General features: G+C 64.6%; 321 protein-coding genes, 4 pseudogenes and 1 riboswitch (2 of these 326 cut by a window edge). Of the genes and pseudogenes, 164 read left to right on the forward strand and 161 right to left on the reverse strand.

What is annotated here, in order from left to right:
- A protein-coding gene (rho, locus tag IPP90_00675; GenBank protein MBL0169226.1) for a transcription termination factor Rho crosses the window boundary here: on the forward strand, positions 1-32 show its final stretch. It extends 1222 nt beyond the left edge of the window; 32 of the gene's 1254 nt are visible here — the last part of the coding sequence; its start codon lies beyond the left edge, outside the window; the stop codon is at positions 30-32.
- Positions 1-229 (forward strand): annotated as a pseudogene (locus tag IPP90_00680) (RuvX/YqgF family protein) (it extends 38 nt beyond the left edge of the window). The gene rho (IPP90_00675) and the pseudogene IPP90_00680 overlap by 70 nt, the downstream one beginning before the upstream one ends.
- Positions 201-518 (forward strand): Holliday junction resolvase RuvX, encoded by a 318-nt coding sequence (ruvX, locus tag IPP90_00685; protein ID MBL0169227.1) that lies wholly within the window; start codon positions 201-203, stop codon positions 516-518. Before IPP90_00680 ends, ruvX begins: the two are co-directional and overlap by 29 nt.
- Positions 515-1567, forward strand: coding sequence for an endolytic transglycosylase MltG (mltG, locus tag IPP90_00690; GenBank protein MBL0169228.1), 1053 nt, complete (start codon positions 515-517; stop codon positions 1565-1567). Before ruvX ends, mltG begins: the two co-directional genes overlap by 4 nt.
- 5 nt (positions 1568-1572) lie before the next feature.
- Positions 1573-2739 carry a class I SAM-dependent rRNA methyltransferase gene (locus IPP90_00695; GenBank protein MBL0169229.1) on the forward strand — a complete coding sequence of 389 codons (1167 nt, stop codon included), beginning with the start codon at positions 1573-1575 and terminating at the stop codon, positions 2737-2739.
- A gap of 185 nt (positions 2740-2924) precedes the next feature.
- Here the strand turns inward: IPP90_00695 and IPP90_00700 are convergent, their stop codons facing one another.
- Positions 2925-3716, reverse strand: coding sequence for a class I SAM-dependent methyltransferase (locus IPP90_00700; protein ID MBL0169230.1), 792 nt, complete (start codon positions 3714-3716; stop codon positions 2925-2927).
- A 126-nt stretch (positions 3717-3842) separates the two neighbouring features.
- Here IPP90_00700 and IPP90_00705 point away from each other — a divergent pair, with 126 nt between their 5' ends.
- Positions 3843-4940: a glycosyltransferase family 4 protein gene (locus tag IPP90_00705; protein MBL0169231.1), complete on the forward strand. Its 1098-nt coding sequence runs from the start codon at positions 3843-3845 to the stop codon at positions 4938-4940.
- Here IPP90_00705 and mutM read toward each other — a convergent pair.
- The gene (mutM, locus tag IPP90_00710; GenBank protein MBL0169232.1) at positions 4931-5725 is read right to left on the reverse strand and encodes a bifunctional DNA-formamidopyrimidine glycosylase/DNA-(apurinic or apyrimidinic site) lyase; all 795 of its coding nucleotides are present in this window, start codon (positions 5723-5725) and stop codon (positions 4931-4933) included. The two genes, IPP90_00705 and mutM, sit on opposite strands and share 10 nt — an antisense overlap.
- 178 nt (positions 5726-5903) lie before the next feature.
- Between mutM and IPP90_00715 the strand changes: the two genes are divergently transcribed.
- Together IPP90_00715 and IPP90_00720 are read left to right on the forward strand one after the other, a co-directional pair.
- Positions 5904-6683 carry a hypothetical protein gene (locus tag IPP90_00715; protein MBL0169233.1) on the forward strand — a complete coding sequence of 260 codons (780 nt, stop codon included), beginning with the start codon at positions 5904-5906 and terminating at the stop codon, positions 6681-6683.
- Positions 6684-6820: 137 nt separating this feature from the next.
- A complete protein-coding gene (locus IPP90_00720) occupies positions 6821-7018 on the forward strand; it encodes a hypothetical protein (protein MBL0169234.1) in 198 nt (65 codons plus the stop codon).
- Positions 7019-7110: 92 nt separating this feature from the next.
- On the opposite strand, the gene IPP90_00725 is transcribed toward IPP90_00720, so the two are convergent.
- Positions 7111-7422 carry a hypothetical protein gene (locus IPP90_00725; protein ID MBL0169235.1) on the reverse strand — a complete coding sequence of 104 codons (312 nt, stop codon included), beginning with the start codon at positions 7420-7422 and terminating at the stop codon, positions 7111-7113.
- Positions 7423-7646: 224 nt separating this feature from the next.
- On the opposite strand from IPP90_00725, the gene IPP90_00730 reads away from it, so the two are divergent.
- The 3 genes from IPP90_00730 to IPP90_00740 all read left to right on the forward strand — a co-directional run bounded on the left by IPP90_00730 (position 7647) and on the right by IPP90_00740 (position 10573).
- Complete coding sequence (locus IPP90_00730) at positions 7647-7853, forward strand: hypothetical protein (GenBank protein ID MBL0169236.1); 207 nt, start codon at positions 7647-7649, stop codon at positions 7851-7853.
- 332 nt (positions 7854-8185) lie between these two features.
- Positions 8186-9208, forward strand: a complete 1023-nt coding sequence (gene tdh, locus IPP90_00735; GenBank protein ID MBL0169237.1) for an L-threonine 3-dehydrogenase — start codon at positions 8186-8188, stop codon at positions 9206-9208.
- A gap of 171 nt (positions 9209-9379) precedes the next feature.
- Entirely contained in the window at positions 9380-10573 is a 1194-nt protein-coding gene (locus IPP90_00740; protein MBL0169238.1) for a glycine C-acetyltransferase, read from the forward strand.
- Here IPP90_00740 and IPP90_00745 read toward each other — a convergent pair.
- From IPP90_00745 to IPP90_00755, 3 genes are all read right to left on the reverse strand, one after another.
- Entirely contained in the window at positions 10542-11150 is a 609-nt protein-coding gene (locus IPP90_00745; GenBank protein ID MBL0169239.1) for a DNA-3-methyladenine glycosylase, read from the reverse strand. The two genes, IPP90_00740 and IPP90_00745, sit on opposite strands and share 32 nt — an antisense overlap.
- Positions 11151-11303: 153 nt before the next feature.
- A complete protein-coding gene (locus tag IPP90_00750; protein ID MBL0169240.1) occupies positions 11304-13289 on the reverse strand; it encodes an NYN domain-containing protein in 1986 nt (661 codons plus the stop codon).
- 90 nt (positions 13290-13379) lie between these two features.
- Complete coding sequence (locus IPP90_00755; protein ID MBL0169241.1) at positions 13380-14963, reverse strand: acyl--CoA ligase; 1584 nt, start codon at positions 14961-14963, stop codon at positions 13380-13382.
- Between the two features lie 139 nt (positions 14964-15102).
- Here IPP90_00755 and IPP90_00760 point away from each other — a divergent pair, with 139 nt between their 5' ends.
- The 5 genes from IPP90_00760 (at position 15103) to IPP90_00780 (ending at position 20906) form a co-directional block, all read left to right on the forward strand.
- Positions 15103-16353, forward strand: coding sequence for a HAMP domain-containing histidine kinase (locus IPP90_00760; protein MBL0169242.1), 1251 nt, complete (start codon positions 15103-15105; stop codon positions 16351-16353).
- On the forward strand, positions 16350-16976 hold the full coding sequence (locus IPP90_00765; GenBank protein MBL0169243.1) for a hypothetical protein: 627 nt from the start codon (positions 16350-16352) through the stop codon (positions 16974-16976). Before IPP90_00760 ends, IPP90_00765 begins: the two co-directional genes overlap by 4 nt.
- Positions 16954-18330 carry a sigma-54-dependent Fis family transcriptional regulator gene (locus IPP90_00770; protein ID MBL0169244.1) on the forward strand — a complete coding sequence of 459 codons (1377 nt, stop codon included), beginning with the start codon at positions 16954-16956 and terminating at the stop codon, positions 18328-18330. Before IPP90_00765 ends, IPP90_00770 begins: the two co-directional genes overlap by 23 nt.
- 193 nt (positions 18331-18523) lie before the next feature.
- The gene (locus tag IPP90_00775; GenBank protein MBL0169245.1) at positions 18524-20266 is read left to right on the forward strand and encodes a hypothetical protein; all 1743 of its coding nucleotides are present in this window, start codon (positions 18524-18526) and stop codon (positions 20264-20266) included.
- A gap of 142 nt (positions 20267-20408) precedes the next feature.
- The gene (locus tag IPP90_00780) at positions 20409-20906 is read left to right on the forward strand and encodes a hypothetical protein (protein MBL0169246.1); all 498 of its coding nucleotides are present in this window, start codon (positions 20409-20411) and stop codon (positions 20904-20906) included.
- Between the two features lie 120 nt (positions 20907-21026).
- Here IPP90_00780 and IPP90_00785 read toward each other — a convergent pair whose 3' ends face one another.
- The 3 genes from IPP90_00785 to IPP90_00795 form a co-directional block, all read right to left on the reverse strand.
- A complete protein-coding gene (locus tag IPP90_00785; protein ID MBL0169247.1) occupies positions 21027-21620 on the reverse strand; it encodes an HNH endonuclease in 594 nt (197 codons plus the stop codon).
- A gap of 94 nt (positions 21621-21714) precedes the next feature.
- Complete coding sequence (locus IPP90_00790; protein MBL0169248.1) at positions 21715-23097, reverse strand: amidohydrolase family protein; 1383 nt, start codon at positions 23095-23097, stop codon at positions 21715-21717.
- A 17-nt stretch (positions 23098-23114) separates the two neighbouring features.
- On the reverse strand, positions 23115-25277 hold the full coding sequence (locus tag IPP90_00795) for a PBP1A family penicillin-binding protein (protein MBL0169249.1): 2163 nt from the start codon (positions 25275-25277) through the stop codon (positions 23115-23117).
- Positions 25278-25346: 69 nt separating this feature from the next.
- Here IPP90_00795 and IPP90_00800 point away from each other — a divergent pair, with 69 nt between their 5' ends.
- Positions 25347-26645, forward strand: a complete 1299-nt coding sequence (locus IPP90_00800) for a tyrosine--tRNA ligase (GenBank protein ID MBL0169250.1) — start codon at positions 25347-25349, stop codon at positions 26643-26645.
- 23 nt (positions 26646-26668) lie between these two features.
- On the opposite strand, the gene IPP90_00805 is transcribed toward IPP90_00800, so the two are convergent.
- From IPP90_00805 to IPP90_00815, 3 genes are read right to left on the reverse strand one after another with little or no spacing between them, the layout of a single operon-like run.
- Positions 26669-27814 (reverse strand): aminotransferase class V-fold PLP-dependent enzyme, encoded by a 1146-nt coding sequence (locus IPP90_00805; GenBank protein ID MBL0169251.1) that lies wholly within the window; start codon positions 27812-27814, stop codon positions 26669-26671.
- A gap of 23 nt (positions 27815-27837) precedes the next feature.
- Positions 27838-29709 carry an ABC transporter ATP-binding protein gene (locus tag IPP90_00810; protein ID MBL0169252.1) on the reverse strand — a complete coding sequence of 624 codons (1872 nt, stop codon included), beginning with the start codon at positions 29707-29709 and terminating at the stop codon, positions 27838-27840.
- A 7-nt stretch (positions 29710-29716) separates the two neighbouring features.
- Positions 29717-31279, reverse strand: coding sequence for a response regulator (locus tag IPP90_00815; GenBank protein MBL0169253.1), 1563 nt, complete (start codon positions 31277-31279; stop codon positions 29717-29719).
- A gap of 87 nt (positions 31280-31366) precedes the next feature.
- Between IPP90_00815 and IPP90_00820 the strand changes: the two genes are divergently transcribed.
- From IPP90_00820 to ruvA, 5 genes are all read left to right on the forward strand, one after another.
- Positions 31367-31759: a hypothetical protein gene (locus tag IPP90_00820; protein MBL0169254.1), complete on the forward strand. Its 393-nt coding sequence runs from the start codon at positions 31367-31369 to the stop codon at positions 31757-31759.
- 38 nt (positions 31760-31797) lie between these two features.
- Positions 31798-32646 carry an AAA family ATPase gene (locus tag IPP90_00825; GenBank protein MBL0169255.1) on the forward strand — a complete coding sequence of 283 codons (849 nt, stop codon included), beginning with the start codon at positions 31798-31800 and terminating at the stop codon, positions 32644-32646.
- 69 nt (positions 32647-32715) lie between these two features.
- Positions 32716-33459 carry a YebC/PmpR family DNA-binding transcriptional regulator gene (locus IPP90_00830; protein ID MBL0169256.1) on the forward strand — a complete coding sequence of 248 codons (744 nt, stop codon included), beginning with the start codon at positions 32716-32718 and terminating at the stop codon, positions 33457-33459.
- Positions 33460-33462: 3 nt separating this feature from the next.
- The gene (gene ruvC / locus IPP90_00835) at positions 33463-34044 is read left to right on the forward strand and encodes a crossover junction endodeoxyribonuclease RuvC (protein ID MBL0169257.1); all 582 of its coding nucleotides are present in this window, start codon (positions 33463-33465) and stop codon (positions 34042-34044) included.
- Positions 34041-34640: a Holliday junction branch migration protein RuvA gene (gene ruvA, locus IPP90_00840; GenBank protein ID MBL0169258.1), complete on the forward strand. Its 600-nt coding sequence runs from the start codon at positions 34041-34043 to the stop codon at positions 34638-34640. Before ruvC ends, ruvA begins: the two co-directional genes overlap by 4 nt.
- Before the next feature lie 66 nt (positions 34641-34706).
- Here the strand turns inward: ruvA and IPP90_00845 are convergent, their stop codons facing one another.
- The 4 genes from IPP90_00845 to IPP90_00860 form a co-directional block, all read right to left on the reverse strand.
- On the reverse strand, positions 34707-36347 hold the full coding sequence (locus IPP90_00845) for a M28 family peptidase (protein ID MBL0169259.1): 1641 nt from the start codon (positions 36345-36347) through the stop codon (positions 34707-34709).
- Between the two features lie 64 nt (positions 36348-36411).
- Positions 36412-37857 carry an ABC transporter permease gene (locus tag IPP90_00850; protein MBL0169260.1) on the reverse strand — a complete coding sequence of 482 codons (1446 nt, stop codon included), beginning with the start codon at positions 37855-37857 and terminating at the stop codon, positions 36412-36414.
- Between the two features lie 18 nt (positions 37858-37875).
- On the reverse strand, positions 37876-38592 hold the full coding sequence (locus tag IPP90_00855) for an ABC transporter ATP-binding protein (protein ID MBL0169261.1): 717 nt from the start codon (positions 38590-38592) through the stop codon (positions 37876-37878).
- Entirely contained in the window at positions 38589-39092 is a 504-nt protein-coding gene (locus IPP90_00860) for a DUF3299 domain-containing protein (GenBank protein ID MBL0169262.1), read from the reverse strand. The genes IPP90_00855 and IPP90_00860 overlap by 4 nt, the downstream gene beginning before the upstream one ends.
- Positions 39093-39257: 165 nt before the next feature.
- On the opposite strand from IPP90_00860, the gene ruvB reads away from it, so the two are divergent.
- The 16 genes from ruvB to IPP90_00940 all read left to right on the forward strand — a co-directional run bounded on the left by ruvB (position 39258) and on the right by IPP90_00940 (position 54677).
- Positions 39258-40286, forward strand: a complete 1029-nt coding sequence (gene ruvB, locus IPP90_00865; GenBank protein ID MBL0169263.1) for a Holliday junction branch migration DNA helicase RuvB — start codon at positions 39258-39260, stop codon at positions 40284-40286.
- Between the two features lie 14 nt (positions 40287-40300).
- The gene (locus tag IPP90_00870) at positions 40301-42553 is read left to right on the forward strand and encodes a GWxTD domain-containing protein (GenBank protein ID MBL0169264.1); all 2253 of its coding nucleotides are present in this window, start codon (positions 40301-40303) and stop codon (positions 42551-42553) included.
- 87 nt (positions 42554-42640) lie between these two features.
- Positions 42641-43678, forward strand: coding sequence for a tRNA preQ1(34) S-adenosylmethionine ribosyltransferase-isomerase QueA (gene queA / locus IPP90_00875; GenBank protein MBL0169265.1), 1038 nt, complete (start codon positions 42641-42643; stop codon positions 43676-43678).
- A gap of 57 nt (positions 43679-43735) precedes the next feature.
- A complete protein-coding gene (gene tgt, locus IPP90_00880; GenBank protein MBL0169266.1) occupies positions 43736-44905 on the forward strand; it encodes a tRNA guanosine(34) transglycosylase Tgt in 1170 nt (389 codons plus the stop codon).
- A 20-nt stretch (positions 44906-44925) separates the two neighbouring features.
- The gene (gene yajC, locus IPP90_00885) at positions 44926-45255 is read left to right on the forward strand and encodes a preprotein translocase subunit YajC (GenBank protein ID MBL0169267.1); all 330 of its coding nucleotides are present in this window, start codon (positions 44926-44928) and stop codon (positions 45253-45255) included.
- A gap of 7 nt (positions 45256-45262) precedes the next feature.
- Complete coding sequence (gene def / locus IPP90_00890) at positions 45263-45820, forward strand: peptide deformylase (protein ID MBL0169268.1); 558 nt, start codon at positions 45263-45265, stop codon at positions 45818-45820.
- Between the two features lie 20 nt (positions 45821-45840).
- Positions 45841-46812 (forward strand): methionyl-tRNA formyltransferase, encoded by a 972-nt coding sequence (locus IPP90_00895; protein ID MBL0169269.1) that lies wholly within the window; start codon positions 45841-45843, stop codon positions 46810-46812.
- 28 nt (positions 46813-46840) lie between these two features.
- Positions 46841-48223: a 16S rRNA (cytosine(967)-C(5))-methyltransferase RsmB gene (rsmB, locus tag IPP90_00900; GenBank protein MBL0169270.1), complete on the forward strand. Its 1383-nt coding sequence runs from the start codon at positions 46841-46843 to the stop codon at positions 48221-48223.
- A gap of 29 nt (positions 48224-48252) precedes the next feature.
- Positions 48253-48759, forward strand: coding sequence for a PASTA domain-containing protein (locus IPP90_00905; protein ID MBL0169271.1), 507 nt, complete (start codon positions 48253-48255; stop codon positions 48757-48759).
- The gene (rpe, locus tag IPP90_00910; protein ID MBL0169272.1) at positions 48756-49421 is read left to right on the forward strand and encodes a ribulose-phosphate 3-epimerase; all 666 of its coding nucleotides are present in this window, start codon (positions 48756-48758) and stop codon (positions 49419-49421) included. Before IPP90_00905 ends, rpe begins: the two co-directional genes overlap by 4 nt.
- A gap of 10 nt (positions 49422-49431) precedes the next feature.
- Positions 49432-49983, forward strand: coding sequence for a TlpA family protein disulfide reductase (locus IPP90_00915; protein MBL0169273.1), 552 nt, complete (start codon positions 49432-49434; stop codon positions 49981-49983).
- A complete protein-coding gene (gene tsaD, locus IPP90_00920; protein ID MBL0169274.1) occupies positions 49983-51077 on the forward strand; it encodes a tRNA (adenosine(37)-N6)-threonylcarbamoyltransferase complex transferase subunit TsaD in 1095 nt (364 codons plus the stop codon). Before IPP90_00915 ends, tsaD begins: the two co-directional genes overlap by 1 nt.
- A complete protein-coding gene (lgt, locus tag IPP90_00925) occupies positions 51074-51904 on the forward strand; it encodes a prolipoprotein diacylglyceryl transferase (protein MBL0169275.1) in 831 nt (276 codons plus the stop codon). The genes tsaD and lgt overlap by 4 nt, the downstream gene beginning before the upstream one ends.
- A gap of 94 nt (positions 51905-51998) precedes the next feature.
- Positions 51999-52283 (forward strand): ferrous iron transport protein A, encoded by a 285-nt coding sequence (locus tag IPP90_00930; GenBank protein ID MBL0169276.1) that lies wholly within the window; start codon positions 51999-52001, stop codon positions 52281-52283.
- Between the two features lie 103 nt (positions 52284-52386).
- Positions 52387-54543 carry a ferrous iron transport protein B gene (gene feoB / locus IPP90_00935; protein ID MBL0169277.1) on the forward strand — a complete coding sequence of 719 codons (2157 nt, stop codon included), beginning with the start codon at positions 52387-52389 and terminating at the stop codon, positions 54541-54543.
- A gap of 2 nt (positions 54544-54545) precedes the next feature.
- Positions 54546-54677 (forward strand): FeoB-associated Cys-rich membrane protein, encoded by a 132-nt coding sequence (locus IPP90_00940; GenBank protein ID MBL0169278.1) that lies wholly within the window; start codon positions 54546-54548, stop codon positions 54675-54677.
- A 19-nt stretch (positions 54678-54696) separates the two neighbouring features.
- On the opposite strand, the gene IPP90_00945 is transcribed toward IPP90_00940, so the two are convergent.
- From IPP90_00945 to IPP90_00955, 3 genes are read right to left on the reverse strand one after another with little or no spacing between them, the layout of a single operon-like run.
- On the reverse strand, positions 54697-55413 hold the full coding sequence (locus tag IPP90_00945) for a hypothetical protein (protein MBL0169279.1): 717 nt from the start codon (positions 55411-55413) through the stop codon (positions 54697-54699).
- A complete protein-coding gene (locus IPP90_00950) occupies positions 55410-56102 on the reverse strand; it encodes a haloacid dehalogenase-like hydrolase (GenBank protein MBL0169280.1) in 693 nt (230 codons plus the stop codon). Before IPP90_00950 ends, IPP90_00945 begins: the two co-directional genes overlap by 4 nt.
- On the reverse strand, positions 56099-57031 hold the full coding sequence (locus IPP90_00955) for an EamA family transporter (GenBank protein MBL0169281.1): 933 nt from the start codon (positions 57029-57031) through the stop codon (positions 56099-56101). Before IPP90_00955 ends, IPP90_00950 begins: the two co-directional genes overlap by 4 nt.
- A gap of 44 nt (positions 57032-57075) precedes the next feature.
- Between IPP90_00955 and IPP90_00960 the strand changes: the two genes are divergently transcribed.
- Complete coding sequence (locus IPP90_00960) at positions 57076-57507, forward strand: hypothetical protein (GenBank protein ID MBL0169282.1); 432 nt, start codon at positions 57076-57078, stop codon at positions 57505-57507.
- A gap of 15 nt (positions 57508-57522) precedes the next feature.
- Here the strand turns inward: IPP90_00960 and IPP90_00965 are convergent, their stop codons facing one another.
- From IPP90_00965 to IPP90_00990, 6 genes are all read right to left on the reverse strand, one after another.
- Positions 57523-58278, reverse strand: a complete 756-nt coding sequence (locus IPP90_00965; protein ID MBL0169283.1) for a C40 family peptidase — start codon at positions 58276-58278, stop codon at positions 57523-57525.
- Positions 58271-59290: a P1 family peptidase gene (locus tag IPP90_00970; GenBank protein ID MBL0169284.1), complete on the reverse strand. Its 1020-nt coding sequence runs from the start codon at positions 59288-59290 to the stop codon at positions 58271-58273. The genes IPP90_00965 and IPP90_00970 overlap by 8 nt, the downstream gene beginning before the upstream one ends.
- Positions 59291-59316: 26 nt before the next feature.
- Positions 59317-63126 carry a GAF domain-containing protein gene (locus tag IPP90_00975; protein MBL0169285.1) on the reverse strand — a complete coding sequence of 1270 codons (3810 nt, stop codon included), beginning with the start codon at positions 63124-63126 and terminating at the stop codon, positions 59317-59319.
- 111 nt (positions 63127-63237) lie between these two features.
- Positions 63238-67797 carry a translocation/assembly module TamB domain-containing protein gene (locus IPP90_00980; protein MBL0169286.1) on the reverse strand — a complete coding sequence of 1520 codons (4560 nt, stop codon included), beginning with the start codon at positions 67795-67797 and terminating at the stop codon, positions 63238-63240.
- Between the two features lie 2 nt (positions 67798-67799).
- The gene (locus tag IPP90_00985; protein ID MBL0169287.1) at positions 67800-70049 is read right to left on the reverse strand and encodes a BamA/TamA family outer membrane protein; all 2250 of its coding nucleotides are present in this window, start codon (positions 70047-70049) and stop codon (positions 67800-67802) included.
- A gap of 92 nt (positions 70050-70141) precedes the next feature.
- On the reverse strand, positions 70142-71176 hold the full coding sequence (locus IPP90_00990) for an NAD(P)/FAD-dependent oxidoreductase (GenBank protein ID MBL0169288.1): 1035 nt from the start codon (positions 71174-71176) through the stop codon (positions 70142-70144).
- Positions 71177-71223: 47 nt separating this feature from the next.
- Here IPP90_00990 and IPP90_00995 point away from each other — a divergent pair, with 47 nt between their 5' ends.
- From IPP90_00995 to IPP90_01030, 8 genes are all read left to right on the forward strand, one after another.
- Positions 71224-71769 carry a cob(I)yrinic acid a,c-diamide adenosyltransferase gene (locus tag IPP90_00995; protein ID MBL0169289.1) on the forward strand — a complete coding sequence of 182 codons (546 nt, stop codon included), beginning with the start codon at positions 71224-71226 and terminating at the stop codon, positions 71767-71769.
- The gene (aroB, locus tag IPP90_01000; protein MBL0169290.1) at positions 71769-72863 is read left to right on the forward strand and encodes a 3-dehydroquinate synthase; all 1095 of its coding nucleotides are present in this window, start codon (positions 71769-71771) and stop codon (positions 72861-72863) included. Before IPP90_00995 ends, aroB begins: the two co-directional genes overlap by 1 nt.
- A 201-nt stretch (positions 72864-73064) precedes the next feature.
- Positions 73065-73976, forward strand: coding sequence for an RNA polymerase sigma factor RpoD/SigA (locus IPP90_01005; protein ID MBL0169291.1), 912 nt, complete (start codon positions 73065-73067; stop codon positions 73974-73976).
- A gap of 148 nt (positions 73977-74124) precedes the next feature.
- On the forward strand, positions 74125-75537 hold the full coding sequence (locus IPP90_01010; GenBank protein MBL0169292.1) for an FAD-binding protein: 1413 nt from the start codon (positions 74125-74127) through the stop codon (positions 75535-75537).
- 11 nt (positions 75538-75548) lie between these two features.
- On the forward strand, positions 75549-76757 hold the full coding sequence (locus IPP90_01015) for an FAD-binding protein (GenBank protein MBL0169293.1): 1209 nt from the start codon (positions 75549-75551) through the stop codon (positions 76755-76757).
- A complete protein-coding gene (locus tag IPP90_01020; protein ID MBL0169294.1) occupies positions 76754-78076 on the forward strand; it encodes a 4Fe-4S dicluster domain-containing protein in 1323 nt (440 codons plus the stop codon). The genes IPP90_01015 and IPP90_01020 overlap by 4 nt, the downstream gene beginning before the upstream one ends.
- Positions 78057-78683, forward strand: a complete 627-nt coding sequence (locus tag IPP90_01025; GenBank protein MBL0169295.1) for a hypothetical protein — start codon at positions 78057-78059, stop codon at positions 78681-78683. The genes IPP90_01020 and IPP90_01025 overlap by 20 nt, the downstream gene beginning before the upstream one ends.
- Positions 78684-78787: 104 nt before the next feature.
- The gene (locus IPP90_01030; GenBank protein ID MBL0169296.1) at positions 78788-79732 is read left to right on the forward strand and encodes a folate-binding protein YgfZ; all 945 of its coding nucleotides are present in this window, start codon (positions 78788-78790) and stop codon (positions 79730-79732) included.
- Between the two features lie 88 nt (positions 79733-79820).
- Here IPP90_01030 and IPP90_01035 read toward each other — a convergent pair whose 3' ends face one another.
- Positions 79821-80009, reverse strand: coding sequence for a hypothetical protein (locus tag IPP90_01035; GenBank protein ID MBL0169297.1), 189 nt, complete (start codon positions 80007-80009; stop codon positions 79821-79823).
- 295 nt (positions 80010-80304) lie between these two features.
- Here IPP90_01035 and IPP90_01040 point away from each other — a divergent pair, with 295 nt between their 5' ends.
- The 3 genes from IPP90_01040 to IPP90_01050 all read left to right on the forward strand — a co-directional run bounded on the left by IPP90_01040 (position 80305) and on the right by IPP90_01050 (position 82931).
- Positions 80305-80844: a glycosyltransferase gene (locus IPP90_01040; GenBank protein MBL0169298.1), complete on the forward strand. Its 540-nt coding sequence runs from the start codon at positions 80305-80307 to the stop codon at positions 80842-80844.
- A 186-nt stretch (positions 80845-81030) separates the two neighbouring features.
- Positions 81031-81420 (forward strand): hypothetical protein, encoded by a 390-nt coding sequence (locus IPP90_01045; GenBank protein MBL0169299.1) that lies wholly within the window; start codon positions 81031-81033, stop codon positions 81418-81420.
- Positions 81421-81449: 29 nt separating this feature from the next.
- Positions 81450-82931: a magnesium chelatase gene (locus IPP90_01050; GenBank protein MBL0169300.1), complete on the forward strand. Its 1482-nt coding sequence runs from the start codon at positions 81450-81452 to the stop codon at positions 82929-82931.
- A 13-nt stretch (positions 82932-82944) separates the two neighbouring features.
- Here IPP90_01050 and IPP90_01055 read toward each other — a convergent pair whose 3' ends face one another.
- The gene (locus IPP90_01055; protein ID MBL0169301.1) at positions 82945-84195 is read right to left on the reverse strand and encodes an MFS transporter; all 1251 of its coding nucleotides are present in this window, start codon (positions 84193-84195) and stop codon (positions 82945-82947) included.
- A 51-nt stretch (positions 84196-84246) separates the two neighbouring features.
- Here IPP90_01055 and IPP90_01060 point away from each other — a divergent pair, with 51 nt between their 5' ends.
- Positions 84247-85521: a VWA domain-containing protein gene (locus tag IPP90_01060; protein ID MBL0169302.1), complete on the forward strand. Its 1275-nt coding sequence runs from the start codon at positions 84247-84249 to the stop codon at positions 85519-85521.
- On the opposite strand, the gene IPP90_01065 is transcribed toward IPP90_01060, so the two are convergent.
- A complete protein-coding gene (locus tag IPP90_01065) occupies positions 85518-86891 on the reverse strand; it encodes a nucleotide sugar dehydrogenase (GenBank protein ID MBL0169303.1) in 1374 nt (457 codons plus the stop codon). The genes IPP90_01060 and IPP90_01065 overlap by 4 nt on opposite strands.
- Before the next feature lie 275 nt (positions 86892-87166).
- Here IPP90_01065 and IPP90_01070 point away from each other — a divergent pair, with 275 nt between their 5' ends.
- The 3 genes from IPP90_01070 to IPP90_01080 are packed head-to-tail and all read left to right on the forward strand — an operon-like array spanning position 87167 to position 90416.
- Complete coding sequence (locus tag IPP90_01070) at positions 87167-88129, forward strand: SDR family oxidoreductase (protein MBL0169304.1); 963 nt, start codon at positions 87167-87169, stop codon at positions 88127-88129.
- Positions 88126-89445, forward strand: a complete 1320-nt coding sequence (locus IPP90_01075) for a glycosyltransferase family 4 protein (protein ID MBL0169305.1) — start codon at positions 88126-88128, stop codon at positions 89443-89445. The genes IPP90_01070 and IPP90_01075 overlap by 4 nt, the downstream gene beginning before the upstream one ends.
- Positions 89442-90416 carry an NAD-dependent epimerase/dehydratase family protein gene (locus tag IPP90_01080; GenBank protein MBL0169306.1) on the forward strand — a complete coding sequence of 325 codons (975 nt, stop codon included), beginning with the start codon at positions 89442-89444 and terminating at the stop codon, positions 90414-90416. The genes IPP90_01075 and IPP90_01080 overlap by 4 nt, the downstream gene beginning before the upstream one ends.
- A gap of 7 nt (positions 90417-90423) precedes the next feature.
- Here IPP90_01080 and IPP90_01085 read toward each other — a convergent pair whose 3' ends face one another.
- The 3 genes from IPP90_01085 to IPP90_01095 all read right to left on the reverse strand — a co-directional run bounded on the left by IPP90_01085 (position 90424) and on the right by IPP90_01095 (position 94101).
- A complete protein-coding gene (locus tag IPP90_01085; GenBank protein ID MBL0169307.1) occupies positions 90424-91359 on the reverse strand; it encodes a hypothetical protein in 936 nt (311 codons plus the stop codon).
- 446 nt (positions 91360-91805) lie between these two features.
- Positions 91806-93149, reverse strand: coding sequence for a hypothetical protein (locus IPP90_01090; GenBank protein MBL0169308.1), 1344 nt, complete (start codon positions 93147-93149; stop codon positions 91806-91808).
- 25 nt (positions 93150-93174) lie between these two features.
- Complete coding sequence (locus IPP90_01095; protein ID MBL0169309.1) at positions 93175-94101, reverse strand: decaprenyl-phosphate phosphoribosyltransferase; 927 nt, start codon at positions 94099-94101, stop codon at positions 93175-93177.
- A gap of 129 nt (positions 94102-94230) precedes the next feature.
- Between IPP90_01095 and IPP90_01100 the strand changes: the two genes are divergently transcribed.
- From IPP90_01100 to IPP90_01115, 4 genes are read left to right on the forward strand one after another with little or no spacing between them, the layout of a single operon-like run.
- Positions 94231-95907: a hypothetical protein gene (locus IPP90_01100; GenBank protein ID MBL0169310.1), complete on the forward strand. Its 1677-nt coding sequence runs from the start codon at positions 94231-94233 to the stop codon at positions 95905-95907.
- Entirely contained in the window at positions 95904-96803 is a 900-nt protein-coding gene (locus IPP90_01105; protein MBL0169311.1) for a glycosyltransferase family 2 protein, read from the forward strand. The genes IPP90_01100 and IPP90_01105 overlap by 4 nt, the downstream gene beginning before the upstream one ends.
- The gene (locus tag IPP90_01110; GenBank protein MBL0169312.1) at positions 96800-97771 is read left to right on the forward strand and encodes a flippase-like domain-containing protein; all 972 of its coding nucleotides are present in this window, start codon (positions 96800-96802) and stop codon (positions 97769-97771) included. Before IPP90_01105 ends, IPP90_01110 begins: the two co-directional genes overlap by 4 nt.
- Entirely contained in the window at positions 97764-99185 is a 1422-nt protein-coding gene (locus tag IPP90_01115) for an FAD-dependent oxidoreductase (protein ID MBL0169313.1), read from the forward strand. Before IPP90_01110 ends, IPP90_01115 begins: the two co-directional genes overlap by 8 nt.
- A 32-nt stretch (positions 99186-99217) precedes the next feature.
- Here the strand turns inward: IPP90_01115 and IPP90_01120 are convergent, their stop codons facing one another.
- The 17 genes from IPP90_01120 to IPP90_01200 form a co-directional block, all read right to left on the reverse strand.
- On the reverse strand, positions 99218-100219 hold the full coding sequence (locus IPP90_01120; GenBank protein MBL0169314.1) for a GDP-mannose 4,6-dehydratase: 1002 nt from the start codon (positions 100217-100219) through the stop codon (positions 99218-99220).
- The gene (rfbF, locus tag IPP90_01125) at positions 100216-101001 is read right to left on the reverse strand and encodes a glucose-1-phosphate cytidylyltransferase (protein ID MBL0169315.1); all 786 of its coding nucleotides are present in this window, start codon (positions 100999-101001) and stop codon (positions 100216-100218) included. The genes IPP90_01120 and rfbF overlap by 4 nt, the downstream gene beginning before the upstream one ends.
- A gap of 7 nt (positions 101002-101008) precedes the next feature.
- On the reverse strand, positions 101009-101746 hold the full coding sequence (locus IPP90_01130) for a glycosyltransferase family 2 protein (protein ID MBL0169316.1): 738 nt from the start codon (positions 101744-101746) through the stop codon (positions 101009-101011).
- Between the two features lie 282 nt (positions 101747-102028).
- Positions 102029-102985 carry an NAD(P)-dependent oxidoreductase gene (locus IPP90_01135; GenBank protein ID MBL0169317.1) on the reverse strand — a complete coding sequence of 319 codons (957 nt, stop codon included), beginning with the start codon at positions 102983-102985 and terminating at the stop codon, positions 102029-102031.
- On the reverse strand, positions 102982-105027 hold the full coding sequence (locus IPP90_01140) for a glycosyltransferase family 39 protein (protein MBL0169318.1): 2046 nt from the start codon (positions 105025-105027) through the stop codon (positions 102982-102984). The genes IPP90_01135 and IPP90_01140 overlap by 4 nt, the downstream gene beginning before the upstream one ends.
- Complete coding sequence (locus tag IPP90_01145; protein MBL0169319.1) at positions 105024-106298, reverse strand: methyltransferase domain-containing protein; 1275 nt, start codon at positions 106296-106298, stop codon at positions 105024-105026. The genes IPP90_01140 and IPP90_01145 overlap by 4 nt, the downstream gene beginning before the upstream one ends.
- 117 nt (positions 106299-106415) lie before the next feature.
- Entirely contained in the window at positions 106416-107327 is a 912-nt protein-coding gene (locus IPP90_01150; protein MBL0169320.1) for a glycosyltransferase, read from the reverse strand.
- Entirely contained in the window at positions 107320-108024 is a 705-nt protein-coding gene (locus IPP90_01155) for an HAD hydrolase-like protein (protein ID MBL0169321.1), read from the reverse strand. The genes IPP90_01150 and IPP90_01155 overlap by 8 nt, the downstream gene beginning before the upstream one ends.
- Positions 108025-108029: 5 nt before the next feature.
- Positions 108030-109439 carry an oligosaccharide flippase family protein gene (locus IPP90_01160; GenBank protein ID MBL0169322.1) on the reverse strand — a complete coding sequence of 470 codons (1410 nt, stop codon included), beginning with the start codon at positions 109437-109439 and terminating at the stop codon, positions 108030-108032.
- Entirely contained in the window at positions 109436-110398 is a 963-nt protein-coding gene (locus tag IPP90_01165; protein MBL0169323.1) for a hypothetical protein, read from the reverse strand. Before IPP90_01165 ends, IPP90_01160 begins: the two co-directional genes overlap by 4 nt.
- A gap of 1 nt (position 110399) precedes the next feature.
- The gene (locus IPP90_01170; GenBank protein ID MBL0169324.1) at positions 110400-111461 is read right to left on the reverse strand and encodes a Gfo/Idh/MocA family oxidoreductase; all 1062 of its coding nucleotides are present in this window, start codon (positions 111459-111461) and stop codon (positions 110400-110402) included.
- Between the two features lie 159 nt (positions 111462-111620).
- Positions 111621-111947 carry a hypothetical protein gene (locus tag IPP90_01175; protein MBL0169325.1) on the reverse strand — a complete coding sequence of 109 codons (327 nt, stop codon included), beginning with the start codon at positions 111945-111947 and terminating at the stop codon, positions 111621-111623.
- Between the two features lie 22 nt (positions 111948-111969).
- Entirely contained in the window at positions 111970-112218 is a 249-nt protein-coding gene (locus tag IPP90_01180; protein ID MBL0169326.1) for a hypothetical protein, read from the reverse strand.
- 120 nt (positions 112219-112338) lie between these two features.
- A complete protein-coding gene (locus tag IPP90_01185; protein ID MBL0169327.1) occupies positions 112339-113442 on the reverse strand; it encodes a glycosyltransferase family 2 protein in 1104 nt (367 codons plus the stop codon).
- Between the two features lie 3 nt (positions 113443-113445).
- Positions 113446-114195: a polysaccharide deacetylase family protein gene (locus tag IPP90_01190; GenBank protein ID MBL0169328.1), complete on the reverse strand. Its 750-nt coding sequence runs from the start codon at positions 114193-114195 to the stop codon at positions 113446-113448.
- Positions 114192-115379 (reverse strand): glycosyltransferase family 4 protein, encoded by a 1188-nt coding sequence (locus IPP90_01195; GenBank protein ID MBL0169329.1) that lies wholly within the window; start codon positions 115377-115379, stop codon positions 114192-114194. The genes IPP90_01190 and IPP90_01195 overlap by 4 nt, the downstream gene beginning before the upstream one ends.
- Entirely contained in the window at positions 115376-116908 is a 1533-nt protein-coding gene (locus IPP90_01200) for an NAD(P)/FAD-dependent oxidoreductase (protein ID MBL0169330.1), read from the reverse strand. The genes IPP90_01195 and IPP90_01200 overlap by 4 nt, the downstream gene beginning before the upstream one ends.
- A 303-nt stretch (positions 116909-117211) precedes the next feature.
- On the opposite strand from IPP90_01200, the gene IPP90_01205 reads away from it, so the two are divergent.
- Both IPP90_01205 and IPP90_01210 read left to right on the forward strand, forming a co-directional pair.
- The gene (locus tag IPP90_01205; GenBank protein ID MBL0169331.1) at positions 117212-118891 is read left to right on the forward strand and encodes a hypothetical protein; all 1680 of its coding nucleotides are present in this window, start codon (positions 117212-117214) and stop codon (positions 118889-118891) included.
- Between the two features lie 72 nt (positions 118892-118963).
- On the forward strand, positions 118964-119863 hold the full coding sequence (locus IPP90_01210) for a glycosyltransferase family 2 protein (GenBank protein MBL0169332.1): 900 nt from the start codon (positions 118964-118966) through the stop codon (positions 119861-119863).
- A gap of 86 nt (positions 119864-119949) precedes the next feature.
- On the opposite strand, the gene IPP90_01215 is transcribed toward IPP90_01210, so the two are convergent.
- The 8 genes from IPP90_01215 to metH form a co-directional block, all read right to left on the reverse strand.
- A complete protein-coding gene (locus tag IPP90_01215) occupies positions 119950-120768 on the reverse strand; it encodes a hypothetical protein (protein MBL0169333.1) in 819 nt (272 codons plus the stop codon).
- A complete protein-coding gene (locus IPP90_01220; GenBank protein MBL0169334.1) occupies positions 120761-121684 on the reverse strand; it encodes a polysaccharide deacetylase family protein in 924 nt (307 codons plus the stop codon). The genes IPP90_01215 and IPP90_01220 overlap by 8 nt, the downstream gene beginning before the upstream one ends.
- A gap of 307 nt (positions 121685-121991) precedes the next feature.
- On the reverse strand, positions 121992-123512 hold the full coding sequence (locus IPP90_01225; protein MBL0169335.1) for a lipopolysaccharide biosynthesis protein: 1521 nt from the start codon (positions 123510-123512) through the stop codon (positions 121992-121994).
- Positions 123513-123561: 49 nt separating this feature from the next.
- Positions 123562-124794, reverse strand: a complete 1233-nt coding sequence (locus IPP90_01230) for an O-antigen ligase family protein (protein ID MBL0169336.1) — start codon at positions 124792-124794, stop codon at positions 123562-123564.
- Between the two features lie 98 nt (positions 124795-124892).
- Positions 124893-125969, reverse strand: coding sequence for an NAD(P)-dependent oxidoreductase (locus IPP90_01235; GenBank protein ID MBL0169337.1), 1077 nt, complete (start codon positions 125967-125969; stop codon positions 124893-124895).
- Positions 125956-126639 (reverse strand): EpsI family protein, encoded by a 684-nt coding sequence (gene epsI / locus IPP90_01240; GenBank protein MBL0169338.1) that lies wholly within the window; start codon positions 126637-126639, stop codon positions 125956-125958. Before epsI ends, IPP90_01235 begins: the two co-directional genes overlap by 14 nt.
- On the reverse strand, positions 126636-127541 hold the full coding sequence (locus tag IPP90_01245; protein ID MBL0169339.1) for an exosortase/archaeosortase family protein: 906 nt from the start codon (positions 127539-127541) through the stop codon (positions 126636-126638). Before IPP90_01245 ends, epsI begins: the two co-directional genes overlap by 4 nt.
- Before the next feature lie 145 nt (positions 127542-127686).
- Positions 127687-131295, reverse strand: a complete 3609-nt coding sequence (gene metH / locus IPP90_01250; protein ID MBL0169340.1) for a methionine synthase — start codon at positions 131293-131295, stop codon at positions 127687-127689.
- 96 nt (positions 131296-131391) lie between these two features.
- On the opposite strand from metH, the gene IPP90_01255 reads away from it, so the two are divergent.
- The 4 genes from IPP90_01255 (at position 131392) to IPP90_01270 (ending at position 137888) form a co-directional block, all read left to right on the forward strand.
- Positions 131392-133323 carry a bifunctional homocysteine S-methyltransferase/methylenetetrahydrofolate reductase gene (locus tag IPP90_01255; GenBank protein ID MBL0169341.1) on the forward strand — a complete coding sequence of 644 codons (1932 nt, stop codon included), beginning with the start codon at positions 131392-131394 and terminating at the stop codon, positions 133321-133323.
- Positions 133324-133325: 2 nt separating this feature from the next.
- On the forward strand, positions 133326-135215 hold the full coding sequence (gene asnB, locus IPP90_01260; GenBank protein MBL0169342.1) for an asparagine synthase (glutamine-hydrolyzing): 1890 nt from the start codon (positions 133326-133328) through the stop codon (positions 135213-135215).
- A 376-nt stretch (positions 135216-135591) separates the two neighbouring features.
- Entirely contained in the window at positions 135592-136917 is a 1326-nt protein-coding gene (locus IPP90_01265) for a GNAT family N-acetyltransferase (protein ID MBL0169343.1), read from the forward strand.
- Positions 136905-137888 carry a GNAT family N-acetyltransferase gene (locus tag IPP90_01270; protein ID MBL0169344.1) on the forward strand — a complete coding sequence of 328 codons (984 nt, stop codon included), beginning with the start codon at positions 136905-136907 and terminating at the stop codon, positions 137886-137888. Before IPP90_01265 ends, IPP90_01270 begins: the two co-directional genes overlap by 13 nt.
- A gap of 29 nt (positions 137889-137917) precedes the next feature.
- Here IPP90_01270 and IPP90_01275 read toward each other — a convergent pair whose 3' ends face one another.
- The 7 genes from IPP90_01275 to IPP90_01305 form a co-directional block, all read right to left on the reverse strand.
- Positions 137918-139102 (reverse strand): glycosyltransferase, encoded by a 1185-nt coding sequence (locus IPP90_01275; GenBank protein ID MBL0169345.1) that lies wholly within the window; start codon positions 139100-139102, stop codon positions 137918-137920.
- Positions 139103-139149: 47 nt separating this feature from the next.
- Positions 139150-139746: an acyltransferase gene (locus IPP90_01280; GenBank protein ID MBL0169346.1), complete on the reverse strand. Its 597-nt coding sequence runs from the start codon at positions 139744-139746 to the stop codon at positions 139150-139152.
- On the reverse strand, positions 139746-140858 hold the full coding sequence (locus tag IPP90_01285) for a glycosyltransferase (protein MBL0169347.1): 1113 nt from the start codon (positions 140856-140858) through the stop codon (positions 139746-139748). Before IPP90_01285 ends, IPP90_01280 begins: the two co-directional genes overlap by 1 nt.
- Before the next feature lie 9 nt (positions 140859-140867).
- Positions 140868-141989 (reverse strand): glycosyltransferase family 4 protein, encoded by a 1122-nt coding sequence (locus tag IPP90_01290; GenBank protein ID MBL0169348.1) that lies wholly within the window; start codon positions 141987-141989, stop codon positions 140868-140870.
- A gap of 885 nt (positions 141990-142874) precedes the next feature.
- Complete coding sequence (locus IPP90_01295) at positions 142875-143669, reverse strand: hypothetical protein (GenBank protein ID MBL0169349.1); 795 nt, start codon at positions 143667-143669, stop codon at positions 142875-142877.
- A gap of 82 nt (positions 143670-143751) precedes the next feature.
- Positions 143752-144855, reverse strand: coding sequence for a polysaccharide biosynthesis tyrosine autokinase (locus IPP90_01300; protein ID MBL0169350.1), 1104 nt, complete (start codon positions 144853-144855; stop codon positions 143752-143754).
- Positions 144852-146186, reverse strand: a complete 1335-nt coding sequence (locus tag IPP90_01305; protein ID MBL0169351.1) for a hypothetical protein — start codon at positions 146184-146186, stop codon at positions 144852-144854. Before IPP90_01305 ends, IPP90_01300 begins: the two co-directional genes overlap by 4 nt.
- 409 nt (positions 146187-146595) lie before the next feature.
- On the opposite strand from IPP90_01305, the gene IPP90_01310 reads away from it, so the two are divergent.
- The 9 genes and pseudogenes from IPP90_01310 (at position 146596) to rfbB (ending at position 154926) form a co-directional block, all read left to right on the forward strand.
- Positions 146596-147729 carry a sigma-54-dependent Fis family transcriptional regulator gene (locus IPP90_01310; protein MBL0169352.1) on the forward strand — a complete coding sequence of 378 codons (1134 nt, stop codon included), beginning with the start codon at positions 146596-146598 and terminating at the stop codon, positions 147727-147729.
- A gap of 117 nt (positions 147730-147846) precedes the next feature.
- On the forward strand, positions 147847-148095 hold the full coding sequence (locus IPP90_01315; GenBank protein ID MBL0169353.1) for a hypothetical protein: 249 nt from the start codon (positions 147847-147849) through the stop codon (positions 148093-148095).
- A 63-nt stretch (positions 148096-148158) separates the two neighbouring features.
- Positions 148159-149535: a citrate synthase gene (locus IPP90_01320; GenBank protein ID MBL0169354.1), complete on the forward strand. Its 1377-nt coding sequence runs from the start codon at positions 148159-148161 to the stop codon at positions 149533-149535.
- Positions 149536-149544: 9 nt separating this feature from the next.
- Complete coding sequence (locus tag IPP90_01325) at positions 149545-150501, forward strand: glycosyltransferase family 2 protein (protein ID MBL0169355.1); 957 nt, start codon at positions 149545-149547, stop codon at positions 150499-150501.
- Between the two features lie 9 nt (positions 150502-150510).
- Positions 150511-151536 (forward strand): glycosyltransferase family 2 protein, encoded by a 1026-nt coding sequence (locus tag IPP90_01330; protein ID MBL0169356.1) that lies wholly within the window; start codon positions 150511-150513, stop codon positions 151534-151536.
- On the forward strand, positions 151533-152417 hold the full coding sequence (gene rfbA, locus IPP90_01335; GenBank protein ID MBL0169357.1) for a glucose-1-phosphate thymidylyltransferase RfbA: 885 nt from the start codon (positions 151533-151535) through the stop codon (positions 152415-152417). The genes IPP90_01330 and rfbA overlap by 4 nt, the downstream gene beginning before the upstream one ends.
- Positions 152414-152962, forward strand: coding sequence for a dTDP-4-dehydrorhamnose 3,5-epimerase (gene rfbC / locus IPP90_01340; GenBank protein MBL0169358.1), 549 nt, complete (start codon positions 152414-152416; stop codon positions 152960-152962). Before rfbA ends, rfbC begins: the two co-directional genes overlap by 4 nt.
- Entirely contained in the window at positions 152959-153831 is an 873-nt protein-coding gene (gene rfbD, locus IPP90_01345) for a dTDP-4-dehydrorhamnose reductase (protein MBL0169359.1), read from the forward strand. Before rfbC ends, rfbD begins: the two co-directional genes overlap by 4 nt.
- Positions 153824-154926, forward strand: a pseudogene (rfbB, locus tag IPP90_01350) (dTDP-glucose 4,6-dehydratase). Before rfbD ends, rfbB begins: the two are co-directional and overlap by 8 nt.
- Positions 154927-155044: 118 nt before the next feature.
- Here rfbB and IPP90_01355 read toward each other — a convergent pair.
- A complete protein-coding gene (locus IPP90_01355; GenBank protein MBL0169360.1) occupies positions 155045-155500 on the reverse strand; it encodes a hypothetical protein in 456 nt (151 codons plus the stop codon).
- Complete coding sequence (locus IPP90_01360) at positions 155500-157314, reverse strand: Ig-like domain-containing protein (protein ID MBL0169361.1); 1815 nt, start codon at positions 157312-157314, stop codon at positions 155500-155502. The genes IPP90_01355 and IPP90_01360 overlap by 1 nt, the downstream gene beginning before the upstream one ends.
- A gap of 19 nt (positions 157315-157333) precedes the next feature.
- A riboswitch (cyclic di-GMP riboswitch) is annotated at positions 157334-157430 on the reverse strand.
- 215 nt (positions 157431-157645) lie between these two features.
- On the opposite strand from IPP90_01360, the gene IPP90_01365 reads away from it, so the two are divergent.
- The 5 genes and pseudogenes from IPP90_01365 to IPP90_01385 all read left to right on the forward strand — a co-directional run bounded on the left by IPP90_01365 (position 157646) and on the right by IPP90_01385 (position 162000).
- Positions 157646-158899, forward strand: a complete 1254-nt coding sequence (locus IPP90_01365) for a glycosyltransferase (GenBank protein MBL0169362.1) — start codon at positions 157646-157648, stop codon at positions 158897-158899.
- A gap of 261 nt (positions 158900-159160) precedes the next feature.
- Positions 159161-159652, forward strand: a complete 492-nt coding sequence (locus IPP90_01370; protein MBL0169363.1) for a hypothetical protein — start codon at positions 159161-159163, stop codon at positions 159650-159652.
- Positions 159636-159791, forward strand: a complete 156-nt coding sequence (locus IPP90_01375; protein MBL0169364.1) for a PEP-CTERM sorting domain-containing protein — start codon at positions 159636-159638, stop codon at positions 159789-159791. Before IPP90_01370 ends, IPP90_01375 begins: the two co-directional genes overlap by 17 nt.
- Positions 159792-159964: 173 nt before the next feature.
- Positions 159965-160817 (forward strand): annotated as a pseudogene (locus IPP90_01380) (IS5 family transposase).
- Positions 160818-161031: 214 nt separating this feature from the next.
- The gene (locus IPP90_01385; protein MBL0169365.1) at positions 161032-162000 is read left to right on the forward strand and encodes a GNAT family N-acetyltransferase; all 969 of its coding nucleotides are present in this window, start codon (positions 161032-161034) and stop codon (positions 161998-162000) included.
- A 71-nt stretch (positions 162001-162071) separates the two neighbouring features.
- Here the strand turns inward: IPP90_01385 and IPP90_01390 are convergent, their stop codons facing one another.
- Both IPP90_01390 and IPP90_01395 read right to left on the reverse strand, forming a co-directional pair.
- Positions 162072-162926, reverse strand: coding sequence for a hypothetical protein (locus IPP90_01390; GenBank protein MBL0169366.1), 855 nt, complete (start codon positions 162924-162926; stop codon positions 162072-162074).
- Positions 162854-164725 carry an IPT/TIG domain-containing protein gene (locus tag IPP90_01395; protein ID MBL0169367.1) on the reverse strand — a complete coding sequence of 624 codons (1872 nt, stop codon included), beginning with the start codon at positions 164723-164725 and terminating at the stop codon, positions 162854-162856. The genes IPP90_01390 and IPP90_01395 overlap by 73 nt, the downstream gene beginning before the upstream one ends.
- A 129-nt stretch (positions 164726-164854) precedes the next feature.
- Here IPP90_01395 and IPP90_01400 point away from each other — a divergent pair, with 129 nt between their 5' ends.
- The 9 genes from IPP90_01400 (at position 164855) to IPP90_01440 (ending at position 173521) form a co-directional block, all read left to right on the forward strand.
- A complete protein-coding gene (locus IPP90_01400; protein ID MBL0169368.1) occupies positions 164855-166021 on the forward strand; it encodes an acyl-CoA dehydrogenase family protein in 1167 nt (388 codons plus the stop codon).
- Positions 166022-166076: 55 nt separating this feature from the next.
- The gene (locus IPP90_01405) at positions 166077-167180 is read left to right on the forward strand and encodes a VanZ family protein (protein ID MBL0169369.1); all 1104 of its coding nucleotides are present in this window, start codon (positions 166077-166079) and stop codon (positions 167178-167180) included.
- A gap of 30 nt (positions 167181-167210) precedes the next feature.
- Positions 167211-168302 carry an aldehyde dehydrogenase family protein gene (locus IPP90_01410; protein ID MBL0169370.1) on the forward strand — a complete coding sequence of 364 codons (1092 nt, stop codon included), beginning with the start codon at positions 167211-167213 and terminating at the stop codon, positions 168300-168302.
- Positions 168299-168826 (forward strand): aldehyde dehydrogenase family protein, encoded by a 528-nt coding sequence (locus tag IPP90_01415; GenBank protein MBL0169371.1) that lies wholly within the window; start codon positions 168299-168301, stop codon positions 168824-168826. The genes IPP90_01410 and IPP90_01415 overlap by 4 nt, the downstream gene beginning before the upstream one ends.
- 13 nt (positions 168827-168839) lie before the next feature.
- Entirely contained in the window at positions 168840-169430 is a 591-nt protein-coding gene (locus IPP90_01420) for a YggT family protein (protein MBL0169372.1), read from the forward strand.
- 267 nt (positions 169431-169697) lie between these two features.
- Positions 169698-170189, forward strand: coding sequence for a fasciclin domain-containing protein (locus IPP90_01425; GenBank protein MBL0169373.1), 492 nt, complete (start codon positions 169698-169700; stop codon positions 170187-170189).
- 182 nt (positions 170190-170371) lie between these two features.
- Complete coding sequence (locus tag IPP90_01430) at positions 170372-170827, forward strand: fasciclin domain-containing protein (protein ID MBL0169374.1); 456 nt, start codon at positions 170372-170374, stop codon at positions 170825-170827.
- An 88-nt stretch (positions 170828-170915) separates the two neighbouring features.
- A complete protein-coding gene (locus tag IPP90_01435) occupies positions 170916-172607 on the forward strand; it encodes an amidohydrolase family protein (GenBank protein MBL0169375.1) in 1692 nt (563 codons plus the stop codon).
- Positions 172604-173521 carry an ABC transporter substrate-binding protein gene (locus IPP90_01440; protein MBL0169376.1) on the forward strand — a complete coding sequence of 306 codons (918 nt, stop codon included), beginning with the start codon at positions 172604-172606 and terminating at the stop codon, positions 173519-173521. Before IPP90_01435 ends, IPP90_01440 begins: the two co-directional genes overlap by 4 nt.
- On the opposite strand, the gene IPP90_01445 is transcribed toward IPP90_01440, so the two are convergent.
- Entirely contained in the window at positions 173518-173874 is a 357-nt protein-coding gene (locus IPP90_01445; GenBank protein MBL0169377.1) for a sulfite exporter TauE/SafE family protein, read from the reverse strand. The two genes, IPP90_01440 and IPP90_01445, sit on opposite strands and share 4 nt — an antisense overlap.
- A gap of 55 nt (positions 173875-173929) precedes the next feature.
- Between IPP90_01445 and IPP90_01450 the strand changes: the two genes are divergently transcribed.
- Positions 173930-174997 (forward strand): M20/M25/M40 family metallo-hydrolase, encoded by a 1068-nt coding sequence (locus IPP90_01450; protein ID MBL0169378.1) that lies wholly within the window; start codon positions 173930-173932, stop codon positions 174995-174997.
- 19 nt (positions 174998-175016) lie between these two features.
- Here IPP90_01450 and IPP90_01455 read toward each other — a convergent pair whose 3' ends face one another.
- Complete coding sequence (locus tag IPP90_01455; protein ID MBL0169379.1) at positions 175017-176669, reverse strand: HEAT repeat domain-containing protein; 1653 nt, start codon at positions 176667-176669, stop codon at positions 175017-175019.
- A gap of 101 nt (positions 176670-176770) precedes the next feature.
- On the opposite strand from IPP90_01455, the gene IPP90_01460 reads away from it, so the two are divergent.
- The 19 genes from IPP90_01460 (at position 176771) to IPP90_01550 (ending at position 196319) form a co-directional block, all read left to right on the forward strand.
- Entirely contained in the window at positions 176771-177640 is an 870-nt protein-coding gene (locus IPP90_01460) for an alpha/beta hydrolase (GenBank protein MBL0169380.1), read from the forward strand.
- Between the two features lie 29 nt (positions 177641-177669).
- Positions 177670-178125 (forward strand): hypothetical protein, encoded by a 456-nt coding sequence (locus tag IPP90_01465; GenBank protein ID MBL0169381.1) that lies wholly within the window; start codon positions 177670-177672, stop codon positions 178123-178125.
- Between the two features lie 88 nt (positions 178126-178213).
- Positions 178214-179959 carry a hypothetical protein gene (locus IPP90_01470; protein MBL0169382.1) on the forward strand — a complete coding sequence of 582 codons (1746 nt, stop codon included), beginning with the start codon at positions 178214-178216 and terminating at the stop codon, positions 179957-179959.
- A 4-nt stretch (positions 179960-179963) separates the two neighbouring features.
- On the forward strand, positions 179964-180836 hold the full coding sequence (nth, locus tag IPP90_01475; GenBank protein ID MBL0169383.1) for an endonuclease III: 873 nt from the start codon (positions 179964-179966) through the stop codon (positions 180834-180836).
- Between the two features lie 37 nt (positions 180837-180873).
- Complete coding sequence (locus IPP90_01480) at positions 180874-181344, forward strand: peptidylprolyl isomerase (protein MBL0169384.1); 471 nt, start codon at positions 180874-180876, stop codon at positions 181342-181344.
- 19 nt (positions 181345-181363) lie between these two features.
- Positions 181364-181552: a hypothetical protein gene (locus tag IPP90_01485; GenBank protein MBL0169385.1), complete on the forward strand. Its 189-nt coding sequence runs from the start codon at positions 181364-181366 to the stop codon at positions 181550-181552.
- Positions 181553-181716: 164 nt separating this feature from the next.
- Positions 181717-182394, forward strand: a complete 678-nt coding sequence (locus IPP90_01490) for a TetR/AcrR family transcriptional regulator (protein ID MBL0169386.1) — start codon at positions 181717-181719, stop codon at positions 182392-182394.
- Positions 182391-183758, forward strand: a complete 1368-nt coding sequence (locus IPP90_01495) for a TolC family protein (protein ID MBL0169387.1) — start codon at positions 182391-182393, stop codon at positions 183756-183758. Before IPP90_01490 ends, IPP90_01495 begins: the two co-directional genes overlap by 4 nt.
- A 79-nt stretch (positions 183759-183837) precedes the next feature.
- Positions 183838-184890 (forward strand): HlyD family secretion protein, encoded by a 1053-nt coding sequence (locus IPP90_01500; protein ID MBL0169388.1) that lies wholly within the window; start codon positions 183838-183840, stop codon positions 184888-184890.
- An 8-nt stretch (positions 184891-184898) separates the two neighbouring features.
- The gene (locus IPP90_01505) at positions 184899-186509 is read left to right on the forward strand and encodes a DHA2 family efflux MFS transporter permease subunit (protein MBL0169389.1); all 1611 of its coding nucleotides are present in this window, start codon (positions 184899-184901) and stop codon (positions 186507-186509) included.
- Positions 186510-186607: 98 nt separating this feature from the next.
- Positions 186608-187237 (forward strand): HD domain-containing protein, encoded by a 630-nt coding sequence (locus IPP90_01510; protein ID MBL0169390.1) that lies wholly within the window; start codon positions 186608-186610, stop codon positions 187235-187237.
- 23 nt (positions 187238-187260) lie between these two features.
- Positions 187261-187977, forward strand: a complete 717-nt coding sequence (locus tag IPP90_01515) for a sigma-70 family RNA polymerase sigma factor (protein MBL0169391.1) — start codon at positions 187261-187263, stop codon at positions 187975-187977.
- The gene (locus IPP90_01520) at positions 187974-188375 is read left to right on the forward strand and encodes a hypothetical protein (protein MBL0169392.1); all 402 of its coding nucleotides are present in this window, start codon (positions 187974-187976) and stop codon (positions 188373-188375) included. Before IPP90_01515 ends, IPP90_01520 begins: the two co-directional genes overlap by 4 nt.
- A gap of 17 nt (positions 188376-188392) precedes the next feature.
- A complete protein-coding gene (locus tag IPP90_01525) occupies positions 188393-188791 on the forward strand; it encodes a hypothetical protein (protein MBL0169393.1) in 399 nt (132 codons plus the stop codon).
- Positions 188788-190128, forward strand: a complete 1341-nt coding sequence (locus IPP90_01530) for a TolC family protein (protein ID MBL0169394.1) — start codon at positions 188788-188790, stop codon at positions 190126-190128. Before IPP90_01525 ends, IPP90_01530 begins: the two co-directional genes overlap by 4 nt.
- 83 nt (positions 190129-190211) lie before the next feature.
- The gene (locus IPP90_01535) at positions 190212-191909 is read left to right on the forward strand and encodes an efflux RND transporter periplasmic adaptor subunit (GenBank protein ID MBL0169395.1); all 1698 of its coding nucleotides are present in this window, start codon (positions 190212-190214) and stop codon (positions 191907-191909) included.
- Positions 191909-193132: an ABC transporter permease gene (locus IPP90_01540; GenBank protein MBL0169396.1), complete on the forward strand. Its 1224-nt coding sequence runs from the start codon at positions 191909-191911 to the stop codon at positions 193130-193132. The genes IPP90_01535 and IPP90_01540 overlap by 1 nt, the downstream gene beginning before the upstream one ends.
- A 142-nt stretch (positions 193133-193274) precedes the next feature.
- Positions 193275-194639 carry a carboxypeptidase regulatory-like domain-containing protein gene (locus tag IPP90_01545; GenBank protein ID MBL0169397.1) on the forward strand — a complete coding sequence of 455 codons (1365 nt, stop codon included), beginning with the start codon at positions 193275-193277 and terminating at the stop codon, positions 194637-194639.
- Positions 194640-196319 (forward strand): TonB-dependent receptor, encoded by a 1680-nt coding sequence (locus IPP90_01550; GenBank protein ID MBL0169398.1) that lies wholly within the window; start codon positions 194640-194642, stop codon positions 196317-196319.
- 39 nt (positions 196320-196358) lie between these two features.
- Here IPP90_01550 and IPP90_01555 read toward each other — a convergent pair whose 3' ends face one another.
- From IPP90_01555 to IPP90_01580, 6 genes are all read right to left on the reverse strand, one after another.
- Positions 196359-199466, reverse strand: coding sequence for an efflux RND transporter permease subunit (locus IPP90_01555; GenBank protein ID MBL0169399.1), 3108 nt, complete (start codon positions 199464-199466; stop codon positions 196359-196361).
- On the reverse strand, positions 199463-200608 hold the full coding sequence (locus tag IPP90_01560) for an efflux RND transporter periplasmic adaptor subunit (GenBank protein ID MBL0169400.1): 1146 nt from the start codon (positions 200606-200608) through the stop codon (positions 199463-199465). Before IPP90_01560 ends, IPP90_01555 begins: the two co-directional genes overlap by 4 nt.
- 274 nt (positions 200609-200882) lie before the next feature.
- Positions 200883-202106, reverse strand: coding sequence for a PDZ domain-containing protein (locus tag IPP90_01565; GenBank protein ID MBL0169401.1), 1224 nt, complete (start codon positions 202104-202106; stop codon positions 200883-200885).
- Positions 202107-202168: 62 nt separating this feature from the next.
- Complete coding sequence (locus tag IPP90_01570) at positions 202169-203497, reverse strand: APC family permease (protein MBL0169402.1); 1329 nt, start codon at positions 203495-203497, stop codon at positions 202169-202171.
- Positions 203494-205938 (reverse strand): leucine--tRNA ligase, encoded by a 2445-nt coding sequence (locus IPP90_01575; GenBank protein MBL0169403.1) that lies wholly within the window; start codon positions 205936-205938, stop codon positions 203494-203496. Before IPP90_01575 ends, IPP90_01570 begins: the two co-directional genes overlap by 4 nt.
- 224 nt (positions 205939-206162) lie before the next feature.
- Entirely contained in the window at positions 206163-207341 is a 1179-nt protein-coding gene (locus IPP90_01580; protein MBL0169404.1) for a N(4)-(beta-N-acetylglucosaminyl)-L-asparaginase, read from the reverse strand.
- 116 nt (positions 207342-207457) lie between these two features.
- On the opposite strand from IPP90_01580, the gene IPP90_01585 reads away from it, so the two are divergent.
- Positions 207458-209332 (forward strand): aspartate ammonia-lyase, encoded by a 1875-nt coding sequence (locus IPP90_01585; GenBank protein MBL0169405.1) that lies wholly within the window; start codon positions 207458-207460, stop codon positions 209330-209332.
- 6 nt (positions 209333-209338) lie between these two features.
- The gene (locus IPP90_01590; GenBank protein MBL0169406.1) at positions 209339-212629 is read left to right on the forward strand and encodes an Ig domain-containing protein; all 3291 of its coding nucleotides are present in this window, start codon (positions 209339-209341) and stop codon (positions 212627-212629) included.
- Positions 212630-212695: 66 nt separating this feature from the next.
- On the opposite strand, the gene dacB is transcribed toward IPP90_01590, so the two are convergent.
- The 9 genes from dacB to coxB form a co-directional block, all read right to left on the reverse strand.
- The gene (gene dacB / locus IPP90_01595; protein MBL0169407.1) at positions 212696-214330 is read right to left on the reverse strand and encodes a D-alanyl-D-alanine carboxypeptidase/D-alanyl-D-alanine-endopeptidase; all 1635 of its coding nucleotides are present in this window, start codon (positions 214328-214330) and stop codon (positions 212696-212698) included.
- A 78-nt stretch (positions 214331-214408) separates the two neighbouring features.
- Positions 214409-215602 (reverse strand): DUF5009 domain-containing protein, encoded by a 1194-nt coding sequence (locus tag IPP90_01600; GenBank protein MBL0169408.1) that lies wholly within the window; start codon positions 215600-215602, stop codon positions 214409-214411.
- Positions 215599-216150, reverse strand: a complete 552-nt coding sequence (locus IPP90_01605) for a hypothetical protein (protein MBL0169409.1) — start codon at positions 216148-216150, stop codon at positions 215599-215601. Before IPP90_01605 ends, IPP90_01600 begins: the two co-directional genes overlap by 4 nt.
- A gap of 99 nt (positions 216151-216249) precedes the next feature.
- Positions 216250-216771: a hypothetical protein gene (locus IPP90_01610; GenBank protein MBL0169410.1), complete on the reverse strand. Its 522-nt coding sequence runs from the start codon at positions 216769-216771 to the stop codon at positions 216250-216252.
- Positions 216768-217682, reverse strand: coding sequence for a cytochrome c oxidase assembly protein (locus tag IPP90_01615; GenBank protein MBL0169411.1), 915 nt, complete (start codon positions 217680-217682; stop codon positions 216768-216770). Before IPP90_01615 ends, IPP90_01610 begins: the two co-directional genes overlap by 4 nt.
- Before the next feature lie 126 nt (positions 217683-217808).
- A complete protein-coding gene (locus IPP90_01620) occupies positions 217809-218150 on the reverse strand; it encodes a cytochrome C oxidase subunit IV family protein (GenBank protein MBL0169412.1) in 342 nt (113 codons plus the stop codon).
- Positions 218151-218159: 9 nt separating this feature from the next.
- Positions 218160-218849, reverse strand: coding sequence for a cytochrome c oxidase subunit 3 (locus IPP90_01625; protein ID MBL0169413.1), 690 nt, complete (start codon positions 218847-218849; stop codon positions 218160-218162).
- 1 nt (position 218850) lies between these two features.
- Positions 218851-220734, reverse strand: coding sequence for a cytochrome c oxidase subunit I (gene ctaD, locus IPP90_01630; protein MBL0169414.1), 1884 nt, complete (start codon positions 220732-220734; stop codon positions 218851-218853).
- A gap of 48 nt (positions 220735-220782) precedes the next feature.
- Positions 220783-222060, reverse strand: a complete 1278-nt coding sequence (coxB, locus tag IPP90_01635) for a cytochrome c oxidase subunit II (GenBank protein ID MBL0169415.1) — start codon at positions 222058-222060, stop codon at positions 220783-220785.
- A 312-nt stretch (positions 222061-222372) separates the two neighbouring features.
- Between coxB and IPP90_01640 the strand changes: the two genes are divergently transcribed.
- Complete coding sequence (locus IPP90_01640; protein ID MBL0169416.1) at positions 222373-223458, forward strand: ABC transporter substrate-binding protein; 1086 nt, start codon at positions 222373-222375, stop codon at positions 223456-223458.
- Entirely contained in the window at positions 223458-225158 is a 1701-nt protein-coding gene (locus IPP90_01645; GenBank protein MBL0169417.1) for a hypothetical protein, read from the forward strand. The genes IPP90_01640 and IPP90_01645 overlap by 1 nt, the downstream gene beginning before the upstream one ends.
- 89 nt (positions 225159-225247) lie before the next feature.
- Here IPP90_01645 and IPP90_01650 read toward each other — a convergent pair whose 3' ends face one another.
- From IPP90_01650 to IPP90_01690, 9 genes are all read right to left on the reverse strand, one after another.
- Positions 225248-226384 carry a saccharopine dehydrogenase NADP-binding domain-containing protein gene (locus IPP90_01650; GenBank protein ID MBL0169418.1) on the reverse strand — a complete coding sequence of 379 codons (1137 nt, stop codon included), beginning with the start codon at positions 226382-226384 and terminating at the stop codon, positions 225248-225250.
- Positions 226385-226426: 42 nt separating this feature from the next.
- Positions 226427-227479, reverse strand: coding sequence for a sensor domain-containing diguanylate cyclase (locus tag IPP90_01655; protein MBL0169419.1), 1053 nt, complete (start codon positions 227477-227479; stop codon positions 226427-226429).
- A complete protein-coding gene (locus IPP90_01660) occupies positions 227412-227903 on the reverse strand; it encodes a response regulator transcription factor (GenBank protein ID MBL0169420.1) in 492 nt (163 codons plus the stop codon). Before IPP90_01660 ends, IPP90_01655 begins: the two co-directional genes overlap by 68 nt.
- A 28-nt stretch (positions 227904-227931) precedes the next feature.
- On the reverse strand, positions 227932-230466 hold the full coding sequence (gene gyrA, locus IPP90_01665) for a DNA gyrase subunit A (protein ID MBL0169421.1): 2535 nt from the start codon (positions 230464-230466) through the stop codon (positions 227932-227934).
- A gap of 148 nt (positions 230467-230614) precedes the next feature.
- Complete coding sequence (locus IPP90_01670) at positions 230615-231490, reverse strand: hypothetical protein (GenBank protein ID MBL0169422.1); 876 nt, start codon at positions 231488-231490, stop codon at positions 230615-230617.
- Positions 231487-232395: a hypothetical protein gene (locus IPP90_01675; protein ID MBL0169423.1), complete on the reverse strand. Its 909-nt coding sequence runs from the start codon at positions 232393-232395 to the stop codon at positions 231487-231489. The genes IPP90_01670 and IPP90_01675 overlap by 4 nt, the downstream gene beginning before the upstream one ends.
- A 116-nt stretch (positions 232396-232511) precedes the next feature.
- A complete protein-coding gene (locus IPP90_01680; GenBank protein ID MBL0169424.1) occupies positions 232512-232736 on the reverse strand; it encodes a hypothetical protein in 225 nt (74 codons plus the stop codon).
- Positions 232737-232743: 7 nt separating this feature from the next.
- Complete coding sequence (locus IPP90_01685; protein MBL0169425.1) at positions 232744-233796, reverse strand: zinc-binding dehydrogenase; 1053 nt, start codon at positions 233794-233796, stop codon at positions 232744-232746.
- Entirely contained in the window at positions 233793-235007 is a 1215-nt protein-coding gene (locus IPP90_01690) for a hypothetical protein (GenBank protein MBL0169426.1), read from the reverse strand. Before IPP90_01690 ends, IPP90_01685 begins: the two co-directional genes overlap by 4 nt.
- A gap of 180 nt (positions 235008-235187) precedes the next feature.
- On the opposite strand from IPP90_01690, the gene odhB reads away from it, so the two are divergent.
- The gene (gene odhB, locus IPP90_01695; protein MBL0169427.1) at positions 235188-236384 is read left to right on the forward strand and encodes a 2-oxoglutarate dehydrogenase complex dihydrolipoyllysine-residue succinyltransferase; all 1197 of its coding nucleotides are present in this window, start codon (positions 235188-235190) and stop codon (positions 236382-236384) included.
- Positions 236385-236422: 38 nt separating this feature from the next.
- Here odhB and IPP90_01700 read toward each other — a convergent pair whose 3' ends face one another.
- Positions 236423-237271: a PH domain-containing protein gene (locus IPP90_01700; GenBank protein MBL0169428.1), complete on the reverse strand. Its 849-nt coding sequence runs from the start codon at positions 237269-237271 to the stop codon at positions 236423-236425.
- 310 nt (positions 237272-237581) lie between these two features.
- Between IPP90_01700 and IPP90_01705 the strand changes: the two genes are divergently transcribed.
- The 3 genes from IPP90_01705 to lpdA all read left to right on the forward strand — a co-directional run bounded on the left by IPP90_01705 (position 237582) and on the right by lpdA (position 240077).
- The gene (locus IPP90_01705) at positions 237582-237833 is read left to right on the forward strand and encodes a hypothetical protein (protein ID MBL0169429.1); all 252 of its coding nucleotides are present in this window, start codon (positions 237582-237584) and stop codon (positions 237831-237833) included.
- A 382-nt stretch (positions 237834-238215) separates the two neighbouring features.
- Positions 238216-238596, forward strand: coding sequence for a hypothetical protein (locus tag IPP90_01710; protein MBL0169430.1), 381 nt, complete (start codon positions 238216-238218; stop codon positions 238594-238596).
- Between the two features lie 89 nt (positions 238597-238685).
- Positions 238686-240077 carry a dihydrolipoyl dehydrogenase gene (gene lpdA, locus IPP90_01715; GenBank protein MBL0169431.1) on the forward strand — a complete coding sequence of 464 codons (1392 nt, stop codon included), beginning with the start codon at positions 238686-238688 and terminating at the stop codon, positions 240075-240077.
- A 32-nt stretch (positions 240078-240109) separates the two neighbouring features.
- On the opposite strand, the gene IPP90_01720 is transcribed toward lpdA, so the two are convergent.
- From IPP90_01720 to IPP90_01730, 3 genes are all read right to left on the reverse strand, one after another.
- Positions 240110-240562: a hypothetical protein gene (locus IPP90_01720; protein ID MBL0169432.1), complete on the reverse strand. Its 453-nt coding sequence runs from the start codon at positions 240560-240562 to the stop codon at positions 240110-240112.
- Entirely contained in the window at positions 240562-240984 is a 423-nt protein-coding gene (locus IPP90_01725; protein ID MBL0169433.1) for an RNA polymerase sigma factor, read from the reverse strand. The genes IPP90_01720 and IPP90_01725 overlap by 1 nt, the downstream gene beginning before the upstream one ends.
- A gap of 257 nt (positions 240985-241241) precedes the next feature.
- Entirely contained in the window at positions 241242-242369 is a 1128-nt protein-coding gene (locus IPP90_01730) for a CoA transferase (protein ID MBL0169434.1), read from the reverse strand.
- Positions 242370-242639: 270 nt separating this feature from the next.
- On the opposite strand from IPP90_01730, the gene IPP90_01735 reads away from it, so the two are divergent.
- The 7 genes from IPP90_01735 to IPP90_01765 all read left to right on the forward strand — a co-directional run bounded on the left by IPP90_01735 (position 242640) and on the right by IPP90_01765 (position 247397).
- The gene (locus tag IPP90_01735; GenBank protein ID MBL0169435.1) at positions 242640-243509 is read left to right on the forward strand and encodes a hypothetical protein; all 870 of its coding nucleotides are present in this window, start codon (positions 242640-242642) and stop codon (positions 243507-243509) included.
- 8 nt (positions 243510-243517) lie between these two features.
- Positions 243518-244438, forward strand: coding sequence for a hypothetical protein (locus IPP90_01740; GenBank protein MBL0169436.1), 921 nt, complete (start codon positions 243518-243520; stop codon positions 244436-244438).
- Positions 244439-244584: 146 nt separating this feature from the next.
- A complete protein-coding gene (locus tag IPP90_01745) occupies positions 244585-245745 on the forward strand; it encodes an ArgE/DapE family deacylase (GenBank protein MBL0169437.1) in 1161 nt (386 codons plus the stop codon).
- A complete protein-coding gene (locus IPP90_01750; protein ID MBL0169438.1) occupies positions 245742-245957 on the forward strand; it encodes a hypothetical protein in 216 nt (71 codons plus the stop codon). Before IPP90_01745 ends, IPP90_01750 begins: the two co-directional genes overlap by 4 nt.
- A complete protein-coding gene (locus IPP90_01755; GenBank protein MBL0169439.1) occupies positions 245954-246592 on the forward strand; it encodes a ribonuclease HI in 639 nt (212 codons plus the stop codon). Before IPP90_01750 ends, IPP90_01755 begins: the two co-directional genes overlap by 4 nt.
- Before the next feature lie 41 nt (positions 246593-246633).
- Positions 246634-246816 (forward strand): hypothetical protein, encoded by a 183-nt coding sequence (locus IPP90_01760; GenBank protein MBL0169440.1) that lies wholly within the window; start codon positions 246634-246636, stop codon positions 246814-246816.
- Positions 246813-247397, forward strand: a complete 585-nt coding sequence (locus IPP90_01765) for a zinc ribbon domain-containing protein (protein ID MBL0169441.1) — start codon at positions 246813-246815, stop codon at positions 247395-247397. Before IPP90_01760 ends, IPP90_01765 begins: the two co-directional genes overlap by 4 nt.
- A 10-nt stretch (positions 247398-247407) precedes the next feature.
- Here the strand turns inward: IPP90_01765 and IPP90_01770 are convergent, their stop codons facing one another.
- A complete protein-coding gene (locus tag IPP90_01770; protein MBL0169442.1) occupies positions 247408-248310 on the reverse strand; it encodes a dienelactone hydrolase family protein in 903 nt (300 codons plus the stop codon).
- A gap of 104 nt (positions 248311-248414) precedes the next feature.
- Here IPP90_01770 and IPP90_01775 point away from each other — a divergent pair, with 104 nt between their 5' ends.
- Both IPP90_01775 and IPP90_01780 read left to right on the forward strand, forming a co-directional pair.
- Positions 248415-249530, forward strand: a complete 1116-nt coding sequence (locus IPP90_01775; GenBank protein MBL0169443.1) for a hypothetical protein — start codon at positions 248415-248417, stop codon at positions 249528-249530.
- Between the two features lie 26 nt (positions 249531-249556).
- Complete coding sequence (locus IPP90_01780; GenBank protein MBL0169444.1) at positions 249557-250426, forward strand: hypothetical protein; 870 nt, start codon at positions 249557-249559, stop codon at positions 250424-250426.
- An 87-nt stretch (positions 250427-250513) separates the two neighbouring features.
- Here IPP90_01780 and IPP90_01785 read toward each other — a convergent pair whose 3' ends face one another.
- Positions 250514-251572 carry a phytoene/squalene synthase family protein gene (locus tag IPP90_01785; GenBank protein ID MBL0169445.1) on the reverse strand — a complete coding sequence of 353 codons (1059 nt, stop codon included), beginning with the start codon at positions 251570-251572 and terminating at the stop codon, positions 250514-250516.
- 92 nt (positions 251573-251664) lie between these two features.
- Here IPP90_01785 and IPP90_01790 point away from each other — a divergent pair, with 92 nt between their 5' ends.
- Positions 251665-253329 (forward strand): FAD-binding protein, encoded by a 1665-nt coding sequence (locus IPP90_01790; GenBank protein MBL0169446.1) that lies wholly within the window; start codon positions 251665-251667, stop codon positions 253327-253329.
- On the opposite strand, the gene IPP90_01795 is transcribed toward IPP90_01790, so the two are convergent.
- Positions 253319-253831: a MarR family transcriptional regulator gene (locus IPP90_01795; protein ID MBL0169447.1), complete on the reverse strand. Its 513-nt coding sequence runs from the start codon at positions 253829-253831 to the stop codon at positions 253319-253321. The genes IPP90_01790 and IPP90_01795 overlap by 11 nt on opposite strands.
- Before the next feature lie 95 nt (positions 253832-253926).
- On the opposite strand from IPP90_01795, the gene thyX reads away from it, so the two are divergent.
- Positions 253927-254691, forward strand: coding sequence for an FAD-dependent thymidylate synthase (gene thyX / locus IPP90_01800; protein MBL0169448.1), 765 nt, complete (start codon positions 253927-253929; stop codon positions 254689-254691).
- Between the two features lie 16 nt (positions 254692-254707).
- Here thyX and IPP90_01805 read toward each other — a convergent pair whose 3' ends face one another.
- The 8 genes and pseudogenes from IPP90_01805 to IPP90_01840 all read right to left on the reverse strand — a co-directional run bounded on the left by IPP90_01805 (position 254708) and on the right by IPP90_01840 (position 263518).
- Positions 254708-256639 (reverse strand): hypothetical protein, encoded by a 1932-nt coding sequence (locus IPP90_01805; GenBank protein MBL0169449.1) that lies wholly within the window; start codon positions 256637-256639, stop codon positions 254708-254710.
- Entirely contained in the window at positions 256636-257829 is a 1194-nt protein-coding gene (locus IPP90_01810; GenBank protein ID MBL0169450.1) for a prepilin-type N-terminal cleavage/methylation domain-containing protein, read from the reverse strand. The genes IPP90_01805 and IPP90_01810 overlap by 4 nt, the downstream gene beginning before the upstream one ends.
- The gene (locus IPP90_01815; GenBank protein MBL0169451.1) at positions 257826-258230 is read right to left on the reverse strand and encodes a prepilin-type N-terminal cleavage/methylation domain-containing protein; all 405 of its coding nucleotides are present in this window, start codon (positions 258228-258230) and stop codon (positions 257826-257828) included. Before IPP90_01815 ends, IPP90_01810 begins: the two co-directional genes overlap by 4 nt.
- Before the next feature lie 467 nt (positions 258231-258697).
- Positions 258698-258817, reverse strand: a pseudogene (locus IPP90_01820) (prepilin-type N-terminal cleavage/methylation domain-containing protein).
- 134 nt (positions 258818-258951) lie between these two features.
- Positions 258952-261048 carry an elongation factor G gene (locus IPP90_01825; GenBank protein MBL0169452.1) on the reverse strand — a complete coding sequence of 699 codons (2097 nt, stop codon included), beginning with the start codon at positions 261046-261048 and terminating at the stop codon, positions 258952-258954.
- A gap of 155 nt (positions 261049-261203) precedes the next feature.
- Positions 261204-262103: a sulfite exporter TauE/SafE family protein gene (locus tag IPP90_01830; protein ID MBL0169453.1), complete on the reverse strand. Its 900-nt coding sequence runs from the start codon at positions 262101-262103 to the stop codon at positions 261204-261206.
- Positions 262104-262282: 179 nt separating this feature from the next.
- Positions 262283-262840, reverse strand: a complete 558-nt coding sequence (locus IPP90_01835) for a hypothetical protein (GenBank protein MBL0169454.1) — start codon at positions 262838-262840, stop codon at positions 262283-262285.
- Between the two features lie 147 nt (positions 262841-262987).
- Positions 262988-263518, reverse strand: a complete 531-nt coding sequence (locus IPP90_01840; protein MBL0169455.1) for a hypothetical protein — start codon at positions 263516-263518, stop codon at positions 262988-262990.
- A 135-nt stretch (positions 263519-263653) separates the two neighbouring features.
- Between IPP90_01840 and IPP90_01845 the strand changes: the two genes are divergently transcribed.
- The 3 genes from IPP90_01845 (at position 263654) to IPP90_01855 (ending at position 268335) form a co-directional block, all read left to right on the forward strand.
- Positions 263654-265585 carry a DUF1800 domain-containing protein gene (locus tag IPP90_01845; protein MBL0169456.1) on the forward strand — a complete coding sequence of 644 codons (1932 nt, stop codon included), beginning with the start codon at positions 263654-263656 and terminating at the stop codon, positions 265583-265585.
- Between the two features lie 229 nt (positions 265586-265814).
- Positions 265815-267092: a DUF1501 domain-containing protein gene (locus IPP90_01850; GenBank protein MBL0169457.1), complete on the forward strand. Its 1278-nt coding sequence runs from the start codon at positions 265815-265817 to the stop codon at positions 267090-267092.
- A 91-nt stretch (positions 267093-267183) separates the two neighbouring features.
- Positions 267184-268335, forward strand: coding sequence for an ATP-binding protein (locus IPP90_01855; GenBank protein ID MBL0169458.1), 1152 nt, complete (start codon positions 267184-267186; stop codon positions 268333-268335).
- Here IPP90_01855 and IPP90_01860 read toward each other — a convergent pair.
- Positions 268332-270545, reverse strand: a complete 2214-nt coding sequence (locus tag IPP90_01860) for a PBP1A family penicillin-binding protein (protein ID MBL0169459.1) — start codon at positions 270543-270545, stop codon at positions 268332-268334. The two genes, IPP90_01855 and IPP90_01860, sit on opposite strands and share 4 nt — an antisense overlap.
- Before the next feature lie 129 nt (positions 270546-270674).
- On the opposite strand from IPP90_01860, the gene IPP90_01865 reads away from it, so the two are divergent.
- Positions 270675-271733 (forward strand): polysaccharide deacetylase family protein, encoded by a 1059-nt coding sequence (locus tag IPP90_01865; GenBank protein ID MBL0169460.1) that lies wholly within the window; start codon positions 270675-270677, stop codon positions 271731-271733.
- Positions 271734-272078: 345 nt separating this feature from the next.
- Here IPP90_01865 and IPP90_01870 read toward each other — a convergent pair whose 3' ends face one another.
- Both IPP90_01870 and IPP90_01875 read right to left on the reverse strand, forming a co-directional pair.
- Entirely contained in the window at positions 272079-272405 is a 327-nt protein-coding gene (locus tag IPP90_01870; GenBank protein ID MBL0169461.1) for a carboxymuconolactone decarboxylase family protein, read from the reverse strand.
- A gap of 110 nt (positions 272406-272515) precedes the next feature.
- Positions 272516-273109: a hypothetical protein gene (locus tag IPP90_01875; GenBank protein ID MBL0169462.1), complete on the reverse strand. Its 594-nt coding sequence runs from the start codon at positions 273107-273109 to the stop codon at positions 272516-272518.
- A gap of 598 nt (positions 273110-273707) precedes the next feature.
- On the opposite strand from IPP90_01875, the gene rho (IPP90_01880) reads away from it, so the two are divergent.
- Both rho (IPP90_01880) and IPP90_01885 read left to right on the forward strand, forming a co-directional pair.
- Positions 273708-275180 carry a transcription termination factor Rho gene (rho, locus tag IPP90_01880; GenBank protein ID MBL0169463.1) on the forward strand — a complete coding sequence of 491 codons (1473 nt, stop codon included), beginning with the start codon at positions 273708-273710 and terminating at the stop codon, positions 275178-275180.
- 36 nt (positions 275181-275216) lie between these two features.
- Positions 275217-276656, forward strand: a complete 1440-nt coding sequence (locus IPP90_01885) for an endonuclease/exonuclease/phosphatase family protein (GenBank protein ID MBL0169464.1) — start codon at positions 275217-275219, stop codon at positions 276654-276656.
- On the opposite strand, the gene IPP90_01890 is transcribed toward IPP90_01885, so the two are convergent.
- From IPP90_01890 to IPP90_01900, 3 genes are read right to left on the reverse strand one after another with little or no spacing between them, the layout of a single operon-like run.
- On the reverse strand, positions 276587-277984 hold the full coding sequence (locus IPP90_01890) for a dipeptidase (GenBank protein MBL0169465.1): 1398 nt from the start codon (positions 277982-277984) through the stop codon (positions 276587-276589). The two genes, IPP90_01885 and IPP90_01890, sit on opposite strands and share 70 nt — an antisense overlap.
- A gap of 34 nt (positions 277985-278018) precedes the next feature.
- Positions 278019-278396: a fluoride efflux transporter CrcB gene (gene crcB / locus IPP90_01895; GenBank protein ID MBL0169466.1), complete on the reverse strand. Its 378-nt coding sequence runs from the start codon at positions 278394-278396 to the stop codon at positions 278019-278021.
- A 17-nt stretch (positions 278397-278413) separates the two neighbouring features.
- Entirely contained in the window at positions 278414-280027 is a 1614-nt protein-coding gene (locus tag IPP90_01900) for a glycosyltransferase family 39 protein (protein ID MBL0169467.1), read from the reverse strand.
- Between the two features lie 307 nt (positions 280028-280334).
- Between IPP90_01900 and IPP90_01905 the strand changes: the two genes are divergently transcribed.
- Together IPP90_01905 and IPP90_01910 are read left to right on the forward strand one after the other, a co-directional pair.
- On the forward strand, positions 280335-282041 hold the full coding sequence (locus IPP90_01905; protein ID MBL0169468.1) for an Ig-like domain-containing protein: 1707 nt from the start codon (positions 280335-280337) through the stop codon (positions 282039-282041).
- 111 nt (positions 282042-282152) lie between these two features.
- Entirely contained in the window at positions 282153-283988 is a 1836-nt protein-coding gene (locus tag IPP90_01910) for an acyl-CoA dehydrogenase family protein (GenBank protein ID MBL0169469.1), read from the forward strand.
- Here IPP90_01910 and IPP90_01915 read toward each other — a convergent pair.
- From IPP90_01915 to IPP90_01940, 6 genes are all read right to left on the reverse strand, one after another.
- Positions 283982-284677 carry a response regulator transcription factor gene (locus tag IPP90_01915; protein MBL0169470.1) on the reverse strand — a complete coding sequence of 232 codons (696 nt, stop codon included), beginning with the start codon at positions 284675-284677 and terminating at the stop codon, positions 283982-283984. The two genes, IPP90_01910 and IPP90_01915, sit on opposite strands and share 7 nt — an antisense overlap.
- 66 nt (positions 284678-284743) lie before the next feature.
- On the reverse strand, positions 284744-286069 hold the full coding sequence (gene fahA / locus IPP90_01920; GenBank protein ID MBL0169471.1) for a fumarylacetoacetase: 1326 nt from the start codon (positions 286067-286069) through the stop codon (positions 284744-284746).
- Between the two features lie 34 nt (positions 286070-286103).
- Positions 286104-287042 (reverse strand): hypothetical protein, encoded by a 939-nt coding sequence (locus tag IPP90_01925; GenBank protein ID MBL0169472.1) that lies wholly within the window; start codon positions 287040-287042, stop codon positions 286104-286106.
- 8 nt (positions 287043-287050) lie between these two features.
- Positions 287051-288019 (reverse strand): carboxylating nicotinate-nucleotide diphosphorylase, encoded by a 969-nt coding sequence (nadC, locus tag IPP90_01930; protein MBL0169473.1) that lies wholly within the window; start codon positions 288017-288019, stop codon positions 287051-287053.
- On the reverse strand, positions 288016-289026 hold the full coding sequence (gene nadA, locus IPP90_01935) for a quinolinate synthase NadA (GenBank protein MBL0169474.1): 1011 nt from the start codon (positions 289024-289026) through the stop codon (positions 288016-288018). The genes nadC and nadA overlap by 4 nt, the downstream gene beginning before the upstream one ends.
- 82 nt (positions 289027-289108) lie before the next feature.
- The gene (locus tag IPP90_01940) at positions 289109-290632 is read right to left on the reverse strand and encodes an L-aspartate oxidase (GenBank protein MBL0169475.1); all 1524 of its coding nucleotides are present in this window, start codon (positions 290630-290632) and stop codon (positions 289109-289111) included.
- A 90-nt stretch (positions 290633-290722) separates the two neighbouring features.
- Between IPP90_01940 and IPP90_01945 the strand changes: the two genes are divergently transcribed.
- From IPP90_01945 to IPP90_01980, 8 genes are all read left to right on the forward strand, one after another.
- Positions 290723-292243: a tetratricopeptide repeat protein gene (locus IPP90_01945; protein MBL0169476.1), complete on the forward strand. Its 1521-nt coding sequence runs from the start codon at positions 290723-290725 to the stop codon at positions 292241-292243.
- Positions 292244-292276: 33 nt separating this feature from the next.
- Positions 292277-293545 (forward strand): hypothetical protein, encoded by a 1269-nt coding sequence (locus IPP90_01950; GenBank protein ID MBL0169477.1) that lies wholly within the window; start codon positions 292277-292279, stop codon positions 293543-293545.
- Between the two features lie 14 nt (positions 293546-293559).
- Entirely contained in the window at positions 293560-295071 is a 1512-nt protein-coding gene (locus IPP90_01955; protein MBL0169478.1) for a hypothetical protein, read from the forward strand.
- Positions 295072-295134: 63 nt separating this feature from the next.
- Positions 295135-296172, forward strand: a complete 1038-nt coding sequence (locus IPP90_01960; GenBank protein ID MBL0169479.1) for a BMP family ABC transporter substrate-binding protein — start codon at positions 295135-295137, stop codon at positions 296170-296172.
- Positions 296169-297692 (forward strand): ABC transporter ATP-binding protein, encoded by a 1524-nt coding sequence (locus tag IPP90_01965; GenBank protein ID MBL0169480.1) that lies wholly within the window; start codon positions 296169-296171, stop codon positions 297690-297692. The genes IPP90_01960 and IPP90_01965 overlap by 4 nt, the downstream gene beginning before the upstream one ends.
- 2 nt (positions 297693-297694) lie before the next feature.
- Positions 297695-298795 (forward strand): ABC transporter permease, encoded by a 1101-nt coding sequence (locus IPP90_01970; protein MBL0169481.1) that lies wholly within the window; start codon positions 297695-297697, stop codon positions 298793-298795.
- Positions 298792-299670, forward strand: coding sequence for an ABC transporter permease (locus IPP90_01975; protein ID MBL0169482.1), 879 nt, complete (start codon positions 298792-298794; stop codon positions 299668-299670). Before IPP90_01970 ends, IPP90_01975 begins: the two co-directional genes overlap by 4 nt.
- Positions 299667-300926, forward strand: a complete 1260-nt coding sequence (locus IPP90_01980) for an MFS transporter (protein MBL0169483.1) — start codon at positions 299667-299669, stop codon at positions 300924-300926. The genes IPP90_01975 and IPP90_01980 overlap by 4 nt, the downstream gene beginning before the upstream one ends.
- Positions 300927-301068: 142 nt before the next feature.
- Here the strand turns inward: IPP90_01980 and IPP90_01985 are convergent, their stop codons facing one another.
- From IPP90_01985 to IPP90_02020, 8 genes are all read right to left on the reverse strand, one after another.
- Positions 301069-302631 carry an SDR family oxidoreductase gene (locus IPP90_01985; GenBank protein MBL0169484.1) on the reverse strand — a complete coding sequence of 521 codons (1563 nt, stop codon included), beginning with the start codon at positions 302629-302631 and terminating at the stop codon, positions 301069-301071.
- A gap of 99 nt (positions 302632-302730) precedes the next feature.
- Positions 302731-303081: a copper chaperone PCu(A)C gene (locus tag IPP90_01990; GenBank protein MBL0169485.1), complete on the reverse strand. Its 351-nt coding sequence runs from the start codon at positions 303079-303081 to the stop codon at positions 302731-302733.
- 106 nt (positions 303082-303187) lie between these two features.
- Positions 303188-304024: a metal ABC transporter permease gene (locus tag IPP90_01995; protein ID MBL0169486.1), complete on the reverse strand. Its 837-nt coding sequence runs from the start codon at positions 304022-304024 to the stop codon at positions 303188-303190.
- Complete coding sequence (locus IPP90_02000; GenBank protein MBL0169487.1) at positions 304021-304965, reverse strand: zinc ABC transporter substrate-binding protein; 945 nt, start codon at positions 304963-304965, stop codon at positions 304021-304023. The genes IPP90_01995 and IPP90_02000 overlap by 4 nt, the downstream gene beginning before the upstream one ends.
- A gap of 14 nt (positions 304966-304979) precedes the next feature.
- A complete protein-coding gene (locus tag IPP90_02005) occupies positions 304980-306326 on the reverse strand; it encodes a hypothetical protein (GenBank protein MBL0169488.1) in 1347 nt (448 codons plus the stop codon).
- Positions 306327-306454: 128 nt separating this feature from the next.
- Positions 306455-306796, reverse strand: a complete 342-nt coding sequence (locus IPP90_02010) for a hypothetical protein (protein ID MBL0169489.1) — start codon at positions 306794-306796, stop codon at positions 306455-306457.
- A 44-nt stretch (positions 306797-306840) separates the two neighbouring features.
- Positions 306841-307746 (reverse strand): peptidoglycan DD-metalloendopeptidase family protein, encoded by a 906-nt coding sequence (locus IPP90_02015; protein ID MBL0169490.1) that lies wholly within the window; start codon positions 307744-307746, stop codon positions 306841-306843.
- Positions 307743-310748, reverse strand: a complete 3006-nt coding sequence (locus tag IPP90_02020) for an aminotransferase class III-fold pyridoxal phosphate-dependent enzyme (protein MBL0169491.1) — start codon at positions 310746-310748, stop codon at positions 307743-307745. The genes IPP90_02015 and IPP90_02020 overlap by 4 nt, the downstream gene beginning before the upstream one ends.
- A 40-nt stretch (positions 310749-310788) precedes the next feature.
- On the opposite strand from IPP90_02020, the gene IPP90_02025 reads away from it, so the two are divergent.
- Together IPP90_02025 and IPP90_02030 are read left to right on the forward strand one after the other, a co-directional pair.
- Positions 310789-312048, forward strand: a complete 1260-nt coding sequence (locus tag IPP90_02025) for a hypothetical protein (GenBank protein ID MBL0169492.1) — start codon at positions 310789-310791, stop codon at positions 312046-312048.
- Positions 312045-312398, forward strand: a complete 354-nt coding sequence (locus tag IPP90_02030) for a hypothetical protein (GenBank protein MBL0169493.1) — start codon at positions 312045-312047, stop codon at positions 312396-312398. Before IPP90_02025 ends, IPP90_02030 begins: the two co-directional genes overlap by 4 nt.
- A gap of 7 nt (positions 312399-312405) precedes the next feature.
- Here IPP90_02030 and IPP90_02035 read toward each other — a convergent pair whose 3' ends face one another.
- Positions 312406-315051, reverse strand: a complete 2646-nt coding sequence (locus IPP90_02035; protein MBL0169494.1) for a carbohydrate binding family 9 domain-containing protein — start codon at positions 315049-315051, stop codon at positions 312406-312408.
- A gap of 200 nt (positions 315052-315251) precedes the next feature.
- On the opposite strand from IPP90_02035, the gene IPP90_02040 reads away from it, so the two are divergent.
- Together IPP90_02040 and IPP90_02045 are read left to right on the forward strand one after the other, a co-directional pair.
- Positions 315252-315575 (forward strand): YegP family protein, encoded by a 324-nt coding sequence (locus IPP90_02040; GenBank protein ID MBL0169495.1) that lies wholly within the window; start codon positions 315252-315254, stop codon positions 315573-315575.
- A gap of 1 nt (position 315576) precedes the next feature.
- Positions 315577-315984 (forward strand): DUF302 domain-containing protein, encoded by a 408-nt coding sequence (locus IPP90_02045; protein MBL0169496.1) that lies wholly within the window; start codon positions 315577-315579, stop codon positions 315982-315984.
- Positions 315985-316001: 17 nt separating this feature from the next.
- Here the strand turns inward: IPP90_02045 and IPP90_02050 are convergent, their stop codons facing one another.
- From IPP90_02050 to IPP90_02085, 8 genes are read right to left on the reverse strand one after another with little or no spacing between them, the layout of a single operon-like run.
- Positions 316002-316181 carry an ApbE family protein gene (locus IPP90_02050; GenBank protein MBL0169497.1) on the reverse strand — a complete coding sequence of 60 codons (180 nt, stop codon included), beginning with the start codon at positions 316179-316181 and terminating at the stop codon, positions 316002-316004.
- Between the two features lie 58 nt (positions 316182-316239).
- Complete coding sequence (locus tag IPP90_02055; protein ID MBL0169498.1) at positions 316240-317325, reverse strand: FAD:protein FMN transferase; 1086 nt, start codon at positions 317323-317325, stop codon at positions 316240-316242.
- A gap of 10 nt (positions 317326-317335) precedes the next feature.
- On the reverse strand, positions 317336-318559 hold the full coding sequence (locus IPP90_02060; protein ID MBL0169499.1) for an NADH:ubiquinone reductase (Na(+)-transporting) subunit F: 1224 nt from the start codon (positions 318557-318559) through the stop codon (positions 317336-317338).
- A gap of 9 nt (positions 318560-318568) precedes the next feature.
- Positions 318569-319186: an NADH:ubiquinone reductase (Na(+)-transporting) subunit E gene (nqrE, locus tag IPP90_02065; protein MBL0169500.1), complete on the reverse strand. Its 618-nt coding sequence runs from the start codon at positions 319184-319186 to the stop codon at positions 318569-318571.
- A 13-nt stretch (positions 319187-319199) separates the two neighbouring features.
- Positions 319200-319904, reverse strand: a complete 705-nt coding sequence (locus IPP90_02070; protein ID MBL0169501.1) for an NADH:ubiquinone reductase (Na(+)-transporting) subunit D — start codon at positions 319902-319904, stop codon at positions 319200-319202.
- Positions 319904-320704, reverse strand: coding sequence for a Na(+)-translocating NADH-quinone reductase subunit C (locus IPP90_02075; protein MBL0169502.1), 801 nt, complete (start codon positions 320702-320704; stop codon positions 319904-319906). The genes IPP90_02070 and IPP90_02075 overlap by 1 nt, the downstream gene beginning before the upstream one ends.
- Positions 320685-321902 carry an NADH:ubiquinone reductase (Na(+)-transporting) subunit B gene (locus IPP90_02080; GenBank protein ID MBL0169503.1) on the reverse strand — a complete coding sequence of 406 codons (1218 nt, stop codon included), beginning with the start codon at positions 321900-321902 and terminating at the stop codon, positions 320685-320687. Before IPP90_02080 ends, IPP90_02075 begins: the two co-directional genes overlap by 20 nt.
- A gap of 3 nt (positions 321903-321905) precedes the next feature.
- Positions 321906-323264, reverse strand: coding sequence for a Na(+)-translocating NADH-quinone reductase subunit A (locus IPP90_02085; GenBank protein MBL0169504.1), 1359 nt, complete (start codon positions 323262-323264; stop codon positions 321906-321908).
- Between the two features lie 245 nt (positions 323265-323509).
- Here IPP90_02085 and IPP90_02090 point away from each other — a divergent pair, with 245 nt between their 5' ends.
- Together IPP90_02090 and IPP90_02095 are read left to right on the forward strand one after the other, a co-directional pair.
- Positions 323510-323938 (forward strand): c-type cytochrome, encoded by a 429-nt coding sequence (locus IPP90_02090; protein MBL0169505.1) that lies wholly within the window; start codon positions 323510-323512, stop codon positions 323936-323938.
- A gap of 44 nt (positions 323939-323982) precedes the next feature.
- Complete coding sequence (locus tag IPP90_02095; protein ID MBL0169506.1) at positions 323983-326262, forward strand: hypothetical protein; 2280 nt, start codon at positions 323983-323985, stop codon at positions 326260-326262.
- A gap of 71 nt (positions 326263-326333) precedes the next feature.
- Here IPP90_02095 and IPP90_02100 read toward each other — a convergent pair whose 3' ends face one another.
- Together IPP90_02100 and IPP90_02105 are read right to left on the reverse strand one after the other, a co-directional pair.
- Complete coding sequence (locus tag IPP90_02100; GenBank protein ID MBL0169507.1) at positions 326334-327023, reverse strand: hypothetical protein; 690 nt, start codon at positions 327021-327023, stop codon at positions 326334-326336.
- A 65-nt stretch (positions 327024-327088) separates the two neighbouring features.
- Positions 327089-327610: a MarR family transcriptional regulator gene (locus IPP90_02105; protein ID MBL0169508.1), complete on the reverse strand. Its 522-nt coding sequence runs from the start codon at positions 327608-327610 to the stop codon at positions 327089-327091.
- A 203-nt stretch (positions 327611-327813) separates the two neighbouring features.
- Between IPP90_02105 and IPP90_02110 the strand changes: the two genes are divergently transcribed.
- Positions 327814-329328, forward strand: a complete 1515-nt coding sequence (locus tag IPP90_02110; protein MBL0169509.1) for an AAA family ATPase — start codon at positions 327814-327816, stop codon at positions 329326-329328.
- Positions 329329-330635: 1307 nt separating this feature from the next.
- On the opposite strand, the gene IPP90_02115 is transcribed toward IPP90_02110, so the two are convergent.
- Positions 330636-332030, reverse strand: a complete 1395-nt coding sequence (locus IPP90_02115; GenBank protein ID MBL0169510.1) for a hypothetical protein — start codon at positions 332028-332030, stop codon at positions 330636-330638.
- A 93-nt stretch (positions 332031-332123) separates the two neighbouring features.
- On the opposite strand from IPP90_02115, the gene IPP90_02120 reads away from it, so the two are divergent.
- Positions 332124-332303, forward strand: a complete 180-nt coding sequence (locus IPP90_02120; protein MBL0169511.1) for a hypothetical protein — start codon at positions 332124-332126, stop codon at positions 332301-332303.
- A gap of 274 nt (positions 332304-332577) precedes the next feature.
- Here IPP90_02120 and IPP90_02125 read toward each other — a convergent pair whose 3' ends face one another.
- Positions 332578-332733 carry a hypothetical protein gene (locus IPP90_02125; GenBank protein ID MBL0169512.1) on the reverse strand — a complete coding sequence of 52 codons (156 nt, stop codon included), beginning with the start codon at positions 332731-332733 and terminating at the stop codon, positions 332578-332580.
- Positions 332734-332885: 152 nt separating this feature from the next.
- Between IPP90_02125 and IPP90_02130 the strand changes: the two genes are divergently transcribed.
- Positions 332886-333596 carry a DUF72 domain-containing protein gene (locus IPP90_02130; GenBank protein MBL0169513.1) on the forward strand — a complete coding sequence of 237 codons (711 nt, stop codon included), beginning with the start codon at positions 332886-332888 and terminating at the stop codon, positions 333594-333596.
- Here IPP90_02130 and IPP90_02135 read toward each other — a convergent pair.
- A complete protein-coding gene (locus IPP90_02135) occupies positions 333580-334260 on the reverse strand; it encodes a dienelactone hydrolase family protein (GenBank protein MBL0169514.1) in 681 nt (226 codons plus the stop codon). The genes IPP90_02130 and IPP90_02135 overlap by 17 nt on opposite strands.
- Positions 334257-337184 (reverse strand): UvrD-helicase domain-containing protein, encoded by a 2928-nt coding sequence (locus IPP90_02140; protein MBL0169515.1) that lies wholly within the window; start codon positions 337182-337184, stop codon positions 334257-334259. The genes IPP90_02135 and IPP90_02140 overlap by 4 nt, the downstream gene beginning before the upstream one ends.
- 279 nt (positions 337185-337463) lie before the next feature.
- Between IPP90_02140 and IPP90_02145 the strand changes: the two genes are divergently transcribed.
- Positions 337464-340607 (forward strand): AAA family ATPase, encoded by a 3144-nt coding sequence (locus IPP90_02145; protein MBL0169516.1) that lies wholly within the window; start codon positions 337464-337466, stop codon positions 340605-340607.
- Between the two features lie 158 nt (positions 340608-340765).
- Complete coding sequence (gene malQ / locus IPP90_02150) at positions 340766-342232, forward strand: 4-alpha-glucanotransferase (GenBank protein MBL0169517.1); 1467 nt, start codon at positions 340766-340768, stop codon at positions 342230-342232.
- A gap of 30 nt (positions 342233-342262) precedes the next feature.
- Here the strand turns inward: malQ and IPP90_02155 are convergent, their stop codons facing one another.
- Both IPP90_02155 and IPP90_02160 read right to left on the reverse strand, forming a co-directional pair.
- Positions 342263-344200 carry a sulfatase-like hydrolase/transferase gene (locus tag IPP90_02155; protein MBL0169518.1) on the reverse strand — a complete coding sequence of 646 codons (1938 nt, stop codon included), beginning with the start codon at positions 344198-344200 and terminating at the stop codon, positions 342263-342265.
- A gap of 12 nt (positions 344201-344212) precedes the next feature.
- On the reverse strand, positions 344213-345619 hold the full coding sequence (locus tag IPP90_02160; GenBank protein ID MBL0169519.1) for a hypothetical protein: 1407 nt from the start codon (positions 345617-345619) through the stop codon (positions 344213-344215).
- A gap of 38 nt (positions 345620-345657) precedes the next feature.
- On the opposite strand from IPP90_02160, the gene IPP90_02165 reads away from it, so the two are divergent.
- Genes IPP90_02165 through rlmN form a run of 3 tightly spaced genes read left to right on the forward strand, consistent with a single transcriptional unit; the run spans position 345658 to position 348115 of the window.
- Positions 345658-346011, forward strand: a complete 354-nt coding sequence (locus IPP90_02165) for a TIGR04076 family protein (GenBank protein ID MBL0169520.1) — start codon at positions 345658-345660, stop codon at positions 346009-346011.
- The gene (locus IPP90_02170) at positions 346008-347054 is read left to right on the forward strand and encodes an aldo/keto reductase (GenBank protein MBL0169521.1); all 1047 of its coding nucleotides are present in this window, start codon (positions 346008-346010) and stop codon (positions 347052-347054) included. Before IPP90_02165 ends, IPP90_02170 begins: the two co-directional genes overlap by 4 nt.
- Positions 347051-348115 (forward strand): 23S rRNA (adenine(2503)-C(2))-methyltransferase RlmN, encoded by a 1065-nt coding sequence (rlmN, locus tag IPP90_02175; protein MBL0169522.1) that lies wholly within the window; start codon positions 347051-347053, stop codon positions 348113-348115. Before IPP90_02170 ends, rlmN begins: the two co-directional genes overlap by 4 nt.
- An 18-nt stretch (positions 348116-348133) precedes the next feature.
- On the opposite strand, the gene IPP90_02180 is transcribed toward rlmN, so the two are convergent.
- Both IPP90_02180 and IPP90_02185 read right to left on the reverse strand, forming a co-directional pair.
- Positions 348134-348766 (reverse strand): YbhB/YbcL family Raf kinase inhibitor-like protein, encoded by a 633-nt coding sequence (locus IPP90_02180; GenBank protein ID MBL0169523.1) that lies wholly within the window; start codon positions 348764-348766, stop codon positions 348134-348136.
- Positions 348767-348789: 23 nt separating this feature from the next.
- Positions 348790-349653 (reverse strand): DUF1028 domain-containing protein, encoded by an 864-nt coding sequence (locus IPP90_02185; GenBank protein MBL0169524.1) that lies wholly within the window; start codon positions 349651-349653, stop codon positions 348790-348792.
- A 247-nt stretch (positions 349654-349900) separates the two neighbouring features.
- Between IPP90_02185 and IPP90_02190 the strand changes: the two genes are divergently transcribed.
- The 3 genes from IPP90_02190 (at position 349901) to IPP90_02200 (ending at position 355328) form a co-directional block, all read left to right on the forward strand.
- Positions 349901-352945, forward strand: a complete 3045-nt coding sequence (locus tag IPP90_02190) for a hypothetical protein (GenBank protein MBL0169525.1) — start codon at positions 349901-349903, stop codon at positions 352943-352945.
- 964 nt (positions 352946-353909) lie between these two features.
- Entirely contained in the window at positions 353910-354377 is a 468-nt protein-coding gene (locus tag IPP90_02195; GenBank protein ID MBL0169526.1) for a hypothetical protein, read from the forward strand.
- A 639-nt stretch (positions 354378-355016) separates the two neighbouring features.
- Positions 355017-355328, forward strand: a complete 312-nt coding sequence (locus tag IPP90_02200) for a hypothetical protein (GenBank protein MBL0169527.1) — start codon at positions 355017-355019, stop codon at positions 355326-355328.
- Between the two features lie 110 nt (positions 355329-355438).
- Here IPP90_02200 and IPP90_02205 read toward each other — a convergent pair whose 3' ends face one another.
- Entirely contained in the window at positions 355439-355648 is a 210-nt protein-coding gene (locus IPP90_02205; GenBank protein ID MBL0169528.1) for a hypothetical protein, read from the reverse strand.
- Positions 355649-355837: 189 nt separating this feature from the next.
- On the opposite strand from IPP90_02205, the gene IPP90_02210 reads away from it, so the two are divergent.
- Complete coding sequence (locus IPP90_02210; protein MBL0169529.1) at positions 355838-355978, forward strand: hypothetical protein; 141 nt, start codon at positions 355838-355840, stop codon at positions 355976-355978.
- Positions 355979-356328: 350 nt separating this feature from the next.
- Here IPP90_02210 and IPP90_02215 read toward each other — a convergent pair whose 3' ends face one another.
- Complete coding sequence (locus tag IPP90_02215) at positions 356329-356769, reverse strand: hypothetical protein (protein MBL0169530.1); 441 nt, start codon at positions 356767-356769, stop codon at positions 356329-356331.
- 77 nt (positions 356770-356846) lie between these two features.
- Positions 356847-357392 (reverse strand): hypothetical protein, encoded by a 546-nt coding sequence (locus tag IPP90_02220; GenBank protein MBL0169531.1) that lies wholly within the window; start codon positions 357390-357392, stop codon positions 356847-356849.
- 450 nt (positions 357393-357842) lie between these two features.
- Between IPP90_02220 and IPP90_02225 the strand changes: the two genes are divergently transcribed.
- Positions 357843-358733: a dienelactone hydrolase family protein gene (locus tag IPP90_02225; protein ID MBL0169532.1), complete on the forward strand. Its 891-nt coding sequence runs from the start codon at positions 357843-357845 to the stop codon at positions 358731-358733.
- Between the two features lie 49 nt (positions 358734-358782).
- Here the strand turns inward: IPP90_02225 and IPP90_02230 are convergent, their stop codons facing one another.
- The 9 genes from IPP90_02230 to IPP90_02270 form a co-directional block, all read right to left on the reverse strand.
- Positions 358783-359301, reverse strand: a complete 519-nt coding sequence (locus tag IPP90_02230; protein ID MBL0169533.1) for an SRPBCC domain-containing protein — start codon at positions 359299-359301, stop codon at positions 358783-358785.
- Positions 359279-359644 (reverse strand): helix-turn-helix transcriptional regulator, encoded by a 366-nt coding sequence (locus IPP90_02235; GenBank protein ID MBL0169534.1) that lies wholly within the window; start codon positions 359642-359644, stop codon positions 359279-359281. The genes IPP90_02230 and IPP90_02235 overlap by 23 nt, the downstream gene beginning before the upstream one ends.
- Positions 359645-359745: 101 nt before the next feature.
- Positions 359746-359937 carry a hypothetical protein gene (locus IPP90_02240; GenBank protein MBL0169535.1) on the reverse strand — a complete coding sequence of 64 codons (192 nt, stop codon included), beginning with the start codon at positions 359935-359937 and terminating at the stop codon, positions 359746-359748.
- Positions 359938-360381: 444 nt separating this feature from the next.
- Positions 360382-360681 (reverse strand): Ig-like domain-containing protein, encoded by a 300-nt coding sequence (locus tag IPP90_02245; protein MBL0169536.1) that lies wholly within the window; start codon positions 360679-360681, stop codon positions 360382-360384.
- 22 nt (positions 360682-360703) lie between these two features.
- Positions 360704-361159 carry a PD40 domain-containing protein gene (locus IPP90_02250; GenBank protein MBL0169537.1) on the reverse strand — a complete coding sequence of 152 codons (456 nt, stop codon included), beginning with the start codon at positions 361157-361159 and terminating at the stop codon, positions 360704-360706.
- A gap of 496 nt (positions 361160-361655) precedes the next feature.
- Positions 361656-363731, reverse strand: coding sequence for an AAA family ATPase (locus IPP90_02255; protein ID MBL0169538.1), 2076 nt, complete (start codon positions 363729-363731; stop codon positions 361656-361658).
- A gap of 6 nt (positions 363732-363737) precedes the next feature.
- Positions 363738-365297: a hypothetical protein gene (locus tag IPP90_02260; protein ID MBL0169539.1), complete on the reverse strand. Its 1560-nt coding sequence runs from the start codon at positions 365295-365297 to the stop codon at positions 363738-363740.
- 254 nt (positions 365298-365551) lie between these two features.
- On the reverse strand, positions 365552-366181 hold the full coding sequence (locus IPP90_02265) for a hypothetical protein (protein MBL0169540.1): 630 nt from the start codon (positions 366179-366181) through the stop codon (positions 365552-365554).
- Positions 366172-366927, reverse strand: coding sequence for a hypothetical protein (locus tag IPP90_02270; protein MBL0169541.1), 756 nt, complete (start codon positions 366925-366927; stop codon positions 366172-366174). The genes IPP90_02265 and IPP90_02270 overlap by 10 nt, the downstream gene beginning before the upstream one ends.
- Before the next feature lie 794 nt (positions 366928-367721).
- Here IPP90_02270 and IPP90_02275 point away from each other — a divergent pair.
- From IPP90_02275 to IPP90_02285, 3 genes are all read left to right on the forward strand, one after another.
- Positions 367722-367946 (forward strand): hypothetical protein, encoded by a 225-nt coding sequence (locus tag IPP90_02275; GenBank protein ID MBL0169542.1) that lies wholly within the window; start codon positions 367722-367724, stop codon positions 367944-367946.
- Between the two features lie 127 nt (positions 367947-368073).
- Complete coding sequence (locus IPP90_02280) at positions 368074-369375, forward strand: hypothetical protein (GenBank protein MBL0169543.1); 1302 nt, start codon at positions 368074-368076, stop codon at positions 369373-369375.
- A 61-nt stretch (positions 369376-369436) separates the two neighbouring features.
- Positions 369437-369913, forward strand: coding sequence for a homocysteine S-methyltransferase family protein (locus IPP90_02285; protein ID MBL0169544.1), 477 nt, complete (start codon positions 369437-369439; stop codon positions 369911-369913).
- Between the two features lie 68 nt (positions 369914-369981).
- On the opposite strand, the gene IPP90_02290 is transcribed toward IPP90_02285, so the two are convergent.
- Positions 369982-370554, reverse strand: coding sequence for a hypothetical protein (locus IPP90_02290; protein MBL0169545.1), 573 nt, complete (start codon positions 370552-370554; stop codon positions 369982-369984).
- A 53-nt stretch (positions 370555-370607) separates the two neighbouring features.
- The gene (locus tag IPP90_02295) at positions 370608-372374 is read right to left on the reverse strand and encodes a hypothetical protein (GenBank protein MBL0169546.1); all 1767 of its coding nucleotides are present in this window, start codon (positions 372372-372374) and stop codon (positions 370608-370610) included.
- Positions 372375-372400 lie beyond the last annotated feature (26 nt).

The raw sequence follows: 372400 nt of genomic DNA on the forward strand, positions 1-372400 counted from the left end.
AGGAGTTCTTCGAGCAGATGGCCGAGGCGTGACGCCCACATCGGGGCTGCCGGTGGGCAGACTGCTGGCGGTTGACTGGGGCGACAAACGCATCGGCCTGGCCGTCAGCGATGAGCTGGGATTTCTCGCCTCGCCGGCCGGCGTGATTGTGCGACGTTTGGGCAAACGGCCGCCGCTGGCCGAACTCATGAAACGCGCCGATGAACTGGGCGCGCAGGGGCTATGTGTTTGGGCTGCCCATCGACCCTTCGGGCGCCGAAACAGACCGGTCGCGCGAAGTGCGCGAGGTCACCGCCAAACTGGCCGCTCGCCAGCCGCTTCCTATTCGGTTGGTGGACGAACGCTTCACCACGTCATCGGCGCTGCGCAGCATCCGCGAGCAGGGCGGTTCCACACGCGGACGCAAGGACGATGTGGACGCGCTGGCCGCGGCCGTGTTGCTGGACGGTGTGCTGCGGGCGCTCAAGCAGGGCGTGGTGCTGGGTGAGGCTGTGCAGCCGGCGGAACCCGTCGCATGATGGCGCGATCGCGTCGTCGTTCACGTTCACGGATGTGGATGCTGCTGGCGTTCGTGGTCATTGTGACCACGCTCTTCTGGCTCACGCGGGAAATTGGCGGCAGCGCGCGCAGTGAATCGCTGGTGCGCGTGCGCGTGCCCAAGGGCAGCACGGTGCGGGCCGTTGCCGATTCACTCACCAATGCCGGTGTGATTGGTTCACCGCGCCTGTTTCGCTGGTTTGCGTCCAGTACCGGTCGCTCGCGGGCCATCAAGCCGGGCGCGTACCAATTCTCCAAACAGTCCAGCTATTCGTATGTGCTGGACGCGCTGGTGAACGGCCGCAGTCTCATGCACACCGTGGCCATTCCCGAAGGCTTCGACGTGCGCGATATCTCGCCGCTGGTGGCCAAGGCGCTGTCCGTTTCGGAAGACTCCGTGCGCGCGGTTGCGGCCGATACTGCCTGGCGCCGACGCCTCGACGTGCCGGCGCCCACCCTCGAGGGGTACTTCTTTCCGGCCACCTATACCTTTGCCGACGGCACCACCGCGCGCGACGCGATGGGCGAAATGCTCGAGCGCTTTGAAGCCGCCTGGAAACCCGAGTGGAATGCCCGGCTGCAGGCCATGGCCATTTCCCGACACGACGCCATAACCATGGCATCCATCGTGGAGAAGGAAGCGCGCAAGCCGGAAGAGCGCGCCATTATTTCCGCCGTGTACTGGAACCGCGTGAAAAAACGCATGCTGCTGCAGGCCGATCCCACCGTGCAATATGCGCTGCCCACGCATGTGGAACGCGTGTTGTTCAAGGATCTCGAAATCGAATCGAAGTACAACACGTACAAGTACGCCGGGTTGCCGCCGGGCTTTATTGCGTCACCCGGCGAAGCATCCATTGTGGCTGCGCTCAATCCGGCCAACGTGCCGTATCTGTATTTCGTGGCACATCCGGACGGGCATCACGAGTTTCGCACCACGTTTGCCGAACACACGCGGGCCATTGCCGACATCAAGCGGCAGCGCAAGCTGATGCAGGCCGCACAACCGAAACCGAAGTCGCCCTCATGAAAGTGCTGGATGGCGTGGCGACGATTTCGCCGCGTGGCACCAAGCGCATCAAGGGCGGCCATCCGTGGATTTTCCGCAGCGATGTGGTCGATCGGCCCAAAGCGCCGGCCGGTATCATTCGCTTGGAGTCGGCGCGCGAAGAGCCGTTGGGGTGGGCGCTGTGGAGCCCCGCGTCGGAAATTTCCCTCCGACTGATTGAGTCGCATCCGGCACGCACGCCCGACGCCGCGTGGTGGCATGCACGACTGGCGGCAACCATTGCGCGTCGCGCATCGTTGGCCGGGCACGCCAACGCGTATCGGTTGGTACATGGTGAAGGCGACGGGCTGCCATCGCTGGTGGTAGACCGGTACGCGGACATTCTGGTGGTGCAGCTGCTTTCGGCGGGACTCGACGCCTGGACCACCGAGATTGTCGATGCGCTGGTGCACATCACCGGCTGTACCGGCATTCTCGCGCGCAATGATCCCGGCGCACGCGGCCGGGAAGGACTGCCGCGCGAAGTGCGCCTGCTGTACGGCGAGGTGCCGCGCACGGTGGAAGTGCTGGAGCACGGCGTGCGCTACCTGGCCGCACCGTGGGACGGCCAGAAAACCGGCGCGTTCCTTGATCAGCGAGAAAATCGCGTGCTGATTGGCGCGCACACGCGTGGCGAGGCGCTGGACTGCTTCGCCTATCACGGATCGTTTGCGCTGCACATGGCGGCGCGCGCCACGCGCGTGACGGCCTTGGATGTGTCGGCACCAGCACTGGCCCGCGTGTCCGAGCACGCGGCACTCAATGGATTTGACAACATCGTGGCGCACGAAGGCGACGCGTTTGATGTGCTGCGCGACTTTCATCGTGAAGGTCGCCGGTTTGACACCATTGTGGTGGACCCGCCGGCGTTTGCGAAAACGAAAGCGTCGCTGCCGGGTGCCTTGCGTGGTTACAAGGACATCAACCTGCAAGCCATGCAACTGCTGGCGCCGGGCGGGATGCTGTTCTCAGCCAGTTGCAGCTTTCACCTGGGGAAAGCTGCGTTCCTGGAGATGCTTCAGGACGCCGCGGCTGACAGCGGACGACAAATTGTGTTGCGCGGACTCACGGCGCAGCCGCTGGATCATCCGGAGTTGCTGACGGTACCGGAAACGGGGTACCTGAAAGGGGCGTTACTGCAGGCGCAGGGGTAGTACTGCTACTGCGGGTGGGGTACATCAACTGCGGGTGGGGTACATCTACTGCGGGTGGGGTACATCTACTGCAGTGGCAGTGCCCCACCGGCAGTGGCAGTACCTCACCGCAGCAGTGGCAATACCACCCGCAGTTGTAGTACCCCACCCGCAGTTGTAGTACCCTCACCCGCAGTTGTAGTACCTCACCCGCCGTAGCTTTTCCGCAGCACCGCAAACGTGGTGCCTTGCACATGCCGGAGAGGCAGTGCCTTCGCGAGGTGATTGAGCGCGCGAAACACACCAGGCGCATGACGCGGACCGGCGTAGTCGTGCCAGAGCACCAATCCGCCGGGTTTCACCATGCGCAGCGCCTTGGCCGAGTCGGACAGCACGTACGATTCGGCGTGGGAGCCGTCCACGAACACCAGGTCGGCCCAGTCGACATATGGGGTTTCGTCAAACGTCTTGCTGTCGCCGTACAACTGCACGATGCGTGAGGCCTGCGGAGTTTCGCTGTACAGGAACTCGGTAAAGTTCGACTCGGTAAGCGCAAAACGCACATCGGCGGGGTCGTCGCCGTCGGCCACAGTGTAGTCGTCGCGCTGTGTGGGCGCGAGCGTGAGCGTGACAATGCGCGCGTCGGCGGGTGCATTGCGGCTCCACAGGTACGCCGTCTTGCCGGTACAGGTGCCGATTTCGAAACAGTGATGCGCCTGCTTGGCCAGCACCGCCAATATCCACGCTTCGCCGTCGCTGGTGCCGCCCGGTACGCTCACCGGTCCGCGTCCCACAAAGTGCACTTCCGTGGCCAGCGTCGGTCCGTGTTGTCCCGGGGCAAACACCGGGTCCAGTTCGTGCAACGCAATGGACGGAAGCGGCCACGGCCGGAAGGCGCCCACGTGCAGCGCATCGGCGCGTTGTGTCTTTCGCTTGAAGCGTTCGCGGACATATGCCGCGAACGCCAGCGCGGCGACGATCCAGGCGACTAGTGCCACGGTTGGAATTCCATCAGGTTCTCGCGCGCGGGCAGATTGGCTTGTGGTGTGTGACGCTGGTAAGGTATGCGCCAAACCGTACGATGGAACCAACAGCGAGGCTCGCGGCGGGCTATTTTCCTTGCCATGTCTTCTCTGCCACTCGCCCGGCATATCGGAATTGAGGCCACGCGCCTGCTGCGCGAGCGCCGGGGAATTGGCCGGTACGTGCGGAACATGTTGCGCTGGATTCCGGTGCACCGACCCGACGTGCGTTTCACCCTCTTTGTGAAGCGGGAAGCGGACATTGCCCCCCTGCACGCGCAGTTGGCGGATTTCGATGCCTCGCTGCCCGACCGCACCAGCATCGAGCCCGTGTCGGCGTTGCGCCGCACCTCGGCTGATGTGGTGTGGTACGCCTGGAACTGGCTCAATCCGCCCACGCGCGACACGGCCATGGTGGCCACCATCTGCGATGTCGCGCAGATGTTGCAGTTCGATCACCGCTGGTGGAAAGTGCTCAAACGGCGCAAGGCTCGGCGACGGCTGAGCAGCACGATCCGACAGGCCGACCTGATCATCACCATTTCGGAGTTCACCGCGCAGGAAATCCAGCAGCGCCTGCACGCCAACTCGGCCCGGATTCGCGTGACGCTGCTGGCCACCGACGACATGACCGCCTCGGCGATTGGCGAATCGGAAGCGCTGCCGCGTTTGGGCGTTGAAGGGCCGTTTTTTCTGACCGTGGGCGCGCACGATGCGCGCAAGAATCTCGTCACGCTGTATCGCGCCATGGAACTGCTGCAGGCGCGCGGCGAGCGCGTACCATTGGTGCAGTGTGGTCCCAGCGACGACCATGAACCGTATCCGTTCATCAAGTACGCCGGGTACGTGAGTGACGCGGAGCTGGCCACGTTGTACCGCAAGGCCACCGCCCTTGTGTTTCCGTCGCGCTACGAAGGCTTTGGACTGCCCGTGGCTGAGGCAATGGCGGCGGGTGGACGCGTAGTGTGCGCTGACGCGAGCTCATTGCCCGAGGTGGTAGGATCGGCCGGACTGTTGTTTCCCTGGAACGATGCAGAGGCACTCGCGGCGCAGCTCACCCGCTTGCTGCACGACGAAGCACTACGCGATCGACTCACGCATGACGGTCTGGCACAGTCGGCGAAGTTTCGTTGGACGGACACGGCGCAGCAAACGCTTGCAGTGTTCGATGAGGCGGTGTCCCTGCATCGTCAACGCTGACAGCCGCCGCAGTAGTAGGTGCTACGCCCTGACTGCGTGATGCGTCGAATCATGCGGGCACATCGCATACACGACTTGCCTTCGCGATCGTACACACGCCATTCACTACGCGCGTCGTCACGTTCCACCTCGTCGCGCGCGTGGTAGCGCTCGGGTGTGGCGGCATGCAGCACCTCGCGAATGGCATCGCGCAGCGCCTCAACCCGCGGGCGCGATAGCGATGCCGCAGCGCGGGTGGGATGAATGCGGGCCACCCACAGCGCTTCGGCTGCATAGATGTTGCCGATGCCGGCCACCACTTTCTGATCCAGCAGCACCGGTTTGATCGGCGCACTTCGCGTGGCGAGCGCCGCCGCGAAAACCTCCACGCTGAATGTCTCCTCAAGCGGTTCCGGGCCGAGCTCGGGCAGACGGAGCTTGCCGGGGGCATGCAGGCGCAGCACGGCCAGCGCGCGACCGTCGGTAAGCGAAATGCGTGTGCCGTCGCTACAGGCAATACGCACCCGCTCGTGCGCGGGGGCGGGGTCGCCCTCATGGCCAAACACCCAGTCACCGGTCATGCGGAAGTGCACCTCCAGGACCTGCCCGTCGTCCAGGGTCACCAACTGCATCTTGGCACGCCTGTTAACCTCCTCGATTCGGCGCCCCCTGAGGCTCCGGCAGGCGGTCGGTGTCAGCGAACGGGCCAGCGAAGGGTGCAGTGCCACTACGGAGGTGATCGTGCGTCCCTGAGCCGCCTGTCGAAGCCGGCGGGCCGCGTCCTCGACTTCGGGAAGTTCGGGCATATCTGGCAAATTCAGGGTGAGGCGAGGCTACAAAACTGATGTCGGAAGTGTGAGGTACGAACTGTCATCCAGTCTGCAACTTCAAAACAGACAGTGGATTACCGTCGGACTCGTCACATTTGACTCTTGCGTATTGGCGTCGAACACCTACTTTATCCACAATCTTCCACATCGGGGTATGTCCTTCACGTCCCAACGGTCCCTCAAGCACGAGTACGAGCTGTACGTCGAGCGCGAAATCGAGGACTACAAGGACTCGGTGACGCGAAGCGCGTTGCTGAAGATTGGCGATGAGGCGGTGTCGACCCTCATGAATCAGGCGCAGATCACCCTGACAGAGATCGTCGTCTGGCAGGAGGTCGATCGGATCATCTCGCGTCGGCTCCGCCTGCCGACCTATGCCACGTGGAAGCGGCGTCGGCTCAAGGTGCTGGAGCAGTATAGCAAGCCGGAACATTGGGGGATTCACCCCGATGCCGCGCTGGTGCGGGCCCTGATCGACTCGTCCGACCGCAATGTGTTGGTGGCCGGGGCGGAGCGCGAAGGTCCTGCCCTGTTTTTGGCGGCTCGTGGCTGCGCGGTGACCGCCGTGGAACCAGGGTCGGATGCGGTGGAGCGTGTGGTGAGGGCAGCCGAGGCCGCTGGGCTTGGTCAGCGTGTGCGCAGCTATTGCGCCGAGTTGGGCGCCTGGGCTCCTGACGTTGAACTGCACGCGGTGGTGTGTTCGCCCTCGGCGTTTGCCGGCCTCTCGTCGCAGGATCGGGCCCGCGTGATCGAGGTGCTGCAGAGCGCCACCGTCGACGGCGGGGTGCATCTGGTCGAAACCATCGCGGCCGGCACGGACGCCGATACTCTGGAAGCGCTGACCTCAAGCTACCGTGGCTGGTCAATCTCGATCGACCGCGGCGCGGGTCGGCCGGAGACGTTCCTGGCGCGTAAGCAGGCGGCCGTCGCCTAGGCGATGCGGCACTTCGTCGTGTCGATACGACACGACATCACGAATCGCCAGCGTGTCCTTACGACACCGCGCCCGGTTGGTTGATCCGTTAGCTCATATAAACCTTTGAATTGCAGCAGCTTACGGATTTTGTCCGCATGGCATCTATCATGCAATGTGTCACAGACATGCGAACCAAGAGCATTCAGCAACAGCAGCAGGAACCCATCGGTATTGTGATAGCCGACGGCGGTCGGGCCGACACACCCACCCGGTTTTCGGCGTTCGTGTGGGGCCCTGTTCCCGAAGACAGCGACCTGCGGGACGAAGTCCGGGAGCTGCTCGCCGCCTCGTAGGGATAGCGCGGGTTCTGAAAACGTGAAAGGCGCCGGCAGACATGCCGGCGCCTTCGCGTTTACGAAACTGCGTGACTGCTCTGACGAGCAGCTTACATCGCGGCCGGAGCGGGCGCGGCGGCCTTCTTGGCGCGCTTCGCAGGCTTGCGGGCCTTCTTGGTCGCTTTCTTCTTGGTCGCTTTCTTGGTCGCTTTCTTCTTGGTGGCCTTCTTGGTGGCCTTACGAGCGCCCTTCTTTGCGGCCTTACGCGCGCCCTTCTTCGCTACCTTGCGCGCTCCCTTCTTGGTGGCCTTCTTCGTGGCCTTACGCGCGCCCTTCTTCGTGGCCTTACGCGCGCCCTTCTTTGCAGCCTTGCGGCCACCCTTCTTCGCCGACTTCTTCGCGGCCTTCTTGGCAGGAGCCATGTTACAACTCTCCTCTAGGGAGGTTCAGTCGCTTCCTTTCCCCCGGTGGAAAAGGCGAGCTCACGCAGCGTGACCGTGCCTTCGCACGTCGTCGCTACGCGCTACACGGCCTCCAGGAGGCGCGTGCAGGGGTGGACTCGCCCGTAGGCAGGGCGAGCAACAGGTGGGAGGATCCACGGTGCAGTGGGGGCACGGTGGCCGATGCGAGGCACCCGCTCGACGCGATGAACGCGGAGCGATCGTGGGGCGCGCCGCCAACGGGGCGCAGCGCCTGGGTCGTCTGGGCGACGACAGAACTCACCGTCGCGAATGGCGACGATGACGACGCCGCGGCCGGGGAACCCGTGCCGTCGGCGAAACGAGGCATCGCCGAGGCGATACCGAACTTCCGGTGGAACTCGTGTCGTATTATCGCCACGCGATTCCAGTGAGGACTGCGTCCCCCGCTACCCCGGGATTCGTAAACGGCCTGAACCCGCGGAACGAGGATGTGGACATCATACGCAAGTCGTTGATATGACGCGAATATACGCGTGGATAATTCCATCGCGCAATAGCGCGTATAAAGAACGCGCGCGAATACATAAAGGCAACATTCCCGATCGGGCGCCATTTGAGGTGCCCGACGGCCTACCACCGGACCCATCGGCGTGCGAGTTTTGACCCGCGCGCTCGGCCGCGTGCGGTGTGTCGAACTCCTCCGACCACCCGGTTCTCCTCTGGGAATGTGACGGCCGATGCGAAGACCTCCATTGGAGCGCCCGTGAAAGCGTTGGTTAAAACGTCGGCTGGCAAAGGGCTCACGCTGACCGAAGTGCCCGTCCCCACCATCCGCGACGATGAGGTGCTGATCAAGGTTCGCAGCGCCGGCGTCTGCGGAACCGACGTCCATATCTACGAATGGGACGCCTGGGCGGCGGGGCGATGCAAACCGCCCTTTGTTGTGGGACACGAGTTTGCCGGCGATGTGGTGTCCGTGGGCAGCCTGGTGGATTCGGTCAAGGTTAGCGACCGCGTCACGGCCGAAGGGCACATTGTCGATGAACGCTCGATCTTCAGTCGCACGGGGAATGCCCATGTCGATCCGAGTACCCGGATCATCGGGGTCGATCGGGACGGCTGTTTCGCCGACTACATCGCCATGCCCGCCACCAACGTCTGGCATCTGGATGACGGGATCAGCTACGACATTGGCGGCATTCACGATCCCATGGGCAACGCCTTTCACACGGCGCTGACGGCGAATATCCCCGGGGCCGTCGTGCTCATCACCGGCTGCGGACCGATTGGCGCGTTTGCGGTAGGCATCTGCAAGGCGGCCGGTGCCGCCCGCATCATTGCCACCGACGTGAATCCGCGCCGACTGGAACTGGCGCGTTCGATGGGGGCCCATGAGGCAGTGCAGCCCGACGACGCGAAGCGCGCGGTCATGGCCGCCTCCGACGGGAATGGTGCTGACGTGGTGCTGGAAATGTCGGGTGTCCCGTCAGCCGTCCACCAGGCGTTTGCGTTGGCTCGTCCGGGTGGCCGGGTGAACATGCTGGGGATTCCGTCCAAGACCATCGACATCGACTTCGCCACGGAAATCATCTTCAAGGGGCTGACGATTTACGGGGTGGTGGGGCGACGCATGTACGACACCTGGCACCAGATGAGTCGGTTCATCCGCTCGGGCAACTTCGACCCGACGCCGGTGATCACGCACCGGTTGCCGCTGGAGGCGGTGGACGAGGCGATGCATTTGATCAAGAGTGGTGAGGCGGGGAAGATTATTTTTCAGATCTAGGCTTGGTGCTCGACACCTCACCGGCACTGGACCGCAAAGTTCGCGAAGTTCGCCAAGAACCGTCGCTGAGTTCCGTAGTGCAGAGCTTCGCGAACTTTGCGATCTTTGCGGTGGAGCTTTTCAGGTGGTCACGCATCCATCTGTAGGAATTCACCTCCAACCGCCGTCCCCGTGTCCCACCTCGCTGCTGAACTCCAGGCCGATCTCGATGCGCTGAAGAGCGCCGGCACCTACAAGCGCCTCAACTTCCTCGAGTCGCCACAAGGTCCGCGCGTGCATATGGAAGGGCGCGGCGAAGTGATCGTGCTGTCCTCCAACAACTATCTCGGGCTGTGCAACGAGCCCAGCGTGGTCGAGGCCGGCGTCGCGGCCCTTCATCGATATGGGGCGGGCACGGCGTCGGTGCGCTTCATCTGCGGCACGTTCACCATCCACCGTGAACTCGAGCAGGCCATCGCCGGGTTTGTGGGCACGGAGGCCTCGCTTTCATATGTATCGGCGTGGAACGCCAACGAAGCGCTGACGCCGACCATTGCGCGCGAAGGTGACTTCGTCGTATCCGATGCGCTCAATCACGCCTCCATCATTGATTCGGTGCGTCTGGCCAAGGCCATCACCAAGTGCACGACGGCCGTCTACAAGCACGCCGACATGGACGACCTGCGCGAAAAACTGCGCGGGGCCAAGGACGCGAAGCGGCGCATCATCTGGACTGACGGCATCTTCTCCATGGAAGGCGCCATTGCCAAGCTGCCGGACATCCTGCAGTTGGCACGTGACCATGACGCCATCGTGGTGATGGACGACTCGCATGCCACCGGCGTTTTGGGCAAGACGGGGCGCGGCACCGCCGAACACTTCGGGGTGATGGGCGAGGTGGACATCATTACCTCCACGTTGGGCAAGGCGCTGGGTGGTGCGGCCGGCGGGTTCATCGCCGGTCCGGCGGCGCTGTGCGACATGATGACGCAGCGGTCTCGCCCGCAATTGTTTTCCAATGCGCTGCCGCCAACGGTTGCCGCCAGTTCGTTGGCGGCCATTCGGCACACTGAGGCGCACCCGGAACTGGTGACCCGACTGCACGACAATGCGGCCTACTTTCGTGCCGCCATTCAGGACGCCGGGTTCAATCCGTTGCCGGGTTCAACACCCATCGTGCCGATTATCGTGGGGGAAACCGCATTGGCGATCACGATGAGCGAAATGCTGCTCGATCGCGGAGTGTTCGTCACCGGATTCGGATTTCCCGTTGTGCCGCAGGGTCAGGCGCGATTGCGGTGCCAGATTTCCGCCGCGCATACGCGGGATGACCTGGATACCGTGGTGGCCGCATTCAAGGACGTGCGAGCGCAGCTGGGGAAGTAGCGTCCCGGAAACGCAGGTTGAGGTCCACGGCCTTGCTGATGCCGACGCGCGGACCGACCACGACATCAGCGTCGGGCACCGGCGTGCCCGCATAAATGGTGAGGGCGCTGCCACCGGTGAGTGATGCGCCGTCGAACGCGCGGTCGATGCCCAGCGCCGCGCACAGTTTGCCTGGTCCGTTGCACAATTGGCCATCACCACGCGCCTTTGTTCGACGCGCGCGCATGAGATCAATGCCTTCCAGTGGTTGGAGCGCGCGAATCAACACCGCACTGCCATAGCCGTCTTCGCGCGTGACGGCGTTCACGCACCAATGCATGCCATAGATGAAGTACACGTAGGCGGTGCCGGGCGGACCGAACAGATGCCAGGTACGCGCGGTGCGACCGGCCACCGCATGACAGGCGGGGTCGTGCGGGCCCAAGTATGCCTCAGTTTCGACGATGCGCCCGCTGACGATGCCGTGCGCGTCCTTCATTCGGAGCACGCTGCCCAGGAGTTCCCGGGCCACCGTTGCCGGGTCGCGATCGTAGAAGGCGGCGAGGTGTGAGCGGTAAGGGGCCGGAGGGGTGAGCAACGGAAGCGTTGAGCGCGAGAGGGGTGAGCCGGTGAGGGCAGGACTGGATCCTGCCCTCGCCGGCTGGCCCCTCGAACGCTCAACGCTTCTTTTGCTCACCTCTCCGGCCCCTCATCGCTCCAGCTCTCACCGAGCGAAGTCTGCGACGGCGCGCTAGCGCTTGGCCGCTTTCTTGGCTGGCGCCTTTTTGGTGGCCGCCTTGGCCGGGGCCTTGGCAACGACCTTGGCCACCGGCTTGGCCGGCGTCTTGGCCACCGTCTTGGCTGGTGCCTTGGCCTTTGGCGCGGGCTTGGCAGCCTTCTTGGCCGGCGCCTTGCCAGCGGCCTTGGCCGGAGCCGCAACCGGGGGCTTTCCGGCCGCCTTGGCACCCTTTGGCGCCGCCTTGGCCTCCGCCATCGTGGACTCCGCGGCCGCCGGAACGACTGGTGCCACCTCGACCACCGGTGTCACCACGGGAGCGACCGCCGGCGTGCCATTGACGGCACTGGCCGACGATCCGACCACACCCACCATCAGGAGAGCCGGGGGGGGACCAACCGGCCCCTTACCGCGACCGCCAATGCCACGAGCCCCCATGCCGCGGGGTGCCTGAGGCAGCAGCGCATTCGCCGCCGCGGTGACGGCCTTCTGGGCGTCATCGACCGACTTGAGTTGCTCGACGATGGACGCTGCTTCGGCCGCCCGCGCGACCTCGAAATCGTTTCCGCGACGACGCAGATCAATCATGTTCGCGTCATGCGCGTCCTGCAGCACCCGCTCGAAATTGCGCGCACTGAGCGACTCGCTGTTGCGCCCCAGCAGCGCGAAGGCGCGTTCCCGGGCGGCGCTGGCGCTGGTGGACTCGTCACCGGACACCAGTGACTCGACCGCGCGGCGCACCAGGTCAAACGCCTCACTGCGGGTGAGCCGTTCGCCACTGGTGCCAATCGTGTCGGCCACTGACACGCCGAACGCGGCGCCGGAGGCTACTACCGACGTTTCCGGGCGACCCTGCGGCACGTCGGCGACGGCCGGCACACCGGCGTCCACCGGGCGCGGCCCACGATCATCGCGACCGCCGCGATCCCGCCCGCGACCACGACGACTGCGACCGCGACCGCCGCGATCCTCGTCGGCGGCTTCCATGCTGTCGGCCCCATCGGCCTGCGGCACATCGGCGGCGACGATGGGTTCGATGACGACGGCATCGGCGACGGTGGAGACCAACGGTTCCAGTTCAGCGACCGGTTCGCCGCTGCGCTCACCTTCGCCGCGTTCCCCACGATCACGATCACGGCCACGACCCCGGCGTCCCCGCCGTCCCCGGCGCTCATCGCGCTCGCGTTCGGCGCTTTCCCGGCGCGCGTCGACATCGGCTCCGGCCGCGTCGGCGGTAGCCACGACGATGGCGTCCCCGCTTGGGACATCGACTTCCAATTGACCGCTGTCGAGTTTGGTGACCTTGAGCAACCCCTTGTGCGCGGCGTCCTGCACGAACCGCGAGAACTTCGGCATGCCGAGGTTCTTTTCGTCGAACGACGCGTCGATCTCCTGCATCACCTGCTTGAGGCGATCGGAGCGCATCACGTCGCCGTTGCGCTTCATGCGCTGCACGGCTTCGGTGACCAGCTGCCACGGATCCCAGCGCGTGGTCTCGTCGTCGCCCGACTTCACGAGGCCGGCGAGCGCGTTGTACGAGTAGTACTCGTCGCAGTTCATGACCAGCAGATCGCTGGACGATTCACGAATGCCCACGCCGATCACGTACTTGCCGTACTCCTTGAGCTTGATGACCATGCTCGAGAAGTCGGAGTCGCCGGAGAGCAGCACGAAGGTGCCGATTTCCGGGCGGGTGAAGACGAGTTCAAGCGCATCGATGGCGAGCCGGATATCGGTCGCGTTCTTCTTCGCGGTGCCGTAGGCCGGCGCGAAGATGAGATCGATGGAGGCTTCGGTGAGCGGCACGATGTACTGCGGATAGCGGCGCCAGTCGGCATACGCGCGACGGACGGCCACCTTGCCCTTGATGATGTCCGACGAGAGGAGTGTCTTGAGCTCCTGCTGCAGATCGGAGCGGATCCCCATCGTGACATTGTCAAAATCGATGAGCATGGCCGCATTGGGCGCATGGGCCGGCGGGGCGGCATTGGAAGTTGTCACGGGCGAGACGGCCTGCGGACCGCGATGAAATGGAGCGATGATGCGGGACGGTGCGGGCGCGCCCGACCGTGGAAGATGTCGACTCATGTCCTAACCTGAATGCGTAACGGTGTGATCGAGCGCAATTGCGCGCGCAAGTTCTCGTCTTCGGACCTTTCCGCTGCCCGTCATGGGGAAGCCATCGAAGAACCGGACGAGATCGGGAACCTTGTATGCCGCCATCGTCTCCAGGGCGAATCGCTTGATTTCGCTTCCGGTGATGACGGCGCCCTCGACGGGCACGATGCACGCGCAGATCTGTTCACCCAGGACATCGTGGGGGACGCCAATCACGCAAACATCGTCAACAGCCGGGTGCGCGCGCAGACGATCTTCGAGCTCACGCGGATAGAGCTGGATGCCCCCGCGTGAGATCGTCTCCTGCCGCCGCCCGAGAATCTTCACGTACCCGTCTTCATCGATGATCCCCAGATCACCGGTGAGAAAGAACCCTTCCGCCGTGTGGACCTTGGCGGTCTCCGCGGGCATGCGCAGATAGCCGCGCATGAGGTTCGATCCGCGGACGGCGATCTCGCCGACCGCTTCGGGGCCGTGCAATACCCCCGTCATGATGTCCACCGCCATGACCTCGACGCCCGGAAGGGCGCGTCCCACACTGCCGAGGCGACGATCGTCGCTGTCCGCAAAGCGGGTGAGGGTCACGGTGGGTCCGGTTTCGGTGAGCCCGTAGGCGACCAGCACATCGCACCAGCGACGCACTCGACGTACGAGTTCCTCGGAGACCGAACTTCCGGCAATGATGCCGGTGCGCAGCGCGCGCAAACGTGACGGGTCGAACGCCTCCTCACGCATGAGCAGGTGGAACTGTGTGGGAACGCCGTGCAGCACGGACACCTGGGCGCTCGTCATGAGCGTCAGCACGGCCGCCGCGTCGAACGTCGGCTGCAGCACGAGGGTCGCGCCCGCCGCCATCGTCCCCACCATCATGCTCAAACCGAAGATCGCAAAGAACGGCACCGCAGCCAGCACGCGATCCTCGGGCGACAGCTCGAGCACCTCGACGGTCCGCACCGCATTCTCCACGACCGCGTGATGTGAGAGTCTCACACCCTTCGGCTTGCCCATCGTCCCCGACGTGTACACCACGGCGAGGTCCTGCGCATCGTCCGGATTGATGATCGGTGGCACCGGGCGACCAGAGCCGCTCGACACCAGATCCTCGAACTGAAAGATCCGGTCATCGTACCATAAGTCTTCGTCGCCGACCGTGACGACGTACTGCAAATCGGGCAGGTCCCCCAGAAGGTCTTCAAACCGCTGCAGGTAATCGACCCCACCCCATCGTTCGATGGTCACGACCGCGCTGGCTTCCGCATGGCGCAGCTGGTAACGCAAATCGTGACTGCTGAGCTGCGGGCTGACCGGCACCACCACGGCACCCAGCTTCGCGGCCGCCAGCAATGCCACAATCCACTCGACACTGTTGGGAAGATTGACGGCGATCCGGTCTCCCGCTCCCAACCCCAGCTCGGACAGCGCCGCCGCCAACGCGGATGCCTGTGCCTCGACCTGCCCGTAGCTGAACGTCCGATCACCAACCACCGCGAGCGCACGCGCGGGATGCTCCCGGGCACGCTGCTCGATAAGGGGGGCTAGGGACCACGACGTTGCCATTCCGCTCCGGGATCGACTCAACTGAACTTCCCTGCTTCTCTAAGAAAGTTCTGACAAACTTCGTAAATTATCCAGAATGAAGGAGATGCGAAAGGCGGGACCCCAATTGTCGGAGCAGGAATCGGACGGGAAACCGGCCATGTCCGCGTCGCGTAAGGACCCTGCCCGGATGCGACAGCAGGCGCCGTTCCGCATTCGTCTGTTTGCCACACTGTTGCTGTTTGCCGTCGTCCCCACCGTCGCGGTCAGTTTGCTGTGGACGGGGACAGCCAGCCGGGCGTTGTCGTTGATGTCAGCCGGGTCGGCGTGGGAACGTGTGGCACGCAGTGGAGAGCTCGCCCTGTCTGCGGCGCGATCGACGCCGCTGTCTGCCGAGCAGAGTCAGGCGCTGGATGCCCATGAAGCGGAGCTCAAGCAGTCGGTCGAACTGGCCAAGCGGTTCGACTTTGTCGCGAATCGCACCATTCGGGTCATTGCGGTCGGTGCACTGTTGGTGGTGGTCCTCGTGGCGGTGGGCGCCTCACGGGTGGCCGGTCATCTGAGCCGTCAACTCAGTCGGCCGTTGGATGAGTTGGTGGGGTGGACACGGCTGATTCGCGGTGGACGACCCATTCCCGAGCAGGCCGAGCGACGCGGCGCACCCGAATTCGAGGTCCTGAGAACCAGCATGCGAACGATGGCGCAGGAACTTGACGCGGGACGGCAACGGGCGCTCGAAGCCGAGCGCGCCGAGGCGTTTCGCGAATCGGCGCGACGATTCGCGCACGAGCTCAAGAATCCGTTGACGCCGATTCGGTTCGCGGTGGAGCGGCTGCGCCGCAGTGCGCCGGACACCTTGCGGGAGACGGTGGAGGTGCTGGCGGAGGAATCCGCTCGTCTTGATGCGATGGCACGCAGCTTCGCGCAGTTTGGCCGACTCCCCGACGGCCCCGCCGCCGAAATCGACGTGGCCGAATTGGTGTCGAAGTGCGTGCGGAACACGGTTCCGGAGCGACTGTCAGTGGATCTCGCTGTTGCCGACCGGCTGCCGATGGTCGTGGGTTTTCACGACGCGCTGTCGCGGGCCGTCACGAACGTGCTGATCAACGCGGTTGACGCCTGCCCGGCCGAGCAACAACTCTCGGTACGCGTGTCCGGGGAACACGACGAGGGGGGCGAGTATGTGGTGATCAGTGTGCGTGACACCGGACACGGCATGCCGCCGGATGTGCTGTCGCACATGTTCGATCCGTACGTCACCACGAAGCCCGGCGGCACCGGGCTTGGCCTTGCCATCGCGCGGCAGACCATGACGGCCCATGGTGGCGATATCAGTGCCAGCAGTGTGCCGGGCTTCGGTACAGAACTGCGCTTACGACTACCGGTTACCCGAGTGGAGAACGGCCAATGATGCGAAACGCCCTACCGACCGAACAGAGCGGCAATCGCGCGGAGATCCAGCAGGCGATTCGCGACGCGCAGGTGGCCGCACGTAATGCCGCCGCGGACGCCAGGACGGCGGCGCAGGATGCGAGAACGGCCGCGCAGGATTCCCGAACGTCCGCGCAGGATTCCCGAACATCCGCGCAGGATTCCAGGACCGCGCCGAGCGCCGATGCTCCCCGTCCAGCGCAGGCACCGGGCACCATCATCATTCCGTCGGATGGCGGTGGCGATCCGGTGTCCATCAGCGTCGATGGCAAGGGCATCCACGTGTCGCAGAATGGCTCGGAAACGGTCATCCCCCTTCACGACATCGTGCCTCGCGGCGCCGTGCAAATGACCTGGGCCGTGTTCGGTTCGCTGGCGTTCATGGTGGTGGGCTATCCGCTGGCGCGCGCGTTTGCGCGATGGCTGGACCGCCGCGGCAGCGCATCACGCCTGTCCAGCGAAGTGGAGCAGCGTCTCGCGGCCATGGATCGCAACATTGACACGGTGGCCGTGGAGCTTGAACGGGTGAGTGAAGGTCAGCGATTCACCGCCAAACTGCTGGAACAGCGTCCCCTGGAGCATGCCCAGCGTATTGATCGTTGATGACGAGCCGAATATCCGGCGGATGGTCGGCGCACTGCTGAGCGCCGAAGGGTATGACGTGCGCGATGCCGCCGACGGTGCCACGGGGCTGGCGCTGGCCGACGCCGTGGAGCCGGATGTCGCGCTGGTGGACCTGATGATGCCGGGCGACATGGATGGACTCGCCCTGTTGGGCAAGTTGCGAGAACGTCGCCCCGATTTGCCGGTGGTCATGATGAGCGGACGGGCCGCACTGACCGATGCCGTGCGCGCGACGAAACTCGGCGCCTTCACGTTCCTGGAGAAGCCGCTCACGCCTGAGGGCGTATTGCTGGCGCTCGGCTCGGCCATCGAATTGCGGCAGGCGCGGCGCGCCGCCCAGGCGCTGCGGGAAGACCTGGGTATTTCCGGCGAGATGATTGGCGACTCGCCGGTGTTGCGCGATGTGCGCGCGTTGATCGCGCGCGTGGGCCCCACCGATGCGCGCGTGCTGATCACGGGCGAATCCGGCACCGGCAAGGAGCTGGTTGCCGCAGCGCTGCATCTGGCCAGTGCTCGCCGCGAACGTCCGTTCGTGCGCGTCAACTGCGCCGCCATTCCGCGCGACCTCGTGGAAAGCGAGATGTTCGGCCATGAGCGCGGGGCGTTCACCGGCGCCACCGATCGCCGCATCGGGCGATTTGAACTGGCGCATACGGGGACGTTGTTCCTGGATGAAGTGGGCGACCTGCACGCCGACGCGCAGGCCAAGCTGCTGCGCGCGATTGAAGCGCGGGAAATCGAGCGGGTGGGGGGCGGTAAGCCGATCAAGATCGATGTGCGGATTCTGGCGGCCACCAACAAGGATCTCGCGCGCGCCGTTGGCGACGGTTCGTTCCGGGAGGACCTGTTCTTCCGATTGAACGTCATTCCGATTGCGTTGCCGCCATTGCGCGATCGTCCGGGCGACTTGCCAGCGTTGGTGCGACACTTTGCCGATCGCCACCGGACCCGCACCGGCCGTCCGCTCGTACGCTGGACCGACGAAGCGCTGTCCGCGCTGTCCGCCTACCGCTGGCCGGGGAACGTGCGGGAACTCGCGAACATCGTCGAACGCCTGGCCATCCTGCACGCGGGCAGCGAGATCGGCGTCCGTGAAGTACAGGGCGTGCTGCCGGTGACCGGGACCGGTGTCGACGCGGCGGTCGGCGGGGACGCGACGACGGGCGACGAGGCGACGCTGCTGCCGCTCAGCGATGCGCTGGACGCCTATGAACGCCGACTCATCGCTGCGGCCTTGGCACACAGCGACGGCAATGTGGCGGAAGCTGCTCGACGCCTGCAAACCGATCGCCCGAATCTGTATCGCCGCATGCGGCGTCTGGGGCTGGCGTGAGTGGGTACTCAGTACCAAGTACCAAGTACTCGGTACCAGGTACTAGGTACTAGTAGCGGAACACGTTGCGACACGGTTCGCGTATCTTCGGGAGGACAGGGTCGAGACGATGCCGCTTCACGACCGACTCTGCTTGCTCCGGTATGGTCCTTGCGCTTGGCGCCAACGGACCTCAACACGCAGGGAGATGCCGATGATCCGCCGAATATTCGTGACGCCGCTGACTGTCCTGATGATGGCCACCGCCGCGCGTCCGCTCGACGCCCAGACGCCAGGGACTCGGGAGGTTGGCAGCGTGCCGCGCGACGTGTCCCGCGAGGCCGTCCGCGTCTTCAACGCCACCGGGACCAAACGGGTGCGGGGGGATATTCTTCTCGGTAGCGCTGACACGGTGCGCGGGGATCTGGCGGTGCTCAATGGCCACGCGCGTGTGGGCGGCGTCATCACCGGCCAGCTGGTGGTTCTCAATGGCGACGTGACCCTGATCTCGGGTGGCCGCATCGATGGCGGGCTGACCGTGATCGGTGGGTCGTTCGAATCACCGGACCGCCCCGCGATCGGCGGTGAGATTCGCGTGTGGAGCGCGAGGCTGCGTTATCGCGAAGAGGCTGATTCGCTGGTGGCGGACGTGGACCGGGAGTTGTTCACGCGCTGGGCCCGATGGCAGCGTGACGATCCGAACGGCTCGAAGAGTCAGCTGTTCCTGACAACCGCCCACACCTACAATCGTGTGGAAGGCCTGCCTATCTACCTCGGCCCTCGTCTCAGCGTTCGGAATGGCGATACGCGGGTCGAAGCGGAACTGTTCGGCATCTTTCGCACGTCGGACCAGCTGGATTGGATTCGCGACAATCTGGGCCATCGGGTGCGGCTTGAGCTCAAGCAGGGACGCCGCTCAGGTTTCGTGGCTGGAGCCCGGCTGTTTGATGAGGTGGATGCCGTCGAACGGTGGCAGCTGAGCGAATCGGAAGTGGGCATGGCCAGTTTCTTCGCCACGCGCGACTATCGCGATTACTGGCAGCGACACGGCGCGTTGGGATACTTCGGGATCTTCGGTCCCGGCAAGAGCGAGATTCGCGCCTCGTACGGGCAAGAACGTTGGAGTTCCCGTCGCATGCGTGACGTCCCGTCGCTGTTCAATTCCGATGTGCCGTGGCGGGTGAATCCACGCTCCGACGACGGTGTGATGCACCTGGCCACGATTTCCGGCACGCTCGATACGCGCAATCGTGTCGATGACCCGCGCTCCGGTTGGTTCCTCCAGGGTGAGTACGAGCGCGGGACCGGCGCCTTGGGACGGATCGCTCCGGCCACGGCGGACACCCGTTTCCAGAGTACCGGCGACATCACCTACGCCCGCGCGCTGGTCGACCTGCGCCGGTATAACCGACTTGCCCCGGGCGCCCAGATCAACCTGCGCGTAGTCGCGGGCGGATGGCTGAGCGGCGATCCGCTGCCGATGCAGCGTCGCTTCTCGGTGAGCGGTATCGATGCCCTGCCCGGCTTCGATTTCCGACAATTGGTGGGCACCGCCGACGTGGGGACCTGCGCCACTGGTGATGCCAACGTGTATGCCGCGCTCGGTCGCCCCGCGCAGTGCGAGCGCATGATGCTGCTGCAAGCGGAATGGAAGGGCGACTTCCGGATCAACCTGTTCGGCAACGACGAAGGGTTCGGTGATCGCCGATGGATGACCGGACGTTTCCGCGCGGATGGCGCGTGGGTGGTGTTCGCCAATTCCGGGCGCGGCTGGCTGATGGAGGATACGCCCTCCGCCGTGCACGTGCCCAACGGCGAGATCCCGTCCATCGGCACGTGGCACACGGATATCGGAGGTGGATTTGACTTCGGCAGTTTTGGCGTGTACGTCGCCAAGGCCGTTTCCGAGGGCAGCCTCCCCGCCAACGTCTACGTTCGACTGGGGCATCGATTCTGAGCATGCAGTCCGCACGCGCGCTCTGGTTGATGGTGCTGGCGGCGCTCGCAATCGGCGCCGCGCCGCTGGCTGCGCAGGGCCGCCGGTCATCGACATTCGCCCGCGAACCGCGAACTCCACGCTGACGGTTACGGCGCGCGACGTGTTGACCGACTCCTCGTTCGACGAACTGCTGCGCAACGGTTTTCCGACACGCCTGCATTTCCGTGCCGAGGTCTGGACCGTGGGGCGTTGGTTCGACGACGTGGTTGGTCGCGTGGAGTGGGATGTGATCGTCAGCTACGATCTCGTGGACCGTGCGTACACGGTGGAGCGCTGGACGCGCGAGGGGGTGACCCCGTTGGGGAGCTATGCGCGCTTCGCCGATGCGCGCGCGGCCAGCGAGATCGCCCACGCCCCGACCTTGACGACTCCGGTCGGTCGCACGGGATACGTCGCGGTGCAGGTGGATGTGCAGACGCTGGCCGTCAGCGACCTCGCCGAGATGCAACGGTGGCTGCAGGGCGAGGCTCGACCGGCGGTGCAAGGCAAGCGTAATCCGGGCACGGCACTCACCAGAGGACTGCGCACACTCTTCACGCGGCTGCTTGGCGGCGAAGTCCGCCATCTCGAGGCGCGTTCGGCGGTGGTGCAGTTTTAGGGCGGCGGAGTCTGCGCGTGTCTTGCCCTCGCTGAGGTTGGGAGGGTTGCGGGGCTCACCGCTCCCAACCTCAATGGCAGATTCCAGTCGCGGCATCCCACCGCCCCATGGCCGACGTGCTTAGGCGCCGACGACGGACCGTGGCCGGCTCACGCGCTCAAGCTCTTCCAGTTGCCGCAGCGTGGCCTCACCGTAGAACACACGAATGTACCGCGCCTGAATCGGCGTCAGCCGACGCACGGCCCAACTGAGATGCACGAAGTGCGGCTCAACGGGGACGTGGAGCGGATGCATGCCGATTTCGTCGGGCAGACGATTGGCTTTGCGCGTATTGCAGCTGCTGCACGCCGTCACCACGTTGGTCCACTCGTTGAGCCCACCGCGCGACATCGGAATCAGGTGGTCACGGGTAAGCGATTCGCGCGGCTTGAGGTCGGCCGACGGGCGTCCACAGTACTGGCAGCAGTAGTCGTCGCGGGCGAAGAGAAACGTGTTGGTGACCTGTCGGCGAAACCGACGGGGGACGTGCACGAATCGCGTCAATCGAATGACCACCGGGCGCGGAAACGCATTGCGCTCCGAACGCACCGGTCTTTCGTGCTCCGCCTCGACGATTTCCGCCTTGCCGTCGATGACCAGCCGCAGCGCCCGTCTGAGGGGCACCATCGTCAGTGGCTCGTAGGACGCATTCAGCGCGAGACAACCGGCGATCATACCCTTGGCTCCATCAGTGGAAGTCGGGAATCACGGAGAGTCGGCGAGTGGGACACTGTAGCATACACGGCGGGTCGAGCGCGCCGCCACTGGGTCAGGACATCAAGTACCGAGTTCGCCACGCGCGAAGTCGCGCCCCCAGCGCCTCGATGCGCGCGTGACGTGAAGAATCCGCGTCGATCACTGTCCCGTGTCGCACGCGTTCCCGACCCGCCACGACCACCAGTGTCGCCGTCGACGCCCCCGCGAGCACATGCACCAGCGTTACGGCGGGATCGTGTACGGGTCGTGCATCGGCAGGCGCCAGCGAGAAGGCGGCAAGATCGGCCTCCTTTCCCACTTCGAGCGAACCGATGCGGTCGGCCAGGCCGAGCGCGCGCGCGCCGCCCAGCGTGGCGAGATGGAGTGCGTCCTGCGCACTGAGGGCATCGGGAATGCCACTCCGCATGGAGTGCAGCAATGCGGCCTGTCGCGCTTCCCCCAGCAGGTCCATGCGATCGTTGCTGGCGACGGAATCGGTGCCTAGTCCCACGGCGATTCCGGCCGCGCGAAACTGCGCCAATGGCGCAACGCCGTGGCCCAGCTTGAGGTTTGAAATCGGGCAATGCACGACGCGGGCACCCCGGTCCGCCAGACGGGCGATATCGTCGTCGTCGACACGAATCGCATGAATCAAGAGGGGCTCGCAGGCGAGTATGCCACACGCGTCAAGCAGCGCAATCGGTGAACGGGCCTGCGGCGCGACGGCAATGCCACGCGCGCGCAGCGCATCGGCAAAAGGGCCTTGCCCATCGCGGACAAACCGACTTTCGGCATCGCTCTCGGCGATGTGCACCGCAACCGGCCACGCCTCATGGCGCGCGTATTCCGCCACGGCACGAAAGAGCCCGGCCGATACCGTATACGGCGCATGAGGGGACAGCCCCGTCTGCACCAGTGTCGTGTCGCGCTGGCGCAGCGTCGCCGCCTTCTGCATGAGCCCCGATAGCGCCGATGCCTGATGCGTTGGATCCGGTCCGAAGACTTCCAGAAAGCCGATGCCGCGCATCCCCAGATCACGCATGGCGTCGAGCGGCGCGCCGGACTCGGTTGTATCGGCACACGTGGTGATCCCGTTGCGCAGCGCCTCCTCGAGTCCGGCGCACGACGAGTCATACAGCGACTCCGGTTCGAAGCATTCACGGCGGGCGCGGGTGAGCACGCCCAGCCAATCGCGGAATGCCAGCCCTTCGAGAAATCCACGCATCGCGGTCAATTCGAGATGCGTGTGGGCATTGACGAGGCCGGGAAGCAGCACGGCGTTGCCGAGCTCCGTGCGAGGGTCGTCGGTGAACGCGGCCGGGAGGTCGCGGATGGTCCCGACGTATGCAATGCGGGTGCCGTCGACCACGACCGCGCCGTCGGCAATCGTCGCGTCCGCAATCGGCATCACCCACTGCGCCGTGTAGACCCTCCGCTCGGCGGTGGATGCGCGCACGGCAGCCTCCACCGTCATCACTCGTTGCGCGGTGGCGGCGGTCGTACCGTGTCGCGCGCGTTGGCGCGGAGCGTACTGTCCACCCGAAGGATCAGCGCATTCGGCACGTTCTCGGTGCACGTGTGCGTGGGCTCGGTTCCCGCCACGAAGAATTCCGTCACCAGATTGGCCGTGCAGGCGCTGGTGGCAAGACGCCCGGTGAGCGCATCGATTTCGCGCACCACCACGCCGTCGGGACGAGGCCAATCCGGAGGCTGCGGCTTGCGCCGATAGACCTCGGTCATGAATGCGGACCAGGCCGGTGCGGCCAGCTCACCACCTTGTGCATTCGCTTTGATCTTTGTGGGACGATCGAAGCCCATCCAGACACCGGCCACGAGGTCGGCCGTGTACCCGATGAACCAGACATCCGAACCGTCGTTGGTGGTTCCGGTTTTCCCACCCGCCGGCACGTGGAATCCGGACCCCCAGATGCGCGCGGCGGTACCGCGCACGACCACGTCCTTCATCATGCTCACCATGAGCCACGCTTCTTCCGGCGACAGGACGGCGTCGCGGCTGAATTGCGGCTGCCAGACCACTTTGCCCTGCGCATTCTCCACCTTCACGATGGCGTGCGGTGTGGTGCGCAGCCCGAGGTTGGCGAATACCGAGTACGCCCCGATCATCTCGACCGGGTAGACATCGGCTGAGCCGATGAACATCGACGGATACGGCGGAATATTCGTGCTGATGCCGAAACGGTGCGCCATGTTGATGACCGCCTGCGGACCGACCGCCATGCCCGTACGGATGGCCGCCAGATTGCGCGACATGTAGAGGGCTTTCCGCAACGGAATGGGGCCCATGAACTTCATGTCGTAGTTCTGCGGGGTCCACGCCTCACCCGACAACTGATCGAGGGAGATGGGCGAATCGTCCACCACCTGCGCCGCACTCAGGCCTTCATGAATGGCCGTGGCATACACGATGGGCTTGAATGTCGAGCCGGGCTGACGAAGGGCCTGGACGGCACGATTGAACTTCGAATCGCCGAAATCGCGCCCTCCCACCATCGCGCGCACGGCTCCACTGCGCGGATCGACCGCCACGAATGCGCCCTGCAGATACGGCGAGTTGGCGGCACCCGTCTCGCCCCCCTCGGCCGATCGCGCCGTGTACGCCTCGTAGGTCAGGTGTTTGTAGGCACCGTGTCGACCGGCTTCAATGGCCTTGAGCTGGTTCTCCAGTGCGCGTTCGGCCGCTCCCTGGATGTCCAGATCCAATGACGTGTAGACCTTCAGGCCTTCATCGTAGAGTCGGTCACCAAAGTGCTCCAGCAGCTGGGTGCGCACCCACTCGAGGTAATAGGGTGCCACATCACCGGACTCGGTGCGCTGCGCCAATTGCAGGGGAAATGCCTTGGCCAATGACGCGTCGGCGGCGGTGATGACGCGCTCACGGCGCATGATTTCCAGCACCGTATTGCGACGCAGAATGGCACGATCGGCGAACCGCCGAGGATTGTAGCGCTCGGGGCCCTTGAGCAGGCCGGCCAGCATGGCCGCCTCGGCAACGGACACATCGCGAATGGACTTGCCGAAATACCGCTGCGCCGCCGTCTCGACGCCATAAGCGCCGTTGCCCAGGTAGACCTGATTCAGGTACAACTCGAGAATCTTGTCCTTGGAGTATCGTTGCTCGATGGCGCGGGCGACGCGGGCTTCCTTGAGCTTCCGCAGCAGTGTCTTCTCTCGCGAGATACGATCAGAGAAGACATTGCGAGCGAGCTGCATGGTGATGGTCGAGAACCCCTGCGCATACCGCCCGGCCCGCACGTTACGAAGCGCGGATCCGAGGATTCGATAGTAGTCGATGCCGTCGTGGCGATAGAATCGGTGGTCCTCAGTCATCACCACCGCGTCCCGCACATGCTTGGGGATCTGGTCGAGGCGAATCAGCGTGCGTCGCTCCAGTCCGAGCTCCGTGATGAAGCGCCCGTCGGCGGCGTACACCTTGGACGTCTGTCGCGGCACGTAGGCCTCGAGCGAGGCAATGGACGGACAGCGGCCGTCCCGGCAAATGACCATCCAGGCGCCCCCAAGCACTCCCGCACCGAGTGCACCGCCAAAGACGGCGAGCACACCAAGCCAGGCCAGCCGGGGATGGCGGCGCGCGAAATCGGAGGGAGAGAATCGCATGGAGGTTCCTGAACGCTATCGACGATCCCCCGGGCGCGCCAAGAGCGCGAATGCCGATATCTTTCGGAAATGACCGAGTCCGAGACCCCCGCCCCGATTTTCGAGCTTGCCTGGCGCGAGCTCCTGTTCCAGCACACCGAGGGACTCGCCAGCGCGCTGCAGCGCGGCACCGTCACCGGCTACTGTGGTTTCGATCCCACGGCGTCCAGCTTGCACGTGGGGAATCTCATTCCGGTGATGGGGCTGATGCATCTGCAGCGCGCGGGCCATCGTCCGATCGCGCTGGTCGGCGGCGGCACCGGCATGATCGGCGACCCAAGCGGTCGCAGCAGTGAACGCACCTTGCAGACGCTCGAGACCATTGCCGGGAATGCGGACAGCATTCGCGGCCAACTGGCGCGATTCCTCGATTTCGACGGACCGCGTGGCGCCAAGCTGGTGAACAATGCGGAGTGGCTGACCTCCCTGTCGCTGCTCGATTTCCTGCGAGATACGGGCAAGCACTTCTCGGTCAACTACATGCTGGCCAAGGACTCGGTGAAGTCGCGTCTGGAAGACGGGATCTCGTTCACCGAATTCTCCTACATGCTGTTGCAGGCGCACGATTTCCTGGAATTGCACCGGCGCGAGGGCGTGACGCTGCAGGTTGGTGGCAGCGACCAGTGGGGCAACATCACCGCCGGCCTGGAGTTGATCCGGAAGACCACCGGGGCCGAGGCGCACGCTTTGACGTTTCCGCTCATCACCAACGCGAACGGCTCCAAGTTCGGGAAGAGTGAGGCCGGCGCCGTGTGGCTTGATGCCGCGCGCACGTCACCCTACCAGTTCTTTCAGTTCTGGATGGGGGCCGACGATCGCGATGTGTCGCGTTTCCTGCGCTTCTTCACCCTGCTGGAACGCGCGGAGATCGAAGCGCTGGACCAGGCGGTGCGATCCGCTCCGGAAAAACGCGAGGCGCAGCGCACGCTGGCGACCGATGTGACCACGCGCGTGCATGGTGCTGATGCGGCGCGAGTCGCCCGCGAGGTGTCGGCGTTGCTGTTCGAAAAGGCCGATGCGAGCACCCTGTCCGCCGGCGCCCTCGACGCGTTGCGCGCGGAGATCCCGTTCGCCGTCTATGCGCCGTCGGCTGAAAGCGGAGCCGCGACCGATGGCGTCGACGTGTACGAGTGTCTCACGGCCCTGGGATTCGCCGCCTCCCGGGGTGCGGCCAAGCGCCTGCTGGAACAGGGTGGCGTGAGCGTCAACGGTGTCAAACTGTCGGCGACCGAACGCACCGTCTCACGTGATCGTTTGCTGGGTGGCCGCTGTCTGTTGCTGCGCAAGGGCGCGCGCGACTACGGGCTGGTGGACGTGCCTGCCGAGTAGCGCTTTGCGCGTCTGACGTTGGGTCAGTCGTCGAGCACGGCGAGCACCTGACGAATTTCCTCGATGGTGTTGTAGCAGTGGGGCGAGAGTCGCACGGCGCCCTCCCGCACGACATGCGCGACGTGCGCGGCCTGCAATCGCGCACTCATGGCGGCGGGATCGGCGGGCGCGAACGAGAGCACACCGGCGTGCCGTGCCGGGTCGGCCGGCGTCACCAGTCGTACATCGGCGCGCGACGCGACCCAATTGACGATTTCCGCCACCAGACGCTCGATGTGCGCGGACACGTTGGCAACGCCCGCAGACAGCAACATCGACGTTGACGCGTTCGCCACCGCGAAGTCGTGATAGGACAGTGTCACCACCTCGAAGCGACGCGCGTCGGGATAGAAGTCGAATTCGTAGTCGGTGAGGCGGGTGTAGTCGGACGACGCGCGCATGCACGCCCATCCCACATCCAGCGGCTCGAGTTGCTCGACGAGCTCGCGCCGGACGTAGACGAAGCCGGTGCCCCATGGCCCCAGCTGCCACTTCTGCGCGCCGCTGGCGAAGATGTCCACGGGCAGGGCGTGCACGTCGATTGGCCGCATCCCGCAGCCTTGTATGCCGTCGACGATGAAGAAGACGCCGTGTGCGCGACAGGCGTTGCCGATGCGCGCGAGGTCGGCCACGAAGCCATTCGCGAACTGCACCCATGACACAACCACCGCCACCACGTCGGGGCGGGCAATCGCCTTCACGAGCGCGTCCTCATCGGGTATGCCGTCGCGACGGGGGATCAGGTCGAGGGTAATGCCGCGGGTGCGCAGCGCCTGGAACGGATACACGCAGCTGGGGAATTCCCCGTCGAAGGTCAGTATCACCCCGGGACGCAGCGGCAGCGCACGCGCCGCAAGATTGAGTCCGTAGGTGGTGTTGGGCATGAGCGCGATCTCTTCGGCGTCAGCGCCGACCAACTGCCCGAATTGCCGACGGGCCGTGGAGGCGGCATCCAGCATCCACTGGAACGGGATGTGGTGCGGCTGCGCGCGGAGGCGGCTCCATCGATCGGCTTCCGCGACGGCACTCGCCGGCATCGGCCCGGTTGACGCCGCGTTCAGATAGATGGTCGGATCGTTGGCCATCCAGCCATATTCACGAGTGCGAAGCGCGTAGGGATCGAAGGGCATGAATGGCGGTTCAGGGGTACGTGCTACGAGTCGGCGACGGGTTCGTCGGCATTCGCACGACGCTCGAATTGCATGGCGTGCAGGCGCGCGTAGGCGCCGCCGGTGGCAAGCAGCGCGTCATGGGTGCCTTCCTCGACCAACCGGCCCTGATCGAACACCAGAATGCGATCAGCGTGCTGAATGGTGGCCAGACGGTGGGCAATGACAAACACCGTGCGACCGAGCAGCAGGCGATCGATGGCCTCCTGCACCAGCTTCTCGCTCTCGGCGTCGAGCGCGGAGGTGGCCTCGTCGAGGATGAGGATGGGCGGATCGGATAACAGTGCGCGCGCAATGGCCAGACGCTGCCGCTGTCCGCCGGACAAGCGCGTGCCGCGCTCTCCCAGATTCGTCTCCCATCCTTCGGGAAGTGCCTGGATGAACCCGAGCGCGTTGGCCGCCTGCGCGGCCGCATCCAGCTGCTCCTGACTGGCGTGGGTGCGCCCGAAGGCGACATTGGCTCGCACGGTGTCGTTGAACAACACGGTATCCTGGCTGACGATGCCGGTCAGGGCGCGCAATCCATCGAGTTGGATCTGTCGCAGATCCACCCCATCCATCGTAATGCGTCCGCGCGTGGGCTCAATGAACCGCGGGATCAGATCGACCAGTGTGGACTTGCCGGCGCCGCTGGCGCCGACCAGGGCCACGACTTCACCCTTGGCGGCAACGAACGAGACGTCGCGCAAGGCTTCCGCGCCACCGTCGTAGGCGAAACTCACGCCGTCAAATCGAATCGCCTCACGAAAGCTCGGCGACGCAATCGTTCCGCGATCGGTCGCGGTCTCCGTGGGAGCGTCGAGGATCTCGAAGATACGCTCTGCACTGGCCAGCGATTGTTGCGCCGCCGGTTGCACCTGCGAGAGCTGCTTGAGCGGCTGCAGCAACCGCATGACCCAGACCAGAAACACAATGAGTTCGGCGTCACCCAGTGACTTCTCCACCAACACCAGGTTCGCGCCGAACCACAGAATGGCGACCGCCGTGAAGGTGCCGAGGGTTTCCGTCACGGGCCCGGAGAGCATCGACAACCGGCCGACCCGGACATACCCCCGCGCAAACGACGCGTTGCTCGTCACGAACCGCTGCTGTTCGCCCGGCTCGGCGCCATACGATTTGATCAGGCGAACGCCGCTCACGACTTCCTGCACGAGACTGGTGAGTTCGCCCTGATCGTTGCCCAGCCGCCGATACCCTTTGCGCAGTTTGCGCAACACCGGCTGCAGTGCGCCGATGGTGAGTGGGGCCACTACCAGTGCCGCCAGCGTCAACTGCCACGACAGCACGAGCATGCCCACGATGGTGGCCAGCACTTGCGCCCCGGACCACATCGAGCGGGTGACGAGCTCGGTGACCACCGCTTTCGCGTTGTTCGTGTCGTTCAGGATGCGGGAGATGACCTGCCCGACCTTGTTGCGCGTAAACCATGGCAGCGGCAGTCGCAGCAAGTGCGCGTAGACCCGATCGCGCAAATCGCGCACGACGTACTCTTGCAGTTGGACGCCAATCTGCCCGCTGAGCCACACCAGCGTGTTTTTGACGGTGACGGCCACGAGGATCACCAGGATCACGTTCCGCAGTGATGCCATCTGATCGTCGGGCACCAACAGGGCGCCGATCGTGGCGCGCAGCACGTCGCTGATGACGCCCGAAGCCGGCAGGATGTCGGTCTTTCCGAAGAGCGCGTTCAGGAACGGGATGAGGAGCGTGAACGAAAACACGTCGGCGATGGCCGCCACTGCGTTGAGCGCAATCACGCCCACCAGCTTGGCGCGATGCGGGCGGACGAATGTCCACAACCGCCCCCACAACTGGCGATTGGCGACGCGATGGGCGCCCGTAACGTCCGCGCTCACGCGGCGCTCACGGCTTGGGCGTGAGCAGTGCCACCGGCAGGATGCATTCTTCCGGCGTCACGCCACCGTGCAGAAAGGACCCGCGATAGCGTCCCTGGTATTCGCGCAGCTTGGTAGGATAGACAAAGAACGTGTCGCCGGCGGCCAGCAGCGTATTGGTGCCCGGCCCCCGGTGTGGCAGTCGCAAATCGTCAGGATTGGTGAACAACAGCGCGTGTTCGGGGCGTTCCGCCCGAATGTCCTCGCCGAACTTGTAGCGCAGGTTCGCCGTGGCGTCCCGCTTGGCGAACACGGTGGTGGGCGTGTTGCAGTGCAGGGCGCCGTGGTCACTGGTGATGACCACCGAGATCTTGCGACGCGACGCCTCGCGCAGCAGGGACAACAGCGACGACCGTTCAAACCACTGCTTAGTGAGGGCGCGCAGCGCGATTTCGTCGCGCGCCACTTCGTACAGAATCATCGATTCGCTGCGCCCGTGGGTGAGCAGGTCGACGAAATTGAACACGAAGGAGTGCAGTCCTTCGCCGGCAATCGCCCCTGGCAGGTGCCGTTCCAGATCATCGCTGTCCGTGGCCGTGGTGATCTTGTGGTATCGCACGGGTGCGACAATCTGCAACTCCGCCAGATGCGCCTGCAGCAGATCCTTTTCGTGCGCGTTCAGCGTCTCGTCGTCGCGTTCTTTCCACCAGTCGGGAAACCGCGCCGCAATCTCTCCCGGGAACAGGCCGCTGAACAGCGCGTTCCGCGCATACGGCGTGGCCGTCGGGAGGATGGAGTAGTAGTGCGTCGTCTCCACCTCAAACAGCGGCGCCAGGAGCGGTTCGAGCACCCGCCATTGGTCTTCGCGCAGGCAGTCAATCACGATGAAGATGGCCTTCTTGTCGCGCGCCAGCACCGGCAGGACGAACTCGGTGACGACATCGACCGACAAGGGCGGGCGATCGCCTTCGAGTTCACGCAGCCAGCGCGGATACTCGGTGCGCATGAACGTCGCGAACTCCCGATGCATGTCGGGATACAGACCCTTCAGGGATTCGTGCAGACCCAACTCGCCGGCATCGGCCAGATTCACGTCCCACTGCATCAATTCAGTGAATCGCTCGATCCAGCCTCGCCAGTCGAGACCGTGATAGCGGGCCGCTTCAATGGCGCGAAACCGTTCGACAAAGGCCCGGGCCAGCGCCTGCGACCGGATGAGCGGCCCTTCGAGGATACGGGTGATGACTGACAGTACCTGTCGCGGCGTGACGGGCTTCACCAGATAGTCGCGGAGATTCGCGCCGATCGCCTCCTTGAGCGTCGCGTCTTCCTCGCTCTTGGTGACCATCACCACCGGCATGGTGGGCGCGAGTTCGCGAATCCCCTTGTAGGCATCGAGGCCGCGGGTGCCCGGCATCTGCTCGTCCAGCAGCACCAGGTCGTACGGCTTGCGACGCAGCAGTTCGAGGGCGTCGTCGGCATTGGTCGCCAACTCCACGGCGTACCCCTTGTCGCCGAGCAGCAGCCGGTGCGGCTCCAGCAGCTCGGCCTCGTCGTCGACCCACAGTATCGTTTTTGCCGGCTGCGCCATATGGCCGAAAGGTACCCGACGCGCAGGGGCGTGGTCCAGTTCAGACGTTCGCCCACGCGCCGCGGGTATTTGTCGTAGATTCGGCCCGTGCACACCGAACCGCTCCCCTACAGCCTCGAACGGCTGGCCTTTCCGTTTCCGGCGCTGGCCGCGCTCGCTGGTCGACTGCCGTTGGGCGGTGGACGCGAGGTGGCGCTCGCGTCGCTGCTCATTGCCCGTCTGGCGAACGGCTTGCGCAGCCCCGATCCGATGACGGCGCCTGATCGCGTCGCGCGAGCCGCGTCGGCCAAGGTCTGGCTCGCATCCTTGGCGTTGCCGGCCGCCACGCGTATGCCGTTCGCGCGATGTGTGGAAGCGACGGCAAATTCTCCGCTGCACGTGGCGGGTGCGCTGCGCGGATTGATTGCCGTCACGTCGCCACATCTGGATGGTGCGGCCGTGCATGAACTGGAGCGACTCACCAGACTGCTGGCCGGCTGATGGCCCACGCCGCGTGCTGACCTGATCATTCCGCTCTCGTGACGCATCACGATATCTCTCCGCTCGCGCGCGTCGTGGCGCGTGTCGACCGACTCCGGGAGGGCGACACGCATCCGGCCATTTTGGCCACGGGCTTCCCGTCTTTGGATCGCGCGCTCGGTGGCGGTGTGCGCCGCGGCGACCTGATCGTGATGGGCGGAGACGATGGTGTGGGCACGTCGGCGCTGGCGTTGGCGATGGCGCTACGGATGCACCCCTTGACACTGCTGCTCACCAGCGAGATGCACCCCGAGCGCGCGTTCGAGCGGGCCCTGGCCATGAGCGCCCGCGTCTCCCTCGACGCGCTGCGCCTGGGGGTTGTCGACGAGGACGAGCGCATCCGGCTCGCTTCGGCTGCCGTGGCCCTGCGTGACCGATCTCCGGTCATCGACACGCTCGGGGACGGGGGCATGGATACGGTGGAGCGGGCGGCCGATGCCGCGCCGGCGCCGTCGGTAGTGATCATTGATGGCCTGGAAGCGTTGCTGGCGCGCGATCATTCGCGGTTCCAACCACGTGATGAAGCACTGGCGTACGCCGTTCTTGCGCTCAAACGGCTGGCCCTGGCGCGGGACGCTGCCGTGATCTGTCTGGCGCACCTGCCGGCACTCGACCGCCAGCGGCACGACCGACGTCCCCGTCTCACCGATTTCGGCGTGCGCGGCGCGGTGGGAACTCATGCGGATGTGGTGCTGGGTCTCTATCGGGAGGAGTTGTACGACGCCGACATGGGCGTGGCGGGGGCCACCGAGTTGCGGCTGCTCAAGAATCGCGACGGCGCGTTGGCCTATGTGGATCTGTTCTTCTACGCCAAGTGGCTGCGATTCGAAGACGTTTTGGAGACGTAACCCGACTCCCGACTTCAGTCGAGCGCCATCCGTCGCCATATTTCTCGGCTGAACCCGAACGAGGAACGCATGGCTGGCCACAGTAAATGGAAGAACATCCGGAACGCCAAGGCGGCCACCGACAAGAAGCGCGGTGTGCTGTTCACGCGCCTGATTCGCGAAGTCACGATGGCCGCCAAGCTTGGTGGCGGCGATCCGGGGGGCAATCCGCGGTTGCGAACGGCGATCGACAATGCCAAGGCCGTGTCGATGCCAAAGGACAACATCGAGCGGGCGGTCAAGAAGGGCACTGGTGAACTGGAGGGGATCGACTACGTCGAGGTGCTCTACGAGGCGTACGGTCCCGGCGGTGTGGCCATCATGATCGCCGCCGTCACCGACAACCCCACGCGCACCGTCGCCGACGTCCGGCACAAACTGTCGCGGAACAACGGCAACATGGGCTCCAGCAACTCGGTGGCGTATCTGTTTGATCGCAAGGGCCAGATGACCGTGCAGGCCACTGGTATCAACGAGGACGCGCTGATCGAGGCCGCCCTCGAGGCCGGAGCTGATGATGTGGTGCGAGAGGAGGACGAGTTTGTCATCACCACGGGACCGGCCTCGTTGCACGCGCTCAAGGAAGGTCTCGAGGCGAAGAAGTACGTGGTTGCCGATGCCGAACTCGCCTGGGTGCCCAAAAGCACCGTCAAGGTGGAAGGCACCGCGGCGGAGCAGTTGATCAAGCTCCTCGAGTCATTGGAGGAGTTGGATGATGTGCAGAAGGTTGACGCCAACTTCGAGATGGACGACGACGCACTGGCGCAGGATTAGACGGTGACGCGCGCGCCGACACGAACGAGTGCCTCGGCCGCCGCGCGCCCCACCCGCGTGCTCGGTATCGATCCGGGGACCGCAGTGACCGGGTACGGCGTGGTCTCGTATGACGGTCGCACGCCCACCCTCGTCGAATGTGGTGTCATCCGCACCAACGCCAAGGAGCCGCTGCCGGCGCGCCTGCACAATATTCACGCCGGCGTCAGCGAGCTGATCGCGCGGCACCAGCCTGACACGGTGGCGGTGGAGGACGTCTTCTACGCGCGGAATGTGCGCACAACCATCGTTCTCGGGCATGCCCGCGGCGTGATTCTGCTGGCCGCGCAGGAAGCGGGACTCGTTATTCATGAATTTCCGCCAGCCGAAATCAAGAAATCGATTACCGGCACGGGCGCCGCCACGAAGGAACAGGTGCAGTTCATGGTGGCCAAGCTGCTGCGATTGAAGTCCGCGCCGCAGCCGGCCGACGCCGCCGACGGTGTCGCCGCCGCCCTGTGCGCCTGCTTGTCCCCCGTCTTCTCGATCTCGCTCCCGGACGTCTCCCGTCTCGCGTCTCCCGTCTCCCGCCTTCCCCGCACGTGATCTCCCAGATCGCAGGCACGCTCGTTCTTCGCGAACTCGATCGCGTCGAAATCATGACCGCCGGTGGTGTGGCATACGAGTGCCACATTCCGCTGTCGGTGTTCGAGTCACTGCCGGCCCTTGGCAAACCGGTGACGCTGTTCACGCATCTCGCGGTTCGGGAGGATGCCTGGCAGTTGTACGGATTCGATGCGGCCTACGAGCGCAGCGTGTTTCAGCGCCTGCTGGTGGCCAAGGGAGTGGGTCCGTCACTGGCACTCGGCATTCTGTCGTCGCTCACCGCGGAACGGGTGGTGCGCGCCCTTCGCGAGAAAGACATCACCACGCTGATGCGGGTGCCGCGCGTGGGGCGCAAGAAGGCGGAACAGATCATTCTCGATCTGGCGGACAAGATTGACGCCGTGGGCAGTGCGCCGGGCATGCCGGGCGTCGCCGCCACGAGTCCAATGGCGGATGATGCCGTTCGCGCGCTGGTGGCGCTTGGCTACGCACAGGTGGACGCAGACCGCGCCGTGCGCGCAGTCGTCGAGGGAGGCGCCGCCGGCGACGTATCGGTGGTCGTGCGCGCAGCGTTGGGGAAGCTGACAACCAGGTAGGGAGTACTGAGTACTGAGTACCGAGTACCTGGTACCTGGTACCTGGTACCTGGTACTTCCTACCTCCTACCTCCTATACTGCCCCGCATCGCGCGACACCTTGCCGCAGCTCGGAATCGTGGCGGGCTGTCCGTTCGGCCCGTTCGGCATCGGATTCATCAGTGTGCGCGAGCTCTTCTCGGCGTCCTCGCTGGCCAGGTACGCGAACATCGCCGTCAGGGTCGCGTTCTGCTTGAGATCGTCCTGAATGACCTTGTCGTACGATTCACGGTTGGTGTGCCAGGTGGTGTTGCTGTAGTCCCATCCCAGCGCGCCGAGACTGGCCGCGGGTGCCCCATAGCACAGGAACGACGCATGGTCGGACCCGCCGCCAACGCCAGCGGGACCCGAGAGGCGAATCCACTGCGTGAGTTCGCGCGGCATGGCGCTCATGTACTGCGCCAGGCGCGGGCCGTTCTCGGGGAGAATCGACGGCCCCGTGCCGACCACGTGTTCTGTGCCATTGTCCTGATTGAACGCAAACTGGAGACCCTTCACGACATTCTGATGGTCGGCGGCATAACCACCCGAGCCGTTGAGGCCCTGTTCTTCGCCGCTCCAGTGACCAACGAGTATTGTGCGCGACGGATTGGGCAGCACCGTCTTCAGGATCCGCAGCGCTTCGAGCATTGTGACGGTACCCGTCCCGTTGTCCGTCGCGCCGGAGTGCCCCTCCCAACTATCGAAGTGCGCGGACAGCAGCACATACTCGTCCGGTTTCTTCGATCCCTTGATTTCGGCGACCACGTTGAACACGGGCTGATCACCCAGGAATTCCGACTCGGCCATCACCCGCACCTTGGGCGCCTGATGGTTTTGCGCGAGGCGGAACAGCATGCCGTAGTCCTCACAACCCACGTCCATCACCGTCAGCGCCGCATTGCGCGGTGACCCAAAGATCTTGTCGATGCCCGGGTATTGCGACCAATTGGACTCGAACACCGCAACCGCACCGGCGGTCTTGAGATCGTTGTAGAACGTCGGAACGCGCTGCGTGAGCCCTTGATAGGTGGCCGTGAGATCCCGTTGCATGGAGTCCAGCGCATTCTGCGTGGAGGGCATCGAGAATTCGGCGATCTGATTCGGCATGCGGCACGAAATGCGCGGCGCGCTGGCCAACACAATCTTGCCCTTCACCGACGGCAGCCACGCCTGAAACTCCTCGGGCGTGCGATACGGCACCAACGTGACCACATCAGCATCCATCCACTTCCCGCCCGTATTGCCGCTCCATGACAGCATGGCGGCTTCAAGCGGTTTGACACGCGGTTCGGTGAGCTGGGCAAACGCTGCGCCACGCTTCCACGAGTTCCAGGTGCCGTACTGTTCCTTCCTGGCGCTCACGCCCCACTTCCTGTAAGTCGCCAGAAGCCAATCCTGACCACGATTCATATTCGGCGACCCAGTCAGTCTCGGACCGATGGAATCCATCAGCACTTGCGAGAGCGACGCGGCCTGCGATCGCTGCATCCCTTCCTCCCAGATCTTGAGGATCATCGGATCGGTCGGCGCACTGGTGCGCACGTAGGCCGGCGCCGAGTCTGGGGAGAACGGGATGGCCTGCGGATTCTTCTGGACGCGCGGCGGCGGCCCGCCTCGTTGAGCGAGCAGTGGTGCGGCGGTGGCCACCACAAGGAGCAGCGAGCGAACGAGGGGGAGACGGGTCATGGACAGTGCTTCCCGTGCGTTGAGGTTGCGGGAGACGGAAACGAAGAGGGCGGAGCGTAACAACTCAGGCCCGCGGACTCAGTCCGTCGACCAGTGACGTGCGGTACGCCTTGATTGCCGGCACGAACCCGATGATCACGCCGGACACCAGCACCACCGCGAGATATCCCCACTCGGTCGCGCCCAGCGGGCGAATGGCCAGATGCAAGCCAAACCGTTGTTCGATGGGTTGCTGACCAAGCACCAGCAACGTGTACACGAAGGCCACACCAATCACGCAGCCGAGCAACGACAGCAGCGTCGATTCGAGGACCAGCAGTGAAACGATGGTGCGTGGTCCGGCACCGATGGCGCGGAAGATTGCCATTTCGCGACGTCGTGCCTCAAGTGACGAATACAGCGCGACCAGCATGCCGGTCAAACCGATTGCCACCGCAAAGATGGCCACGACCTGCAGGCCGACCTCGGCGCTACCGATGTTCTTCCAGAGCTCGCCAAGCGCCACACCGGGAATAACCGCCGTGAGGGGCTCGGTGAGATCGGTGTTCATCTCACGCTGCAACATCAGCGCTTCGAACCGATTCCTGGTGCCGATGAAGAACGCGGTGAGCAACTGTGGCTGGTGCGCCGAGGCGGCAGGAGAGGCAGCCGGAGCGGGGGCCGGCAAGGGAGCCCGTGCCGGCATCGGCGGCGGCTCGGCGCCCGGCATCACCATCGGTGTTCCCGGTGGCGGCGACGCCCCCGGCATTGCCATCGGCGTTCCCGGTGGCGGCGACGCCCCCGGCATTGCCATCGGCGTTCCCGGTGGCGGCAGCGGGCGGCGCTTCGCCTTCACGGGCACTGGTTTCGCCGGAAGCACTGCGGAAGACGTGCCGTCATCGTGCATCGCCTCAATGCCCTCCAACGTGACGTACACCGTGCGATCGATCGGCGTAAACGTGCGCTCGAGGATTCCGACCACGCGAAAGGGGTGCGCCTCGTGACTACTGGTGCCGATATCCACCAATCCATGCACCACCACGATTGGTGAACCGATCGCGTATTTGAGCCGATCGGCGACCTCACTGCCAATCACCACGTCCGTGTCGCCCGACGCGGCACGGCCCTGGGCAAACGTGATGCTGGCGTTCTGCCGGAACCGATAGCGCTGGTAGAACTCCTCCGTCGTGCCGACGACGCGAAACCCGCGATGGCTGTCGCCCAGCGAATACGGCACGGCCCATTTCACCGCCGGATGGCGCTGCCAGCGTTCAAACGTCGCGTACTTGACCGAACCGGCGGGGCTGCCAATGCCGAAGACGGAGCTCAGCAGCACCTGCAACGAACCGCCCCGCGCGCCGACGATCAGGTCGACCCCGCGAATGGTGCCCGCAAAGCTATCGCGCACGCCGGCGCGGACATGTTCAATGCCCACCAGCAGCGTCACACTGAGCGCAATCGATGCGACGGTCAGCGACGTCGTGAGCAGCCGGCTGCGCAACGATTGCAGGGCAAGACGCGGGATCAGCATGCCATCACCAGGCGGCCGTCAATCATGGACGGGCCTCGTCGCGGCCCGATTGATCTCTGTCAATTCAACGGTGCGGGAGAACAGTGGCATCAACGTGTGATCGTGACTGACGAAGATCAACGTTGCTCCGGCCGCTCGGCACGACGCAAACAGCAATTGCAGAAACTGTTCCCGACGGTCGGTATCGAGTGCTGACGTGGGCTCGTCGGCGATGATCACTTCCGGATGCCCGATGAGTGCGCGGGCGGCGGCCACCCGCTGCTGTTGTCCGACGCTCAACTCGGCGATCGGCGAATCAAGCAACTCGCGGATATCGAGTTGGCCCGCGATGTCGTGCACGGCGGCGGCGAAGGTCACCGACCCGAGCTTGGCGCGGCGATGCGCATCGAGTCGGATGGGCAACAAGATGTTCTCCCGCACCGACAAGTACGGAATCAGGTTGAACATCTGGAACACGTACCCCAGGTGCCGTGCCCGGAAGGCGTCGCGCGCGCCACTGGAAAGCGTCGCGAAATCGGCACCCAGCACCTTGACGTGTCCGCTGGAGGCCTGAAGCACACCGGCGAGAATCCCGAGGAGGGTGGTCTTGCCGCTACCACTCGGCCCATGGAGGAACACCGTGTCGCCGCGATCGATCACCAATTGATCGATGGACAGCACATCCCTGCCCGTGCGGTACGCGAACCGAAGCGCCGAGAGTTCGACCGCCGGCACCGCTGCCGGCACCGACGTCATTTCGACGAGTAGGGCTCGACCTTCATCCCTTCCAACTGGTATCCCACGGTGCCGTACGGGCTTTCCACCGACGCGATCTTGAGCCGTCCGGACATCCAGACCGCATCGAACAGATTCAGCTTCACCGACTTGCGTCCGGCCATACCCACCATCACGATCTGGTTCGGAGGCGGCGGCGGTGTGTGCACGCAGGCGCCATAGTACGGGACCAGCAGGAATTCCGCGCCTTCATCCTGGAAATCGTCAAGCGGAACCACAAAACCGGGAATGCGCACCAGTTTCCCTTCCAGCTTCTTCAGCGTGTCCGTCGCCTTGCCGTTGGCATAGTCCAATCCGGCCAACACGCGCCAATCGATGTTGATGGCTTCCTCAACGGGACCCACTTCGGTCGGTGCGTGCATCGGCACGGCCGACGTTCGGGGAGGCGTTGCGGCGGTGGTCACCCCAACGACCGCGACAATCCCCAGCAGGGAGGCACACGACAACAGGCGACGGGACATGGCGGGCTCGGCAGACGAAACGTACGGGACGAATTCTGTGAAAGATACGCGGAATCCGGGCAAACGCTGGGCGATCGGTTCCGTTTGGTACCCGGCACCCCCGACAGCGTGCCGGACAGTTCGTATATTCCGCATCCCTTTTATGCCCTCGCCCGTTATCTGCTCATGAGCCGCGCCGAAATCACCACGCCGGAAGAGATGCCCGACGAGAGCGTCGTCGAGCTGTCCCTGCGTCCGCAGCGGCTGGCCGAGTTTATCGGGCAGAACAAGGTCAAGGAAAGCCTCGCCATTGCGATCGATGCCGCCAAGGCGCGACGCGAGCCCTTGGACCACATTCTGTTTTTCGGGCCGCCGGGCCTTGGCAAGACCACGCTGGCCGACCTCATTGCCCGCGAACTTGGCGTGAACGTGGCGATGACATCAGGGCCCGCGCTGGAGAAGGGCGGCGATCTGGTGGGACCGCTGACGAATCTGCGGCAAGGTGACGTGCTGTTCATCGATGAGATCCACCGACTGCGTCCGGCGATCGAGGAGTTTCTCTACCCGGCCATGGAGGACTATCGGATCGACATCCGCCTGTCTGAAGGTCCCAAGGCCCAGACCATCTCGATGAACATCGAGCGCTTCACGCTGGTGGGAGCGACCACGCGACTGGGCATGCTGACCGCGCCGCTGCGCGCGCGATTCGGCATCATGCACCAACTGGGCTTCTATCCTTCCGACGAACTGGAGATCATCGTGCGACGCACCGCCGACGTGCTGCGCGTCGAGATCGATGCGGCCGGTGCGCACGAGATTGCCAAGCGTTCGCGGGGCACCCCCCGTGTGGCGAATCGGTTGTTGCGGCGGGTGCGCGACTACGCGCAGGTCCGCGCCGATGGTCGTATCACGCTGCCCGTCGCCCAGGCTGCCCTCGCGCTGCTGGATGTCGATCACTTCGGGCTGGACGACATGGACAGCCGACTGTTGCGGACGATCATCGAGAAGTTCGAGGGCGGTCCGGTAGGTCTTGGCACCATTGCGGCGGCCATTGGCGAGGATGCCGGCACCATCGAGGAAGTGTACGAGCCGTATCTGGTGCAAAACGGATTTCTGCAACGGACGCCGCGCGGGCGCATTGCCACCGCGCACGCCTACCGTCATCTGGGTTTCGTCCCTCCGGCAGGGGCTGCGGAACAACCTGGGTTGTTTTGACGTCTCACGCCTCCATGCTGAACCCATGGCGTTTTCGCGCCGCGTTCACCCGTCTGGTGGTGGCCGGGTGGCTGGCCACGCGAATTGTTTGGCCGCAGCCCGCCTTCGCGCAGCGTGCAACCGCGCCCATCGCGACCCGCGCGGATTCCGTTGCTGCGAGCGGCGACACCGCCCGGGCGTACGCGATGCTCGACTCGGCGCTGCGCGCGAACAAGGCGGACGGCGCGGCCTGGCACCAGTTCGGCCTGCTGAACTGGAACATGGCCAGGTCCAGGCGTAACGCGAACTACGTCAGCGACCAACGCGCCGTGCGCCTGTTGCGCGGTGCCGATTCCGCATTGCGCCTGGCCACGCAGTTCTCACCGGATAGCGCGCGGTATTGGCTGTCCCTGGGGCGCTTCAATCTTGGATCGGGCATCGCCACGATGCGCTTCGCCGCCAGCGGACAAGTGTCCAACGCGCTGGATGCCGCGCGGAAGACCGGCGACACATTGTTGCTGGCCACAAGCGCCGACGAAGTGGGGATGGCCATCTGGCGTCGATACGAACCGGTGGCCAATCGCGCCCTGCTGTCCGACGGTCAGCAGAAGATCCAACTGACGATGTTCAACAGTTTCTCGCGTGACAAGGCGCGGGATTTCATCGACAGCTACATCCACAAGATCGATCCCCCGACCGGCCAGAAGGACTATCTGCAGGCGACCGAACACTTCCGGATGGCGGTGGACGCCGATCCGACCTCGCAGCGGTATAGTCGCCATCTGTACATGGCGTTTGGCGAACGCGGCCGATGGAGTGAAATGCTTGCGGTAGCCGGACAGCGCGCTCGAGCTTTTCCGCTGGATGATCAGGCGCAACTGGCGCGTGGGCTGGCGCTGCATCGACTGGGCGACGATCAGTCGGCGCAGGTGGCGTTCGACAGCGCCTTCGCGTTGATGGATGATGTCGACCAGGCGCGCCTGACGCGGCTCACGCGTATCCTCCGTCCCAAGGCCACGAAGGCAACCAAAGGGACGGTTGGCGATACCACCGCGTTCGGGAAACTCCCGGCGGCGCAGCAGCGCGGACTTGAGCAGATGTTCTGGTTCATGAGCGATCCGCTCACGCTCACCAACGAAAACGAGTACCGTCTCGAGTTTCTGTCACGTGTCGTGTGGTCAGACTTCCGATGGACGAATGAAGATGCTGGTCTGCGCGGCGCAGACACCGATCGCGGCGACATCTTCGTTCGATACGGCCCTCCCGAGTTGGAGATGACCGTCCCTGGCACTTCGAGTTTCCAGGCGTCCAACACGGACGGTGGCGTCACGCTCGTATGGGCCTACGCCAGCGGACTCGTCTTCTTCTTCGACCTGCCGCCCGGCTTCGGCACCGCCCGGTTTGCGTTCGTCGACCGGGACAACGTCGAGCAGATCATGAGTGCGATGCCGGTCTCCTGGGCCAACATCGCGTCGACCCGACAGATTGATACGATCCCGGTTCGCGTCACGCGCTTCCGGGCGACGGCCGATTCCGCAGACGCCGTCGTCGCGTCCCTCATTCCGATCGATTCGCTGGTGCGCGGCCTGGAGTTGACCAGCGCGCCGATCGATGTCGATTTCCGCATTTTCGACCAGTTCGTGCGGGTCAAGGGCGTGGAATCGGTGCAGCAGGCCGTTCGCCCGGATTCCGCGAATGCGCCGATGCCGCGAAACTGGCTGCGCCGATTGGGGCCCGGTATCAATGTCGTGCGGGTGGAAGCGCTGCAGGCCGACAGCAAGCGCGCAGCCCGCGCGATGGCGCGCATCAATCCCGACGCCACCAACGGCTTCGGCATGAGTGACATCCTGCTGGGTGACAAGCCAGTCCTGCGGGATGGGGTCGCTCCACGACGCTGGCGCGATGTCGTCATTGAACCCGGCATCGGGTCGTACGGCCGCGGGACGTCGGTCGGTCTGCTGTGGGAGATGTATGATCTCGTCGCGCGCGAAGGCGCCAGCAAGTACCGCGTGTCGCTCGCTGTCGAGCGCGCGGATCGCACGGCGGCAGGCCGTCTTGCCGCGCGTGTGGTGGACGGACTGGGGCGCACCATCGGTCGGCCGCAAGTGTCGCGCGACAAGCTCACGATCGCCTTCGATCGCTCAGCGGCGGCCGCCGGCACTTTGGTGGAATTCCTGTCGCTGGACGTGTCCGATTCGCCGCCGGGCACATACCGTTTGCGTGTGGAGATTACGGATCTGGGGAACGGCAGGAGAACATCACGTCTCACGGAATTCCGGATCAAGTAGTCCGACTGTTGCGCCGAGCGCCGCATCAGGTTGTCTTTCGCGACACCGATGGTCGTTCAACTTCATGCCCCGACGGAACCTGCCGACATGCCGCCTGGCAGCCGGACTTCCGACTACGATTACCCACTCCCTGACGAGCGCATCGCGCAGCGTCCGGTGGAGCCGCGCGATGCGAGTCGACTGCTGGTCGTTGATCGCGCGACGGGCATCATCAGCCACCGGGTCTTTCGCGATCTCGCGGAGATCATTCCGCCCGGCGACGCGATCGTGGTGAATACCACGCGCGTCTTTCGCGCGCGATTGCTGGGGCATCGCGAGAGCGGCGGCCCGGCGGAAGTGCTCCTGCTGCGCCCGATTGATGCCGTGCACTATGAAGCGATGATCCACCCCGGTGGCAAGCTCCGGCCGGGGCGCCTCGTCACCATCGCGCCGGGCTTTCAGGTTGAGATCATCGAGACCACCGCACGGCATACCCGCATTGTGAAGCTGCTGACCGACGACGATCCGCAGGCGGCGATCGAACGTCACGGCCACATCCCGCTGCCGCCCTACATCGGGCGCGACGACGATTCGGCAGACGCCTCGCGCTATCAGACCGTGTATGCCGCGCAATCGGGATCGGTCGCCGCACCAACGGCGGGGCTGCATTTCACACCCGACCTGCTCTCGCGACTCGACGCGCGCGGTGTGCCACGCATCGACGTGCTGCTGCATGTGGGGCCGGGCACCTTTCGCCCCGTGCAAGACGACGATCCGTCCCGGCATCTCATGCACGAGGAATGGTGCGAAGTGAGCAACGACGCAGCCGCCGCCATGAATGCCGTTCGCGCGCGTGGCGGCGCGTTGTGGGCCGTGGGCACCACCAGTGTGCGCACCCTCGAAACCGCCGCGACCGCCGACCGGCAGATTCACGGCACGCAGTGTGACACCAACATCTTCCTGCGACCGCCCCACACGTTTCGCGGTGTCGACCACCTGATCACCAACTTTCACTTGCCGAAGTCGACGCTGATCATGCTGGTGGCAGCCTTTGCCGGGTATGACTTGACGATGGAAGCGTACCGGACGGCCGTCGCCGGGCAATACCGGTTCTACTCGTACGGGGATGCGATGGCGGTTATTTGACGCTGGACGTCTGGACGTCTCCGTCTCCCGTCTCCCGTCTCCCGTCTTCATACCGCCATGCCCTTCCGTTTCACCGTCACGCACGCCTCCGGCTCCGCCCGCTCCGGCGTCTTCACGACGCCGCACGGCGACATCGAGACGCCGCAGTTCATGCCGGTGGGCACGCTGGCGTCCGTGAAATCGCTGGACCCCGATGACCTGACGCGACTGGGCGCGACGATGGTGCTGGCCAATGCCTATCACCTGCACCTGCGGCCCGGCGACGACGCGGTGCGCGCGTTGGGTGGGTTGCATCGCTTCATGCAGTGGCACGGGCCGCTGCTGACCGATTCGGGCGGATTTCAGGTCTTCTCACTGGAGGGGTTGCGCACAATCAGTGAGGACGGCGTCGAGTTCCGCAGTCACTTCGACGGCTCGCTGCACCAGTTCACACCGGAGTCGGTGATGCGGATCGAACGCAACCTCGGTGCGGATGTGATCATGCAATTCGATCACGTGGTGCCGGGGCAATCCGACGAGACGTCAGCCCGCGATGCGATGGAGCGCAGTGTGCGTTGGCTCGAGCGCTGCCGAATCGAGTTCGCCCGGCTCCAGCACGACGATCCGGACGCGCCCACGGCGCAACAGGCGCTGTTCCCCATCGTCCAGGGCGGAATACATGCCGGATTGCGCCGTGAGTCGGCTCGAGCCATCTGCGACATGGACCAGTGGGTCGGCATTGGCATCGGCGGCTTGTCGGTGGGTGAGGCCAAGCCCGACATGTATGCGATGCTCGACGTGGTTGATCGTGAACTGCCCACCGACCGCCCGCGATACCTGATGGGGGTGGGATTTCCGGAAGACCTGGTGGAGGGGGTCGCACGCGGGGTCGACCTGTTCGACTGCGTGGCACCGACGCGGATGGGTCGAACCGGGGCGTTCTTCACCCGGGATGGTCGCCGGAACATCAAGAATGCCACATTCCGGCTGGACGCGACTCCGCTGGACCCGGAATGCGACTGTGCGGCATGCACCCGGTTTTCTCGGGCCTACCTCCGCCATCTTTTCGTCACCGAAGAGCTGCTCGGACTGCGCCTCCTCTCCCTCCACAATGTACATTTCCTTGTTGCGCTGATGCGCGAAGCGCGAGGGGCGCTGGCCACCAGCGCGTTCGACGACTGGAGCCGAGCGTGGCTCGCGCGCTACCTGTCCCGATCGACCGTCACGTCCGCTTCCAATACTCCATGACCGTTCCCATTTCCGCATCGATGCTCGCGATCCAGGCCGCCGGTGGCTCGATCGCCCAGATGGTTTTCATGTATGGTGCGATCTTTGCCATCTTCTATTTCGTGCTCATTCGTCCGCAACAGCAGCAGCGGAAGAAGCACGAGGCGCTCATCAAGGAGCTCAAGAAGGGGGACGAGATCGTGACGGCCGGCGGCATTGTCGGCGAGGTCCTGCACATCGCGCAGCAGATGAAAGAGGGTACCGCCGTGTCGTCCATGGACGACCGCATCACGATCAAGTCGGCGGATTCCCGTCTCATCATCGAACGCGGTCGCATTGCCCGGGTCGCGTCCAGCGCGGCATCCGCCTGACCGAACCGTGTCGCTGCTCGACATTCACGTCCTCGGCTCGCCCATCCTGCGTCAGGAGACCGAGCGCGTTGAGACCATCACGTCGGATCTGCGACGACTGGTCGACAACATGTTTGACACGATGCAGGCCGCGAAGGGGGTAGGGCTCGCGGCGCCGCAGGTGGGTCGCCGCGAACGACTGGCGGTGGTGGACGCCGACGACGTGCGGCTGGTGGTGATCAATCCCGAGATCATCCTTCGCGAAAGCACCGTGAAGGGCGAGGAAGGCTGCCTCAGTCTTCCGGAGATCTACGCCGACGTGCAGCGGGCGGCGCGCGTGATCGTGCGGGCCCAGGACATCGACGGCAAGTGGTATGAGGTCGAGGCCAGCGATCTGTTGGGTCGGTGTCTGCAGCATGAGATCGATCATTTGCACGGCAAGCTGTTCACCGACCGACTGAGCCTGCTCAAGCGCCGTACGGCCATGCGTGAGTGGGACGACGAGAAGGGGAAGTATCCGAAGTTGCTGCGCGTGTTGCCGGTCGGGGATCTCCCGCCCGAACGCGACGCAGCGTCCGCGGACTGACGTCCGCTTTCGAGAAGACCGTGCGGATCCTGTTCTGGGGCACTCCCGATTTCGCCGTGCCGCCACTGCGCGCGTTGCTCGGTGAAGGCCATGATGTCGTAGGCGTGGTCACGCAACCGGACAAGCCACGAGGCCGCTCGCGGTCGCAGGTCGATCCGTCGCCAGTCAAGCGGGTTGCCCTGGAAGAGGGCATCCCCATACTGCAGCCGGAAAAGCCGCGCGGTGAAGCGTTCATGGCGGCCGTGCGCGAACTCGACCCCGACGTCTCGGTGGTGGTGGCATACGGGTGCATTCTGCCGTCGGCCGTGATCGACTTGCCTCCTCACGGCACGCTGAACATTCATGCGTCGCTGTTACCCAAATTGCGCGGCGCGGCACCGATCCAGGCGGCCTTGCTGGAAGGCCTTCGTGAAACCGGCGTCACCATCATGCAAATGGTCCCGGCGCTCGACGCCGGCCCGTCCCTGCATGTCTTGCGCACGCCCATCGACGATATTGAAACGTACGGCGAGTTGCACGACCGGCTTTCCGAACTGGGCGCCATGGCCATCGTGCAGGGACTCGCACTGCTCGACGCCGGTCTGGCGCGCCCGATTGCCCAGGACGACTCGCAGTCCACGTATGCGCCCAAGATCGATCGGGGCATGGCCCGTCTCGACTTTGCGGCCGATGCCACACGGGTGGCCCGGGTGACGCGAGCGTTCGATCCGCGCCCGGGCGCATTTGCCCCCCTCGGCGGAGTCGACGTCAAGTGCTTTGGGGCGCGCCTCGTCGGAGACGGCAGTGACGCGAGTCTCGATGAGCCAACACGGGCGTCCCCTCCGGGGACCATCCGCGCCGCCGACGAGGGGGGTCTCTGCGTGCGCTGTGGCGTGGGTGCCGTGCGGTTTCTCGAGGTGCAGCCCAGTGGCCGCGCACGACTCTCGCCGGCGGCGTGGGCGCGGGGACGCGGCGTCCAGGTGGGCGACCAGTTCGCGGCGATTGGCGGCTGATTCGGGGCGTTCCCGACTATCTTCAGGAATGTCCCCCGTCGACGGATTCGAGCGCGGAGCGCGCACCAGACGCAGCGGCCCCCCGTCGACCGCCAGCCGTGGCGGCGTCACTGAGGCGCGTGTTGCCGCCGCGCTGATGCTGGCTGATCTGCGACAGGGCGACCTGCTGGACACCGCGTTCGAGCGACGCACGCACTCGCTCGAGGCGCGCGACCGGCGCTGGCTGCACGAACTGATGTGGGGCATGCTGCGCCGACGCAGTTGGATCGATGCCGTGCTGTCGGTTCGGGTCAAGGGTGGTCTGGCCAAACTCGAGGCCGATGTGGTCGACCTGTTGCGGGTGGGCGTGTACCAACTGCTGTTCATGGGAAGCGTCCCCGCCTACGCCGCCATCGCGCAGACGGTGGAAGTGTGCAAGCGTCGGGATGGCATTGGTGCCAGCAAGCTGATGAACGCGGTATTGCGACGCGTCGATCGCGAACGAGAGACGATTGAACCGCCGGTGCCGCGGGAACCCGTCGAAGCGCTGGCACAGCAGTACTCCCATCCTGAGTGGGTGGTCGCCCGCTGGGTGGAACGATGGGGGTTGGTGCAAACCGAAGCGCTCCTCGCGGCCAACAACGAAGCCTCCACGATCACGGTGCGTCCGTACGGCATTGCGCGCGAACAGCTGAACGACATGCTTGTCGGCGCGGGTGTGGAGACGGCGCCGGTGCCGCTCGTCCCCGATTCGATTCGCTTGGGTCCCGGCGTCTCGATCACGGAACTCGACGCATTCCAGCAGGGTCTGCTCTACGTGCAGGACCCGGCCGCGACGTTGGTGACGATGTATGCGGACATTCCGCTGGGCGCTGTCGTCGCGGATCTCTGCGCGGCCCCGGGCGGCAAGGCGCTGGAACTGTCGCGCCGCGCCGCGGTCGTCATCACGGCCGATCGAAGCGCCTCACGTGTGGAGCGCATGTTGCTGGGGTTCGGACGACTCGACGCGCAGAAGCTGTTTCCGGTCATCGCCGATGCCAGTGCGCCGGCCATGTCGCCCGTCGATGTGGTGTTGGTTGACGTGCCCTGCACGGGCACGGGCACGTTTCGTCGACACCCCGACGCGCGATGGCGATTGCGCGTGTCGGACTTCGCCGTCCTTGGCGTGTCGCAACGCGCCATCTTGCGCGCCGCTGCCCGGATTGTGAAGCCGGGAGGCCTGCTCATCTACAGCACCTGCTCGTTGGAGTTGGAAGAGAACGATGAAGCGGTGGACGCGTTTCTCGCCGACCATCCAGCGTTTGTGCTGGAGCCGCCCGCTCCCGGAGCCGTCCCGGCCGTGGTATTGGACGGCGGGCGACTTCGCGTGCTGCCTCATCGCGATGGCAGCGACGGCGCGTTTGCCGCCCGTTTGCGTCGAGCCGCTTCATGACGCGCGCCGTCACAGGGAGGACTTGGCTGATGCGCGGTCTCGGCGCGATTCTCGCCGGGTTGATCATTGGCGCGATCGGCGGCGCGGCCGGCGTGACTCGACTGGAACCCGGACGCCCGGGACAAGCCGACTCGCTGCAGTTGATGCTGGATAGTCTGCGCCAGCAGAAAGCCAACGCGAACCCGCGCGAGCAGCGCCGAGCAGTGGACAGCGCCGATGCGGAACAGCGCGCCCAACGCATTGCCGACAGCACGGCGCTGGCGAACGATCCTGACGCCCCCGTCATTCCAGACGTGGTTTCTCTCGAAGAAGGGGCCGCACGGAACGCCATCGAGGCCGCCGGGTTGTCCGTAGGGACCGTCCAGTTCCGTGCCGCCCCGGCGGCAGCCGGCGTGGTAATCGCCATCTCACCGGCGGCGGGGCGCAAGGCTCGCGCGGGCACGGCCGTCAACCTGGTGCTCAGCGACGGCCGTTCGCCGCCGCCAGATTCCATCGATACCCTCGCAGTTCCGACTGCATTCACCCGCAAACCATGACCGTTCGCATCGCGCCTTCGCTGCTGGCCTCCGATTTCTGTCGACTTGGCGCCGACATTGCCATGTGCGATGCCGGTGGCGCTGATTGGATTCACGTGGATGTGATGGACGGCCGCTTCGTGCCCTCGCTGTCGTTCGGTGCGAAGGTCATCGAGGCGGCGCGTCGATCGAGTGCGAACATCATCGACGTGCACCTGATGGTCGTCGAGCCTGAGCGCTACTTCGATGAATTCGTGAAGGCGGGGGCCGATGTGCTGACCATCCACGCTGAGGCGGCTCCACACCTCGATCGCCAGCTCACCCGTATCAAGGAACTGGGATGCAAGGCGGGCGTCGCGCTCAATCCGGCCACGCCGCTGTCGGCCATCGAGGAGATCGTGCACATGCTCGACTTGCTGCTCATCATGAGTGTCAACCCGGGATACGGCGGGCAGAAGTTCATCGAGTACTCGATCGACAAGATCGAACGCGCACGGTTCCTGCTGGACCAGGCGGACAGCCCCGCCGCCCTCCAAGTGGACGGCGGCATTTCACGAGAGACCATTGCGCGCTGCTGGCGCGCGGGCGCCGACACATTTGTCGCAGGCAATGCCATCTTTGCCGCGGCCAACCCGCAAGCAGAGATCGGGATCTTGCGCGGATTGTGCGCGGACAACGCGTGAGGAAGACCCTATGACAGCGAAACAGCAGTGGATGGTCGTGCTCACGGTGATCGCGGTGCTCACCGGTGGCGCGTGGGCGGCTACGCACTTTCTGGGCGACGAACTGACCACGGTGACCGTGGGGTCTGACGCGCCCGGATTTGCCGCGAAGACGCTGGATGCCGCGCCGCGGATGAAATCACTCACGGACTATCGTGGCGACGTGCTGCTGCTCAACGTCTGGGCGACGTACTGCATTCCCTGTCGCACCGAGATGCCCAGCATCGAAGCGTTGTACAAGGATTTCGCGTCCAAGGGACTCAAGGTGGTCGCTGTGAGCATCGATCAGGCAGGATTCGAGGAACAGATCCGCGAGTTCACGCGCGAACATGCGCTGACCTTTGAGATCCTGTACGATGACACCGGCGCGATTCAATCGATCTTCCGCACGGCTGGCGTGCCCGAGACGTTTGTGATCGGTCGCGACGGGGTCATTCGCAAGCGGTGGATCGGGGCAGAAGACTGGAATTCGGCCACGAATCGCGCACTCATCACGCAACTGCTCGCCGAACCCAAGTCGTGATGCGAGCGTCCCGGCGCTGCGTGCTGGGTATCGAGACCTCCTGCGACGAGACCTCGGCATCGGTGGTGACCGGTGATTCGACACACCCTGAACTGCGCTCGCTGGTGATCCTGTCACAGGATGTCCACCGGTTGTTTGGCGGGGTGGTGCCGGAAATCGCCAGTCGACAACACCTCGTGGGCATCGTGCCGACCGTGCAGGCCGCACTGGACGAGGCCGGTGTTACGCTTGATGATGTCGAGGCCATCGCGGTGACCCACGCGCCGGGGCTGGTCGGCGCGCTGCTGGTGGGCACGAGCTACGCCAAGGCGCTGGGGTATGCGTCCGGCGTTCCGGTGGTGCCGGTACATCATCTCGAGGGCCATCTGTTTGCGACGCTCCTTGAGCATCAGGAGGCGTCGCCACCGTTCACGGCGTTGCTGGTCAGCGGCGGACACACCATGCTGCTCGATGTACCGGCGTGGGGCAGCTATCGGTTGCTGGGGCAGACGCGCGACGACGCCGCCGGTGAAGCCTTCGACAAAGTGGCGAAGCTGCTTGGACTGCCGTACCCGGGAGGGCGACCCCTCGAGGAACTGGCCCGCACCGTGGAGTCATCCACCGTCCGCTTTGTCCGGCCCATGGTTCGTGCCAAAGCGAAGCCGGGCGACGAAGACTACTTCGATCTCTCCTTCAGCGGCCTCAAGACGGCCGTACTGCTCGCGGTACGCGCCGCCGAGAAAGGGGGTACGTTGGAGACGTCACGCGCGTCGATTGCCAGGGCGTTTCAGGACGCGGTTGTCGACACGCTGGTCGAAAAGGTGGATCGTGCAGTGCGGTTGTATCGAAGAAAACGGGTGGTGCTTGGTGGCGGCGTCGCCTGCAACGTGGCGCTGCAAAGGGCCATGGGCGACCGACTGGAACGTCGGGGCGGTCGGGTGTTTGCCCCGTCACCACGATTGGCGACCGACAACGCAGCCATGATCGCTGCCGCTGGGATGTTCCGCTTTGAATTGGGTGAACGGGCCGATCCGACGCTCACCGCGCACGCTTCGCTGCCTCTTCCCGGGCTCGCGCCCGCCACACTCCCGACGAACAACGCTCAGCACGCATGAATCCGAACGGCATTCTCCATCATCCGACGGTGTTTCACCTCGGCCCCATCGAACTGACCGGCTTTGGCCTCGCGGTGCTTGCCGGATTCGCCATCGCGCAGATCATCTGCCAGCGAGAGCTCTGGCGACGCGGTCAGGACGCCGAGTCGGACGCGATCGCCGACGTGGTCATGGCCGCGCTGGTCGGAACGCTGATCGGCGCGAAGACGTACTACGTGGTCCTCTCCGGTGATCCCAGCGCCTTTTTCAGTCGCGGTGGGTTTGTGTTCTGGGGTGGGTTCATGGGCGCGGTCACACTGTGCTGGGCGACTATCACATACAAGAAGCTCAGTTTCCTGCGGATCGCCGACGTTGCCGGCATCGCCATCGCCGCGGGCTACTCGGTGGGGCGCTCCGGGTGCTGGGCGGTGGGTGACGATTATGGGCGTCCCTGGACGGGCTTCCTGGCCACGCGATTCCCCGAAGGAGCGCCACCATCGACCGTCTCCGTCATGAGTTCGCAGTTCGGCGTCCAGTTTCCGGCTGGTACCCCGCCCGACACGGTGATCGCGGTGCATCCGACGCAGTTGTACGAAGTCGTGCTTGGTTTCGTCATGTTCGCCGTGCTCTGGCGGTTTCGTAAGCACGCGCATCGGGAAGGGTGGCTGTTTGGCGTCTGGTGCCTGTTGGCCGGTATTGAGCGCTTCGTCATTGAGTTCTTTCGTGCCAAGGACGACCGGCTCACGGCCGGTCTCACGACGGCACAGATCATCGCCATCTCCGTCTTTACCGTGGGGATCGGCCTGTTGTTGGCTCGACGGAGACGCGGGACGCCGCTGGCCGCGTAGGGCGGTACCCGAGTGCCGTACTCCCTATTGCCCATTCGTACCGACTCTGTGTATACTCCATCACACGCTTTGAGAACCATTCTCATCTAACGCCGTGGCCGCTCATCTTCCTACCATCGACCAGCAGACTCAGCCAGCCGCGCAGCGTACCTGCGCGTTGGCGTCGTGCCGTCCAGGAAGTCGGGCAACCGTGGTGGACATTGGGTGCGCCACCGACGAAGCGTGCCGACTTCGCGCGCTGGGACTCTGTGAAGGAACCGATGTCAGCGTCATCGACGCTCGGCATGCGATGCTGCTGGATGTTCGCGGCACGCGCCTCGCTCTGGGCTCTGCGCTCACAGCCGGCATCACGGTCCAGCCGATCTCGGCGCGCGGCTGACGCTCGTTGAGTGGATCAGGCGGGGAGCCAACCCCTGCAAGATGTCCACACCGCCGCGCCCTGCCGCCCAACGGTCGTGAGTTCGATTCAGACACCCCATTTCGTGGCTGACGACGACGATTCCGTCGGCACGCCCCGGCCCGCGCGTGAAGCACTGCGCGTGGCCATCATCGGCAATCCGAACACCGGCAAGACGACGCTGTTCAATGCGCTCACCGGCCTGCGTCAACGGGTCGGGAATTTTGCCGGCGTCACGGTCGAACGCATCGAAGGGACGTTCAAGGGGCCGGACAGTCGCCGCTTCGTTGTCCTGGACCTCCCTGGCAGCTATTCGCTATCGGCCGGTTCACCCGACGAGCGCATCGCTCTTGAGGTGCTGCTGGGTCGCGACCATGACCGCTGGCGCCCCGACGTCGTGTTGGTGGTCGTCGATGCCGTGCATCTTGAGCGCAATTTGTTTCTCGCCAGTCAGGTCATCGAGTTGGGCGTTCCGGTCGTGATTGCGCTCAACCAGTTCGACGTGGCGGAATCGCTTGGCGTGCGCATCGATGTGCCCGAGTTGATTCACGAATTGGGTGTCCCGATCGTGCCGACGGTGGCAATTCGAGGCGAAGGGATTGAGCCGGTGAAACGCGCCCTGCTCACGGCCGCAACACTTCCAGCACCGTCGCGCCGCTTTGCGCTTCCGGACATGGCGCAGTCCGCACTTGAACCGCTGGTGGCGTGCCTGGTGGCGGACGGTCTGCCGGAGATCGCCGCGCATATGGAAGCCATGCGGTTGCTGGGCGTCGACAAACCCGAGGCGCATGTCGCCAGGGTTCCGGGGATTGCGGCCGCCATCGCCAGCGCAGTCTCCGACCTCGAGCGCGCCGGCTTCGTCCCCGGACGCTTCGAAGCGGAAACGCGCTACGCATGGATTGCACAGGTGCTCTCGCGCACCGTCACGCGTCGCGTCAACGCCCTCCGTACATCCAGCGATCGCATCGATGCGATCGTTCTGCATCGCGTGTGGGGTCCGTTGGTCTTTCTTGTCCTGATGGTGATCGTCTTTCAGGCGGTCTTCTCATGGGCGACCCCGCTGATGGACGGCATCCAGTCGCTAATCGCTTTCGGCGGTCACGCCATTGGCGGACGACTGCCGCCGGGTGATCTGCAGAGTCTTGTCGTCGACGGCGTGTTTGCCGGCGTCGGTTCCGTACTGGTCTTCCTGCCACAGATCGCGATCCTGTTCGCGTTTATCGGAGTGTTGGAGCATTCCGGTTACATGGCGCGCGCCGCCTATCTGATGGACCGTGTCATGCGTCGTGTTGGGCTGCACGGCAAGAGCTTCATCCCCATGCTCTCCGGCTATGCGTGCGCGGTGCCCGGCATCATGGCGACGCGCACCATCGAGGATCCGAAGGACCGGCTGGCAACGATCCTGGTCGTGCCGCTGATGAGTTGTTCCGCGCGGCTGCCGGTGTATACGCTCCTCATCGGCGCCTTCGTCCCGCCCACGGTGCTGTTGCCCGGATTCACGCTGCAGGGCGCGACGATGCTCGTCATGTACTTGCTGGGAACGATCGTCGCGCTCATGGTCGCGGCGGTCTTCAAGCGTACGCTCCTGAAGGGCCCGGCGCGACCGATGATCCTCGAGCTGCCCCCGTATCGCTGGCCCAGCGTGAAATCACTGGGCGTGTCGGTGGCACAACGCTGCCAGCTCTTTCTCCGTCGCGCGGGCACGGTGATTCTCTCCCTGTCGATCCTGCTCTGGGCGCTGGCGACGTATCCCAAGGCGCCACCGGACGCGGCGCTGTCGACGGTGGCACAGCAGGAACAGCAGCTCGGCCACTCGATGCTGGGGCGGATGGGCCACGCCATTGAACCCCTGGTGCGACCGCTGGGGTACGACTGGAAGATCGGCGTGTCCATCGTCTCCAGTTTTGCCGCGCGGGAGGTGTTCGTTTCCACCATGAGCACCATCTATGGTGTCGGCGACGTGGGTGACAGTGAGCGCGCGTTGCAGTCACGACTGGTGGAGGAGCGCCACCCCGTCACCGGTGCGCGGGTGTACACGCCACTCATCGCGGTTGGTTTGATGGTGTTCTACGTCTTCGCCCTGATGTGTATCAGCACCATCGCCGTTACGGTGCGCGAGGCCGGCGGCGGACGGATCGGTTGGGGGTGGGCGGGATTGCAATTCACGTACATGTTGGCGCTGGCCTATGGCGCGGCGTGGACGGTGTACGCGGGTGGACGCGCCCTTGGTTTCGGAGGTTAACCGTGCAGACGCTCATCGTACTTGCTGTGGTGGCGCTGGCCGCATTGGCGGTGGCGCGACGGATCTGGAAAGCGGTACAGGCGGCGCGGAAGCCGGCGGGTGGGTGCGGATCGGACTGCGGGTGTGATCACTGACGTGATCAGGTGTCCGCCGTCAGCTGCCCAATAGAACGGCCGCGTCTTTCCAACTCTCGTCGGCCGAGGCGAACACCTCGCGCACGGAATCCACCCATCGCCGCCAGTCCGACAGTCGCGTGTCGGGGGCACTGCCACTGAGAGCATCGGCGGCGAGACCCATCCGGGCCAACGCGAGGAAGAGTGGCTCGGCATACTCCTCAAGCACGGCTTCGATCGCGCGCTGCTGCGGGATGTCGGTGGGCGCGCGCACCGCGGCCAACTCCGCCAACACTCTCGACATCGACTCGGTCAGTCGCGACGCGTCCATCAGCGTCACCTGCCGCAATGGATCACTGATACCTTCAATCGCCCGTCGCGCCGACAAGAGCGGCGCAAACCACGCGTCGTGCGCGGCGCCGGGCGTCCCGCGTAACGATCCGAGTGCGCGCAGCCCGCGCGTCAGTTCCGGCATGGCGCAGGCCCGGTCCATCAACTGCCCCCCCAACGCTCGCAACGACTCATCACCGGTCAGATCAAGGACATCACCACTGGCCAGGTAGAGCGTCAGCTGAGAGGCGGTTTGTGAGAGACCGTCGATGCCTTCCAGGGCCAGCCGCCATGGCGCCGCGCGCGTCCACCCGATCACCAGCGCGTGATCCTCAAGCTCCAGTGTCGCCGGGGCGTCGATCTCCCGCCCCTGCACTATGCCGACAACGCGCGCCGCTGCGTGCGGCCACTCTCCGGGCGACGTCATCCGCCGAGAATGGCGGCCAGCACCGCGTCCGTGTCCTCGAGCGTCTCGAACACCGCGGCGGGATGGTGCGCGGCAAGGTCATCCACGCTGTAACGCCCGGTCGCCACGCCGATCGCGCGCACGCCCAATGCACGGCCGCAGTGAATATCCGCCGGCGTATCGCCAATGATCACCATCCGGTCACCCGACATGGCCGTTCCGAGGAATTGCTCGGCCCGCAACTGCGCGACGACCGGCAGTTGAGGACGCTCCTCGTGGTCGCTGCCAAACGCATTCACGCGAAATCGGGCAAAATCCACACCCACTGCCCGCAGTTTTCGGCGGGCACCGGGTTCGATGTTGCCGGTGAGCAATCCCATGGTGGCGCGCGCCTGTGATTCGACGGCATCAAGGAGCGGCTGGACGCCGGCACACAATCGCGACGTCGCGGCGTCGCGTTCCAACTCGAGATCCAACCGCTGGACGTAGGCCTGCAACACGTCGTCCATGCGGGCCGTGATCTGCTCATCCTCGAAGCCGGCGCCGCGCATCTGTTCACGGGCAATCTGCTTGTCGGTCTTCCCGTCGTACCGGTACGTGGGATCACCGTGCCGGCCGAAGATCTCGAACAACGCGCCTTCCATGGCACGACGTCCCGCCCCGTCGGTCCAGAGGAGGGTGCCATCGATATCGAAGAGTACAAGCTTCACGAGCGTACGGAGGAAGGAGAGAGCGGACGAGGGATCGGTCGTGATGCCGCAGTACGGGACAGCAACAGGCCGCCGGTGATGAGAGAGGCGCCAAGCAGTTGCCAGCCCGTGGGGCGCTCGCTCAGCATCAGCCACGCCACTGCGATCGCGATCAGCGGTTGCAGATTGCCGTACATGGCCGTTCGGGTTGGTCCCAACACGCGCACGCCTCTGTAGAACAGCAGATAGGCGATCACGAGCGCACCGATGCCGGCGTACGCCACTGCGCCCCACTCGCTTGGCACCACGCCCGCGACATCGAGTCGACGAAGGGCTGGCGTCGCCACCACCAGCAGGAACGCCGCACCGCTTGCCATCGTGATTGATGACAGGTGAAAGGGATGCGCCCGGGTGGTGTACGGCTGCAGCATGACGCTGAACATCGCCCACATCAGGCTGCCGCAGGCGATCATTCCCGCGCCGAGCATGGAGTTGGTGCCGGCATCCAGTCCGTGTGTGCTCGCCACCACACAGGCCACGCCCGTCAACTGCATGCCGATACCTGCCCAGGCCCGCACCGGCAAACGCTCTCGGCCCAGGAGATGCGAGATGATGGCGATGTACGCCGGGCCGGCCGCCATCACCAGCGCCGCGATGCCCGCGCGGGTGCGCGCCATGCCAAGGATGAAGAACAGTTGGTAGAGTCCATTGCCGACCAGCCCGAGGAGCGCCAGATGCACGACATCGCGACGCGACGGCCAGCGGTCGGCACGTGTGAACCACGAGAGCGCGCCCAGCACGACTGCGGCGAGTGCGACACGCAACCCGTTGAAGGCGAACGGTTCAAGCGTGCGGATGCCAGCTTTGACGACGCTGAAGTTGACGCCCCAGATCAGGGCCATCAGCAGCAGGCCGACATCGGTCGCACCGAATGACGGTCGGGAGGGCATGCCGAAAAGTAGGCACGGGGACGGACTCGGTGTACCTTGTGCGCATGCAAGTCTCTTTCGCGCTCTTCGCCGATGCGGCGAATCTCTCCCAAGAGGGGAAGCTCAACATCCTTGGCGTCTTCGATGCGGTGCATGTGGGCCAGTTCCCTGCCCTGCACCCGCGCGCCACGTTTGTGGTCCGACTCAAGGGCTCTCCGGCGGACGTCGGTTCGCACGATATGACGCTGCAATGGATCAATCCGCGCGGGAATGTGCTCTGGTCGTCGTCGGCCGAGCTGGCCATCCAGGCGCCACCGTCACAGTCTGGCGAGATGGACATGCCGGTGATCGTGCAGATCGACCTGCCGCTCGATGTGATTGGGGACTACGCCATGGTGGTGGAGCTTGACGGCACCCGCCATGGCGAGGCGTTGCTACATGTCCGTGGGGGAGCGCCGGTCAGTCTCCCGGTCCCCGGGTCGTCGCTGGTCTCGTAGCGGGTCGGGAGCGCGCTAGAGAACTCGCTGGACCGCGACGCATTGATGGCGCAAACGCGCGACATACACGTCGTCGGCCTGCAGGTGCTCGATGGCGATGCCTCCTCGCATGAGCGCACTGTGTACCATGCGATGCCGGTCGAGCGCGATTCCGACATGGGTGACGCGCCGGTCCTCGCGATCCGAGAAGAACAGGAGGTCCCCCGGCGTATGATCCGCCGACGCGTTGGCCGGCATCGACTGGCCGCGCAGCGCCTGTTGCCAGGCATCTCTGGGCAGCGGCAACCCATGCAGGGCAAACACCCGCTGTACGAAACCTGAACAATCACAGCCCCACGGGGTCACGCCACCCCAGAGGTAGCTCGCGCCGGCATACAACGTCTCCGCACTGCGGGCGATGGCCGTCGCCTCAAGGGGAAACCGGGTCGGACGAGCGGCGTGATCGATCACCGTTCCCTGCACCACGTCCTCATGAGGCGCCGCACGGGCACCCAACGGAAGCGCGCGCACCACGCCCGTGCTCGCGCGCACGTGCGCGCCCAATGAAATGCGCCAGTGTGCTTCGTCGCCCGCGCATGGCATCGTGTACCCGGTGTGCGTCCATCCTTCATACGCATCCGGGCCGCGCACGTGAAGCCAGTCGCCACGAACCTCCAGCAGGGTGACCACCTTGCCCGCCAACAGCTGCGACGTCAGCGGTGCGGCGATACGCGCGTCGCCAAGCAACGGTGCGACGGCACTGCGCACCGTACGCTGCGGCAGTTCAGACATCACGATCTCCATGCGGGTGATCGGCCAGTCCCGGAATGCCTTCGCGACCGATGGCCGTGACCACCCCTCGTTCGATGGCCATCTCGATCGCCGCGACGGCGAGCGCTTCGATTCGTGCCAGTGGCACGGTGTCCGCTGCGCTGCCGACATCCGTCGGCAACGGTGACACGGCAAACAGGATATCGCCGTCAAAGGCGGTCCCGCAGGGAGTAATGCGGCGATGAAACGCCGCTGTTGCCGCCTGCGCGACCTGCGCCAGATGACTCTTGGAGAGCGGTATGCTGACCGCCACCACGGCCAGCGTCGTATTCTGCCGACCATCCGATGCGACGAATGCGAAATCCGTTGGTGTGGCGGCGCCGCGCAGGACACGCTCGGCATCGACAAATCCTCCCGCCGATGCGCGTGCACCGGCGATGATCCGTCCGTCGCCGTCGCGCACGTCACCAAAGGCATTGACGACGGCGATGGCCGCCGCGAGCACACCGCCGCCTTCCGCCGAGCCGATTCCAATCCCGCCTTTCATCGCGAACTCGACCCCGGCGCACTTGCCCACCACGGCACCGGTCCCCGCACCAACACAGCCCTCATCGACCATCGTGGCGGCGGTTGCGCACGCCTTGTACGCCATGTCCGGCGTCGGTCGCGCGTCGAAGCGCCCCAGCGGGGCCAGATCGAAGATCACGGCCGTCGGCACGATTGGCACGACGCCGCGTCCAACCGGAAAGCCGCGCGCATGTTCTTCCATCCAGCGCATGACACCGGCCGCGGCATCGAGGCCATACGCCGAACCTCCGGTCAGCAGCACGGCATCCGTGCGATCGACCAGATGCTCGGGCATACACGTGGCCAGCTCGCGACTTCCGCTTGCCCGACCGATCAACGCCGCAGCGCACCGGAATGGCTGCGAAATGCCGCGCACGACCGTGCACCCCGTCGCGCCCGCCTGGTCGGTGGCGTGACCAATGCACAGGCCGAGCCGGTGCCAGATCGGTGGAGGAGCGGAAACCATGGGGAGAAGATAAGAGACAGACCGTCTCACGTCTCCCGCAGCAACCCCGCGAGCACGAGATCCAGCTCTGCCAACTGGAACGGTTTGGCGATAACGGGGCGTCCCGATGCCACCACAAATTCGGCGGCGGCTGGGCGACTGAGGTCTCCCGTCGTGAACAGCACACGCTGCGCCAGTGCCGGCGAACGCGCCTCCAGTGCGCGGTACACCTCGTCGCCCGACATATCCGGCAGTCGCAGGTCCAACAGGATCAGATCGAACGCACGCTGCTCCAGTCGCATCAGGGCCTCATCACCGCGCCCGACCGCTTCGACCTCGTAGCCCAGCTTGCGGAGGTAGCGACTGATGGCCGCACGCAGCGGCGCCTCGTCCTCCACCACCAGCAACGATCCATGGCGCGTGACCTGGACACTCGGACTGTCGGTGTCCGGTGCGTGCGCGGTAGCGCGATCGGACAGGCCCGCCGAGGCAGTCACCTCCTCACTCTCGGCGTCAACCGGCAACGCGATCGTGAAGGTGGTCCCGTCACCCAGCGACGATCGCACCGTCAACGTGCCGCGGTGTGCTTCGACCAGCTGGCGTGCGATGGACAAGCCGTATCCGTTGCGTCCACGCTCGAAACGCGTGGTGTACATCGGCCGGAACACCCGGGACAAGTCGGCGGGTGCGATCCCGTGACCAGTATCCGAGACCTCGATCAACACCCGATCCCGCTCGCGCCGGGTCGCGACGTGTATACGCCGTGGACTGCGCGAGTCTGCCACAGCATCGGCGGCATTGGCCAGCAGATTCAGGAGCACTTGCTGCAATCGCCGGGCGTCACCTCGCACTGGCGGCAGCGCGTCATCCAGCGACGTCGTCAGCTCAGCGTCATCACCGCGCCGTGCCAATCCGTGCAGTTCGATGGCGCGCCGCACACTGCGATTCACATCGATGGACTCTGTCGCGATGTGGTTTTCGCTGGTGGCATCCAGCAGTTGGGCGAGAATCCGCGAGACGCGCTGCGCTTCCGCCGCAATCTGGGTCATGGCCTCACGATCGCTGGCCACCAGCGTCGACGATTCCGCACCCAGGTTGGTGAGCGCCAGGAGGCTCGTCAGGGGATTGTTCAATTCGTTCGCCACCCCCTGCAACAGCTCCCCGGCGGTCGCCAATCGCTCGCGCTGCGCATTCGTCTCGCGCGACAGCTCTTCGTCGGTGATATCTCGCATGATTCCCAGCCCACCCACCACGATGCCCCGTTCGAGGATGGGCGACGTGATGATCGCACCCACGCGTGGCATGCCCTGGGCGCCGACATACCGCAACTGGAGCCGCTGACGCTCGCCGGCAAATGTCTTGGTGAGCAAGTGCTCGGCGATCCCGTGATCGCGCGGATCGACCACGACCGCGTAGGGCCGCCCGATGAGCGATTCGCGGGTCATGCCCGTGGCAATCAGGAGCCCGCGATTGACCGACGAGAAGCACCCCGACGGATCAACGGTGAAGATGGCGTCGCTGGCGGATTCGAAGAGCCGTTCATACCGCGCTTCGGACCGCACCAGCGCTTCGGCATCCGCGCGCTGATCGGTGACATCGCGCAGACACGCGACCGTGCCGGTGACCTGCCCGACCTCCAGCAGCGGCGCGCTGCTGACGGCGACCCGTCGACGCGTCCCGTCCGCACACACCACCTCGCATTCGTATCGCTGCTGCAGTCCTTCACGCGCCGACCGCTCGCGCACGATCACTTCATCCAGCCACTCCGGCGCCGTGAGTGCGGCCACATGCTGCCCAACGAGTTCACCGGTGCGGAACAACGCATTCGAGGCCGCGTTGGCGAACGCGATGCGCCCGTCCAACCCGGTGATCACGATGGCGTCGGTCACCGTCTCGAGCACCCGACGATGCCGTTCGGTCAGCCGATGAACCGAGGTGACGTCGTCGAAGGTGACCACACAGCCGCCGGCCGGATGCGGCGCCACCAGGAACTCGTACAGGCGCTCCCCGGATTCGTCCCGAACGATTTCGCGTTGCGCCACGCCCTCGGCCAGCGAGCGATGGACCAATGCGGCCAACAGCGTGACTTCCGCCGCGTGGGCGCCGAGGAGCGCGGGGCCGAACGATTTCCCCAGCAGGTCGGCGATGATGGTGCCGCACAATTCGGCGGCGCGTGCGTTGCAGCGCCGGACCGTCAGGGCATCATCCAGGACCACCATGCCGCTGGCGATGGCATCGAACGCCACCTTCCACTCGCGCGTGGCCCGCTCGACCTCCTCGAAGAGACGCGCATTGACGATGGCCACGGCCACATGATCGGCCAGTCGCTGCAGGACGCGTGCGTCATCGGCGGTGAACGGCTGCTCCCGGTTGATCACCGAAATGGCCCCGATCGTGCCACGCGCCGTCATCAACGGCGCGATGGCGGTGCGCTGGATCTGTGCCAACCGTTGCACCGTGCGCGACGAGTTCGGATCGTTGCGAAAGTCATTCGATACGATCAGCTCGTTCTCGGTGACGGCCTTGCCGAGCAGACTGGAGGCCACCGGCAGATGCACGCCGGCCAGCACGTCGGCGGCGCCCACGGCGGCCACGATATGCATGTAGTCGTCATGACGCAGCGCAACGCAGGCGCCTTCAACGCCCAACAACGACACCGAATGCCGGAGGATCAGCCGCAGCACTTCGCCCAGGCGCAGGGATTCTCCCACGGCTCGCGCCACGTCAGCCAGCGCTTCCGTCTGCCGGCGTTCGCGTTCGCTCTCCGCATAGCGACGGGCATTGGCCACCGCCGTGGCGGCCTGCGAACCCATGGTCGCGAGCATCTCTTCATCGTCAGCGCTGAAGATCTCGGTCGACGCCGCATGCACGGCCAGCACGCCGATCAGGTGGATTCCTGCCAGCAGTGGCACCGCCAGCATCGACGCGGCGGGACCGGAATCACCCATCACGTCATATGTCGACAGGTGCGGCGCCAATCCGGCTTTCTCACGCGCCCGGTCGGCATCGCGATCGCCAACCCGCACGGGGCGACCCGTGCGTGCGACTTCGGCGATGATGCCTTCACCGAGCCGCACGACCGCGCGTGGACGTTCGACGCCGCGGACCATGCGCAACGCGGTGGCCAGCACATCCTGATCGAGATCGGGGAGGCCGATCATGACGCCTTCCGCCCGGGTCGACCGCGTCGCCTGACGGGCCAGTTCGCGCAGGATTTCGTGTTCGTCCAGCGAGCGTGCCATGGCGGCTCCCGCTTCCTGCAGTCGCTGCAACCGCTCGGAGCGCCGCTGGGCGAGACCACGCAACGCGTCGTAGGCCAGCCGGGCGGCCAAATGTCGCACGAGACTGGCCAGATCGCGGCGCTTGGATTCAGTGGGGCGGCGGCCGTCGCGCGGCGCCGCCAGCTTCACGATTCCCAGCAACTCATGCTCCGCGCCATAGAGCGCCCCCAGCATGAGATCGGTCGGCAGCCACGTGCGCCCGTCACTCCGCGGTGATGGCTCCGCCGCAAAGAACTCGCGCGCAACCCACGCGTCGCTCCCGTCCAGCAAGTACAACTCGCCGACACGAAAGCGCTCCAATTGGGGCAGTCGACGCCGCCAGACGGCGCCGGGAAGCGGTTGCAGGGCATATCCGGAAACCCCCGTCGGATCGGCACTGCCCGCCGTTACGGACATGGTCACGTTCAGCGAGCCATCTCGCAGAGTTATGACCACGCGTTCGAAGCCCATCGCCGCGAACGCGTCAGCGGCGGCCTGTACGCGCGCGGCCGACGAGTCCGCCCGATCGAGGGCGTCCAGCACGTCGCTCAGAGCCGGCGACGCGGGGGTGGGATGGGTATCGAGGGAAGGAGACATGCGGTCACTGGAGACGAGCGGCGGGGGGCGCTGGATACAGAGAGCAGACAACCCGTTCGCCAGCGTCCTCCCCCCCGTCTCTGGTCTCCCGTCTCCCGTCTCCCGTCTCCCTCAAAACGTCCACGCGCGGAAGAAATCGATCCCGATCTGAGGCGGCGTCTGCTGAAAGGTCCGCGAGATGCCGAGCCGCCCGCAGGCTTGGGCACTCGAGGCCGGTTCAAGGCCCAAGGACACCGAAAAACCGCGATCGAACCGTCGCTCGAGCTTCACTCCGAGCCCCTGCGCGAATAGCGACAGCGCATCGCCGCCACCCGATGTCTGTGCGGAAAGCCCACACAATCCGGTGGTGAAGGCGAAGTACGTGTTGCGCGCCAATTGTCCGCCAACGCCGACGCGCGTGGACGCCAGAATGCCAAGACCATTCGCCCGCAAGTTGGCCGCTTCGCCGGGGGCGATGGCGGTGGGCTCCACTTGCACCACATCGAATCGTCCGCCGGCGAGGCGACTCGACAGGTAACTGCCCGCGTATCGCAGCAGCAGGGTCGCGCCCTGCTCGGCGTACGCGGTCGTGCCCAGCAAGGCATACGCGGGCTCCCCGGTCACCAGATAGCTCAGCATGTCGCTCTCCGGCAGCGGCGGATTGTCGGCACTGGACAGCGCCAGCGTGGGTCGATCGAGCGTGCCGCCGATACTCACGCGAATGCGCACATCCTGCCGATTGGAATTGGCACGCAGCTCGCGTACGGTGTGCAGCGCCGTAATGTCGAGGGCCGGTTCGAGGTCGGGGTCGCCGTAGAACCGCACCACCCCACGATCCACCTCGAAACTTGGTCGTGCAATGCCGAGGTTGAGTTGATACGTGCCGCGCTCGACCACCAGCGAATCCGCCAGTGCCAGGCGGGCGCGACTGCCGTCACGCCCAACCGCGCGTGTCACACGCAGCGCGCCACCGAGTTTGAGATTCGCTTCGGGCGAGCGCAGCCACACGTCGTCCCCGATGTTCACGCGCACGTTGTCCAGCACGAGGTTCTGCAACAACGCGCTGGGGGCGTTGGGCAACAGCGCATTGAAGCCGAGGAATGTCGTATCGACGACATCGAAGTTGTCGGTGAGGTCGAGTCCGCGACGCTGCGCGAGGGCGCGGATGTACACTTTCCCGCGATCGATGCGCACCGCGCCACGCACGCGCGCGGCATCACTATTTCCCGTGAGGCTGACGGGTGTGGTGGTGGTGAGGACCAGCGATGCCGTGCGCGGCTTGTCGATGGCCAGAAAATTGTTCGCCGTCAGGCGCAGATCGAATGCGGGCTTGCGGGGCTCGACGAGACTGATGGTGCCGCTGATCCCCAGCGAATCCGCCCGGGCGCCGCTGATCGCGCCGAAGCGGCGAATGAACACCGTGTCATTCGCGATGCCGATGTCGGCCGTCGCCTGCTCCAGTCGCACGCCGAGGTTGGCCAACGTCAGCGCCGCACTGTCCATCTGCAATTGCCCGCGCAATTGCGGCCGCTCCCAGGTCCCGGTCAATTGCAGGTCGGTGGAGAACCGTCCGCGGGCGCTGGTCACATCAGGGAACACCGATTCCAGCAACGCGAGGTCGGCCCGATTACTGAGAATGCGTCCCGTCAACGGTTCGTTGCGCTGACGCGTGCGACCGGCCACGAGTGCCAGATCGATCGGCAGCGACGCCGTGACGGCCAACGCCGGTTTCCCACCAACGCCGAGCGACGCCTCCACCGACAGTCGAAGCGAGTCGTAGCGGGTTTTCGCGTCAAGCGCACTGAAGCGCATGCGCCCGGCAACCGCCTCGCGCAGCGACAGTTCCCCATCGAACCGGGGCTGTTCCCGCGTGCCCGTCACGACGGCATACGCCGACGCCGTGCCGCCGGCCAGTCCACTGCCCGGTATCAGTCGACCCACGTCGGCCAACGAGACGCGATCCAGATCAACGCGGCCGCGCAGCACCCCGGAATCGCCAATGGTGCCACGCAGGGCGAAACGCCCCGTGTCGGTGTGCACCAGCACCAGCGAATCAAGGGTGCCCGTGTGATTGGGCGCGATGCGCACGATTGCCGGTGCGGCCAGTGAGAAACCGCGCGGTCTGGCAGGGCCGCTGTCGACGCGAACCGTCAGCGTATCAATGCGCAGGGTGGTCGTGTCCGACACGCGCGACACGCCGCCGGTCACGGCCAGCCGTGCCTCCGTCGGTGTGCGCAACTCGGCCGCGAATCGATCGGCCAGTCCGCGTTGGAGCGTGGATCGACCGGCGGCCGCGGAGATGTCGATACCGGCCGTGCGCGCGGAATCCATCGTGACATCCAACTGACCATTGCCGCCATGCATCACGTCGGTGACGGCCAGCGCGGCGTTGGCGCGTGCCGCGCGCGCGGTGCCAAACACCAGGCCGATCGCGTCGGCGCGCGCGTCGAGTGCCAGGCCCCTCGCGTCCGTCGTGTCGATCGTCCCTGCCAGCCGTCCGCGGATCTCGATGGTGCCGCGCAAGGTGTCACTCGGATTCACGACTCGCGTCAGCGAATCACCGGACTGCAACCACGGTCGCAATCCGCCAAGTGAGTCAATCGCCGCCACGAACTGCAGCGTGTCGGCGCGGTCAGCCACCAATCCCAATCCGCCACGCGCGGTGAGCCGCAACGCCGAACTCTCCAGCATCAGCGTATCGATGCGCACCTGTCCGGAGTCAAACGTCGCGTGTACGGCCCCGCCGAACACCCGCACATCGGCGACGCGCGAGAACTGATCGACCGTCGCCCGGAGCGGTCCCCGCAGTGAGGCCAAGGACGATCCGCTGAGTGCGACATCGCCGGCCAGGGAGAGATTCGACTGCGGAAACCGGGAGTCTCCGAACAGCGCCTCGAGATTGGCGCTGCGCACCCGGAATTGACCGGTCGCGGCGTATGACGGTTCGAAGCCGTCAACGCGCCCGGTAAAAGCCAGTTCACCACCTTCCCCCGCCAGCGTCACCTGCAGATCAAAATCTTCTGCCATCCCCTTGGCGCGAATACTGCCTACGGCACTTCCGCGCAGCGGCAGCCCGGGATAGGACCGCGACAGTGTGGTGTAGGACAGGGGCGCCGCTTCCATGCTGAGGTCGAACTTCACGCCTTCCGGGACCAGCGTGTAGCGACCGCTGCCGGTAAGATGCGACGGCAGCCCCGGTCCGTCGATGTGCTCCAGATCAGCATTCGAGAAGCGCGCATCGTACCACAGCGAATCCAGCCGCATCGTGCCCCGCACAATGCCGTTGACCTCCAGGAACAACGGATTGACGAAGCGCGGCGTCCGCAGATCCAGTTGGTCAATGCGCAAGTCGATGCCTTTGAGGATCGCTTCGGCCGGCGTGAAGATGTCCGCCACCCCCGACGCGAACCCGCGGGTCTGGGCGCCCGGCACGTGGGCGTCATCGTACGTGAAGTCCGCCGCGTCAATCTGGAATTTCGTCACCGGACCGCCGCGGGCGGCAATGCGTCCGCTGAGCGTGCCCTGCCAATCGTAGGGAAACGGTTCGCCGTTGAATTGCCGCAACAGGTCGGTGTGTGCCGGAGCAAGATCGAGCGCGACGTCGGTGACGCGCAGCACCTCGCCACCCACACCGAACGTCATCCGTCCCGTCAGGTGGGATCGCATGGCGCGCGCATCCATGTTGCGCAACCCGTACTCGATGATGCTGAGATTCCGCGGGTCGTTCTTGATGGTCAGCATGGTGCTGCCGCCGCCGGTGCGCGGCAACGACTCATCAATCCACGCGACATCCGCCATCGCCACCGTGTCGCCCTGAATGCGAATGTCGTAGCGCACCGGTTTCCCGCTGCCCCAGACGATCTTCGCGTCTCCACGGCCATGCGAATTGGCGAGCTGGAATTCCGTCTCGTCCATCCACAGGCTGTCGCCCAGTTGACGAACGGTGCCGTGCATGTTCCGGAACCAGAACGGGGGATACACCCAGACCACATCCAACTTGCGCAAGGCCACCTGCAATCCCGCCGAGTCGGGATCGGCGATGCGCGTGCGGCCCAGGGCGATGTTGCCGCGCACGAAACGCCAGATGCGCGCAAAGCCATCGCCGTCGCGACGTATCTCCCCATCCACGCGGGTGAGATTGTAGGTCAGTGCGCTGTCGCGCTTCGCCCCCTTGAGCGAATCGGACAGCGTCCAGGGTTGCCGCATGATCAGGGTGGCCTCATGCAGCGTCACCGTGTCGAGCACGATGTAGTCGCCGAATCCCCCGCGACGACGAGGCGTGGACGGGCCCTTGCGTCGCAACGCACGTTTCCAATTCCAGTCGTCGCCGCCGTAGTCCACCACGGTGAGATACGGTCGGGTGATCTCGAGCGACTTGATCACGACACGCCGATCGAGCAGGTCGCGCGGATCGTACGTCACACGGATGGGTCCTGTGCGCACGAACGGCAATCCGCCCGGCTCACGAATTTCCAGCGAGTCGATGGTGATGTCGGCGAACAAGGTGCCGCTGACGCGGCCGACATACAGCTGCCCGGGGAGTGCACGACGCAGGGTCGGCAGCACGGCGCGCATGATCATCGCGCGTCCGCGTTCTGTTTGCGTGAGCATCGCCACCGTCGAGACCGCCAACGCCGCGATCCCCAGCAGCACGGTCGCCGTAACCAGCACGATGGTGCGTCGACGCGGCACCATCAGAAGGCCTGACCGATCCAGATGCTGGGATTCAGCCGGCGCAGAAACCCCCGTCCGCGCTCGGGGCGAAAGCTCGATGGGCAGTTGCCCGTCTCCTGCGTCGGCGGTGCGTTCTCGGTGGTGCCGGGACGCACCCTCAGCGTGTTCCCCGGGCTCACGCAGTACAACGGCGCGATGCCCCCTTGCAGGGGCGCATTGTAGTAGGCCGCGCCCGACGGCAGACGGTACGGGTTGTATCCGAGATCCACGCGAATGGTGCCGAACGGTGAGACGATGCGCACACCCATGCCTGGCGTGACTTTCACCGAGGGACCGTCATCCGCCAGCGAACGCGTCGTGCCGCCCGAGCCGCGGTTCCACAACCGACCGCCATCCGCAAACACCGCCCATTGCAGCACGCGGGGGATCACCGGACTCGGCACCTGCAATTCCAGATTGGCAACCGCCAGCGTGTTACCGCCCGTCGGGACGACCCGCTCGTTCTTGCTGCCGCTATCGGCCCGGTAAAACACCTCGCCGTTCTCGGCCACCGCGCGATACCCGTCCACGATGTACACCGCGGGGCCCAGTTCATTCTGCCGGAACCCCCGCACGGTGGTGGGTCCCCCGGCATACAAGCGCTCTTGCGGCGGGATGAACGCATTGAGCGACGGCGACGTGCCGCCACCGAACACCAGGCCGCCGCGCAGATGCGCCGTCAGTGTCATTCCGGCGCCAATCGCGCGATACCAGGTGGCATCCCCGGTGGCCCGATTGAACTGCTGCGTGCGATCTGATCCGATCAGCGTGGACGCGTGTCGCACGCTGAAACGCAGCGAACTGCCCCCGGTCGGTCGCAATGGATCGTTGGCGCGCTCGCGCACCAGCGAGTACTCCACCGCAGCCAGCCGAGTATTGCGCTGCAGGAAGTTGCGCGCATCGGAGTCACAGGCGTTGAACACCGCGCAGAAGAACGCCGGCTCCGCCTCCGTGCGACCGAGTTCCACCTGGTACGAAAGGGTGCTGGAGATACTCGACTGCCGGGCATTGGTCAGCGACACGGCGCCACCGATCGGCGTGCGGCGCAGGAACGCCTTGTACTCCGACAGCGTGGAACTGAACATTGTGAGCGTCGGGACGCGCGACTGGTTGGCGCGAACCGGCTGGCGCACCGTCATCGCGGTGTAGTAGTTGAGCGTCCGGCTATACAAGTCGGAACGCGCCTGGCCCTGGCAGAGATCCGGTGCGCCATCGAGCGGCGCTCCGATGCCGATCTTGCTCACGCGGGCCGTGAGTTCCAGCCGCTGTGCGTAGGGCAGGAAATCGCGATCGGTGAGCGACCCTTGCATGCGAAAGCAATCCAGAGTGGCCCATCCGGTTCCGGCGCGCGCCGCCCAGCGATCACCTTCCACCAGTCGCACGACGACGTTGACGATGGAATCGCCCGCCGGCTGCGCGCTGTCCGGTTGCAGATCGACGCGCTGGAATGCGTCGGTCTGGTACAGATTGCGTTGCGCGTCAATCAAGTTGCGCGCGGAGTACCAGTCGCCGCTGCGCAGGGCCATCGTCCGTCGTATGGTGGCGTCGGCAATCCGGCGCGGACCGACGCCCGCAGTGTCCACGATGAGCGCGATGCGGCCAAGCCGGGCCCGCACCCCGGGCACCACCGTGACCTCAACGTCGGCGGTGTGCGCTGCCACGTTGGTGGTGTACGCCAACAGCGCTTCGGCCTGCGGCCATCCGCGATTGCGCAGACGGCGGACCAGGGTGTCCCGACCCGCTTCGAGGGCGCCGCGATCGAAGACCCCACCCACCCGCAGCGGGAAATCGCGCGACGCCGCCTGCACCTCCGGGTCCACATCGGCACCGCGCAGCGCGAACGCGGTCACACGCATCGGATCGCCTTCCACGATCGCGAAGGTGATATCGATCACACCCGGGCGCCGCGCGACCACCTGGGTGTCGACCTTCACGTCGGGAAATCCGCGGCGGCGATACAGTGTCGTCAATCGCTGCACGTCGCGCGCAAACTCGACGGGATCAAGGCACCGACGCTCGCCCACCAGGGGGAGCCCGGCGAAGGCCGAAGGAAGCGTCACCACAGCCGCAGCAAGCGTGGCTGCGGGGAACTCCCGATTGCCCAGAAAACGCACCGCACGCACCTCGCGGTCACCACGCTCACAGGACAGGTCCTGTGCGGCCACGGGAGTGGCGGCCGACGCGGCGACGATGGCGAGGATGCTGTAGACGAGAGCTGTGACTCCGCGCACGCGACGGGAAGAATTTTTCAGTGGTTGCAGAGGGAAAGGTCTCCTTGCACTCACCCTCCGTCAACGCTGGCGTGTGATTCGCGTTGCGCTCCTCAGTCGTCCTTCTGCCCGAACACCGCCAGGTTCGACGAATGCCCCGGGTTCACCTTCTTCTCCGGGTACACCCAATGCACCGCCTGATTGACGGCCACCGTGGCCTCGCCGAATCCGGTGGCGATCAGCTTCAGCTTTCCGGGATACGTGGTGATGTCACCGGCGGCATAGATCCCGGGACGTCCGGTCTCCATCTGGTAGTTCACCACGATCTCGTCCTTCTCGAAATTCAGGCCCCATTCCAGCAAGGCGCCCATGTTGCTCACGTAGCCCAGCATCGGGAGCACCACATCGGCCGGGATGTCGCGCGTGGTCTTGGCCTTGATGTCCTTGATCCGGATCCCGTCCATCCGATCCGAGCCGAGAATGGCGTCGAGCTCGTGAAACGTGTGGATCGACACGCGACCGTCCGTGGTCGCCGCCGCGGCCTCCACCTCCGCCACTGTGGCCGCATGCGCGCGAAAGCGATCGCTGCGATGGACCAGCGTCACCGACGCGGCGCGGGTTCGCAGTTGCGCACACCAGTCGAACGCCGAGTCACCGCCGCCGATGATCACCACATGCTGCCCCTGATAGCTGGCGGGATCCTGCACGAACTCCTGCACACCGCGACCGTACCAGGCCTCAGCGAAGGCCTGCGGCAATCGGCGGGGGCGAAACGCCCCGATACCGGCCGCCAGGACAATGGCGCGGGTCGGGAAGCGATCGGTTTCCGTCACCAGCACGAAGTGATCGTCGGCCTGCTCCAAACCCACCACGCTCTGTCCCAGATGCGCTGGAATCCCGGCGTCGCGATGGAATTGCATGGCCTGTTCGGTCAGCGACCGTACGAGGTCCTTGGCCAGCACCCTGGGGAAGCCGGCCACGTCGAAGATGTACTTCTCGGGATAGAGGGCCGTGAGTTGGCCGCCCAGTTCGGGCAACGCATCCACGATTTGCGCGGACGCGCCCCGCATGCCGGCGTAGAACAGGGCGAAGATCCCGGTCGGTCCGCCGCCGAGAATGGTCAGGTCCTTCAGCTCATGAGTGGCCATAGGCGGAACAATTTAACCGCGGCGTTGCGAGTGGTTAGTTTCTCCGGATGAAGATCTATACCCGAACCGGCGATGAGGGGGGCACGGCGCTCTTTGGCGGTGGCCGTGTCGACAAGGACCACCCGCGCGTGGAAGCCTACGGCGATGTTGACGAGCTCAATGCGGCCCTCGGCCTCGCACGCTCGATCGACATGATGCCGCGCATCGACGAAGTGCTGGTGCCGGTGCAACGCGATCTGTTTGCCATTGGCGCGTTGCTGGCGACGCCCGATCACGACAAGATGCGGGAGCAGCTCAGCAAGGCCCGCATCGATGATCAGCGCATCGAGGAACTGGAGCGAGCGATCGACGCGTGCGAGCAGGAACTGGAGCCGCTGCGCAGCTTCATCATTCCGGGTGGCACGCCCAAGGCCGCCGCCCTGCATGTCGCGCGCACCGTCTGCCGACGCGCTGAACGTCGTGTCGTGCACCTCGCGCACGACACGGAGCTGCCGACCCTGGTCGTCATCTACCTCAATCGACTGTCCGACCTGCTGTTCATGCTCGCGCGCGTGGCGAACAGCCGCGCCGGTGCCGGCGAGGTCACCTGGTAGTGGGTCACGCGCCGGCCCTGACGCTGCCGCTCGACTACCCCGTCTACTGCCACGCCGGCGCGCTGTTGGCGCTTGGAGACATCGTTGAGAAGGCGGCTCTGGCGCATCGCTATGCGGTGATCACCGACGATACCGTCGGCGATTTGTACAGTCATCGCGTGGTGGAACGGCTTCCGGTCGGAGCCTCGCGGGTTTTCACGATTCCCGCCGGGGAGCGCGAGAAGAACCGCCAGCGTTGGGGCGAGCTGACCGATGCGCTGGCGCAGTGGGGTGCCGGTCGTGACACCACCGTGATCGCGCTGGGCGGCGGCGTGATTGGTGACCTCGCCGGCTTCGTCGCGGCCACCTTCATGCGCGGCATTCCCGTGGTGCAGGTACCGACCACGTTGCTGGCGATGGTCGACGCCGCCGTGGGCGGCAAGACCGCCGTCGATACCCCACTGGGCAAGAATCTCGTGGGATCGTTTCACAATCCCAGCGCCGTGATCATGGATCCCGATGTGCTGGCGTCGCTGCCCCCGGAACAGCTGCGAGCCGGTTTCGCGGAAATGATCAAGCACGGCGTGGTCGCCGACGCGTCGTACTTCGATGCCGTGCGGCAGGCGATGCCAGACGTCGCCGCACAAGGTCCGCACGTCCCGGGATTCGACGACCTCATCGCGGGCAGCGTGCGCATCAAGGCGGCGGTTGTCGCCGAAGACACGCGAGAAGACGGCCTTCGGCAGATTCTGAACTTCGGTCACACCATCGCGCACGCGATAGAACGTGAACTCCATTTCCGCATCGCCCACGGCGAGGCGGTGGCCATCGGCATGGTCATGGAGGCGCGAATTGCCGAATCGATCGGACTGGCGTCGCCTGGCCTGCACACGGCGATCGTGGACGCCGTACAAACCGCTGGCCTCCCGTGGGCGCTTCCGGTCGGCCTCTCGGCCGACGCACTGCTGTCGGCGACGCTGGGAGACAAGAAGGCCCGCACGGGCACGGTGCGGTACGCGCTCCCGCGCGGAATCGGCGAGATGGAGTCGGCGGAGGGTCGATGGGCCGTTCCGATATCGAGCGAGGTCGTCCTTGAGGCTCTCCGATCCGGTTAAGCCACATTCGGTATTGCAGTATACAATCAGTATCGCGCCACTGATCGAATACTGAATGATTTCGCGGATTTTCGCATCACATTTATGCTCGCCGCAAAGTTTTCATTGACCGCGCAGTATCCGGCCATTATCGTGGCGGTCCCACCTATCTGGCTGGCCCGTCCGGGGCCATCCCACCGGTAACATTCGGCGAGGGCGTGTATGCCGTCAGCAGCCGCCGTACGAAGCTCGGAGTCCCGTACATCCAAGGGATTCTTTCGATCCTCCCCTTCTACCGCGTTCGACCAGTACCTCCACGACATTCAGAAACTGCCTCTCATTACCGACGCCGCTGAAGAGCGCCGTCTGGCACGATTGGCACAGAAAGGCGACGAGGCGGCCGCTGAACGCCTCGTCACGGCGAACCTTCGGTTTGTCATCTCGTACGTCAAGAAGTACCAAGGACACGGCCTCGACCTGTCGGAGCTCGTTGCCATCGGCAACGAAGGACTGCTCAAGGCGGTCCGGAAGTTCGATCCCGACCAGGGCGTGAAGTTCATCTCGTACGCCGTGTGGTGGGTTCGCCAGGCGGTCCTCAAGGCGCTGGCTGAACAGACCCGCAGTGTGCGCATTCCGCTCAATCAGAATTCGCAGCTCATCCGCATGGCACGGGCCGAGATGGTCCTCAATCAGGTGCTCAACCGCGAGCCCACTGACGAGGAGATATCCCGGGTTCTGCAGGAGCCGATCGAACAGGTCCGCAATGCGCGTCAGATCACCAGCACCGAAGTTTCACTGGACGCGCCGATCGATCGACAGGATCGCGAAGCCTCCACGCTGGGCGAACGCTTTGCCGGCCAGACCCATGCCGACATCGAGGACGGCACCGATTTCCGATTGATGCGCGAGTTCATCGATCGTGTATTCCGGAAATACCTCACGCCCCGCGAGCGCAAGATCCTGTACCTGTATTACGGTCTTGATGAGGGAGCGGAAGCGATGACCCTCGAGCGCATCGGCGCCCTTATGGGTGTCACCCGGGAGCGGATCCGCCAGATTCGTGAACGTGCGTTTGAAAAGCTGCGCGAGTCGCCGGATGGACGCGCGCTGGCCGGCTTCTGGGGAACCGACTGAACTGTTTTTCGGTCCTGCAGGACTGCTATGTTGATTTCGAGCGGGCATCTGCAACACGCGGATGCCCGCTCGAACATTTCCGGGCAGGATGCGCCGAACACGATAGTTTTCTATTACGCCCACACCCCACCGTACCCTCTCGCGCCCCGTGCTCGCTTCGCGCCTTTCGTCGATCGTCGGTAGCCGCTGGGTCAAGGAGCGGTCCGCCGAGCTGTTGGCGTTCGACACCGACGCGCTTCCCGGTTATCGCGCCCATCCGAAGCTTGCGGTGTTTCCCGGAACGCGCGAGGAGTTGATCGCCGTCGTCCGGCTGCTGGCCACAGAGCGGGTGACCTTCGTGCCGCGTGGTGCCGGCACCGGGCTTTCGGGTGGGGCGCTGGCCGACGGTACCGTGCTCCTCGGCCTCAACCGGCTCACGACGATCATCAATGTCGACGGCCCCAATCGCGTAGCGCACGTGGAACCCGGTGTCGTCAACGCGCGCTTGTCGCGCGCGGTCGCCCCATTGGGCCTGCACTACGCGCCCGATCCATCCAGCCAGACGGTGTGCACGATCGGCGGCAATGTGGCGGAGAATGCCGGCGGGCCGCATTGCCTGAAGTACGGTGTCACGCTCAACCACGTCGTCGCGCTCGAGGTGGTCCTCCCCAACGGCGAGGTGCGCCGGTTCGGCGATCCGTACGGTGAGGCAGACGGATACGATCTGCTGGGCCTCTTCGTCGGGTCGGAGGGCTGCTTTGGCGTGGCCACCGACATCTGGGTGCGATTGGTGCCGATACCGCAAACCGTGCGCACCCTGCTCGCCGACTTCGACAGCGTGCATGACGCGGCCAGCGCGGTCACGAGCATCGTCGCCACCGGAATCATCCCGGCGGCGCTCGAGATGATGGACAATGCGACCATTCGGGCCATCGAGGCGTCGATCTACGCCGCCGGATATCCCGTGGACGCGGCGGCGATTCTGCTGTGTGAAGTCGACGGGCTGGAGCAGGGTTTGCAGGAGGATGTGGACACGATCACCCAGTGCTGTCGCGCGCACGGTGCGCGCGACGTGCGCGTCGCGGCCACCGACGAACAGCGCATGAAGCTCTGGCAAGGGCGCAAGAAGGCGTTCGGGGCCATGGGACGCATTGCGCCGGCGCTGGTGGTGCAGGACGCCGTCGTCCCTCGCACCAAGCTCCCTGCAATCCTCGACATCATCGCCGGCATCGGTGCGCGACACCGGGTGAACGTCTGCAACGTCTTTCATGCAGGCGACGGCAATTTGCATCCGAACATTCCGTACGACCCCAACGAGCCCGGTGCGTCCGAACGGGTTCACGCGGCGATGACCGAGATCATGCAGGCCTGCATCGATGCCGGCGGCACCATCACCGGGGAGCACGGCGTGGGCCTGGACAAGTTGGACTACATGCCCAAGCTGTTCGATGACGATTCCCTGGCGATGATGTGCGCCGTGCGCGAAAGTTTTGATCCGGAGCGACGCGCGAATCCCGGGAAGGTGGTCCCGGTGAAAAGTTGCCGGGAATGGCATCGCGGCACGCCCGTGTCGACAGGGTGACCGGCCGCTCGATGTCCACCGCCCTGAGCGCGCTGCAATCCACCATCGCCGACGCCCATGCGTCGGCGACGACGCTGCGCATTCGCGGTGCCGGGACGTGGCTGTCGGCCGGACGGCCGGTTGACGCACCCCAATCCATCAACACGGGCGATCTCACCGGCATCATCGAATATGTCCCCGGTGATCTCGTCATCACGGCGCACGCCGGCACCACCCTGCGGGAGTTGGCGCAGGTCACGGCGGAGCACCAGCAATGGTTGGCGCTTGAGCCTTATGCGTCACCGGCCGGAATCGATCACGGGACCATTGGCGCGACCATCGCCACGGCGTCACACGGCCCGCTCGCCCTCGGATACGGTCGCACCCGCGATCTCATTCTGGGCCTTTCGTTCATCACCGGCGACGGCACCGCCGTGCGCGCCGGTGGCCAAGTGGTCAAGAACGTGGCTGGTTTTGATCTCGTGCGGATGGCGACGGGTGCATGGGGCACGCTCGGTGTCATTACCCAGGTGAGTCTGCGACTGCATGCGCGGCCCGTGGTCGATGAGACCTTCGCCATCGGCGTGCATGTTCCCATGGCGATCGACAACCAGAAAGCGGCACTGACGCCGCTGTTCGCCCGCCTCAATGAGGCCCCGCTGTTGGCGACCACCACGTCGCTGGCATCGCTGGTGGTGCTGGCGCACGACCTGCCGGACACCATTCGCGCGTCGCACGACCTGCCGGTGGCCCCGCTGGTGCTGCTGGCTCGCGCCACGGGCAATCGGACGCGCGTGGATGCCGTGCGCCGTGCCCTTGCCACGCTTGGTGCCGTTGCCATCGTGGACGGGTCGGTCTGGCGTACCATTCGCGCGATGGACATTGCTGATACCACCATGCGAGTGACCGACGCGCCACTCCAATCGGCCCGCACCTGGCATCACATCGACGCGTGGAGTTCCGCCAACGGCATCGGGCCACGGCACACACTGATCGAGCCGCTCCGTGGCGCGGTACGCCTGTCGTGCCAACTGCGCAGCACACCAGCAACGCCGTTTACGCTGCCGGAGCACGCCATTGCGGAGCGGTTGCCGCGGGATGCCTGGCCATCGGTGCCTTCCGCGGTGGACGACCGGATCTCCCGGCGATTGCGACAGGTGTTTGATGCGTCGGCGATTTTCAACCGTGGCATACTCGGTGAGACCCGTGATGCGCCGGCGTACGGCGTGAGTGCGCCATGAGCGTGCTTGCGGGCGCCACCCCGCCGTGCGCGATACCCGGCACACCATTGGCGCAGGCCGCCGCCGGTCTCGATGCCTGCGTCCATTGCGGCTTCTGTCTGCAGGCCTGTCCGACGTACGTGAATCTGGAAGACGAGAATGACAGCCCGCGCGGTCGACTGGTGCTCATGCGCCGTCTGCTCGAGGGCGATGTGCCGCTGGACGACGCGGATGTTGGGCGACATCTCGATCGGTGTCTGGGATGTCGTGCGTGCGAAACGGCGTGTCCGTCGGGCGTGCCATATGGCGATCTGCTGGAAGCGACACGCGCCACGATGGCACCGGTGCGCGGCATCCCGATGGTGGCGCGATTGGTGCTGGCGGTGTTCAAGCGCACGACGTTGTTGCATGTCGGATTGGCCGTCGCGCGCTTCGTGCGCCACACCGGGCTCCCGCGCCTGTTGGCCGGCATGCTGCCCGATCGTCTCGCCTTCCCCATGGCGATGCTGGCGTCAACAACGCCGGTGCGACTCCCCTCCCCCGTCGGAAGTCTCCCGTCTCCCGTCTCCCGTCTCCCGTCTCCCGTCTCCAGTCTCCCGTCTCCAAGCACCGTCACCACGCTCACCGGCTGCGTCATGCACGGCCTGTTTGGTCACGTGAATGCGGCAACCGGCCGAGTGCTCACGGCCAACGGGTACGCCGTGATCGACACGCCGCATCAGCACTGCTGCGGCGCCCTGCACGCGCACGCCGGTGATCTGTCCGGTGCGCGCGAACTCGCCCGTCGCAATATCATGGCGTTTGAAGCCGCCGGAACCAGCGTCATCGCCATCAACTCGGCGGGCTGTGGGGCGATGGTCAAGCAGTACGGTCATCTGTTGCACGACGACCCCGCGTGGGCGACGCGAGCACTCGCCGTGGCCGCGCGAGCCAGAGACGTGAGTGAACTGCTGGCCGACGTTGGGCCGCGCCATGGTGCGCCGATGGCGCTGCGCGTCACCCACGACCCGCCGTGTCATCAGATGCATGCGCAGCGGATCGTGCGCCAACCGCTGGCCGTGCTGGCGGCCATCCCCGGGCTCGAGTTGGTGCCCCTGGAAGACGCCGATCAGTGTTGCGGCAGCGCCGGCATCTACAATCTCATTGAGCCCGACACGTCGAACGCCGTGTTGTCACCGAAACTGGCCCGCATCGCGGACACCCGGGCGGCGTTCCTCGCCACGGGCAATCCGGGCTGCCTGATGCAGCTCGGTGCGGGACTGTTGCGCAGCGGCTCCGCCACGCGCGCGGTGCACCCGGTGGAACTGCTGGATGCGAGCTATGGCGGCCCAGCGACGTGATCCTGATGGGCTGGCGCTGATCGTCGCGTTTGACGGGCTGCTGTTCGACACGCGGGACGTGCGCGCCGACGCACTGATCGCGTCACTGTACACCGAGCACCTCCAGGTTGCGCCCGACGCCGTGCGCGATGCGCTGCCGGGCCGTTCACTGTGGGAAGCGTCAGAGTTCCTGGTGCAGTCGGGTGATTGCACCCTTGTCGACCTGGTTGCGCTGCGCGCGCAACGGGCCGTGTCCCAACGCCTGGCGCAGGGTGTTTCACTCGTACCGCAGGTGCGTGAATGGCTCGAAGGGCAACGGTCGGCGGGCACGCGACTGGTGCTCCGCGCAGACTCCATACGGCGCGATGTCGACCGCGTGATCCAACTGGCCGAGATGGAGTTCGCGTTCACGATGATACGCTGTTCCGACGACCTGCCGCGCACGATTGGTGTGTCGAGTCTCGAGAACTCGAACGCCGCCATCGCGCGTCGCCTGCACGGCCTCGGCGTGTCTCGCCGGCAGACCGCCGTGGTGTCGCGTCTGCTTGCAGCCGGTTCCGGTCACCTGTGCCGTGTCTCCGATGGCACTATCGCTGAGCGGTGGAGCGATGAGGGGCCGGAGGGGTGAGCAACGGAAGCGCTGAGCGTGAGAGGGGTGAGTCGGCGAGGGCAGGACTGGGTTCTCCCTTCGCCGGCTGACCCCTCACCGCGACACCATACTAACTTGTCGTGATGAACATCGCGCTGTCGAATTCTGAACTCGCCGCGTACGCTGCGCTGCGCACGCAGGCCGTCTGGTTTTCCTCTCCCGGTGTGTGGAGTGCGTTTCGCGGCGCCAAGGCGGTCGATGCGCTGAATGGTTTGGTCACCAACGATGTCGCGATGCTCGCGGTTGGATCCAGTCTCTACGCCGCCGCCCTGACGCCCAAGGGCAAGATGATCGCCGACTTGCTCATCGTCCGCGACGACGCCACGTCGTTCCTGATCCAGACCATGCCGGCCGTTGCACCGGCCTGGCTGGCGCTTGCCCGCAAGTACGTCAATCCGCGACTGTGCACCGTCTCCGACGAATCGGATCGGTACCGCTCGTGGATTGTGGTTGGTGCGCGCGCCTTTGAAGCGATGGAGGGGATGACGTTCGATCAGTCACTGCAGCGATTCCCCGCCCCTCCGATGGGCGGCATGAGCGGATTCCTGCTGCTCGCAGACGCCACGCAGGAATCGCTGGTGTGCGAATGTCTGGCGTCCACGCCGATGGCGATGGGGACGGCCACGGTCTGGGACGTGTTGCGAGTCGAGGCCGGACGTCCGGAGATGGGGGTCGATATGGACGAGGATACGATTCCGCAGGAAGCCAACCTTGATACGTTGGGGGCGATCTCGTTCTCCAAGGGCTGCTATACCGGTCAGGAGACCGTGGCGCGGGTGCACTTTCGCGGTCATGTGAACAAGCGCCTGCGCGGATTGATCGCCGATGGCCCCATGCGCCCGGGGGACGAGGTTGCGGATGCCGGCGGCAAGGCAATCGGCAGCGTGCGGAGTACCGCGCAGTCTCCGACGTTCGGCGCAATTGCGCTGGCGATGCTCCGGCGGGAGGTATTGGCCGGGGATCCGGTTACGGTGGCCGCCGAGGGCGGCGCGGTGGTGGCCCGAGTATCCGATCTGCCATTTGCGTAGAGAGGTGTGCGGACGGCAAAACGGGGCGCGTTCCGAAGAACGCGCCCCGTTTGCCGTTCAGGCCGAAGCCCGAGCGGAGAACCAAGGACTAGTGCTTGGTCGTGTCCTTCTTGGTGGTGTCCATCGGGGCGGCCATCGGGGCGGCCGAATCCATCGCGGGCGCCGGAGCAGCAGCGGCCGGGGCCATCGCGGCCGAATCAGCCTTGGGGGCCTCTTCCTTGGCAGCGCAGGCGGCGAACACGAGTCCAGCAACGGCGAACAGGGCGATGCGCTTCATGGTATTTCTCCGAGCAGTGGCGTAGGATGCGCCGTGCCTTAAGAAAAAGCGCACGGCCCCCCCGGCAGAAAGCCGACGGGGATATAGCGAAGGGAATCTATCGAACCGGGCCACGCTGTCAAGAGTTTTTTGGAGTCATTGATGTGGCAAGCGCTGGCCCCATAACAAGTTCGGCCCTGAAGCGGTGACGGACTTGGCGGAGCCGAGTGGCGAGACTCCACCCCCAGCCGATACCCTTCCGGTGATGCTGATCATCTTTCTGCTCGCGATTGGGACCGCCGCACTTGGACTGCTCGTGGTCGGCTGGATCGCTTATCCTCAAGCAATGGTCCATCGTGGCATCCGGCGACGGGTCGCGCGATCCGGCGGCGACGCGTCACCCTGCGCGAGAATCAGCGTCATTCTCGCGACGCGCGAAGACGATACGGCAATCGCGCGACGCATCGAAAATCTGCTCGCGTCGGACTACCCGCTCGAACTGCTCGACGTCATCATCTCGCTCGACGACTCCGTTTCTTCCCGGAGTGCGGACATCTGTGCGATGTTCGACGGTCGAGCGAGAGTGGTCTCCGGATCCGCACCCGGCAAGGCCGCGGCTCTCAATGCAGGCGTCGAGGCGAGCACGACGGACTTGCTGCTCTTCATTGACAGCGCACAATATTTCGAACGCGACACGATTGCCCGATTGGTCGGCGAAATGCACGAGCCGTCGTGGGGAGCGCTGACGGCGACACTCGCCGCGACTTCGGGCGATGCGTTCATGGATCGGTATTGGCAGCGCGAGCTGACGATCCGACAAGGCCAGGAAAGCCAGCACGGGGCATTATCTGTGTAACCGGATGCGCCTACCTCATGCGACGACGCTTCTGGCGGCCCATGCCTGTCGGTCTTATCTGCGATGACTTGTGGAGCACCTACGGCGTCGTGACACAAGGCGGACGAGTGGGCATTGTTGAGTCCGCACGCGTGACGGACCCGCGACGATTCACGCGGGATCAGGAATATGCGCCGGCTGAGGACCATGACCGGAATGCTGCAGTTCGTCCGCTCGTCGCCAGAGGTGCTCAGGCCATCGCGCAACCCCATGCTGCTGGACTTCATCCTGCACAAGCTCATGCGGCCGGCTACGCCGTTGTTGCTCATGCTGGCTGGCGCCTGCTACGTCTCCGCACTGTGGAGCTGGCGTCCCCTTGCCGTGGCGAAACTGGCCGTCGTGGTGGCGGCACTTGCTATCGTCGTTACGGGACTCGCCCTTGTCGCCCCAAGATGGATGGCCCCGCGGCTCGCAGCGCTGGGGTTTGCCGGGCGACTGATTTTCATGCCGCTGCGTGCCATCAGCCGGGCACTGCGCGCCGATTGGGACGTCTGGATGCCGGCCAAAGGCATGACCACGAAATTGCCGGGAACTTGATTCACCGCCTTGGTGCTCATCCGTTACCACTGGTTCGTTCGCCGCTCTCGAGAGGTTCTGTGTCCCGTCTCCCCGAAACGCTCGGCGCACTCCGCCGATCCGCTTACGCCTCGAATCGCCCAGCCAGCGTCAAGGACGAAATCCGACGCAACCTGATCACGCGCCTCAAACAGCGTGAGCCGCTGTTCCGTGGGGTCCTCGGCTACGAAGACACGGTGATGCCGCAGATCGTCAACGCCTTGCTGGCCCGCCACAACTTCATTCTGCTGGGCCTGCGCGGCCAGGCCAAGTCGCGCATTTTGCGCGCGTTGGTGACACTGCTGGACGAACAGATGCCGGTGGTTGCCGGCAGCGAGGTCAACGATGACCCCTTCCGTCCGATCTCCAAGTACGCGCGTCAGCTTATCGCCGAACATGGCGAAGACACGCCAATTGCCTGGGTCTCGCGCGACTCGCGCTACGTCGAGAAGCTTGCCACACCCGATGCGACCATCGCTGATATCATCGGCGACGTGGATCCCATCAAGGCGGCGCGCGGCGGTCACATTCTCGGTGACGAATTGACGATTCACTACGGCATGCTGCCGAGGGCCAATCGCGGCATCTTCGCCCTCAACGAATTGCCGGATCTGGCCGGCAAAGTGCAAGTGGGTCTGTTCAACATCATGCAGGAAGGGGATGTCCAGATCAAAGGCTATCCCGTTCGCCTCGCGCTCGACGTCCTGCTCTGCTTCACCGCCAACCCCGAAGACTACACCGCGCGCGGCAAGATCATCACGCCGCTGAAAGACCGGATCGGCAGCGAAATCATCACCCACTATCCCGACAGCGTCGAACTCGGCGTCGCCATCACGAAACAAGAGGCCTGGACGCAGCGTGACGGAGGCGTGGCCATTCGCCTGCCGGCGCTCATCGAGGAGATTGTCGAGCGGGTGGCGTTTGAGGCGCGCGAAGACAAGCGCATCGATCGGCGATCGGGTGTATCACAGCGGCTGCCGATCACCACGATCGAAAACGTGGTATCCAACGCCGAGCAACGGGCGCTGGTCGCGGGCGACCTGGAAGCGGTGCCGCGCATCGTCGATGTCTACAGTGCGCTGCCGGCGATCACCGGGAAGATCGAGCTCGAATACGAAGGCGAGTTGGTGGGCGGCGCCATCATTGCCCGCGAGCTCATTCGTCGCGCCTGCGACGTAACGCTGCGTGAGCGCGTGGGCGATCTCGATACCGACGAGATCGTGATGTGGTTTGATGCCGGCCGCGCGCTTCAGGTTGCTGACGATGTGCCGCTTCGTCTGGTCAAGCAGGGCTTCGATACCGTGCCCGGTCTGGTGAGCATGGTGACGGCGTTGGGGCTCGCGACGCAGGGCGATGACGCGATGATCGTGGTGGCGTGCGAACTGGTGCTCGAGGCGTTGGTGGCGCGGCGCAAGATTTCCCGCAGCGATACGGGTACCTATGGGCGCGCCGAGCGTGAAACCAGGCGAAAAGGCGGCCAGCTGGACTATTAGCCGACGCTCGGTTCTATAGTCGCGCCAACTCCGGGGACCGTGCAAACGTCCAGAGCGCGAAGCACAAGGTGACAGCAGCGGACGCGCCCACCGCCCACTCCACACCGATCGCCCGGGCCACCGCGCCCATGGCGAAGGCTCCAATGGCCTGCGACAGTCCCACGAACACCAGCGAATAGAACGCCATCAGTCGGCCGCGGAATTCCTCCGGCACGTGCAGCTGCAGAATCCCGTTGGTCAGCGCATTGAACATGATCATCACGATGCCAATCGCGAACAGCAGCCATTCCGCCACGCGCACGTCGGTCGTGAAGGCCAACAGGATCACCAGCACCGGAAAGACCAGTCCGGTCACGCGGGTGACGCGACCCCGGTGCCAGTGCGTGGCCGGTCCGGCGATGGCCAGTGCGCCGATCAGCCCGCCCACGCCGAGGGAGGCCAGCAACACGCCGTAGCCACTGGCGTCGAGTCCCAGACGATCACGCGCAATCACCGGCATGAGCGTGATGAACGGTGCACCAAAGATCGCGCCGACCGTTACCAGGGCCAGCAGATCGCGAACGACCCCCGGTTGGTCGAGATGGCGGAGTCCCGCCCTGGCATCACGCGTGGCCGCCGAAATCACGTCGCGGAGTCGCGTGCCCGCAAACGCCGATGGGACGCGCGGCAGGTCGATCAGGAGCAGTCCCCAGAGCACGGCCACGAAGCTCATCGCGTTGAGTCCGAAGCACCAGGCAATTCCAAAGCGGTGAATCACCAGTCCGCCCACCGCCGGGCCGATGATGCGCGCCAGGTTGAAGCCGCTGGAATTCAGCGCAATCGCCGGCTGCAAGTCCCCGCGCCCCACCAACTGGATGATCATGGACTGACGCGCCGGTACCTCAATGGCCGTCGCCAGCCCCTGCACGAACGCCAGCACGAGCAGGACACCAATGGTGGCATGGCCCGTCCAGGTGAGCAGCCAGAGAATCACGGCCTGCACCAGAAACACGGACTGGGTGATGCGGACCACCTTCAGTCGATCCGCGCGGTCAACCAGCGCCCCGGCATGCATGGAGAACAGCACGACGGGAATCGCCCCCACGCTGGCCACCAGGCCAACCACAAACGCGCTATTGGACAGCTGCAGGGAGAGCCACCCAAGGGCCATCGTCTGCATCCACGAACCGACAAGCGACAGCGTCTGTCCGACCCAGAAGAGGCGGAAATTCCGGTGAGTGGCAAGCACCCGGAAGGGATTGCGGGATCGCGCGGCGACTGTCATGCGTATAACAAGATAGATATCTGTCAGAACTCGAATGGAGAGCCCGGCGCCATGCGGTTTCACACGTACACGAAGTTCAATCCGCAGATGGCCGATGCGGTGGACATGCAGGCGCTCCTCGACCAACTGGCCGACTTCCTGCTCCAGTCGGGGTTTGCCGGCGGTGGTCAGGACGCGTGGGGTGACACCGGTGAGGACGCCGATCGTTCGCTGGAGGCGCTCAAGGCGGCGATTCTGCAGGCACTGATCGAGTCGGGTCAGATCACGCCCGAAATGCTCAAGGCGCTCCGGGGCGACGGCAATGAGGTGTCGGAGGAGAAGCTCGCCGAGCTGCTCGACAGTCTGGTGCAACGGCTGGTGGAAGACGGCATGCTGACAATTGATGCGCCCGCACGCATGCCAGTGGGGCATCAACCGGCCACCGGCAAGGGGTCGCTGGAGCAGGCCGCCGCACGCGATGTGCAATTCAACCTGACCGATCGCGGGATCGACTTCCTGGGCTACAAGACCCTCCGCCATCTGCTGGGCTCGTTGGGCAAGTCGAGCATCGGCAGCCACGACACGCCGCAATTGTCGACAGGCGTGGAGTCCGACGCCTGGAGCAAGCCGTATGAATTCGGCGACGTGCTCAATCTCGACGTGGCCGGGACTCTGGCCAACGCACTGGCGCGCACAGGCTCACTCGAGGTGCCCATTGACCTGGACTACGGTGACCTGATGGTTCGCCAATCGGAGTACCGGTCCAGCTGCGCCACCGTGCTGTTGCTGGACACCTCGCATTCCATGATCCTCTACGGGGAGGATCGCTTCACACCGGCAAAAAAGGTCGCGCTGGCGCTGACGCATCTGATCCGGACCCAATTTCCCGGCGACACCATACGGGTCGTGCTCTTCCACGACTCTGCCGAAGAGATCCCCATTGCCACGCTGGCGAAGGCGCAGGTGGGTCCCTATCACACGAACACCGCCGAGGGGCTCAAGCTGGCGCGACGCATCCTGATGGGTCAGAAGAAGGACATGCGCCAGATCATCATGATCACCGACGGCAAGCCGTCCGCCTTGACCATGCCGGACGGTCAGATCTACAAGAACTCGATGGGCCTCGACGGCTATGTGATCGCCGAGACCCTGCGCGAGGTGGCCGCATGCCGGAAGAGCGGCATCATGATTAATACGTTCATGCTGGCGCGCGACCGGGCGCTGATCGAGTTCGTGAAACGCGTGAGCGAGATCAGTCGCGGCAAGGCCTACTTCACCAACACGATGAGCCTGGGCCAGTTCGTGCTGATGGACTTTCTGCGCAAGAAGACCAAGCGCGTCAGTTAGCCCGGAATCTTGCGTCGCTCCATGCTGCCGCGCGGAACCGACGCCAGACCCAGTACTCTGGCCTGACCGGCGCGGAGCTTGGCCGTCACGTTTCGGGTATCGACGACCAGCGTGGCATGGTCCACCACCCGCTGGTAGTCCACCGCCTTGTGATCGGTGACGATGACCACCGCGTCGGCCCAGCGGAGCATTTCGTCGGACAGCTCGACGCTCTTGCGCATATGGCCATCCTCGCGGAACTCATGCACGAACGGATCGTGGAATTCCACGTGCGCGCCGCGCTCCTCGAGCAGTCGAATGACATCGAGGGCCGGACTCTCGCGCACATCGTCAATATCAGGCTTGTACGCCACGCCCAGCACCAGCACGCGGCTGCCCCGCGCCGCCTTGCGCAGATCGTTCAGCGCGTCGGCCACCTTCTGCACCACCCACTCGGGCATCTGCGAGTTGATCTCGCTGGCCAGGTCGATGAAGCGCGTCTTGTAGTTCAGCGTGCGCATCTTCCACGCCAGATAGTGCGGATCGAGTGGAATGCAGTGCCCGCCGATGCCGGGCCCCGGCGTGAACTTCATGAACCCGAATGGCTTGGTGGCCGCCGCGTTGATCACTTCCCAGACGTCCACGCCCAGTTTGTCACAGACAATCGCGATCTCGTTCACCAGCCCGATGTTCACCGCGCGAAACGTGTTCTCCAGCAGCTTCACCAACTCGGCCGCTTCCGGCGACGTCACCGGCACGATGGTGTCGATGCAACTCGCGTAGAGCGCACTGGCCACCTCGACACAGGCCGGCGTAATGCCGCCCACCACCTTGGGCGTGTTCTTGGTGTGGTAGACGGCGTTGCCCGGATCGACCCGCTCGGGGCTGAACGCCACGAACACATCCTGACCCACTACCAGCCCCATCGCCTCCAGCCGCGGCTGCAGCAGTTCGCGCGTGGTGCCGGGATACGTGGTGCTCTCCAGCACCACGCACATGCCCGGATGCGCCTGCCGGGCGACCGCGTCGGCAGCCGACAGCACAAACGTCATATCCGGATCGCGGGTCTTGGACAGCGGCGTGGGCACGGCAATGGAGATCGCGTCGCACTCCTTGAGTCGGGCCTCGACATTCGTGGCCACGAACAGTCCCGCGCTCACCGCCGACTGCACGTCACTGCCGGGCACGTCCTGGATGTGCGACTGCCCGGCCATGAGCAGGTCGACCACGCGCTGACTGACGTCGTAGCCGATCACGCGGAAGCCTGCCCGCGCGAACTCCATCGCCAACGGCAGTCCGACATAGCCCAGTCCGACCACGCCGATGACGGCGGAGCGATCATGGATTTTGGCCAGCAACTGCGCCCCGACGGTGTCTTTCGCGATTGTCATGATTTCACTGTACAGAAGAACGGGTGTTTGGCGGCGCACTCGAGACCGGATGGGCCCGGCCGCATTCGCGCGGACCTCGCACGCTACCTGCAATACGACGAACCGACGCGTCCGCAACGCGTTCCAGGGGCTCCCGGAGCGGATTCACGGACTCGCCGGGAACCGGCGTCCGATGGTTTCGCTTGCTGTTGCGTCGGAGCGACACTATCGTCGTCTTTCCGCCGAGCTTGGCAGGCGGCAAATCCACCGCGACCTCATAGTTCTGGAACGATCGAATGACCCAAAGTGCACAGCGAATTCTGGTGACGGGTGGGGCCGGGTTTCTCGGCTCGCATCTGTGCCAGCGACTCCTCGACGACGGGCACGAAGTCCTGTGCGTCGACAACTTCTTCACCAGTTCGAGGCGCAATCTCCAGGCGATGCTGGACAATCGTCGATTCGAACTGATGCGGCACGACGTGACGTTCCCGCTGTTCGTGGAAGTCGACCAGATCTACAATCTGGCGTGCCCCGCCTCGCCGGTGCACTACCAGCACGACCCGGTGCAGACCACCAAGACCAGCGTTCACGGCGCCATCAACATGCTGGGATTGGCCAAGCGCATTGGTGCCAAGATCCTGCAGGCGTCCACGTCGGAAGTGTACGGCGACCCCACCATCCATCCGCAGGTGGAGGAATACTGGGGGAACGTCAATCCGATCGGCATTCGGGCCTGCTATGACGAAGGCAAGCGGTGTGCCGAAACGCTGTTTTTCGACTACCACCGTCAGCACGCGCTCCCGATCAAGGTGGTACGCATTTTCAACACCTACGGACCGCGCATGCATCCGAATGACGGGCGCGTGGTCTCGAATTTCGTGGTGCAGGCGTTGCGTGGCGAACCGATCACCTTGTACGGCGATGGACTGCAGAGCCGTTCGTTCTGTTACGTCAGCGACCTGATCGAGGGGTTCGTACGCATGATGGCCACCGGTCCGGAAGTGGCGGGACCCATCAATCTGGGGAATCCGACCGAGTTCACCATGCGGGAGCTGGCGCAGTTGGTGGTTGAGATGACCGGATCGAAGTCGGCCATTGAATACCGTCCCCTGCCGTCCGACGATCCGCGCCAGCGGCAGCCGGATATCAGCAAGGCCAAGGCACTGCTGGGCTGGACGCCCGAGGTCGCCCTTCGCGAAGGACTGGCGAAAACGATTGAGTACTTCGACGCCGTACTCAGCGATCCCGCGCGGGCGTGACCCTCGCGGCCGCGTCCCGAGCAGACCGCGCGCATCGCTTGCGATTCGCGTTTCTGACCACCTTCTATCCACCGTACAATTTCGGCGGGGATGGCATCGGGATTCAGCGGCTGGCGCGCGGCCTCGCGCGCGCCGGACATCACGTGACGGTTATTCACGACGTCGATGCCTATGAGAGTCTGGCGACGACGACGCCCGCCGCCGCGCGGCCCGAGCCTGAAGGGGTTGAGGTCATCGGGCTCCGCAGCGGATGGGGGGTGCTCTCGCCGTTTCTGACGCACCAGACGGGACGTCCGATTGCCAACGGCGCACGGTTGCGGCGTCTTTTGGACGACGGGCAGTTCGACGTGATCAACTACCACAACATCAGCCTGATTGGTGGTCCGGCCCTGCTGGAGTACGGCGAGGCGATCAAGCTGTACATGGCCCACGAACACTGGCTCGTCTGCGCGCGCCATGTGCTGTGGCGGCACGGTCGGGAGACCTGTCCGAGTCGTCAGTGCTTCCGCTGTCAGTTACAGGCCAAGCGCCCGCCACAGTGGTGGCGCTGGACAGGGCTGCTGGAACGTCAGCTGCATCATGTGGATACCTTCATCGCCATGAGTGAGTTCAGTCGCGAGAAGCATCGGGAGTTCGGTTTCCCGCGAGAGATGGAAGTGCTGCCGTACTTTCTGCCCGATGCAGATGCCGCCGAAACGGCGCGACCGGAGAACGCGCTTGCGTCGGACGACCCGTCGCCGCATGCGCGTCCCTACTTTCTTTTTGTCGGTCGTCTTGAACAGATCAAGGGGGTGCAGGACATCCTGCCGGCATTTGCCGGCGACGGGGATCATGACCTCGTGATCGCGGGGGACGGTGATTATGGAGAGACCCTGCGGGCGATGGCGTCCGATCTGCCCCGTGTGCGTTTCGTGGGTCGGGTGGCCAGTGATCAGTTGGCCGCGTGGTACAAGCACGCGATCGCCCTCATCGTCCCGTCGTTGTGCTTTGAGACCTTTGGCATCATCCTGCTGGAAGCGTTTCGGCAATCCACGCCAGTCATCGCGCGACGACTCGGTCCGCTACCGGAGCTGATTGCGGCGGCCCGAGGCGGCGAGATTTTCGAGACGCGCGAGGAGTTGGTGGCGGCAATGCAGCGATTGCAGCACGACCCGGCGCATCGCGACCATCTGGCCGCCGAAGGGTACGCCGCCGTCGAACGCCTGTGGTCTGAACATGCCGTGATTCCGGGCTATCTTGACATTGTTCGACGCGCGGCGGAGCGAAAGCACGATGCGCGCGTCCTGGCGACACTTACCGAAGGAGCACAGGCATGAAGATCTTCATCACCGGCGGCGCGGGATTCATCGGCTCCCATCTCGCGACGAGGATCCTCGATCGCGGCGATCGCGTGCTGGTGCTCGACGACCTGTCGACCGGCAGCATGAGCAACATCGAGCACCTGGTGGGCCGCGACGGCTTCGAATACCGCATCGGATCGGCGCTGGACACCGCGCTGGTCACCGAGTGCGTCGATCGCTGCGACGTGACCGTCCACCTGGCGGCAGCGGTCGGTGTGCGATTGATCGTGGAACGCCCCGTGCACACGATCGAGACCAACATCGGCGCCACGGAAACCGTGCTGACGGCCGCATCGAAGAAAGGCAAGCTGGTCCTGCTCGCCTCCACCTCGGAAGTGTACGGCAAGAGCACCAAGATCCCGTTCTCTGAACTGGACGACCTGCAATTGGGACCCACCAGCCACTCGCGCTGGGCATATGCGTGCTCCAAGGCGATGGACGAATGGCTGGGCTTCGCCTACACGCGGGAACGCGGCGTTCCGGTGATTGTGGTACGGTTCTTCAACACGGTCGGCCCGCGTCAGACGGGGCGGTACGGCATGGTGCTGCCCAACTTCGCGTCGCAGGCCATCACCGGCGAGCCGATCACCGTATTCGGCAGCGGTACGCAGCAGCGATGCTTCGGCCACGTGTACGATGCGGTGGAAGCGCTGCTGCGTTTGCTCGACACGCCGGCGGCCATCGGCCAGGTCTTCAACATCGGCTCCGATGAGGAAGTTTCCATGCTCGGTCTGGCCGAGCAGGTTCGGGCGGCAGCGGGGAGCTCGTCCGAAATCACCTTGATCCCCTATTCCGAGGCGTATCCGGAAGGCTTTGAAGACATGATGCGCCGGGTGCCCGATGTCAGCAAACTGGAACGCACCATCAACTTCCGCCCGCGCATCCGGCTCTCCCAGATCATCGAGGATGTGGTGAACGATCAGCGCGCGCGATTGTCCGCGCGCTGAGCGCTGGCTATTTGCGATACAGCGTCACGACACCGGCGAAGGGCGCGGAAAACCGCACCTCGCCGGTTGCCGACGCGCTGAACACCCCCAGTTCCTGTCCGGTCTGGGCGTCGCTGGTAAGTGACGCCCCATAACTGCCTGAGGGCAGCCCGCGCACAGCCAATTCGCCGCCACGCGCGAGGTGCATGACGATGGCCATGCTGCCATTGGTGTTCTGAAACGCGACCGGCCGCACAGTGGAGGAATCGCTGCGCGCACCGACGCGAACCGCTCCCCGCCGCACATACCGGAAATACTGCCGGAGATACCGCGCCGTCCTGCTCAACACGGGCGCCCCGTTGTTCCAGGTGTAGTACTGCGCCCCGTCGTCCGATGTCGCAAACGCCAGCGCGAACTGTTCCCATCCCGAGGCGTTGGCGATGGTCAGATCCTTGTACAGGTCCTCAACGTCACTGTTGATGTGCTCGAGCATCGCCGTGCGATGGCGAATCAGGGCGCACGTCACCGAGTTGCCGTCGGAAACGCCACGGTATCGATGATAGGACAGTTCCTTCAACAGGGCGGGAACGCCCGGCACCTGAATCATGTCGTCAAAATACTCGATGGCATTGGCCATGCTCGTGTTGGACGGTCCGATGAACTCCGGATGGAATCCGGCCGCGGCCAGCCTGGACGCGGTGGCCACCATGGCCCGTCCGATGAGCGTGCCACGCCACATCGAGGAGTTGTCCGGCTCCAGAATCATCTCGACGGCATCCGGCGTCAGCTGATACTTGTCGCGGAGATGCTGAAACGCCGCGACCATGAGTTCCGCATATTCCGCCGGATCTTCATGCACATAGCCGTTGGATGAATTGACGAAGGCGACATAGCACAGGTTGACGTACAGACGTTCGCCACGCGAGCAGCCGATCGCGGAGGGGGATGAGCACCCGTTCCACATTTTCGTCCAGATCGGTGAAGTGGAAACCGGCCGGGTTGATGACGTTCGGATCGGCGTTGTCATTCACCGTGGCATAGCGCACCGAACGCCAGTCGACGGTTGACCGGTTGGCACAGTGCCGCACCGCGCTCCGGACGAGGAGGCGATTGATGCCAAGGTCATTGACCGCCGCCCGCGGCGACAAGTGTCGCGCTGAACCGGTGCGGTCGATTCGCGGCAGATGCGCAGCCGAACCGTGGGAACGGATGCGAAGGCATGCGGCTCAGGAACGACGAAGATGGATTGGGTGGCGGGCGCCAGCGATTCGCCTGCCACGCCACAGGAACCGCCACACCGCCACAACCACGACCGCCACTTGCGAGAGCACGCCGATGGGTTGACCGCCTGAGGCCAGCCAGGGCGCATAGGGCGGCCGCGCGGCCGGCAGGCCGGCCCGTCGGCAGCAATCAGGGGGGCCCGTCGGTCACCAACAGTTGCAGCGACAACACGACGTTCTCCCGCATCATGGAGACGGCCCAAGAAATCAGCAGCGTTGGCGCCACAATGATCCAGCGCCATGGCACCGCAGACGAAAGCAGGACCGGCGCCGCGAGCACGAACAACAGCGGCACGGCAGGCACCATATAGCGCACTCCGGTATTCCATTGGAGGCTGGCGAACTGATTCGCGCTATTGAACAACCAGAGCGAGACGATGGCCGACGCCGCAGCCACCATGGCGGAGCGCGAGACCAGCGGCTGGCCACGAAATGGCGCGCCGAGCGACAGCACCAACAGCGGACAGAAGGCGAGCAGTCCGTACCGCATGTCGAGCAGGTTGCGCCACAGCAGGGATACCGTTGGCATGGTCATCCCGTTCCATCCCCTCACGCTGAACTCCGTGGCCGGCATGTAGCGCTGCGCGGGAAACCAGGGAGAACCGAACGCTGCATTCTGATAGGCGAGCAGCAAGCCGATCATCGGCAGGGCGCCCAGCAGGCAGAGGCCCGCGCGTTGAACCGATCGGCGCGCCCCACCGGCCTGCCAGCCGTCAACAATCGACCAGAGGCCAAACGTGAGCGCCAGGGGCGCGGCGCTGTAGTCCAGCACCATCCCGAAACCCAGCAACATGCCGCTGATGAACCAATCGCGGTCGCGGGTGCGGGCGGTTGGTCCCGCGCCCACACGTGTCAGCAGCACCCAGCTGAACAGCACACAATGCGCCAGCAGCGCGTTCTGATTGAGGAAGCCGCTGCGAAAGAACAGCGGCGTGCCGAGCGCGTACAACAGCGAAAGCCAGAGCGCCGTGCGTTCGTCCTGCGCGTGTCCACGCAGGTATCCGAAAACCACGACCGCGGCGAGGGCACCGAGTGGCGCCATCAACCCGATCTGCGTCAGCAGCGCGGCAATGGCCAGCCGGACGTCCAGGCCGCGCTTGCGCATCTCGTTCATGAACAGCGTGCGATTGGGCCGCGGGTCGTTGTACGTGGTCGGCGGCTTGGGCGCTCCCAAGGACGGCTTGGCCGCAAACAGCACCGACACGCCCGGACGCGAGAGGAGCAGCGGCGCGGCGCCGAGCAGCGATGCGCCCGGATTGCTGTTGATGTAACTCCCTCGACCCGGGATCTCGAAGAGATCGGGATGCAGGCCCAGATACGGGTCCACCTTGACGGTGAACCGCTCGGCAAACGCCAACGCGAGATACGTCTCACGCACCACGTTCGAGGTGAGGTGCGCGGCGTACACGACCCACACCGACAAGAACAGGCACGTGGCGGTGCTGAACTGCAGACGGCTGCGCCAGCGGCTCATCACCGGCGTCCTGACCGATAGGACGTCATCGCGGCCGATAGATCAGCCAGGCGCTGTAGGCGATCCAGAGCGCCACCGTGATCAGCAGCGGTCGATCCTCGAGCACGGTTTCCGTGGGCGTGCCCTGATCACGTCGATGCACCAGATAGAGGTAACGAAAGACCCCGTACAGCACAAAGACCGAACCGTAGCTCAAGGCATCGCTGCCAACTCGCCGTGCGGTTTCCGAGGTGAGTGTGTACATGAGATACGCCACGATCGTGACCGCCAGCAGCACCGACGAGATCTGGTCGAGGAACGGCGCGCTGTAGTGCGCCAGTACCCCACGATGGCCCGCGGCGCGGTCGCCAAGCACGGTCAGTTCATGCCGGCGCTTGGCGAATCCCAGGTACAGTGCGAGCAGACCGCCACAGACCAGCAGCCATACCGACGACTTGACACCCACGGCTGCGGAACCCGTGAGCAGACGCAGCACGAAGAATGCCGCGATGCAGAACACATCCAGCAAGACGACGGTCTTGAGGACCACTGAGTAGAGCACGTTCAACGCGAGATACAACGCGACCCATCCCGCCACCCCCGGCCCAACCTGCCACGCCAACGCGACGCCGACAGTGGCCAGCACGGCGGCCATGGCGCGCGCTTGCCCGACGCCAATCCGCCCGGCCGCGACCGGTCGGAATCTCTTGGTGGGATGCGCCTGATCCTCGGCGCGATCATTCACATCGTTGAACGCGTAGACGGCACTGGCCGCAAGGCAGAACGCGGCAAAACCGAGCAGCGCAGACGCGACACTCCCGCGTTCCATCGCGCGGCCGGAAAACAGGAGCGGCGCGAGTACAAACGCGTTCTTGGTCCATTGCTTCGGGCGCATCAGCAGGACCCAGTCGCGCACACGGCGCCCCGGGTGCAGCGGCTTGTCCAAATGCACCGATTCCGTTGGAGGTGTCACGCGGTCGATCCCAGCCTTAGTTTGATCTCGATTGTGAGCCCGACGCGGACCCGTCCGCACGTCAGCCTGGGCAATGATACGCTCATTCAGCATGGGGTGCAGAATTTGACGCTACCGGGAAGCCGTGATGTGACTCCGCTGGCAGGCCGCCTGCTGTGGATGGCCGTCTTCGCCGCTGCCGTCGTGTTCCCTCCGGCAAACACCGCCGAGTGGATTCGCTCGACCACCGACGAATCGACGACCGCGCTCGTCACCGGTCTCTGGCTGTGCAAAGCACTGGTGGTCTTCAATCTGCTGGCCATTCCGCTCGTTCGCCGCTGGTTTCCCGCCGACACCACCAGTGGCTCGACCGTGCCTCTGTCACGTCGGGAGCAGGGGCTGATCGCCGTCATCCTGCTGGTGGCGATGGCCCTGCGATTACGGGGCTTGGGCACCGGTCTTTGGCTGGACGAAATCCAGACCCAGCTCGACTACGTGCGTTTACCTTGGGGCCGACTGCTGACCACATTCGACACCACGAATCAGCACCTGTTGTACTCGATCAGTGCCCGTGCGGTGCAGCTGATCGGGGGAGAGTCGGCCACGACGCTGCGTTTGCCGGCGGCACTGTTCGGGGTGGCCAGTATCTGGGCGGCCCTCGTGTTCGGCCTGCGCTGGATGCCTCGTCGGGAGGCCTGGTGGTCAGCCATCCTGCTGACGGTCTCGTATCATCACGTCTGGTTTTCCCAGAGCGCACGCGGATACACCGCGCTGATGCTTGGCACGTTGGTCAGCACCTCGCTGTTTCTCGATTTGCTTCGGGGTGAACGCAGCGGTCCGCGAGTCATCTGGGCGTACGCGTTCGCCTTGGCGCTCACCCTGTTGACGCATGTCACGGCACTGACCGTCGTTGCCGGCCATGGGCTCTGTTGGCTGTGGCAGGCCCGCACGTTGTCCGCCGGGCCACGCCGTTGGGCGCCCCTCGCCGCGCTCGTTCTGGCCGGCACACTGGCGGCCGTGCTGTATGCGCCGATCATCCCGCAGGTTGTCGCCACCGTCGACAAGTCGGGCAGCACCGGAGGGCCGGTCGTGTGGCAAAATCCGGCGTGGTTCCTGGCCGAGACGGTGCGGGCTCTGATGAATGGCATTCCGGCGGGTGCCCTGCTGGTGCCGGTGGCGGGCCTTGTTGGCATGCTGGGATTGTGGATGGCCTGGAGCCGGGAGCGCGTGGCCACGTTGCTGATGCTGCTGCCAATGGTGATTATGGCCGCGCTGGTTCTGGCGGCGGGCCACAATCTTTGGCCGCGGTTCTTCTTCTTTGGTGCGGGTTTTCTGGTGCAGTTTGCCGTGCGCGGCGGGTTTGGCCTGCTGGATCGCACCGTCGCTCGATGGCGCCCAGCGTTCGCGCAGTCTCTGGGGAACGGTGGCCTTGCTGTCGTCACGCTCGCCTCGATCGCCATCCTGCCCCGGGCCTGGCAGCCCAAGCAGGATTTTGAGCAAGCGGTGGCCTGGATTGATCAACACCACGAAGACGGCGACTCGGTGATCGCCACGTTCATCGCCGGCTATGTGGCCAATGGGTGGCTCCATCGGACATGGCCGGTGGTGGAGGATACGGCCAGCCTCCATCGGCTGGAGTCGCCCGTCGCCCGGACGCTTGTCGTCTACACCTTTCCCATCCGGCTCGAATCCGTCAGTCCGGACCTGTGGAAGGAGTTGCAAACGCGTTACCAGCCCGTCTACGTGGTACCCAGTACCGTCGGAGGGGGCGAAATCGTCATCCTCAGCAGAACCGCCGCTACTCCGAGCCCTTCGAGGACGCAGTGATTGAGCCGTTAGTCGAGACCATCGCCCCGCGCCCCACCGAACGGGCCGTATCTGTTGTCGTGCCGGCATTCAATGAAGCCGAACACGTCGCCAACGAGTTGCGTGTACTCGATGAGGCGATGAAACGCACGGGCTGGGTGTACGAGATCGTGGTGATTGACGACGGATCCACCGACGGCACGGCGGCGGCGGCAGAGTCTTCCGGTGTGGCTCGAGTCCTTCGGCGGGAACAGAATCGCGGATATGGGGCGGCGCTCAAGGCCGGAACGCGGGCCGCGAAGTATCCGTGGATTCTCATCACCGATGCCGACGGCACCTATCCGGTCGCATCCATCCCTGATTTGCTGGCGGCCAGTGAACACGCCGACATGGTGGTGGGCGCTCGCACCGGGAATACCGTGCGCATCCCGCTCATTCGTCGGCCCCCCAAGGCGTTCCTCCGATGGCTCGCCAGCTATCTCGCCGAACGCGAGCTGCCGGACATCAACTCGGGCATGCGGCTCATGCACCGCGGATTGATCGAGCGGTATCAGCACCTGCTTCCCGAGGGATTCTCATTCACCACCACGATTACGCTTGCCGCCGCGTGCAACAAACATCCCGTGGTGTATTTCCCAATCGACTACCATGCGCGTCTGGGCAACAGCAAGATCCGACCGCGGCATGCGTTTGACTTCACGCTGCTGATTCTCCGCATCATCGTGGTATTCAATCCGCTCAAGGTGTTCCTGCCCCTCGGACTTTTTCTCGGCCTCGTGGGTGGCGCGAAATTCGCGTACGATGTGACGCGCGATAATCTGTCGGAGAGTGCGGTCCTGGGCCTGCTTGGCGCGACCTTGATGTGGGCGGTGGGTCTGCTCGCCGACCAGAATGCCAGGCTGAGCGCTCGCCGATGAAGCTGGGCCTGCGCATCGTCGTCAGCGTCGGTTTGCTGGCGCTGATCTTTGCGTTCCTGCCCTGGTCGATGGTGATGACGGCGGTGGCGCGCCTGCACTGGTGGCAGTGGAGCGCGGTCGTGCTGATGTTCGTGGTTGGTCACGCCGTGGGGACCATCAAGTGGCGTGGATTTGTCATCGCCGGTCGTGCGGCGCTGAACATGCGCGACGCGGCGCAGTGCTACGCGGCGGGACTGTTCGCCAACCTCTGCCTGCCGAGCATTGCCGGCGGAGACGTGCTGCGGATGCTGATGGCCGGTCGCTGCACCAAGCGTCCGGAAGCGGCATTCCTGGGCGGCCTGATGGATCGCATCACGGACACGACGTCGTTGGCCATTCTGGCGGGCGTGGGTGCGGTCGCGGTCGGCAACACCGAGTCGGGTGCATTCGGTCGTGCGATCGGGATCACGTTGTCGGTTGGCATGGTGGCGGGCGTTATCGCCTTGCTGATCATGGGCCGGGTGACGTTGCGTCGCTGGCCGGCCAAGCTGCGGCGCCCCATCGGGCGCTCGCTGGTGGGATTCCGTCACTTGCGTCGCCAGCCGTCAGTGGCGATCACCGGACTCACGCTCTCGCTGTTGATTCAAGGCAGCTTCGTTATCCTCAACGCCGAGCTGGGTCGGGCCATTGGCGTGACGCCATCCTTGGCGGTCTGGTTCCTGGTGTGGCCGCTGGCCAAGGTGGTGAGTTTACTGCCGATCAGTCTTGGGGGACTTGCTGTCCGCGAAGCGAGTCTGGCGACACTACTCGCGCCGTTCGGCGTCCCGTTGGCGATGGGCGTAACCGTCTCGCTGTTGTGGCAGTCGGTGCTGATCGTCGGTGGTCTGATCGGCGGATTGGTGTGGCTGTTGCTGGCACGGTCCCGTCCCATCCCCACGCCACCACTTTTCGCCCGCACGTCAAAGGTTGCCACGCAAGCACATGCCTGAACCGCGTATTCTGATTCTGGGTGGTGGTCCGGCCGGTGTCGGTGCTGCCGTTCGTCTGCGTCAGGCCAACAAGGCGGCGGTGACGCTGTTGGAGCAAGGGGACACCGCCGGGGGCAATGGCGGCAGTTTCCGGTGGCGCGATCATCGGCTCGACTACGGCAGTCACCGATTGCATCCGGCGTCGGACGCCGAAATTCTCGACGACATCAAGTCGCTGCTGGGCGCGGCACTGCTCGATCGACCGCGTCATGGTCGCATCCGACTGCGGGGGCGGTGGATTCATTTTCCGCTCAAGCCGCACGATCTGTTGCTGCGGCTCGATCCGGCGTTCGGGATTGGCGTGCTGAAGGACATGGTGTGGCGGCAGCGCGCGGCAACGGCTGACAATTTTGCCGCCATCATCGCGGCCAGCCTTGGCCCGACGATTGCGCAGTCGTTCTATCTGCCGTACGCGAAAAAAATCTGGGGTGCCGATCCGGTCACTCTCTCGGGCATCCAGGCGCGTCGTCGGGTGGCGGCGGGCAGCTTTGCGAAGTTGCTTCGCAAGGTGCTCAATGCCGTGCCGGGGTTTCGGCCACCGATGTCGGGACGATTTTTCTATCCGGCCGATGGCTTCGGACAGATTTCCGAGGCGTTTGCCGCCAAGGCGTCCCAATTGGGGGCCGATGTCCGCTTCGGTTGGCGTGTCACGGGCCTCACCGCCCCGTCGGACACGGGCGTGCCATGGATTGTGCGGGCGCAGCACGATGGCGTGGAGACTGAACTTGCAGCCGACTATGTGTGGTCGACGTTGCCGATCTCGTTGATCGCCCGGTTCATGGGCTCGCAGACCTCGGCGGCGGCCGTGGAAGCCGCGACGCAGATCCGCTATCGCGCCATGATCCTGGTCTATCTCGAATTGCCGGTGGAGCAGTTCACCGAGTTCGACGCGCACTATCTGCCCGATGCCAATGTGCGGATCACGCGTCTGAGCGAACCGAAAAACTATGCGGTGCGGCGCGTGCCGGCGGGGCGCACCGTGCTCTGTGCGGAATTGCCGGCCAGTGTCGACGATCCCGAGTGGCGAATGGACGACGCCGCGCTTGGTGCGTTGGTCTGCAAGGACCTTGAGACGGTTGGCATTCCGGTGCCGGCCGCGCCGACGGCGGTCACGGTGCGGCGCTTGGCGCAGGCCTATCCGATTTACGATCAGGGCTACGAGCGCCCGTTCTCGGTGCTCGACCAGTGGGCGGACGCATTACCCCGGTTCCTGACCTACGGACGCGTCATCCATTTCCCAGTACAGGCGAACAGATCGGCGCGTGGAATGGCCTCGACGGTCCCGAGCATGTCGGCGAAGATCAGCCCGTGCGCAACGATCCCGCCACTTTGCCGGCTACCTCGTATGGTTCCGACTGGCTCCACCGCCCAGTAGCCATCGAAACATCCGTCGCCGATCGATCGGGCTCATCTCGGGGCACCCGGAGTTGACGTCCGGGCCGCGAACCACGCGCGATACCAGGCCACCGTTTCCGCGAGAGCGTCCTCGAACGAATACCGCGGATGCCAGTCCATCCGCGTGCGCGCCTTGGCGCAATCGAGAAACTGCTGGGGAATTTCGTGCGTCGCTTCATTGCGGATATCGGGCTCGACGGCCGGAACGCCCATGGCGGCCAACACGCGACGAACCACGTCAATGACTGTGAGCGGCGTTTCGGTCCCGAAGTTGAACGCCTCACCCGAAATGCCGTCCCCAGGGACACGCTCGGCGAGCTGCAGATACGCGTCCACTGCATCGCGCACGTAGAAGTAGTCGCGCACAAACGTGCCGTCGCTGCGAATGACCGGGCGCTCGCCCTGGAGCGTCGAGCGAATCGTGCCGGGGATCAGTCGATTGAAATTGAGGTCGCCGGCGCCGAACAGGTTCCCGCATCGCGTCACTGCAATCGGGACCTTGTACGTATGCCAGTAACTGAAGCTGATCAGATCGGTACAGGATTTCGAGACGTCGTACGGGAAGCGTCCCTGCAACGGCGCGTCTTCCGTGTACGGCAGGATATCGTGCGCGCCATACGCCTTGTCGCTGGACGCGACGATCACGCGCTCGATGCGCGGCGCGCACTGCTTCGCCGCCTCCAGGAGACACCAGGTACCGCGGATGTTGGACTCGAAGGTGGACATGGCGCTGCGCGAGGCCGTGCCGACGATGGTTTGCGCCCCGAGGTGGAACACGCTGTCAATCTCATATTCGTTGAGCACCCGGAGGAGCGTGCCATGATCCTCGAGTTCGCCACGGATCACCTGACAGCGCGGCAAGAGCGAGGAGGACACCGCACGACTGTCAGGGACCCAATCGCGCACGAGCACGGTCACGCGTGCGCCTCGCGCCAGCAACTCTTCCGTCAGGTGCGAACCCAGCAAGCCCGTCGCTCCAGTGACAAAGACGTTTCGTCCGCTCCAGAAGTTCATGGTTCCGATTTCCACGGGGCGGTGCCCGAAGCCCACAATTCCTCGAGCAGCAGCTTCTCACGCAGGGTGTCCATCGGTTGCCAGAAACCGTGATGCCGATATGCCATCAGCTCGCCTGCGCGCGCAATTCGTTCCAGTGGCTCACGTTCCAGGCTGATCGTGTCGCCGTCAATGTAGTCTAGGACGCCCGGCTCGAACACGAAGAATCCGCCATTGATCCAACCCTCATGGGCCTGCGGCTTCTCGGTGAAGGCCTTCACCGCATCGCCGACAATCGTGAGATCGCCGAAACGGGCCGGCGGCCGCACCGCCGTGACCGTGGCAAGCTTTCCGTGGGCACGATGATACGCCAGCAGGGCGCTGACATCGACGTTCCCCAGACCATCGCCATACGTCACCATGAACGTGGAGTCGCCCACAAACGATTTCACGCGACGGAGTCGACCGCCGGTCATCGTGTCAAGTCCCGTGTCGACGACGGATACGCGCCAGTCGGTACGCGGCGCATTGAGAAATGCGACGGCACCGCTTTGCAAATCAACCGTGAAATCGCCGTGCTGCGCGGCATAGTTGTGAAAGTACTCCTTGATCAGCGCCCCCTTGTAGCCACACGCGACCACAAACTCGCGGAAGCCATGACTGGCATAAACACCCATCAGGTGCCAAAGCAGCGGCATCCCGCCGATCTCCACCATGGGCTTGGGGCGCGAGCCGGTTTCTTCAGCGAGACGGGTGCCGCGTCCACCGGCAAGAATCACCACTTTGACTGTTGGTTCGGTCACGTCGTCCTCACGATGCACCCAACTTCGTGCTCGGGGACTGCTCGGCCATTCGATGTCGCCATGCCTTGAGTGTGCCGGAAAAACGAAAGCCCAGCAAATAGGTGAAGAATTCCCAGCAGGTGGCCATGCGCACGTGCGACAGCCCACTGCCCCGCATGCGCGCAAACACGTTCACTTCGATCACACGAACGCCCATGTAATGCGCCTTGATGAGCATTTCCGGATCCAGCAGCCAGTTCGTCGACTCAAGGTCCATCGCTTGGGCAATCTCGCGCCGAAGCATGCGCGGCTGGCCATTGACGTCCCACGAGCCCAGCTTCGGCCACAACATCCGCACGAACACGTTGTACCCCACCGAAATCACGCGTCGCAGGAAGCCGTCCATGCGGTAGCGTCGACGAACCTTGCCTACCACGCGACCGTCGGTGTCCGCGCACGCCTCATACAGCCGAAAGACGTCCTCCGCATCGACCTGTCCGTCAGCCGCCACAGTACCAATCCATGAACCGTTGGCATGACGCATCCCCTGAAGAATGCCGTTGCCATAGCCGATGTTGGTGTCGACACGCACCGGATTCACGATGCCGGGAAATCGCTCAGCCAACTCCGCCAGCTTGTTCCACGTCTCATCCTTCGACCCATTGTCGACGGGAATGATCTCGTAGCGAATCCCGCTGTTGGCGAAGGCGCGCACGAGACGCGGCACCGTCGTTGGGACGTTGCCGACCTCGTTGTAGCAGGGCATCACGAGCGAGAGGACGAGAGGTCCTCTGGCTACGTCGTCGATGGCGCGTTCCGGTGTCAGCGGCTCTCTCCCGCGCGGCACGCGGTTGGCGTCCCCGGCAGACTACGCACGCGCGATGTCGCGATCTGAACGAGTTGGGTCATTCGCGAGTGAGTAACAAGGCGAGGCAAGAAGACTGCTCCGCGAAGAACGGAGTGTATTCTTTGCTCAGAATCGACGACTGCGGCCCCAAAAAAATAACGACCGGCCGCCCGGGAAGCCCATAGGCTCCGATGGCGCCTATCAAGGGACGTCGACGCCGAAGAACAACGCCGTTCGCTGAACGCCATCAGCCACCGAGATCGAAGGCACCCACCCAAGGATCTGACGCAGCCTCGTCACCGACACCGCATCGTGAGGCATTTCGTCAGTGCGCCCGGGCAGGGCGCCAAAGGAGAGACGGCTTGACGGTATCCCGAGCACCACCGCCGTGGTTTCCGCGAAGTCCCGCACGCGGCACTGCCTCCCCGTTGCGAGGTTCACTACCCCTCCGGGTATTGAAGGCTGCCGTCCCAGCCGAAGCAGGCCTTCCGCGACGTCCTCGACGTACGTGAAGTCCCGCAGCTGCAATCCTTCGCTCAACCCGACGAGTTGTGTATGACGTCGTGCCTCCAGCAAGGTAGGCAGCAACCGCCCGTCATGCTCGCCCGGTCCGTAGACAGTGAAGAGACGAGCGGTCACGGAGGACAAGGGCCACTGGTCCACTAACGATCGGGTGCCGGCCAGCTTGGAGACGCCATACAACGTCGTCGGCGCCGGACGTGCGTCTTCCGGCAAGGACCCGCCGATGGGGCCATACTCCAGCGCCGACCCGGCATGCACCAATCGCTGCCCCGGCCAGAGCCCTGATGGAGTGCGATGCACCAGTTCTCCCAGTTGCTCCACCAGTTCCGCATTGATTCGCCACGATCGTGCCTCATTCCGCTCGGATCGGTCAATCCCATATCCCGCGAGGTTGAACGTGATGGTCGGCCGCCAGGCGTCAATCAGGTCCGCGACGGCCATCGCATCCAAGAGATCAACCGGCACCACCCGCGTCTCAAGCCCGTAGGCATTGCTCAGTGCGCGCATCGCCGCCACATCGCGAACGCCACACGTCACGTCGGCACCGCAGGATGCCAGGCTCCGAGCCACCCATCGCCCGATAAAGCCTGACGCCCCCAGAACGAGCACGCGAACGCCAGCGTATCCGGAACTCATGGTACCGACAGCGGCGCCCGGACACTCGCCAGCGCCTCACTCGTGGAGAGCGGTCCGGCGCGGACGGTGAACCGCTGACCCGACACCGTTGGACCATCGACGAGCCACACCGGTCGATCCGCAAACGCGGCAATCACCGCGCTGTCCGTCGCCGGCCCGGTGCGACGGGCGTACACGGGAACGGCCTCGTCGAGGTCGAGAGGGTTGTAGGTCGCAGCGGACGCAAAGTCCGGAAACTCCCGCCCCGCGATGAGCACCAATCCTCGACCGAAGCCATAGCGCGTACTCATTGTGGCAAGGTCCGGCCGCATGCCTCGGAAGAATCGGTATTTGTCCACCGCGCGCCACGGCACGAAAATCAGCCAGCTGCCCAGGACCAACAGTGCGATTGCGGTCAAACCCCGACTGTCGACCCGTCCCGGCAAGGTCTCGGAGACTCCCCACATGGCATCCGGTGCCAGAAGCGTCAATGCCCCCCGCGATGTGAGCGCGACGAATGGCACGATCATGAGGAACCAGTATCGGGCACCAAAGTCGGGACCGCCCGAATAATAGTTGAAGAAATAGGCCAGCCAGGTAATGCCGACGAGGCCCAGCATCAGGCGATCCGCGGTAGACAGCCGACCCCGCAGCACGAACGCATACACCAGCAACAGCGACCCGACGCTCCAGCCGAACAGCTCCACCTGCGTGGTGGACGTGTTGAGCGCGGCGTTGATGATTCCGTCGATCGGACCGTGGCCGGGATTGGGGTCAAGCGCCCACCCCATGCCGCGATCCTTGCCGAATCCGTAATCGTTGGCGCCCTTACCATACACTCGATCGATGTACGTCATCATGGGAAATGTGCTGACCTTGCCCGTGAAGAATCGATTGAACGCCAGCAACGGCGCGGTGGCGAGCAACGAACCCAGCACCAGTCCCGCCGTGCCGGACAGGCGCAGGCGTCGCCCGCCGAGCCCGATCGCCCACAGCCCGAGCGCGGCCGCCATGATCATTGCATCCAGCTGCCTGACACTTGCCGCGACACCCAGCGCGAGCCCCCCGCATAACGCCCATCGCGCCTGTCCAGTGCGTCGCGCCAACATGACGCCGAGCGTCGCGGCCAGGGCGCACCACATGGTGAGGGCGTGCGGCATGAAGCTCATGCCGAGGAACACGTTCCATGGTGACGTGGCGAATAAGAGCGTCGCCAGGCGTGTGACACGTCGCCCGTAGAGCGGCTGCAGCACCAGATACAGCAGCAGCACATTCACGCCGGTCAACACCGGATTCACCAGCCAGGGCGCTCCGATCAGCACGCCCGGCACCAGCGCCGCCGGCCAACCGGGAGGGACGGGCGTGAACCATCCGTTCGCCCCGCTTTCAAACAGATACAGACCAAATGCAGACGGCACCGGCGGATTGGGCACGGTCAGTCGTCCGCTGGCGAAGGTGCGTGCCTGAAACAGGTACGCCACCTCGTCGGGAATGTGCGGATGCCGGTTGTATGCGACGACATACAGCAGGAGGCAGGCAGCCGTTACGCCGACCGCCGTGGTGATCGCGAACCGATCAATCCGCGGTGCGATTTTGTCGCCAAAGGCGAGATCACCGCCCAACAAACGCCCGAATCGATCGTCCAGCCACCGCGCAGCATCCGGCGGCAATGCGCGCACCACCAACACGAGCGTCCCGAGGCTGAGCAGTTGGATCAGCGACGATGTCACGATTTCGCTGACGAAACGCGGAATGTCCCGCCCCACGACGGCGCTGGAGCCGGCCATCGCCATCACGAACACCGGAAGCCTCCAGCCGGGCAACAGGCCGACGACGCGAACGTACAGCCGGCCAATGTCCGCGCGCAGCGCGGACGGCACCAGGATCACCTGCACCGCCAGGACCGCGACGCTCAGTGGGTGGTTTGGAAATGCGCGCAGCGGGAGATAATGCTGATAGGCGAGCGCCGGACCCGCCGAAATCAGCGACAATGCTGCCGCGAAACCTGCCAGAAAAAGCAGCGCCCAGCCGATGGCCGTCCCGGCGCTGTTGCGAGTACTCACACGATGACCGGAAAGGGTATCGGCACAATGAACTGCCCACCCCGATCGCGATACGCCTGCTGCTGACGCATGATCTCATCCGCGAAATTCCAGGCCAGAATGAGCACATAGTCCGGCTGTCGCTCCAGCAGGGTCTCCACCGGCAGCACCGGCAGATGCATGCCGGGGGTCAGTGTGCCCACCTTGAGCGCGCTGCGATCCACCGTGTAGGGCACAAGATCGGTGCCAATGCCGCAGTAGTTGAGCAGCGTGTTGCCCTTGGCCGGTGCGCCATACCCGGCAACGTGCTTGCCCTCGTCCCGCAATCGCTCCAGCAGCGCGCGCAACGCGGTGCGTTGCGACTCGACATCATGGGCGAACCGCTGCCATCGCGCCAGACTCGTCAGGCCAATCGCCGCTTCGGATTCGATCATCCGCAGGACGCTCGCGCCCGGCGTGGCGTAGTGTTCCCGCCGGCCGGCATACATGCGCACCGATCCACCATGCACGGGCACCTCATCAACCCGCACCAGCGTCAATCCCACCGACGCGCACAGTCGTTGCAGTGCGGTGACAGAGAAGTAACAGAGGTGCTCGTGATAGACCGTGTCATACTCGAGATGTTCCAGCATGGTGCGCGCGTACGGCACTTCGGTGATCACCAGGCCGTCGCCGTCAATGAGCGCCTTCGCACCACGCAGGAAGTCCTGGGTATCGTCCACATGCGCCAGCACGTTGTTGCCAATCACCGCGCGCGCCGCCCCGCGTGCCGCACGCAGCCGGGTCCCGGTCTCGCCGTTGAAGAAGTCTCCGACCGTCTCGATGCCATCGCTGCGCGCGATCTCGGCGATGTTGGTGGCCGGCTCGACGCCGAGAGTCCGGACGCCAAGCGCCTGAAAGCAACGCAACAGGCTGCCGTCGTTGCTGGCGACTTCCACCACCAGATCGTCGGCGCCAAGCGTCAACAGGTCCGCCACCGTACGCGCATAGGCGACGTTGTGCGCGGCGATCGTTTCCGAGGTCCCGGTGACATACAGATAGTGCCGGAACAAGACCTCCGGATCGATGACATCCGCGAGTTGCACCAAGGCGCACTCCTCGCAGAAGTACACATCGAGCGGATATCGGGCTTCGTGCTCCGCGTCGCCCATCGTTCGCAAGTTGGCGTTCGCTAACGGCTGTGGGCCAAGTACCAGAAACCGCGTCAGCCGTTCTGCCCCGCAGGCCCGGCACTGCGTTCGAACGCGATGCACCGCTTGCGCTGCGGACCGCTGCCCAATGGACTCGCTCACTGTACCATCACTGTGGAAGGGTCACTGCGCGCCGTCCTGACGCACGAATATGACGTGCGCATTCGATCGCACGCAACACGACGCAACCGCCGGTTCCGCCACGCCGACAGACCATCCTCAGCGCACGCGGGACAGTGCATTCCCGGCGCCCAACCAGTACCCGACCACCTCGCCAAGTCCCCAGGCCACGACGAACGCGGAAATGAACGGCAGGGTGGCCATCACGCGCCCCATCGGAACGCCCTTGGCCACAAGGCTTCGGGTGATGCGCAACAGGAGCAGCGGCGGCAAGGCGAAAGCCGCAGCACCCGTGGCGAGCCGCCGAGCGAACGTCGCCCCCTGCACTCGGGCGCCGGCATACGACCGGGAGTACAGGAAACGCTGCCCCGCGTACTCCAACAGCCCGAAATGCTTCTTGTGACCGACCAACAGGTTCGCACGACAGACCAGTCGAACACCGTCCGCGCGCATGGCATCATGCAGCCGGTTCTCCCATGCCCCCTGCGCCGTGATCGGCAGATAGCGCTGCAACACCGCGCGGCGGTACACGACATTGTTGCCCGGAAGCCATGCGGCCTCGCCTTCCGGCAATGGCGGCAAGCAGGCGCTGTACTCGCAGAGAAACGTCGCCCAGTCCAGCAACCGCTCGGAGGCGGCATTCTCGATGGGGCCACCCACCACATCGTGCCCTTCCGCGAGGGCGGCCAGCAGACGCTCTCCCCACTCCGGCGGCACGATTACATGGTCTTCGATCACCGCAATGGCCTCGGCCCGCGCCAGCCGGAAGGCGGCATCCCGCATTTGCGGGATGGTCGTCGCTCGCGGCACCTCATGCAGCGTGACCCAGGGAAATCGCGACCGTACCGTGGCCGCAACGTCGCCGCCAAGCCGATCCACCACCAGCACTTCAAGGGCAATTCGCGCACGCACCTCGTTCAATGCATCGCAGCAGGGCACCAGGTCGTGCAGCCCGTTGACCGAGGGCACGACCACGGTGAGGACAGGGGTCGCTTCGATGGGTTCAGCCACGGGGATCCAGGGAGGTTTGGTGGGCCGACGGCTGGCGCCAACCATGGAGGGAAAGAAAGAGCAGGCGTTCGACGACTTGCGCCACGCGAATGGACAGGGGGAACGAGGAGGACGCAAGCGTCGGCAGCTTGATGCTGCGCACGCCGGCCATCCCCGCCCCCGCCACGTCCGTCAGGTATTGATCGCCCACCATCACGACTTCGCGCACGGTACACCCAAGCGCACCGACGGCGGCGAGCACCAGCGCGCGGCTCGGCTTCCGAAGGGCATGGAAATCATCACCCCTCGCCGCCGCACGTTCGGTCGCCGACATGGAGTCGACACCCTGATGCAATTGCCGGATCCGCGTCGCACCGCCGCCATACACGCGGAGAATCGGCACCGTCGGCAGCATCTGTCCAAGCTGCGAGAACCGTGATTCAGGCGAATTCGAGACCACCACGTGCCGCAGCCACGGCAACGCCAGTAATGTCTGGAATTGCGTCTCGATGTCCGTATGGAGCCGGGAATCGTGATAGGCGGTGAGCGTTCCATCGATGTCCCAGATGATGCCGCGAATTCCCTCTCGCTCAAGGAACGGCGCGCTCAGTTGTTCCAGCGATGCCATATGCCACGTAGGGCACATGTGCCGCATGACCGTGCCCAGGCGCGGCGCCGATTGCCACAGGGTGCCCAAGAGCGACTCGCGCCGTGCCATGCGAGTCAGAGCGCGAGCTCTGGAAACGCACCTCGGCGGAGTCGGATCCCCCCGACCGCCAGCAGTGCGCCCACGTACGCCAGCGCACCAATCGGCACGCTGAGCAGCACGGAACGATCACCCAGTACCCACACGGTCAGCGCCATGATCGAAGTGGCAATACCCACACGGTAGAAGCGCCGCGGCGCGGTCATCGACAACCCGAGCCGCCACGAATAGCGTAAGGCAAGTCCGGTCCGGACCATCTCGGTGGCCAGCGTGGCTGCCGCCGCTCCCGTCATGCCCCACCGCGGGATCAGCACGATATTCAGGACCACGTTGGCGCCTGCGGCCCACAGCACCGTGCGCAACATCAGGTCCTGACGTTCAAAGGCGATGAGCACGCCCTGCCCCACGTTGCGCACCAGCGCCACGGGCACGATGACCAGCAGGATCTGCAACGGGAGTGCACTGGGCGCGTATCCCGCACCAAAGATGAACGTCACCAGACTCATGGCCACCACAATGCCACCGGCGGCAACCGGCAGGCCGCCGGCGAGTATCTGGACCGTGGCACCGTCCACGAGCGCGCGAGCCGCCATCGCATCGTGACGGACGCGCGTGAGGCTTGGAATCAGGCTCATGGTGTACGCGACGCCAAGGTTCTGGAAGAAGCTGATCAACGTATAGGCGGCCGCGTAGTAACCGACAGCCGTGCTGCCTTTGATGGCTCGCAGAAACAGGAAGTCGCTGTTGTAGATGGCCAGACCAAGCAATCCGTGCAGCACCATTGGCCAGGAACGACGCACCAAGGGCACCAGCACTGCGGGACGCATCTGCAATCGCAGCGGCCGCACCGTGGCCGGCAGCAGGCGTATCAGGAAGATGGCACCAAGCAACTCGCCCAACACCTGAGCCAGTGGGACGCGCAGCAAATCGTCGGGATGACGCACGGCCAGCAGCACGATCAACGCGGCAGTTCCCTCGCTGATCACCCGCGACCAGGAGGCATTGCCCGGTTGCTCGAGGCCCAGATGGACCCAGCGGGTGCCCATCGCGACGGTCAACAATGTCACCGCGTACACGGCCAGCACGGGCCCGTCGGGCTTGGGGACCACCGTCAACGCCACCACCAGTGTCACGGCCAGCAGCGCGATCGCCACGAGTACGCGGCCGCCGAGAATCGGCGGCAACGTCTGTGACAGGGCATCCGGGCGATCGGCCACCTCGCGCACCCCAAGCATCTCGATGCCGCAGTCGGCGACGAACGTGAGATACATCACGACGGTCATGGCGGCGACGAGCACGCCGTAGATCGACGCACCGAGTGTCCGTGCCAAGTACACCGTCGCGAAGAACGCCAGGATACGCGCCGCGGCTTCTCCGAATCCCAGCTTGAGGAAGCGAAGCCCCACCGACGAAACGGCGGACGTCACGTGCGCCGGGTGACGATGCCCGCCACTTCACCGGCCGTCCACACGGTGAGCAACAGGAGGATGGCGGGTGCGGCGCTCGCGAAGCGCCACCCTCGGCCCTTGCTCACGTGCGCGCGCGCGTGGCGCGCGAACACGGTGAACGGGATGAGCGGACCCGCCGCGGCCAGCATCAGACGTTTCGCGACACCGAGGTGACGCCCGCGAATCGCGCCGAACAGGCGGCCCCAGTGAAACCGTTCGTTCAGTAAACGCGCCAGCAGCACTGGCGCCCGCTGATGCTCCACGACCAATTCGTCCGAGAGGAAGAGCGTCTCCCCCTGTTGCTGCAGCGCCCAGTGCACCACGGGCTCCTGATAACGCTCCTGCCAGAGGTCCCGCGTCTGCTCCAATGCGCGACGCTTGTAGATGACATTGACGTCGCTCACCCAGTCGCGCGCGCCGCTCTGGAACGGTGACGAGTATCGGGTGAAGTCGCAGACGTGAATGGCCCAGCCCATGATGCCGGACGCCAACGGATCGATGGCACCGCCAATGACCGCGTACGGCAGGCGAGCATGCAGGTGTGCGGCAGTGCGCGCCCAGTCGCTTCGCGGCGCCCCGCGGTCCTCGACGATGGCGATCAGCTCACCCCGTGCCGCCCGAAGGCCAACCGCTCGGCGCCGGTCAAACAACTCGTGCTCCCCACCGGCCGACGCGATTGGCTGTTCCGTGGACACGGTGCCAAGGGGCAGAAACTGCACGGTCGGAAACACCGACTGCAACGCGGCCAGCTCCCGGACGCTCTCGTCATACGGGACAAGGATCTCCATCGGCGGCGCGTCCTCCTGTTCGACCAGCGCGCGCAGCAACCGCGGCAACGCGGCACCACCCTCGACGATCGTGACGACGACGCTCATGAGCGGCGCCGCGGACACCGTTGCGCTGGTTGCCGCCGCTGATTCGCTGCTGGCCGGACTCACCTCACCCCCACATCGAACCGAGCGGCGCCAGATGGACCGCTTCGCGCGACGCCGAGCTGCGGCGCACGGCGTCGGCCACCTGCAGCGCCCGTAACCCGGCGTACCCGTCAGCCAGGGCACCGCTGGGGCGACCGGCGATTCTGGCCAGAAAATCCGTCAGCTCACCGTCAAACGTCAGCCGCGTAGTCGTCGTCCACGAACGCAACTTTTCGCGGACCATGACATCGAGATGTCGACGTCGCTGCACGCGACGAGGGGCGCCAGGATGGCTGTGCGTGATGAGAAGGTTGGCCATGGGCGCATACGAACCGCGGACCATGCCCAGGGGACCGTACACCTCGATGGCGGCCTCGTACCCCTGCCATTCCGTCCATGTAGCATGGTAGGTGGCCGCCGTCCCTGCGGCGTTTCGGAATATGGCCACCGCATTGTCCTCGGACCCCGGAACATTCCACACCGACTCCGACATCATGCCGTAGACATCGGTGATTTCCCCGAGGAAATAGCGGGCCAGGTCGGACATGTGGATCCCCACGTCCATCATGGCGCCGCCGCCCGAGACCGGGGCACGAAACTGCCAGTCCGCCCGGAAATTCCCCAGGCCATCATGGCCGCCGAAGACGCGAACGTGATCGATCGGCCCGATCGTACCGGCATCGACCACCTCGCGTACATACTGCATCGCGGGGTAGTAGCGCAGATTGAACCCGATGGCCAGCACCCGTCCCGCCCGTTGCGCCGCCGCAATGATTCGTTCGCAGGACTCGATGCTGTTCGAGAGTGGCTTCTCGCACAGCACGTGCAGCCCGCGCTCGAACGCCGCGAGACACGCTTCCTCGTGCAGATGAATGGGCGACGAGATGATGACGGCGTCCATCGGCACGCGAAGGAACGCCTCGAGATCGCCGACCACGACCGCATCAGTTCCCTTCGCGGCCTCGGCGGCCGCCGCTGGTACGACATCGTATACCGCCGCCAGGGTGGTATGCGGATTGTCACGCAAGCTTTCGGCGCGTAGTCGGCCGATGATCCCCGCGCCAACGACGCCAACTCTGATCGTCATAACCAAGCCTGTGTCGGCGCCTGCCGAGCGGAAGAACGAATGCGTTTGACGCGCCGGATTGGCGTGCCCGTGTCACAGCGAGCGGCCCCCTTCGGACTGACGGACCGGACGACGGCACCGTGCGGCGCCGCTCATCCTCTGGTCAGCGCCGCCGAAAGGTCATTGCGGTCTGACGGTCGCGTTGTACACGGTGCCTACGATACGACCGAAGGCATAGCCGATGACGAACGCGTACACGAACCCGACAAACGCGCCGACCACGCTGACGGAGTACCCCGGCAGGAAGACCGATATCAGCCCGAGATGCTGGCCCATGTCCGGTCCGCCCTGCAGGACCAGGATGATGGTGGCGAAAAACAGGCCGAAGCCCATCAGAAAGCCGGTGGCGACGCCCCACGCGCGGGCGTGCAGGCGGGCGAGCGTGCGCTGCGTTTCGGGCGGGAGCGGCTCGAACGACGACGAAGGAGTGCGATGCGGAGCGGTCATGGCGAGGCCGGAATCGGAAAGGTCAGATGTGGTCCAGGAAATCACGAGTGGTCGAGAAGTCGCTGCGGATCCGCAGAGTCATCAACCAGAATGCATAGACGAGGTTTCGCGCAAACGCCGCGAACCACCCCCAGAAAAATCCGGTGACAAACGCCCAGGCCGCGCCCACCAGGACGCCGATGATGGAAACGCTGTAGCCGTAGAAATACTCGTGCAGCAACCACAGGGGGAATCGCTGGTCCGGATCGACGACCATCGACACGATGGTCATGGCCGCGAGGAGCAGGCACACGCCGCACCAAAGCCCAGGCCCAGTGCGCGCTTGTCGAGCGGAGCAAAGGCCAGCGCGAGTTGACGTTCGATGGCTGGTTCAGGATTCGTCATATCGGCATCAGGAGGCCGCGACTGGATCGCGTCGGTCGTGAAGTGGCGTGATGGATGATGGCACCGCGTGGGAACGATGCGTAAGGATCGCCCACGCCGCACCGATGCCGCTCAGTACGTAAAAGAGCAATCGGAACGGCACGACACGCAAGGCAAAAAACGCACCGCGGTGTCGCTGGAACCAGCGCAGCAGCGCCGCATTGCCCAGAACCACGCCAGCGATGCCGAGGAGCGAGATCACCAGCCACGCCCCGCTCAGGGTGACGACGGCGAGGGCGAACGCCAGAGCCGCAATGCCCGAGACAGCCGTCAGGGCTTTTTCGCGAAACTGCAGGTTGAGCGGGCCGTGCGACGACACCTCCCGTCGATCGATAAGCAGATGCATCCAGGGCACCGCGCGATCGCGCAGGTCGGTCCGAACCATGTTGCGCAGCGTCCACTGCTTGAGGTGTTTGCCCTGGAGTTCCGGCACCAGCAGAATGCGGCATCCGCGATCCTTCAATCGATACCCCAGTTCGATGTCCTCGATCTGGGGCCGAGGATACCGGGACCCGTTGAAGCCGCCGACGTCGAGAAATGCTGTACGGCGCACGGCCCCGCACCCCGCCCAGAACGTGGACGCGTCTCCCGGATGGGTCGAATGCACATGGTGATGCAGCAAGTTGCGGTACTGCGACAGGAATCCCGGGTGGGCCGGGCGATCATCGTACGCCCCGAAGACGGCGACGACGTCCGGATTCGCGTCGAACGCCCGCGCGAAGCCGGTCAGGGTGGTTGGCGACACCACGACGTCGGCATCCACAAACAACAGCACACCTGCGCGGGCCACGGTGGCGCCAAGATTGCGCGCTTCGCCGGGCCCCCGAGGTCCGCTGGTGGTTGTCAGCACGCGGTCGGCCATGGTGCGCGCCAGATCCGGCGTCTGGTCGGTACTCGAGTCGTCAACCACGATCAATTCCCAACGCGCGCGCGGCAGGTCACTGGCCAGCAGTCCGGTCAGGCAGCTCTGCAGGACCACCGGACAGTTGAACGCCGGCACGATTACCGAAAGGGCCAGCGCCGCCCCGTCGGATCGGTTGTCCCGCGAATCTGAACTCGGATGCGTGAGCACTGATCAGTCCGTGTGGAGAAGGCGCCGCATGCGACGCGCCGTAGCGCGAAGTCCGACACCCAATCGAAACCCGGGAGATCCCCACGCCTCCAGGTGCCCGGGCGCCCGAAACGAGCACGCGTCGAGCCGCGGGATGCGTGCGTGATCCTCGCGTGACCGGAGCGCCCGGAACTCCGTCGTGCACGCCCAGCGAAACGCCGTTCGAGCGACCGAGGCCACCGCGTCGTTGCAGTCCCCGTACGGATAGGCGAAGCTGTCCGGCCGTGCGCCCAGTCGCGCGGCGATCTCGTCCGTCGCCGTCAACAGTTCATCTTCGACCGCCGTTGCCGACAGTCGCGTGAGGCGCGGATGCGTCCGCGTGTGCGCCCCGATGGCCACACCGGCCTTCGCCAAACGCTCCAGGGCATCCCAGTCGAGTAGCGGCAGGTCCGGAATACCCGCTTGCGAGGTGCCTCCCCAACGGTTGTCCCGTCCGACGTGATCGGCGACGACGAACAGCGTCGCCGGCAGGTCATGGTCACGGAGCACGGGCGCCGCATATTCGGCAAAATTGGCGATGCCGTCATCAAACGTGAGGGCAACCGCCGGCTCATGGTGCCCGTTCTCGCTGTCGGCCAGCAGCGCCGACAACGATTGCACCCGCACCGACCCGCCGGTCAGCCACGCGACGTGGCGTTGAAACGCCTCGGGCGCGATGGAAATCGGCGAACCCGTCTCGTCGATGGAGTGATAGGTGAGCACAGCGCGCATCATGCCGCCAGATCCTGAATCGCTTGCCACGTGACCCCGGCGGTTCGCCCCCAACTCAACCGCTGCGCGCCCGCAAGAGCCGCCTGAGCGCACGACGCGCGGTGGACGGGATCGACCAGCAGCTTCCGCATCGCCTCAACCAGTGCCCGCTCGTCGCGCGGCGCGACGAAATGCCCGGCGCCCGGCAGCAACTGCGGAAGCGGGCTTTCCAACGTGGCAATCACCGGCGTGCCGCACGCCGCCGCTTCGACCGCGGGCAAGCCGAACCCTTCGCACTCCGAGGCCAGCACACTGGCCACGGCGCCACTCAACAGCAGACGCAATTCGTCGTCCGGCACGAACCCGGTCCAGTGAACCAAGGGCCCGGTCCCGACCTGCGTGATCCGTTGCCGAATGGTGTCGATGCTCTCGTGAAAAACGTCGGTCAAGGCGCCCACCAGCAGCAGGTGCGTCGCCCGTCCTGTTTCCGCCACGAGTTTCGCATGCGCACTCACCAGCACATCCACATGCTTGTGCGGATTGAAGCCACCCACGTAGATGAACCACGCGGCGGCATCGGTCACGCCGTGTCGTGCCGCGAGCGCCCGAATCGCCGGCTGATTGTCCGAGGGACGGTATGCCGCCGACGGCGCCTCCAATGCCACACGGATGCGCGACGGTGCAATGCGATAGAATCGCGCGATATCGGCGGCGGCAGTCTCCGATACAGTGAGTACCAACCGGGACTGGGCCAGCGCCAACCGGCTTTTTATCTGCCAGAACAGGCGCGCGCGAGTCGACGGCAGCGTCAGTTCGGGAAAGCGCTCCGCGATGGCGTCGTGCAGGCACACCAGCAACGGCAGCCCCGGCGGTGTCGGGAAGTACGCGTACACCGCGGGCGAGAAGAACGCATCCAGACGTTCCCGATGCACCGCCCGGGTGAATCGCAGCATATCCGAGACGGAACGACTCCCATCGGACGCCGCAGCCACGGTCGGTGAGACCGACTGCGGCACCACCACCACGCGCGCTCGGGTCGCCAGGGCGGCAATATCCCGCGCCGCGTCGGAGGCGCGCGCGTCCGCAAAAAGCACCCACTCCACGTCGGTGGACGTCGGAAGCATCGCTGTTAACAGTTCGCGGGTGAACCGCCCGAACCCGCGTCCATTGGCCAGCGTCGACGCATCCACACCGACCCGCATCGTCACGCCGACGCCCCCCCCATCTCCGCCTTCTCGTTGGGATCGACGCGCTGCTCCTCGTGATACTCGAAATCGGTGTTCACGGCCCACACGTCGTGCCGTGCCTGCCCCAGCATGTTCTCCAGGGTCAGCATGGCCGTATACATGGAGTGATCCTGATTGTTGTACTTGTGCATGCCGTTGCGACCAACCGTGTGCATGTTCGGCACGCGATCAATGAACGCGCGAACACGATCGAGGTGGCCTCGATACGCCGCATCGTAGATGGGATACGCCTTGGGCATCCGCACCACGGTCCCGTCCACCACATCCGACGCCTTGGCCAGACCCAGCGATTCCAGTTCCCGAGCCGCCAATGCCTGCAGCTCGGCATCGCTGCTGGCCCACAACCCATCGCCCTCGAAGCAGAAATACTCCATGCCGAGGCACGTCCGGCCGGCGTCCGGCACCATCGCCGCACTCCAGTTGTTGAAATTCTGGATACGGCCGACTTTCACGCCGGGCGTGTGCACATAAATCCAGTTGTCCGGAAAGAGCTTTTCCTTGTCCAGGATCAGGGCCACGACCAGGAAGTCCCGATAGCGCAGCCCTTCCGCGGCAGTGCGCACCGGAGGCGGCACCGTATCACCCAGCGTTCGAACGAGCGAACGGATATCGGTGGTGGAGATGACATGATCGGCCTCGATGCGCACGTCGCCTGTCGAAGACGACGCGACGATGGCGGTGGCGCGCCCGTCTTTCAGCTCGACCCGATGCACCCATTGCTGCATCAGGACCCGTCCACCCAGCGCCTCAATCCGATCCCGGCACGCTTCCCACATCTGACCCGGTCCCAGTCGCGGGTACTTGAAGGTGTCGATCAGTGACTTGATGCTGTTGTTGCGTCGTGTCAGCGCCGTGGCGGACAAGATCGCCCTGGCCAGCGACAGCCCCTGAATACGCTGCGCGGCCCATTCGGCGCGAATCTCGGTGCACGGGATGCCCCAGACCTTTTCGGTATAGGTCTTGAAGAAGATCTCGTACAGCCGTCGGCCGAATCGATTGGTGACCCATTGTTCGAAAGTTTCCTCAACGGGCGACGGATACATCTTGACCTTCAGGTAACTGGCGATGATCCGGAACGCGTTGATGAGTCCCAGACCAGCCAGCGCGTTGAAGGCCTTAAGCGGGTAGTTGAAGTACTTGCCGCCATAATGAATGCGCGACAGCCGCGGCACGTCGATGAAATCGTCGCCCAGCAGTTCCTCCCACAGGGCCTGCACCGGCGAAATTTTCGTAAAGAATCGATGACCACCGATGTCAAAACGGTACCCTTTGTAACGGGCCGTTTGCGAGATGCCACCCACCATGTCCGTGCCCTCCACCACCGTCACGGCGAAGCCGCGCTTGGCCAGCAGGTAGGCGATGGTCAGGCCGGCGGGACCGCCACCGATAACGGCGATGTGATCCCCAGCGCGGAGGGGCCGCACATCGCGGACCTCTGGAGGTGTCTCCAGAGTCAGATCTGGGCTCGTGTCCTCGACCTTCAGGGCCATGCATACTCCAAGAGTGTTGCCAAATTTCCTTGGCGATGTTGCACAGGCCCGGTGCTTGCCGGTAGGATTGACGTGCGGTAGTTCACGGCGGTGACCCAACGGCCAGAATTGAATAATGCCATTGGCGTGACGATGAGAGCACCTCGCATGTCACAAGGATACGGCATCCAGCCAAACGAGGCGCCTTTGACCCCGGACCATGACAATGAGTCTGCCACCCAGTCCACACTTCGCACAAGTCGTCCGACTGCCGGCCCTGCACTCGTCGCGCCGGATTCGCATGCGCCAGAGGACCACCAGACGATGACGGTGCGCGCGCACCATCGCGCTGAGGATTCTCGGGAGCGGCTGTTGGTGTGGGGCGTGTGGCTTCTGCATCTCGTGGTGCTCGTCGTCGTGGCGTGGCATCATGAACCGTGGCGCGACGAACTGCAGGCGTGGCGTCTTGCGATCGACAGCCCCGACCTTCGGTCGATGGCTAGGAATGCCCGGTACGAGGGGCATCCGCTTATCTGGCATGCCGTGCTGCACCTGCTGGGAAAGGCCTCACGCGAATGGTGGATTGTTGCTGCGTTTCACACGGCGCTTGCCAGCGGTACCGCCTGGATCGTGTTGCGGTTTGCGCCGCTGCCTTTTTGGCAGCGACTCGTCACGATTCTCGGGTACTACCTGTTCTATGAGTACGCGATCATCGCTCGCGCCTATGGCCTTGGCGTGTTCCTTGCCGTCGCTGCGTGCGCCGCATGGACACACCGCAAGCGCCATCCATGGCTGACCGGACTGCTCCTCGTGTTGCTCGCCAATACGAGCGTGATGGGGCTGCTGGTTGCCATCCCGGCCGCATTGGCGTTCTTCATCGACTGGGCTTGGCCCGACGACGGCGCGGCGCGGCACGCGACCTCGCGAATTCTGCTGGTCGGAGGTGCCATTGCGACCATCGGAGCGGCCACCACGGCGATCGTCTATTCCCAGGTTGTCCCACCCTCGAGTTATGCGTTTAGAGGCGACGGCGCTGCGGTCGAGGGTATTGATAAGTGGCGCATCGGCACCGCCGTTGCGACCCCGGCCAAAGCGTTTCTTCCCATTGCCCGGTTGAACGCGAATGGCCTGCAGTGGCGCTTTGGTCTGGTTCACCCAGGCACAACCTTCGGACTTGCGACGGCCGACGCCATTGCCGTACTAATCCTGGTCATGGCGCTGGCGACGACCCTTCGGCGATGGAGCGCGACTGTGCTGCTCATCGCCGGCAGCGGCGTCATGATCATCTTCACATTTCTCGTCTTACAGGGCTACCAGCGACATCACGGGCACCTTGTGGTGGTGTGGCTGATGAGTTTCTGGCTGGCTGAATCCGGAAACCCAACGCTTGGCCGTTGGCAGGCCTTCGCACAGCGGTTCCGTCCGTCCTCACGCTATGCGTTCGCCGGTCTGCACGTTCCTTTGCTACTGGCGAGTGGACAGTACATGCTCGGGGACGTGCAATACCTGTTCTCCGACTCGGTCAACGTGGCCCAACTGCTCGACCGGCCCGAGTATGCCGGAACACCAATCATCGCGCACCAAGACAGCTTCGGCATGGCCGTCGCGGCGCACATGCATCGGCCGGTGTGGCTGGCACGCGAGGGTCGGGTGGCCACTTATGTCACGTGGGGCTATTCCGACCCGAGCCTGCCCGTCGATATCAAGCCCCAGAGCGTCGGGAATATCGCGACGCTGCGGCTCACACGGTCCATGCTCCGAAATCACTGCCGGGTCGTGGTCATTACCTCTTCTGACGACCCGCTCCCGCCACTGCTCCGACCCAGGGCGTCCCTCATCTATGCGACCTCAGTCTTCGTCATCAGTGGCGAGCGCTACGAGATCTGGCAAGTCACGTCCCCGAACGGCCTGCCTTGCCCGGCCCCGACCATGGTGGGGCACGACCATGAACCCGTGCGGGATATTCCGCAGCATACTTTCAGCAATGTCTCGCCACTGCTCTAGTCTCGCGAACGACGGCGCGTCAACGCAATGAGTCTCGAGTCGAACCATGGTGCGCACTGACTTCGTCACCGCGTGAAGGATAAGCCGGAATTCTTGCTCGACGTGGTCGTCGCAACGCACAACCGTGCGCGGCTGTTGCCGCGCACACTCGAGAGCCTCGCAGCCCTCCGGGTTCCTCACGGCGTGCAGGTCCACCTGCTGGTCGTCGGCAATGCGTGCACGGACGAAACACCGGCTGTCGTGGGGCACTTCGCCGCCAGTGCTCCATTTCCGGTGTCCTACATTGTCGAGCCGACGGCGGGCAAGTCGTACGCGCTCAACCGTGGTATCGGCGCCGGCCGGGGCGAGTGGATCGCCTTCTTCGATGACGACGAGGTGGTGCTCCCGGACTGGATCGAGGTGTTCCAGCGTGAAGAGCGCGCTCTCGAGTTCGATTTCGTGGGCGGTCTCTACCTGCCCGAGTTCGAGACAGCGCCACCGTCCTGGCTTCCCCCTCGACACACAACGACGGTCATCGCGCGCCATCCCGAGGGAACTCCGCGACAGCGGCTCGACCAGGAGACGGCGCTCATGTGGGGCGGCAATTGTGCCATCCGCCGCGCGGCCCTTGAGCGTGTCGGCCCATTCGAAGTCGCCTGGGGACGCGGCGAAGGCATGAAGTCGCTCGGGTGTGAGGACATCGAGATGCAGCTGCGCCTGCTGCGCGCAGGATTCAACGGCTGGTTCATACCCGAACTTCGCATTCGCCACTGGGTTCCGGCCATTCGGCTCACGCACAAGTACTACCGGCAGCGGCGATTCTGGGGCGGGCACACGGCCCGTCGGTTCGAGGTCGCCCACGCGCAACATGCGCGCACCGAGGCGCAGCTCTTCGGCACGCCGCGATGGAAATGGCGCGCCGCCCTCGAGTCGTCGTTCGGATTCCCTGCGTGCGCTCGCCACGGGCTCAACAGCGGAGCGCTTCGACTATGAACTCGATGTTCGAGAGTTCCTCGGATACCTGCTGGCGCGCGCGCAGGAGCGGCGGACGTAGCGCAGCACGAACGGTGTCACACCCTTCACCCGCGCTCCGCGCGCCGAAGCGCCACTCGCCGCCGCACTTCCCGAACCGCCGCGGCATCCGGAGACCGGTTCGGGCTTCCCGCGAACGGGCGCTGTGGCGAGGCCACGGCCCGGCCCTCCGCGATCTCCCGCACGGTCTTCGCGATCAGCTGTCGACCGACACCGCGCAGCGTGTTCATCCAGTAGGTGTGCACGAAACGCATGGGATCACCCGGAGGCGCCAAGTCGAGTGCGACACGCGCCTCGTTGTAGATCGGCCCGTCATCGAGTCGCTCAGTGACCTTGTGCACCGAGACCCCGACCTCGTTCTCGCCATTCATCAGTTCCCAGAAGGCGGGAGGGCTGCCACGGAACTCCGGCAGCTTTCCACAGTGGAGGTTGACCGCGCCGAGGCGCGGAATGGAGAAGAGGTCCGGTTTCAGGATGTACGTCCCGTCCACGATCGCGAGATCAACCTGCAGCTGCCGAATCGCGGTGAGGCAGTCCTCTCCGTGGAGGTCGGCGAACCGCAGTTCCTGCACGCCCTGCGGTCGTAATCTCCTCGGCTGCTCAAGGGGAGGCTCTCCGAATGCCGCAAGGCGGGATACGAGCTTCGCCGACAGTTCGAGGAGCATGCCAGCGGTACCATATCGCTTGCGCAGACGACGGAGTCTGGCGGTTAGTGCCGGTGTACGTAGCGGCGCCGACACCACCGCCACGACGGAAATGCCCTCCATCCCCAGAAGTTCGGAGGCCGTCTCCCACCCCAGGTCACTGCAGGTGAGGACGATGACACGAAAACCCGCAGGCGGCACGGGCAGTGCACCATTAGTCATTGCCGACCAGCCCCGAGGTGCGCGCACAGAACTCCGAGAAGCGCATGTCTCCCGAGACGACGACGCGACGGACTTCGAATGGCGCATGCGTGCTGGACGCAAGGCCCTGCACGGTCGTAAGCGCGGCCGTGCAGCGCGCGGCACGCAACTCTTCGGCGCAGGCATCGGAAAAGTCACCGACGGCTCCGTTCGGATAAGCGAAGACCCGCGAGACACCCGCCCGATGATCACCGCTAAGTTCGGTGTCAACGCGCGCCACGGAATCCTGAATCTCCCGATGTCGTGCCTCGGCATCCACGCGGCCTACAATCTCATGATTGACGGTGTGCGCACCGAACGTGATGAGACCGGAGGTTTCCATGCGTCGAACGTCGTCCCATCCCATGAACGCGAAACTGTCGGCCGAATCGGCGACGGCGCTGCCGACCTGCTGGCGGATTCCGGAGATCGTAGCCGCTCGGTCAGCCGGCGACAGGCGCTTCGCGGCACGATTGACCGCCAGGGCAACCGGCCGGACGCGATCGGCGTCACCCAGTGTGACACGCCCAAGCCCCAGCGAGCGCAGGTCGACCGAGACCGGTCCGGCCTGCTCGAACAACAATTCCAATTCGGTCGTCCAAAGTCGCCTCGCCGTCCCGATGAAGCCGGTGGCGAGGAAGATCGTCGCCGGTGCCTGCCGGTCGGTCAGCACCGGGAACGCCTCTTCGAAATTGTTTCGGTAGCCGTCATCGAACGTGATGCTGGCCGTCGGCTCGGTCAACTTGCCCTCGTACAGCGCGGAGAGGGCCGCATCGATCGGAAGCAGGCAGTAGTTCGACGACAGGTACCGCACCTGCCGTTCGAACTCGCGCCGAGGGAGCAGGAGCCAATGTCGCCCCGCCCGCGAGCACGTCGACACACCATGATAGCAGACCACGAGGAGGCGATGGCGGTGAAGTCGGCGCGCGACTCCGCCCGCACCGCTCACGCGGACCGATGTACAGCAGGCGTCGCACCGCCCCCAGCCGACTCACGCAATGAGGACCCGAGTCGATGCGCGCAGTGCACCGAGGAGATGATCGAATACTGGCAGCACTGCGTGAAGTGGCAACCACCGTCTCACGAACGACGAGATGAAAGGTCGGCAGCAATTGGGACTCATGAGCTCGGCCTGGCCGGCACAGGACTGACAAAGGTAGCATCTGTGCGCACTGTCCGCGCCTCATCCCTTTTCGATTGCGGCATCACTCGGGCACGCATGCGCGCGGCGAAGCCGCAACGACACGGCCGGTCGGCAGTCGCCGCGCCGCCAGCACGCTGCGGCCAAGCGTCCACAAGCCCTGCACTTTCGCCCGCGCCAGCAGGTAGATCGTGATGGAGTAGCACAGTGCGCCCGCGGCAATGTGAAGCAGAAGCCGTTGGAGCGGCGAGGAATCACGCACCGCCGGGTTCGTGTCGATGCCGAACAGCAGCAGCAACATCGCGCCTGTCGCAACGATCGGCATTCCGACGGTCCCGAGGAACTGCGTGGCCGTCACGCCGACACGCCGGCACGCGACCCTGAGAGGATACACCGAGAGGATCACGGTCCCTACCGCCCACGCCGCCGCCAGGCCCGGCGCGCCGAACGACTGACTGAGCACCAGAAAGCTCAGCGGCATCACCAGCAGGGCCAGCATGCCGTTGCGCATGAGCACCCGGGTCTCGCCAACCGCCTGCAGCACGTGAGAGACCATGGCGAGGGCCTCGGTGATCGCGCCGTAGATGCAGAGCGGAATGATGACCGGCACCATGGGCGCCCATTTTTCCCCAAGCAGGACCAGAACCAGGTCCGGAGCGACGAATGCGATGCCGGCGAACATCGGAAACGTCACCAGTGCCACGACGGATGTGACCGCGAGGAAATATCGCGCCACTTCCGAGGTGGAATCGCGGACGTTTCCCAGGATGGCCGGAACGACACGCAGGATGATCTGCGTGATTTTCTCCGCGGGAGCGTAGGCGATGGTGAACGCCAGGGTATAGAGCCCAAGCGCATCACGGGACATCGCGAGCTTGCCGATGGGGGCGTCGCCGGAAAAGGCGAGGAATCCCGATACGTTGCGTCCCAGCAGCTGTCGACTGAAGCGCAGCACCGGCGCAAGACGAGTCCACTCGGGGCGCTCGAACGACACTCGCGACTTCGCGTGTATCAACGCGCTCCACACGAGTAGCCCCGACGAGTACCCGATGACGAGCGACCAGTAGCGCGCACCAAGGGCGGCCAGCCCCAGCGTGACACCGAGATCCGTCAGACTCCGGGCGCCATCGGCCATCGCCGTGGTACGGAAATCCAGTTGCCGCTTGAGCCGCGCGTTCGGCACGATCGTGAGCCCCTCGAGCACCAGCGTTCCACCCAGCACGGCGAGCACGCTGGTCACGTTTCCGTCGTGGAAATACAGGCTGAGGGGAATCGAGATCAGCAGGACCACGGCGAAAGACCCCAGTCCGGCTAGTGAGCTCACGCTGTGAAGCTGCCGGAGCTGGCGATCGTCAAGTTGCGGGCCGTTCACAATCGCCGCACCGACGCCGCCTTCCGTGATCAAAAGCATGAAGCGCGTGATTACGGTCAGGACCGCCAGATAGCCGTAGTCCGCAGGGACCAGGAGCTTCGCAGTCAGCAGCGTGACGAACCACGACAGGAGCTGGATGGCCCATTTCACCCCGCCGGTCCACGCCACGCCGTGGGCGAGGCGGGCATCCATGCTCTGGCGTGCTGCGGTCATTCCTGGCGCATGCTCCGCAGACGCCTCTGGCGCGTGAAGGTCGGCCCGCTCAAGCACGACTTGATCGAACTGCCGCGAGCGCCGGAAGTCGGGATCGAGTCCGGCGTTGGCGCACGTGACCAACTGGCACCGTCTCCGGTGACCTTACCCGAAGGACACCTTCCATCATCGCGGTCAGTGCGACCGCGCCGAACAGCAGGTAGCTATAGGCGTGCGACAGGAACATCGCCGCGACCAGATAGCCCACCAACGCCGCCGCAAACTCCGGACGACGAACCGGCGACCGACGGGGCCAGAAGGCCGCCGCCAGCACGACGCTTCGCCCGAGCAGGTAGATCAGGAGACCGCCGCCAATCATGCCCAGTTCAGCCAATGCCTGCACGATGGTGTTGTGGGCCGTGTGCCATGCGCCGCGTGAGCCGACTTCCTCGAAATCGCGCCCCAGTTGCGCCTCGAATGTTCCCGGCCCGACTCCGGTCAGCGGATTCCGTGCCGCAAACACCAGTCCGCGCTTCCAAAGGTAAATGCGGCCGGAGTTGCTCGTCGTGTTGTAGTCTTCCTCGAGTGACAGCAGCGAGGCCGCGCGCTCCCTCATCACCGACGGGGCCAACCGCCAGCCAAGGGGAACCACCGCTAGTCCGATGACGAAAGCCAACAGGAGGCGTGTGGGTGAGAGCGCAAGAAGCAACACGAGCGTGCCGGCGACGAGGGCGAGGAATCCGCCGCGCGAACCCGTCTGCATCAACACCGTGAGAATCGACAGCGCGCTGGCCGCCGCGACAAGGCGAGCGAGCAGTGGTCCGCGAAGCACCCCGCCAATGGCGAGCGGCAACGCGAGCGCCATCAGACCGCCAAGGTCGTTGGAGTCGTAGCTGCCTGACGAGGTCACGCGACTGCCTTCAACCACATTGCCTTGCAGCACGAGCAGGATGGCCGTGATGGCGGTGAGCGCGCTGAACCAGCGAACCACGCGGTCGAGAACCGGCAGCGATGGCGCGGTGAGGCTCGCCAACAGGACGAGCGCCATCCCCCACGGCATCACCATCGCAATGCCGACCGAACGTCCTCTCCAGATCGACGTGGGAACCAACGCAATCACGATGAGTCCATACAGGATGGTCAGGCGCACCTGGGTATTGCCGAATGCACGTCGCCAGGCCGCCCAATTCGACCGCATGAGGTGCAGGACGATGATCGCCGAGGTCAGCGTGACCACCGGTTTTGCCGCGGCGATCGGCGGCCACAGTTCTCCCATGCGGATCACGACGAGCGCGAAGAGCACGACCGTCGCGATCCACGCCGCCGACCATCCTTCGCTTGCGCGCGACGCCGCAAGCGGTCGCCGCCTCCCGACTGACGCACCCTGAGTCGCCGCCATCGTCACGCGGCCGCCCTCGGACGCCGCTCGACATCGGCCGGCGGAATGCGCATGACGCGAGAGGCACTCCGCCCAATCGCACGATACCACTCCACGGTGCGACGGAACGCCTCGTCGATGGACACGCCCGGCACAAACCCGGTCGCGCGGGCCTTCGCGGAACTGAACTGCGTCTGGTCGGACGCCAGCTTGCGCACGCGCGCCCGGCTGACCGGCAGCGAACGGCCGAGCAGGCGACTCGCGACTTCGAACGGCGACGCAAGCAGCAGTGCGACCGACATGGGAACCTGAATGGACGGCAGCGACCGACCCAGCGCGTCGGCCAGCTTCATGGCAATCTGCGCACTCGTCAGGTCTGGTGATTCGACCCAATTGAAGGTGTCGATGCCGCCCCGATGACGCCTCCATGCCCAGAGCGTGAAGTCGCAGAGGTTCTCGACGTACGACAGGCTCTTGATGTTCGAGCCGCTTCCGACCTGCAGGAACATCCCCGAATCGATCTGCCGAAGCAGGGAGTACATGTTCGCGAAGTTGTTGGGGCCGAAGGTGACGCTGGGACGGATGATCAGCGCATCCACCTGTCCGGCCGCGACAGCTTTCTGCAGCACGCCCTCCGCATCCCACTTCGAACGACCGTAGGGATTCTCCGGCATCGACGGCGAGCGCTCGTACCGCACGGTGGGGCCACTGCCGTACACGGCCGCCGAGGAGTAATAGCAGATTTTCCGCAGGCCGCGCCGTGTCATCTCGCGCACGAGCAACTCGGTCGATCCGACGTTGACGTCGAAGTACGTCTGCTCGGCGATGCCGGCGTCATGATGCGCGGCGGCGAGGTGCAGGACCGCTTCGCATCCGTCCATGGCATCACGGACGGTGTCGGCGTCGCGCACATCGCCTCGCACGAAACGAACGCCCGGGGGCGACCCGATCCGCGGATGCAGGTCGAGCAGCGTCAGTTCATGCCCCTGCTGCAGCAGACGGGCGCACACGTGCCCCCCGATGAAGCCAGTGCCCCCGGTGACGAGGATCCGCGTGGGCAGCGGCGACTCCCGGCGGTCCTCCACGTCAGTTCGCGTCACTCGGCCATGCCGGCAAGGCGCGGGTCACGGCGGGCGACAATTCGCCGGCGATCCGACGCGCCAGGCTGTCGGCGCGAACGACCGACGCGTCAGCGAAGCTCGCTACCTCACGGGATGTGCGACCCTCCACCGGCATCACGATGCGCACCAGCGCTTCTTCCGTGCGCCCGTGCAATGCCGCGTCCCGCATCAGGTCCCACTTGACGCGGTACTCGCTGGCCTCCACGCGTCCTCGACCCTGATACCAGTAATAGACGAGCACGCGCATGCCCTTGTTGGCCAACAGCACCCGCGTGACCCGCGAGCCGGCGGCGGCACCGGGAAGCGGAATGCGTTCGCTGGCGAGGATATCCCATCCCGCCCCAGGCAGGCAGTTCTTCGGTGAGTGAATCGACCGGCCCTGGACCTGACGGTCGTAGTAGCCCACATACACCGAGAACGCGAAAGCCGAATCCGGGCCGAATGTCCGCATGACGTAGTCGCTCATACCGGCGACTCGGCGCTCCTCTTCGCTCACGATCGTGTCACGACTGGCGAATCCCTGCATGACGGTCGGAATCGAGGTGATCGGCTCACGTGGCGACATCGCGTACTGTTCCCGCATGCCGGAGATCAGCAACACCCCCACTCCGAGCACGAGCGACGGCAGAAAGAGAGACGCGCGGCTCATGTGGCCATCTCCCGGCCACGGAGACCGAGCCGTTCGAGTCCGCCAAGCGCCCAGGTGAGCAGCGCCGTCAACAGGAACGCGCCTCCGAACATCACCATGCCCTCACTGGTGTGCATGAATCCCTGACCCATGTCCGGGCTCACGTACAACACCAGGAATCCCGTGAGAAACACCCGGAATCCGTTGATGAGGATTGCCACGGGAATGGTGAGCGCAACGAGGAGCAGTCGCAGCGGCCACAAGCGCAGGAAGAGCGCCCCCATCAGCACACCGAGACTCAGGAGCGCGGTGAGGGACCGCAACCCGCTGCAGGCTTCCGCGACGAACAGCTCCTGTCCGGGAATGCGAATGACGTTTCCGGACAGCATCACGGGGATGTGGCGCCACCGCAGCAGGGACGCACCGATCTCGGACGCCATGAATTGCAGTGGCAGGGCGACGGTATTGAGAATCACCTCGGGAATCGGGATGGACAGCGACACCAGCGTGAACGGCAACCGCCAGTGCATCAGCTGACGGAATCCGGCGTGCCAGACGACCAGGCCGCCCAACGCCAGGATCATCGAACAGCGCATGACGAACAGCTCCGCCGCCAGGTCGGCGGCATAGCGCAACGCCACGGCAAGCACCAGCAACAGCAATCCGAGGACCAGCTGAGGACGCGCGTCTTTGCGAATTCCGGCTCGATAAGCCAGCCAGACGGACAGCGGCGCCAGGAGGAGCCCGTGACCCGAGTTCGGGTCATTCCACCACGCATCGGCGAGCAGCTGGGCAGGTTTTGCGAAGAGCAGGATAAACGCGATCGCCGTGAGCCCGTGTGCAGCTAGCGCCAGCGGCGGCAGCGCGCGTATGGCGAGAATCCCGTCCTTCGTCCGCAAGGCGGGGGATGTCGGTGCGGTCACAAGGCGTTTTGGATGAGGATTAGGGCCTTAAATGTGCGATCACGTTGGCTACCCCGGCAACGACCACGATGAGCCACCGGAACGACGACCGGCGACGCTGCGCTGTCACAGCCACGGAATCGAAGCATACAGTGCCCGGGACACCCTAGCCCTGAGTCCCGATACCGAAATATCGGCTCTCAGGGCGCCAGAAGTACCAGCCGCTCACGCTTGCTCCCGGGATCATCGCGTAGCTCTCCGTCAGGCGCATGCCCGCCCGCTCCTCGGCCTCGGTCAGTTCGAACAGCGGCCCCTTCGCCGTGTGGTCCGGACATGCCGGATACCCCGGAGCCGGCCGGATGCCCTGGTACTTCTCCTTTATGAGGTCCGTGTTCGTCAGGTCTTCATGGGGAGCGTACCCCCAGAACTCGCGCCGCACACGCTCGTGCAGCCGTTCCGCAAACGCCTCAGCCAGTCGATCCGCCAGCGACTTCGCCATGATCGACCCGTAATCGTCATGATCGGCCTCGAACTCGGCGACCAGCGATTCCAGGCCGTGGCCCGATGTCACGGCGAAGGCGCCCACGTAATCCAGAATTCCGCTGTCCCGGGGCGCCACATAGTCGGCCAAACAGTAATTGGGTCGCCCAGTGCCGCGTTTGTCCATCAATTGGCGCGGCATGGTGAGTTCCGCCAGGACGGTCGCCCGGGAGTCGTCGGCATACACTTCCACCGTTTCGTCGACGGCATTGGCCGGCCAGAACCCGAAGGCTGCCCGGGCCTCCAGGCGATCCTCACGGACGATCCGCGCCAGCAGTTCCTGCGCATCGGCGTACAACGAGCGCGCGGTCTCCCCGACCAGCGGATCGTGCAGGATGGCCGGGTAGTGACCCGACAATTCCCAGGTCTGGAAGAACGGTGTCCAATCGATCCGCTCGATCAGCTCGTCCAACGGATATCTGGCGAGTGTCATGGGACCGATGAACGCCGGCACCGGCACCGGCACCGACAGGTCGATGGGCACGCGGTTCGCCCGGGCCTGCTGGACCGTGATGAGCCGTTCGTTCGCCCCGCGCGCCGCGCGCGCCACCCGGATCCCCTCGTATTCGGCCCGCACATCGGCCGCGAATTGCGACTTCCGGTCGTCGCTGAGCAGCGAACTGGTGACTCCCACGGCACGCGAGGCATCGAGCACGTGGACCACGGGCCCGGAGTAGCTCGGCTCGATCTTGAGTGCCGTGTGCGCCTTGCTGGTGGTTGCGCCACCAATAAGCAATGGGATGGTGAATCCCTGTCGCTGCATCTCGCTGGCCACGAAGGTCATCTCTTCGAGCGACGGCGTGATCAGCCCCGAGAGTCCGATGACATCGGCGTTCACCTCGCGCGCCTTCTCCAGGATCTTCGCGCAGGACACCATGACGCCCATGTCGACGACTTCGTAGCCGTTACACTGCAGCACGACGCCCACGATGTTCTTGCCGATATCGTGCACGTCGCCCTTCACCGTGGCCATCAGCACGCGGCCGGCACTCCTGGACGTCGCGGTCTTGAGAGCCTCGATGAATGGGATCAGGTGCGCAACCGCTTTCTTCATCACGCGCGCGCTCTTCACCACTTGCGGCAGGAACATCTTGCCGGCACCGAACAGGTCGCCCACCACATTCATGCCGCGCATGAGCGGCCCTTCGATCACGTCGATGGGATGTGTCGCTTCCAGACGAGCCTCCTCGGCGTCCTCGACGACCCACGTGTCGATGCCGTGCACCAGCGCGTGCGACAGCCGGTCGCCGACGGGCAAGTCGCGCCAGGCAACGTCTTCCACAGCCTTTGCCGCGCGTCCCTTGGCGGAGTCGGCGACTTCCAGCAGGCGCTCGGTGGCCTCGGCGCGCCGATTGAGCACCACGTCTTCCACCCGTTCGCGCAGGTCGGCCGGAATGTCCTCGTACGGAATGAGCTGACCGGCGTTGACGATGCCCATATCCATGCCGGCCCTGATGGCATGGTAGAGGAACACGGCATGCATCGCTTCGCGCAGCGGATTGTTGCCGCGGAACGAAAACGACATGTTGCTCACACCGCCCGACACCTTCACATGCGGCAACGTGCGCTTGATCTCGCGCGTGGCGTCGAAGTAGGCGATCGCGTATCCGGCGTGCTCCTCAATACCGGTGCCGATCGCGAAGATGTTCGGGTCAAAGATGATGTCCTGCGGCGGAAAGCCCACCTCCTCCGTGAGCAGTCCGTACGCGCGAGTGCAGATGGACACCTTGCGCTCGGTGCTGTCGGCCTGTCCCTGCTCGTCGAACGCCATCACGATCACGGCTGCGCCGTAGCGGCGCACCAGTCGCGCCTGCCGCAGGAACTCCGCCTCGCCCTCCTTCAGGGAGATGGAATTGACGACTCCCTTCCCCTGCAGACACTTGAGCCCCGCCTCGATCACCGTCCACTTGCTGGAATCGACCATGATCGGCACACGCGAGATGTCGGGTTCCGACGCAATCAGGTTGAGGAACGTGACCATGGCCTTTTCGGCGTCCAGCAACCCTTCGTCCATGTTCACATCGATGATCTGCGCGCCGCTTTCCACCTGCTGTCGCGCCACCACCAGGGCATCGCTGTAGTTGCCCTCGAGAATCAGCTTGGCGAACCTGGCGGATCCGGTGACATTCGTGCGTTCACCAATGTTCACGAAGTTCATGTCGGGACCGATCGTCATCGGCTCGAGACCCGAGAGCCGGAGACGCAACTCGATGACCGGAATCCTGCGCGGCGCCACGCCCTTCACCGCGTCGACGATGGCGCGAATGTGCGCGGGCGTGGTGCCGCAGCAGCCGCCGACGATGTTGAGCAATCCGCTCGTCGCCCATTCATGCAGGTGGAACGCCATCGCTTCCGGCGACTCGTCGTACTCGCCGAACGCGTTGGGCAGCCCGGCATTCGGGTGCGCGCTCACATGCGTGTCGGCGATGCGCGACAGCTCCTGCACGTGGGCGCGCAGCTGCTCGGCGCCGAGGGCGCAGTTGAGGCCGATGGACAGGGGCTTCACGTGCGACATCGACGTCCAGAACGCCTCGGCGGTCTGTCCCGAGAGCGTGCGGCCGCTGGCATCGGTGATCGTGCCCGAGATCATCACTGGGACGCGCACATGGTGCGCGTCGAAGTACTGTTCGATGGCGAAGAGCGCCGCCTTCGCGTTCAGCGTGTCGAAGATCGTCTCGACCAGCAACAAGTCCGCGCCACCGTCCAGCAGCCCCTGCACCGCCGTCGTGTACGCCGAGACCAGCTGATCGAACGAGACGTTGCGGGCACCGGGGTTCTCCACCTCCGGCGAGAGCGACGCCGTCCGGTTGGTGGGGCCGAGCACGCCCGCCACGAATCGGGGACGCGAGGGATCCCTGGACTCGAACTCGTCGGCGATCCGACGCGCCAGCGCCGCCGCGGCCACGTTGATCTCGTAGGCCAGCTCCTCCATGCCGTAGTCGGCCATGGAAATGGCGTTGGCATTGAAGGTGTTCGTCTCGATGATGTCGGCGCCGGCCTCGAGATACTGGCCATGGATGGCGCCCACGATGTCCGGCCGCGTGATCGCCAGCAGGTCGTTGTTGCCCTTGAGATCCGACGGCCAGTCGGCGAAACGCGCTCCCCGATAGTCCGATTCGCCCAGTCGATGGGTCTGGAGCATGGTCCCCATGGCCCCATCGATCACCAGGATGCGATCGGCAAGGAGCGCCGGGAGCCTGGACAGTCGGGACGGGCGGTTATGGCTGGTCGTCATGCAGTCGTCTTCTGGCGATGTTCAACACGGCCGCTTGCGCATATGGATAGCGTTCAGCGGTAGCGTTTGTTGGCGAAATCTCTTAGTAAGCTATTCATGACCACCGTCGCCGAGCACCCGACACCCCAAAGCCCGTCCGCATCGCACCCGCGGGCCGCGCAGTTGCGCCGGCTGCTGGACCCCGAGCAGGTCGTACTGTTCGATGGCGCCATGGGGACCATGCTCTATGCGCGCGGCGTCTTCATCAATCAGTGCTACGACGAACTGGTCCTTCGCGCGCCCGACCTGGTGCGCGAGATCCATGCCGCGTACGTGAAGGCCGGCGCCGAGGTGCTGGAAACCAACACGTTCGGTGCGAACCGGACCAAGCTCACGCAGTACGGACTCGAAGGTCAGGTGGCCGCGATAAACACGCGCGCCGCCGAGCTGGCGCGCGAGGCAGCCGGAGAGCAGCGACTGGTCGCAGGTGCCGTGGGTCCGCTGGGAGTGCGCCTGGAGCCATATGGCGCGACGAGCCGCGACGAGGCTCGCGCGGTGTTCGCCGAGCAGATGACGGCGCTCAAGGCGGGCGGCGCGGATTGCTTTCTGCTGGAGACCTTCGCGGATCTCGAGGAACTGGAGCAGGCGATCCACGCGGCGCGTGATGTCGACTCGACGATGCCGATTATTGCTCAGGCAACGGTGGGGCCCGACCTGCGAACCGCCTACGGCGCCAGCCCCGAGGATATCGCGCGCGCGCTGGAACGGTGGGGAGCGGACGTGATCGGCCTCAATTGCTCCGTCGGTCCTCAGACGATTCTCGAGGCCATCGAGCGGATGGCGGTCGTCACCACGCGCAAACTCTCCGCGCAGCCGAACGCGGGCATGCCCCGCGATGTGGGAGGCCGGTCCATGTACATGGCCAGCCCGGAGTATATGGGCACGTACGCACGCCATCTGGTCCAGGCCGGCGCCAAGATCGTAGGTGGCTGTTGTGGCACGACACCCGATCATATTCGGGCCATGCTGGAGGGGATTCGACCGCTTTCGCCGAGGACGCGAGTGCGCGTGGAGGCGTCAGCGCCGTCGCCGGACGCCGCCGGGCCGGGATCCCCGGGTCGTCAGCCCGTGCCGTTGGATCAGCGTTCGCGCTTCGGTGCGAAGCTGGCCGCCGGGCAGTTCGTCACGTCCGTGGAGATCGTGCCACCCCGCGGCGTGGATACCGTCAAGCTCGAGCAGGACGCCGCGGCCCTGCACCGGGCCGGCGTCGATGCGATCAACGTCCCCGACGGACCGCGTGCGCAAAGTCGAATGGGGGCCATCGCCACGAGCCTCATCATCGAGCGACACGGCATCGAGGCGGTCACGCACTACTGCTGTCGCGATCGCAACCTGCTGGGCATGCTGAGCGACCTGCTGGGTGCGTCAGCGCTGGGGCTGCGCAACCTGCTGCTCATCACCGGCGATCCGCCGAAGATGGGTCCGTACCCCGACGCGACGGCGGTCTTCGATATCGACGCCATCGGGCTGACGAACCTGGTGTCCCAGCTGAACAAGGGACTCGATCCGGGAGGCAATCCCATCGGCGAGCCGACGCGGTTCGTGATCGGCGTCGGCGTGAATCCCGCCGCCATCGACCCGGTGCACGAGCTCAAGCGATTCCACTGGAAGGTGGAAGCGGGAGCGGAGTACGCCATCACGCAGCCGGTGTTCGATCCGGCGCAACTGGAAGTGTTCCTCTCGTCCATCGAGGACGTGCGGATTCCCGTCATCGCGGGGATCTGGCCGCTGGTGTCCGCTCGGAACGCCGAATTCCTGGCGAACGAGGTGCCGGGCGTGACGGTGCCAACATCGGTGCTGGATCGGATGCGCCGGGCGAACGATCGGAGCAAGGAGCACGCGTTGGCCGAGGGACAGGCGATCGCGCGGGAAATGCTGGAGCAAGTGCGCGGCAGCGTGCAGGGCGTGCAGGTGAGTGCACCCTTCGGGAAGGTGGAACTGGCGCTCGAGGTGTTCGGCGCCGCGCGTCCGACGGACGGGGCGCGCTGATCATGTGCGGCATCGTCGGCACGATCGCACTCCAGGGAATCGTCGACAGCGCGCTGCTCCAGCAACAGCGTGACACGATGCGTCACCGCGGACCGGACTCGGACGGCATGTGGGTCTCGGACGACAAGCGCGTGGGGTTCGGCCATCGCCGGCTGGCGATCATCGACCTGTCGCCGGGCGGACATCAGCCGATGATCGATCCGGCAACCAGCACCGTGATCACCTTCAACGGCGAGATTTTCAACTACATCGCGCTGCAGGACACGCTGCGGGCGTTGGGTCATTCGTTTCGGACACAGTCCGATACCGAGGTGATTCTCGCCGCCTATCGCCAATGGGGCATCGACTGCCTCGACCGGCTCGACGGCCAGTTCGCGATCGCGTTGTACGACCCGCGCGAACGCAGCGTGTGGCTCGCGCGCGACCGCGCCGGCGAGAAGCCGCTCTTCTACCATCGCGGTTCGCAGCGGTTTTCGTTCGCGAGCGAGGCCAAGGCGCTGCTGCACGACGCGTCCATTCCGCGCCGAATGAGCGTCCAGGGGCTCAACGAGTACCTGGCCTACGGCTATGTGCCCGGCGAACACACCATCTTCGCCGACATCAAGCGTGTGCTGCCGGGAACGGTTGCCCGCATCGATCTCACGCGCGCAACGGTTGATGCGCGGCGCTACTGGTCGTTGCCCGGCCGGACGATCGGGCCCGCGCACCCCGAGACCGACGCCGGATGGATCGACGAGCTTCACGATCTGCTGCGAACCGCCGTGCGCCGTCAATTGGTGGCGGACGTGCCGGTCGGCGTGTTGCTGAGCGGCGGCGTGGACTCCAGCCTGATCACGGCGATCGCCGCAGAAGTGTCGTCGAGCACGGTCAGGACGTTCACGGCGCGATTCACCGACACCCCTGATTTCGACGAGGGACCGTTTGCCCGACTGGTCGCCGCTCATGTCGGAACGCAGCACACCGAGCTCGAGATCGAGTCGGCCAACGCGGACCTGCTGACCTCGCTCGTTGCGCAGTTCGACGACCCGGTTGCCGATTCGTCGATGATTCCCACCTACATGGTGTCGCGCGAGATCCGGAAGCACGCCACCGTGGCCCTCGGAGGGGACGGCGGCGACGAGCTCTTCGGCGGGTATCCTCGCTACCCGATCCAGTTGCGACAGGAGCAGCTGCGCACACGCCTTCCGGGGTTCATCCGTCGACCGGTGGCGGCGATCGGACAGGCGCTCCTTCCGGTGGGCACGCCCGGTCGCGGGACGCTGGCGGCGATCGGCTCGACCGCAGGCATGAGCCTGTCCAACGCGGCGCGAATCTTTCGATCGGACGAACGACGCGGCCTCAGCGACGCACTGGCCCGATTGCCGGCATCCGAACTGGAGGCGCCCGAAGCCCGCCGCGCGGGATTCGGGACCGATCGCGAGACGCTGCTGCAGCGTGCCACCGCGCTCGACTTCAGCACGTACATGGTCGACGATGTCCTCGTGAAGGTCGACCGGGCGAGCATGTTGACCTCGCTCGAGGTCCGCGCGCCCTTCCTGTCGAGGTCCATCATCGAGTTCGCGTTCGGTCGACTGCCGGACCGGTTGCGCGCCACCACGCGGGGCCGGAAGCTGATCCTGCGCGGTCTCGGTGCGCAGCTGCTACCCGCCGAGCTCGATCTGCGAAGAAAGAAGGGATTCGACATTCCGGTCGACCGGTGGATGCGCGGGCCCTGGCGCCCCATGCTCGAAGCAGCCGCCGCCGAGACCGATTCGCCATTCCGGCCGGGGGTGATCCGCGGCCTGTCGGATCGACTGCAGCGTGGCAGCCCGATGGGAGAGCGGCTGTTCTCGCTGCTGTTGCTGCAACTGTGGCAACGCGCCTATCGCGTGCACGACATTGTCGAACGGTAGCGCGCGGCAGCCGTGACGCATCCGCCGATGTCGGTTCTGGTCGGAGACGACGCACGCGGGGTGCTCGGTGACGCGCGCGAGCTCGACGCCATGGAATCGGCGTGGCAAGCGTCCACGTTGCGATGCGGGTTCTCGCACCCCCGCTTCATCTGCTCCTGGTATGCGCACTATCGCGATGCCTACGAGCCGGTGCTCTGCCTGCAGCGCGAGGCGACGGCCGGGACGCCCTACGTTGCCCTGGCACTTGAACGCCGGACGGGTACGCTTACCGGCGCCGGCGCGTGGCAGGCGGAGTATCACGCCGCCTATTGCGGACCGGAACGCGACGCGTGCGTGGCGAGCAGTATTCGCCACGCCATCAGCGAGACCCCGCGCGGTGCGACTGGCGCTTCGTTTCGTGGAGTCCGAGTCGACCGCCCGCGAACTGCAGCGGGAGCTGCAGCGCGACATGCTGGTGGACTGCCAGGCGGTGCTCCGTCCGCTCCGACAGCTCGGCACGGTCGTGGCGGAATCCGCAGCGCTGAAGAAGCCGGGGACGCGCCGCAAGGTGCGAAAGCTCGAGCGTCAGGGCGTTGTCGCCTTCGAGACGGTGCGGGACGCGACCGTGCTGACCGAAACGCTCGCACTGTTGGTGGACTGGTACGATCTCAGGATCGCGGCGCTGGGCGGCGGCAAGCCGTTCCGTGAGGATCCGCGCAAGGCCGCATGGTTCGCCGATGCGATCAACGCGTCGCCATCGATGCACGTGACCCGGCTTATGGTGGGTGCCGATCCTGTCGCCATGCACATCGGGGTCCGCAGCGCGGATCGCGTGGCCCTGGGCGTCCTGGCCTATGACGCTCGACAGGCCGAGAGCTCGCCGGCGGCGTTGCTGCTTCACCACCTGTTCGCCGCGCTCAGCGACAGCGGCGTCACGTCGTTCGATCTCACGCCGCACGGCGCGTACAAGGACCGATTCGCGAACGCGCAGGATTCCGTCCTCGTCCTCGACGCGATCGTCAAGCCGCGCGTCCTCACGCGCCTCGCGAAGCTGGCGCGTCGACAGCTGTCGGCGACGGCACGCGCACATCCGCAGGTCAGCGCCCGCGTGCGAAGCGGCGTCGAACGCATCCGCACCCATGGAGTGCTGGAATCCCTTCGGCATCTCGCCCGTCAGGTGCGCACCGAAGACCAGTGCCTGGTGTTCGAGCACCCGTTGGTCGCGCCGACGCCTGCAACAGGGATCCTGACCGATCCACGTGAGTTGTTGCGGCGCTGGCTGACCCTCGATCTGCCTGCCGGGATCCAGCCGCGCGGTGCCCCTTCGATGCGTTCCATCCTGCTCGCATTCGAACGGGGCAACCTCCCGCTGGGAGTCGTCGAGCAGGGCCTGCTGGTGGCGTGGGGATGGATAGGTCGCCGGGAATCGCAGGCCGAGTGGTATTGGCCGGTCGTTCCTGTCACCCATCCGCGGCGCGTTGTGCTGTGCGACGAGTTCATCACGTCCGGCGTCGACTACCGGACGGCGTCACTGCAGTTGCACGCGGCCCGGCTGCGTCTTCCGACGACCGATGCCCCGCCGACACATGCCTTCCTCGTCGTCGCTGCTGGCGATGGCCCGGCGGTCGACGCGGCGATCGCCGCAGACTTCACGATGCTCGGCATGGCAGAACGCCGAGTGCGCTGGGGGCGAACCACGACGGCTTGGCGATGGACCCGATAGCGCGATTCCTCGCGTCGTCGCTGACGCTCGACCCGGAGTTCGGTCGCCTGCGCCGCGAGCTGTTCGATGCGCCGCGCCAATGGCTCGAGGTGCCGTCGCAAGCCAACGCGGTCGCGTGGATCGCGCGGCGCCGCCTTCGACTGCGCGGGGTGGGCGTGCGGTCGCTCGAATCGGCCTTCGGCCGGGACAATCGGCTCTGGACGGGCGCCAATGGCGAGATCGCGGAGGTGGTGCGCGCCATTTCGGACCTGAAACAGTGGGACATGGCGTTCATCGACCTGTTGTCGCCCGCGGAAACGGCAGCGGCCGTGGCAGCCGCCACGACCGCCGGCCTCGGCCATCAGGTGATGCCGAACCCGATCACGGCGCTGATCGGGATTCGCGACCACGATGCGCTGCTCGCCTCCCGATCGAGCGCCACGAATCGAGAGCAGCGTCGAAGCGTCCGGCGAATCGCCGAGCGCGGCCTCGAGTTCCGCGCGTCGATGGGGTGGCCGCACGTCGAGCAGTTGCTCGACGCGCGACGCCTGCCTGCGCATGAGGCGGACGACTACACGCGCGACGCGGAATTCCGTCGATTCTTCCGCGAATATCGTGACGCGATGAGCGCGGCGGGGAGGTTGCGCGAGGTCGCGCTCTTCGACCACGATCGTCCGGTGGCCTACGTTTCCGGGGTCTGGAGCGGCCGGGTCTTTCACGCATTCCAGACGGCGCACGATCCCGAGTATCGCTCGCTCCGGCCCGGCATCATGGTGTTCGAGAAACTCCTCGAGGGCGTGCTCGCCGAGGAATGCGAGATTCTCGAGTTCATGGGGAGCGGTCGGTTCTATCTCTCGGAGTTCACGCGCCAGTCGCTTCCCCTGCAGCGCGTCGTGCTGTTCTCGCGCACGCTCAAGGCCCGACTGCTCGGTCGGTTCTTCGCGCGGCGCGCACGGCGCGCCGCAGACAGCGAGGCCGGACCTCCCACCTGAGCGTCAGTCCGCCTGCAGTCGCAAGTCGATCACGCGTCGATCCAGCGCGGCAGCGCGGCGATCAGGTCGCGACCGATTCGCTGCCAGGAGAACTCCGCCTCGACAAGTTGCCGGCCGGCGTCCGCCAGCCGCGCACCGACGGCCTCGTCGGCGTCGAGCCTCGCCAACGCACGAACGAACTGGTCGGGCTCGTTGGCCAGCAGGTAATGCGTGTCTGGCGTCATGCCGAGGCCGTCGACCGACAGCCCCGTAGCCACCAATGGACGACGCATGGCCAGTGCATCGAGCACCTTCAGTCGCGTCCCGCCGCCGATGCGAATCGGGCAGATGTATGCTGATGCACGCTCGATGTAGGGGCGGACGTCCGGAACGAATCCCGTCACGGTGACACGTCGATCTCGCTCCGCGAGCGCCACCGCCTCTGGTGGCGGCGACTTGCCGATGATGGTCAGTGTCCGTCGCGGTTCCGCAGCGACGAGCCGCGGCCAGATCTCGGTCGCCAGCCATTGAATGGCCTCGCGATTGGGGAACCAGTTCATGCCGCCCGCGTAGACGAGCGAGTGCGGCGTGATGGACGCGGCGGGTCGGCTCTGGAAAAAGTCGACATCGACCCCATTCGGCACGACGCACGTGGTGGCCCTGGGCGCCACCTCGGCCAGTCGCGCGGCATCCTCGGACGAGACGACCAGGTTGACGCGTGCGCGCTGTGCGAACTGCTGTTCCATCGCCCTGGTGATCGCTGCCTGCCGCGCGAAGAATGCGCGCCGCACGCCGGATTCGCCCTCGGCGCGCTGCGCCAGCAATGCCGACTCGACATTGTGGTGATTCAGGACCAGCGTCGCGCCCTTCGCATGACGCAGGTACGGGGCAAGAAAGACCGTGTCAAGCAGCACGACCGACTCCGGCGTCACCGCGCGCGCCAACGCCGCGTGGAGCGCGCGGTTGGCGAAGAGGTGGTTCCAGTAACCGGCGCCGGTGGCGGTGCTCGCCGCCAAAGCGGCGACCTTCCGGAGAGTGCCGGGGAACGGCACCACGGTGGCCCGACGCACACCCATGTCGAGAAGGTCACGTTCGCCGCCATCGCCATTCGAGAGCGCAAACAGCTCGACCTCGAATGCACTCGACAGTTGGCGCACCAGATGATGCGTACGTTGGAGGGCGCCGTGTCCAGTGGACGGATACGGCAGGAAGTGAGAGACCCAGAGCAGCTTCATCGGTCCGTCGCTGTTCCCGGTGTGTTCGTGCCGCTCGGACGCATCGGCTAGTCGCGGTGTTCGCGCACGGACACCACAACGGCCGGATTGCCGGCCACGATCGCGCGCTCCGGCACCGGGCTGACCACGACCGCGCCGGCGCCGACCACCGCATGCGGCGCGACATCGGCCATGACGATCGAGCCGTTGCCGAGCCAGCTGTCGTACCCGATGGTCACGCGGGTCAATTCGCCGCCCTGCAGGCGAATCGGGATGTCGAGACGCTTGAAGAAATGCTGACGCTTTCCGCTCGTGATCATGACACCCGATCCCAGCAGCACGTCATCCTGCAATTCGACATGGCCAAGATTGCAGTGCGATCCGACGTACACGCCGCGACCGATGATGGCGTCGGCCGTCGCGAACGTTGTCCCGAACGATATGCAGCAATCGGACGAATAGCGTGTCAGCGTGCGCTGGTAGAATGCGCGCCGCAGGAAGTTCCCGACCAGGCCCGGCACCAGCGACATCAGCTGGCTGTGTCCCTGGAACGACTGCTCCCGCGCCGCGGGGCGCAACGCGTACCACAGCCGAAGGTGCAGGTAGACCGGCATCACGATCGCGAGGGCCATCAACTGCCCGAGCTGCTTCACGAGGCCTTGCACTACGCCCTCGCCGACTGCCGCAGCAGCTGCTCGTACAACGATTCATACGCGGTCACCATCGCCTCCAGGCTGTAGTCCCGTTCAACCCGCTCGAGTGCCCGTTGCGCGAACCGCTGCATGGTCGCGGGGTCCGCAAGCGCCCGCGAGAGCGCCAGTTCCACCGCCACGGGATCCGGTGAGGTCGCCAGCAATCCGCAGGCACCGTTGTCGAGCAACGCTGGTGTTCCCCCCACAGCCGTCGCAACCACGGGAACACCGGAAGCCATCGCCTCCAGCACACTCAGGGAAGTGCCTTCGGCGAACGACGGCAGCACAAACAGGTCGAGTGCGCGATAGATCCGCTCGGTGTCCGGAATCGAACCCAGGAAACGCACCCGGTCCCCGAGACCAAGTGCCGCCGCCTGGGCGTTCAGCGCGTGCTCGAGCGGACCGTCACCCGCGACCACCAGTACGGCGTCGGGGCGCTGCCACGCGATCCGGGAGAACGCGGTCAACAGCGCGGCGTGGTTCTTGATGTGCACGAGGCGCGCGACGGTTCCGATGACGAACCGATCGTCGAGACCGAGCGTGCGTCGCGCGCACGCGCGCTCGGCGGGGGATGGACGAAACCGACTGGTATCGACGCCATTGATCAGCGTGGAGATCGTACGACTCTCCAGTCCGACCCGCTTGATGAGATCCAGCGCCAGCGCGCTGGAGACCGCCACCACCGCGTCGGAGTGTCGCGCTTCCCACCGTTTCAACGGAACATCGTACCACGGGTCTCGATCGAGCTTGCCATGCACGGTGTGGACGATCACTGGCACGCCGGCCTTGCGGGCCGCACGGCACGCGCGACCCCACGCGCCGCTATGGGTGTGGACGACATCGGGCCGCAATGCGCGGAAGTGCTGCTCGAGCGCCGGCGCCGAGAAGCTCGCGCGGAACCCCGGTGCACGCACGAGACTCAGGCGCACAGAGGTCCCGTGAAGCCGATCAGCCAGCTCGCCCAGCTCGTTCAGGCAGGTGACGCCAACGTCGTGACCATGCCGCGCAAGCGCCAGCGACAGCGTGATCACCATCTGCTCCATCCCGCCGACTTCCAGGGTCGGCAGCGCAATCTCGATCTTCATGGTCTGCCGTCAGTTCGCGGACGACACGACGGGACCGAACTCGCCGCGGTGTTCGCGGCCCATCACCGAGCGATACAGCGACCGCAAATGGGTCGCCCGTGACTCGACGGAGAACCGCTCGGCGAGGGCGCGTCGATCGGCCGCGCCCCCTGCCGCAAAGCCCGGCGCCAGCGCGCGCACGATCGAGCTTGCCAGCTGCCGCGGATCGTCCGGTGCGCACAGCACGCCGGCTGCCGATCCCGTCAGTACCTCAGGAATCGCCCCGACCGCCGTCGCCACCACGGGCACATCGCGACGAATCGATTCAAGCAGGACATTCGGCAGCCCCTCGCTGCGAGACGGAATCACGATCAGGTCGCTCCGGGCATAAACGGACTCAACATCCGACAGGTGGCCGCAGAACGTCACGACGTCGGCCAGCCCGAGCTGCACGCTCATCGCCTCGAGCATTCCCCGCTCGGGACCATCACCGACAACGTCCAGCACGAACGGTTGACGCTCCTGCCGAAGCACATGGCACGCCTGGAGCAGCACATCGACGCCCTTCTCGGAACTCAGGCGTCCGATCACAGAAAATCGCGGCACGGAACCGGCCGTGGCGTGGCGATCCCGTCGTGGCGCCGAGTCCGCCGCGTCGATCGCCGCGTTGTAGATGACCCCGACCCGGCCGCGCCCGATCCCGAAGGCGTCCTGGTGAGCCTTCGACATGACGACGACGCGATCAGCGAAGCGCAGAACGACCTGATCGATGGCATGGTAGGCCCGCACCTTCCAGTTCTCGGTGGTGGATCCGTGGAAGAAGGCGATCCACGGGCTGCGGCCACCAAGCGCCTTCAGTCCGAGCGCCACGACGCCGGGCTTGTAGCCGTGTGTCTGGATGACGGTGGGACGCCAGGCGCTCAACAACGCCTTCGCCCTAGTGATCACGCCGACGTCGAACCGGCCGCGTTCCTCGATCACCGTGAAGTCGACGCCGTTGTCGCGAAGGAACGCCTCATACGGCGACTCACCGCGACCGTGACGTCGGAACACGACGACGAGCACCACGACGCCAGACACCGCCAATTGCGCGGCGACAGCCACGAGTTGGCGTCCCGGACCGGACACCTGCACCGTGTCGATGAGCGCCACGACCCGGATAGGTCCAAGGGACGCCGCGAGGTCGCTTTGCGATTCCACGAGCGTCAGCTAGTGCGCCCCTGCGGAAAATCATGACCGGCACCGTCGAGAGCATGATGCGCACGTCGAACCAGAAGCTCTGATGGCGCAGGTAGTCAATGTCGAATGCCACCTTGGAGCGCACGTCATCCAGGCACGAGTCGTACTCCTGACGAATTTGCGCGAGTCCGGTGATCCCCGGCTTGACACGCTGACGGACCTGGTACTCGTCGATCTGTTCCCGTAACCGTACGAAGATGCTTGGTCGCTCTGGACGCGGACCAACCATGTTCATGTCGCCACGGATAACATTGAGTAGCTGCGGCAGTTCATCGATTCGTGTCTTCCGGATGAAATTGCCAAATGGCGTCACCCGATCGTCGTTCGGCTTTGCCCAAACAGCGATGCCATTGGCCTCGGCATCGGCACGCATCGAACGGAACTTGTAGATCGTGAACGGAGTGCCGCCAAGGTTTTCCCGTCGGCGCTCCTGCAAGGCATGCGTCCGATTCCAGCGTCGATCGAGTCCGATCCTCGTCTGTGTGTATAGTACGGGCCCCCTCGATGTCAGGCGAATGATACAGGCGGCAACCAGCATCACCGGTGCCACCAACACGAGTATTGTGAGCGCAACGGCGCAGTTGAAGGCTCGCGTCAGTCGTTCACTTCGTTCGCGCGGCTCAAATTGGTCGAAAAGGGCCCGGCCTGACCCGACCGGCATGGGGTCAACGCCGATCGGATGCTGACCATCGAGGGCGCGTGTAAACGAGCGCATTTGTCGCGGTGTCACCCGTCTTGAGGACATGGTCGGCCTGAGTGCTTCCTGGGAATGCGGATCCATGTGTCGATGATGCCCCGCTATCCTTGGCGACTGTAATACCACTGCAGGAACTGGAATACCGAGAAGAACAGCACCGAAGCAATGGAGAAAAGCTGCATGATGATGGTCCAGTTGAATTTCTTCTTCACCGGAACGTACACCTCGTCACCTGATCGCACATCGACTTGCTCAAGCGTTCGTCCTTCCTTGACGGCGCGCTTGGAATCCTTGACGGAGACGACGACGGCCGTGCCGCGCTTCACCTCGAACTCACCGAGCTTTGCGAGCACGCCCGGCCCTCCCGCCATCATCACCAGCTCGCTGATCGGTCGGTCGGGCGCCGCGTAGTAGTAGCCCGGCGTTTGCACGGCGCCGAGGATTGCCACGCGGGTCAGCACACTGGTACGCACCGTGACGTTCCGGACATAGCGTGCGACGTGCGCCTGCAGTCGATCCGTCAGTTCCGACCGCAGCACGCCGCGCACGGAGAAATCGGGCAGGTTCAGGATACTCACCACCAGGCCATTTCGCACCGACGCCGTGTCCGATCGCACAGAATCCTGAGCGATCGTGAAGACGAAGCGGTCACCGACTTGGAAGTCACCGTCAGTGAGCCGCCCCTGCAGGGTGATCATCTCCCCTTCAAGCGGGCCGCGCGCATCCTTTCGCATCGAGGGACTGGCCAGCAACGTCTGCACGGTTTGCACGCGGGTAGCCACCTCTGCACGCGTGGCCCGTTGCCCGGGTACGACATCGGCAGACTGCGCGGCGATCCCTCCGGGCAGCCCGAGCGACGCCGACAGGGCGATGCCACACGTGGTTACGCCCCTCACGATCCGTCTCCATGGCACCCAACCCATGCGCCGGATCAAGATGCCTGCACCGGCGATCAAGCAATTGTGGTTCATCGGTTTCTCAGTCCCCACCGGTACGGACGGTCACTTGCTTGCCGCTACTGGTCGGCAGTCGCTCGGTCGACACTTCGTCGTGCGCCGCATAATCCTGATAGTACGAGTAGTACTGGTAGACTCCGGTCAGCTTGATGCCATTGAGCACCGCGCCCATGACGCGCACGGGCAGCGTATCGACGACCGCCATCTTCGCGGCCGCCATCTTACGATCGGTCACGCCGGCCCGCAGCACCAACGCCATGTTACCCGTTGCGGTGGCCAGGGCGTACGCATCGAAGCCCGCACCGAGGGGCGGCGAGTCCACGATGACAACGTCGTATTCGGCCGCCATCTGGCCGAAGAGTTGATTCAAGCGCGGCGTCGCCAGCAGTTCCGGCGCCCGACGACGACGCGCTCCACCGGGCATGATCGTCAGGTTGGGGTGCGACGCGGCAGGGTGGAGCACTTCGGCGATGAGCGCCGTTCCATCGAGATACTCGACGAGTCCCGGGCGGTGCGGTGTGGCAAAGGTCTTCGAGAGCTCGCCGCGGCGGATGTCGCCATCGATCAGCAAGGTGCGGGCACCCGATTCGGCGAAGGACAGCGCGAGATTCGCCGAGATCAGCGATTTGCCGTCATTCGGTCCCGGACTCGTGATCGTCATGGTCAGCGGACGGCCGGGATCGGCCGCGTAGCGCACATTCATGCGAATCGTCCGAAACGCCTCGACGACGTGTGCTGCCGAATCCGCCGCTCCGCGCTTCGACTTGAGATTCGCCACCGGCACCACACCGAGAATGAACAGTCCCAGGTCTTCGGTCGCCTGTTCCGGATAGCGAAAGCGCTTGTCCAACTGATCGAGCAGGATGGCGAGCACGATCGCGAGGGCGAGCGCGGCGCCCACCGCACCCAGGATGATGACGGGCGCAGTATTGCGCGTGGGCGCGAGCGGAGCCACGGCAGAGTCGAGCACGCTGACGTCGGGAATCGTCGCCGCCTCGGCCAGCTTCGCCTTTGCCGCCTCGAGATCGAGGTTCTTGTACATGTCGGCCGCGACCTCGACCTGGCGCTTGAGGCGCTGTTCCTCGATGGTGCGAGCCGGGATGGCCCTGAGGTCGCGTCCACTCACGTCGATGTTGTCTCGAAGCAGCTGCTCGCGAATGCGCAGCTGCGCGAGGAACTCCTGGCCGCGCCGGGGACGGTCACCGTACGCAGATTGTCGAGCGCTTCCTGCTCCTTCACGATCCGCGGATTCTCGTCCGTCAGGCTTTCGCGCAAACGACGCAGGTTCGCATCCCGGTCCGCCTGCTCCTTGAGCGCGGTGCGGAGGTTGTCGGCCGCCGGGTCGTTGGCAACCAGGGGAATCGAGAGCAGGGCCTCCCGGGTGATGCCGCCGGTCGTCTTGCCCAGCGCCAGCACCCGCTCGATGGATTCCCGGTCGTGCTTGTAGTTCTCCGAAAGGATCTTGTCGCGGAAATACGCATCGAAGACCGGATTGGTAGTCAGTTCGATGCCGGCCGACGCCGACTGGCGCTCACTCGGCTCGGTCGCCGTCTGGACGCGGAAGCGCTCCAACGCCCCTTCGGCCGACGACAGGTTGTCGGCGGCGTACTGCCGCTGTCCCTCGAGAATCGTGGCGTACGAGGTGACGTTCTTTTTCTTGAGCGCCGTCGCGACCATGACGAACCGCTCGACCCACGCGTTGAGTGTGGTGGCAGTACGGTTGGAGTTGTTGCCGGTCAACTTGAGCAGCATGAATGAGCTGCCTTCATTCAGCGTCATCCCGAGCTTCCGGATCAGCGCTTGCGACGCCTCACGCGGAGTCTGGATGCGGAACTCGACCTGCTTGCGTCCGGCAAGTTCCTGCGCTCCTGGCTGCCAGAGAAAGCCCACCCGTCGTCCGATCGAATCGGCAATGCTGCCGGTCTCGACTTCGACACCCGGCTTGAACGAGAGCGAGTAGCGGTCACCAGTAATGGAAAGCACGTAGTCGCCCGGCTTGAGCTGCTGCGCCACGCGGAAGGTGCTGAACAGCGTGCTGTCAGCATCACGCGCGGGCGCAACGAACAGCGCCAGCTGATTCACCACCGGATCGGCAATGGCGAACGATCGGAGCAAGTCCTGCCAGCCAGACGACTGAAGTAGCTCACTCGCCCGGATCGGCCCGCCGCGACCGCCCTGATTGGTCCCGGTTCCCATCTCCAGCATGATGGTGGCCCGGACTTCATACTCAGGTTCGACGAATTTCGTCGCGGCGTATCCCGCGCCGCCACCCAGAATGGCGAAGAGTACGATCAGCCACTTGAACCGATAAAGTGCCGACAGATACCTCCCGATTTTCGGTCCGCTGGGCGCTGGCGCTGTCTCCTGGCCACCGCCCCAGTCCTGGGTCGGCAGAGCGTCCTGGTAGACATCGACCGCGGCATCACGAGGGGACGGTTGGATTTGGTTTCCTGACATTGGTCGATCGGGCTGGAGACTGAGAACGTGATGCGTCCATCACGCGTACCGTCGAATCTGAACCGCTCTGCGTCGCCACGTAAGCGCAGATGCCACGCGGCGTAGGTGCTACAGAAAGTGTGACGATCTTCTAGCTGTTGCGGTCATAACACGGTGACTGTCGCAAAAAGTCTACGAAAAACTTTGACGCGGGCTATCCGACACCGGATTTCGCGCTACCTTAGCTCATCCATAACACTGTTCGGCCTCGGCATCGCTGTTCTGAAGCCTCGCCACTGTCGGAACCACGCAGCAGGCAAGGGCAACTGACACCATGTGGCCGTCGGCGAGTACCCGGGTCAGCAGTAGACGATTCAATGCCCGTGGCGAAACGCCGCGGTTTGCCAGACGCTTTCCCAGCCCGACTTCCATGCCCCACGCAATGACCGACGCCTTCCTTTCTGAACCCACGCCTAACAAGATCCCTGACCGGGGGACGGGGCTGCGGATCCTGGTGGTGGATGACGACCGCACCCTTCGTGAAGGGTGTGCCTCGGTGCTTCAGATGGACGGGCATGCCGTGACGTCGTCGGGGCGGGGCGAGGAGGCGCTGGAACTGGTGCGTCGCCGCCGTTTCGACATCGTGCTGGTGGACCTCTATATGAGCCCCGTCACGGGCATGGAGATCCTCAAGGCGGCCGTCGAGGCGCACAAGGGCATCATTGTCGTGGTCATGACCGGCAATCCCAGCGTGGCCTCCAGCATCGAAGCCCTGCGAGCCGGCGCCTGGGACTACCTCCCCAAGCCGTTCTCGGCCTCCCATCTTCAGGTTCTGGTGGGACGGGCCGCGCACGCAGTCAACTCCGCGAAGGACACCCGTGAAATCAAGCCCTCGCTGGTGACGCAGAGCGGCTCCGGGGAAGCCATGTCCCTGCTTGGCGTGTCGCCGTCATTTCGGAAGGCCGTCGACCTGGCACAGAAAGTCGCCGGCACCGATGCGTCCGTGATGATTTCCGGCGAAAGCGGCACCGGCAAGGAGATGATCGCGCAGTTCATTCATAAGCACAGCCGCCGGACCAATCGGAAGCTGGTGCCGATCAACTGCGCCGCGCTCCCAGAAAACCTGCTCGAATCGGAAATGTTCGGCTATCGCAAGGGCGCCTTCACCGGGGCCGACCGCGACAAGCCCGGCCTGCTGGAAGTGGCCAACGGCGGCACGCTGTTCCTGGACGAACTCACCGAAATGACCATGCCGCTCCAGGCCAAGCTCCTGCGTGTCCTGCAGGATGGCGTGGTGCGGCGCCTGGGCAGCGAAACGCAGGACGCTGTCGTCGACGTGCGGTTCATCTCGGCGACCAATCGGGATCCGCAGGAAGCCGTGCAACAAGGGATCCTGCGCGAGGATCTCTTCTATCGACTGCGCGTGGTCCCCATCAAGCTGCCGCCGTTGCGCAAGCGACTCGAGGACATCCCGCTGCTGGCCGAGTTCTTCCTGACCCGGTCGTGGGAGCGGCATCGCCCGGGTGGGTCGCCGAGATGCCGATACTCACGGCGGAAACGGTGACGTTCCTGCAGTCGCGTCCGTGGCGCGGCAATGTGCGCGAACTGCAGAACGTGATCGAACATCTGGCCGTCATCACGGACCCGGGGCCGCGATCTGCGCCCGAGGACATTCCGGTGTATGACGATGGCCCGGCCGCCACCGGCGGAATCCGGGCTGCCGGCCACCATCATGAGCGAGCCGTTTCACCTGGCAAAGGACAACCTTATCGCCCATTTCGAGAAAGAGTATTTGAACGGACTGACCACGAGAGCCGGCGGCAACATGTCCAGAGCGGCCCGGCTGGCGGGGATCGACCGGACTACGCTTTACCGGCTCATGGAAAAGCACGGCTTTCGGCGTGAGGGTCTCGGCGGTCAGACCGACTGACGGACGGTTCTCCCGATAGATTTCGTTATCCATTTCTTGCCATCCTCGGACCCGTAGCTCCCGATGACTCAGCCCACGACACCCACTGTCCCGTCGATTCCAGACGCACTCGACCTTCGCGACAACCGCACCGACGCCAGCTACAGCGCCGCCATTCGCACTGAAGGACCCGAGGGCGACACGTACATCCGCGCGATGGACTTGCGCGCTATCAAGCGCGAGCCCGGCGAATTCGGACTCCTCAGCTACGATCCGGCGTTCATGAACACCGCGTCGTGTCGCAGTGCCATCACGTTCATTGACGGCGACAAGGGAATCCTCCGCTACCGGGGCTATCCCATCGAACAGCTGGCCGACAAGGCGACGTTTCTCGAGGTGGCATACCTGCTCCGCCATGGCGAGCTGCCCGACCAGGGGCAGTACGACACGTGGGTGGGCGACATCACGTACCACACCTACGTCCACGAGAACATCCGCAAGTTCCTCGAGGGATTCCGGTACGACGCGCATCCGATGTCGATGCTGTGCAGCGCGACGGCGGCCTTGTCCAGCTTCTATCCGCAGGCGCGGGACATTCACGATCCGCACCAGCGGTACATCTCGATCATTCGCCTGATGGCGAAGCTGCCGACCATTGCCGCGTTCGCGTATCGTCACGTGAAGGGATTGCCGTTTATCTACCCCGACAATGACCTGTCGTACGTCGAGAATTTCCTGTCGATGGTGGCGCGCATGTCGGAGCCCAAGTACGAGGGCAATCCGGTGTTCGTGAAGGCGCTGGAGGTGCTGTTCATCCTGCACGCCGACCACGAGCAGAATTGTTCGACCAGCGCGGTGCGCGCGGTGGGCTCGTCGGGTGTCGATCCCTTCTCGGCGGTGGCCGCAGGGATTGCCGCGCTGTTCGGTCCTCTCCATGGCGGAGCGAACGAGGCCGTGCTGCGCATGATCACCGAGATCGGTGACAAGAAGAACATCCCCGCCTTCATCGAGCAGGTGAAGAGCGGTAAGGGCGAGCAGCGCCTGATGGGATTCGGCCATCGCGTCTACAAGAGCTACGACCCGCGCGCGCGCATCGTGAAGAAGCTGGCCGACGAAGTCTTCGCGCAGGTGGGCATGGACAAGGATCTGGAGATCGCGCTGGAACTCGAGCGCATCGCGCTGTCGGACGACTACTTCGTGCAGCGAAAGCTCTATCCGAACGTCGACTTCTACACGGGCCTCATCTACCGGTCGATGGCGTTCCCGACGGACTTCTTCACCGTCCTTTTCGGAGTGGCGCGCGTCTCGGGATGGCTCGCGCAGTGGGAAGAGATGATCCTGGACAAGGAGCAGAAGATCGCGCGTCCCCGGCAGATCTACGTGGGCGCAGGGGAGCGCCCGTACGTCGACGCACTGAACGAGAAGTTTCCGCGAGCGCGCAAGGACAGCATCCGGAAGTAGGACGCATTTGTGGATCTTCAGAAGCCACCGGCGGAAGTCTCGGTCATCATCCCGTGCTTCAACGGTGAACCGTTTCTCGCATCCTGCATCGAGTCCGTGCGCCGTCAGTGTCTTGCGCCGCGCGAAATTCTCGTGGTGGACGACCGCTCGACCGATGCCAGCGCGCACATCGCCGCGTCCATGGGCACTCGCGTCATCACCAACGACGGGGCTCGCGGGCCGGGCGCGGCCAGGAACGTCGGACTGCGCGCGGCGGACGGCGAGTTCGTGGCGTTTCTCGACGCGGATGACCAGTGGACCACACAGCACCTTGCCCGGCTGACCGCTGTGCTGGCAGCATCCGGCGCGTCACTCGCCTGCTCCGGCACCGCGCCCCTGGAGACATTTCGCGAAGGGGATCGCGCGGAGCCACCGCAGCCATGGGAGACGATCTCCATTCCCGGGATTCTGCGCGAGAACCTGATTCCGCAATCCGCCATGATGGCATCGCGCCAGACGCTGATCGCCGTCGGTGGCTACGACGAATCGTGGCGATACTCGGAGGACTACGAGCTCTGGTTACGCCTGGCGACCCAAGGGCATGTGATGGTGCGAACGACGGCCGTGACGTGCCTCCGGCGCACGCACGCGACGCAGGCCAGCCGGGCGGTCGGCCGGATGAAACAAGGGGCATGGGACGCGCGGCTCAGGCACGGACTGGCGGCACCTTCCGGCCCGCTTGCCGACGCGGAGCGAACGGCTCGGATCGCGGCCATGCGCGACGCGTTCACGTACGACCTCGGAGACGCGTGGTATCTCGGCCACAGCGTGGTCAAGGCGCTCCTCGAGCAGATCGCCGAGACGCAGCCAGAGTATCGGCAAGCGTACGTCGAATTCCGGAAGTCCCGTAGCCCGTGGGTAGTTGCACGCGTCGCCGCGTGGGCGCGCGTGCTGATTGGGCGGTCTCGGCCCGCGACCGATCTCTAGCCGCATCGCGTGCCGAATCGAGCCACTCTTCCGATCTCGGTGGTCATCCCCACCTACAACGGCGCGGCAACGCTTGCTCGTACCATCGCGACCGTGCACGCACAAAGCCGGCTGCCGTCTGAAATCATCGTCGTCGACGACGGATCGAAGGACGACAGCGCACTCATCGCGGAGCGTCTGGGCTGCCGCGTGATCCGGCAGCAGAACCGCGGATTGTGCGGCGCACGGAATGCGGGAATCGCCGCCGCCACGACGCCTTGGATTGCGCTGCTCGACCACGACGACGTGTGGGCGACCACCAAGCTGGAACACCAGTGGGGCGCGCATCAGGCATTCCCGAGCGCCGTCCTGATCGCCACCGATGCGCGCAAGGTGACACCCACCGGCGACGTGCTCACGGCGTCGTTCGCCCGCGTCGATGACAAGGGCTATGAGCGGCTGCCCGTCGACGAGCAGTCCGGCAACTACCGACTGCACCGCGCCGCTGCGGATAACCTGCACCAGTGCGGCTGGTTTCTGCTCCCCAGCGCCGTGCTGGCTCGCCGGGACATCCTGCTCGACGTCGGCGCATTCGACGAGCGAGTCGCCCGCAATGAAGACGTGTGCTGCTTCCTGCGCATGCTCATGCAGGGGCCGCTCGCCTTCGTGGACGATCCGTTGACCGACTGGGTCATTCACGGCGAGAACACGCATCTCGACGAGCGCCGGATGGTCCAGGGCCGACTCGCGCTGCTGGACGTCGCGCTGGGTGAACCGGCATTCCTGCCGCCTGCTTATCTGCAAATGCTGCGCGATGAGGAACCCTCGATGTGCATGCGCGTGGGCCGACTCGAGATGGAGCGAGGTTCGCTGCCCGATGCACGCCACGCCCTCGGCAGGGCGATCGCAGCCGGGGCCGGCATGCGGGCCCGTGCGATGTGGATTGCCACATGGCTCGGTCCGGCGCTGCTGACGCGTCTGATGCATGTCCGACACTTCGCGCAGGACTCGAAGGAACAGACCGCGTCACGTCACGCTGACGGGAGGGAGTCATGACGACCCGAGGCATCATTCTCGCCGGCGGTTCCGGCACCCGGTTGCATCCCGTGACGCGTTCGGTCAGCAAGCAACTGCTGCCGGTATACGACAAGCCGATGATCTACTATCCGCTGTCAACGCTCATGCTGGCCGGCGTGCGGGACATGCTGATCATCACCACCCCGCGCGATGCCCAGTCATTCCGGGACCTGCTGGGGGATGGCAGCGATTGGGGATTGACGCTCGACTATGCCGTGCAGGCCGCCCCCAACGGTCTCGCCGAGGCGTTTCGCATCGGCCGGGACTTCGTTGGCGGTCACCGGAGCGCGCTGATTCTCGGCGACAACCTGTTCTACGGACAGGACCTCGCCCGCAAGCTCCAGCATGCCGCTCGCCGGCCGTCGGGCGCGACCGTCTTCGCCTACCGGGTCGCCAACCCCGCCGCGTACGGTGTCGTCGAGTTCGATCCCGAAGGCCGCGTGATCTCCATCGAGGAGAAGCCGGCGGCGCCGAAATCGTCATTCGCGGTAACCGGTGTCTACTTCTACGACCAGCAGGTGTGCGACATCGCCGCGTCGATCCGGCCATCCGCGCGGGGAGAGCTCGAGATCACCGACGTGAACCGTATGTATCTCGAGATGGGGCAGCTGCACGTGGAGGTGATGGGGCGGGGCACGGCATGGCTCGATACCGGCACACACGATTCACTGCTGCAGGCCGGTCAGTTCGTGCAGACCGTGGAGCATCGACAAGGCCTCAAGATCGCCGCGCCGGAGGAAGTCGCTTTTCGCATGGGATTCATCGACCGGGCACGGCTGCGCGATCTTGCCGTAGGACTCGGGAAGAGCGACTACGGCGCGTATCTGCTGGGACTGGCTGACGAGGGGGGGCACGCGTGAGGGCGATCGACACCCCGTTGCCGGGCGTGCTGATCGTGGAGTCCCCGGTCTTCGACGATGCCCGGGGTTCCTTCGTGGAAGTCTTCCATGCTGAAAAGTTTGCCGGCATGGGCCTGCCCGTGCACTTCGCGCAGGACAATCACAGCCGCTCCTCGCACGGCGTGCTGCGCGGACTGCACTACCAGCTCGAACAACCGCAGGGAAAGTTGGTTCGACCCATCACCGGGATCATCTTCGATGTTGCCATCGATCTGCGCCGCGCGTCTCCGTACTTCGGGCGCTGGACCGGCATGGAGCTCGTCGCCGGCGATGGCCGGCAAGTCTGGATTCCTCCCGGATTCGCGCATGGGTTTCTCGTGCTGAGTGAATTCGCCGACGTGTCCTACAAGTGCACCACGACCTATCATGCCGCGTCGGATCGCGGCATACGCTGGAACGACCCGGCACTCGGGATCGTGTGGCCCCTCTCATCGGGACGCGCGCCCATCCTGTCGCCGAAGGACGCCACGGCGCCGATGCTGGCGGACGCCCAGCTGTTTCCGTGACCCTTCGGGCGCTGGTGCTGGGAGGCGGCGGGCAGGTCGGGCGCGCGCTCGCACGAGTGGCGCCAGCAGGTATCGACGTCATGTCGCGGAGTTCACATGAGACCGATGTGCGCGATCATATCGCCGTGCGACGGGCGATCGAGGAATCCGGCGCGAACCTCATCATCAACTGCGCCGCATTCACGAACGTCGATAGTGCCGAGTCGAGCCCCGGCCTCGCAGCCGAGATCAACGCGATCGCCCCCGGGCTGATCGCCAACGAGGCCCGCCGCGCCGGCGCCAGACTGCTTCACGTCTCGACAGACTATGTGTTCGACGGCGCGACGGGAATTCCCTACGAACCGGGCGCCCCGACCACTCCGATCAATGTCTACGGCGCCACCAAGCGCGAGGGAGAGCGTGCCCTGCTGTCCGCCGACCCGGACGCGACGATCGTGCGCACGGCGTGGGTGCACTCCGGAACGAGCCCCTGCTTCGTTGCGCGAGCCGTCTCGATGCTCTGCGCCGGCACGGAGATGCGCGTCGTCGACGATCAGTTCGGCACGCCGACGGCCGCGAACCATCTGGCCGCCGCGCTCTGGCGAATCGCCCACCAGACGAACATTCGCGGTGTGCTGCACTTCACCGATGCGGGCGTGGCCTCCTGGTTCGATGTCGCCATCGCGGTGCTCGACAGCCTGAACGCACTCGGACGTGCGCCGGCGGAGGCGAGCGTGGTTCCCGTCGCGAGTGCCTCGTATTCCCCGGCGGCACGACGCCCCCCGTGCGCGGTGCTTGACAAGCATTCCTCGTGGCAATCCATTGGTTGGACGCCGCCGCATTGGCGCGTCGGTGTCGTCGACTCCGTCCGGGAGATCCTGCATGCGTAGGCTGCTCGTCACCGGAGGTGCGGGGTTCATCGGCGGCAACTTCGTGCACTATTGGGCGCGCCGGTTCCCGGACGACACGCTGGTGGTGCTCGATGCGCTCACGTACGCGGGCAACCGGACAACGCTTGCCGCGCACGAAGGTCAACCGAACTTCACGTTCGTGCATGGCAACATCACCCATGCAGACCTCGTCGCGCGACTGTTCGCCGAGCATCGCATCGACACGGTCGTGCACTTTGCGGCCGAATCGCATGTCGATCGTTCCATCGTCGATCCCGGTGCGTTCGTGCGCACCAATGTACTCGGCACCCAGGTCGTGCTCGACGCCGCACGACGCGCGTGGCACCACGACGGCATGTGGGCGGATGCCGTGCGCTTCCATCACGTCTCGACCGATGAGGTGTTCGGAAGCCTGCAGGCCGGCGACGCGCCGTTCACCGAGCTCACCCCGTACGCTCCCAATTCGCCCTATGCCGCCAGCAAGGCCGGTTCGATCATCTCGTGCGCGCGTACGCGCACACGTACGGACTCCCGACGTCGATCAGCAACTGCTCCAACAACTACGGCCCGTTTCAGTTTCCGGAGAAGCTGATCCCGCTAGTCATCGTCAACGCGCTCCTGGGAAAGCCGGTGCCCATCTACGGCGATGGCCGGCAGATTCGAGACTGGCTTTTCGTCGATGACCATTGCGCGGCTATCGCGTGCATCCTTCACAGCGACGCCGGTACCGGTACCTGGAACGTCGGCGGACGCGCCGAACACACGAACCTCGACATTGTGCAGCGCATCTGTTCCCTGCTCGATGCCGCCATCGGGGGTGACGCCGCCCTTTCCGCTCGATTCCCGAGGTGTCCGCCGGTGACGGGACAGCCGTGTGCGTCGCTCATCACCCACGTGAAGGACCGACCGGGTCATGACCGGCGCTACGCGATCGACCCGTCGCGCATCGCATCGCAATTGGGCTTCGAACCGGTCGAAACGCTGGAAACGGGCCTCGATCGAACGGTGGCCTGGTTTCTGGCCAACGAACCGTGGTGGCGCGGCGTGATGGACGGTTCGTACCGCAGATGGATGGCAACACAGTACGATTCGTGAGCGACATCACGACGCGTCGGTAGTCGCTCAGCAATCGAGATGTGGCAGTCGGGCGCCGGAAACGCAAAGGGTGCATCGACGATGTTCCGTCGATGCACCCTCGTGACTTGCAGCCCGGCTACTTGCCGATTCGATACGCGAAGTAGCGCCAGCCCGTCGAGTACTGCTGGTTGAACTGCTTCGATCCGGTCAGGAAGGAATGCCGCACTCCGCCATTGAAGATCTGGTCGGCACGCGACTTGGCGACCGTGTCGCCGTTCCTGCCGAACAGCCAGGCGTAACCATTCAGGATGAGGTTGTTCAGCTCAGGGACGGGATCCGGCCCGCCGGTCGCCGCGCACAGCGTCGGCACGTACTTGAATCCTTCCGCCGAGGCCACCCACTGGGTTGTCCACAACCACTGGGTCGACTTCTGAACCGATGTGATGATCCGCGGATCGGCCCGGAAGTGCGTGTAGATCTGGATGAGCGCTTCATTCAGCATCCCGTCCATGTAGTTGAGCGACTGGTTGCAGTACGCCGTCAGTCTGTACGAGCCATCGACTTCCTGCGCGCCGAGAACAGCCGAGAGCATCACATCGAGCCGGTCCCCAGGGTCGTTGGGTTGTCGGCCAGTCGCCACGCCCACAGATGTGCCATCAGGACGCGCGCCCGGATCCGGTTCTCGATGTCCCCATGCGTCTTGGTGCCCAATCCGATCGTCGAGCGGAAGTACGTGAAGATCTGAGTGATGCGGGTCACCGCGTAGCGGGACTGCTCGTCACCGGTCAGCAGGTAGTGCAGCCCCAACCCATCGACCTGCGACTGATGCGGTGACGTGCCATAGGCGTTGGCTTCGAGATAGCCCCTCCTCCAGCTGAGCAGCAGCTTCGTGCCGCGGTCCCAGTACAGGGGATTCCCGGTCCGTGCCCACATCGCATAGTAGATCTGTGCCCGGTCGTAGTAGTTCTCGGTCCAGTTGTCACCGTAGTTCGTGTACAGCACTTCCGCGTAGCGCACGAAGTCGTCGTCGAACTGGCGCCCATAGGTCGGAAGCTGAAGCGCCGCTTCCGCCGCAGTGACCGTCGGACCGACCAGGTCGGTCGTCACGAGGTAGGTCGGATCTGTCGGAAGGATCACAGCGGCTGGATCCGCTCGATCATCCGCGGGCTTGGCGAGATCCGCCAGCGAGCGCGGCGTGCTCGAAATCACCACCTGCGCGGCGACCGCCACGCTCGAGGTGAGTGCGTACGGGAACTGCACCAGCACGGAGCGCAGCGTGCCGTCCGCATGCCGTCCCTTCAACTCCTCGGCATAGACCTGCAGCTCGACACCACCGACGATCACGTGCACGTTCTTGCCGTTGCCCGGCGCGAGGACGCCAGCCTTCAGCGGAATCGCACTCGACACGAGCACCGTTCCTGTGCCCACCGTGCGGCGTCGCACCGATGCCGCGATCGACAAGCCCTGCGTTGGCGGCGGCGGAGTGACTGGCGGCGGAGTGACTGGCGGCGGCGGGCTCACCGGATCGGTGCCAGCAGGCGCAGCCTTGACGATGACCTCGAGTTCGGCGCTGGTATTCGTGGACGATGACGCCAGCACGCTGGCGCGGCCGACGGCCACTCCGGCGATCACTCCCGTCTGGGATACGGTCGCGACCGCGGTGTTGCGAGACGTGAGCGTCACCGCCGAGGTCCCGCCAGTCGGAAACTTCGTCACCGACTGACCGACAGTGAGAACCACGGAATCGACGCCGAAGCTGAGCGCAGTCGACGACGGCGGGGCGGTCGTTGATCCAACGGCGACGACGAGCGTGCCCAGCGCGCCAACCAGGTTCGTGACCTGTACCGACGTACGCCCTGCTGCGACTCCCCGCACGACACCTGCGCCGGAGACCGCGGCCACCGAGCTGTTGAGCGAGGAATACGCCGGCGCATACCGGGGGTCGGTCGGCCGGGCCACGACGGAGTCGCCGGCCCGGTTCAGCAGAATCGAATCGGCGCTAAACCGAAGCGGCGCGGGCCCGGTACCAACGCGAACCACGAACGAATCCACCACAGCGCCGGCACTGGCTGTCACAAGTGTGCCACCCGACATCTTGCCTGTCACACGGCCGCTGCTCGAGACCGTCGCCACCGTGGCGTCGACCGTTCGCCAGGACGCGCTGGTGGATGTCCGGCTCGTCCGCCAGAACGTCCGGGTCGCGGTTGCCGACATCGACAAAACAGTAGATTGATTGAGCCCAAGCGTGACTACTCGCAGTCCGCCCATGGCGGCGGCGACCGGTGCGCCTGATTCGCTAGCCGGTTCGACAGCATTCGGTTCGACCCCGGTGGTCGCGTCTCCGCATGCCACCATCAGTCCGAACAACGGCAACAGCAGCATCGAGATCCTCTTTTCTCCGTTCACAACGACCTCCTCTGGCAGGTTCGGCGGCTCGACTGGCGTGGAGATTCCGGCTTCGAAATCGCGTTAGCCTCGTAGCTTTGCGTCGCCGGCTTTCGCCGGGTTTGCCTTTGTCGTTCTACGTTTGGCGGCGTCCTGATACAGGAGTCCCGGCAAGCGAGAGAACAAAGGGATGACGACTTCACTGGCTCACGGCAACCGCGAGCGTGGTTCGATCGTCATGCACGGACACAATAACTCGATATCGCGCAGGCAGCCATCGGGCTTCGTCATTGCGCCCGTAGCAGCCTCATCAGAATTACGACCTGCGTCATTCAAATCTCCAGCCACCAGTGTGACTCCCGACACCACCCGCGTTACGGACAAGCTGTACGCCGACGCCACGCCGACGCTTCCCAGGACCAGGATTCTGTATGTGTACCCGGACACCATGGGGCCGTCTGCAACGCGCGAGCGAAACGCGCTGCATTTCCTGAGCGCATTCCTGTGCGGCGACATGATCCCGGTCTTCGTGCCTCGTCGGCACGATGAAGCACGCGTCCTCGCCGAGACGAAGGACGCAATCGGTGACTTCGTACTACATCCCGTGAATACCAGTGTCCGCATACCGATCCTGAAACAACTGATCGAAGCAACCCGAATGCTCGCCACCGCGCGCCGCCTTCGGCTGCAGTTGCGGCGCCGCGGTCAACGATACGACGCCATCGTCGCCCACGGGCCGTACCGCACCGGATTCGTCGGCCTGTTGCTGAGCAGACTCTGGCGACTTCCGCTCGTCGTCGAGTTCCCGGGGCACCCCACCCGGGCGCTTGCCCTCGATCGCTCGGTCGTTGGCCGGGTGAAGTCGGCACTCGCCCCGGCGTTGGTCGGCATCATCGCAAAGCATGTGGAAGGCGTCCGCTTGCTGTATCCGACGCAACTCGACGGGGTCGTCAGCCTTCGATCGGAGGCGACCCCGCACCGTGTGCATGTGTTTCACGAGTTCGTGCCCGTCGGTTCAATTCGGCCAGGGTCCGTGAAGAAGCCTGTTATCCTGTTCGTCGGATTTCCCTGGTATCTGAAGGGCGTGGACATCCTCATCGCCGCATTCCATCGCCTGTGCAATGATTTTCCGGACGTGAAATTGAAGATCGTCGGATTCTGCCCGGACCGTGCGCCGTGGGAGACGCTGGCGAAAGGCAACCCGAACATTGAGTTCCTCGGCCCTCAGCTCAACACCGCGATCGCGGAACTTATGGCGGAGAGCCAGGTCTTCGTGCTGCCGTCGAGAAGCGAGGCGATGGGGCGTGTCCTGCTCGAATCGATGGCGGCAGGCACGCCGGTGGTCGCGTCCCGTGTCGACGGAATTCCCCACTATGTCTTCGACGATGTCGACGGTCTGCTCTTTGATTCGGAAGACGTGACAGGACTGGAAGCGCAGCTCCGGCGGCTCCTGTTAAGTGCGGCCCTGCGCGAGCGCCTGTCGGTCGAGGCTCTCCGCAAGGTTAACGAGACCTATTCCGAAGACGCCTATGCACGCGCGTTCTCCTCCATGGTCCGGAACGCGATCGCCGAGAGGCGCCGGCGGCAGGTTCGACAGCATCACTGATAAGGGGATCTGGCTCGGACTGTTGCACCCGCGCAACAACTGGCGCTCCTGCGCAACATCGATTCGGCGTGGCCCTGACGGATGAACGAACACAAGCACATATTCTACAGTGACTTGCAAAGCTGAACTCGGTGGCATTTGCCTTGCTCTACAGGCTAGCGAGAGATCGAAGTGTTTGGTATCGCTGTGCCGCACCCGAGTAGGGTTCGGATGGGCGATCCGGAAGGCCGTTACCCCAAGATGCCGAGGAGGCATATCACAATGAAGTTACTCACGAAAGCGTTGGCCACGATCGCACTTGTCGCGCTGCCGACCGTCGCCCAAGCGCAGTTCGACGTGACGATGACCATCACCGGCCAGCCGATCGCCGCCGGCATCCCGAACGTCGACATGGGCGGTGGACAGTTTACGGCGACCACCAGCGATCCGTCGCTGGCGAACCTGTTCGTGTACTGCATCGACAACCTGCGTCCGTTCCAGTTCCAGACGGCGTATCAGTACCGCGTGTTCACTTTCCAGGAGTATGTCTCGGCGCTGCTTCCGTCTTCGCTCGCGACGCAGTCGGTCGACGACCTGAACGAGATTGCGAAAAACACCGAGATCATTCGGCTGAACGGGCAGGGACCTCGTCAATCCGAGCCACCCGTCGAACGTCGCCCAGGTGAACTCCTGGAGCATCTTCAACGATGCGACTCAAGGTTCAGTGGATCCGCTCTTCGACAATACGAACTATCGCGTGCTCGTCTCAGTTGACGCGATCAATGCACAGGGTCGGCTCGTCGAAGGCACACAGACCTTCATGACGACGGTTCCTGAGCCCTCGACCTACCTCCTGATGGCCACTGGCCTGATGGCGGTTGCCATGGTCGCTCGTCGCCGCAAGCAGGCCTGAGCGGGCAAGTTGTCGGCGGCGTTCGCGCCGCGGTGAGACTGCGGGTTGCACTTCGTGCAGCCCGCAGTCTTTCATTTCCCCTTAGGGAGGCTCTGCAAAATTATTCGTGCATTTGCTGATGCGTGAGTGAATATTGGCGTCACGAAAAAGGTCTTCCTCGACGCGAGTGACGCATGAATGAGCAGCGGACGTTGGCCAGCGTGGTCTATGATGCGAAGCGCAAAGTGACGCGCCGTGAACGGGTCCTGGCGGAAATGGACCGGGTAATCCCGTGGGCGAGGTTGCTGGCGTTGGTCGCCCCGCACTACGCCACACCCGGCCGTGGTCGCCGGCCGCTGCCCCTCGAGACGATGCTGCGGGTGTACTTCCTCCAGCAGTGGTTCGATTTGTCGGATCCCGCCGCCGAGGACATGATGTACGACAGCGAGTCGATGCGCCGCTTTGCGCGCATCGACTCGGGGGAGGACGCCGTGCCGGACGAAACGACGATTCTGCGCTTCCGGCATCTGCTCGAGGAGCACCTGCTGACCGCACAGATGTTTGACGCGGTGCGCGACCTCTTGGTCGACCACGACCTGCTGTTGACGCGAGGCACGATCGTCGATGCGACGTTGATCGCTGCGCCGAGTTCGACGAAGAATCGGACGAAGACGCGCGATCCGGAAATAGGGGCTCGTGCACACGCTTACGACCACCGATGCGGCGCAAGCGGATATCACGCAGTTGCCGCATTTGGTGCATGGCTTCGAAGAGACGCTGCACGGCGACAAGGCGTACGAGGCGGCCGGCGGACAGTATCTGGTGAATCAACGCGACGCGCGCACGCCTGAACACGACGCCCTCAATCGAGAGCGTTCCCGAGTACGGGCTCGTGGTGAACATCCGTCTCACGTGGTGAAGCGGTTGTGGGGTTTCACGAAGGACCGCTATCGCGGGTTGCGCAAGAACACGACGCGGGCACTGATGGCGTTTGCGCTCGCGAATCTGTACCTGATGCGTTATCGACTGCGCGCGCTGGGCACGTAGTGTCGGTGAGCGCGGCGCGATGGGGAGACATCCTCCACGCGCGCCGCGAGAACGCACCTTTTCGAGGCGCACCATGCCATTTCGTGTCGGTGACACGGCTCAAGAACCCAATTCAGCATCATCCGCTCGCTATTGATCACTTGATCAGAGCTTCCCTAAGCATCGCCGTTGACCCGCAACGTGGCGATGACCTCGCTGCACCCTACGATCTGTAATGAGCGCCGACCCCGTAACCACCTTTCTGCGCGAGTCCCCGTCCCTGGATCCCGCCTTCTCCGGTCTGCGCCGGGAGATTCTCGACACCGCCAAATGCTGGATTGATCTCGAATTAGGGGACGGCAGCCGTTCATGGCTGCGCCGCGGGCGCCATTCGGTCTCCGGGATCCCGCTTCGCTCCCTCGAACCGGCGCTCGGGTGGGAGCAGCGGCCGTGGGTGGGAGCACAGGGGTCCGCCGCCGCGCTGCTGGGCGCCCTGATACGGCTGGCTGACTGGGACGTCTGCTATCTCAACTCCCTGTCCGACGCGGAAACAGCGGAGGTGGTCGATACGTCGCGCAGTCTTGGTCTTCGGTCGTTCGTCTTTCCGTTGCCCGTCGCAGCGATCGTGGGCATCGATAGCTATGCGGCCCTGCTCAAGTCGCGCGATCGGGCGACCAACGCGAAACAGCGCAGCAAATATCGCAAGATCGAACAGGCCGGGTTGGTATTTCGCGATTCAATCCCGTGGAGCGACATGAACTCGCTGCTCGATCGGCGCGAACTGCCCGGCGGGGCGGATACCGACTACACGCGATCCCCGGCTTTCCGCCGCTTCTTCGCCGCGTTCCGCGAACAGGTGGCGACTGAAGGCCGCCTCGTGGAATACGGACTCTATGACGGTTCGAAGCTGGTGGCCTATGCGTCGGGCTTCCGGATGAGCCGCGTATTCCATTTCTACCAGGGAGCGTACGATCCGGACTACCGCGTGTATCGGCCGGGGATCATGGCGTATGAGAAGGCCATCGAGCGAATTCTCGATCAGGGGGCCGATCTCATCGACTTCATGGGCGCCGGATTCGCGTACTTTCATGAGTTTACCCGCGAGGAAGTGCCTTTGAAGCGGGTCTTGCTCTTCTCGCGGTCGCTGCGCGCGCGTTTGGCTGGGAGACTGTTCTCCTTAAGACATGGCCACGACGCGAAGTAGGTCTGGGAGCACACCACGCTTCGTTGGTAGGCTGTCGAAGTGAAAACGAGTGCGCGGCGCAGCGGCCCTTCCTACTCTACCCGCACCACCGCAACCCGCAAACTGCTCGGCGGGGCGCTCGCCCCGCCCTCGCCGCGCAACTCCAGCAGCTGGCTTCCCGTCTGGGCGCCTTCGAAGCTGAAATAGCTGCTGCTGAATGCCCGCAGTTTGGCCACCGGCAAGGTGAACGACCCGAACGTCATCGCCCGCGCGCGCAGCGGGCTGGCCACGAACGATCCCGGATACGTGGTCGCCAGTCCGGCAAAGACATCGGCCACGTTCCAGCTGGGGAAGGTCAGTTGTCGGCGCGTCGGCACGAAGTCCGCGAGATCATCCACCGCGTTGGCCAAGGCCCAGTCGGCCAGCATCTCGCCCGCCGGACGCCCCGTACGCTGCGCCAGGTTGCTCAGTCCCGTGAGCTGACCGCCTCGAACGATATCCTTGATCCAGGTGTCTTCATTGCCGGCGTACTGGTCGGCAGCCCAACGCACCAGAGACCAGCCGCTGGCGTAGAACGTAAAATCGCCATTGGCGGCCGCGCCAATCGGGGTCAACGTGTCCACACCACGCATGTATTGGTGCAGCACGGAGAAGTGCTTCCACATCATCAGCGGCCGGTCGTCGCACTGGTACACTTCGCACCGCACCGTGGTCTGATACCCGACGTTGCCCTTCCAGGCGCCGCCGTCGGCGAACGTCCGCGAATACAGCTCTTCGGCGACACGCCCCAGGCTTTCTTCCAGCCAGGACTCTTCAAACGGCGTCCCATTCACAAAGCGAATGGCGAAAGAGGCCAGGTGCTTGCTCTCGTGCATCACCGTGCCGCGCAGCGATCGCCGCCATTCCGTCGGAGATTCGGCGGCGTTGGCCACGCGCGCATAGAACACGTCGTCCTCATTGCTTGCCGCAAACGTGCCTTTGGGATAGAAGTTGCAGGCCGACACGTATCCCGCGACCCCGGCAGTGAGTCGTTCACATACCGGGTAAACAGCATGGTCACGCGACCGTCGCCGCCCATGGTGGCGTTCATCGCCAACGGATCCCCGACCTGGTCGACCATAAGCGGGTACTGCACGCGGTCGTACTCGTCGCCAATCAGGGCGTACTGCTCATCCATCGTGCCCGCACGGGGTGCGGCGATGTCTTCCAGCACCACCGATTTCGCACCCGCATAGACCACGCGCGCCCGGATATCGCGGCCGGCGGTGCAGCTTCCGTACAACGCCTTCATCGTCACGGTGTCGCCCAGTGACATCGGCGCGCGTGCGGACGCCATCGCGGACGCGACACCGGCGGATCTCATTTGCGACAGGGCACGCCAGGTCGGCGCCGGCGAACCGAAGCGCGCATTGATGGCGCGCTGCGCATCGAGGTAGTCATCATGCCGGGCTTCCGTCTTCGCTTCACTCGCCAACGGCGCCATGGCGGCGGACATGCGCGCAGTCGTGACGATCGACGATGATGTCGTCGATGCCATCTGCACCGACGATCGGGGCGTCGCGGCGTGGCCGGCCAATGCCCCCGCCCCCGCGCCACGCAACTCGAAGCCCGATGTTGCCGCGGCGGTCACACTCGTGTTGATCACGGCCACCACGTACTTCGCGCTCACGCTATTCGCCGGCGCGACCAATTCGGTGCAGCGCACCTGATCGACGTCGAGGATGTTGGCCGACTCGCCCTTGGCGAGCGCAACGCGGGTGGCCGTGCGAAACGGCGTCGCAAGCTGACCGCTCGCCGCCGCAATGGTGACCTTGACCGGTTGGGCAGTGGTGGCCATGCAGCCATACGTCGTTGGCACCAGCGCCTCGATGCGCGACGCAGACACGCGGATGACCGTGGCTTTCACGCCAGCCACGGTAAGGTCCACTGCGTCGGCGGCCAGCGCGAACCCGGTGCCTTCAACCGTGATTTGGGCACCCGGTACCAGCGTGTCAGGGGAGACGCGGGTCACCACCGGGGTTGCAGGATCAACCAACACTGTCAACCGTGACGACGCGGTGTCGGCGATCGCCCTGATGAACGCGGTGCCGCGCCCGTGCGCGATAAACTGTCCACCAGACGCCACCAGCGCGTCGCTGCCGCCTTCCAGCGTCAGCGTGGGCGCGACCCCGACAGCATTGCCGTATTTGTCGGCGACGGTGGTCGAGAAGTGAATCGTGTCCCCCAGGAGCGTGACGCGAACCAGGTCTGTCGAAAGCCGAACCACGGCCGCGCGATCGGCCACCGCATTGGCACCAAAAATCACCGGGGCCAGACCAGCCACGTTGGCGGTGAGACTCTGTAGTCCCGCCATGGTGCCCAGCGTCCAGCGCACCGCCGCGACGCCGTTGCCGTCGGTGGTCGTTTCCGCCGAGCTGACTTTTCCGCCATCGCTGGCCATCCAGAGGACCTTGGCACCGCCCACGGGGCGGCCATCCGAGCCGGTGACCGCCAGCCGCACTGGTGCATCCAGCGTGCTGCCGACGGTTGCCGTACCGACTATTTGGCCGACCGGCGTTGAATTGGTGGGAGAAATCGGCTCGACTGCGTCAGAACCGCTGCACGCCTGCAACAGCGCCACACCGCATGCCATCACGCCAGCGGCACGCGTCGCTCGGCCGATTCGGCGGGCGATGCTGTAACTGTTGGAGTTGAAGGCGATACGGGGCATGGTGGCCTGTGTCACGTAGGTGGTAGAATCCTGCACACATCTACAGATGCCGCAAGGGGCGTGCCGAACTCATCCATATCCGGTACCGAAAACGGCCCGGCGATTGGTGTTACCTTCGGTAGGGTCTTCCCTGCTTCGCCTTCAGGTTCCCCAACCGTCCGCCCGATGACCAGCAGCGTCGAGAATTCGCGTTCCCCGCTCACGATTCTTTCCGAGGAAGAGGAGCTTTTTCGCGCGGCGGTGCTCGAATTGGCGGAGTCCGTTGTGCGGCCGCGGGTTCGCGATATGGAGGAGGCCGGGAAGCTTGATCCGGCCGTCACGGCGAAGTTTGTCGAGCTGGGTCTGATGGGGATCGAGGTCCCGGAACAGTTCGGCGGCGCCGACGGCACGCTGATGATGGTCACGCTGGCGGTGGAAGCGCTCAGCACCGTCGATGCGGCCGCTGCCATTCAAGTCGACGTGCAGAACACGCTCGTCAACTATCCGATCAATCGGTACGGCAACGCGGAGCAGCACGCGCGATTGTTGACCCGATTGACCAGCGGCACGATTGGCGCATACGCCTTGTCGGAGCCCGGCAGCGGATCGGATGCGTTTGCATTGGCGACGCGTGCCGAGCGTGTGGAGGGCGGATGGTCGTTGAGTGGGGCGAAGGCGTGGATCACCAACGGCGGCGAGGCCGACATTTTCGTGGTGTTCGCCAATGCCAACCCCGATGCGGGATACAAAGGGATCACGACCTTCGTCGTGGAGCGCGGCATGCCGGGTTTCTCCGTGGGCCGCAAGGAAGAGAAACTGGGGATTCGCGCGTCGAGCACGACGGCCCTGCACTTCGACCATTGCGTGGTGCCTGATGCGAATGTGGTTGGCGCTGTCGGCACCGGCTACAAGATCGCCATCGAGACGTTGAACGAAGGACGCATCGGTATCGGCGCGCAGATGATTGGCGTGGCGCAAGGTGCTCTGGACGTCACGGTGGCGCACCTGAAAGAGCGCAAGCAGTTCGGCAAGTCGCTGGCCGAGTTTCAGGGCATCCAGTTTCAGGTGGCGCAGGCGGCGACGGAACTCGAAGCGGCGCGCCTGATGGTGTATAACGCGGCGCGGCTCAAGGACGCCGGCCACGACATCGCGCGTCAGGGCGCGATGGCCAAGTTGTACGCGTCGCAGATGTGCGAGCGCGTCACGTCGTTGTGTGTGGAGCTGTTTGGCGGCTACGGCTACACGCGCGACTATCCGGTGGAGAAGTTTTACCGGGATGCGAAAATCGGCACGATTTACGAAGGCACCAGCAACATGCAGCTGCAGACGATTGCCAAGGCGGTGCTGAAATAGGTATTCAGCCGGCCGTCGTGCAGGGAGCATTGAAACGGCCTCGGGAGTGCCCCGTGTGACGAATGAACGACGGCGTCTGATCGCGTGGGTCGGGTTGCCCATGGCGGTTGCGCTTGTCGCCATCGCGACGCTGCGGCCGGCGAGCGAAGCCGTGGCGAACTCCGCTACGGTGTGGTGCCTGACGTGCAGCCCCATCTGGCTGGCGGACGCAATCAGCAACGTGATCCTGTTCCTTCCGCTGGGCGTGGTGACGGGCGTGCTGGGCCTCCGCACATCGCGCGCAGTGCTGATCGGGGCCGGTTTTTCGCTGGGCATTGAGCTCCTGCAACTGTCGGGAGTGCCGTCGGGCCGGAGCGCGTCATTGGCCGACTGGATCACCAATAGCGCGGGCGTCTTTCTGGGAGCCTGGTTGGTGCATCAACGCGCATGGCTGTTTCACCCGACGCCGCAGGCGGCGCGTGGTCTGTTCGCTGGGTGGACCGTGGCCATCGTCGCGATGTGGTGGGCCATGGACTGGGCGCTCCGGCCCCTCGCGGTGAATGCCAACGTGTCCAGTCCGGTCGCGTTGAGTCCCCTGCCCTTCACCCCCGGATACGGCTGGTTCGCCGGCGTCGCCGAGGGTGCCTCGGTGAACGGTGTGCCGCTTGTCCATGGCGGCACCGGTCCGGTCATCGCGATCACGCCGCACGTGGACACCGTACGCGCGACGGTCAGCGTGCGTGGCCGTGATGGTCGTGACGACGTCGTCCCGATCGTTTTCGTGCATGCCCGTGGTGATACCGTGGCATACCTGCTGTTGGCGCAGCGTGCTCGAAGCGCACTTCTGGGCACGACACGGAACAGCGGGCGCGCGGGCCTGACGTCGCCGACGGTGGCGTTACGTGATGTGTTCGCTCCCAGCGCGCGCGCACCGGAGGCCGTGGTGATACTGTCCGCCACGGTGACCCGCAGGGCACTGAACCTGACCGCACGCGAACGCGACGGGTCCCTCCGATCGACGCGACTGCTCCTGTCGCCGCTCGTCGGGTGGTCGCTGGTGCAGTCGGTGGTTCGTGTGGACGCGCCATTGGCGCCGGTGATGACCGCGTTGTGGATTCTGGTGTGGATGATTCCGTGGGGTTATTGGCTGTTCAGAACGACGAGGGCGCCACATCGCTAAGTTCCGATTGTCCCTCACGCCTCCGTCCCCATGACACCTCACGCAGTCTCCTCCGAGTTCAGTGTGCCACTGGCGCCGGGCATGCTGGACGCAAGTACCGGCGAAGTCTCGGTCGCACTCGCCAAGGCCCAACTCGCGGTGAATCGCGCGCGGGCCGCCCAGCCGGCGTGGGCGGCGTTGGGCGCGAAAGGGCGAGCCGCTGTCATCGAGCGATTCCGGCAGTTGGTGTACGCCGATCGGGCGGTCATTGCCCGCACGATTACCGAGGAATCGGGCAAGCCGCTGCCGGAGAGCTATGTCGCCGATGTGGCGATGGCGTTGGAAGGCGCGCGATTCCTGTCCCGCATTGCCGAAGCGACGTTGGCCACGCGCACGGTACGTTCCCAAACATTGGCGGCATGGCGCAAGACCATCATCACGCACCACGAACCGTACGGCGTGGTCGCGGTGGTGAGCCCCTGGAACTACCCGTTCTTCTTCCCCGCAATGCACGCGATGACGGCGCTGGTGGCCGGCAACGCCGTGGTGCTCAAGCCCAGCGAGCACACGCCGCGCTGTGTCGATCACATCGCGCGCCTGCTGCATGCCGCCGGTGTCCCTGCCGATGTGTTCATCGTGCTGCACGGCGACGGTCGCATGGGGGCGGGATTGGTCAATGCGAGCGTCGACAAGGTGTTCTTTACCGGCAGCGAGCGCACCGGGCGATCAATCGCGGTCTCGTGTGCCCCGCGATTTGTGCCCGTGTCGCTCGAACTGGGCGGCAGTGACGCGGCCATTGTGCTGGAAGACGCCGATCTCGCCCACACGGCCAGCGGCATCCTGTGGGCGCGATTCACCAACGCCGGGCAGACGTGCGTGGCCGCGAAGCGCGTGATCGCCGTGGGGCGCGCCTACGACGCGCTGCTGCCGCATCTGGCGCGCGGTGTGGCGGGACTGACCATCACCGGCGACACCGTCTCCTCGGTTTCGTCGCCGGCCGACATGGGTCCCGTCATCTCGGCGCCACAGCGGGCGTTGATCATGGAGCAACTGCAGGAAGCGGTGGCGCAGGGTGCCCGCGTGGTGGCGCAACAGGAACCGCATCTGGTGCCGGCCCCGCTGCGGACTCGACGGACCGCATGAGTGATCGACAGGTTCCCGCCGTGGTGCTGGCCGGTGTCACGCCCGCCATGCGCGTCTGGCAGGAGGAAACGTTCGGTCCGGTACTCGCGGTCATGCGCGCGGCGACCGAGGCAGACGCCATCGCGTTGGCCAATGGCACGCGTTACGGGCTGAGCGCGTCGGTGTGGACGGGCGACCGCGCCCGGGGTGCGCGAATTGCCGCGCAACTCCACACGGGCACTGTGGCCATCAACGACGCGGTGATCACCGCTGGCCTGCCGGAAATCCCGCACGGCGGCGTCAAGGCGAGCGGTGTTGGTCGCATTCACGGGGTCGAAGGGTTGATGGCGTGCGTGCGCACCCACACGGTCGTCGACGACGCGTTGCCCCACGTGCGACAGCCCTGGTGGTTTGGCTATGGGCCGGACAGCACGGCACGGCTCGACGCCTACCTGCGTGTGTCGCATGGGACGTCCTGGTGGTCCCGGCTCACGGGCTTACCGGGGACGATTCGCATGTTGTTGAGACCCGAACGTCCGCTATAGGGTATTTTCCAGCATGTTCGGATCTGTCATCGGCGTCTTCGACGTCATTCTGGCCGCGTTGCGTCCCGCGGTCTTCGCCGTCGGCGTGCTGACCGCCGTCGCCGCCCTCGCGTCGTATGGCGTCCGTACGCGGAAGATTCCGCCGTTCTCCGCCTTGGCACGGTTCATCCGTGAACGGATCGATCCCTGGTTGATCGCGCCAATGGAGCGTCGTCTGCTGCGCGCCGGTGGCACGCCGTACGCTGCGCCGTGGTGGACACTGGCCGCGGTGATTGTCGGCGGTCTCCTGCTGATTTCCGGTGTCGGATTCCTGCGCGACCAACTGGCCATGTTGGCGTATGCCACACAGTCGGGATCGATTCTCTTTGTGTTGGTGCGCTGGACGTTCGGCCTGCTGCAGGTGGCGTTGTTTGCGCGGGTGATTTCGAGTTGGGTGGGCGGCTCGCCGTACTCCAAGTGGTGGCGATGGTCGTACGTGATCACGGAACCCATTCTCGCCCCACTGCGGAGAGTCATTCCGAACATCGGCATGTTCGACATCACGATCATTGTCGCGTATTTCGGGCTGCAACTGCTCGAGTCGGTGATCTTGCGCGCGCTCTAGATCCGTCTCCAACGCGCCTTGACATATATCGCTGAGGGTGGAGCGGTGAGAGGCCAGAGGGGTGAGCAGAAGAAGCGTCGAGCGTGCGAGGGGTGAGTCGGTGAGGGCAGGACTGGGTGCTGCCCTCGTCGGCTAAGCCCACAAGCACTCGACGATTCCGTTGCTCACCCCTCTGGCCCCAACTCAACCGCTCGGAACGACGCAATGCCCTCGGTGTTGCATCAAATAGCGCGATCCCGCGCGATCCTCGTGATCCGGAGTACACAGATGCGAAAGCTCTCCCTGGTGGTTGCGTCCAGCGCCGTGGTGGCGATGGCGGCGCCGGCCATCGTGCAGGCGCAGGACAAAGACCTTGTCGAGACGGCGTTGGCGGCCAGCTCGTTCAAGACCTTCACGCGCGCACTCACCGACGCCGGACTGGTTGAGACGCTCAAGGGTCCGGGCCCGTTTACGGTCCTGATTCCCAACGACGCCGCATTCGCCAAGCTGCCCAAGGGCACACTCGACGCGCTGTTCAAGGACAAGAGCGCGCTGCGGAATATGCTGCTCTATCACCTCATCGCGGGTCGCCTCACAGCCGACGACTTCTCGCATCTCAACGGCAAGGGACGCAAGACGGTGGAGGGGAGCGAGACGCGTATCGGCATGACCGGCACGCAGTTGACCATCGGGACCGCCAACGTGGTGCAGGCCGACGTCATGGCGAAGAACGGCATCATTCACGTCATCGACACGGTGCTGATTCCGCCGGGTCGCTGAGATCGGACCGTCGCGTCCGGACCATGTAACAAAGCGCATCGAGAACGACTCCGCTGGACACCGTGCATCCAACCCCGTGCGTTGTGCGAATACGGGTGAGTACGCGATTCACCTTCCAACAACTTCCTGGAGCCATTTCGATGCGTCGTTCGATTTCGAAGCTGCTGTTTGCCGGTGCCGCCATGATCGCCCTGTCCACGCCGCGCGCGGCGCAGGCTCAGGACAAGGACATCGTTGAGACGGCCGTTGCCGCCGGTTCGTTCAAGACCCTGGCGACGGCGTTGACTGCCGCCGGCCTGATCGAAACGCTCAAGGGCCCGGGTCCGTTCACCGTGTTTGCCCCGACCGACGACGCGTTTGCGAAGATCCCGAAGGCGCAGCTCGATGCCTTGCTCAAGGACAAGGTCGCGCTCAAGAACGTGCTCCTCTACCATGTACTCTCGGGCAACGTGCCGGCGGCCGAGGCGTTGAAGACTGTGGGCAAGGGCGTGAAGACGGTAGAAGGACAGGACGTGAAGATCACCGTGATGGGCGGCAAGCCGATGGTCAACGCGGCGCACATCGTCACCACCGATATCATGGCAAAGAATGGCGTGATCCATGTGATCGACGCCGTCATGCTGCCGCCGGCGAAGTAATCGCCGACATCGAAAAGCGAGGAGTGCAAGCCACTGCTTGCCTCCTCGCTTTTCGTGCGCCAGACTTGGGGGTCTCCTTCCCCCTTCCATGCGAATTCAATCGGCATTCTTTGGCGCGCTGCTTCTGGCCGCGCCGTCCGTCCTTCGCGCCCAGCGCCCCGCCACGTCGCCGGCCGACCTGATTGTCACCAATGCGCGGGTGTATACCGCCGACGAGGCCAGACCCCTCGCGGAGGCGTTCGCGGTGCGTGATGGCCGCGTGGTCTTTGTCGGATCACGGCAGGAAGCAAATGCGCTGAAGGGCGCCAACACACGGGTCCTCGACGCAGCGGGCAAGACCGTCATCCCGGGCATGGTCGATGCGCACGCGCATTTCGGAGGACTCGCCCAGACCCTGCGCTCCGTCGATCTCGTAGGCACACGCACCTATGACGACGTGATTGCCCGCGTCGTCGAGCGCGCCAAGTCCACGCCCAAGGGGAGCTGGATCCAGGGACGAGGCTGGGACCAGAATGCCTGGGGCGATACGCGGTTTCCGACGCATGAGAAACTGTCCGCGGCCGTACCCGATCATCCGGTGGTCCTCACCCGGGTGGACGGCCACGCGTCGTTGGTCAATGCTGCGGCAATGCGCATCGCCGCGCTCACTGCGGCCGTGAAGGATCCGACCGGTGGCAAGATCCTGCGCGATGCGCAGGGCAACCCGACCGGCGTGCTGGTGGACAATGCCAAGGATATCGTCGACAGCAAGGTGCCCGGGCCGACCGTCGCCGAAACGCGCACGGCGCTCAAGGGGGCGATCGGGGTCATGCATCAATGGGGCCTTACAGGCATGCATGATGCCGGCGCGTCTCGCGGGTTGATCGACCTGTACGAACAGATGGCGCAAGCGAAGGAATTGAATCTCCGCCTGTATGTGATGATCGGTGACGATTCGGCGGCGCTCAAGCATTATCTGCAAGTGGGCCCACGGTCGGCGCTGTACGATGGGCAGCTGTGGGTGCGCGCCATCAAGTTGTATGCCGACGGCGCGATGGGATCGCGGGGCGCGGCGTTGCTGGAGCCGTATTCGGATGACCCCAACAACACCGGCTTGCTACTGAGCGCGCCCGCGCACATTCGCGACGTCGCGGAAATGGCGCTCAAAAGCGGCTTTCAGGTGAACACGCACGCCATCGGCGATCGCGGCAATCGCGTGGTGCTCGATGCATATGAACAGGCGCTCAGGTCCGTGCCCACGGCGGATCATCGCTTTCGCGTCGAGCACGCGCAGATCCTCAACTACGACGACATTCCGCGCTTTGCCCAGCTCGGTGTGATCCCGTCGATGCAGGCGAGTCACCAGACCAGTGACATGTACTGGATCGGCAAGCGCCTCGGTCCCACGCGCGTGCTGGGCGCGTATGCCTGGCGCTCACTGATCAACTCGGGCGTCGTCGTGCCCAACGGCAGCGATTTCCCGGTGGAACACGTGAATCCGCTCATCTCGTTCCACGCCTCCATCGCGCGTCAGGATGCCAATGACTGGCCTGCCGGCGGATGGTTCCCCGAGCAGCGCATGACGCGCGAGGAAGCGCTGCGCAGCATGACGCTCTGGCCGGCCTACGCCGCCTTTCAAGAGAAGGAACTTGGCTCGCTCACACCCGGCAAGTACGCGGACTTTGTGGTGCTGGACCAGGATATCATGCGCGTGCCGGCGGAGTTGGTGCTGAAGACCAACGTGATGGCCACGTACATCGGCGGAAAAGAAGTGTATCGGGCGAAACCGGTGACGCCGTGAGGATCGTCTCGCTGCTCCCGGCGGCCACCGAGATCGTCGCGTTTCTCGGGGCCACCGAGCATCTCGTGGGCATCACGCATGCGTGCGACTATCCGGCGGTGGTCGCGTCGCGAGCCCGCGTCACCCGAAGCGCCATCGCCCACGGCCACGGCACATCCGCCCCTGACCCGGCCGCGATCGATGCGGCAGTGCGCGCGCTGTCCGGTCAGGGACACGCGCTGTTCACGCTCGACGAGTCGCGCATTCGCGCCCTGCATCCGGACCTGCTGCTCACCCAGGCGCTTTGCGATGTGTGCGCCGTACGGGAGACAGACGTGCAAGCGCTGGCATCACGGCTGTCGCCCGCCCCTCGCGTCGTCACGCTTGGCGGCACCACGCTGGACGGGATCTACGCCGACATCCAGACGATTGCCGACGCCATCGGCGCGCAAAGTGAGGCCGAGGAATTGCTGGCCGGTTTGCATGATCGGGTGAAGCATGTGCACGACACGCTCAAGGCCGCGAAAGCGCCGAGGCCGCGGGCGGCGGTCATCGAGTGGACCTCACCGGTATTTCTCGCGGGACACTGGGGCCCGGAACAAGTCCGACGCGCGGGCGGCGTGGATGTGCTGGGGACGGCGGGTGCTCATGCAGTCCCGGTGTCGATGGGCGCGTTGGCAGCGGCCGAACCGGAGTTCGTGTTTGTGGCGCCCTGTGGTTATTCGCTGGCGCAGGCCATCGTGGAAGCGGAGCGGCTGCTGCACGACGACGCGTGGGCCTGGCTGCGCGGTCGGCAGGTTTGGGCGCTGGATGCCAACGGGCTGGTAAGTCGCCCGGGGCCACGCGTCGTGGATGGCATCGAAACCATGGCACGGGTGATGAACCCGATGATTTTCAGCCAGGTGGATGATCGTCACGCACGACGAATGGCCTAACTCACCCACATCTTCACGGCCATCACCACCATCAGCACGGCGAATCCCTTTTTCAACAGCGTCGCATCCACATGCGTCGCCACTTGCGCGCCCAGCAGGGCGCCGACCGCCATGCCCGCGACAATCAGTAGCGCAGCCTTCACATCGAGCTGGCCGGCCCGATAGTAGGTCACCGCACCGATCGCCGCGCCAATCGGCATGACCAGTGCCGCGAGCGACGTGCCCACGGCCTGCTGCGGCTGGAATTTGGCCAGGTAGATCAGTGCCGGCACGATCACGATGCCGCCGCCGATGCCGAACACGCCGGACAAGATTCCGGCGCCCAGTCCGATTGCGAGAAGGAGGAGTGTCATGCGTGGAAGCTCTCCCCGTCCGCGCCGGGACGCCAGTTTTGGGCTACTTTATCGGATGCTCTCCGACACCTCTTTCGCCTTCCTCAAGTCCCTGCTGGATACGCCTGGGCCGTCAAGCTTTGAGGCGGCCCCGGCACGCGTCTGGCGCGCCGAAGCCGCCACGTTCGCGCAGGTGCGTGCCGACGTTGTTGGCAACAGTTTCGCAACCGTCGAAGGCCAGGGCGGCCCGACGATCCTGCTCGCCGGTCATATCGACGAGATCGGGATCATTGTCACGTGGGTCGACGAGAATGGCTTCGTCTATTTCGAACCCATCGGCGGATGGGACCCGCAGGTGCTCGTCGCGCAGCGTATCCGCCTTCTGGGTCGACACGGCGATGTGTTCGGCGTCATCGGCAAGAAGCCGATCCATTTGATGAAACCGGACGAACGGGAAAAGGCCTCGAAGATCACCGACCTCTGGGTCGATATCGGCGCCGCGAACCGGGCCGAAGCGCTGGAGCATATCGGCATCGGCGACGCCGGGGTCATCGACAGTCAGCTCATTGAGCTCCCCAATCGCCGCATCGTCTCGCGGTCGATCGACGACCGGATCGGTGCGTTCGTGGTGCTCGAAGCGCTGCGGCGATATGCCGCGAAGCCCGGTGTGGCGCGTGTCGTCGCCGCGGCGACCGCGCAGGAAGAAATCGGATATGCCGGTGGTGGCGCACGCGTGGCGGCCCAGTCACTCGATGCGCACATGGCGATCGCGGTGGATGTGACGTTCGCGACGGATCACCCGGGGGTGGAGAAGAAGGAGCTTGGCGAGCACACGCTGGGCGGCGGCCCCGTGCTGACGCGCGGATCGGTGGTAAGCCCGGTCGCCTTCAGTCTCCTGCGTGACACGGCCGATCGCCTGACAATACCCTACACGGTGCACGCCGCCGGTCGCTTCACCAGCACCGATGCCGACGCGATTCACCTGACACGCAATGGCGTGGCGACCGCGCTGCTGTCGATTCCCAATCGCTACATGCACTCGCCGAACGAGATGGTGTCGCTGGATGATCTCGATCGGGCTGCGGAGTTGATTGCCGAAACGTGTCGCATGGTGACGAACGAAACGGATTTCACCGCGCGATAGGCAGCAGGGTGGCGCGACGTCAGGTTGCGCGCAGGCTCGCGGCCGCCGCGGCGACCTCGGCATCGGCGTCGTGCCTGAGCGAATCGATGACCGGTTGCATCTGGGGGCCGCGCGCGCGTATCAGTGCCTCCAGGGCGGCAATGCGAATCCACGAGTCACGCGGCTCGGAGGCGGCCGCACCGGAGAGGTCCTGGGACGCGGGCAGGGCGATTCGCAGCAATCGCTGTACGGCGTCGGCGCTGCCCAACTTGCCGAGCGCGGCCAACATTTCCAGCGCGACATCTTCGTCGGATTCCCGCTCGAGGGCGGCCGAGAGGCGCGCGGCAGGTGGCCGGACCCCCGCGCCGCCGCTGGCGCCTGCCAAACCGAACGCCGCGGCCGCCAGTCGGCGCACCTCGGCGTTGGAATCGTCGATGACCCCCTGAAGCGCTTGCAGCGCCTTGACGGTGCGCAAACGCATCAGCGCGCGCGATGCAGCAATGCGAATACGCTCGTCGGCATGATGCAGCAGGGTTGCCAGGGTGTCGTCGGCGTGTTCGACACGCATTTCCCCGAGCAGCGCGGACGCATTGCGCACCACGAACCAGCGACTGTCATGCAGCGCGTCCAGCAGTTCACTGGCACCGATGTCCATCGCGACAATGGCGTCGAAAAAGGTGCGACGAGACAGCGAGTCGTCCGTCGTCATCAGGTGCCGCACGAGCGTGGCCACGCCGACATCCCCCGCCCGCGCGAAGAGTTGCAGGAGCAGCCCCCGGTCGGTGCTGTGCGGGAGTTGACCAGCAAGGAGATCCAGCACCGGGGCACGCTGCAATTGGCGCAGTGCACTTTCCACCGCCAGTCGTCCGCCCGACTCGCCCACCGCGTGCAGGTGCGTCAGGCACGCCCGGGCGATGCCCTCGATGGCCCCCGCGTCACCACGGCGCTGGGCGTCATCGAGGAGATCGCGCAAGGCGCCGACCGCACTCACGGCCGCATCATCCGTGCGCGCCGCCGCCAACCGCGCCTGCGCGCTGCCCGTGGCGGCGCTGGCGCCTGACGACATCCGTGTCGTCACCGCCGGCGTCACCAGCACACTCCACGTGCGCAGCAGTTCACCGGGGGTTTCATCAGCGAACACGGCAGCGAGCGCCGTGGTTGGCGTATCGCTGACCATCATGGCGTCACCGCGCGGGCTTCGAACGGGATCAGACGCCGACGGGGTCCCACGACGCTGGCGTCCCTGAGCCAGCAGCCGACCCAAGGTGAGCAGTTCGCCCGGAGCCGCGCCCTCGCGTACCGTGATGGCACCCACGTCGAGTGTCAGCAGTGCCCGCAGCAGGTCACCCAAGAGAGGGTCCTCGACGGCGGCCTGCCGATCGATGGGGACCCCCTCAAGAATCATGGTGCCCTCGATCACGCGACAGAGCATGGCACCTTCGCGTGAGCGTGCCGTGAGCTGGCGCAGCGCCTCACGAACCGCCGACACATCGGGACTCGACAAATCGATCGCGGTAAGACTCACGTCGACGGCTGCATTGTCCCGTTGCAGTGCGGCAAGTCTTCCCACAAGCAGTCCCAGCCCGCGTGCCACCGACCGCGACGCCCGTCCTTCCGACGCCACCCGCACGGCGCCCGAATCCGGCGTTCGGGCGGTGGGAGTCTTTCGGGCGTGCAGGCCGGGGTGGGTCATGGTGGGAAAGTACCGACTTGGCGACGGATGCACAGAGGGAGAGACGGGAGACGGGAGACGGGAGACGGGAGACGGGCTATCGTTCGCGCATGACGTTGCCAATGCCTGTACCGCGTGCTGAGGGGTTCACCGCCACCACCGACGTTCCGTTGTATTGGCGCGAAGACGGCCCTTCCGGTGCGCCACCTGTCGTGGTGTTGCATGGTGGCCCCGGTGCGCATCACGACTATCTCTATCCGCAGATGCTCGCACTGGCCGCCACCCATCGCGTAATCACATACGACCAGCGCGGGGGTGGTCGTTCGAGGACGGACGACCCGGTGCCCATCACCTGGCACACGCAGGTGGACGATCTGTCGATGGTACTGCGTGAGTTCGGACTGGAATCGCCGGCGATCGTGGGATACTCGTGGGGAGCACTGTTGGCCATGCTCTACGCCATCCAGGGCCTCACGCGTCACACCATGCCGCCCCTCGGACGGATGGCGCTTATCTCGCCGGCGCCCATCACCCGAGACTGGCGGGACCAGTTTGAAGCGGAATTGCTGGCGCGACAGCGGGGACCGGTCATTCACCAGCTGCGCGCCGAGCTGTCCGCCAGCGGTTTGCGCGAAACAAACATGGCCGCGTATCGCCAGCGCAGCTTCGAGTTGAGTGTGGCCGGGTACTTCGCCAATCCGCGCCTCGCCGAATCGCTGACCGCCTTCCGCGTCACGGGCAGGGTCCAGGCATCCATCTGGGAGAGTCTGGGAGATTTTGACCTGACCAGCGAACTCCGCGCCGTTTCGCGTGCCGTCCGGCGACCCGTACTCGTCGTTCATGGGCGCAACGACCCGATCCCGCTGGTTTCAGCGGAGGCTGTGGCCGCCGCGCTGGATGGGCAGCTGGTGGTACTGGACGATTGCGGTCACGTGCCGTATGTCGAGCAACCCCGGAAGCTGTTCGACGCGATGCTGCGTTTCCTGTCCTGATCGTCTCCTCGCTCTGAGCCGCGCACTCCATGCTGCCATTCGGGACTGTCACGCAAACGGTGCTGAGCACCATCGATGTCGACGAGCGCCAGGTGCGTGTCTCGTTGCACATCGCGCACGACGGGGTGGAGTTCGTGGGTCGACTGTGGTTCGCCGAATCGACCTGGACGAACTCCGGCATCCCCGACCGAGGCATTCTGCCCGGACGCACGGAAGGCGAGGTGCTGGCGTTGGCCCGTCGTCTCCGGCCCGACGAACTGCTGCAGCGCTACCGCCGGGCCAACGCGGAGAAACGTCGTTTCCACGGTTTGCGTCGACTGACCATGGAAATGCTCTCGAAGATTCGCTACCTGAATCAAGTCGCGGTCAGCATGCGCAGCGGGCTCTTGGATCGCGACGCAGCTGCCCAGGAAATGCAGCTGACCGAACAACAACTCACGGAACTGGTGAAACAGGCGCGCGTGCTGGCGGGCGTCGAGGGGTAGTACATCCTCGCCGCTGCTCCAGGGCGACGCGGCGGCGTCATGGAGTCCGCGTCATGCCGTTACCCGTACTCGGCGCTAGATTGCGTCCATGAATTGCCGGAGCGCGGCCCACGCCCTGACGCAAATCGCCACGCTGCTGGAGTTGCACGGCGAGGAGCGATCGAGTGTGCGCGCCGTGCAGGTGGCCGCGCGAGCCGCGCTGTCGGCTGGCGAACACGATCTGGCGCTCGCGATCGGTGACGGCCGCATCGACATGTCAGCGCTCGCGCCTTCAGCGATCGACGTGTTGAACGACCTGGCCGAGTCGAACGGCTCGGCGCTGCTGGAGAGGCTGCAGGAAGAAACCCCCGAGGGTCTGCTGGAAATGCTGCGCGTTCCCGGGTTGGGACCCGCGCGCATTCGACAGATTCACGAGGGGTTGCACATCGAGACCCTGCAGGATCTGGAGCAGTCGGCGCGCGACGGACGCCTGGCGGCACTGCCCCGTTTCGGCGACCGCACGGCAGACAAGGTCCTCAAGGGCATCGCCGACCTGCGCGGAACGGGTGCGTATGTCTTGTGGCAGCATGGGCGCGCGGAAGCCGAGCGCGCCCGCAGCGCCATCGCCGCGCATCCTGACGTCGTGCAGGTGGAGATTGCCGGCGCGATCCGTCGACGGATGGAACTGGTGCGGGATATCCAGCTCGTCGTGGCGGTTCGCGGATCGCCGTCTGGTGTGGCCGCCGCGCTCGCGCATATGCGTGGTGTGCGTGAAGTCCTTGGCGAGGGTGGGCGCGCGCTGACGTTGCGAATGGACGATGGCGTGTCACTCGACCTCGTCTGTGTGCGCCCGGACCACCTGGCGCTGGCGCTCTGGCGCACCACCGGGAGCACGGCGCATGTGCGGGAGTTGGTGGAGCGCGCCACCGCCGCTGGACTAGTGCTGGCAGGCGATGAGTTGCGCGGCGCGGACGGACGCGTGCTGCCGGTTACGCACGAGCGCGACCTGTATGCGCACCTGCAACTGGCCTACTGCGAGCCGGAATTGCGGGAGGGGGCCGGCGAGGTGACCGCCGCCGCACGCGATAGTCTGCCCGCGCTGGTCACCGAATCGGATCTCGTCGGCGCGCTGCACTGCCACTCGCAATACAGCGACGGCGGCGCCACAATCGCGGAGATGGCCTTTGCGGCGCGCGCCCATGGGCTGCACTACCTCGGCATCAGCGATCATTCGCAGTCAAACACCTATGCAGGCGGACTGTCGCGCGACGCCATTCTGGCACAGCACGCCGAAATCGATGCGCTCAACCTGGCGTACGATCGGGACGGCATGGCGTTTCGGGTGCTCAAGGGCATCGAGGCCGACATCCTGCCCTGCGGTCGTGTCGACTACGATGCCGAGTTTCTCGATCACTTCGACTTCGTGATCGGTTCGATCCACACCCGCTATGGCATGAATGAACAGCAGATGACCGATCGAGTCCTCAAGGCACTCGACGATCCTCACTTGACCATTCTGGGCCATCCAACCGGTCGCCTCCTGTTGGCTCGAGAGCCGTACGCGATCGATCTGCGGGCGGTCATCGAGAAGGCCGGGGCCGCGGGTGTAGCGGTGGAACTCAATGCCGATCCCCATCGACTTGACATCGACTGGCGGGCGTGCCGCATCGCCGCCGAGTGTGGCACGATGGTCTCGATTGGTCCGGATGCGCATGCACCGCAGGGATTCGAGAATCTGGCCATGGGTGTGGCCATCGCGCGAAAAGGGTGGCTGTCGGCCACGAACGTGCTGAACACGCGGAGCGCCGAACAGGTGCTGGCATTCGCGGCCGCACGGCGCGCGCTGCCGGTCTGAGCGCATGGCCAGAAGCCGCGGCGGCCCGCGACAGCCATTGTCGAGAAGCAAGCCTGGGAAGACCACCAGCCGCTCGACCACGAAGACGCCGACCGCGACATCCGTGGAGACCGTTGCGGTGTCGGCCCTGCGTCAGACAAGCCGTGCCCGTTCCGTTGGACGGAAGCCATCGCAGAAGGCACCCGCACTGGCGAAATCGCCTCGGACGAAGGCCGACAGGATGGCCATCGCCCACGTCGTTCTTGAGCGATTGCTGCGGGCGTATCCCGACGCGCATTGTGAGCTCGACCATCGCAACGCATTTGAATTGCTGTCCGCCACCATTTTGTCCGCGCAGTGCACCGATGTGCGAGTGAACCTGGTGACGCCAGCGCTCTTTGCGCGCTTTCCCGATGCTGCGGCCATGCGCTCGGCGCGGCTGGAGGACGTCGAAGACCTCGTGCGTTCCACCGGCTTTTTTCGCGCCAAGGCGAAGAGTCTGGTGGGGATGGCGGACGCCCTGGTCACGCGTTTCGGGGGCGAGGTGCCGCGCACCATCGCCGAGCTCGCGTCATTGCCAGGGGTCGGCCGGAAGACCGCCAATGTGATTTTGGGCAATGCGTTCGATATCAACGAGGGAATTGTCGTCGATACCCACGTGCAGCGTCTGGCTCGGCGATTAGGCCTGACGCGTGAGCCCGATCCCGTCGGGATCGAGCGGGAGCTGATGCCACTGTTCCCACAGGAGCGATGGGCAGTCCTCAGCCACTTGCTGATCTGGCACGGTCGGCGGGCGTGTCTGGCGCGGAAGCCGGCCTGCGGGATGTGCGTACTACGGGACGTCTGCCCAAGCGCGGAAGCCGTTTCGCCGCCCTCGGTTGAATCTCCCTCGGCGTAGTCAGTACATTTCGCCCCTTCCCCAACGAGGATTTTCCGTGGCAAAGCTGGCTACATTCGAAACCACCAAGGGCACGATCGTCGCGGAGTTGTTCGACGCCGAGGCCCCCAAGACCGTCGAGAATTTCGAGAAGCTCGCGAATTCGGGCTTCTATGACGGTGTGAAGTTCCACCGGGTGATTCCGGATTTCGTCGTGCAGGGTGGGGATCCGCTGTCGCGCGATCTTCCCGAGGGGGACCGACGGGTCGGCACCGGTGGTCCGGGTTGGCAGATTGCCTGTGAAACCAAGGGCAATCCGAAGAAGCATTCGGTGGGTGCGCTCTCGATGGCGCATGCCGGGAAGGACACGGGTGGCAGTCAGTTCTTCATGGTACTGAGCGAGTCGAACACGCGCCATTTGAACGGCGTGCATACGGTGTTCGGCCAGATCACGGAGGGCCTCGACGTCATGGCGACGATCGTGGCGAACGACGCGATGACGTCGGTTCGCGTCGCGGACGCGAAATAACCCTCACCACTTTCCTGCCATGTCACACGACCAATCCAACGGCGGGTCCGATAGGAGCGCCGCATTTGCGGGGCTGATCGGCGGCGCGCTGTTCATCGGCGCCATTCTGTACAGCATCGTCCTGTTGACGAACAATCACTTCAAGAACGAAGCGGGTGAGAAGAAGACGGGCGCCGTGGAGGCCCCGTCTGCGTCCGTAGTCGGCTGAGCACGGGAGGGAGACGACAGTCTCCCTCTTCTCGATATGGATTTTCCATATTCCAGCAATAGGTTACCTTGCGATGAAACAGAACACGGTTTAGAATCGTTTGAGAACTGACCGGTCAGTCAGTAACTGCTTTTAGGCACAATTCCATCTTCCGCGCTCACTTAGTGTCGATACCAGAACCGTCAGACGCTCGTCGGCGGCGCGATCCAGAGGCTCGGCCGCACCAGATTCTGGAGGCGGCGTTCTGCGAGTTTGGAGAGCATGGACTGGCCGGTGCCCGTCTCGATGACATCGCGCGCCGCGCCAACGTCGCCAAGGGCACTATCTACCTGTACTTCCCCAACAAGGAAGCGCTGTTTCGCGCCATGGTGCAGGCGACGACCATTGCCGCCCTTGAAACCGCCGAGGCGCGCCTCGCCTCGGTCGACAGCGAGAGCGCGACGGCCCAACTGCGATACGTGGCCTGCGGGTGGTGGGCGTTTCTGCGCACCGAACGCTTCCAGGTGGTGCAACGGCTGGTGATGGCCGAGTTGCCGCAGTTTCCGGACCTGATGCAGTTCTACGCCGATGAAGTAATGGCACGGGGCCGCCGGCTGATCGGCGCCATCATCGCCCGCGGGATCGCCTACGGCGAGTTCCGGCCACTTGATCCTGAGGTGGGGGCGCGCATGCTGTCCGCGCTCGCCATGACACACAGCCAGTGGTGCTCGCGTCGTCAGTTCTTCCCGGCGCTTATGCAGCGCACCGACGACGACGTCCGCGACGAGTTGATCGATTTCTACCTGCATGCGCTGCGCCCAGCCGCGGCGGTCGCCCCGTCCTCCCTGCCTTCTCCAACATGACATCCACCCGCACCCCAGCGTCGCGTGGCCCGTTGCCATCCGGGCTCACGCTCCTGATCGCACTCGCAGTGACTGGCGCGCCGCTCGGCGCACAAGGCACCGCACTCTCACTGGGCGACGCCGCTCGTCTGGCGGCCAAGCAGAGCGGGGGGGTCGAGGTGGCCCGCACACGTGTTGCGGCCGCGGAGGCGCGTGTGACCCAGCGTCGCGGCGCCCTGATGCCGGATCTTGCGGCTGGGATTCAACAGGCGTCGCGCACGACCAACTCCGCCACGTTCGGGTTTTCCTTTCGCGATCCCGCGGGTCGACCCCTGCTGAATCCGAATGGCGAAATCATTGGTCCGGTGCCCACGGTCGACGTGCGCTATCGCATCCAGCAGCCATTGCTGGACCTCGGCAATTTGGCGAAGTGGCGGGCGGCCCAGGCGGCCACTGACGCCGCGAGTGCCGACGTGAATGCGCAAGCGGAAGCCGCCGCGTCCGTAGCCGCCGCCATTTACGTCCGCGCTGCGCGGGCCGAGGCGCAGGTGGCGGCACGTGTTGCCGATTCGGCGCTGGCCGCCGATCTGCTGCGCATTGCCCGTGACCAACTGCAAGCGGGCGTAGGAATCGCCCTCGATGTCACGCGCGCCCAGTCGCAGCTCGCGTCCACGCGCGCGCAGATCATCATCGCGCGCAATGATCGTGATCGCGCCCTGCTGGAGCTCAAGCGGGCGATGGGGATGTCGCTCGATGCTGCGCTGACGCTGCGGGATTCGCTTGGCGCGCTGCCCGTGGAGGCCGTGGTGCCTGATGAAGCCGCCGCCCTCGACAAAGCGGGTCAATCGCGCGCCGACATTCGCGCACTGGTGGCGCAGGAAGCGGCGCAACAGCGGGCCATTTCGGCCATTCGGTGGGAGCGCACACCGCAGCTTGGCCTCATGGTGGATCACGGGGTCATCGGCAAGAACTGGGGACACCTGTTGTCGACCTACACGTGGGGCGTCCAGCTGTCGGTCGGGCTGTTCGACGGGTTCCGTCGCGAAGGCCGGGTGCAGGAGCAGCTCGCGGGAACGCGAGAGACCGATGCCCGACTGCGCGATCTGCGGGCCCAGAGCGCGCTCGATGTGCGGGCGGCGCTGCTGGACTTGTCAGCGGCGCGCGAGCAACTCGACGCGGTACGCGAGCGGCTGGCGCTGTCGGAGCAGGAAGTCGCGCAGGCGCAGGAGCGGTTTCGCGCCGGCGTGGCGGGCAACGCCGACGTCATCAGCGCCCTGCTGTCCTTGAATTCGGCGCGTACGCTGCGAAACGACGTTCTGGCGGCCTATCAGACGGCGAGAGTGAGCCTGGCGCGCGCCGTGGGCGGCGTCCGGGAACTCCCGTGAACCATGCCAACGCGGGGTGCCCGCCCGCCGTCGTTCGGAACACATCCTTCGCCATTCCGGCATTCACACGATCAGCCCCATGACCTCACCATCCCGTTCGGCGCGATTTCGCCTCCTGCTTCCTCTCGCGCTCCTTGCCGGCGCGGGGTACTGGGCCGTTCAACGCTGGTCGTTCGCCCGCACGCACGAAGCCACTGACAATGCGCAGATAGACGGCCACATCGTCCCGGTGGTCGCGAAAGTTGGCGGCTATGTCACGCAGGTCCGTGTTGGCGAGAATGCCCATGTGGCCGACTCCGGCGTGCTGGTGGAGCTTGACGCGCGCGAGTACGACGTGCGCCTGGCTCAGGCGGAGGCGGATCTGGCGGGCGCAATGGCGTCTTCGGGCGATCGGCGCAGCGAAGGCCAGGCCAGCGCCTTCCTCCGTACCGCATCGAGTCAACGCGAGGTTGGTGATGCACAAGTGATCGCCGCACGAGCCACCCTCACGAAGGCCACGGCCGACCTGACGCGCGCCAGAGAGTTGGTGGCGAAACAGATCATCAGTCTCGCGCAGCTGGATGCCGCGCAGGCCACGTACGACGCGGCCGTCGCGACGCTCACGGCGACCGAACGGTCGGTGAACGCCGCCACTTCGGGTGTCTCAAGCGCGCAGGCCGGCGTGCGGCTGGCGCAGGCGCGGTTGGCCGCCTCGCGTGCGGCCCGTGACAATGCCGCGCTGCAGCGTTCCTACACCCGCATCACCGCGCCAGTGAGCGGCATCGTGTCACGGAAGAGTGTGGAAGTGGGGCAATTGGTGCAGCCCGGGCAGACACTGATGTCGATCGTTTCCGACTCGGGCGTCTACGTCACCGCCAATTTCAAGGAAACGCAGCTGGCGCGCATTCGGGTTGGTCAGAAAGTGGAGCTCGAGATTGACGCGTACGGAGGCGAACACGCCGACGGCGAGATCGAGAGCATCGCGTCGGCCACCGGCGCCAAGTTCGCCCTGCTCCCACCGGACAATGCCACGGGCAACTTCACCAAGGTCGTGCAACGCGTGCCGGTGCGCATTCGCATCAGGCGGACGCTCGGCGCCGACCGACCGCTGCGGCCGGGCATGTCGGTCCAGGCCAACGTCATCGTCAAATAGGGACGCGCGTGGCCACCACGCTGCTGGACCTGCCCGCACTCGCGCCCGTGCAACCGGCCGCACGTGCGGTTGAAGATGATCCCTACAGGAACCGCTATCTCATCGCCATCGCGGTGACGCTGGCGGCCGTACTGGAGCTGGTCGACACCTCGATTGTCAACGTGGCCATCCCGCACATGATGGGCACACTGGGTGCGACCCTCGATGAGGTCGCGTGGGTGTCCACCTCGTACATCATTGCCAATGTGATTGTCATCCCGATGTCGAGCTGGCTGTCCGCGTATTTCGGACGCCGCCGTTATTTGACCGGATCGATCCTGCTGTTCGTGCTGGCGTCGTTCTTCTGCGGCGCCGCCACCACGCTCTGGGGGCTCGTGTTCTGGCGCGTCATCCAGGGGCTGGGGGGCGGGGCGCTGCTCTCGACGGCGCAAACCACCCTGTTCGAGTCGTTTCCACCACATGAACGTGGCATCGGTCAGTCGATCTTCGGAGTAGGGGTCATGGTCGGGCCGACACTGGGGCCGACGCTGGGCGGCTACATCGTGGACGCGTACGCGTGGCCGTGGATTTTCTACATCAACGTCCCGCTCGGACTCGGCGCGGCGTACCTCGTGTGGAGCTACGTCCGCAATGCCGCACATCAGGTGCGCGCCACGTCCATTGACGTCTGGGGCATCGTCTTGCTCGCCACATCGGTCGGGTCGTTGCAGTGGATGCTGGAACGCGGTGAGCGATTCGACTGGTTTGACTCGCGCTTTGTGGTGGGGTTGGCGCTCGTGAGCCTGACGTCGGCGATCCTGCTGGTGTGGCGTGAGCTCAGCGTGCATGAGCCCATCATCGACCTCCGCATTCTCAAGTCGCGGCAGCTCGCGCCGGGTGTCACGTTTGCGGCATTCCTGGGACTGGCACTGTACGGATCGGTCTTCGTGCTGCCGGTTTTCCTGCAGGCGCTGCACGGATACACGGCATGGCAGACGGGCCAAGTCATTCTCCCGGGCGCGCTGGCATCGGCCTTCACCATGGCGTTCGTCGGTCGGATCGCCGCGAAGGTGGACGCGCGTCCGATGATTGTGTTCGGTGCTTTCCTCTTTCTCTGGTCGATGTGGCTGATGTCGCAGCTCACGCTCGATTCGGGCCGGAACCAGCTGTTCTGGCCGCTGATCCTTCGCGGTGTGGGTCTCGGATTCCTGTTTGTGCCGCTGACCAGCGCAACAGTGGCGGGGTTGCCCATGAAGTCCATGGGTCAAGGCACCGGATTGTTCAACCTGATGCGTCAACTGGGCGGGTCGCTGGGTATTGCCATCATGGCGACCATGCTGTCGCGTCTCACCAAGGTGGAGAAAGCCGTGCTGACCGACCATGTTGGCGCCAGCGACCCGGCCACGCTCGATCGGTTGGCGACGCTGGCGCGCGGGATGATGGCACGTGGCATGGACGCCGCGGTCGCAAAACAGCAGGCGCTGATGATGATCGATCGTCAGATCGCCGCCCAGGCCAGCGTCTTGGCGTTTTCGCGGCTGTATCTGGTCAGCGGATTGCTGCTGGTGGCCGCCCTGCCGCTGCTGTTGATCTGGAAGACCGGCCGAGCGTCGGGAGCCAGCGGAGAGATTCCGCACTAGGCCGAGGCGACGCAGGGGGATGTGGTTGGGCGTCTTCCGTCTCCCTTCTCCCGTCTTCAGTCTCCCAAACACGTCTCCTCCGTGTTTCCTTTCGATCCATGCCCCAGCCAACCCGCGCCGCCGCCCTGGCGCTCGTCCATGAGTGGACGCAATCCGAGTCGCTTCGCAAGCACATGCTGTCTGTCGAGGCGGCCCTGCGCGCCTATGCGGCTCGCTTTGGTGAGGACGAGGAGCTCTGGGGCGTGACCGGGCTGATCCACGACTTCGATTACGAGCGGTTCCCTAACAATGCGCTCGCCGCCGACGTCGAACATCCGGCAGAGGGTGTTCGGCATCTGCGGACGTTGGGATGGCCGGAAACCATTTGTGACGCGGTCCTTGGGCATGCGGACTACACGGGCGTGCCCCGCACCAGTCTCTTGGCCAAGACCCTTTTCGCGTGCGACGAGCTGACCGGCCTGATCACGGCTTCGGCGCTGGTCAAACCGTCGCGGGCCGTGGCCGACGTCGACGTGCCAGGAGTTCGCAGGAAGATGAAGGACAAGGCGTTTGCACGAGGGGTCAATCGGGACGATGTCATCCAGGGGGCCGAAGCACTCGGGGTGCCGCTGGACGAGCACATCGGTGTGGTGCTGGCGGCCATGCAAGGGTCGGCGGCAACCCTCGGGCTTGCGGGGATTCCCGCCGCGCCGGCCGATGATTCAACGGCGTCCGGCCGCGACGCGTAATTCCCGTGAAGCCTCAACGCCCAGTGACCTCACTTGCCTTCCCCGTAGCCGGTTCGATTTTCCCGTCAGGAAAGCACGTGGCGGAAGGGGATCCGGGGGGAGAGGGTGACGACACCGAGCGTGGGGGGCGGAGTGCGGAGGTCGTGGTGCCGCTGCCAATCGAGGCAGACCGGCCGGAGGAAAGGGTGGCGCCGCTTGGCGCTGACGCGCTCGCAGAACGCGCGTTGGTGCTGGCGGCTCAGGGTGGAGACAGTGCGGCGTTTGCGGGGTTGGTGCATCGGCATCAACGGCGGGCTTATGCGGTGGCACGAGCCATCGTGCTGTCGCATGACGACGCTGAAGACGCCGTACAAGAAGGATTCCTGCACGCGTTTCGCGCGCTTGAACGATTTCGACCGGAGCAGGCGTTTGGCGCCTGGCTGCACCGGATTGTTGCAAACGCCGCGCTGGACATCGCGCGGCGCCGGAAAGTGCGGGACGCGGACGAGTTGCCGGAGACACTGTCGTCTCCGCATCGCGACCCCGCGGAAGCGGATGAGTTGCGCTCACGATTGGCGAGCGCGCTCAGCACGTTGGGTGAACGGCAGCGCGCCGTGATCGTGTTGCACGATGTGGAAGGCTACAAGCATGCGGAGATCGGAACGCTCCTCGGAATTCCCGAAGGCACCGCCCGATCAGACCTGCACCATGCCCGGGCGCACTTGCGGCGCCTGCTGGGCAACTTGCGGAGCACGGAATGAAGGACTTCAAGCGGATCGACAACGAACGAAGCGCGGGCGCAGATCCCGACGTGACGGCGCTGTTGCGTGCCGCCTATGCGGCACCACCGGATGAGGGGTATTGGACGAGTCTCGAGCAACGTGTGCTCGCGCGCCTGAACGACTCGCCGGTCGTCGCCTGGTGGTCGGTGCTGGCCGAGTGGCGCACGGCGGGTGCGGTGGCCGCGACCATCGCCTTGTTGCTGGCGGGAGCCACCGTCGTTCGCGAAGTGACGCTGGAACGCACGGCGAGTGAAACCGTCGCCCGCGCGGCGATCGAATCGGGGGTCCCGGTCGATGACGCCACGTTCTCGTTTGGTGGCCGCATTCGGCTCCCGGCGGATGCGCCGGAGCGGTATCTCGACCCGTTCGACTACTAGCCACCACCGACGTCCCCGTGTCTACGCCTCCCCGTCCCAAGTCGCTTGCCCTGATGTTTCTGCTCGGGGCGTTTCTCGCCGGTGGCGCCGTCGGCTTTGCCGCCGATCGCGCCGTCACGCACTCGCGTCCGGCCCGTCAGTACGACGAGCGGGCGATGCGTGACGAACTCGCCAAACAACTGAACCTTTCGGCCGACCAGCGCCGGGTCATCGACTCGGTATTCGACTGGCGTCGCGCCCGCTCCAGGGAAATCATGCAGCAATATCGACCGACGCTCGATTCGGTACGTGACAGTGGTCGCGTGCTGATGATGCAGGTACTCGACACCGCGCAGCAGGCGCAATTCAAGGCGCTCATCGAGCGCAACAGGCGCACCGCGGACAGCGTGATGCGCACACGCGAGGGCAACAAATGACACGCCGCCTACCAGTCACAGTCTCCGTGCTGTTCGCCGGGGCGGTCCTGCTGGCCGCCCCGCTTGGCGCTCAGGCGGATGACGGCGCACGCCCGGTCACGCTGCAGGAAGCCATTGATCTCGCCATGCGCAACGCGCCGGCGGCAGTACAAGCGCAGGGACTCGACCGCACGGCCGGCGCCGCCCGTCGACAGGCCATTGCCGCGTATGTGCCGACGCTCAACTTGACGGCGAGCAGCGGGCACACGCAGGGCACCACGATCAACAACTTCAACGGCCAGCTGACCGCTCTGAGCGGCAACCCGTGGAGCTACGGTAACGGCCTCGGCATGAATCTCGAACTCTTCGACGGTGGTCGTCGGTGGTCCGAGATCAGTCGAATTCGTTCCACGGCGGAAGTCGCTGATATCTCGGCGATCTCGGCGCGGTTCGATGCGTCCTTGCAGGTCAAGCAGCAGTACTATGCCGCGCTGGCGGCACGCGAGTCGGAAGCGGCCGCGCGAGCGCAGCTCGAGCAAGCCGAACAGCAACTTCGCGCCTCTTCGGCGCGAGTCGCGGCCGGTGTCGTGACGCGCTCGGATTCCCTGCGCTCGGCGATTCAGGTGGGCAACGCGCAGCTGGCGGTGCTCACGGCGCAGAACGATCTGCGCGTGGCCAACGCCACGCTCACCCGTGTGGCGGGTTCCACCACGACTATCACGGCGTCACCCGCTGATACGCTGGACGCGCAGGCCCCACTGCCTTCGGAGTCCGAACTCGCGGCGCTGTTGATGCAGGGACCGTCGGTGCGCCTCGCCGAAGCGAATGTGCTGGTGGCGCGGGCGGCCAAGCGCACGCAGCGCTCCTCGTATCTGCCCACGCTGACGATGGGCTACAACTACAACTTCAGTGACAACAGCCGCAGCTTTGCCGGTCGCAACCTGCTGCTGGTGGGCGGCAACAATGCCAGTCGCCAGACGTTGAACTTCAACATCTCGTATCAGGTCTTCAACGGCTTTACACGAGAATCGCAGAGTGTGCAGCTCGATGTTTCGCTGCGAAATGCCGAAGCACAGGCCCGCGATGCGCGCCTGGCCGCGCGCGCCAGCCTGACCTCGCTCCTGCGTGCCGTCCAGAACGCGCAGGCGCGGACGACCGTGCAGTTGGCGGCTATTGCCGCGGCGGAGGAAGACCTGCGCGTGCAGCAGCAACGCTATGCGCTCGGCGTTTCCACGTTGCTTGACCTGCTCACCTCGCAAACAACGCTCAATCAGGCGCGCCAATCGCTGATCCAGGCGCGATTCGATGGTCGTGTGGCTCGCGCGCAGCTGTCCTCGCTGGTCGGCCGGCCGCTATGAAACGCTCATTCCTAATGCACCGCGCATCCCTCGCGACGGATCGGTCCGTCGCCGCGGGTTCTCCCCGTCAAAGAGCCGTCGTCGTGACCCAACGTGCCCATCGCTCCACTGCCTCCACACTTCTGCTCGTCGGCGCTGTGCTCAGCAGTGGCCTGCTATCGGCCTGTGCCGCCAAGAAGGAAGCCGCCCCCGTCATCACCAACCTGGTCGTCGAGCGCCGCACCATTGTGGTGAATGCGCAGGCGACCGGTGCGGTGGAACCGATCAACGTCATCGAAGTGAAATCGAAGGCGTCGGGACAGATCACCAAGATCCCCGTCGAGACCGGAACACAAGTGCGGGCCGGCGACCTGCTGGTGCAGGTGGATACACGCGACGTGCAGAATCAATACGATCAGGCGAGCGCGGACTTGCGAAGCGCCAAGGCCAGTATCGAGATCGCCGAGGCGGCCAAGAAGCGCGCCGATGAGATGTTCAAGTCGCGCGTCATCACCACCCCGGAGTACGAGAGCGCCCAACTGGCCCTGACCCAGGCCCAGGGCCAGATCGTCCGCGCCACCACCAACCTGGACCTCGCGAAACAGCGTTTGGAGGACGCCACGGTGGTCGCGCCGGTGAGTGGCACGATCATCGACAAGCCCGTGTCGCTGGGTCAGGTGATTGCGTCGGCCACCGGCTCGGTGTCGGGCGGTACCACGCTGCTCAAGATGGCCGACCTCACCAAGGTCCGCGTGCGCGCGCTGGTGAACGAGACGGATATCGGCAACGTGCGCGCGGGCCAGACGGCACGGGTCACCGTCGACGCGTATCCCGAGCGTCCGTTCATGGGGGTGGTTGAAAAGATTGAACCGCAGGCCGTGGTGCAGCAGAGCGTGACGATGTTCCCGGTGATCGTATCGCTGGACAACAGCGAAGGCTTCCTGAAGCCCGGCATGAACGGCGAAGTCTCCATGAACGTCAACCGCCGCGAGAACGTCATTGCGGTGTCGAACGATGCCGTGCGCACCGTGCGCGAGGCGGCCACCTCCGCAGCCTTTGTCGGCTTGAACCCGGATTCGGTGCAGGCGCAGGTGCGCGAGATGCAGGCCGCGATGGGGAATGGTCGTGGCGGAGCGCCAGATGCCGGCGGCATGGGACAACCCGCTGGTGATTCGCCCGCCGCGAAGACGGTTGATGCGGCGGGGCAGAAGCCGACGGGCGCGCCCATGGGCGGTGGCCGCCCCTCCGGTAGTGGCGATTCGCAGGGTGGACAGCGCCCGCGCCGCAGCCGTGGCGACAGCAGTGGCGGAATGAGTGGCACCACCGGCGGAAGCGGCACGGGTGATTCGGGACGTGGACGTCGTCGCGGCGGCAGTGATAGCGCTGGTGCGATGGGCGGCGGCACGGGACGCGCAGGTGGCAGCCGGAACGCCATGGGCGGTGGTGCCCCGGCCGCGATGGGCGCTGGCATGCAAGGTGGGCGTCCAGGTGGCGTGACGCGCGTGCGCACCGCGCTGGTGTTTGTACAGATCGGCGAGGGCAAGTACGAGCCGAGGCTCGTGCGTCTTGGAGCGGCGGACTATGACTACTCCGAGGTGGTCTCGGGGTTGAAGGAAGGCGAGAAGGTCGCCTCGCTCTCGGTTGCGGCGCTCCAAGCCAAGCGTGATCAGGCGAACGACCGATTCCGCACGATGACGGGCGGCGGTGGTATCCCTGGTACCCAAACACAGGCGCCGCGTGGCGGCGGCGGTGCGCCAGGTGGTGGTGGTGGTGGCGGCGGACGTCCGCCCGGAGGCAACTGATGCTGTTCCTCGAGGTCTTTCGCATTGCGCTGGTGGCGCTTCGCGCCAACAAACTGCGTTCGCTGCTCACCATGCTCGGTATCGTCATTGGCGTTGGCGCCGTGATCGCCATGGATGGCATCGGCCGTGGCGCGCAAAGCCAGATCAAGGCGCGTATTACCTCGCTGGGGACCACCCTGCTGACGGTCCAGGCGGGTCAGGTTCGTGGCATGGGCGGCATCGCGTCGGGCTCCGATCGTGCCAAGATGACCATGGCCGATGCAGCGGCGCTTGAGGAGCAAGGCACCAAGATCACGGCCGTGCAGCCCGAGATGACGCGAGACCTGCAGATCCAGTTCAACTCCAAGAATGCCAGCACCCGCGTGGTGGGCACGTCGGCCAACTACCTCGAGGTTCGCAAGTACGAACTCGAGGGCGGACGCATGTTCACCACACAGGAAGATGCCGGCAAGCAGCGCCTGGTCGTGCTGGGTCCGGCGGTGTTGACCAATCTGGGCATCGAGAATATCGAGGCGATCATCGGCGAGAGCGTACGCGTGCGTGGCATTCAGTTCACCGTCATCGGCGTGCTCAAGTCCAAGGGACAGGCGTCGGCCTTCGGCAATCCGGACGACCAGATTCTGATACCCCTCAATACCGCGCGTTTCCGCGTATTGGGCACCGACCGCGTCGGATCCATTTCGGTGCTGGCGCAGTCGGAAGAGATGATTCCGGAAGCGATGGCAGACATTCAGAAGATCTTGCGGCGCCAGCATCATCTGGCCCGCGAGAAAGACGATGACTTCAATATCCGCAATCAGGCCGACTTCCTCACCACGGCGGCCGAAACCAGCAAGGTGTTCAGCTCGCTGCTGGCCGGCATCGCGTCGGTATCGTTGCTGGTCGGTGGCATCGGGATCATGAACATCATGCTGGTATCTGTCACCGAGCGTACGCGCGAGATCGGTGTACGGAAGGCACTTGGCGCGACCAAGCTGAACATCCTCTTCCAGTTCCTCATCGAGGCCGTGGTGCTGTGCCTGCTGGGCGGGGCGATCGGCGTATTGATGGGTGCTGGTGGTGGGATGGCCATGACCAAGTTCTTCAATTTCAAGACCGAGATCTCCTCGCAGTCGGTGGTGTTGGCCTTTGCCTTTTCCGCCGCGGTCGGTGTGATTTTTGGCGTCTGGCCCGCGCGCCGGGCGGCGAGTCTCGACCCGATTACCGCGCTGCGATACGAGTAGGCTGCGTGTGCGCGCGCCAATGGCGCTCGCACAGTGACGAACTGAACCGCCCGGCCGATCACCTCGTCGGCCGGGCGGTTCAGTATTTGAAAGATCGCCGCCGGCGTATTCTGCAATCTCGGCATTGGTGGCAAATTCACGCATGCCTGCCTCCGTCCGCCGTTTCATGCCGATTGCCTGCGCCATCGCCGCCATCGGCCTGGCGTGCCTGCCGCGGCTCACGCAGGCTCAAACCTCGCAAACCGGCGGCGTGCAGGCCCGCGTGTCGGTGCGCGACGGAACCCCGCTGGGCGACGTAACCGTGCGGCTGCAACAACCGGACGGATCGTATGCACGATCGGTCCGCAGTGACAGCCGAGGCGACGCGCGGTTTGCCTTTATCCAGCCGGGCGTGTACACCCTGGAGGCGCGACTGATCGGCTATCGGCCGCTGTCCGTCAGCGCCGTCGTCGTGCGCGCCACCGAGACCACGCGCCTCGCGTTGACGCTTGACGCCGCGCCGACCGAACTCGCACCAATCTCGATAAGCGCGTCGAAAGTCACCATCAATCGCACCACGACGGAATTCACCTCGTCGCTGGGCGCGCGCGAACGCGAGTTGCTGCCCACGGCACGCAATACGAACGATCTCATTGCATTCACACCAGGCTCGCGGCCAGGGCAGATTTTCGGTGGATCCACCAATCAGGCCAACTTGTACCAGTTGGACGGCGTGACGGTCAACGCACCGGGAACCGGTGGCAGTTTCCTGCTCCCGAATGTGGACTGGCTTGAGGATTTCAAGGTCATTGCGCTCGGCGCGGGCGCGGAGTACGGCAACTTTCAGGGTGGTCTGATCAACATGGTCACCAAGAGCGGCAACAACACGCTGCAGGGCGCGATGCGTGCGTTCGCGGAATCGCGGGCCTTCAACGCCAGCAACGTGAACGCGTTTGAGAACGGTTCGGAGCAGGCAGGTCGTCAGGAGCTCAATGCGGAGGTCCGCGGCCCCCTCATCCGCAACCGCTTGTATTTCTTTCTCTCGGGTCAGGAAGCATTGGCCAGCCAGCGACTGGTCGATTTCCGGTCAACCACCCGTGGCCGTATCGCGTGGTTGCCAACAACCATTGATCGCCATGAGCAGAAGTACTACGGCAAGATGACCTGGCAGGCGACCCCGCGCGACATCATCAATGCCTCGCTTGGACTCGACAACCTGTCGCGGGAACGTGTCGGGCTCAACGGATACGACGATGTCGACGCCACCGCGCGCGGACGCTCACCAGCCACTTTCTATCAGGCGAACTGGCAGCGCACGCTGGGCGAAAAGAGCTTTCTGGAAGTGAAGTTCTCGGGCTACACGGGCGCGGATGATCAATTGCCGTACCATGGCAGCGGGCAGCCATCGATCCGGCTGTTGGATGTGAGCGGCACGCCGCAATTCGTGAATGGCATCTGGACGCGCACGAACCGTCCGGACACCAAGAGTCTCGCCGTCAACTTCGACCGTTACCTCAACACGGGCTGAGTGCAACATCAGTTGCGACTGGGCGGTGACTTCGGGGTGGGAGATTGGCGTGAACAGCGTACGCGAAACGGCGGGCTGTCGTGGTATACCCAGCCACGCGCCGGCGTGACGTTCAACCCGTTGGACGCACAGACCTGGGGACCGATTCCCAGCGTCGGCGGCGGGATCTACGCGACGGCCGATACCGGTGGCAGCATCGATCTGGATGCACGATCCACCAACTCGGCGATCTACCTGCAGGACTACATTCGCGTCTCCGATCGCATCACGATCAACGCTGGCGTGCGAGCCGGCTCCTGGACCGGCTCGATCACGCCGGGACACGGCGGCGGCTCGCGTGGGACCGCGACGTTCACCGCCATTCAGGCGACCGGGCTTGATCCGCGCGTCGGCGCCACCTTTGATGTCACCGGCCACGGGACCCTGGTCGCCAAGGCGCATTGGGGTCGTTACCACCAGAATCTCTTTGCGTTGTTCTTCGACCGGGCCCCCGGCGCCAACGCGTTCACGCAGGTGGGATTCTGTGACTGGAAGACCACCAATGCCACACGCCCCGAACCGACGCGCGCCTACAGTGCAAGCGAGCTCGCGACATCGGCCGCCTGTCGACCGGGGAATTCCATTTTCAACGAAGCCAAGGGTTTCGAGAACTATCGGCAGCCGTATATGGACCAGGTCACCGTGGGTCTCGAGAAATCGATCACGTCCAAATTGAAGGCGGAAGCGCTGTACATCACCCGCGCGAACAAATCGATCCTGGCATTGGTGGATCGCAATGCCGCACGGAACTGGCGGCCGCTGCGCGATGTGTATGTGTACGATGGGTTCGGGAAAGTGCTGGATGCGAACGGACAGCCGCTCAAACTCCCGGTGCTTTATGTGCGTGCCGATGACCTGCGACGCCGGCTGGTCTTCGGCACGCAGTTCAGCAATCAGATTCCGGGCTACACGCAGGCGGACACGCTGACCATGCCGTCGACGTACGTGCAGGACTTGGTGATCACACCGGTTGACGAGGCCAGCCGCACGTTTCAGCAGATTCAGCTCGGACTGACCGGTGAATTCGCCACGTGGTCCTTCACCACCACGGTGGCGCGAACGCACCTGGACGGCAATGTGTTCAGTGTCAACGGTTACTTCAATCCGGACGGGCAGGATAACGGGCCGTTCGTGGAGCCCAACCGGGCGCTCAACTACTACGGCGCGCTGGACAACTATTCGCCGTGGGATCTCAAGGCCCGCGTCACGGGGCGGCTCCCGTTGCATCTCGAGGGGGGTGCGTTCTTCACGATGCGCACCGGTGATCGCTGGACGCCGAACTACACCCTGGCCAGGGAACCCAACTATCGAATGCTTTCTCCACAAGGTGAAGAACTGACGCTGAACCGCGACCTGTTCACCGGAGTCAGTGGCCAACAGCTGTTCACCGAGTCGCGCGGATCGCGACAACTTCCGACTCAGGTGTCGCTCGATCTCCGTGTCCAGCGTTCGGTTCCGGTGCGCGGCAACGAGTTGGTGCTGGGTTTCGAGCTATTCAACGTGTTCAACGGGCAGTCGGCATCGGAAGTGAAGACGTCGGTGAATAACCAGACGGCCGGTGACCCCACATCACTGGCCGGCGCGGTGCGGCTGCGGCAGCAGCCGTTGACGCTCCGATTGAGCACGCAGTGGCGGTTCTAACCGTGCGTTCCGTGCGCTTGACCGATGGTGCCGCTGGCCTCAATCCCCGGCTGCCGGCACCAGCCCGCCTTGCACGGCTCGAACGTCCTTCACCCGTTTCTTCCGATGCTGCAGCCCGTCGAGATAGGTGTACACCACCGGCGTCACATACAGCGTCACCAGCTGCGAGAACATCAGTCCGCCCACGACAGCCAGCCCCAATGGCTGGCGGGATTCTGCACCCGCGCCAAGGCCGAGCGCAATCGGGAGCGTGCCCATCAGGGCCGCCATCGTCGTCATCATGATCGGGCGGAACCGCACCCGTGCGGCTTCGACAATCGCTTCCATCGCGGACATGCCGCGCTCGCGCTCGGCTTCAATGGCGAAATCGAGCATCATGATGGCGTTCTTCTTCACCAACCCGATCAGCATGATCACGCCGACGTAGGCGTACACGCTCAAGTCCTTGCCGAAGATCAGCAGCGTTGCCAGCGCACCCACCGCCGCGAAGGGCAGGCCGGACAGAATGGTCAGGGGATGGATGTAGCTCTCGTACAAGATGCCCAACACGACGTAGATCACGAAGATCGCCACCACCAGCAGGGCCAGCAGTCCGCTCTGCGCCTGCGCAAACGCCTGCGTATCGCCCGACAGCACGCTGGACACATCACTGGGCAGGGTATTGCGCGCTTCACGCTGCACCGCATCGACGGCCGTGCCCAGGGCGACGCCGGCGCGCAGGTTGTAGGAGATGGTGACGGCGGGCAGCTGTCCGTTATGCTGGATGGACTGTGGGCCGACTCCCTTGGTGAATTTCGCGACGGCTCCGAGCGGGATCAGATTGCCGGTTTGGGAACGGACGAACAGCTGACTCAATGCCGTGGGGTCCCGCTGATACTCCGGCTTGAGCTCCATGATCACCCAATACTGGTTGGTCTGCGTGAAGATCGTGGAGATCTGTCGCGATCCGAAGGAGTTGTAGAGCGCCTGTTCGATCTGCGTGGCCGTGACGGCCAGCGCTGACGCGCGCTCGCGATCGATCTCGATGCCCACCTGCGGATTGCCCACCTGCAAGTCGCTGGAGATCCCTTCGATTTCGGGCAGGTCGCGCAGGCGCTGCTCGAGCAGGCGGCCCGCCGTATACAACTGGGCGATATCCGAGCCCTGCAAGGAAATCTGATACGAACTGTTGCCGCGACGACCGCCGATGTTGATTGGCGGCGGATTGCGGAAGAAGACCTGGACGCCGGGAACGCGCGATGTGGCGCGCGTGAGATCACGCATGATCTGGTCGACGTGCGGGCGTTGTCCGCGCGGCTTGAGCGTCATCTGCAAGCGACCACTGTTACTGCCGCCGAATCCGCCGCCCAGTGACCCAAGGACAAAGGCCACGTTCGTGTCGGCGCGGACGATCTCGGCCACCGCGCGCACCTTGGCCACCATGGCGTCATACCCGACACCTTCCGGGCCTTCAATCGACCCGGACAGACGGCCCGTGTCTTCCGATGGGATGAATCCCTTGGGAATGATCATGAACAACCCAACCGTCGTCGCCATCATGGCGGCGCCGAACAGCATCGTCATTCCGCGATGCCGCATGATCCACCCCAGAGAGCTCACGTATCCGCGCTCGCTGGCCTGATACAGGCGCTCAACGGAACGCCACTTGCCCTCGGACGAGGAATGGCCCTCGCCCTGGCGCAGGAAGCGCGCACAGAGCATGGGGGTCAACGTAAGCGATATGAACCCGGACACGAGGATGGCGACGCCAATGGTGACGGCGAACTCGCGGAACAGGCGACCCACCAACCCGGGCATGAAGAGCAGTGGAATGAACACCGCCACCAACGACACGGTCATCGACAGAATCGTGAAGCTGATTTCCTTCGACCCGTCGAGGGCGGCCTGCATGGGCGTCTTGCCCATCTCGAGATGTCGAAAGACGTTCTCGAGCATGACGATGGCGTCGTCGACGACAAATCCGACGGCCAGTGTCAGCGCCATGAGCGACAGGTTGTCCAGGCTGAAGTCGAGCGCCCACATCACACAGCAGGTGCCGATGAGCGAAAACGGCAGCGCCAACGACGGAATGACGGTTGCGCGCACGTTGCGCAGGAACAGGAAGATCACCATCACGACCAGCGCGAGCGTGATGCTCATCGTGATCTTGACGTCGTTCACCGATTCCTCGATCGAGTCGGCCTTGTCGTAGATCTTTTCGACACGGATGCTGGCCGGCAGCTGCGGCTTGAGCAGCTCCAGCGCGTCGTGGACGCCTCGCGATACCGCCACGGTATTCACGCCTGGCTGGCGAATGATGGACAGCGAAATGTTGCCGCGCCCGTTCAGTTCACTCAGGCCGCGCTGGTTCTGCAAGTCGTCCAGCACGTTGCCCAGGTCACCCAACCGTACCGGGGCGTTGTTGCGATACGCGACCACCAATTGGCGGTACTGGGCGGCATTCTTGAGCTGGCCGCTGGCCTGCACCGTGAACGACTGATTGGGACCCATCAGCACGCCGCCGGGCAGGTTGGAGTTGCCCGCCTGCACCGCCTGCTGCACCTCGTCGATGCCAATGCCGCGCGCCACCAGCGCGCCCGGATCAAGCTGAATGCGCACGGCGTACTTGGCCGATCCGAACACCTGCACCTGCGCCACGCCCGACACCGTCGAGAGGCGTTGGCCGACAAACGTTTCGACGTACTCATTGAGCTCCGTACGGGTCATCTGATCCGTACTGAAGCTGTACATCGCGATTGGCTGATCGGCCGCATTCGCCTTGTTGTACGAGGGCGGATTGATGCCTTGCGGCAACTGCCGCAGCGTCTTGGAAATGGCGGACTGGACGTCTGCCGCGGCCTTGTCGATGTCGCGCTCCAGATTGAACTGGAGGGTGACATTGACGCTGCCCTGCGAACTCGACGAGGTGATGTTGTCGATGCCCGAGATGGTCGAAAACTGCTGCTCGAGCGGTGTGGCCACCGACGTCGCCATGACTTCCGGGCTGGCGCCCGGCAACGACGCATTCACCGTGATGGTGGGATAATCGATGGTGGGCAGATCGCTCACCGGTAGCCCGCGATACGCGATGATGCCGAAAACGAGAATGCCGATCATGACCAGCGAGGTCATGACCGGCCGCTTGATCCAAATGGCGCTCATGTTCACGGTGAATTGCCTCCGCGACCACCAGTTTGCCCGCCACCGCGCCCGCTGCGCCCGCCACGTCCACCACGCCCCCCACGTCCACCGCCCGCACTGGGAACGTTCGAGCGCAGCTCAATCTTGGCCCCGTCGCTGAGCTTGTTTTGTCCTTCGACAATCACCTGCTCGCCGCCGACGAGCCCGCTGTCCAACTTCACGGCACCGCCGGTTTGCCGACCCACTTTCACGCCCACGCGCCTGGCCGTACCACTGTCCACCACATAGACAAACGATCCACTGGCAGTGGTGACCACGGCTTCTGCGGGAACCGTGACCGCATTGCTGTCGATCGACAACTCCAAACCAACGGTCACGAACTGACCGGGCCAGAGATTGCGATCCTCGTTCGCCACGCGCGCCTTGAGCAGCACCGAACCTGTCGCGCGATCGACGACGTTGTTGATGAACGTCAACATGCCCGTCGTCCGCAGCGTGCTGTCGCCGACATTCGGCTGCACCGAAACCGTCAAGGGCTTGTCGAGACCGGCGCGACTGCGCATCTCCACGAAATCACGCTCCGGCACACTGAAGCGCACAAACACGGGTCGCAGTTCGTTGATCGTCACCAGCGGCGGATCGGCCTGCGCGCGCACCAGATTGCCCGCCTTGATGGCGAGTTGACCGGTCCGGCCGGCAATTGGCGCGCGAATCGTGGTGTTGTCGAGGTCGAGTTGCGCGCGCTGCACGGCGGCGCGATCAGCGGCGACGGTCGCCCCCAACGCGTTGACATCGGTGAATGCCTGATCGACCTGCTGCTTGGTGATGTACCCGTCCTTCGCCAGACCGGCAAAGCGCGTGGAGTCGCCGCGCGCACGCGACAACTGGGCCTCATCTCGCGCCAGCGTGCCGCGCACGCGATCGAGTTCCGCGCGAAACGGGCGCGAGTCGATCTGAAACAGCGTCTGTCCTGCGCGCACCTCATCGCCTTCGGTAATGGCCACGTTGGTCAGCATACCCGAGACCAGCGACTGCACCGAGACCGTGCGACTCGCTTCCACTTCGCCATTGGCGACGACGATGTACGGGAGCGGACCCACCGTGGCAGCCTTGACGGAAACCACCGGTGCCGGGCGCTGCGGGCGGGGCTTCTCCTTGCAGGCTTGCATGGCAAGAAGGGGCGCGGCCAGCAGGAGTCCGGCGCGAAGGATTCGAGGTGACGAAGGCCGCGCTGAGCGCGGCCCGATATCAATGGCGTGCATTCGCAGGGGCGAACGGCGGAATACGAAGGCGCGCAGCTGCTGGCCTCTCTCCAACGACCAGGCGGCGCACCAAGGGACGCGTCACAAGGACGCTCGCCAAGATAACGCCGCCGGAGCGAATTGCGTTGGGGGTCTAAGACGGGAGACGGGAGACGGGAGACCGGAGACGAATGGTGGGGGGCTAAAGGCTCGTAAGCCCACGCTTGGGAGCTGTTTGCATCCGCAGCACCGGGCCTGTCCTCACTTTCGGCGCATCGCGGAGCTCGATTCTCAGGTCCCGTCCGAGGTCACGTCCCAGATCTTCCAACCGGACGCGAAGGCGCTCCCGCGCCCCCTCGAACGCCTCGCTGTTCAGGTCGAAATCCTCGCCATTGATCCGCAGCCGACCTTGCGGCGGCCGAGGCGACACGGCCCCGGGCGGGAGGGCTCGCAGTTGAGGCAGTCGTTCAATCATGGGTGGCATCAACGATCCGCCGCGCATGATCCGTACGCCGCCGTCACCGACCGACATCTGCCATCCGGCATTCGGGAGTTCGGACGTTTTGACCGCTTTCAGCGTTACGTCGCGATATCGACCGTTCCCGTACACCCGGAGGCTGATCGCGCCGCCCGGCGTGACCTTCTGCACCTCCCGAACGAATCGGTTGACCCGCGCCGACATCGCCGACATGTCCTCAATGTCCTCCTTGGGGACCCGCACATCCACGCCGTTTACGGCGGCAACCCGCTCGCCTTCGATGATGCCGCCTTTTTCCGCGGGACCGCCGACCACCACCGAGGAGATGAACAGTCCAAGCGTGTCTCGTACATTGCCCGATCCGCCGATGGATACGCCGATCGCACCCTGCTGATCGCCTTCGTTCGATCGCACCGAGGAGACGCGCCGTTCGCCGCCGCCATCGAGGTCGGCCGCCGAGACCGTCTTGATCTTCAACGAGCGCGTGGTGCCATTGCTGCGCACGCGAAGATCGACATCATCACCCGGTTTGGCCTTTGCCATGGTGCGTTGCAGGCGGCGCTGCGCGATGCCTGCCAGCGCCATGTCTGCCGCGTCCGCCGCACTGACTCGAAGGCTGATGCCATTGATCTCGGTAATCACATCGCCCGTCTTCAGGCCGGCTTTCGCGGCAGGGCCAGTGGCATCGACGTCATCGATTCGGACACCCGAAGTATCCGGGTGACTGCCCAACGTCACGCCAAGTACCGCGCGATCGGCGGCCCGACTCCAGAGGAGCGACAGATCGGGTGCCGTGCGAATCTGCACCTGACTACGGACGCGTTCTTGTGGTTTCGAATCCTGTGCGTTCAGGGTGTGCAGCGATGTGGCGGAGAGCGCCGTCGCGAAGAGTGCGGCGCGGGCAATGATGGGTGTCATGATCGTCTCGTGTTGGAGTGGGACGGTCATGCGACACGGCCAGCGCGTCCAGAGGTTTACTCACCCGGTCTCACGCCTCCCGCGTGCCACCATCAGTCCCGCTCCACTCGTCCCACGTTCCCCAATCGATAGAACAGCGGACCAAGGGCGGTCGCACCGAGAGCGCCGAGCACTGCCGGCATGCCGTATTCGCCGTCCGCGAAACTGAGTCCCACGGTGATCAGCAGAATCACACTGGGAATCGCCACGAGAATCCAGATACCGGTCATGCCCACCGGCACCCGAAACGCGCCACGCAATTCGGGCTGGCGGATGCGCAAGCGAATCAGCGCGCCGTACTCGAGGGCCAGCGCCAGCGAGTAGAGCAGCACGTCGGCCACGACCAGTTGGCCGAATGGCAACAGGGCGAAGATCGAGTAGCACACGGCGGAGACCAGCACGGCGCGCGAGGGATTGGCGCGCTTGTCGAGCGCCGCAATACCCGCCGGCAGCAGTCCGTCACGGGCCATCGCCAGCGGAATGCGCGAATACGCCATGAGCAACGCATTGAACAGGGCCAAAGCGCTGACCAGACCCGCCGCCGCCACAAGCATTGCCAGCAACGGCCCGGCGGCTCCGCCGCTGGCGCGCGCGATCGCGGGCCAGCCGCCGTCGCGCCAGGTGGTCCAGTCGGTGGCCGCCAACGTGGCCGACAACGGCAACACGTAGGCGCACGTCACCACCATCAGCGTGATCGCCAGCGCCCGGGGATAGGTGCTCGATGCCTCGCGGATCTCTTCACCAACCGTGCTGGCATTGTCCCAGCCGATGTAGTTCCACAGCACGGTCGAGAGCCCGACACCCATTGCCGTCCATGGCGTTTCGCCACTGCGCGTGAACGGCGCCCACGGCACATGTGTCATGTGCGGCAACGCCGAGATGGTGATGGCCAGGAAGGTGCCCAGCACCAGCACCGCCGCAAACACCGACACCTGCCCGACACGCAGGGCTCCGCGCAGGTTGATGAACGTGGCACCCCAGATCATCACCAACGAAATCATCCATTGCGTGCTGGCGGCCAATCCCGGGAAGAAGAACGCCAGATATTGATTGAACAGGACGGGATAGATGGCCATATCGACCAGCGAATAGCACCACGTGATCCACCCGTTCTGGAACGCCCAGAACGGCCCGAACGCACGATGCACCCACCGATAGTAGCCGCCCTCTTCCGGCAGCATGCTGGCCAGTTCGGCGACCAGCAGCGTCTCCGGAATGCTCCAAAGCACGGGCACCAGCACCAGCAACAGCAACGACATGCCAGGGCCCACCGAGGCCACCAGCCCTTCCATCGTAAACGCGCCGCCGGAAACATTGAAGAACATCACGGCGGCCAGCGACACCGTGCCCAGCGCTCGACGGAGACTCCGGTCGCTGCTCACCCCACCACGATGTTGAGCAATCGCCTGGGCACGAAGATCACCTTGTTGATCTCGCCGACGATGAACTTGGCGATATTCGCATCGGCACGAGCCTGCGCAAGCGCCGCGTCCTGGGTGATATCGAGAGCGACCCGCACCTTGCCGCGGACCTTGCCGTTGACCTGCACCACCAGATCGACTTCGTCATCAATCAGCATGGCGGCGTCGAACGTGGGCCACCCGCCGTCGAACACGCTGGTCGAGTGCCCCAGTGTCGCCCAGCATTCCTCCGCCAAATGCGGGGCGAACGCCGCGGCCAGTTGCACCAGCGGCAACACCTCGGCGCGGTGCGGCACCCGATCACCACGCCGCACGTGGTTGATGTACTCCATCATCGCGGCAATCGCGGTGTTGTAGGCAAGGTTGGCCGTGTCGTCGCCGACCTTCTTGATGGTGCGATGCAGCTGACGCATCACGGTCGCGTCGGGTGCACCAGTTGATGTCGCATCGCGCACCGACGACCAGAGTCGGTCGAGGAATCGCCTGACGCCGCTGATCCCCTGGTCGCGGAAGTCCCCGCCTTCCTCGTACGGACCGAGGAACATGAGGTACATCCGGAATGCGTCGGCGCCCCACTCCTCCATGTAGACGTCGGGGTTGATGACGTTCCCCTTTGACTTCGACATCTTCGCACCCTCGCGAATGATCATGCCATGCGCGCGGAATCGCGTGAACGGCTCTTCGAAGTCGATATGCCCGGCATCCTTCAACACCATCGTGATGAAGCGCGAGTACAAGAGGTGCAGCACGGCGTGTTCGTTGCCGCCGATGTAGGAATCCACCGGCAACCACGCCTTCGTGCGCGCCGCATCGAAGGGGACGTCGCTTCGGGTCGCGCTGGGATAGCGCAGAAAGTACCAGGCGCTGTCGAGGAACGTATCGGACACGTCGGTTTCACGGCGCGCCATGGTGCCGCACGTGGGACACGGCACCCGGTACCATTCCTCGTGACGCGCCAACGGCGAGATGCCCGAGTCATCCGGCTTGAAATCGGGAATGAACGGCAACTCCACCGGCAACTGCGATTCCGGCACCGGCACGGTACCGCAGTGATCGCAGTAGATGATCGGGATGGGCGGTCCCCAATAGCGTTGACGCGAAATACACCAATCGTGCAGGCGAAAGTTCACCACTGCCTTCGCCGAGCCGCGCTCGGCCAGCCACGCGGTGACGCGCATCTTGGCGTCGGCGACGGAAAGGCCGTCAAAGGCTCCCGAGTTGACGAGGTGGCCGCCGGCGTCATCCGTGTCAGCGGTGTCTCCCAACGGCGTCGAGGCATCCTCGCCGGGTCCAGCCACGACGCGAACGATGGGCAGCGCAAACACGTTCGCGAATTCAAAATCGCGTTCGTCGTGTCCGGGCACCGCCATGATCGCGCCGGTGCCATACTCCATCAGTACATAGTCGGCAATCCAGATGGGAATATTCGCACCGGTTGCCGGATTGACCGCGCACGCGCCGGTGAACACACCCGTCTTCTCGCGCGAACTTTTCCGCGCAATGAGATCCTGCTTTCGCGTGGCATCCTGATAGGCCTGGATCGCGGGGCGTTGCGCCTCGCTGGTCACGGCGGCGACCAGCGGATGCTCCGGCGCCAACACCAAATATGTCGCGCCGTAGATCGTGTCGGCGCGCGTGGTGAACACGCGCACCGTGTCGTCCGTGCCCGCCACACCAAACGTAAGCTCGGCGCCTTCGGAACGACCAATCCAATTGCGTTGCGCCTGCTTGGTAATGGACGACCAGTCAAGCGTGTCAAGATTGTTCAGCAACCGTTCGGCGAACTGGGAAATGCGGAAGAACCACTGCTCCAGCACCCGCTGCTCAACCGCGGTACCGCACCGTTCGCACAGGCCATTCTCCACCTGTTCGTTGGCCAGCACGGTCTTGTCGGTGGGACACCAGTTGACGGCGGCGGCTTTCTTGTACGCCAACCCCTGCTGATGGAGTTGCAGGAAGACCCACTGCGTCCACTTGTAGTAGTCCGGGCGCGAGGTGTCGACCTTGCTGCGCCAGTCGACCATCAGCCCGGCGCGCTCAAGCTGCCGCTGGAAATTGGCGACGTTCCTGGGCGTCAGCTCCATGGGGTGCGCGCCGATTTTCAGCGCGTAGTTCTCCGAGTGGATGCCGAACGCGTCGTAACCGAGTGGCTGAAAGACCTGATGACCCATCAAGCGATGGAACCGCGCAGAGATATCGCTGCCAGTGAAGGCGAACAGGTTGCCGACGTGGAGGCCTTCCGCTGACGGGTACGGGAACATCATCAGCGCGTAGAACGGATTCGAGGCGCCGTCGAGATCTACGTGGTTGGTACCGCGGTCAGCCCACACGCTTTGCCAGTGGGCTTCAACGGCGCGCGGGTCGTAGGTCTTGGGTTCGGTTGGTTCGGTCAATTCGGGCATTCGACAAAGGTAACCGGCTACAGTCATTGGAGTTAGCTGCACCTGCGATGAAACGATACAAGCGGCGGGGATTCAGTGAAGGCCCGAGACGCTTCGTCGGTTATTGTGTCCTGCGGTTGAGCGGAGCGAGGTCATACCGGGAACAGGGCACGGAATGCGGCAACGAAAGAGACGTTGAAGCGAGAGGGCGCGGAGCGATTCGCGCCCTCTCCGTTTTCCTCCTGTCATCGCTTGAACAAGAACGCCGCTGGTTCCAGCCGAGCACCCTTCTCATCGCACACGGCAAATCGCCCGCCAGAGTACAGCGTCGCGCCAGCATAGCGCCCGTCCTTGGCCACTGCGTAGAATTCCAGGTCAAATTTCGGTTTCCCGCTGGCATCCAGCAGGCGCTTTTCGGTCATCGCCACCACGCGCTCAAGGACCTTCAGCAGCGCGGCCTCGGGAGCCAGACCTTGTCGCATGAACTCCACGGCCAGAAATGACGCGCACGACTTGATGTTCGCTTCGCCACGTCCCGTACTGCCTGCTGCGCCAACCTCATTGTCGCAGTACTGGCCAGCCCCGATAATCGGTGAGTCTCCAATGCGCCCGGGCACCTTCCAGGCCATCCCGCTGGTGGTGGTCACCGAGGCGATGTCGCCGCGTACCGTCACCGCGTTCATGTTGATGGTGCCGGTGGTGAACTTGACCTTGATGTCATCATCATGGTCCAACCAGGCGTCGTTGGCATTCAATCGCGATTTCCACCGCATCCAATCCTGACGGGATTTCTCCGTCAGCAGGTTCTGCGGCTTGAATCCCATGGCCAGGGCAAACTTCCTCGCCCCGGGCCCCACCAGCATGACATGATCCGTGTAGTCCATCACCGCCTTTGCCACCAGCGAGGGAGTGGCGATGTCCTCGATCGCGGAGACCGAACCGGCCCGTTTCGTTGGCCCGTGCATGCAGGATGCATCCAGCTGGACCACCCCTTCTTCGTTGGGGAGTCCGCCCAACCCGACACTCTGATCGTTCGGGTCCAGTTCCTGGATATTCACGCCGGCAATGATCGCGTCCAGCGGGTCGTCGCCTTTGACGATCTGGTCGTACGCCACCTTCACCCCGCGGATGCCGTTGGCCGACGAAATCACCACCGGTCGGCCCCGGAAGGTGGTGGCCGCCGCCGAGCGCCGGCCGGCGGCGACGAGTTCGTCCGGCGTGAGGACCCGCGGCAGGAAACCAGCGGCGGTGAGGGCGGCGGACTGTTCGAGGAATTCTCGGCGGGAAACTGACACGGATCGGGCTCCGGTTCGCGGGCGTGTTGAGGGAAAGACCGTCCTGCGACGATACCACGGGAAACTGCCGGTAGCGAGGCCAGCTGTCACGGAGTCAGAATGTGCCTGCACCGCCGGCTGAATCGTCATCTGGCTGGCATCCAACCCGTTCGCGCTCCTCCCTACGCGTCACGCCACAGGCCCAGTAGCGCATTATTCAGGGTCGGTCGACCGACGTGCGACTTCGTTCCATCCCAAGCCTCTCCATGACCACTCCGGCCGAAATCGCCGACTGGCTTCGTTCCTCGTCGTTTCTCGACGGCCTCACTGATGCCCATCTCTGGAAGCTGTCGCGACATGTCACGCCGCATGAACTCGTGCTCGACGCGACCATCTTCCAGGAAGGCGACGAGCGGCATCGGTTGGCCATCCTGATCAGCGGCGCCGTCGCCATTGAGAAGTCGGCGGACGGCCGCACCACGCGGCTGGTGACGCTTGGCGCTGGCGATGCCGTTGGCGAAGGGCTGCTGTTGGATGACACCACGCACGGCACCACGGCCCGGGTGATCATGCCTGGAACAGCCATGCTGCTGACGCGCCAACATCTCGACGATATCACACGCGAAGCGCCGCAGCTGTACGCGGCGCTGGTCGCGAAGGCCGCCCGCTCGATTTCCGCGCGACTGCGCCGAGCCGACGCCACGCTCGTTGGCCGCGGTCGCTCCCTGGGGTTCGGGGGTCATCGGACACGCACTGAGCGCGACCTGCTGGGCGAGCGCGAAGTGCCGTTCGAAGCCCTGTATGGCGTGCAGACGTTGCGGGCGCTCGAGAATTTCCCTATCACGGGCATCCCGCTGCGCGAGTTCCCGGTGCTCATCGAGTCGCTGGCCGCGGTCAAGGAGGCCGCGACGGAGACCAATCTCGCGCTCGGCCTGCTGGGAACGAAGGAGGCCGATGTGATCATCCGCGCCGCGCGTGAAATCCGCGCGGGTCGTCACCATGAGCACTTTTTGGTGGACGTGATCCAGGGCGGTGCCGGCACCTCGACGAACATGAACGCCAACGAGGTGATCGCCAATCGCGCGCTCGAACTCCTCAACCAGCCGCGTGGCCAGTACGACGTGATCTCACCCAACAGTCACGTCAACCTGAGCCAATCCACGAATGACGTCTACCCGACCGCCGTCCGCATCGCGCTGCATAAGAGTCTCAGCGTCTTTCGCGACGAACTGGCGCGACTCGCCGATGCGTTCGAGCACAAAGGCAGCGAGTTCGCCTCGATGCTCAAGATGGGACGGACGCAAATGCAGGATGCGGTTCCGATGACCCTCGGCCAGGAGTTTCATGCGTTTGCGCACACGTTGCAGGAGGACGTCGATCGACTGGCGGAAGCGCAATTGCTGATTCGCGAGATCAACCTCGGGGCCACGGCAATCGGCACCGGCATCAACGCCCCTCCTGGATATACCGAGCTGGCCGCGCGCAAACTCGCGGAGATCTCCGGGGTACCCGTGGTGACCGCGCCGGATCTCATCGAGGCGACCAGTGACACCGGCGCCTTTGTACAGATGTCCGGCGTCTTGAAGCGTACCTCCACCAAACTCTCCAAGATCTGCAATGACCTGCGCCTGCTGTCGTCCGGCCCACGCGCGGGGTTCGGCGAGATCAATCTCCCGCCGATGCAACCGGGTTCGTCCATCATGCCCGGCAAGGTCAATCCGGTCATCCCCGAAGTGGTGAATCAGGTGTGCTTCGATGTCATTGGCGGCGACGTGACGATCACGATGGCCGCCGAGGCCGGTCAGTTGCAGTTGAACGCGTTCGAGCCGGTGATCGCGTACCGCCTGCTCCGCAGCATCGACATGCTGCGAGCGGCCTGCCTGGTGTTGCGTGAGCGATGCGTGACCGGAATCACGGCAAATGCCGACCGGATGCGCACGTTTGTGGAGCAGTCCATCGGTATCGTGACGGCCCTTGTGCCCGTCATCGGATATGAGATGGCAACCGAGATCGCGAAGACCGCGCTTGAGAGCGGTCGTGGCGTCTTCGATGTGGTTCTCGAACGCGGCGTGCTCACCCGGGTACAGCTCGACGAGATCCTCAACCCAGCGGCCATGACTGCGCCGCGCACCGTGAGCTGACCTGTGATGTCTTCTGCCTCCTTCGCTGCCTTCCGTCCGCGCACCCTCCAGCGTTTGCCGTGGCGCCAGTCCGTCCGCTACCTGGCGGTGCTCGGCATGCTCGCCGCCTGCGGTGGCGGAGGCGACACGACCGCAGGCCCCGGACCGGTAACTCGGGTGTCCGTGTCCGTCGGCAACGTGACGTTGACATCGATCGGCGGGACGCAGGAAGTGATCGGGACCGCGAAGGATGCCAATGGCACTGCGGTTACGTCGGCTACGATTGTCTGGAGTTCGGACAACACCGCCATTGCCTCGGTGGCGTCGTCCGGAAATTCCGCGACGATCACCGCACGCGGTCCTGGCGCCACGGTCATCCGGGCGCGCGTGGGCACCATCGGGGCGGATATCCCGGTGCAGGTGCTCGGTGTGCGGGCGATTCAGGTGAGTCCCAGCAATGCCTCCATTCGCACCGGTGACACGCAACCGTTTTCCGCCACATTCGATGCCGATCCCGGCGTCTCCACGGCGGTCACCTGGGCCACAGAGAACGCCACCGTGGCGACGGTATCGGCGACCGGCCTGGTCACGGGCGTGAGTGCCGGCAGCACGGTGATACGAGCAACATCTGTCGCCGACCCGCGCTTCTCCGCCAGCGGTAACATCACCGTCACGCCTTCACGCGGCGTGGTCGTGTCCCCCGGCACGGCCAATATCGCGACGAGTGAGAATCGCACGCTCGTCGCCACCGTGATCATCGAGGCCGGTCTCAGCACGGCCGTGACGTGGCGCACCAGTGCGCCCGCGGTGGCAACAGTGAGTGCCACGGGTGTGGTTCGCGGCGTGGCGTTCGGCACCACGACGATTACGGCCGTCGCCCTTGCGGATACCACGCTCAAGGGCACGGCCATCATCAATGTCGTCCCGGTCATTCGCAGCGTCACCGTCTCGCCCGCCACGGCATCGCTGTTCATCAACGGCACCCAGCAGCTCGCCAGCACGGTCACGGCGGAAGGCACGTTGGCCACCACGGTCAACTGGAGCTCGGCGAATACCTCGGTGGCGACCGTCAATGCGTCCGGCCTGGTGACTGCTGTGTCACTTGGTTCGACAACCATCACCGCGACCTCCACCGTTGACGCGACGAAATCAGGAGTAGCCGCCATCACCGTGGCGCCGCGACCGATTGCCGTCACGATTGCCCAACGCGTGGTGGGCCTCAATCCAGGCACGAGCATCACGCTGAACGCCGCGGTCAGCGCCGACCCGGGCATTTCCACCGCCGTCACCTGGAGTTCATCGACGGCATCGGTTGCCACCGTGACGCAGGCTGGCCTGGTCAGTGCCATTGCGGCCGGTTCAACGCTGATCACCGCGACGTCGCAGGCCGACAACACCAAGAAGGACACGGTGACGGTGACCGTGGTGCCGCGATTGGCCGCGTCCTGGGCCTCGTCGCGCCTCAATGGTCTGCTGTACGACGACCTCGTGTCGGTCGCGGCCTTCGGTCCCGTCTCCGCGTTCGCCATCAACTCCATCAACGGCGGTGCCAGCGGCGGTGACATCTACGGGTACAACGGGACGACGTGGTCGCTCAGTGCGAGTGGCAGCACGTTCGGGACACGTTTCCTGTCCGTCCACGGCAGTGCCAGCGACAACGCGATCGCCGTGGGTACGAATGGTGTGATCGTCCGATGGAACGGCACCGCGTGGGCTGCCGTGACGTCTGGTTCCACGCGCACGTTGCGTTCCGTGTGGGTCGAGAGCGGTACGAAGGCCACCGCCGTTGGTGACAACGGCACCGCGTTGCGCTGGAACGGTACCGCATGGAGCGCCCTCACCACCGGATCGACGCAGCAATTGAACGGCGTCTGGTCGGTCGGCAGCAGCACCATTATGGTCGGCAATGCCGGCGAAGTGCTGAAGTACAACGGCACCACGGTGCAGCGTCAGACCGTTCCGTTCAGCGACGACCTGTATGCGGTCTCGGGGCTTCCCAGCGGCATCGTCACCGCGGTGGGCAAGTTCGGCGGGATTCTGCGGTTCGATGGCCTGGATTGGAGCTTGATCGACAGCAATGGGATCCTCGACGACTTCTATTCCGTCAGCGGCACCGATGCCAACGGCGGCCGCATGTACGTCGGTGGGCAGAACGGCGTCTATCAAGTCGATGGCATCACGTTGACCTCGTCGTCGGCGGACTACCCCGTGTCCGTGTTCGGCATTTCCGTCGATCCGGTGGGCACGACCTGGACGGTCGGTCAACGCGGGTCCATTCAGCGCATCACGGGCGCGACGTGGACCACGATGAATTTCGCGCCGGACTTGCTCGACGTCTGGACCACCGCCGCCAACAATGCGTGGGCCGTCGGCGAATACGGATTCATCTATCGGTGGAACGGCAGCGCCTGGACGCGTCAGCCGTCACCATCGCTCGCCAATCTGTATTCGGTGTGGGCCCCGTCAGCCAGCGACGCATTTGCCGGCGGTGACAACGGAACGATGCTTCGCTGGAACGGATCCGTCTGGGTCCCGATGAGCATCCCATCCACCGCGCGTATCTTCGCGATCTGGGGCAGCAGCGCCACCAACGTGTTTGCCGTGACGGATATCGGCGAGATCCTGCGATTCAACGGCACCCTCTGGACCCTGCAGGCCACGGCGCCTGGCGGTGCGACCCTCCTCTCGGTGTACGGCGTCTCGGCGAGCGAAGCCTATGCCACGGGGACAGGCGGACTGGTGATGCGTTTCAACGGCATCAACTGGACCGCCATGACCGCGCCTGATGCCGTCACGACACTATTCGGCATCTGGATGAGCGGCGGAACAAATATCGTGTCTGTTGGCGCCGATGCGGACGGCCTGCTGGGCTCGGCCTTCGGCTACAACGGCACCACGTGGTCACCCTACTCGATCGGACCGGCCAAGGCGCTGACCTCCGTGTGGGGGCCCAGTGTGTTCGATCTGTACGCGACCGGCGACGCGGGAACGATTCTGCGATACAACGGCGTCACTTGGCAGAGCATGGCGACGGGAACACCAGATCTGCTCTGGGCGATGTCGGGCGCGCCCGATGCCAGCGGCGGTGCATTCGCGGTGGGGTACAACACGACCATCGTGGCCGGTACACCGGCGTCTGCATTCACGGCGTCTGCCGTGCGACGACCTGCGCTCCACGGCTCGCTCCAGCCGTCGTTGGCGGCGCGCCTGGACCCGAAGGCCAGTGGGGCCGCCGCACGTGGTGCTGCGCGTAAGAACCGGATGGCCTTGGCCACGATGTCCGCCGCGTCCCGCACAAACTCGAGGAGGCGTAAGTAGTACTAAGTACTCAGTACCGAGTACTAAGTACTAAGTACCAAGTACCAAGTACCAAGTACTCGGTTCTTAGTCCCTCCAAAACGCCGCCATCGTTGGCCCCATCGCATCAATCGACTCGCGGGCGTGCCAGCGGTCTTTGCCGTTGTAGAGAAAGGCAAACGCCAGAATCTCGCCGTTTTCGGCCGTGACGTAGCCTGACAGTCCGATCACGTCATTGGTCGTTCCCGTCTTCGCGTGCAGGTTGCCCTGCGCTGGCGTGGTGCGCATCCGATGCCGTAACAGCTCCGATTCTCCGGCCACTGGCAGCGAGGCATGGAACGCGCTGGCCCATGGTGCTTTGTGGGCGTGCGCCAGCAGCTGCACCATGGCGCGCGGCGTCACGCGGTCGAGGACCGAGAGCCCGCTGCCGTCTGTGGCGGTCACCGCATCGGATGCCGCACCGACTTTGTGCACCAGAAAATCCTGCAACGTGGAGTTGGCGTTTTCGGCTGATCCCACGATGCTGCGATCGGCGCCTCGGGCGGCGTCGCGCCACAGCAGCTCTGCATAGTGGTTGATGCTTTCGCGATTCATCGTCGACACCAGGCGCGCCAACGACGGCGATGGGAGGCTGGTGACCACCGTTGCCGTGGGTGGCGTACGACCCACCTTGATGTCGCCGTCGATGACAATGCCCTGCGCTTCCAGCGCGGCGCGAAAGGCGCCGGCGGTGAATGTCGCAGGGTCACCGACGACCAACTGGTAGCGCCGCGTGCCCCCGCGCGCGCCAATCGTCCCGGAGACCATCACCCGATCATCGCCAAGGCGCCGGATGCTCAGGCGAGCCGAGCTCCCGGGAACCGTGCGGGCTGTACTGCTCACGGTCAGCCCCCGCGTGAGCGGCTCGAGGAGCACCGTCACACCACCACCCGCTGCATTTGGTGTCACACCCACCACGACGATGTTCTCGTTGAGCGACAGCGCCGAGAACGGCGCGGCATAGGCCGACCCCGCATACCGGGACAGCCATCCATCGGGAATGCGTCGTGACTCGAAGGCGGACGCATCGGCGATGAGGTCGCCGGTGATACGCTTGATCCCCGCACCGGCCGCGAACTGCGCGAGCATGGTCATGGCGGCGTCCGGGCCACCGCGTACGAAACGCGGTGACAGGGATGGATCCCCGTCGCCCCGCAGGATGAGATCCCCGCGCACGACGCCGCCGACGTCAAGCGGCCCATCGCGCAGCACGTCCGTGGAAAACGCATGCTCGGGTCCCAGTCGATCAAATACGATGGCAGATGTGAATAGCTTCATCGTCGACGCCGGCACGAGTCGGGTGTCGGCATTCCGCGCGAACAGCGTATCGCCACGCGTCAGACTGATGACCATCGCCCCCCACGTCCCGGTTCGCGTGCGCCCGTCCAGCAGCACCCGCAGGTCGTTGTTCAGCGCCGTGGCGTCGCGGGGCGTGGTGAAGTGCAGTGCCGGAATGACCGGTGCGCGCGCGGGTCGCTTCGATGCCGTCCTTGTGCTGCGCGAGGTGGCTCGCTTCGGTTGCCGCTTTTTCTGCTTGGCCTGCGTCGCCGTGGCCAGAGGAGTGTCCCAACCCGTGTCTGACGCCACGGTCGTCGCCGCGCGCGCGGGGACGGCCGACAGTGCGGCGAATGCCGCCAGCACACCGATGGCGCGACAACAAAGCATGCGACGAGGTGAGGACACGGAGAAGCCGAAGTAAGAAACCGTGATGGCGTGATCGCGAAGTCAATCCGAACGCGGCATCGCGGTTCGGCAGTTGCCTCAAACCTTCAGGACGAACCCCCGCTTCCACGCCGCCCAGAGAATCAGGAACCACACGGCCACAAAACTCAGCGCGTAGGCGAACGATGCCTCGCGTGGCGGGAGCCACGACGCGTACAACCTATTGAACAGCAGACCCTGAATGGAGATGCGGGTTCCGTTTCCGGCATCCATCGTCAGCACGGAGACCATCAAGCGCGCCATGAGCCCGGATCCGAGGAACGCCAGCATCGGATTCATCCCGTATATGACGAACGGAAATGTCCAGCGTCGCAACTGCAGGACATCGATCACCCAGAGGCAGGTGGCCAGCGACACCGCGCCCATTCCGGCGGTGAACAGCACGTAGGAACTGGTCCAGATGCTCTTGTTGATCGGGAACGACCAATTCCACACCAGTCCGGCCATCATCAGCAGGGCACCCACGGCAAAGAGCGCCGCCAGACGCTCCACCAGCGAACGACGCTGCTCACTGATCCATCGGCCGGCAAATGTGCCCAGAATCACGGTGCCGATGGCCGGCATTGTGCTGAGCAACCCCTCGGGGTCCCATGTCTTCGAACCCGACCACAGATGGTTGACCCCCAGGACCGTGCGATCGAGCCACGCACTCAACAGCTGCTCCGGCTTGTCAAGCACGAACCGACCGGCGACGCCGGTGTCGGGCACGGGCACCAGTGTCATCAGGGCCCAATAGCCGAAGAGCAAGAATGCGAGGATGCCGAGTTGCTGGCGCCACGTGGTGCGGATGGTCAGCAGGGCGCCGAAGAGATAGGCCAGGGCAATTCGCTGCAACACGCCAAGGATACGCAGGTGTTCGAGGCGATGTACGACGCGATCCAGGAGCGTGGCATCCGGGAGTTCAGGAATAGGCACCCACGTGAAGAACGGGAACGCCGACAGCGTGAGACCGAACAGAAAGATCAGGGCGGCGCGGCGCCATACCTGTTTGAGAATCGCGCCCTCGTCATCGCCCCGGGCGCGTCGGGCGCGTAACGACAACTCCGTGGTGATACCGACGATGAACAGGAAGAACGGAAAGATCAGATCGGTTGGTGTCCACCCATTCCACGGCGCGTGCTCAAGTGGCGGATAAATGGCACTCCATGTTCCGGGATTGTTGACCAGAAGCATTCCGGCGACGGTCATTCCCCGGAATACATCCAGCGCGAGGAGTCGTTCGCGGGATGTCATGGCGTCTTCTCATCCGACGCACTGGCGACCTTCCAGGCGTCTGTGGAGCAGACGACGACTATGGTCTTGCTCATCGCCGTCTTACCCTCCAGATCGCCGCCGATGTAGTGCCCGCCCAAGTGCACGGTAACGGTATCGCCGGATGTGGTCGTTGTCGTTCCGCGATGAACGATCAACAGTGAGGCATACGGTCCGACGGATGCCAGTTTCTCGCGAATCTTTCGCTTGGCGACACTGTCACCGCCATAGAAGTAGCTGGGGCCCTTGTCCTGCATCGCACGGAACCCGTCGTCGGGCGCCGCCGAGTCTGTGCCCGCAGCCGTGAGAAAACGCTGCGGCGTAGGCACCGTCGTCTTGATGTACTCGCGGAATGCCAGATAGGTCGCCGTGGTATCACCGCGATTGCAGGCCTTGGACTTGGCGGAGGCATCGGCGACCACGGTACCTGCCGTCCCCTTGGAGTCACCGCCGCACGCCATCAGGATCGCCAGTGTCAGCAAGGCGAGTGGCATCGGGGCGCCTGAGTGCGCGCGAAAGCGACGGGTCATGTCGAGACGGGAGCGGGGTGGGCGGACGGTGCCGAATTCCCGGGCACCATGTCGTACTGGAGCTTCACCGGTGATCCCGACTTTGTCGAGAGGTTGGCGTCAATCCGCCAGCAAGTCCGCCAATCGCGCGAGGGCCTCGCGCCACATGCCCTTCGCCTGCTCGGCCGTCAGCTCGTCCGGCAATTTGCAGTGCTCCACCGTCACCGCGCATCGCGAATTGCCTTTGCGGGCGATGGTGACCGTCACCAACGTGCCATCGCGCATGCCAATGCGCAGCAGGCGCGGGGCAATGGTGGTGCGGACCACAAAATCCCGCACCGGACTCCACGCGCGACGTGTCGGATCGTTGAAGGCTCTGAACACATCTGACGCGGACGCCTCAAGCGATCGCGCGACCATGATGTCGAGGTCATCCGATGGCAAGTCGTCGGTCGGCAGATCGGTCCCGGCGGCGGCGCGCAAGGCGGCGCGATCGGGTTGCGCCCACGTGGTGGGCTTGCGCCCGCCGCGTTCAGCGGCTTTCCGGGCGGCCGGGCCGAACTTCTTCTCCACGGCGGTCGCGGTCCGCTTGGTGGCCGATCCCGTGCCCGGTCGTTTGCCCTTCTTGGGGGCGCGACTCATGTGGCGCTCACGTCCGAGGGTGCGACCCATCCCACCTGTGCGCTCGCCTGATTGTCCTCGCCTCGGCCAACCCACTTGAAGAACACCACCGTCATCACCGAATAGAAGAAGATGCCGCTGGGAATCCACATGATCAGCCCGCCGCCCTGCTGATCCGTCATTGGCGAGATCCCCCAGACACGAGGCGCGGTGGCGTACGCCGGATACAACGTGGCGTCCGCCATGACGATGTAGATCGCGATCACCGACATCGGGATCGCCATCAGGAAGCAATAGAGCATCTGCGCGGGATACGACGCGCGCGGCAATTCCGGCAACGGCGACGTGAGCGGCCACCACATCAGCACCGCGGCCACCAGGAACATCAGGTGCTGGACGATGTGCAGCGGATGATAGCGCAGCGCGAGATTGTACATCGGGGGCAGGTGCCAGAACGCCAGCACGACATTGAAGATCGCGTAACAGGCGATCACCCCGGTGATGGACCGCGCGACCCGAAAGAGCCCGGGCTGGCGCAGCAACGGACGCAGCATCCACCCCGGCGTCCCCAGGATCATCAGCGGGGGAACGATCAGCGTCATGATCAGGTGCTGCACCATGTGCGCGCTGAACAGGTAGTAGTCACTGAGATCGTGCAACGGGCCATTCAGCGTCAGGAACAGCAGCAATAGGGACACATAGAAACTGGCGCGCTGACCCGCGCGGGGACCCGCCAACGCCTCTGCGGCCTCTGGCGGCGCCGGATGAATGGCCGTGACCGTGACGGGATGGCGATCGGACAACGACGGTCCGCGTCGGGCCCGCCACGCGTAAAGCAGGCCGAGTGCGGAGATGCCGATCACGGTGCTTGGATGGACCGTGAACTGGGTCCAGGACAGCCGGGCGGCCGGATGGAGCAGCAGAGCGAACATGCAGGAAGGATAACCTCACAATTGAACCGCAGGGAACGCGGAGGGCGCAGAGAATCGTGGTGATTCTCTGCGCCCTCCGCGTTCCCTGCGGTTCAACCTGCGTTCGGTGGAACCCGGACCCTGGGCTTACGCCAGCAATCCGATCTTGATGGCCAGCTTGGAGAACAGGAACAACAGCCCGACCAGGGTGAGTGCCGCGACAATCAGCGGGCCTGTGAACAGCGCGCGGAAGATCTTGTGGTCGTACTTGAGGTGCATGTAGTACATCACGACCGTGTAGAACTTCACGGCCGACATGATCAACAGGCCGGGCACGAAGAACGCGCTGGCGACGAGGGACGGGATATAGTAGGCCCACACCTCGACGACGGTGATGATCGTGAGAAAGAGCGCCACCTTCCAGTACGTCGTCCAGGTCGGGTGATGCTCGTCGTGCGCGTGGCCCGCGGCTTGTGCGTGGTCAGCCATGTCGAATCCTTACTTGATCAGGTAGACGAGCGTGAAGATCGCGATCCAGACCACGTCGACGAAATGCCAGTACAACGCCGCGATGTCGACAATCAGCGAATCCTTGGGTTCCAGTCCGCGCTTGTAGTCGATGGCCAACAGCGAAAAAAGCCAAATCACACCGGCCGTGACGTGCGCGCCGTGGAATCCGGTCAGCGTGAAGAAGCTTGAACCGAACAAGTTCGTGCGAATCGACAGGCCTTCATGCACGAACGACGTGAACTCAAAGGCTTGCAGGCCAAGGAACGCGGTGCCCAGCAGGCACGTCCCCCACAGCCAGATCTTGGACGAGCCAAGGATCCGCTCCCATGACGTGCGCTTGGGCACATGGCGGTTCTGCACCGCGGCCAGCGCCAGCACCATGGTCAGCGACGACAGCAGCAGCACGCCGGCGGACACCGAGGTGACGGGAATGTTCAGAATGGGCTTGAACACCTCACCCGTCATCGGGTTGGTCCATGCTTCGTGCGGATACGGTCCTTCCGGACTGCGTCCCTTGTAGATCAGGTACGTCGAGATGAGCGAGGCAAAGAGCATGCACTCGGACCCGATGAAGGTCCAAATGGCCACCTTGCGATTGTCGAGGCCAAGCGACGTATAGTGGCCGCCGCCGGGGGCATGCGTTTCAGTGGCGGCGGTCGGTGCCGAAGTGGCGGACATGTTAGTGATGATCCTCGAGCGGCGTGAGCAGCCACTTGTAGAGAGTGCCGATCCACCAGAGCGCGCCGACCAGCATGATGCTGACGGCCAGCTTGGCGTTGGTATCCATGAACAGGAGGCCGCTGAACATCACCATCAATCCCATGGCCATGACGAGCGGCCAGATGCTGGGATTGGGCAGGACTATCCCCAGTTCCTTGGCCGTGGGGACATGCCGGTCCTTCTCCTCGTCGTACGTCGTTTCATGCACCAGCTTGTCGCCGCCCTTCACGTTCCACAGCGGGAGACGCGACTTGACCTGCGGCAATTCCGCGAAGTTGTACTCCGGCGGCGGTGACGGAATCGACCACTCCAGTGTGGCCGCGCCCCACGGATTGGACGACGCATGTTGGCCGTTGCGCCAGCTCTTGAACAGGTTCACCACCAGGAAACTGGTGCCGACGATCAGCACCGCCGTCCCGATCGTCGAGATCAGATTGAACAATTCAAGTCCCTGCCCGGCGTCGTACTGATACACCCGACGCGGCATGCCCAGCAGACCGCTGAAGTGCATCGGGAAGAACGTCAGGTTCATGCCGATGAGCGTCAGCCAGAAATGCCACTCGCCGATCTTCTCGGAGAGGAACCGGCCGGTGAACTTCGGGAAGTAGTAGTACAAGCCGGCGAAGAGGCCGAACATCGAACCGCCGAACAGCACATAGTGGAAGTGCGCGACGATGAAATAGGTGTCGGTCTGCTGCAGGTCAGCGGGCGGCGACGAGTGCATCACGCCGGAAATGCCGCCGATGGTGAACATGCCGACGAGCCCGATGGCGAACTTCATGGCCACCGTGAAACGGATCTGCCCGCCCCACATCGTGGCAATCCAGTTGAAGATCTTCACGCCCGTGGGAATGGCGATCAGCATCGTCGTCAGCGAGAACACCGCGTCGGCAATCGGGCCCATGCCCACCGAGAACATATGGTGCGCCCAGACGCCGAACCCGAGGAATCCGATCAGAATGCCCGAGTACACCATCACGGGATATCCGAACAGCGGCTTCCGTGAGAACGTGGGGAGCACTTCCGACACCAGCCCGAACGCCGGCAGGATGAGGATGTACACCTCGGGGTGGCCGAACACCCAGAACAGGTGCTGCCACAACAGCGGATCGGCGCCCTTGGCGATCGTGTAGAAGTTCGTGCCGAAGAACCGGTCGAACTGGAGGAAGATCAAGGCGACCGTGATGACCGGGAACGCCAGCGCCACCAGGAACTGCACCACGAACGACATCCATGTGAAGATCGGCATGCGCATGAGCGACATGCCCGGCGCCCGCATGTTGATGATCGTGGTGATGAAGTTGAACGCGGCGGCCAGCGAGGAAATGCCCAGGATTTGCAGGCCCAGCACCCAGAAATCCATGTTGATCTGGGGCGAGTACATCTTCGTGCTCAGCGGCGCATACCCGAACCAGCCCCCGTTCGGTGCGATGCCGAGCAGGATCGGGAACGTGATGAACAGGCCGCCCAACAGGTAGATCCAGTAGCTGAACGCGTTGAGGCGGGGGAACGCCACGTCGCGCGCGCCAATCTGCAGCGGAATGAGGAAATTGAAGAAGGCGGCCGACAACGGCATGATGGCCAGAAAGACCATCGTCGTGCCATGCATCGTGAACAACTGATTGAATGTTTCAGCCGATACCAGCGTGCCGTTCGGCTGCATCAGTTGGGCACGCATGACGGCCGCTTCCAGGCCGCCCACGATGAAGAAGAAGAGTGCGGATACGAGGTAGAGCGCCCCGATACGCTTGTGATCCACCGTCGTGAGCCAACTCCAGATACCCGTATTCGCGGGCTCGGTGTGGACGTCGGTGTATGGGGGCGCGGCAGCGATGGTTGCCATCGGTTTCGTCAGGTCGGTGCGATGCGTGAACGGAGGGCGCGCGGTCGGTTACTTGAGACTCTGCAGATACGCGACGACATCGGCGATCTCGGCGTCAGTCAGACCGCCGATGGTGATCGTGTTCTTGCGAACCGGGTCGTACAACCCCTTGCCGATGGTCGGCATGATGCTGCCCGGCTTGCGATGCGGCGCGTTCTTGATCCAGTACGCGAGGTGCTTCTGGTCATTGACATAGAGCCCACCCGCCAGCGTGTGCCGTGTAGCCACATGGGTCAGGTTCGGACCAATGACACCCATGCTCATCGGGTTGCCCTTGACGACATGGCAGCCGATGCACGCCGAGCGGGAATAGATCTGTCGGCCGCGGTCCACATCGCCGGCGCTCAACAGGTTTTCGTCGAAGGCCATTCCCGGCGGGATCGGCATCGTCGGCTTGGTCGCGGCAAACTCCGCGTCCAGACGCTCCTGCGGGAACGTCCAGACCGGCACTTGCACTGGCGCCACAACGGCCTGAGCCGCCGAGTCGGCCGGCTTCGCCGCTGTCTGTGCGGCGGTCTTTGCCACAGCCGGCGCGGCCGGCGCGGGTGCTGCGGCGGCTGGCTGCTGCTGATGCGCCGTCCACTTCGCGAATTCGTCGGGTGTCACGGTATACACCCGGAACTTCATGTTCGCATGCGACGAACCGCAGTATTCGGCGCAGAACCCGTTCCACGCCGACGACGGCAGGTCCGCGTTCGGCGTGAACCACAAATAGTTGCTCTTGTTCGAAATCAGGTCGCGTTTGCCGCCCATCTGCGGGATCCAGAAGGCATGCAGCACGTCCTGCGTCTTGAGTTCGAAGTTCACCGTGCGGCCGGTCGGCAGATACAGCTCGTTCGCCGTGGTGATGCCGTACTCCGGGTACCGGAACTCCCACCACCACTGATGGCCGATGACCTGGACCTGCAGCGCGTTCGGAGCGGCCTTCGCCTGCGTCTTGAAAATCGTGCGAACCGTGGGGATCGCGATGAAGATCAAGATGACGGCGGGAATCGCCGTCCAGGCGATTTCCAGCACGGTATTCCCGTGCACCTGCTCGGGCGTCTTGCCACCTGGACGTCGGCGGAATCGGAAGATCGTATAGACCAGCGCGATCTCCACCGCGATGAACACCCCTGTGCCCCACGCCAACAGCGTGTTCCACAGTGCGTCGATCGAGGTGTTGAATTCCGTGTGGTGATTGAACGTCGAATTCGGGTACACACCGCCACAGGCGGCGAGACCCAGGGCTAGTGCGCCCAGCAGCAAGGCAGAGACCACCCGCCGCTGGCGGAACGTGCCAACCATTGCGGTTCCTTGAGAGTGGAGAACCCCCGGCCGTACGCGCCCGCGCGCCCGGCTCGACTGGAGTCGTTGAGAAAGCAAAGCGAAGCTAAACCGACACTTCCACGGCTGGCAAGGAATGCCGGCCGCAAACTGGAGCCGAGTTCGAGATTTGTTCCGGATGTGGACCTGCCAAGGCGCTTTTGACCGGAAAGCCGACAAAATCGAATCCCTTGGCGCGCGTGGGATTGCCTCGGACTGACGCAATCGTCCTCCCCCTGTATGCCCACACATGCGCCTCACCTTGCCAAAGTCGCCGGGCTGCTCGCCGCAGCCATGACCCTCGCGTCCGGCTGCCGGTCGGCTGATCCCGGCGCATCGCCGGCCGGGCCACTGGCGATCGGCGTGGGGGCGATACCAGGGCATCCCGGCTACGAGAGCATGCTCCACGGGCTGCAGCTGGCCGTCGATCGATTGAACGAGACCAAAGGCGCCAAATTTCGGCTCCGTCCGCCCGATTCAGGCAGTACCAGTGCCGTGCAGGTCGCCCAGCAGCTGCGTGACGACCCCTCGGTGATCGGGGTGGTGGGGCATCCCGAAAGCGAAAACTCGATCGAGGCAGTGCCAGTCTATGCGGACGCCGAGCATGAAGGGAAGAACGCCGTCGTCGCCATATCGCCCACCGCGTCCTCGCCACGCTTGTCCGGTATCAGTCCCTGGTTCTTTCGCGTCGCCCCCAGCGATGACGATGCCGCCCGCTTTGTGGCGCGCTGGGTCCTCGATACCCTCGGTGCTCGGCGCGCGGCCGTCATCTATCGGAACGATTCGTATGGCCGCGACTGGTCAAGCACGTTTTCCGACACGTTCATCAAGGCGGGCGCCGTGGTCGTGGCGCGTCATCCGTACCTTACCGGCCTGACCGAGTGGGATGCCTACGCCCAACTGCTGGCCAAACTCAAGCCCGATGTGTTGTTGTTCCCGGGTGATGCCGGCGACGCCGTCGCGATGCTGCGAGCGCTGCGCGCCGCCAACGTCTCGCTCACGTTCATCGGTGGCGATGGCACGGAAGGCATGCGGGACAGCAGCGAGGCCCAGGGTGCCCACTACGTCGCGTTCTTCCACCCGGATCGTATCGAGTCGGACGAAGGTCGCACGTTCGCCCGGCGCTATCAGGAGAAATATCGACAGGCGCCGGACATGTTCGCGGCCATGTCGTACGACGCGGCGCTGGCCATCGGGCGGTCCGTGATCAAGGGCGCCCGCACGCGACTCGCCGTGCGTCGTGCGCTGGAGCGGCTGGGGACTGCGGGATCGCCGGCGCTTGAGGGCGTGGCCGGTCCCGTGGCGTTCGAGAAGAACCACGACATCGCACGGCGCGCGGTGGTCATCAGCACCGTCGGTGCTGCGGCGGGCCGGCGCTGATGTTGCGAACGATTCGCGCCCGATTGGTGGCGGGCTTCGGCACGTCCATCGGATTGCTGCTCCTGGCCGGTCTGCTTGGGTGGTGGGGACTCACCCGCAGCAACGCGCAAGCCAACGACACCGTGCGTTCGCTGTCCGACCGATCGGATTTCACCGAACGCGCCACCGCCACGATCATGCGGGAGCTGGTGGCCGGTTTACGCTACCTGAACACGCGCAATGACGACGATCAGCGGTTGTATTTCACGCTGGTCGACCAGGCCGATCAGTTGCGCCGCGACGCCATCAAGCGCGACCTGCTTCGTCCGACGGAACGGCTGCGCCTCGAGCGCATCGGCCAGGTGCAGGCGGCGCTCGAAGTGCGCATTGCCACCACCCACGCCTGGCAAGTCGTCGGTCGCGAAGCCGACGCGCAACGGGTCCTGAAGCAGACCGCCGAAGACATCCAGTCCATTGAGACCGAACTGCAGGCGCTTCGCGCCGAAGCGCGCAGAGGGGCCGACGAATCGATGGATCGCCTGCACGGCGTGCTGCGCAGCGCCGAAATCAGTCTGGCCTTGCTGATTGCCTTCGCGTTTGGTGTCGCGGCGTTCTTTGGCCTTTCGACGGCACGCGCCGTTACCGAACCCCTGGCGCAATTGCGGGCCGAGATGGCCGCCATTGGCGCGGGCGACTTGCGCGTCCCTGATGCCGCCCCGATGAGCAGTCGAATCGCGCAGGAGTACGCCGACCTCATCGCCGCCATGCAACAGGCCCGAGAGCGTCTTCGCCTGCTGCTCTCCCGCGTGCGCGACGAGGCCGATCAAGTCACACTGGCCGCGAGCGAGCTGTCCGCGTCGGCCAGCGCCGCAGCGGCTTCCTCGCAGCACGTCACGTCAGCCGTGATGGAGATTTCACACGGAGCCTCGCTGCAACTCGGAGCGCTCAACCACGCGGGCGACACCGTCAAGGTGCTGGCCGAGGGCGGCGCGACCATCGGCGAGGCCGCCGAGGAAACTGAACGCGTTGGCCGCGACATCCGCACCACCACGAATGCGACGCGTGATCAGGTACAGGTGGCCATCGACACACTGCTGGGCGCCCGGGAGTCGGTCCTGGAGTCGCGGGCGGAGATGACCGCACTGCGGGATGCGACCGCCGTCATCGACGATTTCGTGGGCGTGATTTCCGAGATCGCCACCCAAACCAATCTGCTGGCCCTCAATGCGGCCATCGAAGCGGCCCGTGCCGGCAGCGCGGGTCGCGGCTTCGCCGTGGTTGCGCAGGAGGTCCGCACGCTGGCCGAGCAGAGTGCCAATGCCGCCAACGAAGTGACGGAGAATGTGAAGCGTATCCGGGCACGCATTGCCAGCGCGTCGGGGGCCGTCGAGTCCGGCGCTACCCGACTCAAGGACGCCGAAACAGTGGCCGCCAGCGTGTCCTCGGCCCTCTCGCGCATCGAGGATGCCGTATCCCAGGTGGAAGGCGCCGCAACACGCGTGTCCGGCGCGGTGCAAGCCAATCGCGCGTCACTCGGCGCCGTGCAGAAATCGCTCTCCAGTGTTCGGGACACCGCCGAGGGTCACGCCGCCGCCGCCGAAGAAGTGGCAGCAAGCACCGAGCAGACCTCCGCGTCCGCTCAGGAAGTCAGCGCGACCGCCGAAATGTTGCAGACCGCGTCACTGAGGGTGCGAGGATTGATCGGCGAGTTCAGGACGTGACTGAGAACTCAGTACCAAGTACCAAGTACCAAGTACGCAACAGATACTCAGGTCGCAAGGACCAAGTACCTAAGTACACTAGGTTCTAACTATACCTCCTTCACCACCACCCCTCGCTCTGCCAGCATGGCGAAGTACCGCGTCGCGGGCACGCATTCATCGGGGGTATGCACACCCGGTGCAATGGCGCCTGTGGCCTGTAATTGGCCGGTGATTGATAGCGTGTAGCCCGTGGTGCGCATCATCGACGTGATGCCGCGCGCGGCGTCGTAGTGGTCCACGACTTCCCAGGCACGGGCGGCGTGCTGGCCGTCCTTGATGCCGGTGACCACCACCCGGAGTGCGACCAGATCGGGCTTGCCCTTGCGCAGTTTCTCGCCGGCCACGCGCACGAACACATCACGCGGCACCACCTGCTGTCCCTTCACGTCCACGGCCGTGTTGCCCAGCATGCCAAGATCGCGAATGGCTTCCATGATGCGCGCATGTCCGGGATAGCGCAGCGTCTTGTACTCCATGCTGGGGATCTTGCCGGCATACCGGTACACCATCGTGGAGAGTCCACCCGCCGTGTGGAACGCCTCCAGATCGCCAAGCGGCTCGGCAAACCGCACCGTTTCCAGCTCGGATAACGCGCTCACCTCCTGCGGGACCCCATCGCGTACCACCAACGACGGCGTCGTGTAGTAGTCGATCATCCCCTCGATGGAATACGCGATCTGATATCCCAACGGCGGCTCGGGCACCTGTGGCAGTCCGCCCACGAAGAGCTGCACACGCTCCACGGTATCGAATTGATCAATGCCATGCTGCGCGATGACGTTGACCATCCCCGGCGCCAGACCGGTGTCCGGCACCACGCTCACACCCTTGGCCCTGGCCGCCGCATCGAGCGCCTGCTGCTGGCGAACGATTTCCGTGTTGCCGCCCAGATCGGCAAAATGGACGCCGGCATCAACTGCCAGCTGGGCCAGGGGAAAGTTGAAGTAGTAGGGGATGGCGCTCATCACCGCGTCGCACTGCGCCATGGCCGCACGCACCGCCGATGCATCCCGCACATCGAGCGCGACCGTCACCAGGCGAGGGCCGACGAATGGCGCAAGGAACGCCGGGAGGGCACCAATCTTCACATCGGCCAGCATCACCCGCTCGACGGCGGGATTATTCAGCAGGTCGAACGCGCACGCCGAGCCTTGCAGCCCAGCGCCGAGGACGAGCATACGCATCAGAGAACTCCGAAGGGTGACATTTGGGGGATCGCGATACCACTATATCCGAACACGATTGCGACCATCGGCCTTGGCGCGATACAACGCGGCGTCGGCCCGCGCAAAAAGGTCTTCCACCGACTCGATGCGCGCCGCCGGGAAGACCGCCACGCCGACACTGGCCGTCAGGCGCAACAGCGGCTCGTCGGTGGCGTTGCTGAACGGATGGGACTCCACGGCCGCGCGGATCCGTTCGGCAAAGGTCTCCGCGCCGTCGTCATCGGTTTCCGGCAACAGCACGAGGAATTCCTCACCGCCGTACCGCGCCACGATGTCACTGCCGCGAATGGTGTCCGACAGCAACTGCGCCACATCCCGGAGCACATCGTCGCCAACCAGATGGCCGTAGGTGTCGTTGACCCGCTTGAAGTGATCGAGATCGATCATCAGCAACGCCATCGTGGAATCGTAGCGAAGCGCCCGTTCCATTTCGGCGGTGATGCGTTCGGTGAGCGCGCGACGATTGAGGATCTGCGTGAGCGGGTCGGTCTGCGCCAACTGCTCCAGCCGCGCGTTGTCCGCCATGGTGCTTTCCATCATCTGCGCACGCTGGATCACCGCCACGGCGGCGGTGATCACGGCCTGGGCAAACTCCAGATCAGCCGGCCCGAAGCGCTCCTGATCGCGCGTGCGGCGCACCAGGAACACACCGTACTGGCCGCGCTCGATGGAGAATGGCAGGGCGATGACCGATCGGATGGGCACTTCAATGCCTTCGATGCCCCACACATGGCGCACCCCCTCGTAGAGCGGATGCGTATCGAGGTCCTCCACCAGCACGGGCTGCCCGCTGTCGAGCGCTGCGCGCAGTTCGGGATACCGATCGAGCTGGATGACCAGCTGGTGCAAGGCCGGATTCTCGTACGCCGCCACCACCACCGCCGACATCTCGCCCGGCCGGGCCAGCACGACCGAGCAGTGCGACACGTCCAGCGCGCGCGCCGCGCGGCGCACCAGCAGATGAAAGAGCTCCGACACCGAGAGGTCACCCGTGACCTCGTGCAGGATGTCCACCAGTTTGCGACGACTGTCGGCGTCCTGCTGGGCCCGCACCAGGGGCTTCTTCAGTGCGCACCAGCGCCTGTCGCGTGCTGCGCAGAACGGAGCCCATGCGCAATTGCGCCTGCACTCGCGCCAAGAGCTCCTTGGGGCGATACGGCTTGCGAATGAAATCCGATGCGCCGAGTCCGAGCGAGCGCACGGAGGCGTCTTCGGGCGGCTGCGCCGACAGCATCAGCACCGGCAGATCACGCCATCGTTCCTCGCCCTTGATGCGCTCGAGCAGCGTATACCCGTCGGTGTCCGGCATGAGGATGTCCAGCAGCAGCAGATCGGGCGATCGCCTTTCCAGCGCCTCGAGACACTGTGCGCCTCCGTTGGCCGGCACCACGTCGTACCCGTTCTCCTTGAGCAGCCAGGTGACTGACTCGAGGACGGCCACGTCGTCGTCGGCAACGAGAATGCGCGAGCTACTCATGCACGCGCTGGAAGGCGTCGTGACGAAGTCATCCTTCGCTGTCCCCGAGCTCTCCCATATCAGACCCTTCCCCGCCGCCATCCGAATCACCGCCCTCGATGCCGTCGTCCTTGTCGTCGGGAATCACCCGCGCCACGGCCGACACCACGTCGTTCTCGTCCAGCGCCACCAGCTTCACACCCTGCGCCGCCCGGCCCGTGACCCGGATCTCCGACACGGTGCTGCGAATGGCGATGCCCTGACGCGTCATGAGCATCAGTTCGTCCTCAGGCACCACTTCCATAAGCGCCACCACATCGCCGGTCTTCGCCGTGCGATTGAGGGTCAGGATGCCCTTGCCGCCGCGCTTCTGCACGCGATACTCGCTCACTTCCGAGCACTTCCCGAGACCCTTCTCGGTCACCACCAGCAGCGTCGATTCGCGCTTGATGACCACCATGCCCACCAACTGATCGGACGGGCGCAGTTCAATGCCCTTCACGCCCGTGGTATCACGACCCATCTCGCGCACATCGCTCTCGTGGAAACGCACTGACAGGCCGTGTTTGGTGGCCAGCACGACGTCGTTGTTGCCGGCCGTCACCTGCACGTCGATCAGCTCGTCGTCTTCCTCGATTTTGATGGCCTTGATGCCCGTGGTGCGCGGGTTGGAATACTGCGACAGCGCCGATTTCTTGACCGTGCCCTTCTTGGTGGCGAACAGCAGGAATTCGGTGTCCGAGAACTCCCGCGTGAGCACGATGGCGCGAATGCGCGTGTCGGGCGTGACGTTGATGAGATTGACGATGGGCTTGCCCCGCGTGGCACGCCCTGCCTGCGGCAGTTCGTGCACTTTCAGCCAGTAGCAGCGACCGTCATCGGTGAAAATCAACATGTACGTGTGCGTGCTGGCCACGTACAGCCGCTCGATGAAGTCGTTCTCCTTGAGGTCCGCCCCCGACTTGCCGCGACCGCCGCGTCCCTGGCGCTTGTACAGCGTGACCGGGGTGCGCTTGATGTAGCCGTTGTGCGAGATGGTCACCACCATCTCTTCATCGGCAATCAGGTCCTCGATGGAGAACTCGCCGTCGTCGCTGACAATCTCCGTGCGGCGGGCATCGCTGAAGGACTGCGACAGCGCGAGCAACTCGCCCTTGAGAATGCTCATGCGCCGCGGCTTGGACTCGAGGATGCCGCGCATGTCGATGATGAACGCCCGCAGTTCCGCCAGCTCCTTCTCCAGCTTGTCGCGCTCGAGGCCGGTGAGCTTGGCGAGCCGCATGTTGAGGATCGCTTCCGCCTGCCGCTCGCTCAGACCGAAGCGCGCCTGCAGTTGCACGCTGGCCGTGGGCGTGTCGGCGGCGGCGCGGATGAGCTTGATCACCTCGTCGATATTGTCGACCGCGATCTTGAGCCCCTCGAGGATGTGCTCATGATCGAGCGCCTTGTCGAGGTCGAACTGCGTCCGGCGCACGATCACTTCGTGCCGATGCACGATGTAATGCTCAAGGCATTGCTTGAGCGTCAGCACCTTGGGCACCAGCTGCCGGGTGTTCGGGTCGGGCACCAGCGCCAGCATGATCACGCCAAACGTGCTCTGCATGGACGTGTGCTTGTACAACTGGTTCAGCACCACGCGCGGAATGGCGTCGCGCTTGAGCTCGATCACGATGCGAATGCCGTCACGATCGGATTCGTTGCGCAGCGCGCTGATACCGGTGAGCTTCTGCTCCTTCACCAGCTCGGCGATGTCCGACACCAGCTTGCCCGGATTGGACTGATAGGGCACTTCGGTGACGACAATCTGCGACTTGCCGCTCGACTCCTTCTCCTCGATCACCGCGCGCGCGCGCATGACGATGCGACCGCGTCCCGTGTCCTGGTAGTCGGCAATCCCGGCGCGACCGTAGATGTACCCGCCCGTGGGGAAGTCCGGGCCCTTCACCAGCTTGCGCAACGCCGACGCATCGAGCTCGGGATCGTCGATGAGGGCGATCACCGCCGCAATGACCTCGCCCAGGTTGTGCGGCGGGATGTTCGTCGCCATGCCCACCGCGATGCCGGACGAGCCGTTGGCCAGCAGGTTGGGAAACCCCGACGGCATGACGCGCGGCTCTTCGAGCCGATCGTCGAAGTTGGGCGCGAAATCGACCGTGTTCTTGTCGATGTCGGTGAGCATTTCGACGGCAATGCGCATCAGCCGGGATTCGGTGTACCGATACGCGGCGGCGTTGTCGCCTTCAATCGATCCGAAGTTGCCTTGCCCGTCAACCAGCGGATAGCGCAACGAAAAGTCCTGCACCATGCGCACCAGCGCATCGTACACGCTGCTGTCGCCGTGCGGATGATACTTGCCCAGCACATCGCCAACGACCGTCGCGCACTTCTTGTACGGACGCCCCGGCACCAATCCGAGCTCGTTCATCGCGAACAACACGCGACGATGAACAGGCTTGAGCCCATCGCGCACGTCGGGCAGCGCCCGCGACACGATCACACTCATCGAATAGTTGATGAACGACTCCTTCACCTCTTCATCAATGAGGCGCGGGAGGATGCGTTCGCGGGCGTTCGGTGCGGTCATGGCGCGGCGGGAAAGGTGTCCGACGGGGTGCGGCGCGGCGGGGGTGCTACAACCTTCCAAATCTAGTCGGCGCGACCGGCAAAATCAATGAAGCGTCACAAGCGTAAATGCCCGAATAACAACAACTTACAAATTCAACGCCGGCGGCTTAGGAACCCCAGCTCCGGACCACCGTCACCAGCCGCCATTGGGTGCCAACCTGGCGCATCATGTAGACCGCACCGCCGTTGCTCGAGACGCCGATCTCCACACCGCCCTTTTCGCGCGGCCGGTTGACGCCCACCAGTGCCCAACCGCGCCACAGCACCATGGGTGCAACAAGGATGTACGACAGCTCCGCTTGCGGATCCTGTTGACCACGGGTGGAAAAGAATTCGTCGCGCGCGTGTCGTTGGGCGTCCGGTCCGAAGTACGCCTTCACCCGTGGTCGTGGGGACTTCGGAAAGTCCATCGTCGCAAAGCCGGGGACAACAAATGTCACCGTGTCGGCCGCCAGCGGCGACGGCAGACACCCGTTGCTCCGCGGGTCAGGCACATCACCGGTCAACCCGGTGGCCACCGCTTCGCGCGACGTCTTGGTATCCACATCCCAGAGCGGTCGATCGATACCGGCTTCCCAACCAACGATCGTGCGCAGCAACCGGCGCGCGTCCGGCGTATCCAGTCGTGCGCCAACACCGCGCGCGATGATGGTCTGCTCCATGTGCTCGACCAGTTGCTGCAGCGTATCGCGCTGCGCGAAGGTCAGGGCCTTGGGGAAGATGCGCAACGCGCCGGGATGGCAGCGATCGCCGAGGTCGGCCCACGCCGCACCTTTCAAATACGCGGTCCGTTGCGCCAGCAGTCGGCGCTCATACGCACGTTCATCGGCCTCGAGAAACGCCTTCGCCGCCGAATCCTCACGCGCCGCGGAATCGAGCGTCGCACGAGGTTTGGCCGGTTGCTTCCCCTGGGCCTGCAAGCACTGCGACATCAGCGGCACGAGCACCAACGCCACGACACCGAGGGTTCCCGCACGCTTCATGCTTGCGCCGACTCCGTCGCCGTCCCCACACGCGAGCGGGATGCTCGGGCCAGCGCGGCCGCGGCCGCAGCCGCTTCCGACGCCGCCTCGGACGCATCGGCCGACGCTTCCTCAGCCAACTCTTCGGCTTCTTCCGCGGCCGCTTCGGCATCGATTGCCTGCCGTTCGGCCCGATAGCGCTGATACCACTCGCGGGTGACTTCCGCCGCCAGATCGCGATTGCCCAGTCCGAAGGCCAACGCCAGTGCCAACGCCACCGCGCCAAACAGGATGGCAAACGCGGTGGTGACGATGTCGGTGGCGATTCCCAACTCCTGCAGCGCCATGAATACCGCGAGCACAATCACCCCGGCGCGTCCCGTGCGGGCCAGCCACGGACCGCCGTGCAAGCCGCCGGCCGACGCCATGATAAGGCCACCCACGAAGCCACCCAGTACGATGCCGAGGATGATGATCACGATGGCCGCAATCACACTCGGGATGTAGCTGACCAGCTCGGAAAACACGTTGGCCAGCGATTCCAGTCCGATCGCATTGGCCGCCACCAGCAGCACGGCAAACATGACGAACCAGAACAGCACATTCGCAATGACTTTCGCCGGATTGAGATGCGAGCCTGATCGTTCGACCGCCTGCATTACACCGCCGCGCTCGAGCATCTGATTCAGTCGCACCCGACGCAGCAGGCGCTGGGTGCCCTTCTCGATCACCTTCGCCACGAGATACCCGGCAAAGAGAATGACCAGCGCGCCAAACAGCGCCGGCACGAACTCGCCAAGCATGGCGAAGCTCTGTTCCAGCCGTTCGGTAAACGTGGAGACGACGGTGGCGTCAGCAGCCCCACCGGGCGCCGTCGTGGCTTGCTGGGCGAGAAGCAGCGTATCGACCTGAGAGTTCTGGAGCACTGCGGGCAACGTGGGCAGAAGAGGCGCCGAATATGGGCGCACATGAGTCCCTGGGGGACCGGCGAAAACTAGCGGACCACGCGGGGCGGGGGTACGGGGGCCAGCGAGGCTCCGCGCTACAGCCGCGTCCCCCGCTTCCGGTCATACATCACGCTGCGCTTGCACGACGGGCACAGCAGCCACTCGCGCTGCCGATGATAGCCGAGGCCAAACGACCCCCCGCCAATCTCGCGATGCGTCAGGCGGACAGCGCAGCGTGGGCACATCGGTAACTCGCCGGCAATGGCCGACTCGCGAAGGGCCCGCTCCTCATCGGTGGTATAGCGCGCCGTTTCGCTCACCGCTCTATCACAGCTGCACCACCACCTTGCCGATCTGCACCCCGGAATCCAGCCGTTCGAAGGCCGTCCGACCCTCCTCCAGCGGCCAGATCGAATCGACCGGGGGCTGCAGGGCGCCGTGCCGGAAGAGCTCCGTGATGGCGTCGAACTCCGTGTCGTTGCCCATGGTGGAGCCCATCAGCGTCCACTGATTCCAGAACATGCGCCGCACGTCCACTTGCACCAGCGGGCCGGTGGTACCGCCACAGGTGACAAGCCGGCCGCGTTTGCCCAGCGCCACCAGCGATTGCGCCCACGTGGCCTCACCCACGCTGTCAATCACGACATCTACACCCCGCTTGTTGGTGCGCGCGCGGATTTCGCGCCCGAGTTCGTGCTGTCGATGATCCAGCAGGTGATCGGCGCCCAGCGCCTGTGCTCGCTCCAGCTTTGCCGGGCTGCCCGAGGTCACCCACACGGTGGCGCCGATGTGCTTGGCAATCTGCAGCGCGGCCAGCGCCACACCGCCGCCAATCCCCCAAATGAGTACCTGATCGCCCGGTTGCACACGGGCGCGGGTGACGATCATGCGCCACGCGGTCAGCGTGGCCAGGGGGAACGCCGCTGCTGTGTCAAAATCAATGAAGTCGGGGATGGTGCGGACATTGGCCGACGGCACCACGACATACTCGGCCATCGTCCCCGGACGATGCTCGCCGAGGATGCCATAGCTGAGGCAGAGGGGCTGATCGCCATCTCGGCAATACTCACAGCGACACGGGCGGTCGACGATACCGGGGTTGAGCATCACTCGATCGCCGACCTTGAGACCCTGTACCGCATTGCCCATGGACTCGACAACGCCCGCACCGTCCGAACCCAACACCCATCTCGGATGGATCTTCACGCCGGGAATGCCACCAACGACAAAAAGGTCCAGACGGTTGAGTGCTGCCGCATGGATGCGCACGCGCACGTCGTCGGGGTGCTTGAGCGTTGGCACGGGCAGATCATCGCGCACGCGCAGCTGATCAAGCCCGCCGTGCGCGTCGATGGTAAGCCCTCGCATGGTGGTGATCACGGTGAACTCGTCAACGGGTGGCGCTGCAGGATGTCCTTGGAATCGACGAAGGTGTAGACGACGTCCTTGCCGAAGCCGACGATCATCGTTCGGGGCGGCAGCTTGTAGCGATCCACGCGCACGCCTGATCGATCGATAACATCATAGCACAGCGACTGCTCGTCCTTGTTGCAGCGCGTGGCCAGCCAGAGCCGATCGCGCGCATCAACGAGAGGCGCAATATCCCCGCGGAACGGCGGGTGCGTGGTGGGCCAGCTGGCCGGCTCATCGTAGTTGATCGCGAGGATGGCGGTCCGCATGGGATTGGACTGCAACGCCGCGTCGGCGGCGCGCTTGAACTCCTCCACAACGCGCTTGCGATCGCCCGATGTCACCGGAATCGGCGCGTACGCCACGGGCTCGGCGGACGTGCGCGACCCGTCGGGCGAAAACCATTCAATGCGATAGGTTGCGGCGCGCACCACGGCAACCGTGCCATCCGCATATGCCGCCCAGACGTCCACCGATTGCACCGGCGCGGTGCCGATGTATACCACCATGGTCCCGGCGTTGGAGCTGTTGGGCGACAACGGAGGACGCGGTGACTGCGCGGGCATCAGCTGCGCAATGGTGTCAAAGCGCAGCGTTTTGAGCGAATAGCGCACCACGGGATACGGCAACCGCGGTGGCGCCAAGGCCGGATTGGGCGGCGACGCGGGCCGTGCCGGAAATCCCACGCCGATGGCCGTCTCCGTACCCACCAGATACCGCATGGAGGGAATACGGGGTCCTCGGCCTCCTCCCGGCGGTGCACCGCCCGGTGAAGCACTCGGGGGCGCCGAGCCCACTCCCATCGTCCGCGCCAGTGATCCATCAGGCCCGAAGAGCATCAGGCGCGCCTTGCCGGCATCGAACGACGCGGTCGAATCACCCGACCACGCCCAGAGCGGACCCATGGTTCGCACCTCGTCGTCCTCGGCGCCGGTCTTGATGCGCAATTCGGCCTTCCCGCTGCTGAAATCGGCGAGGAGCAGCGGCTGGTCATTGCCGCCGCTCACCAACACCCGCCCATCCCGCTGTTCGCGAATGGAGCGGACAGACTTGATACCGTCCTTGAGCGTGGCGTTGGCCTTGGGGAATTCCTTCTCGGCCAGCTCCTGCCCAACAACTGGCGTCGACGACAGCGAGACGCCGAGGCCCACGATGACGCACGCGCGCAAACGAGAATGCATGACCAGGATGTGGCGGGTAGACGCGAAACAGGCGATTTGAGCGACCACAGGGAATTTCCCTCTCCATGACCCCAAACGGGAGTGCGGCGCGCCGTTCGATCGGCGCCGACCGCCGTTGTGGTCCCGATCTATATTGGATGTTCGCTCGTCGACATCGACCCATCACGACCGCACCGCCCCATGTCGTCCATCAAAGTTCCCCCACTCGGCGAGTCCATCGTCGAGGCGACGGTTTCGCGCTGGCTCAAGCAGGAAGGCGACGCCATTGCGCCCGGCGACACCATCGTCGAGCTCGAGACCGACAAGATCACGGTGGAGGTGCCAGCCGTTGAAGCCGGGGTGCTGGTGCGACGCCTCAAACAGGAAGGCGACGTGGTGACGGTAGGGGAAAGCCTGGGCGAGACCGCGACTGGCGGGACCCCGGTGGTGCCAGCAGTGGCGGCCCCGACTCCGGGCCCAGCGACAACCGCCGACTCAGCGATGGCGTCGGCGCCGAAGGTCTCGCCGGCCGCGGTGCGTCTGGCCACCGAAAGCGGGATCAATCTCGCCGAAGTGACCGGTACGGGCCGTGGTGGGGTCATCTCCAAGTCCGATGTGATTGAACAACAGGTCGCGGCACCTGTAGTCGACGTACCAGCAACGGCCGTTACGGTACCATCAACCGCAGCAGCAGTCGCCGCCGTTCGCGAAACCCGCGAAAAGATGACCACGCGTCGTCGTCGCATCGCCGAGAATCTGCTGCAGTCGCAACAGGCCACGGCACATCTCACCACCTTCAATGAGATCGACATGAGCGCGATCTCGGCGCTCCGTGAACGATTGAAGGAGCGGGTGGAGAAGGAGCAGGGCGTGAAGCTGTCGTTCATGCCGTTCTTTGCCAAGGCCGCGTGCCTGGCGCTCAAGGCCTATCCCGTGGTGAACGCGCACATCGACGGCGATGCGATTGTGTACAAGCACTACGTGAACATGGGTATCGCGGTGGCCAGCGACGCCGGACTGGTGGTGCCGAACATCAAGGACGCCGACGCGAAGAGCATCGTCGACATCGGTAAGGACATCGGCGCGGTCGCCAAACGCGCGCGCGACGGCAAGTTGTCGATGGATGATCTCACCGGCGGCACGTTCACCATCACCAACGGTGGCGTATTCGGGTCACTGGTGTCCACGCCCATCATCAACTATCCGCAGGCCGGCATTCTGGGGCTGCACAAAATCCAGGACCGTCCGGTGGCGGTGAACGGACAGGTCGTGATCCGGCCCATGATGTACATCGCGCTGTCGTACGATCACCGCATCATTGACGGGCAGCAGGCGGTGCTGTTTCTGGTGCGCGTGAAGGAGCTGATGGAAGATCCGGCGGCGATGCTGGTGGTTTGAGACGGGAGACGGGAGACCGTAGACGGGAGACTCGATAGTTACGGGGTGTGCTGCGCCAGCTGATGGAGCTGCGTCCATGCCACGGCGGTTCGCCCTGCCATCACCAGTGCCAACAGCGCGACCAGCACCCCAAGCAGGTACTGTTTTCCCTTGAGCATTCGCCACGCCGAGTAGCCGGCGCCCAGGGTGATGAATGGGCTCATAGCCGCATTGGCCACGGTGAAGAACCACAGTTGGGAGCGCTCGCCGGCGACGATGAGTACCGGCGTGAATGCGGCGGCGGCGGCTATGATGCCCGCGATCTGCCAATTCCTTCGACGGATGGCTGGAGACGTCGGCACACGAGTTGTCGGCGGGGTGTCCAACGCCGCCAATGCGGTGTTCAGGTGCGGCGCACACTGCGCAATGTTGTTGCGCAGATCGCCGCGATGCAGATGCACGGCGAATGCCTTGATGGGCACGAAACGATGCTCGCCGATTAGTTGCAGGTCCGATGCGTCATGCATCTGCATAGGTCCGGCAGTCGCGGCCAGTCGACGGGCACCGACGTTGTCCATTGCCTGAGCGGTGATGAACCCTTCGTGACCGCGGTCGGTGCGCATATCAATGATCTCCGGCCAGGCAACTTCCAGCTTGCCGCCCAGCTCACGCAACCGCACGCCGCGCGATGAGACTTCAAGGCGCGACCGGCCGGCCAGCCAATGCCAGCCCAACAGCAGCAGCGACATGATGAGCGCCACGACGATGCCGCCGAGTTTGAGCCCTTGGTCCGCCGAGAAGGTGAACGCGATGCCAAGGACGAGGAACGGTCCCAACACCCACCAGAGCACCAGATAGCGCCAGATGCTGATGTGATAAACGCGAGGTTGGTCGAGGGTCGTGGTCATCGGAGGATTGACAGAGTCTGAGCTGCGCGTACCGGTTGGCATTCCACTGAGGGCGCGTTCTCACTCTGTATGGCGTGATTTGGAGTCGGCGCGGATCACGCCGGGTGATGGGCGCAATCTGTTGCTCGCTCAGGGCGCAACCGCACTCAGTTGGCAATGACCGCAGTCAGTAGGCAACGGATTCAGTAGTACTATCATTTCCCCAGTGCGTTTTGGGGGGGGCAGTGTAAAAACGGGTTCCGACACATCACACCATGCAGGAGGCTTCGATGAAGCCACTCTACCCCAGCACACCGCTTATAAACCATTGGTGCTGCGCTGGACGCTCGTTGGCGGCGCGCTCGGCGCGGCGACGGGCGCACTCACTGCCAAAGTAGTAGGTGTTGGCTGCGATTTGGGCCTCGCAATCCCTTGTGATCTGCACCAGCAGGAGCGCGAGATGCTCATTGGCATGACGCTTTACGGCACGGCCGTCGGGGCCGTGCTGGGATCGACCGCCGGATTGATTCGCCGCTGCCATTCATCGCGGAGCGATACCTTCGAGCCCATTCCTCAGCGCTGACTACTGGAGGCAGAAGTACATTGTCCCGCAAATACCACGACGCCCCTCGCGGCAAGCCGCTCGGGACGTCGGGTGTCACCAGCACGCGTTTCAATGCGAAGATTGGCGCGGCCAGCGATGTCAGAACCATTGGTATGCACCTTGAAGCCGGTGCCGCTGGCTTCTTGACGCTGCGGCGGCGGGAGAGGTAACGGGGCCCGCCTGATAGGCGCAAGCTACTCCACATGCCGCCAATGCCAACTGGTAGGCCGGTATCGGTTCCGATTGGCGCGTGCCACGGGCCGGTCACGATTCCACTGACGACAAACGTTTTTCGCCCTCGACGTGTCTATTCCGTACGAGGCGGTGCAATGTCGTATCGCCGGAATTCGGGAGGACTGCCATGGACGCACTATCGATTACCGGATGCTGGGAAGGCGCCCTCCTCTCTGATCAGGGCGGCATGGCCCTGCCCTTCACCCTCCAGCAACCGCCACGCGCACTCGCGCTGACCAGCGGACCGCAGGTGCGCATCGGCACCCACGACGCCGCCGCCACACGCCTGCTGGACGGCGCCGCGCGCGCCTTTGTCGCGCTGGTGGATGAAGCACGAGACCCAGTGTCCGGTCGCCTGGCCCAGCTGCTGCTGGACGCGCGAGTACGCGGCGACCGGCTGGTGGGTCATTGGTTCCGCCGCGACGACCAGGGGCACATTGTGGATAGCGGGATGGTGGAGGCGGGGAGAGTCAGTACTCAGTACCAAGTACCGAGTACTGAGTACTGAGTACTGAGTACTGAGTACTGAGTACTTTGTACTTGGTTCTTGGTACCTGGTACTGAGTCCTCTGCACTCTCCCTACTCCCTACTTGTTCATGCCCGACGTTCTGGTCCTTGGCGGCGGCCCTGGCGGCTATGTCGCGAGTATTCGCGCGGCCCAGTTGGGGCTCTCGGTCACTTGCATCGAATCCGATGCCACGCTGGGCGGCACGTGCGTCAATGTGGGCTGCATCCCGTCCAAGGCGCTGCTGCAGAGCTCTGAGCACTACGAGTGGCTGCGACTGCACGCGGCCGAACACGGCATCAAGGTGGACGGTGCCTCCGTCGATCTGGCGGCGATGATGGCGCGGAAGCGCGACGTCGTGGCGCAGAACACCAAGGGTGTCGAGTTCCTGTTTCGCAAAAACAAGGTGACGTGGGCCAAGGGATTTGGCACCCTCAAGGCCGGCAATGTCATTGACGTGCGTGCGGCCGACGGCAGCGTGACGTCGTTGCAGGGCAATTCGGTAATCATCGCCACGGGCTCGGTGCCGGTGGAGTTGCCGTTCCTCAGGTTCGACGAACGGCGCGTGCTCTCCAACGTGGGCGCACTGTCCATTCCCGAAGTGCCGAAACACCTGATCGTGGTGGGTGGCGGGGTGATCGGGCTGGAACTCGGATCGGTGTGGCGTCGACTGGGCGCCAGAGTCACGGTGGTTGAGTACGCGCCGACTATTCTGCCGGGCAACGACGCAGAGTTGGTGCGCGAAGCCGACAAGATCTTCCGCAAGCAGGGTCTGGAGATCCACACGGGCACCAAGGTGACCGGTGCCGATGTGCGCAACGATGGCGTGACCATTCACGTGGAACGCGATGGGGTGACATCGTCAATTGACGGTGACTATGTGCTGGTGTCGGTGGGCCGCAAGCCGCTGATGCATGGCGTGGACGCCGCCGCGCTTGGCTTGGCGTTGGGTGCGCGCGGTGAGATTGCGGTGGACAGTCAGCAGCGCACCAATCTTCCCAATGTGTTTGCCATTGGTGACGTGTGCGGCGGGAAGCTGCTGGCGCACAAGGCCGAAGAGGAAGGCGTGATTGCGGCCGAAGTGATTGCCGGCAAGCCGGTGCACATGCATCACCGCACGATGCCCGGCATTGTGTACACGTGGCCCGAGATTGCCACGGTGGGCCTGAGCGAGGAGGAAGTGAAGGCCAGTGGCCGCGCTTATCGCATTGGCAAGTTTCCCTTCAGCGCCAACGGTCGCGCGCGCACGATGGGCGAAACGCAGGGCTTCGTGAAGTTCGTGGTGGACCGTGACACCGACGAGATTCTCGGCGCCCACATGATTGGCCCCAATGTCGCCGACCTGCTGGCGGAAGTGGTGCTGGCCATGGAGTATCGTGGCAGCGCCGAAGACATCGGCATCACGGTACACTCACATCCGACGCTGTCGGAGACCGTGAAGGAAGCGGCGCTGGCGGCGCTAGGAAGAGCGATACACTACTGAGTACTGAGTACTCAGTACTCAGTACTTAGTTTTTATAGCATCTTCCCGATCACGATGCCCACAGCCAGCATCGCGGTGCCGATCATCAGCACCATGGGCATCGGCAGGCCTTTCACGGCGTTGGGAGCCGCGGCGACGGCCGCATTCACGACGACCTGCTTTTCCGGCAGGGCGTTCATGATATTCGCGGCCACATACGAGGGCGTCACCATGCGACGACGGCGGTCGGTCTCGCTGGCCACCTGCGCCCACATGTCCACCAGTTTCGTATCCACGCGACGTGCGTCGGATTCGGCCAGGTCACCATCGAGCCACTGGTGAATGGCCACCATCGACGGATCGTCTGCCGCTGCCAAACCCGGAAGCGGCACTTCACGATCTGCCATGGGACGGCCAGCGAGCGGTGTATCGCCCGCGGCGTCGCGGTGCGGCAAATTCTGACCGAGGTCGTTCCGGTCGTTGTGCGCTTCTTGATTGTTGAGCATCAGGCGTATCTCTCCTCGAGCAGGGCCTGAAGGGCTTCACGTGCCCGATGCACGCGCATCTTCAGTGCTCCCACAGTGGTTCCCAGAAGGTCCGCCATCTCTTCGTACGAACGCCCTTCCACATGCTTCATGATGAAGGCTTCGCGAAGTGACGGGGCCAGCTGCGCGAGGGCTTCGTCGAGGTCCTGCCGCAGTTCCGTGCGGTCAAGATCCTCATCGGGCGTCGCGTAGCCGGAGGCTTGGTCATCCTCGTCGTAACTCAGGTGCGTGCGCCGAATGTTCTTCAGCCAGTCCTTGCACCCGTTTGCCACGATCCGGAATAGCCAGGCGTCGAATCGTCCACGGACTTCACCCAGATGGTGATAGGCCTTGATGAACGACGTCTGGAGAATGTCCTCGGCTACGTCGGGACTGCCCGTCATGCCGAGAGCGTTGTCGATACAGCGGATCGCTGTATCGACCGATCAGCATCGCGAATGCGTCGCGATCCCCGGCGATAACCCGGGAGATGACATCCTGGTCCGAATCGACTTCGATGAGCTGGGCGTCTGTGTTTTCCGTCATTTTCACAGCGCTAGGATAACGCCAGACGGAGCTACTCGACACCCCTGCCTACCCAGATTCAACCGGAACGTCCTGCTGACCTTCTCGCAGAAAAGACGCGCGGGGGTGGAAGAGGTCACACGTCCCCTTCGGCCAGTATCGGCACGTGGTCGAAAACACTCCAGTGATTTTGGCGAATCAATTCGCCGTGCTGGTCCAGCGACGGCGGTGCGTACCGAATCTGCCCTCCGGTCACCGAGGCAATCCCCGTCACTGGTGACGCCGGGTAGTCGGCAATCGCCTCGCGCACGGTGCGCACCAAGCCGCACGGAACCCGGGCGGCCTGGAGGCGCGCCATCCACAGAGCGGCGGGCTGGGTGCGAAGCCGATCGGCGATGGCGGTCACCACCCGTTCGCGCTGCGCCAGCCGACCCGCATTCCTCGCCAGGTCCGGATCGGCAGCCAATGCATCCAAGCCGATGGCCTGGGCGGCTGCAGTCCACTGGGCATCAGTTCCCACGGCCATCACCAGTGCGCGATCGGCCGCCGCGAACAGCTGATACGGCACCAGATTGGGATGAGCGTTGCCCCAGCGTTTGGCGTCCGTGCCGGAAACGAGGGCGTTCTGCGCGACATTCACCAGCGCCGCCGTCGCACTGTGATTCAGCGAAATGTTGATCTGCCGCTCGATTGGGCGCCCGGCATCGCGGCCAGCCAGTGCGGCCAAAATCGCCACGGCGGCGTCTTTGCCCGTGATCACGTCAGCGAGCGCCACACCGGTTTTCATTGGCGGTCCGGCTTCAGGTCCATTGATGGCCATCCAACCGGCCTCCGCCTGTACGACGTAATCGTAGCCTGGTCGGTCGCTGCCGGGTCCGAAGCCCGAAATGGTACACCAAATAAGCTTCGTATTTGAGGCCAGTTCAGCGCCTTTATCAAGCCCGTAACTAGACAGTGCCTCTGGAAGATAGTTGTCTATCACAATATCAGCACTCTTGACCAGCGACCTGGCGACCGCATTGTCGTCCATATCTTTCAGGTTGAGTGCGATGGACAGTTTGTTGCGATTGGTGCTCCGGAAGTAGGCCGACTGCCCATCGGCGGCGAACGGGGGCCCCCATCCGCGGGTGTCGTCGCCGTTTTCGGGTCGTTCGACTTTGATCACCTGAGCGCCGAGGTCGCCGAGCATCATCGTGCAGAGCGGTCCGGCGAGAACCCGAGTAAAATCGAGTACGCGAATTCCTTCCAGCGGAAGTGTCTTCATAGTGTCGCTTATGTGCGCTTTATATGCTGAAATTTCGTCAACTTTTTGGCTAAGCTTGGCGGAGATGCCGGATGACTTCAAGTGGTTTCAGCGCGCTACTATGGAAGCGGAGATGATATTCTTGCCCCGTACGGGTTGCATAGATGCCTGAAAATCATATAGTTACCCCCGTTCTAGCGGGTGCATCCGAATTCTGACGCGCGGTTGTCGCGAACGGTCGACTTGCCCCACCGCGACCCCCATGTATGGCGGAAGGAGTACGTTCGATCCATGTCCGAGTCCGAAAAGCCGCAGGCTGACGAAGAGATCATGAGTGAAGGCGACGCGCCGCCAGCCGGTCCGGCCCCGCGACGCGGGCCTGGGCACCGGGCTGCTGATGCGCGCGACACCGCCGCCGAGATGGCAGCACGTGCGCACGAAATCAGTCTCGAGGCTGGTAGCAAGATGGCGGGCGTGATGCGCGAAGTCATCGGCGCCGCCGCTGGATTCAGCAACTTCGCTATCGAAAGCTCGCGCGATCTGATCCACTACATGGTGCGTCGTGGCCAGATGGGACAGATGGAAGGGGACGTGCTGATCCAGCAGGCCGAGGCGGCGTATATCGCCAAGCACGGTTCGCTGCCGAAGCCCGAGCCCAAGCCTGCCCCGCCAAAGCCGGTTCCGCTTGGCCAGTTGCCCAAGGCGGTCACTGCGCCTGCCGCTGCCGCGGAAGCCGCGCTGGAAGCGCGGGCCGCAATGCGTCTTGAGCCACAGCGTCCGTCGGACAAGAGCATGCCGCTGGTGATGAAGCCGACCGTGAAGCCGGTGGTGAAGCCGGCCGAAGCGCCGGTGGAGAAGGCACCTGCAAAGGCGCCTGAGAAGCCGGTCGCCAAAGCAGCTGCCCCGGCCAAGGCGCCGGAGAAGGCGCCGGAAAAGGCGCCGCCGGCCAAACCAGTCGCAAAGGTCGCTCCGGTTGCCAAGGCTCCAGCAAAGGCTCCGGTAAAGGCTCCTGCCAAGCCGGCGGCCAAGACACCGGCCAAGCCGGCTGCCAAGACGCCCGCGAAGCCGGCGGCCAAGGCACCGGCCAAGGCGGCCACCACCAAGCCGGCAGCCAAGCCGGCGGCAAAAGCTCCGGTCAAGAAGGCCGCCAAGAAGAAGTAGTTCGCCAGATGACCGACTCACGCCGCGCGCTCGTCGCGTCGGCACCGACCCGCCTCGACTTCGGCGGAGGGTGGACTGACGTTCCCCCCTTCCCTGAAGAGCGAGGCGGTTTTGTATGCAACGTCGCCATCAATCGGCGTGCGACCGTGCAGGTCACACCCGCATTGTCGAATGCTATCCTGCCCCCTGATGGATTGATTCGGGCTGCGTTGCGCAAAGCGTGCGTCGAGAACGTGGCGGTGCACCTCGAGAGCGATTTCCCCATCGGCGCCGGACTCGGTGGATCTTCGGCCGCCGGTGTGGCGTTGGCGGCGGCCCTGCATCGCTGGCGTGGTGAATTGGCCGATGCCGCCACGCTTGCGGAATGGAGTCGTGCCGTGGAGGTCGAAGAACTGGGGATCGCCGGTGGTCGACAGGACCACTACGCGGCCGCGTTCGGAGGCGCCCTGGGACTGTCGTTCGATGTCGCCACGCACGTCCAATCACTGGCCCTGTCGCCGGCCGCACGGATCGCCCTCGAACGACAGTGTCTGCTGGTCTACACGGGCGAGTCGCGCATCTCGGCGACCACCATCACCGCGGTGCTGGACGCGTATCTGGCGCGGGACGCGCGAGTGGTTGACGCACTCGACGCCATGAAATCGCTGGCGCAACAGATGTCGGCGGCGTTGCCTTCCGGCGACATCGAACTATTGGCGCAGCTGGTTGATACCCATTGGACACACCAGCAAGCGCTCCATCCGGCCATCACGACGCCGCGCATCGATGCCATCTACGCCGCCGCGACGAACGCCGGCAGTTTGGGGATGAAAGCACTTGGCGCCTCCGGCGGTGGCTGCGTGATCGTGTTCGCGCCGGACGGCCGGGTGGAAGCCGTAACGCGCGCCATCGCTCCGCTTGGGGGAAATCCTGCCGTGGCGAGTCGATGACGAGGGTGTGGAGGTTAAAGACGGGAGACGGGAGACGGGAGACGGGAGACGCTGAAGAACCGGAAATCGCTGCGTCTTCCGTCTCCCGTCTCAAGTCTCCCGTCTCTATTCTCCGTATCGTCGGCCCATTCCTACAGCCTCCCCCCATGCCCTCCCGATTTCCACTCGACGCGATCGCCCTGACGGAAGCCCTCGTCGCGATCGATTCGCGCAATCCCAGACTGGTGGCCGGCGCACCGGGTGAGGGGGCGTGCGCGCGATTCCTGGCGAGTGTGCTGAGCGGATGGGGATTCGCCGTTTCCGTCACCGATGTCGCGCCGGGTCGGCCCAACGTGCTGGCACGTATCGGGCCCAGTGGTCGGACACCATTGGTGCTGAACGGACATCTGGATGTGGTTGGCACTGACGGGATGATGCATGCGCCCTTCGATCCCATAACCGATGGTGATCGGTTGTACGGACGCGGCGCAACCGACATGAAGGGCGGCATCGCGGCCATGTGCGTGGCCGCCGCCCGCGCGGCCACGCGCGGCGCACTCGTCAGCGAAGTCATCGTTGCCGCCGTCTGCGACGAAGAATTCGAATCCATCGGGACGCGCGCGCTGCTGGCGGATGGACTGCAGGCGACCGGTGCCATTGTGACCGAACCCACGCGGTTGGCGGTGTGCCCGGCGCATAAGGGTTTCGCGTGGATCGAATTGGTGTTTCACGGTCATGCGGCACATGGCAGTCGCTACGACGTGGGCGTCGACGCGATACGGCACGCCGGCCTGCTGCTGGCCGCGCTCGATCAGTTCGAGCACCGCACGCTTTCGGCGCGTCGCCATCCGTTGCTGGGTCGGCCGTCCTTGCACGCTGCAATGATTGAAGGCGGGACGGGGTGGTCGACGTATGCGGAGCAGTGCACGCTGCGTATCGAGCGACGTACCATTCCCGGCGAGTCGGGCCACGATGCGCTGGCCGAAATCGATGCGCTGTGTGCGTCGCTGGCGGAATCGCATCCGACGTTTCGCGTGACCTCGCAGATTGCGTTCGCGCAGCCGCCGAGTGATCTGGCCGTCGATGCCCCGCTCACGCGAGCGGTGGTAACCGCGGCGGCCGCCGACGGATATCAGGCACCCATTGAGGGGCTCTCCTGCTGGACCGATGCGGCACTGTTCAATGCCGCGGGCATTCCCGCGCTCTGCTTCGGCCCCGGTGATATCGCCCGTGCGCACTCCGCACAGGAGTGGGTGGAGCGATCCCAGATTGAACGGGCCGCACAGGTATTGGAGCAGGTGTGTGCGGGATGGGGGCGAACGTCATGATGCTGTCCGTGGTGCAGTACGATCGACTGGAGCATGCCATTATGAAGGGGCTGCGAATGGTGTTCACCAGGCGCGGCACCGAGTATCTGGTGATCCCCGAGCGACTGCGCATCGATGCGGGTCGCGAAGTGATCCTGGCCCGTCATCCGTCCACCGGACATCGACTCGAGTTGTTCATCGACGAACTGGACGGACTGGAATCGGTGCAATGACGGCGCGGTACCCGCTGGTGGCCGTCTACGCGGATGAATCGTGCCTGGGCAATGGCAAGAGCGGTGCGACGCCCGGCGGATTTGGCGCGCTGGTTGAATGGCGTCGCCCGGACGGAGTGATCCAGCGTTTCGATTTGTGGGCGTCGGAACCGGACACGACCAACAATCGGATGGCGTTGCGATCGGTGATCGATACGCTTCACGCGTTGTCGAAGAAAGGCAATTCGCTGTCGGTGCACTTCACCACCGACTCGCGCTACATCGTCGACGGCATGAACACCTGGGTGAGAGGCTGGATGGCCCGCGGCTGGCGACGCAAGGACGGTGTGGTGGAGAATCTCGAGTTGTGGCAGGCCGCGGTGGAGTCGATCGCTCGGCATGAATGCCAGTGGGCCTGGGTGAAGGGTCACGCGGGGCATCCGCAAAACGAGTATGCCAACCATCTGGCTACTCGAGCGGCGGCACAGCAGGACGCTTCCGATGGCCTGATCGAGTCGACTTTTGAACAATGGTGGGCCGACGCGCCGGTCAAGGCCGGCGCAATCCGGAACACACTGTCACCGTTTCCGGACCCCGCGGCATTTACGCCGGCCGCCGCGTTACCCGTGCCCGCGATGGTGCGTCGTCAGGGGTAGGCCTCCTGGCGCACAGGCGGCGGGAGTTTTCCGGGACGCCCATGTTCAAGTTTCTCTTCATCCTCGCGCTGGGAATCGCCATTGGCTACGGCTATGGCTGGAAGGATGCCCAGGTCAACGAGAAGAACTTCGCCGAGCGGATGGTTGACCGCATTGGCGGGGACAACAAGGGATTGATGAACTCGGATGCCGACGCCACCACGCGAGCCGTGGTGGGTAAGTGAGTCCGCCAACCCGATCGCTGGACGACCTCGACCGGCTTGCCTTTCGACTGGCCCGCGTGATACGCGAACAGTATCCGCAGCTCAGCACGCAGGGATTCACGTTGATCGATCTCGAGGAGCGGCTGCTGCCGTTCCGCGAAACCCGTCGTGAGATGGCCGACGGGGGAACCGAGTCGTGGGAACGCGCCATGTTGCGTCTGTTGTCCGGCGAACGTGACGTCATTTCGAGCGAGCCGGACCTTCGTGATGCCTGCCGACAGGCGCTGGGGTTGCCGTCACCCACCTTGGCCCTGGTGCGCACGTGGTCGACCAGCGTGTTGACGCTGCACCGCGCCGACGCGGGCGGCGCGGTCGCATCAAACGTACGAGCACACTCGGCCCACGGATGCCGGTACTGCGGCGGTCGGTTGCCCGAAGGTCGGCCCTCCACATTCTGCGCCCATTGCGGCCTCGATCTGACCAAACGGCAGTGTCCGGCCTGCAGTACCGAACTCGAGGCGGCGTGGCGGTTTTGTGTGACGTGTGGGAGAGGAGCGGAAGGGGAGATACTGAGTACTGAGTACTTGGTACTGAGTACTTAGTACCGAGTCTTCACTTCCCCAGTTTTTCCCGGAAGAACGCAATCGTTTTGGGCCAGGCCTGTTGCGCGGCCGCGAGATTGGCTGGACTCTGATCCTGCCCACGCAGGAACCCGTGCCCGGCTCCCTCGAAGATGTGAAAGGCATACATCTTCCCCAGCTGTTTCATGATCGAGTCGGTGGCCGGAACCGTAGCGCTGATGCGCGCATCACTGCCGCCATATAGCCCGAGCACCGGTGCTTTGATGGCCGCCATCTGTTCCGCGTTGGGCGGGGAGCCGTAGTACACGACTGACGCGGCAAGTCCCGGGGCATGGGTGGCGTGAGAGAACGAACGACCGCCGCCCCAGCAAAATCCCACGATACCGTACTTCGGCAGTGCTGCAGGCAGCGCCATCCCGTACTTGGCGACCGCGTCAATCATCACGTTTCCCATCTCGGGCGTGATGGCTCCGATGGCCGCACGACCGGCATCGGGCGTCGGATCCGCTTTCAGGTCGCCGGTGCGCTGCATGGTGGTGAGGTCGGGTGCAATGCCGATGAACCCGTCTGCGGCAAGTTGATCGGCGACCGAGCGCGTCCACGTGTTGATGCCCGTGTTCTCGTGAATCGCGATGACGACCGGAGCCTTGTCCTTGCGCTCGGGGTACACCACCCAAGCCATGACACTATCCGCGGCGCCGACCTTGATGGACACCCACTCCGCATGACGGGGCGACTTGGCGATACGATCCGCGGCCGTCGTGCTCGATGCCGGAATCGCGGCCGACTGCTGGAATCCGGCCATCGGCATTGTCGACGGTCCCATGTCGTGCATGGAATGCTCGTCGGCGGCGGCAACCGGTTGAACGCGCCCTGCGGCAAAGCCAACAGCCATGGCGGTGGCGACTGCGGTCGTACCCCAAATGATGCGCATGAATACGTCTCCAGAGAGTTGGAACGGGACACCGGAACGACACCACGATGGCGCAAGGAGCGGCGATGCACCAGTCCGGAGCACGGGGTGTGTATTTTCCGATGATGCAATCACCACGAACGGCGCTGGCGTCGCTTGCCGGCCTGACCCTGCTGTTGACCGGGTGCGCGGCCGCCGTCCCGGTGGCAACGCCCGCCCCTGCGTCGGCGATGTCGCAACCGACGGCCACGCGGTGGCCGGTGAAGACAGCCGAACACATTGACCTGTGGCTGCACGCGTTCGCCCTGCTGTCCAACGATTCGGCGGCGGTTCCGCTGTATCGACTCGGGTATCGGGATTCGCTGACGGTCATCAAGAATCGCGCGAACATCCTGACGTCGCTGGACGCGAATCGTGTGGCGTTGGCCACCGGACTGCTCGCATCCCCCGGCTACCTCCAGGCGCAATTCCTGCCGCTCGACGTGGCGAATTGGGACGTGCTGCGCGCGTTCGCCGAGCGGTTTCTTCAGTATGAAGGGGAGGCACGTCGCGCGTCCGACAAGGAAACCGCCGCGCGGCTGACGCAGTTTGCCGCCATCTTCCCGAATGCCGCCGATCGCGAGTGGCTGCGACTGTTCCTCAGCGGTGTGACGGACGAGCACCTGCGGTTTTTCGCCGACGAACACTCCCGCGCCGTGCGGAGTCGCGCCGCGGTGATCACCGCCGTGGATTCACTGTGGCAGCGCGTCTATCGCACCAAGTTCGACCGATTTCTGACCAACACGGGGCAGCGCACCGGCGACATCGTGCTGTCACTGCCGGTTGGCGGTGAGGGGCGCACGGGCGTGGGTCGCAGTGGTCAGACCGTGGTCGTGGTTCCATTCCCGTCACGCGTCGAGGATGCCAACCATGTGCTATTCGTGTTCGCGCACGAAGTCACCGGCGCACTCGTGGGAACGGTGGTGGCCGACAATTCCACGCCGGCGGAACAGCGTGCCGGCGTCGCCACGCGCCTTGTTTCGGCCGGTCAGGTGCGCGCGGGGGCGATGCTCCTGGAACGTCTTGCTCCCGAACTGCTGGACCCCTATATGCGCTACTACTTGATGCAGGGGGGCGCACGGATCGATGCAACCGCCTCTGCAACTGTGCTAAGCACCGCATTTGTTCGGCGCTTCGTGTTGCCCGACACCATCCGCGACGCGCTGGTGCGTCAGATCGAGATCGTCCTGGGCGGAATCTGAGTTCACGAATTGACGTAGGTTTCGGTATGTCCAGTCCCATCGATTCCAATCGGCCGTTGCCCGCGCCTGCGCCAGGGCAGGCCGAACCGGCGTTGCCGCGCGTTGCGCTGGAGCGCGTGCTGGCGCGCGCCACTGAACTTCAGGCTGATGGCGGTGAGCTGTCGGACGCGGTGTCCGAGTCCCGCCTGATGGAGATCGCGCGCGAGGTCGGCATCGACACCACGCATTTGCGGCAGGCGTTGGCAGAGGAGCGGGCGCGGCTGCCGATGCAGGAAGCGGAACACGGCGTGGTATTGGATGCGCTCGGTCCGGCCAGTGTGTCGGTGCAGCGCGTCGTGCCGGGGACCCCCGCCGAGGTGTTGGCCAAACTCGAGGCGTGGATGCCGCGGATGGAATCTCTGACGCTGCGACGTCGTGTGGTTGACCGTATCAGTTGGGAGCCCAGTCGCGATGCGATCGGCAACTTCCTGCGCTCGCTGGGCATGGGTGGACGACGGCAGGATCTCGTGCGTCTGGACCAGGTGGTGGCGAGCGTGACCGCGGTCGACGCCACCCGGAGTGTCGTGCGTTTCGACGCCGAGTCGTTCGCTGCGCGCCGCACGCAACGCACGTCGATTTTGTCGATTGTGTTGGTGTTGGTGTTGATGGCGCTGGGTCTATCGGTACCGTTGGCGCTGCTGGCCGGTGGTGGAATTGCCACAGCCGGTATGGCCGGCGTGGCGGCATTCGCCAGTGGACTCGGCTATTTCAGCTGGCGCGCGATCCGTCGCGGCTATCGACAGATGATCGACCGCACGCATCTGCGTCTTGAGCAACTGTTGGATGAACTGGAGTCTGGCGGGATGCAACCGCCGCCGAGCCTGGCGCGGCAGGTGACGGCGGCGCTGTTGAGGTGAGGTGAGACGGGAGACGGGAGACGGGAGACAACGGACGTCTCCATTCTCCCGTCTTCCGTCTCCCGTCTGAACACCCAAATCCCTCCCCTACGCGAATCCCAGTTCGAACGCCCGGCGCCGTACTCGTGCCACCAGCCATCGCACGCCCGCGTTGCTCATCACCAGCATCGCGCCGGTCATCAGCAGTGACTTCACTTCGCGACGCGAGATCTTGACCGATCCGCCGGGTTTGAGCATGGCCGTGCTCTGCACCAGATCGCGCAGCGTGGCGTAGGCCAGCAACAGCGGCAGAATGCAGAACAGTCGGATGGACACCGCCCGCCGCGGAATGAGCAGCAGATAGTTGCGCGCTTCCTCCAGATCGTGCCAGGCCAACTGGATCAACTGCGCCAGCGCTTCGCGGTTCTTCGCGATCAGCTCAGGGGCTAGAATGCGACTCTGCGTGCTGCCCTGGGCGCGCAGGAGTTCCTCGGGCACATACACCGAGTTCTCCTTCTCGGCGTCGATGGCCACATCCTTGAGGATGTTGACCGTCTGTAACGCTTCAGCAAAGGCACGACAGCGCTCGCGCAGGATGGCATACTGGCGCGTACCGATGCTTGGCGAATGCTCATGCCACAGATCGGTGAGCATATAGCCCACGGTACCGGCGACATAATAGCAGTACTCCTTGTACTCCTCGACGGTCTGTATGCGAATGCCGTTCGGGTACAGCAGCACGAACTTGCGCATGCCGACCACCATCTCGGCCACCCATTTGCGCACCATCGCCTGCGTGGCCACCGGCAACTGGGCGAAGTGCGCCAGCACGAGGTCGCAGTTGTGGGTCAGTGTCAGGTGCGCCGTGTCGCCTTGCAGTGACTGCACGCCGTCCAGGAATTTCCGCAGTGCGGCCGGTGAATCGAAGGCCGCCAGAAAGTCGTCGAACAATTCGGCCTTGCGTTCGGGCGGCATGTCGAGGGCGTCTTCCACCGTGTCCGCGATCCGGCACAGGAGATAGGCGTCCAGCACCGCCTGACCCAGCGGACCCGGCAGCACCTTGATGCCCAGCGCAAAGGTGCGTGAGACGGCCGGCAGGATGGCCTGGCAGAAGCGTGCGGCATCCCGTTGGACCACGGCGTCGCGGGTGGCGTTTGAAAGCGGCATTCCGTCAAAGATACGAGGTCGGCACCGTCAGCGTCACGCATTGGCGAATTTCGCGTGCTTGTCTGCGCGCGGCGGATGCGCGAGACTGCGGCGTGCCCCCAACCACCACGGCGTCAACCGAGTCCCTACCCGATTTCCGCGGCGTCTTTCGGACCGACCTGTTGGCCCGATCGCTCTATGCCGAAGGCGCGGGCATCGCGCGGGCCGTGCCAGTGGCCGTGGCCGTTCCGGCCGATGCGGCCGACTGCATACCCCTCGTGCGTTGGGCGCGACGAACGGGGCACTCGCTGATGCCTCGCGGATCGGGTAGCGGTATGGCGGGCGGTGCCGTGGGCGCCGGCGTGATGGTCGACCTCAGCCGATTTACCGCCATCGGCCCCGTAGATATTGCCGCTCGATCAATTCGTGTTGGCACGGGAGCGCTGCGCGGAGCCGTTGACACGGCCGCGCGCGCGCACGGACTTCGCTTTCCCGTGGACCCATCGAGCGGCGCGTTCTGCACCGTTGGCGGCATGATTGCGGCGAATGCCGCGGGAGCCCGCTCGTTGCGCTTTGGCGCCACCCGGGCGTGGGTGCGTGCCGTGAAATGCGTGTTCGATGATGGCAGTGTGGCATGGATACGACGCGGATCTCCGCCGCCGGCTGGTATTCCGGCGGTGGCGCGCCTGATGGCAACATTGGCGCAATTGCGTCAACACGCCAACCCTGACAGCCTGCGTCACGCGGGCGTCCGCAAGGAATCAAGCGGCTACGGTATTGCCAGCGCTCTGGACGAGGGTGGACATCTGCTGGACCTGCTGGTTGGAAGTGAAGGCACGCTGGCGCTGTTCGTGGAAGCCGAGCTCGCGCTATGTCCGGTGGCGGGCGCGACGGCCACCGTGCTGGCCGCGTTCCCCTCGCTGGACCACGCGACGGCGTGCGCACTGGAGGTGCGCGAGCTGGGTGCGAGTGCCTGTGAATTGCTGGATCGCACCTTTCTGGATGTCGCGGGCAGCGCGGGACCAATCGGCATTGCCGCGACAGCCGAGGCTGTGTTGTTGATCGAAGTGGAAGCTGACACCGCAGGCGCGGCGGAACAGGCGGCACTGGTCACCGCTGACCGCTGTCGCGCCAACGCGGCCAACGAGGTGATCACCGCACTCGACGGTGAGACCGAGCACCGACTGTGGTCGCTTCGGCACGCGGTCAGCCCGATCCTGTCGCGACTGGCGCCTCGCCTGCGATCGATGCAGTTCGTCGAAGATGGATGTGTGCCTCCGCAGCATTTTCCCGCCTATGTGCGGGGTGTGCGGGCGGCACTGTCGCGATTCCATGTGACCGGCGTGATTTTTGGCCACGCCGGAGACGCGCATGCCCACGTGAATCCGCTGGTTGACGTCACACAGCCCCATTGGCGACAGACGGTGAGCGGTATTCTCGATGAAGTGGCCGAGCTGACGGCGCGATTAGGCGGCACGCTGGCCGGTGAGCATGGCGACGGGCGCTTACGCGCCCCGTTGCTGGAGCGCGTCTGGAATGCCGAAGCGCGCGCCGCGTTCGTGAACGTCAAGAACGCCGCCGATCCGTCCGGCGTGTTCAACGTCGGCTGCAAAGTGGCGATGGCTGGTGACCAGGCCATTGGCGTTCTCCGTCATGACCCCGATGCCCCACCGCTCGATGCGAGGGCTCGCGCCGTGCTCGATCGCATCGAGCGCGAACGCGCCTGGCAGCGCTTTCGGCTTGAGGCCACCGCCTGGGCCGAACCCGTCAACCGGTAGCGGGCACGCCGTCGCGAATCCTGGCCAGTGTCTCGATCAGATCGCGCCTCTCAGCCGAGTTGAGCATGTCGACCGTGGCGGCATCGGCCGCGTCGATGTGCGGATCGAGCAAGGCAAGCAGGCTCTGTCCCGATTCGGTGATCCAACACAGCACTTGCCGCCGATCCGGACTGCAGCGGGAGCGCCGCACGTAGCCGGCGGTCTCCAGCTTGTCCAACAGGCGGGTGACCGTGGAGCCTTCCTCGATCATGCGGTCACGAATGGCCAGCGTCGGCAGGCCGTCGTCGCCGGCACCGCGCAGTATCCGCAGCACGTTGAACTGGGCGAGACTGATACCGTGCGGTTCAACCACGCGCGCGAGCCGACGGCTTACCGCCGACGCGGTGCGCAGCAATGCGATGGTCGCTTCCTGCGCGTCGGAGCGAAACGGACGTGATGGCGGCGATTCCTGCCGCGCGTCGGACGACGGCATATGCCCCGGCGGATTCTCGGTCTCAGACATTCCCCAGCGTACGGCGTGGCACCTCGCTCGGCAATGGTTGATATCTTTCCACCTGTTACGCCCGATGTGGTCCCCCCGATTCCGTGCGCTTTGCCATGCTTTCAGCCGACGCCATTCTGCGCGAACCCACGGTCACCGTGCTCGCGCGTCCGCAGTTCGTGGAACCGCCGCACCTATCGGTCCAATGGACGGGCGACGCGACCGACGGCGAACGTCTGGCCGAGTTTGCCGGGCGCCTGTGTTACATGAGCCAGCGGAATCCCGCCGGGCGGTCGACCCGCGAATATCTTGAGAATATCAAGAAACAGGGGCATGGGAGTGTGCTGGAACACGCCAACTACTCGCTGCTGCTGGAGGGTGTGAGCCGCGCATTGACGCACGAGCTGGTGCGGCATCGCGCGGGATTTGCCTACTCGCAGCTCTCGCAACGACATGTTGATGAGCGCGACACGCGATTCGTTGTGCCGCCAGGGATGATCGGTGACGCCGCGCTTGAAGCGGCGTGGGCCGCACAGATTGGCGCTGCCCAGGACAGCTACATGGCGTTGGTGGACGCACTCATGACGCGTTACGGCTGGGTGGACGACAAGATGCATCGCCGAAAACTGGCGCGCGAAGCGGCCCGCAGTGTGCTGCCCAATTGCACGGAAACCAAGATCGTGGTCACGGGCAACGCCCGGGCCTGGCGCACGATGCTCGAACTGCGTTCAAGCGAAAGCGCCGAACTGGAGATTCGCCGCATGGCACTGTCCGTGTTGCAGGTATTGCAAGACGAAGCACCGGCGTTCTTCAGCGACTTCGAGGTGTATCAGGCCAGCGATCGGTACGACGCGGCGCGCGTCGCCTATCACAAGGTGTGAGGCGAGAGACGCGACGTCAGTAGGAGAACCAGGTGGCCGCGTTGAAATTCTGCGGATTGATTTCGTAGAACTGACTGAGCGACCAGCGTCCCGTGGTGGGGAAGTACGGGGGCGGGTAGTTGAGCGCGCACTTGTTGAACGAAATATCCGACGTGTAGCCGTGCAGTGCCGTACCACTGATCGTGCCGCCCTGTCCGGCGCGCGATTGAATGCGACCGCCCACTTGACGCACAAACCCGCGGTTGACCCAGTTCGTGGTGGCGAGTCCCGCCGGCGGACTGGGACGCTCGGTGCCGATGGATTTGAGCGCCAGCGCCGTGGCGTGCACCACCAGATCGGACGTGGTGGCTGACGGATTGAAATCCTTGCGCGGCAACAGCCACGCGGCCCCGGTGGTGGAATTGTCACGCCGCTGCTGCGGCGCATTCAGCATGTTGTCCGCCCACAGCACATTCTCGCCAGAGAACACCCCGACGATATCGTCATCGGGCTTGCACGAACCCGACGTGGTGCCGGGATTGACCGACTGCTGCAGGTCGTGGAGCACCACCGTGTTATTGCGGCTGGCAATGGTGACGCGCCCACGCACGACACCACTGATGCCCGCGCGCCCTTCCACGAAGATGACGCCGCGAAAATTGGGGTTGTAGCGTGCGCTGAGGGGCCACAGATATGCGCCGTCCAGACGGGCTGAGACAGCCGCCGGCACACTGCCAGAGCTGCGCACCAGCCAATCGCCAGCGGCGTCGGTGGCGGTGAACAGGCCGGTCGCCTTCAGTCGCTCGTCACCGCCCAGAAAACATTTGGCGTTGACGTTGTCGTAGGCGTTCTGCTTGTTGAGCATCTTGGCGCGATAGTTGGCGCCAGCGGCCACCACGGGAATGGCGGCAAACGTCGCCGCCACGGCGGTGCGGCCGGCAACCACGGAGGTTACCCCGCAATTGTACGAGAACAACGTGCTGTCACCGCCCGCGCCGCCACCCGGTGTCGGCGCGCTCCCCGGCGGCGCCGGAGTGCGGGCCATGGCGTACCCCATGCCATACGCGGATGCCGCGCGCACCTGATACACGCGGAAGTACCCGTCGTCGGGACCGGTGGTGTTGCCGTCCCCATCCACGTCAATCGCCACAAACTCGATGCGCATGGTGACCAGCGCGCTATCGCCACTCACCACGGTAGGCGTGAACACGTACCCGGCCTTGGCGGCAATCGTCTTGAGGATATTGAGATCGGCCGTGCTGGGGAGCGCGATTGGCGCCACGAATTCCTGCGCCGGTCCCTTGTTGAACTGGCCGCCCGGCTTGTTGTACACGCCCTTGGCCGTGGTCACAACGTCCTTGAAGATCGCCTGCGGCGGCGTGCCCGAGAAGATGTACAACGAGTCGTTCGAGTGTAATGGACCCTGCGCCGTCCAGCCATTCGCGAACCAGAGAATGCTGCCATCCCACAGCTTCGACTGGTCAGTGAAGTACGCATACTTCGCAAACGACTGCTGACTCACCAGCGAACGCCGGATGGCCACGTTGCCGCTGGCATCGACGGCCTGAGAGACGATTTCACCCTGCACGCCGAACTCGCCCGCGTTGGCCAGCGAATCGGCGTTGCCGATGCGCGCCACCCACGTGGTCCGCTTGACGCCGTTGGTGTTGGCAATCGACACATTGGATTCGACGGTGCGGTATCCCGTGGTGGGAATCGAGTCGAGCTTGGCGTTGAGGCGATTGCGCGCCTCCTCAAGACCCGACAGGGCCGCGTCGTCCACCGCCGCCGCGCGGTCGCTGGACGCCTGGACCAGCGTACCACCCATCACCATCATGGCCGACGCCAGCGCAATGACACCGCCGACGATAGCCACCAGCATCACCGTCAGCAGGGCAATGCCTCGGCGGGTGCGAACCAGTTGAGAGCCGGACGAACGGGCCGATGCACGCGGGATGCGGATACTCATGGCACGGTCACCGAGCCGGAGGTGGAAAGCGTTGAGAGATTCGGCGTGCAATCCTGCAGGGCCAGCGCGTAGCTGTAGATCTTACCGGAGCCCTTTTGCACACTGGCGTCCTTGTAGGCATAGCTCCCAGTGGGTGCCACGCCGAGCGTGGTAATCGGCGTGCCCCAGGTGGTCACGCTGCTCAACTTGCGCCACAGCACGTATCGAATGGCATCCTGTTCACCGGTGCCGTCATCGGTGCCGCGTGCCCACGTCACCATGACGGCGTTGCTGTCCGCACGCCATTGCAGTGTCGGCGCCGGCGGCGCCAGCGGCACGCGACCACAGGCGCGCGACTGTCGTGCGTTGGCCACATTGGGCAGCGGAATCATGTAGCGAACCACGTCGCGGGTGGTGCCGCGCGGCGGCGTTGCTTCGTACACCACCTCCACCGCACGCAGCGCATCGATGCGCATGCTGGTGGCGGTACCCGTGTCCGGTGCCACACCGCGCTTGGCCACGTTCTTCGAGAGCGGAAGCCAGTTGGCAGGCACCGAGTCAATGTTGGGATTGGTCGCGCCGAATTTCGCCGGGTCGTACCAATACTTGAAGAATGGCTTGCTTTGCGACTGCCGAAGTCCGGAGGCCACGACCTCAGCCGGCCTGTCGTTCACTTGACGATACAGCGCGTACGTGCCCTCAGAGCCGGCCACCGTATCCAGCGCGAATCGAAACGTGATCAGCTCGGCGTCGCTGTTGATGAACACGCCGGTGGTCTGCGAATAGCTCTGCAGCGGATAGGCGAATCCGGAGCCGGGGATGGTGATGCCGTTGGACGTGGTCAGCGCCGTCACTTCGGCGTCGCTGGCGAACGGGTCGACATATACCGCGCCCGTGAGTCGAATGGAGTCGGCGCGATTCGTGGTGAGGTCACTGTTGAACGCGAACACCGTGGGGCTCGCGTACACGATGGTGGGCTGCTCTTCGGTCACGTTCGTGCCGGCCGTACGAATTTCCTGTCGCAGGATGTCCCGTCCGAAACGTCCGTTCTGGATACCAGCACTCCGATCGGCGAGCACCCGAAAGCCCTTGCTTTGCGCCACCAGAAACCCCACGGCCGCCGTCAGCACGATGCTGAAGAGCGCCATGGCGATCATCAACTCGGCCAGGGTGAAGCCGCGACGGGTGCGACCCTTCCGGCGGGCGCTCATGGGGCCGCCACCGCGATGGTACGCTTCACGGGCACTGGCATGGTCGATGCGCTCACGGTGACGGTGATTCGCTTGATGCGCTTGCCGGCGGTGGTGTCGGCGGACACGGCGGTCACGGTGGTCAGGCCATCAACGACTCCGTTGTACCCGCCGCCGGTCAGACTCTCGAGCGTACTCCAGGTGGGCCATGATCGTGCCATGGCCAATTGCAGATCGGCCCGCGCCTGGGCGCGACTGCGAATATTCGAGTCGCCAACTGAGCGCTGGAACTTGGTGGTGCCCATGGAGAGCATGAGCACGACGCCGCTCAACAGCGTCAGCGCCAGCACGACTTCTACCAACGTGAAGCCGCGGTGCTGGTCGCGCCTGCGTTGCGTGATTTGCAGGGACGTCGCGCGCATCAATTGCGCCTCCATCCGCTCGACGCCCAGATGTACCAGGTGGGCCGACCGGTGGCGCGGGCAATGGTCATCGCGCGCGTGTCCTTTTCACCGACACCCTTCTGTGAACGACCAGACGTGAGATAGAGCGTGAGCGGTCTGTCAGTCCCACCGTTGCGTTGGACCACGAGCATGGGTGAGCTGCCGAACATCAGCATCGACGGCACGTCGGCGGTGGCGGAACCGAACGCGGGCACACCGGCCCCGCGACCCAGCACCACGCGCTCCGGAATCGGGAACGGGCGCGTCTTTTCGCCGTTGTCGAGCGTGAGATTGTTGTTCCTGTCCCAGATGGTGCGCACGACATGGTGCGCCGTGTCGAACACCACCAGCACGTTGTGACCGCGGGATACCGCCTCGCGCTGGGCCACCATGATGGCCATGCTCATCGTCCGCACGGCGCCGTCCACCTGGGCGCGTTCCACACGCACCTTCGGCAGCGCAATAGCGGCCATGATGCCGATGATCGCGACCACGACTAGCAGTTCGACGACGGTAAAGGCCCGTCGAAGCGCGACCGCCGTCGGTCGCGCATTGTCCGTGCGCATGAGTCTCCCGGGTGAGATACGTCCTCACCTTGGACGCCCATGCGTGATTGCGGTCACGGGTGCTCCTGCGGGCACACACGCCACCGGTTCGGATCACCACAGGGTGACGGCTCGAGCCGGTGGCGTGACGGCCGTTACACCTCCACTTCCTCGGCCTCTTTCGCGTTCTCGGCGATGATCTTCTGCGCAGCGTCCGCCGGCACCTGTTCGTAGCTGTTGAAGCGACGGGTGAAAGTCCCGTGCCCGTGGGTGAGCGAGTACAACTGTGTCGCGTAGAGGTGCAGTTCCGACTGCGGCACCACGGCACGAATGGTGGTGCGATCGCCGTCGGCATCCGTGCCCAGAATGTGCCCGCGTCGGCCCGAGACATCACCCAGCACATCGCCCAGGAAGGCGTCCGGGACGACAATTTCGAGCAGATCCAGCGGCTCGAGGATCACCGGTCGGCACTTGGGAGCCACTGCCTTGAACGCCAGTATCCCCGCCATCTTGAACGCCATTTCGTTCGAGTCCACCGAGTGCGTTGATCCGTCGAACAGTTCGGCGCGGAAGTCCACCAGCGGGAATCCGCCCAGCACACCGCGTACAGACGCTTCCTGAATGCCGCGGTCCACCGCCGGGATGTACTTCGACGGAATGACCCCGCCCACGATCTTGTTATCGAACAGGTAGCCCTCGCCGCGCGGCATGGGGCTGAGCCGCACCCAGCAATCGCCAAACTGGCCGCGCCCGCCGGTTTGCTTCTTGTGACGACCCTGCCCTTCCGCCTTGGCCGTCAGCGCCTCGCGGTACGCGATGCGCGGCCTCGTGAGGTCGGCCTGCACGCCGAACTTGCGCTTGAGCACGGCCATCGCCACATCGAGATGCCGTTCACCCAGACCGCCCACGATGGTCTCGTGCGTTTCGGGATTGTAGTGCACGTCAATGGTGGGGTCTTCATCGTGCAGTCGCTTGAGCCCCAACTGGAGTTTTTCCTCCTCACCGCGCATGGTGGCGCGCACGGCGAATTGCACCAACGGCTCGGGAAACGCCACGGACGGCAGCCGAATGGGATGCTCCCGCGTGGACAGCGTGTCGTTGGTGTGCGTGTTGCGCAGCTTGGTCACGCACCCGATGTCGCCAGCGTGCAACACGGGCACTTCGACCCGCTCCCGCCCGCACGGGACCGCCAGATGCCCCAATTTTTCGGCGCCGTCGCGGGTGGCGTTGTACACCTCCTGTCCATTGGACACGCTCCCCGACAGCACGCGGAAGTAGCTCACATCGCCCACATGCGGTTCGGCCAGCGTCTTGAACACCAGCGCGGCAAACGGACCGTTGTCGGTGGCATGCAACTGGATGGTCTCATGGCCTTCGGCGCCCGTGAGCGCGTGCATCTCCTCCATTTCGTAGGCGTTGGGCATCAGCTGCACCAGTTCAGTGAGCAATGCGCGCACCCCGATCATGCTGTCCGACGACACGGCAAACAGCGGGAAGAGGTCCATGCGCTTCATGGCCTCCTTCATGCCGTTGATCGCGCTGTCGCGATCGATTTCGCCGCCTTCGAGATACTTCTCCAGCAGCGCGTCATCGGTGGCACTGATGGCTTCGATCAGTTCCTGGCGGTAGCGCTCATAGCGCTCCTGGCATTCCGCCGGAATGTCGGCCTCGACGAATTCACCCTTCGCGCCGCTGGTGTACATGTACGCACGCTGCGTGAACAGATTGATCACGCCACGGAAGTCGGCACCCGCACCGATGGGCACTTCCACCGGTATCACCTTGGTGGACAGGCGTTGCTTGATCTGGGCGTACACCCGGTCAAAGTCCGCGTGCTCCTTGTCCATCATGGAGACGACAAACAGGATAGGATCCTGACGCGCCACGGCGGCCCGGAACATCCGCTCGGTGCCCACTTCCACACCGCTGGCCGCGCCAATCACGCACAGGGCGCCGTCTGCCGCGGTCAGCCCGGCCAGGGCATCACCCTGGAAGTCCAGTGAGCCCGGCGTATCAATGAAGTTGACCTTGCTGTCCATCCACTCCAGGTAGGCACACCCCAGCGAGATGGAATACCCGCGCTCGATCTCCTCGGGGAGGTGATCGGTGAGCGCGGTGCCGTCCTTGATGGTGCCGTGTCGCTTGCCGGAGCCGGCGGCGAAGCAGAGCGCATCGACCAGGCTCGTCTTGCCGCTCGCGCCGTGGCCGACCACGGCAATGTTTCGGATACCGGCGCTATCGTAGTCTCTCATCGTCCCCTCAACACGCCTTAGACTCAGTATTTCCCGGCTCCCGGAAGTGGGAGCCATGAGTCACCCAAGCGGGTGGCTTGCCGTAGCCTGCGCCCGGGCGCAGGCCTCGGCAAGGGGAATTACCTGACAGGCCGGACGAAGGACCGACTGACGGATCAGGCCTCCGCTGCGGCCTCCGCACGCGAGACCATGGCCGACCGCAGCAGCGTCGCTGCCGTATACAGCACCACCACGACCACGAGCCAACGCACGGCGTTCAACGGCATCTCCTTCACAATGAACGCGGCGATAAGCACCGCCGGCGCGCCGCCGATGATCAGCCCGAGTGCCGCCTTGAGGTCGAAGCGGAGCGAGCGGATGAACTGCAGCGATGCCACTGGCATCAGGAAGGCGCACGATCCCATCATGATGGGGAACGCCGCCTTGGGGGTCATGCCCAACAGGCTCACCAGAATCAGGCAGGGGCCGAAGAGGCCGATGCCCAGTGTCATCAGGGCACCCAAAATGAAGTTGCCCACGACTGCGATCACGAGCTTGGTGCCGTCGACACCAATGGCCTCACCCGGGGTCACACCCTTGTCGAGCGCGGTCATGGCCATCAGCACCGCCGCTACCAATAGGCACCCGCCCATGCCCCATTGGATCGCACGTTTGGGGAGACGGGACACCACGCCGGCACCAAGCCACGCGCCCAGCGTAGCCGCAACGATCATCGAAATCAGCGTGGTAGGATCAACCCTGACGGCACTGATGAAGATGAACGCTTCGATCAATGTGGGTGTGGTGTGGCCGACGTTGAGCGTGCCCGGGATCTTCTCATCGGTCACCGACTTGGTCGATCGGAAGAGCGCTGTGGTGGGGGCGAACGACCCGATACCCAGCGTGTCGAAGAAGTTGGTGATGAAGCCAATGCCGAGTCCTTTAGGAGTCGGGAGCGCGCGTTCCCCCGGCGACGCTTTCCGGTGACGTCCGACGGCCATGGCGATCGAGCCGAGGTGGAAGATGCTTACGACTCCGAGGGCAATGAGCAGCCACGTTTTGGCATCGAGCGACATGCGGCGGGGAGGGGCGACGGGGAGGGGTCGGCAGGCGGACGTGCGATCCATAGGATCGATCCCGGTCACCGGTTTCGCAACGGTCTTCGGACGATCCCATCCCGTCGAAGCCGGAAAAACAATCGGGCCGCGATCTGATGATCGCGGCCCGATGACTTCTGACGGACAAAGCAGCGGTATTAGTCGCTCTCCGTTTCGAATGTGAACGCATCGGCTTCCCGAAGCGAGTCCAACCAGTTCTCCACCCCGACGTCATCCCTGAGTGTGCTCCAGGCTCCGCCGCCGATTTCAGACGCATCGGACAACGAGAAGCTGAGCGCCCGCTCTGAACCTTCCGGCCAGTCTGGCATGGCCAGTCCGGCAGCGACCCGACGAAGCGTCTGGCCACATTCCCCGAGCAGCTCTGAGGCACGCGCCTGCAGCGTGAGGAATGGAATGTCGAGATCACGTGTGACCAGCCGACCCGTGGTGGCATCGCGCCACGCCGAGTCACCAACCGCCCCGCGGTCAGGCCACACACCGAGATGTCGCACGACACCCGACTGGGGTGCTTCCAGTCGCTCACTTTCGACCGTGGCCGCAAGGGCCATGGCCAGCGACTGCGCATCGGCTTCGCCGTACAGCGTGACCACTTCACGCCGCGAGCGAGTACCGAAGGGAAGCACGGGAATCGAGTTCACGTGCGCAAGCACCGGCGAATCGTTCGGACGAGCCTCAAGTCGTACGAGGACGTCCATCTGGTACCTCCAGTGTAAGAGACATGCACGAGGTGGGGAGAACCGTCTTCCGTGCGCCGTTCACGGGATGGACTCTCGACCCCACCAGCCAGCAACGTACAGGAACCAACGGGGCTGACCGCTCCCACGTTCCGCCCGCACGCCGTACTACCCCTGAGTGTCCGTGGCGGACAGCCAGACCCCGCCCAGCAGGGCGACCGCGAGTGATACACCAACAGAAACCGCGTTGGGTATGGTTGAAGTCACCGAATAACCAATTCGTAATGCGGCTGGTACAAAATCGACGGAAAGCCAGGCGTACAACGCCGCAGCAATGATAGCCGCCGCGATTCTGGTGACACCGCGAAACGACAACACCACCAGCGCCAGGCCAAGCCCCCACAGGGTGGCCACCAGCAGGTGATGCAGATAGCCCACACCAACGGCCGTCAGCGGCACCGTCGCCGACGCGATGCCCAGTCGCCCCAGCACGCCTCGGCCGGCCAGCCGGAAGACTCGACCGGCGTCATCGTCGCGGAAACCTAGCCCGATCAGTGCGCCGCCGGTGCTGATGGCCGTGAGCGAACCCGTCGCGAGCGCGGCGTCAAACCGCGAGCGCGCCCGATCGGGCGCCGCAATGGGCTCCGGCACGGGTTCCGGCGTGGTTTCGCTTACGGGTGCTGTCCCTGTCTCCGACATGGGAGAAAGCAATCGACGTGGACACGGCCACTCAAGGGCTGATCGCATCGCAATACACACTGGTTAACGACCAACGCGCGGCGGCGTCCAATGACACGTATGCTTGTGTGGTCCGTTCACCTGCCGAGGCACCGAATGCGTACGTCCATGGGTTTGCCGCTGCGACGCGGTCTCGTCGCCTGTTTCACAGTCGCCGCCGCCGTTTCCGGACTGGGTTGCGCCAGCCATAGCGGTACGGGTGGTGGCGACGAGTCGGCGGCGAGACCGTCGGCGTCCGAGATGGCCGCTCGCGAGCAAACCGCCGACCAGCAAGTGCAGCATGTGCTCAGTCGACTGGCCTTTGGCCCGCGCCCTGGCGATGTGGCCGCGGTTCGCGCCGTTGGCGTGGATGCCTGGATAGCCAAACAGCTCGAACCGCAACGCATCAGCGATGTGAATACCGAACGGTTCGTGGCGCAGTTTGCCACGCTGGGCAAATCGGGCGAAGAGCTGATTGCGCAGTATCCGCCGCCGGGTGTGCAGCTGGCGCAGATGGCTCGGCAGAACGGAGGCAGGATCTCGCCCGAAGACTCCCTGAAGCTGCGCGAGCAAGGTCGGCAGTCGTATGCGTTTCTGGGCGAGATTGCCAGCAGTCGCGTGGCGCGGGCCGTGATATCGGAGCGCCAGTTGGATGAAGTGATGGTGGACTTCTGGGAGAATCACTTCAACGTGTTCGCCGGCAAGGACCGTACGCGCTACTTCCTGCCGGAGTACGATGCGCAGGCCATCCGTCCGCACACGCTGGGCAAGTTTCGCGACCTGCTGGGTGCGGTGGCCAAGAGTCCGGCCATGCTGTACTACCTGGACAACTGGCAGAGTGTGGCCGACAGCGGGCGTCCCACGTTGCGTCAGGTTCCTCCGATGGCGCGCCGTGTGGCCGCGCGACGGGCGGCCGTGGTGGCACAGCAGCGTCCGCAACTGGCGGCCTTGGTACAACGCAAGCGCGGACTGAACGAGAACTACGCGCGCGAGTTGATGGAGCTGCACACGCTGGGTGTCGATGGCGGATACACGCAGCAGGATGTGATTCAGGTGGCGCGCGCCCTCACCGGGTGGACGTTGTCGCGCGGTGCCAACGGTGGCGCGTTCCTGTTCCGTCCGGAAGCGCATGACGCGGGCGCCAAAGTCATTTTGGGTGAGAAGTATGCCGCAGGACGTGGCGAAGACGAAGGCGAGGCGGTGCTCGATCTGCTCGCTCGGCATCCGTCCACGGCGCGGTTCATTGCCACCAAATTGGCGCGACGTTTTGTGAGTGATACGCCACCGGCGGCGCTGGTGGATCGTGCGACGGCCACGTTCCGCAAGACCGATGGCGACATTCGCGAAGTGGTGCGCACAATCGTGACCAGTCCGGAGTTTTTCGCTACCGCCACGTATCGGGCGAAGGTGAAGTCGCCGTTTGAACTGGTGGTGAGTTCGTTGCGCGTGATGAACGCGCCGGCCGATGCGACACCGCGCACCACGCAACTGGTGAGTCGACTGGGGCAGCCCATTTTCGGGCATCAGGCACCCAACGGCTATCCGGAAACCGGTGACGCATGGATGAACACCGGCTCCATTCTCAATCGCATCAACTTCGGATTGGCCGTGGCCTCGGGGCGTGTGCCGGGCGTGAAATTGGCCGACTGGCCAGCGGCGGCATCGTTACGCCCGCTGCCGCGTGAGCAGCAGGTGGATGGTGTGATTCGCGAGTTGCTTGGCGGCGAAGCGTCCAACGACACGCGGCAGGTGTTGCTCACAGGCACGAATCCGTTCTTGCAAGCGCGTGGTAGTGGCGCCGATTCGCTGTCTCTCGACGATGTGGACTCGACCATGGGTGTTGGTGCCACTGATATGGCGGCACGTCGCGCGGCAAACCGGGACGCGCGCAAGCCACTGGATCAGCAACAGAAGGCCGCCGGCAAGGAATCGGTGAAGCCCACCAAGGGTGCCACGCTCACGCAGGCTATCGGTACGTTGCCGCCAGCGCAGGGATTGGCGCAGATCGTCGGGCTGGCGCTGGGCGCGCCCGAGTTCCAGCGTCGCTGAGAGTAGAGCGGTGAGGGGCCGGAGCGGTGAGCAAACGAAGCGTTGAGCGCTTGAGGGGTCAGCCGGTGAGGGTAGGACTGTGTTCTACCCTCGACGGCTCACCCCTCTCACGCTCTACGCTTCGTTTGCTCAACCCTCAGGCCTCTCACCGCTCATACCTCAGAAATACATGCCAAGACACTTTGGGAGTCGCCGCACGAGTGTCGACACATTTCACCAGGAGCGAACTATGAATCGCCGAGTGTTTTTGAAGGCGGGTGGGTTGTCCCTGGTGACGCTGGGACTCACGCCGAGTTTCTTGCGACGCACCGCACTGGCCATGGACTTGCCACGCGCGGCACGTGGGAAAACGCTGATTGTGTTGTTCCAGCGTGGAGCGGCCGACGCGCTGAATGTGGTGGTGCCCTTTGGAGACGCCAACTATTACGCGGCGCGACCGCAATTGGCCATTGGATCTCCGGCGCGGGTGACGGGTGCGGCCGGTGCCATAGATCTGAACGGATACTTCGGATTGCATCCCGCGATGTCGCCGCTCAAGCCGTTGTGGGATCGCGGACTGCTGGCGCCCATTCATGCGGTGGGCAGCCCCAGTTCCACGCGCTCGCACTTTGATGCGCAGGACTACATGGAAACCGGCACGCCCGATCGCAAGGGCACGGCCGATGGTTGGTTGAATCGCTATTTGGCGGTGAAAGGCACGTGTGAGGCGTGTGCGGTAGGTGACAAGCCGGTGAACACGCCGTTTCGCGCTGTGGCGATGACCGCCCAGATGCCACGCATTCTGGAAGGCCCGTCACCCACGGTAGCAATGAACTCCATCGAGGAGTTTTCCATACGCACCACCGGGGGCGAAGCGGAGAAGCGATTGGAAGCGTTGTATCGCACCGGTTCCGCCGACATGGTGCATGGCAGCGGCACCGAAATGTTTGAAGCGTTGCGCGTGCTGCGCGCGGCCAATCCGCAGCAGTACAAGCCGGCGGCCGGTGTGGAGTATCCGCGCTCGCAGTTTGGTCAGCGATTGCTATCGATTGCGCAACTCATCAAGGCCGGCGTGGGCCTTGAGGTGGCGTTTGCCGATATCGGCGGTTGGGACACGCACGTGAATCAGGGTGCTGCGCAAGGCCAGTTGGCGCAGCGACTCGGCGATTTCTCAGGCAGTATCGCGGCACTGGTGGCCGACCTTGGTGACCGCATGGATGATGTCGTGATTCTGACGATGTCGGAGTTTGGTCGCACAGTGCGGCAGAATGGCACCGGCGGCACCGATCATGGTCATGCGGGCGCGATGTTCGTGATTGGCGGATCGCTCAAGACGCCGCGCAAGGTGTTGGGGCGGTGGCCTGGGCTGGCGCCGGAGCAGTTGTACGAAGGGCGCGACCTGGCGTTGACGACAGACTTTCGCAGCGTGTTCAGCGAGCTGGCGGCGAAGCATTTGGGGGCGGGGTCGTTGGACCGGATTTTCCCGGGGTATGCGACACCGGAGCGGGGCTGGTTGGGGGTGTTGTGATAGTCTCGCATGTCGCGTAATATATTGAAAATAAACACGTTAGCTCGGTATCTTGCAAAATGCACCTGTTAGGTGAATAATACATGGAATTATGGACTCAATAGGTAGATTTCTCCACCCTGCCCCGTCCAGCTTCTTCCTCCTGGGTCCACGTGGAACCGGCAAGACCACCTGGACTCGACAGCAGTTTCCCGACGCGCTCGTGGTCAACCTCCTGCAACCCGAGACGTATCGGGAACTGGTGGCTCGACCGGAACGACTGCGCGAACTCGTGCTGGGCAATACCGACCGTCGCGACATCGTGATCGATGAAGTGCAGCGCGCGCCCGAGTTGCTGCATGTCGTTCACGACTTGCTGGAACGACCCAATCCGCCGCGTTTCGTACTGACCGGCTCCAGCGCGCGCAAGTTGCGACACGGTGACGTCAATCTGTTGGCCGGACGCGCGACCATGCGCACCATGCATCCGTTCATGGCGGCGGAGTTGCCCGCGTTCGACCTCACAAGCAGCCTGAAGACGGGACTCATTCCGCTGGTGGTAAGCGCGCGCGACTCGGCCGACACGTTGGCGGCCTACGCGGCCACGTATGTCGAGCAAGAGGTCCGCGCCGAGGGTCTGGTGCGACAGGTGGGTGACTTCGCGCGCTTCCTGGAAGTGGTGAGTTTCTCGCACGGTGCGGTGATCAACATCAGCAATGTCGCGCGCGAAACGGCGGTGCATCGCAAATCCATCGAAGGCTATCTGGGCGTTCTCGAGGATTTGTTGCTGGCGTTCCGCCTGCCGGTGTTCACCAAACGGGCCAGCCGCGCCACGGTGGCACATCCCAAGTTCTATTTCTTCGATGCAGGGGTCTTTCGCTCGCTGCGTCCCACGGGACCGCTCGATCGTCCCGCAGAAATTGATGGGGCCGCGCTGGAAGGCCTGGTGGCGCAGCATCTGCGCGCGTGGATCGCGTACTCGGGGGTTGCACTCGACCTGTGCTATTGGCGCACGCGCACGGGTCTTGAGGTGGATTTCGTGGTGTATGGCAGCACCGACTTCTTCGCCATCGAAGTGAAGAACAGCGACCGTGTGCGTCCGGATGATCTCAAGGGACTGCGCGCGTTCGCGGGCGAGTATCCCGAGTGTCGACCCCTCCTCTTGTATCGTGGCGTCGATCGTCTGGAAATTGGTGGCATTCCGTGTTGGCCCGTCGAACAATTTCTGGCGCGACTGCGCCCCGGCCACTCGCCGCTGGCTTAATTGCGTCGCCGCCGTTCCTGTTCGGCCATGCGCCGCAGTTCGTCGTAGGCGCGCCGAGCGGCGGCCCGGCCGCGACGGTCGCCGATGGCATTGATGGCCTCGTCCACGGCCCGTTGCAGATCCTTGATGCGCAACTCCGGCTCGCGTACACGAGGGGGCATCGGCGGCTCCGGCGCGTCGGGTGGCTCTTCGAGCATGGCAATGCGCGACTCCGCTTCACACGATGTGGTTGGCGCCGTGCCCGCGCGAAACCATTCGCGCCGCGACGGGCCACACCAGTCGCTGCCCAGCGCGCCCGTGCCAATATCGATGGACGCGGTGACAATGCCCGAGGGCGGACGCCAGGCCACATCCTGTTCCGGGCTGTGCCAGCCGTCGCGAATGAAGCGCGCCCACACCGGTGCAGCGAGTCGTCCACCTGAAGCGTCGCCGCCCAGTGGTTCCGGTTCATCGGCACCAAACCACACACTGGCCACCAGGCTGGGCGTGTAGCCCACAAACCAGACATCGGTGCCGTCGTTGGTCGTGCCGGTTTTTCCGGCCACTGGTCCACGGATGCCGGCGCCGCGCACGGCGCGGCCAGTGCCTTCGTCCACCACGCTGCGCAGCATCGACGTGACCAAAAACGCTTCGCGCGCATCAAGCACACTGGACGTGATCGATGGCGGACGTGACCACAGCACTCTGCCAAACGTGTCTTCGATTTGCTCGACGGCATATGGCTGCACGTTGCTGCCGCCATTGCCGAAGGGCGCGTAGGCCGCGGTGAGTTCCAATGGCGTGACCGAACCCGCGCCCAAGGCCAGCGCCGGCACATCGGGCAGCGCACTGGCAATGCCCATGGCGTGGGCCTGGGCAATGATGCGCGGAATACCCACTTCGCGACTGATGCGCACGGTGGCCGCGTTGGCCGAATGCGCCAGCGCGTCGCGCATGGTCACGCGGCCCGCGTAGTCGTCGTTGAAATTGGCGGGCGTCCACTCGTCACGCCCTTCGCCAATGGTGATGGGTTCGTCGTCCACCATGGTGGCGGTGGTGTGGCCGTACTGCAATGCGACAGCGTACACGAATGGTTTGAAGGCCGAGCCAGGCTGACGACGCGCACGCATGGCGCGATTGAATCCCTTGCGCTCGATGCGACGGCCGCCGACTATCGCGCGAATGGCACCAGTGGATGGATCGAGCGCCACCAACGCGCCCTGTGTGCGCGAGGGCGCGTCGCGCCATCCGCCGCGTTCGTTGTCCACTTGCGCCGCACCACTGGCAATGGCGCGTTCGGCGGCAAACTGCGCCCGACGATCGAAGGTGCTGCGCACCCGCAACTGCCCGTCGTTGAGACTGGCCGGGATGGCGCCCACGCTGCGCAGGGAGTCCAACACGCCGCGCACCGTTTCCACGGCCCACGAATCGGTGCGTCGCGGTGGTTGCCACTGTTCGGGTAAATCGGCGATGTCGGTGGCGCGCGCTGCGGCGATGGCCGCTGGCGTGGCCACGTGTTCCCGCTCCAGCACATCCAGTACTATCTCGCGGCGGTCATGCGCCCGCGACGGATCGCGACGCGGCGTGTAACTGCTTGGCGCTTTGGGTAGCCCTGCCAACAACGCCGCCTCGGCCAGTGTGACATCGCGCACACTCTTGCCAAACAGATCCTGACTGGCGCCCTCCACCCCGTACACGCCGTTGCCCAGATAGATGGCGTTGAGATAGCGCTCCAGAATGGCCGGCTTATCAAGCGCGCGTTCAATGAGCATCGCATAGCGCCATTCCAGCAGCTTACGCGGAATGCTGCGTTCGTTGGCCCGGTGACTCAGGAATACATTGCGCGCCAACTGCATGGTGATGGTGCTGGCACCTTCGCGCACGCCAAGGGCCTTGACGTTCTCCACGCTGGCCCGCGCCACGCCCCGCCAATCGATGCCGTGATGCGAATAGAACCGCCGGTCTTCCACGGCCACGAATGCCGCCTGCACACGCGGCGCAATGCGCGACAACGGGACATTGACGCGCTTGACCTGCGAGAGCGGCGCAATGAGCGCGCCACGGCGATCAAGCAGTGCGCCACCTTCGGTGGGGCGCCAGGCCTGCAACTGCTGCACTGATGGACAGCCGTGAAAGCCACAGGAGAACCACCACGACGATGATATGGCCACGCCGAACACGGCGAGCACAGCGGAGTACCACCAGACCCGGCGGGGAATGCGTTTCAGCATCCCTCGACGCGGCGATGGGGTCGGCGCGTTGGGCACAATTTGCAGATGCAGATGCAGCGTCCGCGACGACCTCGCTAGCTTTCGCGTCCATCGTTGTTCCACTCCATCCAGAGTCGCCTGCACCACCGCATGTCGCACCCAAGACGTCGACCCACCCTGTTCGCGCGCCCGCTTGATCGCGCCATCACCGCGCTGGCGATCGCCGGACTCCTGGTCACGCCAAGTCCGGCCCACGCCCTCATACGTCACGAGGGACGCGTAAGTGCCAGACAGGCGCCCGTCGCCAAGACCCCTCCCGGTGGCTCGCCCGCACGGGTGCCCAACGAACTGGGCCGTATCCCGATTCTGGAGTGGCACCAAGTGGTTGACGCCGACGGCACCTACAAGGTGTCGCGGGAGCGGTTCCGGGCCGAACTCACCGATTTGTATGCCCGTGGCTATGTGCCCATCTCATTGGGCGACCTGCTGGACAAGCACATCGACCTGCCGGTCGGCAAGTCGCCGGTGCTGTTCACTTTCGACGACGCCTCGCCCAGCCAGTTTCGTTATCACGAACAGGGCGGCACGCGGGTGGTCGACCCAACCAGCGCGGTGGGCATCCTGCTGGACTTCATCAAAACGCATCCCGAGTGGAAGCCGCGCGGTCTGTTCTGCGCACTGCCGGCCGCGCAGGCGGGACATGCGTTCTTTGGGGAAAAGGGGATTGACGGACAGCAATCGGCGTGGCGCTTCCCCAAGCTGCAGTTCCTGGTGGCCCAGGGGTTCGAGTTGTGCAACCACACGTTGTGGCACGCCAAACTCAGCAAGTACCCTGACGCCTTTGTGCAGGAGCAGATCGCCCGCGGCACCATGGCCATCGATTCGGCGGTGCCCAACTACCGCGTGCGTGGATTTGCCCTTCCTTACGGGTTGTGGCCGAAGAACCGCGCGCTGGCCGTGAGTGGTTCGTGGCACGGCGCCAGGGGCAAGCGCGAGGTGAAGTACTCGCATGACGCCGTCTTTCTGGTAACCGGTGGTCCAGCCCGCAGTCCGTACGATCCGCAGTTCAACGCGCGCGCGTTGCCCCGAGTCCCGTTGCAGGGGGGCACGACACTGTCTACCACGCTCAATGCCATGGACAAGGCCGGCCCGATGGCGCGCTACGTGTCGGACGGGAATCCGAACACGGTGGCCGGGCGGGCGCCATAAGCTCAACGTGGTGGTGGCGTCTGGGCCGTCCCGACCGGGCGATACGTTCGACCAACCCTCTCTGCTGGGTCCTTCTTGGCGTCGCCCCCGGCGGCTTTTTTCACCCCGGCGCGGCCTTGCCGCCAATGGTGTAGCATTACAGTGGCACGCCAGCCCGTCCCAAAACGGGGGGTTGTTGGGGTGACGCTGTTGCGGGGGATCGGGCTGTGCAGATTGGCGGACACGCCGACTGTTCATTCCCTACGGGCCCGGTCCCCCAAACAGCTCATCTTTGATGGGAATTGCTGCCGACACCGCCCGGGGGCACCGCCGACGCCCGCCCCCTCAGGGCAGACAGGCGGTCGCCTATCGCGGGTCGGCGTCTGCGGCGCGCGCGCGTTCCACTTCGTCCCATCGATCAACCGCGCGGCGCAGGTGCGGGATGACGATGCTGCCGCCCACAATGAGGGCGATGCTCATGGTCTCGAACACTTCGTCGCGCGTGGCGCCCTCTTCGGCGCAGCGCACGATGTGATAGGTGATGCAGTCGTCGCAGCGCAGCACCATCGACGCCACCAACCCCAGCAACTCCTTGGTTTTCTCGTTGAGCGCGCCGCCTTCGTAGGCGCGTCCGTCCAGATTGAAGAATCGGTTGATGACGAGATTGTTCTCGCCGAGTATGCGGGCATTCATGCGCTCGCGAAATTCCCGGAATTCGGCCAGCTCGGTGGCCGTGTCGCGGCCGTGGTCGTGCGGCGGGGTCTTGGGCGTTTTGCTCACAGCGTCGGCCTCACGGCATTGGGTTAGAACGAGTAGTTGCGCAGGGTATTGAGCGCGGTTTCCAGCGCGGCCCGTTGCTGGGCGTTGGGCGAGAGTGCCCACAGGTCCTCGTACGCACCGATGGCCATGGCCAGCGCTTCCTTATCGTGCTCACTGGCGGCCAACGAGGCGGCGTTGTCGGCCAAGGCCGCCTTGGCGACTTGATCAGCGGGAAACCGCTGCGTGACCTGAAGCCACCGAATGGTGCGATCGCGTTGATTCGATTCGGTGAGCGCCCACAGATGCCAGGCCCCCCGATTCTCCGGATCAGCGGCCAGCGCGCGGTTCGCCAGCTCACCCACCACGTCAGGGCCCCGACCCGACAGCCAGTACGCGTTGGCGAGAATCACCAGGGCCCGGGCATTGGTGGGCTGTTCCTCCACCACCCGCTCATACAGCGGCCCCGCCACCTCGGGCATGTGCAGCCAGACCTCGGTGGCGGACACCAGCGCGTCGGGGGTGACACCGTGACGCAATTGGTGCAGGCGTTCCATCAAGACACCGACATTGCCGGTGGCCTCATAGAGGGAAACCGCCTCGGCAAGGGCGGCGGGAAGATCCGTGGGCGGGGCAATCATGGCGGGAAAAGTAGCGACTCGGGTCAAAGTCGCGGGGGTTGGGCGTCCCTCAGCCGTTGGTGCGGGTTGCGCAGATCGGTCTGGGTCGTAATACTCCAAGCGTAGCGATCGCGAAGGCTGGTTGGCGCCTCGCATCAAGTGCGACCGGGGTTCCGGGCACGTTCCGGCGATGAACCCCTCCAGTGATTCAGTTGCGCGAGTGTTCGCGCACCCCCGAGCGGTACCGGACGGCGCTTCACGCCAATCCGGCTGTGCGACGGCACGAAACAACACCCGTCCCGATTATCCCGCATTTCTTGCGCTTGTCTGCGCCTTTCGAGTCCCTTCGTGGATTCGGCTTTCTCGGCACATGGCCTTACTGGCCATGGCGCTGCGCTCCGTCCGTCCGGACGAGAGCCCACGTATCACCTGCAGTTTCCGAATGAACGAACGCAAACGCCCTTCTCGCCGCGGCCGACCCCGGTCGAACTCGACCCCCGACACTACCGGGGATCTGAATCCGTATCTTGATGCGCCCGATAGCGGGCCAACGACTTCCCCGCCGCCAATTGAAGCGGCTCCGCCTCCGCGACCCGCGCCGCCGCCACCAGAAATAGTGGTGGAGCGCAACGCTGGCGATCAGCTTGAGCGCATTCAGCGCATGGAGCAGGCCGACCGTCTGGAGCGCGCCGCGCGGCCGGAGCGCGTGGACCGCCCGCCGCGCCCGGATCGTCCGCCACGTGGTGATCGCGGCCCCCGTCCACCGCGTGGTGATCGACCCGATCGCGGCGGTGAGCGAATCGATGGACCGGCGGGCGATGACCGCAATGGTCGTCGCAACGGACGACGTGGACGCAACCGATTCCGTCGTGGTGGTGGAGGTGGCGGCGGAGGCGGCGGACCAGTGGGCACCAACGTTGGTGGACAGGGCGCGGACGTCGGATTTGACCGTAGCCCGTCGATTGTTACACCCGCCGAAGGGACGATGCAGGGGTGGTTTGACGTGGCACGTGATGGCGGATTCCTTCGACTGCCGGTCAACAGCTACCTGCCCGATCCCGCCGATCCGTTTGTGTCGCCGGCGCTGGTTCGCCAGTACCAATTACGTCGCGGTGACAAACTCGAAGTGTCGTTCGGGCGCGACCAGCGCGGTCGTCAGGTGGTCATCGATGTCGTGGCGTTGAATGAAGGGTCGCCGGTGTTCCTTGAAAAGCGCCCCGACTTCAATACCCTCACGGCCAGCTACCCCGACCGGAAGTTGACGCTCGAAACGGGTCGCCCGGCGAAGACCGGACCCGAACTCACGCGACGGGCCATCGACCTCATTGCGCCCATCGGATACGGCCAGCGCGCGCTTATTGTGGCGCCGGCACGCGCCGGCAAGACCACGCTGTTGCAGGCCATCGTCGAGGGCGTGGCCATCAACCATCCGCAGGCGGCGTTGCTGGTGCTGCTGGTGGATGAGCGTCCGGAAGAAGTGAGCGAGATGATCACGTGGGGATACGGCGAAGTGGTCGCCTCCAGCTTCGACATGCCGGCCAAGCGCCACGTGGAAGTGGCCGAAATGACACTTGAACGCGCGCGACGCCTGGTGGAGCTGGGTCAGGACGTGGTGATCGTACTCGACTCCATCACGCGATTGGCCCGCGCGTACAACACGGTGGAACGCGGCACCGGACGCACTATGTCGGGCGGCCTCGATTCATCAGCCATGCAGAAGCCGAAGGCGTTTTTCGGATCGGCCCGCATGATCGCCCCGCAACACGGCGGCGGTTCGCTGAGCATCATTGCGACGGCGCTGGTGGAAACCGGCTCGCGCATGGATGAAGTGATCTTCGAGGAGTTCAAGGGCACGGGCAACTCCGAGATCAAGCTCGATCGCAGTCTCGCCGACCGGCGCATCTACCCCGCCTTTGATATCGCCACCAGCGGGACCCGTCGCGAAGAGAAGTTGTATCGTCCCGACCAGTTGGAGAAAGTCCACCTGCTGCGTCGCGGCCTGCATCAGTTGCCGCCGCAGGCGGGCATGGAGTGGCTCATCAAACGCATCGCCGCCACGTCCAACAACGATTCGCTGCTGGATGGACTGTAAGGGCGGTCGTCCAGCCACGGTCGTGGACCACGCTTCATGACCCGCAACCGCATCGCGCACCGTGCCGATTTTTCGGTGCGGTGCGCGTGTGGCAAGGTGTACAACACCGACGACACGCACATCGGCAAGCAGATCAAGTGCCGGTGCGGGCGTGTCGTGACGATCGTGCGCCCGCGGGAGGAGTACGCGGAGTCGTACGAAGCCAAGGCGAAGGACGAACAGCGCCGTCGCGAACAGGACGCGGCGGTGCAGGCCCGGCGAACCGCGTCAGCCCGACGGCGAGCGCGACTCACGCAATGGCCCAAGCGGATCGGACCAGCGATGGCGGCGTGGCTGATGGATGCCGTGAGCGTGATGGGCAGTCGGCGGCCCCTGCGTCGATGGACGGCGCGCGCATCGTGGGCGTGGAGCGCGCTGATGTTGGTGACCTGGGTGTTGCTGATCACCACGTCGGAATCGTTTCTGCCCGCCACGCTGCTGGCGTATGGTCCGCGATTTGTCTTGCTCATACCGTTCGTGATGCTGGTGCCGTTGGCGGTCGTCGTCGTGCGCAGCGCGCTCGTTCCGCTCACGCTCGCGCTGGCCGTCGTGGTGGGCCCCATCATGGGCGGTCGTGTGTCGTGGCGGACCGTGGGTCGATCACTGCCGGCCAATCCACCCGCTGGGGCGATGCGCGTGCTGAGCTTCAACACACAGGGTGGCGGCATTGTGGCGGTGCAACTGCGCGACGTGATCGATCGCCTGCATCCCGACCTGATTGCCCTGCAGGAGTGCGGTGACGCCCTGTGGGATTCATTGCAGGCGTTGCCGCGCTGGCATCGCGCCCGCTACGCGAACTTGTGCACCGCAAGCCGTTGGCCGATTACGGCCGAGGACTTGATGCCGCGCGGAGATTTTCAGCGCATTGCTCAATACGGGTTTGGCGGGACGGCCATGGTGGCGCGGTACACCATCGCGTCGCCGCATGGCCCGCTGGTGTTCGTCAACCTGCATCTCGAAACCGCCCGCAAGGGACTGGAGGCGTTGTCGGGCGATGATGGATTCATTCCCGATCAACTGACCGCATCGCGCGCGGAAGACATCGCGCGGCGCGGGACCGCGGGGAACCGCATCGACCTCAATGCGCGCATCCGCGACCGCGAATCAGAGCGGGCGGCGGTGTGGTCGTCACGCGGCGACCCGCGCGTGCCCGTCATTTTCGCCGGCGATTTCAACCTGCCCGTGGAGAGCGCCATCTTCCGCCGACACTGGGGCGGATTCACCGATGCGTTCGAATCGAGTGGCTCAGGCTTTGGCTGGAGCAAACGCGAAGGTCGACTGCTTCGTATTCGCATCGATCACATCCTGGGCAACGACGCCGCACCGCGAGCGCTCGGCGCCTGGCTCGGACCGGAACTCGGCAGCGATCACTTGCCGCTGGTGGCCGACCTGAATTCGTCCAGCAGCGTGGCCGCGGCACGAATGCCGAGTCGATAGTTCTCCGCGCTGATCCACTCGTCGGGCGCGTGCGCGTTTTCGCCGGGCAGTCCGAATCCCATCAACAAGACCGGCGCTCCGAGAATGCGCTCGAAGTCGCCCACCACGGGAATTGATCCCCCTTCGCCGGTGATCACGGGCGCACGACCAAACGCGGCCTCGAGCGCGCGCTTGCCCGCTTCGATGATCGGGCCCTTGAGATCGGCGCGCCACGGACGACCGCCGTGCAACGCGGTGACGGTGGCCGTGACGCCCGGCGGTGTCACGCGCGCCACGTGTGCCGTGACCAGCCGTTCGATTTCGGACGGTTCCTGATCGGGCACCAAACGGAAACTCACCTTGGCCATGGAGATGGCCGGCAGCACCGTCTTCGCGCCTTCGCCGGTGTAGCCGCTGAGCAGTCCATTCACTTCGCAGGTGGGACGCGTCCACAGGCGTTCGAGCGTGGTGTACCCCGGCTCGCCGCCCAGTGCGGTGACACCGACTTCGTGCATCAACCCGTCATCACTGAACGGCAACGTGCGCATCTGCGCCCGCACCGCGTCGGGGAACGGACGCACGTGGTCGTAAAACCCGTCAATGGTGATGCGCCCATCGCGGTCGTGCATGGTGGCAAGAATGCGTGCGAGGGCCATGGCCGGATTCACCACGGCACCACCGTACATCCCCGAATGCAGATCGCCGTTGGCACCGCGGACATCGATTTGCACATAGGCCAGTCCGCGCAGCGACGACAGGATGCTCGGGATACCCGGTGCGAACATGGTCGAATCGGAAATGACCACGGCGTCGCACGCCAATCGCGTCTTTTCGCGCTCGAGGAACTGCTCGAGATTGACGCTGCCGACTTCTTCCTCGCCTTCGGCCAGGACAATCACATTCACCGGTAGCGTCCCGCGCACGGCCAGGTGCGCCTCAAGCGCCTTGATGTGCAGATACAGTTGTCCCTTGTCATCGACACTGCCGCGCGCATAGATGCGGCCGTCGCGCACGGTGGGTTCGAACGCCGGCGAGGTCCACAAGTCCAGCGGTTCCGGCGGCTGCACATCATAGTGGCCGTAGATCAGCAACGTGGGCGCGTCGGGGCCTGCCTGGCGCCATTCACCCAGCACAATCGGGTGACCGGGCGTTGTCACGAGCTCGGAGGTGAAGCCAATGCGCGTGAGCGCGTCAGCCACGAAGTGCGCCGCCGCCAGGCAGTCGTCCTTGTGCTCCGATTTGGCGCTGACGCTGGGAATGCGCAGAAACGCAAACAGTTCGTCCTGGGCGCGGGCATCGTTGGCGGCACACCACGCGGCGAGATCGGTCGGAATGACGGGAGTGGTCACGAGAAGGACTGTCCTGGAGAATCGGAAGGGATGATCAGCCGCGAGGCGTCACGAGTCGGTTACCGACCGCGAGACCGGCCACTACGGCCAGCACTCCGGTCAGCACACTGGCCAGCGCATACAGCACCGCGCGCGATGTTCGCCCCTCCTGCATGAGGGTGACGAATTCCGCGCTGAAGGTGCTGAAGGTGGTGAAGCCGCCGCAGAAGCCGATGGTGAGCGCGGCGCGCATGATGGGGTTGCTGTCGGGCGTACTGTACACGCGCGCGAACAACGCGATGAGAAACGATCCGGAAATGTTGATGACGAACGTGCCCAGCGGGAAATGGCCGTGGGCGCGCGTGAGCCACATGGAGAGGGCGTAGCGCGACACCGATCCCGCGGCGCCTCCGATGGCAATTCCCCAAAGCATGCCGAAGGATACGGCGTTCAACGCGTGCCCGATAGCGACGGGGATTGCCGTGGACGCGCGGGCACGTTGGTCGCGATGCGATACAGCCAGACGCGTCGATGCGCGATCGCCGCGTCGGCGCGGCGCAAGACCACCTGCGGACCCCGTCGCGACTCCTTGAACCATGTCGCGACGCGCACGCCGAGGGTGTCACCAACGGGATTGTCGTCGAACACGGCCACCAATCCGTCACCAGGCCGCACTTTGTCGTACGCCGTCGGCCAGAGATCGAACTGATTGGGTCGTCCACCCAAATTGAGCGAGAACACCGTTGGGTGATCGGCGAGATGAAACGCCAGCGCCGAGGCGTCCTGATAGCGATCGGCCGCCACCCACCGGTCGACCGTACCGTCGAGGAAGGGATCGTGACGCGCTGAGTCGACGGCTGCCGCCAGCGTGCTCCAGCCATAGCTGCGCGAGAAGAGGTCCTGTCGAGGGGCGAGGGGCAGCACCGGCCGCCACGCCTGCACGCTGACCATCAACAGCACGGCCACCGCGAGCGCCACGCCGCCGCGCCACCACCGACCGCGAGCCGGGCTGCCGGTGTCGCTGGACAGCAGCAGAATCGCCGATGGGTACATCAGCGCCGGCCAGTTGGCCTCCACCGTTCGGCGGGCGGCACTGATGGAGAAGAACACCAACGGCAGCACCGCGGTGATGGCCAGCGCGAATCGACGCGGTTGAACGTCATCGACGCGTGACTGCCACCGCGTGCGCCATCCATCGCGCAGTGCGACCCACACCGCATAGGCCATCAAGCCGAAGAGGATTGGCGAGGCGAGTCCGAATTGACCACCGATCAACTCGAGTTCGCGCGTCAGCACGGTGCCGCGCACGGGGCCGCCAAAACCGTGCCCCAGCTGGAATCGGAACGAGATCCAGTTGTTCATGGCGTTCCACAGCACCACGGGCGAGAACAGCACCAGCGCAATGAGCGACGCCAGCCACGGCCCGCCTTCCCGAAAACGTATCCGGAGCGCCGGATGCATGAGGCACGCCACGACCAGCCCGATGGGAAAGAGCACGGCGGTATACTTGGCAACCAGCGCCGCGCCAAGGCTGATACCGGCCAGCACCCACCACCACAGGCCTCGGCGCGAGCGAAGCGGCGCGGCCAGCGCGCGCTCGACGGCCAGCAGCGACACCATCGACGCCGCGAACAACGCGGCATCGGGGGTCGCCAACACCAGGCCGAGCAGGGCCAGCGGCACCACGGACATGAGCAGGCTGGCCCGGCACGCGGCGCGCGCGCCGGGTTCACCGCGCCCCGCGAGATACCAGGCCGCGAGCAGGGCGCCGACATGGGTGACGAACGCGGCCAGCATGGGGCCGGCGCGAACGCCGGCAGGGGACGTGCCGATGATCGCCGTACCCAGCTTGGTCAGCAGCGCGATGCCGGGCGGGTGATCGAAATACCCCGCCGCCAAGTGTCGCGTCCAGAGCCAATAGTACGTTTCGTCGGGCACCAGGGGCACCAGCGACGACAGCAGCGCGCGCAACAGCGTCGCGCCGAACAGCCACAACAGCGCCCGCCGCCAGGAAGCGCGTGAGACGGCACTGAGCACCAAAGTCGGGTCGTTCGGGGGGGTCACCAAGGGGAGGTAAGTTGTCACACTGCCCAATCGTCTCGCCACTGAGGCACTGTCGGACGGCGGCGGCCTGCCCGGCCAGATCGACCGGGAATCTGCGGGGTATCAGCCCTTTGCGGTGGCCGCGTCAACCTGCGGATTGGATTTGTGACACCTTGATCCGGACTCGGGAGTGGTGCCATGACGTCCGATCCAACCAGATTCCCGTGGTGTAACGGTTACGGCTAGCCACGACCGTGCGTCTCAGTAGTGTGCCCCGAGGTTCGTCGCGGGCGCCTTCCATCACTTATTTCAGACAGGACCACCCTGCATGCGGGTCTTCGCCCCGATCGTCCCAGCGCCGCTGCGCCATCTGGCCGGCCTCACGCCGCGTATTGCCGTGACCGCGCTGGCCATGGCCGCCTTGGCCGCGTGCAACCTCAATCCGAATGTGTCCGCCTGTAGTGTCACCATTGCCCCGAGCAGTATCTCGGTGCCGGTGAACGGCGCGGTCAACGTGTCCGCCTCGGCGTTCGACTGCGATGGCAACTCCATTCGGAACAAGACCATCAACTATCAGTCGGCCAACACGGCCGTGGCCACGGTGACCACCACCGGACAGGTGATCGGCATCAGTGTCGGGCAGACGTCTGTATCGGCCGTGGCGAATGGCAAGAGCGGCACGGCGCAGGTGACCGTGACGCCGGAAGTGGCGAACACGGTGACCGTTTCGCCGGCCACGTTCACGCTGCGGCTGACGAATGTGAAAACGTTCTCGGCCACCGCCAAGAACGCGACCGGCACGGTAATCACCGGACGGACCTTCCGGTGGTCCTCCAGCAACTCGTCCATTGCATCGGTTGATCAATCGGGCAGTGTCACCGCGCTGACCCCGGGCAACGTCGTCATCGCGGCGGATGCGGACGGCGTCATTGGCAATGCGTCGCTGACCGTGACCAACATTCCCATCGGCGCGTGCTCGCTGGCACCGGCATCGCAGACCGTCACGGTCACGAACCAGGCGCAACCGGTAATCACCTTGCGCGACACGGCCAACAACGCCCTGCCGACCCTCGGACGTCCGCTGGCGTGGAGCAGTGACAATGAAATCGTGGCGACCGTCTCGACGTCCGGCGTGATCACCGCCCGCAAGAGCGGCACGGCGCGCATCACGGCGTCGTCGGTCGAATACCCGAATGTCAGCTGCGGGACCAACTTCATCGCCGTCGATCCGCGCATCGCCACCGCCACCATTCAGCCGCGCACCGGCTCACTGCGCATCGGGATTCCCCGTCAGTTGACGGTGGCATTGGCCGACAGTGTCGGCGGCGCCATTCCGCCGGGCCGCGTGATCACCTGGACGAGTGCCACACCGGCCATCGCCTCCGTTTCGGCAACCGGTCTGGTCACCGGCCTTTCGCTGGGCACGGCGCGCATTGCCGTGAACGCCGAGGGCGCGAGAGACACCGTGAATTTCAGTGTCACCAAGATTCCGGTGGCGACGGTGCGCCTGACGCCGTTGTCATCCAGCATCGTGCAGGGTCAGACCGTGCAATTGAGCGCGACGGTCGAGGACTCGACGGGAGCCGTGGTCACCGATCGCTTCATCGAGTGGAGCAGCAACGATCCGACCAAGGCGAATGTGTCGCAGACCGGTCTCGTGAGCAGCTTCTCGCCAGGCACGGTCACCATCTCGGCGATCAGCGAAACGCGTACCGGTACGGCGAATGTGACGGTGCAGCAGGTGCCGGTGGATACGATTGCCGTCCTGGGCGACTACTCGGTCACCATCGGTACCGTGACCAAGGCTTTTGCCATCACCCTCAAGGACGCCAGCGGCAATCAGCTGTTCGGCCGCACCGTGAGTATCACCAGCAGTGCACCGGGCGTGGCGACTGGCGCGGTCAACCAGAATGCCACGCAAGTCACGGTGACGGCGTTTGCGACGGGCACCACGACGTTCACGCTGCGTGCGCTCAATCCCAACGGACAACCGGAAGGCAAGGCCACGCAGGTGCTGGTCACCATCCTGCCATAGCGACGTGACGCGCTGCGGCGCGGCGACCACTCAAAGCCCCCGGCATCGAGCCTTCGCTCGGTGCCGGGGGTTTTGACTGCCGGGTGCTCATCCCACCGCTACTTTTCCGTCATGAGCCCAATCCCCAAGCCTTCGTTCCTGCGCGGCCTGTTTGCCGGCGAGATTGCCGACGAACTGCTGTTTCCGTATCCGGCGCCATTGGACGAACGCCGTCCGGATGAGGCGCAGGTGGTGCGACACTTGGTGGATGCGCTCAACGAGATGGTGGCCAACGGCCTCATTGACTCGCGGGCCTTTGATGAGGCCGAAACGATTCCCGAGCCGGTGATCCGCGCGTTCGCCTCGGCCGGACTGTTGGCACTCACCATTCCGAAGGCCTACGGCGGTCTCGGGCTGTCCGCCTCCGCGTATGCCCGCGTCTTTGGTGCGGTCGCGGCCATCGATGCGTCGCTGGCGGTGCTGATCGGCGTGCACTGTGGTCTTGGCAGCAAAGCGCTCGTGCTGTTTGGCAACGAGGAGCAGAAGTCGCGCTATCTACCAGGACTCGCGCGGGGCGACACGCTGGCCGCATACGCGCTCACCGAACCGGAGACCGGATCGGACGCGCAGCATATCGTGACGCAGGCGCGCCGTGCGCCGGATGATCGCGGCTGGTTGTTGACCGGTCGCAAGCACTGGATCGGCAACGGGCACCGTGCGGGCGTCATCGCCACGTTCGCGCAGACACCCGTCGTGCGCGACGGTGTCGAGGTCCAGCGCCCGACCGCGTTCATCATCCGTCCGGATATGCCGGGCTTTCGACTGGACGGCACGGTGCGCAAGCTCGGCATTCGCGGATCGACGCAAGCGGAGTTGGTGTTCGAGGACATGTATGTGCCGGACGATCACGTGCTGGGTGCCGTGGGCAAAGGCTTTGGCGTGGCCGTGAATGCGCTGAACGCCGGCCGCCTGTCGCTGGCCTCGGGGTGCGCATCGGCGTGCAAACGCCTGTTGGGAGAGTACACGCGGTACGCCGAGGCGCGCACGCAGTTTGGCGGCCCGCTGGCATCGTTCGAGATCACGCAGCGCAAGATGGCCACGATGGCGGCCGACACGTATGCCGCCGATTCGATGGTGGGCGCATTGGCCGCCGCGCTCGATTCGGATGACGTGGACGCGTCGTTGGAAGCGGCCTGTGCCAAGGTGTTCGCCAGTGAACTGGTGTGGCGGAGTGCCGATGAACTGGTGCAGTTGGCGGGCGGTCGTGGCTTCGTGAAGCCGTGGCCCTACGAGCGCTACCTGCGTGAGGCCCGCATCAATCGGATTTTCGAGGGGGCCAACGAGATTCTGCGACTGTTTGTCGGACTGAACGGCATTCAGGAGCCCGCGGAGGATTTGAAAGAACTCTCCGAGGCGTTGCGCAACCCGATTACGAATTGGGTGCTGGTGTCCGAGTACGCGGTGGGACGCGTTCGCTCCGCGCTGGGTGGCCGCGATCGACTGGCCGCGACGCTGCACGCGTCACTGGAGCCGCATGGCAAGTTCGTGGAGAAACATGTGGCCGAACTGGCCGCCGCCACGCAGAAGCTGATTGTTCGGCACAAGAAGGAGATCCTGCATCGGCAACTCGTGGTCGAACGACTGGCGAATATGGCCATTGAGCTGTATGCCTCCCTGGCCACGATTTCCCGCACGCAGCGCTTGATCACCGAATCCGGCGCCGACGCGTGCGCGCGGGAGATTGCGTTGACGGAACTGTTCTGCGTGCAATCGGGTCGTCGGTTTCGCGCACTGCGCATGGAGCTGGACGGCGAGGCGGGCGACACGATCGACACCCTGCGCCTACGGATCGCGGCGACCATCCGGGGCGAGGCCGGCTATGGTTCCAGCGACGCCGTATTGGACGTTCCTGTGCCGCCGCTGCCCGCCTGGAGTTTGACGAAGGCTACGCAGGAACGCGGTTACTGATCGGTCTTGAGCAGCCCCAGCCGCAACGCAAACTTGACGTAGTCGGTGCGATGCGTCAGGCCCAGCTTTTCGCCGATGCGCTGTTTGTACGTGTCGACCGTCTTGGGACTGATGGTGAGTTGCTCGCCGATTTCCGGTGCGGTGTAGCCTTCGGCCACCATTTTCAGCACCACTTGCTCGCGATCGGTGAGTTTCTCGAATCGCGTGCGTTCTTCGGCCGCCCCATCGCGCTTGGCCAGTCCACGCGCCAAGGCCCGCGCCGCGGTGGGCTGCACATAGATGTCGCCAGCCGACACCGTGCGCACCGCATCCACAAGTTCGCGATCGGCGACGGACTTGAGGAGGTAACCGCTGGCACCGGCCTCGAGGAGCGCGACCAGATGCTCGTCTTCGGTATGCATGGTGAGGACCAGAACGCGTCGCGTCACCTCACCGTCGGGGTTGGGCGCCCGAACCGCATTGAGTTTCTGCAACTCACGCGTTGCCGTCAGGCCGTCCATCTCGGGCATGGACAAGTCCATGACGATGACGTGCGGGTTGACCCGCTCGGCGAGGGCCAGGGCATCCTTGCCTGAACTCCCCTCGCCGACGACCGTGATGTCCTTCGCGGTTGACAGAACGGCCTTGAGGCCGGCGCGCACAATCTGGTGATCATCTACCAGTACAACACGAATGAGGTCTGGACGCATAATTGAATCTGCCGATCGTGGACCAACGGGGCAACCGAATACGTTGAATAGGTGGGGACGGGATAGTCAGTGCGCGGGGGTCACCACGCCGCTGCAGGAGCCAAGGCCAATGCGCACTGCGTCGTCGCGTGCGGCGTACGCGGTCATGATCACCTCGTCGCCATCCTCGAGAAACGCCCGGGTTTCCCCATTCGCCAGCGTGATACGCTCGGCGCCACGCCAGGTCAGCTCCAGCAGGCAACCGCGACTGTCCTTGGCCGCGCCGGACACGGTGCCGCTCCCCAACAGGTCGCCCGGGCGCATGGCACAGCCGTTGCTGGTATGATGGGCCAGCATCTGCGCGGCCGACCAGTACAGATCGAGGGTACTGCTCCGGGTGAGACGCACCGGCGCGTCGTTGGCGTCCCGCATCCGCGCTGTGCGCAGCCAGACTTCCATCGTGATGGCAAAACCGCCGCGCGCACGATCGGTCGGACTGTCGAGATACGGCAGCGGTGCCGGGTCACCCTCCGCCCGGAGGGCCAGCGGCGCGCGGAAAGGCCGCAGCGCTTCCAGGGTCACCACCCACGGACTGATGCTGCTGGCGAAATTCTTGGCCAGAAACGGACCCAACGGCTGATACTCCCAGCTCTGGATATCGCGGGCCGACCAGTCGTTGAGGATGCACACACCGAACAGATGGTCTTCGGCTTCCGCCAGCGGGATCGTTTCACCCAGCGCATTCCCGGTGCCCACGAACGCGCCCAACTCGAGCTCGTAGTCAAGCAATCGCGAGGGCCCAACCGTCGGCGCGGTGTCGTTGGGCGCCATGCGTTGCCCGTTCGGGCGCCGAATGGGTGTGCCCGACACGACGATGGTCGACGAACGACCGTGATATCCGATGGGCACCCACTTGTAGTTGGGCAGCAGCGGATTGTCCGGCCGAAACATCGACCCGACGTTGTGGGCGTGGTGCACCGAAGCATAGAAGTCGGTGTAGTCGCCGATTTCGACGGGCAGAAACATCTCGGCGTCCCGTTGGGCCACCAGCGCGTATTCGGCCGTCTGACGTTTGTGCACCACCGTCTGGTCGGACAGGAGCCGCGAGACGGCTTCGCGCAGCGCACGTCGCGCGGCGGCACCACGCGCCATCAGGGCATTGAGCGTCGGTGACGCGCACGTTCGTGCCGCCTGTCTCGCCTCGCTGACATCGTCATCGAAGAGGCCGGCCGCCAGACAGGCCGCCACGTCGAGGATCGCGTCGCCGATCGCGACGCCAACGCGAGGCGCCTCGAGGCTCCCGGCGCGCCGAAATACGCCGAACGGCAAATTCTGGATGGGGAAATCGGCGTCCGGCACATTGGCCGATGCGACCCAGCTACGGAGCGCGGGATTGGTCGTGGCGTCGGTCATGCGACTGCGCGGAACGCCGGAGTGGTGTCGCGCTTCACAACCACCCCATGGCCCGTATCTCCGTCACCGGTTCGGTAAACGAACATGAGCCGAAGCTCACCAGCAGCCGTTCACGCACACGCTGAAGCGTTTCGCGGTCGAGCACCACCGCCCCGTTGTCGCTGCGCCACGTGATCTGCACCTCGTCAATGGACACCGACGCGGCATCTAACTCGTCCAGCAGTCGCACGGCCTGCGTGACATCGGCGCCCTGCACCAGCAGCGCGGCCGTCAGGAAGACATTCAGGAAACCGTACATGCGACCGGACGGCGCATCGGCATCGTACGTGAGGCGATAGGGTCCGCTGATCGGATGATGCAAACCCGCTGTGGCCTTGGCCACGATTTCATGGTCGAAACACGTCTTCAGGAATGACGCGATGGCCTCGCTGGCCGGAAACGCCGACGCCACGATGCCACCGGTACGCATTTTTGCCCGACGTCCGAGGTCGGCAACACGCGGCAACAGCTCGGGTGCGGCGGCGAACGGTATTTCGAAGTAGGTGACCAGATCGCGCGGAATCATTGCGTCGAGCGTTGCCAACTGCTTCGCATCGCCCAGACGCACCTCATACGCGTCCACCAGCGCGCCACACTCTTCGAAACAGACTCGATGGCGTTCATTGAACGCGACGATTCCGGCCAGATCGGCCGCCGTGTCGTCACTGGCCGTTGCGGTCAAACGCCAGGGGATGGCACCGGCGTCGCGAGGCAACAACGGATCGGCCTGCTGCGAAAACAACTCCAATGCGCCGGCCGGACAGACAAAACGACCCAGCATCCATCCAGCCCCGGCGGCGCGATAGTGTGCGTAGTTACGCACTGCGGCCGGCATGGCGAGCGTAGCCGGTGGGAACAAACCGGCGTAGTCCACGAGTCCTTCAAGCAGGAGGCGCGACGCGTTTTCGGTGACGGGCGGCAAACGAACTGGCATGGCTGTGATTACATCCCTTCAAAATCGAGCGCGAGATCGAGGGCAGGCGCCGAATGGGTGAGCGCGCCGATCGAAATGCGATCAACGCCGGTTTCGGCGATGAGACGAACGGTTTGCAGCGTCACACCTCCGGACGCCTCGGTGGTGGCCTTCCCGCGACAGCGCGCCACCGCCTGCCGGAGCAGTTCCAGCGGCATGTTGTCCAGCAGGATCCAGTCAGCGCCCGCACTCAGCGCCTGATCGACCTGGTCGAGTGAATCGCACTCCACCTCAACCGGTGTGTCCGGCAGTGCGAGTGCCCGGGCACGCGACACGGCCGCGGCAATGTCGCCACCAATGGCGGCCAGATGGTTGTCCTTGATCAACACGCCACTGCGCAGATCCATGCGATGATTGGTGCCGCCGCCGGCGCGCACTGCGTACTTCTCCAGGGCGCGCCATCCGGGCAACGTCTTACGGGTATCAAGAATCTGTGCCGGGGTGCCGCGCACCAAGTCAACGAACGATGCGGTGAGCGTGGCAATCCCCGAGAGATGCTGCAGATAATTGAGCGCGACTCGTTCCGCGGAGAGCATGCCGCGCGCGTTGCCGGTCAGGTGCATCACGGTGGCGCCGCGACCCACCCGCGAGCCGTCTTCGGCGTCAATGCGAATGGTGACGTGCGGATCGAGCTGCCGAAAGGCCTCAACGGCGAGGGCGACACCGGCAATCACTCCTTCCCGGCGTGCCACCAGACTGCTGCGCGCGTGCCGCGTGCTGATGACCGTCGCCAGCGTCGACAAGTCGCTCTGCGCCTTGTCCTCGTGCAGCGCGGCGGCCACATGCGACCGGATCTCATCGGACGTCAGCGGAAACTCGAGGGGCGACACCGACGGCATGCGAATCGCGGTGGTGTCGAGCGGGGTGATGGTGCGCGGCTTGATCGCTTCCCATGCGCGTGGCGGCGTGGGACGCAGCGGCGGATGATAGTCACTCATTCACCAGGATCCTCGGGAACCACGGGGCTGGAAGTCGGGCCACCACCAATGGCGACCATGCGTTCGATGGCTGTGCGGGCACGCGCCGCGATGTCCGGTGGCACCGTGATGCGGTGCTGCAGGTGCAACAGTGCATCGCGCACTTTGGGGAGCGTCGTCACCTTCATGTACGCACAGACGGCGCGATTGTTGGCCGCGATGAAGTGCTTGTCGGGGTGCTCCCGGCGCAGTCGATGCAAGATGCCGATTTCAGTGGCCACGATGAAGGTGTCATTCGTGCTCTGCCCCGGTCGACGGATCATGCCTTCCGTTGACAGGATATGAACCCCCTCGGCGGCGATCGCACCAGCCGAAATGGCCTCCACCACCGGCGTGGCACAGCCGCACTCCGGGTGAATGAGAAATTCGGCTCCCGGGTGCTGTGTCCGCGTGAGATTGATGTGCTCGGGATCGATGCCTGCATGGACGTGACACTCACCCATCCACACGTGCATGTTGGCGCGTCCGGTCAACCGTCGAACATGCGCGCCGAGGAACATGTCGGGCAGGAACAGGACCTCGCGGTCGGCGGGAATGCTGTTCACCACTTCGACCGCGTTGCCAGACGTGCAGCAGTAATCGCTCTCCGCCTTCACCTCGGCGGTCGTATTCACGTATGCCACCACCACCGCACCGGGGTGCTCGGCCTTCCACGCTCGCAACTGATCGGCGTTGATGGTGCTGGCCAACGAACAGCCGGCGGCGAGGTCGGGCAACAACACGGATTTTGTCGGCGACAGGATGGCCGCCGTTTCGGCCATGAAGTGCACGCCACAAAAGACAATGACGTCGGCTTTGGTCTTCGCCGCCTCACGCGACAACCCCAACGAATCGCCGACGTAGTCCGCGACATCCTGGATTTCCGGCCGCTCGTAGTTGTGCGCAAGAATCACCGCGTTGCGCGATTTCGCGAGCGCGCGGATCTCGTCGGCGAGGACGGGATCGTAGTGGGCTTCGAGGATTGTCATGGGGGGAGGAGACGGGAGACGGGAGACGGGAGAAGGGAGATGTCCGGCTGACGGATGTCGTCTCCCCTCTTCCGTCCCCCGTCTACCACGTAATGTGGCGATCCTGCCATTTCCGGCGCGTCTTGGGAAAATCGCTACGGAAGTGCCCTCCGCGCGACTCCTTGCGCAATAGCGAGGCCTCGGTCACCAGTGTGGCGGTGGCGTGAAGATTCCGTTCTTCCGTGGCGCCCGGCGGGAGTCGTTCGCCGATGGTGGCCAGCTGGGCGAGACAGCGGCGCAGTCCGGGCGCGGTGCGGGCGATTGATGCGTATTCCCACATGATCTGGCGGATTTCGTCGGCGGCCACCTGCGCGGCGCCGCGATCATCGAGCGATGGCACGGACCACGAGCTTTCATCAGGCTCGGGCAATCCGTTGGGTGTTTCGATGAGGTCGCGGGCCACCCGTTCGGCGAAGACGAGTCCCTCCAGCAACGAGTTCGACGCCAACCGATTGGCACCATGCACTCCGGTCCGGGCCACCTCACCTACCGCGTACAGTCGTGACAGGCTTGAACGACCGGCCAGATCGGTGACCACCCCTCCCATCATGTAGTGGGCGGCCGGTGTGACCGGGATGGGTTCCTGAGAGGGATCGATTCCGCGGGCCCGACAGATCTGAAAGATGCCCGGGAAGCGTTCGGCAAACGGGACCGCCAGTCGTGTGGCGTCAAGGAATACCGTGCCATGCGCCTGTTGCTCCCGGAAGATTTCACGGGCGACGACGTCCCTCGGCGCCAATTCGGCCAACGCATGGCGCTTGGGCATGAATCGCTGGCCGCGACCATTCAGCAGGATGGCCCCCTCCCCCCGGACGGCTTCCGAGATGAGCGAGAGCGGGTTCTCGGCCGTATCGAGCGCCGTGGGGTGGAATTGCACGAATTCCATGTCGGCCAGTCGCGCCCCGGCGCGATGCGCAATGGCGAAGCCATCTCCGGTCGCCACCTGGGGATTGGTGGTGTAGCGATAAATCTGACCGCAGCCGCCGGTGGCCAGGACGGTGGCATCGGCGACGATCTCCACCGCCTGCCCCGAGATACTGGCCCGGACGCCGGCGCAGCGCACCCCGTCGTCATCCTCCACCAGCAATAGTTCGAGCACGCGGGCCGACTCGTGGACCGTAATCGCGGCCGACTCCCTGACCTTGGCCACCAGCGTGCGAGCCACCTCCGCCCCGGTCTGGTCGCCGTGCGCGTGGACGATGCGGTGCCGCGAATGCGCGGCCTCCTTTCCCAGCTTGAACGCTCCGTTCGGATCGAGATCGAACCGGGCGCCCGCGGCCTGCAGTTCGCGTACCCGGGCCGGCCCCTCCTCCACCAGCACCTGAACCGCGGCCGCGTCGCACAGCGCCGCGCCGGCGGCGAGCGTATCACGACGGTGGAGTTCGGGGGAGTCACCGGCTCCCAACGCGGCCGCGATGCCCCCCTGGGCGTAGGCGGTGGCCGAGTCGAACAGCGTGCGCTTGGTGAGCACCGTCACGGAACCGTGTCCGGACGCCCGCCAAGCCGTGTGCAAACCGGCCACACCGCTGCCAACCACAAGGAACCGCGTGCGGATCCGGATAGTCATAGTATTTTGAATCAAAGGACTCTGATGCGCCGATGCCAGCTGGCGGTCCCGCCCAGGCGCATTTTCTCCCTCCTCTCAGGAGTCGCAGTCATGCGTGTGTCGTTCGCGAGTGGTGCCTTGGCCGCCGGTCTCATTGCCGGTCTGTCGACCGCGCCTGCCCTTCTGTCGGCGCAGCCGGGTGGTGTCGCCCCCGCGTGCCCATTGGATGCCAACAGTCCCAAGGAACTCGCGGTGCTCGAGCTGCAGGTCCAGCGCGCCCGCGGGGCCACCACGCCGGAGATTCGGCAGTCGGCGTTGAAGGCGATCATGAAGGAGCTGGATACCAAGCCCGAGCGTTTCGCCAAGAATCCGGCCGGCTACAATCTTCGCATGGCGCAGGCGTTGACCATGTGGGCGCTGGAGCCGGGCGTGGCCAACGTTGCGCCGCGCGCATCGCTGGGTTTGGTGACGAATCCGACCGAGTCCATCGACATGTTGGTCAAGCTGGACGAAGCGTACAAGGCCATCGTGGCGGCGCTGCCCACGTGCGAAAGCGATGTGAAAGCGCTGCGTCAGAACGATGTATGGCTGGCAGTCACGCGCAAGGCGCTGGACGCGTCGAATGGCGGGCAGTTGGACAGTGCGAACTACTACGCCAAGCGCTCGCTGCTGCTCTCGCAGGACAGCCCGTACCCGCACTACGTGCTGGCCAACGTGGCGAACCAGCGAAAGGAACGCACGGCGGCGATTGGCCACTGGAAGCAGGTGATCGTGCAGTCGGGCGCCGATACCAGCTATCGCGAACTCAGGAACAGCAGCTTGTATCTGCTGTCCGTCAACCAACTCGAAGCGGCGGAAGCCGCGAAGGGTGCCGAACAGCAGTCGTTGGCGAAGGACGCCGCCGCGAACTTCAAGGCGTTGCTGTCCGCAACACCCGACAGCCCGGACGCGCCGAACATCATGCAGAGCTGGGCCGATGCGCTGAAGATGGCGGGCGACTCGGCCGCCATCCCGGGGATCTACGCCGACATGCTCGCGAAACCGGCGGGCTACGGCGATGTCGCGTTGACGATGGCTGGCGTGATTGCCACGCGGGTGAACAAGACCGACGACGCCATCGCCCTGAACGAGGCCGCCATCGCCCGGAACCCCAATGCGCGTGACGCGCTCCGCAACCTGGCCGCGAACTACTACGCCAAGGACCAGTTTCTCAAGATGCTGGCGCCGTCGACGAAGCTGGTGTCCATCGATCCGAACAACTTTGATGGATGGATGATGTTCGCGTACGCCGCGCAGGGCATCGCCAAGGCGGCTAAAGTACCGGCCGAGAAGAAAGCCTGGACGGATTCACTGGTGAAGTATCAGACGTACGCCGAAGCGCTGCCGGTGAAGGTGGATGTCGCCAGCTTCCAGCGTGGCACCAAGGACGTATCCTTGACGCTGCAATTCGAGCAGCAGGCCGCCGCCGACGGCACCTACTCGGTGACGGTGGAATTCCTGGACGCGGCGGGTGCGGTGGTGGGAACCGCGACGGCCCCGGTGGGTCCGCTCAAGAAGGGTGAGACCAAGAGCGTGGCGTTCAAGGCGGCCGCAACGGGGGTTTCCGGGTACCGCTACCAACCGATCAAGTAGTCGGCGACACCGATTCACGACCACGTGAGCGGGATGCGCGGTCGGTTCGCGTCGAACATCGCGTGGTTGCTGCTGGTTGTTGGCACGCGCGCCGGAGGTCAATCCTCCGGCGCGCGTGTGTCGTTTGAGCTGGGCGCGATGGGCGTTGGTGCGTTGACGCACGCCGCCCCCGGTGTGTTCGGGACGTCCGCCACGGAAGGCTACCTGACCCAGCCCAATGTGATGGTTGGCGCGCACCGCGGACCGATTGCGCTGACGGGCACGATCAATCTCGAGGGCTACACGCTGCGTCGGGGGGAACTCAACGCCGGCATCTATGGCGAAGGCTACGTCGACCGTCGTCACCCGCACACACTGGTGCATGAAGCGATGCTGTCGGTGACGTCGCCAACGCGTCGCGGCGTGCGCGCGTCGTTGGCCGCCGGCAAGGGCTTCACGCCGTTCGGCACCGACGATCCGATGATGCGGCCGCTGGTGAAGTACCCGGTCAATCACCATCACGCGCAGATCATCGAGCGCGTGCAAACGATTGGCGCGATTGCCATTGGTGATTCGGCGCGCGGAGTCGCCGTCGAGCACGCGTTTTTCAATGGGGATGAGCCGGTGGGACCGTTCATCGGACCGCAATGGCGCCGGTTTGGCGATTCGCGTACGAGCCGCCTGACCGTCGTGCCGACACGCGATGTTGAACTGCAAGCCAGTCGGGCGTTCGTGCGTTCGCCGGGTATCACGCAGGGTGGCGCCTTCGATCACACGCAGACCAGCGTGTCGCTGCGCTTCGATCGGACCGGCGGCGGACAGGCCATGGCGGGACATGCCATGAACGGCCGTCGACGCTACCTGCTGGCCGAGTTCGCCCGCACTGACGAGGGGTTTGGCGCCGAGCGGGTGTTCCGATTCAACAGCGTGCTGGTGGAAGGACTGCTGGAGCGCGGCGGATGGGGTTTGGCGGCGCGTGCGGAGCGCACTGATCGACCGGAAAACGAGCGTCTGCTCGACCCGTTTCGCGTGGCGAACGGGCATATTGATTTTCAGATCATCGGCATCACGCAATGGTCACTGGGTACGGTGCATCTCGATGCACCTTCTGTGCGACTGCGTCGGCTGGCCGACACGCAGGTCGCACCGTACGTGGAGGTGTCCCGCGCGCGGCCGGTCGCGCTGCGCACTCCGGCGGTGTTTGAGCCGCAAGCGTTTTATGGGGCCGGTACGCTCTGGTCAGTGACGGCCGGAGTCCGATTGCATGTTGGTACCATGCGTCGTCGCATGGGTCGCTACGGCGTGCTGGCTTCACCACCTTGATACCGATGACATTCATGATTCACCCACGCACCGCGATCGGATTGTTCGTAGCCGCCGTACTGCTAGGATGCGGCGGCGGTGATGGTCCCGTCACTCCCGCGCCGACACCGGCGATTGCGGTGGCCGTGGGCAGCAGCCTGTCAGCGGTACGCGGGGCCAGCGGCAACGCGACCGTCACCGTCACCCGGAGTGGCGGGTATGCCGGCACGATCACGCTGACCGCGTCCGGAATGCCGAGTGGTGTGACGGCGACATTCGATCCGGCCACACTCGCCGGTACCGCGACGACGAGTGCGCTGACCGTGACGGTGAGCGGCGGCGCAGTGGTCGCGATCAGCACCATCACGGTGAGTGCGAGCGGCGCCGGTGTGTCGACTCAGACCGCCGTCTTCACGTTGAACGTCGCGTTGCCGCCACCGCTCGCGCTCGCGTCACTTGGCCTTGGCGGGGTTGCCGATCGCTATACGGCCGAATTGTGGGTGCGTGGCACGACCGCGTACACCACTACTTGGGGGACGCGCAGCGGCACGGGTCGTGGCAACGCCATCAAGCTCTGGGACGTGAGCGCCAACACGCCGACCCTGGTCGATTCGCTGATCGTGGCCAACGCCAGCACCCTTGGCGATGTCCAGGTATCCGACGACGGGTCACTGTTGGTGGCGGCCATCGAATCGAATCCGAACGGCGGGCTGGCGGTCTATCAGCTGGACAGTCCGCGCTCGGCGCGATTGCTGGTACGAACCACTGGTGGCGAACTGCAGTATGGTGTGCATACGGCAGAGATCGCGCGCGTGAACGGGGTGCTGTACGCGTTCTGCGCCATCGACCCGGCCAACGGCGTGCCGGCGCGTCTCGTGATCGTCAGTCTGGCCAATCCCTCGCAGCCCACCACGGTGGCCTCACTGCAGATGGGCTCCCCGTACATCCACGATGTGTTCGTCCGTGACGGTCTGTTGTTCACGGGCGAATGGAATAGTGGACTCGGCATCTGGGACATCGGTGGCGGTGGGACGGGAGGCACGGTCGCCGTGCCCAAGCGGCTTTCGTTCGTCGCCACGCAGGGTGGCAAGGTCCACAACGTGTGGTGGTATCATGATCCGGTCGCGAACAGCAAGCGCTACGTGTTCGTTGGCGAAGAGGGGCCGGGGGTGATTGGATCCAGTTCGGTGGGCGACGTGCATGTTGTTGACATCTCCACCATCACCGCACCGACGGAAGTGGCGCGCTACACGGTGGCCGGCGGCGGCACACACAATTTCAGCGTCGACGAGGCCAGTGGATTTCTGTACGCCGCGTACTACAACGCCGGCGTGCGCGTGCTGGATGTGCGCGGTGACCTGGGCACCTGTGTAGCGGCCCAGAAGACCACCGACGGGCGTTGCGACCTGACGTTGATGGGACGAGAGAAGGCGATCTTCAACGGCAGCGGGTCGGTGTACGTGTGGGGGGTGCACTGGACGCCGAGCGGACTCTTTGCCAGCGACATGCTCAACGGGCTCTGGCGCATTGCGCCGGCGAGCCGATAACACGCGCGGAAGGAGCGTTCTGCCCCTTCCGTCCCCCTCGTCCGGCGGCGAACCTTCGTGGCCATGCGTCGGACTCTTTTTCTGATCGGGGCGCTCCTCGTCGCCCATGTCGCCTTGCTGGCGGTTACGCCCTCTGGCGCGACCAAGGCGGACAACACCGTGGGACTCGACGTCGGCATCGTGTTCGATGTCGGTGGTCGCGGTGACAAGTCGTTCAACGACGGCGCGTACCTGGGTGGCGTGCGGGCGGCCCGGGATCTTGGCGCCCGCGTGCGGTACATCGAACCCGGTGAGGGCTCCGACCGCGAAGCGGGGCTGCGATTACTCGCGGCCGAAGGACTCGATCTGGTCATTGGCGTCGGATTCATCTTCAGCGATGATGTCAACACGCTGGCCCGGGAGTATCCCAACGTCCGCTTCGCCGACGTGGACTACGCGGTTTCCACCGACAGCGCGGGCAATCCGCTGCCGATGCCCGACAACCTGGTGGCGCTCAAGTTTCGCGAGGAAGAAGGGTCGTTTTTGGTGGGCGCATTGGCCGCGCTGGTGGGCAAGAGCAAGAAGGTGGGGTTCATTGGCGGCATGGACATCGCGCTCATTCACAAGTTCGAGGCGGGCTATCGCGCCGGCGTGAAGCACGTGTGTCCCGACTGCGAGGTGCTGGTGGCCTACGCTGGCGTGACGCCGGAAGCATTTCGCAATCCTGGCAAGGGCAAGGAGATGGCGCTCAGCCAGTACAGCCAAGGCGTGAACGTGATCTTCCACGCCTCGGGATCCACGGGCCTTGGGGTGTTCGAAGCCGCGCGTTCTGCGGGTAAGCTGGCCATCGGTGTCGACGCCGATCAGTACAGCGAAGCGCCGGGCGTCGTGCTCACGAGCATGGTGAAAGGCATCGATGAGTCGGTGTTCCAGGCCGTGAAAGCGGTGAAGGAAGGGCGCTTCAAGGGCGGCATCCAGCAGTTCGGGCTCGCCGAAAAGGGTGTTGGCTACGTCTACGATGCCAACAACAAAGCGCTCATTCCCGCTGCGGTGCGCGGGCGACTCGATCAGCTGACGGCGGAGATCATCGCCGGCCGCATCAAGGTGCCGAGTACACGATGAGCACCCGGGACTCGGCTGTGCACATGGACGGTGTGGCCAAACTGTTCGGGCCGGTGGTGGCCAATCGGCAGGCGTCACTTGATGTCGCCACGGGAGAGATTCACGCGCTGGTGGGCGAGAACGGCGCCGGCAAGAGCACGCTGATGCGCGTGCTGGCCGGCATGTTTGCGCCTGATGCCGGCGTGGTGCGGGTGAATGGTCGCGATGTGACCGGATGGTCAACGCACGAAGCGATTGCCGCCGGCGTGGGCATGGTGCATCAGCACTTCATGCTCGTCCCCACGCTGACGGTGGCGGAGAATGTGGTGCTGGGGATGGAGCCGACGCACGGCGTGCGCGTGGACATGACCCGGGCCATCGCCGATGTGAAGGCGTTGTGCGTCAAGTGCGGCCTGCATGTTGATCCGTTGGCGAAGGTGGCCGACCTGAGTGTCGGCGAGGCACAGCGGGTGGAGATCCTCAAGGCGCTGTATCGTGGCGCCCGCATCCTCATTCTTGATGAGCCGACGGCCGTGTTGTCGCCGCCAGAAATTCGTGACTTGTGGGACGTGCTTCGCACGCTCAAGGCGGACGGCGGGACGGTGGTGCTCATCACGCACAAACTGGATGAGGTGATTGCCGTGTCCGACACCATCACCGTGATGCGCGCCGGGATGACCGTATCGCGTTTTGCCACCCAGGGCACGACGCCGCGTGACATTGCGCGAGCGATGGTGGGTCGTGACGTGGCACTGGCGCTCGACACGGTGACGGCACCACGCGCGGCGTCGACGGCAGCCGCGGTGCTCCGCGTATCGGGCCTCACGGTGAAGTCCGACCGCGGCATGACGGCAGTGAACAACCTGTCGTTTGACATAGCGCCCGGAGAGATTTTCGGCATCGCCGGTGTGGAAGGCAACGGGCAAACCGAATTGCTGGAAGCGATTGCCGGGCTGCGCGCTCCGATGTCCGGATCGATTCTGCTGGGCAGCCAGGATATCACGGCGCTGACGGTGCGCGATCGCGCGGATGCCGGGCTGTCGCACATTCCGGAAGACCGTCATCGTCGCGGACTCATTCTCGAGTATTCCATCGCCGACAACCTGATCCTTGGCCGTCAGCACCACTTCGCGTCGGCGCGCGGTCTCGATGCGGCCCGCATTGCCTCGCATGCGGCGCAGCAGGTGCAGGCGTTCGATATTCGTCCGGCGGTAACCACGCTGCCGGCGCGCGCGCTGTCGGGTGGCAACCAGCAGAAGGTGGTGATTGCCCGCGAGATGGGGCGCGCGTTTACCGTGTTGTTGGCGGCACAGCCCACGCGCGGTGTGGACGTGGGGGCTATCGAGTTCATTCATGACCAGCTGCGAAAGGCGCGGGCGGAAGGCAAGGCGATTTTGCTGGTGAGCGCCGACTTGCCCGAGGTGATGGCGCTATCCGATCGCATCGCCGTGATGTACGGTGGTCGGTTTGTAACCGTGATGGCGGGCAGTGATGCCACGACCGAGAAGCTCGGGCCATTCATGACGGGAGCGGCGGCATGAAGATGGACCGCGCCGCGCTCCTTGAGAACGTGCTGCCGATAGTCGTGGCACTGGGCATCGCCGCTGTTGTTGGCGATCTGCTCATATTGTCGTTTGGCGAAGCACCGGCCACCGAGTATCGCCTGCTGGTGGAAGGCACGTGGGGCAACGCGTACGGCATTGGACAGGTGTTGTACAAGGCCACGACGCTGACCTTTGCCGGTCTGGCGTTCGCCATGGCGGGGCGCGCGGGACTGTTCAACGTCGGTGCCGAATCCCAGTTGGCGATGGGCGGTTTCGCCGCGGGCATCATGGGGTTGCTGCTGCCAGCGGGCGTACCGGCCGTGATCGGTATGCTGTTGTGCCTGATCGCGGCGGCGTTCGGTGGCGCCGCTGTGGCCGCCGTACCTGGTGTACTGCGTGCGCGTTTTGGCGCCAGCGAAGTGATTGTCACCATCATGCTCAACTTCGTGGTGCTTGCCCTGCTCAACTGGCTGGTGTCCGCAAAGATTCATGTCACCGAAACGCTGCATACGCCGCCCATCAATACCGGCAGGGTGCCGCGACTGGCCGACATGTTCGACGCCTTCCACGGCAGTGCGGCCAACTGGACGCTGCTGATCGCCATCGCCGTGGCGCTGTCGAGTTGGTGGTGGTTGTTCCGCACGCGCGGGGGGTACGAACTGCGCGCCGTGGGCCTGCAGCCCGATGCCGCCGAATACGGCGGCGTGAATGTGAAACGGGTGCTGTGGACGTCGATGTGTTTGTCGGGCGCACTCGCGGGCATGGGTGGCGTGAACTTCGTGCTGGGTTACAAGGGCTACTACGAGGAAGGCTTTGCCGGCGGCGCGGGCTTCCTTGGTATCGCCGTGGCGTTGGTGGGGCGCAATCATCCGTTGGGCATTCTGCTGGCCGCCCTGCTGTTTGCCACGCTGTCGCAGGGTGGACTGGCGGTGAATGCGCTGGTGCCCAAGCAACTCACCGATATTCTCACCGCGGTCGTGATTTTGGCCGTCGCGACTGCGGTGCCGGAAGTGCAACGACAGATGCGCGCTGCGGCGGCCAGTGCGTTGGCCGCGCTCAATCGTTCGGCCGCGACGCCGAGCGCGGAGCGTGACGCATGAACGCCATCGCGTTTCTGCTGCAGACCATCCGCATTTCCATTCCGTACCTGCTGGCAGCGGCCGGCGGCGTGATGTCCGAGCGCGTGGGTGTCATTGCCTTGGGTCTTGAAGGACTGATGCTGTCGGGTGCCTTCGGTGCCGCCATGGGCAGCTACTACGGCGGCAGTGCATGGATGGGGTTGTTGGGTGCGCTGGTGGCCGGACTCGTGATGACCAGCGTGTTGGCCGTGGCCACCCTGCGCTTCAAGGCCAATCAGGTGGTTGTGGGTGTGGCGATCAACCTGCTGGTGGTGGCGGTCACGCGATTCTTTTTGCGACTGGTGTTCGATAGCGCCAGCAACTCGCCGCGCGTGCCTGGATTCGGTGGTGAAGGCGCGGCCAACGCCATGCTGGCCAGCTTCGCCAACCCGGTGGTGTGGATTGGGCTGTTTGCGCTGCCCGGGCTTGGTTGGCTGTTGTACCAGACGCCGTTCGGTTTGCGCGCGCGCGCCGTGGGAGAGAAACCCGAGGCGGCCACCACGTTGGGCATCGCGGTCGGCCCGCTACGCCTCAAGGGATTGCTGCTGTCGGGCGCGCTCGCCTCGCTGGGCGGTGCGTATCTCGCACTCGATCAACATCAGTTCACCGATGGCATGACCGCCGGCCGTGGCTTCATTGCGCTTGCCGCCGTGATTTTTGGACGGTGGGAACCCATGCGCGTCGCGGTGGCGTGCCTTCTCTTTGCCGGTGCAGAAACCTTGCAGATCCAGTTGCAGGGCGCGCAACTCGTGCCCAGTCAGTTCGTCGAGATGATTCCCTATGTGCTGACCATCATCGCACTGGCCGGTGTGGTGGGGCGCAGTGTTGCGCCAGCGGCGCTGGGAAAGACCGAGTGAGCGAATCCCTGGTGACACGAACCGGCGAACACCCGACGCAGGAGCCGGAGAAGAGCGCGTTCGGCAAGCTGGTCGTGCTGATGGTGACGGCGTTCATCGACATGCTCGGCCTGTTGATGATTTTGCCGCTGCTGCCGTTTTACGCCAAGAGTCTTGGCGCGGGCGGCCTGATTGTGGGACTGTTGGTCAGCGCGTTCAGTGTTGCGCAGCTCATCAGCGCACCCATTTGGGGTCGGTTCTCCGATCGCTATGGACGGCGTCCGGCCCTGATGGTGGGACTCGGCGCCAGCGCCATTGCCTATGTGGTGTTCGCCTACGCCGACAGTTTGTGGTTGTTGTTCCTGTCACGCATTGTGCAGGGTGCCGGTGGCGGTACGGTGAGTGTGATTCAGGCCTATGTCGCCGACGCCACCAAGCCGGAAGATCGCGCCAAGTCGCTGGGCTGGTTGAGCGCGGCCACCAACGCCGGCGTGGCGATTGGGCCGGTCATTGGCAGCTGGGTGCAGCACTGGAGCACGCATACGCCGGGTCTCGTGGCGGCGGGATTGTGTGTGATCAACATGGTCTTTGCCTCGCGCTATCTCACCGAGGCGCGAAAGCCGTCAGGGGCGCCTGGCCTCAATGCCGACGGCACGAAGACGGTGCGCAAAGGCAGTCGGGAGGCCGTGATGCGCGTGATCAGCCATCCGGACGAACCGGCATCACGGCTGATTCTCATTTACGCGATCGCCATTGGCGCGTTCCAAGGCACGACGTCCATCCTGGCGCTGTTCCTTTCGTTCCAGTTCGGCGTCACCGCGGACACCATCGGCTACTTCTTCTTCTACATCGGCGTGTTGAGCGTCTTCGTGCGCGCGGTCATGCTGGGACGTTTCGTGAACTGGGCGGGGGAGCCCAAGCTCAGTCGATGGGGCATCATGTTTCTCGGCGCCGGGCTGGTGGGCATCGCGTTCTCCACGAATTACGTGACGCTGGCGCTGGCCGTCGGCCTGTTGCCACTGGGCACGGCCTTCACCTTCCCGTGCGTCACCGCGATGCTGTCACGCGTGGTGAGCAGCGCCGAGCGCGGGTTGTACATGGGCGTGCAGCAGACGTTTGGCGGCATCACGCGCGTGGCGTTTCCGGTGCTGTTCGGATTGGCCTTTGACAACATCGGCAAGGCCAGTCCGTTTCTGATCAGCGCGACGATGGTGTTGGCGACGTTGTTGCTGGGTCGGGATCTGGAGAAGTACTCGCCGCGGGCTGCCAAAGCGTAGGATCTGCGGGTGGCCGTGTTTTGAACCGCGAAGTTCGCGAAGTACGCCAAGTACTGACTTTGACTCAGTTTGGTTCTTCGCGAACTTCGCGAACTTCGCGGTTCAATCTTTCGATTCATCGCGCCGCGCAGAACTCGCCGAATTACCAGTCCGTCGGCCGATAGTCCTTGAGGAACACGCCCCACTGATGCACGCCGCTGTTGATGCCTGCAATGATCGGATCGACAATGCGGGCGGCGCCGTCCACGATATCGAGCGGCGGATGGAATCGATGATCCGCAACCTTTCGCGCCGCCAGTTCCACCGTGTCCTCGTCGGTCACCCACCCCGTGTCGACGCTGTTCATGTGAATCCCGTCCTGCTGATAGTCCGTGGCGGACGTGCGGGTCATCATGTTGAGCGCCGCCTTGGCCATGTTCGTGTGCGGATGACGGGTGGTCTTGTTGTTGCGGTAGAACTGTCCTTCCACGGCCGACACGTTGACGATGTGCTTGTCGCGGTTGGCGGTGCGCATCATGAGCGGCTTGAGTCGCGCATTGATGATGAACGGCGCAATGGCATTCACGAGTTGCACTTCCAGTAACTCCACGCTGGGCACCTCGGCCATCAGCAGTCGCCAGGAGTTGCGGTCGCGGAGATCCACCTGCTGCAAATCCTGATCGAGTTGTCCTTGGGGAAAGAGTCCCTGCTGGGCGAGCAGTTCCTCCGGGAGCAATTTCACCTGCGACAGCGCCGCCGCCTGCGTGAGGCCAATCGCGTCGAGGGCGTGCGGCTCACGCGTGGTGGATACGCCCGCATTCGACTGGGCTTCGGGCAGCATATGATAGCCGCGGAGCCCCTCGTACGTGCCCAGGACCTTGCGTTGCTCCGCGGGCAGCGACTGCAGCGGTGCCATTTCGCCTTCCATCATGTGCGCGTAGAAATCGGGCGGGCGGCGCACCGTCTGGCAGGCATTGTTGATGATGAAATCCAGGCGGTCATGCGTGTTGAGCAGCTCGCGACAGAACGCTTCCACGCTTGGCGTATGTCGCAGGTCCAGCCCGAACAGCTCGAGCCGATCGCTCCATTGCGCAAAATCCGGTTCCGCGGCGTAACGAGCCGCCGAATCGCGCGGGAAACGCGTGGTGACAATCAGTCGTGCGCCGCAGCGCAGCAGCTTGAGGCCCGCCTGATACCCAATCTTCACGCGGCCGCCGGTGAGCAGGGCGGTTCGACCGGTGAGGTCGGCGAGTTCTGTGCGTTTGGCGAAATTGTACTCCGCGCACGGGCCGCACATCTGGTCGTAGAAGTGGTGGATGGTGGTGAACTTCTGCTTGCAGATGTAGCAGTGCTGCGGCACGACGGCTTCGCGGACTTCCAGATCGGTGTCGATGTCCTGCGGTGTGAAGTGGTCGGGTGGATAGACATTGGGCGTGGTGAACACCGGCTGCCGCCTGAGCGACCGGATTCCCGTTTCATGCAGCACCCCATCATCACGCGCGGCCGCCGCCGCCTTGCGCTCGCGCACGGTGGCCTTGACCATTGCGCGCCGGGCTTTGGCATCGGGATGAAAGACCAGCGCGACCGCGTCAAGGAACGCCTGGCGTTCCGTGGGCGGGAGCGGCACGAGGAGTGCGCGATCGGCACCGATGCGCTGCAGCAGCTCCGTCGCGGCGCAGAGCTGCTCGCGGAACGACGCTTCGGGTGCAGGCGGATTGGAGATCAACGCGGTATCGTCTGGGGTCACACGCACGGTCCTGACAGGTCGGAGTCAACGAGCGGACAGTCAAGATCGCGAAGTTCGCCGCGCACCGCGAGCCTTTGGTTACGGCGTACGCACGAACGCAGTCACGTGCAGCACGCGACCATCGGTCAATATCAACTCCAGCAGAACTGAATCGGCGACCGCAAGCGGCCGTCTGAGTGAAGAGATCATCAGATGTTTCGCGCCAGGCTTGAGGACGAGGGAATCGCCCGGCGGAATGGCCTGCGGCGCCATCAGCGGCGACATGTGCACCATGCCGCTCATCACCATGGATTCATGCAGCGAGACCGAGGCCGACACGGGCGAGGTCACGGCGGAGAGTGCAATGGCCGCCGTGTCGCGGTTCACAATCACCAGATAGGCCGCCGTGGTCGCGGCCGAATCGGCCGGTCGCGCCCAGGCGTCGCGCACTTCAACAATCGCGACAGGTTCGGGACCGCGGCAGGCAAGTGCGGCGGCCAAGGAAATCGCGATTCCGCTGCGTGTCAGCGTTTGTCGGCGGTTCGTCAAACAGCCGCTACGCCTTCCGGAGCGACGCATACATACTCACCAGAATCAACAGCAACCCCGACGCGCACACGATGGCCGCCCCGGTTGGCAAGTCCATCTGATACGAGGCCGTGAGCCCCAGCAGACTGGCAGCGGCCGCGATGACCCAGCCCACCGTGAGGCGACTCATCCACCGCTGGGCCAGCATGACGGCACACACGGCCGGCACGATGAGATAGGCAAACGTGAGCAACACGCCCGCCACCCGGACAAAGCTGACCACCACGATCGCAAACGCCGCATAGAACAGGAAATCCCACAGGCGCACCCGCATGCCCCCGGCAAAGGCCTCATCCGGGTTGGACGAGATCAGGGCGAACCGTTTGTGGAACGTCGCAAAGAACAGCGCGAGCAGCACGAAGACCCCGGCGCGCTGCATCACCTCCAGTGCCGTCACGTTCAGGATATCGCCCGTCAGCAAGTGCTCGAGTTCTTCCTTGCCACCCGCCACGCGACTCAACATCAGGATGACGCCGGCGGCGGCCACCACGAAGGTGATGCCGATGATGGCCTCCTGCGGCACGGGACGCTTCTGACTGCTGCGCGACCAGCTGAACAGCGCCGCCGCCCCGAACGTGACACCCAGGGAAATCCAGAACGAAATGCGGTCGTGGAAGTCGTAGCCCATGAGCAGCGCCACACAGGTGCCGAGGGTCGCCACCTGGGCCAGTGCCAAGTCGACAAAGATCACTTCGCGCTTCACCACATGCAGCCCCAGATAGACCAACAGTGGCGGCAACAGCAGGCACGCGGCCAAGGGCCACTTCATCACCTGCCAGACCACCTGGAGATCGACTGGAATCATTTCTTCTCCTGCAACGCGGTGGACAACAAGGTCACGATATAGTCCATCAACTGAAAATACGTGCCGGTCCCGTCGATGGCCCCGGGCTGCTGCGCCATATCCAGCACGGTCGCGTCGGTCTGACGCGCCACGGTCTCGGCCGTCTTTCGATTCTGGTACGGTTGCACCAGAATCACCCGCGCATTCTGCGCCTTCATCGTGCTGATCACCTGCGCCAGATGCGCCGGCGAGGGCGCAATCCCGGGCTTGGCCTCCAGCGTTTCCACGACCTCGAGATTGAATCGCTCCGCCAGGTATACGAAGTCCTTGTGATAGGTCACGATCTTCGCGCCTTTGAACGGCGCCATCTGCTTGAGCCACGTAGCCAGATGCACATCCAGTGTGGCGTCGAACTTCTTCAGGTTGGCCCGAAACAGGTCCGCCGACTTCGGATTCACCAGGGCGAAATGCTCGGCGATGGTTGCCGCGATCGTCCGGACGTTGATCGGATCGATGAGAAAGTGGGGATTGCCCAGGGCGTGCACGTCACCACGCGCGCGGTCCAGCGTGGACGGCACGTCCAGCATGCGAATGCCCTGTGACGCCACGATGCGCCCCGGGGCGCCGGTGGCGATGCGATCGTTGCGGGCGCTCTCCAGCAGCGGTGGCAGCCAGCCAATCTCGAGATCCGCCCCACCTTCAATGAGCACGTCCGCGCGGTTGAGCGTGACAATGTGGCTGGGCTTCGCATCCACGAAGTGGGGATCTTCCGTGGCTTTCGCCAGTGCCTTCACTTCCACCGCATCACCGCCAATCTCGCGTGCGAGCGCTGCCAGATCGGGCGTAGTAGCGACCACGTGAATAACGGCGGCTGGAGGCGGCACGCGGCTTGCCGATGTGGCTAGGCTCCACGCGGCAATCGGTGCAAGGACCGACAGATGCAGGAACGATATGATCTTCATGACGGGAGTCGCCTCTAGAATTTGTGTGCGGAATGCGCGCCAAGGAGGAACTCGTACTGGACCCAGACGGAGTGATCGACGCCGAGTCCCGGCCGTTTTCCGTAGTTGTATTGCAGGCGCAACTTCGAGTATTCGCTGGGATACCAGGTGACGTTGGGCGACACGCGGTACTTGTCGACGCGCAGGGGCGGTGCGAAGGCGTCTTCGTCACCGCTGGCGACATCCCCGCGCAGTCCGACCACCAGGAGCGGTTTGATACCCCACAGCAGCTGTGCGTACACGCCCTTGTCGCGAAGCGTTTTGCCCGGCAACGCCGTGCCGGGGTCGTCGACCGATGTGCGCAGCGCCGCATCGTAGGTGCGAACCAGTGCTTCCGTCTGCAGCGACACAAACGGAAATCCCTGCGACGCCCTGGCCGATTTCCACTTCCAGTACACATCGGCGCCGGCAATCCGCGTATTGGCGCGCGGACCGGAGTTGTTCGGACCCAGTGCCCCCGATACGCCCACCAGAACAGTTTGCGTTTCCGTGGGATCGAACGACGCAGCGAGTCGCGGCGCGATCAACAGGTCCCGCATGCCATCCACGCCCCGATCGATGGGTACCCCGCCGTGAATCTCCGACGACGCCTCGGACCGAAAGCTGTGCGTCGTCCCGCCGGCACTATTCGCCACCGTCAGCATGGCCTCGGCATAGAACGGCGTGGGCGCCAACCATGACAGACGCGCGCCCTGGCTGCGCAATCCTTCCGCGCCGAACATGCGATTCAGCACCAGCGGCTGATCAACGAATGACCAGGCGTGTGGATGCTGCGGATTCTGTCGGCCGAACTCGGTGAAGAACTGGCCTGCCTTGATCTGCAGGTTGTGCGGCAGCGACGTGGTCACGAAATACATCTCCTCCAGTTCGATACCGGTCTCGCCGTTCTCATCAAGCTTGAGGACGATGTTGCTGAACCCCTTGAAGTACGGATCGATGACACCGTCCAGCGCGATCTCGGCGTTGGGAATGGAGAAGCCGCGCACCTTGGGATCGTGATCCCCGCGTTCAATGGATCGCACGTTGCGCAGTGACGACCACCCCATGTCGCCGAGCCCGTCGAAACTCATGTTCATGTAGCTCCCGCTGGCGCGGGCCTGTGGCGCCGTGGTCGGCGGCGGCGCAGCCTGCGCACCGGCGCGTGTCAGGCTGTCCATGCGGGCCTGCAGTGCCTGCATCGCGGTCGCCAACGAGTCGAGCGTCCGTTGCGTGCGTCGTACTGAACTGTCCGGCACTTGTTGGGCAGCGATGGGAGCAGACCATCCCGCCAACGTGATGGCCGCGGCGGCTGTTGCCCGGACCATTCGAAAAGGCGTATCCATGCCTGAAGTCTCATGAAGGTGCACCTCATCGACGAGGGCGCGTTCACGTGCGCGCAGAATTCGTCGATCGAGTCGAACCTGGGGCGAGAGTCTGGAACACAGCGCGTCAGACGACGCGCGAACAGACGCTAGCCGACGCGACCGGGCGCTGGGGGCGCTCGGGGCGCCGCCTGCGTTCGGGGTTCGCGATAGGGCGGGACCTCCGCCACTCGACGCATCGCATGTGACGCGCTCAACAACACCGCCGGATCGACCGCGTGACGGATTGAGGGAGCCGTCATGTGGCTGATGGCGCACGATGCGCAGGTGGCTTCGTCGTGCGCGTAGTGGCTTTGCGAGCTTCCGGCTGGCTCCACATGGGGACCCATGCGGGCGCTCGTTCGCCAGTGATCCAGCGGTCCGGCAATCACCCCGAACAGTTGAGCTACCGCCACCAGCGCCAGCACAAATCGCCCCGCGCGCCCGAGCACTCGGGAGGCGGATCGATGGGCACGGGGGGAGACGTCGAGGCGTTTCACTGTAAGGGAACGTACCCGCCACCAAAAGCGCTGTCGAGCAGCGACTGCGGGTCGACCGTCACGGCGCCGTAGCGGGCGATGAAGTGCAGGTGTGGTCCGGTCACGCGGCCGGTCGCCCCCACCAGTCCCAGCACGGTCCCACGCTCGACCGTGTCACCGGGCGCGACGCGTTGCGCACTCATGTGCAGGTAGGCGGTGACCATGCCCGCGCCGTGGTCGACATACACCACTTTGCCACCAAGGTAGAAGTCGTCCACCAGGCGGACCACGCCGCGGTTGGCGGCATGGATCGGCGCGCCCATGGTCCCGGCGAAGTCGGTGCCCATATGGCGCGAGGTAACCGTGCCATTGAATTCACGACCGCCGCCAAAGCGACTCGTGATGCGGCTGGCGCGCGGCGGACTGAACGGGCGCGACCAGAGGCGCGGCGTGTCGTGTGCCAGCCTGGACACGTCAGCCGCGCGTGCCGACTCACGCTGTTGTCGCGCGATGATCGCGGAATCGGGCGGCGCGGAGAATCTCGGCGCGACGCGCAGATGCTCGATCGCATACGCACCGCGTGCCAGAGCCAGCCGCACGCGGAGCGTGTCGCGCGTGACGTCTGTCACACACTCGACGACCACTTCCAGTGATGCCGAATCGATTGGTGCCGGTGCGAACGACACACGCCGTCCGGCCGTATCACGTGAGAAGTGCAGCGCTTCGCCAGCGACGCGCCCCGAAAGCTCAGTGGCCGCCGCGGCACCCGTCACCCGCACGACGAACAGCGTTCCCCGTTTCGGGCGCGCCGGTATGGTGCTCATTCGCACCAACGGGCCGCATGCCACCGGCCCCCGCGGCGCGGTATCGCCCGCAGCCAATACGACGATGGCGGCCGCGAACCGCGCCGCCATCCCGCTCACGTCATCTCCCGCAGTGCCTGACCGAGCGTCTCCGCCACGCGATCGGCATCCGACAACTCCAGCGACATCGGACCTCGCATCTTGATCACGTTGTGGTGCGGCCCGTCAGTACCCACCAGTACCCCAAGCGCCCGCATCCGGTTCACCACCCAGCTCGCCTCGCTCGCCGCCGGCGCCCGCGTCTCGCGATCGCGCACCAGTTCGACTCCCAGAAACAACCCTGATCCGCGCACATCGCCAATCAGTTCGCACTCGCCTGCCGTTGATCGCAGCCCCTCCAGCAAGCGGTTGCCGACGGTCAGCGCCTGCGCCTGAAGGCGCTCGTCGAGCGTGACCTGCAACGTGGCGCGCCCGGCGACGCAGGCCGCCGTGCTGCCACCGAACGTGCTGAAGAATTCCATGCCATTGTCAAACCGATCGGCAATGGCGCGCGTGGTGATCACCGCCCCCATGGGGAATCCATTGGCGATTGGCTTGCCAAGCACCACAATGTCCGGAATGACACCCTGCGCCTCGAAAGCCCAGAAATGCGTACCAATGCGTCCGAATCCGGTCTGCACTTCGTCGGCGATGCACACACCGCCAACGGCGCGAACGCGCGCGTAGACATCGGCCAGAAATCCGTCAGGCAGCATGATCTGGCCGCCAACGCTTGGACAGCTTTCCGCGATATAGCCGCACAGTCCGCGACCGCGTTGTGCCACGCGCTCAATGGCCGCGCCCACCTGTGCCGCAAACCACGGCCCCGGAGCACCCACCACCTCGCGATTGCGGTACACATCGGGAATCGGTGACGTCTGTACCCAGTCAGGCGCGCCCTTGCCGCCCGGACCGGCGTGTTTGTACGGGCTGATGTCGATGAGCGTGGTGGTGTGCCCGTGATAGGCGGAGTCCATCACAATCAGATCACGCTGCCCCGTGTGCGCCCGCGCGAGCCGCAACGCCAGTTCGTTGGCTTCGCTGCCCGATGCCGTGAAGTAGCACACCGTGAGCGGATCGGGCAGCAAGGCGGTCAACGCATCGGCATACTCGACCAACTGTTCCTGCAGATAGCGCGTGTTGGTATTGAGCACCGCCAGCTGTTCGCTGACGGCCCGCACCACGCGCGGGTGCGCATGGCCGACATGAGCGACGTTGTTGTAGCCGTCGATGTAGCGGCGTCCCACTTCATCGAACAGATACTGCTTCCACCCGCGCACGATATTGAGCGGCGCGGCGCCGTACGAAATGCTGAGATTGGCGCCGATGTGGGCGCGACGAGACGCCGCGATGGCCGCGACGGACTGGTGATGCGGCAGCCGGCTGTCCGGTATGCCCAGCAGCAGGTTGGGGTCTGGACAGAGACTGCGCCAGACCACTCGCTGACTGGCCTTCACCGCCCCGTCGACATTGCACGGCACGTCCAGCATGTCGGTGATGAGCTGCACGTGCACATGCTGCCACCAGTCGCCGTTGGTTGGCGCGCTGCCGATGCGCGCGAACTCGGTGCCCTTGGGAAGGACCTGACCCACCTGCAGGCCGTCCAGCGAGTCGGGCGTCAGGTGCCCGTACAACGTGAAGAAGTCCACCGCGTCAGGTCCGGTGGTTCGATGCCGCAGCACGATGACCGGTCCGTAGTCATGATGCCGGTTGGCGAATTCGAAGCCATGCACGACCCCGTCGAGCGGCGCGTACAACGGTGCGCCGACCGCGAGCGAGAGATCGAGACCCATGTGAATCGTGCGCCGTTCGTTCGACGCAGGCTCGCCGGTCCACTCGTACATCACGCGCGCCTCATCGTAGCCGCCCGCACCGACGATCGCGCCGTGCTCGGCGAGCACTTGCCGCACACGACGGTCCACCTCGCCCGGCGTATTGTCGGCTGCGTTGCTGGACAACAACGTGCCACCAACACTCAAATCGACTGGCGCGACAGGCGACGTTCGCAGGTCATGCCCCGTGAGATGCGCGAATTCGCCGGCGTGTGCCTGCAGCCATCCCACCACGCGTGATGCGTGGGGCACAGGCGAGAGGCCACAGGCTGCCCGCAGCGTGTAGTGCGCAAACCGCGGATGAATGGCCGCCAGCCGTGGCAGCGTGATGCCGATGGGCCCCTGGCTGATGCCGAGGTACTCGACACCCGGGCGCGCCGCCTGCTGGGTGGCCGCCACGCAGACGCTGGTGCACAGACGCATGCACATCAGGCTGTACAGTGCCGCAATCTCATCGTCCGTGAGTGGATACTCGGCGTGATAACCCGCCGCGACCGCCGACGCAGCGGCCAGTGGATCGTCGGCGCTGAGCGCCACGTAGGCCATGGCGATGGCCACGTCGTTCACGCTGTGACTCACCACCATGTCGCCGAAATCGATGATACCGGTGACCGTTTGTCGCGTCGAATCAACCAGCAGGTTGTAGTCGTTGGGGTCGCCGTGAATCAGGCTGCGTCGAAACGTCGGGAGCAGGGGCAGAACGGTGACGCGATGATAGTTCGCCATTTGCGCGACGTGCGCACGCAGCGACTCGTCGACCACGCGCTCCAGGTTGGCATCGATGACATCCAGTGCGTGCGCCAGATCCCAGTGAAATCGGCGGTCGAAGGCAGGCAGATGAAGGTCAGCCAACGCGGCATCCAGCCGCCCGAGGGCTCGTCCGATATCACGCCGCAAGGCGTCGGTGTGCAACGGTGTGTTGCCCAGCGTCCTGCCGGCGAGACACGTGATCAGGCGAAGGCGGTATGGGCCGGACTGCGCGATCTCCTGGTCGTCACTCGTGCGGACAACACGCGGGCAGAGGTCCGTCGCCGCGACGTGATGCATCACGGCGTTCTCCGCTTCCAGCACGGCGCGCTGCTCATTCGCATTGGCGATTTTCAGCACGAAGCGCTTGCCGTCATCGCGTTCCAGCAGGAAGTTCTGGTCGCGTTCGCTGGTCAGTTCGCGAAGAGTGCCGCGAACACCGTAGCACTGCGACGCCAGTTGCGTCGCGTTCTCAGCGGTCAATCGGGGTACGCCTGTCATCATCGCAGTACGTTATCGCAGTACCTTCCGCACCGCGAGCAGGTTGCCCGCGCCCCGGCAACCGCCCAAGTTCCGCTGGGTGTTCCTGTCCACCGCACGCATCGCCGCACCGCCCCTACATCCGTCGGCGTTGGCCCGCCGTTGGGCCGTGGTCGCGCTCGGCGCCACGCTCCTCAGTGGCGCGTGGCTGCGCGCGGCCATCGCGTGGCCATCGCTCGCCGGCGGCATCAACGTGCTTTTTGGCGTGCATGCGCACTCGCATGTAGCCTTCTTCGGCTGGGTGGTGCTGGCCGTCGCGTCGATAGCCGCCCGGCAAGTGACGTGGACCGCACGGTCAATGACGCAATGGCGATGGCTCGTTCATGCGTTGGGTGTCCTCGCCATCGTGGCTCTCGTGGCGTTCGCGTACACGGGCTATGCCGCGCCAACCATTGCGCTCTCTGCCGTTCACGTGCTGTTGTGGATCCCGCTCGTTCGTCTGGCGTGGCCACTGCACCTCGCAACCGCGGCGGAGCGCGCCTGGTGGCGCGTCGCGTGGATGGCCCTGCTGGCGGCAGGTACGGCGACGCTCATTCCCGGCGTGCTTGCCGCGCGTGGCATTCGCGACGGCTGGTGGCGTGAGTTCGGCATCAAGCTGTTCCTCGCCCTCTTCCTGAACGGTTTCGCCGGGCTGTCGGCAATGGGACTCCTTGCGGCAAGCGGCACGCTGAATGCCCGGCAGGTCCGGTGGGGAGCATGGGCGCGCCGGGCCATCGCGGCTTCCTTGCTGCCGCTGGCCATCCTGTACGTCGCTGCACCACCTCCGATGCCCGGGCTTGTCTGGGTTGGCCGAGCCGCCGTTGGCATCGTCGGCGCCGGTACGCTGTTGGTGGTTATTCTTGCGTGGCCCCGCCCCCAGGCGGGATGGACCCGCCTCGCCATTCCGGCGTTTGGCATCGCCGGTGTACTCGAAATCATGGCGGCCACCGGTGTCGGCTCACAATTGATGCACGATCGGCCCATTACCATTGCCTTCACGCATCTCATGCTGCTGCTCGCCGTCAGTCCCATTCTGGCCGCCACACTCGCATGGCCACGCGTGGCCGTCCGACGACCGGTCATTGCCGCGTGCGGGGCTGGCGCGATGTGCGCCGCGCTCGCGGCCTACGGGTGGCCTTGGCTGGGCGCCCACGCCAGCGCCGCAGGCCTCGGTCCGATGCAGCTACTGACTCTCGCGGCGCTGGGCGGACTTCTCGCCGCCGGCGCCTGGCTTTCGTTGCTTCCGCTGCTATTCGGCGCGCATGCGCCGGAGGAACCGGTATGACATTTCTGCTTGTGCTGCCAACCATTCTGGCGCTGCTCACGCTGGGAGCGCATTTCGCCCGATATGGACTCTATCCCCTCACGGCGCTGCTCGTCGCGCTGCTGCCGCTGCTGTTCATCGGCCGCCGCTGGGTGGCGCGCGTGATGCAGGTGGTGTTGTGCATTGCGGCGGTAGAGTGGGTGGCGGTGCTTAATGACCTTGTGACAGAGCGCGTCATGGAAGGGCAGGACTACCGCAAGTCGGTATTCATACTTGGCGGAACGGCGCTGTTCACGCTGGCGGCGGCGCTATTGTATCAGACGCCTCGTTTGCGGCGTCGGTACGGTGCGGGCAAGGCAGACGAGGCGTGACGCCAGTTCAGTGCCCGCCCACCGGGAACCAGTAGCTGAGCTTCATGGCGAGATAGTTGTCGCCACCGGCACGTGTGGTGTTGCGCAGGTCGACGAATCGCGCTGGCTCGCCAAGCGCCTCGGACGCGCGCCGATTCTGCTGCCACACGAGAAACAGTGTGCTGCCGGCGTTCCATTCCCACCGCAGCACGACGTTTGATCGGAACGACAGCACGTTGAAATCGCGATTCGACAGCGTGAAGGGTGCGCCCTGATCGGCGATTGCATACGACCCGTCGTCAGCGCGGGTAATGCTGGACCCTTCGGTGCCATACGTTTTCAGCGCATGTGTGCGAGGCGCCCGCAACTCACCGATGCCGTAGTAGTGGCCACTGGCCACGAACGGCTCGCCATACCCCTCCAACGTCAGCGACGGAGAAAATGCGTAGTTCAGGCGCGTCTTCATGGACGCCGTCACCCGATCTACATAGGCAAAGAGATAGCGGCGCCCATAAGTTTCGGTCGACGCCGCGTTCTCCACGCTGGTCACGTACTGCCGCGCGTCAGTGCTGGTGGTGTAGCTCGGTTCAAGCGTGGCCTGCCACCGCGGCGCCGGACGCACGGTGACACTACCGCCGAGTGTCAGCCGATGTCCGCCCATGACGTCGGTGTTCCAGTTCGCGCTGGCGCGGTAAAACGTACGGCCACCGAACGGACTGTTGATGCGCACCTCCTGCCCCGCCGAGAGCGCGGTCGACATCAGCGGCCCACCGCGGGTAAGCGCGTCGTCCAGCGTGGGCAAGTCGACTTTCGAGTTCACGTTGAGCGACCACAGGTTCCTGAAGGTCAACGACGTGTTCTGCGTCAGCTCACTATTGGTGTGATTGCCGCCGTAGTTGTAGGCCCCCTTCGTGGCAAATCCGAGCCGCCAGTTCTGGAAGTACGGTCCGGGCTGAGTCTCTCGCACTTGTATATCGGCGTTGTACTCGATGTCGTCCGACGACTGCACGCGACCTACATCGTTCACTTCATAGCCGGGCGATTCGGTCATGACCTGCGCGCCCCACAGGATGTGCCGCCCTGCATCCTTGTCGGCACGAATGCTGGCCGTGTAGCCCTTGAGTGAACGCAGCGCGGAATTGTAGCCCAGGTATCCGCCATCCGGTCGCTGGAAGAAGTGCGCGCTTGAGCGCTGCACGCGCGCCATCGCCAATGAGTCACCGGCGACGTAGCTGTACCCCGCCCAACCGCTGACGGCATAGCGGCCTTGCTGCATCCGGATGCGCCAGTCGATGCCACCGGCCATGGCGTCGCGTGAGAGCACGGAGGCGAGTTGCGGCAGGTCACTCATGTTGCGACGCATCGACGTAAAGCTTCCACCAATGGTTGACGCTTGCGTCCCGATCTCTTGCTGCAGGCGCACCACGGCGTACTCCGCTTGCGGTTCGACCGACACGCGATTCGTGGAAAGGCTGTCAAGATCGAATACGCGCGCTTCGGTGCGGCCGGTGACGGCGGCCAGAGCGCCAACGGACAGACGCGACCTCGTCCGTCCGGTCACCTTGGCGGCGCCGAGAATCGTGCTGGCGTGCGGCTGATCGGTGAAGTCACCGGACGCCGAGAGATGCGGGGCCGAGCCGATGCGACGCGAATAGAAGTAGTTGGGTCCCTCGACGCGCAGCAATTGTGCGCCTTCGGTGAAGAAGGTGCGACGCTCTTCCACGATGGTCTCGAAAGCCGACAGATTCACCTCGGCGGGATCGGCCTCGACTTGGCCGAAATCCGGATTCACCGTCGCATCAACTGTGAGATTCGAGCCGATGCCGAACTTCGCATCAAGGCCAGCCCGCGCCTTGGTCGGATTGCGGAACGGATTGAGCGCATTGGACACCGCCGACTTGGTCGCATCGGCCGCCATGTACGGCAAAAACTCCGTCGGCCGCGATGATTTCACGCCCGAAATGCCTGACAATGTCCCGAAACGCGAGATGTACCCGTTCTCGCGACTCGGAATCACGATCCATTGGAGATCTTCGTTCTTGTCCGGCATCCAGCGGTCCATCTGGAAGCCCCACTCCTGCACCTCGGTCGTGGGGAATCGCACTTGCGAGAAGGGAATGCGCATCTCGGCGGTCCATCCGAGCGAGTCGACCACCGCATTCGCCGACCAGACGGGATCATACTGGCTTTCGCGACCGCGATTTTCGTCGTCTTGCGAGTGGTGGAAATCATTGCGGACACCGGCGGCGGACACTTCGAACGCATATGCGGTCCGCCGATCGCGATGGGTGTCAAACGTCACCTGCAAGCGTTCGGCGTTGCCCTGTCCATCCCGACGGGTCACCGATCGCGCTATGTGATCAGGCCGTTGACGAAACATGCGCGCCCCGACGTACAGCGCGTCGTCATCGTACCGAATGAACACCTGAGTGCGCTCCGAAGGGGCCGCGCCTTCGATCGGCCGCTGCTGTTCGAAATCCTCGATCGGCGTCAGTCCAGCCCAGGCCGGATCGTTCAGTCGACCGTCGATTCGGGGAGCGGGCGTGGAGGCGAGCCTGCTGGCCAGGGCCCGTTTGGGAGAGGCTTGGGCGCCGGCGGAGTCGACTACCGACAGTATAGCGATAGCAACGTACCACTTCAGGCGCAGGAACATGCGCAAACGCAGATCGGTCACAGTGCTGTTTTCGGGGTTCACTTTTTGTTCAACGGGTGCCCGACAGCATACGCACACCAATAGGACCTCGTTCAGCCTTTACCGCGGAAATCGTCGGGCTGTCCTGAGTTCTCTGGTCCTGCGTAGGGATTTCCGCCATTGTGGGGCGGTATGGTCCCGACAGACTCTTCAGTGATCAACGACTCACCTTCGGAGGTCACATGTCCGGTTCCTATCAACTCAAGCAGAACGACAAGGGGCAGTTTTCCTTCGCGCTTATGGCGGCGAACGGCGAGACGATCCTGCGCAGCGAGCAGTACGAAAGCAAGGCGGCGGCGGAGAATGGCATCGCGTCGGTCCAGAAGAACAGTCCGCTCGACGAGCGGTTCGAGCGCAAGGACGCGACTGACGGCCGTTTCTACTTCAATCTCAAGGCGGCCAATCACCAGATCATCGGCACCAGCCAGATGTATGCCAGCGCACAGAGCCGTGATGCTGGCATCGAATCGGTGAAGGCCAACGGGCCCACCACCGCCGGAGTCTGACATGACGGATTCCATCGGCATGGCCATTCACCTGGCCGTGCCCTATGCCGAGGCCGTGCAGCGCACCCGCGATGCGCTCAAAAGTGAAGGATTTGGCGTGCTCACCGAAGTCGACATCCAAGCCGCGTTCAAGGAAAAGCTTGGCCGGGAGTTTCGCCCTTACGTCATTCTGGGCGCGTGCAATCCGCCGTTGGCGTTCACGGCGCTCAGCGCCGATTCGCAGGTGGGATTGCTGCTGCCCTGCAACGTGACGGTGGAAGCGGCCGACGATGGAGGCTCAATGGTGCGTCTGGTCGATCCCTTGAGCCTCTTGGCGGCCAGTGCGTTCGGCGCATCAACCGCCATCAGCGACGTCGCGGCCGACGCACATGCGCGACTCACACGGGTGGCAAAGGCGCTCGGCGGCTAGTCCGGGTCTTCGACTGCTTATCGCGTCTTCTGCGCGCAGGCGCGTTGGTCGGGGGCAATCCCCGCCCGCTCGCATTCGCAGTCGCCGCCCACGCCGCCGCACGAACCCTTGAGCCGGCGGCCGGATATGGCAACGCCAATGGCCATCGCCGCCATGGCTATCGCGATCACGGCAATCGTAAGCAGCAAGACGAGCATCAGGGAGTCCTTGGTGGCCGTTGGGGACTGCAATTGAACCGCAGGGACGCAGGGTGGTTCAATGGCGCTTCGGTTCTCCATCACGTATCACCGCCGCCCTGAATCCGGCCGTCATACGCTCCTGAACCTCACCATTTGGCCCGGCAACAAGCAAGAGCACCTCGAGCCGGTTGGCCTCCGCCATGGCCCACGCCCGTTCCGGCCCCACCACCATGAGCGCGGTCGCCCAGGCGTCGGCCAGTGAGCACTGTTGGTGCAGGACGGACGCGGCCAGGAGGCGATGCCGCACCGGTTTGCCGGTGGCCGGATCGATGGTATGCACGTAACGCACCCCATCAACATCGTGGAAGTCGCGATAGTTGCCGGAAGTCGCCAGCGCACGGTCGGCAAGTCCAACCACCAGTCGCACGCTTCGCCGATCGACGTCCGGCTGTTCGATGCCTACCCGAAATGGCATCCCCTGTGCGTTGCGTCCGCGGGCACGCACCTCGCCACCAACTTCCACGAAGTGGTTGGCTTCACCGCGAGCACTCAGCAGCGCGGAAATGAGATCGACCGTGTAGCCCTGGGCGATGGCCGACAGGTCAATCTCGAGATGCGGATGGCCCTTGGTGAGCGACTCACCCTCAAGGCGCAGCTTCTGCCATCCGACCCGTGCACGAAGGGCGTCCAGCATCGTGCTGTCGGGCACGCGGGTGAGCACGCCGGCGGGACCAAACCCCCACGCATCCACCAGCGGACCCACCGTCACATCGAACGCGCCACCAGACGCTTGCGACACGGCGATCGACTGGCGCATCACCTCGGCCAGGGGCGCCGAAAGCACCACTGGTGTATTCGCGGTGTCGCGATTGAGGCGCGAAAGCTCCGACGCGGAATCGTAGGTGGACATCTGCGCGTCGACATCCGCGAGCAGTGAATCGACCGCCGACTTCAACGAAGAAACCACGGAATCCGGACGCCCGCCGTTGAGCACGACACTGTAGGTCGAACCCTGCGCGGGGCCCCCGAAGCGCGCCACGGTGGGCCCGGCGCGCTCGCGTGTGCGGTACGCGTAGAGCGAAGCGCCCACGAGGGCGAACAGCATCACCCACCACCGCCAGGACGCCTGCGAAATGCTGAACGTCGCGCGCGCCGCGGTCATCGACGACGAATCAGCCGAAGTCGTCGAAGGCCACGTTTTCGCGCGGCACGCCAAGATCTTCCAGCATGTCCATGCACGCCTTCAGCATCAGGGGCGGTCCGCACAGGTAGTACTCCACGTCTTCAGGCGACGGATGCCTGGACAAGTAGTCGCGCAACAACACCTGATGAATGAATCCCGTGGCACCGGTCCAGTGGTCTTCCGGTTTGGGCTCGGACAGTGCCAGATGCCACGTGAAGTTGGAATTCTCACGCGCGATCGCGTCAAAGTCCTCCACATAGAACGCTTCCTTCATGGAGCGCGCGCCATACCAGAACGTGACCTTGCGATCGCTGTGTACCCGGCGAAACAGGTCGTAAATATGCGACCGCATGGGCGCCATGCCGGCACCGCCACCAATGAAACACATCTCGTTGTTCGTGTCCTTGGCGAAAAACTCGCCGTACGGACCCGAGATGATCACCTCGTCGCCCGGCTTGAGGCCGAAGATGTACGACGACATGATGCCGGGGGGAATGCCAGTCGTGCGCGGTGGCGGCGTGGCCACGCGCACATTGAGCATGATGATGTCGCTCTCCAACGGAAAACTCGCCATCGAATAGGCGCGCGAAACCGTTTCCGTGCTGGTCGACGTCAGGTCCCACAGCTTGAACGCATCCCAATCTTCGCGATACTCGGCGCCGATATCAAAATCGCGATAGTTCACCGTGTGCGGCGGACACTCAATCTGGATGTAACCACCGGCCCGAAACGGCACGGCTTCACCGGCCGGCAGTTCCAGCACCAGTTCCTTGATGAACGTGGCCACGTTGTGGTTGGAGCGTACGCGGCAATGCCATTTGCGCACCCCGAAGATCGCCTCATCGAGGTGGATTTTCATGTTCTGCTTCACCTTCACCTGACACGACAGGCGCACGCCATCCCGCGCTTCACCGCGTGTCACCCAGCCGGTTTCGGTGGGCAGCAACGATCCGCCGCCGTCCAACACTTCCACCTTGCACACGCCGCACGATCCCTTGCCGCCGCACGCGGATGGCACAAAGATCTTCTGTTCCGCAAGCGTGCTGAGCAGCGTGCTGCCCGACTTGACATGCAGCGATTTGGCCGGATCGTCGTTCACGACAATCAACACGTCGCCGCTCTGCACCAGGCGCGCCTTGGCGCCCATGAGCACGGCCACCATGAGCAGCACCAGTACCACGAACGTGACGACACCCACCACAATGGTCAGCATGTCGTCATCTCAGAGCTGGATCCCGGCAAACGCCATGAAACAGATGGCCAGCAGCCCGGTCACCATGAACGTCAATCCCAACCCGCGCAGCGCCACGGGCGGATTGGAATAGCGCAACTTCTCGCGCACGGCAGCCAGCGCGACGATGGCCATGAACCAGCCAAGTCCCGAGCCAATGCCATACACCGTGCTCTCGGCCAGGTTGTAATCGCGCTGTTCCATGAACAGGCTGCCGCCGAGAATGGCGCAATTCACGGCAATCAGCGGCAGGAACACACCCAGCGCCCCGTACAATGCCGGTGCATACCGCTCGACGGCCATCTCCACGATTTGCGTGAGCGCGGCGATGGTGCCTATGAAACTGAGGAACACAAGAAACGAGAGATCGACCTTGGCCAGCGACGGATGCAACCACGCCAACGCACCATCTCGCAACACGGCATGCAGCAGGAAGTTGTTGAGCGGCACGGTGATGCCAAGCACGAAGGTCACTGCGATGCCGAGGCCAATGGCGTTGGAGACCTTTTTGGAAACCGCCAGCAGCGAACACATGCCAAGAAAAAACGAGAGCGCCATGTTCTCGATGAAGACGCTTTTCACGAACAGGCTGAGATAGTGCTGGAGCATGTCTCGTCGCCTCTCAGGCCGCCCGCTTCTGCGCGGCGTCGACGGCGATGGAAACCGGCACATCATGCGCCGGCGACTCGATGTGCACCGTGGCTTCCTGTTCGCGCTGCGCCGGCTTCCACGTGCGCAGCGCCCAGATGAGTCCACCAATCAGGAAGAATGCGGCCGGCGACAGCACCATCAGTCCGTTGGGCTGGTACCAGCCACCGTCGGTGACAAGCGGGAGAATGCGCACGCCAAACAGGCGACCAGATCCCAACAGTTCGCGAATACTCGCAACCGACAGCAACACAATGCTGTAGCCGCCACCGTTTCCGATGGCATCGAAGAAGCTGGCCTTCGGACCGTTCTGCATCGCAAACGCTTCCGCTCGGCCCATCAAAATGCAATTCGTGATGATCAGTCCCACGAACACTGACAGCTGTTTGGACACCGTGAACGAGTACGCCTTGAGCAGCTGATCGGTCACGATCACCATCGACGAGATGATGGTGAGTTGCACGATGATGCGGATGCTGGAAGGAATCCAGTTGCGAATCAGGCTGATGGACACGTTGCTGGCAATCAGCACGCCGGTGACGGCGAGCGCCATCACCATTGAGGTGGACAGCATGGTGGTCACGGCCAACGCCGAGCAGATGCCCAGCACTTGTCGGCCGATAGGATTCTCGTCGATCAGCGGATCGAGAAGGGTGGCTCTGGTTTGCGCGTCAAACATCAGGGCGTGCTCCCTTTGGGAGTGTTACGGAACCGATCCAGATACGGACCGAAACCACTGGGGCCAAGCCAGAACTGCACCGTGTTCGACACGCCACGCGACGTGATCGTTGATCCGGAAATTCCCTCGACGCGATGCGGGTCGGTCGCGGCTGGTCCAGTGGCCGCTTTCACAACGCGCAGCACCACCCGTGCACTGTCGTCGAACACCACGCGTCCTTTCCAGCGGGCCTGCCAGCGCGGATTCTCGATCTCGCCACCCAGGCCCGGCGTCTCGCCGTGTTCGTAGAACGTGATACCCGAAACCGTGCTCGCATTCGCTTCCAGGGCGATGTAGCCGTACATCGTGGACCACAGTCCATACCCTTGGATGGGGATGATCAACAGCTTCACCGCCCCACTGTCTTTCACTTCGTACACCAGCCCCAATCGTGGTACGCGCAGCACACGCGCATCGTTTTCTGCGGCCTGCTCGCTCTGCGACGGATCACGTGAGGCCGCCCGCTGGTCGTAGCTGTTGGCGTCCACGCTGTCCACGTACGCGCCCGTCTTCAGGTCCACCACACGCGGCGTGACGTTGGCCTTGAAGCGTTCGAGGATCTCGCCGCGCGACAGTTTGTCGGTGCTTGACATCAATCCGGCGACGCCCAGCACCTTGCTCAAGCGGTCAACACGCTGGTTTTCCGCCTGCGTGGGTCGCAGCAACACGGCGGCTCCCGCAATGGGAATCGCGCAGACCAAACACACCACGGCGGCAAAGCCCACCGTGTACCCCAGCGAATCACGTCGAAGAGCGGACATAGCGGGCAGCCCTCCGGCGGATGTTGGAGCGCACCACGGCGTGATCGATGAGCGGTGCAAACATGTTCATGAACAGGATGGCCAGCATCATGCCTTCGGGATACGCCGGATTGACGCAGCGAATCAGGATGCAGAGGAACCCGATGAGAAATCCGTAGATCAACTTCCCGGTGGACGTGAACGCGGATGACACCGGGTCGGTGGCCATGAACGCCGTCCCAAACGCCCACCCACCCAGCACGAAGTGCCAGTACCACGGCAGGTTGAGCATGGGGTTGGTGGCCGATCCAATCGACGTCAACCCAATCGCGGTGACGGCGGTCCCAACCACCACGCCAAGCATCGTTTGCCAGGCGCCAATGCGTGTGAGCAGTAACACCGCCGCACCAATGAGCACCGCCAGCACCGACGTTTCACCCATCGACCCCGGAATGAATCCGAGAAACGCATCAGTAAACGTGAGACCCGGCAGATGTCCGGCGCCCTCGGCGTACGACGACAGCCACGTGGCGCCGCTGTGCCCGTCGGCGGGGATCGCGGCGACCCACACATTGCCCGAGATCTGCGCCGGATACGCGAAGAACAAAAACGCACGTGCCACCAGCGCCGGATTCAAGAAGTTCATGCCGGTGCCGCCGAATATTTCCTTGCCGATCACCACACCGAAGGCCGTTCCCATGGCCACCTGCCAGAGCGGAATCGTGGCCGGCAGCGTGAGCGGAATCAGGAAACCGGTTACCAGCAACCCCTCATTCACCTCGTGGCCACGCACCACGGCAAACAGCGCTTCGAACGCACCGCCAGCCGCAAAAGTGATCACCAGAATGGGAATGAAATGCAGAGCGCCGTACACCATGCAGCCTATCAGCGAGGCGCTGCTCACCTTGAGACCAAGGGCGCCGTACGCGGCAGCCTGCCAGCTGTCCAACAGCTTGCCGCCCTGCTCCACCGACAGAAACGCCTGATAGCCGGTGTTGAACATGGCCATCAGGATGCACGGAATCAGCGCCAGCACCACGATAATCATCATGCGCTTCTGATCGAGCGCATCACGCACGTGCGGTCCGCCGGACGTGGTGTACGATGGCGTGAACAGAAACGTGTCGGCCGCTTCGTACACCGTGTGAAACTTCTCGAGCGGGCCGCCCTTGGCGAACGGCACACCCACGCGATCCATCAGCTTGCGCAGTGCTTGCATGTGTTAGTGCTCCGCCGCGATGGCCGTCAGCGCGCGGCGCAGCGCGGCACCATGTTCGTACTTGCCCGGGCAGACGAAGGCGCAGAGCGCCAGATCTTCTTCGTCAAGCTCCAGCACGCCCAACTCTTCGGCCCACTCCAGATCACCAACCGTGAGTGCGCGCAGCAAGTGCGTGGGCAGAATGTCCATGGGCATGACGCGTTCGTAGGCACCAATGGGCACCATGGCCCGTCGTGAGCCGTGCATGCCCGTGTCCAGCGCGAATTGCTTGCGCGGCAGCACCGATGACAGAAACGCCGGGAACGAGGAGAATGATCCGGCACCCGGTGCCATCCATCCCAGGAATTCCCGGGCGCCACCTTCGGCGAGCACGGAAATCTGCTGATGAAATCGTCCCAGGAATCCGTGCACGGCGTCGTCGGCTCGATCTCCGGTTAACACGGACCCGCTCACCACGCGCGAATGTCCGTCGCGCAGCTGTCCGGACGTCAATTCCACAGTCGACGCACCCAGTCGCGTACGCAGCACGCGTGGCTTCGCCACCTGCGGGCCGCCCACGGCGATGACAAGCGTCGGGTCCAGTTGGCCGGTGTCAAAGAGATGGCCAATACGCGCGACATCCTGCGCCCCGATGTGCCACACCGTCTTTTCGCGGTGGACCGGGTCGAGCACATGGATGTGATAGCCCACGGTGCCTGCGGGGTGCTTGCCGGTGAACTCCTCAAGGCGCACCCCCGGAACCGAACCGGGTGCACCGCCAAGCGATGAGCCAGGGCGCCGACAGAGAAACACCGGTCCATCGGTGAGCTGCTTGAGCACCGCCAGCCCGCGGGCGAACTCGGCTTCGCGACCGCGCAGTGCCACATCCACATCCAGCGCCAACGGCTGCGTGTCCAGCGCCGTCACAAAGATCGAGCGCGGCGTGTCGTCGGGCGACGGTATCCTGCTGAACGGACGGGTGCGGAGCGCCGTCCAAAGGCCCGATTCCAGCAGGAGCGCCTTGGCGCTCGCGCGTCCCTCCCCAGCGTTCGGCGCGTACGCTGCGAAGTCGACGGCGCTCCGGCTGTCGGCGTCCAGCGCGATCACCACCGATTGCAGTGCGCGCTTGTCGCCTCGATGCACCGCCTCGACCCGACCGCTGCCGGGGGACACGAGGCGAATGGCCGCATGCTCGCGATGCTCGAGCAACGCCTGGCCCAGTCGAACCTGGTCGCCCGGCTCAACGAGCACCCGCGCCTTGAGACCGTTGAAGTCGCGAGCCAAGACCGCCACCCGCGAAACGGGCGGCGCGTCGGCAATGACCTGTTCCGGGACGCCGGAAATCGGGATATCGAGCCCTTTCGTGACTTTATGGACAGCCATCAGCGTCCCGTCACAGGCGGTTCGGTAGAAAGCACAGCGTAGGATACGGCGGGGGTGCCAGATTTGCAGGGGGCGATGGAGCCGAAAGCTCGCAATCCTGAACGCGGTGCCCCGGCAGTAACGTTGAAGCGTCCTTGGGTAGGGGCTTTCGGGACAGGTTGTCCGAATCTACCTGACAGTCAATGTTGTAGACTACATACCACTTTGCGGTGTCAATATTTCGCCCCTCTTTGACCGGGATTTTCATGCGTCGTTCGCTCGTACTCGTTTCGTTCGTGCTTGCTGCTGCTTGCGGCGGGGACAAAGGTGCCGCCCCCGCCGACTCCTCAACGACGGCCGCCGCCCCAGCCGCCCCGGCGTCGTTCGATCCGTCAACCATTACACCGGGCATGCTGGCGTTGGGCGACAGCCTGTTTCACGGGTTGATAGGTGCCACCTCCTGTCAGGCCTGCCATGGGGCGGACGCCAAGCAGGCAACCGTTGCGCCCGACCTTACCGATGCCGAGTGGTTGCACAGCGACGGCAGCTGGGAAGGCATCTACAAGACTGTGACGACGGGTGTTTCAGTGCCCAAGAAATTCACCAGCGTGATGCCACCGTATGGCGGCATTCCGATGTCCGAAGAGAAGACGCGGGCGGTGACGGCGTACGTGTACAAGCTGGGCCACAAGTAGTTCTTGCGGATTATTGGCATACGGCTCATATGAGCCGTATGCCCTTGCCTCGTTTCAGCCTCTCCATTCGCCGCGTTCGTCGTGAGGTCGCCTGTGGCCTCGCGCTGTGCATGGGATTGGCTGCGCCGTCGCCCATTCGCGGCCAGCCAACTGCTGCGTCGGACCTCCGTCTGGCGGCACCGATTGCCACATGGGATGAAGCGATTCCGCTGGGGAACGGGTTGTTGGGTGGACTGGTGTGGGGTGCAGGCCATCGCATCAACCTGTCACTCGACCGCGGCGACCTGTGGGATCTGCGTCCCGCCGCTCCGTTTGGCAGCGCCGACTATCGTTACGGCGACATCATTCGCCTGGTGCGTGAGCGCAAAGCCGACTCATTGCGCGTGCGCTTCGATGATCCGTACGACAACATCGCGTACCCCACCAAGATCCCCGGTGGGCGCATTGTCTTTTCACTGGCCCCGTCGCGCACGGCGAAGTCGTTTGCGCTGAGTGTGACGCGCGCCGAAGCATCGGTGCAGTTCGATGCGGGCGCGATGCGCGGGTTCTTCAGTGCCGTCGATACCGTGTCGCTGTTCCGCGTGCCCGATCTGGATAGTGTGTCCATTGTGCGGCCGTCCTCGTTGGACAAGCTGGGCTATGGCGGGGCGACGTTTGGCGCGGATTCGTCGCGGGGCCGAGTGGAACGGTGGATGGTGCAGCAGGCCGCGCTTGGTCTCACGTATGTGGTGGCTATTGGATCGCGTCGCGAGGGCGCGTTGACGCTGGTGGCCATCACCATTGCCACGTCACGCGATGGGGCTGACCCGGTGGCGGTAGCCCGTGGGCGTCTCGCGCGTGCACTGCGCGGCGGATACGAGGTGGCATTCGCGTCACACCGTGCGTGGTGGACGCGCTACTGGCTGACATCGTCGTCGGTGAGTGTGCCGGACAGCGCCCTGCAATCGCATCTCGATTTCGTGCAGTACCTGTATGGCGCTGGCGCTCGCAACGGTGCACCGCCGCTGCCGTTGCAGGGTGTATGGACGGCCGACGGTTCGTCGTTGCCGCCCTGGAAGGGCGACCTGCACAACGACCTCAATACGCAAACCACGTATCTCGCCGCCCACGCGGCCGGCGCCGACGATGCGATGCGTGGATGGCTGGAGTTCAACTGGAAGTTGTTGCCGTCGTATCGACGGTATGCGCGCGACTTTTATGGAGTGGATGGCGCGGCGATTCCCGGTGTGATGGCACTGGATGGGAAACCGTTGGGCGGGTGGGGACAATATTCCCTGTCGCCCACGATGGGGTTGTGGGTGGCGCAATCGTTTCACTTGCAGTGGCGCTACACCATGGATCGCCGGTTTTTGCGTGAGCGTGCGTATCCGTTCGTGTCCGAGCTGGGGCGCGCGACCTCCGCATTGCTGCAACGCGGCGCCGACGGACGGTTGCGACTGCCGCTGTCCACCAGCCCGGAGATTTTCGACAACAGCATGCGGGCCTGGCTGCCCAGCATGTCCAACTACGATCTCGCGCTGCTGCACTGGGTGTATGGAGCGCTGGACCAGATGGCGACGGCGCTTGGTGATTCCGCGGCGGCGACGCGTTGGCGTGGGGTGGGTGCTGCGCTCGAACCACTGGTCATTGACAGTGCGAGTGGTGCCCTGCCATTCGCCGCTGGACTGCCGTACGACGCGTCGCATCGGCACTTCTCGCATGCCATGTCCATTCATCCGCTGGCGTTGCTCACCATCGAGAACGCGCGCGACAGTGTGGTGGTGCAGCGCACGCTGGACCAACTGAAGCAATACGGCAGCGACCAGTGGGTGGGCTACAGCTTTGTGTGGTACAGCGCGATGCTGGCGCGTGCCGGGCGCAGCGAGGAGGCGCTGGGGCAGCTGGAGGCGTATCGACGCGCGTTCATTTTGCGCAATGGCTTCCATGCGAATGGCGACCAGAGCGGCACCGGGCTATCGAAGTTCAAGTACCGGCCGTTTACGCTGGAAGGAAATTTTCTTGCGTTGCACGCGGCGCATGAAATGCTGCTGCAGAGTTGGGGCGGTGTGGTGCGGGTGTTTCCGGCGGTGAGTGCGCGGTGGCGCGACGTATCGTTTCGTGAGCTGCGCGCCGAGGGCGGGTTTCGCGTGAGCGCGGTGCGTGCGGCGGGTCGTACGGCCAGCGTGCGCGTGGTGAGTACGGCCGGTGGCGTGTTGCGTCTGCGGAATCCGTTTGAGGGGAGCGCGGTGCGGTGGAGTCGGGGTGGGGTGCGGCGGGAGGGGCGGGACTATGTGGTGCGGTTGCGGGCGGGTGAGGGGCTGGTGGGGCGAGCACGTCCGCTTTGAGCGACGGACACCCTCGAAACGCGATATGCGTACGGAGGCGCACGCCAACCCCCCCTCGCGATCGCCAGAATTCAAGGGGGCGTTTTCGGTGCTAGGGCGAGTGTCTCGAGCCGCTCGATTACCTGAAATTCGACGCCGTCGAACAGCGGCCCACGTTCGACTACGTGGGCTCGAATGGCAGACAATGCACGCGGCGTGTCAAGCAGTGCGCGGATCCTCTTGGCAAGCGCGGCGGCGACAACCGGTTCAGAAGACTGGACCTCCTCGACAATTGGTGGTCGAGTGGCAAGAAGTGTCGCGATATCTGACAGATCTTTGCTTCCCAATGGGTCGAGTGCGCCACGATCTGCGTACGCCGAAAGCTTGAGGCGCAGGAGTCCGACGGCGCTGGCGTGGCGAACCTGCGGCGGGAGATCGATGTCGACCGCGTGGTTGATCACCCAGAATTCATCCGGATTCCCGGTCCCCCCGAGATGCGCGCCACACGAGATGCAATCAAAGATCACGTCACTCGGCGATCTCCACCGGTCGACGTGTGTGCGGTCGCTTACCTCGTGCCTGAATCCCTGCGCCCGGAGGCGCTCATCCAAGGCGCCCTTCTGGACATAGCTCGCCGTGATGATCACTGCGTCCACATCGTCGGTTGGGCGAAGCTCGGCGAACACCTCGTCCTCGGTCTCCATCAGGGGAAGCAGCGAGGCTCCGATAAAGACGACGCGCTGCCGCAGCACTGGGCCAAGCTGATTCGCGACCGTGGCCATGCGTCGTACCGCTGGTGCCTCCAAGCGGCCGGGCAAGGTACCGTATCCTGGTGGGACGCTCATGCTCATTGCGCGAGCTCGATCAAGCGCTTGCTCAGTAGCTCGCCTGCGACAGCGCGGTCTCGTGCCGTGCCGACGCGAAAGAGATCGACCAACGCGAGCAGTTCGTAGAGTTCGGGCTGCGTTTCGATTAGGTCGGCAGCGGCGGGCGCGAGCGGCGTCAGTGATGTGCCGGCGATTTTTCCACTCGGGGACGGCCACACCAACGGTTCGATGTCCCCACCCAGCGTACCATGAACACCTGGAGCGCCGTGCGCCGTCGGCACCCCCCGTTGCCGTCGCCCCCGTTCCGGCGGGAACGCATAACGCACACCATGCCTGAGAAACTCTTCAAGCCCGGCGACGTTCGCCTCATGGCGCGCCCCGCGAGTGAAGACGAGGCCCGCCGTCACCAGCCGGCGAACCGCTTGGTGGGCAGTGCTTGGACTGATGCGCAGCCCCGCCCCGAGGCGGGCAAATGTCTGTCCAGGCGTCAGGCACAAACTCAGTGCGACAGGGACATCGATGGGTTGCAGGACGACTTGCATGAATCCTCGGCGTTCGGTATTCGGCTATACCGTATATTACTACATTTAAATACTTTAGGTAATCTATTCGATTTTAACGGTCGCCGTACGCCTACACCGAATACCAACGGACGACGCGCGCTTACTTGCTAAGTATACTTCTTATATAGTATAGTTTATAACAACTATCATCTGCTAATTTCTCAACCGATCCGAGAGCGCCGATGCCCCCCTCCCGCCGCAGCAAGCCGGCCAAGCCACCGCTCTTCGTCGACCGTGAGCTCGAGCGGGCGCAACTCCGGGAGCTACTCACTCTCCCAGGACCCAATCTCGCTCTCGTGTACGGCCGGCGGCGGGTCGGAAAGACCTATCTGCTCACGCACACGTGGCCCGAAGCGCAGACCTTCTATTTCGTGGCAGCCGAGGGCACGGGCACGCTCAATCGCCGCGAACTCGTGCAGGCCGTTGCTCGGCACTTCCAACTGGCGCTCGACCCGGCCGACTATCCGACGTGGCGCACTGTCTTTCGCCTGCTGTACGAACTGCGGACGCCCGAACCGCTGGTCATCATCCTGGATGAGTTCCAATACCTCATGGGAACTCGCGACGGGGTGCCGTCCCATCTGAACGCGGTGCACGACGTCCACCGCGACGAACGACCTTTTGTCCTCGTGCTCTGCGGCTCGGCCGTGCGAACGATGGAGCATCTGAACGCCGGTGATGCGCCACTCTACGGACGCTTTGCTCGAACCATTCGCCTGGTGCCGTTCGACTACTTCGATGCGGCAGCACTTGTGCCTGTAGCCACCCATCGAGAGCGGGCGATGGCCTATGGTATTGTCGGGGGCACACCGCGCTACCTGCGCGCCCTGCGTCCGGAGCGCACCCTGAGTGAGAACATCGCGGCAGAAGTGCTCGCTCCGGGCGGACAGGTGCGGATCCAGATTGAAACATTGATCGACCAGGAGCGCGGCCTCCGAAAAACCGAGGAGTACAAGTCAATTCTGCGCGCCATCGGTGCCGGCAAGACACTCGCCCAGGAGATCGCCGACCACGTTGACGTTCAGAATGACGCGGCATTCAAGCGCATGCTCAACATGCTGCACGAGTTGGGGTATGTCCGCGCCGAACGCAACTTCGCGGCTCGCAACACGCATCCATTCCGATACCGGCTCGCCGACCCTGCGCTGCAGTTTCACGCCGCGCTGGTCGCGCTATTCCGCTCGGAACTGGCCACCTACGATCCCGGCGAAGTGTGGGCGCGCGAGATCGCGCCGGCGCGTCTCGACACGTACATGGGCGGCGTATTCGAGCGCATAGCGCGCGAAGGATATCAACGGCACCGCCAGCGCCTCGGCTTGCCAATGGTCGACACATGGGGACGGTGGGAAGGCACCATCACCCCACAGCGCGGAAAGGGCGAGCCTCGGTCGTACGAGATGGATGTCGTGGCCTCGCTTACTGACGGCCGCATCATGACCGGCGCTATCAAATGGGGTGAGATGGGACTCGACGTGCACGCGAAGCATCTGCGCGAGCTTGCCGTGCTCGCCGACGCCGGGCAGCGCTGGGCCGTTGACGCGCTTCGTGATTCTACGCCATTGCTGTACGTCACGGGCGGGACGTTGGCGCCGGACTTTAAGGCGCGCGCTGAGCAGGACGGGCACTCGATCATCACGTTGACGCTTGATGACTTGTATCATGGGGTGCAGTCGGTCGTGGTGCCGCTGACGAATTGAGGCGATGGCGTGATCTCCATACTCGGCGTCACTGCGCCCGCTGAATATTCTTTCCACCGTCATCTACCGGCCGGCCGCCACTTCGCCCCTACAGTTGCGCCGCCAACCCCTGCAGCACCAAATGGAAACTCGGCGCCGCCTCAAACACCGCGCGCACGGGATCGCGACCAAGCCGCTCCATGCGCTCGACCGCGTTCCGAATTGTAAACGCCTTCGGATCCAGCGAGTCGTCAACCTCGTCCCACCGCAGCGGCATGGATACTGTCGCCCCGGGCAACGGTCGCACACTGAATGGCGCCACAATGGTTTGTCCGTGGCGGTTCTGCAGGTAATCGAAGTACACCTTGGCCCCACGCTTGGTCACATGACGCGTGATGGTGGCAATCGCGTCCAGCTCGCGCAGCACCACCCGCGCCAGCAACTCGCCCAGCGTGCGTGACTGCGCGTAAGTGCTGAGTGCCGGCAACGGCAGCAGTATGTGCAGGCCCGTCTTGCCGGTGGTCTTCACGAAATTCGGCAAGCCGATGGACTCGCACAGGGCGTGCAACGCGCGCGCCGTACGGATCACGTCGCTGAACGGCGCGTCCTTGGGGTCGAGATCGATCACGCACCAGTCGGGCTGCTCCAGCGACTGTACCCTGCTGGCCCACATGTGAATGGGAATCGACCCCATGTTGGCCACGTACAGCAGCGACTCCACGTCATCGCACACGAAGTAGCGAATGTCACGCTGCGTGTCCTCGCTCCAGATGGGCACGGTGCGCATCCAGGTGGGCGCAAAATCCGGCGCATCTTTCTGATAGAACGACTTCCCGTCAATGCCGTCAGGGAAACGCGTGAGCACCACCGGGCGGTCGCGCAAATAGGGCAGCATCCAGGGCGCAATGGCGCGGTAGTACTCGATCATGTCGCCCTTGGTGTAGCGCTCTTCGGGCCAGTAGATCTTTCTGGGATTGGAAATCACGAACGTCCGTTCCGTTTGCGGTACCGGCGGCGCCATAACGGATGTTTCCGCTGGCGCCTCGTTGTCCGCTTCGACGGGCGACTCAGTCGGTGCCGACCACTGCTGTCGCTCGCAATCCCGCGCCTGCTTGTCGTCTCGCAAACGCAGATAGGTGGGATGCCGCAACACGCCGTCCGGTGTCCACTCGCGAAAGCGCACTTCGCACACCAACTGCGGCTCAACCCATGTGGTTGATGCGGTATCGAGAATGGTGGCACTCCCGCGCGCCGCCACGCCGGGCGACACCACCACACCGTCGCAGGCCGGCTCACGCCGTGCAATCGGGTCCAACATGGCCTTGAGCTCACCAAGCTGCGCATCGGAGAACCCCGTCCCCACGCGACCCGCGTACACCAACGACCCGTTCACCATGTCGGCCAACTGCAACGCGCCAATGTGCGCCCGACCGCCCTTGGGCGCCGTGTACCCCACAATCACAAAATCCCCGGTGCGATCGGTCTTGAACTTGAGCCAGGCATCGCTCCGACCGCCGCGATAGCGCGCGTCGGCGCGTTTGCCGATGATGCCCTCCAGCCCCATGGCCGCCACCTGCGTGAGGAACCGCTCCCCTTCCCGCTCGATATGATCGAGTGTGCGCACTGGTCCCAACTTCGGCAAAACTCCAGCAGCAATGCCTTTCTCTCGGTGAGCGGCAGCCCGCGCAAATCGAAGTCGTCATACGCCAGCAGGTCAAACACAAAGAACGTGGCCGGCAGCTCCACCGCCGCATGACGAATCTCGATGGGCGCCGACAGACGACCACGTCGCTGCAGCAGCGAAAAATTCGGCTTTGGCCCTGCGCATCGAGCACCACCACTTCGCCATCCACAATGCAGTCGGCAAAGGGCAGCGCTTTCACGGCGCGCGCAATTTCCGGAAATACCGATGTGTAGTCGTTGCCATTGCGCGTCAGCAGCAGCGCCTCGCCGCGCGTCTTGGCCGCGATCAGCCGATAGCCGTCCAGCTTGAGTTCAAACAACCACCCGTCGCGGGTGAATGGCGTGTCCGACGGTTCGGCCAGCATCGGCTCAACCGCTCTCGGATCGACCCGCACACGCGACGCGCCACTCCGTTCAACGGCGGCATGCAGCGCATCGTTGCGGGTGAGACCCTGCTTCACCTCCTCGACGGTGAGCCCCGACAGCACCGACTCTTCGGCAAACTGATCACCGGGTTTGCGCACCCACTCGTCGCGCTCCTTCAACAACAACCAATCCTTCTCGCTCGATTTGATTTTCACCAGCGCCCATTTCCCGTGCAGCTTGTAGCCGCGCAACTCGAACAGCAGCTTGCCCTTCACCAGCCCTTCGCGCCAATCCTCCAGCGGCACCCACTCGCCGCGATCCCACACAATGATGCCGCCGGCGCCGTAGTTGCCGGCCGGGATCACGCCCTCGAACTCGCCGTACTCGATGGGGTGGTCTTCCACCTTCACGGCCAGCCGCTTGTCGTCCATATCGTACGAGGGCCCGCGCGGCACCGCCCATGAGCGCAGCACCCCGTCCATTTCAATGCGCAGGTCGAAGTGCAACTGTCGGGCCGCATGCTTGTGCACCACGAACAGTCGACCCTGCACGTCGGACACCCGTCCCACCGGCTCGGGCGACGTGTCCGACGAACGCTTGGCCCGATAGGCCGCCAGGCTGTCGGTGGGTGGTGACGAATCGGGTGGTTGTGGGGACTCGGTTCCGTCGGCCATTGTTTATAGGAGCTGTTCCCGCACACACCCTGCCCCGAGCACGCCCGCCATGGCCGCCCGATCCATCGCCAACGCCACGATTTCTTTTGACTCGTGTCCGTTCCCGTCAATCTGTATTCCTCTGCGGAATCGAAGGTCAGCATCTCGTTCAACATGCTGCACAAGAAGTGCGGGTCGCGCCTCAAGCAGCAATACATCTGTCTCAAGGATCAGGAGATCGTTGCCCGCGACGAGACCGTCAAGGCTACGAGTTCAGCAAAGACCAGTACGTGATATTGACACCGGAGGAGCTCAAGGCGCTCGATGAGAAGGCGACGGGAGCCATCGATATCATCGAGTTTGTGCCACTGGCCAAAGTCGAACGCGTGTATCTCGAGAAAGTCTACTATCTCGGACCGGACAAGGGAGGTGACCGCGCTTATCGCCTGCTGGCCGCGGCGCTCGAGGAAACGGGACTCGCGGCACTCGGGCAGTACGCCGCACGGGGGTCGCAGTACCTCGTGCTGTTGCGTCCGGCCAACGGGGTGATTGTGATGGAGCAACTGCACTATGCCGACGAAATTCGGCCCACCACCGAAGTGACCGTGCCCGCCGGCGACATCAAACCGATGGAACTGGCCATGGCCAAGCAGCTGATTGCCCAGACCGCCAGCGAAACGTTTGAGCCGGAGAAGTACAAGGACACCGTGCGCGAACGCGTCATGGAGGCTATCCAGCGCAAGGTGGATGGACAGACATCACCGCCGATGCCAAGGCTGATGGCGGCGGCAAGATTCTCGACCTCATGGAAGCACTCAAGGCCAGTCTGGCCGCTCCGGCGTCGTCCGACGATGCGAAGGGCGAACGGAAAGCGTCGTGAAACTGCGCGCGGGCACCAGCGGGTACGCGTTCAAGGAGTGGAAGGGATCATTCTATCCGGACGATCTCAAGGACGACGCCATGCTCACCTACTACGCGTCCAAATTTTCCACGGTGGAGATCAACAACTCTTTCTACCGGCTGCCCAAGGAACATGTGTTGCAGGAATGGGCGGCCCAGGTGCCCGACGCCTTCACGTTCGCCATCAAGGCCAGCCAGCGCATCACGCATCACGCGCGACTGAAGCCGGAGTGCGCGGGCGCGGTGGAGTTTCTGCTCAAGAACACCGCGGTGCTGGCTGATCGTCTGGGTCCGATCCTGTTTCAGCTACCGCCAAATCTGAAGAAGGATTTCGATCGCCTGCGGGTGTTCATCGACACGCTGCCCGCCGATCGACGCTACACCATCGAGTTTCGTCATGACAGCTGGTTCGACGACGAGGTGTTTGAGGTACTGCGGGCGCGTGACATTCCCTTGTGCATCACGGAACAGCCGGACTTTGCTTCGCCGGTTATTGCCACGGCCACGTGGGGGTATGTGCGTTTGCATCGCTTCGACTATGACGCGGCGGCGCTGGCCACGTGGGCGCAGCGCCTGGCGTCACAGCCGTGGAGCGACGCCTTCGTGTACTTCAAGCATGACGAAGGCGAAGGCTCGGGCCCGCCGGCCGTTGACGGCTTTCTCGCCGCGTTTACGGCCGCGAGTTAGTCAGTGCCGCAAGCCACTCCGTTGCGACCGTGCCAATCTCCGTCATCACCATCGCATCCGTTCGCCCCGATGACTTGAGCACGTGAAAGCTGTGATCCGCGCCCTCCACCCAGTGCATCTGCCACGGCGCGATCACAGAAGTAAGCGCCCGTGTCATCAGCTCGGGCGTACACAGCGTATCCCGCGTGCCGTTCACGCACAGCACGGGCATACAAATGCGCGACAAATGCGCGTCCCGCAGCTTCTCGGGCTGACCGGCCGGATGCAACGGATACGCCAGCAGTAGCAGTCCGTCCGCAGCGAATCCGTCGGCGGCCAGCATCGACGTCGCGCGTCCGCCCATGGAACGGCCACCGATGACCAGCAGGCCGGGCGAGAGCTGTTGCCGAGTGAACGCCACGGTGGCGGCCACCGTCTCCATAAGCAGGGGCATCGCATCCGGGCGGCCCGACTGTCTTTCCTTGTAGGGAAAGTTGAATCGCACCACGCCGAATCCGGCGTTACGCATGGCCTGCGCCGAGGCCAGCATGCCGCGATCGGACATACTCCCTCCGGCGCCGTGCGCACACACAAACACGGCCCGTTGCAACGCACCCGTCGCCGGTTCGTACACGGCGCTCACCTCACCATCGCCAACCGGAATACGCCACTCACTATCTGTCATATCTGGGCCTCAACCGGGAGTTGCATCTCGTCAAGAAACTGATGACCGCCGGTCGATTTTCCCGACCGCGTTTCCACTGTCGTGAGCACCAATCGATCGATGGTGCGCGTCATCCCCACATACAACAATCGACGTCCCTCCTCCACCTCCTGCGCCGTCGGCCCCTTCGTGGCCGATCCCCCGGGCAGCTGCGTGTCCTCGGCACCAACGATGTACACCCGTGAGAACTCCAACCCCTTGGTGGAGTGCAGCGTGAGCAGATTCACCCGGTCGGGGTCCGGCTCTTCCCCTTCCCATCGGGACAGCACGGCGCGCTCCAGAAACAGCGATAGCTGTTCGGCAAACGTGCCCTCGGGCAGTTCGGCAATCAGTCGACGCAAACGCATCATGGCCTGCGGATACCGGTCATCCGCCGATTTCTCGGCCCGAATCCGGTCCATCAATGACTGACCGCCCAGTTGGGCAATGACGTCGTCCACCGAGGGCCAGTTCGCCGTGTCGCCCCGCTCATGCTGATACCAGTCCAGCGCTCCGCTGTAGCGGCCCAGTGCGAACACGCGTGTCAGCTTGAGGAACAGCGCGCCTTCGTCACCCAATTCCCCTTGGATTGCCAACTGATGAACGGCCAGTGCCACACCAAGCGCGCCCAGCTGTTCAGTGAGCGCCGTCTTCCGCGTGCGCTCCATTTGCGTACGCGCCAACGCCATCGTAACACGCGCCAGCGTGAGGGTATCGTCCAATGCGCGATGCGAACGGCCAGGCGGAATATCAAAACGGCGCGCCAAGTCCACCAGCTTGCGACTGGTGGGAAACAGGTCGCGGGCCAGCGGCAGTGTGTCGAACGTAGTGAGATCAAACCGATTCCCACACTCGTCGGCCATGCGATTCAAAATGGGAAAGTCGAAGTCATAGCCGTTGTGCGCGACCACGATGTCCGACCCGACGAATTTCCGGAACGCGGGCCAGACCTCTTCGAAATACGGCTCGGTGGCCAGCGACTCGGCGTCGATGCCATGGGTGGCGGTCGCCCCCTGGGCAATCGGCACGCGCGGCTTCACCAGCTGGGAATACTTTTCCACGATCTCGCCATCGCGCACCCGGACCGCCGCAATCTCGACAATCTCCGCGGTGCGCGTGTCGCGATCGGTCGTTTCCAGATCCACGGCCGTGAAATCGGTGAACCCGATAATCGTGGCGCTCATTTCCAGCAGTTGCGCGGCCTTGAAGACACCCAGCGGCAGGTCAACCGAGGTGATGTCGCTGCGGTGCAATTGAGACGCCAATGACTCCGGCGGTTCTCCACCATGTTCGGCCTGCACGCCAAGCGCGACCAGCATCGCCGAGAGCGGAATCTCCACGCCTCCCATGGGTGCAATCCAGAATGGTGCACGGGTGGCGCGCGCCTGTCGCAGACGGTCCGCGAGTGCCACCACGTCGGGGTGAGTGGCCGGATCGGTGATCTCGTCGTGATGATCGTCCAGCACCGAGCGCGTGACGCCCACCTTCCGTGACAGCAGGTCGTGCACCAAACCCGTGAGCGACTGCTGCTGCTGACCGATGGCCTCGAGGTTGCGCGCATCGGCCAGCGCGCGGCGAATCTGGCGCGCGTTCTCGTCGGCCCGCTGCAACTGCGCCACCATGCGACCCAGTTGCCGGGACAGCGTGATGGTCTGCTCTTCCGACTTCGCCAGCGCCTCGTCGTACAGGGGGCGCGGCAACACCTGACGAAAGAACGCGTTGCGATACAGCTCGTCGCGTGGCGACGCGATCACGCGGGCGGCCGCCAGCACATAGCTCACCACCGGATCGTCGGCCAGCGCTCGTCCGACGGCCAGTCGGCACGGCACGCCGCGATTCAAGCAGGCCGCCTCCAGCAGGTTGCCAATGGCGTGCGTGCGATACAACAGCGCCACATCGCCCCACGCATGGCCGTGCGCGTCGCGATCCCGCACAATGTCGTCGATCACCCACGCCGCTTCCTGCTCGTCGTTTTCAAACCCCAACGCACGAACCGGAAACGTCGACACCCGGTCGGCCGTGGCCAGCACACGATCGTCGAAAATTGGCGTGTTCACCATCACCAACTTGCGCGCCACGGCGAACACATCGCGCGGACAGCGCCGGTTCTCCTCGAGGTTGATCTTGGCGGCCACGCCAAAGTCGTTGACGAACGTCTTGAACACCTGCGGATCGGCGCCAGCCCATGAATAGATGGATTGATCGTCATCGCCCACCGCAAACACGTGGCGATGATCCTGCGCCAGGGCCCGCACCACACGGTATTGCACGGGGTTGAGGTCCTGAAACTCGTCTACCAGCACCACGTCCCAGCGCGCCCGAATGGCTGCCGCTGCCTCCGACGTCTCCAGCAGCTCGGCGGTCTTGATCACCAACAGGTCAAAGTCCACGAGGTTCCGCTCGCGGAGAAAGCGCTCATAGCGTTCGAACAGGGTGCGATCGTTCGAGAACAACGAGTCGCCGCGAAACCGGTGAGCGGAAAAGCGCGTCAGTGTGCTGCGATGCCAGGGGCGTGGCCCCTCCAGCCGCCGCAACACGCTCAACTGGTACGCTTCGTCGGCAATGCCGAAACCCGGTTCAAGCCCCACGTGCGAGCCCCACGTGCGCAGCAGGTCGGCACAAAAGGCGTGGAGCGTACTGCGCGTGATGCGCTCGGCCGCCTCACCCAGGCGGGCGCTCAGCCGGTGCGCGATTTCCCCCGCGGCCTTGTTCGTGAACGTGAACGCGCACACGCGTTCCGGCGCATATCCGCATTGCTCGATCAAATAGCGGATGCGCTCCGTCAGGCAGAACGTCTTGCCGGCGCCCGGACCGGCCAGCACGAGCAGTGCTCGCGGCTCGGCTTCGATTGCGCGCCGCTGAGAGTCCGACGGTGTGGGGCTGGGTGATTCGGCAGGTGGAGCCACCGGTACAGAATATCGTCCCGCACGGCGCTCAGCGACCAGCAACCGCGATCATTCACTCAAGCCACACATTCTTTCGCATCACAGGCCCACGCCGGACACGTTCGGTCGGGTGCGTCTCTGTGCCGTCAAAACCGCCGCACAGAGCGCGACACAATGGTGGGAAAGGGTGCTGAAAGGTGAGTGATCGTCCTCGCCTAAGTGTCCGCTGCGCAATAGATTGACACGCAGGAGACGAAGGTCATTGATGTTGCTGCATTCTGATGATGCTTTCAATCTGACATGCCCCATTCGCCGGCCGGTCGTCCCGCCTTCCTGCTCCGCACCCTCGGCGCTGCGGAGCTGTGCGAGGTTGATGAACACGGTCATGTGCGGCCGCGATTACTGGGTCCTGGTAAACCACTGGCCCTGCTGGCCTACTGCTGCTGTTCGCGCGATCGGGAACACTCGCGCGATTTCCTGGCGTCGTTGCTGTGGGACGACACAGAGCCCGCGCGCTCCCGGCAGAGCCTTCGTCAGGCCCTGTGGCGATTGCGGCGAATTGTAGGAGACTACCTGCGCACCCGTGACGATGCGGTGCTTGGCGTGGATGGCCGGGTGGCCAGCGACCGCGATCGGTTTCTCGACGCCGTGCATGCGGGTGATGCTGCGACGGCGGTGGCCACGTATGGTGGACCGTTTCTGGCCGGCCTGAATGCGCCAGGTGGAGACGAGTTTGAAGACTGGGCGGCGCTTGAACGGCGACATCTGGAAGAATCGCTGTTGCGCGTGGCCGAACCGCTGGCCAAACAGTTGGCGCACAGCGGACGACCGGCCCAGGTGCGCGAACTGGTTGAGCGGCTGATGGTACTGGCACCTGACAGTCTGGACGCGCACCGGATTGCCGTCGAGATGCTGCTGGAGACAGACGATCGGGTCGGCGCCCGGCGTGCCGCGGACGCACTGGAATCGGTCGCGCACAGTCTTGGTGGTCGCGCGCCATCGTCGATGGAAGCACTTGTGGCGCGCGCACGGAACACAGAAGCGTCGCCGTCAGGCGAACGCACCACGGCGTTGGTGCTCGATCTGGTGGGTCGCGAAAACGCGTTCAGTGCCGCGCTGGGCGCATGGGGCCGCGCCCGCGCCAACGACACGCAGGTGGTGGTGCTCTCCGGCGTGCCCGGTATCGGGAAGAGTCGACTGCTGATGGCCATCGCCCAGCGATGCCGTTCCAAGCGCACCTTGAGTGCGATGGTACGCGCCAACCCGGGTGAACGGGAGGTGCCCTTCGGATTCGCGGCGGCCATTGTGCGCGCGCTGGCACCGTTGCCGGGGGCGGCCGGCGTGAGTGGCGAGAGCGCCCGTGAACTGGTGGCCCTCGATCCGGGTCTGGGATCACGTTTCGCCACCACCCCGTCCCTCGAAGACGGTGGCGAGGCCGTCCGCCGACGGGCCTTTGCCGTACTCGACCTGTTATCGGCCATCGTGGAGCAGGAACCGCTCGCACTATTCCTCGATGATCTGCACTGGGCCGATGTCGCGTCGCGACAGTTGCTGTCCATCGTGCTGGGACGCGCCACCGATCTGTCGCTGCTGGTTGTCGCCACCACGCGCGGATCGGCGGCGGCCATGTTCGATCAACGCCTCGTAACCTCGCTGGCGCTCCTGCCTCTGGCCGACGATGAACTGGTTGACGCCGTTCGCAGCTCGGGGTCGTGGCCGGACACGATTGCCTCCACGCACTTCATGGAGATGCTCACCAGCGTCTGTGACGGAATTCCGTTGGGGGTCATGGAGCGGCTGGCGCTGGTCCGCGAGCGCGGATTGCTGGAGCTGGTGAACGGCGAATGGCGGTCGCCCGATTGGGCCGCGGCAACGGCCGCCGTCGCGCTCGCTTCGCCACTCGATCACCAGCTCAACGCCTGCACCGACATCGAACGCGCCGTGCTGCTTTCGCTTGCCGTGGCCGGCACACCGCTTTCCGAAGCAGTCGTTGCGCGCACCGTCCGCACGTTGACACCGGACCGCCGCGTGACCCCCACACAACGTCCGCGGGCGATGGATGCATCGCCGACCGAGTCGGCACTGGCCACGCTGGAGGTGAAGGGACTGGTGGTGCGTACCGCCGAGTCGTGGATGCCCAGTCACGACGTCATCACCGAGCGCATGCTGTCGTTGACATCGGCCGACGAACGGCATGCCTGTCACGTCGCCTTGGCGCAGGCGTTGAGCGAGACCGCCGATATTGACGGGTCGGCTCGCGCGGTGCGCCACTTCCTGCTGGGTGGCGACGACCAGCGCGCCGGTGCGCAGTTGGGTCGTGTGATACGGCGTGCGCGGGCCATGGGTGACCGTCGACGCGCGCGCGACATGCTGACGGAGTTGATTGGTGAGCGCCTGCCCGATGCGCGCATCAACGTGGTGGTGCGCGGCGTGCCGTTGTGGGACCGCGTGACGACCGTCAAAGTGCGACTTATCGTCGCGACCGCCGTGGTCGTGACCGCGCTCAGTCTGGTAACCGCCTGGTATTTCGCCAGACAGCCCGCGCTGATAGCCACGCAAAGTCCGACAACATCGGCGGGCGTACCCGTGCTCGGCCCGTTGGTGCTGCGCACGATTCCGTCAATCGTGATTTCCACCGGAGGCCACTCGGCAACATCAACGGTCATCCACGTTCACTCGCTCAGCCCGCGCACCACAATCATCGCCGGGGATTCCGTCCGCTCGGTGCAAGGCGTCGCGTCGTTCACGGCATTGCGCTACCGACGCAGCGATTCCGTCGCAGTGTTTCGGTTTGAGGCCCCTGGCTTTCGATCGGTAGAGGTTTCCCTGCGACAGTGGGAGTATGTGCAGCCGGGTCGCGAGCCCTTGTCATCAACCTTGCGATTGGTCGGTGGTCTCGCGCAAGGCCAACAGCTTGATGTCAACACCCGATCGATCCGCGTTGCTCCGAATGAACTCATCCAGGGATTCGCGCAGGCGGAATACTCGAGTCTCTGGGCCGCGGCCTCGGTGTGGTTGTCCATGACACCCACGTGGGGTGATCCGAAGCGCGAGGGTCGCGAACTGTTCCCGGTCTCAACGCCTGCGCAACACGAAATTGTTGATATCCCCATTGCCATCAAAGCACCGTCCATCCCCGGTCAATATTGGTTGCTCTACCTGCTGGATGCTGAACCGTCGGGAATGTTTGGACTGTCGCGTACCAACTGGACCGTCGAGCAGCCGCTGTGGGATGATGGGAATGATTTCGCGTCGACCCCCGATTCAGTCATTCGCCAGGCCAACATCGCAGGGACCGCCTTTACTACCGTTGCGTATCCTTCGACGTGGGCCCGATCTTCGGTGGCGGACTGCACGTATCCTGTGAATCGCGACCCGTCGAAGGCCATCAAGCTATGTCGTCGAAGCACAGCGATGTTCGGCATCGAAGTCATCGTGAAGTAGTTTCCCCGACAGGAGCGGGCGCAGACTATCGCGAAATTGCTGTAATCGACCGTGGGCATGATTACGTCACCGACGCTGGCGAATCGGCGTTTCTGTCGCGAGCTTACAACGCCTTCATTCCCCGGCGCTGTTCGCGCGCTCCCGCCCAATCGCACTACATGAAGTTCTCTCGCGCCGCAGGTGTCCTCCTCCACCCCACTTCGCTCCCCGGTCCCAATGGGATCGGTGACCTGGGGCCCGACGCTATTCGCTTTGTCGATTTCCTCGCCAACGCAGGCTTCACCATCTGGCAGATGTTGCCGTTGGGACCCACCGGCTACGGCGACTCGCCCTATCAATGCTTCTCCGCCTTTGCCGGCAACCCCCTGCTGATTCACGTGCCAGGGGCCACCAGTTCGCTGCCGGAACATACCGTCGATTTCGCCGGCGTCATTGCCCACAAGCGACAGTTGCTGGCCAAGGCATTCGTGCGCTTCGTGCCGGACGACCGCTACCAGCAGTTTGTCGTGCAGCAACGCGCCTGGCTCGATGACTACGCCCTGTTCATGGCGCTCAAGCAGGCGCACGATGGCGTGTCGTGGACCGGCTGGAATCCCCCATTGGCGTCGCGCGAACCCGCCGCACTGCAGACATTTCGCGACACGCACCAACAGGAAATCGAGCAGGTCCGCATGGAGCAGTATGTCTTCTTCATGCAATTCCAGGCACTCAAACGCGCCTGCGCCGCGCGCGGCATTCGTCTCATGGGAGATCTCCCCATCTATGTCGCACACGATTCCGCCGACGTGTGGGCGCATCGGGAGCTCTTCCAGCTTGATAGCGCCGGCAAAATGCTGGTGCAGGCGGGCGTGCCGCCTGACTACTTCAGCGAAACCGGACAACTGTGGGGCAACCCATTGTACGAATGGGACGCTCTCCGCGCTGATGGATTTCGCTGGTGGATTGACCGAATGCGCGCCGCGCTGGGGATGTTCGACAGCATTCGTCTCGATCACTTCCGCGGCTTCGAAGCCTACTGGGAAGTGGCCGGCGACGCCGTCACCGCCGTCGATGGGCGCTGGGTGCAGGGCCCGGGCGTCGAACTCTTCGATGCCCTCACCGCCGCCCTCGGCCCAATGCCCATCACCGCCGAGGATCTCGGCCTCATTACGCCTGAAGTGGAAGCCCTGCGCGAGACTCTCGGCTACCCCGGTATGAGCATTCTGCAGTTCGCGTTCGGGGGCGACGGCCAGAACAACACCTTCCTGCCACACACCTATCCGCGCGAGCGTGTGGTGTACACCGGGACACACGACAACGACACCACCGTGGGCTGGTGGAATTCCGACGCCGGCAACGGTTCCACCCGGACCGCCGAGGATATCGAGCGCGAGAAGTCATTCGCACGACGCTATCTCGATACCGACGGCCACGAGATTCATTGGACGCTGATGCGAGCAGCCCTCGCGTCAGTCGCCGACACCGTGCTCATTCCCATGCAGGACATTTTGGGACTTGGCAGCGAGGCGCGCATGAACCTGCCGGGGCGGCAAGCCGGCAACTGGCAGTTTCGATTCACCTGGGATCAACTCACTCCCGACATCACGACGCGTTTGCGCGATCTGACGAGATTGTACGACCGATGAGCGCCCGCGCGCGCGCGCGCACTGCGCGAACTATGGTGTACTCACCGGAAGCTGACCGGTGTGTCCCGTCGACAATAAGTGTTGGGTGAACTGGGTGAACGCCAGCGCGTCACGCACGAGTCGCGCACCCAGCGAATCCTGCGCGCGCGCCAGCAGACGACGATCTGCCCCAATGGAGAAGCTCTTGTATTGCGACGGATTGACCACCGGAATCTCCACCAGTCGGTTGTCCATGATCCAACCCAGGATGCCGTCCCGATAGTAGTCTGCGAAGTACGGCGCTTCGTCGTCGTGCAGCAGCGACTTGCCGGCCATGGGCCATGCGTGACGCGGAAGCCCGAGGATTTCCAGCACGGTTGGCGCGATGTCCCGTTGCGTCGCGATGCGCGGCACAAGCCGTGGCGCGACAAGCCCTGGGGCATAGATCGCAAACGGAACAACAAATCCGTCCATCACCGAACCATCACTGCCGTGCCCATGATCGGCGACAAGCACAAACACCGTCGAACGCGCCCATGGCTCTCTGGCGCAGGCCGCGAGAAACGTCGCCAGCGCCTGATCGGCATAGTGCATGACATCCAGATGCGCGGACACCCGCGACCCGTCGTTGAACCACGGGCCAACTCCCGGAGGGAGGACGACATCGTGTGTGCTATTGGTGTTGATCGCGACAAAAAACGGCTTCGATGCCGCGCGCATGCGTTCCAGCGCGAAGCCGTACAGGTCGGGGTCATGGACACCCCACCCATTCTCCGGAAGATGTCTGGTGGCGATGGCCTCGCGCCCGAAGGTCTGCTCAAACCCCAGTGAAATCGAGAAGGCGCCGATGCCGCTGGTGTTGACGCGAGTCCCCTGGAGAAATTCGGTTGCGTACCCGCGGTCGCGAAGGAACCGAGGGAGGCACGCGTAGTCGTACTCCTGCAGCGGCGTCTCGGCGATGGTACTCCCGAGGGGATTGGGATAGGAACAGAACGTGCTGAACATGCCCTCGGAGGTGCGGTGACCTCCGGCCAGCATCACCGTGGTCGACAAGGACTGCGCGCGGAGTGAATCGAAGTGCGGTGCCACATCGCGCATCGAGCCGTAACTCTTGAGGTACTCACCCGCCCAGCTTTCGAGCAGAATGACGACCAGATTCAACGGTCGATCTGCGCCGGTCGTCGGCAGCTCGCTCACCGGTGCCGGGAAAAGGCGCGTGGTGAGCGCGGAGGCCTCCTCCGGATTCATCCACGACGCGCGGGGATCGCGCTGCCGCTGCCGAGCCAGCACGTAGTACGTGGTGTTGTAGGCGCCGTTCAGAGCGATCGCGGCGCGGCGCGGATCACCGATTTCCTGCGACATGAAAGGTCCAAGCGGAATGGACTGGACGCCGCCGCGCGCACCGACCAAACCAAGTACGAACACCAGCAGGGAACCGGCAGCAAGCTGCAGACCGTGGTACGGTTCGCGACGCGCAGTGGCATCGCCGACGTCAGGGACCAGTCGCAGCATGGCAAACGACGCCACGCATGCCAACAGAACGCTCGCCGCAGTGATGCCTGGATATCGCCCCAATCCGGTGCCAACTAACGCGCCCGTATCGTGGCCAAAGTCCAGGATCTCGTATCCCAGATGACGCCCGCTCTCGGTGAAGTAGATGGTATCGCCGACGTGCAGCAGCGCGATCACCCACACCGCCACGACGCCCAACACGCGTAACGTGATCGGCATCCGCACGCGTATGGCCAGCGCGCCGACCGCGACCAGATAGAGCACCAGCGCGAATGCGGAGCCGATGGCCGTATCGAACCGCAGCCCCCAGAGCAGCGCCGTGAACTTGGCCACCGGCGCCACCGGCCGCGCCACAAACAGCACGAACAGCACCTTGCCCACGAAGGCCGTGCCAATCAGCACACCCGCCACGCGGAGGAAAAGGCGCAGACACGACATGATCACCCGCATGTCCACCTCGTCACGCGGGTTGTCCATTCGCGCCACACACTACTGCTCGCGCGTTCTGCCATATCCGGTCACAATCGCTATCACAATGGACAGTACGAGCGCCCACGCATAAGTGTTGTACATCCCGATCGCTCCCGCACTGAGCGCCGGCATGCCGAACGCTTCGCCACTCCGACTGGCGCTCGACGCCAGAATCGTCGGCAGGAAATACGGCAGGAGAAACGGCCACGTGCACACCGTCATGTCCAGCAGGTTCGCTCGGCGGTACCCCGACACGCCAAAACGCTCCCCGGTCTGGCGGGCAAACTCCCCCACTGCCAGAATCGCCACGACACTGTGCGTGGTCAGCAGTACGGCCCCCGACACCACACCAACAATCCACGATTCGGCCGCGCGCGCCGATGCCGCCCGTCCCTGTGCTGCACGCACCAGTCGGTCGAGCGCATCGGTTGCCTGCAGCGTGCCCACCAGCGCCACCAGCAGCAACGTGAACACACTCACCCCAACGGCACGCTGCATGCCATCCACGACAATCCCCGTCGCGCCGAAGGTGCCGGGCGCGATATGCAACAAATCGTAGGGAGTGATCAACCGTAGCAACAACGCCAGTACCGTCGCGCTCAGGATGCCGAACAACAGCGCCTCGATGAGATGGCGCTTGGCAAGCAGCAGGCCAATGACAAGAGTCGGCGACAACAGCAGCAGCAGCGCCGACAGGTGCGCCGCCGGATTCGGGACCGTTGCGGCCGATGCCATCGTCGTCGCGCGATCGATGCCCCCCATCAGCACCGACGCCACCAGCGCCACCAGACCGGCCGGCAGGACGTACACCAGTCGACTCCGTACCGTCCCGCCGATATCCACTTGCTGCGTGCCACTCGAGGCAATTGTCGTGTCCGACACCGGCGAGATGGAATCGCCAAAGGTGGCGCCGGCCAGAATCGCCCCCATCAACGCGGCAGGTGCGGCCCCTGCACCACCACCGGCCGGGTACAGCAGCGGTCCACACAACAGGATGGTGCCGAAGCTCGTGCCGGTGGCGGTGGACACCACCACGCACGCCAGAAACGCCGCAGCGACATAGCCGCCGCCGGTGAGATGCGTGGCACGTGTCAGCCACGCCAGGGCGGCCACAAACCCCGCCGCGCCCAGCACCGCCCCCAACACCCCCGCAAACATCCAGGCGCACAGCATTACCATCACCACGCGCTGACTCATGCCATCCAGCATCGCGTCGGCGTAACGCGTCCGATCCCTGGCCAGCAACAGTCCCAGCGTCAACGCCGCCAACAAGATCGGCCAGAATCCTTTCTCGTCGGGCGCGCCGTTGAGCGCCAGCACGGCCACACCGGCCAGAAAGCAGGCAAATGGTGCCAGTGCGCCTGCCAGCCCGCCGTAGAATGCAAGCGGCGCGACAGCACTGTCGGATTCGGTTGGGTTTGGCATGTGGCCCGACAAGATCGTCTCGGGCTATCATTCGCGCCATGTCAGACGACGCCTTTTCCCTCTACGACCTGCGCGTGGACGTCATCGCGACCGAGCGTCCGATGATCTGCAACCACAAGGCCGGCGACTGGTTCGCGCTGGTTGGCGAGAATCTGCACTTCCCGCCAGGTCAGTCGTTTCCGCTGTATCCGCTGGCCGCGCTGTTGCCACTGCTGCCGGCCAAACAGCGACCCACGCACCCCAATGACTGGATGACCACCGACACCGACATCGCCTGCCCCGATCCGCATTGCGGCGCCCGTTTTCGCATCACGCGCACCGGAATGAGCACTTTTCGGCACGCCGACGTCACCGCCGTACCGCTGCCATCCACCGGCGACGCGACCCGGTGAGCGTACCAACCGTATCGCTCGCGCCTGACTACGCTATCCCGCGCCTGATCAAGGGCGGGTGGCAACTGGCCGGCGGACATGGTACGGTCGATCGCGACGGCGCCATCGCCGACATGATGGCATTCGCCAATGCCGGCATCACGGCGTTCGACTGCGCCGATATTTACACCGGCGTCGAAGCGCTTATCGGCGACTTCCTGAACGCCTGGCGTTCGATGCATGGCGTGTCGGCGGCGCCCATTCGCGTGCACACCAAATGCGTGCCCGATCTATCCGCATTGCCCACGCTGCGTCGGGCCGACATCGAGCACCTGATCGATCGGTCGCGACAACGGTTGGGCGTCGAGACGCTGGATCTCGTGCAGCTGCACTGGTGGGACTACGACGTGCCCGGCGTCGAGCAGGCGGCGTTGCACCTTGCCGCCCTGCAGCGCGACGGCAAAATCCGCCACATCGGCGTGACCAACATGGACACCCCGCACCTGCGCGCCCTGCTCGATGCGGGCGTGCCTGTGGTGTCAAATCAAGTGCAGTGCTCACTGCTGGACCGGCGCGCGCTTGGCGACATGGCCACCCTGTGCGCAGAACGCGGAGTGGCGCTGCTGGCCTACGGCGCGCTGGCCGGTGGCTTGTTTCATGAACGCTGGCTGGGTGTCGCGAAGCCGGAACCGCCATTCGAGAATCGTTCGCTGGTGAAATACACCCTCATCGTTGACGAATTTGGCGGGTGGGATGCGTTTCAGGCGCTGCTGCGCGCGCTGCGTGACATTGCACGCGCGCACGATACCACGATTGGCGCCGTGGCCATTCGCTGTGTGCTGGACGAGCCGGCAGTAGCCGCGGCCATTGTCGGCGCCCGACACGCACGGCATCTGCCGGACACGCTGGCCGCACTCGAGCTGCACTTGCGCCATGAGGAACGCGGCGCACTGCACGCGCTGCTGGAACATGCCAGCGGACCGTCGGGTGATGTGTATGCGCTGGAACGCACCAAAGGCGGCCGCCATGCGGCGATCATGCGCTACAACCTGAACACCGCGTGACGGTCGTGCCTTTCAATCTGTACGATCTCACGCGTGAGCAGCTCCGCGCGCAGCTGGTGCACTGGGATCTCAATCCGGTGCACGTGGCGCGACTCTGGAACTACCTCTACATCGAGCACGTCGCCTCACTCGAGGCTATGTCCGAGCTGCCACCCAAGCTCCGCGCGCGACTCGACGCCCACACCACCCTCGGCGCCCTGCCCACAGCGCTCGAAACCGATTCGTCCGACGGCTTCACGCGGAAGTACCTGCTGGCACTCCACGACAATCAGCGCATCGAAACGGTGCTCATGCGCTACGCGGGGCGCGTGACGGCCTGCGTCAGTTCGCAGGTGGGGTGCGCCATGGGGTGCGTGTTCTGCGCCACGGGTCAGATGGGCTACACGCGCCACCTTACTGCGGGCGAGATCGTCGCCCAGGCGGTTCACGTGGCCCGCGCCGTGCAACACGCCGCGCGGTCCGGTCCATCGGCGCGCCTGCGCAATGTGGTGTTGATGGGCATGGGCGAGCCGCTGCACAACTACGACGCCGTCATGCACGCCATCGACATCCTGCGCGACAACAGCGGCCTGTCACTCGGCGCCGATCGCATCACCCTCAGCACAGTGGGTGTCGTGCCGGGCATTTTGCGACTGGCGCAGGAGAATCGCGCACTCCGTCTGGCCGTGTCGCTGCACGCCGCCACCCAAGAGGAGCGCGCCGCGCTGGTGCCCGTGGCACGCAAGTGGCCGCTGGATGAATTGATGGCCGCCTGCCGCACCTACAGCGAAACCACCGGGCGTCGCATCTTCTACGAGTGGACGCTGATTGACGGACAAAACGATTCGCCGGCGCACGCCCGTGCCGTTGGCGAACTGCTGCGCGGCTTGAACGCGCAGGTCAATCTCATTCCGCTCAACCCCACCGCCGGGTATGCCGGCGCGCCAACGCACCACGCCGCGGCGCGTGCGTTTCAGGTGGTACTGGCCGAGGAGTTCACGTTGCCCAGTACCGTCCGGCAGCGACGGGGGATTGATATCGCGGCCGGGTGCGGGCAACTCGCGGTGATCGAGCGCGGATAGCGCTCGCGGTCGTGTTGGCTACGGCGCCGGTCGTCGGTACAACCCCACCAGCACGCCCTTGCCGCGAATGTGCGTCGCCATCGCTGCCATCACCGCGCTCCGTGTTGCCGGCGGCGACGCACCAACGGCCGGCACATTCAGCATCACGTCCAGCGCATACAGCTCGAACACGTAGTGATGCGCCGGGCCGCTGGCCGGCGCCGCCGGACCACGATAGTACGGTCCCGTGCCACTGATCTGCCGCAGGGTCATCCCAGTGGGCGTGCCCTGCGGAATGCCCTCGGCCAGTGACGTCGCACTGCCGGGAATATTCCACACCATCCAGTGCAGCAGGTCGTCGGTGCCATCACCAATCGCCGCATCGGCGTCGTGTACCATCAGCACGAAACTCTGCGTCGAGTCGGGCGCACCACTCCAGGCCAGTGGCGGCGATACGTCGCGTCCGGTTTGTGCATGCTTCGCCGGGATCTGTGCGCCGTCGGCAAACGCCGTCGAGGTCAGCGTCATCACGCGCACCCCGCCACGTCCCCGGCCAGCGGCCGCGCGGGCCGGTGGCTGCACCGCTGGCGTGGGTGATGTCGGCGGCGTCTGCGCGTGCGTCGCGTCGACACTCACCCCGCTCAGCACCGCGATCGCCATGGCCACGCGCATCAGCCTCATACTCGGCGCGCGCCTCACTTGAACGACGCCGGCTGCAGCTTCCGCCACGCGTCATACCGCATGCGCAGCGTCTTCACCGGATTCAGATTCTCGCCCGGCTTGATCACGTTCGGGCCACCCTGATCGGGCTGCGTCACCGTGAGGTACATCGCGTACTTGCCGTTGTTGTGCGAGTCGCCGTTGGTGTCGGTCTTGTCGGCCATCAAAATGTACGACACATGCGACGTCTTGCCTTCGCACGGAATGAGCGGCTTGGATCCGTCAGCCGGTAGCGGCGGGCAGGTGCAGCGACTGTCTCCACCGTATGCATCGGCCGTTTCCAGCGCCGCCATCACGCGATCGGTGAGCGCGCCCTTGGTATACAGAAACGCCCGCACGGCATTGGGGATGACCTCACCGGGCCGCAGGATGTTTCCCTGAATGGAGTAGTAAATCTGCGTGCCCGGCACCCGACCCTGAATGTCCTGCGACACGTAGCCGTTGGTGAGCCCGGAGTGACCGGCGCTCCGTCCCTGCAAATCGAGAATGCCGAATTGCCTCGTCTGGAAAGCGGGATCGGCCGACAACATCTCGATGATGCGCGCCGGATCGGTGCCCTTCTGCAGTTCGGCGTACACCAGCATCTGGTTGGCGTGCGTGCCGTCCACACCCGCCTGACAGGCCGCCACCCCCTTGCCGGGCACGACCACCGCTTGAATGCCCATCAGGAAGGCATCGTTGTTGTTTACGCAGGTGGCCGACGCGATGACCACCCGACCGGTGGCCATGTCGATGGCGATGACCGACCAGGTGGCGTGGGCGGCACTGGGGAAGGCGACGAGCAGCGCAAGGAGCGTCGCGGCGCGACGGAGGGCGCGGAGCAGAGACAGGTGTGTCATGTGGCAAACGTGCTTCCGTAGACGGCGAACTGGCAAGAGCCTGCGCGGGCGCAGCGAGGTCGGCGAGGTAGTCGAAAGCCATGGCAGGCTGCATCTTCCCCGGGTGCCGGAGCGCCTCCACCGCCCTCACGCCCCGGCCCCGACCCCCTCCGAGATTCACATGCAGCAACTGGTCTCTTCCCGTCGCCGACTCGCTCGGCACGTTGGCGTCTCGCTCCTGCTGAGCGGCGCGGCCCTGCCGACCCTCATGCTCAACGCGCTGCACGCCCAGAGCGCCATCTCGACGGCCAAGCCGGGACGCAATCCCAGCCAGCCCATCGACGAGGCGTACACGAAGAAGATCAAGGAGTACACCACCGAACCCTTCTTTTTGTCATCGCTGGTGGACTACATGCCGGCCGCCAAGGGCATCCCCACGCCCACGGCCGTGTTGGGCGACATCGCTGGCGCCCCCAACAAGCTGCCGTACTCCAAAGAGGTGTACGCCTACATGCGCCTGTTGGCCAAGGCGTCGCCGCGAGTACGTGTGTATTCCATTGGCACCACCGAGGAAGGCCGCGAGATGATTGCCGTGGCCGTGGCGTCGGAAGCGCTGCTGGCCAAGATGGATGCGAACAAGGCCAACCTCGCCAAGCTGGCCGACCCGCGCACCATCCAGATGAATGACAAGGTCGCCGACGACATCGCGCACAACGCGGCGCCCGTCTACTACATCACCGGCACCATCCACTCCACCGAGGCCGGTGCTCCTACCGCGCTCATGGAACTGGCCTATCGTCTGGCGGTGGACGAAAGCCAGTACGTGAAGAACATCCGCGACCACGTGATCACCCTCATCACGCCCATTGTGGAAGTGGACGGTCGCGATCGTGTGGTGGACGTGTTCAACTGGAAGATGGCGCACCCCGGACAGACGCCGCCCAACGTCATTTACTGGGGCAAGTACGTGGCGCACGACAACAATCGCGACGCCATGGGCATGACGCTCAAGCTCTCGCAGAACGTGCTCAACACCTACATCGGCTGGAAGGCACAGGTGTTGCACGATCTGCATGAGTCGGGATCGTTTTTGTACGACAACACCATTGGTGACGGTCCGTACAACGCGTGGGTCGATCCGCTGCTCACCAACGAGTGGCAGTTGATTGGCTGGAACAACGTGCAGGAGATGACGCGACTGGGCATGCCCGGCGTATTCCCCTTCGGTGGTTTCGACACGTGGTCGCCCGGGTACCTGATGTTCATGGCCGCCACGCACAACGGCATCAGTCGCCTGTACGAAACATTCGGCAACGGCGGCACCGCGGAAACCGTCGAGCGCCAACTGTCGGCCAACGAAACGGCGCGTACCTGGTATCGCCAGAACCCGCCCATTACCGGGCGCTTCAATTGGTCGCTGCGCAACAACAACAACTACGAAATGACGGGGTTGCTGGTCTCGCTCAGCTACACCGCCAACACGCGCGTGCAGATGCTGCGCAACTTCTATGAGAAGTCCAAGCGTTCGGTGCTGAAGGCCAAAACCGAAGGCCCGGCCGCGTATGTGTTGCCGGCCAGCGACACGCGCTTGGGTGCGCAGGCCGAATTGATTCGCGTGCTGCAGATGCAGGGCGTGGAGATTTCGCGGGCGACCGCCGAGTTCAGTGTCACCATGCCCGTGCGTCGCGCGGCGGCGGCGGGCGGTGGTGGTCGAGGGGGACGTGGCGGCGGTGCGGGTGCCAACGCTCCAGCGACGGATAGCGCTCGTACTGCCGCACCGACCACGGAAACGCGTCGCTTCCCAGCCGGTTCGTATATCGTGCGCATGGACCAGCCGTACTCGCGCATTGCCGACGCGTTGCTGGACTATCAGTACTGGAGCCCCAACGATCCACAAAAGAATCCGTACGACGATACCGGATGGACATTCCCGGAAGGATTCGGCGTGCAGGCCGTTCGCGTGGTGGACACGATGGCGCTCAAGGCACCCATGACGGCCATCACCACAACGGTGACGTCGGCGGGTGGTGTGAGTGGTGACGGCAGCGTGTTCGCCATCAATCACAACGCCGACAACGCGCTCATCACGCTGCGTTACCGACTCAAGGATGCCGACTTCCAGGCCGCGGAAGAATCGTTCGAGTCGGGCGGCAAGCGTTTCAACCGCGGGTCGTTCATTGTGCGCGGCGTGGCCCGCGAAGCGCTCGACAAAGCCACGCGCGAGTTGGGACTGAGTGCCACCGCACTCGCCTCGGCGCCCACCGTGAAGATGCATCCGTTGCGCGCGGCACGGGTGGCCATGGTGCATGCCTGGACCAGCACGCAAACCGAGGGTTGGTGGCGGTTTGCGTTTGATTCCTACAGCATTCCGTACGACTACATCAGCTTTCAGGACATTCCCAAAATTGCCGACGTGCGCGCCAAGTACGACGTGCTGATCATGGCGCCCGGCAGCGGCAATCCGTTGGGCATCATTCAGGGGATGCCCCAGTGGCGCAACGCCATTCCGTGGAAGAACACGCCCGAAACACCAAACATCGGCACGTATGCGCAAACCGACGACATGCGTCCGGGGTTGGGTTGGGACGGTCTGGCCAAGGTGCAGGCGTTCGTGCGCGACGGCGGCGTACTCATCACCGCGGAAAGCTCCACCGACTTTGCCATTCAGTTCGGCCTGGCCAACGGCGTGAGTTCCACCACCCCTACCACGCGTGTGGTAACGGGCACGCTGCTGCGCACGCGACTCGCCGATGAAACCAGTCCGCTGGTGTATGGCGTGATCGACAACCTCGCCGTGATGAGCAGCGATGGTTTGGCGTTCGGCGTCACCAACGCGCGCGGTGGTCGTGGCGGTGGCGGTGGGGGTGGCGGTCGCGGCGGCGACGGCGGTGCGCGTCCCACCGGGCGTGGTACACCCGAAGACGGCGACGTAGTGCAGGGACGGTCGCCCAATGTGGTTGGCCACGCCGACACCTTGCCCACGCCGCCCACGGTGCTGCCATGGCAGGTGGCGGTGCCCACGCTGGACCAGATGCGTAACCCGCTCAACATCATTCCACCCGATCAGCGCCCGCGTGTGCCGCTGCGCTTTGCAGATCAAGGGCAGTTGCTGGTGTCAGGACTACTGGACGGTGGCGGCACCATTGCCCAACGACCGGTGGTGGTGGACGCGCCGTACGACAAGGGCCACGTGGTGTTGTTCGCCAACAACCCGGTGTATCGCGGCACCACGGTAGGGTCGTACTTCCTGGTGTTCAACGCCATTCTCAACTTCGACAACTTGAATGCGGGGCGGGTGAACGCGGCGCGGTGACGGCGTTGGAGTGCGGGAGTGTGGCGGGGGAATTCCGTCACACTCGGCGGGTCGACGTGGGACTTGGTATCGGGCCCATGATCGGCGGGATGCGCGCGCGTTACATTGGCGATGTAACGCGCGCGCTGTTGAGACTTTGGCAATGGGAAACCGCGGGCAAACGACTGTGGGAATGGGACTTGCGGGATTTGCCGGTGGACGCGACTGTGGTGGGGAGTACGCGCGTTACGTAGATGTGGGTGCGCTTAAATGGGCAAACGAATACACGTTAGGAAGACTCAGATCTTAAACGCACAATCAGAAATGAGATTTGCAAGCCTTGCCTCCTTCGGAGCTCTGTTACTGTACGCGTGTCAAGGCAAGAGCGATATTTCGTCGCGAACCGGAGCACCCTCAGATTCGCTCTCGATTGACTCGTTGCGTTGCGTAACGGAAGGGCCGGCAAAAAACATGCGCCCTCTACGAGGTGAGCGTTTACGAGCTGATCGCAAAGCCAATTGAGTATCATGGAAAGCGGTAAGAGTACTTGGATTTGCCCACTTTGAGTTCGAAGGGAACGGTTTGTATGCCCGCCACGCGAGGACTACGAACACCGACTCAATCGAAATGGACTCTGGCTTGTTCAGCCTCTCGGAACGCCCGACTCTGTGCAAAATAAGTACGTGTTGGTAGAAGGCACTTTCAACGCGCGAATGAAAGGCCACTTTGGGATGTGGAGCGGCTCACTACTGAAAGTCACGCGACTCGACGTGATGGGTAGGCTACACATCCCGCCGTTGGACTCGATACCGGAAATTGATCTCTCAAAACCGCCGCAGTAATCTCCAGCTTCCTAACATTCGCTTGCAGTTGACAGCCGATCTGTTGAGGGCGCGCTGCGCGCGCTTTATTTGTTCGGCTGCAACTGAAGCACATCGTTAGACCGCGAAACTGAGTTCGAACCTTCTGAATATTGGCGAATATCGTGACGACCACTGCTGCGAAGTCCGTCCCGATCGCGATCCGTGAGTTTGGAACGTTTCTTGTGGTCGCGATCGTGTTGCTGTCCGCGCCCGCCGCTATCTCGCTCTATCTACACGACCATGTTGCCTTCGCCGTGTCGATCGGGGCGATCATGATCGCGGCCGCGTTGCCATTCTCGTCGATCCAGGTGCTCGCCAGCGACGGCCGTCTTCGCGTCAAACTCGGCGGCTTCTTCACAGTGCGGAACGTCGCGCTGACAGATATCGCTAGCATACAGCGGATTCGACCGCCGGTCTTGGCGGGACTCGGGATTCGCTGGTTACCGCAGGGGACGCTCTACACCGTCACCCTGGGCGACGCGGTCGAGTTTCAGCTGCGCGACGGGTCACGCTTCTTTGTCGGTTCGGACACGCCTGATGCGATGTGTACGCAACTCAATACGGTCATCACCGCGGACGCAGGACACTAACGGCCCGTCCCTCGCCTTGAACAGTCGGGATGATGGGTAACACTTTTGTCCGGCAACATAGGTAACGCTTTCGAGCGGGCTACCCACGAATGATGTATACCCCAAACGTCAGGCAATCCCCCCAAAGACACCCGATAGGAATGACAAAGATTGCGCGAGCAACCGCAGTCACCGCAGGGCTTTTTCTGGGTGGGGCCGGCCTCGGTGGGTACTTCGGCGTGGCGGCTCTCGGAATCGTGACGTTCTTCATCGACCCGCTGGGCCTGCGTCCGTACTCCGGGGACGCGGAAGTGCTGGCCGGTATCGTTGGTTCGGTCGTGGGCGGCCTTCTCGGCCCGCTCGTCGTGTGGACCGCTCCGCGGGAGGTGCCCGTATGGCGAACGTTCGCGCATACTGCAGGCGGTGCAATTGTCGGAGGGATCGCTTTCTTTTGGTGGAACGAGAATCCCTCACATAGCCTCGATGGTGCCCTGCTCGGAGTGGCCGCTGGGGCGCTTGTGCTTCGTCTCCGCATACGAACGCGGCCCGATGCGCGCTGACCGCCCCCATCAACTTTCGCCAGCGTTTCCATGACTCCCGCCCCTAGCCCGAGTGCCGTTCTCTTCGTCTCCGACGGACTTCTATCGAGGTGTCTTCGCCATGGAACGCATCGATGGTGATGCCGACCATGAGGTCCTGCAGCTCCAGGGATTTCAACTGGTCGTTCACCGCCTGCGCGGAGAGCCGGATCCGTCCAAGGACGCGGAAGGAAAGGTCATCGTTCGCGAGGACTCTTACGTAGAACACCCGAAAGGCACCCGCCGGCAGGTTGGCGGTCGCGAGCCCTTCGCCCCGCTGCCGCGACTCGCGGGTCTCCCGCTGTTCGGGCCCGGTGTCGAGCGGGAGCGATGGGCAGCCCTGGCCAAGACGCTCTTGCTACTTCGGGTATCAGCAGCGACGCCTGGAAGTTGAACGTGTACAGCGCGATGCCAGTGCTGTAGCGGAATTTCCAGACAAACGTGCCTTGCAGGTTCGGTCCGTTCATCGTCGCGGTAATCGTGCCGCCAGGAATGGTGGCGACATCAGGATCGGCAAACGACGGTGCGACCGACAACGATGGTACCCGCGCCGAGCGGTGCAATCGTGAGTGTCTGGATGAAGTCCGGGTCGGGGCAGTTGTTCCCCAACGGCGCGCGGAACGAATTCCCCTTGACGCCGCCGGTGTCCGGGACCTGGCCTGGCAGGTACTGCTGCAACGCGATCGCTCGGCAGTTGTTCGGCCCGTGCAACATGTCGAGGATGCTGTTGGACGGCCGTTGCTGCAGGTCGTTGATGGTGCTGGTCGCGATGCCCAGTCACAGCACGTCGCTCGGCTCGGTGCCGGTGCCGCCTGGTGGCAGGAGCGCCGATGCCAGCGAGACCATATGGTGCCACGCTTTCGCATAGAGGACCGCACTCGAGTCCTGCCTAGTGGCCGCTTCGTGGTCTTTTCCAGCACCGTGCCGTACATCATCGAACGGCCAACGGCGTCGGTCATGAAGCGCGAAAACGCTGGGGTGTTGGTGTCCGTACTGTCCGTGACCTTGTCCCCCACGTACTTCCAGCGATACGTCGACCCTTGAACGGCGATGGCCGGGGCGAGCGCGCCCCAGCTGCCGTTGGCATTCTGGTCGGCCCGTCGAAACGCCGCGAGCAGCGTGGGCGAGGCGTGATCTGCGTGGTGCGAAAGCCGTGGTCTTCCGCAGGCGCTGCACCCACCAATTCCGCAGCGTGTCGGCCGCGTACACCGCCGCCGTATCGAGGCAGGCCATACGCACTGTTCAATGTGGGCCTGGGCCACCCTTGCGCGTCGCCGATCGTCTTCGCGGTGACCCGCGCGTACTCCTGTGCAAATGCCGCGTCCTGCACGCGAGCAACCCGTAGTGGACCGGGGCCAGGTGGTCCACGCGATACTGGATGCCGCTGGCTGGTGTCACGAAGGCGGTGACCCAACCGGTGGGCAGCAACTCCATCGTGAAACGGCGCGCCCCGGCGCGTCCGGGATCGACAGTTCCACCACCGCTCCCACCGTCCGATACGCAATGCCGAAGCGCGGTTCACCCCCCGTGGCCACGGCGGTCGTTGAACAGCATGACCGGTTGCGGTTTGTTGCTCGAGAGCAGGAACGCGGCCCCTTGATCTCATTCATACTCTGCAAGGCGAAGGCGGCAGAACTCGCCTTGATCTGGGCGAACGTCGCGTCAGCCAGTCCACCCGTCAGTACAGGTCCGGCACATCCGAATAGGCGACCGACGTCCCAACGGAAGCCGCGCCGATTGCTTTCCGGAATGCCGGGCGCTTCCTGGTACTTCTGGAACAGCGGTCCGTCGGTGCCCTTGCGATTGACGAAATACCAGATCGACGTGCCGATCATCGACACATCGGGATCGACGCCAGGTCGAGAGCGACACGGGGAACGAGGAGATCAACTGGCGCTGAAAGTCCCATTCGTCAGCCGCGGTGCGAAAGCCCGAATCGAAATCGCGCGCCAGCAGTGTGGGATCGATCGCGATGGTGACCAGGATCGATGTGACCGGCGCGGGCAGCGATGTGGTGGCCGAAGCGCGCACTCCGACCGACCGGCGCGATGCCGGGCAAACGCAATGTGGCAGGTACCTTGAATCGTCCAACAGGTCCGGTGACGGCCAGCGCCGGCGAAACTGCGGTGACGCCCGCCGGTAATACAAGGGTCGATGCGGACGAGATGCTGAAGCCGATCGTGCCCGCGCTGCCGAGCGCACCGGGTGGAATGGTCAGTGTGGTCCCATCCAGTGCGGATCCGGGGAGTGTGAGGCGTGACGGTGCCGCCAGTGGTGGGAACGGTCTGGCCCGCGAAAGTTGACCGTTGGCAGCGTGGCCGTGGCGACCAACGAGCGCTGGCAACGTTCCCGCGTGCGCCGTGATGACATTGCGTCCTTCCGCCGTCCCCAGGATCAGTCGCCGGGTGACGCCGTTCCGTCGTTGGCGGTGACCATTGTGGTCGCGGCGGTGAACCATTGCCTGAATCGACGGAGAACGTCACCGTCACCCCGGGCAGGCCGGCGCCGACGCGCGTCTTTCACCGCGACCACCGGCTTGACGGGCAGTGGCTTTCGGGCACCGGCCTGCGCATCACCCGAAACGGTAACCAACGAGGCAGGTGTTCTCGTAGGAGGGGGCGGCGGAGTGATTGGCGTTGGTGAGTCCTCCCCACCGCCACAAGCGGCAAGCAGGACAAGTGCGACGCAAGCTGCAGCCAGGAATGGCGTTGGCCGATGGTGGGTAGCTGAGGACACAGGCTTCTCTTTTGGGGGAACAGCGCTGCGAACAATCCGGCAACGCGGAGCTCCCTGGGGGGAAGCGCGGATGCCTGCATGGATAAAGCGCAGGGCAGCCGCGAGACGGATCATTCAAGGTCCCACCATCAGGAGACAATGCGCGATGACTTCACGACGACACGCGGTCAGGATGCTCGGTTCGCTCGCCGCCGCGCCGTGGCTGGCGGGCACGGCCGGTCGCTACGCAAGTGGTCGCGGCGGCGACGTTCTCGTGCCGGACAGCGGAGCGCAGGACACGCCACCGCTGGCCCCGGGCACGCCGATGTCGCCCGAACGCATGGCCTTGATTGAGGCGTTCAAGCAGCACGCAGCCGACGTCGATGCGGGTTTCGAAGCACGCACGCATACCGGTGCGTGGGCCATGCCGTATCGACTCTTTCAACCGGCGGCCTCCGGTCGGCATCCGTTGGTGATCTACCTGCACGGCAGCGGCGGATTGGGCACGGACAATCAGAAGCAGATGGCCACGGGAAACATCTTTGGGACCCGCGTGTGGGCGCTGCCCGAGCATCAGCGACAGTTTCCGTGTTTCGTGCTCGCCCCGCAAACCGATCGTGGTTGGGCGAATTACGGCGAGCCGGCGCCCGGCGATTCGGTGGCGCGCGTCGTCGACGGTGTGGGGGATGGCGTCGCCACGGCATTGCTCATCATCGACCAACTCCTGTCGGAACTCCCGATCGATGCGCGTCGCGTGTACGTGACCGGACAGTCCATGGGCGGGCTCGGTGTGTGGAACATGTTGGCGCACCGACCGGCCTTCTTTGCGGCAGCGGTCCCGTGTTGTGGGAGCGCGGGGCCCGAGCGGGTGTCGACACTCGCCAACGTGCCAATCTGGAATTTTCACGGTGACGCGGACAAGACCGTGCCGGTGGCCGTCTCGCGCGAGCGAATGGCGGCGCTGCGCGCGGCCGGAGGCCGTCCGCTGCACACCGAGTATGCCGGCGTCGGACACAACGCGTGGGAGTGGGCGTACACGGAACCGGCGCTGTTGCCGTGGATGTTCGCGCGCGTGCGGCGCTGAACATCATTCCTTGCCCGGATTGATTACTCACCCGAGATCCGCGTCTCTGTTACGGTCCCGAGCCCTCACCCAGAGATACGAGAAGCTCGTCCAGCTGATCGAACGTCTCGAACAGTGCATCGGCTGCACCCGTGCCGGCAGCGTCGAGCGCTTCCTTCGATGGATAGCTCTCGCGCAGGACCACCAGCGTCTGGCCGCCCTTTTCCTCGAAGGTCACCGTGGTCACCGATCCGCCCTCGCCACCTTCGTCATTGGTCCACGAGAGGCGCGACGACGGCGTCACGTCGACGTACGTGCCGAAGAACGCGACAGGCTCGGGGCCACCGACGTCGAATTCCAATCGGTACGTGCCTCCGACACGAGCATCCACCTCGCACGACAGCAGGGTCATTCCCATTGACTTAGGCACCCACCAACGCCTGAGCAGCTCGGCCTTGGAAAATGCCTCGAACACGATGTGCGCGGGGCCGTTGATGGTCCGCGTGACAACGACCTCGCGGTCCGACTGCCGTTCCACCGTGGTGCGGTTCTTCTCGGCGGCGGGCTTACCTTCGATTCTTGCGTCCATCGATTCTCTCCTTCCGGTTGAGTTCCTCGACCACGTGGTCCAACTCGTCGAACCGTGCGTCCCAGAGCTGGCGGTGCCTCTCAAGCCATGCCGTCTCTTCCTTCAATCGATGCGTGCCGAGCTTGCAGTTCCGCACGCGCCCGACCTTCTCCGTGGTGACGAGCCCGGCCTGCTCCAGGACGCCGACGTGCTTCATCATGCCCGCGAGGGTGATGTGGAACTTCCGGGCAAGGTCCGTGATCGAAGCGTCTGAACGTCGGAGCTGCTCCAGAACGCCGCGTCGGGTGGCGTCGGAGAGCGCGGCGAACGAGGTATCGAGGCGGACCTGCACATACTTCACCATACGGTAAAGTATATAGCCGCGGCCTCACCGCATGCAAGGAAGGGCCGAGTGAGGGCTCACTCTGGCATCTGGATGGCTGTCGTCGTCGGGTGCGCTGCCCGTCAATTGCTCCACCGAATGTCGGTCCGCACGCCGGTCCAGATCTGCAGCGGGCCGTGAATCAGCTGCACGCCCGCGGATTCGTCACCAAGCCAGACCCGATAGGCGCCGTCGAGGGGAACCGGCTCCTTCGACAGTCGCAGCACGCGTCCGTTGATGGCGATGCCGCAGCGACCATCAGGAAGGATCTGCACCCGCAGCGTCCACCAGTCGCCGGTTCGCAGCGCAGCGCCTTCCCTGCCAACGTCGATGTTTTCTGGAACGCTGCCAAACAGCGCAATTCGTGTCGCCCCAGCGCCCTTCCTGCGGGAAAATAATGCCGCACATGGAGACGGACGTGCCAACTGTTGGCGGAGCGCTTCTGCTGGTCAGCCCGCTCGAAAGTCGACGGATCGAGGCCGGCCAGGAACATGACCTTCAATCGCTGATGTTGCGCGAGCGTCAGCGGCGTGCTGATGCGCACCTCCAGTCCGAGGCCATCCCGCGCCGAGAGCGCATCACGCGAGATCGCCATGCTCGGGTAGACGCCATCCCCTCGGCTCCACAAGCCACGAATTCCCTGGGGGCCGGTGGACACCAGTGGAGTCAGATCGCCCCATGGTAGCCAACGGCGTCGCCAGTCACCCTCCCACCGTTCATCAAGAACGTTGATGGGCGCCTTGCCCAACCACTTTGATGCGCTTGGTGGCCTTGCGCCAGTCGGCGAGCGTGGCGGTAACCGCCACCTCACCCGGCGCGCGGACACGCACTTCACCGGTGGAGTCGATGATGGCGACCATCGTGTCGCTCGAGCTCCATACGACCGGCGCGCGAATCGGTATCTCGGAGCCTGTGGCGCTCAATGCTTTCACCGACAGTCGCGTCCCAATGCCGGGCAGGACCGTTGTCACCGAGTCGCTGAACTCCAGATGGTCGATCAACCACGAACGATCCGGCATCCCCTCCCACCAGCGCAGCGCGTCAGGCGCGTGGCCAGCTCCGGCGACCGGCCGTGCCTTGCCGGGGCGTCCAGCGGCAGGACCATGTCGCGCAAGCCGACCATGCCATCCAGCCGGGCCGACCCGGCGACCCAACGCCGGTCGGGACTGTGGTGAGGGCGAGTTCATCGAGGCCGGTCCAGCCGAGCAACGTGGCGATCGGCTGCCCGCCGATCAGGCGACACTCGGGCTCATGCTGTCCGTCGATCGTGGTAATGCAGAGCTGCGGGGGATCGACCATCGAGCCCCGGATGAAGGCGACCCGGGTTCCGTCGGGAGAGACTTGGGGATCGATGTCTTGCGCCGGGCCACGGGTGATCTGTCGCGCGGCCCCAGTGGCCGTGTCGAAGACGGCAATGTCGTAGTTCCCATCCGTGGCCGGAGACCAGCGCATGGTCTGTCCGACAAGCGCCGAGCCGTCGGGAAGCCAGCCCAGCACGAGATCGTCGCGCGACTGTGATGTGAGCCGGCGAGTGCCGGCCGGTGTGCGAATCCAGATGTCGAGCGTCGTGCTGTCGCCCGGAGTCCTTGATCCACGCCACCGACTTCCCGTCCGGTGAGATGGCGGGGGGAAGATCGGCGTAGGTGCGTGCCGCGTCAGCCATCGCGCTCGTCGTTGGCACAGGGACCACCGGCGCGCTGGTGCTGCTCCATTCCGATGGTCGCACCAGCACTGCGCTGGTGGCGCCGGTGGAATCCATGTAGACCAAGTGCTGGAGTGTGGCCTCGTCACTCCTGCCGGACCGGGCGGCCATGAGGACCAGCAACGCGACCGACATCGTCAGGGCAGATGCGGCGACCTGGCGCGACGTGGACCAGAGTCCGACACGCCACGGGAGGGGCAGGCTCGGACGAGCACCGACACGCGAGACGAATGCGCTTCCTCGTCGATCAGTTCTGCGGCAATCTCCGAGAAGGCCCGTCGGTCGCCCCGTTCACGGGCCGCGCGCGCAAAGCGACGGTGCAGCTGCTGCACCGTGCTGTCGTCGCCGGCGATCAGAAAATGGCGTGCCGCCCGCAGCAGGGTATCGGCATCCGCGACGTCCGTGCCCGCGTGGTATTCGCCGATGGAGCGGTGGGCCGCACGCTGCTGCTCGACGGTCAGCGCCGCTCGAGACGCTGCGGCGATTTCGTCGTGCGCGGTGCTCCATCGTCCCCCGGCGTTGGTGACCAACCCCTGATGCTCGAGTGGAGCGAGGTGATCGGCAATCTCCGCCGGAGAAAATCCGGCGGCCAGCGCGAGCGATTCGCTGTCGATCGACGTGCCAGCCGTGGAGAGCAGCGCGAGCAGCCATAGCTGCGCCGGTGGCAGCGCCCGCACCCGCTCGCGGAGCGCTTCGCCCGCCTGGAGGAGCGACTGCAGCCACTCCTGCGCCGAGGCAGCGCCACTCATTGTGGTCGAGCGTGAGCACACCCCTGATCGATGGCGAAACGGAGGGGTTTCCATGACGAGCAGGGCGAGCCCCGGTCGCCTGTTGCAGGCCGGCGATGAAGTGAGCGCTCCATGGTTCCTGTTCCGGCAACGATCCGAGGGCCGACACCAGGCTGGAGATCTGTTCGCGGCTCAGTGCCGCGAGCCGCAACGTGACGCATCCCTCTGCCGCCGGAATTCGTTCAGGGCGGGCGGCGGTAAGGCACAGCAGATGCGCCGTGTCGAATCGACTGAACAGCCCTTCGAGGATGCGATAGGACAGCCGGTCGATCCAGTGTAAGTCGTCGATGGCGAGGACGAATGGCTGTTCGTGCGCGACGGACTGCACCAGGTCCGCCATCGCGTGGAGGCGACGGCGTAGCGCTTCTTCTCCCTGCGCGGTGTCGGCGAGGGCGGCAAATTGTGAGGAGAGTGCAGGGTTGAGGGCGACGAGCGTCGCTGCGGACGAGGGCGCCACTCCGGCCGAACCCGGCAGGGTGGCGATCGCCCAGGCCAGATCCGCGGCGAACGCATAGGGCACCTCGCGATCCCCTGGCGTCCCCTGCACGCGCACCACCCGCGCGCCGGAGGCGGCCAGCCGACTGCAGGCATCGCGCAGCAGGCGTGACTTGCCGAATCCGGCGGGTGCGGTGAGGTGGAGATGTCGTGCCCGTCCGTTCCGACATCCCTCCCATGCCGACGTGATCGTCGAGAATTCCCGCTCGCGGCCGGTCAGCTCGGCGATCAGTTCGCTGCCATTGGCGCCGCCTTCCCGGCTCGGCGCGAGCCCCCGCGCCCGAGCCAAGAGGAGTCGGGTCGACGATTCCAGGGCAATCTCCTCACGTTCGGCCCACCCCTCGAGTGCCTTCGCTTCGACGGCCGCCGCGACGAGGTCCTGCCCCGCGACCGTCGTTTCCAATACCAGCCGCCATGCCCTTTCGTTTTCAGGGACGAGCTCCCGAATGCGACGCGCCAGTCGCTGTGCCTCCTTGAAGTGCGATTCGTTCAGCAGTCGTCGCACCAGGATGTCGGCGCTCCGGAGAAACGCCGTCTGCAGGCGGTCGCGCTCGAGGTCGGCCCAGTGTTCGAACGATGCCCCACCCGGCACACCGAAGGCGGGGAGGAAGTTGCCCCCGTAGAGGGCCACCGCGGTCTGGGGGTCGCCCCGCTCCAGTTCACGGAGGAAGCGGTCGCGATCGGTATCGATCGCCCCGGTGAGAGTTAGTTCTTCGGTGCCGGTAAGCGCTTCCTCACCGAGGAGCCGGCGGAGATGGAAAAGCGTCTGCCTCAGGGCGCGCCGGGCCCGCTCGGGATCGAGGTCGGCCCAAAGGAGGTCGAGGAGGAACTCCCTGGACGTCCGCCGTCCAGGGGTAAGTGCCAGGTAGACCAGGAGGGCAAACGGCTTGCCTGGGCCGAGGAGTGGCAGGGGCGCGTCTTCATGGTAGACCCCGGCATCGCCGAGCGTCCGCAGGGTCAGCGGTGTGAAGGACGTCGACGGTGAAGGCGCCATAGAGCCCATTTGAGAACTGTCGGGTGTTTGCTGCGGCGAATGTGCCCCCGTTTCGACCCGCTGACGAGAGCCCGCCACGGCCCGCTCCAAGTACCTCTAGCCGTTCGGCTCCAACCGGCGATAGAGCACACCGTCGATCGTGATCGTCGTCGCGGAGTTGATAGTGAACGGAATCGCCGCCCCATTTCGCGCCGAGAATCCGGCAGTGCCGTTCAAGTCCAGCGCGGGCGCGCCATCGGGGCGACAAGCGGCGGCGAAAGACACCGTGAACGACGAGCCTGACACCGTGTAGCAGCCGCGCTCGATACTCGCCGTGCCACCGGTGCTGGGCGAGTCCTGCGCTTCCGCGAACATGAACGTGCCGTCGGCCTCGAACACGATGACACCACCGTCCGTGCCATCGGCGCGCGAGAATGCGCCGACCAGCGTGGCCGGATTCGAGCTCACCGCGTTCAGCGTGAACGTAATGTTATCGGGCAGGCTTAGCACCGTGAGCGCACCGCCGACACGAAGGATGCGGGCTTGCAGTCCGCTCGGCGTGACCGTGGCGTCCCAAATTCCGCAGTTGCCGTCCGTATCCTGGAATGCGTTGAAGATCGACAGCGAGTCGTTCTGGAAGCGTTTGTACCCACCGTACTCGACGCCGTTGCCGTTGTTCGAACACGACGGATCGTTGCTGTGATCGACAAACGTGTACGTGCCGTCGGCCCACAATGTGAGGTAGCTCTTGAGGCCGTTGATGGCGATGGCGTACGTGCCCTCCAGGTTGCTGCGCGCGGGCTTCAAGAAGCACTGCACCGTGGTGCTCGTCGCGTTGGCGGTGGTGACGCGTCCCTTGGCGTTGCGCAGGAGGCACGTTGAAAGCGGCGACGTCGCGGGGCTCGATACCACGATGACGTAGTTGGAATTGGCCGAGAGCGCGGTGGGGAAGGTCCAATCCAATGCGCCACCCCCCGGCGGCGGCGTCAGCGCCAATGGCTCCCCCGCGTTCAAGCGCAACGTGAGGCCAGTTGCCGACAGGCTGATCGCGCGGCCCCCCACGGTAAGTCCGCTGGAGATGCATGTCACGCTCGCGGCAGTGACATCGCCGCCCGCGATCGTGCCGTTCCCATTGTTCACGACGCATTGCTGGCCCGTCGGTTGCGAGGCGACGGTGATCGCGAACTGCGTGCCGCTCCTGAGCGCCGGAAATTCGAAGGTGGTCGCGCCCGCGGCGATCGCGATGGGGGTGCCACCGCTCAATGCCAGGGTCAGTCCCGTGCCCGTCAGGCCGCTGATGGTGCCGCGAATCCCAAACGACTGCGTGACGCAGGTCAGCGTCGCCGTTGACGTGTTCGCCGAGAGCGTGCCCGAGCTATTCGTGAGGGTGCACAGCTGCGTTGGGCTCGACGGCTGCGCTTTCACCGCGATCGCGTAGTTCGTGCCTTTCTTCAGCGTCCACTGGAACGTGGGCTGGTTCGGCGGGAGCGCTATATCGCTCGCGCCGTTGACCGTGAGCACCGTCCCGGTGCCCTGCAGCCCCACGATCGTGCCGCTCAACGTCATATCGCTGGCGGACGGAGTCGTGTCATCGCCGTTTGAGGTCGGATCGGACTTCGATGCACACGCTGCGAGGAGCGGAAGCGCCAGAAACATCCGAAGCCTGAGAGCTGTCACGGAACGAGGCATGTTGAGCGAGGAGAGAGAGAAGGTGAGTCCGACATCGACAAGCCAACGAAGGATTTCGCCGTTACGGACTCGTTATTTCGCCCTCATTTCGCAAAAAGCGCCCACGACACCATGCGCGATCGCCGGGGGGAGCAATGCCGGCGGGGACCGATCAGACGCTCCGGTGGGACTGCCATCCACGCCAAGGCCTCCGCGTGGTGGCCGGGGCTGTGCTCAGAGCCTGCGGTTCAAGCCCACAGGGATCACTGCTTACGCACCCAGCGGAAACCGGCGCCCAGTGTACTCAGCGCCACCGCCCTGCCGCGCTGGCTGCCCAGAAACGTGCGCGTAAAGAACAAGGTGGGCGTGGGGCCGTGCAGGCGTGGAGACGCGAAATCCACGCGGACAGTCGTGCCGATGCGCGCCCCCTGCCCTTCCACCTGATACAGCGTGGGTCCGACCATCGTGCGCAGTATCCTCGAGCGGATATCAAACGCGCTGCCGGCCAGCACCCCGATCCGCTCGTTGAAGGGTCCGTTCTGGCAACCGTCCTCGCCCGTCGCGCGCACACATGACGCGGTGTTGCCAAGGCCTATCGGCGTGGCGCGCAGACCGGCGATCCATGCCCGCTTGGACGCTCGCTTGAGCGGCGCGGTGACCACCAACGACACCGCAAACAGTGGGGCGTTGGCCTGTGTCGTGCTTGAGGTGATGGAACCGCCCTCCACGTCGCCGGTGAGCAGGTCAGTGGTGGTGTAAAATCCCATGTTCACCCCCGGTCGACGCTGGCCCGAGAGCAGAGAGGGCAAGGCGACCGTCAGCGTGAGGCACACCGCGCGAAAGGCCGCCGAGAGGCCACCACTGCCGAAGAGTCGACCGATCACTACCAGCACAGCGCGCGACCATCCGTGGCAATTCCGCACACCCTGCCTGAACCAAACACGTCGGTGAACTTGACACCCTTGGCGATTTGCACTGGCGAGTAGGCCTTCGCGCCGAGCCGGGTCGATATCGCTGCTGGGGGAAAGGCACCCCAGCAATACAGGTCGCCACCTACCGTCACTCCGCACGCAAACGAGCGAGATAACGCCTCGACCTTCGCAAAGCTCATATTGCCGACGATTCGCCTTGGCTCATAATCGTATTCGTCGCGTTCGGAGCCGTTGCCGAGACTGCCGGAGGTGTTCGATCCCCAACACACCACAGCGTGGTCCATGGCCAGCCCGCAGAGGAACAAGTCGCCGTGCGACACCGTCCTGAAGCGTTCCGGAGTTTGCACCGGCAGCATGGTTTGGGTTTGGGACGGCTGCCCCACCAGCACGGTGTGGTGACGCACTCCGTAAAAGCCCACACAGTAGGCCGAGTTATCGAGGGCGATGGTGCACGAGGTAGCGTTGTGTGTGCTGACACTCAGCGTCTTTCCAACGCCGACGACCGGCGTGGGAATCGAATCGTCAAGGTGGTTGGTCTCGCGTCCCAGTTGGTATAAATCGCTGTGCCCCCAGCAATACGTGAGGCTGTCGGCTCTTGAAATTCCGCACGTCTGCGAGTGCCCTCCGTGCGCAAACGACGAAAACCGGAGTGCCGTCTTGACGGCGACCGGACCACTATCCATCACAAGCGCCGCCTGAGTGGCCATGAGATAGTGTACGTTTCTCCCCCAACAATAGATGGCCCCGGCTGTGGAGAGTGCGCAGTCCGCCCATAAACTGGTCTGGACGTCCGTGAATTGCATGCCGGCACCACCCGGTGCCCGCACCAACAGCGGCGCCGCGGGGGCGGCGGCGGGGGGGCCCGGCGGACACGCCGCCATTCACGGCCTGCGCCAGACCTTTCACCACCGTGTCCACCCGCTGCCTCGGACACCGCCGTCTGCGCGCCGCGGGGCCCCCCGGGCGGGGGGGGGTCGCGCCTGTGCGCTTCACGGATATCGTGGCGGCCCCAACCCCGACGGCAAGCACATTCCCCACGGAATCGACCACGAGCACCGACGTGTCGGATGAACTCCAGGTGCGCGTTACTGGCGTTCCCGACATGTCGGCGGAATCCTGAATCGACAACGCGGTCGCCCGACCGTAAAACAACAAACGGGGGGTGTGGTGGTGGGGGGGGGGCCCCCCGTTGGTGGGGGGGGGGGGGGGGGGGGGGGGGGGGGGGGGGGGGGGGGGGGGGGGGGGGGGGGGGGCCGGACAAAAACGAAAGAAGAGGGGGGGGGAGGGGGGGGGGGGGGGCCCCGGGGGGGGGGGGGGGTGGCAGTGTATCTTGGCGGCGGCCGATCAGGGAGAGATCTGGGAGCCGCATGGGGGACGCGTTGGGGGGACCCCGCGTTGACCACCAGGGGTTCTACACTTGCTGTTGGATGCAGGCTGGACCAGCTTCGCATACAACTTTCAAGCGATGGATCACGTCAGACCGACCCCGGGAGAGGGCAACATGACTAGGACTTTCGCACGCCACGCTCGAACGACCATGATGCTCGGCATGGTACTCGTAGGCTTGAACGCCTGCTCACGAGCGATTCACATCAAGGACCTGCTGGATCGGCCGCAGGAGTACGATGGCAAGACGGTACGTGTCAAAGGCACCGTGACGCAGAGTGTCGGCGTGCTCGGAACGGGCGCGTACGAGATTGATGATGGAACAGGAAGATCTACGTGATCGCCAGGGGTCAGGGTGTTCCTCGCCAAGGCGCGAAGACGAAAGCGGAGGGTCGCTTCGAGTCGGTGTTCAGTATCCTCGGTCGCACGATGGCGGCCATCGTGCTGAGCCCTTGAGGCGGCCGGCCATGACCCTCACCTTTGCAGGTCCGATGCTCGCTTTCACCATTGGCGCCGCGCTGATGGGGCAGCCGCTGAGTGCACAGCCGCAGTCGATACAGGACAAGATCAAAGTCCGCGAAGTGCCGGCGCCAGTGGCGGTGTCGACCGATTCATTGGGCGTGCGTCTCTCGGTGCGTGCGCTGTCCGATGGGCGTGTCCTGGTCAATGATGTTCAGCGATACCGCGTGCTGATGTACGACAAGTCGCTCAAACACTTCACGCCGGCGCTCGACTCATCCGGAACCAGCGGAACACTTGGCAGCTCGGGCATCAGCATTCCATCGGCGCATCTTATCGCGATGCCGGCCGACTCCACCATGTATCTCGATATTGCCTCGCGATCGCTACTGACCATCGATCCGACTGGAAAGGTTGCGCACGTCACGGCGCTGCCGCGTCCGCAGGACATCGTGACGCTGTCCGTCGGCTACATCTATGGCACGCCCACGCTCGATGCCAAAGGCCGCCTGGTGTATCAAGGCACGCCGCCCAATCAGAATAAGGCACTCATCGAGCTCAATCAGAAGATCATGATTGAGAAGTCGGCGACGGCACCAGGCGCCATTGACTCCGCGCCGATCGTGCGCGCCGACTTCGACACGCGCAAAATCGATACGATCGCGACCGTGAAGATCGTGCAGCAGTACGCATCGGTCGTGGCCTCTCGCGACGACCGCGGCAACTTTACGCAAAGGCTCACCGTCAATCCCACGCAAACGGCTGACGAGTGGGGCCTGCTGCCGGATGGAACGATCGCGATTCTCCGTTCGCATGACTATCACATGGAATGGGTGGATCCCGATGGCACGCGGAGGACATCCCCCAAGATGGCGTTCGACTGGAAGCGATTGACGGATGACGGCAAGCAACATGTCATCGATTCCATCAAGCCGATGCTTGAAAAGCAAATGGAGTCCATGAAGCCCCAAACGATGCAGACTCCCGATGGACCGCGACGACTGACCACCGAAATTGTTTTGGTGCCAGCCAAGGACCTGCCCGACTACGAGCCTGCTATTCAACCTGGCGCGATGAAGGTGGATCTTGAGGGCAATGTCTGGATCGTTCCGCGCACCGCCGTGCTGTCCGCCAACGGGGGATTGCGCTACGACGTGGTGAACAGGAAGGGAGAAATCATCGAACGGGTGATCCTTCCCAAGGGCCGCGCCATCGCCGCGTTCGAACCTGGTGGATGGGCCATTCTGACGAACACGCAAGGTACCCTGCCGAAGTTTTGGACGACGATTGAACGCGTGAAGATCAAGTAGAGGCGTGGGCCGCGAGCAGACAGACCACTCACCCTTATCACCGCTCGACCGTGCCTCGGCGATGGAGTATCGTTTGGCCATACTCGGCCGCGAGCCTGAGGCCGTGGGCATCGCGCGCGCCGCGGCGCGTGTGAATCTTCCGCTCGGCATCTGCTTTACGCTGGACAGCAGCACGTCGAGGCTGAAGTCTGGGCCGACGCTGCGCGAGGCTATCGAAGATACGGACCGCGAAGCCGGCGAGGCGAGGCCCGACTTCTACGGCATCAACTGCTCGCATCCGTTCGAATTTCAGCCGGCGCTCGAGCCGGGGAACTGGGTCGAACGTATTCGCATGCTTCGCCCCAACGCGTCCGCCATGGACAAGATCTCGTTGTGCAAGATCGGACATCTGGAGGAAGGTGATCCGCAGGAGCTGGGCAGGCTCATGGGCGAGCTTGGGCGGCGCTATCCGCACATCGATATCTGGGGAGGGTGCTGTGGTACGTGGGAGAAGCACCTCGGACAGATCGCACAGCAACTGAGACGGGCACGCGCCTAAACCGGCGCGCGACTGCCCTCTCGGGGTGAGACCAGAGGCAACCGAGAGGAAACGAAGCCCTCCCGCGCTCAGGGCAGTCGGTCACCGCGAAAGCGCCAGACGCTCGTGCAAAGGAAGAACCGATTGAAGCCGTAGACGTCGAACTGAATCGTACCGGTCAAGCTGTTGCCCTGCTTGGTAGCCTGCACGGTGAAAGCGTAGTCTCTGGTACAGACCGGGGGCAATTGACTTTTCCCGGGACAAATCAGCGGCATCGCGTTGCCACTCATCTGACCTGAGAACGGATCGATACTGAAAGTGAAACTGCCCGTCGCCACGCGTTCGCCACTGAACGAACCGTTGAAGCGGTGCGCCAGCGGAACGGCACCATTGAGACCCGCCGGATAGGTTGTCACGGTTGCGGCATTCGAGCGTGGGGTACTCGACAAATAGAGCCCCGGTGTGGGACGTTGTGGTCCCACCAGCGTATCGATGAGCGGCTCCTGCAATGCCCAGATGAAGCCGACTTCTGCGGGATTGGCGGTGACATCTGTTTGCATGAATGCCAGGTCCTGGCCCGGTCCGTAGCGACACTCCGGGCTCAATTCCGGGCTCGCGCTGGTACGACTCTGCAGCGCCACATCAACAAGGCGCCACGCCAACAGGCGTATCAATGGTGATGCGCACGGAGTCCCGACCGATCGGCCGACGCCCGTCACCCTGCACCATCGTCGCCGTCACGGTCGTGTGGCCGATGTTGCGGAACGTCCGAAGCAGCTCGGGTGCGGTTGTTTCCACACTGTCTGACGTGGCGCCGTGGAAGATCCATCGATACCGCACGCCGGTCGGCGGCGATTCTGCTGCCATGCTCAACCGAATGGTCGTATCTCATGTGCCACTCGCGCTCTGGGACCCTCCTGCGGCGGGTCTGAGGTCCAGGGGATGCGGCTGCACGGCGTTCTGCGTCCACGGTGTACGCGCGCACGACTCGCACTCCCACCAGTGTTGCAGTGTGTCGAGGAGCACGACGTCGGCGGTGTCGAGCTCGCCGAACTTGCTCATCAACTTCACGCGCGGCCACGCATCGGCATCGCCGAATGTCCCTGCGGCAACCTGCGGCCAGGTCTGCGCCATCAACCCATCCAGGAATCCGCCACCAACGGCGAGGCGCGGCGATGCCGGTAATGCGCATCAGCCGTCGTTGCCGCCCGTATCGCACGGTCGCTTGCTGCCAACCGCCGGGGCCATACGTCAACCGGACCGTGCGCTCCGCAGCGGTCGGGATGGCGACGTCCACCGAATTGCCCTCGGTACGCCACGCGATGCCGATCGTCGCGGTCGTACTGTCTTTGTCCGATTCCGTGTCGTACACCTGAACCGCTTGCGGGGCATTGCGGCTCAACAGCATCAACCCCTTGAGCCCGAGGAACTGGTCGCGGGCCATCTGCGCCGGTGTGTCCTCTCCGGCAACAAACTGCTCCCAATCAACTCCGAAGGCTCGAAAGAACTCCGGCACACGGAGTTCCAACCAGCCATTCCAACGGAACCCCATGCGCGCACTGAATAGCACGTCGCTGGCGAGTTGAAAGCGCTGTGCCAGCGGCCCTCCGGAACGTTGGTTGAGGAAATACCAGATCGACGTCATGCTGGGCGTCTTGTCGAGGACCGCCATACGCGAAGCGACGCCTTGCGGACCTCGCGCGCCGTACACGGTGAGTCCGTCGGAAAAGACCCACGCGTCAGTCTGCGGACGAAATCCCGTGTCGAAGTCGGGCGCGAGCAGCGTGGAGTCGATCCCAACCATCACGATCGTCGGCGATCGTTCCGCGCCCATGGCGCGTGAGGCGCGTGCGCTGATGAGCGGCGCGCCGATGGAACCAGTCGGTGTGATTGATGACATCCGCAGCGCGGACGCGGCAGGCAGTGCGACCGTCAGCGCGCTCGCGGTGCGGCGTACCGGGGGTAACAGCGTGACAGCTCTCGTCACGTCATCGTAGGCCACGGCAAACAGCGGCGTGGTGGTGGCAATGCTGGTGGGAATCGTCACCAGCACGGGCCCGGCCTGCGTTCCCCCGTTCGTGGTCAGCGAGAACGCATGCGAGCGAGCAGCGACGCCGGTGGGCAGCGCGATGTCGCTGGACGAGCGCACGGCAACCTCCACGCCGGTGGCGGTGCCGAACGCTCCCGGTGCGGCGACAACACGCAGGCCGTCCAACGGGAGTCCGGGCCGCGAAACCACCACCGTGCCACCACCACCACTGAGTGGCAGCGACGGCAGGGTCACCGCTATGACGCGCGCGGTGGCGCGAATGCGGACTGGTGTCAGCGCACCGACTGTCGCGATGACCACTTGCGGTCCTTCGATGGCTCCCAGTTGCCAGGTGCCGCCGATGGCGACGCCATTGCTGTTGGAGACCGCCGCGCCGGATGACAACACACCGCCACCCGAGTCCACCCTGAAGGCCACAGCAACACCGGACACCGGACGATTGGCGGCGTCAACCACCA

The sequence above is a fragment of the Gemmatimonadaceae bacterium genome, assembly GCA_016720905.1.
Classification (GTDB): domain Bacteria; phylum Gemmatimonadota; class Gemmatimonadetes; order Gemmatimonadales; family Gemmatimonadaceae; genus Gemmatimonas.

Coding starts and splice junctions, on each gene's coding strand:
- ruvX (MBL0169227.1), top strand. CDS start 201: ATGAACTGGGCGCGCAGGGGCTATGTGTTTGGGCTGCCCATCGACCCT.
- mltG (MBL0169228.1), top strand. CDS start 515: ATGATGGCGCGATCGCGTCGTCGTTCACGTTCACGGATGTGGATGCTG.
- IPP90_00705 (MBL0169231.1), top strand. CDS start 3,843: ATGTCTTCTCTGCCACTCGCCCGGCATATCGGAATTGAGGCCACGCGC.
- mutM (MBL0169232.1), bottom strand. CDS start 5,725: ATGCCCGAACTTCCCGAAGTCGAGGACGCGGCCCGCCGGCTTCGACAG.
- IPP90_00715 (MBL0169233.1), top strand. CDS start 5,904: ATGTCCTTCACGTCCCAACGGTCCCTCAAGCACGAGTACGAGCTGTAC.
- IPP90_00720 (MBL0169234.1), top strand. CDS start 6,821: ATGGCATCTATCATGCAATGTGTCACAGACATGCGAACCAAGAGCATT.
- IPP90_00725 (MBL0169235.1), bottom strand. CDS start 7,422: ATGGCTCCTGCCAAGAAGGCCGCGAAGAAGTCGGCGAAGAAGGGTGGC.
- IPP90_00730 (MBL0169236.1), top strand. CDS start 7,647: ATGAACGCGGAGCGATCGTGGGGCGCGCCGCCAACGGGGCGCAGCGCC.
- IPP90_00755 (MBL0169241.1), bottom strand. CDS start 14,963: ATGGCAACGTCGTGGTCCCTAGCCCCCCTTATCGAGCAGCGTGCCCGG.
- IPP90_00760 (MBL0169242.1), top strand. CDS start 15,103: ATGTCCGCGTCGCGTAAGGACCCTGCCCGGATGCGACAGCAGGCGCCG.
- IPP90_00765 (MBL0169243.1), top strand. CDS start 16,350: ATGATGCGAAACGCCCTACCGACCGAACAGAGCGGCAATCGCGCGGAG.
- IPP90_00770 (MBL0169244.1), top strand. CDS start 16,954: ATGCCCAGCGTATTGATCGTTGATGACGAGCCGAATATCCGGCGGATG.
- IPP90_00775 (MBL0169245.1), top strand. CDS start 18,524: ATGATCCGCCGAATATTCGTGACGCCGCTGACTGTCCTGATGATGGCC.
- IPP90_00785 (MBL0169247.1), bottom strand. CDS start 21,620: ATGATCGCCGGTTGTCTCGCGCTGAATGCGTCCTACGAGCCACTGACG.
- IPP90_00795 (MBL0169249.1), bottom strand. CDS start 25,277: ATGCGATTCTCTCCCTCCGATTTCGCGCGCCGCCATCCCCGGCTGGCC.
- IPP90_00800 (MBL0169250.1), top strand. CDS start 25,347: ATGACCGAGTCCGAGACCCCCGCCCCGATTTTCGAGCTTGCCTGGCGC.
- IPP90_00805 (MBL0169251.1), bottom strand. CDS start 27,814: ATGCCCTTCGATCCCTACGCGCTTCGCACTCGTGAATATGGCTGGATG.
- IPP90_00815 (MBL0169253.1), bottom strand. CDS start 31,279: ATGGCGCAGCCGGCAAAAACGATACTGTGGGTCGACGACGAGGCCGAG.
- IPP90_00830 (MBL0169256.1), top strand. CDS start 32,716: ATGGCTGGCCACAGTAAATGGAAGAACATCCGGAACGCCAAGGCGGCC.
- IPP90_00845 (MBL0169259.1), bottom strand. CDS start 36,347: ATGACCCGTCTCCCCCTCGTTCGCTCGCTGCTCCTTGTGGTGGCCACC.
- IPP90_00850 (MBL0169260.1), bottom strand. CDS start 37,857: ATGCTGATCCCGCGTCTTGCCCTGCAATCGTTGCGCAGCCGGCTGCTC.
- IPP90_00855 (MBL0169261.1), bottom strand. CDS start 38,592: ATGACGTCGGTGCCGGCAGCGGTGCCGGCGGTCGAACTCTCGGCGCTT.
- IPP90_00860 (MBL0169262.1), bottom strand. CDS start 39,092: ATGTCCCGTCGCCTGTTGTCGTGTGCCTCCCTGCTGGGGATTGTCGCG.
- ruvB (MBL0169263.1), top strand. CDS start 39,258: ATGAGCCGCGCCGAAATCACCACGCCGGAAGAGATGCCCGACGAGAGC.
- IPP90_00870 (MBL0169264.1), top strand. CDS start 40,301: ATGCTGAACCCATGGCGTTTTCGCGCCGCGTTCACCCGTCTGGTGGTG.
- queA (MBL0169265.1), top strand. CDS start 42,641: ATGCCGCCTGGCAGCCGGACTTCCGACTACGATTACCCACTCCCTGAC.
- tgt (MBL0169266.1), top strand. CDS start 43,736: ATGCCCTTCCGTTTCACCGTCACGCACGCCTCCGGCTCCGCCCGCTCC.
- yajC (MBL0169267.1), top strand. CDS start 44,926: ATGCTCGCGATCCAGGCCGCCGGTGGCTCGATCGCCCAGATGGTTTTC.
- rsmB (MBL0169270.1), top strand. CDS start 46,841: ATGTCCCCCGTCGACGGATTCGAGCGCGGAGCGCGCACCAGACGCAGC.
- IPP90_00905 (MBL0169271.1), top strand. CDS start 48,253: ATGCGCGGTCTCGGCGCGATTCTCGCCGGGTTGATCATTGGCGCGATC.
- rpe (MBL0169272.1), top strand. CDS start 48,756: ATGACCGTTCGCATCGCGCCTTCGCTGCTGGCCTCCGATTTCTGTCGA.
- IPP90_00915 (MBL0169273.1), top strand. CDS start 49,432: ATGACAGCGAAACAGCAGTGGATGGTCGTGCTCACGGTGATCGCGGTG.
- tsaD (MBL0169274.1), top strand. CDS start 49,983: ATGCGAGCGTCCCGGCGCTGCGTGCTGGGTATCGAGACCTCCTGCGAC.
- lgt (MBL0169275.1), top strand. CDS start 51,074: ATGAATCCGAACGGCATTCTCCATCATCCGACGGTGTTTCACCTCGGC.
- IPP90_00945 (MBL0169279.1), bottom strand. CDS start 55,413: ATGACGTCGCCCGGAGAGTGGCCGCACGCAGCGGCGCGCGTTGTCGGC.
- IPP90_00955 (MBL0169281.1), bottom strand. CDS start 57,031: ATGCCCTCCCGACCGTCATTCGGTGCGACCGATGTCGGCCTGCTGCTG.
- IPP90_00960 (MBL0169282.1), top strand. CDS start 57,076: ATGCAAGTCTCTTTCGCGCTCTTCGCCGATGCGGCGAATCTCTCCCAA.
- IPP90_00965 (MBL0169283.1), bottom strand. CDS start 58,278: ATGTCTGAACTGCCGCAGCGTACGGTGCGCAGTGCCGTCGCACCGTTG.
- IPP90_00970 (MBL0169284.1), bottom strand. CDS start 59,290: ATGGTTTCCGCTCCTCCACCGATCTGGCACCGGCTCGGCCTGTGCATT.
- IPP90_00975 (MBL0169285.1), bottom strand. CDS start 63,126: ATGTCTCCTTCCCTCGATACCCATCCCACCCCCGCGTCGCCGGCTCTG.
- IPP90_00990 (MBL0169288.1), bottom strand. CDS start 71,176: ATGGCCACTCATGAGCTGAAGGACCTGACCATTCTCGGCGGCGGACCG.
- IPP90_00995 (MBL0169289.1), top strand. CDS start 71,224: ATGAAGATCTATACCCGAACCGGCGATGAGGGGGGCACGGCGCTCTTT.
- IPP90_01005 (MBL0169291.1), top strand. CDS start 73,065: ATGCCGTCAGCAGCCGCCGTACGAAGCTCGGAGTCCCGTACATCCAAG.
- IPP90_01015 (MBL0169293.1), top strand. CDS start 75,549: ATGTCCACCGCCCTGAGCGCGCTGCAATCCACCATCGCCGACGCCCAT.
- IPP90_01020 (MBL0169294.1), top strand. CDS start 76,754: ATGAGCGTGCTTGCGGGCGCCACCCCGCCGTGCGCGATACCCGGCACA.
- IPP90_01025 (MBL0169295.1), top strand. CDS start 78,057: ATGGCGGCCCAGCGACGTGATCCTGATGGGCTGGCGCTGATCGTCGCG.
- IPP90_01030 (MBL0169296.1), top strand. CDS start 78,788: ATGAACATCGCGCTGTCGAATTCTGAACTCGCCGCGTACGCTGCGCTG.
- IPP90_01035 (MBL0169297.1), bottom strand. CDS start 80,009: ATGAAGCGCATCGCCCTGTTCGCCGTTGCTGGACTCGTGTTCGCCGCC.
- IPP90_01045 (MBL0169299.1), top strand. CDS start 81,031: ATGACCGGAATGCTGCAGTTCGTCCGCTCGTCGCCAGAGGTGCTCAGG.
- IPP90_01055 (MBL0169301.1), bottom strand. CDS start 84,195: ATGACAGTCGCCGCGCGATCCCGCAATCCCTTCCGGGTGCTTGCCACT.
- IPP90_01060 (MBL0169302.1), top strand. CDS start 84,247: ATGCGGTTTCACACGTACACGAAGTTCAATCCGCAGATGGCCGATGCG.
- IPP90_01065 (MBL0169303.1), bottom strand. CDS start 86,891: ATGACAATCGCGAAAGACACCGTCGGGGCGCAGTTGCTGGCCAAAATC.
- IPP90_01070 (MBL0169304.1), top strand. CDS start 87,167: ATGACCCAAAGTGCACAGCGAATTCTGGTGACGGGTGGGGCCGGGTTT.
- IPP90_01080 (MBL0169306.1), top strand. CDS start 89,442: ATGAAGATCTTCATCACCGGCGGCGCGGGATTCATCGGCTCCCATCTC.
- IPP90_01085 (MBL0169307.1), bottom strand. CDS start 91,359: ATGTGGAACGGGTGCTCATCCCCCTCCGCGATCGGCTGCTCGCGTGGC.
- IPP90_01090 (MBL0169308.1), bottom strand. CDS start 93,149: ATGAGCCGCTGGCGCAGCCGTCTGCAGTTCAGCACCGCCACGTGCCTG.
- IPP90_01110 (MBL0169312.1), top strand. CDS start 96,800: ATGAAGCTGGGCCTGCGCATCGTCGTCAGCGTCGGTTTGCTGGCGCTG.
- IPP90_01115 (MBL0169313.1), top strand. CDS start 97,764: ATGCCTGAACCGCGTATTCTGATTCTGGGTGGTGGTCCGGCCGGTGTC.
- IPP90_01120 (MBL0169314.1), bottom strand. CDS start 100,219: ATGAACTTCTGGAGCGGACGAAACGTCTTTGTCACTGGAGCGACGGGC.
- IPP90_01130 (MBL0169316.1), bottom strand. CDS start 101,746: ATGCCCTGCTACAACGAGGTCGGCAACGTCCCAACGACGGTGCCGCGT.
- IPP90_01135 (MBL0169317.1), bottom strand. CDS start 102,985: ATGAGTTCCGGATACGCTGGCGTTCGCGTGCTCGTTCTGGGGGCGTCA.
- IPP90_01155 (MBL0169321.1), bottom strand. CDS start 108,024: ATGGCACGGCGCGAGTCGCTCTTGGGCACCCTGTGGCAATCGGCGCCG.
- IPP90_01170 (MBL0169324.1), bottom strand. CDS start 111,461: ATGACGATCAGAGTTGGCGTCGTTGGCGCGGGGATCATCGGCCGACTA.
- IPP90_01175 (MBL0169325.1), bottom strand. CDS start 111,947: ATGACCGCTCCGCATCGCACTCCTTCGTCGTCGTTCGAGCCGCTCCCG.
- IPP90_01180 (MBL0169326.1), bottom strand. CDS start 112,218: ATGACCATCGTGTCGATGGTCGTCGATCCGGACCAGCGATTCCCCCTG.
- IPP90_01190 (MBL0169328.1), bottom strand. CDS start 114,195: ATGATGCGCGCTGTGCTCACCTATCACTCCATCGACGAGACGGGTTCG.
- IPP90_01200 (MBL0169330.1), bottom strand. CDS start 116,908: ATGGCCCTGAAGGTCGAGGACACGAGCCCAGATCTGACTCTGGAGACA.
- IPP90_01205 (MBL0169331.1), top strand. CDS start 117,212: ATGACGGTGCGCGCGCACCATCGCGCTGAGGATTCTCGGGAGCGGCTG.
- IPP90_01215 (MBL0169333.1), bottom strand. CDS start 120,768: ATGACTAATGGTGCACTGCCCGTGCCGCCTGCGGGTTTTCGTGTCATC.
- IPP90_01225 (MBL0169335.1), bottom strand. CDS start 123,512: ATGACCGCAGCACGCCAGAGCATGGATGCCCGCCTCGCCCACGGCGTG.
- epsI (MBL0169338.1), bottom strand. CDS start 126,639: ATGAGCCGCGCGTCTCTCTTTCTGCCGTCGCTCGTGCTCGGAGTGGGG.
- metH (MBL0169340.1), bottom strand. CDS start 131,295: ATGACGACCAGCCATAACCGCCCGTCCCGACTGTCCAGGCTCCCGGCG.
- IPP90_01255 (MBL0169341.1), top strand. CDS start 131,392: ATGACCACCGTCGCCGAGCACCCGACACCCCAAAGCCCGTCCGCATCG.
- asnB (MBL0169342.1), top strand. CDS start 133,326: ATGTGCGGCATCGTCGGCACGATCGCACTCCAGGGAATCGTCGACAGC.
- IPP90_01270 (MBL0169344.1), top strand. CDS start 136,905: ATGGACCCGATAGCGCGATTCCTCGCGTCGTCGCTGACGCTCGACCCG.
- IPP90_01275 (MBL0169345.1), bottom strand. CDS start 139,102: ATGAAGCTGCTCTGGGTCTCTCACTTCCTGCCGTATCCGTCCACTGGA.
- IPP90_01285 (MBL0169347.1), bottom strand. CDS start 140,858: ATGAAGATCGAGATTGCGCTGCCGACCCTGGAAGTCGGCGGGATGGAG.
- IPP90_01305 (MBL0169351.1), bottom strand. CDS start 146,186: ATGTCAGGAAACCAAATCCAACCGTCCCCTCGTGATGCCGCGGTCGAT.
- IPP90_01310 (MBL0169352.1), top strand. CDS start 146,596: ATGCCCCACGCAATGACCGACGCCTTCCTTTCTGAACCCACGCCTAAC.
- IPP90_01315 (MBL0169353.1), top strand. CDS start 147,847: ATGACGATGGCCCGGCCGCCACCGGCGGAATCCGGGCTGCCGGCCACC.
- IPP90_01320 (MBL0169354.1), top strand. CDS start 148,159: ATGACTCAGCCCACGACACCCACTGTCCCGTCGATTCCAGACGCACTC.
- rfbA (MBL0169357.1), top strand. CDS start 151,533: ATGACGACCCGAGGCATCATTCTCGCCGGCGGTTCCGGCACCCGGTTG.
- IPP90_01355 (MBL0169360.1), bottom strand. CDS start 155,500: ATGCTCTCGGCTGTTCTCGGCGCGCAGGAAGTCGATGGCTCGTACAGA.
- IPP90_01370 (MBL0169363.1), top strand. CDS start 159,161: ATGAAGTTACTCACGAAAGCGTTGGCCACGATCGCACTTGTCGCGCTG.
- IPP90_01385 (MBL0169365.1), top strand. CDS start 161,032: ATGAGCGCCGACCCCGTAACCACCTTTCTGCGCGAGTCCCCGTCCCTG.
- IPP90_01400 (MBL0169368.1), top strand. CDS start 164,855: ATGACCAGCAGCGTCGAGAATTCGCGTTCCCCGCTCACGATTCTTTCC.
- IPP90_01410 (MBL0169370.1), top strand. CDS start 167,211: ATGACACCTCACGCAGTCTCCTCCGAGTTCAGTGTGCCACTGGCGCCG.
- IPP90_01415 (MBL0169371.1), top strand. CDS start 168,299: ATGAGTGATCGACAGGTTCCCGCCGTGGTGCTGGCCGGTGTCACGCCC.
- IPP90_01420 (MBL0169372.1), top strand. CDS start 168,840: ATGTTCGGATCTGTCATCGGCGTCTTCGACGTCATTCTGGCCGCGTTG.
- IPP90_01425 (MBL0169373.1), top strand. CDS start 169,698: ATGCGAAAGCTCTCCCTGGTGGTTGCGTCCAGCGCCGTGGTGGCGATG.
- IPP90_01430 (MBL0169374.1), top strand. CDS start 170,372: ATGATCGCCCTGTCCACGCCGCGCGCGGCGCAGGCTCAGGACAAGGAC.
- IPP90_01435 (MBL0169375.1), top strand. CDS start 170,916: ATGCGAATTCAATCGGCATTCTTTGGCGCGCTGCTTCTGGCCGCGCCG.
- IPP90_01445 (MBL0169377.1), bottom strand. CDS start 173,874: ATGACACTCCTCCTTCTCGCAATCGGACTGGGCGCCGGAATCTTGTCC.
- IPP90_01450 (MBL0169378.1), top strand. CDS start 173,930: ATGCTCTCCGACACCTCTTTCGCCTTCCTCAAGTCCCTGCTGGATACG.
- IPP90_01455 (MBL0169379.1), bottom strand. CDS start 176,669: ATGACCCACCCCGGCCTGCACGCCCGAAAGACTCCCACCGCCCGAACG.
- IPP90_01460 (MBL0169380.1), top strand. CDS start 176,771: ATGCCTGTACCGCGTGCTGAGGGGTTCACCGCCACCACCGACGTTCCG.
- IPP90_01465 (MBL0169381.1), top strand. CDS start 177,670: ATGCTGCCATTCGGGACTGTCACGCAAACGGTGCTGAGCACCATCGAT.
- IPP90_01470 (MBL0169382.1), top strand. CDS start 178,214: ATGAATTGCCGGAGCGCGGCCCACGCCCTGACGCAAATCGCCACGCTG.
- nth (MBL0169383.1), top strand. CDS start 179,964: ATGGCCAGAAGCCGCGGCGGCCCGCGACAGCCATTGTCGAGAAGCAAG.
- IPP90_01485 (MBL0169385.1), top strand. CDS start 181,364: ATGTCACACGACCAATCCAACGGCGGGTCCGATAGGAGCGCCGCATTT.
- IPP90_01495 (MBL0169387.1), top strand. CDS start 182,391: ATGACATCCACCCGCACCCCAGCGTCGCGTGGCCCGTTGCCATCCGGG.
- IPP90_01500 (MBL0169388.1), top strand. CDS start 183,838: ATGACCTCACCATCCCGTTCGGCGCGATTTCGCCTCCTGCTTCCTCTC.
- IPP90_01510 (MBL0169390.1), top strand. CDS start 186,608: ATGCCCCAGCCAACCCGCGCCGCCGCCCTGGCGCTCGTCCATGAGTGG.
- IPP90_01520 (MBL0169392.1), top strand. CDS start 187,974: ATGAAGGACTTCAAGCGGATCGACAACGAACGAAGCGCGGGCGCAGAT.
- IPP90_01530 (MBL0169394.1), top strand. CDS start 188,788: ATGACACGCCGCCTACCAGTCACAGTCTCCGTGCTGTTCGCCGGGGCG.
- IPP90_01540 (MBL0169396.1), top strand. CDS start 191,909: ATGCTGTTCCTCGAGGTCTTTCGCATTGCGCTGGTGGCGCTTCGCGCC.
- IPP90_01545 (MBL0169397.1), top strand. CDS start 193,275: ATGCCTGCCTCCGTCCGCCGTTTCATGCCGATTGCCTGCGCCATCGCC.
- IPP90_01560 (MBL0169400.1), bottom strand. CDS start 200,608: ATGCAAGCCTGCAAGGAGAAGCCCCGCCCGCAGCGCCCGGCACCGGTG.
- IPP90_01565 (MBL0169401.1), bottom strand. CDS start 202,106: ATGACCGTCCCACTCCAACACGAGACGATCATGACACCCATCATTGCC.
- IPP90_01575 (MBL0169403.1), bottom strand. CDS start 205,938: ATGCCCGAATTGACCGAACCAACCGAACCCAAGACCTACGACCCGCGC.
- IPP90_01580 (MBL0169404.1), bottom strand. CDS start 207,341: ATGACGATTCAGCCGGCGGTGCAGGCACATTCTGACTCCGTGACAGCT.
- IPP90_01585 (MBL0169405.1), top strand. CDS start 207,458: ATGACCACTCCGGCCGAAATCGCCGACTGGCTTCGTTCCTCGTCGTTT.
- IPP90_01590 (MBL0169406.1), top strand. CDS start 209,339: ATGTCTTCTGCCTCCTTCGCTGCCTTCCGTCCGCGCACCCTCCAGCGT.
- IPP90_01600 (MBL0169408.1), bottom strand. CDS start 215,602: ATGACATCCCGCGAACGACTCCTCGCGCTGGATGTATTCCGGGGAATG.
- IPP90_01605 (MBL0169409.1), bottom strand. CDS start 216,150: ATGACCCGTCGCTTTCGCGCGCACTCAGGCGCCCCGATGCCACTCGCC.
- IPP90_01610 (MBL0169410.1), bottom strand. CDS start 216,771: ATGAGTCGCGCCCCCAAGAAGGGCAAACGACCGGGCACGGGATCGGCC.
- IPP90_01615 (MBL0169411.1), bottom strand. CDS start 217,682: ATGTTCGCTCTGCTGCTCCATCCGGCCGCCCGGCTGTCCTGGACCCAG.
- IPP90_01620 (MBL0169412.1), bottom strand. CDS start 218,150: ATGGCTGACCACGCACAAGCCGCGGGCCACGCGCACGACGAGCATCAC.
- IPP90_01625 (MBL0169413.1), bottom strand. CDS start 218,849: ATGTCCGCCACTTCGGCACCGACCGCCGCCACTGAAACGCATGCCCCC.
- ctaD (MBL0169414.1), bottom strand. CDS start 220,734: ATGGCAACCATCGCTGCCGCGCCCCCATACACCGACGTCCACACCGAG.
- coxB (MBL0169415.1), bottom strand. CDS start 222,060: ATGGTTGGCACGTTCCGCCAGCGGCGGGTGGTCTCTGCCTTGCTGCTG.
- IPP90_01640 (MBL0169416.1), top strand. CDS start 222,373: ATGACCCTCGCGTCCGGCTGCCGGTCGGCTGATCCCGGCGCATCGCCG.
- IPP90_01645 (MBL0169417.1), top strand. CDS start 223,458: ATGTTGCGAACGATTCGCGCCCGATTGGTGGCGGGCTTCGGCACGTCC.
- IPP90_01650 (MBL0169418.1), bottom strand. CDS start 226,384: ATGCGTATGCTCGTCCTCGGCGCTGGGCTGCAAGGCTCGGCGTGCGCG.
- IPP90_01660 (MBL0169420.1), bottom strand. CDS start 227,903: ATGAGTAGCTCGCGCATTCTCGTTGCCGACGACGACGTGGCCGTCCTC.
- gyrA (MBL0169421.1), bottom strand. CDS start 230,466: ATGACCGCACCGAACGCCCGCGAACGCATCCTCCCGCGCCTCATTGAT.
- IPP90_01670 (MBL0169422.1), bottom strand. CDS start 231,490: ATGAAGCGTGCGGGAACCCTCGGTGTCGTGGCGTTGGTGCTCGTGCCG.
- IPP90_01690 (MBL0169426.1), bottom strand. CDS start 235,007: ATGCATTCTCGTTTGCGCGCGTGCGTCATCGTGGGCCTCGGCGTCTCG.
- odhB (MBL0169427.1), top strand. CDS start 235,188: ATGTCGTCCATCAAAGTTCCCCCACTCGGCGAGTCCATCGTCGAGGCG.
- IPP90_01700 (MBL0169428.1), bottom strand. CDS start 237,271: ATGACCACGACCCTCGACCAACCTCGCGTTTATCACATCAGCATCTGG.
- IPP90_01710 (MBL0169430.1), top strand. CDS start 238,216: ATGGACGCACTATCGATTACCGGATGCTGGGAAGGCGCCCTCCTCTCT.
- lpdA (MBL0169431.1), top strand. CDS start 238,686: ATGCCCGACGTTCTGGTCCTTGGCGGCGGCCCTGGCGGCTATGTCGCG.
- IPP90_01720 (MBL0169432.1), bottom strand. CDS start 240,562: ATGCTCAACAATCAAGAAGCGCACAACGACCGGAACGACCTCGGTCAG.
- IPP90_01725 (MBL0169433.1), bottom strand. CDS start 240,984: ATGACGGGCAGTCCCGACGTAGCCGAGGACATTCTCCAGACGTCGTTC.
- IPP90_01730 (MBL0169434.1), bottom strand. CDS start 242,369: ATGAAGACACTTCCGCTGGAAGGAATTCGCGTACTCGATTTTACTCGG.
- IPP90_01735 (MBL0169435.1), top strand. CDS start 242,640: ATGTCCGAGTCCGAAAAGCCGCAGGCTGACGAAGAGATCATGAGTGAA.
- IPP90_01740 (MBL0169436.1), top strand. CDS start 243,518: ATGACCGACTCACGCCGCGCGCTCGTCGCGTCGGCACCGACCCGCCTC.
- IPP90_01745 (MBL0169437.1), top strand. CDS start 244,585: ATGCCCTCCCGATTTCCACTCGACGCGATCGCCCTGACGGAAGCCCTC.
- IPP90_01750 (MBL0169438.1), top strand. CDS start 245,742: ATGATGCTGTCCGTGGTGCAGTACGATCGACTGGAGCATGCCATTATG.
- IPP90_01755 (MBL0169439.1), top strand. CDS start 245,954: ATGACGGCGCGGTACCCGCTGGTGGCCGTCTACGCGGATGAATCGTGC.
- IPP90_01760 (MBL0169440.1), top strand. CDS start 246,634: ATGTTCAAGTTTCTCTTCATCCTCGCGCTGGGAATCGCCATTGGCTAC.
- IPP90_01770 (MBL0169442.1), bottom strand. CDS start 248,310: ATGCGCATCATTTGGGGTACGACCGCAGTCGCCACCGCCATGGCTGTT.
- IPP90_01775 (MBL0169443.1), top strand. CDS start 248,415: ATGCAATCACCACGAACGGCGCTGGCGTCGCTTGCCGGCCTGACCCTG.
- IPP90_01780 (MBL0169444.1), top strand. CDS start 249,557: ATGTCCAGTCCCATCGATTCCAATCGGCCGTTGCCCGCGCCTGCGCCA.
- IPP90_01785 (MBL0169445.1), bottom strand. CDS start 251,572: ATGCCGCTTTCAAACGCCACCCGCGACGCCGTGGTCCAACGGGATGCC.
- IPP90_01795 (MBL0169447.1), bottom strand. CDS start 253,831: ATGTCTGAGACCGAGAATCCGCCGGGGCATATGCCGTCGTCCGACGCG.
- thyX (MBL0169448.1), top strand. CDS start 253,927: ATGCTTTCAGCCGACGCCATTCTGCGCGAACCCACGGTCACCGTGCTC.
- IPP90_01805 (MBL0169449.1), bottom strand. CDS start 256,639: ATGAGTATCCGCATCCCGCGTGCATCGGCCCGTTCGTCCGGCTCTCAA.
- IPP90_01810 (MBL0169450.1), bottom strand. CDS start 257,829: ATGAGCGCCCGCCGGAAGGGTCGCACCCGTCGCGGCTTCACCCTGGCC.
- IPP90_01815 (MBL0169451.1), bottom strand. CDS start 258,230: ATGCGCGCGACGTCCCTGCAAATCACGCAACGCAGGCGCGACCAGCAC.
- IPP90_01825 (MBL0169452.1), bottom strand. CDS start 261,048: ATGAGAGACTACGATAGCGCCGGTATCCGAAACATTGCCGTGGTCGGC.
- IPP90_01830 (MBL0169453.1), bottom strand. CDS start 262,103: ATGTCGCTCGATGCCAAAACGTGGCTGCTCATTGCCCTCGGAGTCGTA.
- IPP90_01835 (MBL0169454.1), bottom strand. CDS start 262,840: ATGGACGTCCTCGTACGACTTGAGGCTCGTCCGAACGATTCGCCGGTG.
- IPP90_01840 (MBL0169455.1), bottom strand. CDS start 263,518: ATGTCGGAGACAGGGACAGCACCCGTAAGCGAAACCACGCCGGAACCC.
- IPP90_01845 (MBL0169456.1), top strand. CDS start 263,654: ATGCGTACGTCCATGGGTTTGCCGCTGCGACGCGGTCTCGTCGCCTGT.
- IPP90_01850 (MBL0169457.1), top strand. CDS start 265,815: ATGAATCGCCGAGTGTTTTTGAAGGCGGGTGGGTTGTCCCTGGTGACG.
- IPP90_01855 (MBL0169458.1), top strand. CDS start 267,184: ATGGACTCAATAGGTAGATTTCTCCACCCTGCCCCGTCCAGCTTCTTC.
- IPP90_01860 (MBL0169459.1), bottom strand. CDS start 270,545: ATGCTGAAACGCATTCCCCGCCGGGTCTGGTGGTACTCCGCTGTGCTC.
- IPP90_01865 (MBL0169460.1), top strand. CDS start 270,675: ATGTCGCACCCAAGACGTCGACCCACCCTGTTCGCGCGCCCGCTTGAT.
- IPP90_01870 (MBL0169461.1), bottom strand. CDS start 272,405: ATGAATGCCCGCATACTCGGCGAGAACAATCTCGTCATCAACCGATTC.
- IPP90_01875 (MBL0169462.1), bottom strand. CDS start 273,109: ATGATTGCCCCGCCCACGGATCTTCCCGCCGCCCTTGCCGAGGCGGTT.
- IPP90_01885 (MBL0169464.1), top strand. CDS start 275,217: ATGACCCGCAACCGCATCGCGCACCGTGCCGATTTTTCGGTGCGGTGC.
- crcB (MBL0169466.1), bottom strand. CDS start 278,396: ATGCTTTGGGGAATTGCCATCGGAGGCGCCGCGGGATCGGTGTCGCGC.
- IPP90_01905 (MBL0169468.1), top strand. CDS start 280,335: ATGCGGGTCTTCGCCCCGATCGTCCCAGCGCCGCTGCGCCATCTGGCC.
- IPP90_01910 (MBL0169469.1), top strand. CDS start 282,153: ATGAGCCCAATCCCCAAGCCTTCGTTCCTGCGCGGCCTGTTTGCCGGC.
- IPP90_01915 (MBL0169470.1), bottom strand. CDS start 284,677: ATGCGTCCAGACCTCATTCGTGTTGTACTGGTAGATGATCACCAGATT.
- fahA (MBL0169471.1), bottom strand. CDS start 286,069: ATGACCGACGCCACGACCAATCCCGCGCTCCGTAGCTGGGTCGCATCG.
- IPP90_01925 (MBL0169472.1), bottom strand. CDS start 287,042: ATGCCAGTTCGTTTGCCGCCCGTCACCGAAAACGCGTCGCGCCTCCTG.
- nadC (MBL0169473.1), bottom strand. CDS start 288,019: ATGAGTGACTATCATCCGCCGCTGCGTCCCACGCCGCCACGCGCATGG.
- nadA (MBL0169474.1), bottom strand. CDS start 289,026: ATGACAATCCTCGAAGCCCACTACGATCCCGTCCTCGCCGACGAGATC.
- IPP90_01940 (MBL0169475.1), bottom strand. CDS start 290,632: ATGACTATCCGGATCCGCACGCGGTTCCTTGTGGTTGGCAGCGGTGTG.
- IPP90_01945 (MBL0169476.1), top strand. CDS start 290,723: ATGCGTGTGTCGTTCGCGAGTGGTGCCTTGGCCGCCGGTCTCATTGCC.
- IPP90_01950 (MBL0169477.1), top strand. CDS start 292,277: ATGCGCGGTCGGTTCGCGTCGAACATCGCGTGGTTGCTGCTGGTTGTT.
- IPP90_01955 (MBL0169478.1), top strand. CDS start 293,560: ATGATTCACCCACGCACCGCGATCGGATTGTTCGTAGCCGCCGTACTG.
- IPP90_01960 (MBL0169479.1), top strand. CDS start 295,135: ATGCGTCGGACTCTTTTTCTGATCGGGGCGCTCCTCGTCGCCCATGTC.
- IPP90_01965 (MBL0169480.1), top strand. CDS start 296,169: ATGAGCACCCGGGACTCGGCTGTGCACATGGACGGTGTGGCCAAACTG.
- IPP90_01970 (MBL0169481.1), top strand. CDS start 297,695: ATGGACCGCGCCGCGCTCCTTGAGAACGTGCTGCCGATAGTCGTGGCA.
- IPP90_01975 (MBL0169482.1), top strand. CDS start 298,792: ATGAACGCCATCGCGTTTCTGCTGCAGACCATCCGCATTTCCATTCCG.
- IPP90_01995 (MBL0169486.1), bottom strand. CDS start 304,024: ATGATTCCAGTCGATCTCCAGGTGGTCTGGCAGGTGATGAAGTGGCCC.
- IPP90_02000 (MBL0169487.1), bottom strand. CDS start 304,965: ATGAAGATCATATCGTTCCTGCATCTGTCGGTCCTTGCACCGATTGCC.
- IPP90_02005 (MBL0169488.1), bottom strand. CDS start 306,326: ATGGATACGCCTTTTCGAATGGTCCGGGCAACAGCCGCCGCGGCCATC.
- IPP90_02020 (MBL0169491.1), bottom strand. CDS start 310,748: ATGATGACAGGCGTACCCCGATTGACCGCTGAGAACGCGACGCAACTG.
- IPP90_02030 (MBL0169493.1), top strand. CDS start 312,045: ATGACATTTCTGCTTGTGCTGCCAACCATTCTGGCGCTGCTCACGCTG.
- IPP90_02040 (MBL0169495.1), top strand. CDS start 315,252: ATGTCCGGTTCCTATCAACTCAAGCAGAACGACAAGGGGCAGTTTTCC.
- IPP90_02045 (MBL0169496.1), top strand. CDS start 315,577: ATGACGGATTCCATCGGCATGGCCATTCACCTGGCCGTGCCCTATGCC.
- IPP90_02050 (MBL0169497.1), bottom strand. CDS start 316,181: ATGCTCGTCTTGCTGCTTACGATTGCCGTGATCGCGATAGCCATGGCG.
- IPP90_02055 (MBL0169498.1), bottom strand. CDS start 317,325: ATGACCGCGGCGCGCGCGACGTTCAGCATTTCGCAGGCGTCCTGGCGG.
- IPP90_02060 (MBL0169499.1), bottom strand. CDS start 318,559: ATGCTGACCATTGTGGTGGGTGTCGTCACGTTCGTGGTACTGGTGCTG.
- nqrE (MBL0169500.1), bottom strand. CDS start 319,186: ATGCTCCAGCACTATCTCAGCCTGTTCGTGAAAAGCGTCTTCATCGAG.
- IPP90_02070 (MBL0169501.1), bottom strand. CDS start 319,904: ATGTTTGACGCGCAAACCAGAGCCACCCTTCTCGATCCGCTGATCGAC.
- IPP90_02075 (MBL0169502.1), bottom strand. CDS start 320,704: ATGTCCGCTCTTCGACGTGATTCGCTGGGGTACACGGTGGGCTTTGCC.
- IPP90_02080 (MBL0169503.1), bottom strand. CDS start 321,902: ATGCAAGCACTGCGCAAGCTGATGGATCGCGTGGGTGTGCCGTTCGCC.
- IPP90_02085 (MBL0169504.1), bottom strand. CDS start 323,264: ATGGCTGTCCATAAAGTCACGAAAGGGCTCGATATCCCGATTTCCGGC.
- IPP90_02090 (MBL0169505.1), top strand. CDS start 323,510: ATGCGTCGTTCGCTCGTACTCGTTTCGTTCGTGCTTGCTGCTGCTTGC.
- IPP90_02100 (MBL0169507.1), bottom strand. CDS start 327,023: ATGGCCACGGTCGCGAATCAGCTTGGCCCAGTGCTGCGGCAGCGCGTC.
- IPP90_02105 (MBL0169508.1), bottom strand. CDS start 327,610: ATGCAAGTCGTCCTGCAACCCATCGATGTCCCTGTCGCACTGAGTTTG.
- IPP90_02110 (MBL0169509.1), top strand. CDS start 327,814: ATGCCCCCCTCCCGCCGCAGCAAGCCGGCCAAGCCACCGCTCTTCGTC.
- IPP90_02115 (MBL0169510.1), bottom strand. CDS start 332,030: ATGGCCGACGGAACCGAGTCCCCACAACCACCCGATTCGTCACCACCC.
- IPP90_02125 (MBL0169512.1), bottom strand. CDS start 332,733: ATGACGCGTTCGCGCACGGTGTCCTTGTACTTCTCCGGCTCAAACGTT.
- IPP90_02135 (MBL0169514.1), bottom strand. CDS start 334,260: ATGACAGATAGTGAGTGGCGTATTCCGGTTGGCGATGGTGAGGTGAGC.
- IPP90_02145 (MBL0169516.1), top strand. CDS start 337,464: ATGCCCCATTCGCCGGCCGGTCGTCCCGCCTTCCTGCTCCGCACCCTC.
- malQ (MBL0169517.1), top strand. CDS start 340,766: ATGAAGTTCTCTCGCGCCGCAGGTGTCCTCCTCCACCCCACTTCGCTC.
- IPP90_02155 (MBL0169518.1), bottom strand. CDS start 344,200: ATGGACAACCCGCGTGACGAGGTGGACATGCGGGTGATCATGTCGTGT.
- IPP90_02160 (MBL0169519.1), bottom strand. CDS start 345,619: ATGCCAAACCCAACCGAATCCGACAGTGCTGTCGCGCCGCTTGCATTC.
- IPP90_02165 (MBL0169520.1), top strand. CDS start 345,658: ATGTCAGACGACGCCTTTTCCCTCTACGACCTGCGCGTGGACGTCATC.
- IPP90_02180 (MBL0169523.1), bottom strand. CDS start 348,766: ATGCGCGTGGCCATGGCGATCGCGGTGCTGAGCGGGGTGAGTGTCGAC.
- IPP90_02185 (MBL0169524.1), bottom strand. CDS start 349,653: ATGACACACCTGTCTCTGCTCCGCGCCCTCCGTCGCGCCGCGACGCTC.
- IPP90_02190 (MBL0169525.1), top strand. CDS start 349,901: ATGCTCAACGCGCTGCACGCCCAGAGCGCCATCTCGACGGCCAAGCCG.
- IPP90_02200 (MBL0169527.1), top strand. CDS start 355,017: ATGGAACGCATCGATGGTGATGCCGACCATGAGGTCCTGCAGCTCCAG.
- IPP90_02205 (MBL0169528.1), bottom strand. CDS start 355,648: ATGTTGCACGGGCCGAACAACTGCCGAGCGATCGCGTTGCAGCAGTAC.
- IPP90_02215 (MBL0169530.1), bottom strand. CDS start 356,769: ATGATCGGCACGTCGATCTGGTATTTCGTCAATCGCAAGGGCACCGAC.
- IPP90_02220 (MBL0169531.1), bottom strand. CDS start 357,392: ATGGTTCACCGCCGCGACCACAATGGTCACCGCCAACGACGGAACGGC.
- IPP90_02225 (MBL0169532.1), top strand. CDS start 357,843: ATGCTCGGTTCGCTCGCCGCCGCGCCGTGGCTGGCGGGCACGGCCGGT.
- IPP90_02230 (MBL0169533.1), bottom strand. CDS start 359,301: ATGGACGCAAGAATCGAAGGTAAGCCCGCCGCCGAGAAGAACCGCACC.
- IPP90_02235 (MBL0169534.1), bottom strand. CDS start 359,644: ATGGTGAAGTATGTGCAGGTCCGCCTCGATACCTCGTTCGCCGCGCTC.
- IPP90_02245 (MBL0169536.1), bottom strand. CDS start 360,681: ATGCCGGATCGTTCGTGGTTGATCGACCATCTGGAGTTCAGCGACTCG.
- IPP90_02270 (MBL0169541.1), bottom strand. CDS start 366,927: ATGGCCACTCAGGCGGCGCTTGTGATGGATAGTGGTCCGGTCGCCGTC.
- IPP90_02275 (MBL0169542.1), top strand. CDS start 367,722: ATGACTAGGACTTTCGCACGCCACGCTCGAACGACCATGATGCTCGGC.
- IPP90_02280 (MBL0169543.1), top strand. CDS start 368,074: ATGACCCTCACCTTTGCAGGTCCGATGCTCGCTTTCACCATTGGCGCC.
- IPP90_02285 (MBL0169544.1), top strand. CDS start 369,437: ATGGAGTATCGTTTGGCCATACTCGGCCGCGAGCCTGAGGCCGTGGGC.